This is a genomic window from Lactobacillus sp. ESL0263, assembly GCF_003692845.1.
Taxonomy (GTDB): Bacteria; Bacillota; Bacilli; order Lactobacillales; family Lactobacillaceae; genus Lactobacillus; species Lactobacillus apis.
Map to the genome: position 1 here is coordinate 458,457 of NZ_REHL01000004.1, position 380,173 is coordinate 838,629.

Below are 380,173 nucleotides of genomic sequence, written 5' to 3' on the forward strand. Positions count from 1 at the left end.
ACAATCGAAGGTACTGTTACTTCATCAGTACGTGGTGGTTTATTAGTTGATGTTGGTACTAGAGGTTTCTTACCAGCTTCACTTATTTCTAACCGTTATGTTTCTGATCTTAAACCTTACATTGGTAAAACAATGAAGCTTAAGATTACAGAAATTGACCCAAGTAAGAACCGTCTGATTCTTTCACACAAAGACTTAATCGAAGAAGAACGTGAAGAAGCCTTTGATAAAGTTGCATCACAATTAGTTGTTGGTGATGTAGTTGAAGGTAAAGTATCTCGTTTAACTAACTTTGGTGCCTTTGTTGACGTTGGTGGTGTGGACGGTTTAGTTCACATATCTGAAATTTCATATAAGCACGTGGACAAACCTAGTGATGTTTTGAAGGTTGGTCAAGATGTTAAAGTTAAAGTAATCGGTATAGACGATGACAGACATCGTATCTCCCTTTCAATTAAACAAACAGAACCTTCCCCATTCGAGCAAGCTACTGCTGAATTAAACGAAGGCGATATCTTTGAAGGCGAAGTTAAGTCTTTAACTAACTTCGGTGCTTTTGTTGAAGTTGCTGACGGCATTCAAGGTTTAGTACATGTTTCTGAAATTTCATTTAAACATGTAGATAAGCCAAGTGATGTTTTGGAAGTTGGACAAAAGGTTAAGGTTAAGGTTTTAAACATTGACCCTAGTGAACGTAGAATTTCTCTTTCAATGAAGGCTGCAGATTCTAAAGGTTCTGAAAATAGCGAAGAATCACATTCACACAGTTCATACAACAAAAACGCAGTTAACAAGAAGTATATGAGCAATGATGACAGCGGTTTTGCATTAGGTGACATAATTGGTGACCAATTGAAAGATCGTCGTTAGTTTTTAATTAAAAGAGCCGACTTTGTTAAGTCGGCTCTTTTATTGTTAGGAGGCTGGAAATATGGTTTTACCCGTAGTTGCTATTGTTGGACAACCAAATGTTGGTAAATCAACGCTTTTCAACCGGATTATTAATGAGCGTTTGGCAATCGTCGAAGACAAGCCAGGGGTAACCCGAGACCGAAACTACGCTCAAGCTGAATGGCTAGGGCACAAATTTGATTTGATCGATACCGGTGGTATTACATGGGAAGACGGCCGGATAGAGGATGAGATCAGGGCGCAGGCTGAAATAGCAATTGATGAAGCAGATGTCATTGTTGCTTTGACTAGTGCAACTAATCAAGTAACCAATTTAGATGAACGTATCGCACAAATGCTTTACCAGACTAAAAAACCTGTAATTTTGGCAGTTAATAAGGCTGATAATCCTGAACAAAGAATGGATATTTATGATTTCTACAGTTTAGGTCTTGGCGAGCCAATTCCAATTTCAAGTGTTCATGGTACTGGTATAGGTGATTTGCTAGATCGAATCGTCAGTGAATTACCAAAAGACTTGGACAATAATGACAATGATCAGATTTCTTTCAGTGTTATTGGGCGTCCTAATGTTGGAAAATCATCAATTGTCAACCGGCTACTCGGTGAAAAACGAGTAATCGTGAACAATGAGGAAGGAACAACTAGGGATGCAGTTGATACTCCATTTGAAGGTGAAGATGGCACTAAGTATCGTATAGTTGATACTGCAGGAATCAGACGCCGTGGGAAAGTATACGAAAAAACTGAAAAATACTCTGTAATGAGAGCAATGAGTGCGATTGAACATTCAAACGTAGTTTGTTTAGTTTTAGATGCAAGTACTGGTATCCGGGAGCAGGATAAGCATGTGGCCGGATATGCACATGATGCGGGTCGTGGAATTATTATTGTTGTCAATAAATGGGATTTGCCGAAGAAGAATAGTAATAGTGGCAAGGAATTTGAACAAACAATAAGAGAAGAATTTCAGTACTTAGATTATGCACCAATTATTTTTGTTTCTGCTAAAACAGGACAAAATCTTGATCAGATTCCCAAAATGGTTAAACGTGTACACGAAAACCAAGTTCAGAGAATTAGGTCTAGTGTGCTAAATGACCTATTGCTTGAGGCAAGTAAGTTAGTTCCAACACCAATGATTAAAGGAAAGCGGCTTAGAGTATATTACATGACGCAAGTAGCAGTTAATCCACCTACTTTTGTCGTTTTTGTCAATGATCCTGAATTAATGCACTTTTCTTACGAAAGATTCTTGATTAATCAGCTGCGAGATAACTTTGACTTTACTGGTACACCAATCAAAGTTATTGGGCGAAAGAGAAAATAACTTTGTATCTACCAAGTAAAGAAAAATGGCATTTTTTGACTAAATTACTTGTTGTACTATAGGTTTTGTGCTATTTTGAAACAAGGAAAGAATGATTAGGAAAGAATCATTATTCCTTGTTTCTCTATTGAGAAATAAGTATGAATTTCTATTATGAAATTCAATTTTGGGAGGTGAATTTCCAGATGGCAAATAAAGCAGAATTAGTTACTGAAGTCGCTTCAAAAACTAAATTGACCAAAAAAGATGCTGCAACAGCTGTTGATGCAATTTTTAATTCAATCCAAGAAGACCTTGCTAAAGGTGAAAAGGTACAATTGATTGGCTTTGGTACTTTTGAAGTACGTCAACGTGCAGCTCGCAAGGGACGTAACCCACAAACTGGTGATGAAATTGAAATTCCAGCTAGTGTTGTTCCTGCATTTAGACCAGGTAAAGCGCTTAAAGACGCTGTTAAATAAAACTAATGGTTCTATCAAAAAAGATGATGGCGTACTTGCTATCATCTTTTTTGATTGTTATTCTTTTAAAGAACATTAGATGATAACTATTTCCATAATTAAAAAGGTGATAATGATGAGCTATTCCGAACAACTTCTTGATTCAATAGAGAAGCAAGATTTTTCGCAAGAAAAGGTTTTACTGAAAAAAGCTTTAGACGAGGATGAACCAGAAGTTTTGGCGTCGCTAGCTGAGAATTTAATGGGACTTGGTTTTACTGACTTGGCCAAGGATGTATATCGAAGTCTAATTGCGAGGTTTCCTAAAGAAGATTTGTTTAAAATTTATTTAGCTGAGATTTTATTAAATGATGGTAAAGACGATGATGGCTTGTCCTTACTTTACGATATTCCAGAGGATTCACCTTCATATCTAGATAGTCTGTTAGTTCAGGCTGATTACTATCAAACCAATGGTTTGCTTGAAACGGCATATAGCAAGCTGAAAAAAGCAGCTAAAATTGCTCCTGATGAAGATGTTGTTAAATTTGGTTTGGCTGAATTAGACTACCTAAGTGGCCGCTACGAGCAAGCACTTGATTTATATCGTGACTTGTTGAAACGGCAAAGCACTTTTAGTGAGATCAACTTGAATGACCGCCTGTTTCAGACGCTTGCAAAATTGGGCCGCTATGAAGAGGCTAGTGAAGTGATCGATCAGCATGGTGGCGATATCTTAGATATTGATAGCAAATATCAGGCTGCTCTAATTATGCTTGCTGTTGGTAAAAATGATCAAGCGATTAAATACCTTGATGAAGTAATTGACCAAAGTCCTGATTATGTTAATGCATATCGCTTATTAGCTACAGCGTATGAAAATAAAAATGATGATGATCAAACCTTACGTTCAGCACAAGCTGGGATTGCTTATAATGAACTTGACCCAGTGCTGTATTCTAAGGGTGCTAGTGCTGCTGTACGACTTAATGATTTTGCCACTGCTGAGAATTTGCTTCTAAAGGGGTTAAAATTCCTGCCAGAAGATATTGATTTACTATTACAGTTATCAAACGTCTATTTGCAAGAAGGCAAGTATGACGAAAATTTGCAGTTGTTTAAAGATGTAGATGAAGATGATCTTGATCCACAGGCACACTGGAACTTAGCATTGTCATATCAAGCTTTGGATCAAAATGAGCAAGCAAAAAGTGAATTTCTGCTTGCCTATCCCGAATTTCAAAATAATGCAGATTTCTTGAAACAAATGATTCGCTTCTTTAATACTGAGGCAAATTCACAACAAGTAGTTAAGGAATTGCTTACGCGCTATCTCAAACTTGAACCTGAAGATACTGAAATGCAAGAACTTAATAATGATCTTTTAGATAATTAAAAAAACTTCTTAACTGAGAAAATCCAGTTAAGAAGTTTTTGGCTATTTGGTTTGTTTAAGAAAATGTGTTAAATTTTCTCCTAATATTGTAGCTAGCCTATTTGAATTAATATGGCGCAAATCAGCTAAGGCAGTGAGCGTTTGTTTCAAGATACCAGGATAGTCGGTTACGCTAACCGATTTATTTAGTAGCCATTCTACTGAATTCAAACCGTCAGTTTCGATTAACAAATGATCTAATGGAACATTTTGGGCTAATTTAATAATCGCAGGGTTGTCTAAAATATCAAGACAAACGCTAAAATAGCAGCCGAGATCAATGTAGTCTTTTTGATATTTTAGGCAATCATACCAATGCACAAAGTAATTATTGGGATATTGCCGAATTATTGCGAGAATTTCTTTTTCGCAGCCTTTGGTGTGAAGAATAACCGGTTTTTGCTTTTTAGCTGCCCAAGCAAGTTGTTTTCTAAAAGTTTTTGTTTGAAGTTTTATATCATTTTTTGTCCAAACCGAATCAAGCCCAATTTCACCAACTGCGTCGGCTTGTTCTAAATAAGGAACAATTTCTTCAAACTTTAACTTGTTAACATCCCATGGGTGAATACCAAAACTGAGTGGTTGTCTATGCATGGTTAACTTAGAATTGATTTGCCACTCTTCTGGAGTTTGACAGTTTATAATGGCTTTTATTTGTTGTTTGATTTGCAATTGTGCGAGCTCTTGATTGTTTGCTAGATGGCAGTGCGCGTCAATTAACATTTGCTTTTTTCCTTCTACTATAAAAATTATCAGCTAAATTCTATCGTAAATGCTTTTAAATTATTGTCTAATATTTTTAGATAGGACCAAATTCGGAAAATAAAACCCCTGGTTTTCGCAGATCAGCGAGAATAGGGGGTCTTATTGACATGTTGAGTTTTAGTTTTGTTACTTACGAATCAGTAAATGTTGTCGTTTTTGCTTATAAGTAAATCCTTCACCTAAGGCCTCGTGCACTTCAATTACGCTCACAAATGCTTTAGGGTCTTCCGCTGCGATTAGTTCCTTAACTGCAGGAATTTCACGCGGTGAAACTACGAGGTAGATTACAGGACGCTTTGTCTTTTTGTAACCGCCGCGGGCCTCAAGATAAGTAAAACCGCGATCAAGTTTTAAATCAATCATTTCAGCAATCTTTTCATAGTTATCCGAAATGATGAGTAGACCCCTTGCAGAATATGCCCCTTGTTGTACAGTATCCATTACGCGAGACAGAATGAATGATGCAACTAGCGTATACATAATATGTTTTAAGTCTAAGTATGAAAGGGAAGCAAATAAAATAATTGCATCGCAGAATAATAAAACTTTTCCAGAAGATAGGCCATATTTTATCTGGCAAATTCTAGCGATAATATCAGTCCCACCTGAAGTCCCATTATAGCGAAAAACTAAACCTAACCCTATTCCCGAAAGAGTTCCGGCCAAAATTGCGGACAGGAAGAGGTCGTGTTCCAAGTTTAATTGATATATAATAGGAACTAAGCGCCAGAACCACAAGAAAAAAGAGAGCCAAAGTGTTCCCCAAATTGTGTAGGCTAAAAGTCGTTTACCCATAAAACGGTAACCAAGAATTATAAGAGGGATGTTTAATAGAAGTGAAGAAAGTCCCATGTTAATGCCCCAGAAGTGTCTGAGCAAAAGGGTGATTCCACTAATACCGCCATCGGTTAGTTGATTAGGTGCAGAAATCATATCTAAGCTTAGGCCGTATATGGCGCAACCAAGCATTATCATGAATAATTCAAGTATGTTTCTTTTTGTAAGTTTATGCATAAAGTTGTCATCTTTCTTTTTATTTTCATCACCTTAAACGTAACATATTTTGATCTAAAAAACACGAAACAAATGAGTTGATTATTAATGAAAAAAATAAATGAATTACCACCAATTTTTTTATCAGCAATTCCTGTCTTAAAGCGATTAGAAGAAGCTGGTTATGAAGCATATTTTGTTGGAGGTTCAATCAGAGATTTGCTATTAGGAAGGCATATCCATGATATTGATATTGCCACTAGTGCATATCCTGAAGAAGTAAAATCCCTTTTTCATAAAACGATTGATACCGGTATCAAGCACGGTACGGTAACAGTACTTTTTGAAGGGGAAAGTTATGAAATTACTACGTTTAGAACTGAATCAGGTTATCAAGATTTTAGACGACCTGACCATGTTACTTTTGTCCGTAGCTTAAAAGAAGATCTTAAACGACGTGACTTTACAATTAATGCGCTGGCAATGAATACAGAAGGCGAAATTGTTGATTTATTCAATGGCTTAGGGGACTTGAATAATCACCTGATTAAAGCTGTTGGTGATCCTATGGAACGTTTCCACGAGGATGCTCTTCGAATGATGCGAGCAGTTAGATTTATGAGCCAACTAAAGTTTGATCTTGAGGATGAGACAAAAGAGGCAATTAAGAATTTACATGATCTTTTGCCTAAAATCTCTGTTGAACGGATCCGCGATGAGTTCATTAAAATGGGAACCGGTCCTAATTCACGTCAAGCATTTCAGGTTTTCCTAGATACAGAATTAAGTGAAGGAGTTCCTGATTTTGTAGGTAAAAAAGAACTGTTAAGTATTTTTCCTAGTTTGAAATTTGGTCCAAGCATGGAGTCTAGCTTGTGGGCAATTATTATCATTTTGTTAAAATTGCCTAATGAGCAAATCACCAGTTTTATGCGTGATTGGAAAAATTCAAATGCAATGACAACTAATGTAGAACGAATCGTTGAACTATTTGACTTGCTTTCTGAACATAGTCCATCGGATTATGAGTTATTTAAGGCGGGTAAGGATGTTTTGCTAAACACAATCGATGTGGCTAAAATACTTGGACAGCCTGTTAATTCAGAAGCTTTAGTAGACCGCTATACTGCTTTACCAATTAAGTCTTCAGCTGATTTAGCAATTGATGGACGCTTTTTGATTAATGCAGGAATTCATCCTGGACCTGGCTTGGGTGAACTTTTAACCGAAATTAAGCAAAAAGTCATTGCAGGTGAGCTTGAAAATAGTGAAGAAGCAATTACGGTTTATTTAAACGGACTCAGTGCCTAAACGTAAAACAAAACTGAAAAGTACATTAATGCAGAACCTAAGATGACAAATAGGTGCCAAATAACATGGATAAATGGTACATTTTTCATCGTATATAAAACTGCACCTACTGTGTAAGCTACCCCGCCTCCGACTAGTAGCCAAAAACCGGTTGGACTAAGACGAGCATACAAATAGTTGCCTGCCAAAATGACTAGCCAGCCCATTCCGACATAGAGGACTGTATCTAAAATCACGTGCTTGCCACGGTTAAAGATGTAATAAACAATTCCAAAAATCGCAATTAGCCAGATTAAAGTGAATAATAGCCAACCCCATTTTCCGCCTATGGCTACTAACGAAAATGGAGTATAAGATCCAGCAATTAAAAGGTAAATAGAGGAATGATCGAAGATTTGAAAGACATTTCTTGCTCTGGTAAAAATCAAGCTATGAAAAAGAGTTGAAAAAAGATATAGCAAAATCAAACAGACACCATAGATAGTGAATGTAATTAGCCTGAGTGGACTTTGAAGAGAAATGGCTTTAATGATTAATAGAATTAAACCGATCACAGCTAAGAAGAAACCGATTCCATGTGTTACTGCACTTAGTGTATTATCCCAAATTTGATAATTCTTACTTCTGTTTTTCGGTTCTTGCCAAAATTCTTTAAATTTCATGATGCAACAATCTATCCGCTTTCTTTTTTTTACTGGTTTTTTTGATATAATAATTTATAATTGATTCAGTTCACATTCTATCATAGAATGTGTAAAGCAATTCAGAATTGAGGTCGAGTAAGTTGTCAAGAATAAAAATTTTGACCGATTCTTCTGCACAATTAACACCAGAAGAAATTGAAAAATATAATATTACAGTTGTGCCCTTATCGGTAACAGTTGGCGGAAATACTTATCTTGATGGTATTGAAATTTCCAGACAAGAGTTTGTTAAAAAAATGAGTGAGTCAGCTGAACTACCTAAGACAAGCCAACCATCAATTGGTCGCTTAGTTGATACAATTAACGATTTAACTAGTGATGGTAGTGAAGTTATTGGGATTTTCTTAGCGAAAGTTCTAAGCGGTACAATTGATGCTGCTCGTCAAGCAGTTAAGCTTACCGGTAAATCTGACCAAGTTCACATTGTTGATTCAGAGCTGACGGATCGGGCCGAAGGTCTGCAAGTTTTAGAAGCAGCTCGTGATGCCGAAAAAGGTAAATCAATTTCCGAAATAATAGATCATCTTGAAAAAATCAAGAAGACTCAGCGTTTACGACTAATGATTGTTAACTTGGAAAATGTTATCAAGGGTGGCCGTTTGGGTCCTATTTCAGGTAAAATCGCTAATATGCTTAATATTAGAATTGAGTTACAAATGCCTAACGGCGAATTGAAGGTGGCCAAAAAAGGTCGTGGTAAGAAATTCATGATGGCTTTTGACCAACGCGTGCTTGATGATATTGAAGCAAATAAAGAAAAAATCAAAGAAGTTGGAATTTCTTATGTTTCACTAGATGGTGTTCCGCAAAAATTGCTCGATTTTGCCCAAAAAATTAAAGATATTAATTCAAAAATTGATGTCTTGGTTCGTGAGACCAGTCCAATTATTGCAACACATGCTGGTATGGATGCATATGCAATTTTATATTACACGGAGTAAATAATTGGCCTATCGAGAGAGTTTTTACCGATATTTAATGACATTACGTGACGCTGATTCAAACGATGAAGTTGCGCAATTCGCAAATAATGCTCAAAATGATCAAACTTTTCCTAAACAGGAACAAGACTATGACAAATTGTCTGACTATCTTGAATTAAATGCAGGATATTTGTCTAGCATGAGTATTTTTGATCAAGCTTATCAAATGTATCGAGATAAAATGATGTATTAACAAAGGCCCTTTTGGGCCTTTTAGTGTTAAAAGAAGGCGAAATAATGGCTAATATTCAATGGTATCCTGGTCACATGAACAAGGCACGTAACCAATTGGAAGATAAGATGGGGTTAATCGATGTCTTAGTTGAGGTTTTGGATGCTCGTATCCCTGAATCATCCCGAAATCCAATGATTAGCGAGCTAGTGGGCGACAAGCCACATTTAATTATCTTAAATAAAGCTGATTTAGCTGATCCTGTGATGACTAAGATGTGGCAGAAAAAGCTCAGTGGCAAGGGCAAAGTTGTTATGGCCCTTGATTCATTGCATAGCACTAATATGCAGGTCTTAATCCGAATGATTAAAAAAGCTGCAAGTTCAAAGGTAGCTAAACTTGAATCAAAGGGTGCTTCCAATCCGGTAATTAGAATTGCCTTAGCTGGTGTTCCTAATTGTGGTAAATCAACCATTATTAATCGATTGGTTGGACGCAATGTTGCTGCCGTTGGTAACAAGCCCGGAGTTACTAAGGGACAAACTTGGCTAAAAACGCCGTATAATATTCAAATTTTGGATACTCCGGGTATTCTCTGGCCTAAATTTGAAGATCAGGAAGTTGGCTATAAGTTGGCAGCACTTGGTTCAATTAAAGATAGTATTTTTAGTGCTGATGATGTTGCCCTATATTTGCTTTCGAAATTGCGTAAGTACTACTTAAACGATGTCGTTAAATTTGCTCGCTCGACTAAAGAAGAAGTTAGCAAAATTAATGATACTGATTTATTGCTTGCATTAACGGAGCAATATGGGATGAGGGATGATTATGACCGCTTTTCACTTTATCTGTTACAGCGCTTGCGCAAAGGTAAAGTAGGAAGGATAACTTTGGACCGCCCATGACAATTAATGAGATAAAAGAACTATTGACCAATGACCGATTAAATGAAACTGAACTTGCCGAACTTGAAAATGATTCACGTGCAGGTGTCAAAAAGCTCTTGGATAGCTATCGACGTCGTAGAGAAAAACTGGCTCAAAAAAGGGAATCTTTTGAAAAGAGATTTACATATGAAAAAACTTTTTGGGCTAAGAATCAAATGGTTGCTGGTGTCGATGAAGTAGGACGGGGCCCCTTAGCAGGTCCAGTTGTTACGGCAGCAGTAATCATTGATGAGAATTTTGACCTAATCGATGTTAATGATTCCAAAAAGTTAAGTGCACAAAAAAGACTGGAACTTTATCCTAAAATTTTGGAAGAAGCTGTCAGTGTAGCAATTGGTGTTAAAGACGCTGAAGTAATTGATCAGGTTAATATTTATGAAGCCGATCGTTTGGCCATGGCCCAAGCAGTTAATGATCTTGACGTTCGTCCAGATGCCTTATTAGTAGATGCAATGAACGTTCCAGTTGATTTACCACAAATAGAATTAATTAAAGGTGATAGTAAGTCAAATTCAATTGCTGCTGCATCAATTGTGGCCAAAGTTTTCAGAGATAAATTGATGGAAGATTATGCGGAAATTTATCCAGAGTATCATTTTGATTTGAATGTTGGCTACGGAACTAAAGATCATATTGCGGCAATTAGAAAATATGGACCGACCCCAATTCACCGAAAAACTTTTGCACCAGTTAGTGATTTTTATAAATAAGAAATTTTGTCTCCTTTTTACGTAATTCTAATTAGGAGGCTTTTTATGAAGATAACAAATTTTCTTTTGCGCTTAAAATTACAAAACGGAATCGGTTATGTTAAGATGTTACAAATTGCTAGTCAATTGCCTACTAGCGAAGTTAATCCTGAAATAATTAAACAAATGGATTTGCCAAGTAAGTTGATCAAGTCAGCGTTAACAGCATTTTATGATCAACAGGCTGAAGCAAAGATTGCGCGAATAAAAAAGCAGTGTCAGATAATTAGTTTTTTTGATCAAGTGTATCCCCAAAAATTACGGGAAATATATCGACCACCGTTAATTTTATTTGCGCAAGGTAATTTGAAATTGTTACAAGAAAACGTCATCACTATTGTGGGCTCGCGTCAAGCAACTGATTATAGTCAATTGGTTTTGAATAAAATAGTGCCGCAATTAGTTAAAAGCAACTTTGTTATTGCCAGTGGATTGGCAATGGGTGTTGATGTAATGGCACACAGCGCTACCTTGAATAATGGTGGAAAAACCATTGCTGTTATTGGAAATGGTTTAAATCACTTTTATCCAGAACGCAATAGTCAAATTCAAAGGCAGATTATTAATGAAGGTTTAGTTCTTAGTGAATATTTGCCTGATACACCACCAAGGCCCTTTCGCTTTCCAGAAAGAAATCGAATTTTGGCTGGAATTGCTGACAGCGTAATTGTTACCGAAGCTAAAGAAAAGTCGGGTTCGTTAATAACGGCCAATATTGCGCTTCAAGAGAATCGTAATATTTATGCAGTTCCCGGTCCGATTAACAGCCAACTTTCGACTGGTCCGAATAAGTTAATTGAAGCTGGGGCAACACCAATAACTGATTTTTCTTCTTTAGCTTGAATAAGTTGACAATTGGTAGGCAAATATTCTATTCTCAGACTAGTATTTTTAAATAGATTTTTAATGAGGAGGCTTTTGATGCCTACGAAATCAAAGCCAAGTAAACGAAAAAAGACATTGGTGATTGTTGAGTCACCCGCAAAGGCTAAGACAATTGAAAAATATCTTGGTCGTAATTACCGAGTTATTGCTTCTAAAGGTCATATTCGTGATTTGCCTAAATCACAGATGGGAATTGATTTTGATAATGATTACAAACCAAAATATATTTCTATTCGTGGTAAGGGCGATACGATTAAAGAATTGAAGTCGGAAGCCAAAAAGGCTAAAGAAGTATATTTGGCCTCCGACCCGGATCGTGAAGGAGAAGCAATTGCTTGGCACGTTGCGCATACGCTAAATTTGGATGATACTGCCAAAAACCGTGTAACCTTTAATGAGGTTACTAAGGATGCAGTTAAAAACAGTTTTAAAAATCCGCGTGCAATTGACATGGATACGGTTAATGCGCAACAAGCAAGAAGAATTCTTGATCGAATTGTTGGTTATTCACTTTCGCCAATATTATGGGACAAAGTTAAAAAAGGTTTAAGTGCAGGACGTGTTCAATCTGTTGCACTCAAGCTGGTAATTGACCGCGAAAAAGAAATTAAAAACTTTAAGCCTGAAGAATATTGGACAATTGACGCTGAGTTTAAAAAGAAAACTAAGTCATTTAAAGCATCTTTTTGGGGTGTTGATGGCAAAAAGCAAGAACTACCTAATAATGAAGCAGTTCAAAAGGTTTTGGCCAAAATCGATAAAAAGAAGCCGTTTGAAATTAACAATGTTTTAAAGCGTGAACGTCGTCGGCAACCTGCAGCTCCTTTTACGACTTCAACGCTTCAACAAGAAGCCAACAAGCGGTTGAACTACCGTACAAGAAGAACGATGAGCATTGCTCAGCAGCTTTATGAAGGAATTAGTTTAGGTAAACAGGGGACAGTGGGTTTGATTACCTATATGAGAACCGACTCTAAGAGAACATCACCAGTTGCTCAAGCAGAAGCTTCTAAGTTCTTAAATGAGAAGTATGGCAAAGAGTATGCAGCCAAAGGTGCAAGGCACTTTAAAAACCAGGAAGATGCTCAGGATGCCCACGAAGCAATTAGACCAACTAGTGTTTATCGCACACCCGAATCCCTCAAATCGGTATTAACAACTGAGCAATATCGTTTGTATAAACTGATTTGGGCACGGTTTGTTGCAAGTGAAATGACACCGGCAGTTTATGATACTGTTAGAGCAGATATTGAACAAAATGGTGTTACATTTAGGACTACTGGTTCAAAAATGAAATTTGCTGGTTTTACAAAAGTATATGATAACTTGCAAGAAAAGAATATTGAGCTTCCAGATTTAAATGATGGAGACGAAGTTAAACTTGCAAAATCCGATAATAAGCAGCATTTCACTTTACCACCTGCTAGATATACAGAAGCAAGTTTAGTACACACGCTGGAAGAAAATGGTGTTGGCCGTCCGTCAACATATGCACCGACTATTGACACGATTCAAAGACGTTATTATGTTAAGCTTGAGGCTAAATCGATTGTACCAACTGAGTTAGGTGAAATCGTTGATAATTTAATCGAAAAGTTTTTCCCAGATATTGTTAATATTGACTTTACTGCTCAATTAGAGAATGACCTCGACAGTATTGAGGCTGGTAAAAAGAACTGGGTAAAAGTGGTTGATGAATATTACCACCCATTCAAGAAAGAACTAGATAAAGCTGAAGCAGGGATTCAAAAAGTTCAGATTAAGGATGAGCCTGCTGGATTTAACTGTGATATCTGTGGTGCCCCTATGGTCATCAAAATGGGACGCTATGGTAAGTTCTATGCTTGTTCACGTTTCCCTGATTGCCGTAACACTAAGGCAATTGTCAAAAAAGTTGGCGTTACTTGTCCAAAATGTGGCAAAGGAGACGTTGTCGAGAAAAAATCTAAGCGTAATCGTAAATTTTATGGTTGTTCGCGTTACCCAGAATGTGACTTTGTTTCGTGGGATATGCCGATTAGCCGTAATTGTCCAAATGATGGACATTTCTTAGTTGAAAAGAAAACTAAAAAGGGCTTAGTAATTTCATGTCCAAATGGTGACTACAAAGAAGAACCTAAGGATGAAAAAATAACAAAATAAAATTAAATTTATGTAAATATCATCAAATCATTTTGATTTGATGATATTCTTTTATTTAAGCTTAATTTAACTGATTTTTTAGTAAAGGAAGATATAAACATGCCAAAAAGTGTAACTGTTATTGGTGGTGGCTTAGCTGGAAGTGAAGCTACCTGGCAATTAGCAAAACGCGGGATTCCAGTTGATCTTTATGAGATGCGTCCTAAGAAGATGACGCCTGCACATAAAACGGGTGAATTGGCCGAGTTAGTGTGCACAAATTCAATGAGATCCAATCAACTATCTAATGCTGTTGGATTATTAAAAGAAGAAATGCGTCAACTAGATTCGTTAATTATTGAAGCTGCCGATAAAACGCAGGTTCCAGCTGGAGGAGCTTTAGCAGTCGATCGTGATGAGTTTAGTGAATATATCACGCAAAAGCTTCATGCATTGCCAAATATCACTTTTCATGGAGAAGAAATTACTGAATTGCCTAAAGATGGTATTACGGTAGTTGCAACTGGCCCCTTGACTAGTGATGCATTAGCAGACCAAATTAAACAATTTTCTGGTACTGATAGCTTACATTTCTTTGATGCAGCAGCCCCAATTATTGCGGCAGACTCAATTGATATGGATATTGTTTATAAAAAATCACGTTATGACCGTGGTGATGCCGCATATCTTAACTGTCCAATGACACAAGAAGAATATGAAAAGTTTGCTCATGAATTGGTTAATGCTGAAACTGCTGAAATGCATAGTTTTGAAAAGGAAGATGTTTTTGAAGGTTGCATGCCAATTGAAGTAATGGCCGGTCGTGGTGAAAAGACTATGCTCTTTGGTCCACTTAAGCCAGTCGGCTTAGAGGATCCTCATACCGGAAAAACTCCTTATGCGGTTGTTCAACTGCGTCAGGATAATGCAGCTGCTTCAATGTATAACATTGTTGGGTTCCAAACTCATCTTAAGTATGGTGAGCAGAAGAGAGTCTTTTCGATGATTCCAGGTTTGGCTAATGCACGCTTTATTCGCTATGGTAAAATGCACCGCAATACTTATATGGCTTCTCCTGAAGTCTTAGCAGCTACTTATGAAGCTAAAAAGCAACCGGGACTCTTTTTCGCAGGTCAAATGACTGGAGTTGAAGGTTACGTTGAAAGTGCTGGTAGTGGTTTAGTTGCTGGTATTAATGCAGCAAAGACTGCCTGTGATCAAGCTCCTGTTGTCTTTCCGAAGGATACTGCACTTGGTTCAATGGCCAACTATGTTACAACCACTAGTGTTAAACATTTTCAGCCAATGAATGCCAGTTTTGCCCTGATTCCTGGCTTAGAAGGAAAGAAAATTCGCAATAAGCGTGAACGGCATGAAAAAATTAGTGAACGTAGTTTAGCAGATCTTGCAACTTTTAAGCAGGAAGAATTGATGTAAAAATGACAGGTGCTAATGAAAGTGATGAACTAACGCTTTTTATTTCTTATCTTCAAAACGAACGACATTACAGTAAAAATACGGTCATTTCTTATCAAAATGATTTGCTTGAGGCAAAAGCATTTTGGCAGGATAATGGTGGTTTTGATGGCTGGAAAAAGGTTACTAGAAGGGATGTTGAGCTTTTTATACAAAATCTCGCAGAACGCAAAGTAGCAAGGTCCACTCAATCGCGAAAAATGTCGAGTTTACGGTCATTTTATCGCTTTTTAACTAAGCGAAAAATTGTTAAAATAGACCCAACGCAAACAGTTGTTTTGCGCGCTAAAGATCATAAACTACCACAGTTCTTTTATGCTCCTGAAATCAAGCAGGTTTTTGATTCACTTAAGTCCAATGAGCCATTAACAATGCGCAATCTAGCAATGTTTGAATTGTTTTATACAACTGGCATGCGGGTAAGTGAAGTAAGTGAATTAAAAATTGAGCAAATTGACTTGGAGTTAAAGATTATTTTAGTTCATGGAAAAGGAAATAAAGATCGTTACGTGGCTTTTGACGAGCAAACTGAAGAGGCACTGTCGAACTATCTGAATGAAGGACGACCTAAGCTCTTAAAAAATGCAGATGATAATAAGACTGTTTTTCTAAATAATTTAGGTAAGCCGTTAACTACGCGCGGAATTGAATACATTATGCAAAAAGTATTTAATAATGCTGGGATAAACGGAAAAGTGCATCCCCATGAATTACGCCACTCATTTGCGACAGCAATGCTTAATAATGGCGCCGATTTGCGTAGTGTTCAGGAGTTATTAGGACACATTAATTTGTCGACAACGCAAATTTACACTCATGTAACAATGAGTCATTTACAGGCAAATTATGATCAGTTCTTTACACGTAATGATAAGAAAGATGAGGCAAAATAATGACAACTATATGTTCAGTAAGATATAACGGAAAAACTGCAATCGCGGGTGACGGTCAGGTTACTTTAGGTGAAAAGGTAATCGCAAAAGCAACAGCAAAAAAGATTCGCCGTATTTACCATGATCGGGTGGTTATTGGCTTTGCTGGTGGTGTTGCAGATGCAGTTAGTTTACAAGATATGCTAGAAGGTAAACTTGAAGCGTTTGGTGGCGATTTGCGTCGTGCTGCAGTTGAAATGGCGCAGTCCTGGCGAAAAGATGCAACTTTGCAAAAGTTAGATGCAATGTTAATTGCATTTGATGACAAGGACTTGTTACTAATTTCAGGAAACGGAGAAGTTCTTGAGCCAGATGAAAACGTAGTTGCAATTGGTTCTGGTGGTAATTTTGCTCAGGCTGCAGCAATTGCTATGATTAGACATTCTTCTGATATGTCAGCCAGTGAGATTGCTCATGAAGCTGTTGAAATTGCTTCTGGAATCGATATTTTTACCGATGATCAAATTCATACGGATGAACTTTAAAGGTGAGTGAATAAATAATGGATATCAAAACACCCAAACAAATTGTTAGCTTATTAGACGAATATATTATTGGTCAAGATGAAGCTAAAAAAGCTGTTGCAGTGGCTCTTTATAACCGTTATCGACGCATGCAACTGCCTAAAAAGATGCAGGAAGATATTACTCCTAAAAACATGTTAATGGCAGGACCAACAGGGGTCGGAAAAACAGAAATTGCTAGAAGACTGGCAATTATTGTTGATGCACCTTTCGTCAAAGTTGAAGCAACCAAATTTACCGAAGTTGGTTATGTTGGGCGTGACGTCGAATCAATGGTACGTGACTTAGTCAGTGAAGCTGTTCGAATGGAAGAAAAGGATCAGTTTGACCATGTTCGTGCTCAAGCAGCAAAAGAAGCAAATAAAACAATTGTACGTTTGCTTGTTCCTGGCATCAAAAAAGAAAAAAGAAGAAATCAAATGCAGGAATTGCAGGACATGATGTCAATGCTCATGCCAAACGAGCAAAATGCTAATAACGTTTCTGAAGCTGACCAAGAAGAAGTAACAGATGAAATCAGAAATGAGCGTTTGTCAGTTGCTGAACAACTTGACAAAGGCTTGCTAGAAGACCGTGATGTGACGATTGAAGTAGAACAAGCTCCAAAAATCAACCCAATGGGTAACATGATGAACCAAATGGGCGTGGATATGGGCTCAATGCTTAATGAAATGATGCCAAAGAAACGTGTTAAACGGACCATGTCTGTTAGGGATGCCCGTGAAGTTCTAATTCAAGAAGAATCAAAGAAGTTAGTTGACTATGACTCAATCTATCAAAAGGCAATTGAGCGTACATCAAACAATGGTATTATTTTTATCGATGAAATTGACAAAATAGCTGCTGGAAACAAGAAGACTTCGGGAGAAGTGTCCCGTGAAGGTGTTCAACGCGATATCTTACCAATTGTTGAAGGATCAACCGTTCAAACCAAGTATGGTCCTGTATCAACGGATCATATTCTCTTTATTGCTGCCGGTGCTTTTTCAGAATCTAAACCAAGTGATTTAATTCCAGAGCTTCAAGGACGTTTTCCAATTCGAGTTGAGCTAAATGCTTTAACCAAGGAAGATTTTGTGAAGATTTTGAAGGATCCAGCAGATTCTCTGCTTGAGCAATATGTTGCATTGATGAAGGCTGACGGCATCAAATTAGTCTTCACAAAAGAAGCAGTTGATAAAATAGCTCAAATAGCGTTTGATGTTAACCAGGGAACGGATAATATTGGTGCTAGAAGACTATCAACTATTTTGGAAAAGTTGCTTGAAGATGTTTTATATGAAGGCCCTGACATGGCAATGGGTGAAATTACAATAACTGAAGCATATGTTGATGAAAAACTTAGTGATATAATAACAAATAAAGATTTAACTAAGTTCATTCTTTAACAAAAGGCGATGATTTAACATGGATTACACAATTAAAAACAGCATTTTGCAAGTTACAATTGCAAGTAAAGGTGCTGAAGTCCAGAGTGTTAAAAGTTTACATAGTGGGTATGAATATATTTGGCAAGCCGATCCAGAGGTCTGGAATCGACATGCACCGATTCTATTTCCAATTGTTGGTAGACTAAAAAATGATGAATATACTTATCAAGGCAAAACCTATCATTTAAATCAACATGGTTTTGCACGTGATCAAGAATTTAAAGTTGAGCAACAGACTGATGAAAGTATTACTCTTCTACTGACTGATAATGAAGAGACAAGAAAAGTCTACCCATTTAAGTTTGAATTGCGCGTAAACTATAATTTACTCAACAATTTATTGGAAGAGAATTTCAGTGTAATCAATAAGTCTGATGGTGAAATGATTTTTGGTATCGGTGGTCACCCTGGCTTTAATATTCCAACTACTTCTGAGCTAACAAAAGAAGATTTCTACTTTAGTACTAGACCATCCCGTGCACGGGTACGAATTCCTTTAAAAGGAGCATATTTGGATTGGCAAAATCGTTCTTTAGCTTCAACCAATAGTCTGATTACGCTGAGTGATCATTTGTTTAAGGATGATGCATTAATTTTCCAATTACGTGGTCATGATAATCGGATTTCTCTTAGAACAGATGCAAACAATTTCCACGTTAACGTTTGGTTACGCGATGCTCCATTTGTTGGTGTTTGGTCGCAATATCCAAAAACAGCTGACTATGTTTGTATTGAACCTTGGTGGGGAATAGCTGATCGAAGTGATACCAATCAAAAGCTAGAAGAAAAATATGGGATGAACCATTTGGCTGCAGGTGAAACATTCACTGCTGGCTTCAGTATGGCGTTCCATGATAAAGATGAATAACTTATAACTAAGCAAAAAAGTATGGCAACTAGTCATACTTTTTTTGTGCGATCAAAATTGAATGATAAAAATATTTTTCCTACTGATTTTAATTATAATTAGCAATTTTTTGTATAATTCAAATCACTTATTGATAAATGACCTACTATTTAGCACCACTATATATTGTGATAATATTCTAGAAGAGTCAAAGTTTAGTGCTAAAGAAGGAAAAATTAATGACAAACAATAAGAAACTCATAGGAGCAATTATTGCAGTTGGAGTCCTGAGCTTTTTGGGAATTGTAATTGAAACTGCGCTAAACATCGCTTTTCCGCAGTTAATGAAGCAATTTGCAGTTTCAGCAAAAACTGTTCAATGGCTAACTACGGGATATATGCTTGTTTCAACGATTATCATCCCTTTTGGTTCATTTTTGCGTAAAAGGTATCGAGCAATCGCCTTATTTAGAGTTGCGGTTATTTCTTTTTTGATTGGAACAATCATAGCAGGATTTACAAGTAGTTTTGCGATGCTCTTGGGTGGTCGTCTCCTACAAGGAATTGCAGATGGAATTGGTCTACCATTAATGTTCTCCCTGATATTAGAGCAGGCGCCAAAAGAGAAGGTTGGAACTTTAATGGGTATCGGAACATTAGTTATTGCCTTTGCACCTGCTGTTGGTCCTGCATATGGTGGTCTTATTTTGAACTATTTACCATGGCAAGCCTTATTTATTTTAATTATTCCAATAATCATTATTACCTGGTTATTAGGAGAACGAAGTATTGTTCAGGTCAAAAAACCAGTTCATGTACCATTTGATTTCCAAGGTGGAGCTTTTTTAAGTGTATTTTTGGTGTCGACTTTATGGTTGCTACTTGATTTAACTGACCAGCAATTTGGCTTAAGACAGATTGTTTTACTGCTTGTTGCGCTAATTAGTTGCTTAGTCTTTGTTTATTGCGAACAAAAGAGTGATCATGCTGTAATCAAACTAGCTCTTTTTAAAAGTGTGCGTTTTGATGGCTTACTAATTGCCTTTTTCTTATTGCAATTGATTTCGCTATGCCTATCTTTTTTACTTCCCAACGTTTTGCAAACAGCATTTGCACAGACAACTGCAAATACTAGCCTGCTTATCCTTCCCGCCGCAATTACAGATGCTATTGTTGCAGCGTTAGCTGGCATTATTTACGATAAAACTAATCCGCGTCTGCCAATAATTTTGGGTGTAATTATTATTTGCTTTAGCTTTGTAACAGCAAATTTCAATGTGGCATCGGTTTCTATCATAGTGATTAGTTATGTAGTTTTTATGATCGGCTTGGGGTTGAGCTACAGTAATATTATGACGTTTAGCTTAGCAAAGCTTGAAAATGAGGAGTCTAATGACGGCAATGTGATTTTTATGACGGCCCAATCTTATTCTGGTGCAATGGGAACAGCTATGGCAGCATCACTTTTGACTTGGGGTCAAATTCAAAGTAAGGATATTGTTGATGGAGCACTTGCCGGTCTAAAATTAAGTTTTGAGGTGCTTTTGCTAATCTCGGTTATTGTGGCTGTACTTTGTGTAGTTAGTTTAATTGATGTTAAGCGAAAGTAGGATATCTTTTTCCTGCAAAAAGATGCCAAAATATTCCGTTGCGAACTTTTGTTCTTATAACTATAATAAAATAGCTAGCAAATAGTTGCTAGCTGTATTTATTCACTTAGTGTTTATAACTTGTTGTGTTTTTTCTTGTACCAATACCATAAACCGAAAGGAATAATGTTTTCTTGATGGTTAATTAATCGCTTAATATTGCTGCGATGCCGGATAAAAAGTATAACCATAATGCAGCCAACGATAATTTCAAGGAAAAGGTCATGAAAAAAGAAAGTGCTAATAAAAATTAGGACAACTGCAATTAGACTGGCTAAACTCACATATGAAGTAATGAAAACAAGGGGAAGAAAGATTAGGGCACAAACGCCGAAAAACTTTAGGTTGTAACCTAAAAAAAGACCGGCACTTGTTGCAACTGCTTTACCACCCTTAAATTTTAGAAAAATTGAAAAAGTGTGACCTAGAATTGCTAGGCCACCAGAAATTAATAGTAAGTATTTAGGACCAGCAATATGAAATAGACGTGGCAAGTTAGTAGCTAAAGTTCCTTTTAGAACGTCAACTACTAAAACAAAGCTCCCGGCAAAAGGACCTAAAACTCGAAAAGAGTTTGTGGTACCAATGTTGCCTGAACCATAGTCACGAATGTCTTCAGCAAAAAATATTTTTCCGATAATTACCCCAGTGGGGAAGGAACCTATTAAGTATGCTAGAATAAATACCAGTATTAATTTTAGATTTATCATTTATATCCTGCTCTCTTAAAGTCTAAGGCTATTTTATCAAAGATTACTTGGCTTGAGGATTAAAATATATAAATGATTGAAAACTGGAGGAATTTATTTGGCTAAAACAAATAAAAACGCAAATTCTTACGATGATTCATCGATTCAGATTCTTCATGGTTTAGAGGCTGTTCGTAAGCGTCCAGGAATGTATATTGGATCAACTGATATTCATGGCCTGAACCAACTAGTTTACGAAATTGTCGATAATTCTGTTGACGAAGCAATGGCCGGATACGGTCAGGAAATTGATGTTACAATTCATCAAGATAACAGTGTCACCGTGCGCGATTTTGGACGTGGCATGCCTACTGGGATGCACAAATCTGGTCGCCCAACAATTGAAGTTATTCTGACGGTTCTTCATGCTGGAGGAAAATTCACTGAACAGAACTACAAGACATCAGGTGGTTTACATGGTGTCGGTTCTTCGGTAGTTAATGCTTTATCCAGTTATATGGATGTAAAGGTTGTTCGTGATGGTGTTGCGTATGAAGAAGAATTTAAAGACGGTGGTCATCCAGTAGGTACTTTAAAACGTTTAGGTAAAACTAAAGAAAAAACAGGAACCTGCATTACCTTTAAGCCAGATGAAACAATTTTTTCTACTATTAAATATAAGTACGAAACAATTCAAGAACGAATTCGTGAATCTGCTTTTCTATTAAAGGGTGTGCGCTTTGTTTTAACTGATGAGCGCGAACCACAGCATCATGATGATTTTAAGTATGATAATGGGATTGAGTCCTTTGTATCCTACTTAAATGAAGGTAAAGAAACCCTTAATGATGTCTTCTACTTTGATGGTAAGCAAGACGAAATTGAAGTTGAATTCAGTGGCCAATACAGTGATAGTTATTCAGAAAACTTAGTTTCGTTTGTCAATAATGTGCGGACTGCTGACGGTGGTAGCCATGAAGTGGGTGCTAGAAGCGGATTTACTCGCGCGTTTAATGACTATGCTAAAAAGCAAGGCCTACTAACCAAAAAAGATAAGAACATTGATGGCTCTGACTATCGTGAAGGTTTAAGTGCTGTTTTGTCTGTCAAGATACCTGAAGAGCAGCTAGAGTTTGAAGGACAGACCAAAGGTAAACTAGGTACACCTCAGGCAAGATCCGTTGTAGATGCGATTGTTTACGAAAAAATGTCGTACTATTTGATGGAAAATGGTGAACTAGCTCAGGAACTGGTCAAAAAGGCACAGCGAGCAAGGGATGCACGTGAAGCAGCCAAGAAAGCTAGAAACGAAAGTCGTAATGGCAAGAAACGTCGTAAAAAAGAAGTTCTATCTGGGAAGCTAACACCAGCGCAATCTCGCAATCCTAAGAAAAATGAACTTTTCCTAGTAGAGGGAGACTCAGCCGGTGGTTCTGCTAAGCAAGGCAGAGATCGTCGTTTCCAAGCAATTTTGCCTTTACGTGGTAAGGTTTTAAACACCCAAAAAGCTAAATTACAAGATATTTTTAAAAACGAAGAAATTAATACTATGATCTATACCATCGGAGCCGGTGTTGGTGCCGAATTTAAAGTCGAAGATTCTAATTACGACAAAGTAATCATTATGACGGATGCCGACGACGATGGAGCTCATATTCAAATTTTGCTATTAACCTTCTTTTACCGCTACATGAGACCGATGATAGAGCACGGTAAAATTTATATTGCATTGCCCCCACTATATCGTTTACAAAAAGGTCGCGGGAAGAAAGCTCAGGTTAAATACTCCTGGACTGATGAAGAACTTGTAAATGATGAAAAGGAAATGGGTCGTGGTTATTCCCTGCAGCGTTTCAAAGGTCTTGGTGAAATGAATGCAGAACAGCTATGGAACACTACAATGGATCCAGAGACTAGAATGCTGATTCGCGTTAAGATTGATGATGCTGCACTAGCTGAGCGCCGAGTAACTACTTTAATGGGTGACCAAGCAGAAGCTAGAAGAAATTGGATTGAGGAAAACGTCAAATTTAGATTAGGCGAAAATGCTTCAATTCTTGAAGAAGAAAATGAATAGAGGGGTTTAATTAATGGCTACAAAAGAACGAATTCGTGAAATGCCACTTGAGCAAGTCATGGGTGAACGTTTTGGAAGGTATTCTAAATATATTATTCAAGAAAGAGCCTTACCTGATATTCGTGATGGCTTGAAGCCCGTACAAAGAAGAATTTTGTACGCAATGTACCAAGATAATAATACTTATGATAAGCCGTTTAAAAAAGCTGCTAAGGCGGTTGGTAATATCATGGGTAACTTTCACCCTCACGGTGACAGCTCTATCTATGGCGCGTTAGTCCACCTTTCTCAAGATTGGAAAATGCGTGAGCCGCTAATTGAAATGCACGGTAATAATGGTTCAATGGACGGTGATGGTCCTGCAGCCATGCGTTATACGGAGTCTCGTCTAAGCAAAATTTCCAATATGCTTTTGGAAGATATTGATAAAGATACTGTCAATATGGTGCTTAACTTTGATGATACTGAATATGAGCCGACAGTTTTACCTGTACGCTATCCCAATTTACTTGTTAATGGTTCAACAGGTATTTCTGCTGGTTATGCTACAGAAATTCCACCACATAACTTATCTGAAGTAATTGATGCGACTATCTATCTCTTGAAGAATCCTGATGCAACACTTGATGATTTAATGAAGTTTGTTAAGGGACCAGATTTTCCAACTGGAGCGATTGTTCTTGGTAAAAAAGGTTTAAGAGAAGCATATCAAACTGGCCGTGGTCGTATTCAGGTTCGTGCTAAGTCAACAATTCAAGAAATCCGTGGGCATCGTGAAGAAATTATCATTACAGAGATTCCTTATGCAGTAAATAAAGCTTTACTCGTCAAAAAGATGGATGAAATCCGTCTTAACAAAGAAATTGATGGTATTGCAGAAGTACGTGATGAGACTGATCGTCATGGTTTATCCATTGCGATTGAACTAAAAAAGGGTGCAGATGCGCAAAACATTTTAAACTACTTGTTCAAGAACACCGAATTACAAGTTTCCTATAACTTCAATATGGTTGCCATTGATCATATGACGCCAATGCAAGTTGGGTTGAAGCATATTCTTTCTTCATACTTGGAGCATGAAAAAGATGTTGTCATTAAACGGACAAAGTATGACTTGAATAAAGCAGAAGCACGTCTTGAAATTATTCAAGGTCTGATTCATGCGATGGATATCTTAGATCAAGTAATTAAGGTTATCCGTGCATCTAAGAATAAGACTGAAGCTAAGAAAAATATTTCGGAGCAATTTGATTTTACTGAGCGTCAAGCTGAAGCAATCGTTTCTCTGCAACTGTATCGCTTGACCAATACCGATGTTGATGCCTTGGTAGCTGAGCAAGCAGAACTTGATAAGAAAATTGAGCAATATCGCACACTTCTGTCAGATTCAAAGGTTTTAGACAAGGAAATTATTAAAGAACTGTCAGCTGTTAAAAAAGAATTTGGGAATCCACGAAGAACAGAAATTTCATCAGAAACAGCACAAATTAAAATTGACGAAAAGGCATTAGTAGCAGATGAACAAGTTCGTGTATTGATTAGTAAAGACGGCTATTTAAAGCGCTCTTCATTAAGATCATGGCAGTCAAGTGATGATAAAGAAAATGGTCTTCCTGATGGGGATGAAGTCGTATTTGAGAAGACCTTGTCTACGCTTACTTGTCTATATCTCTTTACCAATCGTGGTAATGTGATTTTCCGTCCCGTTAACGAACTAATTGAGACGAAATGGAAAGATACTGGCCAGCACCTATCACAAGAAATAGGTCTAAATAATTATGAACAAATAATTCGTGTCTTTGATTTTGAGCAGTTAGATCAAAAGGTTAACTTCTTAATTGCAACAGATGATGGCTATATTAAGCAGCTACAATTAGCAAACTTACAGCCAACCAGAACATATAAATCGCGAGCAATTACTGCGATTAAAATGAAAAACAATGATAGTAAGGTTGTACGAGTTGACTTGGTTCAACCGGATTCTAAGCAAGAAATAATTTTATTTACTCATAATGCTTATGCAGTTCGCTATGATATTAGTGAAATACCTGAATCGGGTGCAAAGGCCGTTGGAGTTAAATCAGTTAATCTGAAAGATGACGACTTTGTTGTATCTTATGTCTTAATCCAACCTGACTATCTTGATCTAATGCGTGTAGGATTAATTACCCAGAGAGGAGCATTTAAGCAGTTTAAAGCCAATCTGATTAATAAGGTATCTCGGGCCAAAAGAGGAGTTCTCGTTCTACGTGAGCTGAAGAATAATCCACACCGCGTTGTTGCTGTTGCCTCATATGGTCAAGATCATACTTTAATGATTACGACTTCAAGTAAGCGACACATTAAAGTGAATACGAACGAATTTCCACTTGGAGATCGCTATTCAAATGGTTCATTTGTGATAGATACTACAAGTGAAGGTTTACCTGTTAGTTTAAGAATCGGTAACCCACTTAGTTCACGGTAAATAATATTTATACATACACTGTTATTTAATAGAGCTTGCGGCAGTATATTTTGAACTACTCTTTGACATGAAGGGGTTTTTGAACGATAATAGCATATAAATAGAGTTATATTATTGTTAAGATAGAAGGATTAATTTATATGCCTAAAACAGATACAATACTATCAACAAAGTCGTTACATTATTTTTTGCAATTAATCGATACCATGAATTACACTCAGGCGGCGCAAATTTTAGGAATTACGCAGCCAGCCTTAACTCAACAAATTAAAAAGATCGAACATGCAATTGGGACACCTTTATTTGGGCAAATGGGCAAGAAACTCTATCTAACTGAAGCCGGCAAGCAATTACAAACGGGAGCAATTAAGCTTTTAGGAACAATCAATTCTGTTGTTAATGATATCCAGGAGTTTACTCAAGCTGATAAAGGTAATATTTCAATTGGAGTTTTAGACAGTGTTAGTTCTGAGCTATTAAGAAAATTTTTAATTCGTTTCAATCAGCAAAGTCCAGATATCACAATTAACGTTTGTTACTTTAATCGCAAAGATTTGTGGTATAACCTCGATAATAATTTAATAGACTTTGGGTTGTTCTATGTACCTGCAAATATAAAGAAAAGTCAGGTTAATCTGCATAATCAATATGAGTACATGCAGATTTGTGAAGACCGGCTTACAGTATTAACTCATGATCACGAATTAGAAGCAGGGAAGGCTTACCCTTCTTCAAAATTTATGGACAAAAAGTGGGTGGCATATCCAGACAACTTTTACTTAACACAGTTGATGAAGGAAAAATTTGGTAGCAAAATTAATGCTAAGAATGGTATGAAAGTCCCATTGAGTTTTTCTTCAACTGAGCAATTAGTTGAGACTGCGGAAGAAACAAGTTATGACACATTTGTCAGTTCTTCATATTATCAACTGCATAAGAGTGAAATTAATTTAACTCCTGTATATATAGAAGGTACTCCAGAATATTCTGTTTCAATTATTTATCGTAAGGGTAAGATTGACGTGCCACGTATTAAGAGCATTTTAACGGAACTGAAAAAGTTCTTGGACGAATAACTATTATTAGGTAAACTACTAAGTAAAGAGATAAATATAAAAGAAAAAGAGGAAGATTAATGGAAAAAGAGCTAATTTTTGGTCACCAAAATCCTGATACAGATGCAATTGGTACTGCAATTGCATATTCATACCTACAAAATAAATTAGGCTATAATACTGAACCAGTAGCACTTGGTGAAGCTAATGATGAAACTACATTTGCATTAAAGAAATTTGGTTTTGAAGCACCTAGAGTAATTAAAACTGCTGCTAATGAAGTAGATAAGGTAATGTTGGTTGATCATAATGAGCCACAACAAAGTGTTTCTGATATTGACAAAGTGACAGTTACACACGTTGTTGACCACCATAGAATCATGAACTTCAACACAACTTCACCATTATTCTATCTTGATGAACCAGTTGGTTGTACCAGTACAATCATGTATGACTTATATAGATATAATGATATCGAAATTCCTAAGAATATTGCAGGAATTATGCTATCAGCAATTATTTCCGATACTTTGCTATTAAAGTCACCAACTACTACTGATAAAGATAAAAAGGCTGTTGAAGCTTTGGCTGAAATAGCAGGTGTAGATTACCAATCATACGGTTTAGAAGAACTAAAGGCTGGTACAAACATTGCTGATAAGTCTGAAGAAGAGTTAATTGATCTTGATGCTAAGAGTTTTGAACTTAACGGTCAAACAGCTCGTGTGGCTCAAATTAACGTTGTTGATCTTCCTGAGGCAATGGAACGCAAGGACAGCTTCTTGAAGGCAATGGAAGATGCGTCAGAAGCTGAGAACTATGATTTATTCATGTTGCTAATTACTAATGTACTTGATTCAGATTCAAAAGCACTTGTAGTAGGAAATGATAATGCTAAAGCTGCTTTTGAAAAGGCATTTGGCAAAGTTGTTGACTCTGAAATTGACTTACCAGGTGTTGTTTCTCGTAAGAAGCAGGTAGTACCTCAATTAACAGAAGCTTTTGAATAAAAAATTTAAATTAGTAAAACAAAAAACGAGCTAAGTAAAAACTAGCTCGTTTTTTGTTTGATATTTAATTTGAAACAATTATTCTTTATTTATTTCTTTAGCTAAAACAATAAAAGATTTACATACTCGTTCAGCTTTTTCTGGAGACATCTTTCTTAATTCATTAAGAACTTTTTTGATAAATACAGGTGTATTATCATGATGATTTTCGACTTTAACTTCTTTAAAGCGGTAAGCATTCATAATGATGTCTGGAGTAGTAGTGTTCAGGGCTCTAGCAATTGAGTCAAGTTTCTGAATACTAATATTCTGATTCTTAGTACGTTCAAGACGTGAAATGAAGTTAACTGACAAATCGCTTAACTCAGCGAGATCCTCCTGCGTCAGTTTCTGTTCACGTCTACGACGGCATATTTCTTTTCCTAAATTTATACTCATGGAATAAATTCAACCCTTTCAAAAATATAATTCCATCTTCCATAATAACAGAACAATTATAGAATTAAAAATTAAAACAATAAAAATAATGAACAAAACAACTTAACTAATAATGTAGTTAAAGCCACAGATTAGCAAAATTGTTTTTTAACTATACCCCAGATAGTATTGTAGGACAAAAACAAAAAAAAGCAAATAAAAAGGGCTAAAAAAATAAACCTAAAGTGAAGAGATAAAAGCTTGCAAATAATAGTTTAAGCCACCAAAAGAGGTGCTGTCAATGCTATTCAAAATTTCTTTAAGACCAGTTTTTGGACAATTAATAATAATATATAAACTAGAAATAGTAAATACAGAAAGCGCTTTTTATAACCATTTATTTAGTTTCAAAACCAAAAATAAAAATAGTAATGAAGTGGCATCACTGATGCACTTAAATAAATAACATTCAAAAAAGCAATGTGCTAATTCACTAATATATACCGGTTAGAAATTGTCGCTAAAATATAAATCAACCAACTAATTTGATTTTTGTCTGTTTTAGCTTTTTTAAGCATTAACAGGTCATCATTTTAGTTTTTTTAAAATGATTAGTAGGAAAAAAGAAATAAAAAGAAAATTCATTTGAAAAGTAGGACTTATGATTTTTCCATATGCATAACTTCGTATAATATATATTATGTAAAGTTAAATATAAAAAACTGAAGAGAGTATTATTTATCAGTGAGAGTATTACTCAGAGAGTATTACTCATGTATTTAAATTACTAGTACTAGCATCAAACTTTGTTGTTAAGCAAAAGTTTGAGTTCAATTGTCTAAAAAGATCAGTTTAATAGGATCAAAATACTTTGTTTACGGATACTATCTTCTGCTGTGCTGTTAGAGTGATTTTAAGCGCGTTAAAATCATTTTTGCTCGATAACTGATCAAACCCGATTAGTTGATTCGGCAGAATTTTCACTCAATTAAGGTAGAAAAACGATTTTTGAACAAAAGTAGAAAATTGTCGAAATTCACTATTCAGTTAATTATATTTGTAGAGAAATTAGGGCGTTTATTCCTTAAAGGATCCCATATGGTCAAATATTCAATTTGGGTCAAAAAATGAAGTGGTTTAGCTATTTTTTTAGTTGCTATCATTAAAACTATAATTTTAATGATAGGTATAAACGTACACCATTAGTTACTTAGTTAAATTTATTTGAGTTTAACTTGTTTAAAGTTATCAAAACGAGTTAAACTTTTTTATCAAAAGTTCTATCGCGTATTTAAAAAGCTGATCTTAGGTTTAAAGATCAGCTTTTTAAATTTTTCGTAGCAAGTCAAACTGATTCTGCGGTAAAAATGCAAAATGTCAGTTCGATTTTATATACAGATTTGCGGATAAGTTAGAGACGTGAGCAAATGCCTATGCCTAAGAAACCATAGGAAACCACCAATAAAATATACTTTACTTCATGAAATAGATAAAAAATGCCCCTCTCCTCTTGTGTTTTGATAACCTAAAGTTAAATATTCCTTACGCATCAAGCTATATTGATGGTTGAGATGAATTAATTTGTCAGGATGTACTTTATAAATAAATGCTATGTAAAGTAGTCTGACTGGTACTCACTCCCCCATCCTTTTGCTCCCCTAGTTACAAAAGTGGACTAAATAGCCATTTTATTTAAGTCCAGTATTGATTAGACTTATTTTCTTGTCAGCAAGTGTTACTTCATATTTTTCTTTTTGTAGTAATTTACCATATGAAATAGCATAAACATACCCTTGGCTTGAAGTGAGAGTAATATAATTGGGCTTAAAAGGAAGGCTTTTAATTTCCTTTATTTCCTCGTCAAGCGACTTGGTTTCACCGATGTAATTTGGTGCTAAGTTAAGTTTACGCCACTTGCTTGTTAATTTTGGTAAGAATGTCATATTTTGACCTATATGATTAAAGATTGAATAACGAATATCAGTGCCAGTTTGATAAAAAGTTTTCCAGTTGTAATACCTTTTTGTAAATGTAGTAATGGAATCATCCTTTTTTATTAAGAATGGAACAGTAGAATGCAGATCTCCAATAATATTTGATGCGTCAAATCCTGCAAACTTCCGAATATTCAGCGATAATTCTCCGGTGACAGTATCAATTGCTTTTTCTTGAGCAATAACTTTACCTATCAAGAACATTGCTATGATATATGCGTCATCCGCACTAGTCACTTTATGTTTAAATTTAATGATATGAAGAACGTTATCGTCTTTTGTTAAATTTAAATCAGTACTCGTATCAGGAAGTTTAAGCAGTAGTTTTTGCAAATCATTGTTTTTATTAGTTTTTTCAATGTATTGCATAAAGCTAGCAAAAGAACTATCTGGTAATTTTTTAATGTCAAAATTGTTTTCATACACATTTACAAAAACATGCTCTATTAACCGAAGGGACGCAGCATCTATTACGTGATGTGAAAATATCAATCTCAATTCACTTGTTTGCTCATTTATTAGAGCTAAATAGACAGGCTTTCCTACATCACTGTACATTATCTGAGCTAAGTCATTATCACTAATGTTTTCTTGAGCTATATAAATTAATGGATGGGCTTCTTTTACTTTTTTAAAGAAAAGAGAATCATCTTTAAAGAACCAGGCAAACTTTAAGATATCAATTTTTTCGGCTAATTTACAAAAAAGCTGCCTAATTTTTTCGACCTCTTTGGCTGTCACTTCTTTTAGTTTAAAACTAGTATAGATAATCGATTTCTTGTGTTGTCTGAAAAGACTTTGTTGTGATGATGAAGCCATTATTTGTTCGTCGTCATATGTGAATGACAGGTTTTTCATCATATTGGCAAGATTAATTAGATCTGCTTTTAAATTAGATGTAGGAGTTGTAGTTTTTTTATTTGTCTCATTCCTAGCAGCAATAACTAAATTTATTACGTCATTGGATGTAACCAACATTGAAGCCTGAGCCTCATTAATTTTAATATTAAATGTGTGTTCAAGATCTAAAAGCAAGCGTACTAAGTCCAGAGAATCTAAATCAGAAACACGGTTTACATGATACTTGTTTAAAATAGAATCTACTTGAGCCTTTATATCATTATCCTTGTTCCCATCTGAGTTTAACGTGTAATACTCATTAATCATTTTTTCCGTTGCAAATTTACGATTATAGGTATAACTGAAATGATCTACCTTTAAGATAATTGGTTTTATATAATCTGGAAGTTTGGATAAGATTACTTCTTCTTGGTTATTTGAGCTAATATAAAATATATAGATTTTGCCCTTAAAGTACTTTACAACTGCGGATTTGATAGACTCGATTGACGATGCAATTGCCTGAATTTCGCCTAACTCAATACGAATACCATTGACTTCGATTTGATCATCTTGACGATTAAGAAAGACTAATTCATTATCCTGATTCCTAAAGACATTATCGCCAGTAGAATAATATTTATGACCAGCAATTGTTATAAAGCTCTCATTGTTTTTAACTGGATCTAGTAGATAACCTTGTGTAAGACCCTTGCCTCCTATGTAAAGTTCGCCCTTCTCTACTTCTTTTAGTCTGTCCTTATCAAAAATTTTAGCAACGGCCCCATCCAAGGCTTTACCGATTGGAACAAACTCTTGTTCATTTCCAGTTAATTCATGACATGTTGCGTATAATGTGGTTTCGGTTGGACCATATAAGTTAAAAACTCTACATCCATTGGATAAAGTTGTTTTCAATTTGTTGGCCAATGAAATTGGAAAATTTTCTCCTGCAATCATAACGCATTTGAGTTGGAGAAAACATTGGTTATCAGTTATATCCAATAGAGCATCAGCAAATGATGGTGAAAGGGATAGATGAGTAATTTTTTGCTTACTAAGTACAGCCGGAACTTCTCTAATGCTGTACCCCTTTTCTAAACAAACTAGAGTGCAGCCGGTAACAGCGGGAGCTAATATTTCACTTATAGAGACGTCAAAAGAGTATGGGGTTGAAAACAAGAAACTGGAATTTTGATTAATATCAATTAAAGGATAAAGAGTGTCGACAATCCAATTAATATTTTTTTCTGCTAAAAAAACCTTTTTTGGTATTCCCGTACTGCCAGAAGTTGAAAGGATATAAACCGTATCATTATTCTCGAATTGCGGACTTTCTATATTTTGATATGTACAGTCTTCCTTGGAGTCAAAGTCATTAACTTTAATGATTTCTTGCTCTGTTTTCACTGCGAAATCAACTAGTAAGGTGTCAAATTCAACGTCTTCAACACGTTTTACTGCTTCCGGTAATTTTAAAGCAGAAACTAGGGGCATAGGTATCCTACCAGATAACCAAATTCCAAGTACTGTTGGCAGCACAAAGCAAGTATCATTAAGATAATATGCCACTATTTTTGAACCTTGTTTTCGATCAAGCTCTTGAGCAATTTGCACCGCAATATTCTTTATTTCTTTAAAAGTATAATTCCTAGCTTTACTTGTTACAGCTATTTTGGTTGGATTCCTTTCAACCTGCTCTTTAAATTTATTTATTATATACATACACACTACCTGATTTCTTTTTAACATTTGAAGTAATTATATTACTCTCTTAACTAATATAAAAGATATATATTGTAAAAATATTAAAAAAATATTAAGCTATAATATTGACTTTTATATCAAAATAAGTAATGCCTCCTAATGCCTATAAAAGCTTTGCTTTTAGCCGGTTAGTTAAGGCTAACCTTAGTAATGTATTCTTAAATTAATTATGTATTTTTCGATAATGATACTATTCCGATAAGCAGGCGCCTAGCTTTATCTAATAAAATATTACTTATTTAATATTATTATATAATTATATATCAAGTGGATAAATGTGCTATCTAGATAGGCTTTTTTGCTCTATTCAGAAATTTATTATACGAGATTAGCTTCAAATGGTTGTTTTAATCACTCTTTTTAGCAAAAAGACAAACATACATTCCGTTTTTGCTTTATAATGATAAAAAAGCATAGTTAGGAGAACTACGTGGAAACTAAAAAGTACTTAGACCTTATTGAAGAAGAATTGAAGAGAATGCCTGATTTTGTTAAAGAGTATAATTTTGGTACCAATCACTCGTTAGCAACCTCTTACCAATATTTGACTGAAATCAGGCGTTTTTTTGATTGGTTAAGGCAAGAAGGAATATCTGACGCTGAAGACAACCAGCATATTACTACTGATGCTTTGGCTAATCTTCAGCGTAACGACATAATGCTTTATATCAATTACTTGGGGCATGTTAAAAACCAACAGGGTAATTTAAATTCCCCTACTACAATTAACCGTTCAATCAATGCATTGCGCTCTTTATTTAAGTTTTTAACCATCACAGCCGACAATAACAATGGTGAGCCTTATTTCGAAAGAAATGTTATGTTGAAGATTGACTCACTTAACAATACAAAAACGTTAAACTACCGCGCACATATTTTGGAGTCTCACATGTATACTGGTGATTTAAAATATCAGTTTTTGGATTTTATTGATAAAAATTTTGAAAAGCAGTGCAACAAGCATGCCCTGCCATCTTTTAAAATCAATAAAGAACGCGATATGGCAATTATTGCCCTTATTTTAGGAACTGGAATAAGAGTTTCTGAGTGTGCAGGAATTGACTTAGCTGACATCAATTTAAAGAAAGCCACACTTGATGTAACCCGTAAAGGTGGTCAACGAGACAGTGTACCAATTGCAAAGTGGACGATTAAGTATTTGAACAGTTATCGAGAAATACGTAAGAAGCGTTATTTTGCTGATAAAAAGCAGAATGCCTTTTTTCTTACCAGATGGCATGGTCAAACTAAGAGAATTACAACTAATGCAATTGAAAAAATGGTTAATAAATATTCTGCAGCGTTTGGCCATCCGTTAACACCGCATAAATTGCGTCATACGCTTGCCTCCGAACTTTATGGGGTAACTAAAGATCAAGTGCTCGTTGCGCAACAATTGGGCCAAAAAGGCACATCGGCAACAGACTTATATACGCATGTTGACCAAAAGAAACAACGTGATGCTTTAAATGAAATTGCTAATGTTAAAAATCAAAAAGAAAAAAAGCTGGATTAACTATCCAGCTTTTTATGTTAGTCACAAATAACTTGCCAATGCGGATCATGTGCAGCCTTTAAGCACATTTTTACTTCATTTGCAGTAGTACGATTTACTGATAATGGTGGAAGATGATCAACGTCAAAATAATCATATTCGGTCGTTTCAGTGTTTACAACGAATTTACCGCCAAGTTCTTTGCAAAGGAAAAAGACACTGCAACAATTAATTGCACGCTCTACTCTTTTTTGATTATGAACATTAACGGATTTATCAATTAGCGCAATTACTTTTTCAATTTCAACTTCGCGTCCAGCTTCTTCCTTAACTTCTTTGATGCAATTTTCAGTCGTTGTTAAATTAGGATCACACCAGCCACCTGGCATTGACCAATGCTCATCAGTCGTTTCTTTAACAAGCAAGATTTTTTCGTCGTTAAAAATCGCGGCGCGAACTGCTAATTTTGGAGTCTGATATCCATCATCGCTACTAAAGAGTTCTTTTACCTGCTTTATTGGTAAACCGGTCTTAGCAGACATCATTTCTGTAGCAATTTCTCTAATTCTGGTATATCTCTCTAGGTCAAACCGGTCGTGACCGTATGCTAATCCGTCTTGAGCAAGACTTTGAAGTTCAATTGCCCAATTAGTAAATTGATCTCTTTTTTCCATGTTTATTTACCTCAAATTACAAAAGAAGCAGCCTATAAGCTGCTTCTACTTAGCCCAAATCAATCTTATCAATATCGATCATCCAGCCAATTGCAAACGATTTTTCACCTAAGTGCGTAGCAATTACCGGACTAAAGGTAGTGACAGAATAATTCTGGTTAGGGAACACTTTCTCTATCCACTCTTTAGCTTCATTGACCTGCTCACTATCATTTGAATCAATAATGAAAAGCTTGATTTTATCTTTATAAGGTAATTCATCAATTTTTTGAGTGGTCAGCTTTTTAATTCTTGAAAAAGCACGCTTCATTGAGCGAATTTTCTCAAATGCAACGATATTACCGTCCTTAAAAGTTAACAGTGGTTTGATATTAAGCATTGAGCCGATAAATGCACCAGCATTACTTAAACGACCACCTCTACTAAGGTTATTCAAGTCATTAGGAACAAAAATTTCGTCAATTGTGGAACGAATTTTTTCAACTCGTTCAAGAATGGTATCGAGATCTAACCCATTTTTAATCATTCTTGAAGTGGCCAAAACCAAATCACCTTGTAAACGAACAGTCATTCTTGTATCAATTGGATGTAGATTATATTTTGGATGATTCTCCGCAATATTGCATAAAGTATGATAAAACCCAGAAATACCACTGGATAAAGTAATCGCAATGATTGCTTCATAGCCTTCATCATGTAATTCATCGAAAAGCTTAATCATATCGCCAATGCTTGGTTGAGAAGTCTTGGGAAAATCAGCCCCTTGTCTTTGCATTTCAAACAATTGATCAGGTGTGATATTGATATTTTCCAAGTACTCTTTTCCACCTATGATAATTGGAATAGGAACAACAACTATATTGTTTTCTTCAGCTTCTTTTTTAGTAATAACGCTAGTACTATCAGTAACCAATGCAATTTTCATCTAAATAACCTTTCGATTCTAATCTGTACAACATAGATGAATTATAGCATAAAAAAACAAGCGGTTCGACTTTCTATTTAAGTGAATTCTTCTCTGCTTTTTTGACTAGTTTATTAAACATACTATTAAAAACTGAGATATCTTTATCAGAAAAACCAGCAAATAAGTTTGCTTCGATCTCTTTCAAAGAACTTTTGAGTTCTTTGATTTTGGCAATGCCTTTTTCATTAAGAACAACAGTTTTACTAGAATCATTTTCTGAGCGAGTAATAATTACTAATTCAAGTGTTTTTTTCTGTTGTAGCTGTCTGCTCAATGTGGAAAGAGAGATTTTAAGCTTGTCAGCTAGGTCACCCATTTTGAGGGCAGTATTATTATTCTTGCCAAAATATAGCAGAATGCGCGTTTGTGAAAGATTTAAGCCACATTTTTTACTAATAGCTTTTTTGATACTTTCTGCAATTGTACTAAAAGATAAAATGTCCATCTAACTACCTTTTTCTTATAAAGCAACAAATAAAAACAATTTCCTGTTAATTCAATTTGTTAAAACGACCATCAGCATGAATGATATATGCCAAGCTGTGAAACAAATGAACCATATGTAGCAATCAAATTGCTACAAAAGCTGTTATATTATTTTTAGCTTATAGTTATGTAGCAACGATAACCATAAATCTATATTACCAGTATATCTGCTTTTTGCAATAAATAATTTTGTAAGATCCATTAGTTAATATAGTAATACTGGTATCTTATTTTCAGGTTGAGACTACTTTCTTTAGATACTTATTTGTAAATAATTGGTATAATAGAAAGCGTATTTTGAGGTGATATTATGGCATTTGACGGATTGTTTATTCATAGTCTTTTAGAGAGTATTGAACCAGTTTTAACTGGTGGCAGACTCTCTAAAATTTACCAGCCTTTTGATCAGGATCTGGTTTTAACTTTTCGAAAAGAACGAAAAAACTACCAATTACTTATTTCTGCAAACGCGCAGTATCCACGCTTCTATTTAACTAAGCAATCAATAAGTAATCCTGATAAGGCACCTACTTTTGTTATGGTGTTAAGGAAGTATCTTGAAGGATCAGTGCTTCAAGGAATTGATCAAGTTGGCGTAGATCGAATTGTAAACTTGCATTTTAGCAATCGGAACGAGCTTGGCGACCAAGTTAAACTAGTCTTATCGATTGAGTTAATGGGACGACACAGTAATGTTATTCTCTATAATGAACATGATGGTCACATTATTGATTTGCTAAAACGAATTAATCCTGATGAAAATCGGGCTAGAATGTTGTTACCCAAAGCTAAATATGAGCTTCCTCCATTGAATCCTGGTATTAATGGCTTTGAGTTAACTGAAGGTGAATTTAATAAGCAAAAGTCAGTGCAAGAACCGCTAGCTTTTGCTCGCCAAATTGGTGGGCTTGATCGTGATGATAGGAATGAACTAACCGGTTATTTAGAAGATGATTACTCTTACTCATCTTTTTCCACTTTTATCGGTCAATTTGATAAAAGTGGAGCATTCATCTTACAAACTCCGGAGCATAAACAAAAAATATTCTCATACCTCCCCTATCATCTTGACTTAACTAAGGAACGCTCATATTCGGACATTAATGAAGCTCTAGAGGACTTTTATCTTGATCAAGCCAACCAGGATTGGGTTAAGCAAAAATCTGGTCAAATAGAGCGTTTAGTAAAGAATGAGCAAAAAAAGTTGACCAAAAAAATTGGTAAACTAAATAAGCAATTGGATTTGGCTGAAAATTCTGAAGGTTACCGAATTCGAGGAGAAATTCTTAATGCCAACTTAAATCAGGTTAAACCAGGTATGACGAAAATCGAATTACCTAACTATTACGAAAATAATCAGCCGATTGAGATAAAGCTTGATGCTGCTCTTTCTCCTGCTCGAAATGGCCAAAAGTATTTTACACGTTATAAGAAGCTTCGTGATTCAATCAAACACGTCAAGGAACAAATTAAAATTGCTCAGGATAATTTAGCCTATTTTGATTCAGTACAAACTGCAATTGATAATGCTGAACCGCAAGATATTGACCAGATTACAGATGAGCTAACAGCCCAAGGCTATTTGAAAAAGCCACAAAAACAAAAGCGGAAGAAGAAAATATCAGAACGAAATTTGAATAAGTTTAAATTGTCTTCTGGAAAAACAGTCTTAGTTGGTAAAAACAATTATCAAAACGATTGGCTAACTTTAAAGAAGGCAAATAAGACTGACATCTGGTTTCACGTTAAGAATATTCCAGGTTCACATGTCATTTTACAGGACGACGATCCAACTGATAAAGATATCGTGGAAGCAGCTGAAATTGCGGCATACTTTTCAAAAGCTAAAAACTCAGCTCACGTGCAAGTTGATTATGTTCAAGATAAGCGTGTAAAGAAGCCAAATGGTGCAAAACCAGGTTTTGTAATTTATACTGGGCAAAACTCAATAGAGGTAACCCCAGAAGAAGAACGTGTTTTAAGTAAAAGAATAGACTAAAAAAGAGGATAATAATTTATCCTCTTTTTTGCTTAAAGTTAAGTTTTTAAATTGGTTGAGTGGTTAGTGACAATGATTCAAGAACCCTTAAGATTAATTCTGTTGTTTCAATACTTGAAAGTACCGGAATATGAATATTTAAAGCTTCATCTCGAATTCTTGTTGCATCTCCACTAGCTGAATCAGATAAATCTGTAATATTGACTACCATGACAATTTTTCGTTGTCGTATTTTGTCTAACAGGCTGTTTGACTCCGAATGAATTTTACTTACCACTCCGGTAGTAATCCCCGCTTCAGCCAAGCAATTAGCCGTTCCTTCCGTGGCAATTATCTTAAAACCAAGCTGATAAAAGCGTTTAGCAAGCTCAGTCATTTTCTTTTTATCGGCATCACGCACTGACATGAAAATTGTACCAAAACTAGGAATATGAATACCACTTGCTTCGTATCCTTTATAGAGTGCCTTAGACAGTGCAGTATCACGTCCCATAACGGATCCAGAAGATTTCATTTTGGAGTCAAAGGTGTTCTCACTATGATAGTCGATGTATGAGAATACTGGCATTTTAACATAAATGAAGTTATTTGAGTGCCATAAGCCTCGTTCATAATCTAGCTCATTTAAGTTTTTACCAGTTAAAACTTCAGTAGCACATGCTGTAATGTCCTTACCCAATGCCTGGGTTAAAAAAGCAACATTGTGGCCAGCATATGGCTTTATCTGTAACAAATAAACATTGTCTTTAACAATTAAGAAATGGAGTGTAAAAATTCCCCGTAGTTTAATTTGTTTTATTAAATTAGTGGTATATTCAGTCAAACGTTTTTGGTCTCGTGTAGACAGATTCTGTGGCTTAAACACAGCTATTGAATCAGAAGCATGAGAACCACTTTGTTCTAGGTGCTCGATAATACCCGGTATAGCAACATTTTCACCATCTGAGATGGCAGTAATTTCATACTTATTGCCTTCAATAAAATGTGACAATGAAATTTTGGATAACTGATTTTCATTCAAATACTTTTCCAAAGCCGGCTTATCATAAACAACTGCAGATTTTTGCTTTACATCTTGGCTATTGAAACCACCAATTAAAAGTGGAAAATCATTTTCTTCGATAAATTTTTCTCCAGCTTTTTGATCTAAAGTGGTTATCATTTGGGTTTGCCTTAGTGAATCTAATGAAGAATTTAAGACTTGATCAATTCGATCTTTGGGATTAACGTCTCCCGTTCCTAGAATACTCAAGCCATTGTTCATCAATCTTTTTGCTAAGCCACTAATTTCTTTGCCTGAAAATTGAAGGAGAACTTCTTTAATCCCTTCTTTCTCGGCAATATGAACAATATTTTCAACTGTGATAGGTTCAAAATAGACTTTATCAGCTTTTTGATAGCTGGTCGCAACAGATTCGTCATTATTGGAAATAATTACAGTGTCATATTTATTATTATGTAAAGTATCTATTGCATGACTTACCATGTAATCAAATTCACTAGTAACTGATACCTGTGAAGGCAACATTCCAACGATTAGGATTTTCTTTTTTGAATCTAACTGGATTGATTCATCTTGTACGCCGAAAGCACTATAAAAAGCATGCACCTTTGGTTCATAAACACCAGCTGAACCGTCTATTTGCAAATAAGCTGGCTTTAATTGGAGCCGTTCGATTCGCTTCTCTACTTCTTTTAAACTGATTCCAGTTAAATCTGAAATTAATAGGTTGCGAAAACCTCTCTTTTTTGCTTCGATTAACAAGTCGTCAGTAACTTCTTCTTCGGCTAATTGACGACCAAGATGCGCAAGATGTTCAAATTTTTGATAATAGACCGGATGGATGCTGATGATTTTTTGCAATTCCTGGTATGTGAAGCCTTTAGAGATTGCAGCTAATAACTTAATTAAGTGAAGTTCATCAGGATGAAGTAAATCTTCAATTATAGCCTCGTCACTTTTTGCTATTTCTTTACGGAACTCATTAATTGCAATTTTGACATTAACGGTTGAGGCTAAACCTTTTAGAAAAGCTGATTCAAAATTTTGGCCAATTCCGATTGCTTCCCCACTCGCCTGCATTTGACTACCAAGGTGATAATGGTTAGTACCAGACTGAGTTAACGACCAAAATGGCAATCTGATTGCTATTTTATCCTGTGCTGGCTCAATTGCTGCGTTGAGTCCAGACATTGGATCTGTAATTTCATTTAGATGGTAGCCAATAGCTACTTTGCAAACAACATAACCTAAACTATATAAGCCAATTCTTTGTGACCAAATTGCGCTACGAGTTAATCGTGGTTTAATAGACAGGACGCGCACCGCAAAATTGGTACCATCATGTTTGACCGCAAAATGAATGTTTAAAATCCCAACAATGTTCAAATTAGCAGCAATTTTTTTGGCGATTTTTCTCAAAGTTTGGACTTGGTCATTATTAAGCGTTAAAGCAGGCATTACTGCTGCTGAATCGCCAGAATCAATGGAAACGGGTTCAATATTGTCCGCCAAACTAGTAAATAGAACATTGCCATTACTATCTCGGATAATATTGAGAATGATTTCTTCCCAATTAGAAAGATCTTCAGTTAAATAGTAGCGATTTTCAGGGAAATCTTCATTTTGACGCTCTTCTTTAAGATAATCTGCAATATCTTGCGCATTATCAAAAAGCATTTTTTTATCGTCTAAGTATGGCTTTTCCTTAATTAACAGAACAGGATAACTAACTTGTTCTGTTAGTTGTTTTTCAATTTCATCTGCTGTCAGACCCGATAATTTTAAGTATCTGCTGGCTGAAATTCCATTTTTAGTTAAAAAAGCGGTCATCTTCTCTTCTGTATTAACTTGAAGAGTCTGTTCATTGATTGTCAATAGCCGAATACCCATTTGAGTTAGAATGCCATCACTTACCAATTCACGAGTGACTTTTATTCCCATCGTGGAGCCATAAGCTGAGATAATGGCACTCGGCTCTTCCATCCGGATAATTCGTTTTAAGAAATCTAGTGTCATAGGTTCCAAATAGGTTGTCACTTTAGGCTTTTTGTCAGTTGAAACTGTTGCAGGGTTTGGATTTACCAGAACAACCTGAATATCATCTTCAACTAGTGCTTTGATTGCGTCGCTAATTAAAATGTCGGTTTCAGAAACACTACCAATTAAGGTGGGCCCTGATCCAATGATGAGTACTTTATTTAAATCATTATCTAAAGGCATAATTACACCATCATCTTTATAAAACTGTCAAAAATTTCCAGTGCATCTAGACTACCAGGAGCCCCTTCTGCATTAAAAGCGGTAGCAATTACCTTTTCTTTTTTACTACTAAAACCAGCTATTAGATTACTATGTAAATCAAGATATGATTGGTCAAGTTCTAGTTGAATGCTAGCAGGTGCGACTAACTGGTCAATATTCATTGCAGTTTGCCAAATTTTGTTTGAATGTTGCTCAATTACTGGAAAATTAGTTCCATTGTAAGTCCTGGATAAATTGACAAGTTCAAAATTTAAATAATCACTCAACGCCAAAAAGCCTAAGCCAATTCCCCATAATGGAGATTTACCATAAAAGGCTTCAAAAATAGGGCTGAGAGTAGGACTAACTTCTTCAACTTTACCGGGACCACCTGAAACAATGATACCGTCTGGCCGCAAATTTTTAATATCAGGTACAGAAACATCATATGGTAAAACGGTTGCGTTTATTTTTCTCAAAGATAATTCGCGCAGCATTGAATGCTTCAAACCCAAATCAATGATTGCTACAGTCTTACCAACATTTGGTACAGCATACGGATTTTTAGTAGAAACACTTGCAGACTTATTCTTTGGTAAAACTAATGCTTTGATCTGATCAAAAGCATGTTCATCGTCAGTATCCATAATTGAAGCTTTAATTGTTTTTTCTTTAACTAAGCGATGGACAAGAGCCCTGGTATCAATATTCGAAATTGCAGGAATATTTTTTTCCTTTAAAAAAGAATCAAGATCTTGAAAATTTTCACTATCAGAAATATTTTTAGCCACATCGTTGACAATAATGCCTTTTACTGTGGGATTAATACTCTCATAGTCAATAGCATTAATTCCGTTACTTCCAATCATAGGTGTAGTAAAAACCAGAATCTTACCGGCATTGGTCGGATCTGTTAACGCTTCTTGATATCCAAAGTTGCTCGTTTGAATTGCTAATTCACCAGTTGAAATAATTGAGGCGCCAAAGCCTTCTCCAGCAAATGAACTACCATCTTCAAGAATTAAAAATCGCTTCATTTAATCACTTAGTTTCTCTTAGTTCGGTTAGTTTCTGAGTAAAAATTTTTGGAGGATCAACTTTGAATTCTAGCCACTGATTTGTTTTAGGATGATTAAAGCCTAAGACTGCAGCATGTAAAAATTGACCATGCCCTTTTAAGGTATGATGCGGTCCATACAACGGATCGCCTGCTACTGGGTGACCAATATACGCTAAATGAACCCTAATTTGGTGTGTCCTTCCAGTTTCAAGTTGACATTGAATCAAACTATAATTTTGAAATTGTTCTAAAACCGTAAAATGAGTAACAGCATTTTTACCAGTTTCGGTTACAGCCATTTTCTTTCGATTAAAATGATCTCTTCCGATTGGAGCATCAACTAAACCCGAATTTTCGCCAAAATTACCATGAACAATTGCAAGATATAAACGTTTATTTGTTTTCTGCGCTAATTGTTTTTCTAAACACTCACGTGCCTGAGCATTTTTGGCAATCATTAATAAGCCTGAAGTATCCTTATCAATTCGATGAACTATCCCAGGTCTAAAACCCTCAGGACTAGCTGCTAAATCTTTGGTATGGAACAGCAGTGCATTGACTAATGTATGATCGGGATGCCCCGCTGATGGATGAACGACCATGCCTTGCGGCTTATTAACCACTATAACGTCTTCATCTTCATAAACAATGTCCAATGGAATATTTTCCGGATCAATTGATAATGGTTTCAGTGCAGGAACATCGACAACGATATGATCGCCTTGTTGAACTTTATATGAAACTTTTTCGTTAACGCCGTTTACAAGAATATGGTTGTCTTTAACCAGTTCCTTGATTCTTGTGCGTGATAAAGTGCTTATTTTTCCAGCAATAAACTTATCTAAACGTTCATTTTCGTTTGCGACTTCTAATTCATATCTTTCAGGCATTAGTTTTTATCACTTTCATCAAAAAAGAGTAGGTAAATAAATACCAGAACAATACCAACAGTAATTGCAGAATCCGCAAGATTAAAAATATTAAAGTGAATGAAATCGACTTGAATCATGTCTATGACATATTTCAAATGAATACGGTCAATCAAGTTGCCAATAATACCACCTAAAACCAAAGCAATACCAAACTTAAATAATTTGCTATGAACATTGGCCTTAAATAGATAGTAAAGGCATACAAAAATCGCAATGGCACTGATAATGTAAAAGAGCCACATTTGACCGGTCAAAATATTCCAAGCTGCTCCACTATTTTGAAGATAATTAAAAGATAGAATGCCAGGAATAATCTGATGGACTTCACCGACTTCATAATTAGTTGCAATAAAATACTTAAGAATTTGATCGCCGCTAACGACAACCGCAGTAATAATAAGGTATAAAAAACTCATACTTTAAACTTAGAATAACCCGCTAATTTTACCGTTATTGTCAACGTCAATATCAAGTGCTGCTGGATGTTTTGGTAATCCTGGCATATCTAAAACATGTCCAGTAGTAATCACGATAAAACCTGCACCATTCTTTAAACTTGCACCTTTGACATGCAAAGTGAAATCAGTCGGAGCGCCCAACAATTTTTGATTGTCAGTAAACGAATATTGTGTTTTAGCAATGATAACGGGTAATTTGTCCTTCCCCATTTTTTCTAATTCGTGAATATCACGTTCAGCTTTTTCGGTGTATTCAACGTTACTTGCGTGGTAGATCTTTTGTGCTACTTTTTCAATCTTAGTTTTCACTGGATCATCATCGTTGTATGTTGATTGCAGGTTGGCTTGGTTTGAGTTTGCTAAGTCAATAACTGCTTGAGCTGCTTCTACACCGCCTTTAGAGCCTTCTTCATGATAGTCAACTACTATTGCATCGATTCCCTGTTCTTTAACAAGTTCCTGCAACAATTCAAGCTCATTTTCTGTATCCGTAGCGAATCGATTAATCAAAACAATTACAGGTACATTGTAATTTCGCATGTTGTTCATATGACGTTCTAGATTTTTAAAGCCTTCGCGTAAAGCATCAAGATTTTCTTTGTCTAGATTGTCTGTTGAACCTTCTGCTTGATATTTAAGAGCGCGGACAGTTGCAACAACAACGCTAGCGTCAGGCAACTTTTCTAAGTGTTTTGAAACAAAGTCCATAAACTTTTGTCCGCCCAAATCACTACCAAAGCCTGCTTCAGTCAATGTATAGTCACTTAAGTGCAGAGCCAAGTTTGTTGCCATCACGGTATTAGCTCCATGAGCAATGTTGGCAAAAGGACCACCATGAACAAGTGCAGGTGTGTGCTCGATTGTTTGAACTAAGTTAGGCTTAAGAGCATTAGATAGCAGTGCAGCAATTGCACCTTCGAAATGAAGATCTTTTACGTAAACTGGCTGATCGTCTTTAGTGTAACCAACTAGCATTAAACCGATACGTTTCTTCAAATCGTTGATGTCAGTTGCTAAGCACAAAATGGCCATTAATTCATTTGCAACCGTGATTGCAAAACTTGATTTATGTTCAACACCGTTAAATTTTGAACCTTGGCCAATTGTAATATTACGCAAACTACGGTCGTTTACATCAATTCCACGCTTAAGCAAAATACGATCTGGATCAAGGTTTAGTTCGTTTCCTTGATAAATATAGTTGTCAACTAGGGAAGCTAAAGTGTCAATCGCAGAGGTTAAGGCATGCATATCACCAGTAAAGTGAAGGTTAATGTCTTCCATTGGAATAACTTGAGCTTGGCCACCACCAGTAGCTCCACCCTTTAAACCAAAAACTGGTCCCATTGAGGGTTCACGTAAGGCAATTACAGTTTTCTTGTGTAATTGATTATTGATAGCATCACCCAAGCCGATTGTCATGGTTGACTTGCCTTCGCCAGCAGGTGTTGGTGAAATAGATGTCACTAGGACCAATTTACCTAAATGATCATTGGCCATTGTTTTATTGATGGCTTTCCAATTGATTTTGGCTTTATCGTTGCCATATGGCTCAATATCGTTTTCACTTAAGCCGATTTTTGCGGCGATTTCTTTAATAGGTAATGCTTGAGCATCTTGAGCAATTTGAATGTCTGATTTCATTGCACATGCCCCTTTCTATATATAAAAATTTAATTGTTAATGTTTAAAATGTTTTCAGTCTTTTCATATTAGAATTTAGGTCCCACCCTTTTAATAACTTAATACTAATTATAACAAATTTTGCTTAATATTATTCGTTTATTGGTAACGATAGTAAAACTTAATATTCCTGTTAATTAAACTTACTAATTCCTAACAGATAGTATGTTTGCAAAGCAGAAATCTTAATTTCATAGACATTGAAGAACTGCCAAGTGTAGCGTAACTTTGGGGTAACCTGACAGTTGATTTTCTTTTTAAATGGAAGTTTTAGACTCATTTTAGTCCAATATGAAGTTAAGTAAGTATAGATTACTAGTAGTAAAAAAATAATTCCAAAACAAATTGCAGGCCAATTTACTGCCTTTGTACTTTCATAAGCTAGGGTTAAGGTCGTGAAAAGAACAATTAGCAGCCAGCTGTAGTAAATAATGCCGACTCTTCCTAAAATAATAAAATGGTGTTTTTTCATTAATATCTCTTCTTAATAATCTATTCTCACCTGTAAATTACTATGATTAGTAGTATCATACAGCGTTTTTAAATATTTGGAAAAACGTGGTCGCTGGGTAACCAAAAGCTTAAATTCAGGTGACGAATAAAGTTGGGTCAAGTCACTTTGGCTAATGTGGTTATGCCCTGTAAAGTAGTTATAATTCATTTCAATGAATAACTGATCCACTTTTTGAAGTAATACGGAATTGTTTGCGGTGTCATCCTTTTGACTAGAATTATTCGTTAAATTATGAAGTTGGATTTCTTTTAGATAATGGTGAAAATTCATTAAAGTTGGATTTTTTTGTTCTTCAGTAGATAAATATGGTGTCATATTAAAAATACGCCGTTCATATTGAAGTGAATCTGGTGTGATTTTGACAACACCGTAAGCTTGGTCATAAGAGCAGAAGCTTGAAGTTACAATTTCAGTAGTTGGCGTTGGCAACTGTGGATCAACAATGTTCTGAGCATGAATATGACCTGAAAAAGCCGCTTTAACATCATAGTCTTTACATAATTGCCGAATAAACGGAGCATTATTTAAAACAAAGCCTTGATTTACTGCAGGGTTATGGGCATACAGATTATGATGCATAAATAAAACAGGCTTTAAATGATGAACTTTTGCAAAATCTAACTGCTTTCCAAACCAGACTAATTGTTCTTCGTTAATTTGACCAGCTGTAGATGGTGCACCGATTGCCTCATGTTGACCATAGATATTAGAATCTAACATGAAAAACAAATAGTCAGGATTAAACTGGACACAATAAGCTAGAGAATGATGATCTCTTTTTAATGCACATTCATAAGAACTATTAAAAACTTTGCGCCAGTTTACAGGACTAATTTGTTCAGTGTACAGTTGTTGATCTTTTTTAAATTCTCGCGCCCAGCCATCATAAATATCATGATTTCCTGGTACAACTAGGAGCTTGGTGTCAGTTAAGGAGCTAAATATCTCTTGAAACTTTTGCGCAGAAATTAGTTCACCGTTGAAAGTAACATCACCGGTAACAATAATTGCTGCTGGCTTTTTTTCGTTTGCCATCTTACAAAAAGCACGTAAGGCAATTTCCTGGTAATCTAAGTCCTTACCTTGACTTGTTTTCTGGATGTTTCTAAAAGCTTCCCCACCATCATGCAAAGAATCTGCGATTAAGTGAGTGTCGGTTATAACCCAAAATTCATCATTTAATCTGTCAGTAATCATTTTTTCTTAGCCCAATATTGATAAAAGTCAACACGTAAATTTCCGTTGAATAACTTACGTTTCTTTGTAGCAGTTTTTCCGAAAAATTGTTCAAACTCTGGATCACCCACCAAATAGTATTGGCTAAAGTCATCGTACTTAGAAAGTGCTTCTCCCATTTGAACATAAAGCTCTTCGGCAGTCTTTTTCTCTTTAAGACGCTTACCGTATGGTGGATTAGCAATAATTACACCATTTTCTAAATCAGTTGCAAAATCTTTAACAGCTACTTGCTTGAAATAAATATCCTGTAAAACCCCTGCATTATTAGCGTTCAATTTGGCGATTTCTAAAATTGATTGGTCTATATCACAAGCCCAAATTGGTTGGTCAAGGGTTCTAACTTCTGACTTGGCTTGTTCTAAAAGATCATCATGTAAATCGGGATCAAACCAATCAAAATCATCAAAAGCAAATTTCCGCCAAGTTCCAGGAGCAATGTTTCGGCCAATTAAGGCTGCTTCAATTGCTAAGGTACCAGATCCAGTCATTGGATCAATCAAGGGATGCGTTCCATCATAAGGAGTTAACTTAATTAAAGAAGCTGCAAAATTTTCTTTTAAAGGAGCTCCACCGTGCTCAATACGATAGCCGCGCTTGAATAAACTTGCACCAGTGGTATCAAGAGAAATTCGGGCAAGATCTTTATAGATATGAATGTCCAAAGGATATTCACTACCCGTTTCAGGTAAAAAACCACGGCGATGGTACTGATCAGACATTTTATTAACAATCGCTTTTTTAACAATTGATTGGATACCTGGCTCCGAATGTAGTTTAGAACGAACTGAACGACCTTGAACTGGGAACTTTGCATCAACAGGCAGTAATTCTGCCCAGTCAATGTCATAAACTTGATTATAAAGGGTATCAAAATCAGTTGCTTTGAACTCTTTAAGTAGAATTTTAACCCGATCGGCAGTTCTTAGCCATAAGTTGGTCTTAACTATGTCAGATTGGTCACCCTCAAAAAAGACGCGACCATTTTCAGTACGTGTTTCATAGCCAAGTGATTGCAATTCTTTTGCTACTACGCTTTCAAAGCCAGCACCCATTGTTGTATATAATTGATATTTTTTCATTTATTAACTCTTTCGTTTAAAAAAAGCGCTGAGCCCTTTGAAAAGCTCAGCGCTGCCATGCAAATTTCTATAAGCCACGTTCTGTTCCAGTAATTTTGGCATAATTACCTTCAGCAGCCATCTATCTTTGCTAAAAAGCAATCCAACCATTTAGTTCATTTCCTTTTGGTTGAGACGCCCCCACCAAATTTGGGTTGCACACTCGCAGGGTTTACCTCGTTCCACCAAGAGTGTTTCCACTCAAGCTTCGTCACTGTGGCACTTTTCAGAATATTCATGCATATTATTACTAACTTAGCATTTTTTTCGCCGTAATTGTTTAAAATCCTTTAGCTTATTGGGCTAAATACGATCACTACAAGCATCGCAGCTTGTGTGTGCGTGGACTTTCCTCAGCCTGACTTAAAAAGCCAAACCGCGACTGCTCAAAATTTGCACTATTAAAAATTATAACAGAGCTTACTCTTTTTGTAACCCATAAACTCGTTGCTCAAGGTTGTAAACCTTACGTTCTAGGGCTGAAATTCGTTGAATTATTGCCATATTTGTTGAATTTTCTGTTTGTGAGTCGTCGCTAAGTGAATTAAACGCATCACTGCTTTGACTTGGGTAATATGTTTTAACCGTATCATCAGAATGAATTGGCGTAATTCGTCTTGTTTTCTGCAAATCAGCGGGAGTCTCCTTTGGCTGATTATTCATTAATTCACCTTGCAGTTTACCAATCTGGCCGTACAAGTCTTCAATGATTTGTTCAAATGTGTCGTAATCAGCAATCACTTGATCCAAAAAAGCATCGACTTCATCTGGATCAATTCCCTTAACTTTTGTTCTAAATTGTTTTTTTAAAATATCCTGAGTGGATAGTTTGATATCATTTAAATCTGCCATGAATAAAAGCTCCTTTAATATTCCTCTTTTATTCTAGCAAAAAGCCCCCCTTCTTAAAACTAAAAAGCTAAGCTTAGAAAAAGTTTTATATTTAGTTGATAAAATTGCTTTCATCATGGTCCGATTGATATTCTTCCGCAAAATCTTGCAAATCATAAAAGTCAATTAATTCTAAAGGATAATCGTTTTCTTCCTGAAAGTTTTTAATTGCGGTATAATCGAACTTAGGTTTGCCTGGGGTTTCAGGATCGTAAATCATCATTGCTCCATCAGTATGCAATAACATGAAATTTTGATAGTTTCGCAACTGAACTGGGCTTTGATATGGCTGATTAGAAGTAGCTGCAAAAAAGTCAACTTGACTCTTAAGAGTTAAAAATTTGTTTTGGTTTGCCTCATTCCAACGATTAGCAAATTCTTCATATGGAATAATGATTGAAACATGCAACGGGTATTTTTCTCTTAAGCTAATTGCGACTTCGCAAGCCCACTGCTCGATTCCTAGATTAGCCCCAGTAATTAGCCAGTCAAGCTGATCGTTTTCTAGCAAATCGATTAACCGCTTTTCTATTAGTAATTTAATTAACTTGATTTTAGGGTCCTTATCACCGAAAGTATTTAACTCATAATTTCGGTACCCAGTGATCCAAAGACGTTGCATAGTGAAAGAGATGGCTCCTTATTCAAAAAGTTTACCTTTATTGCTATAATGCTAGCAGGAGTGAGATTGATGGTCAAATATCCGAGTGGCAGCTCTGCCGCTTTTCGTAAATCCAGCGATAAACCTAAAAAAAGAAAAAAATATGTCCATAAAGATGATATTAGTTTTTCTGATCGCGGGATGACTCTTGAACAAATGATTAATGAATCAAACAAATATTACCTAACAAAAGAAATTGCGGTTGTTCATAAAAAGCCAACCCCAATTCAAATTGTTAAGGTAGATTATCCTAAACGTTCAAGAGCTGTAATAAAAGAAGCTTATTTTCGCCAAGAATCCACAACGGACTATAATGGTGTATATAAGGGTTATTACCTCGACTTTGAGGCTAAAGAAACCAAAAATAAAACGAACTTTCCCTTAAAGAACTTTCACGAACACCAAATTATTCATTTGGAGCAATGTTTAAAGCAGCAAGGGATTTGTTTTACGATTATAGGTTTCACTGCACTTAATAGATACTTTGTTACCCCTGCAAGTGCAATTATTAAAGCTTGGTGGGAAAAGGACAAAAGTTCAGTAACCATAGAAGAAGTTGAAGAATGGTCAATTGAAATTAGTAGTGGCTTTCAACCCACTTTACCCTATTTAGAGGCAGTTGATCAATTCATCGCAGATAGGAAATTAAATAATGGCAAACAGAAATTATAATTCAGATAATGGACGCGAATCACGAGAAAGTTACCGTAAAAGTCTGCCAAAACCATTGTGGCGACGAATAATCAGCTGGCTTTTTTTGGCTATTTTTCTAGTACTGCTTTCAGGAGTTGGACTTTTTGCATATTATGCCAAGGATGCTCCTAACATAAGTAGAGCTCAACTGCAAAGTGGTGGTTCAACTGCTCTTTACAATACTGATGGCAAGTTTCTACTTTCATTGGGTTCTGAGAAAAGAATTTACGCTAAAGATAATTCAGACATGCAGTTGTTAAAGGATGCAATTGTATCTGTTGAGGACAAACGTTTTTATAAAGATAAACTTGGCATTGATCCAATCAGAATTGTTGGCTCAATGTTAACAAATGCCAAAAGCCAAAGTGTTTCAGCGGGTGGTTCAACGATTACGCAACAGTTAGTTAAGTTAACCGTCTTTTCAACTGACCCTTCACAAAGAACGCTTCGCCGTAAAGCGCAAGAAGCATGGCTTGCAATGCGGGTGCAACGAGAATATTCACATGATGAAATTCTCGAGTTTTATATCAATAAGGTATATATGAATTACGGCAATTATGGAATTGGTACTGCAGCAAACTTTTATTATGGTAAGAAAATTGGTGAACTAGACTTGGCTCAAACAGCATTACTTGCTGGAATGCCTAATCGACCAACAGTTTATAATCCATATGTCTACCCTAAATATGCTAAGTATCGTCGAGATCTTGTGCTAAAAGCAATGCTCGATAACAAAAAGATTACCAACGAACAATATCAAACGGCGAAAAATGAAAGCATTACTAAGGGAATAAAGCCACATCGTCAACGTGCACAATCTGATTTACGTAAAATAGATGATCCTTACATTAAAGAAACTATCCAAGAAGTAAAAGATAAAGGCTTTGACCCTTACCGTGACAACCTAAAGATTACAATTAATATTGATCAAAAAGCCCAAAACAAACTATATGAGTTAGCTAACAGTAATCAGGTGCCTTTCACAAATGACAAAATGCAAATTGGTGCATCTGTTGTAGATCCAAGTAACGGACATGTTGTAGCAATAATTGGTGGTCGTCACTTACCTTCCACTGTTCAATTAGGACTTGATCGTGCTGTTCAAACAAGTCGGTCCACTGGATCTTCAATTAAGCCAGTTCTTGATTATGGTCCTGCAATTGAATATTTAAACTGGTCAACTGCTAAAATGTTAGATGATAGTAAATACTATTACCCTAACACTGATATTCAACTCTATGACTGGGATAACAAGTATGATGGACTAATGACAATGCGTCATGCGCTCGAACAATCCCGAAATGTTCCAGCCGTTAAAACTTTGAAACAAGTTGGTGTTAAGCGAGCTGCAAAATTTGCTGGTCAAATGGATATTCATGTTCCTAAAAATTCGGGTCTCTCTGTAGCAATTGGAGCCGATGCCTCAAGTTTGCAAATGGCTGGTGCCTACGGTGCTTTTGCAGCAAACGGAATCTATCATAAGCCACAATTTGTTTCAAAGATTGAGACTCCTGATGGTTTGACTAGAAATTATGACTCTGAAGGTATCAGAGTGATGAGCAAGTCCACTGCTTATATGATTACAGATATGCTTAAAGGTGTCATTAAGCGTGGGTCAGGAACTAATGCTCAGATTAAAGACTTATATCAAGCAGGAAAAACCGGTTCAGTCAAGTATTCCAATGAAGAGCTTGCTCGTTACCCTGGCTACGGATCGACCCCAAAAGACTCTTGGTTTGTGGGCTATACGCAAAGCTACTCTATCGGGGTATGGACTGGTTACGATAATCTTAAAGATGGTACTATTTCAGGAATTGGTCAACAATCTGCACAACTCTTCTATAAAAACATGATGACTTATATGATGAGAAACAAGCAAAATGTTGATTGGCAAAAACCGAATTCGGTAATTAGAGCCAAAATTGCTAAAAACTCTAATCCACCAATGGTGTCCTCTACTGGTGAATGGCAACTATTTGTTCGTGGACATGCTCCTGCCGGAATTGTTGATGACACTAGCGACGATAAAGACGATGATTCAAGTTCAACCAATTACAATGAACAAAAGCGTACAGTCGTCCCAAGAAAGAAATCTTCTGATAATCATTTGGATGATAACAAAAATAATACAGGACATGATCGCGATCAGGGCAATGCAAATAATAATTCTGGTAAGCCTGATAAGGACAAAAACAAAGAGAAACCAAATCAAAATAATAATTCTGATACAACTGAACACAATCAAGGCAATGATTCTGACTCCCAAGATCAGCCTCCTGAAGAACATGAACATCATTAAGTAAGTATAAATTAAAAAACTTCAACTCAATTTATGAGCTGAAGTTTTTTTCATTGAGCACTTTACTAATTAGTAGAAAATTCTAAATTCTTACTCTTTATTAGCATGACTTGGCAAAGAGCTCTTTTATTTTGTCTTCAAATATGTGTACGGATCATCTTTATCACGTGCGGTCATCGAATAGCGACCAAACAGAATCATTGCATGATGAGTGTGAATCCATTCATCTTTGGGCAAAATCTCTTCTAACCTCTTTTCAATTTCCAAAGGTTTGGCATTTTGTGGAACGATATGGAATCTTTTTGAGATGCGAGATACGTGCGTATCTACTGCAATAGCAGGGACGCCAAAGCCATCAGCTAGAACAACATTAGCGGTTTTCTCTCCTACTCCAGGCAAAGAAACCAAATCTTTTTTGTCTTCAGGAATCTGGCTATGATATTTATCAACCAAAATTTCAGCAGTTTCTTTTAAATGCTTAGCCTTGGAATGAAAAAGACCAATTTTTGATATATGGTTTTCAATGTCTTTAATTGAAGCTTTTGCTAATGCATCTGGATCTGGGTAATCTTCAATGAATTTTGGCATTACTCGATTTACCATTTTATCGGTTGTTTGTGCACTCATTAAAACAGCACACAATAAATGAAATTTATTGTCCCAAACCAACTCACTTTTAGCATCGGGATACATTTGATTAATAGTTCGCAGTACTTTACGAGCTTCCTCTGTACTCAATAATTTTTCTTTAGGCATTTCTTTATCGATTCCTTTGTAAAAACTTCTGAACTTCGCCTGTTGTCTTTAAGTTATGTCTTTGCCAATTAAGTAAAACCCGATCAACATACTTAAGGCTATATGCCTGCGATAAAACTGCTTCTCGCAAGGCAAGTTTTATTATTTCTGGATCATAGTGGTCAACGTTTAACCAAGCAGAAATTTCTTCACGTTCAATTGGACTTAAGTAACGACCAAACTCAATCTCAAATTGTCTCATTAATTGGTTCAAAGGACTATTGTCAATTTCGGAAGTAGTGGTTGTAGTTTCTTCCCCAGCCTTCGGTGTTGCGACATTTTTTTCTAGCAAATCATCTAATTTTGAATAAAGCCGATCAAGATTATAATAGTTGCCAATGCGTCCTTTTTCATCTGTCACTTGATCTATCGTTAAATCGTTTTTATCTATTAACTGTTGAATGATACTAGCAATTTCTGTCGATGAAAAATTAGTATTGGCTGCCATCTGTTCATTCGATGGAAACTTGTTTCCTTTTTGTGCAAATAACTCTAATTGGATAATTAAAATCAGTTCAGAATTAGTAATTTTAAGTTGAGGATAATACGCAAGTAATCCGTTTGAGAACATGGTAAATCCTAAAAAGCGGTAGTCATTATATTGCATGACAATTTCTCCCTTTTAAAAAAGTTGAACTAAAGTAACTTAGTCCAACTTTTTAACTTATTTAATTAATCAAATTTAAGGTTCAACTCTGTTAATCATTCTTGGGAACGGAATTGCTTCACGTACGTGATCTAGCTTACAAATCCAAGCAATTACACGTTCAAAGCCCATTCCAAAGCCAGAGTGTGGCACGCTACCATACTTACGTAAGTCAAGGTACCAGCTGTAATTATCTTCGTTTAAACCGGCTTCCTTAATTTGCTCTCTTAAGGTGTCATAATCGCTCTCACGCTCAGAGCCACCCATAATTTCACCATATCCTTCTGGGGCTAAAACATCTGCACAAAGATATTCTTTTGGATTTTCAGGGTTCTTCTTCATGTAGAATGGTTTAATTGAAGTAGGATAGTTAACAATAAAGAATGGACGATCAAATTTTTCGGAAATGAAAGCTTCATCTGGAGCACCAAAATCATCGCCCCATTTAAAGTCACGACCGTCTTCTTGAAGCATTTTTACAGCATCATCGTATGATAAACGGGTGTAGTTTCCTTCAGCAGCTGGTTCCAATTTCTTTGAATCACGACCAAGTAAACTTAATTCATATTGGCAATTATCTAGTACTTGTTTAACAACGTATGAAAGAAAACGTTCTTGAATATCAAGTGATTCATCTTGATGCATCCAAGCCATTTCCGGCTCCATCATCCAGAATTCAGTTAGATGACGACGAGTCTTAGATGCTTCAGCTCTAAAGGTTGGTCCGAAAGTAAAGATTTTACCGAAAGCCTCGGCACCTACTTCACCATATAATTGTCCAGATTGAGAAAGATAAGCATCCCCACCGAAATACTCAGTATGGAATAATTCAGTAGTGCCTTCTGGTGCAGAATGCATAAAAATTGGGGCATCAAATTTTACAAAGCCTTCGTTTTCAAAAAAGTCGACTGTGGCTTTAAAAATCATGTTTCTAATACGCATAATTGCGAATGGTCTTCTACTACGTAGCCATAAATGGCGATGATCGAGTAAAAAGTCAATTCCGTGTTCCTTGTTACCAATTGGATAGCCTTCGCTGTTAGTAACAACTTTTAAATCAGAAATTTGAATTTCATAACCAAAGTGTGAGCGTTCATCTTGATGAACAGTACCGGTAATGTAGAAGCTAGCTTCTTGGTGTAAAGACTTAGCAGCTTCAAAAACTTCATCAGAAACATCATTTTTTCTGATTACACCTTGAAAGAATGCAGTACCATCACGTAACTGCAAGAAAACAATTTTTCCGCTTGAGCGCTTATCTGTTAGCCAAACATGCATTTGAACTTCTTCGTCTACATGTTTAGAACAATCAGCAATTGAAATTAATTTTGTCATAAATTCTTGTTCCACTTTCCTTATCAAATCAATTTAATCATACCAAAGATTTTGCTATTTAGCGACTTAACCTAGCAAATTTCCATTTTTAAATTCATATAATTGGTATTGATAGTGATCAGACGAATCTTTTGCTGTTACTTCCCAAACTGCTCGATTATTGTACCAACCTAGATTAACTTTGGTAATTTTATTGCTAGGATTTTGAGCCTGATAGCTACTTCGAACTTTTGCTTCACCAACGCCCTTTTTAGCTGAGAGTAAGTAGCCCTTTTTCGAACCAGGCAGGTAAATAAAATAGTATTGTTGGCGATTTTTACTTGAACCTTTTAACGAATAACTGTTAACTCCCCGATCTAAGTGATAATTTTTTTCAATTTTAGTAATTGGGGACTTAGCTAATGCAATTTGATTTAATTGCTTTGTTTCGTTTCGTTCGGGGTTACTTGCTTTATAAAAAATGAGAACTGAAGCGGCATAGAGAAATATAATTATTCCAATTAGCCATGCTACAAATTTAATCGTTTGTCTTGTGTCGTCTTCTATCATAGTTATCTAACTTATTCCGTAATTCTTTTAAACTAATTTTGTTTGTTTTAACAGGGATAGCATTTAAAAATACTTTACCATAATCTTTTGTCCAAAGGCGTGAATCTAAAATTAAAAATTGACCACGATCGTTTTCACCACGGATTAGCCTTCCCATCCCTTGCTTAAAACGAATGATTGCACGCGGAATTGTATCTGTCTTAAAAATATCAATTCCTTGTTTCTGCAATTGTTGCTGGCGTAATTTTACTTCAGGCAAGTCTGGAGATTCAAAAGGTAATTTTGCAGCAATTACGAGGTCGATATTACAATCATGGAAATCGATTCCTTCCCAAAAACTGTCAGCTCCTAAAATAATTGCCTTTTGAGCAATTGCAAATCGTTTAGTAATGCGGTTGTTAGAGCCTGAAACTCCTTGAGCCAAAATTTCAAAATCACGCAGAGCTGGAGAATTCGAAATTATACTGTAGACATCTTTGATTTTATTCAAATTGGTCATTAGCACAAGCACGTGATTTTTATGGTTTAAATCATGTTCTAGTATTTCTGCCAGTGATTGATCAAATTGGTTAGTGGCGACATCAGGTAGATCACTAACGGCAAGTACTTGCAAATGACTTTCCAATTTGAAGGTGCTTTTACCAATATATTCTCGGGGATGCATATCTGTTAAGGCAAGTTGTTTAACAAGATAATCAAAGTTGCCTTCACTTGTTAAGGTAGCACTGACAAAAGAAAGATGATCAAAACGATCGTAGATTTGTTTTAGTTCATCTGAAGCGTCAAGCATTAGCCAACTTAAATTTGCACTTAGTGGATCAGCTGGATTAGTTAAAGTAACAATAAAGCCTTCTTGGCTCATACTGGTATCTGTTTGTAATAAATCAGATAGCTGGTAGCTTTTGGTAATGTAAAAATCAAGGTGATCAATTTGTTCTGTTATTTCACTTAAAATAGCGTCTCGATCAGTGCCTGAAGTGTCTGTTTCATTATAAAGCTTAAACAAAATCTCGTTTGTTTGCTGGCGGACTTCTTCAAGTTTCTTTTGCAGTTTGGCTAAAGTAGCTAAAAACTTGCTGTCTTCGCCGAATAAGTCGCTTGCTTGAAAACTCAGCAACAAATTACCATTCGGCAACATGTTTTTGCTAATTGCCCGGCTACGTTTTTGATAAAGTTCTTGCTGCAGCTGGTTGATGATATTGATTAGTTTAAGGATTGCCGGGTCTAATTTTGCCAGTAAGAAATTAAACTGCACATCATCACCATACTGGTTTAGAACACTATCATCTGCATAAAAGAGCAAATTGCGTAAATGTGTCAAAGTGCCCCAAAAAGATTCAAATTGGAACGAATCATTACGTGAAGTAATAACGTTATCAACAAATCGATGTGCTTCGTCAATTACTAAGTAAGGATTTTGTCCCCAAATTGAATCATTGTAGTGATTGGCCAAATATGCGTGATTAGTAACAAGAATGTCTGCTTCTTCTTGTCTTTGGCGTGCTAAATTCCAAAAGTCAACGTCCGCAAAACTACTTCCAACACGTGCGTCACCAGGATGTGATATTTTAACAAATAACGGTGCCTTATAATTGGTTAATTGCAGTTCATCTAGGTCACCAGTCTTAGTTTCTGTTAACCAAACCAAAATTCGCATCTGCATGACTAAAGTCATTTTATTAGGCGTGCCCTGATAAAGGGTTTGATAAAACCCATCGAGATCCAAATAATGACTACTTGATTTAACAACTTCTGCCGCTAAATCAAGTTTAGTTACATTTAATAGCTGCGGCACTTCCTGACTAATAATTTGATCTTGTAGTACCTTGGTTGGTGTAGCAATTACTAATTTGCGATTAGTATAGAGCCTGTATGAATATGCAAACAAGTAAGAGAAAGTTTTCCCTGTCCCATTTGGAGCTTCTACCAATAAAGCCCGTTGATCGGGACTTTCAAGAAAAAGATTAATTCGGTTAATCAAGTCAACTTGCGGCTGGCGATAATTAATTTTGTTTTTAAATAAACTATACTTTGCCTTATTATTAGTTGGGAAAACAGCTTCGGCGTCACCGTTTTTAACCGTTGAATGTACTTCCTGTTTTTGCAAAACGATGTTACGCACTTGCATCTGACTTTTATTTAGTGGGCGCTTTTGCTTGCGAGCTTCATCTGCTATTGTCGAGAAAACCCATGACGTATCACGAATTAAACCGTGAGCTAGTGAGCTCAGTGTATTTAAAGTTGCTTGCGGTAGCGATTCAAGCTTTTTGATGATTTTGATTAGTAAAACTGCGGTTCCATATGCGTCAGAATCTGCCTTATGCGGATTAAGATGCTTTATTTGAAGCTGATTAGTCAAATCTGTTAGTTTATAGGACGGTAATGTTGGGAAAGCGATTTTAGCTAATTCAACCGTGTCAATTGCTCGGTTAGTTAGAGCTTCATAACCATGTTGCACAAGTTCGTAATTCAAAAAAGGTAAATCAAAATTGACATTGTGTGCTACGAACACAGTGTCCTTCAAAATTTTGATGATTTTTGGTGCGTAATAAGAAAAGTCCTTTTGGTTGGCAACATCACTATCGTGAATGTGGGTCAAATTTTGAACCGTTAAAGGAATTTCGCGATGAGGGTTAATCATAAAAGAATAGGTCTTGACGACTTCCATGTTTTTAATAATCGCGCAACCGAATTGAATTATATGATTATCGTCTTCGCGTTGGGTACCTGTTGTTTCAAGATCAACGACTGCAAAGGTATCCTTAGCAAAAGCAGTCATCAGTTCACCTTCATTTCAATTAATTTATTTCTACTATTTTTTCTGCGTCAAGTAAGATTAGGTACTTATGTTTAACTGTTTTTTCAGCAAATGAGTTAAGTGCTCGCTCGTATAAACGCAGTTGACCAGTATACTTTTGCTTAATATTAGCAATTGCTAAATCTAAATTATGCTGATCAATGTGGTCAGTTTTATAATCAAATAATATTATGCCATCATCTTCAACGAAATAACCATCAATTGTACCATGAATTAATATTTTAGCATTTGGATCACTAAAATCGTTAAACAAGGTACTAGCAGAAAGCAGGCTGGAAAATTCAACCTCTCGCTTAAGTTGAGCAGGATTTTGCCAGAACGGTTTAGCAAAATCACTGTGAACGAACCAATTGATTTGTTGCTGATTAATGCTAGGGACAATTTCTGGATTTAACTTGTCTTGTTTAATTAAATCTTTTATTTCAAGTTCAAGTTGTTCCGGCTCACCTTTTTGATTGTAATCGTAGTACTGGAGAAGCAAGTGTGTCGCAGTACCAATCTCTGCCCCAGTAAATTTAGTTTCGAATAAAAAGTCAGGTTTAGTTTCAATTGGTTGAAGATAACGATTGGTTGAAGCCAATAAGTGTGCATTTTCTAACTCAGTTTCCAACGGATCATTGAATGCTTTCTTTATTTCCGAAACAGATTGATAAGCCGTAGTCGAACTGGCATCTCTAAAAGGATAGTCGTAATCGTACAACTTAGGAGCTATTCTTGTTAATAAAGCATGATCTTGGTCAGAGGCCACTTCTTCTGTTTTAGCTATTTCAGAAGAAATTTTTTCATTTTCATAATGGACTAACAAAAATGGTGTCTCTTCATCTAATGAATTCGTGATATCACTAATCTTGATTTCGGGATATTTGTCAAAATTAATTGCTGGACCAATAAAACTCATTGAGCTAGTAGCGTTTAATTTACTGCTTAAAGGCAATTTCTGTCGACCATTAAGCTGATTTTGCCATTTTTGGCGCGTCTTTTCGTAATTTTTGACTTCTGTAATAAGAATTAGTTTTTGACGTGCACGTGTCATCCCTACATAAAGAATACGTGCTTCTTCTTCCAACAATTGCTGTTTTTGAGCAATATTATCGTAAGATTTGAGCAGTGTATCTGCGCGATAATGTTCTTGCCTGATTGTCAGCCCCAAATTATTTGCATTAATAATATAATTACCACTTAAATCGCGCATTTGGTAGCGGTGCTGTAAACCAATATAAAAAACAATTGGGAATTCAAGCCCTTTAGAACCATGGACAGTCATTAGTCTAACAGAGTCCCCCGCTTCTTTAGTAACTAGAGGTTGTGCTAGGTCTTTTTGACTGCGCCTCATTCGCTCAATAAAGTTAATAAACTGATATAGTCCTTTAAAGCCAGCACTTTCATATGAACTGGCACGCTCATAAAGTGCTTCAAGGTTGACGCGTCTTTGCTTTCCGTTTGGTAAAGCAGTCATTATTTCAAGTAAATTAGTTCGTTCGTAAATACTCCAAATTAACTCAGAAATACGGTGATTAGCTGCAAAGTGACGTAACTCTTCTAAATGATTAAGAAAAATTTTTGTTTTTTGACTCAATTCATCATTGACCGCAACATAAGAAGTTAAGGCATCATAAAAACCGGTATTTTTACTATGTACTCTGATTTTGGCTAAATCAGTTTCAGTGAAATTAAATAGTGGTGACCGCAATACTGCAACTAGCGGAATATCCTGATCTGGGTTATCAATGATGCGCAAGTAGTTTAGCACAATTGTTAATTCAAGCGTTTGAAAGTAATTTTTCGCATCCGTTACCAGTAACGGAATGTCATTTTTGGCAAACTCCTGCATAATTGCTAAATTGTCGCTACGACTTCTTGTTAAAATCGCAATATCGCTGTACTTAAAGTTCCGCTTTTCCTTGGTCTGAGTATCGTAAACTTGCAAATTCTCGTTTTTAAACTGCTTAATTCGGTTAATCACCATTGCAATTTCAGCTGAATCGATTTCGTCTTCATCTTCGGTATTAGTTGAACCATCTTGGCTATCTTTTTCGCTGTATATTAGTTCACTGGCCTGGGGCAGTTTTTCAGGATAGTAATTAGCACCTAAAACTAACTGCCCTTCTTTTTGGTAGTCAATCCCACCAAAATCAGTAGTCAAAACATGATCAAATACCTGGTTAACGAGTTTAATTACCGGCTTTGTTGAACGGAAATTTGCAGATAATAGAATCCGTTCATCCTGCTTGTTCTCATCTTTGGCTGCCTCTTGATACTTATGGAGGAAAAGCGAAGGCTCGGCTTGACGGAAACCGTAGATTGATTGCTTAACATCCCCCACCATAAATAAATTATTTTGTCCATCCTTTTTAATCAATTGCAGTATTCGTTCTTGCAAGGGATTAATATCCTGATATTCATCAACCAAGATTTCTTTGAACTTAGTTTGATAAAACGACCGCGCCATTTGCGAATTTGAAGTATCTTGACTCAGTATTTGATAAGCAAATTGCTCCATATCACTATAGTCAACCAGATTTTCTGCACGCTTCAATTGGTCAAATCGCTCAATTAAGGCCAGCTCTGCTTTAACAATTGCAGTCATAATTTGATGCCCTTTGTTTAGTAAAGCGATTTGTTCTTTTTCATCAGTAGCATAAAAGGAGGTAAAAGACGTAAATACTTGCTCGGAAGCATCTTTTTTAAGTTCAACGCATTCCTCATAAAAATTAAGTAAATCTTCATCCCATTTGCTCGATTTACGAAAACTAGTAAAGAGGCAACTTCTTAGTAGCTCTCTTTGCTTATCATAATTTTCATCACTTTCAATACTAGCTAGATAATTTTGCAAGCACTTATCAAAGAGTTGGAAGCTGTCTTTAACTTTTGCTAATTCCTTGGTCTCCATGGCAGCTGTTGCTAGCAACTGCTCAAGTTTTTCCTTTAAATCAGAAAAAGTGGTCAAAAGATAAGGCTTAATGCTCTTCTGCCATAGCTTTGAATGAGTGACATCGTCACCAATTTCGTATTGAGTTGGTAAGCTTTTTAACCAATCACGGTAATCAGGCTTAGCCATTGCATAATTATATAAGTCTAATAACAAGTCACGTGCAGACTCAGCACTACGGTCGCCGGCAAAATTTTCGTAAAAAGCAAAAAAAGCTTGATCATCGTTTTCTAAAAATTCACCTTCAATTTCTTGCAGTGCTCGCTCACGCATTAGTGCTGCTTGAGTATCATCCGTTAAAACACTAAAACTAGGATCAAGGTCAATGACATAGTAAAAACGATGAATAACATCTAGACAGAAAGCATCAATCGTTGAAATATTAGCAGCGTCAATTAAGTTAAGCTGCTCTCGTAAGTCAATTTTAAGCTTTTCATGCTTATTTAGTCTCTGCTCAAGGGCACTTTTAATTTTTGCTTTCATTTCTTGGGCAGCAGCTTTAGTAAAGGTCACGACTAATAACTCATTTACACCCGTTCCAGTGAGAATTTCCTGCATAAGTCTCTCTACTAAAACAGTTGTCTTTCCGCTCCCAGCAGAAGCAGAAACCAGAATATCAAGGTCACGATCGTCTATTGCCTGCTGTTGTTCATTCGTATAATCTGGCATCACTTATTCCTCCTTTCCCAGTTTCTCTTTAATTTTGTTCATTAATTCTGTTTTACTCAAATTATCAATTTGATGGTACTTATTTTCTTTTAGCATTGCATCAAAGAAGAAGATATCCCGATAGTCAGAGTATGTCAAAGCAGTGACTTGCTGGCCATATTTATAGGGATTGAGCTGAACCTTACCAGAGAGAATTTGACTAGATGCATCTTTGATTAATTCTTCATCATATTTTAGAAGAAGTTCAATTTCTTCATCATTAAACGCGTTGCCACGAAAACTCAACGAGCCATCTTTCTTACTATTGACCCCAGCATAGATTTCCGAAGTAGTACCACCATTACGTAGTGCAGGATCTGCATCTAAGATAACGGCCTGATCATAGTTAATAAGACCGTTATACTTGAGCTTCGTTTTTCCATCTAAGTTAGCTTGCTTAAGTTGCAAGTTATTACCGTATAGATCTTTACCGTTTAAACGTTCAGTTTGTCTCGTAATGGTTTGGTAAAATGCTCCGAGTAATGACATCGGCTCTTTACCGGTAAAAAACTGCTGATTTCGCATTAGCACATCCATATACGAGACCATTTGCAATGAAATTCCCTGATAAAACAGCCCTAAATTAAACTTTTTGGCGGAGGACTTATAGTCGATAACTTGGGCAATGTACTCGTTTTGATCACTAACCTTTGCCAAATCGACTCGGTCCATTTTTCCTCGTAAATTGACATAATGCTTCCCATCTAGATTTGGCACTAATAAGTCTAGTCCAGGTACTTTTTCACCAAAGCCAAAGCTAAGTTCAGAGTACTTTGCTCTTAATGGAGTCTTTTTAACCGCGCGATGCCAATTAACAGCCACATTAGTAGTGGTTTGATCGAGACACTTAAAGAGGAACACATTAAATGGATCATTACGAAGTTGTTTATATTTTGCTTCGCTCTTCATTTTTTCGCGAGCAACTTCAAGCAATTGATTCAGTTTCAGATCATCAATTTCGGCCAAATCAAGCTTTTCCTTATTCAGCTCTTTCACTAAACGATCAAAGGTTTCATGGAAATAATTTCCGGCTTGGATTACATCAAATTCATTATCAAATCGTTTGCGTAAACGAAGGCCATAATTTAAAAAGTATTCATAAGAATTTTCATAAAAAGTTTCGAGTTGCGAAACTGAAGAGTTTAGGTTTTCTCCGTATAATTGCTGAGCAAGCTCTGCACCGATATCTTGTGGGTGATTGTCAAACTGACTTGCGTCAAGCACCATTTTAGTCTTTTTAGGGATGCGCTCCTTAGTCAGTTCAAATAAGTGCTCAATATTAACTTCTGGATGTGCCTGCTTTAGGTAAGTTAAATAACCAAGACTAGCTTGCGGATTGGTTAAAAAAGACAAGAGATCATTTAGCTTTTCTGGAAGATTATGTTGAGCAAATTCAACCCTTTCCTTTTCTTCAGCCTCTTTTTTATTAGCTGCTTTTTGCACGCTGGTATCGACACCTGCGACACGTTTAAGTCGTTCATAATAAATAGAAGGTTGAACCGACTCATTTTCTGCGTTTACTACAGAGTATGAAACATAGGTCATATCACTACCAAGCGCCAGTAGAAGACCAAATTGATAATTTTGGTCAAGGTTACTGGTTTGTTGCTGGTCTTCAATATAAGAATCTTCCTTAAATGCACCACTGTTAGTTAAAATTTGTAAATTTTCAGAGCTCAAAAAGCCTGGTACATTTTGAATCTTAGGCAAACCTGTATTAGTGGCGCCCATGATAAAGACCTGCTTGTAGCCACTGAGTTGAACAATTCCCGTTTCAGAAATGTTGACAGCATCCAGTGTAGAAGGAATCTGGGCAAATGTTGCTTCTTTAAAGCCATTGATTAGTACATTGAAGAAACTGTCAAGCTCAAACTCATCAGGATTGATTAATAGATAGTCATGAAGTAGCGTAATTAATAAATCCCAAACTTGTTCAGATTGCCTTGCTTGTTGAAGGTCACCGTCTTCTTGGGCACCTTGGCGCCACTTTTCTAGTACTTCTGGCACGTGATTGTTAACTAAAAAGTTGAAGAAAATGGTAATGGCCTTTTGCGTGTCTGTTTCTTCTGCTAGTTTTTTTAACAAAGAAGTAATCTTTTTAACAAAAAAGTCCTTTAGTTTTTCAATTTTGGCAACTTCATCTGGAATTTTGTCCAGTCGAATGACTTCAGCAGCAATATAATCTGTAAAATCGCGTTTCCACAAGTTATGATTAATGCCGTGGGCTAAAACAAAATTTTCGAGCTCATCAACATCATGAATGTATGAAGTTTCATCCTTATACCAGTCCGGAATAATTAAGTGTGTCTTCATAATCGCAAGCATATTTTGTGTTTGAAGTGGCCTAGTTAACAGCTGAGCGATATTCTCAATTAAAACAACTAAGGGATGATATTTCATTTCCTGTTGTAAATCGTTAAAAAATGGAATGTCATTTTGTCGTAAAATTGGCGAAAGATAGGTTTCGTATTCGTGCAGATTTGGCGCAAGCACTAAAAAATCGCGGTAGCGGTAATTATTAAGTGCCACCTGCTGGTAAATAGTTCGAGCAACAAAATATGCTTCAGCATAACGGTTGTCGGCACGAATTAGCTGGATATTATTTAATTTTCCCACTTCAGGGACGGCACCAGTCCAAAATGAGTTAAGTAGTTCTCGGTTAGTTGGCGATGCCGAGGGTTTAGTTGTTTCAACCTGATAATTTAGTTCGTTTGCTTCGATATATTTAACTAATTGGTTAATCGTTCTTTGAATGACATAGTCATAATCACCGGGTTCTGCTTTAGCGTCAAGCTCACCGGTTTTTGTTTTAAAAGCCAGAGTTACACTATTTGCATGCTTCATCAATAATTTGACAGTCAAACATTCCTGCAAGGAAAAGTGTGAAAAATCGCTAAAGTAAAAGTCAGTCTTACTCAAATCAATCCCACTAGCCAGAAATTCATTTAGCTGTAACTGAATTTCGTTAGAAGTAGAAAACTTGCCCTTAATGGTGTCAATGAAAGCTTCATAAAGAATTTTCAAATCAGCCACTTTGTTTTTAGTTTCAAGGTCTAACTTATCTTGATCAAAGTCATCTAAGTCTAGATTACCTTCTCTAACTTGCAAAATAGTACTGTAAAGCTGCTTAACTAGGCCAGGACTAACATTGACATTTTTGAAGAGGTCGAGCTGATCACGTTTTTGTTCAATGACTTTAGCTAAAATCATTGCTGCCGCAGTGTTGTCAAGCTGGGTGGGCATTACCTGCTTTGAATCCTTTAGGAAAAACCACGCAAGTCGTGAAAAAGATAACACTTGCAAGTTCTTAACTGATTGCTCAGTATGGCCTTGACTAATCGCAAGCCTATTTATTGCTCTGATTTCTGTGGTAAACTTAATGTGATTGGGAACAATGACAAAAGTTTGTTGCTTTGGAAATTTTTGATAATTTTCAACTGCTGCTTGTAAAACTTTTTCTTGCATTGGATCGGTTTGACGACCGACTAGAATTTTGATCATTTGTTCTCTTCTCCTTTGCTACATATTTTAGCATAGGAGCTAAATTTTTTTCACAAACATTAAGGATCTTAAATAAAATGAAATCGAGTTATTTAGCGCATGGAAAAGTGATTTTGATTGGTGAACATTCAGTGGTTTATGGCTATAATGCCCTAGCCTTGCCAATCATGTCTTTACACATTAAAGCAACCGTAGAACCGGGCCCACAAATGTGGATGGATACTGCATCATATCATGGGCCTTTTTTTATGGCGCCAGATGAATACGATGGCTTGAAGTATGTCGTTAAAACGATGCTTACAAAAGCTAATAGTAACGAAAATTTAAAGATAACTTATACAGGAGAAATTCCAATCGAGCGTGGACTAGGCTCAAGTGCAACAGTTGCCCTTGCAACAACCAAGGCAATGAACGACTACTTTAATTTAAACTTGTCAAATGATGAAATAATTGAAGTTACGAATCATGCTGAAACAATTAATCATGGCAAAGCGTCAGGGTTAGATGCTGCGACCGTTAATTCTGATTACCTTGTCTTTTTTAATAAAAAGTCAGGTCCCAGTGTTTTACGCGCCAAGCTAAATGCCACCCTCTTGATTATGGATACAGGGGAATTAGGTAGTACAAAAAAAGCTGTTGCTCAAGTTCATCAGCAAGTCAAATCATCCCCAGTGGCTAATGAAAAGATTAAGCAGTTGGGGCAATTGGCCGATGATACAAAACAAGCTTGGGTTAATCAAGACCGCGTTAGTGTTGGCAAAATTTTTAATGAAGCTGAAGAAATACTAGATTCTTTTGGCCTTGCCACGAGTAAAATTAAACAGTTACAACAACTTGCTCTTGAAAATGGAGCCTTGGGCTTTAAGCTGTCTGGAAGTGGTTTAGGTGGAATCGTCATTGTACTTTGCGACAACATTGAAGTAGCAAAGTCAATTGCTAAAAAATGTCAAAATGTTGCTGTTAATAGTTGGATCGAGGAAATTTAATGGAAAAAACTGTTCGTGCACACACAAATATTGCTCTAATAAAATATTGGGGAAAAGAAGACCAGGCTATGCGCTTGCCTGCTATGTCGAGTATTTCAATGACACTAGATGAATTTTATACTGATACCAAAATTTCTGATAGTGAAAAAGACCGTTTCATTCTAAATGGTACTGAGCAAACTGGTAAAAGTGCTCAGCGCGTTTTTTCGTATCTTAGATTTTTACAAGAAAGATTTGGTTTAAGTGGACACTTGCAAGTTGAATCTACAAATCATGTTCCAACTGCAGCTGGTCTCGCCTCTTCTAGTTCGGCGTTTGCTGCTTTAGCAGGTGCATTTAGCTCATACTATGATCTGCAAATTGACCGTCAAGAACTTTCATGCTTGGCAAGAATGGGGTCAGGCTCGGCATGTCGTTCAGTGTTTGGTGGTTTTACGATGTGGCAGAAAGGAAATAGTGATTTGACCTCTTATGCGTATGCAATAAATGAGCAACCTGAAATGGACTTACATTTATTAGCGGTTGAACTTAATCCCAACCCCAAAGAATTATCTTCAACTAACGGAATGCAGCTGGCCAAAACCTCGCCCTTTTTCCAGCCGTGGCTAGAACGCAATCAAGCAGAAATAGATAAAATGATTGAAGCAATTGAACAAAACGACTTTACGGCTTTGGGTCAATTAGCCGAATTAAATGCTAATGAGATGCATGCTGTTAACTTAACGGCTCAACCTGGATTTACCTATTTTGAGCCGGATACGATTAGAGCAATCAAACTTGTTGAGCAGCTGCGAAGAGAAGGAATAGAATGTTACTATACAATCGACGCTGGTCCAAATGTAAAAGTTATGACTCGGTTAAAAAATGTAAAAGAAATTACTAAGCGTTTCATATCAGAATTTGACAATGTTAAGATAGTAAATGCAAGTTTTGGTCCAGGTATCAAATATTTGGATTAATAATGTATTTAAATTGGTTAGGAGATTAAATTCTTTGATAACAGAACAAGCGCCCGGTAAGTTATACATCGCCGGTGAATATGCAGTTTTAGAACAGGATTGCCCCGCAATTTTGGTCGCAGTTAATCAATTTATCCGGGTTTCGATTACTAAATCTAAGTCATCTACTGGTTCGATTCATTCCAAACAATATTCGCAGGATTCTATTCACTGGGTACGACGTGGTGCCAAAATGGTAATCGACAACCGTGATAATCCTTTTGAATATATTTTGTCGGCAATAAACTTAACGGAACGTTTTTGCCTCGAACAACATATCAAATTACGAGTATATGATTTGCACGTCAATTCTGATCTTGATTCAGCTGACGGTAAAAAATATGGTCTAGGTTCTAGTGCGGCTGTTACGGTAGCCACGGTTAAAGCGATTCTACGTTTTTATAACGTACCTTTTAGTAACGAACTAGTTTATAAGCTGTCCGCTATTTCCCACTACTCTGTTCAAGGAAACGGTTCTGCAGGAGATATTGCAGCGAGTGTTTACGGTGGCTGGATTGCCTATCAAACATTTGATAAAAAATGGCTGAAACGTGAATTAACACAAAAGTCACTTTCTGAAGTTGTTGATGAAGCATGGCCAGGGTTAAAAATTCAATTATTGACCCCTCCTGCAGGGATGAACTTATTGATTGGATGGAGTCAAAAACCTGCTTCAACTTCACGCTTAGTTGATGAAACTAATGCCAATAAAGCAGCATTAAATGTCGAATATAAACAATTTTTACAACAATCACGAAAATGTGTATTACGTATGATTGATGGCTTTGAACAAGGCAATATTGACCTAATAAAGATGCAAATTCGAGTAAACAGGAAACTGTTACAGCACTTTGCTCAAATAAATCAAATTGCAATTGAGATCCCTCGCTTGTCAAAATTGATTAATATTGCAGAGTCATTTGGTGGTGCGGCAAAAACATCAGGTGCGGGTAACGGAGATTGTGGCATCGTTATAACCGACGAACAAACTAATGTTAATGAACTTGAACAGCAATGGCGTAAAAACAATGTTTTGCCCCTTGACCTTCACGTTCATCAAGTAAGGCTAATGCAGTAAGAGAAGAAAAATGTCAATTAGATCAAAACGTAAGGAAGAACACCTTTCTTTAGCAAACCAATTTTATGAACCGAATAAGCCAAATAGCTTTGACCAAATGGGGCTTTTACGACCTGCTTTGCCAGAAGCACAAGTTGACTTAAGTTCGATTAAAACAACTATGTTTGGCAAAAACGTCAATGCGCCCTTTTTTATTAACGCAATGACCGGTGGTTCTGCAAAATCATTCTCTATTAACCAAGCATTTGGTGAAATTGCTCAGCAAGCTAAAATAGGTCTTGCATTGGGTTCTGCAAGTATCTTAGTTAAAGAAGCTGAACAACTTGACAGCTTTTTGATTGCACGTGAAAAAAATCCTGACGGTGTCATAATTGCAAACGTAAATGCGAAGACTGAAGCTATGGATGCTCAAAAAATTGTTCATGAGCTTAATGCTGATGCTTTACAGATTCATTTGAATACAGTTCAGGAAATTGCTATGCCTGAAGGCGATCGCGATTTTTTGTGGCTAGATAACCTAATTGAATTACGTCAAAATGTGACCGTTCCGATGATTATAAAAGAAGTTGGCTGCGGTTTAGACCAAGCGACAATTCATTTACTAAAAAATGAAGGTTTTGAGCTATTTGATATTGCTGGCAGTGGCGGAACAAATTTTGCTAAGATTGAAAATGCGCGAAACCAAAATGACCTTTCTTATCTTGAAACGATTGGATTGCCAACTGTTGTTTCTGCTTTAATGGCGGCTGAAGAAAAGGTTACCTTTATCGTGTCAGGTGGTGTTCGTAATCCATTAGATATTTTTAAAGGTTTATGCTTGGGAGGAAAATACGTCGGTATTTCCAATGTCTTTTTGCAGACATATCAGGATCAAGGCGAAGATGCATTATTACAAATGATTTTGGCGTGGGAAAAAGAATTAGCTAGTTTGTTAGCTATTTACGGTCAAAATGACTTGACAAATTTAAGTAAAATCAAGCATTACTTCGACCTGCCCTTGAAGAACTTAATTGAGCAATTAAGTTAATTTTACATAATTAAAAATATGCAAAGTAGAATTTTACTTTGCATATTTTTTGTCTTAATTTAATAGATGCCATATTTCTTTTTGAACGGCGCTTTCATTACTTGATCCGATCACTTGGTCCGCTGCACTTTTGGCAACTGGCAAAGCGGTTGCGGTAACAAAGCTCCGGCCAACATATTTTAGCATCCCAACGTCATTACCACTATCGCCAAACGCAACCATTTCACGTGAGCTAATATGGAATTTTTTGCTTAAGTATTCTAGGCCAACAGCTTTGTTCATTCCTTTAGTTGACATGTCAATTGAGGTAGATGAACCAGAAACAAAGCCAATTTGCGGATAATCGCGTTGAAGTTTACTTAGTAACTTTGGCATTCTATCTTCGGGAACATCTAACGTTACCTTGAAAATTTGATCGTCTAAATGGTTAAAGTCCTCAACAATACGTAGCTTTTGGTAGTATTTTTTAAGCTCTTCTGCATAGCGCTGACCATCTTTTTCTAAAACATATGCACTTGCAAGACCAGAAACAGTGACCTTCTCATCCGAGTATGCTTGAACAATTTCCAAAATGGTTTGAAAATCTTCATCGGATAAGCTGTCAACGTGAAGAACTTGTCTTCCTTTAGCAACCAGTGCACCATTTTCTGCAATGAAATACATTTGTTGAGCTGTTTTAGGAAAGCGAGAATAAATATTTTCATATTGATTTCCACTTGCGATTACAAACTTAATTCCCTGTTCCTGCATTAAAGCAAATTCGCGCAAAAATAGTTCTTCATCATAGGTTTTTTCATCGGTTAACCATGTACCGTCCATATCGGTGGCAATTAATTTAATCATCTTTAATAGTTACTTTCTTTTACTTCCGTAATCCCTTTGGATAAAAATTCTTTAACACATTATTAGTTATTTTACCAAAACTGAACACGCAATTTTGGTAACTAACTAGCACAAAACCGTGTAAAGCTGATTCTAGGCGAATAGTCTCACCATGAATATACTTAGCATAATCTTCTTTAGTTAAATTTACTACCTGTTTTTGTTTTCTTTGTCCTAATACCAGCGCTAATTGATGACTCGGTTCAAAGCGCTTTTTCTTTAAAATTCCTAACTCTAATCCGTTACTAATAATTTTAAAATGCATGTTGTCAGCCTCGATTGCAGGAAGATAAACATGATTTTGACTTACTAAACAAGATGTTGACCAGTTAGCAAGTTCTAGGGGTAAATTAAATGGTTTTAAAACTTCTTCAACTAATGCACTTTCTGACCTCGTCAATTTTGCTTTGTTTTGATGAGTTTTCCGCTTTTTGACTTTAGTGCTGGTGCTTTCTTCTCGTTCAGCTAATTGTAATTTAGCTACATACTGCCCTTCACCTAAATTATCGTTTGGCCAAAAACGTAATGTCCCCTTTATTGCAGGATCGTTATTGGCCCAATCTGGATGTCCTGGTTCAACAGCAGATGTATTTACTTTGATTGGAAGAATTTTAAAGCCAAATTGCTCAACTAACCAGGATACGATTTCTTCATCCTCTTCTGGCGAAAAAGTACAAGTTGAGTAAACCAATTCGCCACCAGGCTTAAGCATTTTTACTGCTTCGGTCAGAATATCCTGTTGTCTTTTTTGGCAAGTCATAACATAGTCTTGTGACCAATAAGAAATTGCTTCAGGATTTTTTCGAAACATCCCTTCCCCACTACACGGAGCATCGACAATAATTTTATCGAAAAATTGCGTAAACGGTTGAACTAACTTTTCTGGGCTTGCAGAAGTTATTAGTGCATTAATTACCCCCCAGCGCTCTAAGTTTTCTCTTAAGGCTTTAACTCGTATATTAGAAATTTCATTTGCAACAAGTAGTCCCTTACCTTTCAGTTGTTCAGCGATAAACGTGCTTTTTCCTCCAGGAGCAGCGCATAAATCGAGTACTTTGTCTCCAGGGTGAATATCAGCAATCATGGCAGGAAACATTGCTGCAGGATCTTGAGAATAGACTAAGCCACTTATAGCTTCCGGGTCTTGACCATTAATCTGGCCGTAGTATGCATTTTTAAGTCCAGGAATCGGTTGATCGAGAGAATAAGAGACTTCTCGCTGCCCTTTTAAAGTATTGATTCTAAATGCCTTTTTGGCGGGTTGGTTCATCGCATCAAATAATTCTTGTGCTTGCTTTTGACCAAGTAATTTTTGATATTTAGAAATAAATTCAGCGGGTAAATTAAGCATGTGTGTTTTCCTTTCGCCAACATAAAAAGATGAAGAAGCTATAAACAAGCGCAACTACGCCCCAACTACCCAAAAGAAGCATTAAAAGGTGCTCTCGATTTGAATAAAAAGCACGCCAGCAAAGGAAGAAATATGCTCCAAGTGATAATAATAGCTCTACTAATATTATTCTAAAGCCATGATTGGCAAGCCAATTGCGTAATAAACTACCTTTTAAGTGAGTCGCTTTAACGGTTTGCCAATCCAAGTAAGCCAAGATGATGTTAGCAATAGTGGCCACAAAGACTAGCAAAATGATGAATAAAAATTCTTTAATTACGGAAAGCTGACGCTTTTGATGCTTTCTTACAAATACTGGTGTTTTAACTTTAACATGATAATGACGGGCAATTTTTCTAATTACCTTATTAGAGCTATCAATAATGATGGTATAGTCTTTAAGCTTGAATTTACCTGTAGGCTGCTTGGTACCGGTTGTTAGATAATAGCCATTTTGTTTCATTCGGCGATAGTGCTTCAGGGTACCAATCACAGAATAATAAGTATTATTTAAATTAATGTACTCATTATTTTGTGTTTTTAATGTTGGAACCTTAGCATTTAGGCCTAAAACTCCAAATGAAACACGTCCCTTAAAGTCATCTGAAGTAAAATATCGTCCAGATTCCGTTGGTAATGTTAAAACATCATGATTGGACCAAACTAATGTCTGATTGTCCTTTCTTTTACTCGTTAAGTGAAGTTGAATTTTATTTTGGGGAAAGGTTTTTTCTAGATATTTTAAAAAGTCGCTAACACTTTGGTTATTTTTGATTTCAAAGCTGCGCGTGTTGTTGCTCAAGCCATAAGCCTCAAGTAGTTGGTTAGCTTCTTGGGACTGGACGTTTGAAAGCATTGTACCCGTACCGAGTAATGTTAAAAAAATAATTAATAGTAAGAGGATTTTTTTAGATCTCATGTTTTATCTCAAATATTTGTTCTTCAATAAAATCAAAACTTGTAAATGAATGATTAATTGTCTGTAATTCTGGCGAATGGGTGAAATGGATTTGGTGCCAAAAAGTAGCAGAATTTGTTACACCATTTTTTTCACCAATAAATAGTAAGCGACTAGATGGATTGTACTTTTGCCAAGCTTCTATCGCGTTTAAATCACTTTCATCAAAATTAGGTGCCCATGCACAAATAACTAGTTGAACCTCAGGAAACGCTTGAATTGCCTTAGGTGCAGATAAATTCAATACCTTTGTAGCCTGTTGACTTCCAGTTTTTGAAGTTTTTGACCATTCTAATGAGTCTGTTGCAATTGTCTTTAAACCTACTTCAGTTAAAGCTTTAGACCAATATGCATTTCCTGCCATAATTTCTAAAACGGAGCTAATTTTAAACTGCTCCTTAATTAGTTTGGCAGTTTCCAAATTTGGCAATGACCAAACACCGTAATTGATTGATAGATACTGCCTCATGCTATTAAGAAGCTGATTAGTAACTTTTATATTGCCCTTCTGCTGCCTTGACATACAACTTTCAAGCTTTTCAACTTCATTTGGATAAAAACCAAGTCGTCTAGGAGCAGTCGGTAAGATTTTCTTTTCTTTCATGTAGCGGTCAATTTGATTAACCTCTTTAATTTGGTCATGAATTAGTGGGTTATCAAGCTGAGCATCTAATTGATTAATTTTCTTTAAATAATCTGTCATTTCTAATACCTACAATGATTTTACCATTCATGTGACTAGATTTCAGTTATAATAAAAGGTAACTGAATAAAGGAGAATATTTTATGGCAAAAAATGTAACAAAAAAGCAAGATAACGAAGAAGAAAGTCTTGGAAAATTCATCCTAGACGTTGTCATAATGATGGTGGTAATTCTTGGTGCTTTCTATCTTGTCTTCCACTTCGTTCTTTCAAATGATGAAGTTTCTGGTCCATCAATGCAGCCAACTTTTGAAGATAAAGATCGTTTGATTTCGGTACGGAACTTTACGCCTAAACGTAACGACGTGGTAGTATTATTAGCTCCTAAGGCCGCAAATGACACTCCTGGAGCAATGTATATTAAGCGTGTTATTGGTTTGCCAGGTGATAAAATCGTTTCTAAAAACGACAAAATGTATATTAATGGCAAAAGATTAGCTGAACCATACCTTAATAACAAATACAAAAAAGCTGACAATGATGCTGGACATACATACACCACTAATTTTACTTATAAAGTACCTAAAGGCTATTATTGGGTAATGGGTGATCATCGTGATATCTCAAAAGACTCCCACATTTTTGGACCTGTAAAAAGAGAAAATCTAGTCGGTAAAGTTACCTTTAGATATTGGCCTTTTAATAAAATTCAAGGATTTTAGCAGTACTTTTCTTTGAATTTTTTGGTTTTTTGGCTAAAATAATTGTAAAGGAGATTTTATTATGAATCAGCAAATAGAAGAATTATCCGATGCAATTATTACTTACCAGACAGAACATCATACTACAGATACAGATTTAGCATTTGCTAGTCACCTGTCGGTCGAGAAAATTCATGCAATGAAGGCTGGTGAAGGTGAATTCACTCCTGAAGAAATCAATCAACTGTATGACTTTCTTGCTACCAAGCGTTAAGTTGAAACGAATATAAAAAATGGCCTCAAGTCTTGCTTGGGGTCATTTTTCTTTGTTTGAAGAGAAATACACTATTTCTTTTCCCTTGCTTCGAAAAAGTAGTTGAATATCAAAGTATTAGCTATAAATAAAAAGATATCAAAGATTAACATGATAATAAGAGAAATACCAAAGTCTATATACCTATCATTATACTCATAGCCAAAAATACTGCTAAACAGAAAGTTTATCGGGAAGTCGATAAGTGACGCTAAGAAGCTATTAGCACTAAAGGCAACCCAACAAGCAACAACTATGACTACGATAAAAATGACTCTGAGAAAAGCTTGACCGCTTGTAGTGGGTAAAAATTCTAAAATTGCACGACTTGAAAAGTTTAAAAAATCAACTACAAAAAAGACAAAAAGAGTAATTAAAATCAATAGTAATATAGAGCCCCAAATTTTGAAAGCTCGTTCATTGAATAATTGAGACATTGCGTTTGAAGGACTGGAGAAACCTGTAATCACGTTCTTCTTGAAACGACTATCCGTTAGTACCGACATTCCGAATAAAAGCAAAAGTCCAATTACGTCTAAGATTCCGAGATAAACAATTGAGACAAATGAACTAAGCGTATTATCAAGATAAAGATTGGTGCTGCTCATTGGAATTAGCCGCCAGGTTTGACTGCGGTTTACCCTTTGAGCAAATATTGCTATCAAGCAAACAGCAATAAATCCAAAAACAAGAACAAGAAAGAAGAAAGACGTCATCCAGTTGGTTATGAAATTAAAATCATTTACATAAGTATTGCGGATAAAGTGATTATTTTCAAATTTATACAGAGAAAAAAAGGTTATTGCCATTGAAGTTAGAATCTGAAAAAGCATCAAGGTGTTAAGCTTCTTAGTTTTTAATTTGAATAGCTCAGTAAAGCAGCAATTAAAAAGTGACATTATTCTTCTTCCTCCTGATAAAGTCCTTCATAGTATTCTTCAATACTATGATTTCTAGCTCTAATATCATCCGCTGATAAATGTTCATATACAGTATGATCTCTAATAATCACAACCTCATCTAGCATGGAAGAAATTTCGTTAACAAAGTGATCAGAAACTAAAATAGTAGATTCCTTAGCCTTCCATAAAATAATTGAGTTAATGATCTTTTTTCGAGCCATCGCATCAATTCCGGAAAAGGGCTCATCTAATAGATATAAATCTACTTTACGCGAAAATGTTAGTGCAATAACTAGTTTTTCACGCATACCTTTTGACATTTCAGAAAGGCGCATCTCAGAATCAATTTTCATAAAACCACGTAGCTGTTCGAATTCATTTACATCAAAATCTTGGTAAATAACTTCATAGAATTTGCTAATTTGTTCTACTTTTGTATTTTCAGAAAATCCAGATAAATTATCAGTAAAGGATATGTGCTTTTTCCTTTCAACTTCATTATCCTCTCCTGCTACCATTACAGTGCCATGATAATTTTTAGCCATGCTATCAATAATTCGCATCAAAGTAGTTTTTCCTGCACCATTTTCTCCTAATAATGCAACAATTTTTCCTGGTCCTAATGTTAGATTGACATTATTTAAGATCGTTTTTTGATTTTTTCGATACGTCAAATCTTTGATTTCTAGTAGATTTCCCATTAAGTTCGCTCCTAGTTCTAATACACTTTATTAACAACTAAATCTTTTGCTTTATACGAGTACGTTTGTCAATCATCATACCCTGAGATAATTCAATTTGGAGATCAAATCAGCTGTTTATACTGTATTATATTTCTATTACACTATTATGATAGACTAAAAAAATCTGCCATGCAATCCTTTTTAACAAAAAACTACTCACTAATATTTTTAATGAGTAGTTTGATAGTTATTTCTTTTCTTTTGGCTCAATATATTGATTGAACAAGAACAAATTAATGGCAATGAAAAGCAAGTCAAAGCAAATGAATATTGAAATTGGCTCCAATAAATCATTTGACGACGTTGATTGAAAAAAGACTGCAAATGGTGCATCAAAAATAGGCGTTAGAGCTCGGATTCCTTTGACTAATGCCCATATGAGAATGAACACTAGAAAAACGCGGATGAACCCCAACAAAGACTTGTTTTTAATTGATCCTGGTAAAAAACTAATAATTGCTTGGCTGGAGAAGTTTAAAAAACTAAGCATTAAATAAAAGAGTAGACAAAATAAAACAAGTAAGATTAGTGACTGGATAACAACAATAAAATCTTCAACATTGAAAACAAAACTACTTTTTTCATACGATGTCATAACTTCTGAATGAAATGTGCCATCAAATTGAAAGGCCAACAAAAAACTAATACCTATACCAATGGCTTCTATACATGCAAAATATGCTAATGTTGCAATTGAAGTGAAGATATTATCCAAATAATACTTTGAATCAGAGATTGGTAATAACCGCAAAGACTGGTTCACGTTAATTGACTCATTTTCATTACAAGTTATGCAGTATAAAGCCAATGCTGCAATAAAGGAGAAAAAGAGGAAAAACATGAAAAACGATGGAAAAACCCCTAAATCTTGCCTTCCAAAATAAACATGTCCACTCGTAGTAAAACTAAGTACAGTAATTGCTATGGCTGCAATTAATTGGACAAGCAGTACGTAGTTAGCCTTCTTAATTTTTCGTGTAAATAAAGTAGCAAAAAGCCGACCGAACATTATTCTTCACCCTCTCCATATATGTTTTCATAAAATTCTTCGATGCTTTGATTACTCTCACGTATTTCTTCAGTTGATTTGTGACAGTAGATTGTTTTATCTTTTACAACAACAACTTCGTCAAGCATAGAAGCAATTTCGTTAACGAAATGATCAGAGATTAGAATAGTTGCTTCATCCGCTTTCCATAGAATAATTGAACTAATAATTTTTTTTCGAGCCATCGCGTCAATTCCAGAGAAAGGTTCGTCGAGTAAATAGAGTTCTGCTTGACGTGAAAAAGTCAAAGCAATAATTAGCTTTTCACGCATACCCTTTGACATTTCAGACAGACGTAAGTTTTCATTTAATCTCATGAACTTTTGTAGCTGCTTAAATTTATTTTTGTCAAAATCATCATAAAGATATTCGTAAAAATTAATTATTTTCGCAACTTTAGTACTTTCCTTAAATCCTGATAAACTGTCAGAGAAAGAAATGACCCTTTTACGGTCCGCAACAGATTGAACTCCATCAATTGCAACCATACCGCGAAAATTCTTATTAATTCCTGCGATTACGCGCATCAATGTTGTTTTACCAGCACCATTTTCGCCTAAAAGAGCAACAATTTTGCCATGCTTTAAGTTTAAATTGATATCTTTAAGAATTACTTTTAGGTTCTTTCTATATGTTAAATTTTCAATTTCTAAGAGATTGCTCATTAACTATTCCCCTACTTTAAATAAGCTGATAAGATATCACGAATTTGATCATTTGACACACCCAAATCATTCATACTTTGAACAAATTTATTTAGCTCATCATTAATCAATTCCTGTTTTGTCTTTTCAAGCAAGTCTGTATCTTCGGTAACAAAATTACCTTCTCCGCGCTTAGTATACAAAATCCCCTCTACGTTCATTTGTTGCAAAGCTCTTTGTACCGTGTTTACATTAACAGTCAATTGAACTGCTAGCTCACGTACAGAAGGAATTTTCTGCCCTGGCTTTAATTCGCCGGTAACAATTTGACGATATAGATATTGCTTGATTTGCAGATAAATGGGAATATTATCCTTGAATTCCACAAATCCACCATCCTTTTACTGTATCACATTTCTAATACACTGTAATAATACCGCAGTTTATATGTTAGTGCAATCTTTTTTATTTCTTCCTAATAAATACTTCTAAAAAGTAATTTTATGTTCTTATTGATCGTTTATAAGAGTCTTATTATTTTTTCAGTGTTCCACGACTCTGCATTTTTACTTGATTTCAAACAAAAAAGCCGATTAACTCATTAATAGCAACGTTTTAATCGGCATTTTTTGATTATTAGAGTAGATGTGCATAATTAAGCTGGTATTACCCAACAGTAATTATCATTGATATAAAAGCACTTATCTCATTTAAGTTAATTTTAGAGAAAGTGCTTTTCTAACCTTTTTTGTTTCACTATTTATTATTTGTTGCGTTCATTTCGACCATTCTGATCATAACGTCAACTGCTTTGTACATTGATTCTAAAACAGTGTATTCGTAACGACCATGCATGTTTTCCTGACCTGAGAATAGGTTTGGACATGGTAAACCACGATAAGTCAGTTGACTACCGTCTGTACCACCTCTAATTGGATCCTCGTCGATTTCGGTCAATCCTTCTTTACGATATGCATCTCTTGCTAAGTTAACAACATCCATGTGCTTTTCAAGCTCATCTGCCATGTTGTAATATTGATCTCTCATTGTTAATTTGATTCGCTCAGTACCAAATTCATCATTCATTTTAGTGACAATGTCTTTAACCAAGTTTTTACGACGCTCAAGACCATCACGTTCAAAGTCACGGACAATGTACTCAAGATATGCATTATCAACTGTTCCCTGGAAATCAGTTAAATGGAAGAAGCCTTGTCGTCCATCAGTTTTTTCTGGTACTTCGTCTGCTGGGAGTTGATTTTGGAAGTTAATACCTATTTGGATTGCACTGATCATCTGATTTTTAGCAACTGATGGGTGAACATTTACTCCTTGAATGTTAAGTGTAAATGTTGCTGCTGAGAAAGTTCCCCAGTCAAGCTTACCTGGAGCAGCCCCATCAAGTGTATACCCGAAGTCTGCACCAAACTCATCAATGTCAAAGTGAGGGGCACCAGTACCAATTTCTTCATCAGGTGTAAAGGCCAAACGAATTTTTCCATGCTTAACTTCTGGATGATTCATCAAATATTCAGCTAGAGTTACTACTTCACTGACACCACACTTGTCATCTCCACCTAGCAATGTATCACCTGATGTAGTAATAAGCGTTTTACCGGCATATTTTTTGAGGTTAGGGAAAACCTCAGGATCCAAGTAAAAATCAGAATCACCTAATTGAATTTTTGATTTACCATCATAGTTTTCATGGACTTGTGGGCGAACATTTTCCGCATTGAAATCTGCCGTATCACAATGTGCTAGAAAACCCATTACTGGAACTTCATAATCAATATTTGAAGGAATTTCAGCGATTACACAGCCGGATTTTTGGTTGTAATGTACATCACTTAAGCCCAAATCCTCTAAATCCTTCATTACAACTTCTTTTTGGAAGTCTTCTTGACGCTTAGTGGATGGAAAACGGTCTGAGTGCTCATCCGAACGCGAGTTAACTTTTACATATTTTAAAAATCTGGGTAATAAATTTGGGTATTCCATAAAAACTCCTTTATTTAAACTAAATCTTGGAACGGGTTAGTTGAAACGTGTGACTTAATGACATTAACATTCCAATTATTTTCTTCATTCCATTTAATTAACTTTTCATATATTTTATCCTTAAATAATTTTTCTGTATAGTGCCCAGGATCAATTACTGTTATTCCTGAAGAAATCATATCGTGACCAGTATGATAATAAACGTCTCCGGTTATAAAGGCATCTATCTTTTCATTAACCGCTTGGTGCCAGTACTTACCCCCATCTCCGCAAATAAGTGAAACAGTTGAAATTTGTTGCTGGTTATCAGCAGTAATCAATCTAACCATTTTGATATTCATTTTCTCTTTTACATAATATGCAAAATCAATTGCAGAGAGTGGTTTAGGCAGCTTGCCTTTTCGTCCAATAGCAATGCCGTCACTATCTAGACAAAAAGGCTGTACATCAGTCAAACCTAATTCTTCTGCCTGCCAATCGCTAGACCCATCTTGAGCTTTATCAGAATTAGTATGAATTGAATAGACAGTAATGCCGTTAGCAATTATTTTGCCATACATTTCATTTTGTGGATCAGCAAAGTTTAAGTTAGGGGCAGGCCTAAACATTAAAGGATGATGGCTGATAATTAGATCAACATGCTCTTTTATTGCTTCTTCAACAACTTGTGGTCGAACATCTAATGTGGTCATAACCTTGGTAACTGGTTGCTCTAAAGAACCAATTTGAATGCCAACGGGGTCACCAGCACTTGCAATTTCTTCAGGAAAAAAATCGTTTAAAACTTTCACTAGGTCTTTAACTTTAGTCATTTAATTCTCCTTTGATCATTTCAATCTGTTCTTGAACCTGTTTGATATGGGACATATCTTTGTTTTTTGCCTTATTTAAATTAACTAACAAATTTTGTTGGTACTTTAGCTGCCCCACCCATTTATTAGTAAAAGTCTGATTTTTAGTCTTAATTAAGATTGGACCAAAATATAATTCTTTTTTAGTTAATGGGATATTTGATTCAGTTTTTTTAGCCTTAATCAGTTCATATATATGACCGGCTTCAGCCACAATTTGTTCATCGACAATCTGATAGCTGTGCTGCATCAACCATTTACGAACACCATATTCTCCAACATTTGGTTCAAGAATTAAGGTGTCGAAACTCATTTTTTTGTTAACTAAGGCATCATTTAAAATCTGACTCATCAAGTTGCCGCCCATGCCTGCAATCACTACAGTATCAATGTTGTCTTTGGCTGAGATGGTTTCGAGTCCAGCGCCTAGACGAGTTTCTATTTTTCCTTCTAAGCCAGCCTCTTTAATATCCTGTTTTGCATTATCAAGCGGTCCTTTTCCAATATCACTAGCAATTGCAAAATTGACCTTGCCTGATTTGACTAATTCAATTGGTAAGTATGCGTGATCAGTACCAATATCTGCAATTCGCGCATCTTGATCTACCATGGTTGCGAGTTTGTTTAAACGTAAATTCACTTTTCGACCTACTTTCCATGTATAAAATTTTAGCATACACTTACTGCTCTTTGTTCAAAATAGTTAGAAACCGCTGTATTTTTCACTGATAAAAGATTTATAATAAAAATATCGTAATTTTGTAATGAGAGGACTTTTTGAATGAATAAATCAGAGACTCATAAACTCAAGCCCTTTATTCGAGATCAGCTAAATAGAAAACTAATTCAGCCGGTAATGCCAACTTCGGTTAACGTCGCTGTACCTCCAGAAATTCTACAGCCTGATTTGTTCAGAAATAATCTGCAGAGCACTGATAACGGAGCGGATTTAAGGGCAATTTGGACTAATGTTCCTTTGAAAAAATCCGACCTGTCCACATCCAATACTGTAAAAGGAAAGATTATCAGCGATAGCAACAGCCAAACAATTAATATCAATGGCAAAAACTTTCCATTTCATCCTTTTGGGAAGTAGCTTTAAAGAACGCAAAGTTAAATAGTTTTAAAAAGATGGAGAATTTTAAATTTGGATCGAACGGAACCAGTTACTTTAACAAATATGTGTATGATTAAAAAAGGTGAACAAATTTTGGTCATTGATCGAAATGATCCCTCCTGGCCAGGTTTAACTTTTCCGGGTGGACATGTTGAAGCACATGAGTCTTTTTATGATTCTGTTGTTCGTGAGGTTAAAGAAGAAACCAATCTCGACATTAAAAATCCACGTCTTAGTGGTATTAAGCAATTTTTCGATGAAAACGATCATCGTTATTTAGTTTTTTTCTATATTGCTACAGAGTTTACAGGCACTGTAAAAGCTTCTCATGAAGGAAACTTAGTTTGGATGACGAAAGAAGAATTGTTAAATCATCAATTGGCCTATAATTTTGATCGTGACTTACTTGTATACTTTAACGACGATATTGATGAGCATATCTTGGATGAAAGCAGAGATGAATTATTTTAAGGAGAATTTGAAATGCCTTCTGAACAAGCAATTAAGCGTTGGCACCTAGGACAAATAATAGTTCAAGAAATTTTGATCATTGTGGCGCTTGTGCTATTTTTTAAAATCAAGCCCCTGACCAAAAGTAAAAATGAGGCAGTGGTAGTTCTATCAGTTTTGTTCATACTGGTATCTCTACAACTAACTCTTCTATGCGAAAAACATCCTACGAGAAAAATAGTCCAATTTAATCATTATTTTCAAGCCGTTAATATCCAAATATGTTTTTTAGTACTCCTCGCAATCGGAGCAGATTTTATCAAAGTTTTTAATACTAAGAACCTTATCTGGCTGATAATTCCACTTACTCTGTATGAACTAGTTCTGCTAGTTCCTATGGCAGAACTTTCCTGGGGAAAAATAAGCAGTGTAATTGGGCAAATCATAACTTTATTATTATTCTCAAGTCTGATACTTGCTATACCGGGAACGTTGACTATGAACAGCTCCCCTTCTTTGCTACAAATGCTTAATAAAACTGAAGTTACTGGGACAATTTGTTTTGTAATCACTTCAGTAGTTGTCATGCATAAATGGGGCTATCAAGCTCCCGGCTTGAGATTGAGTTCAAGAGCTAAATATGCAGTTCTAGCGTTTATATCTTTATTTATTTTTGTTGACTGCTTTTTTAATGCTTTTAATGAAGCAGATAACTGGGGGCAACTGCTCACGAGCTGGAATTTTCAGATTACTACGAAACATATAATAAAGCTCGTTTGCAGAGGCATAGAAGCCGGTATAGCTGAAGAATGGTTGATGCGTTTTTGTATTTTAAGCATTTTACTCAGAACTTTTAAAAATGCGCAACATCAAATCTCATGGGCGGTTGTATTAGACGGTTTGATTTTTGGAGCACTCCATATTGTTAACCTAATAGAGCAGCCACTACCGGCTACAATTTTACAAATGATTGATGCAAGTGTAGCTGGTATTGCTTTTGCAGCAATTTATCTTTATACTGGATCTTTTTTCATAAATATAGGCTACCATGCAGTTTTTGATATCCTAGTTTTCTTGGCTTCCGGTACTACTGTCATGACTAACCCCACTAATTTTGAATGGCAGTATTTAATCTTAACAACCTTAGTTTATCTAGCTTTTTCAGTTTTCTTATTATCAGGTAAACGCAAAAGTGTTATTGAATACAACATGAAGCAATGGGGATTAGCTGATAGCTGATACTTATGGAATATACGGCTATAATAAAAAAGACAAGATTTCAAAAAACTTGTCTTTTTGTTTAGCTATTTAATCTAAGAAATCACGCAACTGATTTGAACGACTCGGATGACGCAACTTACGTAGTGCTTTTGCTTCAATTTGTCTGATTCGCTCTCTTGTGACGCCAAAAACTTTACCAACTTCTTCAAGAGTCCTTGTCCGACCATCATCAAGACCAAAACGCAAGCGCAGAACATTTTCTTCACGATCTGTTAAAGTATCAAGTACCTCTTCTAGCTGTTCCTTGAGCATCTCATATGAAGCATGTTGTTCAGGACTAGTTGCATCTTTGTCTTTAATAAAGTCACCTAAATGGGAATCATCTTCTTCACCAATTGGTGTTTCCAAAGAAACAGGTTCTTGAGCAATTTTTAGGATGTCGCGCACTTTAGAAGTTGGCATATCCATTTCAGCACCAATTTCTTCTGGAGTTGGCTCACGACCTAAGTCTTGCAACAATTGTCTTTGAATTCTAATCAGCTTATTGATTGTTTCAACCATGTGAACTGGAATTCTAATTGTTCGAGCCTGATCAGCAATTGCACGAGTAATGGCTTGACGAATCCACCAAGTAGCATAAGTCGAAAACTTAAAGCCAAGACTGTAATCAAACTTGTCAACGGCTTTCATTAGACCCATGTTTCCTTCTTGAATCAAGTCAAGGAATGACATACCACGACCAACATAGCGTTTTGCAATTGAGACAACTAAACGTAAGTTAGCTTCAGCTAATTCTTGCTTAGCCTCTTCGTCGCCTTTTTCAATTCGCTTTGCAAGAGCAATTTCCTGATCTGCGTTAAGAAGTGGAACACGTCCAATTTCCTTCAAGTACATTCTTACTGGATCGTTCATCCTGACGCTTGAAGGGGCTGACATATCTTTTAGTTCAGCCTTTTCAACATCTTTTTGCTTTTTCAAAGCTAGTTTGGATGGATCACCATTTTCATCAACTATACTGATGCCATTGTCTTCAAACTCTTGAACTAATTGATCGACTGCTTTTCCCTCTAAATCATAGGGCTTAACCAAACGATTAACAAATTCAGTTTCAGTAATTGATTTATCTTTCTTAACCGCTTTAACAACCTCTTGTACTACTTTATCTAAAGATGGTTGTTCTTTTTCGCTAGTGCTTTTCTTTTCTGTCACTATAAAGCCCCCCTCTGCCCTTGAATTCTCTTTAACTGTAAAATTTGTTGCGTAATAGACATTATTTTGTCCGTATCCATAGTTCTCTTTGCATCTTGAAGTTCATTCATCAACTTATTCAGTTGTTTGTCAACTTGACGCATTTCTAAAGCATAGATTTGTTCACAAATCTCACGGTCTGAAAAATCCTGCGGCATATCTGCCATTTCGGCATTAACTATTATACCTTGAAGTTGTTCAGGAATAAAATTTAAAAAACTATTTACTGTCGGTTTTTCATGAGTTTCGCTGAAATTTAACCATAATTCCGCTAATTTTTGATAATCGGAATCAGGAAATAAGAACTTGTTCTGCAAAAGATAATCGCGAGCATGCTCCGAATGAATGAATAAGTACAATAGCCTTGTTTGGACTGGATCATTCTTAATAGCAATATCTTGATGATACTCTGGTGCTGGACCGTCATCTTGTTGAAATTCTGCTTCATTTGGAATTTGTCCGCCTGTATGTTGCTTAGCAGTATTAAATTGACGACGATATTTTAGCAAATTCACTTTTAATGAATCTTTAGAAACATTCTGCTGCTGAGCAATTCTATCTAAATATAAATCTTGTTCAACTGGATTTGAGAGCTGCGCAATTTCTTGCATAGCTTCGTCGAGATATGCAAGCTTTTGCCGATCATTATCTAAGTTATATTTCTTAGCAAGTCGCTTTAAGAAAAAGTCAGTCGGTGTTAATGCACCTTTGATCTGTTCTTGATATTTTTCAACACCATATTTTTGAACATATTCATCAGGATCAAGTTTTTCTGGTAGAACAACAACACCCAAGTCAAAGCCACCAGCTTTATTAAACAGTTTAACTGCCCGTTCTTCCGCATGCACTCCTGGATCATCACCATCATAATTAATAATGATATTCTTAGTGATTCGTTTCAACATGTAAACTTGCTGGTCCGTTAAGCTTGTACCCATTGACGCAATACCTGACTTTACACCAGCTTTATATGCTGCAATTACGTCCATGTATCCTTCATACAAAACTAAGTGATTTTCAGATCTAGCCGCCTTTTTCGCCTCAGAGAAATGAAATAGGACTTGTGATTTCTCAAAAACTTTTGTCTCGGGACTATTGATATACTTTGCCTCAGTTTTATCCGTTGATAATCGTCTGCCTGAAAAGCCTACTGCATAGTCGCCCTCATTTGTAAGAGTAAACATTAATCGATCTCTAAAGCGATCGAACATCTCACCACTCTTAGACTGAACAAATAAACCACTTGCTAATAAATCTTCATCGCGATAGTTCTTACCACGCAAATACGTTAAGAGAAGATTATTCTGTTTCGGCGCGTATCCGATACGAAAGTGATTTAAAATCTCATCACTCAAATCTCTTTCACGTGCATATTCAAGCCCACGTTTACCAGCATTAGTTGAAACTAAAACCCGATGATAAAAATCAGCAGCTTCCTCATTTATTTTAATTAAAATATTGGAATATTTTGGCTTTTGTTGACCATATTCACCAATTTCAATATGTGCAAAATCAGCAACCTTTTGCACGCTTTCCGGAAAAGTTAAATTTTCTTTTTCCATTAAGAAGGTAAAAACATTGCCGCCTTTACCACAACCAAAGCACTTGAAAAACTGTTTTCCTTCATTGACTGTAAAGGAAGGTGTTTTTTCTTCGTGGAATGGGCAAAGACCAATATAATCTTTTCCCTTTTTTTCTAGTGAAACGTATTGACTGATGACATTAACAATATTGACGTTCTCACGTACCTTGCTAATCGTCTCTTCAGGTATCAATCCAGCCATCTTTTCACCTACTTTGATAAATTATTTAATGACTAACTTACTTAAGTCACCTAAATGTTCAGCAAGTTGTGCCACTGCACCTAATTGATTTAATCGGTTATTCTTAATTGCTTCATCCTTATCCAAAATCATATTGTTTTCAAAATAGAAATTGATAACTGGTTGCAATTTAACAAAACCATCATAAAGCTGCGTTAAATCAGTTAAGTCTTGCAAATTGTTCACACCAGAGTAAAGTTCCTTTTCACTCTCGTTAACAAACAAGTCTGGATTAACGACATTATTTCCTTTATGCTTAGCCTTTTTCAAAATATTATTGATTCTAATTAGACTTTCAACAACAGGTCTAAATTGTTCATCATCATGATGTAGCTGCAAGACATTAGCCGCTGCCAAAATTTGAATTGGATCCTGCTGACTTGATGCAAGCACTGCATCGATAATGTCATATTTGTAGTTGTTTTTAGTCAGATACTGGTTAATCCGATCACGGATAAAGGATGCAATTTCTGCTTCTTTTTCATCCGACTTAGGTAATTTAGCTGGTGTTTTTCCGTTCAATGCAGAAACAAGTTCAGGCAAAACTTTGTTGAAGGCTAATGACCACTTTTGATTAATTAAAATACGTACAATTCCATAGGCGTAACGACGTAAGGCGTAAGGATCATTAGATGAAGTTGGAATCATATCTACAGCAAAGAAAGTGATGATTGTATCAAGTTTGTCAGCAACTGAAAGTAATGAACCTACTACAGTTTGTGGTAACTCACCTTCTGAAGTGGTTGGCATGTAATGTTCTTTGATTGCAACCGCAACATCATCTTTTTCACCGGCAAGTTTTGCATAGTGCATACCCATTACACCTTGTAATTCAGCAAATTCGCCAACCATTTGAGTTACAAGATCAAATTTATACAATTCACTCGCACGATCAAAGTCCTTGATAGTTTGTTCATCAAGATTCCATTGTTTTGCGAGGTAGTCACCAATTATACGTACACGTTCCATTTTTTCAGACATAGAACCAATTTTGTCATGGAAAGAAACATTCTTAAGCTTGTCAACAAAATGACTAAGAGGATATTTACGGTCTTCATCGTAGAAAAATTGTGCGTCATCTAATCTAGCAACTAAAACTTTTTCGTTCCCGGAAATAACATTCTCTAAGTAATCCTTATTTCCATTTCGTACAGAAATAAAATGATTAATTAATTGGTTATCTTGATTATAAACTTCAAAGTAACGTTGGTTATCCTTCATTGAGGTAATTAATACTTCTTGAGGCATTTCAAGATACTTTTTATCAAAGGAGCCAGCAAAGACAGTTGGATATTCAACCAAATTGGTTACTTCTTCAAGTAAGTTAGCATCCATCTTGATTTTCCAATTGTTTTGTTTAACCAGCTCATTCATTTGGTCAACTATCATTTCTTTACGCTTTTTAGCGTCAGCAATGACAAATTGATCTCTTAAAGCATCTTCATAATCATCGGCATTGGCTAAAACAACTGAATCACCTAAAAAGCGGTGACCTTCAGTCTTTCGACCCGCAGTGATATCAAGAATTTGAACAGGAACGACCTCATTGCCAAGCAAAGAAACCAACCAGTGAATTGGTCGAACAAATTCAAAGTCATTTGAACCGCCCCAACGCATTTTAGTTGGGAAAGTCATTGCCTTAATAATGTCACTCATACCTAAAAGAATGTCAGTAGCTTTCTTACCTTCTTTTTGGACGTGAACATATGCATATTCTGTCCCTTTTAGTTCTTCAAAGTAAATATCATCAGTAGTCATATTTTGACCACGAACGAAGCCTTGAGCTGCCTTGGTCCAATTTTTATCTTGATCCAAAGCAATTTTCTTAGCAGGTCCCTTTTTTATTTCATCAATATCTTCTTGCTTTTCAGCCAAATCTTCAACCAAAATAGTTAATCGACGTGGTGTAGAAAAAGTTTTGATATCCTTAAACTTTAAGCCATTTTCTTTCAAGAACTTTTGAGTTCTGTCAGCAAGTTGTTTAACGCTTTTTGCAACAACATGTGCTGGCATTTCTTCTGTTCCAATTTCAAATAAATAGTCTTTAGTCATTTTCAAGCCCCGCTTTCTTGTCTTCTGCGCTTTTCAGTAAAGGGAAGCCTCTTTTTTCTCGTTCTTCAACAAAACATACAGCCACTTCATGAGCCATATTTCTAATTCTAGCTAAATATCCTGCACGTTCTGTAACAGAGACTGCTCCCCGAGCATCTAGCAAATTAAAGGTATGTGAGCACTTCAAAATATAATCGTAAGCTGGTTGAACTAGATTTAACTTGATCAGTTCTTTTGCTGTTCTTTCGTATACGTCAAAGAACTTCAACAGGTCATCTTGATTAGATTCTTCAAAAGCGTATTTAGAGTTTTCGTATTCTGCTTCTTTAAAGATGTCGCGATATAAAATGCCATTTCCCCATTCCAAGTCAAAAACGGAGTTTACATCTTGAATATAGGAAGCAAGGCGTTCAACACCATATGTAATTTCACTCATAGTTGGTTTAACGTCAAGTTCACCAACAGTTTGGAAATAAGTAAATTGACTTACTTCCATTCCGTCAAGCCAGACTTCCCAACCAACACCAGCACAACCCATTGATGGGTTTTCCCAGTTATCTTCAACAAAACGAATATCATGCTCTAATGGATTAATACCCAAAACCTTAAGACTATCTAAGTAGTATTGCTGAATTTGGTCAGGAGCAGGCTTAATAACTACCTGGAATTGGTGGTGTTGAAATAAACGATTAGGATTGTCACCATAGCGTCCATCAGCGGGACGTCTAGAAGGCTCAACATAACATGCGGCCCATGGTTCAGGCCCAACAGCCCTTAAGAAAGTATATGGACTCATGGTACCAGCACCTTTTTCAACATCGTAAGATGGCATTACCATACATCCCTTAGAAGACCAAAACTCTTCTAATTTAAAAATCATGTCTTGAATTGTTATTTTTTTCTGTGCCATTTTTCTTCCTCCCTGCATCAGGCCATAAAAAAAGCCTATGCAACACTGCATAGGGACGATTTATCGCGGTTCCACCCTAATTCAGGGATATTTCCCTGCTCTTAATTAGTTTGACTAGAGGTGCCGTTTCCCAGATGTCCTTCCACTATCTAACATTCGCTTTGCTGGTACTTTTTTTAATCCTCATCTTCGTCAAAATACAATAGTATTTTACCATAATCATATTTTAATCTAAAGGATTAGGTAAATAAATTAAGCTCATCAAGAAACTTTTTTGTCTTTAAGTTTAAATCAATAGTTTCTTGATATATTCGATCAATTGCTCTTCGTGTAGCTTTTTTTGTATCCTGATTAATTTTTATTGTGCCTAAACGTGAAAATGGTATTAAGCCAATCGTTCTTAGAACTGCAGTTTCTTTTGGCTGCAAATGCAAGCGGGTAGCATCAGTATAGAAGTGATTGCTACAAATGATTCCGCCTTTAGCAATTGAATAATCAAAGTCACCAGTCTCTTTACCACAAATCACACAATGACGTAGTTCAGGTTCAACTCCATAAGCTGCTAAAAGTTGCATTTGGATTGTCTGAGTAATCATTTCAGCATCCTCACCATCATTGATCTTTGTAAGAGCTAGACTTGTTAATTCATAGTACTTACCTAAATCCTGATACTCGACAAAAGCATGATCAACTAAATCCAAAATAAATGAGGCATAGGCATTTTTGGTTAGATCATTAAAGATGCCGTCAAATTGCTTAACATTTTTATAGGTGCGGAGATTACTTAGTCCTTGTCCAGAAGAAACAATCACATATGTACCGTAAGAAAAGTTAAGCAGACTCGCACCTAATTTAGACTTAGGCTTAAGTGCACCACGAGCAATCATTGTAATAATCCCGCTATTTTTCGTTATTATTTTAGCTAAAAGGTCTGCCTCATGAAATTTTTGACGTTTAAAGATGATTCCTTGTACTTCTTTTAGCTCTTTACTCATTTTTACGAAAGATCCTTGGAATTATAACCGATTTGCTTCAAAAATCTTGGATCAGAGCGCCAGTTTCGCTGAACTTTTACCCATAACTTAAGATTAACTTTTTCACCTAGGAGTTCTTCAATTTGTTTGCGAGACTTAATGCCTATCTGTTTTAACATGGCACCACTCTTACCAATGATGATGCCTTTTTGTCCACTTTTTTCAACATAAATTGTTGCTTCAATTTGTAGCTTGTTATTTTCATGTTGATTCATTCGTTCAACCCAAACAGCTGCAGCATGCGGAACTTCTTCAGCGGTCAATTTTAAGATCTGCTCCCGAATCAGTTCAGCAACCATGAAGTATTCTGGACGATCGGTAATTTGTTCAGGATCGTAATAATCTGGTCCTTCAGGCAAATATTCACGCAATACTTCGATTAAGTCAGCAATTCCAATTCCTTGAGTAGCAGATATTGGTAAAAACTCTTTGAAAACATCAAGCTTCTGATACTCATCAATTATTGGCAAAAGTTCATTAGGATTAACTTGATCAACCTTATTTATAAGCAAAAGAATCGGAACATTTACTTTTTTAAGCTGTTCGATAATATACTCGTCACCGCGTCCCATTTTTTCTGGTTCCACCATAAACAAGATTAAGTCGACATCTTTTAGGCTTGAAAGACTTGCCTTATCCATATAGTCGTCAAGTTCTAAATGTGGCTTAAAAATTCCTGGTGTATCAACAAAGACAACCTGCATATCGTCTGTAGTATATATACCGGAGATCTTGTTTCTGGTTGTTTGCGGCTTATTAGAAGTAATTGCCACTTTTTGACCAACTAAAAAGTTCATCAAAGTCGATTTGCCAACGTTTGGTCGCCCAACTAGGGCTACAAAACCTGATTTATTTTTTGTTTCTTGAGACATTATTTACCTCTGCCTTCGTCCAATTGATCAGGGTATAATGGCAAACCATAAGTTTCCAAAACTTTGCCCTGAATGCCAAACATTTCTTTTGCTTCCGCTGGATCGATGTGGTCAAAACCATTAAGATGTAGGAAACCATGAACAAGTGTATAGCCAAATTCACGATTCCAGCCCGTGCCATATTCTTCACTATGACGCTTGATTACACTAGGACACATAAAAAGATCACCGATGTCTTCGCGAAATTCAGGATCGTCGCTGAAAATAGCCAAATCCAAATTATCGCCACCATCTTCAATGGCAAATGAAATTACATCAGTTGGGCGATCTTTTCCACGATATTTTTTATTAATTTCTTGACTACGTTCCTCATCAACAAAATTAATACTCATTTCCAAATTGGTGTTTTTACCAATTTCCTTTTTAGCAAGTAATAAAAGTTTAGAAATCCAATCTTCCCAATTTTCATTACTATCTTTTAAAAAGCCAACCTCATCGTTATAGGTAATATCGATTGGTGTAATCAATGTTTTTCTTCTTCCTTTTCATACGCACTGATAATTTTAGCAACAACTGGATGTCTTACGACATCATTAGCTGAGAAATGAATAAACTTAATTTGATTAATATTCTTTAAGATATGTTGCGCATCAATTAAGCCACTACGTTGACGACCGGGTAAATCGACTTGCGTCATATCACCGTTAACAATCATTTTTGAATTAAAGCCAAGTCTAGTTAGAAACATTTTCATTTGTGCGTCAGTCGTGTTTTGTGCTTCATCTAAAATTACAAAAGCATCATCCAGTGTACGGCCACGCATATAAGCCAAAGGTGCAACTTCTATTACTCCGCGCTCCATTAAATGATCTGTTGTGTTTGTTCCCAAAATTGAGTAGAGAGAATCATAGATTGGACGCAAATACGGGTCAACTTTTTCTTTCAAATCACCAGGCAAAAAGCCAAGTGATTCCCCTGCTTCAACGGCAGGTCTAGTAAGAACAATCTTAGATACTTCACCCTTTTTAAAAGCTGCTACTGCGCAAACAACTGCCAAAAAAGTCTTTCCAGTACCAGCTGGACCGATACCAAAAACAACGTCATTTTTTTCAATCGCTTCAACATATTGTTTCTGTCCCATATTTTTGATTCTAATCGGTTTACCTTTAGCATCACGAATTAGAATTTGTTTGTAAAGATCAGGAAAATACTCAATTGTGCCTTTTTCAGCCATTTTCATTGCACTAACAACATCTGGAGCACTAATATTAATATTAGCACTAACAATGTTGTCAAGAGCTTTCAAAACAGCCAGCGTCTTTTTAATACTATCGTCATTGCCTTCAATCACGATTTGATTTCCGGTATCAACAATTGTTGCATCGTATCCTTCGGCCAGTATGCTTAAGTTTCTATCATTAACCCCTACAAGTTTTTGAATATTTTCAGCATTTTTAGGAATAAAAGTAGTTTGAGCCAAATAATTGCTCCTTTTCTTTAGTTAAGGTGATTGCGAACTGCGTCAGAAGCTACTTTACCATCAGCTTTACCCTTAATTTTTGGCATGAGCACTTTCATTACTTTGCCAAATTCAGATTTACTTGTTGCACCTGCTTCTTTAATTGATTCAGTAACAAGATCCTCAAGCTCTTCTTTTGAAAGTTGTTTTGGCATATAGCTTTCAACAACAGCAAGTTCTTTCTTAGTATCTTCAGCTAAATCTTCACGTTTAGCTTTTGTAAAGTCTTCGATTGATTCTTCACGTTGTTTTTTCTCACGGTTGAGAACTGTTAGTTCTTCATCTGGAGTAAGATCATGACCAACCTTAATCTTTTCGTTCATTAAAGCAGACTTAATCATTCTTACGGTATTCAATTTAATCTTATCGCGAGATTTCATTGCTTCTTTCATGTCAGACATTATTTGTTCAGATAAACTCAAAGTAAACTCCCTCTTTCTAAAAAGTATAGTTAAATTATACCAAATTCTATAAGTAATGATTAGCAAATTAGCAATAAAACTAGTATTTGTGGCACAAAAAAACTTCTATCAACTTGATAGAAGTTTTTGGTTATTAATAATGCTTACGCTTCCGAGCTGCTTCAGATTTCAGCTTTCTGCGGACACTAGGTTTTTCATAAAACTCACGTTTACGGTATTCTTGCAAAGTACCACTTCTTGAAACGGAACGTTTGAAACGACGAAGAGCATCATCAATAGACTCGTTTTCGTGAACGACTGTCTTGGCCATATGTGATCCCTCCTTCCATTTCTTGACGTTACCGCCATACATTTATATCAATTATATCAAACCATCCTCCACGGTCAATACAAAAGAGCAATATTTTTTGCGATTTCTTATTTTTTTCTACTAAATCTGTAAAAGATTTTTATTAAAATGTATAATTAAAATAAAAAAGGAGCAAATAATGGCTGAAAATACACCAAAAAAAGAAGTTAACATAGTAATTATTTCCGATTCTGCGGGAGATACAGCGTTTAATAATGCAGTTGCTGCGGCAGCACAATTCCCTGATGCAGAAATCAACTATCGTAGATACCCATTTATTATTAGCAAGGAAAAGCTTGAAGAAACATTTAAAGAAATTGAGCAATATCCAAATCTAATTCTCATCTACAGTTTAGTAAAAGATGAAATGCAGATCCCAGTTATTAGGTTTGTACGTGAACATCATATTGAGAGCATCGATATTCTTTCTCCTGCTGTCGAAGCAATTCAAAAAGTTACCGGACTTCGTCCACAAATGAAAGTTGGTGCGCAACATAAAATGAACCAAAAATACTTTGATCGTATTTCTGCGATGGAATTTGCAGTTATGTACGATGATGGTAAAGATCCGAAAGGATTTTTGGAAGCTGATGTTGTGCTATTGGGCGTTTCAAGAACCTCCAAAACCCCACTTTCCCTGTTCTTAGCAAATAAAAATTTGAAAGTTGCTAATCTTCCTTTAGTTCCTGACACTCATATTCCTAAGGAAATATATCAGGTGGATCCAAAGAAAATCATCGGTCTCACAAATGATTTATCTGTTCTAAACGAAATTAGACGTCAACGAATGATTTCTTATGGCTTAAATCCAGATACCACTTATTCAAATACTGATGCGATTAAGGCTGAACTTGACTCTGCTCAAAAACTCTACGACAAATTGGGTTGCTTTGTCATCAATGTTGCTCATCGTTCAATAGAAGAAACTGCTGCTTTAATTTTAGACCACTTGGGTATCGAAGACTAATTAATATTGAAGCTATTTTGAATTTTTACCTAAACCGTATTGGTTGCGGACTATTGCTCCTTGAAATACAATTAGTCTAATTATCGATTTAAGTGCTTTTCAAAAAGAAAGTGTGGACATATGACTAACAAACAATCTGATAATCACGGCTTTGATACAGCAATATTTGCTGGTGGTTGCTTTTGGTGTATGGTAAAGCCATTCGACTCCTTACCTGGAATCAAAAAAGTTATCTCTGGCTATACCGGTGGCCACGTTGCTAATCCAACATATGAAGAAGTTTGCTCTGGAACAACTGGACATACTGAAGCTGTAGAGATTACCTTTGATCCTGAAATTATGCCATATGATCAATTACTACAATACTATTGGCAAGTAACTGATCCTACTGATGCTTCCGGTCAATTTCAAGATCGTGGTGATAATTATCGTCCGGTAATTTTTTATAATTCTCCTGCGCAAAAAGAGGCAGCTGAAAAATCCAAGGCTGTTTTACAAAATAGTAGTAAATTCTCTGATCCGATTGTCACAAGTATTGAACCTGCTTGTCCCTTTTATCCAGCCGAAGAATATCACCAAGACTTCTATAAAAAAGATCCACTTAGATACCAACTAGAAGAATCCGGTGGTCGTGATGCCTTTATAAAAGAACATTGGCAAGATTAATTTTAAAATCTTAGAAATTGAGATCATTTCAAGTAATAATAGTGTTAGTATAAAATGCAACGGTTTTAGATAAAGTTCAGTGAGCTTAAGCTAAAAGCAATTTTGCATTTATCAAGCAATCAGTCTAAAACCTGGTTGCTTTTTTGTTAAAATTAATTGCTGAAACTGATATTATGACTGAATTGATGTTGCCAGATTATGAAATAAACTATAGAGGACTCAAAATTTAATGGACAAACTAGATACTTTCAATAGGCGTTACAGCCTACTTTCCAAAATCTCCGCTTCTTTTTTCTATTCATTAGCAGTTGCGATTGCCTTAAATTTCTTTTGGCAGCCTGGCCATATGTATTCATCGGGAATTACTGGTTTTGCGCAGTTGATTAATACGTTGAGTTCACGTTTTTTACCTTTCACTTTATCAACGTCTGTAATGTACTTTGCGTTAAACTTGCCATTACTTTTAATTGCATGGCTTAAAATAGGTCATAAATTCACCTTATTTACAATAATCACAGTCATCTTGGGCTCGATTATGATGCGTGTAATTCATCCAATAGATATGCATGTTGACCCATTAGTTTGTGCACTTTTTGGTGGCATGATCAATGGTATGGGAACCGGATTTGCACTAAAGAACGGAATTTCAACTGGTGGATTAGATATTATTGGCATTGTGATTCGGAAAAAAACCGGTGCAAGCTATGGTAAGGTTAGCATTATGATCAATTTAATTATTATTGCTGCGGCGGGCTTTGCTTTTGGCTGGAATCGCGCCTTATATTCTGCTTTGACAATTTTTATCAACGGACGAGTAATAGATGCAATTTATACCCAACATCAAAAATTGCAAGTTACAATTGTCACTGATCAGCCTCAGGCAATTATTGATGGTATTCAGGAAAAGATGCACCGTGGGATCACAATTTTTCATGATGTTGAAGGAGCCTATAGTCATATTGAGAAAAAAGTTTTGATTACAGTCATTGATCGTTACGATATGTACGATGTTTTACAAATCGTTAAGAAAAGTGATCCCTATGCTTTCATGAGTGTCACTGAAGTAGAAAAAGTATATGGTAGCTTTAAGGAACAAGAAATTGTTTAAACTAAAAAACTGCACTTCAATAATTGAAATGCAGTTTTTTATTGCGTTTTTAGTCAAAAAGCTTCTTGTATTCACCGTAGCCTTTTTCTTCAAGTTCATCATATGGAATGAAAGTTAAAGCCGATGAATTAATGCAGTACCTCAAGCCACCTTGGTCGACTGGCCCATCATTGAATACGTGTCCTAAATGGGAATCAGCATCTGGGCTCTTTACTTCTGTGCGTTCCATGCCTAGGGACTGATCGCGATTGTAAACTAATTTTTTTATTGGCTTTGTAAAACTTGGCCAACCACAGCCAGCATCATATTTATCTTCACTAGAAAACAGAGGTTCTCCGGAAACGACGTCAACGTAAATGCCCTTTTGATAGAAATCATCGTACTTGCCCTTAAAAGGATAATCAGTTGCGGCGTGTTGAGTAACTTCAAATTGGTCTTTTGACAGTTTTTTTAGTCTTTGGTTTTTCTTTTCTTGATCCATTTTCTCACCTTCTAAGTCAACTATAACAAAGTTTCTTTTAATAACCAGTCGTAAAGCTTAATAAATTAATACTAATTTATACTTTCCCTCGAACGATACTAGGTTATAATTGTATCTGAATAAAAAAATTAAGAAAGGTTCGTTTTTATGCCAACTTTAGCAAAAAGTTTATCCAATACAATTAACAAAAAGATTAATGAAATTCCAAAATCAGAAATCCGTGCCTTCAGCAATAAAATTTCGCAGATTCCAGGAATTATTAAACTGACTGTCGGTGAGCCAGATCTTCACACACCTGAACGCATAAAACGAGCCGCGATTGAAGATATAAAAAGTGATGACTCACACTATGCACCTGAGCCTGGTAAAAAAGAATATTTAAACGCTGTAAGTTCATATTTGGAAGACAGCTTAGGCGTTTACTACAATCCAGCAAATGAAATTTGTGCTACTGTCGGAGTTACAGCAGCATTGAATGTTGCGTTAATGACTGTACTTAACCCTGGCGACAAAGTAATCGTTCCAACACCCGTTTGGGGCGTTTATTTTGGAATTATTAAGATGGCTGGTGGTATTCCGATTGAAGTTGAAACTTCAGAAGACAATTTTATTTTGACAGCTGATCATTTAAAGCAAGTAATGAATAATGAAGGAAAAGGCGCTAAGGCAATCGTACTTACAGATCCTTCAAATCCAACTGGTCGAGTATATGATAAAGAAGAACTTGAACAGTTGTCCCAGGTTATTACAGATTACAATTTATTTGCACTTAGTGACGAAATATACGCCGAATTAACCTATAACAATAAGAAGCACTATTCACTTTCGCAAATTATTCCAGAACGTACTCTTATACTCTCTGGTTTATCAAAAAGCTTTGCAATGACTGGTTGGAGAATTGGCTATATTGCTGGTCCAGCTGAAATTATGAAGACAGTTGTTAAAGTAAGTTCCTTCTTAATTACTTCTGTAACAGATAACGTGCAGATTGCAGCTGCCAAAGCATTAGAAGATGGTGAGCAAGACTATGAAGAAGCGCGCGCAATTTACGAAAAGCGTCTTCACATCATTCAAACGGGTCTTGAAAAGAATGGCTTTACCATGGCAACACCTGAAGGTGCTTTCTACATTTTTGCTAAAATCCCTGAACATTTTGGCTCAGATGATGTTGCGTTTGCAACTGATTTGGCAAATAAGGCAAAAGTTGGTGTTGTTCCTGGAAGCTACTTTGGTGAAGGTGGAGAGGGCTATGTTCGTCTCTCCTACGCCTCTTCTGAAGAACACTTGAGAATGGCAGTCGAAAGAATTACCAACTATGTGGACGACGTTCTAGATAAAGAATAAACTTATTGTTTGGGTATCTCCTCTTTTTTGAGTTAAAATAAGTAGTGTTATATTATTTATATAAGGGAGATTTATTAATGAAAATCACAAGGAAAAATGAGCCATTAACTACTAATGGTCAACCACCTGTTGTTGGTGAAAAGTTACCTGATTTTGAAGTTGAAAAGGCTGATGGATCAGTAGTTAAGATGGCTAATTTAATTACTAAGCCAACTTTGATTAGTGTTGTGCCAAACATTAACACTAGTGTCTGCAGTATTTCAACCAAGCGCTTTAATGGTGAAGTAGATAAGTATGAAGGCATTGACTTCTATACTGTTTCTACTAATACTCCTGAAGAACAAAAAGACTGGTGTGCTGCTGAAGGTGTTGCTAAAATGGAGCTACTATCAGATGAACAGCTTGACTTTGGTAAGAAGATGGGATTATACATTGAGTCAGCTGGTGTTGATTCTAGAAGCATCTGGATTGTTGATGGCAATCATGAAGTTATCTATCAAGAACTGATTCAAGAAATGACTAATGAGCCAAATTACAGCGCCGCTTTAGCTTTCTTAGATAATTTGAAGTAAGAAAAAAGCAACTTGCTAACAAGTTGCTTTTTTTTGTGCTTTAAAAAACAGATTTTTTAAGTATTGGCCATTTTTGAAAAGTTTGATCTACTAGACTAAACGAATTTCTTTTAAGTAAATATTCTTTAGCCTTCAATACTAATGGCGAAGAGTTTTCCAAGTTAAGCTGATCTAGACTTACTCTGACTGCACCCAATGCATCTTGACCTTCAAACTGGTCAACTTCTGCTTCTAAACTACCATCAGTTTTAATTACTTCATAAAAAACACAAATATGTTGATTGAAATGCCATTTTTCGTAATCCCATGGATATCTGAATGAAGTTACTCCAATTTGGTGAAAATCTAAAACACTCAATCCTGTTTCTTCCTTCACCTCACGAACAAGGGCATGGTTTAACTCTTCCCCATCTTCAAGACTACCACCGGGTAAGTCATAGCGATTAATATAGGGTCCTCCTAATTTTTTTATTACAACTAAGTCATTTTTATTACCGATAATGCCATAACAGCCAAATGCACGATGATATTTTTCAGTCATTAATCTAATCTTCCTTTTTTAAGTAACAAAAAAGCATGAAGTACATTTTCATGCTTTTCATTAATCCTTATTCTTCCCAAGTTGAATGGGATGCATAGTCTTTCATTGCCTGTTCTTGCAACTTAGCATCAGTTTGTGCAGCTGACTCTTGATACTGTTCTTCTATTTCAATACCTAAGTCAGTTAATTGCTGTTCTGCTACAGGTGCCGGTGCATGCATCATTGGTTCAGAGGCATTTGCATTCTTAGGGAAAGCAAGTACATCACGAATATTATCTTTTTCGGCAAGGAGCATTGCAAAACGATCTAATCCAATTGCTAAACCAGCATGTGGAGGGAATCCCATGTCTAGGGCTTCAAGTAAGTAGCCAAATTGTTCATAGGCACGCTTCTTAGTAAAGCCCAGTGCTTTAAACATTTTTTCTTGGATTGAACGCTTATGGATACGGATTGAACCACCACCAAGTTCATCACCATTCATTACGATATCGTAACTACGCGCATGTGCCTTATGTGGATCCGTATCAAGTAGTTCAATACCCTCATCGTCAGGCATCGTAAATGGATGGTGAGCAGCAATCCATCTACCAATTCCTTCATCATATTCAAATAATGGCCAGTCAACAACCCAGACAAAATCAAATTCATGCTTAGGAATAATATCTGTTTCTTTAGCAAACTCACGACGCAAGTGGTCAAGTGAGTCACAACAAACCTTCCACTTATCAGCTACGAAGACGAGAAGCTCTCCACCTTCAAGGCCAAATTCCTTAATTAGTGCACTCTGATTTTCATCATTCAAGAAGCGTGCAATTGGACCCGAAAATTCGCCATCTTCAAATTTAACCCAAGCTAGACCTTTAGCGTGGAAACGCTTGATGTAATCTTGTTTCTTTTCAATTTGCTTACGTGAATATGCCTGCGCACCATTTTTGACAGCTATTCCCTTAACAAAGCCGCCATCAGCAATTGCACCTGAAAAGACCTTAAAGTCACTATCTTTAAAAATAGGACTTAAATCATGAATTAACATACCAAAGCGAATGTCAGGTTTATCAGTACCATAATTATTCATTGCGTCAGTCCATGAAATACGGTCAATTGGAGTCTTCAGATCAATTCCCATAACGTCTTTCATGATCTTTTTGAGCAAGCCCTCAGTATAATCCTGTACTTGTTGCTCATCAGTAAATGAAGTTTCCATATCAATTTGGGTAAATTCAGGTTGACGATCTCCTCGCAAATCTTCGTCACGGAAACATCTTGCTAGTTGGTAATACTTATCAAAACCTGCACCCATTAACAGTTGTTTGAATAGTTGTGGTGACTGAGGTAGAGCGTAAAAACTTCCTGGATAAATTCGTGAAGGAACCAAATAATCACGTGCCCCTTCAGGAGAAGACTTACCTAATACAGGAGTCTCAATATTAATAAATCCGTTTTGATCGAAATACTCATGGGTAGCTTGTAAGATTTTTGCCCGCAAAATAATTGCTGATTGTAAGTTAGGACGACGCAAATCCAAGTAACGATACTTTAATCTAGTTTGTTCACTTACTTCAATATTATCTTTAATTTCAAACGGTGGGTTCTGTGACTTGTTTAAAACAATGATTTCACTAGCATCAACTTCAACTTCACCAGTTTTCATTTCAGGGTTGACACTGGAACGCTTAACCACTTTACCCTTGACTTGAATAACATATTCGTTACCAAGTGAGTCTGCTGCTTCCATTAGTTCTTTACCAGAATCATGGTTAACAACAACTTGAACAATTCCTTCCCGATCACGTAAATCAATGAAGACAAGGTTACCCAAGTTCCGAACGCGTTGAACCCAGCCATAAAGATTAACTTCTTGGTTTAAATAGTCAGCGGTAATGTTGCCACAATAATTTGTTCTTTTTTCCATTATTTATATTAGTCCTTTAATTTTGCTATATTTTCTTGCATGTTCTCAATATCACTAAACTTTAAATCTAGTGTTTTACCATCTTGTAGGCGTTTAATATTCAAAGTTTCGTTTTCAACTTCCTTTTCGCCAAGGGTAATTACATATTTAGCGTGAACTCGATCAGCTTTTTTAAACTGAGCTTTAAGCTTCTTTTGGTCAACATCGTATTGCACTTTAAAGCCTTGCTTGCGTAGTGCACGTGCAATTTCTACTGTCTTAATTTCAGTACCTTCACCGATATTAGTAATGAAAAAGTCAATTCCTTCATCAGTAAATAGTGCTGGATTTTGCTTTTGAAGTACAAGCATCAGTCTCTCTTCACCTATACCAAAACCAACGGCTGGTGTAGCAGGACCATCAAATTCTTCAACTAGGTGGTTATAGCGTCCGCCACCCAAAATTGTTGATTTAGATTGCCAAATACTCTTGTCCTCAACCATGAATTCAAAAATCACGCCAGTATAATAATCAAGCCCACGTACTAAATCATTATCAATTACATACTTGATGCTTAACTGATCCAGCATTGCCAGAATTCTATCAAAGTTTTCCTTTGCCTCATCGTTGAGATAGTCGATGATCTTAGGAGCGTCATCCAAAAACTGCTGATCTTGTTCATCTTTTGAATCTAGAATTCTAAGAGGGTTTTTCTCCAATCTTCTTTTTGAATCATCAGATAATTGATCTCTTAATGGTTCAAAGTAGTTAACAAGAGCATCGTGATAATTTTGACGAACTTCTTCATTGCCTAGTGTGTTAAGGTGCAATTCATAGTTCTTCACACCTAATTTAGCTAGCAAATCATGAGCTAATACAATTGTTTCGACATCTGCCAATGGATTGTCGGAGCCAAAGCTCTCAATTCCTATTTGATGAAACTCACGCTGACGTCCTGCTTGTGGTCGTTCATAGCGGAATGTTGACTCAATATAGTAAACATTAAGCGGTTTAACAACCTCGGGTGCATAAAGCTTATCTTCGACGTAAGCTCTAACTACACCGGCAGTTCCCTCTGGTCTTAAGGCAATATGTCTCCCACCTTTATCATTAAAGTCATACATTTCTTTTTCAACTACATCAGAGGTTTCACCACTCGAACGAGAAAAAACTTCGTAGTTTTCAAAACTAGGTGTACGAATTTCACGGTAATTTGCCTGTTTAAAAAAATCACGCAGGATTTGCTCTACTTTTTCCCAAGAACCAGATTGGTCTGGCAGAATATCAACTGTTCCTTTCGGCTTTTGTACTTTCATTTAATCATCCTTCTAATAAAAAAAAGCGCCCTTGAATAAAATCAAGGGCGCTCTGAGTTAGCACGGTACCACCTTTTACCTGCTGCGAATAACGCTCGCGAAACGATTTATTATCTGGTAAAGGGGTCACAGTTAGCTTTTATCCGTTTTTTCAGCTCAATCCACGGTCTCTGTCAATAAAAATGCTAATCTTCAGTCTTTGTCATTGATAATTCTTTTTTAAGAATATATTTTTGCTGTAAAAATGTCAACTAGATTTAGGTTGAACTTCTTATAAATCTAAAACAATAGTGAACGGACCATCATTTTCAAGGCTTACTTTCATATCTGCACCAAATTTTCCGGTTGCAACTTCTAAACCATTATCTTCAAGTTCTTGGTTAAAAGCTTCCCAAAGTTCTTTGGATTTTGGCGGTCGCATAGCTTCAATAAAGCTCGGACGATTTCCTTTTTTGGTATCCGCAAGTAAAGTAAATTGACTAACACTCAAAATTTTACCGTCAACGTCTTTAATGCCTAAATTCGTTTTGCCATTCTCATCTTCAAAAATACGCATTTTAGTGATTTTAGCAGCTGCTTTTTTGACTGTTTCTAGGCTATCTCCTTCTTTTAGGCCAACGAGTAAAAGAAGACCTTTTTTAATTTCACCAACGGATTCTCCGTCAATTTTAACATCTGCATGATTAACTCTTTGAATTACAACTCGCATTAATTATCTGCCCTTCTAGTTTCATAAACATCTGGAATGTCGCGTAATTTGGCTAAAATACGATCTAACTTAGCTGAATTGTTAACCGCAACTGTAGCATAAATATGGGCAATGTTGTCTTCATTCACTTTACCAGAAAGATTATTAATATTTGGAGTCAATGAGTTTAGCATCGTAATCACATCACTAAGTAATTTGCTGCGATTATAGCCAAAAACTTCAATATTTGCGTTAAATGATTGTGCGCTACTTTCTTCTACGTTTTCCCATTCAACTTCAATTAGACGCCCTTGACTATCTTTATTATTTGCAATGTTGCGGCAATCACTTCGGTGGATGGTAACTCCACGTCCTTTAGTAACGTAACCAACTATGTCGTCTCCTGGAACCGGATTACAACATTTGGCTAAATGAAGCATTAGGTCACTGATTCCTTGAATCATCACACCATTTTTATGCTTGATTTTCATTGTCGCGGAACTATTTTTGGCATTTGACTCTGAAACTGCCTTTTGACCGGAATTTAAAATTTCTTCTTCAAGCTCTTTTTGCCGTTTTCGCTCATTTTCATGCCGAATATCAGCTGTCAACCGGTTGACGACACTGATTGCCGAAAGATCACCAAATCCAATAGAAGCGTACATTTCATCGGCTGTGTGATAGTTCATGTCTTCCAATAATTTATCGATATGTTCCTTATCCATAAATTCTTTAGGGGCAAAACCTTGCTCACGCAAATTGTCGGCTACCATTTGCTCGCCTTGTTCGATGCTATTTTCACGGTCAAGGTTTCTAAAGTAGCGTCTAATCTTATTACGTGCCCGAGATGTTTTTACAAGATCAATCCAGTCACGTGAAGGGCTGGCATTGGACTGAGTCATGATGTCAATGACGTCGCCGTTTTTCAATTTGTAATCAAGTGGAACAAGTTTGCCGTTAACCTTAGCGCCAACAGCATGACTACCAACTTGAGTGTGGATTTCATAAGCAAAATCTAGAGTTACAGAACCTTTTGGTAATTCGTATACCTCACCTTTTGGTGTGAAAACATAAACACGATCAGAAAAAATCTCGCTCTTAACGCTTTTCATGAATTCACTGGCATCTTGAGTTTCATCTTTAAGCTCAAGAATTTCACGCACCATATCAAGCTTTTCATTAGAATCGGTTTGCTCAACTCCGTTAAAGTTTCCACGTTTATATGCCCAGTGTGCCGCAACACCGTATTCAGCAACTTCATGCATTTGCTCAGTTCTAATCTGAATTTCAAGTGGACGTCCACCAGGGCCAATGATTGTAGTGTGAAGCGATTGATAACCGTTAACCTTAGGAACAGCAATATAGTCTTTAAAGCGTCCCGGCATTGGCTTCCATTTAGTATGAACTGCACCCAGAACAGCATAACAATCTTTGACAGTATCCACGATAACGCGCACAGCTAGTAAGTCATAGATTTCATTGAAATCCTTATGCTTATTAACCATTTTTTTATAAATGGAATAAATGTGTTTTGGACGTCCTTGAATGTCATACTTGATTCCTAAACTATCTAAGCTACTTTTCAAGGTATTTATCGTATCATTGATATAGTTTTCACGTTCACTCCGTTTTAAACTCATCAAATTAACGATACGGTAATATTCCTTAGGATTTAAATAGTGAAAACTTAAGTCTTCAAGTTCCCATTTAATTGTTCCAATACCCAAACGATCAGCAAGTGGCGCATAAATGTCCATCGTTTCTGAAGCAATACGCCGTTGCTTATCAGGTCTTAAATGCTCAAGCGTATGCATATTGTGTAAACGATCGGCTAGTTTAACCATAATTACACGAATATCTTTAGCCATTGCGATTAACATCTTCCGGTGGTTTTCGGCTAAAAACTCTTGGTGAGACTTGTACTCGTACTTATTTAGCTTGGTCACACCGTCAACAATAAAAGCAACGTCTTTTCCGAATTTTTCTTTTAATTCATCATTAGTTACATCTGTATCTTCAACAGTGTCATGCAAAAAACCTGCAGCGATTGTATCAGGATCAAGACCTAAATTAGCTAATGTACCAGCTACCTGAGTTGGATGGACAATATACGGTTGTCCAGAAGCACGTTTCTGATTTGCGTGCGCTTTCTTTGCAAATTGATATGCCTCTTCGATAAAAGCAATCTGCTCATCATCGAGATATTTTTTACAGGCATCAATTACCTGTTCATGCGTCATTTCAACGTATTTTGACATCGAATCCGCCCCTTCTATTTATAGATTTGTCTGTCCATCAAGCCAAAGACTTCAAAAATTAGATAAATTAGTCCAAATAACAGATTGTATTTTGCATACTTTAATAATACTAGTAAACAAAAACAAATCGGTAAAAAAAGCAGCCAATATGGCTTCAGGCTAAGTGTTTTAATTAACTTTCCTACTTGATAGCTGACCACACAATTAAAAACACCAAATAATAAACCGATACGCCAAATTGTTTGAATTCCTAATAAACTACATAAGAGAGGCAAAACAAGTACTAAACATGTCCACCAAATAATCGGCATCGGTTTATGTTGATTCAATTTTTTAATTAGTGCTATTTGTTCTAATTTATCAATCAATTCTTTTTCCTTACTTAACTTAATTAAATATTATAGTACTTTTTATCTAAATTTAACTTTTATTTTTCGATACGCTCGATTACTAATCCAACCCAACGATCCTGTTGCATTGTTAGAACAATGTGGAAGCCGTTTTTAATAAGTGCGTCTTTGATTTTATCTAATTGTAAATAATCAATCCCGGAAAAAATTACTTGCCCATTTTCATTCAAATGTTCATCTAATTGCGGGATTAAGTCGAGCAAAATTTCCGCTAAAATATTAGCAACGATAATATCAAATTTTCCATGGACGTCTTTTAATAAACTTGCTTTTCTAACCTCAATATTATCTATGTGGTTAAGTGCAATATTAGTCTGTGCTGATGTAACTGCCTCATCTGAAATGTCTGTTGCTTCAACTTTGTTTGCGCCAAGAAGTGAAGCAGCAATTGCTAAAATTCCAGATCCAGTTCCAACATCAATCACACTCTTAGGCTCAATAAGCGCACGTTCTAGACCCATCATTGCTAGCTGAGTTGTCTTATGTCCACCAGTACCAAAAGCCAAGCCTGGGTCCAAATTGATTAATTTTTGATCAGGAAATTTTGGTTGATAATTTTCCCATTCTGGAACAATTGCCAAGTGACGCGAAAAATTGATTACATGATAGAATTTTTGCCAAACCGTATTCCAGTCTTTGTCTTCAATATAAGAAGAACTGATTTGATTTAAGCCTATATCTAAACCATAAGACTTTAACTCCGTTAATTTAGCTTGATAGCTTTCAATTAAACTATCGCGGTTCGCATCTTCATTAAAATATGAAAAGAACTCTAAATCCTCAGGCAAGTTTTCAATTTCATCAAGTTGTACAATGGTTGAATCTTTCTGCTCACCTGCATTTTCAAAATCAGAGCGTTTACGTGTTTCAGTGCCCAGGCATTTCAATTCGTCTTGACTAAAGACAGTAAGCGCATCTTCAACTTCATGACTTGTTTCTATTTTTATAACTAATAATTTCATGACTAAACTCCCTTTTTCAACCACCCTCATCAATGCTAATATTTAACTAAGGTGATAATTATGTCTAAGAAGAAAAATAATATTGAAAAAACGTTAGTAGAAAAAATACTTGAACGCAACAATATATCTTATCGTCCAGCAAAATTTGCTACACACGAAGATTCTGGTGGTGTAGCGCAAATGGATACATCTATTTTAAACGAGAATGAACATTTGGTCTATAAGACACTTGTTTGTTCAGGCAATAAGACTGGTCCCCTAGTTGGTGTTATTCCTATTACTGAGCATTTAAGCATGAAAAAACTCGCCAAAAATTCAGGTAACAAAAAATGCGAATTGCTTCCTTTAAAGGATCTTGTGAAAACTACCGGGTATGTTCACGGTGCCAATACGCCAATTGGAATCCATTTTAATCATCATTTTCCAATTTTTCTTGATTCAAGTATGGAAAATGAAAAGGAAATTGCGGTTTCGAGTGGAAAAATTGGTAGGAGTGTTTTTTTAAATCCAAATGATTTACAAAAAATTACCGCTGGAACCTTCTGTGATATACTCGAATAGAAAATAAGAATATTAAATGTGTTTTTTAAATTGTTATTTTAAGCCAAATCCCGTTTTTAATCTAGAATGAAGCGCTTTTTTCGAATATAATTTAAAAATAAGATCAAAGATGAGGAATCTAAAAATGACATTATTAACAGATGAACAGCTTGCCAATATTGCACACGACTATTTTTTAAGTCAAATGAATATTGCAGATATATCAGAGAAATATAACTTATCGCGTTATTTGATTACAAAGTCACTTGAAGACGCAAGAAACAAGGGCATTGTAAAAATTAGTATCGCGCAAACACCAAAAAGATCGCAAAAACTGGAAAGTGAATTTCGAAAGCAATTCAATTTAAAGGAAGTTTACATCCTAGAAGATCTGGAAACCAAAAACCAAGATAATGAAGTAATTGTTAGCTATGCTGCAAAGCAAATTCAAAATTATACAAAATCTGCGCACGTAGTTGGTTTAACGTGGGGTGCACTTTTACGCGATGTTATTAACGACTTTTCTGAAGTTAATCGTGAGGATTTAACATTCGTGCAGCTTCTAGGTCAAGCTGTCAATGCAGGCAAAAGGAAAAATCAGTTGGTGCAGGAAGCTGCAGACAAATTTAATGCTAAATGTTTAACTTTTCCTGCTCCACTTTATTCTGTTAATACAAGTACAGTAACAGAATTAAAGAAAGAACCATTTTATGTCCACGCCGAAGAAATGTTTGACCAACTTGACATGGTTTGTGCAAGCCTTGGAACTATGCAATCGCTTGAATCTAATGAGTTTTTTATGGATAATTATGCTAAAAGTGTCTTGCAAAATGTTGATAGTCATCAAGTGGCGGGGATTGTTTTCGGTCGTCCCTATGACATTAATGGTAACTTTTACAAACCAATTGAACCACATATTTGCGGCATTAACTTAGATACTTTAATGCAAGTACCTAATCGTTTTATCATCGTAAAAAACCATTTCAAAGAAGATGCACTTCTTGGAGCACTCAGAGGCAACATGATCACGCATCTGATAACCAATAGTGGAATCGCTGAACAAGTTTTACGTAAAAATAAGAGTTTTAGTTAAACACTTCACCAAAGATTTTACTTATATAATTCTGCAACTCGTCAACGGAGTGACTTCTTGCACGCGCGCATTCCTTGGCTGGTCGATTACATAGAAAACAAGTGCGACTAGGTATTTTTAAAGTTGACCTGGAAATAATTCCCACTGTTTGACCATTTTTTACTAGGACGTCGGCATCAAACAGTCTAGTTAGTTTTGACTGCTTCTCAAACTCAATAGCAGTTTGCTTAACTTCAGTTGCATCGTTACTGAGTAAATAAAAATTCTCGCAACCAGTCGGCTTATCCCAACTTTCAGCTAACTGAAAAGATAAGTGATGCGCTTGCATGATTGTTTCCAAATTAGTTATTCCAGCTGAAAACAACTGCTCTAAGTAGCAGTTGTTTTTTATTGGCCCTGGGATATTGAGTTTAACATCTAAGAGCGTCTTATTAGGAAATTGCCGAAATAACTGTTTTTGCATGTCTACACGCTTATCTTTATCAGCTAAAACAGCTAAAATGTCCTGTTTTTGACCTTCAGTAAAGATTGATTTTACCAACTTGATATTCCCTCCTTTTTAATAATTATAAATAAAAAGTGGGGACAACGATACTTGTACCCACTTTTTACTTTTAATCCTTCACTTGTCTTATTGTGTCAATAATTGTTCCGTCACGATACTGAATCAAAGCAACTGTTCTGTCAGTGTATTCTAATGGTTTTGGAACACCAACTTGTTTTTCAGCCATCTGTTGTAATTCTGTAATATCGACGATGTTAAGATCAGGAATCTTACTGAATGCTTCGATTAGGTCTTTTCTTTTCGGATTAATGGTAATGCCACGCTCAGTGACCAAAACATCAATTGAATCACCTGGTGTAACAACTGTTTCAACAGATGGAACAACGGTTGCGTTTCGGCCTCTAACTAGAGGTGCTGTAATTATTGTCATTTTTGCGTTAGCAGCATCCTGATGACCACCAATCGCTCCTCGTATGACACCGTCTGAACCAGTCATAACATTTACGTTAAAATCGGTATCAATTTGTAGTGCTGACAAAATTGCAACATCCAAATTATTAACTACTGCTCCCTTATTATGCGGATCAGCATACCAAGAAGCATCAATTTCTTGCTGATTCTTATTTTTTGCCATTGAAGCCGCAGCACCCTTATCAAAATCTTGTACGTCCATAATCTTTTCTACTAGGCCCTCATCAAGCAAGTCTGTGGTTGGCTTTGTGATACCGCCTAAAGCAAAAGAAGCTGTGATTCCATCATTAATCATAGATTGTCTTAAGTAACGTGTAACTGCAAGCGCAGCACCACCAGATCCAGTTTGGAATGAGAATCCTTCCTTGTAATATGGTGAATTGACAATAACTTGATTGACCATCTCAGCAATTTTCAGTTCTTTTGGATCCTTGGTAAAACGAGTTGCTCCAGAACCAATTTTATCTGCATCCCCTATTTGATCTACCTTAACCACATAATCTACCTGAGTCTGTTTGATTGAAGCAGGGGTATTAGGATAATCAACGATATTATCCGTTAAAAGAACGACATTATCAGCATATTGTGCATCAATAAGTGCATAACCTAATGAGCCAAAAACAGCGTCTCCTTCTTGACCATTGGCATTACCAGCAGGATCAGAGTTTGGAACGCCCAAAAAGGCAACATCAACTTTAATTTCTCCTTCTTCAATTGAACGAGCTCGATTTCCGTGAGATCTGAAAACAACTGGATTTTTAAGACCTCCATGGGAGATAAAGTCGCCCAAAGTGCCACGCATTCCCGAAGAAGTAATATTAGTAATTACTCCTTTTTGAATTGCTTCAATGACTTTATCATTCATCACACTAGTTAATGATGATGGTGCTAGCGTCAAATTTTGGTAACCAAGTTTTATAATTAAGTCCATTACCTTATTAAAGGCAAAGTCGCCATTTCTAAAGTGATGGTGAAACGAAATAGTCATTCCATCTTTAAGAGTCTTCTTTATAACTTCTTCTAATGAATCAACTACTTTGTTTTCACCGGTTGTAACATGAACTTTTGGCGCAATCCTTTTAATTTCTGGGTTTCCAACTTCAACTGATTCAAACGGTTTTAATTTCATATCAGACATCAATTCATCTGGTAGATTACGTTTAACCTTATTTTCCAATGTAATTGCCCTCCTCATCAATTAAATTTGAAGCCTTAGCTGTTTCGATTACTCTATTAGCCTTTTCGACTACCGGCTTATCAACCATTTTTCCATTCATTGAGATAACACCAGAGCCCTTTGTCTTGGCTTCACTAATCGCATTTTGGACGGCCATTGCATTTTCAATCTCTTCTTTTGAAGGATTGAAGACTTCATTAACCATTGGAATTTGGCGAGGATTAACTAAAGACTTACCATCATAGCCTAATTCATAAATGTACCTAGTTTCTCTATAAAAGCCTTCCGTGTCATTCATATTTGAAAAGACAGTATCAAATGCATAGACATCTGCTGCACGGGCAGCTTGTAAGACCATGTTACGCGCAAATTCTAGTTCTCGACCATCTGGATAGCGGTGTGTATGCATATCTGCAGTGTAGTCTTCGCCTGAAACAGCTAGTCCCATCATTAATGGAGTTGCTGTAGCAATTTCTGGTGCATTGAGTACCCCTTTAGCACTTTCAATTGCTGCCATTACCCCAATTGAACCTTTTTCTACACCGTATTCCTTTTCTGCATTTTCAATATCTGTAACTAACTTTCGAATCATGTCAGCCGATTCTGTTTTTGGTAATCGAATGACGTCAACACCAGCTCGTACCATTGCTTTAACATCTTCATCATAAAAAGGTGTGTCTTGCCCATTAATTCTGACTACAATTTCTGCACCGCCAAAATCAACCGTCTTAATTGCGTTAAAGACTAACATTCTAGCAGCGTCTTTTTCTGTTAAAGAAACGGCATCTTCCAAATCAAGCATAATTGAATCAGCACCATAAATACCAGCGTCTTTTACCATTGCCGGATTATTACCTGGCACAAACATCATTGTTCGCCGCAAACGATTTTTAATGTAAGTCATTTATTGCAATACCCCCAATTCTGGTTTATCTGAAGTTTTAGTTGCTCTCTGCGCAGCTGCTAAAGTTCTAGCAGCAATCACACAGTCAAGAGCTCCTTTGTCAACTGCTTTAACTTTGGCATTATCAATACCATATTTCTCAAGGGTATCAGTAATGACCTTTTTAATTTGATCTCCATATGCCTTAATTACTTCTGAATCAAGGTCAATCTGAATGCCATCATCTCCTTTTGAAATCATAATTTGTATATCGGATGATTCCAAAGTTCCGGCAACTCCAGTAGTTTTAATTTCCATTAATATTCATTCCTTTCCTAATCCTAGTTTGTAACGCTTCTTTATTTGCACTAATAAATTGCATTGTGGAATTGGGTACAAAAGATGCAATTTCAGCTAGCTTATCTTCTTTTATTAGTTGCCTAACATATGTGGCTGTAATTACTTGTTCATTAGCTTGAAAACGATTAATGATCTTAACTTCTATTTCAGGATTAAGTATTGAACTTAAGCTTTGATTATAAAAACTAGTCGTTCGCGAGAATGGTTCTGTTCCCAAATATCTTCTTGTAATTGATAGACTAGGAGCAATAAAATTTTTAAAAACGTGTGCATCAATTTGGGTTTGCGTAGTTATTAGTTCATCAGATGATTTTAAAAAATACGCTGGGAACGTCGACTTAGAAACCATGTAGTCACCGCCACTAATAACTAACACATTTTTAAAATCGGCTGTCCCCTGCTTAACTAAGTTAACGCGCTCATCAGTCTTGAAAAGCGAAACATCCGTTTGTACAACAAATACATATACCAAGTCATTTTCCTTACTAGCAAGTTCCACTAATTGTTGGTGTCCTTTAGTGAATGGATTTGCATTCATCACTATTGCAGCAACTTTTTTGTTTTTTCCTTTATCAGGGTTAGGAATGTTTGACACAAAATTATCTATATTCGGCGTGCCACTTTCTAAAAAAGCAGCCTTGTCAGTTCTTGCTAATTCGTTAAATCCTAAATGAGAAAAACTTGCAGCATACTGTGCTTTAGTGAAAACAAAACTGTGATAGCACTTTATACTATACAAATATTGTTGTAGTGCAGTTACTATTTGACTGAAGCGTGCACCTTGGACTGCATTTTCATTAGTAACGGCAATGTACTTTAAGACGTTACCAGCTATACTACCAGTACCTACAAGCTTGCCATTGTCATCAATTAGACCAACTGTGTGATCAATCACGTTAATTTCACGTGAGCCAAAGTTATTTATGCCTTTAGAAACTAAAAAGTCTTGCCACTTTTTTCTTGTTTCAGGAATATTTAAATATAAATCAACAATTTTATCCGTAATTAGTCACATCCTAACCGCGTCATTAATCTACTTGGGTTAAAAATTCTGCTATTTTGTTATACATAAGTTGAGGTTGTTCAGCTTGAACAATATGCCCACAATTAGGTACAACAGCAGCAGTTATGTTGCTATTTAACTTTTCCATTTCATAAGCAAAATGATAGTCAAAAAATGGTGAGTTTTTACCAGCCAAAACTAACATTGGGGTTGTTAAGTTAGTGATTACATCGCGCCAATCTTGTTCAGCATGATTGATTCGACACAAAAAGTTGTTTTCAGGATAATAAGGATATTTCAGTGCTTCTTTTTTTGCTCTTTGAAACAAAGCATCATCAATATGTGTATAAAATCCTGAGCCAAAATCAATTTTTAAGTAATCGGGATAATTTTCCCAAGTCAATTCTTTAAAGCCAAATTGCCATGTTGAATCGTTGATCATTTTAGGTGGCTGATCAAGATCAACTAAAGCTCTAAAGCGCTTTTCTCCAAATAAAGAAATGTAAGCCCAGATTGTAGCTGCTCCCATAGAATTGCCAATCGCAATTATGTCAGTTAATCCTAGTTTCTGAATAAGTTCTTTAAGGTCTTCTGCATGGCGACTAATTCTTTGGCCTTTATATGTGCGTGCAGATTTACCTTGATTTCTTGGATCAACTATAATAAAGCGAAAATCATTTTTAAAAAGGTCAACGGCCTTTTCCCATAAGCGTGCAGACCCTCCAATTCCTGGAATAGCAAGAATTGGAGGTTTGTCAGCTTTAGTATCGTAATAATGGATCCTAATGCCATCATTAGTAATCAAATCTGCTTGATCAATCATTTACCACATTCCTATGATTTTCATCCATACGGTACCAATGACTCCAAAGATCAGTAGATACACGAGTCCTAAAATAAAGTTGAATTTCCACCATTCTCCCTGCTTAATATAGCCCGTCGTAGCTAGAATAGAAGCCGGACCATTGGCATAGTGAGTAGTTGAAGCATTAATGGCTCCAGTGAATGCAAGTAACATTGCTGAAAGAGCAAGCGGTGCTCCAGTTGCCACAGCAACTGAAAGAAATGGTAAGTATAAAGCCGTCATATGGGCAGTTCCACTAGCAAAGAAGTAGTGCGTATAGAACATTAGAATTACCAAAACTGCCAAAACAATTTCCCAACTTATACCGTGGAGACCCGTCTGAATTGTTTTGGAAAACCAGTCAATAAAACCAAATGATATAAGTTTACCGGCCATGAAAACCAAAATGGAAAGCCAAATCAAAATATTCCAAGCTCCAGTTTGCTTTAAGGCATCTTGCATGGTTAAAACGCCAGTTATTAAAAGTAAGCCAACTGCTAGAAAAGCAACAAAAGTAGAATCTAATTGTGGAATTTTAAAAATTCCTGATAACACCCATAAAATAATAGCTAATAAGAAAATGACAGACATGATTTTTTCAGGTTTAGACACAGGGCCCATTTCAGCTAGATGCTCGTCTGCCCAATTTTTAGCATCTGGAGTTTCTTTAATTTCAGGTGGAAATATCTTATAGATAATTAAAGGAATAACAATGGTTGCGATTAAAGCTGGGACAATTGCTGCCGTAAACCAGCTTATCCAAGACATTGTGTAGCCTTTTTGAACAGCCATTTGAGAAGCGACCATGTTAGGTGCAGCCCCCGTAATGAATAGAGCGGTTGAAATCACATTAGCATGAAAAGCAATAAAACTTAAAAATGCACCAATCTTTTTACGAGAGGGATCATTTGGTAATGAATCATAATCCTTAGAAATTGATTCCGTCACTGGCCAAACAACACCACCTGTTCGAGCACTATTGGATGGAATTAAAGCTCCTAAGACAATTTCCAATCCAGTGATAGCGTAAGCAATCCCAATTGAACGTTTACCAAAGCGTCTAATCATCCAATAGGCAATTCGATTTCCTAAGCCTGTTTTACTAATGCCATAGGCCATGATAAAAGCCATTGCAATCAACCATGAAGCAGAATTGCTAAATGCACTCAAAATTCCGGCATTCACTGCACCTGTTTTAGGATTCACTTCATTTTGAACAGGAGCTAAACCAACTAAAACAGTCACAATTAAACCAATCAGCGTTGTACCACCAATTGGTAATGGTTTTGTGATACAACCCACAATGGTAGCAACAAAAATAGCAAACATTTCCCATGCTTGTACTGATAATCCACCAGGTCTTACAGGAGTAAGAAGCCACAAAATTGCTCCAATTACTACCGGCAAAATAAACCCTTTATAATTCACTTTCTCAAGAGTTTTCATAATTAGCCTTCTTTATATTTACGGGCGATAAATATCGTCGATAATCTGATAGTTTTTATTTTTCAGTTCATCATCTACCCAACTAATATTACCTGTACCATCATGGAAACTTGCTGCTTTAGCATTATCTTGTTTGTTATAGGCCTGAACCTCAGGCAGTAACTTTGCCGCCTTTTCGTGAGCTACTCTAACAACACCGTCTGCATCTCCAACAATCAAATCCCCTGGATTTACACTAATTTCGCCACAAGAAACTGGTACATTAATTTCTCCAGGTCCTTCCTTGTATGGACCATTTGGCGAAGTGCTGACAGCATAAATTGGCAAGTCCCAATTACGTAAACTGTCAATATCTCTCATAGGACCATCTACTACTACTCCAGCAACATGTCTTTGATCACGAAGCCAAGTCATCATAACTTCTCCAATAACAGCTCGAGTGTTATCACCTTCATTATCAATTACAATTACATCGCCTTCATGGCAGTACTTTAAAGCTGCATAAATGGTTAAATTATCGCCTGGCCGATTATGAACTGTAAAGGCTGGACCACACATTTGCTTTGTTGGTTTAGACATTAACTTAATCCGTGTAGCCATTGCCCCTTTACGATTCATACAATCAGCAATATTTGAGGTGGGAATATCACGAAAACCCATAATTACATCTTTGTCAGGTAACTCTCTTTTTAAAAAGATTCTTTTTCCTACTTGCATTTTGATCCTCTTTAATTAGTTCAATTCGATACCTTCTAGAACTTCTTGCATTTTATCAGCAGAATTAACCATTTTAGCTAATTCCTTATCTGATAGCTTAGTTTCAATCACATGACTAATTCCAGTACCATCAATCACTGTTGGAGTACCCAAATATAAGTCATGTTTAATACCATATTCACCATTTATAGGTGCTGATAGCGGTAAGACGATTGCTTTATTTTCCAAAATTGCACTAACTATTTTTGCTAGCATCATTGCAATGCCATAAAAGGTTGCCCCTTTACTTTTAATAATTTCCCCACCTTTCTGACGTATGTCACTTTCAATATTAGATAAATCTGAAAAATTAAGTTCATTATATTCGCTTAATGGTTTACCATCAACTACTGTTTCATCAAAGTTCTCAAATGAAGTGTCACCATGTTCGCCTAGCACAATGGAGTTAACGCTTTCCACAGATAAATTTAATTTTTTTGCCAGTTCTACTTTTAATCGAGCAGAGTCAAGCGATGTACCTGTACCAATAACTTTGTTCTTAGGAAAACCAGAAAGTTTTTGTGTCAAGGTCGTCAGTATATCAACTGGATTGGCAGAAACAACAAATATTCCATTAAATCCAGATTCTACGACTGGCTGAATAATACTTTTCAAAATTTTAACGTTCTTATTGACTAAATCTAATCTAGTCTCACCTGGTTTACGTGGTATACCAGCTGTAATAACTACAACATCAGCATCCTTTGCATCCGCATACTCACCTGCATGAATATTGCATGAACCAACAAATGGGGTAATGTCTTCAAGATCCATTGAATCGCCAATTGGTCTCTCCTTTACAACATCCGTAATTACTAATTCGTCAACTTGGGTACTTAGTAAAAGGTCATTTGCAAAAGTTGAACCAACTGCTCCATCACCAACGAGTAAAACTTTTCTTGACATAATTTAAAATCCTTTCAATTCTGGGTATGTAATCCTTTACAAAACATATTATAAATAAAGCCCCTCCTTTTTGCAATATTTTAAAAAAGTAATTTATTTTTTAAATTTATAAAAATGAAAGAGCTTTTTTATTTTTAAATAAAAAAATGCTTAGCATTAGGCTAAGCACTTTTTGGTTTAAATAAACTATTTATTATTTCTTACATAATCAGTCATCTGCATACCTGCTTGACGGCCAAAAATTACTGTTTCAGCAATTGAATTTCCACCAATTCGGTTATTACCATGAAGCCCACCGGAAACTTCACCAGCTGCATATAGGCCCGGAATCACATTACCGTCAGTATCTAAGACCTCAGTCTTCGGAGTGATATGAATTCCGCCCATGGTGTAGTGAATGGCAGGGTTAATGTGAATAGCAAAGAAAGGTCCCTTGGTAATTGAGCGATCCATTCCAGTAGTTCTGCCAAATTGAGCGTCATTCTTTTGATTAATAGCATCATTCCAAGTACCGACAGTTGCCTGAAGATTATCACCATCAACATCAATTGTTTGCGCAACTTCTTGTAATGTATCTCCATGGCTAACCAGACCAACATGATCATAAAATTCGACTGCAGTAAAGTTTTCTCTGATACCTTGATCAAATATTAGATATGCTCCACCTTCATGCAAATCATTTATTGCATTGGAAACAATTTTTCTAGTATTCATTTCGTTAACAAACCTTTTACCAGATTTATTAACCAAAATTGCTCCTTCACCACGTAAGCCTTCACCAATTAAATACACGTGATCAGTATCGGTCTGTGCAGTTGGATGAACTTGAATAAAGTCCATTTGTTCAAGCTGTGCATCAACTTCTTCAGCTAGTTTTAAGCCATCGCCTGTTGCTCCAGGCTGATTAGTAGTTTTAAAATCAACCAAATCAGGACGATACTTTTTGATAAGTTCTTTAGAAGAACCAAAACCACCACTTGCTAGTAAAATTGCCTTAGCATTTACTGTTTTAGTACCCGCAGGTGTTTCAACTTCAACACCAGTAACTCTTTGCTTATCAGCACGGATCAGTTTCGTCACTTTAGTATTGTTAAACACAGGAATATTTTCTTTTTGAATCTGTTCAAGCGCACCTGATACAAGATAATTACCTACTGGAGCCATTGAAGCGGGACGATGAGCTCTCTTTTTACTCATTCCACCTGTAATTGTCAGATTAGTTAATTCAATTCCGTGATCACTTAACCAATCAATTGCTAAAGCTGAGTGATCAACAAAATAGCGAAGTAGTTCTGGATCGTTCAAACGTCCCCCACCCTTTAACGTTTCCTCATAAAAGTCTTCTTTGTTATCAATGATACCTTCATTGATTTGAACAAGACTTTCAGAAGCATTCATTCCAGATGAAGCCCGATTAGTGTTACCACCAAGTTCAGGGTTTTTCTCAAAAACGGCTACTTTTAATCCTAATTCATTTGCTTGAATTGCAGCAGTAAGTCCTGCTCCACCCGCGCCAATAATTACAGCATCGTACTCATTGGCAATCTCAGAACTATCATTGGGTGTAAAAACAAATTTAGCCATCAAATTCCTCCTGTAAATTTAATCTTCTGGTTCTGTTCGATCAATATTAGTCATTTGCATGTAATCCATCCATTGATCGTATTGTTCCTCTGTTAACTCGCCACTCTTCAAAGCTGCTTCTTTAAGCGTTGTTCCTTCTTTATCTGCAGCTTGTGCAATCTTAGCCGCAGCATGATAACCAATATGAGGTGACAATGCAGTAACTGTCATCAATGAATTTTCTAGTAATTCATCCATCTTTTCTGAGTTAACTGTTAAACCAGAAATCATCTTATCAGCAAAGCCTTCAATTGTACCTGTCAAAATATCGCATGAATCCAAAAAGGCAGCAATCATGACGGTTTTAAAGACATTCATTTCGAAGTTTCCTTGTGAAGCAGCAAAAGTGATTGTTGTATCATTTCCAAAAACTTTAGCAGCAGCCATGGTCACTGCTTCAGCTTGAGTTGGGTTAACTTTACCAGGCATAATTGAAGAACCTGGTTCGTTAGCAGGAATGTTTAATTCATGATAAGCAGCTCTTGGACCCGAAGCTAAGAAGCGAATATCTTGCGCAATTTTAAACATATCTGCTGCTAGAGTCTTTAATGCTCCATGAACAACATCAATACCAGAATGATGAGCTAATCCCCAGAATTTGTTGGTCTTAACTTTGAACTCATGACCGTATACTTCGGATAATTTAGCAACAATTTTTTCTGTCATACCTGGAGCAGCATTCAGTCCAGTACCAACAGCCGTACCACCAATTGCTAATTCATATAAAGTAGGTTTTAACTCTTGAATGTATGATAAGTCATGTTTCAGAGCAGAAATATAGCCAGAAACTTCTTGCCCAAAGGTAATCGGAGTTGCATCTTGCAAGTGCGTACGTCCTACCTTTACAGTTTTCCAGTATTTATCTTGCTTAATCTTTAATTCGTCAATTAAATGCTGAATAGCTGGCTCTAACTTATCAAGTGCTTCAACAGCTACGATATTCATTGCAGTAGGATAAGTATCATTAGAGGATTGACCACGGTTAACATCATCGTTTGGCAAAATATTTAAGCCAGGGTGTAATTTATTAGCTAAATTGGCAACAACTTCATTAACATTCATATTGCTTTGAGTACCAGAACCTGTTTGCAATACGTGAAGTGGAAAATCTTTGCGCAGATCTTCATCACTTAATTGTAAAAGATGATCAACTGCATCTTCAATTGCTGCACCTTTTTCTTCTGGTTCATCGCCTACTTCTACATTTGACTCAGCAGCAGCCTTTTTCAGGTTTAAAAATGCACGAATAATTGCCAGCGGCATGAGTTCTCCACTTGGAAAGTTATTTCGACTTCTTTCTGTTTGGGGTCCCCATAATGCGTCCTTAGGAATTTTTACGGGACCAATAGTGTCACTTTCAACACGGTATTCTTCTTCGCTCATTTGCTTCTCCTTTTTAACTTATATTTCTATTTTAACTGAAAAATATTTCTTTCGCGACCTCACTATTTATGATACGCGTTATTTAATTTTTGTTCAATATTTTTCAAATTAAAGTGCTATCATTTTAATTATTTAAAAAGTGTATAAAAACAAAAAAGGCACCTTTCTCTAGTTGCCTTTTAATAGTTTTATATTCGGATTGTTTCCGCATTGATAGCCACAATCACAGTTGAAAGCGACATTAAGATTGCGCCAACTGCTGGTGGAAGAAGAATTCCAATTGGAGCTAAAACACCTGCAGCAAGTGGTAAGGCTATAATGTTATAGCCTGCTCCCCACCATAAATTTTCAACTGTCTTTTTCTGTGTGTTTTTAGCTAGCTTTAAAAAATTGATGATATCAATTGGATTACTATTAACCAAAACGACATCAGCGGAATCAATTGCAACATCAGTTCCTGTACCAATAGCCACACCGATATCAGCTTTTGCTAAGCTAGGAGCGTCGTTAATTCCATCTCCTACCATCATTACCTTATTGCCATTAGCTTGATACTTTCCGATAATTTTTTGTTTATCTTCTGGCAAAAGCCCTGAGTAAACTTCTGTAATTCCCAGTTTTTCTGCAATACTATCCGCAACATTTTCATTATCACCAGTTAACATTACTGGAATAATGTTTTGGGCTTTAAGTTCTTTAATTAGTGAAATTGCTGTTTTCTTGACTTGATCACCAACTGCAACATAGCCGAGCAGATTGGAATCCTGTAAAAGATAGCTTACCGTATAATCAGCAGCAGATATTTTAGGAAAATTATTAACTAAAGAACGAGCGGTTTTTTCATTGACTAATTGATAATATTTGCCATTAATTGTTCCAGTAACACCTTTACCCGAAACAGTTTTGCTATTTGATAACGGTAAAAGACTGATTTTATTTTCATCGGCAAATTGCAAGATACTCTTTGCAATTGGATGCGTTGAATCTTGTTCAAGCGAGGCAATTAATCTTAATACACCTTCCTTATTGATTGTTTGGTTTAGTGTATCAAACTGACGAACCTGAAATTTTCCTTCAGTCAGTGTACCCGTCTTATCCATTACAACATATTTAATTTTTTGACTAATACCAATTACATTGCGGTTTCGAATCAACAGTCCATTTTTTGCACCAATTGACATGCTTTTTGCATTTACAAGGGGAATAGCTAAACCTAATGCATGTGGGCAGGCAATGACTAGCACTGTAACCATCCGCTCCAGTCCGTTACTTATTCCTTTTAAACTAGTCCAGACAATTAGAGCAATGACACCAATAATTAGTGCTGCATAAAACAACCAACCGGACACGCGATCTGCTAAATTCTGTAAATTAGATTTATTCATTTGCGATGACTGAACTAACTTGTTTACGTTTGCCAAAAAGCCTGAGTTAGCTGAACTGGATACCTTAACTACAATTGTGCCGGAACCATTGATTGAACCACCGATCACTTTATCATTAACTTTGCGTGTTACACTTTGTGATTCACCTGTAACCAAGGATTCATTAATATCGCTGGAACCATTAATGATAATTCCGTCTAATGGTATGCTCTCACCTGGTTTAACTAAAACAATTGCATCCTTTTGTACACCGTTAATTGAAACATCTTTTGTCTGACCATTATCTTGAAGATGGACCTTATCTGGTAATAATTTAGCTAGGTCATTTACTGAACTATTTGCACTCATCATGGAAGACATTTCAATCCAATGACCTAATAACATAATTAAAATTAGGGTTGCCAACTCCCAGAAAAAGTCCATTACCTGATTTTGATTATGTAAGATATTGTTTTCAACAAAAGCATAGATACTATAAACATACGCCGTAACAATACCAAGGGAGATTAAGGTCATCATTTCAGGTCTTTTTGCTTTTAACTCATAAAAAGCACCTTTTAAAAATGGTTCGCCACCATAAAAGAATAGGATAGTTGCAAAAAGAGCTACTATCCATTCAGAACCGTTAAAAGAAAATTGAAAAGGCAAACTAATTCCCATTGCTGGTGATAAAAACAGTATCGGTAATGCAAGCACTAGAGAAATCCAAAATTTTTGTTTCAGATTTCCCATGTCCATCATCTGATTTCCGTGCATCATCATGTTTCCACCACTCATTTGCATTGATGAGTGGTGCATTTTTGTCCCAGACTGAGCACTTTTATTTTTACCTTGATTGCTCATATTCATATCGTTCAAAATAATCAGCCCCACTTCTTTTTACATCAATTTAATTAACTCTTTAAGTTAAATCTACTTTTATCAAGCAGTGATGTCAAAGAAGAGGCTCTAAAAGTTGAACTATATGAATTGTTATGCATCTTGCAATTTAGCTTTGTGATAAAAGTGAACAGCAAAACCAATAGCCAGCCCAAGAACAGTTGGAATAACCCAATCCATACCAATGTCTGAAAATGGTAAGAAACGATATTGAATCGATTTTAGTGCTAATGCCCAGCCCTGTTGACTAATTGCTGGAGGAAATGACGCAAGCATATCAAAAACAGCTGGAATTAGTGTTAACCCAACTCCCCAATAATAAACAACTGGATCATGATCAAAAAGAGTACCTGAAATTGACAAAATAATTAAAACCATTGCAATCGGATATAAAAACATCAACATTGGTGTGGACCAAGCAATAATCGTATCTAAGCCAAAGTTAGCCGTTATAAAGGAAACAAATGTCATGATAGCAAGCCATGCGTGATAGCTAATCTTTTTGAAACTACGGTGAAAGTCTTGCGCAAATGCTGCAATTAAACCAACAGCAGTAGTCAAACATGTGAGTGTAACTAGAGTTGCAAGAAGTGCATGGCCAACATCCCCTAAATAATAAGTAACGATTTGATTAAACGTTGTTCCACCCTCGGGTGCAATTTTAAAGTGATTTAATGTAGTTGCACCTAACCAAATTAAGCCGATATAGATAACCCCGATCGCACTTGTAGCAATCACACCCGCTCTCGCGGTTACCTTAGCATTACTCTTAGCAGATGTCTTACCTAATTGATTAACGGCAGACACAATCGTATAACCAAAAGCAAGACCAGCTAAAGCATCCATTGTGTTGTATCCTTGCAGGAAACCGTTAAAAAATGGCATTGTTTGATAAGCTGCCGTAGCACTTTGATTTTTAGCTGCGCCCATTGGCGAATGAGCTGCAAGTAAAAATACCGAGAATAATAAGACTAGAAACAGTGGGTTTAAAACTTTTCCAATACTGCTTAAAATGGTTGATTGCTTATATGCAATGATAAAAGCTAAAATAAAGAAAATAGCCGAAAAAATTAATAAACTAATTTTCGCATATTTTTGTGGCAGCACTGGTGCTAACCCGACCGAAAATGAAATGCTTGCAGTACGTGGTGTTGCAAATAATGGTCCTAGCGTCAAATGAATTAAAACCATAAAAATCAATGCAAATTTAGGTCCTAAGGGCTTTCCAATATCATAAACACCTTTAGCATGACTAGCACTAATCGCTAAGACAGCCAGTAAGGGCAACAAAACTGCTGTCACTAAAAAGCCAAAAGTTGCCATCCCCCAATTTGCTCCAGATAATTGGCCTAAATGGATTGGAAAAATTAAATTTCCAGCTCCAAAAAACAAACCAAACAATAAAGAGGCGACTACTAAGTATTCCTTCCAACTTAATGGCTTTTTATTAATATCGTCTTTAAATTCTTCCATTTTACTCTCCTACCTTTTCATATTTCTGTATGTCTTCAATAGATGCCTACTTTAAAAAATACTTTTCATTTCTCTCACTTTCTAGCATGTACTTTAGCTTTGAACTTTGTAAAAACCAATAAAAAAAGCACCCTGATTTTCATCAAGGGTGCTTTAGCACGGTACCACCTATTTTACCAACGAACAAAATGTCGTTAGGTCACTTCACGTACGGCATAACTGCGATACGCTAACACGATAATGGGTGTCACCAATATTAGCTACTAAAATTCACCATATAGCTCAAAGTTACTTTCAGACTACTCTCACGGTTCATTTTCAGCAAACAGAACTCTCTAATACGCTTTAAATAATCTTACTCTTCTTTTCATTGCTTTTTATATTAATTATATTTTAATTATTGTCTTATTTTTTGTCAATAATTTTTTTGTTTAGCTCACGATTTTCGTCCCGTGCATTTGATCAACATCGAGCTCTCTAGCTACTTTAGCTATGTTTTGAGCAGTTATTCCACCGCCAGGAAGAATTTCAATTTTATTTTTAGCCCAATTAATAATTTCTTTTAAGTGAGGGTAATTATCGGAAATAGTTTGCTCTAAACTGCCCCCGTGCGTCAAAATGCGTTTAACTTTTTTAGAGCTTAACCAATCAATAGCATTTTGTTGCTGATTCTCAGCTATCTCGTCAAAAGCCATATGCATTACAACTTCCAAATCTAGGATATGAGCCAGTTGAATCAATTTATTCATATTTTCTTGATCCAGGTCACCATTCATATCAATACACCCAAAAGTAACACCGTCTGCTCCTGCCAGTGAAGCCATTTCAATATCTGAAAGCATAATGGTTATTTCATCTTTTGTATAAACGAAATTGCCTGCTCTAGGTCTAATCATTACCACCACTGGGACATTCAAGTTATGCGCATATTCCACGACTTTTTTAGTTACTCCAAATGAGGGTGTCGTACCACCAACAGCCAAATCATTATTAAGTTCAATTCGGTTGGCTCCTGCAGCAATCACTTTAGGTACATTAGTAAAATTTTCAACGCAAGCTTCTTTTAACATTCTCTATCTTTTTCCTTATAGCTTAGTCAATTGTTGACTCTGTTCTTTTTTGGTAATCTGCCAACCATTTTTTTGTCATTGGGAAAATTTTAGTCCTATCTTTTGCCGTCGGTTGAGCAATCATGATTTTTGCCTCATGCTCATTATTAGAAACACAAAAAGCAAACTCAACATTTGTTGCAACTCCCCATTCTCCTTTAGAGTTTAAGGCAATCAACGAAATAGCATCACAACTTCCATAACGATCCTTTAAAGTTTTAGCAAAAGAAAACAGTGCCTGATCACATGCATTTTGAGGTGACTGTCCCTCGGCCATTTTACGAACAATCTCGTAGGACAAGCATCCCTTCATAATATCCTCACCTAGTCCAGTTGCAGCAGCAGCACCAACTTGGCTATCAGCATAAAAACCTGATCCAGATAAAGGTGAGTCTCCAATACGCCCATCTTTTTTCATAAATAAACCAGATGTAGATGTTGCGGCTGCCATCGAGCCTTGCTGATCAAGCGTTACCGCACCAACTGTATCGTGGCCATCATAGGCACGGAGTTGCTCCTGTTGATTAACATTTAGACGCTCTTGCCATTCTTTTTTGGCTTTTTCTGTTAGCATATTAGTCATTTCAAAACCATTTTTGGCAGCAAACTTCGTTGCGCCATCACCGACTAAGAAACTATTAGTTTTATTTTCACTTAATTTCCGCGCCACTGAAACGGCATTTTTAACATTTTCTATTGAAGCAACTGATCCTTGCGCAAATGTATCGCCATCCATAAAGCCAGCATCCATTTGCACTATGCCCTCTTCATTCGGCAAGCCGCCAAAACCAACAGATTTGTAGTGTTCATTGTTTTCTACAACATTAATTAATTTTTCAACTGCATCACCAGCATTAATTCCTTTATCTAAAAGTATACTAGCTTCACTTAAGCCATCAAATGACATTCTCCAGGTTGATATTGCTGCCCAAGTCATAATTTTCCTTCCTTTACCATTTCTTATCGTTAATCTTATACTAGGCCTAAAATTGTGACAAGCACTTACAGAATACAAAACCAAAGTAAAAAGATTCTAAGCATCTTATACCAGAAGCTTAGAATCTTTTTAATTACCACATTCCAATTACTTTAGTCCAAATCAAACCGCCACCAAGCCAAATGACGTTTAATATTACACCAATGATCGCACTCAACTTCCACCAATCTTTATTTGATACATAACCAGTTGAAGAAAGAAGTGCTGCGGGACCAGCTGAATAACTTGAAGTCGATAGGTAAAGTGAGCCATCTAAAGCAAGCATTAATGCAGCCATAACAGGTGGAACACCGGCTCCGATTGCAATCGACAAAAAGCCAGCGTATAGTGCAGAAATTTGTGTAGAAACACTTGGGAACAAATAGTGTAGATAAAAGTAGGCTAAAAATAGAATTACTAAAACTACAATCCAGTTCATTCCGTGTAAGGCACTGCCCAATGTTTTTGAGAACCATGGGAAGAAACCAAGAGTCATTAGCTTTTGTGACATTAACATGATAATTGACAACCATGTGAGAATATTCCAAGCAAAGCTTTGGCCTAGAATGTCTTTAACATTAATTACTCCAGAAATTAGCAAGAGCGCAACTGCAATAAAACTTACCAATGTTGCATCAATTCCAAACTCTGGACCAACTAACCATAATGCAACAGAAAGGATGAAGACTATACCCATTATTTTTTCTGCTGTGGTCATTTTCCCAAGTTCTTTTAACTTAGTGTCTGCCCAATTGTGTGCATTAGGAGTTTCTTTAATCTTAGGAGGATAAATTTTGTACAAAATAAATGGAACAACAAGCAATGAAATTAACCCGGGTACAATTGCTGCTAAAAACCATTGCATCCATGAAATCGAAACATTTTGCGTTTTAGCAATTCCTAAAGCAACCATGTTTCCTGCTAAGCCAGTTAAAAAACATTGTCGAGGTTACAATATTTACTTCGTACTCGTTAAATACTAAATATGAACCCATATCACGCTGTGTACCTTTTTTAGGATCAGATCCCATTTCCTTAGAAAGATTGTCAATAATTGGGTACATAATTCCATTAACCCGAGCGTTGTTACTTGGTATACCTATAGCTAAAACGGTTTCCACCAAGGATAAGGCATATGCCAAGCCTAGTGTTTTCTTACCAAAGGTTTTGACGAAAAAGTAAGCAATTCGTTTACCTAAACCCGACTTAATAAATCCAGCTGCCATAAACATACACATTGCAACCATCCAGGCAGTAGAATTTCCAAAACCTGCTGTGACTTCTTCCATTTTAAAAATACCAGTTAAGGTAGCAATAACAATTGCAATGATTGTTGTTGCCATCATTGGTAATGGCTTAGTCACACAGGCGACAATTGTTCCAATAAAAATAGCAAAGAGGTGCCATGCTTGTACACTGATAGCAGCAGGCTTTAAGGGTGTAAGAAGCCACAGACCTATCCCTATTACAAGTGGTAAAATCCACTTTTTCCATTCAAACTTATCTAACATATTTTTTCTCCTTAACAATTTTATTTTGCTTTACTAATTGCAGCCTTAACGGCATTCTTTAAGGCCTGAGTAGTAGTTGAAGCTCCAGAAACGGCGTCAACTTCGACTGAGTTTTGCTCTACCATTTCTTGTGGAACACGCTTAATTGCAACTGCGCCTATTCCTTCAGTTTCGTGATTTTCTAGGACTTCAACATTTTTAATTGTTTGGTTTTCATATGTGACGCGAACTAAAACACGACCGCCAATACCTGCCTCTGAAGAACCTATATACTGATTCTCCTTTAGACTAATTTGATCTTCCTTATTTCCATCTATTAAGTCATTAATTCGTGGTACAGCATTTTCTATGGTTATCTTTTCTTTGTTCTTCGTCATTCTTGCAGCGTTTTCTCCAGCTATTTGGCCAAAAATCAAGCACTCAGCAAGGTTGCCACCTCCTTGATAGCTATTGGCACAAATGCCACCTAGTTCACCAGCAGAATAAAGCCGTTTGATAGGTTGACCATCAATCCCAAGAACCTGAGCTTTTTGATTATGCTCTGGACCACCTTGAGTATTCAAAACAGCTGGAGCCAGCTTAATTGCATAAATTTTTCCTGTTAAATCAAAGCATTCCATACTTTCTGGCGCACGATTAAATTCCAAGTCTATGCCTTCTTTAGCAAATTGATTGAATTTCTCAATGGTTTTTTCCAGGTTATCTGAAGGTACTTCGATCTCGGACGCTAATTTATCGACAGACTCAGCTTGAATTACTTTTTCAAAGAAAGTTTGATACTTTAGCTTGCCAGTTTCTTTTTCTTCCATGAATTTATCATATTGCTTCTGGTCAAAAACAAGCCACGCATTATCAAAAGCATGGGGCAATAAGTACTCGCCATGTTCATATATATGTCCATGACGATATTTTGCATCTTCCCTCATAAAACGACTGCCATCATTAGCGACCGCAAAAATAGAACCAGACTTAACATTTTGCCAACCACTAATTTGACGTCCACGTTCATTCTCGCCTTCGGCAATGACATAGCTAGGAACAATACCAAGAGACTCATAATTACTCATGTGCCACATCTTTGCCCCTACATCAGCAGCCATTTTAATACCATCACCATTATTGTATAGCGTTCCTAATGGAGTTAATTTTTTGACATGTAGATAATCTTGCTGCATTTGTGTATTGTTTTCGAAACCTCCAGTAGCAAGAATAACTGCCTGTTTAGCATGAATGTAATAGTCTTTATGATTGCGACTAATGATGACACCAGTAATTTCCTTATCGTTGGGATTTTGGATAAGTTCCATAGCTCTAGAATTTAGCCAAACGTCAATTTGCTCTGAACGGTCTATAACTTTTTTCCGAATTTCCTGCCATAACCCAGCGTCAAAGTCGCGATTATGAACTAAAGCAAAATCAAATGTTTCCGCACCAGAAAATTCAGGATACTCACAAAGTTTGTTTTTCTTAGCTAAATGATCTCCTAGCTGATAATCTTGTGACCAAATAAAGGGTTTAATTCCTAAATACTTTTCGAAATATTCAGGCATTTTAGTGAAGCCATCAAGGTATACTTGCATTGTTTCTTTATCAACTTTAAAAGGTTTTGCTAACTGGTCGTAGTAGTCGCCAATCTTCTGCCGATCGTGTGCCATTGCCACATGTTGAGCAGAATAACGAGTATTTCCTCCTTCATGTCCATATGGTGCAGCATCAACTAGTAAAACACTCGCTCCTTGATCAGCTGCAAAACGAGCTGCTGTTCCACCGGCACCACCAAAACCTAAGACAATAACATCATAAATTCCGTTCCACTTAATTTCTTCATTACTTTTCATTTTTTATTCTTCTTTATTTTCCTTAGCATTGGCAATAGCTTTGTCTACCGCCTCTTTAAATGCCGCACTTGTTGTACTTGCTCCACTTATTACATCAACATCTGTAGTCTGATTCTGCATCATTTCTTTTATAAGTAGAGGAATTGCTTTTCCACCCAAAGAAGGTGTCTCATGCTCTTGAAGGGTTTCAATTTGAGCTATTCTGCCCTTTGCCATAGTAACTCGAACCACAATTGGTAAATCATTGATACCGTTAGTACTAATACCAATACCTTGGTTTTCTTTTATTGCATAATCATTTGTTGAAATATGAGCATCTGATTCTAAATCAGGCTTTTCGGATGCACTTGTTGAGACAGTAAAAGTTAGAGATTGTCTCTTAGGCCAAGCTGCATTTTCACCTGCAATTTTGCCTGATATAAGTAAATCAGCAATACTATTAGCACCAATATATTTAGTAGCAAAAATGTCACCCAATTCACCGGCTTCATACAAATGCGGAATAACATTATTTTCTAAGTCCAATACTTCACATTTCTCATTGCGGCGTGCACCGCCATGTGTGTGTAAAATGTTATGACGAATAGGAATTGCATAATATGGTCCAGCACTAAAAGCACGCATTGTTTGAATATTTCGGTTTAGAAACATGTCGCGCTTTGGTTCGCTGACTAAAAAGTTAAAATCTTCGACTGCTTCTTTTAGTTTTGGCGCTTTGATTTTTGCAGCTAACTCTTCAATTGACTTTGCTTTAATAGCATGAGCTATGAGTTCCTTAATCTGATCAGCATTTGCAGATTTATCATTTGCCAGTTGATTGAACTGCATTTGGTCCATAACAATATGTGGGTGATTTTGGTTCGGTAACATAATCCAGTTACCGTGGTTATATTTATAACCATGACGATCTTCTTCGTCCTCGCGGTAATACCTGGTACCATCATCACCAGCTACGAAAATACTACCGTTAAATAGACTTTTCCAATTGATCATGTAGGCGAACTTTTCTCGTGGTAGCCCCTCATTTAGTGAAAATCCATGTGAATCGTAATTAGACATATGCCAAAGTCGTGCCCCAACTTCAACAGCTAAATCAATTCCTTTTCCTCTGTTATATAAAGTGCCAATTGGAGCTAAAGAACCTTGTCCCAAAAAATTCTGAATCATGTCCTGATTGTTTTCAAAGCCACCACACGATAGAACTACACCATTTTTGGCAGCAATATTTCTATTAATTCCTTGACGCTTAATTTGCACACCTACAATCGTCTTAGTTTCAGAATCTTGAATTAAGTGCTCTGCCGGACTTTCAAACCAAATATCAATCTTGTCTAAGCGATCATATACTTTTTCCCGTAACAGTTTCCAAAATCCGCCATTATACATGCCAGTTGTCATGCTTTGTGAACGCATAGTATCTGCATGCTGATATTCTGGATATTCTCCCTTTGGTCTTCTTCCGGTATATTGTGCTTCAATCCCAAAGTATTTTTCCGAATACTCTTTCATTTGTAAAACATTATTTACAAATGTGTCTAAATCTTTTGGATCATACTTAAATGGGTAATATGTCTCTTTATAATACTCACGAAGATCGTTAAAATTATCACTCCAAGCAAAGGCACCACCAGCGTAGCGTGTATTGCCACCTTCGTGGCCTTCAGGAGCTGAGTCGATCAGTAAAACATGTGCATTATTATCTGCAGCAAATCTAGCCGCACCCGCACCTGCTCCTCCAAAACCGATAACGATTACATCATAAATGGCATCCCACTTAATAGCCGAGTCATAAATCATGTACTTACCTGCTCTTTCTAATAAATTCTTTACTTGGAAATATATTCTTAATAAAAAACCAAGTCCAATTTATTTTTAAGATGATTTTGAGCAAATAAATCAATTAAAGTAAGCGCCCGATAAGGAATAATTGCAATTTCTTCTTAAGTTTAATATAATCAAAAAAGATGGGATTATAAAAGTTATTGATTAATAGTAGGAGATAAATATGAACGAAAAAGATCTTCTATACTTTTGTAAATTAGTAGAAACGGGTAATTATACAGCTACTGCTGCCCTCTTTGATGTAACCCAACCAACTATCTCAATGGCAATCAAGCGACTGTCTGATAAATTTGATGACCCGCTTATTTTGCAAAAAAATAGAAAGAGTAAAATCACTTTAACTGATGCTGGTGAGCTTCTTTATGAAAAAGCCAAAATTTTATTACAAGATATTTCCAGTATCAATTATGATGTTAAGCATGCTAGCGACAAGAAAATTCGCTTAGCTTTTTCTGGTGAAGCTGGTAATTCTTATATTGCCGATATTATCATGAAATTTTATCAAGCAGGTTTAACCGACTTGATTGATACCAATATTGAACGCTCAGCTGATGCTTTCTCTGATTTGACTAACGGGGATGTTGACGTGGCAATTTATTCTTGGATGGTGCCAATCAACGATCCTGAGTACTTTGTCCATAATTTAAATCGAACTGAGTTAGTTATTATTACCAGTGAAGCCGATCCTTGGAAGGATGTTCACCAAATCAGCGCATCTGATTTACGTAATCGCAAGTTTGTTGCTCGTGGTCGTGGTTATTTAACTAGAGAATGTCTGGAAGAAGTTGGCAAATTAGGTAATTTTAATCCTAATGTCATTTACACTGCGCAAACAATGCAAACGATGATTGATTTAGTCAAAAGAGATGTTGGTATTGCTCTTGCAATGGAAAGTAGTCTTAAGGACCAAACAGGTGTACACGTTATCAGACTGAAGCCAGGACAAAAATTATATGCCTATATGCAAATTGCAATGCGCAAGAGCTTCGTACCAAACAAATATCAGAAAAAAGGAATTGACATATTGCGACACTTTAAACCTTAGTTTTTAAAGAGCAAACAAAAAAGCACATGACCTAGTTAAGAAGTCATGTGCTTTTTTTAATTGTTAAGCTAACACATTAAATAATGAAGCAGCAAGTGCCCCACCAACTAATGGTGCTACAATTGGAACCCAACTGTAAGCCCAGTCTGATTGTCCCTTGTTAGCGATTGGCATTAATTGATGAGCCAATCTAGGACCAAAATCACGTGCTGGGTTTAAAGCAACACCAGTAGGTCCACCAAGTGATAAACAAACTGATGTAATTAAGAAACCAGCTAGTAACGGATTCAAACCAGCAGCTAAGTTACCATTAGTCAATGCCAGCAATCCGTATACTAAAACGAAAGTAGCAATTGCTTCAGTGAAAAAGTTCCATGCATAGCTTCGAATTGCTGGAACTGTAGCAAAAGAACCTAAAATTGCTTCTTGATCATCTGTTTCTTTCCAGTGTGGATAATAAGTTAACCATACTAAAATAGCTCCAACAAATGCACCCAGTACTTGTACCAAGAAATAAGGTAAAACTGAAGACCAAGGCAACTTATGGGCGATTGCCATTGAAAGGGTAACTGCAGGGTTATAATGTCCTGGACATAACCAGCGAGCACTATAGACGCTGAACGCTACAGCAAATCCCCAGCCAAAGGAAATTACAATCCAACCTGCCCCTTTTGACTTAGACTTGTTTAAATTGGTTCCAGCACAAACACCGTCACCAAGCAAAACAAGCATTGCAGTTCCTAGAAATTCACCTATTAACTGCATAGACAAACTATTATTCATTTTTCTTCTCCCACTTTTTTTATTTCTATAAATAAAATTTATAGAATGATATACTTCACAAATATATAGTATTGCATTGCCGTTACTTTGTAAACAAAATTTTGTATTGTGAAAGTATGTACTTGGAATTCACATGCATATTCTATACAAAATCAGAATAAAAAAAGGGTACCTATCTAATAGGTACCCTTTTCAAGAGCGAAAAATTAGCCTGAAATAACTTTGCCGCTCTTGTGATCTAAAACTGACCATTTAATGTATTGTGAATCTGAAAACGCAACATATTTAACACCTTTAATTTTCTTGGTCTTAAAGACTGTTATTGTTTTACCCTTTGGCACGTAAACACGAGTATTGCGCTTTCCTTTACTGTTATAAACGAAAGCATTCTTCTTTACTTTATACTGAACAGCCTTAAAGAGCACAACATTATTAACCTTGATGTACTTACCCTTTTTATTGTTATAGCCGATTAAGACTTTACCATCTGATGTCGTAACACCAGATACACCAATAAGTGTGCCCTTCTTTAATTTAGCATTCTTAACACGCTTACCTTTAGCATCGTATACATAAGAATTTCTAGTCAACTTGGCATACTTACCATTTAGGCTCATAGCCTTGTTTAAGTCAGCTGAGTTAATTGGCTTTGAAGTTGATGGATTAGTAGTACCAGTAGCAGGCGTCTTTGAGGTATCAGTTGTTCCACTAGCAGGAGTTTTTGAAGTATCGGTAGTTCCAGTTTGACCTGTAGTAGGAGTCTTTGAAGTATCAGTTGTGCTTGTTTGACCTGTTGAAGGAGTATTTGTGGTAGTACCCTTTTGATCTGCAGTATTATTTGTGGTAGTTGATGTTGGGTTTGGATTAGTAGTTTCTGCTGCCAAAACTGGAGCAGTTGCACTTAAACTAACGGCAATTGAAGCTGCACCAACTAAACTAAATAGCGTTTTTTTGTTCATATTTACACCTCATTGATAAAATAATCTTATTAGAAATAATTTTACTACATTAATTGAATTAATTCTTGTATTTAGAATAATTAAAATTTTTATACTATGAATGTATCTCTTATTATTTTGCTTTATACTAGGAAGGTAACTTCATTTACAATTTTTATTAAGGAAGATTTTATATGAAACAGCGAAAATCCAGTCCAATTGAAATTTTGGTCACAATTGACCAAAACTATCTTAAGCCCCTTGAGGTAATGATGTATTCCGTCAGACTTAACAATTTAGACCAAGATTTCCGCGTTTGGCTGATTCACGATAACATCGATGACTCTGCCCTAGCTGGACTTGAAAAGTTTTGTGAACAAATTAATGTTAAGCTCGAAACTGTAGCAATGAACCAAAATATTATTTTCCCAGATTCATTACTTAACTTACATGATTATCCTAAAGAAATGTATTTCCGTCTTCTTTCGGGACAAGTTTTACCAGATAATCTACACAGGGTTATTTATCTAGATCCTGACATCTTGGTTATCAACTCAATTAAGCCTCTATGGGATCTAGATCTTCAAAATAAAATGTTCGCTGCTTCTGTCCATGAAGGTCTAACAGATATTATGAGCTCGATTAATAATATCCGACTTGGGACAACAACCGGCTATTTTAATTCCGGCATCATGCTAATGGATTTGGATCAGATGAGACAAAAGGTAAACATTGAAGATATTACAAAGGCAATCGAAGAGCATCATGATTCCTTAATCTTGCCTGATCAAGATATTCTAAACTACCTTTACGGTGAGGACATTTTGAAGATACCTGAAACCCGCTGGAACTATGATGCAAGAGCCTATTCTGTGTATCTCACTCGAAGTACAGGCGAATACAACACCGAATGGGTAATGGAAAACACCAGTATTTTACATTTTTGCGGCAAACCCAAACCATGGCAAAAGGAAAAACACTCAAGATTCAAAGCACTGTATTTAAACTACCAACAAATGACCAATCGTGTTCTTAAACAAATAAACTAACGACAATATTTGCGTTTTTCTATTGAAGGACACAGGAACTGTGCTAAAATATAAAAAGTTGCGAAATATCAAGCGACACAAAGCATTTCGTCATTTATGTATGATTTTTTTCAAAATTGTCGAATTGTTTAAAAAATTTATAGAAAAGAGAAGAAAATATGGCTTCAATCAACAAATCTGAACTTACTAAAGAAGTTTCAGCAAAAACTGGTCTTAAGCAAAAAGACGCAGAAAAAGTGATCGATTCTTTAATCGAATCAATCAAGGATAACCTAGCTAAAGGTGAAAAAGTTCAAATCATCGGCTTTGGTTCATTTGAAGTTCGTGATCGTGCCGAAAGAAAAGGTCGTAACCCACAAACTGGTAAGACTTTGACTATTCCTGCTACTAAAGTTCCTGCATTCAAGCCAGGTAAAGCTTTAAAGGATGCCGTAAAATAATTACTTATTTCTTAAATAAAAAACAACAGGCAAAACTGCCTGTTGTTTTTTTGTTGTTTATTTTTATTTATAGTTAGTTTATCTATTTTGGTGGTTTAAATGTTTAGCTAAGAAATCACCAATAATTTGAACAATAAAAATCAAGATTACGACTAGTAAAGTTGCAACGAATGTAACATCATTGTTAGACCTCTGATAACCGTAAGAAATAGCTGTGTTTCCTAGTCCACCTGAACCGATTGCACCTGCCATTGCCGTTAAACCAATTAAACTAATTATAGTTACAGTTGAGACTCTGGCTAACTCAGAGCGCGCTTCGTTCAGATAAACATTGAAAATAATATCCCAAGTTGTTGCACCTAAACTTTGTGCAGCTTCAATCTTACCCTGATCTACACTTTCTAGAGCAACTTGAACCTGTCTAGCATAAAAAGGAAAAACTCCTAAAGATAATGGCACAAGTGCAGCATTCATTCCAATTTGGGTTCCAGCAATTATTTGAGTTACTGGAGCAATAAAAGCTAGCAAGATAATAAACGGGATTGCGCGAAAGATGGAAACGATCTTATCACAGAGATTGAACCAGAATTTATTTGGTTTAACACCGTTTTCTTTAGTCAAAACAAGGACTACCCCAAAGACGATACCTAGAATTCCCCCAAAAATTGCTGACCAAAATGTCATGAACAAAGTTTGATATATACTGGATGCCCAGCCAGTATCTCCAGTCCAACCTAAATTAATTACATTTGGAAAAACTTTATTAAACCAACTACTCATATAAGTCACCTTTCTCATTTAACCGCGTAACTGCAACCTGTTCTTTCTCTAGAAATTGAACAGTTTGTTGCTGCTTCTCATTGTCTCCTTTAACTAAGACCAGCAATGTTCCAATTGGCTCATCGTCTAACAATTCGACGTTACCATAAAGCATACTTGCTTCAACGCCAATTTCTCGGTAAAGATCAATGATAATAGTTTTGGTAACATTGGCGACACTATAAATAAGTTGGTAAATTGCCTCTTGATCATTTAGATTACTTAAATTGAGTGATTTAAGAGTATTAATTACTTCCAGTGATCCACCAACAAAACTCTTGGTTAGAGTATTTTTCGGATGAAGAACTACGTCTCTTAGGTTACCTTTTTCGATGATTTCGCCTTGTTGCATTACCGCAACTTTGTCACATATTTTCTTGACAGCACTCATTTCATGAGTGATTAAAACAATTGTTAAATTAAGTTCATCTTTTAATTTCTTTAGTAAATCCAAAATTTGTTGGGTATTTTGTGGATCAAGTGCACTAGTTGCCTCATCAGAAATCAGAATATCTGGTTCATTGGCTAATGCGCGAGCAATCGCCACACGCTGTTGTTGTCCACCAGAAAGTTGAGCTGGATAGAATTCAGCTTTTTCTTTTAAGTCAACCAATTCCAGCAATTTCAATGATTTTTCTTCAACCTCATTGTCTTTTAAACCAGAATGCTTCAAGGCAAAAGCGACATTTTCAACAACAGTAATTTCATTTAAAAGGTTAAAATTTTGAAAAATCATTCCAATTTTTCTTCGAGCTAATTGCAAGTCCTTATTAGAAATAACTTGCTTACCATCTTTAATAAAATCAGTGCCATTGACTTTGATATTACCGCCACTTGGTTTTTGTAACAGATTAATTGTTCTAACCAATGTCGATTTACCAGCACCAGAGAAGCCAACAACTCCGTATATATCGCCTTTTTCTATTGTCAAATTGACATCATGAACAGCGTGCACAACCTCTCTTTTCTTATCAGGAAAATCCACATTAACATGCTGTAATTCAATAATACCCATACAAATCTTCTCCATTCGTTAAAGATGACTAAAACTTGATATCCCAAGCAGTTTTTTGCATGTCACCGTAATATTTCTTATCCAAACGCTTTGTTTCTTCGGTTTGGTAAGCCTTAACAACTGCTAAGTAGTCCTTCTTCTTTTCTTCACCTTTACGAGCACAAATGATGTTAACCCATTTTAATGAGTCTTTATTAACTGGCTCAATGAAAATTGTTTGTTTCTTACCTAAGCCTGCAGGACGAGCGAAGTCATTGTTAACGACCGCTGCGTCAACTGAATCAATTACACGACCACATTGGTCTGCTGCTACTTCTTTAACCTTAAGTTTCTTAGGGTTCTTAACGATATCAGCTACTGTTGGTAATTTCTTACCCTTAGGTAAAGTAATCAAACCAGCATTCTTTAAAACGAAAAGTGCACGAGATTCGTTACTTGCATCATTTGGAACTGCAATTGTTGCACCATCTGGCAGGTCACTAAGTTTATGATACTTCTTAGAATATAATCTAATTGGATTAATTTCTGTTCGACCAATTGCTACAACGCCACCATGGTTTGACTTGTTCCAAGCATCTAAAAATGCGTAATGTTGGAAAGCGTTCAAATCAATATCACCGTTTTTGACAGCCTTATTAGGTTGAGTATAATCAGTAAAATTCTTAATTTTAACAGTTACGCCGTATTTCTTTTTTGCTGTAGCTGCAACGTGCTTCCAAATATCCTGTTTGGGTTTTGTTTCACTGACAATTCCGACCGTTACAACATGGTTACTACTCTTTTGATTATTTGGTTTAGGACCAAAGCTAAACCAACCTATCACGACAACGATAATTGCGACTATTACCCCAATGATAATATTTCTATTTCTCTTCTTCGACATTAAAAAACCTCCAAAATAAACTAAAAAAGCACCCGTCCTATCTATAAGGACGAGTGCTTCGCGTTACCACCTTTAAATTATTTATCACTCACGTAATAAATCTCTCACTAGCTATCAATCAATAGCTTGCAATGCTAACGGATGCAACTCCGCCGGTAGCTAAATATCACTAACGGTCATCATTTCGAGCCCATGTTCACCACTACTAACTGGCTGAGTCTCACCAAAATCCCAGCTCTCTTTATCAGTAATTATAATAGTTACTCTGCTTTTCAAGATGTATTAATTATTTAATTGTTTATTAATTTAGCACCTTGTTTTTGTTCTGTCAACTACGAATTTTAAAAATTACTTAAGATGGTCGATTTTTAAATTATGGAATAAGTCGACATTAACTCTTCCTACAGCAAAGGTAACAATAGCCATACCAATAGCTTGCCACCAAAAGTTATGGTTAATACTCTCTGCTTGTATAATGCTACTAATCAAAACCAACACACAAATTAGCAGAATAATAGCAGCAATAATCATCTTCTTCATTCTAATCCTTCTTCCTTAGATAAGTTAAAAAATCATATGAATATTGACATTTGTTATTAGCTTGATGATGCACTTTTTTACTTAATTTAAAATCATCATAATTAAGATCTGGCATTACAGTATCGGCAGGAAAAGTTGCAGCAATTGCAGTTTTTTCAAGACAATCTACGCGGTCTTTTAAAGCTTCAAAGACTGAAACTCCACCAATTACATACAGTTGCTCTGTTTGATGCGCATTAATCCACTTATTTAAACTGTTAACTGATGAAACAACTATCACTTGCGGATTATGTTCATACTCTTCTTTAAAAACTTGATTTTGTGATAGTACAATATGCCGTCTTTGAGGCAAAATACGTGGCAAACTATTAAAAGTCTTTCGTCCCATTATAATCGGATGGTTAATCGTTAAGATTTTAAAATGCTTCAGATCTTCAGGAATATACCACGGTAAATGTCCATCTAGACCAATTTTGTGTTGTTCATCTTCAGCCCAAATAAATGTAATCATTACTTCATCTCCAACTCCATTATAGCGCGCTTTACGCATTTAAGGCTAGTCTTTGCTTACAGCTCTACCAATTTTATTCTCATTTTTTTAAATAATCCTTTTCACTAATCATTTCATACAAAAATACTGTAATTTAATTTGCTATAGTGGTTAAATAAAATCAATAAGGAAAAGGAGAAGATAATGAATAGTAAAGCTGACAATTTTTCCGAAGAGAAATTTAACCAAATGAAAGCAACTGAAGCTGACTTAGTCCGGGAACTGCAAAAAGTAGTAAAAGATCCTAGTAAGGAAACTGAACTAAGCGATACGATTTTCCAAAACCACCAAAAATGGCTTAAAATAATTATGCCAAATTATACTCCAGAAATACATTTGGGTATTGCTAACGGCTATGAGACAGACGAGCGCTATCAGTCATATTACGATGATAAAGCAGGAAAAGGCGCAACTAAGATCTTAATTAAAATAGTTAAAGCACATTTAGCAAAATAAAAAAACAAGGTTTCAAATGATTGAACCTTGTTTTTTAGTTATATCAAAATTAATGGAACCAATGCGTATGCTTGTCAGTAAATGCAAGAACGTCATTACTCAAGTATAGGATGTATGTAAAAAATAGCGTTAAATTTGCGTCTCCTTGAAATGCAGTTACACCCCACAAAATAATTGACATAACCCCTTGAATCGTCCAGAAATAATATTGCTCGCGAAATCTAAAAGTACATAAAACAGAGCCAGTAATCCCAATTGCACCAGCAATTGCATCGATCCACGGACGAGGACTAATAAATATTCTTGTGTCCATCAGATAAAGCATAGCTGTAACAAATAAAAAGAAGATCATGGTAAAACACCATTGTTTAAATTTAAGCCCCTTAATGTGCTTTTCAGCGTTTTTAGACCATGCTGGTAGCAACAATACCGGTAAGTCGAGTAAGAAGATATAGGACGCTTGCAAGACAACATTTGCATAATTTTGTGCGTAAATCGATACGATTATATAGATGATTGAAGAAAGTAAACCTAAAACTCCATTAATCGGTTTGGCATTAGTAATTGCGAGCGTACAAGTAAAACCTATTATTGCAGCAACCATCGTAATTAAACTAATTGGATTAACCGGCGTAGAAATTGTTGTTCCGATAATAACTCCAATTCCTAGCATCAGAAGCATATAAGTCTTGAAGCTCCATCCTCTCATTTGCTCTAAATACCATTTAGGCTTAAAGATGTCGGTATTTGGTTGAAAATTCATTATCCACTATCCCACCATTTTTCTTAATTTGTGCAAAAACACGTTTTCTATCATAGCATTTTTATCATACAAATCAATTAATAGCCCTTGTTGTCAGCTTTTCCTTATCTCTTTTTCATTAGCGCCCCTTTTAGCATTATTGGAGCGATTAGTGTGGTTAAAACTATTACTCCAACTACAGTTGAATAAGCAGCAGGAGCGAGCAAATGATTGGACAAGCCAATTTGTGCTACAACCAGTGCCATTTCCCCACGTGAAATCATCCCTGTTCCAACTTGGTAAGCACTACTACTAGAAAAACCGGCCACTTTAGCTCCTACACTTGCACCCACTAATTTAGAGATAACACTTCCTACAAATAGGACAATAAATAATAAGCCATCCTTAAAAATTCCAGTGATTGACATTTCTAGACCGATACTGGCAAAAAAGATAGGAATAAATAAGCTATAACCGATATCCGTAAAACTTTTTTGCAGTTTTTGTTTATCAGGCAATCTACTGAAAGCTAATCCTACAAAGAAAGCGCCAATGACATTACTCAGGCCCACTTTTTCTGCTCCAAACGCTGCCAGTAAAACAATAATTATCGTAACAAGTGGTTTAGCCGCTGGTAGTAAAAAGCGTTCACTCAGTTTAAGCATGCGTGGAAATAACCAAATACTTGCAGCTAGTAATATCACTAAATAAACTAGCTGTAATAGTAAAGTCAGTCCTAGGCCAAGATTCGCGTTCGCGGAGTCCGTGTGGGTTCCCGTAACGCTACTTACAACACTTAAGAGAATAACTGACAGCAAATCGTCAACCACAGCAGCTCCAAGAATCGTCATCCCCTCTTTAGTTTCTAACTTTTTCATTTCTTGCAAAACAGCGACAGAAATTGAAACTGAAGTGGCGGCAAACGTAATACCTAAAAAGAGACTTTCTGTTTGCGAGAATTTAAAAGCAATCCCCGTTAAATAAGCAATTACAATTGGCACGACCATTCCAAAAGTGGCCACAAGGAAGCTAGGTTTCCATAATTTTTTCAAAATCGCTAGATCACTTTCAAGTCCAGCTAAAAACATTAGCAAGACAACTCCAATGTCGGAAAAACTTTTAATTAAACCACTAGGCTGTACCCAGTTAAGCATAGCTGGGCCAATAACAATTCCGGCTAGCAATTCTCCGATTACAGCTGGTAAACCGCAGCGATTGGCGATCTGTCCGCCAATTAAGGCAAATAGCAAAATTAAACATAAAATTCCCATAATCTGCATTATTAATTCCACTTTCTGAAATGAACAAAAAAGACTTTCAAAATTGCTCAGGCAACCCAAACCTGAGGACAATTCTTGAAAGTCTTAGACTCCAACCAAATTTTTATTTGATTCATTTTAATGACCAATTTACTTTATCAGTATAAATTGGCAACTTTTATTAGTATAACTCACAATTTTTTTAATACAAACTTTGAAAGACGGAAAACTTTTAGCCTAGCTATTTTATTAAAACAATCGCAGCAAAGCTAAAGAAGCTATTCCTACAATAACGATTACTAAAAGTGATTTACTAATAACCGCTGATACCAATGTTGGTACTGAAGCAATTAGGTATTCCATGTTAATTTTTGGAAACTGCCCCGGTTGAGCAGTGAATAAATTGCTAAACCACATTGTAGACATTATAACAATTGGTACAAAGGATAAAAATTCAACCACTACTTTAGGCAAAGTGAATTTTTTTAATAAAATAAATGGAAGTACACGTGATAACCACGTCGCAATTCCACAGCCGACAATAGTTAAAAATAGATAATTAGAAGAAGACATGTTTTATTACCATCCCCAATGTACATCCAATAAGTGTTACAGCAATAATAACTAGACTAGCTGGCAAAATTATGGTTGAAATGTAAGTTAATACCAATGTCAATAAAACCACTATTACTTGTAATGTCTTGTTTAAGGCTTTATCACTGTTTACCTGTAAATATAACAAGCCGATAAACATCGCTACATTTGCAAAATCAAGCCCTAATTTCTTTGGATCCTCGATAAAATTACCTAGCAAGGCACCAATCATTGTGGCAATTACCCAAGTTGAATAAGAAATAATATTTTCGGTATTGAACCAGCTAAAATTCATTTTCCCGTTAGTATAATTAAGTTTATTCATTGCTAGAGCAAAGCTTTCATCAGTTAAAAGCGTGCCAATTAGCATCCCTTTACCCAAGTTATCTTTCTTAAAATATGGTGCAACGGTTGTACTCATTAAAATCATTCTTGAATTAACCATAAAGGTAGCAAAAACGATTGAAGCAATCGGACTGCCCGCTGCTAGCATACTAACAGTGGTAAATTGTGCTGAACCGGCATAGATTATGACTGACATTAAAATTACTGTAATGGTCGAAAATCCCGAGGCACGAGCAATCACCCCGAAAGCAGTCGCAATTCCTAAGTAACCAAAAACTGTTGGAAGAGTATCAACTACTGCAGCTCGCTTAGTTAATGAATCGTCCACCTTACGCCTCCTTAGCTATAAATATTAATTTAAAATAAATCGAAGCAAATTTACATTCATCGTTTAATAAGGTCCAATTTCTGTCAGGCGCTAAATGCACTGAACTAAAAAACTAGTTGCCCAACTATAGCAACTAGTTTTATTTATGACTTTACTTACTAATCTTTACTTGATTTTGTAAAATCAATTCCACGATCTTTGAATACTTCTTTAGCAACATTAATCGCATTCAATACTTTTGGAAATCCTACATAAGGAATAGTTTGAATAAAAGTCTCAATTACTTCTTCTGGTGTTAGGCCTACATTCAAGGCACCATTAATATGAACATTTAATTGAGGTTCAGTATCGCCTTGTGAGAGCAAAGATGTGATTGTAATCATTTCTCTTTGCTTAAGGTCTAAGACACCACGATCATATACATCACCAAAGGCAAATTCAATGATGTAACGACCTACATCTTCGGATAAACCAGCTAATGAATCAATAACTGACTTACCACCTTCGCGGTCAACTTTTTCCAAATTTTCTAAACCTTTTTCATAGCGTTCATTATTTTCCATAGCTTTTCTCCTTTTCGTTTTACAAACTTATTTTCAACAGTTAATAGAATAATTGCTGGAGTGCAGTCCATGTCAACCGCTATTTTAAAAATATTTTGTCATGCTAAAATATGATAAAGTACTATACTGAAATAGAGTTATTTCAGGAGGAAATAAGATGAAATATTCAATTGGTCAATTCTCTGAACTTAGTGGCTTTTCAATTGATACGCTACGCTATTATGAAAAACAAAAACTACTTTTCCCAAGTCGAGATGAAAATAATCGTCGCTGTTATTATGAAAAAGATGTGGCTTGGATTAAGTTTATTTCGCGCTTAAAAAAGACAGATATGAGTATTAAAGAGATGCAAAAATATGCAAAACTGCGCTATGAAGGTGATCAAACTATTCCTGACCGGCTTGTTTTACTTTTTAATCAGCTAGACAATTTGCATAAGAAAGAAAAAGAAATTGATGATAGCATTTCCTTTATCGAAGGAAAAATCAAAACATATCTTAAGACCCTTGGGGATTTAAAAGAATAAGAGCATATCTTACCTGTACCACCACGTTTGTCACACCTTGAGCTTATAAAAGTACTAGCATAGCTCAACGTGATTGATATTTTCTAATTCGACCCATGTATCTGAAATGACAATATGATCTGCTTGATAGCCTTGAACTAAACCAACTAGATTCGGCAAAAAATCATCTTCACTATCGATGACTTTAAGTTGAACTGATACGGGATGATGATTAGCGTATGCACTAAGAAGCAACTCACTAATTGCCTCCTGGGACATTGGTTGCTTTTTTTCATAAACTTGAGCGCGTTTTTTATCAATCTTACTAACGGTTGATGTATAGTCGCTTAGCATAAAGCCTTGCCATTTCTTCATTCCACGGTCTTGATATGTTCTAAAAAAATCGTCTAAAACTTGATCAAATTCTTTTTGATCGCGCCTTTTTTTCACTTTGTCCGCCTCCACAACAAACATATGTTCTTATTATACACTGATAATTGAACAAGGGCGAAGCAAAATTCGTACCTTATACTAGTAAAATGCTAAGCAAATGTACTTTTGGTATTGACTAGTATTCAAAATAGTAAGTTGAAAAAACATTTAAATAAGGTATAATGATATTCGTTATGGAGAGTTGGCAGAGTGGTAATGCACCGGACTCGAAATCCGGCGAACCAAGTTTTCCTTGGCGCGCAGGTTCAAATCCTGTACTCTCCTTGTATTTATTTAAAAAGACTGTAACAGTTGATGTTACAGTCTTTTTTTGTTTGCTCGGTAAAAAAACATAGCATAAAGGTAAAAAGGCAAGAAACAATATTTATTTGTTAGTTACTAAAACACACCCTTAAACTATTAGTCTAAGAGTGTTTTAACCATTGCTCGTGCCAGTCTATTATGCTAAATGCCTTCAACTTTTCAATTCATTTCTTCGTTGCTGAACATACTCTAGTGTCTTGTCTAAATCTTCTTCATTAGCATACTTCAAAATTAAATTTTTAGAGTCAGATTTTCTCCGAAAGTAGTTTATTTTATCCCTTCATCAATAAAAAATTACTTTTACTGATTTTTTAAACTAAGCCTTTAAATATTCCTGCTTTTACTAAAAATAAATACTGTAAACCTACTCCGATTATTGCAGCAAGACAACCAAAGAGATTAACCATCAACTGATTAATCGGAGCATTTGTAAGCAAACAAATTTCAATCCAGGGAGCTGTGACTAACAAGTAACCACGTGCTCCTGTCATTAATAAAGAACACCACTTAAAGCTTTTACTAATTTGGTTTTTGCTAATTCGGTAACGTAGGAACTTTTGAAATAACCAAGTACCCAAAAGGACTATGACTGTTGTGAAGCCAAACTGCCAGACTTTGTAACTAGTTACGTTGATACTGTAATATGAATAATAATTCAGGCAAATCACATAGCCACATACAAGATCCAAAAAATAAAAGCGATCAGCATAACTCTTTTTAGCAGCTTCACTGATATAGTTGCCTAAATTTTTGGCCGTTTGTCTTCTTGACTCCTTCTGTTTGTCGATAACTTTATTCCTTACTAAATAGTGGTACTGTAGTGCTATTCCGCCAAATCCGGTAATTAAACCGATGACTAACGAAAAAAACATACTAGCACTTGGTTTCATAGAAATACTCAAAAAAGTTAAAGGAGCATTAACAAATACAAAACTTCGAATTCCTGTTGAAAGCAAGCTAGCATTTACCCAAAAAGTCGTCATTTTACCAGAAGCTATTTTATGCTTTAAAAAGTTCTGAAAACGAACCAAACTAATAGCTGCTACGAGTGTCGCAAGAATAAATAGCCAGCCAACTTCAAAGATATCAGTAGGTAATAGAATCAAGAAAAGATAGGTAAGTCCATATATAACCATATCTCCCATGTGGTTAGTAGAATTGTCTGCAAGCGCAAAAGCATGTTCATGATGTGCAATATCACGTAAAGCTTCACCAACAGTTTCATGCCTGTTTGTTTTATTATTCAATTTCTATCTCCTTTTGTTCAGTATTTTATTCTATACAGTTAATTTTAATTTTTCCTTCATCAATGTCAAGTAAACACTATTATCCTTAAAAATTTCCTATTATATTACGGCAAAAGAAAAATCAAGTAGTTTATTATCTACTTGATTCTATTCATTTACTCTTTAGCAGTAAAATTTGCCAAAGAGTCAAAAGCACTTCTATTGTTTTTTTAATTTGTCTAAACTTGCAATCTAATCAAATTGAGCTCTCTCATTATATTTGCAAAATCATTTAGAACTAGCCCTACAGTTTAACCAAACTGAAAATCACAGCTACTGCAATCATGCTAATGATTATCGTTTTTAAAATTGTCTTTACTCTCAAATCTATTTTCATTTTTATTGTTGTATTCCCTTTTTGCTTTTGAAATCGATAAACTTTATTCATTACTATTAATACTTCCAATCCCATTTTTATACTATTATTTGCCTGACTTAAGTTGGTTATATAGCTTCCTAATTTTTCTATGGACTATTGTTAGTTCCTTCTCTAGTCGTTTTACTTCTTCTAGGTAGTCTTTTCTTACTTCAACTACATCTTTATTACCTTGAGTATTTTTCTTATCTCCTGCACTAAGCATTTTTGTAAATGTCAGAAATGTCTTGCCAGCTTCTTTACTAAAATTACTATTGTAAGACTTCAATTCTCCGGATATTTCCTCGGTTGTTGCCATGATTGCAGAATTGTAATTATCAAGATAATCTTTTGACTCATCAAAGAATTTTTCTGACTGCTCAAAAAAGACTGCAAGAACTTTTTTATCTAGCGGTTTATCTGATTTTTGCATTAATTGATTTAATAGAACTATATAGCGTGTGAATCTTAATGACAATTTTTTAGAGGAATTAAACAAACCGCGCAAAGCTAGCATGTCCTTTTGCCGTTCACTTGATTTTAATTGATATTGCGTATTCACGTAAGAAAAGATAATTGTGATAATACTTCCAATATAAGACCCTAAAAATCCCAGCCAGTCACCTATACTAGTTTTATCACCAACAAATAAAAAGATAACTAGTGGTATAGCAATTGAAAAAAAGATTGCAATGATTGCCACTTGGTTTTTCTTAATAAACTTCTTCATTCTATCCCCCACTATCAAATGTTTACTTATGAAATTATATTACTAAATAGAATACACAACAAAATTTTTTTGAAACTGGCCAATTTAGTTACAAGGTTGTTATTTCTTAAGTTTTGTTCAAGGCTATGTACCTAGTTGGAACTAACACCATTAAGCTGATAAAATACAATCGGTATTTATCTGAAAGTAGGGTTGTAATTTGGATATTTATATTTGGCTTGCTAGCTTATCCGCTTTAATTCTGCTGTTACTTATTTTCAATGTTAGAAATTCACGGCGCTTTAACCTGTTAGATCACTGGCTACATCACAAATTGGTCAGACAGCGTGACGGAATTAGTTGGCAAATCGTTGCTTTCATCAATGATCCTAAATTATTAGTGGTTTGGGATGTATTTCTTGCTAGCTTTTTAATGAGTAAAAATGAAACTTTATTAGCATTCTGGGCTTTATTTACTCTTGGCTTTACCGACTTTGTCGGCATTGTTTTAAAAAAATGGATGCACCGAAAAAGACCAATCATGCATTCTAGTTTAGAAGACGGTTATAGTTTCCCTAGCGGACACGTTTTGGGAACGACAATCATGGCTTTAATCGTTTGGCGACTTTTTGCAGATACATTAGGTAGCAAATTATTATCGATTCTTATTTTAATTTGGATGATGGTTGTAATTTCTCGTATTAGTTTAAAAGCCCACTTTCCTTCTGATATTCTAGGGGCAACCTCTCTAGCTGTTTTTTGTTTTAGTATTTGTCAGCAATTTCTATTATTAGTAATTTAAGTTTGTAAAAAAATACCGCAGTCATTACAACAATACTGCGGTATTTTTATTATTCTTTTTTAAAATTAAAGATATCTAAGTAGCTTACCAACTATAAAGATAATTAAGAACAATTTTTTGAAATATCATAAGAAATAAATAATCTTCCTGACAAAAAGCCCTAGTTTATCATAATTAGGGCTATTACTATGCTGTTATTTTATGTGCAATTACAAAATTGGTAAGCAGCTATTAGGACTTTATAGATCATCAAAACCAACCATCAGACTTCCTTCTTCAGCATAGAATGCACACAAACCACGCATTGGACGAATGACTATTTCTGCTTTGGGATATAGAGCAAGAATTTTTTCTTTAAGACTATTGGCATCTTTTTCGTTATTGCACTGGTCAATAATGACAGGTCCACCTTTGTATTTCCGTTCATCCATTAACTTCAAAAGCTCTTTAAAAGCTCGTTTCATTCCTCGCACTTTTGAAATTGGTTCTAGCTTACCTTCTTCACTTGCAGTGCCGACAACATCAATATTCAACATTTTTGCCATCTTAGCTACAGCAATGTTGACCCGACCGTTTAAGGCCAAATTGTGTAATGATTGCAAAATAACTAATAAGTGAGTATGGGTTTTATACTCTGAAATTTTTTGTTCAATATCTACAAAACGAACTGATTTATCTTCTACTAAGCGTTTAATTTCACGTTGAATAACCGATATTTCTGGACCCGCAGTCCTTGAATCAACAACAATTACCTTACTACCAGGATTGTCCTTTTCATAAATTTGTTTTGCCTGATAAGCGGATGAGAAACTGCCACTGAGGCCACTGGTAATGGTTAGCATAACAGCTCTTTTACTTCCTTCAAGGGCTTTTAGCCATTCATCGATACTTGGACAAGAAGTTCTACCTTCCTCAGTGTTTTCTTCCATACTAGTAAGAAATTCTTCCATGTTAAGGTCCTCATTATCAAGAAAATCCTTACCCGCTATAGTAACTGTCAATGGTACAACGGTTAAATTCTCACTAGCTTTTTCATTGGCACCAGAATCGATTATTAATTTTACTTCTTCCATAATAAACACCTTGTATAGAAAATAAACTGATTTTTTTAAAAAATGTATAGCTAAATAATAATTCAATTGAATTAAAAAAGCGACTAATTATTTTTTAAATTTTTTTAATGCTAGAAATCGTTTACAAATGTTTACATAATCACAAACTTAGGCTAAAATTTGTCATGTAGAGATGGAGCCCTTTGCTCCTCTTAATGTATGTACCTACTTGGTACAGCATGTATTATTTAGGAGGTTTTTAGATGTTAAAATCAGTCATTGAAAATGTTCATGCACTGGAAATCTATGATTCACGTGGTAACCCAACTGTAGAGGCTTTTGTTACCCTTTCAAACGGTGTCGTAGGTAAAGCTGAAGTTCCATCAGGTGCTTCAACTGGTGAAAATGAGGCTGTTGAATTACGTGACGGTGGCGATCGCGTTGGTGGTAAAGGTGTTTCTAAAGCAGTTAACAATGTTAATACTAAGATTGCTGAAGCTTTGAAAGGCTTAGACCCTCACGACCAAGCTAACATTGACCGTGTAATGATCGAATTAGACGGTACACCAAACAAGGCTGAACTTGGTGCTAACGCAATTTTAGGTGTGTCAATGGCTACAGCTGACGCTGCTGCTAAGGACAGCAACCAACCTTTGTACAGATACCTTGGCGGTACTGACCTTGAAATGCCACAAACTTTCCACAACGTTATTAACGGTGGTGAGCACGCTGACAACGGTATTGACGTTCAAGAATTCATGATCACTCCAGTTAAGAAGACTTCTTTCCGTGATGGTTTTGAAAAGATCGTTAACACTTACCATACTTTGAAGAAAGTTCTTGAAGATATGGGTTACGAAACTGGCCTTGGTGATGAAGGTGGTTTCGCTCCTAACATGAAGAACTCTGAAGAAGCTTTACAAGCTTTACACGAAGCTATCATTAAAGCTGGTTACAAGCCTGGCGAAGATATTGCTATTGCTTGTGACTGTGCTGCTTCATACTTCTACAACAAAGAAGATGGCAAGTACCACTTTGAAGGCAAAGTATTCGATGATGATCAATTAGCTGAATACTACGACAAGTTACTTGATGAATTCCCAGAATTAATTTCTATCGAAGACCCATACGACGAAAACGACGTTGAAGGTATGATCAAGTTCACTCAAAGCCACAAAGACAGAATTCAAATTGTTTTAGATGACTTTATTTGTACTAACCCTAAGCTTTTAACTAAAGCTATCAAGGAAGGTGCTGGTAACGCATCATTGATCAAGTTGAACCAAATCGGTACTGTTACTGAAACTTTGGAAACTATTCGTCTTTCACGTAAGAATGGTTACAACACTATGATTTCTCACCGTTCAGGTGAAACTGGTGACACATTCATCGCTGACTTCGCTGTTGCTATCAACGGTGGACAATTGAAGACTGGTGCCCCAGCTCGTTCAGAACGTGTTGAAAAGTACAACCGTTTACTTGAAATCGAAGAAGAACTTGGTGAAGGCGAGCGTTTAGCTACTTTCCCAGACAGCGTTGACAAAGACTAATTTGTTAACTTGAAAAAAGCCTGCAGCAATGCAGGCTTTTTGTATGCAGATAAAATTACTTTTCAGTTATGTATAATGTCGGTAAAAAACTGATATGAGCTAACCCTTTAGCTAGAAAAAAAGCCCCTTTTATGCTAATTTAGATAAGTATTTAAAAACTAAGGAAGGATAAATTATGTCTGAAAATATTAAAGGTTTAACTCAAGCCAAAGCAGATGAACTCCTTACTAAAAATGGTTTAAATGAAGTCCCCGAACCTCAATTCAACTTTTTCAAGGAATTTTTATCAAAATTATGGAATTTATCGGCATGGATTTTGGAAGCAGCATTGTTACTAGAGTGCATTTTAGGCAAATGGATCCAGTCGCTTTTTGTCCTACTCATGCTATTATTTGCGGCTTGGAACGGAGCATCTAAAAAGAAACAGTCAAGGCGAGTTTTAAATAATATCTCGCATAAATTAACTCCAACTGTTTCGATAATGCGCGATGGTAAATGGCAAAATATTGATTCAAAGTACCTTGTACCTGGTGACTTAGTTAGTATTCAAGCTGGAGACGTTCTTGCAGCTGATGTGAAGCTAATCGACGGACAAATTTCTACAGATGAAAGCTCAATTACAGGTGAAGCAAAAACTGTTAGAAAGCAGGTAAAAGACACTGCTTATGCTGGAACCACGGTTGTAGAAGGTAGTGGCTTGGCAACGGTAACTGCAACTGGTGCTAATTCCCGTTCAGGCAAGACCGTTAATCTAATTAACAACTCTGCTGCTCCAGGACACTTACAACAACTCCTAACCAAAATTATTTATTATTTGTGTATTTTAGATGGTATCTTGACCCTAGTGATAGTCATTGCTTTCTTCTTTAAGGGTGGAAAGATAAGTGATTTTATTGAAATGTTGCCTTTCTTGGCAATGATGTTTATTGCCTCTATTCCTGTTGCAATGCCCTCAACCTTTGCCCTCTCGAACTCATTTGAAGCAACTCGACTAAGTAAGGAAGGTGTCTTGACAGCTGATTTAACTGGTATTCAAGATGCTGCCAACTTAAATCTGATATTACTTGATAAAACTGGAACTATTACTGAAAACAAGACTGCAGTTGCCAATTGGACCAATTTTAGTCAGATGACTGATAGCGAAGTTCTAGAACTAGCTGCTGCTGCAACTGACCAACGTAATAAAAAAATCATTGATTCTGCAATCGATGATTACGTTTCTAGTCTTGGCCTAAAGGTTAAAGCACCTGATGACTTTACACCGTTTACTTCAAGTACTGGTTATTCAATGGCCAATATTGATGGACATAATGTCAAATTAGGTTCTTTTAAGCAGCTGTCACTTATTGATAAATCCGCTAATGATAAAGTTAAGGACATTAATTTTGGTGCAGGCCGTTCCGTTGCCTTATTAATTGATGATAAGTTAGCTGGTGTCTTTATTTTACAAGACAAAGTTCGCTCCGATTCAAAAGCAGCTTTGACTGAACTTAAAAAACGTGGTGTTATGCCTATTATGTTAACTGGTGACAACCAAAAAACTGCTGAGGCGGTTGCTAAAGAAGTTGGCTTAGAAGGCGAAGTAATTTCAATTCATGATTTTACTGATCAAACTGATACCAGCAAGTTAGCCGGAATCGCAGACGTTTTACCAGAAGATAAGCTAAAAATGGTTAAGTTTTTCCAGCAAAAAGGTTATATTGTCGGAATGACTGGCGATGGGGTGAACGACTCACCTGCCCTTAGACAGGCTGAAGTCGGAATTGCTGTTTCAAATGCGGCCGACGTTGCAAAACGCTCAGGTAAAATGGTTCTTTTAACGGATGGACTAACTTCAATCGTTAAAATTCTCGATGCGGGACATCGCGTATACCAACGAATGACTACTTGGTCTCTTACCAAGCTCGCAAGAACAGCTGAACTGACCATGTTATTAACTTTTGGCTACCTCTTCTTTGGTTACATTCCAATGGCTTTAAACGCAATGGTTATTTATACTATTATGAATAATATGGTAACGATGATGATTGGTACTGACCGAACTCATATTACCTACAAACCAGAAAATTGGAATATGGCTAGATTGGCAAAAATTGCTTTTTCACTGGCTTCTGGTTGGACTTTAATAGGTATCCTAGCCGTTGCCTATCTGAATACTCATGGCTGGAATCACGGGACGATTTCAACTATGGTTTACGTATATCTTGTTTTGAGTGCAATGTTCCTGATCTTAATTACAAGAACAAAACGTTACTTTTGGCAAGATTATCCTTCCAAAGCTGTCGGTTTAACTCAGCTAGGTGACATCATCCTAACAGTCATCTTAGCAATCTTGGGGATTGCAATGGACAAGATTAGTTGGACTAATCTGGCAATTACATTTTTGGTGGCACTAGTAGCTGCAATTGTCATTGACCTCTTTTACCAACCAATAATGAAGAACAGGTAAAAGTAAGCAAAGTTAAATACATATTTTTAAACGCATCAAATTAATTTGGTGCGTTTTTTATTTCTAGTAGAAAAAGACTTCCAAATACTTGGGAGTCTTCATCAAAACTAATTATTTATTTTTTCAATTCATAGACATATGAGGTTTCATTTGGACGGTAAACCCCATGAAGGAGACCAACTTTGGTGAAGCCCATTTTATCTATTAAATGTTGCATTGCCTTATTGTCTTCGTGTGTATCTATTCTGACGGAATCAATTTCTTCACGATTGTCCTTAATGTCGTTAATTACAGCTTGCAAAAGTTGAGTAGCATAGCCTTTTCCAGCATGGTTCGATTTAATTGCAACACGATGAATTACTACGTAGTTATCAGTATCACACAGCCACTTACCATCTAAATGGTCATAAACATGATCTGGACCATCAACAATTGCAATAGCACCAACTGTCTCATGATCATCAGATTCAGCCAAAAAAGCCCAACCGTGTTCAATATCTTCTTCAATTTGGCCTTTTGAAGGGTAATCACCTTGCCATTGATTGACTCCACGTTCGGCTAACTGGTTAGCACCGTCTTTTAAAATAGTGATAATTTGGTCAAAATCGGCCATTGTTGCTTTTCTTAATTGCAAATTACTCTATCCCCTTTTTTGAAATACCGTACCATTATATCCACTCAAGTCTCACTTGTAAAAAAAATTGAACACTTTTTTTGGAACTTAAAATGATTTTCATTTAGGAATTATTTTTGATGGCTAATTCTTTTTTTAACAACATTTTGACAATCCAAATTAAATGAAAAGATCATGGCATTTTCCTTGCCATAACTATTCCTTCAGACATATTTAGTATAGTTTGCTTTTTCACTGATGTTAAAAATCTTGCTCTAAAAAGAGTACAAAAAAAGATTGTACTTATGAAAGTGCAATCTTTTATTTTTTAAGCACCGTGATATTGAACTAATGAAAAGACATCTAAATCAGGTAACTTTTCTCGACCATTCAAATCAGGTAATTCAATATAGAAAGCAGCGCCAACTAATTCTGCTCCTAGGTTTTCAATTAACTGCTTGCATGCAGTTAATGTTCCTGCAGTCGCTAGTAAGTCGTCACAAATTACCACTTTTTGCCCTGGCTTAAGGGCATCTTTATGCATCTCTAGACTATTTGAACCATATTCCAAATCATAAGAAGCACGTTCAACATCCCTAGGTAATTTATGCGGCTTTCTGGCTGGAACAAATCCAATACCTAATTCAGTTGCAACAGGACAACCAACGATAAATCCTCGCGCCTCAGGGCCAACAATAACGTCAGCACCCTTATTTTTAGCATACTCAGCCAACTCATGAGTGGCCTCTCGAAATAATTTTCCATCTTGTAAAATCGGGGTAATGTCGCGAAATACAATACCTTCATTAGGGAAATTATTAACACTTGCAATGTGTTCTTTAAAATCGTTTGCCAAAAGAAGAAAAACCTCCAAAAATACAATCTTATAACTTAAGCTGTTTTACTTACTCATTCTACCATTTTTTGCACATTTGCGCATCTGTCTTAATGCTGTTTTAATTGCTTATTCACGTACATTAACAATTGACTGCTTGGCATCCGTCGAAGTTGCTTGATAAAACTTAGCTGTGAGCTAATACCATTGTAATATTTAGAAGCAGTCAAAGGCTTCTTAGACGGATTTTTAACGCCTACAATTTTTCCTTGCTTCATTTCAACGAAATTTAGTTCAAAAAATACCCGAAGAATGAATAGAATACTATTATAGTCTAGGTTGAGAAATGGCCCTACCTGACGATAATCTTCTGCACTTAGTCCAGGATGGGAATAAACATAGCGTAAAACACTCTCAAATGCATTATTATCTGGAATATTCTTGACAGGTAGCTGATCCATTAAAAAGCGCAAGTACAGTTGCTCAAAGTCATTGCTAAGTGCAAAATCTAGCTCATTTTGATTGTGAGGAGCATCAAGTAAAACTACTACTTCTCCATCTTCATCATATTCACTGGCTAAAGTAATTTTGGTTTCATCCAGGTCGAAATTATTCATTGCTGCAAACTTGTTTTTCTTATCGAATAACAGGTAGCGGTCAGCAAAACCCATGACATATTTTTCTTGCCTTAAATCAACTACTGGAGCAGGAATAGCTAGTTTAGGCGCAGCAAAAATCATCCCTTCCATAATGCCTTGCAGCTTAACTTGATTACGATAAGTGTTCTTACCGAGTTGAATAAACATCTGATCGATGTATGGCAACAGAACTTTTGTCAGATATCTTTTGTTAAAGCCAACAACCTCAAGTTTTCTATTTCCCTTAGTTACCGTAACTTTAATGTGATTTTTCTCTTTGCCCATAAAAAAGCAGCCACTAATTTGTGGTTGAGATATGCAGAAAATGGGTTGCGGATTATCCGTTCCAAATGGGCCGACTTGGTCAATTTTATCAATTAAATCAATCGTAAGTTCTTCAAAAGGCAATTCCATATCATATGGCTTTACAATTTGCTCATGAACGCCATGATAACTATCTTCAAATGCTTTTCTTAGCGCCCCAATTTTACTCTCTTCCATAGAAAGACCACAGGCAAAATCATGGCCGCCAAACTTTAAGAATAAATCCTTTTTAAGTGGATCGAGAGCATCAAATAGATTGAAACCTGCAATAGAACGTCCAGATCCCTTAATAATTCCATCATCATTTTTAGTTAAAACGATTGTTGGTTTATGCACCTGCTCAGCAACCTTGTTTGCGACAAGGCCCAAAACACCCTCATGGAATTCAGGATTATAAATTACTAGTGTTCCTTTGGATTGCCAGCCCTTTGCTTTAATTTGCTCCAAACAATTTTGATAAACCTCAACCGTAAGTTCTTTACGTTCATCGTTGAGCTTCTCAACCCGGTCTGCAATTTCTTGGGCTTCTTCTTCATCCTCACTTAGTAATAATTCTACAGCTAAGCTTGCATCAGCCAGTCTACCAACCGCATTAAGTCGTGGCGCAATATTGAACCCGATATCTGTTTCATTGATTTGTCCAAAATTTAAGCCAGAATTTTTAATTAAAGCACGTAATCCAGGGCGCTCAGTCTGATTAAGCTGCTGGAGTCCTCTTTTTACGATGATATGACCTTCACCAGAAACTTTTACCATATCACCAATTGTTCCAATCATTGCAAGTTCTAATAGTTCCGGCATTGGATCTTGCATTAATTGCCGACAGATTGTATAAGCTACACCGGCACCACAATAGTCGTCAAAGGGATAATCTTGGCCAGGAAAATTACAATGCACAATAGCATAGCTATCCGGTACATCTTCTTGAATTTTGTGGTGGTCAGTAATAATCGTATCGACCCCATGTGACTTAGCGTAAGCCACCTCTTCAACACCTGTTATCCCATTATCTACAGTAATGATTAAATTGGTTCCGTCCGCAACGATTTTTTCATAAGCTGCCATATTGGGACCATAACCATCACGGAAACGATTTGGAATGAAAAAATGAACGTCTGCACCTAAGATAGCGAGTGTTTCCATCATAATACTGGTTGCAGTAATGCCATCAGCATCGTAGTCACCATAGATTGTTATTTTCTCTCCGTTGTCAATTGCATCATTGATTCTTGCAACTGCTTTATCCAAGTCGTGCATTAAGCTGGGATCTGCTAAATCTTCTTCTGTTGCATTAAACCAAAAATTCAGTTTTTCATCAGTGTTAATACCACGCAAAGAAAATAATTTTGCCTCAGTATTGCCAAGTTGGTATTTTTCAACTAGTTCAGGAGCTAACTCTTCTCCTGTACGCTGTTTCCAATCTATCATTAAATTAATTAAGCCTTTTTTCTATTTACACTTATCTTTATCTGCTTGATAAAAAATACCAGATTAAAACTGCGGCACCATTATCTGATTATATTCTAAAAATACATAAGGATTAATATCCATCAGATAATAGAGTCGCAGCCTTGCTTATTTTGTTAAACAATTTATTATTTAGAGTTTAAATCGTCATCATTCATTCGTAAGACAGCCATGAAAGCATCTTGTGGTACCTCTACACGACCAACGGCTTTCATTCGTTTCTTACCACGTTTTTGCTTATCTAATAACTTAGCACGACGGTCTGGGTCACCGGTGTGAATTTTCCAGGTAACGTCTTTTCGATAAGGCTTAATTGTAGCACGTGAAATAATTTTTGCACCAATTGCTCCTTGAATATCAACTTCAAAGTTTTGCCGCGGAATCAACTTCTTAAGCATAGAGGTCATCTGACGTGCACGATCTTGTGCCTCATCCCTATGCGCAATAAAACTCAATGCATCAATTACCTGCTTATTAAGCAAAATATCTATTTTAACTAAATCAGTTGCACGATATCCCGTAATTTCATAATCAAGTGAAGCATAACCTTTAGTCGAAGACTTCAAATCGTCAAAGAAGTCATAGATTATTTCAGCAAGTGGCATATTGTAAATCACATTGACACGGTATTTATCAAGATAATCCATTGTGACAAATTCACCGCGCTTACGTTGACAAAGTTCCATTACTGGTCCGACAAAATCGTTTGGAACCATTACTTCTGCCTTAACATAAGGTTCTTGAACTTCCTTATATTCTCCTGCTGATGGTAAATCGGCTGGATTATCAATTACTTTGGTTGAACCATCATTCATAATTGCATGATAATCAACCGAAGGCGCGGTCATAATTAAATCCAAATCAAATTCTTGTTCTAACCGTTCTTGAACCACATCCATGTGTAGTAAGCCTAGAAAACCACATCTAAATCCAAATCCCAAAGCAGTTGAAGTTTCTGGTTCAAATTCCAATGCAGCATCATTTAACTGCAGCTTTTGGAGAGCTTCTTTTAAGTCGTCATATTTAGCATTGTCAACTGGATACATACCAGAGTATACCATTGGTGGTATTTGACGATAGCCAGGAAGAGGTTCTGCAGTGGGGTGTTCAGCTGAAGTAATCGTATCACCCACTCGTGTCTCTCGAACAGATTTAATATTAGCCGTTAAGTAACCAACATCACCAGCAATCAATAAATCTTTTTTAACTGGATGAGGACTTGAGACACCAACTTCAGTAACTTCATACTCTTGATCGGTATTCATAATCTTAATCTGATCACCAGGTTTTACTGTTCCCTCTTCTATTCTAACGGAAAGAACTACGCCTCGATAATCATCATACTTTGAGTCAAAAATTAACGCTTTAAGAGGAGCCTCTAAATCACCTGACGGAGCAGGAATATCCTTTACGATCCGTTCGAGTAATTCGTCAATTCCCTGTCCAGTCTTACCAGAAACCTCGGCAGCGTCCGAAGCGTCTAGACCTAGCATTTCAGTGATCTCTTCCTTAGCCTGCTCTGGATTTGCGGAAGGTAAGTCAATTTTATTGATTACTGGCAAAATTTCTAAATCGTCATCAATTGCTAAATATGTATTAGCTAAAGTCTGTGCTTGAACACCCTGAGAAGCATCTACAACCAATAGTGCTCCTTCACAGGCGGCCAAAGAACGCGAAACCTCATAAGAGAAATCGACGTGACCTGGTGTATCAATTAAGTGGAAAATATAGTCTTCACCATTTTTTGCATGATACTTAATTTCTACAGAGTTCATTTTGATGGTAATACCACGTTGACGCTCAAGTGGCATGTCATCCAGCATTTGATTTTTTAATTGTCGCTCTGAAACTGTATCAGTCAGCTCTAAAATTCGATCAGCAATTGTTGATTTTCCGTGATCAATATGTGCCACAATAGAAAAATTGCGAATGTGTTCTTGATAATCTTGTAATTTTTTAATATCCATAAATTGCACCCTTTACTCTATCTTTCCTATTATAGCAAATTCGCTAAAAGGGATAAAACTTTTAATTGTGATCTCAGCTAATCTTTTAATCCCGCTTAAACAAAAAAGCAACAAGTTATTAAACTCATTGCTTTGATAGTTTATTGTAATTTATCTTTTAAGCGTTCAAAGAAACCCTTCTCCTGTGGAGTAATTGATCCTCCACCGGCTTTGACAAATTCAACCAGTGCTTCTCTTTGCTTTTCATTAATTGACTTAGGAATCTGAACCTGAACCGTGGTTACTTGGTCACCATTACCGTTGCCACGTAAGTATGGTACACCTTCACCATGTAAAGTGAACTTCTTATTTGGCTGAGTACCAGCTGGAATCTTCAACTTCTTTTCACCATGAACGGTTTTAACATTGATTTCATCACCCAAAGTAGCTTGTGCAAATGAAATCGGTACTGTTGTATAAATTGTGTTACCACTACGTTCAAATTCTTTTGAAGGCTTAATTCGATAACTGATGTATAGGTCCCCGTAAGGTCCACCATTTTTACCAGCTTCACCTTGACCTTCATAGCGCAATTGTTGGCCGTTATCAATACCTGCAGGAATATTAACTTCAATCGTATTCTTGCCATCAACAACACCATTACCATGACATGTCTGACATGGATGCTCAATAATTACACCACGGCCATGACACTTGTCACATGTTGTTTGTCTTCGTACAACACCAACTAAAGACTGTTGCGTAATGGTCATATAACCAGTTCCTTGACACTTGTCACATGTTGTTGGATGTGTTCCTTTTTCAGCACCACTACCCTGACAAGTTGAACAGATTTCGCTACGAGTATATGAAACCTGAGTCTTCTTACCAGTAATTGCATCCATAAAATCAATGGTTAAAGTATAATCTAAATCTTCGCCCCTAGTAGGTGCAGTTGGATCAACATGTTGCTGACGCGCACCATTACCAAAGATATCACCAAAAATATCGCTAAAGTCACCAAAACCACTGAAGTCACCATAGCCCTGACCTGCACCACCGCCAAAGCCGCCTTGACCATTTACACCAGCAGAACCAAATTGGTCATACTGTGCTCGCTTTTGCTGGTCATGAAGAACTTCATAAGCTTCATTAATTTTCTTATACTTTTCTTCAGCGCCTGGCTCATGGTTTATATCAGGGTGATACTTTTTAGCTAATTTACGGTAAGCAGAGTTGATTTCTTTATCACTGGCATCACGACTAACACCTAGCACGTCATAATAATCTTCTTGTGCCATCTAAAAGCTCCTTACTTTACAAAAGAAAAGAACTACTATTGCGGCAGTTCTTTTCTAATTTATTTAATTATAAACCCTTTACTTGTCTGGGTCTACTTTATGAAATTCACCTTCGTCAGCAGAACCACCTGTTGAATTGCCATCTTGTGAACCAGGGTTTTGAGGACCAGCTTGGCCTTCAGCACCTTGAGCACCACCATTAGCTTGGTAAAGCTTAACAGCCAAGTCTTGAGCAACCTTAGATAATTCATCCTTCTTGGTCTTCATTTCGTCCAAGTTGTTATCTTTTTGAGCCTTCTTTAAAGCTTCAAGAGCATCTTTGACTTTCTTAGTATCTTCTTCAGATACTTTATCCTTAACATCTTCCAAAGTCTTTTCAGTTGAGAAGATTAATTGGTCAACTTCGTTACGAAGATCAACTTCTTCTTTCTTCTTCTTGTCTTCTTCAGCATGCTCTTCAGCTTCTTTTTGCATCTTTTGAATTTCTTCATCAGACAAACCAGATGAACTCTTGATAGTAATCTTTTGTTCCTTACCAGTACCCATATCCTTAGCAGATACATTAACGATACCGTTCTTGTCGATATCGAAAGTAACTTGAATTTGAGGAACACCACGAGGAGCTGCAGGAATATCTGTTAATTCAAAACGACCTAAAGTCTTGTCATCTGCAGCCATTGGACGTTCACCTTGTAAAACATGAACATCTACGGCTGGTTGATTATCAGCAGCTGTTGAGAAGATTTGGCTCTTTGAAGTTGGGATTGTTGTGTTCTTTTCGATCAACTTAGTGAAGACACCACCCATGGTTTCAATACCAAGTGAAAGTGGAGTAACATCAAGTAAAACAACATCCTTAACGTCACCTGAAATGACACCACCTTGAATTGCGGCACCTAAGGCAACAGCTTCATCAGGATTAATTGAGTGATCAGGGTCTTTGCCAGCCCATCTCTTTACAGCTTCTTGAACAGCTGGAATACGAGTTGAACCACCATTTAAGATAACTTTGTCAATGTCATTTACAGTTAAATCTGCATCCTTTAAGGCATTATCAAATGGAATCTTTGTACGATCAACCAAATCAGCAGTTAATTCATCAAATTTAGCACGAGTTAAGTCTGTTTCAAGGTGAAGTGGACCTGATTCGCCTGCTGAAATGAATGGAAGTGAGATGTGAGTTGAAGATACTCCAGATAAGTCTTTCTTAGCTTTTTCAGCAGCATCCTTTAGACGTTGCAAAGCCATCTTATCTTTAGAAAGATCAATACCATTTTCATCCTTAAAGTTTTGAACTAGCCAATCGATAATCTTGTTATCAAAGTCGTCACCACCAAGGTTAGTATCACCGTTTGTTGACAATACTTGGAAGACGCCATCACCCAATTGCAAAACTGAAACATCGAAAGTACCACCACCAAGGTCGTATACTAAAACTTTTTCATCTTCTGCATCTTTATCAAGACCATAAGCAAGTGAAGAAGCAGTAGGCTCGTTGATGATTCTCTTAACATCTAAACCAGCAATTTTACCAGCATCCTTAGTTGCTTGACGTTGAGCATCATTGAAGTATGCAGGAACTGTAATAACAGCTTCAGTAACCTTTTCACCTAAGTAGTCTTCAGCAAACTTCTTAATGTATTGCAAAATCATTGCTGAAATTTCTTGAGGAGTATAAGCCTTATCACCAATTTTAACTTTGTAGTCAGCTTCACCCATGTGGCGCTTGATTGATGAAATTGTGTTTGGGTTGGTAATTGCTTGTCTCTTAGCAACTTCACCAACTTGAATTTCACCATCTTTAAAAGCAACAACAGATGGAGTAGTACGGTTACCTTCTGGGTTAGTAATTATCTTAGGTTCTTTTCCTTCAAGAACTGCAACTGCTGAGTTAGTAGTTCCTAAGTCAATACCGATAACTTTTGACATTAATAATCATCCTTTCAATTATTGAGCAACAACAACCATTGCTGGTCTTAATGTGCGATCTTTATATAAATATCCCTTTTGTAGAACCTGAACGACGTGATCTTTTTGATCATCAGATTCAGCTGCAACAGTCTGAACTGCTTGATGTAAGTTCGGATCAAACTGTGCTTTTTCAGCATCAATTTCACTAATTCCATGATCCTTCATGGCTTTAACAAGCGCATCCAAAGTCATTTGAACACCCTTTTTAAGTTGACGCGAAGCCTCATCATCTACCTTGGTTTCCAATGCTCTTTCTAAATTATCCATCGCTGGTAAAATATCTTTAGCTAAGGATTGTGATTCATACTTAATCAATTGGGCACGTTCATTGTTGTAGCGATTTTGCATATTCTGCATTTCCGCTTGACTACGAAGGTACTTGTCTTCTAGTTCTTTTTGTTCTTCTTTTATTTTTGCTAATTCTGTTTCAAGCTTTTTTGAAGTCTCAGGTTTCTTACTTTTATCTGTAGTATTAGCCTTTGTATCAGACTTTTTTTCTTCAGCTTTAATTTGATCTTTGTTTAGATCTTTTTCACTAGCATATTTTTCTTTACTCACGGCTAACCTCCTTTATTTGAATCTACCATAATACTCAAGTAGTTTCTTAGCAAGTTCATTTCTAAAATATTCCAAAAGACCAATTACTTGCGAATATGGCATATTGTTAGGACCAAGTAAAGCAATTACGCCTTTACCATGTGAACCAACACTATATTCCGCAGTGAGCAGGCTATAGTCCTTAAGTAAATCACTTGGCAAATCTGAACCCAAACTAACACGAATTGGATACTTACCACTGTCTGAGTTCATACATTGATCAACCATATCTGAAATCAAATCATTGTGATCAATTAACTCATAAACAGAGCGTAAACTTGAGACATCATCCAAAGAAGTATTATTAAGTAAATTAATCTGACCATCAACATACATTTGCTCACTTGTAGCATCTTTAATGACGTCTTCAACCAACTCAAGTAAGTCACTTGCATGAGAATTAGCAAGCTTCTTACCCAAAGTTCGATTAAGCAAAGATGATGTAACCTCATTTAGCGTTTTGCCAATTAACTCATCGTTAATCATTCGGACTGCTTTTTCAATTTCATCACCACTGATGTTACGTGGCAAGTTATAAACTTGGTTGTGAACATCACCATCACTAGTAACTAAAATTGCCATCACTTGTCTATTAATTAAAGAGACAATTCTAAAACCAGTTATTGTGATATCATTGTTTTCTGGCCCTTCTGCAAAAGCTGTGTAATTAGTCAAATCAGATAAAATCTTTGCTGCTTCTTGAACAATTTCATTAACTTGATGAAATGGTTGATCAAGTTGACTAACAATTCTCTTGTAAACAGAGGATGGTATCTTAAGTGGCTCAAGCAAGTTGTCTAAATAGTACCGATAACCGTCCATCGACGGAATTCGTCCACTTGAAAGATGTGTTTTTTCAAGAAGACCCTTATCTTCAAGCGCAGCCATTTCATTTCGAATTGTCGCACTTGAGACTTTCATCGGTAACTGATTCATCACTGTTTTTGAGCCAACAGGATCATGCGTCTGAGTAAAATCATTAATAATTGTTTTTAAAATTAATTCTTGACGTTCGGTCAACATAAATATCGCCCTCACTTTTAGCACTCATACTTTTTTGGTGCTAACAATTATTATGATACTAGCTTTTAGCAGAATGTCAAGTTGAGTGCTAATTTTTTCGCAATTAATTTTAACTTGAATTACTGTTTAACTAAAATTAACTTTGCTGAGCAAAATAAGCCTTAATTTCGGTCTCGTCTGCTTCCATTTGTTTCTTTAAATCATCCAAATTAGCAAATTTAATCTCACCACGTGTATACTTGTACCATTTGATAGCCACTTTTTTGCCATAGGCTTCTTCATCAAAGCCAAATAAATTTGATTCAATTAAAACTTTTTTTCCATCGCCGATAGTTACATTGTATCCAACACTAGTCATTGAATCATACCAATGTCCATCAATCTTTGTTTTTGTGGCATAAACACCAATTTTTGGAATTACCTTACTATCTTGCCATACCAAATTTACAGTTGGAAAACCTAGTTTATGACCGTTGCGCAATCCATGACCAATTTTTCCAGACATCATATATGGACAGCCGAGAAGTTCGCTAGCTAGTTCCATGTCTCCATTAACAATGGCTTTTTTTATTTCAGTAGAACCAATTTTTTGGCCATCATATGATTGCTGCGGCACATTGACGATATCAAACCTTCCTTTAGCAAACTTAGGAAAATTTTTCATATTTGCTACGTCTTTTGGACCATATGTATAATCAAATCCAGCAACGACTGTATCTGTGTTAAGTTTTATAATAATTTCGTCAACAAATTGTTGAGGATTTAACTTACCAAAAGCATCACTAAAATGCATTACCAAAAGATAATCAACATTCAGTTTTTCCATCTTGTGTGCTTTTTCGTCTATGCTATCAATATAGCTAACATCTGCTTTTTGATAAACTGACTTTGGATGATGGTCAAATGTCATCACTGCAAGAGGAAGCTTTTTCTCTGTTGCTTTTTCTCTGGCAGTTCTAATTAAATGTTGATGACCACGATGTACACCATCAAAAAAGCCCAAAGAAAGTACGATCTTAGTAGAAAAAATTTTTTCCTTAATTGGATAAGTTAACTGGATAATCTGCACAATAAAGCCTTCATTTCATTCTATTGGTTTTGTAATAACATTAAAAACGGATGATACATAAGGTCATCCTTTTCGTATATTGCTTTAATTCTATTATTGTACCTTAACGCAACTTTTTTTGCATTCGTTTTCAAAACTATTGCATTACCATTTTTCACCTTAAGCCATTGCTGATCATTCAAGTTGATACTTTCATAATCCTTGAAAAAGGCATCAATTGGTTGAATAAAATCGGCAATCTTTTCAGGTGCATTAATTACTTCATCCAATTTAACTGCTTGGCTCAAATCAAAACCTGAGCTAGCCGTTCTTCTCAATGATTCCATAACTGCAGGAACATTCAATTCAGTTTTAAGATCGTTGACCAAAGATCTCACGTAAGTGCCCTTACTACATTCAATCTGAAAATCAAAAGTTTCTTCACCTTTTTCCATATCAAAGGTTGGATCATTTTTAATATCATATTGATAAACTTGCACCTGCCGCTTTGGTCGCTCTACTTCAATACCAGCACGAGCGTATTCATATAAATGCTTACCATTAACGCGGACAGCAGAATAAATTGGCGGAACCTGTTCAATTTCTCCCACAAAGCTTTGCATTGCTTGTTGGATGGTTTCCTTTGAAATTGGAGCTGTGATTTTTTCACATTCCAAAACTGTCCCACTCACATCATAGCTATCAGTCGCATAACCAATAATTCCTGTGCCCTCATACTTTTTATTCTGTGTGTGCATTAATTCAATCAGCTTAGTAGCTTGGCCAATTGCAATTGGCAATACACCGGTCACATCTGGATCGAGTGTGCCAGCATGACCAATTTTTCTGATATGTAATGCTTTTCTCAAATGATAGACAACATCAGCACTTGTCATGCCTTTATCTTTATCGATTACTAAAATTCCGTTTATCATATTTTCCTATTCCATAAAAAAAGCGCTCGCAAGCGCTTTTTAATTAATTATTGCGATCCTCATCTTGCTTCTTTACTTCAGCAATTAAACGGTCAATTTTACTACCATATTTAACTGAATTATCACGTTTAAAAATCAGCTCAGGAACTTTATAGACTGTCAGCACTTGTCCTAACAAGTGTCTCATCATCCCTTTTGCTTTTTCTAAACCAGCTGCAGCTTCCTCTTCCTTTTTAGCACTTTCAGAGAGAATACTGTAATAAATAGTTGCATATGATAAATCATTAGTGCATTCAACTGCTGTAATCGTAACATCACTTACACGCGGATCACGAATATTTTTCCGCAAAATTTTAGTTAATTCACGGAGGATTTCTCCTTCAACACGACCTACTCTGTGTTTCATGTTTTCCTCCTAGTTAAACTAGTTTTTAGGCTTTACCTCTTGTTGCTCAACGGCTTCAAGTTCATCGCCTACTTTAATATCATTGTAGCCTTCTATGGTTAAACCACAATCAAATCCTTGCTTAACAATTTTGGCATCATCTTTAAAGCGTTTCAAAGAAGCTACTTTACCTGAGTAAATAACCACGCCATCACGTATTAAGTTGACATCAGCATCACGAGAAACGTAACCTGAATCAACAAATGCACCGGCAATTGTACCAACTTTTGAAACCTTCCAGGTTTCACGAACAGTTAGATTACCAACAACCTTGTCTTCATAAGTAGGTTCAAGCATACCTTGCATAGCAGCCTTAACGTCATCTATTGCCTTATAGATAATACTGTATAAACGAATATCAACACCATCAGCTTCAGCCTGTGATTTGGCAGTTGCAGTTGGTCGAACATTGAATCCAATGATAAATGCGTTAGAAGCCCCAGCAAGTGTAACGTCTGATTCATTAACAGCACCTACACCTGCGTGAATGATATTGACGCGAACGCCTTCAACTTCAATCTTTTCAAGTGATTGTTGTAGTGCTTCTGCTGAACCTTGAACATCGGCCTTCAAAACGACGTCAACTTCCTTCATGTTCTCTTTCTTCATTGTATCAAACAAGTTGTCAAGAGTAACATGTTGAACGTTTTCACGTGATTGTTGCAATGCCTGTTGTGCTCTCTGTTCACCAACACTACGAGCAGTCTTTTCATCCTCAAAGACAACAAGCTTATCAGCTGATTCAGGAACATCGTTCAATCCAGTGATTTCAACTGGCATTGACGGCGTTGCTTTTTCTACTTGACGACCACGGTCATTTGTCATTACACGGACACGACCAAAGCGGTTACCGACAACAATTGGATCACCCGTACGCAAAGTTCCTTGTTGAACAAGAACATCGGCTACAGGACCACGACCACGAGATAAACGTGCTTCAATTACAGTACCAATTGCCATCTGTGTGGAGTCAGCCTTTAATTCCATCATATCAGCCTGTAATAAAATCATCTGCAACAATTCATCAACATTTTCACCAGTTTTAGCAGAAATGTTAACGAAAATTGTGTCGCCACCATAATCTTCAGGAATTAAATTATATTTCATTAACTGTTCAGTAACGTGTTGTGGATTTGCACCTGGAGCATCCATCTTGTTAATGGCTACAATAATAGGAACCTTAGCACTTTTAGCATGGTCAATGGCCTCAATAGTCTGTGGCATTACACCATCATCTGCAGCAACAACTAAGATGACAATATCGGTTACTTCAGCACCACGTTCACGCATGTTTGAGAATGCAGCGTGTCCTGGGGTATCCAAAAATGTGATTGGTTGGTTATCGATTCTAACTTGATAAGCACCAATCTTCTGCGTGATACCACCTGCTTCATGATCAGTAACATGAGTATGACGCAAACGGTCAAGCAAAGTTGTCTTACCATGATCAACGTGACCCATGATTGTAACAACAGGTGGACGCTTGTGTTGATGTTTCGACTCTTTAGAAGCTTCCATCCGCTTACCGTAAAGGTTATCGATATCAGCTATATCTTCATGTACCTTCTCTTCAGCATCGATACCATATTCTGCAGCAATTAATTCAATTGCATCCTTGTCTAATGATTGATTTTGGTTGGTCATCACACCAAGCATGAACAGCTTCTTAACAATTTCAGCAGGTTCACGGTGTAAGATTTTACCCAAGTCTTGAGCATTCATTCCTACTTCGTATACAAGAGTTTCTGGTAACGGACGCTCTTTTCTTTGCGTTGGCTGCTTTTTAGGTACTTGCTCAACCTGGTGTTTTTTGTTTTTATTCTTGCGCTTCTCTTGACGTTTTGAGTAACCATTGCTGTTATTGCCAAATGATTGATTTTTACCCTTACGTCCAGGTTTTCCTGCATTGCGAGAATTATGACCGTTACCGCGTCTTTTTTCATCTTTAGCAGGTTCAGGAGCTGAAGCGTTGTCAATTTTTCTAACTTGGTCAGAAGAAGCTTCCTGATTTTGCTTCAATCTGGCTGGTGATGGTTTAATAATTTTTGGACCAGTTACTGTAGACGTTGTTTTCTCCACCTTAGTTACTTTTGAAACAGTAGATTCTGTTTTTTCAGTTGATTTCTTTTCTTCTTTTATACTATCAGGCTTATTTATATCTTTATGATATGACTCGCGCGCCTGTTCTGTCTGCTTGTTTAATGAACTTTGCTCAACTCTTTGTTTTTGTTTCAATTGTTTAAGCAAATCTTGGGCAGCTGGTTTGGTAACTTTTTGCGCATGATTTTGATTGGTAGCTTGCTTAGAACGGTCTTGATTTTGTTGACTACGGTTATTCGCCTTACGATTATTGCTACGTCGAGAGCCATTAGTACTTTTAGCTTCTTCGTGATTCTTTTCGTTTTTACGAATTGAAGTGACAGAAATTTTGATTTTACTGCTCTTTTTATTGGCTTGCTTCTCTTGCTTTTTAGCGGGAGCGGGGTTGCTAAAACTACCCTTCAATTGATTCACTTGAGAATCTTCTAGTGATGACATATGATTTTTTACATCAAAGCCAAGGTCTTTCGCCTTTTTGACCACGTCTTTATTATCGATGCCTAAATCTTTTGCAATTTCATAAATTCTTTTCTTAGTCATCAAATCACACTCCTTTATGTATTTTTTGTATTAGTGCTTTACCAAAACCTGTATCAGTAATTCCCAATACTTTTCGGTTTTTGCCTACCGCATGTGATATTTCATCGCTGCTAAAATCATCTATTACTGTTACGTCATTTTGCTTAGCAGCTCTAGTGACTTTTTCGCAGGTGTCTGCATGACTGTCATTAGCCAAAATAACTACTTTTACTTTTTGCGACTTTAGTGAAGCAAGAACGATATCTACACCAGAAACCAGTTTTCCAGCTCGCTCACATAGTCCAAGTAAATTTAATGCTTTTGTTCTATTTTGCAAATTTATTTATCACCAAACAATTCTTTCCTTGCTTTTTGATGATCAACGTAAGAATAGAGTTCTTCGTAAAAGGACTCGGGAACCTTTGTACCTAAGCTTTTATCTAATAACCCTTTTTCTTGGGCAAATTTTATTTTGCTTGGATCTAAAGATACGTATGCACCTCTGCCTGGCTTTTTCCCAGTAGGATCAACCGAAATATTTTTTTCCTTATCAATTACGACACGGACTAATTCTTTTTTCGGTTGCATACTATTTGTTAATAGATCTTTGCGCATTGGAATTTTTCTTTTTTTCAAAAGAACTCACCCCTCGCTTTATTCTTAATCAGCCTCTTCGTCGCTATCTGCAGAGTCTTCAATTTCAACATCATCTTGATCAACAGCTTCAGCCGAAATATCTTCATCTATGCCGTCAGCAACTGAATCAACAATTTCTTCTGTTTCAGCTTCAGCATTTTCTTGGTTAGCTTCAGTTGTGTTTTCATCAACAAATTCAACTTCAGATTCTGGTCTAATGTCAATCTTATAGCCAGTTAATCTAGCAGCTAATCTAACGTTCTGACCTTTTTTACCAATGGCAAGTGACAATTGATAATCAGGAACGATTACAAGTGCACTCTTTTCGTCTTCTTCATTACCAAACTGAACAGCAATGACTTCTGCTGGATTTAACGCGTTTGCAATAAAATCTGAAGGATCTTCTTCATATTTGACAACATCAATATTTTCGCCACCTAGTTCGTTAACAACGTTTTGCACACGAGCACCTCGTTGACCAACACAGGTACCAACTGGATCAATATTAGGGTCGTTAGATTTTACCGCAATTTTAGTTCGATCGCCAGCCTCCCGAGCTATTGAAACTATTTCAACAGTCCCATCATAAATTTCAGGAACTTCTTGTTCAAATAGACGTTTAACCATGTCTGGAGCAGTACGTGAAACCGTAATTTGCGCTCCCTTGGTGTCTGAACCAACATGAGTTACCAAAACACGTATCTGATCTTGCGGATTATAATTTTCATTTGGCATTTGATCATTACGTGGCATAACAGCTTCGACATTACCAATTTTAACATAAACGAAGCGATTATCACGTCTTTCCACGGTACCAGTAATCAATTCATCTTCATATTGTGAATATTCATCAATAATATGATTTCTTTCCGCTTCACGTAAATGTTGCATAATAACTTGCTTAGCAGTCTGGGCGGCAATTCGGCCAAAATTCTTTGGCGCAACTTCAAAGCGAATTTTATCTCCAACTTCATACGCCTTATTAATTGTCAAAGCATCTTTTAAACTGATTTCAAGTCGGTCATCGTGAACTTCATCGACAACTTCCTTTTCAGTCATTAACTTAAAATCGCCTTTACGTTCATCAAACTCAACTACCACATTAGTTGCTTGATTATAATTTTTCTTATAGGCTGCAACAAGTGCTGCTTCGATAGCCTCAACAATCACATCTTGTTTTATACCTTTGGTTTTTTCTAGAGTCGCAAAGGCCTCTAGCATTTCTTTAGACATAAGTTTTTAATCAGCCTTTCTAAAATTCGATTGCAAAACGAATATTTGCAATCAACTTCCGGGGAATAGTTAACTGTTTCCGCCTTGTTTTTACCTTTACTTCAAGTTCGATTTCTTCGTCATTAAAGGCTTTCAGAGTACCTTCATATTCTTTTTCGCCCTCAATTTTTTGGTAAAGGCCGACATGAATATAGTTATTAAGCGCCTTTTGCCAATCTTTTTCAGTTTTGATAGGACGCTCAATTCCAGGAGATGATAATTCTAAAACATATGGATCAGGAAAAGGATCTGGTGTGATTTCGTCGAGCTTTTCGGAAATCAATTCGCTAAGGCCAGCAATTTCATCCATATCAATTCCATTTTCGCGATCAACATATATTCTTAAATAATTTTGACCTTTTTCTTTAACATATTCAATATCAACAAATTCATCATTGCGTTGTTCAATGATTGGTTTGATTTCTGCAAGTACAGAATCTTCAACTTTCGCCAAGTACTTTCCTCCGTAATAAAAAGAGTGAGCAAAACTTGCTCACTCCGAATCATTTATTCGAACTTCTTTTAAAAGTATACCATATTTATATTCTTGCTGCAAAAAATTAAAAAAGTGATAACTGGTTCTGGTCTGGCATCCCTTCCAAGACCTCATTTTCTTCCAGATAGTCCATAATTGTTTGCGAAACCTTGCCCCTTTTAGCCAAATCCTCTTTTGATAGGAACTCTTGCTCTGCTCTAGCCGCAACAATTTGCTTAGCTGCATTATTTCCTAGGCCAGGAACGGCATTAAATGGGGCTAAAATAGTATGTTGATCAATAATTTTGAAGTTTGTGGCTTCTGACTCATTGATGTCAACCATCCTAATTTTTATACCTCGCTCTAAACATTCATTAGCGATTTCTAAAACAGTTAGTAAACTCTTATCTTTAGCAGAAGCGTCATTTCCTTTTTCCTGAATGTCTGCCATAGCTTTTTTTACAGTATTTTTACCATGACTCATTGCTACAAGGTCAAACAAATCAGCACGCACAGAAAAGTATGCAGTGTAGTATATTTCAGGATAGTAAACCTTAAACCAAGCAATCCGTAAAGCCATTAGTATATAGGCTGTTGCATGTGCTTTAGGGAACATGTATTTTATTTTCAAACAAGATTCGATATACCAGTCTGGAATTTTATCATTGTGCTTCAAAACTTCCATGTCTTCATCACTAATTCCGCGACCATGACGAACAGATTCCATCGTTGAGAAGGCAACCTCTGGTTTTACACCCCAGTGGATAAGGTCCATCATAATGTTGTCACGACAACCAATCACGTCTTTCAACTTGCAGGTACCGTTATTAATCAGCTCTTCTGCATTGCCGAGCCAAACATCAGTACCATGCGAAAGTCCAGAAATTTGAAGTAGTTCTGAAAAAGTGGTTGGCTTAGTTTCCTCAAGCATTCCGCGGACAAATCTAGTTCCAAATTCTGGGACACCCAAAGTACCAGTTTTAGATTGAATTTGTTCGGGAGTGACACCCAAGATATCTGGACTTGAAAATAATGACATGACGCCAGGATCATCTGGTGGAATTGTCAACGGATCAACACCGGATAAATCTTGCAGCATTCTGATCATCGTCGGATCATCATGACCTAAGATATCGAATTTCAAAATGTTGTCATGGATTGAATGAAAATCAAAATGAGTCGTTTTCCATGCAGCGTCCACATCATCGGCAGGATATTGGACTGGTGTAAAGTCGTAAATGTCCATATCATCAGGCACAACAACGATACCAGCAGGGTGCTGCCCCGTAGTCCTTTTTACACCACTGACTCCGGCAGCTAAACGATCAAGTTCAGCTTTTCTTAAGTTCAGTTCTTTTTCTTCATCATAGTGTTTCGCATAACCATAAGCAGTTTTATCAGCCACAGTCGCAATAGTACCAGCACGATATGAATTACCTGGCCCAAACATAACCCGAATAAAGTTATGAGCAACAGGTTGATAGTCACCTGAGAAGTTCAAATCGATATCAGGAACTTTGTCTCCATGGAAGCCTAAGAAAGTAGCAAACGGAATATCCTGACCATCTTTCACCAAGTCTGCCCCACACTCAGGACATTTTTTATCAGGAAGGTCATAACCTGAGCCATACTCACCATTTTCAAAAAATTGCGAATATTTACATTTTGGACATCGATAATGTGGTGCAAGTGGATTTACTTCAGTAATTCCAGACATAGTAGCGACCAGACTAGAACCAACAGATCCACGGGACCCAACCAGGTAGCCATCTTTATTTGACTTGGCAACAAGACGTTGTGAAATCAGGTAAATGACTGCATAACCGTTTGAAATAATCGAATTTAGCTCCATATCCAAACGATCCTGAACAATTTTAGGAAGAGGATTACCATAAAGCTCGTAAGCCTTATCGTAAGTCAATTTTTTCATTTCCTCATCTGAATTTTCAATATGGGGTGGATATAAACCGTCTTTAATTGGAGCAATTTCTTCAACCGATTCTGCAATTTTGTTTGGATTAGTAATAACAATTTCTTTTGCAATATCTTCACCTAGGAAACTGAATGCATCAAGCATCTCCTGTGTAGTATAAAAATGTAAATCAGGTTGCTTTTTATTGCGATCTGGATTACTACGCTGTGCTGAAATCAAAATTGTTCTATAAATTGCATCGTGCTCTTCAACATAATGTGCATCCCCAGTTGCAACAACAGGCTTATTTAATTCTTTTCCTAATTTGTATATGTTAGTTAATATTTCCTCTAATTCAGCCTCATCCGCAATTAAATGGTCTTCTATTAGCTGCGAATAGTTTGCTGGTGGCTGAACTTCTAAATAATCATAGAATTTAGCTTTTTCACGAGCTTCATCATAGCCCTTTTGCATCATTGCAACAAAGACTTCCCCTTCTGAACAGCCCGAACCAAATAATAATCCTTCATGATTATCAGTTAAATCTGATTTAGGGGTACGCGGAATACGGTAAAAGTACTTTGTATTAGCAATTGAAACTAGCCGATACATATTCTTCAAGCCAGCTTGGTTTTTAGCCAAAATAGTCATATGCTGCGGACGAGCTCTTTTGAAAACTTGTCCATGAGCCGCATAATCATTCATCTTGCCCATATCATCCTCACCATATTTTTTGGTAAAGGCTTCAAGTAGTTTGAACATTAAATAACCAGTTGCTTCCGCATCTTGATTAGCACGATGGTGATGCTCAAGAACAACGTTGTATTTTTTAGCTAAAGAATCTAGAGTATGTCTCGTTTGCTCAGGATGAAGCAAACGGGACACTTCTAGCGTATCTACTACTGGTTGTGTGATTTCTTGCAATCCTGCTCTTTTTAATGCAGCATTTACAAATCCCACATCGAATTGAACATTGTGTCCGCACAATGGTCGGTCACCATAAAAATCTTGGAACTGCTTAATGACGACTGCTTCATCATCAGCAGCACTTACCATTTCATCAGTAATTGAAGTTAGATTGATTGTTTGTTCGCTCAGCGCATGATGAGGATTAATGAACTTGTCAAAGCGTTCAAGTACCTCGCCATCCTTCATTTTGACTGCACCAATTTCGATAATTGTGTCGTAAACTGATGACAAACCAGTTGTTTCAACATCGAAGATAACAAACTCTCTATTTTCATATTTCATTGGTGCTGGATTAAGAACAAGCATGGCGTGGTCATCAATCATATTTGCTTCAACACCATAAACGATCTTAATACCGTTCTTTTTACCGGCATTGTAAGCCTCAGGGAAAGATTGTACATCAGCGTGGTCTGTAATCGCAATTGCTTTTTGACCAAACTTTTTAGCAGCTAAAACAAAATCAGTGGCTGTGTTTGTCGCATCTAGCTGACTCATATTAGTATGAAGATGAAGTTCAGCGCGCTTTTCATCACCCTCATATTTTTCTTGTCTTCCAACATGCTCAACTGCTTCAAAACTGTTAATGTTGAATACGACATCATGACTCCATTGGTCTTCCGCAGCAGAACCCTGCATTTTAGCCCAAGTTCCCGGTTTTAAAGCTTTAATTGACTCCAATTGATCTTTATCTGAAATAAACTTTTTAAAGGAAATTGAATCACTATAGTCAGTTATTTCTCCAGTAAAGATGATTGTACCGGTTTTTAACTCTTTACTATCTGTATTAAAAATGTTTCCTTCTATAACAACATTTCTTGTACCGTCAATAACATCCTTAATTTGAGTAATTGGTAGGCTTTCATCTAATTTTCGATTGCCATAATGCGTCTTTTTGGTCTGGTAAGTAGTTTGCTTTGGTCTTTCTTTGACCGGCGCAGCTTCGTATACTTCCTGCATGCTTTGCTCATGCTGTTCTTGCAGTTGCTGCAAACTCTCTAAATTGCTTAGTGAATTGGCATCATCAACTTCAGTAACAAACTTTAAATTGAAGAAACCATAATCGCGCATTTCTTCTGCAAGTTGGTCCAGCATCTTTTGTTCAATAAGGCCATCAACCACCAAGTTATCTACTGGAATAATCCAACGCCCATTTTCTTTTTTTGGTTTATGACTAGAAATAAATTCGCGCGCAACTGGCTGTAAAATATCAGAATTTTGAACGGCGTATTTCCAGTAATCGGTTAAATAGTCATCAAGTCCATCTTGAGTAGATATAAAAAGCCTGGTTTTAACAAAAGATGAAAAATTTGCTTCTATTGCTTTATTTAAAGCATCATATGTTTCAAATTTAAGCGGAGTAGCAAAAAGAACATGGATATCCCATCTATGTTCTTTAGCATATACATCCACGTTCTTAATTTCACCTTTTCTCAATAAGGCATTGTCTTCAAATTGATCTGGAAAATGAATTTGTTCTAACAGTCTTAAGAAAAGTTCGTTTTTATTAGCCACAGAAATTATCCTAACTCTTTATTTACAAAATCATCGAGTTCAGAAACATTCAGCTCTATTGATTTTTCATCAGTTGGACGCTTAACCTCAATAATTCCATCACTAGCTTTTTTACCAATTGTGATTCTAAGAGGCGCACCAATTAAATCTGCATCAGCAAATTTAACTCCTGCGCGTTCGTTACGATCATCATATAAAACATCATAGTCAGCACTATATTTTTGTTCAAGACTTTCAGCCAATTTTGTTTGGTCATCATCTTTCATCTTCATTTGAACAATGTGAAGATCATACGGAGCAATTTCTTTAGGCCAAGAAATTCCCCGCTCAGTTAAATGTTGCTCAATAACAGCAGATAGAACTCTGGTTACTCCGATTCCATATGAACCCATGATAACAGGTTGAGCCTTCCCATTTTGATCAAGGAAACTTGCGCCCATTTTATCGGTATAGTAGGTTCCTAACTTAAAGATATGACCAACTTCAATTGAAGTAGTGAATTTTAATGGTAAGTGGTCAACAGGATCTGGCTCACCTTCATTTGCAACACGTAAATCACTGAATTCTTCAACTTTAAAATCACGATTCAGATTAGCATTCTTAAATTGGAATCCATCTTTATTTGCCCCGACAATTACGTTAGTCAGATCTTTAACAGTATCGTCTGCAATAATCTTATCAGCCCAATTTGCTTCAACTGGACCAACACTACCCTTGCCGACACCTGTAATTTCCTTTAATTCTTCATCAGTAGCAACACGAACAGAGTCAGCATCTAACAAATGAGTTAACTTAACCTCATTTATTTGTTTATCACCACGAATTAAAACTAGAACGTGTTCTTTTTCATTAATAATGTATAAAACACTTTTTACAATTTTTGTTTCTGGTACTTTCAAAAATTCAGCTAAATCAGCAATTGTTTCTTGACCAGGAGTCGAAACCTCTTCTAATTCGGCAACTTGTTCTGGATCCTGTTTAAATGTGTCAATACTTTGAGCCATTTCCAGATTTGCGGAATAAGTACCTGCTTCATTAGTTGCAATGGTATCTTCACCAATTGCAGCTGGAGCCTGGAATTCCATTGAGTTTTTACCGCCCATTGTGCCGGAATCAGCAATTACTGGAGTTACTTTGACACCGCAACGATTAAAAATCGCTTCAAATGCCTTCTTTTCATCATCAAACTGCTCATCTAATTGTTGGCTAGTAGCAGCAAAACTGTATGCATCTAACATAATAAATTCACGGCTACGAAGCAAACCAAACCGAGGACGATTTTCATCACGGAACTTAGTTTGAATTTGGTAAAGCGCAATTGGCATTTGCTTATAACTCTTGAGATTTTTAGCAACAATTTCGGTAAAAGTTTCTTCATGGGTTGGTCCCAAGAGACTTTGACGTCCATGGCGATCTTTTAACTGAAACATTTCAGGACCATACTTTTGCCATCTTCCAGATTCTTCCCACAGAGTTGCTGGTAAAAGCTCAGGCATTTCCATTTCTGGAACACCAATTTTTTCCATTTCCTCTTCCATGATTTTTTCGACTTTATTTAAAACTCGAAAACCCAAGGGCAAATAAGCATAAACTCCGGCAGTAACTTGTCTTACATAGCCACCACGAAGCATTAACTTATGACTTTCAGCAACCGCATCTGTTGGTGCTTCTTTTAAAGTAGGTATAAATATTTTAGATTGTCGCATTAAATTCTCCCCAAATTCTTTATTTAATAAAGTAGCGATAAATATCGTTACCAGTAACTGCGATGATTAAAAGTAAGAGCAGACCAAATCCAACCAATTCAACAATAGCTTCATGGTTTTCAGAAATAGGCTTCCCACGGAAAATTTCAATAATATTAAGTAAGAACTTTCCGCCATCAAGTCCAGGAATCGGTACTAAGTTCACAATTCCCAAGTTAATTGAAATCATTGCTAAAAATGCCAAAAGGTATGAAAAGCCCATTTGCGAAACTTGTGCCGTCTGAGAGTAAATTCCAACAGGACCAGACAATTTATTCAGACTAAAGTTTCTAATTAAACCACCTAAAGCGTTAAAAATCATTCCTGTGGTTGACACAGCTGTATTCCATCCACGTTTAGCTTTTGAAATAGCTCGATCATCACTTTGAGCTTTAATTCCTATTTGGTAAACAGTTTGACCACTGACTTTTACAACCTTTGGCTTTACCGTAGCTGTAGTAGTCTGCTTGTTTTTTTTCAGAACTATCTTTAAGTTCTGGCCTTTACTTTGAGCAATTATATTAGAAACATCCTCAAATGAACTCGTCTTGTGACCATTAATCGAAACAAACTTTGATCCCTTTTCAATCTTAGCTATATCAGCTGGTGAATTAGGTGACACTGATTGAATTGTTGTAGTTGCAGGACCTGGAATTGTAAACGTCCAAATCATGAAAACCACAAAGCCAAGCAAGATGTTCATTAAAGGTCCAGCAACATTAGTAGCAAGTTTTTGCCAAACATTTGCTTCTTGAAATTGTGTATCACGAGGTGCGATTATTAGCTCAGTTTTTGATTGGTCAATGACAGTTGCATCATGGTCAACCGAATAGCTAACTGGTTTTTCCTCGTCACCATTTTCATAGCCTTCGATTACCAGTTTATCTACCAAATCAGCCTTTATTACTTGAACTGGAATTCCTTCCACCGGAATATCTGATTCTGAGGCATCAATTTTGACCACTTTATTCTGATCATTTAGTTGAAGAACTACATTCATTCCAGGTGAAAGCTCAGTTTCATCGTCCTTACTTGCTAAACGAACGTACCCACCTAAAGGCAGCCAGCGAATAGTATAAGTGGTTGGATTCCGTCTTACTTGAAATAGTTTAGGACCCATTCCAATAGAAAATTCACGAACTAAAATACCGCACTTTTTTGCAACAATAAAGTGCCCGAATTCGTGAACAAACACTAATAAGCCAAAAACTACTAAGAAAATCAGTATACCTTTCATGGAATACTCCTAATGTATAATTCCTAGTAATGCCGCGAATACCGGCAAAACAAATAGCATACTATCAAATCGGTCTAAAATTCCACCGTGACCCGGTAAAATTTTACCTGAGTCCTTAACACCATAATAGCGTTTATATGCGGATTCAACTAAGTCACCCATTTGGCCGACAATTGATAGAATCAAAGCAAAAACAACCATTTGCCATAGCGGATAATCGACATTGACGAAATATACATAGATGGCGGCACAAATGACGGCACAAATAGTTCCACCAATTGATCCTTCCCATGTTTTATTAGGGCTGATTACAGGCCATAGCTTATGCTTACCAATTTTACGTCCAATCATGTAAGCACCTGTATCAGTTAACCAAACGACAACAAAAACGTAGCAAAGTAAAGCTAAACCGTTTGAACTATTCCTGATACTTGCCATGTAGTGAAAACCGGTGCCGATATACAGTGAACCAAGTGTATACACCGAAACATCATCAAAAGTTGTCTTATTCTTTGATAAAACTGTCCAGGTTAGCATTAACATAATTAGAGCAAAGTAAATACCGTATTTGGTCCAGTGGAACGGCATACTCTTGATAAAACTATCGGGAACTGCCCAAGTGATTGTTGCCAATAAAGCTAGCAAAAAGTTAACAGAAACTAAAATCTGCTTTTTCATTAAAAAGATTTCACTTATTCCAACTGCAGCAAAAGCGACTGTCAGCCAATCCATCCACAAACCGCCCGCAATAACGATTGGAATAAATAAAATCAAAGCAATAACTGCTGTAATTACACGTTGTTTCATATAATAACTACCTAACTATCCGTTTCATCTAATTTGCCAAAGCGGCGATGACGATTTTGAAAATCACTAACAAATTCTTGCAAGTCCTCTTTTGTGAAATCAGGCCAATTTTTAGGGCTAAATGCAAGTTCAGAGTAGGCCAATTGCCAAAGCAGAAAATTAGAGATGCGTTGTTCTCCAGAGGTTCTAATTAATAAATCAGGATTCCTAAATTCTTTGAAACTTGCGGTCATTAGCCGATTCGAAATTAGTTCTTCAGTGATTTGATCACTGGTAAGCTGCCCAGTCTCAATTAACGTACCAATTTCTTTAACCGCTGTGGTTATTTCTCTTCTTGAGCCATAATTAAAAGCAAAATTTAATATTAAACCAGTATTTTGCGCAGTTTCTGCCATTGCACGTTGAACTACATCATAAGTTTTATGAGGTAATTCATCCAAATAGCCCATAATATTAACTTTTACATTGTTTTCCATTAACGTCGGCATGAAGTGGTCAAAAAAGCGTACAGGCAAGTTCATTAAATACGCAACTTCTTCTTTTGGTCTTGCCCAGTTTTCAGTTGAAAAAGCATATAGAGACAAGACTTTTATTCCAAGTTGATCAGCTGCTAGAGTGATTCTCTCAACATTGTTCATCCCTTCGTAATGACCAGCCACACGTGGCTTACCTTGTTTTGTAGCCCAACGACCATTACCGTCCATAATAATTGCAAGATGATTTAATTGATTTCTTTTTTCTGCCATTTTTAGCCTTGAGTAATTTCCTTACGCTTTTTATCAGCTAATTCATCAATCTTCTTAGTTGCTTGATCCGTTACCTTTTGAACTTCTTTTTCAAGGTTACGTTGCTCGTCCTCAGTTATTTCATCATCTTTTTGTTGCTTCTTAAGTGAGTTCATTGCATCACGTCTTACGTTTCTAACAGCAATTTTTCCTTCTTCGGCAATTTTATTTACTTCTTTGGCAATTTCTTGACGTCTTTCACCAGTCAATTGAGGAATAACTAGTCTAATAACTTTACCGTCATTTGCTGGTGTTAAGCCTAGATTTGACGCAAGAAGAGCATGCTCAATATCATCAACACTGTTTTGGTCATATGGTGTAATCAAGAGAACACGAGGTTCTGGAATAGTCACACTCGACATTTGAGTCAATGGGGTTGGCGCACCATAGTATTCAACTTGAACACCATCAAGCAAGGCTGCATTGGCAACACCGGCACGAATAGAGCCGAGATTCTTTTCAAAAACGCTGATAGATTTTTCCATATTTTCTTGCGCTTTTTTAATCGTTTCGTTATTCATTATTTTCCACCTTCGATTACAGTTCCTATATGTTCACCCATAACGACTTTTCTAATATTTCCTTCTGTATTGACGTTAAATACAATTAACGGAATATTTGTATCCATTGAAAGTGAACTAGCAGTTCTATCCATAACTTTCAAATCTTTGGAGATTACATCAAGTTGAGTTAATTCATTGTACTTTTTAGCGTTTGGATCAATTTTTGGATCAGCGGAGTAAACTCCGTCAACACCATTTTTAGCCATTAAAATGACATCTGCATTAATCTCAGCTGCACGTAAAGCAGCAGTGGTATCAGTCGAAAAGTATGGGTTACCGGTTCCACCACCCATGATTATTACTCTGCCTTTTTCAAGGTGACGAATTGCCTTTCTTCTAATGTAAGGCTCAGCAATTTGTCTCATTTCGATTGATGTCTGTAATCTTGTTGGCACACCTACATGCTCTAGACCATCCTGAAGAGCTAAACCATTCATTATAGTTGCTAGCATACCCATGTAGTCAGCTTGTGAACGTTCCATTCCCAGTTTTTCACCAGTTTCACCACGCCACATGTTACCGCCACCGCAAACGATTCCAATTTCAACGCCTAGGTCGTGAACTGATTTAATTTCTTCGGCTAAATGGCTGATAACTGTAGGATCAATTCCAGTACCTTGACTACCAGCCAATGCTTCACCAGAAATCTTTAAAACAATTCGCTTATATTTAACTTGAGTCATGACAACCTCCTCTATTAACTTTAGTTATTCTACCATATAAAAATGGCAAATGTAGGACTACAAAACAAAAGAGCAGAATTTTATCAAGAAATTTATTTTCTCTTTAAAAGCTTATTTTAATAGAAGAAAAACGCACTACTTATTTATTATTTTTTGATGAAAATAAAAAGCACTGTTGTATTAAACAGAGCTTTTTAATCTATTATTATTTCAAATATTTTTGTGCATGTTGCGCTGCATTTCTTCCAGAATAAAATGCATATCCTGCACAAGTTCCAGGCATATTTGGACCATATGTATCTCCAGTTAACCCACTTGCATCATTACCTGTTGCATATACACCTTTAATTGGTTGACCTTTTTCATCTTCAATCTCATTATCAGGGGTTATTCTTAGACCACCCATCGTGCAATATGCACCAACTGTTAACTTAAAGCCATAAAATGGACCGTCTTCAACAGTTCTTAAATATTTTGGATCCTTGCCAAATGACTTGTCCTCACCAGATTTTACATCTTCATTGAATTGTTCAATATTTTGAACAAACTTATCTCTTGGCAAGTTCATTTTTTCTGCTAATTCTTCTAGCGTATCTGCCTTAAAGATAAATGGTTTGTTTTCACTAATTGCTTGATCAATTTCTTCTTGTAACTTATCCATCTTGTGTCCACGTTCAATGTAAACACCTAGTCCCATAAAGTTACCCTTTTCAGCCATTTCATCAATGATCTTTTTATCTAAAATGCTGTAAACCTTATTTTGACTGTACAGAGCGTTGCCAGCATATGAAAAGTTATAAACGACTGATTCATCAACAAATCTTTCACCATTTTCATTTACCCATAAAAGAGGTTGTTGTCCTGCAGCCACATTCATCTGACTCCGCATCATCTTGAACGATGGTTGGTCTGGATCTTTGAGATAGCCACCAAATAGCATTGCTGTACCCATGCCATATTTTTGACCACCAACATGCCATCCTAGTCTCAAACCATCACCAGTGCCTTTGCCACATGAAACTGTAATCAATCTGGATAAATCATAATTGGTTTCTTTTGCCATCATTTCGTCATTGTTTAAATAGCCTCCTGTTGCCAGGATCACTACTTTGGCTGTAATTGTTTCAATGTCACCATTAGCTTCATTTTTGATTGTTACCTTTTTATTGCCATCATAATCAATTTCTAGGTTAATTGCTGATGTAGAAGTTAAAAGTTCTCCTCCCAATTTTTTGAAACGAGGTTCCAAACCATTGTGCATTGCGCCATCGCCGTATCCTTTATAAATATGCCACGTTGCTTCCCCAGCACCCATTGCTTGAACACCTTCGTATTCAACACCTTCATCATGTAACCACTTAATATTCTCGGCACTAGTATCCAAGTAATTACGCCAAATCCTCGAATCAGCTTTATAGCTAGAATACTCAACTTCTTCTTTTAAAACATCCAAAGTTGAAACATTAATTCCTTTTTCTTTTTGTAAATATGAACCGACTGCAAAAAGGCCCTCGCTATAATTTGCAGAACCACCAGTGTGACGCCCCTTTTCAAGCATCAAAACACTGTTACCGTTCTCGACAGCTGTTAATGCAGCAGCTTGACCAGCAGCACCCGAACCTACAACTACAACATCGTAATTTTCTTTTTTTGAAATATTCATAACCATGTACCTCTTTAAAACTATTTATGCTTTAATAGTAAGTGCTTACAAGACAAAAATATAGTCACTTTATTTTTCAACACTAGAAGTAAAAGGTTCGGATAAAGATGAATTTCACTCAATTAAATACGTTCATTACAGTAGTCGAAACCGGGAGTTTTCAAAAAGCAGCTGCAACGCAATACATTAGTCAACGCGCAGTTTCACAGTCGATTGCTAAGCTAGAAAACGAATTAGGCTTTAAATTGTTCGAGCGTGGCAAAAACAAAATTTCAATTACCTCTCAAGGACAGGAGTTTTTCTTAAAAACCAAGGAAATATTACATAGCTTTTCTGTAGAAATCAATTCTCTGCGGCATGAAGCTGCCACCACCTATCAAGAACTAAAAGTTGGCTACTTTTCTCCTTTTGAAGGGACATTGCTGCTACAAAAAATTTTTGATGCAAATCAAAAACAGCCTGAATTAAAAATCAAGATAACCGAGGAGAGTATTGAACACCTAATATCGGACGTTTCTCTTGGCATATTAGATTTAGCTTTTATCTTAGATTATGGAGACCAAGAATTCTTGACTAAGAACCTAACTAACAAGAGTATTTTTCAAAGCAAAATGGTGATTGGCGTCAGTAAACTCAATCCTTTAAGTAGCGGTTCTGTTTTTCCATTAACTGCTCTTAAAGAAAAACCTATTTTATATTATGGACCTGAGAAAACCAATTATTTAAAGCATGCCTTTCTTGCCACCTTACCTGAAGCTTATCAAAATTTACCAGTTGCTAGAATTTCAACTATTGAACAAATGCAAATTCTTGTTTCCTCTAATCAAGCTAATGCATATTATCCAGATGGCTTACTTCAACCTTCAAACTCTCCGAGTGAGAAAATTGAATATTTACCGTTAGAGGGCAACAGCAGTGCACAAAACTATCATGTCCAAGCCATTTATCAAAAGAATACGGAAAAGAAAAAATTAATCCAGCAGTTTTTAAGCTAATAAAAAACCTCACTTAAAATTAAGTGAGGTTTTACTATTAATAATCAGTTTCGTTATCTACAGTTAATAACAAGTTATATAAGGCTCCATATAAATTAGAGTCATTTCTAAACTTGGCTGCAACTATTTTCGGTTTGACTAATGTTTGGCCAATGATTGAATTCATTTCGCTAACTAACTTATCATAAGCCTTATTGATGCCAGAAAGTAGAATCGGTTGAGCACTAATGCCACCACCGATTGCCACTTTATTAACATCAACTACTGTATTCATATTTAGAATTAAAGCTGCAATGTTTAAACAATAATCGTTGAAAATCTTAATTGCGTCTTCATTGCCGTTTTTAATTTCTTCAAAAGCATGAATTCCATCATTGATTTCAGAATAACCTGTTTTTTGATTTACATGCTTAACGAAGTTGACAGCAGAGCATAGATTACCGACACTACCTTGCATTTTTTCCGGGTGGGTCAAATCAACAATCATAAAGCTCATTTCACCTGCTTGGTAGTGGGAGCCTTGTAAAAGATGACCGTTAACTATGATGCCACCGCCAACACCTGTGCCTAATGTTAGTGCTGCACAGTTAGTTTCTCCTTTTAAACTTCCTAGCCAGTTTTCTGCCAGAATGCTTGCTTTACCATCGTTAAGAACAGTTACAGGGTAATCCTTATCTTGATAGATTTCTCCAAAGTCAATGCCATCAAGATAAGGAATTGCACCTCCAAAACGTATTTTTGTTCCTTCGATTTTTCCAGGAGCACAAATTGCCAGGCCTTTAATTCTATCTGTATATTTTTTTACAATTTTATCTACTGCAACTAAAAAGTCAGTTTTATTGTCGGGAGTACTTACTTTACCCTTTTCAATAATATTACCAGCTTGGTCTATTTGTGCGTATTTAATTTCTGTTCCGCCAATATCAATACTTAAATAATTTTTCATCTTCATCCTTCACCAATAGATAAATTAAAAGTTACAGCTATAAAGCCACATAAAAGATTATAAACTAAAACTCAGTTTTTGATTGCATTACTTTTAGACAATCAAGAATTATACTGTATCATAAATTTTCAAAAACTACCTTTAAAATTGTATCTCACATTAAAAACTATTTTTATGTCTATTATCAAAAAGACCACTTATCCAATTAAATAAGAGGTCTTCTAAAAAATTTTAAAATCTTTAAACCTAATACACTATTCAGGTAAATAGCGATTTTTTAGTAAAAAGTGACGTAACAGCTGATTAAATCGTCGAGGAACCTCAGCCATAATATCATGTCCGCAATCATCTAAAACAGCATATTCAATTTGCGAATTATGTTTAGCCATCCATTCAGCAAATTGATAGTTATAATATGGACTTTTCTTAGCAGCAAAAACAACTATTTTTTGCGTAGTGGTTGTAATTATATTTCGCCAATCACGCTTAATGTGCTCTTGCAATAAATCCATATTACTTTGGCGATCAAAAGGATACTTAGTTTTAACTAGGTTGAGCTCATTAAAAACTTCAGTATCAAGGCCATGAAGAGTTTCATGAACCTGTGGAATAATCAAAGATTGCTCTTTGTAGTTTTCCAAAGTATAGTTCATGAAGCCAAAATGCCAGTCCTTAGTATTTAGCATATATGGGGTTTGATCAACGATACAAGCTAAATCAACTAAACTAGGTTTTGTCTTAATTAAATCATATAGAACACTACCACCCATTGAATGCGCAATAAATGTGGCATGACTGATATTTAGAAATTTCAGTAAACCAATCAAATCATCAGTCAATCTTTGGAGAGTATGACCATTTAATGTTCTTTCACTTTCACCCATGTTACGGTGATCATACGTTATTACCTGATATCCCATATTCAACAAATAAGATACTTGTTTTATCCAGATTTCTTGATAACCACCAAAGCCAGTCACCAAGACAATTGGCTTACCGTTTCCGTATACATGATAATTAAGTTTAACCCGATCACTGGTTAGATAGTAACTCATCTATTCTTTCCTTACAAAATTCCACGGGTCCTCTACCAAAATAGGTCCGGTAGCTGTTTTGATTAGTACTTTTTTGTTGCGCCCTGCAGCAAACTCTTCTAACGAAAAGCCTTTTTGTCCATGTACAACCTGAACATCCGCATGAACTCCGTATAAATTTATCTTTCTTAATAACTCTCTCGCTTGACTCACACTAATTTCTTTTGTTGCCGACAAAATAACATCCAAATCACTGATATGCTCTGAATTATTTTTTACCATCTTTATTCCAGTGGCCATTTCGTAAGCTACCGAACCACCGATTCCCCATTTAAATCCTTTTAACAAAGGAACCATTTTAATTAGAGCTTGAAATTGAGGTATGTTTTGCCGAGCAGGAGGCAACTCTTTCCATAACTGTTTTTTTATAAAGTAGTCTGGCGAGTAACAACTTACTACTTGCTCTTTTTTTAAGAAACAGGCTAAACGCTCATTTCTCCGAAATCCTCTTATTCCAACTGGAATTAGATTATTATCTATTTTTCCTCTTCTGACAACAACGATTTTTGCTTTAGCTAAAGAATCCTTTGCCCATTCAGGTAAAGGATTCTCGCCTAGCACCAAATCACTAATTTTGTTAAAAGTGAGCAAATCATGTGGCCAAACTTGTTTTATTGATTCCATTGTTCAGAAACTGTTTTACGCATCTTATTAGTTGCTTGACGCCCACTTTCAACCGCAATTGGCGTTTCATATCTAAAGTGTAAATCAGTGGGTTGATTCTTAGTACTTTCAATTGCTTCATCAATAACGGTCTTGATCTCTTCAACTGCGTTTTCATTGGCATCCCATGAGGAAACATCCTGAACCAATTTGTAAAGAGCACCTAATTTTTCATAGTTGTGAATATCATAGGCCATTGCAGGAACATGTTTTGTGGCTTCTTCTAATTCAGCAATTGTTCTTTGAGTAATTCGAGCAGCTGAAGCCTTAGACATTGCTTGAATTGTGATTGAGTCGTCTGCTAAAGCTATAATTCGGTTTGATTGCAAACCATGAGCTAAAAAGCCTCCTGAAACGGCATCCCCAGGAATAAACGCAATAACTGGATGACCTGCTTGACGTGCTTTAGCATATGCAGCAGCAGCGGATGCCAAACTGATATGAATACCAATTAGTTCCTCTTTGTAGCCATATGCTTGACTTGGTACGTCAACAACCAAAATAAGTGGCCGTTTTTCTTTCTTATCTTTGTCTTCATCAACTATCTTGTTAACAATTTCGGCTACTAGAAAACCTTCCTGTAAGCCAACTTCTCCCTTTCGAACTCGTGGAAAACGATTATTTTCATCTGGGACAATTGCAATATATTCTTTACCATCTTTTTCAGCATGTAAAACAGTAGGATAATTTGATTCTGCATTTTCAATTCCAGTTAATTTTTCAAACCAAAGTCGACCGCGTGACTTAGTTTTCGCTTGTTGACTAGCAGTAGCTTCATTAACGACATGTTTAGTTGCTTTATTCTTAGAATAAAGGTCACGGTATTGCTTGGTATTAAGCGGTTGAGCAAAATCAATCTCATCGAGTAAAGAAAGGTAAAAATCAGCCTGGTCTGTTCTATGAGCATCCTTATTCTGTTCAATTGCATTGTTAATTGCGTCCTTAATAGCTGAAACATCATCGTCAACTACTTCATCAGCAATTCCTGTTTCAACACGTTGCCGTGTTCCTAGAGTGTCCCAAATCAGGTTCTTATCGCTGGAATCAAATTCTCTTACACCAGCTTCTTGTTCAATTACCTCTGGACCATTCAGAGCAATTCTAGCTTTAGGTGTTGTAATTAGATAAGAAAGAATTGCACTTGTAATTGACATTCCGCCAAAGCTCCCAACTCTTCCTGGCACAATACCAATAACGGGAACATATTCTTTTAAGGCAATAACTGCGTTTTGAATTTCTGAAATTGAAAGTAATCCATAGTTTGCCTCTTGCAACCGCACACCACCTGTATCAAGAACGATAACTGGATATTCCTTGATTCCATTTTTATTGTCTTCAAGTGTCTTTTCCAAAGCAGCTACAATTTTAGCTCCTGAAACTTCACCAATTCCGCCGCCTTGAAAACTACCTTCAATTGATATAATAACGGCAGCTTTCCCATCTAACTTACCTTTTGCAATAATTACACCATCATCACTTTCAGGTACAATGTTTTGCGGCTCCAAATGAGGTGAAATAAAATCAAACTCAGGTCCAACAATTTCGCGCCCAGTGTTCTCATCAAGTAAGCTAAAAGCACGTTGACGTCCATTTAATTCAACAAAACTATTTTTCATCATTTAATGCCTCCATTGCTTGCGTGAGCCGTAAGTTAACAACGCCTGGTGTTGCACCAAAGTCATGAATTACAAATTTTCCTTTTAACGGATAACGAGTGAAAAAGCGATCTAAAACATTTTTCCAAACTTCTTTAAAGCCATCACTACCAGTTACTATGTCGATTGTTGTTTCATCTGCAGGGTAAAGCAGGATTTCTAAATCTCCGGATGCTACCACACCAACATGAACAAACTTTTTAACAGTTTCTGAATTTTGATAAGTAAAATTAAGTTTCTCCATCTTAACTAACCTCCTTTATGACCATGATCTGAATTTAGCAGGTGGATTGTATAAACCATGTGACCACTCAACTAAATCATCCATCGTTTGTGCAGCTAGCAATGAACGCTTTGCATCCTGTCTACGAACCCCAAGATCTTCTGGTAGAGCAATAATTCCTTTATCACGCAGCTTTTTGACCTCTTCAGGATTAGAGCGAAGACCTACAGGTGTTACACCCGCAATCGCTTCAATGGCAGCCTTACGCTCTTCCATGCTATCTGTCTTATAAAGGTATGCAATTCCTTCTTCAGTTACAATATGAGTAGTATCTTCGCTATAAATCATGATTGGTACATTGGCCAATTTTGCTTCTTTTCTTACCTCTTCAGCATCCAAATGATCAACAAAGACAGGTTTCTTATTAGAACCAAATGTTTCAACCATTTGGACAACTAATTTTTGTCCTTTAGCTAGAGGATCATCAGCTGGCTTCAAACTTTGCCATGCTGCAGTTGAGTGACGTCGACCAGTTGGGTTCGAGCCCATATTAGGTGCGCCACCGAAACCTGATAAGCGACCATGAGTAACAGTAGAAGAATTACCCCATTGATCAATTTGTAATGTTGATCCAACAAACATATCACAGGCATATTGACCAGCAACTTGACCTAAAGCACGATTAGAACGCATAGTGCCATCTTTACCGACAAAGAAAACGTCTGGACGAGCAGCAATATACTTCTCCATGCCGACTTCACCACCAAATGAGTGGATTGAGTCAACCCAGCCACTTTCAATTGCTGGAATCAAAGTTGGCGTTGGGTTCAATTCCCAGTTACGGCAAATTTTTCCTTTAAGACCAAGTTGTTCGCCGTAGGTAGGCAATAACAATTCAATCGCTGAAGTGTTGAAACCAACACCATGGTTCAGAGTTTGAACATTATGTTTTTCATAAATTCCGCGAATTGCCATCATACCCATTAAGATTTGTAATTCACTAATTGCTTGTGGGTCACGTGTAAATAACGGCTCCAATTGATACGGCTTATCAGCCGGAATCACAACATCAACCCAGCCAGCTGGAATATCAACTCTCGGGACTTTATCTACAATTTCGTTAGCTTGAACAATGACAATACCATCATGAAATGCTGCAGCTTCAACAATCGTAGGTGTTTCCTCAGTGTTAAAACCTGTATATAAGTTACCTTCATGATCAACTTTATCTGCTGCTACTAAGACAACATTTGGAATTAAATCTATGAACAGTCGGCCAAATAATTCGAGGTAAGTATGGATATCTCCAACCTGCATCGTTTTGTCTGCAATCATTTGGGAAACTCTGGTACTTTGTGGACCAGCATAAGAAAAGTCCATCTTAGTAGCAATCCCTAAATCAAAAATATCCAAGTGTTCAGGTCTCGAAATGCTGGACATAATCATATGCAAATCATGAACTTTATTTGCATCCACTTTTGCTAAGGCTTCAGATAAGAATGAAGCCTGTTTTTGGTTGTCTCCTTCCAAAACAACCTTATCACCTGGCTTAATCAGCGCTTCAAGAACTTTAACAACATCTTCTGTTTTTGCAAACTTGCCATCAAGAAGAGCACTTGCGCCATTTAAACGGGCAGCTTTTGCATCTCGATGCGTATGCCAATTTCTTTCAGTCATATTATTTTCCTTTCCATTTATTAAGTAAAAAGTCGGCATCATCTATTGCCATTTCACTTAATGTAATATTTGATACCTGATCAGTTTTAACCTTTAATAACTTTGTAAATGCGTTTCCTGGCGAGAATTCGATACTCACTTGCGGATTATACTCAAGTGCAACATTAATCATCGTTTCCCAAAAAACAGGATGAGTTAAATTATTAGCTAGATCGTATTTAACATCTGCAACCTTTTTTACCGGATGACCGTTATTATTAGCCAAGTAAATACAGGCAGGGTTACTTAAATGTAACTTCCCTATCTCATAATCTAATTGTTCAGCAACATTTGCCATTAGTGGCGAATGCGATGGATTAGGTACATGCAATAATTTAGCTTTAGCTGCACCTTGCTTGCTGGCAAGCTCTAACACTTGTTTAATAGCAGTTAACTTACCTGACAGAGTATTTTGCAACTCTGAATTTTGATTCGACAGATATACCGGATTTTCCTCGGTATGAACCTGTTTCACAAGTTCAGCAACTTCTTGTCGAGATAAACCAACTATTACTCCCATACCATATCCTTCGGGATAAGAGGATTGCATCAGCTTAGCCCTTAAGCTAACTAATTTGAAAACATCTTCTTTTGAAATTACTCCTGCTGCATATGCTGCTCCAAACACCCCTAGGGAATGTCCAGCCACTAAATCTGGTTGCCAACCCATTTTTTTAAGTTGATCAACTTCATTAATTTGCAAAAGTAAAATACTTAATTGAATCTGTTGCGAATCAGAATAGCCTTCACTAGTATCTAAAAGTTTCACTCCCGTCCAATTTTCTACATTTTGTTTCAAATTGGGGTCAACATTAGTTAACATTTCAGCTTTCTGACTTCCTTGCCCAGGAAACAACCATAAACTTTTCACGTTATCACCTCTTTGGATCTCACAAATTTAGTTTAAACCCAATAGATAACCATTTATAATAGATAATAGGAATAATAGTTAACCAAAAAGTTATTAATTGGAGCAAAATAATGAATTTAACTGGTTTAAAATATTTTGTCAGTGTAGCTAGTTTGGGCTCTGTAACGGAAGCAGCCCGGGCAGCATTTGTCAGTGAATCCGCAATTAGTAAAACCATTAGACAGCTTGAAGAAGAAATTGGTGTAAAACTGTTTGATCGTCAAGGAAGAACAATTAAGCTGAATCAGCAGGGAAAGATCTTTTATTCATACGTTTCCGATAGTCTTAGCCTGCTGAGCCGTGGCATCAACGCAGTGAAAACTAATTCAGCAGAAGAAAATGGACAAATCAACGTTCTTTTTACTGTTGGCTCACCTTTAATTCCGATCATTGCACTAAAAATGCAAAAATTACTTCCAAATGTCAGCCTAAATATTCACCAGCGTACAACCTTTGCTAAAGACCTAAAGCAATTTGACTTTGTTATTTCTTCACATAAGATTAAAAACTTTACGGCAATTCCTTTATTAAGAGAAGAAATCTTAATTGGCTGGAAAAAAAGTTTCATGCATAAGAAAAAGTTTTTTCAAGCTTCAGAATTGAAAAATTTTACTTTTGTCGGTGAAAATGATGAAACCGAGTTACAACAAACTGTTAACCAGTTTTTAGTAAGTAATGACATCAAATTAAATTTCAAATACCAATCAGATGAACCAGCCACAGTTCGAGAAATGATTGTAGCAGGACTAGGCATGGGTTTTATACCTAAAGTCACATGGGGAAATTACTTTACTAATTCAAACTCAATCGATATTGCAAGAATCCTTCCCAATTCACCACACCGAACAATCTATTTAAATACCCCACACCAGACGTTAAATGATACTCAACGCTTATTTAGTAATGAAATTGCTAGTGTCTTAGTTGAAGCACAATCGAATTAAAAGAAAAAATAAAACTTGCCTTTTTTGAAAAAATCGCATATATTAAGGCTGAACTTCTTAGGGATCTCACAAATCTACTAAGAGAGGTCTTAAATGAAATGGATAAATATCCTTATCCGGCATATAAAACAGCAGATATTGGAGATTACTTAAAAGTCTTTGCCTGTACTGCAGTTATGTCGCAGCCAATTATGTCTTTGGTTATGGGGGTTGGTCAGCCTTTTGCCACACAAGATATATTTGGCATTATGTATAATTTAGTTAAATACACTGCACCAGCCTTTATTTTTGGCATTCTATACACCACAATTCGAACAAATGATTTAGCAGGAAATTTTTCATATAAAGCACATATGAGGTCAAGCTGGTCAAACCTATTTGTTCCGACAATTTGGTGGACGTTAATTTATTTGCTGGGAATGCCATGGCTCCAACAGATAAATAAATTTAATAATTTTGGTTCATTTTGTTGGCATTTTATTAATGGTAATGGCGCACCGCATTTGTGGTACAACACAATGATGTTGCAATTTATTATTTTAATGCCATTGTTTTGGGCAATTAGTCGTTACGTTGGTAAAAATGTAAAAAGAGGATTACTTGTCGCTCTAATTACTTTTGTTTTATATTTTGCCTGGCTATGGTTTTATGATTTTTACGTATTCCATGGTCCACACGAAAAAACGTGGTATATGCTAGATCGAATTTTTATTTCGTTCTTTATTTACGGCGTATTTGGAGTACTTGCATGGCAACTGAGAGATTATGTTAATTCAATATTAAGTAAATTTTGGTGGCTAATTCTATTAGTTTTTCTTGCTTGTTTTATTTGGACAAATTTTGAATTACACGGCTTTGGCCATCCAGTCCTTTTTGCAAACGCTCCGTATTATAAACCATCAATGACATTCTATTGTTTAGCAGTCATTGCTTTAGTTGCAACTCTATGCTTATATCAAGTTAGGAATGATTCGGAAACTTCACTCAAAGTTTTTCATTTTTTAGCTACATATGCTTACCGTGCTTACCTTTCAAACGTATTTTGGAATCAACTGATTTGGCGTGGATTAAATATGGGTTACCATGCTACTTACCACCCTTTTTTAACTTTCCTAGGCACATGGATCTTAACTTGGATACTATCGTTCACTTCTGCATATTGCCTACATATTTGGTGGACAAAAATAAAAAGCTACATAGTTAAATAGACGTTAAATCAATTTAAGAATGCAAAAAGAACCCTTTATAAAGAGGGTTCTTTTTATTTAACCTGAAAATGTTTCTATTTTAGAAGGGTTTTTATCCGACAGCTAAAAAAAATGCTAGTGCATCTAGAATGATACCCATAATAAATACCAAGTTATTGTTTAACTTAGAAAAGGACTTTTCAACGCTTAAATATATACATATTGTTCCGACTATCACAGCAATCATCATTATGACAAAGCCCATGTGCTTTACCTCACTTTGAAATTTATCTAGTTATATTTTTCCATATTAAAATTTGTCGGTAAATTCATTTGGTTTTATTTTAGAATTACTTTATTAACTTTAGCTTTCTTTAAGAATAAAAAAGCCTTATCCTAATGGATAAGGTTTTTAGTAAATCTTTTTTTAGACTTCAAGGACTATTTAATTTGTTCTTGAACTTCAGCAGCAAAGTCTTCTTGCTTCTTCTCGATACCTTCGCCAACTTCGTAGCGAGTGTATGCAGCAACTTCACAATCTTCAGATTTTGCGTATTCTGCAACTGTCATATCGCCATCTTTAACGTAAGGTTGGTCAACCAAGCAAATTTCGCTTAAGTACTTGTTAACACGACCTTCAACGATCTTAGGGATAATGTTTGCAGGTTTACCTTCGTTTTCAGTTTCCTTAGTGAAAACTGCCTTTTGACGATCAAAATCAGCCTTTGGAACAGAAGCTTTATCTAAGTATTCAGGGTTAATAGCAGCAACGTGCATTGCAATGTTCTTAGCTGCTTCTTCGTTGTCACCCTTTAAAGTAACAACAGCAACAATTGATCCACCATTATGCTTGTAAGCGCCAAATACTTCGTCATCATTCTTGCTGATTAAATCAAATCTTCTTAAAGTGATCTTTTCACCGATAACAGCAGTCAAGTTGGTAATTTCTTCACCAATTGTTGAACCAGCCATTGGAGCCTTTAAAGCTTCTTCTACGTTAGCAGGCTTTGCAGCAAGAATTGCCTTAGTTACATCATCAACTAACTTGATAAACTTATCGTTTGATGAAACAAAGTCAGTTTCTGAGTTAATTTCAACTAATGCAGCTGTATTACCAGAAAATGCATATTCAGCCAAACCTTCAGCTGCAATTCGACCACTCTTCTTAGCAGCTTTTGCAACACCGTTTTCTCTTAAAATATCAATTGCCTTTTCAACGTCTCCATCAGCTTGAACTAAAGCTTTCTTGGAGTCCATCATTCCGGCACCAGTACGATCACGTAACTCTTTAACTTGTTTAGCAGTAATATTTGCCATTGATGTATCCTTTCAAATAAAAGATATTTAACTAGTCTTCGTCTGAAGTTTCTTCAGCTTCAGTTGCTTCTTCAGCACCATCAGCTGCAGCATTCTTAGTCATTTCAGCTTCTACGTCAGCGTTATTGTCATCTTGACCTTGCTTACCTTCAATAACAGCATCAGCCATTGCGCCTGAAATTAAGCGAATAGCACGAATAGCGTCATCGTTTGAAGGAATAACAACATCTACTGGATCTGGATCAGTGTTAGTGTCAACCATTGCAACAACTGGAATGCCAAGAATGTTTGCTTCGTGAACAGCAATCTTTTCCTTCTTAGGATCAACAACAAACATTACGTCTGGGATTCTAGGCATGTCTTCAATACCACCTAAGAATCTTTCAAGCTTGTCCTTTTCCTTAGTTAATAAAGATGCTTCCTTCTTTGGTAATACTTCAAAAGTACCATCTTCTGACATCTTCTTAAGGTCCTTTAATCTTTGAACACGACTTTGAATAGTCTTCCAGTTAGTTAAAGTACCACCAAGCCAACGTTGGTTAATGTAGTATTGACCAGCACGAGTTGCTTCTTCAGCAATTGAGTCTTGAGCTTGTTTCTTAGTACCTACAAAAAGAATTACACCACCGTCTTGAGCAACTGCTCTAACGAATGAGTATGCGTCATCCAACATCTTGATTGTCTTTTGCAAATCAATGATGTAGATACCATTTCTTTGAGTAAAGATGTAAGGAGCCATTTTTGGATCCCATCTTCTAGTTTGGTGACCGAAGTGGACACCAGCTTCAAGTAATTGTTTCATTGAAACTACTGACATAATTAACTTCCTCCTATGGTTTTATACCTCTCAAGCGATCATTTCAACGTTTCACCAGTGTGTGGCACCAAAACGTTGATCACTCTTGATGTTTCTTACTTGTGTGTTTAACACACAAGTAAAATAATACTAAATTTATGCTTAAGAATCAAGGTTAAAAATCAACTGATCGTTCACGCAAAAAATTTTCTTTCCATTGTCGCGTATGGTGCTTAAACCAGTACTCTCTTTTCAATGCTAATTGCTTATCTTGAAATTTTTCATGATAAATCATTTTGACAGGTCTTCTAGTCTTAGTATATTTTGCTCCTTTACCAGAGTTATGTGCAGTTAACCGTTTTTGTAGGTCATTTGTAAAACCACCATAAAAACTGCCATCATTGCACAACAAAACATAGAAATAGTAACTTTTCCCTTCATCATGTTTTTGCCGCTCTTCATCAGTTTCGCGAATTACTTTTTGAATAGTGGGTAAAAAATTGCCGTTTTCGTCATGAACTTCAATTGCATCCCTCAAAACCAAGCCATCTGTTGCCGTGTGCTTAACAGCTTCAATAATAACTAAATTTGCATCATCTCCACGATGAGATACATACGGCTGTACAAATTTGATACTTAAATCGTGCTTTATGCAAAAATATGCAATTTCGTTAAGACGTTCAGGTCGATGTACCATATACATTTTTCCCTTCATCTTAAGAAGATCACTGGCAACCATAATTATTTCTTCTAAGTTAATTAACAATTCATGACGTGCAATTGCTTTTTTAGGATCAGGATTTACTTTATGATTCTTTGCCACTTTAAAATATGGTGGATTAACTACAACTACATCATAAGAATCTTTACGTAAAAATTTAGGTGCATCCTTAACATTTTTTTGATGAACTTGAATACGGTTTTCCATTTGATTTAATTCAACCGATCGCCTAGCTTGTGAAGCAGCCTCATCTTGAATTTCAATTGCATCATACTTAGCTCGATTAAAATATGCCATATAAATTGTTGCAGCACAGTTTCCTGCACAGAGATCAGCAACTTTCGAACTATCTTTAATTGATTCTTTAGCTTCTGACGCCAGTAATAATGTGTCTAACGAAAAGCTAAAGGCATCTTTGTCCTGAACAATTTTAAGATTATCGCTATACATATAATCAATTCGTTCATTTTTTGACAAATTTACCATAAAAATTTCTTCCTCTCCTCAAGCTCTGTTATAATATTTTACATCATTGGAGGAAATAATGTTTTATCATATCATTCGCCCAATTGCCCGCTTTATTGTCTGGCTACTAAATGGGCATTTACATGTTAATCATAAAGAACGTATCCCAGATGGGAATTATATTTTGGCAGCACCGCATCGCACGTGGTGGGAACCGATTTTGTTTGCTTTAGCTGCAAGTCCGAAAGAATTCATGTTTATGACAAAAATTGAATTATTTAAATATCCTGTTTTAAATTTCATTTTAAAGCATGCACATGCCTTTCCAGTTGACCGTAAAAATCCTGGTCCATCTGCTCTAAAGACACCTATCAAGGGCCTAAAAAATGGGAATTATTCATTAATTATCTTTCCATCTGGAACCAGACATTCCGCCGAACTAAAAGGCGGAACTATTGCAATTGCAAAGCTATCCGGTAAGCCAATTGTTCCCGTTGTTTATCAAGGTCCTCTGACCTTTACAGGACTTCTAAAGAGAAAACCACTTGAGGTTTGCTTTGGCGACCCTATTCAAGTTGATCGAAAAATCAAACTAACACATGAAAATGAAGCAATGTTAGATGATCAGCTTAAAGAAGCTTGGAATAAGATTGATCAAGAACAGAATCCTAATTTTCATTATCAACCAAAGTAAAAACAGACAAAATGAAAAGATTAAACTTTAATAAGTTTAATCTTTTTTTGTAGTGTTAAAATAATTACGACTGTAATTGAATGGAGGAAGTCAAAAAATTGTTAGAGAAAACATTTTATAAAATGATGTTAAGTAAATCTTTTCCTTTCCCAGTGAAAGTAACCTATTGGGATGGTAAGAGTGAAGTTTATGGCAATGGCAACCCAAACATTGAAATCATTTTTAATGAAAAAATTCCAGTTAATGAAATCACCCGTAATGCTTCATTAGCACTCGGCGAAGCATACATGGATAAAAAGATTGAAATCAAGGGCAGTATACAGGAACTTATCCTTGGAGCTTATGAAAGCCCAAACAGTTTTATGCGGTCTAGTAAATTCCGCAAATTTATGCCTAAGCAAAATCATACTGAACAACAGAGTGAAAAAGACGTTCAAAGTCACTATGATATCGGTAATGATTTCTATAAGTTGTGGCTTGACCCTACGATGACCTACTCATGTGCATACTTCAAGGAAGGTAATCAAGACGACCTTGAAAAGGCTCAAATTGATAAAATCAATCACATTCTTGATAAACTACATCCACAAAAAGGTAAAACTCTTTTAGATATAGGTTGTGGCTGGGGAACGCTTATGTTGACTTCAGCCAAAGAATATGATCTTAAGGTTACTGGTGTAACTTTAAGCGAAGAACAATATAAACTTGTTCAAAAGAAAATTTACGATGAAAATCTACAGGATCAGGTAGAAGTTAAGCTAGAAGACTATCGCGAACTTGGCGACCAACAATGGGATTACATTACTTCAGTTGGCATGTTTGAGCATGTTGGTAAAGAAAATCTTGGTCAGTATTTTAATGACGTTGCAAAATACCTTAAAAAAGACGGCGTTGCCCTAATCCACGGAATTACCCGCCAACAAGGTGGCGCTAGCAATGCTTGGATTGATAAGTACATCTTCCCAGGTGGCTATATCCCAGGACTAGATGAAAATGTTCATCATATTGTCGAAAATGGCATGCAAATTGATGACATTGAAATGTTAAGACGCCATTATCAACGAACAATTGAAATTTGGGATAAAAACTTTAACAATCATCGTGATGTTATTCAAAAAAACATGGGTGAACGCTTCACTAGAATGTGGGACCTTTATTTACAAGCATGTGCTGCCTCCTTTGAATCGGGAAATATTGATGTAGTTCAATATCTCCTAACCAAAGGGCCATCTGGTAAAAACTTACCAATGACTCGTGATTACATGCTTAAAAATCAAAGCAAATAAGTTATAACTCGATTTTAAAAAGATTTAGTTACGTATTTTATCGTAACTAGTCTTTTTTATTTTAAATTAGAAATTTTTGCTAAAAATAAAAACAACCTTCGAATTCAATTATGATATCGAAAGTTGTTTTATTAACTATTTAACTTCTATATTGTTACATCTTAAAGATTTTGCCAGGGTTAACCACTTCATTAGGATCAAACAACTTCTTAACTTGACGTAAAAGCTCAGTGTAGTCGTGACCATAGAAATCTTCATAGTAACCAGCACGAGCATAACCAATACCGTGTTCGCCGGACATATTACCATCAAGTGATTTAGCTGTCTTGTATAATTCTGAAATTACTTTATCACTTGTCTTGGCGTATTCTTCATCAGACATGTCGTCAGAGCAAAGATAAATATGTAGGTTTCCATCGCCAGCATGTCCAAAGTTTGGAATTCTAATATTCAATTCGTTTTCAAGCTCTTCAATACGATCTAAAACCTCTGGAATGTGGTTAATCGGAACACAGACATCGATTTCATCCATCTTTGGAGTTGACTTTTGAATTGCAAGAAGTAATTCTTCACGACATTTCCAAATTTTCTTAGCTTCTTCTGAATCGGCACTTAAGATAACTGCATCTTCAGCTTTAAATTCTTTTACAGCTTCCAATGCTTGTTTCAGTTCTGCTTGCCACTCTTCTTCAGTAAATGAATCGAGGCCCATGATAATAAAACCATCACCATTTTTAATTGGGAATTCATCGTCTGCGTATTTTTCCCATAAGTTAATCACTTTACGTCCCATGAATTCAACTGTAGTTGGAACAACACCGGAAGCAAGAATTGCTGGAACTGATCTAATTGCATCATTCAAAGTTGGGAAAGGAATAATTGCATTAATTGATTTGCGTGGCTTTGGATACAATCTCAATGTAACTTCAGTAACAACGCCAAGCGTACCTTCTGAACCAATAATCAAATCTTTTAGAGAATAACCTGATGAAGATTTAACTGCTTTAGAGCCAAACTTATACAATTTTCCGTTAGTTAAAACAACCTTCAATTCGCGGATGTGCTCTCTTGTAACACCATACTTGATTGCTTTTAAACCACCGGCATTTGTATCAACATTACCACCGATTGTAGCCCAGTGCATAGCAGGTGCAGGCATATAAGTAAATGGCTTATCAGCAAGATATTCTTCAATATCCTTTAATCTGATTCCTGCTTGAACTGTCATAGTTAACCCATCCGGATCATATTCTAAAATACGGTTCATTTTAACCATATCGAGTGAGATACCACCATCAACAGATAAATTGGCACCCATTAACCCAGTTGAATTACCACGTGGTACCAAAGGAATATGATGATCACTCGCATATTTAACAACATTTTCTACTTCTTGATTAGTAACTGGTTGAATTACTAATTCTGGCATTGCTGTTACTGTTCTAAATTGGTCATGATCCCAATGTTTAGTTGGCTCTGTAACAAAACGCTCAGGTTCTGAAATAAATTTACGTAAATTTTCACGATCAGTATCATTAATTTGATGGTATTCCATTTCAAACTTCCTATTTCTAAAACATAAATATTTTTAATTGTTATTATAATTAATTTACATCTTTATGTAACCGCTGTCAACAATTGGTGTAAAAGAAAAGCACGGGATAATTAAATAACCCGTGCATAAACTTATTTTTGACTGTTTTGCAACTTATATAAGTTGTAGTAATAACCTTTTTGAGCTAATAATTGTTCATGATTTCCATGTTCAACTATTTTACCATCGTTTAAAACGATAATTTGATCAGCATCAACAATTGTCGACAATCGGTGTGCAATGGCCAAAGTAGTTCGGCCTTTTCTTAAACTCTTTAAGGCAGTTTGAATTAATGTTTCAGTTTCAGTATCAACATTAGCCGTTGCCTCATCAAGAACTAAAATTTTCGGATCAGTGACTAAAGTACGTGCAAAGGAAATCAGTTGTCGTTGTCCCTGACTGAACTCGCTACCGCCTTCACCAACCTTGGCATGATATTTACCAGGTAGATTTTCGATAAAGCCGTCTGCTTGAACAGTTTTAGCTGCATCCTTAATTTCCTCATCAGTGATATTTTTATTATAAAGTCTAATATTAGAATTCACATCACCATAAAACATGAATGGCTCCTGTAAAACTAGACCCAGTTTTTTGCGAAGCTCTTCTTTTGGATACTTCTTTATATCTACACCATCAATTAGTACTTGCCCCTTGTAGAATTCATAAAAACGCATCATTACGTTGATAATTGAACTCTTACCGGAACCAGTGTGTCCAACAATTCCCAAGGTTTCACCTGGATTAACAGTAAAAGAAATATCATGCAATATTTCATTTTTACCATCATATGAAAAGCTTACGTGCTTAAATTCAATTTTACCTTTAGTAATTGTTAAGCCTTTTTCAGCTTGCTGCTTAGGTTCAAAGTCTGTATTGTCAAGAATTCTAAAAATTCTCTTTCCTGCAACAATTCCATCTTGAAAGAAGGTCATTTGATCCATCATATTAGCAATTGGATTGAAGAATTGCGAGATATATTGTGAAAATGCATAAACCACACCTGCAGGAACAAAAGTCTCACGTAGTGGAAAACCAAAGTACATCAAGGTTAAAGCAAGTGCTATCGAGTAAAGCATACTCGTTAACGGTGATAAAAGTAATGAATTAAGGTTTATCATACTAAAACGCGTCTTCATTAAAGAAGTGTTTTCATGTTCAAAATTATCAGTCATCCGCTTTTCTTGTTTGAATTGCTGAATTAAAGAAACCCCTTCAATTGATTCGTTTAAATTCGTATTAATGCGACTTAAGCGCTCGCGATAATTTCGGTATAACTTTGAACTTCTCTTAGAATATTGCCAAATAATTAGCAATAAAATGGGTAAAAATGCCAAAACAATTAAACCAGCATAGAAGTTAGTCGTAAACATCGCTACTAGAGCGGAAATAATTGAGAAGAATGACATGACTACACTTGAAAGTACAACTAAGAAGTTGCTCAAAGTCATCGTATCGTTAGTAACACGCGAAACGATTGACCCGGCTGGAGTTTGATCAAAATAGCGCATTCCCAAGCTTTGCAATTGCTTATATAATGCTGACCGTAAACTCTCAAGCGATTTTTCAGAACCTAAAGCAAAAAAGTACTCGTAAGTAAACTGCAAAACCGCTTTGATAACCGAACCAAAAGCATATAAGAAACCAGCAAATAAGATGATTTGGGTTGTAACACTCTCTTTAACTAAGTAATTGTCCAAAAAGAACTGCAATCCATATGGTAGAAGCATGTTGATTACACTAACCAAAAATGCTCCGATACCTGCAATAATCATTTCATTTTTGAACCGCATTACAAAACGCATTAAACGCTTGAAGATACTGATTTGTTCTTTTACAGGTATTTCCTTTGACCAAACAGATTCATAATTACTTTGTTCGTCCATCCTATTCACCTACCTTTGCTTCTAATTCTTGGCGTTGCCACATGTCTGCATACCAGCCATTTTCTGCTAAAAGCTGATCATGTGTTCCTCTTTCAACAATTTGACCGTCCTTTAGAACCAAAATTAAATCGGCATTCATAACTGAGGTCAGTCTGTGCGTAGCAATTAAAGTAGTTTTACCTTCACGCTCTTTACTTAGTGATTTCAAAATTGCCATCTCAGTTTTTGCGTCAACAGCGGATAAAGCATCATCTAGGACTAAAATTTGACTTTGCTTCAACAAAGCTCGTGCAATTGACATTCTTTGTTTCTGTCCCCCAGAAAGAGAAACGCCGTTTTCACCAACAAGAGTGTTGTAGCCACCAGGCATTTGCAAAATATCATTGTGCAAATCACTCTTTTTAGCAGCTGACACAATCGCACTCTCATCTGAATTTGCATCTGAAAAAGCAATATTCTTTTGAATACTTGTTGAGAAAAGATAATTATCTTGCGGAACATATGAAATCTGACGCAATAAAACATTTAATGGTATTTCTCTAATATCGTGACCATTTAATGTTATTTTCCCATCATATTTATCAAATTCACGCAGCAACAGCTGAATAATCGTAGTTTTACCTGCTCCGACCTTCCCAACTAGTCCAAGTGTCTGCCCTGTTTTTAGAGTGAAATCAATATTGTGCAGCACTGGAATTTGTGGCTCATCAGGATAAGCAAAAGATTTTACTTGATATTTCAAATCACCTGCAATATCTTGAGCTTGGAGACTTTGATCAGCATGTTGATCGGTAATTTCAGGTTTTTCATCAAGTAGTTTTTCAACTCGATCATAGCTTGCGCTACCTCGCTCAAGGATATTAAATAGGTAACCAATTGCAAACATAGGCCAAACCATATTCCCGATATAGGCAATAAATGATACAAGTTGCCCAATTGATAAAGCCTTGTGGCTAACCAACAATCCACCATAAATAATAGTTATTGTATAGGTCAGTCCAATAAGAAGCGTTCCCAATGGGTCAAATAATGAATCCCACTTAAAGACACGTTTATTGATTTTAATCGTATCATTAACCATGTCATTGAAGGCTTCAGTATCTTCTTTTCCTTGACCAAAGGTTTTTAGAACCTTAATCCCAGAAATCGATTCCTGAGTTTTATTGTTTAAACGAGAAAAAGCAGCCTGTGATTCATCAAACGCACCGTATAGCTGATCGCCTAATTTCCATGCCCCCCAGGCAAGAAATGGTAATGGAATAAGTGCAACGATTGTTAACCGCCAATCAACAAATACTATCATTGCGACCATTGTTGTTACACTCATCAAAAGTGAATCAACTAATGTCAATACACCTTCACCCGCAACTTCCTGAATCGCTGAAACATCATTAGTGGCGTGTGCCATTAGGTCACCTGTTCTATGGCGTTGATAGAATGTACGATCCATTTCCATAAAGTGCTCAAACAGTTTAGAGCGCATTTGCAATTCTAATTCGGCTGCACCACCCCAAATTTGACGACGCCAAAAATAGCGGAAAGCATATAAAACTAACGCAGCTAGTACAATGGCTAAGATTAAAGTCGCATATTCTTGCCAAGAAATATGACCTTTATCTAATTGATCAGCCATTAAACCCAAAATTCTTGGTGGTACTAAGTTAATTATTGAAGTTAGTGCTAGAAAAGCAACACCGATTAAATAGCGTTTCTTTTCCTTTTTAAAAAACCAGCCTAACTTAAAAAATATACCCATTTTTCACCTGTCTTTCAAAATAAAAAGGCGGAAGAAATAATCCTCCGTCTGATGTCAATCTAGTTAAGATTTTATTTTTGATGTTTCATCATGTTCATCACTTGGTTTACCTTTTTAGCAGAAGGTTTTTGACCCATTTGTGACATCATGGCAACAATCATATCTTCACTGATTGGTGGATTATCTTTAAAATATTTCTTCATGTATGCTCTAGCACCATAAAATCCGCCAACAAGACCTATTAGCAGCGCTACAATAATTAATACAATTGCTAATCCTAAATTCATAAAATAATCACCTCAATTTGTCCAATAGTTATATCTTACCTAAAAAATAAGTAAATTAAAAGCTATAAATCAGTCTTTTCTCAAGCCTTTCTTACGCTGTGCCTTTTTTGCTTTTTCGGAAGTTACTTCTTTACCATTTTTATCTACGATAACCAAGTCTTCGACGTCTTGTTTAAAGCCAGCACGGAAATTTCTGATAAATTCTTTGTGAAGCTTTTGTCGCTCCTCTTCTTCTTCTTTTGTTAACCCCTGAGCTTCTTTCTTATGGTATAACTCATTGATTCTATCAGTTAGTTTTTTTTCTTGTTCTTCAGTTAATCTTTGTTCATTATTTTCAGTCATTTTTGCACCTCTCATTTGTAAAAGTCTACCTTACTTTTTGGATAAAAAAAAGAATAATTATTTAGAACGCCTGTTTGTATTAGGCAACATTATTTGTTAGAATGTAGTTAATACAAAGAATTAACTAACGAATGGGAGAAAAAAATGACCAATAAGCAAAGTTCTAAGCAACTACAAATTCTTCGTTATATATATGATACCGTTGAAAAACGCGGATTCCCTCCCACTGTTAGAGAAATTTGCCAAGGAGTTGAACTCTCATCAACTTCTACAGTTCACGGTCATCTTTCTAGATTAGAAAGAAAAGGCTTAATTGTTAAGGACGCAACTAAACCTCGAGCACTAGAAATAACAGAAGAAGGCAAAAAGGCACTTGGTGTCAAGCCTACTGATATTCCCGTTGTTGGTGATGTCACAGCAGGTCAGCCTATTTTAGCCGTTGAAGATATTGAAGATTATTTCCCACTTCCCCCTGATTTAGCTAATGATGCTGGCGACTTATTCATGCTACGAGTTCACGGCGAAAGCATGATTAACGCTGGTATTTTAAACGGAGATAATGTAATTGTCCGTAAACAAAGCTCTGCTACTAACGGTGAGATTGTTGTTGCAATGACCGATGAAAATGAAGCAACCGTCAAGCGGTTCTATAAAGAAAAAGATCATTACCGTTTACAGCCAGAAAATGATAGTATGGCACCAATACTCTTGAACAGCGTTCATATCTTAGGTAAAGTTGTTGGCTTATATCGAAACAACATTATTTAGAAACTATTTATTACACCATTGAAATTTACGAACTAGTTTTATTCGGAATTCAATGGTTTTTTTCTACATTTTTGAGTCGCATCTAAATAAAGCAGAAATGCAAAATTTGTCCTTTTATCTTTCCACAGCAATTATTAAAATGTAATTCACAAATTTTTGAAGTTATTTCAGTATTGAATGCTGTTATATCAATATTTGCTTTAAACTTTGTGAAATACAGCATAGTTTCACATTGGTTTCACACTTCTATTTTTCACAAAGTTGGAAATTAAATGTTTGCTATAATATTTGCTGCTAAATTGATGGCTGTCTCATGAGCATCCCTGCCCCAACCTCTTTCGTCATGCTTTTCTATGTCTTTAAGAGAATCTGCCGTAAATAATATTTGTGCAAAATCTGCCTCTCTAAATTGTGCACACGCAGCCATTGCTGCACATTCCATCTCTACACAAGAGGCTCCCAACTCTTTAGCCTGCTTTACTTTCTTGATAGTTTCCCTAAAGAAGCCATCAGTAGTCCAGGTAGTTACTTCTTCAACCTTAAGACCTTCTTCATTCAGCAATTTTTTGGTCTTAGTTAAAAACTCTGACTTTAAGTCAATATACGTTCCTGGTTTCATATAATGAAAGGATGTACCCTCGTCTCTAATAGCTTTTGTAGGCACTAGAAAATAGTTCTCTGGTAAATCAACTAAGCACCCTGCTGATCCTATTGCTAAAATCTGTTTAACACCATAACTTATTAGCCAATCTAATAGCTCTACAGCAGCTGCAGCACCTATCTTTGCCTGACAAAAAGTAATTTTTTGTCCATCTAAATCAACCTCATATATTGGGGTTTCTCCTTCAAAGCAGTCAAAGAACCCAATTTTTTTATGAGGACAACGAGCCAAAAAATCACTGATTACATCAGGAGTTAAGAATGCGAACAGCAGCTTGGGCTGAAATGGAAAGTGATTAATTTCTTTTTCGTGATCTGGTTCTAAAACAGCCCGCGGTTCAGGATCAAATTCTAACAAAAATGGTTCTTTCATAGTTCTTTTCCTCATTAAAAATATTTTAATAAATATTTTAACATAAACAAAAAAGAGAATCACTCCATTGCGGAGTGATTCTCTTTTACTTAAACGTGAATTAACGACGCTTTTCTGCGATTCTTGCAGATTTACCATGACGTTCACGTAAGTAGTAAAGCTTAGCACGACGTACACGACCGTGACGTAATACTTCAATCTTAGCTACTCGAGGGTCATTTACTGGGAAGGTACGTTCAACACCAACACCAGAAGCAATCTTACGTACAGTATAAGTTGCAGCAATACCTGCACCCTTACGCTTGATTACAACACCTTCGAACATCTGAATACGTTCGTGAGAACCTTCAACAACACGTACGTGAACACGAACAGTGTCACCAGCACGGAAGTCAGGAATATCATCACGTAATTGTTCTTTAGTTAATTCTTGAATTAATGGATCCATATTTTTCTCCTTCTTCGGCATTCATCAACGATTATCTGCGCCAGCGGAACACCCATAACTATTAGTACATTACAATTGCACCTTTGTTATCTTAGCAAAGAGAGCTTGTAAAATCAAGCCTTTGTGTCTTCTTGTTTAATCTCTTCTAACATGATTTTTTCTTGAGAACTCAGTTGATAATTTTTCAGTAAATCAGGCCGATGCACGTATGTTGCTCGTAGCGACTCTTTATGACGCCATTCATCAATTTTTTGATGATTACCAGAAGTCAAGACAGCTGGGACCTTCATTCCCTCAAAATCTTCTGGTCGAGTATACTGCGGGTATTCTAATAAGCCATGTGCAAAGCTTTCTTCAACTGGAGAGGCTGCGTTACCTAAAATACCAGGTAATAGCCGTACAGTTGCGTCAACCATACTCATCGTTGGTAATTCTCCACCAGTTAAAACATAATCTCCAATTGAAACAGTTTCATCCGCTAAATCATAAACACGCTGATCAAAACCCTCATAATGGCCACAAATAAAAGTTAAATTATCTTCTTTTGACCATTCCTGTGCCATTTTCTGATTGAAAGTCTTTCCTTGTGGTGCCGTAATAATCACTTTACCTTTATTGGAAAGTGAATCAAGTGCCTTTTTAATTGGCATAATTTGTAAGACCATGCCTGCGCCGCCGCCGTATGGCGTGTCATCAACATGATGATGAACATCAGAAGTAAAGTCACGAAAGTTAACTAAATTTAATTCCCATTTACCGTCTTCAAGACCACGGCCAAGCATTGAAGTTGTTAAAGGAGTGAACATATCCGGAAAAAGTGTCAGAATATTAACTTTCATCTCGCAAGCCCTCCAATAGTTCTACATAAACTTTTTTAGCATTGACGTCGACCTTTTTGACAACATCATCAATATAAGGAATTAAATACTCGTTGCCTGAATCTTCAGTAACTTCCCAAACGTCATTGGCTCCTGGGGTTTCAATTCCAGTGATTTTTCCCAAATCACTACCATCTTGATTATCAATAACCGAACACCCTAAAATGTCACGGTAATAATAGTAGCCTTGTGGCAGTTCATGCTGTTCAGTCTCACTAACAACCAAGATTTTTCCCTTGAGTAATTCTGCTTGCTCAATTTGATTGATCTCTTCAAATTGAATAAGCCAAAATTGTTTAAACGGTCTGCTACTCTTAATTGTTAATTCCGTTTGCAGATCATCTTTCAGTGATAACTTGCTCCTGGGAGCAAACCGTTCATCTGGGAAATCGGTAATTTGCGTTACTTTGACTTCTCCATTTAAACCATGTGTCGTCAATATGCGCGCAACGTCATAAAACTGCATCTTTTCTCCTAAATTTAAACCAAGAAAAAAGTTTGAAGCAAACTACTCCAAACTTTTTCTAACAAATTCAATTATTTGTTGAATTTTGATTCGTGCAACTTCTTCATTAAGCCAGCGCTTGAAAGAAGTGAACGTACAGTATCTGAAGGTTGTGCACCCTTCTTCAACCATTCAAAAATCTTGTCTTCATCAAGCTTCAATTCCTTAGGTTCTGAAACTGGATTGTAGTAGCCTACTTCTTCAATAAAACGACCATCACGTGGCATTCTTGAATCTGCTACAACTATTCTGTAAAAAGGTTTTCTTTTGGCACCCATACGGCGCATACGAATTTTTACTGACATAAATTAATATCCTCCTAAAACTTACGAATAATAATATAGCATGTTTTTTTGAGGGTGTAAAGCTTTTTCCCTTAACAGGTAAAAACTAAGAATGATAACGCTTGACCTTCATTCGCTTCTTCTTATTTTTCTTAAATTTCTTACCCATTCTTCTCATTGCAATTCTTCCCATTGGTGAATCCATACCAGGAATATTCTCCATTCCTTTTAAATTCCCTTTGGTTATCTTACTCATCATGTCACGAGCTTGCTTAAACTGCTTAATCATTCGATTAACTTCAACAATCGGTCTACCAGATCCAGCAGCAATTCTCCTTCTGCGACTTGGATTTAACAATTCAGGATTTTCACGCTCTTCTTCTGTCATTGAAGAAATAATTGCTTTAACATAGACGATTTGCTTTTTATCAAAATTGACATTTTTTAGCTGAGGGTTGTTAGCCATTCCAGGAATCATCTTAACAATTTGGTCAAGTGGTCCCATCTTTTCAACTTGTTCAAGCTGATCAACGAAGTCATTAAAGTCGAAGGTATTCTCCTTCATCTTTTCTGCTACTTCTTCAGCTTTTTTGGCATCGTAATCTTGCTGAGCTTTTTCAATCAAAGTCAGCATGTCACCCATGCCCAAGATTCTGGAGGCCATCCGATCAGGATGGAATTGTTCAAGGTCAGTTAATTTTTCACCTTGCCCAGTATAAATAATTGGCTTTCCAGTCACAGCTCTAATTGATAAAGCTGCACCACCTCGAGTATCACCATCTAATTTGGTCAAAATGACGCCGGTAATGTCTAAGCGACTATCAAACCCCTTTGCTACATCTGTTGCTGCCTGACCAGTCATTGCATCAACTACAAGCAAAATATTATCTGGATGTGCAACTGCTTTAACTTGCTCAAGCTCTTCCATCAATGGTTCGTCAATTTCTAGTCGACCAGCCGTATCGATAATGACATAGTCATTTTTATTTTGATCAGCCTGTTGCAGACCATTTTTTACAATTTGCGCAACGTCTTTTTCATCCCGCTGACTATAAACCGGAACCTTTAATTGATCACCTATTTGTTCAAGCTGATCAATTGCGGCAGGACGGTAGATATCGCCTGCAATCAATAAGGGACGGGCTTTTTCTTTTTCAATCAAGCGATTGGCTAGCTTACCAACAGTTGTCGTTTTACCGGTACCTTGCAAACCAACCATCATAATAATAGTAGGAATGTGCTTAGATTTGTTGAGTGTTGTAGCACTCTCGCCCATCATCTTAGTCAATTCATCATTAACAATCTTAATGACTTGTTGACCCGGATTTAAGCTTTCTTGAACCTCTTTTCCTAAGGCTTCTTGCTTAATCTTTTTAATAAAGTCTTTGACAACCTTAAAGTTAACATCCGCTTCGAGTAAAGCTAGTCTGATTTCACGACTAGCGTTATTGATGTCCTCTTCAGAAATTTTACCCTTACCAGATAAATTGCGTAGAGCTTTTTGAATTCTTTCGCTTAGATTCTCAAACGCCATGAATTATTCTCCCCTCATTTTATGCAATAACTCGTTAATATCATTTAAAGCTTGATCTTGCTGTTTTTCTTTAATTGCAATGGAAATTTGACCTAACTTCTCTTCAATCTCATTATAGTCTTTTTGCATATGCAGTTTTTCTTCATAGTTGACTAGCAGCGTGCGGCAACGTCGTAAGTTATCATAAACCGCTTGCCGTGAAACTTGATGATTCAGAGCAATTTCACCCAAAGAAAGATCATTATAATAATAATCTTCAAAATAACTTTGCTGGTTTTTAGTCAATAATTTTCCATAATAGGCGTATAAATCACCTAGGACTTCATTTTTTGTTAGTTCATCCATTGCGTTCACCTTGAACCAGTATAGCAAAAATGCGCGTACTTGACGATCTAGAAAGATGAGTTTACCTAAAAAATCCAATTAAAGTTTCTTGCATTCAAAGATAATAGCTTGTATCATTACGGTGCTATTTTGTCTAAAAGGTAAGAATACACTAATGACAAGCTTTTGCTTGTTAAATTTAACATAACACTAAGGAGATTTTTGTTTGAACTTTTGGAAAAAAATGAATCGGAAAGAAAATCCGGCCATTTATCAAGAAAAAGATGGTCACTTAATCCGCACATTAAAAGTCCGAGATTTTTTAGCTTTAGGTGTTGGAACAATTGTTTCAACCTCAATTTTCACCCTGCCTGGTGAAGTTGCTGCCCTACACGCTGGTCCTGCTGTCGCGATTTCCTGTGTAATTGCTTCAATCGTTGCTGGTTTGGTTGCATTTGCCTACGCTGAAATGGCAGCAGCAATGCCATTTGCAGGCTCAGTTTATTCATGGATTAATGTTATCTTCGGCGAATTCTGGGGCTGGATTTCTGGCTGGGCACTACTTGCTGAATATCTTATTGGAATGGCCTTTATCGCCTCTGGGCTTTCAGCCAATTTCCGCGCTTTAATTGCTCCACTTGGGTGGCAACTACCAAATGCGTTAGCTAACCCTTTAGGAGTAAACGGCGGCTTCTTTGATCTTATTGCCTTAATTGCGATTACACTAGCTGCTCTGATTGTTAGCTGTGGTGTATCTAAAGCTTCAAAAATTGAAAATGTTTTAGTTGTAACAAAAGTTCTGGCAATCCTTTTATTTGTTGTTGTTGGTCTAACCGCAGTACAAAAAGTTAATTTCATTCCCTTTGTTCCTTCATACCGGCCTACTAGCCACGGTGCTTTTGGTGGTTGGCAAGGAATATATGCTGGCGTTTCAATGATTTACATTTCTTTTTTAGGTTTTGACACAATCGCTTCAAATTCAGCTGAAGCAGTCAATCCGCAAAAGACAATGCCGCGTGGAATTATCGGTTCCTTGCTTATTTCAGTTGCATTATTTGTTGCTGTTAGTCTAGTTCTAGTAGGAATGGTACCTTATCAACAATATCTTAATTCAGCAGAACCAGTTGGCTACGCATTAAGGCAAACGGGTCATGGGATGGTCGCAGTAATTGTCCAATCTGTCGCAGTTTTAGGCATGTTTACCGCCTTGATTGGCCTTTGCTTGGCTAGTTCACGTTTGATATATTCGTTTGGTCGTGATGGGATGCTACCTAAAAAATTAGGAAAATTATCGGCTTCTCGTCGTCCAACATGTTCGCTATGGACAGTTGCAATTATTGCTATCTTTATTTCTGCCTTCATACCGTTTACCTTTTTAACGCAATTGGTATCTGCAGGAACTTTAATTGCCTTTATGTTCGTTTCAATCGGAATTTATCGCTTACGTCCGCGTGAAGGAAAAGATATTACTGATCCAGCCTTTAAAATGCCATGGTATCCGGTTTTACCGTTCTTAGCATTTTTGGGATCTTTCGCCGTTTTCTGGGGATTAGACATGCAAGCTAAAAAATACATGTTCTTCTGGACCATTATTGGGCTTATTATTTATTGCTTTTACGGAATCAGACACTCAACGATGGATAAACGAAATTAAATAGCATTAAAAAACCTCCTAGTAAAAACTAGGAGGTTTTTTCACTTATCTCTAAAAGTGACTTATAGATTGGCATCCATATTAAAGGTTAGCTTAGACATATTGATAGAATCAATCATCATTTGTGCCCATAATTTTTCTGAACGTTTTCTAGTATATGCAACGGTCTCTTGATTTGCCTTCGTTAAGTAAGCAGTCAATTCAGCTCCAGATTTTTCACCGGCACCTTCAATAACGTCATGTACACGGTGACGATAGTATTGGTTCAGTTCATTCAAGTAATCAGTATCTAACTGAACAAATTGTGGGTAATGACTCTCTACCAACGCTGCAAGTGACTTGTAGTACCACCAAGCGTCATCCATATTGTAATCCATTGAAGTATTGTTATATGAAGGATCAGTATCATTCATATTAGCAAAAAATGGAACAAATGGCGTGAATGTTGGTCCACCAATACAAAGCCACATTACAGCAGCCTTGTCATCTGGTACATCATTTCTTATTTGTAAGATATGTGCATTTTGGGTACGGTTAAGTCCAATTGGACGGAAGCGATGCTTTTCTTCTTCTGTACCCTTACCAAAAGGATCATATGGCGTGTTTTGATAATGACTACCTAAAACAAACTCGATATCCTCACGTGTGATTTTTTTAGCAGCACGTCTAATAAATGGCAAATCACCATCTGTTGGATCTTGTTCAATCTCTGGATTAAAGTACTTTTGACCATACCAAACACGATTAGTGTTGTAAAACCGGTCTTGTTGGCTGTAAGTACCAAAGATATGACGGAAATTCCAGCCTTCATGATCGACATTCAAATGATGTTCTTCAACAAACTCGCGAATACCATCACTCCACATAAAGTTGTCAGTGTCTTCAAAATCAACTTGCTCAATCGAAACACGGTTAGCTGCTACGGCATATGCATCATCTGGTATACGTTCAGCTACCCAATGATGACCGGTAACTATTTCCATGTACCAAATTTCGTCTTTATCACCAAACAGAACAGAGTTTCCAGCTGGTGAACCATATTTAGCAATTAATTTCCCTAAGTACTCAACACCGTTTCTAGCAGAATGAATGTATGGCAAAACAACTGTCTGCATACAATCTTCATCAAGACCATCTTTTACAAGTGGATCATAGGCCAATGCACGTTCATTACCATAAGTTGATTCAGTACATGACATTGCAACATTTTCTTGATTAATTCCACTTTCATCGTAGTACCCACGATTTTTATAATCAACATTAGGAACTGCTGGAACTGCTTGAGCATCTTCTGGCAAATCCATTTCAAATTTGTTTAGCCAAGACTTAATTTTACGGCCCTTTTCACCTTTTGCAGCAGGTTCGATAATGAACTTCTGTGGTGTAATTGGACGAAAAGTATCATCGTTTCGGCAGATCATAGTCGAACCGTCAACAGAAGCATTTTTACCTACTAAAATTGTGGTACATGCGCTATATTCTTTCATCAAGTATCTCCTCTTTTTGTTCTATCTTTCTATCTTAAACCAAATCGTGGAAAAGACCAACTGCATAGTCTGCGGCATCAAAATCGGCTAAATCACTTGATTTTTCACCAAGACCAACCAATTTCACAGGTAATTTCATTTCGTTTCTAATTGCCAAGACAACCCCACCTTTAGAGGAACCGTCTAATTTAGTCAAAACTAAACCCGTCAATTTAGTTGTTTTGTCAAAGTCTTTTGCTTGAAGTAATGCATTCTGGCCAGTTGAGCCATCTAAAACAAGCAACGTTTCTGTTGGTTCGTCAGGAGCTAATTTTTTAATTGTTCGCTCTATTTTTTCAAGCTCATTCATCAAGTTCTTTTTGTTTTGCAAACGTCCAGCAGTGTCAACTATCAAGTAATCAACTTGTTCGTCTATTGCTCTCTTAGTTGCATCATAAACTACCGAGGCTGGATCGGCTTGCTCTTTACTGGTAACAACAGGAACATCGACACGTTTACCCCATTCAACTAATTGTTCAACTGCACCAGCTCTGAAAGTATCTGCAGCAGCAAGTAAAACAGATTTACCTTCATCTTTAAGACGTTTGGCCAATTTTCCAATTGTGGTAGTTTTACCAGCGCCATTAACACCAACGAAAAGATAGATGTTAGTCTTGCCATCATCATGATGACTTAGTTTTTCGTTTTCGCTGTCACCATTTTGATCGTATAGCTCAACCATTTTCTCAACAATGACTTTTTTAAGATCATCGCGAGATTTAGCTTTTTGTAGTTTAGCCTCATCCCTCAAAGCATCGGTTAACTGCTCTGCTGTCTCATAACCAACATCTGATTCAATCAACAGCTCTTCTAGATCATCAAAGAAATCTTCATCAACCGTTCTAAATTGAGCAAAAAAGCGATTCAAACGAGCACCAAAACCTTTGTTCGTCTTTTCTAATCCCTTTTCATATAACTCAGTTTGATTTTCAGATTGTTGTTCTTCAGAACCCGTTTGATCCTCTACTTCATTTTCCTCATTATCTGTTGAGTCAGAATCAACGTCTTCTTGGGCAGTATCTTCTTTATCTTGTTCAGACTGCTCTTCTTCAACATCGTTAGATTGATTCGAAGAATCATCTTCCGGATTTTCTTCTGCTGTTTCAGCTTCTTCTATACTTTCATCTTGCTCTGCTTCTTCAACGTCAGCTGCTTTTTCACCGTTTTCTTCTTCGGTTTTCTCGTCCTTTTTGGTTTCTTTATCTGTATTTTCATCTTCACCAAATAAAGATTTTTTTATCTTATCAAATAATCCCAAAGTTAATTCACCTCATCTTTTAGTTCTTTTAATGAAACCGAAAGTACCTGGGAAACTCCCGATTCCTGCATCACTACTCCATATAACTGATCCGCGCGTTCCATCGTTCCGCGTCTATGCGTAATAACAATGAACTGAGTATGCATATCATATTCTTCCAAAAAGTTGGCAAACCTAGTTACATTAGCATCATCAAGAGCGGCCTCAACCTCATCCAAAACGCAGAATGGAACAGGTTTGTATTTTAGCATCGCAAACAATAACGTAATCGCAGTTAAAGCACGTTCACCACCGGAAAGTAAACTTAAACGTTGTGACTTTTTACCAGGTGGTTCTGCCATGATTTCGATTCCAGTGGTTAACATATCATCCGGATCAGTTAAAACAAGTTTAGCATTACCGCCGCCAAAAACTACTGGAAATAGTTGACTAAAACTCTCAGCAACTGCGGTAAATGTCGCTTCAAATCTTGAACTAACTTCTTGATCCAATTCGGCCATCGATTCGCGCAAATTGTCACGCCCCTTGATTAAGTCATTTTGTTGATTGTTAAGGAAGTCGTACCGTTGCTTAACGTTCTCATACTCTTCAATTGACTTTAAATTAACTGGCCCAATATCTTCAAGTGACATTTTGTGTAATTTTACACTCTTTTGAAGTTGTTCACGGGTTTCTTGACTATTTAGGCTTTCCGCCTGATTCAAAGCAGCTTCAAAACTCAAAGAATAATCTTTACTTAATTGGTCAAGTCGCTGATCAATTTGACTAGTTAGACGAGCAATCTTAACTGAGAAGTCTTCTTGTTCACTTGCTGCATCTTTGCGCAAATCATAGTTTCTACTTGCCACTTGATCGAGCTGATTAATCTTAGCATCAAATTGTCCCAGCTTTGAACTAAGATTATTTAAACTAGCTTGTAATTCTTCTTTTTCAATAGAGCCTTGCTTAATTTCTTCATCCATTTGCTTTTTCTTAGCCTGGTCTAGCTCGCCACTATGACTGAGGGAAGATAATTTTTCGGACAAAGACTTAAGCTGAGCTTGATGCTGTTTCAAGCTTACGGCCTTGTCATTTTCTTGTCTAGTTAAGTTTTCCAACTTATTAGTATAAACAGCAATTTGCGGATCTAATTCAGAAAGCTGTGCCTGAACTTTTTGATTAAGCTCGGTAAAATTTTTGATTCTATCTTGTATCTTGCTAATTAATTCTTTTTGTTGGTCAATTTTTTTGACAAAATCAGCTTTTTGTTTTTCAGCTGACGAAATCTTTTCTTTAATCTTTGCAATTTGCTCGTCACGTTCTTGTTGATGAGCTTCCAGCAAACGTTTGGCAGCCTTTAATCGATTAACTTCCTTCTCCTGATTTTGAAAAGAAAGAACGGCCTCACCTAAGTCTCTGCTATATTCTCGTTCCTTGTTTTGTAGCTGAGTAATTTCTTCAGTTAAAGAATCACTAGAATCAGATAATTCAGCAAACTGCACTTGATCCTTTGCCATTTGCTCTTTCAGTTGAGCAAGTGTTTTCTTTAATTGGTTAAGTTCAGAAACAGTCTGAAGCGGGGAATTATTTTTTTGATTTCTCGCTCCTCCTGTCATTGAACCACCAGGCGAAATAATATCACCATCGAGTGTAACAATACGATACCGAGCAACTCGTTGCCTAATTTTCATTGCGTCATCGATTGTATCAACTACAATTGTGCTGCCTAACAAATAATTGATTGCAGCACTAATATCTTCTTCAGTAGAGCTTTTGACAAGCTGGCTTGCTATCCCTTGATAGCCGTCATAAGATTCAATAATCTTAACTGTTGAGGAAGGTATTTCATTTACTCTTAAACCATCGAGTGGTAGAAAAGTGGCACGACCACTATGATTCATTTTTAATCGATTAATCGCATCCCGCGCACTAGTGCGAGAAGTGGTCACAAGATCCTGAACTCCTCCACCTAAAGCAGTAGTCATTGCCGCTTCAAATTCAGCCGAAAAAGTTATTAGTTCTCCAACCGCACCAATAACTCCTGGAAAATCACTTAAATTATTAAGCACATTTTTTACACCATAATAATAGCCTTCATGCCGGTTTCTAATGTTTTTAAGTGCTTCATACCTAGCATTAACCTGACTATAGCGCTGGTTATTATCACTGACTACTTGACGCAAATTAGCTAAAGTTGCTTGTTGACTAGCTTGCTCGTCAGTCAATTGCTTTACATCGGCTCTAGCCTTTTGGTGTTTTTCTTTTAATTTTTTTCCTTGTTCACGTAGCCGTTCAAGCTCACTATCCGCTTTTTCTAGCTGATTAACTACATCATCATTCTGGTAATCACTATCATCGCTAGTGCGCTTAAGTTCTGAATTTAAATAAACAATTTCATTATTATTAGAGGTTTGATCTTGCAAAAGTTGAATATAATCAGTTCTTAGATCGTCTAATTTCTTATTTAATTGCTCTGGATTTTCATCCAGTTGCTCGGTTAGCTTAGTTCTTTTATCTTTCAGTTGAGCTTGTTCTTCAGCCAGTTCCTTTTTTTGCTGAAGTAGTGCCGCAGATTCTTCTTGTAAGTCAGCAATCTGCTTTTTTAAGTTTGCTAGCTCTTTCTGGTACTCTTTCTTTGTTGCTTCACTATACTGTTTGCTTTGCTCAGCAACCTGCAATTCAGTATTCAAATCAGAAAGTTTCTTTGTCAAAGCAAGTAGCTTTTCCTGAATTTGTTCTCGTTCGTCATTAGCTGCTTTATACTCTGAGCGTTTGGCAGCAACCGCAGCTTGAGATTCTTTCACTTCACTATCAAGCTTTGATAAAAGAACTTGGTTTTGATCAGCTTTTTCTTGAACTGCTTTCTTTTGTTCATCTAAGTCTTCAATTTCAAATGCTAATAGGGTTTTTAAATCTTCATCTAAACTATCTTTTTGAAACTGATATTCCTTAGCAAGTGAACTTTGCTCATGTAGCGGTTCAATTCGTTGTTCCAGTTCCTTGACCAAATCGTTAATTCTGATTAGATTTTCAGTAGTTTGGTCTAATTGAGCACTGGCTTCTTCTTTTTGCTTTTTAAAATGTAGTATTCCAGCAGCTTCCTCAAATAGACTTCGTCTTTCTTCCGGTCTGGAATTTAGAATCTGATCTACTCGCCCCTGCGAAATAATTGCAAGACTATCTTGAGAAATTCCTGAGTCCAAAAATAAAGCACGGACATCTTTTTGCCTAACACTACGCTTATTGATTAAGTACTCATTATCGCCGGAACGCAATATTCTTCTAGTAACGATTACATGATCATCATCAAAGTTAAGCTCACGTTTTTTGTTATCAAAAATCATTGAGACTTCAGCATGATTAGCGGGCTTACGAAATTCACTACCTGCAAAGATGACATCTTTCATATTTGACCCACGTAGCGACTTGGCGCTTGATTCACCCATTACCCAACGTATTGCTTCAGTAATGTTACTTTTTCCACTACCGTTTGGGCCAACTATTCCGGTAATACCAGTGTCAAATTCAATTTTAGTTTTTTCAGCAAATGATTTAAAACCATCAATGATAAGTTCTGTTAATGGCAAACACTTATCCTCCTAATTGAGTTCGTTTAAGGCAACCTTAGCTGCTTCTTGTTCAGCTGCCTTCTTATTATGCCCATTTCCTTGAGAAACCACTTTCCCATTTACAACTAACTGAACAGTAAAACTAGAAGGTGTCTGAACTTCTTTTATTACTTGATATTCAATCTTAACCGGTCCGTCCTGTTGTAAAAATTCTTGTAAGTCCGTTTTGTAATCCCGCGATGCATCAAAATTACCAGCATCAATTTCTGGGAAAACCGTTAATCTTAGAAAGTGCTCAACCGTATTCATGCCTTGATCAAGAAAAAGTGCACCGTTAAATGCTTCAAAAACATCTTCCAAGAGCGTTTTTCTGGCTCTTGCTCCTGCTTTTTCCTCACCATGACCTAAATTAATTTCAGCTGGAAAGCCAAATTCTTGTGCAAACCTAGCAAAGCCCTCGGTATCCACAATATTTGACCGCATCCGTGTTAGTTCCCCTTCATTAAGTTGAGGGAAATTACGATACAAATAATCTGAAATGGCTAATTCAAGAACTGCATCACCTAAAAATTCCAGTTTTTCATAGTCACGAACGCCATCGTTCGGATGCTCGTTGGCATACGATGAATGGGTAAAAGCTTCCTCTAATAATTTTGGGTTATTAAAGGTAATCTTGTATTTGGTTTTTAATTGATTAATAAATTTTGTACTGACCATCTTTTCAACCCCTTTTTCTTTATAGATTATACCAGTTTTTACCTTTAAAAATGAAAAAGAAAACTATTACATCAAATTCATGTAATAGTTTTCTTTATTATTGGTCTATTTGCATTAAATTAAGATTGCTTTTATTTAGTAAAAGCTACTTGATACCATAGTGGGTGTCCATTGTTCATCTTAGATGGCTTATACGAATAACCAGTCAGTTTGCTGTTAACAGCGTCGATTTGATATACGTTGTATGTTGGAACAACATATGCTTCATCATTCATATATTTTTGCCATTCATGGAATTTTTGAACACGATATTTATGATCAAAGGCTTTTTGTGAGTCCATTTCCTTCAACAGCTTAGTGTTTTCAGGAGTTACAAAACGTGAATAGTTCTGCATGGTTCCTTCACTATAGAGTTGTTCCTGTGAAGGTTCAGATGAAAGTGTCCATCCACCTAGAAAGACATCAACCTTAGGATCATCATGTTGAACCTTGTCATAGAAGGAGTTAAACTCGGCTAAACGGCCACCGACCAGCTTAACATTCAAGCCAACCTTTTTCCACTGTAAGATGTAGTTTTGAATAATTGGTTCGTCGATCGGGGTCTTGGCCTTAGCTAATAAGTTGATCGTTAATGGCTTACCATCAGGAGTTGTACGCCATTTACCCTTCTTCTTATATCCAGCTTTATCTAAAATTTGATTAGCCTTCTTGAGATTAAAGGTATAGCCCTTGTTACTCTTGTCGAAGTAATCACCATATTGCGCAGGAATCAAGGTTGGGACCTGGAAACTCAAGCCATCAGTATAGTGCTTATAGACAGAATCTGTATTCAATGCATATGCCATTGCTTGACGAAGTGACTTATCACCCATCTTAGCTTTAGGATTCATTACGTTCTTAGACTTTGCGTCATCCCACTTACCAACCTTAAATGCCATGTAGAAGTAGGCTAATGGAATTTGGGCAACAAAGTTTACGTCCTTAGTGTCTTTTACTTCTTTCCATTGGCTGTTCACAACTCGAGCAATATCAAATTTATGACTCTTAATTGACTGAGAAGCTGAATTTGTAGCAATTACTTGATATTCAATCTTGTCTAATTTTGGTTTACCACGCCAATAGTACTTGTTAGGTACCCAAGTTACAGCTTGACCACGAACAATTTTTTGAGCTTCGTACGGTCCAAAATATAACGGCTTCTTTCTGAGCTGATCAGACGATTCTAGCTTAGAAAAAGGAACATCTTTAAGATAATGATATGGTGCAGCATTCTCACAGAAGTATCCATTACCAGAGTAATACATGCCAGGCTTTAATTCACTGCAGTGTAATACAACTACTCGCCCCTCTTCACCATCTGGCATTTCAATACCGGAAATTGTCTTGGCTTTTCCCTCATGGTATTCTTCCATACCATTTATGATATTAAATTGGGAGGAATAACGCTGCGATTTAGTTGCTTTATTAGCAATAATCTCATAAGCAAATTCAACGTCCTTAGCAGTTACTTGTTTACCATCCGACCACTTAACGCCCTTTTTTATTGTAATCGTAACAGTTTTCGCTTTACGATTGAGCCTTAATGTTGCCGGACCTTTATCATTAATTTTATATTCGTCATCTGTATCAAAGAGAGATTCTTGACCAGGACTTGATACATCAGCACTAGGCTGATCATTTTGCAACTCTTCGTTAAAAACTCCAGTAAATGGTGTATCAGATTCTAACGCTATTTTAATCGTTCCACCTTGTTTAGCAGTCTTATTTGGAGACTCAATTGGGAACTTTCTATCCGTCTTAGCGCCCTCATTACCTCCATTACCGCTCTTACCACAAGCAACTAGTGCTAAAGCAGCTGTTGACACAATACCAAGGGAACTGATAAATTTACCTTTTTTCATAAAGCGTGTTCCTCCTTAATTCGTAAAATTTTAATTGAGTATTAGAAACAAGTTAATAATAAAATAATACCATCAAAAATTATAAAATCAATATAAAAATTAATATTTATTTCATTTATTTTTATTATTTTAGCAATTGTTTATAATAGAAGGAATTTTGGCAATAATTTATCACAAAAAGAGTGAAGAAATCTACATTTCTTCACTCTTTTCATATATTAAGCTTAAAGCTTATTTGATTTTTTACTTAGCAAAACCAACGTTGTACCATAATTGGTGACCATTGTTCATCTTAGATGGTTTCAATGAGTAGTTAACTAGCTTGCTGTTAACAGCGTCAATTTGATACTCATTGTAAGTAGGAATGACATATGCTTCATCATTCATGTATTTTTGCCATTCATGGAACTTGTCAACACGGTACTTGTGGTCAAAGGCTTTTTGTGAGTCCATTTCCTTAATCAACTTAGTGTTTTCAGGAGTTACAAAACGTGAGTAGTTCGACATTGTACCTTCACTGAACATTTGCTCTTGTGATGGCTCAGTTGATAGAGTCCAACCAGCCATAAAGACATCTACCTTTGGATCATCATGTTGAACCTTATCATAGAATGAGTTGAATTCAGTTAAACGACCACCAAGCAACTTAACGTTCAACCCAACCTTATGCCATTGTTGAATGAAGTTCTGAACAATTGGTTCGTTAATTGCTTGACCAGACATTGCCATGAAATTAATTGTTAAAGGCTTACCTTCTGGAGTTGTACGCCACTTACCCTTCTTCTTGTATCCAGCTTTATCCAAAATTTGGTTAGCTTTCTTAAGGTTATATGTATAACCCTTATTGCTCTTATCGAAATAGTCACCAAATGGTGCTGGAATTAAAGTTGGGATTTGGAAACTAAGGCCATCTGTATAGTGCTTGTAAACAGCATCAGTGTTCATTGCATAAGCCATTGCTTGACGAAGTGACTTGTCATGCATCTTAGAATTTGGATTCATGACATTCTTAGACTTCTTAGCATCCCACTTACCAACTTTAAAGGCAAGATAACGATAAGCTAAAGGAATTTGAGCTACAAAGTTTACGTCCTTAGTATCCTTAACCTGCTTCCATTGACTGTTGATAACACGAGTAACATCGAACTTGCCACTCTTGATTGATTGAGAAGCAGAGTTAGGTGAAACAACTTGATAAATAATTTTATCTAGCTTAGGAGTGCCACGCCAGTAGTACTTGTTTGGTACCCATGTTACAGATTGACCACGAACAATCTTCTGAACCTTGTAAGGACCAAAGTACAAAGGTTTCTTTCTAACTTCATCTGAACTTTCAAGTTTAGAAAATGGAATGTCCTTTAAGTAGTGATATGGTGCAGCCATTTCCCAAATATAGCCGTTACCACTGTAATACATACCTGGCTTTAATTCCTTGCAGTGCAATACAACTACTCGGCCATCTTCGCCATCAGGCATCTCTATACCAGAAATGGTCTTTGCTTTACCTTCATGGTATTCTTCCATGCCGTTGATAATGTTGAATTGTGATGCATAACGTTGTGACTTAGTAGCCTTATTCGCAATAATTTCGTAAGCATATTCAACGTCTTTTGCGGTTACTTGTTTACCGTCTGACCACTTTACACCTTTTTTAATTGTGATTGTAGCTGTTTTAGCTTTACGATCAAGTTTTAAAGTGGCTGGACCTTTATCATTAATCTTGTAATGATCATCGGTATCAAAAAGTGATTCTTGACCTGGACTTGCAACATCAGCATCTTGTTGACCCATTTGCAGTTCTTCATTAAAAATACCTGTAAAAGGTGTATCAGTTTCCACAGCAACTTTGATAGTGCCACCTTTTTTAGCAGCTGTACTCTTAGTTTCTACAGGAAACTTACTTGCTGTTTTGGCACTTTCATTGCTTGAACTTTCACTTTTACCACATGCAACTAGTGTTAGGGCTGCAGCAGTAACAACTCCTAACGAACTTAAAAACTTACTCTTTTTCATAAGCGAGATTCTCCTTCTTAAATAAATAAGAATTTAACTGAGCTCTCGAAACAAGTTAACAATTTTATCTTAGCATTAAAAATGATAATTGCAATAATTTGATTAATTAAAAGTTAAGCTTTTTATATTATTCTTTTTCAAAAGCAACAAAAAACTCGAGTAAAACTCGAGTTTTTTTGCTTATTTAGCGTATGCAACTTCATACCAAATTGAATTACCATGAGATGGTTTTAATGTATATCCTGTCAGTTTACTGTTAACAGCAGTAATTGAATATGAATTACTCATTGGAATTACATAAGCTTCTTTATTCATATATTCTTGCCATTCATGGAATTTTTGAACTCTATATTTATGATTAAATGCTTTTTGTGAATCCATTTCATTAAGCAGTTTCGTGTTTTCTGGGGTCACAAAACGCGTCATATTAAATGGTGCACCTTCACTATAGAGATCGGCAGGTGATGGTTCACTTGATAAATTCCATCCACCAGTAAACATATCATAACCTGGTGCATCATTTTGAAGTTTATCGATGTATGAATTAAATTCAATTAAGCGGTCATTATATAAACTAATATTCAAACCAATCTTATGCCATTGTTGCAAATAGTTTTGGAAAATTGGTTCCTTAGAAGGATCAGCTTGATTAGCCAATAACTTAATCTTTAATGGCTTGCCATTTGGTTGAACACGCCATTTACCCTTCTTCTTATAACCAGCTTTATCCAAAATTTCATTAGCCTTCTTAAGATTGTATGAATAGCCCTTAGCATCCTTATCATAGTAATCACCAAATGGGGCAGGAATCAAAGTTGGAATTTGGAAAGTTAAACCACTATTGTACTTCTTGTTAACTTGATCTATGTTCATTGCATAAGCAATGGCTTGACGAAGAGCTTTATTATTCATCTTGCTCTTTGGATCCATGACATTTTTGGCTTTTTTGGCATCAAACTTACCAACTTTAAATCCAACATAGGTATATGACAATGGCACTTTAGCAATAAAAGTTGTATCTTTAGTATCTTTTACTTGTTTCCATTGAGCGTTAATTACCTTGGCAACATCGAATTTATGACTCTTGATTGCTTGAGAAGTTGAAGAAGTTGAAACAACTTGACAGACAACTTTGTCTAATTTTGGTTTACCACGCCAATAGTACTTATTAGGAACCCAAGTTGCTGATTGTCCACGAACTAATTTGTCCAACTTAAATGGACCAAAGTAAAGAGGATTCTTTCTAATTTTATCTGACGATTCAAGTTTATTAAAAGGAACATCTTTCAAATAGTGATATGGTTCAGCGCCTTCCCAAAAATAGCCGTTACCACTATTATACATACCTGGTTTCAATTCTGAATAATGAAGAACCATTGTAAGACCATTTTCACCATCTGGCATTTCAATTCCAGAAATAGTTTTTGCCTTGCCTTCATGATATTCTTTTAAACCTTTGATGAATTGCAATGAAGAAGTATAACGTTGAGAATTAGTTGCCTTGTTAGCTAAAATTTCATAAGCATATTCCATGTCTTTGGCAGTTACTTGCTTACCATCAGACCATTTAACACCTTTTTTAAGAGTGATGGTTACTGTTTTATTCTTACGATCAATTTTTAAACTAGCAGGTCCTTTATCATTAATCTTGTAATCATCGTCAACATCAAATAATGACTCGTTACCCGGTTCTGCAACGTCAGCATCAGTTGCAGTAGTCGATAATTCACTAGCAAAAATGCCAGTAAATGGTGAGTCGCTTTCGATAGCTACTTTTACCGTACCCCCCTTCTTAGCAGTTTTCTTAGGTACTTCAATTGGAAACTTGCTGGCTTTCTTTACTTCATTAGCATTATTATCGTTGCTTTTACCACATGCAGCGAGTGTCAAAGCAGCCAAGCTGGCAATTCCGACAGACCCTAAAATTTTTGACTTTTTCATTTATACCTACTCCTTTTTTAAATTTGAGTATTTTCTTGGAAACAAGTTAATAATAAAATACTAGCATATTTAATTAAAATATCAATATATTTTTTAATAAATAAATAATTTTATTGTTAATATATACTAAAACAGGTTTAATTATACTAAATTGTTTTTCATAATTTAAAAAAGCTCAAGCAGAGCTTGAGCTTTCATTTGCTATAAGCAACTTTAAACCAAAGATCATTTGAATCAGATGGTTTTACTGAATATCCCGTTAGCTTATCATTGACAGCTGTTATTGTGTATTCATTAGTAGTAGGAATTACATAAGCCTGGTCAAACATATATTTTTGCCACTTATGAAATTGTTCAACACGATATTTGTGGTTAAATGCTTTTTGCGAATCAATTGCATTGAGTAATTTTGTGTTTTCTGGAGTGACAAAACGAGCAAAGTTGAAAGGTGCCCCTTCACTATAAAGGTATGCTGGTGATGGTTCACTTGAAATGCTGGTTAGACTCCATCCCCCTGTAAACATATCAATTCCAGGTGCATCATGCTGGACCTTATCAGCATATGAGTTAAATTCAATTAGCCTTCCGTTATACAAGTTAATGTTAAGACCAATTTTATGCCATTGCTGCAAATAATTTTGGTAAATTGGTTCTTGAGTGTCGTTACCTTGCTGCACTAAAAAAGTTATTTTAAGCGGCTTGCCATTAGGTTGGACACGCCATTTTCCTTTCTTTTTGTATCCAGCTTTATCCAAAATTTGATTAGCCTTTTTTAAGTTGTAAGAAAAGCCTTTAACATCTTTATCAAAATAATCGCCATACTGTGCTAAAATCAGCGTCGGAATTTGAAATGTTAAGCCACTATTATATTTCTTATTAACGTCTTCAATATTCATTGCGTAAGCAATTGATTGCCGTAAAGCCTTATTATTCATTTTGCTCTTAGGATCCATCACATTTTTACCTGTTTTGGCATCCCATTTTCCAACCCTAAAGCCGATATAACGGTATGCTAAAGGAATATTAGCAATAAAAGTGGTTCCTTTAGCGTCTTTTACCTGTTTCCATTGGTCATTAATTACATTAGCAACATCAAACTTATGACTTTTAATTGATTGTGAAGCTGAATTAGTCGAAACAACCTGGCAAACAACCTTATCGAGTTTTGGCTTTCCACGCCAGTAATACTTGTTAGGAATCCAAGTAACAGACTGTCCGCGAACCAATTTTTCCAATTTATATGGGCCAAAAAACATTGGCTTCTTTCTAATTTTGTCAGATGATTCAAACTTACTAAATGGGACATCTTTTAAATAATGATATGGTTCGGCTCCTTCAGTAAAATAACCGTTACCACTGTTATACATGCCTGGCTTCAACTCTGTATAGTGAATAGTTAGAGTTCGTCCATTTTCACCATCTGGCATTTCTAAACCTGAGATAGTCTTCGCCTTGCCCTCGTGATATGCTTTCATCCCTTTAATATACTCAAGTTGACTTGTATATCTTTGCGACTTAGTTGCTTTATTGGCCAAAATCTCGTACGGAAATTCCAAATCTTTGGCAGTTACTTGCTTACCATCAGACCATTTAACTCCTTTTTTAATGGTAATCGTAACTGTCTTTTTTTCTTTATCAATTTTCAATACTGCAGGACCTTTATCATTAATACGGTAATCGTCATCAATATCAAACAATTTTTCGTTTCCTGGAGAAGCCAAATCTATATCAGTTTTTGAAATCGCCAATTCACTAGCAAAAATCCCAGTGAATGGTGAATTAGTTTCAATTGCATACTTAACTGTTCCACCTTGCTTAGCCTCTTTTTTAGGCATTTCTGTTGGAAATTTACTAGCCTTTTTTGAATCATCAGTATTATTATCAGCTTTATTACCACAAGCTGACAAAACAAGCGTAGCAGCACTGAGCAGGGCAATTGAGCTTAAAGTTTTGATTTTCTTCATTTATCTTACCTACACTTTTTCCTTATTAATCTGCCAAGTTTGTAAAAAAACAAAAGTTCATTAGATTATGAATTTGATAAACAGTTCACACTCTTAAATATAACAAAAAACTCTCCTTAAGAGAGCTTTAGATAAATTTTTTATTTCACATAGCCAACTTTGTACCATAAAGGATGTCCGTTACTATTTTCAGTTGGTTTAAGCGAGTAACCAGTGATCTTATCATCAATAGCAAAAATCTTGTACGAGTTAAACATTGGGACAACATATGCTTCATCATTCATGTACTGTTGCCATTCATGGAATTTTTGAACACGATACTTACGGTCAAAAGCTTTTTGTGAATCAATCTCATCAATTAATTTATTGTTTTCTGGGGTAACAAACCTAGTATAGTTCGCTGGTCCACCTTCACTGTATAATCCATTTGGTGAAGGCTCACTCGACAAGCCCCAACCAGCCATAAACATATCTACAGCAGAATCATCATGTTGTACTTTATCATAAAATGAATTGAATTCAGTTAATCTTCCTCCAACAAGCTGTACATTTAAACCGACTTTATGCCATTGTTGTAGGTAGTTTTGAACGATTGGCTCTTGTGTTACGGCCCCCGACATTGCTAAAAGGTTAATCTTTAAAGGTTTACCATTCGGTTGAGCTCTCCACTTACCCTTCTTCTTATAGCCAGCCTTATCTAAGAGTTCATTAGCTTTCTTCAAATCATAGTGGTAGCCTTTTGCATCTTTATTATAATAATCACCAAATTGTTTGGGTATCAACGTTGGCACTTGGAAGCTCAAACCATTTGTATAGTGCTTGGTAACTTGAGCAATATTCATTGAATAAGCAATAGCCTGACGCAAAGACTTATTATTCATTTTACTATTAGGGTTCATAACGTTTCTGCCTTTTTTGGCATCCCACTTGCCGACTTTGAAGCCTAAATAGTTATATGCTAACGGTATTTGTGCAATAAACTTAACGCCTTTAGTGTCCTTTACTTGCTTCCATTGTGCGTTAACAACTTGGGCAACTTCAAACTTATGCGCCTTAATTGCTTGTGAAGCAGAATTAGGTGAAACTACCTGATAAACAATTTTAGATAACTTTGGTTTGCCACGCCAGTAATACTCATTAGGCACCCATGTAACTGATTGTCCGCGGACTAATTTAGCCAATTTAAATGGTCCAAAGTAAAGTGGCTTTTTTCTAACCTCATCTGAAGATTCAAGTTTGTCAAAAGGAACATTTTTCAAATAATGATACGGCGCTGCGCCTTCCCAATAATAATCATTCCCACTATACGCCATTCCGGGCTTGATGGAATCGAAGTGTAAAACCATTGTTCTACCGTTTTCACCATCTGGTAATTCGATTCCGGAGATTGTTTTAGCTTTTCCTTCATGATATTCTTTCAGACCTTTAAGAGCCTCTAATTTGGTTGAATATCGTTGAGCTTTAGTTTTTGCATTACCTAAAATCTCATACGAATATTCCATGTCCTTAGCAGTTACTTGCTTACCATCTGACCACTTAACGCCTTTTTTGATTGTAATGGTGATAGTCTTTTTGTCTTTGTCCAATTTCATTGTAGCAGGACCATCATCAGTTATCTTGTAGTAGTCATCAGTTGCAAATAATGATTCTTCACCTGGAGAAGCAACTTGAGCATCAAAACTAGTGACAGACAGTTCATCTAAAAAAATCCCTGTGAACGGAGTATCTGTTTCCAATGCCACCCGTACAGTGCCGCCTTGTTTAGCTTCCTTTTTGGGCATTGCAATAGGAAAACGACTTGCTGTTTTTGCATTATCAGTGTTATCCGCATTATTGTTTTTACCACATGCTACCAAAGTCAACGCAGTAAGGCTCAACATTCCTGCCGATCCAGCTAGTTTTGCTCTTTTCATAAAAGTACTCCTTTAAATTCAGAATTAAAAATTTGTTTTGTTAATATTATATGAACAAATTAAACATGTCAATTGTTTTTATTAATATTATTTTAATTTTTATCGAAAAAGGTAGCCTTAAATTAAGTTTTAAAATAAAGCAGCAAACAAAAGCACCCCAAGATAATATCTTGAGGTGCTGCTATATACTAAATTATTTCGTAAAACCAACTTTATACCATAATTGGTGCCCATTTGAATTTTCAGATGGATTTGTTGAGTAGCCAGTTATCTTCTTATTAACAGCAATTACTTTGTATGAGTTATCTAGAGGAATTACGTAAGCCTCGTCATTCATGTAATCTTGCCATTCATGGAACTTATCTACACGGTAGCTATGATTGAATGATTTTTGCGAATCAATTTCTTTCAATAGTTTATTGTTCTTTGGCGTAACAAATCTAGTGTAGTTCATTGGAGAAGTTTCACCATAAAGCGCTGCTGGCGATGGCTCACTTGCTAAACTCCAGCCAGCCATGAACACATCAACTTGAGGGTTGTCGTTTTGAATCTTATCATAGAATGAATTAAATTCACTTAAACGGCCACCGACAAGCTTTACATTCAGGCCAACTTTTTGCCATTGTTGAATATAGTTTTGAACGGTTGGCTCTTGAACAGAACTACCGGTCATTGCCAAGAAGTTAATGGTTAATGGCTTACCATTAGGTTGAACACGCCATTTACCTTTCTTCTTATAGCCAGCCTTATCAAGTAGCTGATTTGCCTTTTTCAAGTTATAATCATAACCTTTAGCACTTTTATCGTAGTAATCACCAAATTGAGCAGGGATTAGAGTTGGGATGCGGAAGCTTAAACCAGAAGTATAATGTTGATCAACAGATGAAACATTCATTGCATAGCCCATAGCTTGACGCAATGCCTTGTTATTCATCTTTGCTTTAGGATTAGTAACGTTCTTGCCTTGCTTATCGTCCCATTTACCTACTTTAAAGCCTAAGTAATGGTAGCTAAGAGGGATTTGCGCTACAAAGTTAACATTTTTAGTATCCTTAACTTCATTCCATTGTGAATTAACTACTTCTGTAACATCAAATTTATTACTTTTAATACTTTGCGAAATTGAGTTATCGGAAACTACTTGTGAAACGATTTTTGCTAGTTTTGGTTCACCACGCCAATAGTACTTATTAGGAACCCAAGTAACTGATTGTCCACGGACAATTTTTTGAACTTTAAACGGACCAAAGAACATTGGCTTCTTTCTGATTTGATCAGATGATTGTAATTTATCAAAAGGAATATCCTTCAAATAGTGGTATGGCGCTGCTGATTCCCAGAAGTAACCATTACCACTGTAAAGCATTCCTGGTTTCATTTCTTTGAAGTGCAAAACAATAGTTCTACCTGACTCACCGTCTGGCATTTCAATTCCTGAAATTGTTTTGGCTTTTCCATCATGGTACTCTTTCATACCAACAATTTCTTCAAATTGACTGCTATATCTTTGTGCCTTTGTTTTCTTGTTTGCTAAGATTTCATATGGGTATTCGAGGTCCTTAGCATTTACTTGCTTACCATCAGACCACTTCACACCCTTTTTCACTGTAATTGTAATTGTTTTAGCTTTTCGGTCTAGTTTAAAAGTTGCTGGACCTTTATTAGTGATTTTGTAGCTGTCGTCAGTATCAAATAATGATTCCTCACCAGGTTCAGCTACTGAACTATCAATTGCAGTAGTCGATAATTCATCTGAAAAAATACCAGTAAATGGTGTATCTGTTTTAATGGCGTACTTTAAAGTACCACCTTGCTTAGCCTCTTTTTCTGGCACTGCTTGAGGAAATTTACTTGCCGTCTTAGCATTTTCATCATTAGCAGTATTATTACTTTTACCACAGGCTACCAGTGTCAAAGCCGCAGCAGACACTAAACCTATGGAACGAAGAATTTTTGACTTATTCATAATTATTTAAAAACTCCTATCTAATCAATGAATAATAAATTCCCGTATGTTCTTGGAATAAGCTAATGTACTAATTTTAACATATTTACCGCTATTTTTAAATGTGAGCACTTTTTACTTTTTTCGCTGCAACAAAAAAGACTTGCTCTCACAAGCCTTTTTATTTTTAGTTTTCACGTTGTCTTGCATCACCTGCACGTTGCAATGCTCGACCGACATAGTTAACACTAAGCGAAATAGCTAACAACATAACCGTTGCTGGAAGCCACAACCAAGGACGACTAACAACGTTAACTGGGTCATTGGCAAAACCAATTAATGTACCAAGTGAAGGCACTGTAGGCGGTAATCCGTAACCAATGAACGAAAGAGTTGTTTCAACACCAATGTTACTTGCAATTGCAATAACAACGTCGATGATAATCATTGAGGTAATGTTAGGTAACACTTCACGGAACATAATCTTAAAGTCAGACGAACCAGAAGTCTTTGAAGCTAGCACATAATCACGTCCACGCTGGGAAAGAACAAAGGCTCTAAAGTACCTAGCCGTTCCAGTCCAACCAAACATTGAAATTATCCAAACCAAACTCAGTGGGCTGTAGTGAGGAATAACTGTTACCAAAACAATTTCGATTGGCATTACAGGTAAAACTTGGATAAAATCAACTATTCTCATGATAATTGCATCAATGTAACCGCCGTAATAACCTGAAACTAGTCCGACAACCAAACCGACAATTTCACAGATAGCAGTAACACCCATACCAATAAGAATTGAGTTACGTCCACCCATAATCAATAGTTTTACAATATCACGACCACCATCGTCAGTACCCAATAAGTGGCCATTGGTTCCCCAACCATAGTAGGCATCAATAATATTGGTTTCTGTAACCTTTTCGGCGTTCAAGAAAAGCGAACCACCAAAGGTGAATAATAAAATTGCAATTATGATAATAAAAGCAGTTAAAGCAACTTTGTCTTTAAAAATCTCTCGCGCAATCACTTTTAAGCTTGAAGCAGGAGAAGAAATTTTTTTCTTTTTAACTTCTTCAGTTGAAGTGTTTTCTTTCTTTTCAGACATTTCTTTTCCTCCTTACTTAATTCTGATTCGTGGGTCAACAATACTCATAATAATATCTGATAATAAATTACCGAGTAAAGTAAGAATACCGAAGATTAAAATCAATGCTGTTAAGGTTGTGTAATCACGTTGGCCAATTGAGTCAAGGAACAGTTTACCCATTCCTGGATAACTGAAGACTGACTCGACAATCATTGAACCACTCAATAATCCAGTAATTGTTGTACCAAATGATGAGGCAATTGGTAAAAGTGAATTACGTAAAATGTGCTTACGGAAAACAACATTTTCTGGAACACCCTTACTGTGGGCTGTACGAACGTAATCTTCAACCTTATTATCAACGATACCAGTTCTTAAATACTGAACAATTGAAGTAGTTGTAATTAAGGCAACCAAGCAAGCAGGTAAAATGATGTGATAGATTTGACTACCTAAAGTACCCCAGAAACCAGAAGCGCTAGGCGAAACGGAACCTGAGATTGGGAACCAACCTAAAGTAAAACCAAATAGCCAAATTCCTAAGATATAGAAGACAAATGGTGGTACTGCAAAAGTCACATAGTTAAAAATTTGAACTGCTTGATCTTGCCATTCGTCTTGGTGACGACCAGCGGTAACACCCAAAGGAATAGAAATACCATAGCTGATGATAGTAGTTAAAAGTGATAGCCAGAAAGTGTTTACAGCACGGTCAGCAATTAATGAAGTTACTGGAACATGCTGGATATAACTAGTTCCTAAATCACCTTTAAATAAGTTAGCAACCCAGCGTCCATATTGAACTGGAATTGGATCGTACAAACCAGCGGCACGTTTCAAAGCCTCAAGTTGCTTTGGATCAGTATTAGGATTAATCTGTCCACTAAATGGGTCACCAGGCATCATTTTAGCTAAGAAGAAGATCAAAATACTCAAGATAATCAACTGAGGAATCATGACTAATATTCGTCTTAAGACTGTTTTCCACATTATTAATTTCTCCCTTCTTCTTTAAACTCTTCACGTTTAAGTTCTTCTTTTGGCAAAGCAACCCAGTGCTTGCCCGAAACTTGTTGCAGTGGGAAGACACGACCTTCTTGATCGTACCATTTACTTTGGTCATTCTGGAATTCTTGTTCGACTTCTTCACGGTGCTTTTTATTTTCTGCACGATGTTCAACGTCAACAACAGGAATTGCTGAAAGCAGACGCTTAGTGTAGATATGCATTGGGTGGTTATAAATGTCCTCACGACTACCAATTTCTACTAAACGACCACGGTGCATAATAGCCAAGTTTTCCGACATGTGCTTAACAACACCCAAGTCATGAGAGATAAACAAATATGCAATGTTATATTGCTGCTGGATATGCTTCATAAAGTTCAAAACCTGCGCCTGAACCGACAAATCCAAAGCACTTGTTGGCTCATCGGCAACAATCAACCTTGGATTTGTTGCAACCGCACGTGCAACACCAATTCTTTGTCTCTGACCACCAGAAAATTCATGTGGGTACTTATAAATTGAGTCACTTGGCATACCAACGATGTCCAATAATTCTTGTACACGATCACGTTCTTGATCAGTAGTTAAATTCTCAAAATTACGAATTGGTTCAGCAATAATGTCTTCGATTCGCTTTCTAGGATTCAAACTAGACATTGAATCCTGAAAGATCATTTGGACATCTTTGTTATAGTTTAACTTACGACGATTCTTAGACTTTGTAATGTCAACATCATGATAAATAATTTCGCCGCTTGTGACTGGTTCAACACCAACAATTGCTTTTCCAGTTGTTGACTTACCGGAACCTGACTCACCAATTAAGCCATATGTTTCACCTTCGTTAATAGTGATGCTGACACCATCAACCGCACGAACATAATCAGTAATACGATTCCAAAAACCAGATCTAATTGGATAGTGTACCTTTAAATCTTTTACTTGAATAATTTCTTTTGCCATAATTACTCCCCACTTGCTTCAGAATCATCAAAGTGGAACGTCTTCCAGCATGTACATCTTACCCAGTGACCTGGCTCAACTTCATGCATGACTGGTTCCTTTTCATGGGCACTCGCAGGAATCCACGGAATTCTATCCGCAAAACGATCCCCTTCACGTGGCATGTTTATCAATGATGGAACGGTTCCATGAATAACGTGTAAATCTTCATCTGTATCATCAGATTGAGGCATTGAGTTCAATAATGAACGTGTATATGGGTGTAACGGATTGTTGAAAATTGTCTTAACGTCTGCTTTTTCAACTACTTGACCGGCATACATAACAGCGACTTCATCAGCTGTTTCTGCCACAACACCCAAGTCGTGCGTAATCAAAATAATACCTGAATGAGATTGCTTTTGAATATCTTCAAGTAAATCAAGAATTTGTGCTTGAATAGTTACATCCAAGGCTGTAGTCGGCTCGTCAGCAATAATAACTTCTGGTTTGCAGGCAATTGCCATGGCAATCACGATACGTTGACGCAAGCCACCTGAAAGTTCGAAGGGATACATTGAGTATGTTTCTTCCGGCTTTGGCATACCAACTTGATTGAACAATTCAATAACGCGTTCATGACGTTCTTTTTCATTCATATCGGTGTGGTAGTACAGAGTTTCTGCAACCTGGTCGCCTACACGCATAAGTGGGTTTAAACTGGCTAGTGGATCCTGGAAGATCATACCAATCTTATTTCCACGAATCTTATCAAATAGAGATTCATTTAAACCGACAAGGTTTAATTCATTATATAGAATATCTCCAGTTACTTTTGTATTTTTATGGTCATATAAACCAATAATACTTGCGGCTATTGTACTCTTACCACAGCCAGATTCACCAACGACTGATAAAATTTCATCTCGCTTCAGAGTAATGTTAACATCGTCTGCTGCATCGTAAAACTTTCCGTTTAAACGATAAGCAGTATGAAGATGCTGGATATCTAGCAAGAGATCACTTTGTTTTTCCAAAGGCCATTTCCCCTCTCAATTTTTCAACAAGTTTATTAAAGATACTTAATAAATTTATTTAATTTCTAATTATATACATCAAAATGGCTATATGCAAATATCAACCTGAAATTTATTGAAATTAATTCTGATGTGAAGCAATGTAACTAACTGCATCGCCAACTGTTTTTATCTTTTCAGCATCTTCATCAGAAATTTCTGCACCAAATTCATCTTCCAATTGTAAAATGAACTCTACTAAATCAATTGAGTCAGCATCTAAATCAGTTGTAAAATTCGTTTCTTTTGTAATCTTGTCTTTAGAGACTTCAAAATTATCGGCTAAAATGTCCTTTATTTTAGTAAAAATTTCTTCTTCAGTCATTATCAATTCTCCTTTATTACTTTTTATTTATCAGTAGCAAATTCAGCCCTAAATTGGTCAATAATATTTTCTTTTAATATTTTATCGACCTGTTTAATTGTAAAATAGACTGCTCGCTTGTCTGAACGTCCATGCGTCTTTACCACAGGAGCATCCAGGCCTAGTAAAACCGCTCCACCGTACTTATCAACGTCAAATTTTGAAACTAAACCTTTCAAGGCATTTTTTATTAATAAAGCACCAATTTTAACCAAAAAACCACTATTTAGCAAATTGTCTTTTAATAAATGAATTAGAACTGAAGACGTTCCCTCAATATTCTTTAAGACGGCATTGCCTGTAAAACCATCTGTTGCCACAACATCGGCTTTACCCTCTAAAAGCTCATTTCCTTCAATATTACCAATGAAGTTTAATTCACTATCAAGTAATAATTGATAGGCTTCTTGATGAACATCGTCACCCTTATCACTTTCAGACCCATTGTTAAGAAGGGCAACGCGTGGATTTCTAATACCGCGGACTTTTTCAGCATAATATGATGCCATTTTAGCCCAATTAAGGATGTACTCAGGTTTGGTCTTGGCATTTGCACCAACATCAATCATGTTAAAACCATCGTCTGAATTTTTAACAGGTAAAGTTGGCATAAATCCTGGACGAGCAATCCCCTTAATCCGACCAATAATAAAAATACCACTAGCCAGAATTGAACCAGAATTTCCTAATGATAAAAGTGCGTCCGCTTTTCCCTGCTTAACATACTGCGCTGCGACAACCAAAGAAGAATCTTTCTTTGTCCTGATTGCTTTAACAGGTTCATCCTCATCATTAATAACTTCTGTTGTACCAACTATCTCTATTTGGTCAGTATCGGAACCGACCAGTTTTTTAATTTTTGCTTGGTCACCAAATAAAATAAATTTGGTTTCTTTTAGCTCTGTTTTTGCCTGCAAAACGGCTTGAACAATGGCTTCTGGCGCATTTTCGCCACCCATTGCATCAATTGCAATTGTTCTCATTTATTTCCACAATCTTTTCTAAGTACGTTCTTGCTGTAATTTTTTATATTCTATCACTTGTTTTAAATTTTTGTGCTCACTATCAGATAATTCTGGATCTTTTTCAACTATATTGTTGGCTACTTGTTGAGCCACAACCATTGTTTCGTAGTTGTTGACCACATTTCCTACCTGAAATTCTGGCAAACCAGATTGTGCACGCCCGAAAAGATCACCTTCACCACGAAGCTTTAAGTCTTCTTCGGCCAGTTTAAAGCCATCGGTTGTCGATGCAATTATTTTCATTCGCGCCTTCCCGGCTTCCGTTTTTGGATCTGCTAAAAAGACACAATAGCTTTGCGTTTTTCCACGTCCAATTCGGCCACGAAGTTGGTGCAACTGACTAATTCCAAAACGATCGGCATTGTAGATAATCATTAAATTTGCATTGGCGACATCGACTCCAACTTCAATCACACTAGTAGTAACTAAAATGTTAATCTCACCAGCTGCAAACTCTGACATAATTTCTTCTTTTTTTGCTCCCGGCATTTGGCCGTGAAGAAGTTCAACACGTTGATCAGGAAAATCATGGCTTAGCTTTTCAAAAAGTTCCTCTGCATTTTTTAAATCAAGCGCTTCAGATTCAGTAATCAGTGGAGTAACAGCATAAATCTGGAAATGTTGTTCTAGCTGCTCACGCATTAGACGGTAAACTTCATCCATCTGATTACCAGTCTTCCAAAAGGATTTAATTTGCTTTCGGCCCGCCGGAAGATGGCGAATTTCAGAAACAGACGTTTCACCATAGACTGTTAAAGCTAGCGTTCTTGGAATTGGAGTTGCAGTCATTGCCAAAGTATCAGGTGCATTACCCTTATTAATCAAAGCTTGACGCTGTCCAACTCCAAAGCGGTGTTGCTCATCAATAATTACGAGTCCTAGGTTTTTAAAAATAACACTTGGTTGAATTAATGCATGAGTTCCAACAACCACATTGATAGTGCCATCGGTCAATTCACGATATATTTCTCGCCGCTCTAGTGTCTTAGTGGTTCCAGTTAAAAGTGCTGTCCTAACTCCAAACGGCAGCAAAAGATCATCTATCTTCTTAAAATGCTGCGTAGCTAAGATTTCTGTTGGCACCATTAAAACCGCTTGAAAACCCGCAGTAACGGCTGCATACATCGCATAGATTGCAACAATCGTTTTACCTGACCCAACATCCCCTTGCAGCAAGCGATTCATTTGCTTATTGGAATGCAAATCAGCAAAGATCTCATTAATAACCTTTTTTTGATCATCCGAAAGATCAAATGGCAATGCTTTGGTCAGTTCATTGATTTCTTCCAAGTCATACTTTTTTGCTATTCCAGTATTTTGGGAATTATGCCTAGTCAGTTCAGCAAGTTCTGTTTGGAAAATAAAAAATTCGCGGAAAATTGCGCTTCTTTTCGCTAATTCTGCTTCACGACCATTTTTTGGATGATGCATTTGCAAAATTATTTGTTGCTCGGGAAGTAAGCGATACTTTTGACGAATTGGTTCGGGAACGATATCCATTACGTCTGGCAAAAAATCCTCCAAAGCTAAATCTATCAACTCAACGAGCTTTTTTTGCCTAATATGATGGTTAACCGAATATATCGGAGCCATTCCGCTGTCATTTTCCTTTGCAGCAACAAATTTAAAGCCAGCCAAACTTTGCCTTGCAAGGTTGTACTTGCCATAAACTGCTACTTCTTTTCCAACTTCAATTTTTTCTTTTAGCCATGGCTGATTAAAAAAATTGACCAAGATTACATCATGGTCAATTCTCATTTTGAAACTAAGTCTACTTTTTTTGTAACCAAATCTGCTAACAAAGGCGTCAGTCGCAACAATCCCTTTTAGCATTACCTTTTGACCATCCATGATCTGATCAAGTGGTATCGTCTGCAATTCATCGTAGCGAAATGGAAAATAAAATAACAAGTCATATATGCTATATATTCCTAAGCTACCAAGAGCAGCAGCAGTTTTTGTTCCTACGCCTTTTAAATTGGTCACAGGAGCAAATAGTTTGTTTGCATCCATTTTACTCTACAGAAATCAAGAAATTATAAACTGGTTGCCCACCATTGTGCACTTCAAATTCAAGATCGTCGTGCTTTTCTTCTAGCGCAGAAACAACTTGATTGGCCTCTTCTTTGTTAGAATCACGACCAAACATCACAGTAATAATTTCTGAATCCTCATCAAGCATTTTTTCAACCATATCAACGGTAGATTGAACTAGATCTTTTTCAGCAACTTGAATATCACCATCAATAATACCTAAAAAATCATTTTCATGGATTTCAATACCATTGATTGTTGTATCACGGTTAGCTTTAGTAACTTCTCCTGAAACGACATCTTCAAGTGAATCAGTCATATTATCAACGTTGTTTTCCAATGTATCATCTGCATCGAAAGACAGCATTGCAGTTAGTCCTTGTGAAATTGTCTTAGTAGGGACAATTCCAACTGGAATATCGCTAACTTCTGCTGCTTGTTTTGCTGCCATTACGATGTTGCCATTGTTAGGTAAAACGATTGCCTTCTTGGCCCCTGATTTCTTAATCGCATCGATAATGTCTTGAGTAGAGGGATTCATTGTTTGTCCACCAGAAATAATCCGGTTTACCCCTTCACTTTCAAACAGCTTACGAATACCGTTACCAGAAGCAACTGCGATTACAGCAAAGTCAACACTTTCTTGCTGTTCTTCGCTATTGTTAACAATCGTCTCGTGTTGAATACGCATGTTATCAATTTTGATTTTACCTAATTGCCCAAATTGGCTGCCATATTCAAAAATTGCACCTGGGTGCTCAGTATGAATATGAACTTTAGCTACTTCATCATCAGAAACAGCTAAAAGCGAATCACCTAATTTAGATAAATGATCTCTAAATTCTTCAAGGTTAAATGGCTTTTTATCAGGTATATCAGCAGTCAAATCAACCATAATTTCTGTACAATAACCATGGTCAATATCTTGAGTAGCTAATTGTGATTGAACGGATTGGTGGTGCATGGCATTAATCATTTCATCCATTTCACCTTCATCTGGTTGGTAACGATCTGCAAAATCTTCGCCAAGAAGACCTTCCAAAAATCCTTCATAGATAAAGAGCAAGCCCTGTCCACCAGAATCAACTACGCCGACTTGTTTTAAAACAGGTAATAAATCAGGTGTTGTCTTCAAAGCTGCTTTGGCACCTTCGACAATCGCCTTCATTACTTCTTCAACATCGTCCGTTTCGTTAGCCTTATTAGCACCTTCTTGAGCTGCTACACGGGCAACAGTTAAAATCGTACCTTCAACTGGTTTCATCACAGCCTTGTAAGCTGTGGCAACACCATTAGAAAAGGCATTTGCAAGTTCTTGAGCGTTTAAAGTCTGCATTCCTTGAGTAGCTTTGTACACACCTCTAAAGAGTTGGGAAGAAATAACCCCACTGTTACCGCGGGCACCCATTAGCATCCCTTTAGCTAAGCTTTCGGTTAGATCACCGACACTATTACTTGGGTTTTCGCTAACTGCCTTTGCTCCGCTTTCAATAGTTAAATTCATGTTTGTTCCAGTATCACCATCAGGAACTGGAAAAACATTCAAGGAGTTAATAAACTCTGCATTTCGACCAAGTCTGTGTGTGGCCACACGGACCATGTCTCTGAACTTTTTACTATCTATTTCCTTTAAAACCAAAATTTATAACCTCCGCTTGAGTTATTCGTCAAGCACTTTAACACTTTGAACGATGACATTAACAGCCTTAGTATCAATTCCAAGTTGATTCTTCAAATTGAATTTAACGCTAGTTTGTACGTTGCGGCTAACTTCAGAAATTTTTAGTCCGTAGCCTACAATAATATAAACATCAACCGTAATACTATTATCTTCTGACTTAACAACAACACCACGTTTATAGTTTGCTCGATTAAGAATTCCGTCAAAGCCATCACGAATGGCATTCTTAGATGCCATCCCAACAACACCGTAATTGGATGTAGCTGCACTACCAACAACAGTTGCAATTACTCCGTTTGAAATATCAATCAAACCATCTTTTGTTTTGATTTTAACAGCCATGTTTATCCTCCGAATCATTGTTCTCAATATTATGAATCTATTTTATCATAGTAATCAAGTAATAATACAAAAATCCATTTATAAAAAATACTTTTCAGGTTGCAATGATTTAGAGAATATGCTATCTTAACTAAGTATGAAAACACAAATAAAGGGGGTTTAGCAAATGGCAAAAGATTATATCACTGGTAAAAAGACCACTTTTGGTAACACACGTTCACACTCACTGAATTCATCACGTCGTACGTGGAAGCCAAACCTTCAAAAAGTTCGTATTCTTGTTGATGGTAAACCAAAGCGCGTATGGGTATCAACTAAGACTTTAAAGTCTGGTAAAGTTACTCGTGCCTAATAAATGGACTGACAAATAGTTTGTCGGTCTTTTTTTGTACTTAAAAAACCACATTCTCTTTTAACTTGAGTAAGTGGCTTTTTCTTTATTTTTGAATATTTTGAAAACGGTCAAGATCACGCGATTGGATTATTGCAATTAACCCCTTCTTAAATGATATATTAAACGTGTCCTGTTTATGCAAAAACTCGTTTGAACTGAGGGAAACTGGATTAGTATTTGAATAGCCAGCAAGATTATACTTGGCGTTTGAGATATTCAGTTCCTGTACTTCATTCAATGTAGCAGCGCCAAAATAAGTGTAATTCTCTATACGTTTCACAACATGCTTGCCAGGGTTTAAAAATGAAATATAATTTTGCTGATCAATTATTTGTATCTTTTCAGCATATTGTCTAAACTCAGGTTTTAACAGCATGAATAAATTAGTCAAAAAATGATCTAGTCTTCCACCAGTTGCACCAATTAAAGATAGTGAGTCGACGCAATAATCATCAAAAGCATAATGCAAAGCAAGTTCGGTATCGGTTAAGTCTTTTTCAGGCACTGAATAACGAATATCAGAAACACTCTGATTAATCCGCAATAACTCTTCTTTTTTCAGAGAATCAAAATCACCTACCGCAAGATCAGGAGTTAAATTTAATTCTTCCAATAGCAAACTTCCACGATCGACACCAATAATAAAAGTTCCTTTTTCACGAGCTTTTACTAGTTTATCCTTTATATCAATAGGCCAAGAAATATTTGGACCGCCTAATAGTGCAATAGCCTTCATTATTCTTCAACAGCTTTTTCTAATTTTTCAATTTGTACTGGAATACTCTTTTGGCAGAATAAATACGACCCCGCAACAAAAATATTAGCTCCAGCGTCCTTAGCCAGTTGAGCAGTTTGGTCGTTAATGCCACCATCAACCTCAATCGGCACTCTTCCTGCTAAAAGTTCATTTGCTTCTTTAATTCGCTCACATGAACCCGAAATGAATTTTTGTCCGCCAAATCCCGGATAAACAGTCATCATCAAAACTTGATCTATTTTAGCTTGGAATTTTTCTAAAACTGAAACTGGTGTATCAGGATTAAGAACGATGCCGGCCTTTATCCCATTTGAATGTAGAAAATCAATCCAGTGATTCAGCTTTTCTTCAGTCATTGCTTCATAATGAAGCAAGATTAAATCTGCTTTTGCTTTAGCAAATTCTGGTACCAAAACATCAGGATTATTACTCATTAAGTGAACTTCTGCTTCTAAATCAGGAAATTCAGCTTTAAAATCACTGACTAGTTGCGGGCCAAATGACAGATTTGGTACAAAATGGCCGTCCATAATATCAATATGAAAACGCGTAATCCCATTTTCAGCAGCAATGGCAATATCATCCTTCAAATTCAAATTATTAATATTTAGAATTGATGGTGCAATCATTATTGTCTCCTTATTTTAAATACTCCGGCATCCTACCATTCTCAATTTCTGAGCGCATCTGTAAATAATTATCATAACGGCTTTGTGTGATTTCCTGCTTTTCAACCAGGTTTTTGACCTCGCATTTAGGTTCCTTGATATGTTGGCAGCCACGAAACTTGCATTTAACACTTGCTCGTTTAAATTCAACAAAGTAATTACATAAATCATTAATCTTAATTGGTGTAAAGTCAATCGCAGAAAAGCCTGGTGTATCAGCTAAAAAGCCCTCACCAAGTGGGAACAGTTGAACTGTTCTAGTAGTATGCTTACCACGGTTCAAACTGGTAGAAATTGCAGCAGTTTCCTGCTCTATATCTTGTTTCAGATGATTAATCAATGTTGATTTTCCAGCACCAGATTGACCAGCCAGAGTCCAAATTTGTTGAGACTCAATTGCTGACGGCAATTTCTTTGCCAGTTCTTCCCATTGGTAAAAAACTGGATAACCTATTTTTACGTAGTAAGACAAACTAGCTTTAATTTCGGCCAATTTTTCTTCATCGACCAAATCGCTTTTTGAAAGATAAATACTAACTGCAACTTTTTGCCAAGAAAAGAAGGTTAGATACCTATCTAATAATTGAAGCGAAAAATCAGGCTCAACAGCTGAAATCACCAGTAAAACATGATCTACATTTGCTAGTGCAGGACGGCCAATCAAGTTAACTCGAGGCAGGATTTCTGTTAAATAGCTTGTACCCTGTTCGTCTACTTGAATTTTTACATGGTCGCCAACAGTGGGCTTTTCCTTATTTTTACGGAAAAGTCCTCGCGCTCTTGTGCGAACAATTTGGTTTCCAGTTTGAACATCATAAAAACCAGAAATTAGTCCAACAACTATTCCCTCAGTTTGTTTAATCATCTATTTACCTTTTCGTTTAGTATAGTTTGACCATCCCTGACAACACGTAATTCACCTGCTCCATCCTTTAACGAAAATGGAATTGAGAAGTTCATGTCTCTTTTTATGTACAAATCACGGTAAATATTATTAATTGAGTGATCGTCATCAGAAACATAGATTTGAATGTGATTACCTCTTCTGTTAGGCGAATCATCATCATCATTATCTTGATACGTTACTGTAAATGTTTTAATCGCAGTATGGTCTCGTTCAATTTTTGGACCCTCAGAAACACTAACCATTATTGTACTTCCGTGAGGGACATGTGTTCCGGGGGCGGGACTCATGGAAATAACCATGCCCTTCTTTACTTTCTTTGAATAAGCAGGACTGACTTGCAAAATCAAACCATGCCGACGAACATATTCTTGAACTTCTCGCAATGTGTAATCTTTAAAATCAGGAAGCTTAACAGTATCATTTTTTTCGTGATCATCTTGTCCCTTTGAAACGACCAAGGTGATCGTTGTTTCCGCTGGCTTTACTTCTACTCCAGCAGCAATACTTTGCGAAACCACATGATCAATTGGAACGCTATCAGAAAATTGGTTTTCGCGGATAACGTCAAAACCCATTTTTTCTAGTTTAGCAACCGCTACTTGATACGAATCGCCTGACACATCTGGCACTTTAGCCATTCCAACGCCATCAGAAACTTTTAAGTCAACAAATCTACCTTTTTTTGTCATTCTACCGGCTGGTGGTGATGTTGAAATAACTTTACCTCGACCAATTCGCTCTGAATTTTGGTGCCTTATTTTGCCCACCTTCAGACCGACTTGTTCAATTTTTTGGCGCGCAGATTCTTCGGACAAATTAGTAACATCTGGAATTCTTACTTCACTTTGGCTGTTACTGGTAACAACCAAAAGCAATAATCCAACCACTAAAACAGCTGCTAGCCCCATAAAGAGCCACCACCATTTATGAGTTTTTAATGTTTGCCAAAAATTACCTTTAGTTGAAGGCTTATTATTTTTATCGCCTAATGTCTCTTCTTTTGCTTGATTACTATCTTCTCGCTGACGATTAGCCTTAAAATCAGGTAAAATTATAGTTTCATCGTCACTTGTGCCATGTGTTGGTACAAAAGTAGGTTCATTAACTCGAGCAGGATCCAAACTGGTATCAATGTCCGCACGCATTGCACTTGCTGAAACATAGCGATCCCGCGGATCCTTAGCGGTTGCTTTTAGCACAACATTTTCTAGAGCTTGCGGAACCTTCGCATCTTTTTCTTTAATCGATGGAATTGGCTCTTGGGCATGTTTAAGAGCAATCGCGACTGCAGAGTCGCCATTAAATGGAACTGAGCCAGTTATCAGCTCATAGAGAATGATTCCAAGTGAGTAAATATCTGATTGTTTAGTAATTAACCCACCACGTGTCTGTTCAGGAGACATGTAATGCACTGAACCGAGCGCAGAGTTTGTCTGCGTAATTGAATTTTGGTTTAATGCAACTGCTATGCCAAAATCGGCGATTTTAATATTACCGTGTTTATCCATCAAAATATTTTGTGGCTTTAAATCACGGTGTATCACATTATGCTTATGCGCCAATGTCATTGCACTAAGTATTTGATCCATAATTCGAATCACATCATGCAAATTAAGTGGTGAATTCTGAATAATATAGTCTTTTAAATCAGGTCCATCTACGTACTCCATTACCATGTATGGCAAGCCCTGATCAGTGCCTACATCTAAGACCATCACAATATTAGGATGACTTAATTCACTGGTAGCTAGCGCTTCACGTTGAAAACGTGCTACAGTTTGCGGCTCTTTTTGTAGATCTAGCCTTAAAATTTTAACGGCAACTTTCCGCTGTAAAATGATGTCTTCAGCTAAATAGACATTTGCCATTCCGCCTTCACCTAATGTATCGATTATGCGATAGCGGTCGCCTAATAAATAGCCTTTATTAATCAACGTGAGCCACCACCTTCATTTAGGACTAGACAAACGGTGATGTTATCGCCGCCACCAAGACGATTTGCTTCATTAATTAGCTTATGGCAGCGGTCTTTGAGTGATAGATCCTTAGTGGCTAAAATTTGTTGAATTTGCGGATCAGTCAAAGAATTGGTTAGGCCATCTGTACACAGCAAAATAAGGTCGTCATCATTGAAGGGGATTTCACGAAATTCAGGATCAATTGTGCTTGAAACGCCAAGTGACTGTGTAATGATATTTTTTTGCGGATGGGTTAAAGCTTGCTGCTTAGTAATTTGCCCCATTTTAACTAGCTCATTAACAAGAGAGTGATCTTCAACTAGTTGAACAAATTTTCCTTCTGCATAACCGTAAGCACGTGAATCACCCAAATGAGCAATCAAAGCTTGCTGGTCAAACACAACTGCCAAAACAATTGTAGTGCCCATTCCATTTAAATCAGGAAAACGATCTGCTGTGCGCAAAATCGTTTCATTTTCAGAGCTTAATTGGACATCAAGCCATTTATGAGCATTTGCACAATCACTGAAATCGGTCTCGCTAAAGCTGTGACCTAAGTGGCTAACAGCCATGGTTGAGGCAACGTCACCACCTTGGTGACCACCCATGCCATCACAAACGATTGCCATCGTCGCTCCACTTTTGTTTTTAAAAACTTGTACAAAATCTTGGTTGCTTTTACGTATTCGTCCAATACTTGAAGCAAATGCTGTTTTAATCAAAATGTTAACCTCGTGCTATAAACTTGGCAATAAAGAAGCCATCACTGCCATAACTGTCCGGTAAAAGCTTAATTAAACCATTTGGCGCATCCATATTACCTGCGGTGAATGACTGTAATTCAAACTCCGGATGCTCTTTTAGGAAAATTTCTACAACGTCCTCGTCTTCTTCACTTGCGATCGTACAGGTAGAATATACTAGCTCTCCATTCTGCTTTAGTAATTGACTAACATGATCAAGAATCGCCAACTGAATTTTTTGCAACTTGGTTAGGTCAGCTAGAGTTTTATTGTAGCGAATTTCTGGTTTTCTTCTAAGTAATCCTAATCCTGAACAAGGAGCATCCACTAAAATCTTATCAAAAGAATTTTTGCTAAATTCACTATCCACCTTGCGAGCATCCATTTCCTTGGTGATTACCCGCTCAGCTACATTCATTCGTTCAGCGTTTTGCTTAACCAAGCGTAGTTTATTGGCATGAATATCCAACGCCGTAACTGTGCCACTGTCTAGGTTTTCAGCAATCTGCACTGTTTTACCGCCTGGGGCACTACAGGCATCGAGAACTTTTTCATTTCCTGTAAAATCAAAAGCGCTCACTGCTAAGCTAGCAGCTTCATCTTGAATGGTTAGTTTACCAGATTTAAATAAGTTAGTTGAACTAACACCGCCATGATCCAAAACCAATTCTTCACTCGTCAATTGGGAAGGTTGTGGCGAGAAGCCTAATTCATTCAATTCACTGGCAACTTCATTTGGATTCGCCAATCGAGAAAGACGAACAGTATTTTTAGCTGGTTCATTAATACTTGCCAAAATACTTTCTGTTCGTTCAATTCCCCAATGATCAACTAAGTACTTAACTAACCATTCTGGGACGCTTTCTTTGACGCTTAAATAATTTATCTGCTGCTCTTTTTCAGGTAAAACTGGTCCACGTCTAATTAAAGAGCGCAAGATTCCATTAACTATTTTATAGCCAGTCGAATTACGCTTTCCAAACTGTTTAGCCAAAATATTAGCTTCGTTTAAAACTGCTCGGTTAGGAACTTTATCCATAAAAAAGAGTTGATAAGCTGACATTAATAACAATGGCTTTAGATAGTCTTCTTTTAGCTTGGTTTTGATTAAATCATGCAATTGAAATTCCAAATAAATCTTATATTGAACCGTACCATAAACAAGCCTGGTGGCAAAGTTGCGGTCAGTTTCCGATAAACTAGAATTGCGCAAGCTATTATTCAAGCTAATATTTGAATATGAGCCATCATTAAATATGTGTATTAAAGTTTCTAAAGCAATAAAGCGAGCACTTTTATCCGTCAACTACTTGTTCTCCTACTTTAAACTTACTACCTTGACCATTCAAAAAGCTCTGAATTGACATTTTCTTCTTTCCAGCTGGTTGAACTTCTAGCAGATTCAAAACGGTGCCTTCCGCAAAACTAATTGCGAAACGATTATCATTAGCAACTAAACTTCCAGCGGGCAAAGTTGTTTTTTCTTCAGAAACTTGAGCTTGCCAAACTTTAAGTCGACTATTTCCAAGCATTAGGTAAGCACCTGGATCAGGATTGAGTCCTCTAATTAAGTTATTTGCTTGTGACGCAGTTAACGTCAAACTAATCTTTTCTTGTTGCTTGCTGATATTCGGAGAGAAAACGACCTGGTCAGAATCCTGCGCCGTTTTTTCATCTGGATGAGCAATTATATGTGGAAGTGTCTCTAAAAGCAAGTCTCGACCAACAAGTGATAATTTATCAAAAACGCTACCAGTAGTATCATCAGGCTCTATCTTAATTGCCTTTTGCGCATAAATGTCACCTGCATCCATTTCCTTGACCATTTCCATAATAGTGATACCAGTTTCTTGATCGCCATTAATCACAGAATATTGAATTGGCGCTCCACCACGATATTTAGGTAAAAGTGAGCCGTGAACATTAACCGCAGCAATTTTAACTGAGTTTAAAAATTTAGTTGGTAAAAATTGACCATATGCTGCTGTAACAATAAGATCAGCGTGCATTTCAATCAGCTCTTCGACTTCTTCAGAACGAGCCAACTTAGTAGGCTGATAAATCGGTAAATTGAGTTCTTCAGCTGCCACCTTAACAGGCGTTTTAGTAACTTGCTGCTTTCGACCAACCTTTTTATCCGGTTGCGTCACTACAGCCTTGATTTCATAATTATTTTCGACTAGTCCTTTTAAAATTGGTACAGAAAAATCTGGTGTTCCCATAAAAATTATTGATGTCATTAAACATATCCCCTTTACATGATTCGTTCTGGTTCATTGTCGATATAAATATTTAATCCATATCTCTTCACTTTTTGTGCAGAATCCTGGATTTGATGTAATAAGCTATTTAAATTGTCTTCTTTTTTATATTTTACCAGTATTTGATAATAATATTGATTTTTTAGGCGAGAAATTGCGCTTGGTGATGGTCCTAAGATAATTGCCGAACTACTCAAATGTTGCTGAAGTTGCTTTTTAATTTTGAATGCTTCCTTAGCAGCATTTTGCTCATTTTTAGATGCAACAGAAACCAAAACAGTATAAAAGTATGGCGGATAATTACCAGCATGACGCACTTTCATTTCATAAGCATAAAAATTCTCGTAATCCTGTTTTTTAGCAAATTTAATAGCGTAATGATCTGGATTGAAAGTTTGTATTATGACTTCACCAGTCTTTTCAGCACGTCCTGCCCGACCAGCTACTTGTGTCAAAAGCTCAAAGGTACGTTCAGATGCATTATAATCTGGCACCCACAAACCCGTATCGGCATTGATTACACCAACTAAAGTTACATTGGGAAAATCCAGTCCCTTGGCTATCATCTGTGTGCCCAATAGAATATCTGCCTCATGATTTCCAAAAGTATCAAGAATTTTTTTAAAAGCACCTTTTCTTCTCGTTGTATCAACGTCCATCCGTAACACTCTTGCTTTGGGTATTAGCTCATTTAACTCTTCTAACACCTTCTGCGTTCCGGTACCTAAAAATCTGATTCGTTTACTGTGACAATTTGGACAAATTTGTGGAATTGCAGTTGTATAGCCACAATAATGACACTGCATTTGTTGGGTATCCTTATGCATTGTCAATGAAAGGTCACAATTAGGACATTTCATTACGTAACCACATTCACGACAAAGCATAAAACTGGCAAAGCCGCGCCGATTGAGCATTAAAATGACTTGTTCCTTTTTTTGCAGTCTTTGCTTGATTGCATCAACTAATTGAATTGATAAATCAAGTTGGTTACCTGCAAAATCAGCCTTTTTTAAGTCTATTAAATTTACTTCAGGTAGTTTCTTGGCATTGGCACGTTTTGGAAGTTCTAATAACTGATAAACACCTTTCTGGGCTCTAGCACGGCTATCAAGAGATGGAGTAGCACTACCCAGAACTAAAGGACAAGAATTGTATTTACTACGCCAAATTGCAACATCCCGTGCATGATAACGCGGATTGTCTTCTTGCTTATAAGACGATTCATGTTCTTCATCAATTACAATTAAACCGATGTTAGTTAAAGGAGCAAAAACGGCGCTTCGTGCACCTACTACAACATGAACTTCTCCGCGTCTTATACGGCGCCATTCATCATATAATTCTCCTTCAGACAAACCACTATGCAATACAGCAATTTGATCACCAAAACGATTTTTTACTTGCTCGACCATCTGCGGTGTTAGTGAAATTTCAGGTACTAGCATTAACGCATTTTTGCCCAGTTCAAGTGTCTTACTAATTGCATTCAAGTAGACTTCAGTTTTGCCACTACCCGTAATCCCCTCTAGTAAAAAAGTCTTAGCCGTTTTAGTTTGAATCGCAGGGGTAATTTCAGCAAGTGCTTCTTTCTGGTTCTCATTTAACTCAACCTTTGGTTGACTTGCTTTAGACCGTCCATAGCTAGCTATTGGATCACGATAAATTTCAGTTTGACTTCTTTCAAGCCAACCTTTTTTAATCGCGCTTGTTAAAGTTTCTGTTTTGAGCTGAGCCCCTTGCTCAAGTTCATTTTGCATCATTGGAAATTGTTCATAATTTTCAATGACAAACATTAATAGTTGTCGCTGCTTAACGGCATTTGTACGAAGCTCTTCATACAAACTAATATAATCTTTTTTAGCTAAAGTAAGTTCATAACAATTGGCTGTTTTTACTTTGGCACGATTTTCAACTAAATATTCTATCTTGGCATCTTGACTGCGCAGCAAGCTATTAATGCGACCAATCTCTTGATTATCAGTCACATTAGCTAAATCAATTGGATCACCGTGAAAGTATGGCATTTTTTTTGCTTCGTTGGTTATTGGTACCAAGATCTTGCGGTAATTTGCCCGCATCACTCTTGGGAGCATTGTCTTAAGAATCGAAATTCGATAGGCAAAAATCCGATTAGACAGCGCGTTAGATAATTCAACTAATTCTGGTGTTAACGGTGGCATTTCATCTACTACTAAAAGTAAATCTTTTAATTCGCCCTGATATTTGCTTTTTTCACTGAGGCCAACGACAAAGCCCTGCAATTTACGTGAACCAAATGGTACAAATACTCGTGAGCCAATTTCTACACCATCTAAGTCATCTGGTACATGATATTCAAAAATGCGGTCAGTCTGTTTTGCTGCAATATCAATTACTACTTGCGCAATCATTTAATCATCCTTAAAAAAATAACCTCCATCCCAAAAGAGATGGAGGTTAAATAATTCAACCAACTACTGATTAACCTCGCGATGGCTTGAATCGACGGTAACTTTACCGGCTTCAATCTCTTCAAGGGCCTTTCCGACGGGCTTTAATGATTTATATTCTTTCAATGCCTCTGGATCACCAGCTTCAAGTTCATGTGCACGCTTAGCAGCAAGAACTGATAATGAATATCTTGAATCCACTTGGGCTAATAATTTATCAATCGATGGATATGTAACTCTCATCTTTAATCCTCCCTAACCATTTTACGGTAAGTATCAATAACGCGTTTTACACTGACATGTTCAGCATCTACGATTGCCTTAATATGATCAACTGCATTTGCAACAGTATCATTGACCACCGCATAATCATAATCTTGCATGACTAAAATTTCATTACGCGCCTGCTTGATTCTTCCCATAATAACATCTTCAGACTCAGTCCCACGATTTTCTAGGCGTTGATGTAATGTATGCAAATCTGGTGGCGTTAAAAAGATAAAAACTCCGTCAGGCATTTTTTCTCGTACCTTTTTTGCTCCATTAACATCGATTTCCAGCAGTACATCTTTGCCTTCTTCAAGCATTCGCTTAACCGGTACTAAAGGTGTCCCATAAAAATGATCAACGTACTTATTATATTCTAAAAGTTCACCTTGGTTAATGGCTTCTTGAAATCTTTCTTCGCTAACAAAGTAATAATCTTTACCATCTACCTCGCCCGGTCTAGGTTTTCTTGTTGTCATCGAAACCGAATATTCAAACGGAAAAACTTTACCATCTACGATTGCACTTTTCACAGTGCCCTTTCCTACTCCTGAAGGACCAGAAAGAACAAGCAACAAGCCTTTTTCTGTCATGCCATACTCCCCTAATAAAAGCTATTATGTCTAGTTTGCACTAAATGCAGAATATTTTCAAGTTCTACCTATTTATTATGTACAACAAGGAATTTTAAAGTAGCGCATGATGGAAATTATTTTTGGAAAAAGTATTGTTTTTCTGAACAAATGTTCTTATAATATAAAGAGTCAAACAAGTGTTCGAGAAAACTGAGGTATGATTGATGAAAAACTCACTTAAAAAAATCTATCACTATTTATTTGATTATGACATTGATAAACTGAGTATTTATGACCAATATCACAGTGAAATTCTATCTTCTTTAGAATTTGCTTTACTTCACCGGGCTTATGTCCTATTAAGATATCAAGATGGTACTAGTGAAATTGGCCAGGTCATTAAGCACATTTCTGCAGGACGCTTTGCCTTGCGCACAACTAACCAAAAGCTAATAAAAGTTATTGACTTAGATAATATTTTTAGGGTCGATTTAGCTTAATAAAAAAAGAGTTGAGAAATATTTCTCAACTCTTTTTTTACTATTTTTCTTTCACTAAATAGTAAGTTTCACTAACTATTTTTAAGCCAGCATTTTGATATGTCCGAACTGCCGCTATGTTATCAGGTTCCACATCAAGCGAAAACTCGTTTATTCCTTTTCTAATCAAAATTTCCATCATTTTTTTAATAAAGAAACTAGCATATCCATGTCCCTGATAGTCGCGAGCAACAAATAAACCAAAGAAATACCCGTCATCAACAGCACAATAGCCAATCACGTCTTCTTTATAAGTTAAAACAAAACTCAGCATTTGATCATCAGCCAAACTTTCGGCAATATAAGTTTTAGCGTTCGCAATATCTAGATCAAAAGCTACACTATAAATACTTGCAACATTATTAAAATCCGTTTTGACCATCTGACGCACGCCTAGTATGCGATTCAGTTTATCATCTTGAAAAATTTTCTCTGGATTTTGTGTACTCATATGATAGTCAGCAGCATCAACTTTTAAATTATTATTGGACAAATAGGTCGGATTTTGTTCTATAAAAGCTTTCTCGCTAACAAAATCATAGTTCTGATAACCATATTTATTCAGAATCTTTTTTGCACGCTTAATCATTTCAGTAGCTACGCCTTGTTGACGTTTTTTGGGCGCTACTTCCACATGAATGTCGACTTCTTCATCCGGCTTCTCATCAGCATAAAGCATTGTTAGACCTATTAGCTCTTCATTATCATAAGCTAGAATAAAAGTGGGCATATCCTTAAAATAATTGTATTGATTACTTAAATAGATATCACAAAAAGTTTTATCGTGTTCATGAATTACTTTAGCTAGCTGACGAGCCTGCTTCACTTCTTTAGAATCTAATTTTATTTTTTCGAGATATCTCATTCTTTCTTTTTAAAACTCCTCATTAGGTCTTTCGCGTTTTGTTTTGCAGCTTGAGTAACATCGCTTCCTGCCATCATTTCGGCAATTGCAGTTACTGTTTCTTCCTGGGTTAATGGACCTATTTGAGTGTAGGTTGCACCATCTTTAACTTCTTTGGCAACTAAGTACTTTTGATCACTAGCTGCAGCTACTTGAGGCGAATGAGTTATGGCAATAACTTGTTTATTTTGTCCAATTGAATGCAATTTCTTTCCAATTGCCGCTGAAACTCTTCCAGAGACACCAGTATCAATTTCATCAAAAATCATTGTTCCTACAGGTTCAACCCGACTAAAAATTGCTTTAAGCGCTAAAATCAACCTTGATTGCTCACCACCTGAAACAATTTTTACCAATGGCATTAAATCTTCTCCCGGATTAGGAGCAATTAGGAACACAACTTCATCTGTTCCCTTTTTGGTGAAACCCTTAGTAGTCGAAATATCTATTGCAAAACGGGCCTTTGCCATGTATAAGTCTTTAAGTTCTTGCTTAATCTTCTCTTCTAATGTATTTGCAACTTTTTCACGCATCTGATGAAGTTTCTTTGCTTCTTCAGTTAGCTTACTTTCAACTTGAGCTACTTCTTTTTGCAGTTTTTCTTCATCCAGACCGCCAGTTTCATATTGACTCAACTCTTTTTGTACTTTTTCATAAAAAGCAAACACATCCTGCAAAGTAGGGCCATACTTTTTCTTCAGCGAATTAAGTAAATCTAATCTACTTGTAACATATTGATAGCGTTCCTCATCAAAGTCCATTTCATCTAAGACATTTGATAGTTCACTTCGGGCATCACTTAATGCAAAGACACCGTCATCAATTGTTTTGGCAATGTCCTTAAACTTAGCACCATATTCGCCGAGTTCATTTGCAGCACTTTGAGCATTACCTAGTAGTGTTTCCAAACCATGTTCGTCATCATCGTACAATTGCATTAAGTAATTTGCAGTATCCACGATTTTTTGATAGTTACTTAATTCGTTGTATTCTTCTTCTAGTTGCTCGTCTTCTGCTGGATCAGTTAAGTTGGCAGAAGATAATTCTTCACTTTGAAAGGTTAAAATATCCTGCTTTTGGGCTAACTCTTGAGCGTCACTTCGCAAATGGTTCAACCGGTCGCTTAACTTTTCCCAAGTAGCGAAATTGTCTTGGTACTCCGCTAGCTCTTTTTTAAATTGTTCTGGAGCGTAATTATCAACTAAATCAATTTGCCGGTCCTGATCCATTAAAATTTGTTGATCATTTTGACCGTGAATATCAACCAGATAATAACCCAATTCTCGTAAAACGTTAATCGTCGTTAACTGTCCATTAATTCTGACTACATTACGACCTTTAACGGCAAGCTCCCTACTAATCACAAGTTGCCCGTCTGAAATAGGCAAGCCATACTGCTCACATAGTTCTGTAATTTTAGCGGCTTGATTATCAATTTCAAAAAGACCTGTAATAACAGCCTTCTTTTCACCACTACGAACCATTTCTTTTTGGCTTCTTCCACCCATCAATAGTGAAACTGCATCAATAATAATCGATTTACCAGCACCAGTTTCACCAATTAGCACTGTCATATGTTCTTGAAAGCGAACCTTCAAAGCCTTAATAATGGCGAAGTTTTTAATATCCAGTTCAACTAACATAATTATCTCCTAAAGCTCAGCAACTGCTCTTTCAACAACTTCTTCAGGGGTTCCTGACCATAGCATTTGCCCACCATTTTCTTCACTTTTTTGCAAATGAATTAAAAATTCAATATTGCCTTTGCCACCTTTAATTGGTGAATAATCAAGGCCTAGCACGTTAAAGCCTATTTCACGCGCTTTTTCGATGGTATGTTCAATTACATTGCAATGAACCTGGTGGTCATGAACAATTCCGTGTTTACCAACATTTTCTGGCCCCGCTTCAAATTGAGGCTTAATTAGGCAAACAGCATCACAATCATTTTTAAGAATGTCGTACATTGGCGGCATAATTAGATCAAGTGAAATAAAAGAAACGTCAGTCATCGCAAAATCAGGTAATCCTTGGGTAAAATCTTCAGGTTTACTAAAACGGAAATTTTGCTTTTCCATGACCACAACGCGTTTGTCATCTCGCAACTGCCAAGCCAACTGATTGTATCCTACGTCAAGTGCATACACCATTTTGGCGTGGTTCTGTAGTGCAACATCTGTAAAACCACCGGTAGAAGCTCCAATATCAAGACATATTTTATCTGTTAAATCAATTTCGAACGATTCAAGGGCTTTTTCGAGCTTAAAACCCCCACGTGAGACATATTTTTTATCCGACTTTTTAATATAAAAATGTTCATCTTCAGGAAAACTTGTTCCACTCTTATCAATCCGCTGATGATTGTGATCCGAAACCAAACCAGCCATAATTGCTCGCTGTGCCTGAGTTCGAGAGTTAAAAAGTCCTTGTTTAGCTAATAGTATGTCAGCTCTTTCTTTCATTTTTTAGAGCACCTTTTGATATAAATCTAGAAAACCAGTTAAAACTCCATTGTTAAGACTCGTTAAATTTGCTTTTGCCTCAGCAATTAATTTGGTCAGTTCTCTTCTACTTTGTTCAATACCAAGAATTGTTAAAGTATTGTTCTTACCATTTTCTTGGTCCTTGTGAGTTGCTTTTCCAGCCTCTTTACTAGTTTGAACGACATCAACTAAATCATCATAAATTTGGTATGCTCGACCAAAATTATCGGCAAATTTAATTAGATTTGTCTTACTATTTTCATCTGCTCCCGCATATACAGCACCCATTTTGACACAAGCTTCAATCAAGCAACCAGTTTTTAACCATTCCATTCGATCAATTAAAACTTCGTCATCAGCCACACTTGCATTATTGGTTGAATCAATGTCAAGATATTGTCCTCCAACCATACCGTTGGGTCCAACTGCTGAGGTAATAATTTCAACCAATTCATAGGACTTGCTGCCTTCTGCAATCCATTGAATTCCTAATGGAAGCAATGCGTCTCCAGCCAATATTGCTTCAGCTTCACCCCATTTTTTATGACTGGTTAATTTGCCACGACGATAATCATCATTATCCATCGCAGGTAAATCATCATGAATCAAAGAATACGTGTGGATTAGTTCGATACCACAAGCAATTTGAACTTCAGAATTCGTAATGTCCTTATTTAAAGAATCTAAGGTAGCCAGAAACAATAAGGGCCGCAGTCTTTTACCACCAGCCATTACTGAATAGGTCATAATTTGACTTATTTTTTTGTCATCAACGTCTTGTTTTAAATGTTCCTCTAAATATTGATCAATTTTGGGTGTCCATTTTTTTCTAAATTCTACAAAATTCATATTATTCTTCCGGTGCTGCAGCGTCATTTGGATCTAATTGATGTTCTGTACCATCACTATCAATTAATTTGGCAACAGTCTCCTCTGCTTCCGTTAAACGTTTGTTTAAGTCCTTACTCAGTTTTACTCCAGTTTGAAATTCAGTCAATGCATCTTCTAAGGCTACATTACCATTTTCAAGGTTGCTAACAATTTTTTGTAATTCATTTAATTCTTCTTCGAAGTTATTTTTCTTAGTTGCCATTTTCGTTTCTCCTAACTGCTTTTACAACAGCCTGTGCTTTACCATCTTTAAAATTAATGTTTATTTCATTATTCTTCTTCAATTGATCCACAGAAGTAATTGTCTTCTGCGTATCATCAGTTACATAAGCATAACCACGATCAAGCGTCATTAAGGGGCTGTAGTCGTTCAATTGCTGACCGGCTTGAGCCAAATGATGCCTTTTTTCGCGTAAAAGCGTCTGCATATTGGAAACTAGTTTTTGGTAGAAAAAGTTCTCTTGTTGAAGCACTTGCTCAATTTTCTTTTCTGGATTCACACCAACTAGCTTTTGCTTTGTAAGTTGATATTGTTGTCTTTGCCGCTCAAGTAGATGAATCATGCTACTGTGAAGCCGCTCACGTAATAAATCGACGGTTTGGGCCTGCTCGTCATATAGTCTGGCCGGTTCTCTCATAATGACCGAATTGTTAATACGATTCAAATATTCACGTCTAACTCGAATAATATTCTGCATACTTGCCAATAGGCTGCTTTGTAATTGATGAATATTAGCTAATTCATCAGGCAAGTTAGGTGTTGCATATTCAGCTGCAGCAGTGGGTGTTGCAGCACGGGCATCAGCCACCAAATCACACAAGGTAGTATCAGTTTCATGACCAACTGATGAAATAACCGGCATACTCATATCATAAACTTGCCGAACCACTTTTTCTTCATTAAAAGGCCACAAATCTTCAAGCGAGCCACCACCTCTACCAATAATCATGACATCATATTTGTCACCATAACTGGTAATTTGTTTCATTGCTTCCACCAAAGAATCTGCAGCACGATCTCCTTGAACTTGAGCAGGAAATAAATCAACTTCGGTATGAGGAAATCTGCGATTGACAGTAACCAAAATATCATGAATTACTGCTCCGGAAGCACTTGTAACTACTGCAATATGATCTGGAAACTTTGGCAATGGCCTCTTATGGGCTTCATCAAACAAACCTTCGTCAGATAATTTTCTTTGCAATTGTTTTAACTGCTCATATAGTGCCCCAAGACCAGCAGGTTCCATTGATTCGGCATAAAACTGGTAGGTTCCCTGAGGACCATATACACTTACATAACCCGAAATATAGACCTTCATACCCTCTTCAGGCTTGAATTTAACCTTATCAAAATATGAACGGAACATTACCACATTTATTTTGGATTTTTCATCTTTCAACGAAAAATATTGATGAGAATTTCTGCGATAGCGAAAATTAGACAGTTCACCTTGAAGAAAAACTTTATGCAAATACGGATCATTTTTGAACTTCTGTGTAATATAGTAATTCAGATCCGTAACTGTAAGATACTTATTATCTGCCATTTTTTCTCCTTGTTAGTTTAACAACTTGCTCCATCAATGATTCTACAGTTAAAGGACCAATTCCTCCAGGGACTGGCGTAATAAAGCTCACTTTAGGTTTAACCAATACAGTATTAACATCCCCAACAGTTTGATTGTTAACTCTATTAATGCCAACATCAATCACCACTGCATTTTCTTTGACCATCTCTGGCGTAACCAAGTTAGCGTGTCCAACAGCTGAAACAAGTATATCGGCATTTTTGGTATATTCAGCAAGCTGTTTTGTTTTTGAATGCAAAATAGAAACTGTCGCATCTCGTTCTAGCATTAAAGCAGCTAATGGCTTGCCAACAATACTACTACGACCGATGATTACCACTTTTTTGCCATGTAACTTAATTTGATAGTGATCAAGTAATGCCAATACACCATGAGCTGTTGCAGGTTCGACATAATGGTCACCGCGCCATAAACGGCCTACATTACTCGGCGTCAAACAATCGACATCTTTTTCTGGATCGATATGTTCCAATGCTTCATTGAGGTTAATTTGCGGTGGGACCGGTAACTGGATCATAATACCGTAAACTTTTTTATCCTGATTTAACCGATCAATCAGAGTTAACAAAGACTGCTGACTCTGTGTTTTAGGCAGTTGATAGACTTTTTGAACAATTCCAATTTCATCTGCTCGCCTTTTTTTAGTTTTAATATAGAGCTTACTACTTGGATCATCACCAATATTAATTACGCAAAATAATGGAACTATTCCCTGACTTTTTAATTCACTAACCTGTGTCTTTAGTATAGCCGCGCGCTCATCAGCTAAGTTCTTTCCATCTAGAAATTGACCCATTAGTTTATTCCTTTTTTAAAAAAATAGCCGGCTATCAAGCCGACTATTAATTATTTTTGGATGAAATTTGCCAAAATACCGTTAATAAACGGTTTAGTTTTTGGATCTGCAAACTCATCACATAAGTTCAAAGCTTCATTGACCGCTGCTTTAGGCTCAATTTCATCGCTATATTTAATTTCAAATAGAGCTATTTCTAAAATAGCCAGCGAAATTTGGTCAATTCGATCAATACGCCAGTTTTTCTTCAGATAAGAAGCAAGCTGACCTTTTAGCTCGTCCCGCTTTTCAATCACACCTTCAATTAAAGTCTTTGAATAAGCAGAAAGTTCTTTTAAATCAAGCATTGCAACGGTTTTTGCCTCAACTTCAGCAGGTGTATACTTTAAATCTTGATTAGCTAAATATACAGCCTGCATTGCAACTCTACGACTCTCGTGTTGATTCATTTTTATCCTTTTCATCAATGTCAGAGAAAAGTTGAGAGGTACCACTATCATCCTGCTCTTCTTCCTCTGGGAATACTAGACCGATTACATGGACATTAATTTCCTTGAGAGTCAGATCAGTCATTTGAAGCACTTGCTGTCTTAATGACTTTTGAAGATCCTTTGCGATTTTTGGCACATTACAGCCAGCTTCAAGACCAACGTAGACGTCAGCAATTAAGTCACCATCTTCGTTTACTCTGATTTCGACGCCGCGACGTAAATCTTCGCGACCTAAAACCCAGTTAATTCCAGATCTGACATTGCCATGCATTTCAGCCACACCGTCAACTTTTTCGGCAGCAATGCCCATAATAACTTCAAGAACACTAGGATCTATTTCAATTTCTTCACCGTTATTTTTATCATCTAAGACAATTTTTGAACTATCTGCCATTTTGTTTACCTCAAAAAACTATTTATTTGCGCGAGATACGTATGTGCCATCAACAGTATTGATAATTAATACATCGCCTTCATTAATAAAGAATGGCACGTTGACTACTAAACCTGTCTCCATTGTAGCAGGTTTACCACCACCTGAAGAAGTATCACCCTTAATATTTGGTTCAGTTTTTGAAACCGCTAATTCAACCGTGTTAGGTAATTGAATTCCTAATGTCTTACCATCATGCATAATTACACTAACATCCATGTTTTCCTTTAAATACTTAGCTTCATCAGTAATTTGTTCATTTGGAATTGCTAACTGATCATAAGTAGTTGTATCCATGAAAACATAGTTTGAACCATCGTTATAAAGGTATTGCATACCCTTTGTTTGGATTTCCGCAGTTTCAACTTTAGCAGTGGAACGGAATGTATATTCTTGAACTGCACCAGTGTTTAAGCTCTTTAACTTGGAACGAACAAAGGCACTACCTTTACCAGGTTTAACATGTTGGAACTCAACGATGCGCCATAAGTCATTATTGTACTTGATGGTCAAACCATTTTTAAACTCGTTAACTGAAATCATTGTCATATTAAGAACCTCATCTCCATAATAATATCTTACCAATTAACACGTGATTTTACTATAAATAATCTCTAACTTTATAAAGAAATTAACTCATCCTTAGGTAAAGTAGATAAAGTCTCTGGCGAATTGTCGTGAACAAGAATATCATCTTCAATTCTAACCCCACCTTTATTAGGAAGGTAAATTCCGGGCTCGACAGTATGAACCATATTATTTACCAATTCTTGCTTACCAAATGGTAACGCCGGTTGACAGAGTTCGTGAATTTCTAAGCCGATTCCGTGCCCAATGCCATGACCGAAGTACTGACCATAGCCTTGTTCAGTGATATAGTCGCGGGCAGCATGGTCAACATCACTACCTTGATTGCCTACCACTGCTGCTTCGATACCACGTCTTTGAGCTTCATGAACAATCTCATAAATTTTTTGCATTTCTTGATCAACTTTACCAACTGCTACAGTCCGCGTAATGTCAGCTGCGTAACCATTATAAAAGGCACCAAAGTCAATTACAACCATGTCGCCATCTTCAATTACTTTATCGCTTGCAATTCCGTGTGCCCAAGCTGAACGCGCGCCAGAAGCAATAATTGTATCAAAGCTCGGACCATCGCCTCCATTAACTTTAAAGAGGTAATCAAGTTTGGCACCAATATTACGCTCAATTGCCCCTGGCTTTACTAAAGGTAGAATTTCATTGAAGCTATCCATTGAAATATTAATCGCACGACGGAGCATCTCAATTTCCAGCGGATCTTTAACGTTTCTAACTCGTTCAACTAATTCTTCACAAAGTTCAAAATCAATTTCTGGATTAAGCTCTTGCAAAGTAAATAACTCAGTTGCTGAAACAAATTCCCCTTCAACCAAGACTTTTTTCAGATTAGCCTTTTTTAACTGATCAGATATTTCTTGATCCTGGTTGCCATGCTTCATAATAACAGTCATTTCACCAGGTGCCTGAGCCTTTATTTGGCCCGCAAAACGCGAATCTGATAGTAAAATCCGATCACCTGCAGCTGTCAAAATCAACTGTGCTTCTTCACCAGTAAAATTAGTCAAATAACGATAGTTAGCTTGATTAAAAATGAGTATAGCATCTGCATTTTTTTCTTTTATTAAATTAGCTACTTCTGTAATACGCCTATTCAGTAGACTTAATAATTCATTTTTTTCAGCCATCTTTTTTCTCCTATGTAAAGTTTGACTATATTTTACTGCTAAAAACTATTTATAGATCATAACGTATTTTTTAACACAGAAAAAGACGAGAAGCACATGCTTTTCGTCTTCTTAATTAAGAACTAAATTACTTAGCTTCTTCTTCAACTGGGATAACAGAAACTTGCTTTCTGTACTTATCCTTACGTTCAAACTTAACTACACCATTTACTAATGCAAATAATGTGTCATCTCCACCTTGACCAACGTTCTTGCCAGGGTGAATCTTAGTACCACGTTGACGATAGATAATCGTACCTGCGTGAATTGTTTGACCGTCTGCAGCCTTAGCGCCTAAACGACGACCAGCTGAATCACGACCGTTAGCAGTAGAACCTCCACCCTTGTGGTGGGCAAATAATTTAAGATTTAAAATATTCATAATTGTTTCACCTCTAGTTTAATTCAATTTTTTCAATTGTAACCTTAGTATAAGGTTGACGGTGACCATATTTTGAATGTGAGTGCTTCTTAGGCTTGTACTTGAAAGTAACAACTTTCTTTTCCTTACCTTGCTTCTCAACCTTAGCAACAACCTTGGCGCCATCAACTAAAGGTGCACCAACCTTAACGTTATTGCCGTCAGAAGTTAAGATTACTTCATCAAAAGTAACTTCCTTACCTTCTTCAACGTCAAGCTTTTCAACAAAAACACTATCGCCTTCAGCAACTTTGTATTGCTTTCCGCCGGTTTTAATAATTGCGTACATTTACTGCCCTCCAAAAATTTACTTAGACTCGCCAATTGAGGTGTTTCTTGATAGAAAACTTCTAACCACAAAATGTGCGGTTGCAGATGTGAAGGTCTCCACAAATACAACTCCTATATAGTACTACTTCAAACAAAAATTGGCAATAAAAATCCAACTAATTGAGCCTTAAATTTGCCACTTTCCACCGTGAACTTTCGCTACGTTTTCTGTCACGATGAAGGCTTCATTATCAATTTCACGTATTTTTGCTACTAATTGACCGTATTCGTTGGTATCAACTACAATTACCAGCTGCTGTTTGTCTTTATCGGTGTAACCACCAACAACGTTGAAAACTGTTAGACCTTCATAGTCATTTTGTAGCATATCACGAACCTGATCCAACTTAGTATTGCTCATGATTCTAACCTGGTATTTCTTATCAAAACCAGTTTCTGTATACCGCATTGTAATTGTTGTAATTACCTGCGAAAAAGCGGCAAGTAAGAATGCTTCCGTTCCATCTACAAAGAGGTTTAAGACAATTATAGTCATATCAATTGCCATCAGTGACATAGCAGGATCGATATAAAAGTACTTTTTGATAATAAGTGGTGGAATTGTTGTTCCACCAGATGAGGCATTGATGCGATAAAGCATTGATACCCCGATTCCCATTAGAACACCACCATAAATTACTGCCAGCATATTGTTAGTAGTTAATTTCATGCTTGGCGTGATTGCCATTAAAATTGGCAGCAACATACTACCGAGAGCCACTTTTTTCAAAGTTTCCTTGCCAAGAAAAATGACTGCTAGAATGAGCATGATTAAATTGACAATAAAAACTGTTATTGACCGATTAATACCCCATACGGCGTCAACAAGAATTGAAATTCCCGTTGATCCTCCTGCGGCCACATTAATTGGTGCATAGAAGAAGTTAATTGCAATTGTTATAATCTCAAGTCCAGCCAAGAAAAATAACCAATATTGCCATGTGTGTTTGTGCTTTATGTTTTTCATCTCATCTTCCTTCCGTAAAAAGTGTTATTTAATATGATACAAGAAAATAACTAATATACGCAAGAAATAAGTCTTTTTGCCTCCTAAATTATCAAAAACTTATAGATTTAATTGATCTAGTTATCTGCTTTTTCATATTGAATGGTTTGATTACCCTCATATGCTGGTAACCCTTTGGCAGCACGATATAGCGCACGCTCAAATGATTGGTAACCCTTACTTGAACTAACGGCGAACTTGACTTTGTATTTACTTGCAAATTCACTGATGTTCCAAGCACTATCATGAGCAGCAAATGCTGTCACCAAAATAACCAAGTCCAAATCTTTTATTTGGTTCTCAATGACTTTTTTCTTTCCCTGAAAGGCATCTACTGGAATCGCGATTCCATTATAACGAGTTACAATTCCCTCTAATAATGCTTCGTTTTGATTATCTCCTACCGCAATACCTACTCTTTGGTAATGAAGATCTAAAGCTAATTTTGGTAACTCAGTTGCCTGCGTTTCAACTTTATCTTTCTTTTTCTTAGCATGAGTCGCCGGCTGCGGCTGTTCAAGCTGGTAAACCCAGCGAATTTGAATAGCGTCAGCAGGACTTTTCTTCAGTCTAACATCACCGTCATACCACGCTAAATCAACAATTGAGCCATCAACCAATTGAATATTATCATCCCAGTATTTGCTTGAATCTATTGGGAGTAAAACTGCCTTGCCTCGAATACGTAGTTTTTGCCCCTGAGCATTACGGCTGATTGACAAGTGACCTGGTCTCCCTTGTACAACAGCGTACTTAAAGGTAGAAATAGTATCAACTTCCATTTTCGATAACTTGCGGAAGCCAACAACACGTAAAATTTCTGCCTCATAATGTGGATTGTTTTCTTCTGGTAAAGCTTCGACAATATCACCACTTTTTAAATTCAAAGAGTGAATTTGCGATTCCTTCATCGTATAAACGATTCTATTACCATCATCGACTAAATCACAACCAGATAAAAGCCTAACAACTGTATAACGCTTACCTTTTCGATAATCCTTTTTTGGTTTTTCTTTTTTCTCAAGCGCCTGCTTAAAGATCTTTTGATTGACTTGTTCATTCGAAGTCTTAGACAAATTAACATTCTTTTTAAGATCAATCAGATTATCCCTGAATTTTTTGTCAACTTGTGGTGTCATTGTCAGTTTTTGAATCGCCGATAAAGCTGTGCTTTTTGCCTGAACATCTCCTGGTGTCCGTATCAATTTAGTGAGACTGGTCAAAAGCATATTTACTTGATTTAAATCAAGTTCAATCGAACTTTTCTTTTTTTCTTTTGGTATTGCTTGATCACCATCTGTCATGCCTAAAATCAACTTAATTGCTGCTAGACCATTTCGTAAGCTTTTCTCATCGCCAGTAGTCTGATTTAAAATTCTTTTTATATTATTCCGGTAATCAAACATTTTAATCTCCAACTTTTTTCTAATCTCTATCTTTAATAGTATAGCAAACAAAAAAAGCCTAGCATAACAACTAGACCTTTAATGAAATTTCTAAAATGCTCCACCACCGGAACCGCCGCCAAAGCCGCCCGATGAACCGGAACCAAATGAACCACTTGAAACGCTACTTGAACCAGCGGCAATTCCGTTTTTAAAGCAGGTATTGAAGTTTTCAGCAAAACTATTTTTACCACTATTAGCCAGAAAACCATAGAAGAATAAATCACTATTATTTAACTCATCCTGGTTAAATTCAATTTTAAGTTCTTTCATGACCTTCTTAGCTAGGCCAAAAGAAACTGCATAAGGTAAAATATCTTCCCACAAGATTAAATCACCAACTTCTTTCATATTGAAACGACCAATGTCTTTCAACATCTTCTTAAAGCTACGTACCTTGTCAACTTCAAGTGCACCCTTCTTGGAATACAGATTGATCTGGTTTTTATCCCTGTACATACCTATAGTACCAATGACAAAAAGTAGTCCTGCAACAATAATAATTGGCCAGATATACTTGCGGGTAAATAACACGGCTAGACCTGCTGCAACCAAACTCGCAATCCTCAAACCAAGAATTATCCTGTTACTACGCTTCTTCTTTAACAATAACTCCTCAGGCATATATTGATCTTTATCTGCTGAATAGAATTGATCATCAGCCCAGTCATCAAAACTGCGTCCCAACTTTTTACCACGTGCTTTTTTCAATTCCTTCGTAGTAAAACTTGTTCCATCACCAATTTCATTAAAAAGCATCCACATAAGAGTACTTTCGTGTGCAACATTCTCATCGATTAATGAAATACGATAATAGGTTGTCTTAAGCTTGCTCTTGTAATCCTCAATTTTAATTTTCTTATGAATAGCAAGCTCCATTAAGTAAGCCGTAAAAGCCTTACTATCAGGAACTTTAGCAGTGTCAAGAACTTGAGCAATCACTGGATTGGCATCAGGTATTTCATAATCGTGACTTAACTCACTAATCTTTTTAGGCTTATAGCCTATCTTCTGTGTGGTAAAGCCTTTAAAAATAGAAAGGATTCCCGTCACAACACTGACTAAAACAAGAACTAGACTAATCATCAAATTTTTCTTTTGTTTGGCGTTACTTTGCGCTGCTAATTTCTTTTCTTGTTTAAGAACAGCCTGCTTATGATTGACATTTTTTACATTTTTATTTTTAGGCGTTACGCTTAATGGAAAAATGGTATGGACTTCAATTCCCGTATGACCACCCAAATTATCAGCAGTCATGATAATTTTGCCATCTTGAGGATCCACTTCAAGCTTACCATCAAGTGGGCCATGGGCCCAAGCCTTCAAGTCCTTAACTGGGCCTGGAAAAATCACACTCGCTTTAACTTTTTTTAATCTTGTATCCCAGCCATTACCAATAATCATAAAGTTTAATTCAGCAATATCGCGATAATTAGTAATTGCATTGGTAATTTGGTAGGCGTAAGTTACAGTGAAATGTTCATGCTTTTCTCTAACAACATGAGGCACTATCATTTCATAGCCGTGTTCACTTTTACGAAGAGTAAAATCGGTCGAATTAAGCGTTGGTGCATCATTGGCCTTGGTCGTTATCTTGACATGCTTAATCTTTTGATTAGGCTCAAGATTTTGACGATAAAAAACGCCGTTTGCAGTTGACTGGAATTCATAATCAATTCTGCGTTTTATCGTTAATGAACCATCCGGATTTACTTTAGAAGTAACCTGGTTGTTTTGAATATCATATTTAACCTCAACTTCTGCCTTCGCTTTTTGCGGCATAGCAAAACAAAATAGCAAAACACTTATAAGAGGAAGTATTTTTAACAGCTTTCTTCTCATACTTTTTTCTACCTTTTCCTTAGTTTATTGGTTTAATTATACAGATTATTACTATATAAAACACCACCCTATATAAATTTATTTAAAGTACAACAATTATTATGGAAGATTTGAAAATTAGTGGTTGCAATTAGACATCTTTTTTTCTATAATAGTTACTGTTCTTGCGCGGCAAGCGTAAATTCGATGGTCTGGTAGCTCAGCTGGATAGAGCAACGGTCTTCTAAACCGTGGGTCGTGAGTTCGAATCTCACCCGGATCACTTTTGAAGCCACCTTTACAATTTGTAAGGGTGGTTTTTTCGTACCCGAATGACTATTAACAAAAAGGCCCCAACTTTAAGTTGAGGCCTTTTTGATTTGTAAATCATTCAATAACTTAATCATCTTTGAGCTTTGAAATCAGATTTTCTTGACGCTTAGGATTGATACGGTAGTATGCCGAAGAAATACCTAAGAAAGTTAAAATTACTGTACCGACAATTAGCCAGAGGACACTTTCAATGTGAAGCTCGCCTAAGAACTCATATAAAGATGAGACCATCTTAAGCCAACCACCAAGTGACACAAAGTACCAAGCCGTAGCTTTGTCAATAAAACTCATCGCAGTTCTCAAATCTGACTCATTCTTGATGATGTCACCTAAAATTTTCACTGCACGTTTTTTCTCAAGATAAATCTTAACTATTGGTGCAATCCAATAAAGTGGTGAGATTTTCGGTTGTGATTTACTAGACTGATTAAATTCGGTCAAAAACCACTTATAATCATAAAGCTCCATCAATCCCTGATATAAAGGAAAAGAAAAGAGCAACCAGTCACCCAAAAAGCTAATAAAATTAATAAACGTAGATATTTTAATCACTTCTCCTTTTTCTCAAACCTGATTATGGAAAATCCATAATGCAATTACTGAATATTTTAGTTCAACAAAGGTGTCCTTAACAAGTATTAAATAGTTTATTTTTTAGGAATTATTTTCTATTTATGATTAGTACTTAATATTTATACTAAATATTTTATTTTTAATTTTGCTTGCTTTTTAAAATTTAGTTTAGTATGATATTGATTAAATATTTATGAGAGGTACGGATTATTATGACAAACATAAAAACTAATCTAACACCAGTTAAATATTATTTTTGGTACTTTAGTGAATGATCTGAGTGCCTAATTTGTATTGTCTTAGACACACAGTTCAAATAAAATGCTGTGTGTCGTAGCTTAAGTACTTCTTCTCGAGTAATGCTCACACAGCGATTGACTGTGTGAGTTTTTTATTTCGGGAGAAAAGAATGAAAATTTTAAAAAGAATTACCTTAGATACGCTTAATGGCCTATCCACAGGAATAGTAGTCGCGTTAATTCCAGGCGCTTTAGTTAGTCAATTAATTAAAGTACTCTTACCCATGTTTCCTCAACTAGGATTCATACTTACCTTTACCACTTTTGCTTCTTCACTTTTACCTGCAATTAGTGCCGTTTGTGTTGGTATGACTGGTAAGTTGACCCCTATCCAAACTTCCTCCATTGCACTTGCAGCTACTGCTGCAGCTGGTAACTTTACGATTCAAAACGGTAAAGTTGTAGTAATCGGCAACGGTGACGTAATTAATGTCGCAGTCACGATCATGGTTGCCTACGCATTAGTCCTGTTTTTAGGTAAAAAGTTAAAGGCATACACAATTTTACTTGTCCCACTAATTGTTTTGGTAGTTGCAGGTGGAATTGGAAGTCTCACCAGAATTCCAATCAGTGCATTTACGAGAATAATTGGTTTAGGAATTGAACATCTAACATCGCTCCAACCAATTCTAATGGGAACACTAATGGGAATTGTTTTTGCAATCCTTGTCGTTTCACCTATCTCCTCCGTCGGTATCGCAACTGCAATTAGTATTCACGGTATCGCTGCTGGTTCTGCTAATTTAGGAATTACTGCTGCTGCTTTTGCCCTAGCAATTTTTGGTTGGAAAGTAAATTCATTCGGTACCTCAATTGCGCATTTTTTGGGTTCACCAAAAATGCAGATGGCAAACCTACTTACTCAACCCAAGCTTTTGATTCCACTTGCAGTTAACGCTGGAATTATGGGTGCTTTAGGCGCAATCTTTGGAATTGTTGGTAATCCAATGAGTGCTGGATTCGGTTTCTCCGGTTTGATCGGACCAGTTGCTGCTATGGCCGGCCGCCAAGCTAATTTTGCTAACATTGCATTAATTACAATCCTCTTTTTCATTTTACCAATCGCACTTGGAATTATTGCCAACTACTTATTATCGGTTAAAACCCACTTTTTCACTGGCAAAGATTTCGAATTAGATTTTGAATAAAAATGACTTAGCCTATATATTTTCTATTTAATTAATCACTGCTATAATAAGTGCCAAGATGATTAAGAAAAGGAAATAATAATGATTAATTTTTATGGTTATAAACGTTGTTCAACTTCTAGAAGTGCACAAAAATGGCTTCAAGATCATAATGTTGACTTCACTTTTCAAGATTTAGTTGAGCAACCTCCTCGAAAAGAAGATCTTGTTAAGTGGATGACAATGCACCAAGATCGAGGGCTAAAATATTTCTTTAATACTCATGGTCAAGACTACCGCAAGTTGAACTTAAAAGAGCGCGTTCCAGAAATGTCAATTGAAGAGGCTGCCGATATGATGTCGAAGAACGGTAAACTAATTAAACGCCCACTAGTTGTTGACGGTGAAAAACTAACCTGTGGCTTTAAAGAAGATTTATATGAAAAAACTTGGCTGTAAAAACGGATGTAAAAATCCGTTTTTTATTTATCCTTTTTTTAAACTTTCGTAACATCTCAAGAACAGGTAAAATAAGAAAATAATAAGGAGGACAAGATGAAATATAACCAGTATGCATATGTTGAAACAAAATTAGAAACGCAGGTCAAAGAACTACTACAAATTAAATTTTTGCCTGCTAACTATCAGGATCTATCTTTTGCGCAACTATTAGCCGAAATGGTAGAAAATTGTCTGGCCGAAGTTCAGCCCAATGATGAAAATGCTCGTGCAACAAAACTAAATGAAATTGCTGTTTCACCTACACAAACCTTGGCAGCTTTCTTGGATACAAAACCAGAAAAAATTTCATTGATTGAATTTTATAATATCGCTTTACAGTTATTGGACTACCATGTTCATTATGACTACGACCTAAATGATCCCTGCAAGACAATGAAAAAGCAAGCTCTACCAATGGTCGACAGTATTAGTAATAAAGAAGAACTAATTAGTGCCTTTTACCGATTACTAAATACGCGTACTAAAAACGGTCAGCTGCTAATCGATGTAATGGCTGGCAAAGGTTATTTTTATAACCGTAAAAATGAATTGCCTACTAACCAGTTTGTCTTCTTGAACGGTAAGAGCTTACCAGTATTTGACACTAGCAAAGTAATTCGAGAAGTTGTTTATGTTGAAAGTGATCTTGATACTGATGGCGACAGCCAATCCGACTTACTTCAAGTAACTATTTTTCGTCCTTTCGAAAGTGAAAAAATGCCTGTTCCAGCCTTGTATACAGCTAGTCCCTACTTTGGTGGAATTATTGACAACGAAAAACGTAACCATAATGTTGACGAAAATCTGACGGATGCTACTGAATGGACAAATCCACAGTACGAGCCATCTGCTGTAGTCAAAGCGAGAAAACCTAGTGATGAAAATACTTCTTCTGCAACTGAAATGGCTGTCGGCAAATCTTCTTATACCCTAAATGAATATTTGTTAGCTCGCGGCTTTGCCAGTGTTTTTGCTGGTGCAATCGGTACACGAGGAAGTGACGGTCTGCGAATCACAGGTGCCCCAGAAGAAACTGAGAGTGCCAAAGAAATTATTGAATGGCTTCATGGAGACAGAATTGCCTATACCGACCGCTCGCGAAAACATGAGATTAAAGCAGATTGGTGCAACCATAATATTGGAATGACCGGTCGCTCATATTTAGGGACTTTACAAATTGCAATCGCAACTACTGGTGTTGCTGGACTAAAGACAGTTGTCTCTGAAGCTGCTATATCTTCTTGGTATGACTATTACCGTGAGCATGGCCTTGTAATCGCACCTGAAGATTGTCAAGGTGAAGACTTAGATTTATTAGCAGAAACTTGTCAATCTAACTTACTGGATTCAGGTGACTACATTAAGATTAAGCCTAAATATGACGAAATGCAGGCTAATCTACTAGAAAAAGAAGACCGTAAAACGGGCCAATATTCTGATTACTGGGAAAATAGAAATTACCGTCATCATACAGATAAAATCAATTGCTCTTGGATTAGCGTTCATGGCCTAAACGACTGGAACGTCAAACCGAAAAACGTCTATAAAATTTGGCAAAAAGTAAAAGACTTACCGGTTGAGCATCACCTATTTTTACATCAAGGACCTCATTATAATATGAATAACTTAGTTTCAATTGATTTCACTGATTTAATGAATTTATGGTTTGTTCACGAATTATTGGGTGTCGAAAATAATGCCTACAATCAATGGCCAACTGTCATGATTCAAGACAATCTCGAGGCCGATATCTGGCACGATGAAGAGGACTGGAGCAATGACGTTGGTCAAAAAGTAGTTTACTACCCAACTGACGATGCCGAATTGCAAAAAGATGGTAATGGCAAACAGAAGCTTACTTTTCTTGATTTAGGTGGTAAAGATTTTAAAGCAGCTAAAATTTCTGAAAGTGCTTGGCAAGATAAATTTATTGCTGGTGATGAAAAATGGGCTAAACCTAGTCTTCGCTTTACAACAGATGAGTTTATCCACCCAGTAACTATTGTTGGACGTCCTGAAGTAAAATTACGTGTTTCATCTAGTCTTAACAAAGGCCAAATTTCTGTTGCCCTAGTGGAACTTGGTGACCGTAAGCGTCTAACTGCAGTACCAAAATTCCTAATGCGTGATGGTCAAGAACTTGGTTTTCGTTTTGGAACAGATACATTGCAAGAATTTGTTCCTGATAAGCTATCTCATGCTAAATTAATAACTAAGGCTCACATGAATCTACAGAATTATGCGAACATGCAAAAACCTGCAGCAATTGAGCCAGGAAAATTCTATGATTTGAGCTTTGAATTACAACCTACTTACTATAAAGTTCCAGTAGGCAGCAAACTATGCTTAATTATCTATTCAACTGACCAAGGCATGACCAAACGACCACTTGAAGAAACAACTTATACGATTGATCTCGCAAAAACAGAAATCAAATTTAACGAAAAATAAATTGAAGCAAAAAGAGAACTACGGATAACCCGTAGTTCTCTTTTTGTTAGCTTTTTCTATTTTAAGCTCGTTGTTATAAATGAACGATTTTCCAAAGCGATTAATAGTGCTCGCGCTGTATCTAGACTAGTAATCAATGGAATATTTTGCTGAATTGCATTTTGTCTAATAATGAAGCCATCAGAGTTTTTGGCCACATCGTGTCCCATCGTATTAATTACTAAATCAATCTTACCATTCTTAAACTCACTTAAAAGGTTGTCTTCCTTCTCTTCATGGATTTTGCTTACTTCAGTTACATGAAGGCCATTATCCCGCAAGAAGTTAGCTGTTCCACTAGTGGCAAAAATTCTGTAACCGATTTGAGCAAATCTTTTCGCAATCGGTAAGATTGCTTGCTTGTCACGGTCCTCAATTGTTAACAAAACATTGCCGCTGTCAGGAATTTGCATATTGGCGCCTGAAAAAGCCTTGTACAATGCTTTAGGAAAGCTCAAGTCGCTACCCATAACCTCACCAGTTGATTTCATTTCTGGTCCAAGGTAACTATCAACATCAGCAAGCTTACTGAATGAAAAGACAGGTGCCTTAACACTAATCATTTTTGGTTCAGGAGCCAAGCCATCAGCATAACCTTGCTCTTTCAAGCTCTCACCCATAATTACTCGTGTTGCCACTTGTGCCATTTCAATATCAGTAATTTTACTTAAAAATGGAACTGTTCGACTAGCACGTGGGTTAACTTCAATAATATAAATTTCCCCATCACGCTCAATTAGCTGTAAGTTCATGATACCATGGCAATTTAGCTTCAAGGCTAGTTTCTTGGTAACATCAGCAATTTTTTGCTTAATGTCAGGGGTAAAGGTTTGAGCAGGGTAAACAGCCATTGAATCACCAGAGTGAACTCCGGCGTGTTCAATATGTTCCATAATTCCTGGAATTAGAACTGTTTCACCATCACAAATTGCATCAACATCACATTCGCGACCATCAAGATAGTCATCAACCAAGATTGGATGGCTGCTGGCGATATCAACATGATTATTTAAGTAATCTTCTAGTTCTGCTTCAGAATAAACAATTTCCATTGCCTTACCACCAAGCACATAACTAGGTCTTACTAAAACAGGATAGCCAAGTTGCTTTGCTGCTTCAATTACACCGTCGTGCGTGGTAGTAGTTATACCTTGAGGTTGTTTTAATCCTAATTCTTTAACTACTTGGTCAAACAATTCACGGTCTTCAGCACGGTTCAAATCAGCCACACTAGTACCTAAGATCTTAACTCCATGTTCTTCTAAGCCCGCAGCCAAGTTGATTGAGGTTTGTCCACCAAACTGAATAATGACACCCTCAGGCTTTTCTAAGTCACAAACGTTTAAGACATCTTCTAAAGTTAATGGTTCAAAGTATAATTTGTCTGAAATAGAGAAATCAGTTGAAACAGTTTCTGGATTAGAGTTAATGACAATTGCTTCATATCCCATTTTCTGCAATGCCTTCACACAGTGAACAGTAGCGTAATCGAATTCTACCCCTTGACCAATTCTAATTGGACCCGAACCAACAACCAAAACTGATTTTTTGTTAGTTTTCAAGCTTTCATTTTCAAGATCATAAGTTGAATAAAAGTATGGTGTCTTAGAAACAAATTCTGCAGCACAAGTGTCAACCATTTTATAGACTGGAATAATTCCATTACTCTTACGTAAATTACGTACCTGATCTACATTTTCATTCCACAAGTTGGCAATAGTATCATCGCTAAAACCGTATTTTTTGGCATTCTTTAATATGGCAATATCATCAGGATTTGCTTGAATTTCTTTTTCTAATTCTACAATGTGCTTAACGATATCCAAGAAGTAGAAATTAATTTTAGTCAACTCATGTACGTCTGAAATTGAGTAATCTCTTCTAAAGGCCTCAGCAATATAGAAGAGACGGTCATCTTGCACCTTAACTAATTTAGTTTCAAGATCTTCGTCGCTTGCTTCATGTGCTTCTTTAGAGAAAAAGTCTTTTTGGTCAATTTCAAGTGAACGCACAGCTTTTTGGAATGCTTCTTCAGCTGTACGACCAATTGCCATTACTTCTCCAGTGGCTTTCATTTGTGTACCAAGTTGACGATCGGCCTTGGTAAACTTGTCAAATGGAAAACGTGGAATCTTGCAGACAACGTAATCAAGCGCAGGCTCAAATTCAGCAAAAGTTGTACCTGTAACAGGATTCTTGATTTCATCCAAAGTTAGACCGACTGCAATTTTAGCTGCCATCTTGGCAATCGGATAACCAGTTGCTTTAGAAGCTAAGGCTGATGATCTTGAAACACGAGGATTAACTTCGATAACATCGTAGTCAAAACTATTAGGATCAAGGGCTAACTGAACATTACATCCCCCTTCAATCTTTAAAGCTCTAATCAAACGCAAGGAACAGTCTCTAAGCATTTGATATTCTTTATCAGATAGAGTTTGAGATGGTGAGAAAACAATTGAATCTCCTGTGTGAATACCAACTGGATCGAAGTTTTCCATACAACATACGATCATGGCATTATCATCATGATCTCGCATTACTTCAAATTCGATTTCTTTGTAGCCAGCAATTGATTTTTCAATTAAACATTCAGTTACTGGTGACAATTCCAAACCATTTTTGGCAACATTAGCAAGTTCTTCACGGTCATTACAAATACCGCCACCTGTTCCACCCATTGTGAAAGCAGGACGAACAATTATTGGATAGCCAATTTCATCACCAAAGTCTAAAGCTTCTTGAACAGTTTTAACACTTTTTGAAGGTGGAACTGGTTCGCCTAATTTTTGACACAGTTCTTTGAACTTCTCTCTGTCTTCTGCTTGTTCGATTGACTCAAGTTTAGTTCCCAAAAGTTCAATATTTAGCTCATCCAAAATACCAGTTTCAGCTAAGGATAAGGCCATGTTTAAGCCAACTTGACCACCCAAAGTAGGTAAAATTGCATCAGGATATTCTTGACGAATGATACGTGAGACTGAATCAACTGTTAATGGCTCGATATATACTTTATCGGCAATTGTTGTATCAGTCATAATTGTTGCTGGATTAGAGTTAACCAGTACTACTTCATAACCTTCTTCACGTAAAGCAAGACAGGCTTGAGTTCCCGAATAGTCAAACTCAGCAGCTTGGCCAATAATAATCGGACCAGAACCGATCACCATTATTTTTTTGATATCTGTTCTTTTAGGCATGCTTCTGTGCTTCCTTTCTTTGATCAATCATTTGCATGAAATAGTCAAAAATACTTTCTTCATCGTGAGGTCCAGGGGTACTGTCTGGGTGGAATTGAACTGAAAAAGCTGGATACTTTTTATGGCGTAATCCTTCTACAGTGCCGTCATTAACTTCAACGTGAGTAATCATGAGGTTTTCTGGATCAACTGAATCGCGATCAACTGCGTATCCATGGTTTTGTGAAGTAAAGCCGATATTACCAGTTGCAATTTCACGCACTGGGTGGTTAAAACCACGGTGACCGAATTTCATTTTATAAGTTTTGGCACCATTAGCTAGGGCAAATACTTGGTGCCCCATACATATACCCATCAAAGGAATATGCTTTTCCACCTCTTTAACCATTTCTACGGCATCTGCCATTTCAAGCGGATCACCAGGTCCATTGGACAAGAGCACACCGTCTGGTTTCAATGATAAGATTTTTTCGGCCGAAACTGTGTAAGGTAAAACAACACAATTACAGTCACGTTTGGCAAGCTCACGTAAAATACTGTTCTTTAAGCCAAAATCAACTACAACAATATTTCGCTTTGAGCCAGGTACCGGATAAGGTGTAGAAGTTGAAACTCGGCTAACTACATCTTTAGTAACATTAATCTTTTTAAGCTCAGAAGCAACTGTCTCTGCCTCTTCTTTTGAATCGCAGATTTGGCCCTTCATAGTTCCATACATTCTCAACTTTTTAACCAGTTCTCTAGTATCGATTCCCTGGATTCCCGGTATATCCAAGCTCTCCAAAAAATCAGGTAAAGTTGTTTGCATCCGCCAATTATCTGGGTATCGTGCAACTTGATGGCAAATCACGCCCTTAATGCCAGGCTCAAGTGATTCATAATCTGCCAGTGTAATCCCATAATTACCAATTAACGGATTGGTAAAAACTAAAATTTGATCTGCATATGACTGATCCGTAATAGCTTCTTGATAGCCTGTCATACCTGTTGTGAATACGACTTCACCTTTGGTTTCTTTTTTGCTGCCAAAGCCTTCGCCTTCATATATGCTGCCATCTTCTAAGATTAAGTATCTCATTTAATTTCCTTCCTTTTGGTAAACAACTTTACCATCGACTATGGTCATAGATGTTTGACCATAAACTTCATCCCCCGTAAAAGGAGTATTAGTTCCTTTTGATAAATAATCGGTTTCGGCAATTTTATGACTGCTATTTAAGTCAAAAATTGCAATATCTGCGGGTTGTCCTAAAGCTATCCTGCCCGCTTGACTAAGTCCAAACGTCTCGGCAGGTTTAACAGTTAACCATTTCAATAACTGCGTTAGTGAAAAAACACCAGTTTTAACAAAATGGGTATATAGTTCGCTAAAAACTGTTTCGCTCCCAGTGATGCCAAAGGCGGCTTTTGCAAAACCACCAGCCTTATCTTCTTGGGTATGCGGAGCATGATCTGTTGCAATCATATCAATTGTACCGTCAAGTAAACCTTCAATTAGCGCTTGTTGATCAGCCTTACTTCTAAGTGGCGGATTCATTTTATAGTTACCGTCGTTTGCAGGGATGTCGTAATCCGCAATTAACAAATGATGTGGTGCAACTTCACAAGTAACGTTAATACCTGCCTTCTTGGCAAGTCTTACCAAAGCCACACTCTTTTCAGTTGAAACATGACAAATGTGATATCTCACACCCGTCTTTTGTGCAAGCAATAGATCACGTGCAATTTGTGTTGTCTCGGCCAACTCAGTAACTGGCCGCACCCCAAACTCTTCTGCTTTTTTTCCTTCATTTATCACACCCAGATTAAAAAGTGAATCATCTTGCGCGTGCTCAGCGATGACTAGATTATTCTTCTTTGCTTGCTGCATGGCCAAGTACATTGTTTCTGCATTCTGAACACCCTTACCATCGTTACTTAATGCAAAACAGCCTGCTTCTTTTAAGCCGCGATAATCCGGAATCTCATCGCCTATTTCATCTGTTGTTATCGGACCATACTGCATGATATGAACCACACCATGGTTCTGATTATTTTTAACCATCTCGGACATTAATTCCGGTGTGTTAGGTACTGGAATAACATTTGGCATGGCACCAACAGTAGTGAAACCACCGTGCGCTGCTGCTTTAGAACCAGTCTGCACGTTTTCTTTATTAGTTTGACCTGGATCACGATAATGAACGTGGACATCAACTAAACCAGGACTAACTAATTTTCCACCTGCATCAATTTCATTGTCTCCTGTAAGTGATTGTCCAATAGCAACTATTTTGCCTTTTTCAATTAAGAGATCGCCCGATTCAATTCGGTCCCCGATAAAAAGTTGACCGTTTTTAATTACAGTTGACATTAGGAAAGGCCTCCTAGCTTGCGCCCACGCACTACAGCTTCAATCATTGCCATTCTCATAAATACACCATTTTCCATTTGGCGAACAAAGCGGCATTTAGGTGCTTCTACCAGCTCACTTGCCAATTCAACTCCCCGGTTAATTGGACCTGGATGCATAATAATGGCATCATCTTTCATTTGATCATAGCGTTTCTGATTAATTCCAAATTCTTCGTGATATTGCTTTGCATCAAACTGTGCTTCATTTGGATCACCGGCGTGACGTTCATGTTGAACCCGTAAGAGCATCATGACATCCATTTGGTCGACTAATTCATCAAGCTCTTTAAACTGACCATACTGATCATATTTGCTGTCGTACCAGTAGCTTGGGCCAGAGAAGTAAACCTGCGCACCTAACTTATTTAAGAGGTCCATGTTGCTCTTAGCTACTCTTGAGTTAGTGATGTCACCAACAATTGCAATTTTGAGATCTTTAAAATGACCAAATTGTTCATAAATTGTCATCATGTCTAGTAGACATTGCGAAGGATGTTGTCCACTACCGTCACCGGCATTAATTACGCCAATGTTTAAATGCTCATTTTCCTTAGGATGGATTAACTCTTCATAATATTCATTCTCAGGATGTCTAATCACTTCGAGATCAATTCCGACTGCTTGCATAACTAGTGAAGTATCATAAAGCGTTTCGCCTTTTTTAGTTGAACTATGAGATGGATCAAACGGAATAACCGTTAATCCTAACTTTCTTTCAGCCATTTCAAAACTGGTATGTGTCCTACTAGAATTTTCGAAAAACATGTTTGTAACATATACAGGCTCAGTTAAATGAGGTCTAGCACCACCATTTTTAAAGTACTGTGCACGCGCAATCAATGCTTCAACTTCTTGCACACTCAGGTCTTCAACACTGACGAATGATGATAAAGTGACTAAATTGGTCGTTTTCATTTTAAAACTCTTTTCTTTTGCAAAAAAATAAACCGGAAGCTTTTACTCCAGGTTTATCAAAAGGGAATTTTATTTTATGCAGAGCCGCACAAAAGAAACTCAAGCCCTTCTGACCCTCTCTGGAGTCAATTAAATGGTTGAATTAAATCATAACTTTTATCACGATAGTGGTTTCAGTTCAACACTATCTTTTTGATCAATTTCTTCAACTTTAACGGCAACTTGTTCGTTTGAAGAAGTTGGAATATTCTTGCCGACAAAATCAGCTCTAATTGGTAACTCACGGTGACCGCGATCAACTAACACGGCGACAGCAATTGAGCTCGGACGTCCCATGTCCATCAATGCATCCATAGCCGCACGAATTGTTCGGCCAGTGTAAATAACATCATCAACAAGGATTACATGTTTATCAGTAATATTAACGCCCAATTCATCTGAGTTAACAACAGGATCCTGTTTTAAAGAAGCATCATGACGGTCATCACGATAAAGTGTGATATCAAGTTGACCAAAAGGCACATCTACGCCTTCAAGTTTTTGAATCCGGTCGTGAATACGTTGTGCTAAATAAACACCACGAGTTTTGATACCAACTAAAACTAAATCTTCTGTGCCTTTATTATGTTCAATAATTTCATAAGTAATTCGTGTCAAAGCACGCTTCATTGCAAGCGCATCCCAGATTTCTTTTGCCATCATTTTTCTCCTATTACCGTTGCTATGAAAAAACACCTAGTCTAAATGAGACTAGGTGCTTCCTAAAAAGTTTGATACTTAATTAAGCCTGCCTTGCTAGCCTCACTGGACTAATTTAAAGGACATATTTCTATTTAAATATACGTGTTCCACTCCTACTTGTCAACTAAAAATCTTAGGTTATTAGCTGAATTCAAGAAAGAGTATCAAACATAAATTTGCTCTTATTTGTTAAGCTTAGTTAAATTCGACCTGATTAACTAAGTCATTAATGTCTTCAACACCTAGTTCCTCAAGTACTGCTGGCAAATCACGTGCAATATGTGGACATGCTAATGCATCCTTAAAATGAGCAGTGCCAACTTCGACTGCATTAGCACCTGCAAGCATAAATTCAACAACATCTTTTGCAGATTCAATTCCACCCATTCCGATAATTGGCAAGTTAGTAGCCTGACGCACTTGATTAATCTGATACAGTGCAATTGGCTTTATAGAGCTACCAGAATAACCGCCAATATTATTACCTAAAAGTGGTTTACGTGTTTTAAGATCAATCCGCATTCCAGTTACTGTATTAATCATTGACAACCCATCAGCGCCACCAGCTTCTGCTGCACGCGCAATTTCAGTTGTGCTTGTTACATTTGGCGTCAACTTAATATAAATTGGCACATTAACAGCAGCCTTAATTTTTGCAGTTAAACTTTCAACGAGTTCAGGATGAACGCCAAAGGTCATACCACCTTGTGCAACATTAGGACAGGAAACGTTGATTTCTAGTGCATCAACTAAGTTAGAATTGGCTAATTTAGTTGCTACTTCAATGTAGTCCTCTTCACTTTCACCACCTACGCTTGCAATTAATGGCAGCGTCGGATAATTCTTTTTCAATTCAGATATTTTTTCACTTACGACTTGATCAACTCCTGGATTTGTTAGGCCAATCGAGTTAAGTAGCCCATTGTCTAAAACTGCAATTTGCGGTTGCGGATTACCTACTTGCGCTTTTGGCGTAGTTGTTTTAATCACTATTGCACCCAATTCATTCAAATCAAATTTCTTGGCTGCCGATACGTCGCCAAAACCAAAAGTACCGCTAGCCGGCATAATCGGATTTTTCAAATTAAGTCCTGGTAATTTTACACTGATATTTGTCATAAGTTCCTCCAAAAATGAATGCTCTCTGTCATTACAATTATTTTTGAGTATATTTTACACGTTTTTTCATTTTTTAAAAACTAAAAATTGGTTGTATTTTATTGATGAAGGTGGTAACCTCAATGTTGACAAACTTTAAACGGTACAGAGAGACCGCAAGTTGAACATGACTTAAATTAAATAAAAAGTCTATTTTGTTGCACTCTTGTACCAGAATAGGCTTTTTTGCTTGTGGAGGTTTTTAATGGAAAAAGCGGTATTTGTAGCTTTGGACTACGACAATAAAAATGACGTTCAAAAGCTACTGGCAAAACTGGGCAAGCCCGAAAATACTTATTTAAAAATTGGAATGGAGCTTTTCTATCACGCAGGGTCAGACTTAGTTAAAGAACTAGTTCAACAAGGTTACCCCATTTTTTTGGATTTAAAGCTACACGATATTCCAAACACAGTTTATCAAGCAGCTAAGCAGCTGGCTCAACTTGGAATTTTTTGTACAACAATCCATGCTCTTGGTGGAAGTGAAATGATTGCAGCAGCACAAAAAGGATTGGCAGATGGAACTCCTGAGGGAAAAGAAATTCCTAAACTGCTAGCAGTAACCGAGCTCACATCCATTTCGGATTCAATCTTGGCAAATGAACAAAATTGTTCATTACCAATGGCTGACCAAGTTGTTAGCCTTGCCCAAACAGCTAAGAAAGCTGGTGCTGATGGTGTGATTTGTTCACCACTTGAAGTTGAAAAACTGAAAAAAGAAGTTGGGGATGATTTCTTATATGTCACACCCGGCATTCGTTTAGCAAGTGATACCAATGGAGATCAAAAGCGTGTTGCAACACCACAAAAAGCTAAAGAATTTGGTTCTAGCGCAATTGTTGTTGGGCGTCCAATCACACAAGCAGAAAATCCAGAATTGACATATCAAAAAATCAAAAAGGAGTTTAATTAAATGTATCAAGATCAAATCATCAACAAACTTGTTGAAGAAAAAATTATTACTATTTCACCTGACAAACCTTATACATATGCCAGTGGTATGTTATCACCAATCTACACTGACTTAAGATTGACAGTTTCTTATCCTGACTTACGCGATTGGATTGCTACTGACTTAGCCGCATTAATTAAAGAAAAATATCCTAATGTATCAGTAATCGGTGGTGTTGCTACTGCTGGAATCCCTCATGCAGCTTGGGTTGCTACCAAATTGGGCTTACCAATGATTTACGTTAGACCAAAACCTAAAGATCACGGAAAAGGTCGCCAAATCGAAGGTCGCTTTACTGAAAATGATCAAATTGTTTTAATCGACGACTTAATTACAACAGGTGGTTCTGTCATCAACGCCGTTAAAGCGACTGAAAATGAAGGTGGCAACGTCATCGGTGTAGGTTCAATTTTCACATACTACCTCAGTGATACTAAAAAGAACTTTGCTGATGCAGGTGTAGATTTCAGTCCACTACTCACCTATCCTCAACTACTTCAAAAAGAAAAAGAAATGAACTACATTAGTTCTGATGAATATGAAGCATTAAAAACATGGCACGAAGATCCATGGGAATGGGGTAAAAAGTTCCAATAATTAATCTTGCTAACAAAAAGTGCAGCTAAACAATCGTTTAGTTGCACTTTTTTAGTTACAATCGTAATTTACACGCAAATTTTTGCGAAAAATTGTCCATGTTACATACCTCTAGTCTATTTTTCTCCCTAAGTCTTATCACATTTTAATGATGATTAATTGCTCCATTCAATCGGGTATGGTAACGCCAGTACACAATCAACATCAGTGGTAATAACAGCAATTGAATTGGGTAGAAAAACTTAATTGGCAAAAGATCGCTAATTAATCCCATAATAATTGGACCAAATGCCATCCCAATATCTAATCCCAAGTAAAAAGTGCTACTTGCTAGTCCCTGCTCACTAATTGGCGCCAAAAGAAGTGCTGTTGACTGCAAAATTGAATAGATTACCCCATAGCCAACTGCCATAAAAGCAGCAGCTAAGGCCATCATCAAATTATTCTTCATAGTCGATAATAAAAGCAGATAAATTAAAGTGGCTCCAATACTAACCCAAAACCAGACACCAAATTTGACTGTATCGAAAAAGTTTTTTAGAAAAATTCTAATTACTAATAGAACCACAGCATAAATCAAAAAGAATGATCCCACATTAACATTCAGATGACGTTCTTGAGCATAAGTAACCAAATCAGCTTGCGTAGCAAAATAAGGAAAAGCAAATAATGTGGTCAGCAGTGCGATTGGTAAAACATTTTTTTGAATAATTTTAAACTGATGCGAAGAACCAGGCTTTTTCTTAGCTGTAACCTTTTTAGGATTTGCACGATTGCCAACGAATTGAATAATAATGACCATCATAAAAGCTGCAATTGCAGAGGCAATTAGTGCTATCCGGTAACCAGTTTTTTGATAAACATTAATTGCCAAGGCAGGAGCAACCGCCATTGCCAGAGCATTCATTAAGCCATAAAAGCCCATAGCTTGACCGACATGAGCCCGAGGAACCAAAAATGCTAGCCACGTTGACATGCAAACAGTACATAGAACGAATCCGGCTCCGTTAATCAAACGAAAAATTAATAGCCAGTTACTAGCAGGAGCTAGCACATAGCCAATCACACCTATCACGATTAAAATACCGCCAATCAATGATAAGCAATATTTAGAAAGTTTATCTGTTAAATTCCCTGCTATTGGCCTTAGAAACATTGATGCAATACTCATAATGCCGACTATAATGCCTGCAAATGCACTACTTGCTCCAAGACTTTTGGCATAACCGTTAATTAGTGGATTAACAAACATTGTACTGAACATAAAAAAGAATGAAGCTGCCATCACTAGAATGACGTCTTTGGTATAAATTGATTTTTCTTTAGCCATTTAATCTCTCACTTAGTTTTAAAAATAGATTAATGTTTTTATTCTATCATTTAAAACATTTTGAGTTAACTACGAATTGCTTGTGAATTTTTACTATTACAAAAAGCTATTGTTTTTGCATAGCTAACATTAGCTAGGTACTCAAGCTTTTTAAAAAGATAGTTTTATTCAAGCATGTCCCTAGTTCTATGCTAGGCCCAACTGCAGCAAAGTTTAACAATCAAAAAAGACACTCCATTTATTGAAGCGTCTTCTTTATTAGTAATAATTAGTTTTTAGTCTCTAAAACTTTAAATTCGTGTTGAATAGGCTGTGTAACCTTAGTAGTTATATTCGGATCAAGTACAAATTTAGTCATTGTTGGACAGTCCTCAGGTTGAATGTATAGACTCTTTTGGGTCACGTCATAACCAGCCCAATAACCAGTGTAATCACAGTTATCAGTTTCTGCACTAAGATGCTCAATTCCTCTTGGAATCATTAATGCTTTAAAGACATTATAAAGCTGTGTAATTCCTTGATCAGAATGAAAAGGTGCAAGGAATTTTGATAGGTAAGTACTACGAACAAAACGAGATGGTGCTGTATAATCCCCAGGTAAGCCAATCAATCCAGAACCACTTTCAATTTGCTTGATATCCAGTTGATCAGTAATTTGGTTATGACCTAAATTGTGGTTTGTAAGCTGAAGATAGTTACGTAAGTTATCCAAGTGCCATGGATACTCTGGACTGTTAGTCATTACCCCAATGCCATCATAAATTTTGAAAGCACCATTATTTACCGGCTCTAAAATGACACTTTTACCAGTTGAATCACTGAAGGTATAGTGCATTGGAATTGGCGTTGGGATGCCAGTATCAGCAGCTTCCCAGTCAGGATAAGTTGTTTTCTCCTGGCCCATCTTTTGAAAAGCTTCTTTTATTTCAGCAATACTACCAAAATTACTTAAAACGTAGGCAACTACTTCTTCTCCGATGATTGGTTTTAGACCACGCTTTTTGAGATTATCAACTGTATCCCAAGAAGCTTCTTCTAGGTATTGTGCGTCCCCTACAATACCAGCACTGTTAATACCATCATTAAAAAATAGAGAATCATTAACATTAATTCCCATAAAAGCATATTTAGTTGACCAACTTTGATGCAAACCTTCTAATTCATAATTTGCAGGATAAGAGGTCATTTTACTGTCAGCACTAGGCTTAAATGGATCAAAAGTGAAGTCCATTGTCCGACCCCAAAATACATCTCCGTTATCTGCAGTAATTGAAATATTTGTACACATTTTTACCTCCTATAACTCAATAAATATTAAGCATGAATATATCTTATCATACATTTATTATTAAAAAAGAGTTGTTATTTTAATCAGCTTTTCAACTCTAAAATACTGTAGCAAATAAAAAGCGAAACAATCGCTTGTTTCGCTTTTACTATATTTCTTGTTAATTAATAGCCCATGTAGCGATTTCTTTCCCAATCTGAAACTGTTTCGGCATATTGTGCCCATTCAAGTTCCTTAGAATCGATAAAGCTTTGGGTAAGATGTTCACCAAGTGCTTCTTGAATTAATTTATCTTCCTTGAATGCCTTAAGTGCATTGTGCAGTGTTGAAGGTAAAGGTTTAATACCCATTTCGTTGCGTTTTTCTTCACTAACTTCAAACAAGTTGCAAGTTACAGGATCCATTGGCATCTTTTCACGTTTGATACCATCTAGACCAGCTTCCAAACATGCTGCTAACAATAGATATGGGTTAGCAGTTGGGTCAGCAGAACGCATTTCCAAACGAGTATTAACTTCTTCAGCCGAAGGTACTCTGACCATTGGAGAACGGTTCTTGGATGCCCATGAAATATAAACTGGTGCTTCATAACCAGGAATAAGTCGTTTATAAGAGTTAACTGTTGGGTTGGCAACCGCTGTAATTGCGCGAGCATGCTCAAGAATTCCATCTAAGAAGTAAAGTGCAGTGTTTGATAAGTGGTACTCATTATTCTTATCGTAGAAAGCATTTTTACCATCTTTGAACAATGACATGTTAGTGTGCATACCATTACCTGCTTGGCCTTGTAATGGCTTAGCCATGAATGTTGCGAACAAACCATGCTTTTTAGCAATTTCGCGAACAATCATCTTGAAAGTTTGTACACGATCAGCAGTTGCCAAAGCATCGTCAAACTTAAAGTCAATTTCTTGTTGGCCGTCACCAACTTCATGGTGAGCTGCTTCAACTTCAAAACCGATACTTTCCAAAGTTTCAACGATATCACGACGGCAACTTGCACTTTCATCATTTGAAGTTAAGTCAAAGTATGAAGCGTGATCTGGAACTTCAGTAGTCCAATCACCTTTTTCATTTAATTTGAATAAATGGAATTCTGCTTCAAATCCGATATCAAATGCAGAAAAGCCCATGTCCTTCATTTGCTTTTCAATCCGCTTCAAATTGTTACGTGGATCACCTTCAAATGGTTCACCATCTGTTGTATGAACGGAGCAAATCAAGCAACCGATTTTACCACCACGACTATCTGTCCAAGGTAGTACTGACCAAGTTGAAAAGTCTGGGAACAAAATCATGTCACTTTCTTCTAGACGAACAAAGCCATCAATTGAAGAGCCATCAAATCTAACATCATTAGTCAAAACCTTGTCTAATTGGCTAGTTGGAACTTCTACTGCTTTAAGAGTTCCATTTATATCTGTAAAAGCCAATCGAATAAAGCGAACGTCATCATCAACAACGCTCTTTCTAATATCATCTGCTGTAATTTTCTTTGTCATGCTTTTCCACCTAAAAATATAAACAACTATAAATAACTAACAATTGGTATAGCCCGAACACAGTTTTCCAAACCTTGCTCAAAACTTGATTAATAGATTAGCAAAACATTAAATGATTGTCAAAGTGGTCTAGCCACTTTTTTGCTAATCTTTACAAAAGCTTTACTAATATAAAGCCATTGACAGGCCAAAATTAATTTTTGAAGAATAATTCATTAACTGCATTGGTAATCGCAATTTTGACATGAGCATAAGTTAATCCACCTTGCATGTAAATTGCGTATGGCGGCCGAATTGGTCCATCTCCAGAAAACTCGATACTTGCACCTTCAACAAAAGATCCATCAGCCATAATAACCTTATCTTCATAACCAGTATCATTGCTTGGCACAGGATCAACAAACGAGTTAATTGGTGAATTTTCCTGCAGTGCTTTAGCAAAGCGAATCATTTTATCTTTGTCATGGAAAATTACTGCCTGAATCAAATCAGTTCGATCGTCATTCCATTTTGGAGAAACTTCTGCTCCCATTCGTTCTAAAATAGCAGAAGAATAAATTGCACCTTTAATCGCATTTCCCGTTACACTTGGAGAAATAAACAGACCTTCAAAGTAATCCAAATTATTATTTAGACTTGCACCCTCTTCACGTCCAATACCACCAGCTGTTAAACGTGCAGCCGTATTTTCAATTAACTCATGCTTTCCAACAACATAACCACCGACTTTAGCCAAACCACCACCAGCATTTTTAATTAAAGAACCAGCCATTATGTCTGCGCCAAACTCTGTTGGTTCATGTTTTTCAGAAAATTCGCCATAGCAGTTATCGACGAAAATAATGCTGGCGGGACTCACTTCTCTGATCATTTCAATCATTGGCTTGATTTTTTCGATCGTAAAACTTTTACGCGTATCATAACCACGTGAACGTTGAATAACCACCATTTTTGGCTGATGCTCAGCTAGCAAACTACGTGCACTATCAAAATCAACGCTACCATCCTCAAGCAAATCAACATGAGAAAATTTTACTCCATATGATTTCAGACTCCCTCGACCATCTCCTGCAATTCCAATAACTTGTTGCAAGGTATCATAAGGCATTCCAGTTAGATAAGTTAACTCATCCCCTGGAAGTAAATTACCTGCCATCGCAGTAGCTAAAGTATGAGTTCCGGAAACAAACTGGGAACGAACCAGCGCATCCTCGGTATGAAAAATTTGCGCATAAATACGATCAAGCTTATCACGGCCACTATCATCTGAACCATAACCTGTACTACCAATCAAGTCAGCTTCTGCTACGGCCTTATCCTTAAATGCTTGTAATACTTTGTTTTGATTATACAAAATATTATCGTCGATTTTTGCTAACTGCGGGGCAATTTGCTTATCAATCTCACTAACAATCTGTTGTAATTCTTCTGGCCAATTATTCATTTAACCATTCCTCTGCTTTCTGTTTCATTTTTACTAAATAATCTTGATCATTAAGGGGATCGACCCATGTAATTGGCAGTTGATGCCTAAAATAGGTCAGCTGACGTTTAGCGTACCTACGTGAAGCTGTCTTTAAATCTTTAACACAATCATCAAGTTCTTTATTACCTTCAAAATATGGAAAAAATTCCTTATACCCGATTGCCTGCAATACTTGGTACTCTTTTTGCCGATTGTCGTAAATAAACCTAGCTTCATCAAGTAGACCCGCATCCATCATCTGATCAACTCGTAAATCAATTCTATGATAAATTTCTTGTCTATCAGAATTTAGGCCAAAAATCAGATAATCATAACGCGGCTTAATTTGTGTTTGTTGTTCAGAAAACTTCTTCCCCGTGCGCTTAATAACAGTCAGAGCACGCAAAACTCTTCTTGAGTTTGTAACTGGAATCCTAGACGCAGTCACTTGATCTTGCTTAGCCAATTCTTGCCACAAAGCAGCCTCACCATTTTTATCTAAATAGCTTTGCCAATAATCGTCTACTGCTTGCTTATGTTCATTCACTTCACCAAGTTGCATCCGATTTAATAGGGCATTAACATAAAAACCTGTCCCCCCTACCAAAATTGGCAATTTGTTTTTGTGTGCGATCTCCGAAACTGCCTGCTGTGCTTGGTCAACAAAATCCTTAACTGAATATGGCTCATAAACCGACTGCACATCGACCAAATAGTGCTTAATTAATGCTTGTTCTTCGCTCGTCGGCTTGGCAGTACCCACCTTAACTTCACGATAAATTTGCATTGAATCGCCGGAGATAATTTCCGCATTGAGCTCAGTAGCTAGATTAATCGCTGTGCTTGTCTTACCAATAGCCGTTGGCCCAACAATTGCTAATATTTTTTGCATATTTCGCTTCCCTTTTTGCATATCGATTTTAATTATATATTAAAAAAACACGTTTGAAAAAGAGTGCAAACATGTTTTTAGATTAATATTTAGATGATTTGGTACGGCCATCCCATTCATCAAAGCCGTTTTTTAGCCATTTAATTGAAGAAAAGTTCTTCTTTTGCAAAAATCTAGCGGCACGAAGAGTAACCGACAAAGAATCGGAATACAAATAAACAGGTAAGTCTGGTCTTAACTCTGAGTACTGGTATTTCATCATAGTGTAAGGAAGATTACGGGCACCATCAATGTGTTTTCTTTTGAAAGGTTCCTTTTCACGTAAATCAACAATTTGTGCCTTTCTCATTCCTTGATTAAATTCTTCATTGGTTAAGTCACCATTGCCTAATCGTTTTGTTTGAATTTTATTCCACAGCCAAACAGCGACAAAAGCCAAGATGATAACTATTAATACTATATCTACAATAATTATAAAAGTTGACATAAAAATCGATTTCTCCTCTAGTAAAAATGTTCATAAAAATAATATACTCCTAAATTTCTTTAAGAGCTATGGTTATCTTGTTGATGCTTTTCTTCGTATTCATGCTCACGATTTAAAATTAGTTTTGCCACTAAATAATCGTGCTGACTAATTAGATGAGCATGATTAATATTATCAAGTTCTAGTGCCATGAGTTCAATATCCCAGATCCGCTTACCAACATGAACAAATATGCCGTATTTTTCAAGAAGCTGTTGTACATCATATAGTGTTTTCATTATAGTTTTATGACCATACCCATTCTGACTGTGGCGACACAATAAACAATTAAGACAGCTGCAGCAACAGTTCTTTCTTTAACCGAGTAATGATGTGTCGTGTGGTCTCCTAAGATAATTGCCACAAGTACTCCTGCAACAAAACCGCCAATATGACCTTGAATATCAATATTAGGAGCAAATAAATCCAATCCAATATTAATGGCTGCTAGCCAGAAAGCCTGACGGCCCAAATATGAAATAACTGGATTAGCACGATTTTTTAAAGCCACTGCAGTCATTGCACCAAACAAGCCAAACAATGCTGTTGAAGCACCGGCACTAAGAGAACTGTCGCTTCCCATAGCCAAGCTTAACAAATTACCACCGATACCTGAAAGCAGGTAAAGCAATAAAAAGCGCCAATGACCAAGAAGTGGTTCCATGTAGTAACCGATATAATAAATCATTACCGCATTTGAAACCAAGTGCATGATGCCAATGTGTAAGAACTGTGCTGTAAAGAGCCGCCACCATTGGTTTCCACCAACTACAGCATAATTGTTCATGGCGCCCATTTTAACCAGGACAGCCGTATTTTCAGAGCCACCAAGAGCTGTTTCTACAATAAAGGTAAGTAGTAGTACTACCAAAATGCCAACAGTTACGTAGCAATTTTTTAAATATTGTCGTTGATCCATCTTAACCTCGTTAATTTTGTAAAATTGAAGTAGGTGTAATAATCATTTCAATTGGAATATCTGTTGCCTCAATTTCCCACTGAGCAGAACTAAAAATCATTTTTGTATTCGCTAAGGCAACAGTTTTAGTGGCAGTATGTTTAGCCAAAAAGCGGTCATAATAGCCCCCACCAAAGCCTAAACGTTGATGGGAATTTTCGGCAAAAGCTAATCCAGGAACAATCAACAAATCAAGTTCATTATTAATTTTAGCATGCGGATCACTTACTTCTTCTACACCAAATTTTGAGCGCGAAACTCTTGTCATATAGTTATATAGAACAAAATCTTGTGTGTGTTCTTTGTCGTTATTCGCACGTGCAAGATAAACTTCTTTGCCCAAATCCCACAGATAAGCAATCAGCTTAGCAGTGTCTACTTCATAGGATAGAGAAGAAGTGACTCCAATACTACGACTATTTTTTAATAGTTCAGTATTAATTAAGCTGTCAAGCAAAGCTTGATCTTCATTTATCTTTTGCTCACTGTCCGCATATTCACCTAAAATCTTTATTTGTTGTTGCCTAAATTCTTTTTTGTCCATATCTTCCCTATACAAAAAATAGCAGGAGCATAGGCTCCTGCCATATTGGTTTATTACTTAGTTTCACGATGAAGAGTAGTGTGTCTTTCAACTGGACAATACTTCTTCAAACTTAAACGATCCGGATGCTTACGCTTGTTTTTCTTAGATAAGTAACTTCTATCGCCACATTCGGTGCATTCCAAAATGATGTTATCTGCCATTTCTTTCACCACCTAAATTCTTTATTCTGACTGTATAAGTTTAGCATTTCTCTTTCACTTTTACCAGTAATTATTATCTTTTTTCTATTTTTTATAGAGTTTAAAGTAATCTTGAACCATTGCTTTAGTCATTTGCAGTGTATAAGAACCTTCCAAATCAGGATCTAAACCTGGGAAAACAACGGCAGTCGCAATCTTTGCATTGTCCGATGGTGCATATCCTACAAACGTTGCATTGACTAACTCTGGTGGATTCTTTTGATTAGGGTTATCTGGATCATAATAAAAAGTCTGCGCTGTTCCAGATTTACCGGAAATTGACGGTTTAACATTCTTTAGCTTGTGCGCAGTACCCCATGAGTTGGTTCCGTGTACTACTCGCCAAAATCCTTGTCGAACCACTTCTAGTTCACTTGGTGTCCATGGGATTTTTAGTTGAACATTAGGTTTTTTGTCATAATCAATATAAACTTTTTTACCATTTCTGGAAGTTCGACCAATTGACTGAACGATATATGGTTGCATTCGATAGCCGCCATTAGCTATTGTAGAAACGTATTGCACCATTTGAATTGGCGTATATGCATCATAGTTTCCATAAGACAAGTCTAGAACTGACCCTGATAAAATCTGTCCGTGTTCATTAAAGGACTTACCTTGAATACCTGAAATTTCACCCGGTAAATCAACACCAGTTTTCTGTCCCAAGCCAAACATATTAAAATTATGTCTGATTGTATCAAAGGCAGTATTAGGCATACTAATAAATTCTTTAGGAACATACTTAGCGTTAACCCATTTCATTGCCAAACGCATCATGTAAATGTTACTAGAAACTTCCAGTGCCGTTGAAGCATCCAATGAGCCAAACGTTCCCACTGGATATACTGATTTCTTAATTGGTGTTCCGGGTAGATAAACTGGAACATCGGGCATCACGTTGTCTGTTGGCGTAATAATCTTGTTAATTAGGCCACCACTAACCATTGCTCCCTTAACGGCAGATCCCATAACGAAGGCTTGATTGATGACGCCTAAGGCATTATTAGTTGTTTTATTTTTCTTTGGATCTCGACTAATTCCAGCAACTGCCAGAAGTGCACCCGTTTTGGGATTCATTGCAACGGCATAGGCACCGTTTGAATAATGAGCAGCTCCAGATGCGATCGCAGAAGAATAAATCTGTTCAAGTGATTTCTGTACTTCTTTTTGATAGCGCGCATCAATCGTTAAAACCAAACTTGCTCCAGCTTGACCAGAATAAACTGATTTAGTCTGCTCGATATTACCGGAACTTGTCGTTGAAACTTTACTGGTTGATTTTGTTCCTTTTAACAGTGGCTCATATTCTTCTTCTAAATATGAAGTACCAACCCGATCATTTCTTGAATAACCATTGGTCAAATAGTATTGCAAGTTATCACTCGGCAAACCAGCCTTCTGGGTGGAAACCGAGCCAATAATACTTTGAATAGAAGAGCCGTTAGGATATGATCTTTGCCAGTCAGTTCCAATTCCAACTCCTGGCAACTCAGATAGGTGCTCACCTACTTCAGCAATTTCCTTATCGGTTAAACCATCATTTTTGACGTAAATGGTTGACAGTGTATACGCACCGGAAATTTTGTTATAAATTAACGCTGCTGTTTCCTGCCGTTTAGATAGTTTTAAATGCTTTGCTTGAACCTGTTGTTGAATACTTTTATTAATTTTTTCATCATCTTCGGTAGCACGGATAGATTTTGGAACTCTAGCAGCTTCTCGCTTACTATTCTCCTTATTACCCAAATAGTAATCAATGATTTGTTGTTCAGTTGGTTTCTCGTTCTTAATCAAAATATAATTGCTGAGCTTATTAGAAATTGAGTAGACATCATCAATAGTCGTTGAAACACTCTTAGTATAAGTAATCGCATTTTTGGCGGTATTACCAACTAAAACTCGTCCCTTATTATCGTACATCACGCCCCGCGGAACCTGACTAGAGACAACAGCAGAATTTGATTTTTGTACTTCTGCTTTAAACCGGGACCCATACCCGATTTGTAAATAAGCTAATTGACCAATTAAAGTAGCAAAAAGCACAAAAATAATGCCCAGAATTAACTTCATTCTGAGTGGTGTTGACGATTCTGTCTTATTTCTATTTGATTTTTGATCCTTTTTAAAAAATTTCACGTAATCCAACCTCACTAAACTAAGGCTATTTTATCAAATGCAGTGTTGTAATTCCATCACTTGCTTGTTGCTTTGACAAAATTTAAAAAGAGAACAGCAAAATAGTAAATTTGCTGAATCACTCTTTTTAAAAAGCAATTATCTACTTCTTTATTTACTGAAACATCTTCTGCATTTAAGCTTTTTGTAATAGAATAGATAGTGAAAAGAGTAATTAATGGAAGGAAGATAAAACTATGACACTTGAATACCAAATTGGTGTCGATGCTGGTGGTACACATACTACCGCAATTGCTTATGATCTAACCGGTAACGAAATTAAACGTAGTGAAGCTGGCCCGGGTCAAGTCAATACAGATTACGACACTGCAATCAAGAACATCACTAGTGCCATTAACCACCTAATTGATGAAATTGATGGTGATTGCCAACGCATTTTGTGCGGTATGGCAGGCCTATCAGTTATTGGACATGCCTCCGAAGTGGCTGCAGAAATTTCTGCTAAAGTTAATAACTTACCAACGCGTGCAGTTACAGACTCATTATTAGCACTTTATAGTGGTCTTGAAGGCGAAGACGGCGGTTTGGTTATTGCAGGAACCGGTTCAGTATTTAACGGTTTACAAAATGGGCGAATCATCACTACTGGCGGATACGGTGCCACTTTGGGAGATGAAGGCTCCGGTTATGCAATTGCCTTGACTGCACTTAAGTCTGCCTTATTAAGCTGGGATAAGCGCGAAGATAACAAACTTATTCCAATGTTTAATGACTTATTTAAGACTGATAACATCGTTGATGGGACTGCCAAGTTCTACCAAATGTCTAATCCAGAAGTTGCTTCAATGGCTGTTAGCGTTGCAAAATTGGCTGACAGTGGCGATGAAAATGCAACTGCAGTAATTAAAGAACAGGCTGAGCTACTCGCCCGCGATATTATCATTGGTATGGATCGCTACGAGGAACCAAAGCCAATGCGCATTGCTCTGACAGGTTCAGTTCTTGCAAACAATGAAATGATGCGAAATTACTTGGAAGCTAAAGTTCATGAGCGCTATCCAAAAGCTGTATTTTCAATCTCTAATGGAGAAAATGCCCGCGGTGTTGTTTTTGACAAGAGTAAAGATTATCGTTACTTTACTAGTCACTAGTAATTTACCATACAAAAAACCAGTTACTTCTATGTAACTGGTTTTTTGATATAATTATTCTTCAACTTTGTCAATAACAACGTCAAATTTACCACCTGGTGTTGTAATGGTCACTGTTTGACCCTTTTTCTTACCAAGAATGGCTTGAGCAATCGGTGAATCGTTAGAAATTTTACCATTCATCGGATCAGATTCATCACTACCAACAATAGTATATGTTTCTGGATCATCTTCACCTACTTCAGTATAAGTAACAGTCTTTCCGACAGCAACTTCATCTGGGTCACTTGAATTTGCATCAACAACGTGTGCATATTTCAACATTTCTTCAACGACATTGATTCGGTCTTCTAAGTGACTTTGTTCATCCTTAGCGGCATCATATTCTGAGTTTTCAGATAAATCACCGTATGAACGAGCAACTTTGATTCGTTCAATTACTTCAGGACGTTTTACTAATTTTAAATTCTTAAGTTCTGCTTCAAGTTTTTCTTTTCCTTCAGCAGTCATTGGATATGATTTCTCAGGCATGAAATTTTCTACTCCTTAAAGTTAAAATTCTATTTGCACTGGTTTATGATATTGATTTCTACTTCCAAAGTCAACCTTTACCGAATTTCAGCACCAAGTTGTTCCTTCAGTTCTGCATCAATCGCAGCCATCGCTTTGTTAACTACTTCATCAGTCAAGGTGTCTTGTTCATTAAGGAAAGTAAGACGGTAAGCCAAACTCTTCTTATTTTCATCAATATGAGCACCTTGATATACATCAATAACACGTAAATTAACTAAGAACTTGCCACCATTATCGTTGATGACATTTTCAATGGCTTGATTAGAGACACTTTCTTCAACCAAGATTGATAGGTCACGCTCAATTGCCGGGAACTTAGGTGCATTTTTAGAAACAGTCTTAGGACTAATAATCATTGGAACTAAAGTATCAAGATCGATTTCATAGCCATAAATCTCACTGCCATTTAATGCCTTGCTTGCTCTGGTTATAGCATGACTAATCATTCCAATCATTCCAACGTATTGACCATCGATATAAATACCAGCTGTTCTAGTTGGATGCATTCCTTCGATTTCTTCTGCTTTGTATTCGACTTTACTTAAATTAACACCAATGGCTTTAAACAAGTTGGTTAATTGTCCTTTGACATAGAAGAAATCAATTTGTTCTTCTTCATGTTGCCAGTTATCGAAATAGACATTCCCAGAATATAGCGTAGCTAAATGTTCGTGCTCATTATATGTGTCGTTTTCAAAATCATATACTCGTCCCTGTTCAAAAAGTGCAAGCTGATTTTGTTTACGTGCCATATTATAACTTGCCGCATCAACTAATCCAGTCATTAAGTTTTGACGTAAAGTTGAACGACTTGAATTTAATGGCATTTGTACTTGAACTAATTTTTGGGGATTGTGAGTGTATGAAACAGCCTTTTCAGGAGAAGTCAGTGAATATGAAATTGCCTCAATTAGTCCTTGACCTTGAACAACTGCTTTAATTCTCCTAATTGTTTCCTCTGTTTCAGAATAACCCCCATGTGTTTCCGCTAAAACTGGTTGAGTTGATTTAATCTTGTCATAACCATAAAGTCGACCTACTTCTTCAACCAAGTCTGCTGGAATAGAAACGTCCCATCTTCTTGCAGGTACATTGACTGTTAGATTATCACCATCAAGTTCGTATTCAAAGTTAAGTCGATCGAAGATATGACCTACTTCATCATTCGAAATTTCTGTTCCCAGCACTTTATTTAAATAAGAAACAGTAGTGTGAATAACGTCAGGTTGACGTTTTTCATCAGTCGCAGTAATCACACCTTCGTCAATTGTACCAGAAGCATTGTTACGAAGAAGTAAAGCTGCCATGTCGAGCGCACGCTCAGTAGCATCCCAGTTAACACCTTTTTCATAACGACTTGAAGCTTCAGTTCTATTAGCATGACGTAAAGCTGCTTTGCGAATTAGAGTTGGATCAAAAATTGCTGATTCCAAAATAACATCGGTTGTGTCATCCTCAATTTCTGAATTAAGGCCACCCATAACACCGGCCATCATGACAACACGTTCACCATTAGTAATAACGATATCATTTTCATCAAGGTCAATCTCTTTGTCATTTAGAAGAGTTAACTTTTCACCTTGATTTGCTTTTCTTACTACTAACTTGTTGGTTTCAAATGCACGAGCGTCATAAGTGTGCATTGGTTGACCAGTTAAAAGCATGATGTAGTTTGTCACATCAACGACATTATTAATCGGTCTAATACCAGCATTCCAAAGTCTCTTTTGCATCCAAAGAGGACTATCTGCTACCTTTACACCACTGATTTTACGCAAATTAAATTTTGGTGCGAGCTTAGGGTCAACTTCGGCAGTGAAATTGTCAGTCCAAGATTCGCCGTCTGCTTTTAAAGTGACATTTTCAATTTTAACTGGTTCATCAACGATTGCACCTACTTCATAAGCAGCACCTTCCATTGATAATGTATCTGCCCTGTTAGGTGTGATATCAAAATCAAAAATATAGTCATCCATTCCTAAAGGTTCGTAAGCATCCTGACCAGGTTTTACGTCAGCATCTTGAGGGAAGACAAAAATACCATCAGCGTATTTTTCTGGAACGAGATTATCAGCAAAACCTATCTCTTGTAAGCCACAAATCATACCATTGGATTCGTATCCACGCAACTTACCCTTTTTAATTTTAACGTTATCCGCAATACGCGCACCTGGCAGTGCAACAACAACATCCTCACCTGCAGCAACATTTGGAGCACCACAGACGATTTGATGAGGTTCTTCTTCACCAACATCAACATGAGTTAGGTTCAAGTGCGTGCCTTCGATTGGCTCACAATCGATAATGTGACCGACAACGATTTTCTTAAGTCCTTCTTCAGGATGCTTTACTTCAGCAATTTCAACCCCAGTACGGGTGATTTTTTCACCTAATTGATGTGGCTCTTGGTCTAATTTAAGAAAATCTTGTAACCATTGATATGAAACTAACATTATCTTTCCTCCTTGCTGAATTGTTCTAAGAAACGAACATCATTAGTATAGAAGTCACGGATATCATCAATGCCATATTTAAGAATAGCAAAGCGGTCTAATCCTACACCGAAGGCGAAACCACCATAGACGTTAGAATCAACTCCAGCATTTTCCAGAACATTAGGGTGAACCATTCCGGCACCTAAAACTTCAATCCAGCCAGTATATTTACAAATTGAGCAGCCTTTACCATTGCAATTGAAGCAAGAAACATCCATTTCAACTGATGGCTCAGTAAATGGGAAGTAACTAGGACGAAGGCGTGTCTCGCGGTCTTGACCAAAAACATGTTTAGCCATTAACTCCAATGTGCCTTTTAAGTCGCCCATTGTAATATTTTTATCGACTACTAAGCCTTCCATTTGCATAAATTGGTGTGAGTGCGTTGCATCATCATCATCACGACGATATACCTTACCAGGCCCTACCATCTTAAGTGGACCTTTTGAAAAGTCATGCTTCTCTAATTCACGGGCTTGATCACCTGAAGTTTGCGAGCGAAGCAAATCCTCTGAATCAATATAAAAAGTTTCCTGCATGTCACGTGCTGGATGATCCTTTGGTAAGTTCATCATTTCAAAACAGTAGTGATCAGTTTCAATTTCAGGACCCTGTGCTACCTTGAAACCCATGCCAATAAAGTACTTTTCTAAGTCATCCAAAATAATATTGATTGGGTGCTTAGTGCCAATGTGCTCCTCACGTCCAGGAAGCGTCACGTCAATTGCTTCCTTTTCCAGTTGTTCCTTGACCAATTTTTCAACAATTTCATTTTTGGCATCATCTAATTTTTGATTAAACAGATCACGCACTTTGTTGACCTTTTGACCAATCTCACGTCTTTTTTCAGGTTCAACATCTTTCATTGAATGCAAAATTTCAGTTAATTCACTTTTACGACCTACTAACTTAACGCGTACATCGTTTAGCTTTTCTTCGGTTTTTGCTTTATCAATTTCTGATAATCCTTGGTCGCGAAGTTCTTGTAGCTTCTCAAACAAATCCATAATTTTTCCTTTCAAACAAAAAAGCTCCGTCCCTCATATCAAGGGACGAAGCTTCGCGGTACCACCCTGGTTTAGACTCACAAAGAGAGTCTACACTCAAGTCTTCGATAACGGTGAATACCGGAATTGATTAAATCCTACTAGTAAGATGAAATTCACAGCTCTATTTAGACTTTTCTTTCAGCTAATAAAAAAGTCTCTCTGCAATAAACGATTACTGCTACTAGTCTTACTCCATGTAATTAACTATTAGAATAATTCTTTTTGTTAAAACATGCAAGCAATTATTAAAAATTAGACCCACTTGTCGGCCCAATCATGTATTTTGTCTAAAGCTGGCTTTAAATCTGCACCCTTTCTCGTTAAACCATAAGAAATAATTTTAGTATCACTATCAACTGATCGCTTAACAATCCCTTCTTTTTCTAGTTCTTTTAAACGTTCAACCAAAACACGATCAGAACAGGCTCTGACACAACGTGTTAAGTCTTTAAAGCGCATGTAATTTCCGGCACAGAGGGAACTAATTATTAAGCCATTCCACTTTTTACCAATTATTTGAAATGCATTTATATAGTGCTGGCACATCTCGTTGTCTGTGCCAATATAGTCAGTACCTTCCTTGGTTTTACTACTTGAAGCCATCCTACTTTCCTCCTACAGCAAAGCAATGTCATGAATTTATTATAAAAAAAACACTTACTAGAAACAAGTACCAGACCTAGGCAAAATAATAAATCATAATTCCAGCCGCAACTGCAGCATTAAGTGATTCTGCTTGACCTTTAATCGGAATATAGAGCTTTTCATCACAAATGTCAGCCACTTCTTCACTTACCCCGTGTGCTTCATTCCCAATTACCAAGCCCAATTGAGCAACATGCTCAAATTCTGGTAATTGCTTCGCATTTTTGTCTAATAAGCTGGCATAGACAGGAATAGAATTTAACTTCAATTCATTAATTACTTCGGATAGTGGTTTAACTATTAAATTAAGGTGAAACTGGCTACCCTGCATTGCACGCTGTGTTTTAGGATTATATAGGTCAACACTTTCAGGTGACAAAATAACACCATCAAAGCCAGCAGCGTCAGCAGTTCTGATAATTGTACCCACATTGCCAGGATCAGAAAGATTATCAAGCAATACCCACTTACCAAAGTTAAATGAATAGTTCTTCGGTTGAGTCATCTTAAGAACCATAAAAATACTTTGTGAATTTTTAGTGCTAGTTAAATTTCGTGTAATTGCTGTATTTATCAAAAAAACGTTTTTGGCGCTTAAATCTACATTTAATTCCTCTTCTGCGCGTTCCAAAGCATCTTCTGTTCCTAGTAAATAAACGTAACTTAGCTTTGCTTTAAGTGCCTCTTCTATTAAGTGAAAACCTTCTATCATGTAAGTACCGGTTTGCTCACGATACTTTTTTTGCTTTAGTTTAGCTAAACTTTTAATAAGTTGATTATTTACCGAAGTAATTTGTTCCATTTATTTGTCCTCTTTTTATTTAGATTTAGTACCTGACAATTGTAATATTCGATGAAGAAAATGGTAAAATCAAGATGATATGCTTTTAGAAAGGAAAATCATTATGGGCTTATTTAATCATCACAACCACAATAGTGATAAAACGACTGACTCACCAGTTGAAACGTGGCAGTTGACTGCCTCTGGTATTGTCCAAGGTGTTGGCTTTCGCTGGAGTGTTATGAACCTTGCCAAGCAGATGAATATTGCTGGTAACGTATGTAATAATAGCGACAGCACAGTCACCATTACTTTACAGACTAACCTTGATTGCGTCAATCAATTTATCAAGGAACTGCCTCGTAATGTTTCACCTTCTGCACGTATTTCTACAATAAAAAAAGAAAAACTGACAGATGTAGCCAAACTCCATGGTTTTCATGTATTATATTAAGTATTGACTTTTTAAAAAACTAACTTGGTGAATTTAATGAAAAAATTTCGTAAATATATTGGATTAATTGCTCTTTGTTTTGTGGTCATGCTAACTGTTACAGCATGTGCTCAAAATGGTAATGCTGCTACTAAGCCTCCTACAGGCTTTTTCTATGGCAGTATTTATCGCTTTATTGGGAAACCACTTCAAAATATCATGTTGTCATTTTCGCACATGATTGGTGGAGCAAATGGCGCAGGTTGGGCAATCATTTTAATGACGTTAGTTGTTAGAATAGTTCTTCTACCTTTAATGCTAAACCAACAAAAGAAATCAACTACACAACAGGAAAAAATGACGCGAGTTCAGCCTCAAATGCTGTTAATCCAGGACGCAATGAAGCGGAAAGATTTAACTCAAGACCAACAAATGACTTTGGCAGGCTGGCAAAGAGAACTTTATTCGCAAAACAACATTTCTTTAACAGGCGGTATGGGTTGCTTGCCTTTGATTATTCAATTCCCAATCATGATTGGAATTTATCAAGCCGTAATGTATTCCAAACCACTGGCAAACTCGTTTTTCTTTGGTATCTCACTTAGTGAACGATCCATTTCGGTTACCATCATTGCAACACTGTTTGCTTTCATCCAAGGATACCTATCAATTATCGGTGTCCCTAAAGAGCAAAAGAAACAAATGCAATCAATGATGTTGATGAACCCAATCATGACTTTGTTTATTTCTCTATCCGTTTCTGGTTCAGTAGCTTTATACTGGGCTGCCGGAAACTTTTTCTCGGTCATTCAACAGTTGATCGTTACTTTTATCATCATGCCAAAAGTTAAGAAGGACGTTGATGAACACCTTAAGAACGAACCAATTAAGGCGATTGTAACGAAAGAGAAAATTGATGAATTACTAAATCAAAAAACTTCAGGTTCAGCTGTCTCTGAAAAAGAAAAGGAATTGCACGAAAACTTGCGCAACCGTAATAAAGGTAAACAACAAAAGCATCATAAATAATGATGACTCAAGATTTTTACTAAATAATATAGAATTCCTAAAAGGCTAATTCCAGTACATAGAATTAGCCTTTTTACTTACCTAAATTTAGCTAAAACAAAAACAGCAAAAGCTTTCCTTTTGCTGTTTCAGATATTCTTCTATTATTCTGCTTCTTTTTTACTTTGAGCGCGTTCACGCAAAACTTGTGCCTGCTTCTTTGTGAGGGCTGGGAACTCAATAATAAACTGACTCCCCTGACCTTCGACTGATTCAACACTAATTTTACCATGATAACTGTTAACCAGTTTTTGTGCAATCGACAGACCTAAACCATTACCACCTTTTTCACGTGTTCTAGCTTTATCAACACGGTAAAAACGGTTGAAAATTTTGCTTTGATCTTCTTTAGAGATACCTTCACCAAAGTCTTGTACGATAATATGTACGTCATTTTGGGCCAAACCGGCAGAAATATTAATTTCTTTTCGCGTAGTTGAATACTTTATTCCATTATCAACCAAAATGACAAGCAACTGTTCCAAGTGTCCCTGGTAAATCTGAATTTCAGTATCCTGTGGTAAATCATCCATTTCCAAGCCAATTGAAAAGTCTTGATGGACCATGGCCATATCACCAGCGACACGCTTCAAAACATCTGCAACGTTTGTTACGGCATTTGGATACTGCACATTGATTTGTTCCGCACGGGTTAAGTCGAGCATTTCTTGAATTAGATGCTGCATTCTCTTAGCTTCTTGTAATGAAGCGTTGATTGACTCCTCCAGAATTTCTGGATCATCTTTGCCCCACCGTTCTAACAAGTTCAAATGCCCTTCAATTACCGCAACTGGTGTACGCAACTCGTGTGAAACGTCACCAACGAATTCTTTTTGTTGGTCAATGTAGCGCTGCATTCGATCAAGCATTTGATTCAGAGAAACTGCAAGTTCTTGCAGCTCATCATTTCGGTGAAAGCTTCTTATTCGAGCAGTGCTATTTGGATCTGCATTAACTTCACGGGCAACCTTAGACATTTCTTTGATTGGCCGAACAACGCCGCGCACAATCATGTACGAAATCAAAATAAAGACCACAATTGCAATAGCGGAAATCCGTACCATCCATTTAAGTAGATCGTGCATCAATTCATTGTAGTAAGACATCTTGTTGGCAACAACAATATAGCCTGTGAGTTTACCACTATGTGCTGCTCTAACTTTCTGATAGGTAATAATTTGTCGCCGATGGCCCTTAACATAGACGCTCTCCATCGAATAATCACCCTTAATATGCTTAAACTTAGGGATTGGTCCACCGTTATCAAAAACGTCTTCTTTTTCCAAGTTATAAACAACGACACTCAAATCAGGATTCGTTAGTGATGAAAGGAGGTCATCATTAAATGCACTTCCAGGATGGTCATCATTAGTAATAGGCGGATTGCCTTCTAAAACATTTCTGGTTGATGGAGTTAGAGCAGGAACTACATTGGAAATCTGTAATTCATGTGGGATTCTATTTAAGCTCTCATTTAGCTTAACAACCATTTCAGTCGAAGTTTTTTTCTGCTGCACCAACGATTGCTGTCCAACAACAGAGTAAATAACAACTGAAAATACAATAAAAGAGACCATGATCGTTAAAGCAACGATACTGACCCAGCGTACAATTAACGATGAGTGCTTGGTCTCTTTTTTACCTTTGACTTTACTTCTTTTCATCATCTTCATCTCTTACCATATATCCGGTACCACGAACAGTCTTGATATATGATTGTTGACCTGGGATGTCAATCTTATTACGCAAGTAACGAACATAAACTTCAACAACATTAGTTTCAATGTTTGAACCTGGTCCCCAAATCTTAGAAAGTAGTTGATCACGGCTAACCACGTTGTTCTTGTTCTTAATTAAAGTCATCAAGAGATTGTATTCACGTTTGGTTAAGTCAACTGCTTTACCATCCCCGCGACGAACAATTCTATTTGCAGTTTCAATTGTTAAGTCCTTAAACTTAACTACCTTCTTTTCAACCGTATCATCTGACGCATCTTTTTCAATCTTGACACGACGTAAAACGGCACGTAGACGAGCTAACAATTCTTCAATGGCAAAAGGTTTAACAATGTAATCATCTGCGCCATGATCTAGACCAGAAACACGATCAATTACAGAATCACGTGCAGTCATCATAATTATCGGTGTACTCTTAACTTGACGAACACGACGAGCAATTTCAAGACCATTTAAGTCAGGCAACATTAGGTCAAGTAAAATAGCATCAAAATCTTCTTTCAAAGCCAAATCCAATGCTTTACGGCCGTTGCTCTCAACAACAGTATCATATTTTTCATGTTTTAATTCTAGCTCCACAAAACGAGCTAAGTTCTTTTCATCTTCAACAATTAAAATTTTTGCCATTTTTATCATCCTTTATATTAACTATCAAATGCTAAATCAAGTTAAAACCTTTTAATTAAGATAAGCATACTTTAAAAGTGGTTTTAAAACAAGATTAAAAAACTGAGTTAAGATTAACTCAAAGTTTTTGCATTACTTATTTTTATTTTTGCTTATTATTTTTATCATGTTCATCCTGTTCAAGCAAGGATTTAAGCTTGGCAAATGCGGGATTAACTTGATTTTTCTTTCCTTGGTCATAATCACTTTTTGAAATAACAGACCAGCCATTGCCTTGAGGATAGATATCTTCTTTTTCTTCTTCAGGTGTCAAAATTGTGATTGGAATATTAAGAATAATATTATCTTCGACTGCAGTCTGCAAATCGATTAAATCATCTTCAACCTTAACGATTGGAATTTCACTTTCATCAATCTTTTCCTTCGGTACTTCTTCATCAGTATAGTTTTCCGTAAACCGAAAGTCCTGTTGATAATCGACAGGTTCTAAACTTCGACTCGACGGAACAACCAAGGAAGCCTTAACATGAAAATCGCCAGTTACATACGGTTCATTGTAAAAAAGTGAACCAGTTAATTGCACCTTTTTTACTTGATCAACCAAGTTTTTGCTCCGGTCAAAAAATTCTGGCCTCATTTGAACTTCCTGATCAATCTTCGTCAAAACTTCATTACTATTTTTGATTTGTGAAAAGTTAATTGATAGCATTCTAAACCTCCAACGGACGACGGCCAAAATTTTGATCCTTCTGCATTATTTGTTCAAATAAACGATCAACGCGAACCTGTAAACCTAATGAGCCATGCTTAGCATTGTTCTGATCAACCTTTGAAATAATATTGGCAGAAGTATCTTTTCTAATTTGCTTCAAATAATTGCGCCCAAGCTTACTATAGCCAAGTAGTAACAACGACTCATGGTTAAAGCTTTCAATCATATCGTCTTGACTTACATTCAGTAAAGTATACAAGCATAATCTTCTCAAACGCGCATAGGTATACCGTTTCGATTTGATTCTACGTAAAAACTCAGTAAAGTCATGAGCCAAGTGAATCTCTTGTTTCATTTTATATTCAAGGCCTTCACTCATTTGATATATTTGACGTAGTTCTTCTACACTAGTAGATTCAAGTCGATACTTTAAAAATGGGAACAATATATTCCAGTTTGGATACTCGCTTTGGGCATCAAGCATTTGAACTTCTTTTTTGGGCATCCATTGCTCTAATTCCGAATCTATTTTGTTATGCAAAATAATATTGCGAATTGCACTCGCACTTTGAACTACACCATTATTTTGTAACAAATCATCATGCCCAGCACCAATTCGATTAACTGGATGCAGTGCTAAAGGTGTACCTAAGTTGTGATTTGCAACAGCATAGGCCAACGCTAAAATTGCATTAGGCTCATTAACTTCATGCCCAACTTCACGTGCAACCATTTGATTATACTGTGTTGAATATGTCTGACTGTAATCATTAAAGTCCATATGACTTTGTGGAATTTCTGCAATTTTGCTTCCTAAATAAGCAAAATTTTGGGTTGCATCTTCAACGCCAAAAACTAAGTCAGTAACACCAACTTTAACTAATTGGTCGATGCTTCCAAGCGAAAAGAGGTCTGCTGGTTGAACCGCAGTTGAAAATGGTAGTTCAAATACTAAATCCGCACCACTTTCAAGCGCAGCCCTAGCGCGCGCCCACTTATCCATAATTGCCATTTCGCCCCTTTGAACATAGTTACCTGACATAACAATCACGATTGGATCTTTGTCTCCTGCCAGATAGCGAGCCTGATTCATCAAAAACTCGTGTCCACTATGAAAGGGATTGTATTCAGCAATGATCCCAACAACACTCATTAGCAGCTAATCTTCCTCTAACTCTAATTTTTTACCATCTGCCCATAGTTTTTCAACATTATAAAAGTCTCGGGCTTCTTCAGTAAAGACATTGACGACTACATCACCTAAATCTAAAAGGAGCCAATTTGATTCGCTACTTCCTTCAACTCGATAATCATAGAAGTCAGCCTTATGTGCTTCATCAATAATTGCATTAGCAATTGCGTGCAACTGTCTATTAGAACCTGCACTGGTAACAACGTAATAATCAGCTAAAATACTGTATCCTTGCATATCATATGCAGCAGTATCCTCACCATGGCGGTCACTGATTGCTTTTAATGTAAAAGCTAAGATTTCTTTACTAGTCAATTTTTCTCCTTATTGCTTTTTGACACTCCACACATTGTATGCTTCTAAAGTGCGTGGATAAATTTTACTTCTGTTATGGACTAAATATTCAAGTGTATGTGCAAGTTGATAGCCTACACCTTCATCTAAGTTGGCATAGGTGACATCACGTGCTTGTTCAACACCCGCAAAATCTCGTCCAGGCTCAATATAATCAGCCATATAAACAATCTTATCTAAGGTGGTCATTTCTGTATCAGCAGTTGTATGACGTCGAACAGCGGTTAATATTTCCGCATCAGTAATTTTTAAATCACGTTCAATAAAGTAAGTACCAACTATTCCATGCCAGATTGCAGGACCCCAATTAAGCAAATCCTGATCAAATCCCTGGTTTTTAATTACTTGTCGAAATTCTTCTACTGGCACTTGCTTGGCATAATCGTGAATAAAGCCAGCAAGTGCGGCTTTATCCTCATCATAACCATTTAGTTTAGCAAGCTTACGAGCCGTCTCACTCACTCCTACACAGTGGGTAAAACGCTTTTGATCCATATTGCTTCTTTCTTTAGCAACTATTTCAGCGCTAGATAGCGGTGAGTACGTTTCATTAAAAAATAAATCACTCATGATATAGTTCCTTTTTTTGTATATAGTTTCTCACTGTGTCAGGTACAAGATACCTGATTGAACCACCCATTGCAATAGTTTGGCGTATTGAGGTCGAACTGACATCTAAGCTTGGCACATCGACCCAGATCATTGGCAATTCTGCTTTAGTGGGATAGCCCGCGCGTTTAATTCCAACCAAGGTTGCCATTTGCGCAATTTTAGTCGGTTCTTTCCATTCGTTGAAATTATTTACCTGATCACTGCCCATAATCAAGTAATAATGATTTTCAGGTTGAGTTTCATGTAGATATCGCAATGTATCGACTGTATATGAAACTCCACCTCGATAGAGTTCAAATAACTTCACCTGAAAATGAGGATTGTCCTGAGTTGCTAATTCTAACATATTAGCACGATCTTGCGGTGAAACAGTTGGAGAATCCTTCAAAGGCGGAATATTAGTTGGAATAAACCAAACTTCATCGAGGTGAAGCTTATTATATACCTGTTCACCTACTATTAAATGAGCCGAATGTACTGGATTAAATGTTCCACCTAAAATTCCAATTTGTTTACTCTTCTTAGGCTCTATTTTTTCTTCTTTAATTTCAACTGACGGAATTTTTCCTAAATCCTTAGCAATAGCGATCATTTTTGCCTCTAAATTAGTGCACGTCTAATACCTAAACCAATTTTATCAGGAGTATAAATCTTAACCAAACAATCTGCCGGCACAGTTACAAAGCCTATACCACCAAATAACAAGTCACTTTTACTTGAAGTATGAAATTCTTGCCCTTTTAGTTCGGGAAGATCAGTTTCTTTTTCTGGTGGATTCAGCAATTCACCAACATGCTTTTCATAAAAAGCATCAGCATTCTCAGTCTTGGTGCGATGAATGTATAATCCACGCGCCGCATATACTGTAAAGCTAGCCGGATCACCCTTGATAAAGTCTATTCTCCCAAGTCCTCCCAAGAATAATGTATTACCTGGCTTTAATTGGTATGTCATAGGTTTCAATGGTTTTTGTGGTGAAATAACTGCTAATTCACTAGCATTTAACCGCGTTGCCAACTGATTTTCAGTCATAATACCTGGAGTGTCAACTAAAAAGTGTCCATTTTCCAACGGAATTTCAATTTTATCTAATGTAGTTCCAGGGAAACGAGAAGTTGTAATTAGATTCTTAATGTCACCCATTTGGTCAATAATTGCATTTAACAAAGTTGATTTTCCAACATTAGTCATACCAACAAAGTATACATCTTCTGTTCTAGAAGCTTTATCTAAATACGAAATTAAAGTTTCTAAGTTCTTTTGTTTTTTGGCACTAACCAAAAAGATTTTCTTTGGAAATAGGCCAACTCGATTAGCCTCTTGACGCATCCAATCTTTAATTTTGCTTTGGCGAGAATTTAGCGGGAATAAATCAAATTTATTTCCTACTAAAATGAAGTCATTATCACCGATAAAACGTTTAAGAGAAGATAATAATGAATTAGTAAAATCAAATAAATCAACAACGTTAACAATTAACGCCTTTTTTTCTGCCAATGAATTTAGCAGTGCTAAAAAGTCATCGTTATCTGCATTAACAGGCATAATTTCATTATAATGACGCAAGCGGAAACAGCGTTGGCAATATGTATCGTTGTCTTCGTCTTGGTTTTCGATAGCTTTCTTCAAACGTTGAGCTGGTAAAAAACCTGCTTCTTCTGGATCAGTTGATTGTAGCTTTGCTCCACAACCGATACAAATTAACTCATCATCCATTTTCTAATGTCTCCTTAAAGGTAACTTTATGCGAAATTGCTAAAAAGAAAAAAATTATTTTTTCTAAGAAGCGATTAATGCGAGTATTCCATTTATCTGTTTCAACCAATGGTTTCACCAAAACTGACTCTACACCGGCCAAATTTCCAGCCTGAATATCAGTAATCAACTGGTCGCCAACCATCATTACCTGATCTTTTGCCAAACCAAGTTGTTCTCTTTTTTTAGTTATCGCAAAAGGAAGTGGCTTTCTTGACTTCGCAACGAAGTCAATTTGATATGGGTTTAGAACCTTACCGATTCTTTCTGCATTATTATTGGAAATTACAACCAATTTGATGCCAGCTTTGGCCAAACGTTGATTGAGCTCATCCATTTTTTTGGCAGTCTCAAATTCATTCCATGCAAGTAATGTATTATCTAAATCTGAAAAAACTGCTTTGACATTCATTTGTTGAAGCACATCAGTATCTAAATGATAAATCGTATCAATTGTATAACGTGGCCTGAATAACATTCAACTTCCCCTTTATTTAAGTTTTCACTCATCTAATATATCAAAAAAATTCAGTAAAGTGATAATTTTTGACATAAAAAAATGGCGCCAATGCGCCATTTTTAAATTAATTTAAAGCCTTCTTAGCTGTTTCAGCTAATTGTGCAAAGGTCTTTGAATCGTTATAAGCAATATCAGCTAACATCTTACGGTTAATGTCAACACCAGCTACTTTCAAGCCGTGCATTAACTTAGAATATGAAATATCATTCTGTCTTGCAGCTGCATTGATTCTGGCAATCCATAATTTTCTAAAGTCGCTCTTGCGTCTTCTACGGTCACGGAATGCATATCTGTAAGATACAAATAATTGTGTACTTGCAGCCTTAAATTGCATATGCTTTGCGCCACGGTAACCCTTGGCAAGCTTCATAACCTTCTTACGACGTTTACGTGTAACAGTTCCACCCTTAACTCTTGGCATCTAAAATTCCTCCTAAATATCGTCTCTTACAATTAATTAACGCATTTGAGAGAGCATCTGTTTGATGCGCTTCAAGTCGCTGCGTGAAACTAATGCAGCCTTTCTCAAATGACGACGTTGCTTCTTTGTTTTACCGTGGAAACGGTGTCCAGTAAAAGCGTGATGACGTTTTAATTGACCAGAACCTGTTCTCTTGAAACGCTTTGCAGAAGCGCGGTGGGTTTTCATTTTAGGCATTTTCTAATTCCTCCAAATTAACTAATTTACTTTTTATCACTCTTGGGAGCAAGCATTAAGAACATTGAGCGACCTTCCATTTTCGGTTTACTTACTACAGTAGCAATATCCGAAGTGGCTTCAGCCATCTTTTCCAATACTTCGCGACCTAATTCCTTATGAGTAATAGCTCGACCCCTGAACCTAATTGAAACACGAACTTTTGCTCCCTCTTTAGTGAGGAATTTTTGAGCGTGCTTTAATTTAGTGTTAAAATCATTGCCTTCAATTGTTGGGCTCAAACGGATTTCTTTGACACTGATGGTCTTAGATTTCTTACGAGATTCCTTAACCTTCTTTTGTTGTTCAAAGCGGTATTTACCGTAATCCATAATGCGGGCAACTGGTGGCTTGGCATTAGGCGAAATTAGAACTAAATCTAAACTTGCAGCACTGGCTTGGCGTAAAGCCTCAGTCTTTGTTACAACACCAACTTGTTCACCATCTTCATTAATTAAACGAACTTCACGAGCACGTATTTGATCGTTTAATATCAAATTCTTTGGTATAATTCTTCACCTCCGTGTTAATTTGAGGACAAGAAAAAGGCGGGTAAAACGTACCCGCCTTTAATCAACAGAAAATATCGATTAGCCCAGAGGTCAACTTAACATAGGCGAGAAGCGGGAGCTTCTTCTTGTTCTCAACTAATGTGATTATACGCGTTAGTATTCAATTAGTCAATATAATCTGTTTAAAAATGTTCTTAGTCCTGAGGAAAGACCTTTTATCAAAAAATCAAAATTGTTAACTAGCCATGTGCTTATGCAAATAGCTTCCTGCCATTGAAAGTGTAAAACAAATAATAAAATACAGCAAGGTTAATGCTGCAAACATTGGAACAATGTAATTAGCATTTTGACCATAGATGACCTGAGCATGTTGCATTAATTCTGGAACAACGATAATTGTGGCAAGAGAGGTATCCTTGATTAGAGATACAAATTGTCCAATAATCGTTGGGATCATATGGCGGTATGCCTGTGGCAGTATGATGTGCCACAATGCTTGAACAAAACTCATCCCCGTCGATCTTGCTCCTTCCATTTGACCCTCTGAAACTGACTGTATACCAGATCTAACAATTTCGGCTAGCATGCTAGATTCAAAAATTGTCATTGCAATGATTGCCGAAGTGATTGCACTAGGTCGATAGCCAATTTTAGGCATTCCAAAATAAGTAAAGAAAATAATTAACAATAAAGGAAGGTTACGAACCAAATCAATTACAAAGCCAACAGCGGCTGAAATAAATTTGATTTTTGAATACCGTATTATCCCTAATACTGAGCCCAAAATAAAACTTAAAACAATCGATACTAATGAAATATATAATGTAACAGCCAAACCTTTAAGCAAGAAGCCAAAGTTTAGCCAAGATAATGCGTCTATCCATGTTTGCATATCAGTCGCCTCCCTACGCTAATTTCTTTTCAAGATACCGCATGTAGTAACTTAACGGCATCGTGATGATTAAATATAGGACTCCAATAATGAAGTAACTATTCATTGTGTCAAAAGTTACGGATGCAATTGCATTGGCTTGATACATTAAATCAAAGCCAGCTACAAAGGCTAAAATTGAGGAATCTTTAATAAGGTTAACGAACTGATTACCTAATGGTGGAATGACAATCTTCATTGCTTGCGGCAAGATGATGTACTGCATTGCCTGTTTGTAAGTCATGCCAGTAGATCTGGCACCTTCCATTTGACCACCAGATACTGATTGAATACCGGAACGAATTATTTCAGCAATAAAAGCTGAAGTATAGAGAAACAATCCGATTGTACCTGCTGTGAAACCATTTAATTGGATAATATACTTTGGAACTATCAGGTAGAAAAACATCACAATAATCAACAGAGGAATATTACGAAAAATTTCTACATAACCACGTCCAATTTTGTTAGCAACTTTATGAGGAATTACTTCTAACAAAGCAATTAAGATACCGAAAATCAAACTGAAAACTAAGGTTAAAAAACTAGCTAAAAGTGTCCAGCCAAAACCTACAAAAAGTTCGTTACTAAAGTGATTTAATATGTTGATCATTTGTAATACATCTCCTTATAGTTGAAACCAGGAACTTGTCCAAACCACTTTTTAATTAAGCGATTATATTCGCCGCTGCGTTGGATTTTATCAACTGCGCGATTAATTGCGCGGTGGAAAGGTTCCTGATTTTTGTTAACCGCAATACCATAAGGTTCTTTCGTAAAAGTGCCACCTCTTACTTCTAAACTACCCGCACTTTGAGCGGCCAGTCCATACAAAATACCATTATCACTAGTTAGGGCGTCACCTTGATGTGACTTAAGGGCAGAAACAGCTTGACCGTAATCTTGCATTGCAACAACTTTAGCTTTAGGAGCAACTTTTTTAATTACTTCGACAGAGTTGTCACCTACAATTCCTATCACAGTTTTACCATTTAGGTCACGAACACTTTTAACATTAGAGTCCTTATTAACCAGCAATGATTTACCAGCCCTAAAATATGGCTTAGAAAAACTAATGATTTTGGCTCTCTCAGGCGTAATCGTTAAAGTTGCAATTACTGCATCAACATTACCATTTTTCAAAAGTGGGATTCTTGATTGTGATGTTGCTAAAGTAAATCTTGCTTGGCCCTTTGGCCCCAAAATCTCTCTAGTAATGGCTTTAGCCATATCGATATCAAAACCCTTTTCCTGGTCATCACGAATATCAATTAGACTGAAAAGTTTTTTGTCACCTTCAACGGCCCAAGTAATTGTGTTAGACGAACGAACATTTTTTAAAGCGGATTGATCTGTTACGCTTTTTCCGCAACCAGTGAGCATTAATGCACTAAATAATAGAGCAATTGGCCAGATAATTTTCTTCATCATGCCATCCCCCTTAGTGCGAAATAATTTTACTCAAAAATTGTTGTGCACGCACTGTCTTAGGTTGCTTAAAGAAGGCTATACTTTCGTCATCTTCAACAAGATGTCCTTGATCCATAAAAATCACGCGATTAGCCACTTCTTTAGCAAAGCCCATTTCATGCGTAACAATCAATGATGTCATTTCGCTTGCAGAGGTTACCTTTTTTATAACTTGCAAAACGTCATCAATCATTTCAGGATCAAGTGCAGAAGTTGGCTCGTCAAACAACAATAACTTAGGTTTCATTGCCAAGGATCTAGCAATCGCAACACGCTGCTTCTGTCCACCAGAAATCTGTGCAGGCATGTTTTGGGCCTTATCTGCAAGACCTACCATGTCTAGCAACTCCATCGCCTGCTTTTTGTTTTCCTCTTCAGGCATATGACTAACTATTCTTGGTGCTAACATAATGTTTTCTAGTACATTTTTGTTTGCATAAAGATTGAAATGCTGGAAAACCATGCCGACATCTTGACGTAAACGATTGGAATCCGTTTTAGGATTGGATAAATCTTGGTTATTAACAATCAGCTTTCCACCTTGAATCGATTCTAATCGATTTACTGTCCGAATTAGCGTACTCTTACCTGACCCCGAAGGACCAATTAAAACGACCGTTTCACCTTTGTCTATTTCTAAATTAATATCGTGTAAGGCGTGAAATTTACCATAATATTTTTGCACGTCGTGGAATTCTATCATTGACATATAAATGCTCCTTTGTGTTCGATCAACAAAAACACATCATACTTTTCTTATCAATTGATTTAAAAAATCAAAAGTGCATCCCCGTCAACACTACGTTTGTTACCCGACTTGCAAAGTTCCAGTATATTAAAAAATTAAATGTTTATGTTGTCACCCTATAATCTTTGATTTATCGATAAATACTTTTTCAATTTCTAACTACCTATTTTTTTCTTGAGTATGACTTAACATCTTGATCAATTTCTGCAATAAATTCGTCAAAACTCTTTACAATTTCTTCTTCAGTTCCGTAACGACGAACGTTAACGCTGTTAGAAGACATTTCTTCATCACCTAAAACTAAGGTATATGGAATCTTTTGGGTTTGAGACTCGCGAATCTTGTAACCCAATTTTTCATTTCTTAAATCTGCTTCAGCTCTAAAGCCGCGCTTGTTAAGTTTATCGCGTACCTTTTTCGCATATTCAGAGTGTGCATCAAGGTTAACTGGAATTACTTCTACTTGTACTGGTGCTAACCAAGTTGGGAACGCACCCTTGTAAATTTCAATTAAGTAAGCAATGAAACGTTCCATTGTTCCAACAATTCCGCGGTGAATCATAACTGGACGGTGCTCTTCACCATCTTGGCCAACGTATGACAAGTTGAAGCGTTCTGGCAACATGAAGTCAAGTTGAATGGTTGACATGGTTTCATCCGCACCTAAAGCAGTCTTGGTTTGAATATCAAGTTTAGGACCGTAAAAGGCTGCTTCACCTTCGGCTTCAACATATTCAAGTCCCATGTCATCCATTGCTTTCTTAAGCATTGATTGACTTCTTTCCCACATTTCATCATTTGCAAAGTACTTTTCAGTGTTCTTTGGATCACGATATGAAAGTCTAAAGTAGTAATCAGTAATATCGAAGTCCTTATATACTTCCATGATTAGTCTCAGAATCTTAGTAAATTCTTCTTGAACTTGCTCAAGTGCAACGAAAGTGTGACCATCATTCAAAGTCATTTCACGAACACGTTGCAATCCAGATAAGGCACCTGATTTTTCATACCGGTGCATCATACCTAATTCAGCGATTCTGATTGGTAATTCACGGTAAGATCGAATATGGTGCTTGTAAATTTGAATATGTGAAGGACAGTTCATTGGCCGTAATTCAAGCATTTCACCATCACCCATATCCATTGGTGGGAACATATCATCACGATAGTGTGCCCAGTGTCCAGAAGTCTTATATGCATCAACATTCATCAAAACCGGGGTATATACGTGTTGATAGCCATCGGCAACTTCTTTATCAATAATGTAGCGTTCAACAACACGGCGAATAGTTGCACCCTTTGGCATCCAGTATGGTAAGCCAGCACCAACTTTAGGATCAACGAAGAATAAGTCAAGATCACGTCCGATTGTCCGGTGATCACGTTCTTTAATATCTTCACGGCGTTTAATATCTGCATCCAAGTCTGCTTTCTTAAAGAATGCTGTACCTGAGATTCTTTGCAGCATTGGATTGGATGACTTGCCCTTCCAATATGCACCAGCAACAGATAAAAGCTTAAATTGTTTAATCTTGCCAGTGTTTGGTAAAAGTGCGGCAAAGCCAAAGTCAACAAAGTCACCTAACTTGTATGCCTTAACTTCATCGCCTGCTTCTTGACTCAATAACTCAAGCTTGAATGGATCATCTTTAAAGATTTCTTCCAATTCAGCCTTAGGCATAACAACACTTTCAATTTTTTCGCCTGCTTTAACTGCTTTCTTAACAGCATTTTCAAGTTCAGGTAACTCATTGACTTTAATTTGATTTTCCTTATCGGTGTCAACAAAAAAGCCGTCTTCGCCTGCAGCATGTTCACCAAAACGTAATTCTGGATATGCTTTTTTAGCAACTGCTTCAAAAACAAATGCTACTGTATCACGTAAGACATTCAAGCCTTCTTCATCTTTATCAGTAATAATTGCTACATTAGCATCACGATCGAGTTGATAATCAACCGGTTGTAATTGTCCGTCTACTTTACCAGCAAGTGCTGCTTTTCCTAGTGATGTTGAAATACCATGTGCCAAATCACTAATTGTAATTGCTTGATCAAAATCACGTTTTGATCCATCTGGCAAAATAACTGAAAAACTCATCTATACCTCCGAAAATATAAAAAAACGCCCCAGTGCATCACTGCACTGGGACGTTATTAGCGTGGTTCCACCCAAATTTCAAGTCAGATATACGAATCTAACTTCTCAAATTAAGTTGATAATGGAACTCACCCATTTTAATTACTTTTTAAGTTTGAATGAGTGGGGTACATCTACATTGAACCACTTCCAGAATAATGTGATTCTCTCTGACTTGAGCTGCATCATGTTCATTCAATTAAGATAATTATACATATCTACCATTTTTTTGCAAGAACTTTTTTAATAAAAATCACAAAAAGCACTTTTTAGTTAAGTGCTTTTTGGTTTAACCTTTTTTTAATTTAGCGTCGTCTATTAGGACCAGAAACAACGACCTCTTTAGCCAAAGTCCGTACTCTTTCCATTAGTCTTGCAGCTTTAACTGGATCTATTGCATTTTTAGTCTCCTTAAAATGTTCTTCCAAATCGTCCATTGAGAAATTGGAAGAAAAGAAAGTCGGCAATTGATTGTCCATCCTGGATTGCAGGATTACTGCTAAAACTTCATCACGAGACCACTGACTGAGATTTTCAGCACCAATATCATCCAAAATTAGTACATCACAATTTGAAATTCGCTGTACCTCTTCCGGCAGGCTATTATCATTAAAATGACTTGAAAGACCAGCAATGAAATTAGGCACATGCATGAAAACAACACGCTTATTCATCATTGCAAGTGAATTTGCCAAGCCAGCAAGAATGAAAGTTTTACCTACTCCAAAACTACCTGATAAAAATAGACCTTTTTGATGAATATTCTTAGAGTAGGCACTCAAGAATTGACCAATATCAGCCATTGCTTGCTTTCTTTCAGGCGTTATCTCAACTTGACTGAGTTTAACATCATGCAAACTGGTTGGCAGATCAATTAAACGCAGATTCTTTCTGGCACTAACTTCCCGATCATGTTCAATCTTACTGTCTTCAGGAACATAAGTAATATCAATCGCATTAGTATTTAGAATCAATTTCGGTTTAAAGCCCTGTGTGACTGGATCCTTTTTATTTTGTTGAAACAAATAAAATTCAAAAAGAGCAGACATGCTCTTATCAATCATTTCATCCGTTATTTTGTCCTGATGAGCGCTAATGAACTGACTGACAGCCGGTTCAGCTAAAACTTGTTGCCTAATCTGAGCTGGGTCAATTTTTTTAGCTGCTGGATGATTCTTTGCAGAAATAAATTTATTAATCGGTTCCATAGATTCACCTACTTCATGCCATTTTGGTCTTCAAAGTTCTTGAAAAAGTTCTTTAAATCTGCCGAAGAAACGTCTGATTTAACTGTAGCTTTTTTCTTGCTCCAGTCCGTTGCCTTTTCAACCCTTTTTGCCTGAGTATAACGAGGATATTTTCCTTTATTTTGCTCACGTTTATTCATATAGTCAAGTGCTTGCTCACCTGTCTTCACACCGTGTTGCAACCAATCATGCAGGATTTTATTCGCTAAACGATAGGAAATATTCGGTGCGCTTTTTAGACAAGCGTAGGTCAAAAGATTCAGCAATTCAGCTGGTATCCCTTTTTCATTATATAAACTGTCAAGGACATGATATTCGCTAGCATCAACATAATCATGACGTTCAGTTTTTAGATAATATAAAAACTGAGCTGGAGATTTACTCTTCACAAGTTGTAAAAGTTTTTGTTCTTGTTCACTAAAATGCGCATTTGAAGGACTAGTTTCTTCAGTACGCGTAACTCTTTTAAGTTGATCACGTGTTGTTTGAGCATGAATACTGTTTGCGATTGTCTTTTTAATTAAGGACATATCAAGCTGATAGTCTCCGTGTAAGCATGACAAAGCCTCATCAACAAATTCTTGTTCGGACAAACCATAGGTGCGCATAACGGCCCGAATTGCTTCCCGGTTACGATCAATTTCTGTCTCTGGAATTTGATAAATCTCAAACTGCTGCTTCATAAAATCCCAGTCTATCTTGTCATCTTGTTTGATACTTGCCTGAACAGGTTTAGGAATCTGGTTTTCTTGAGCAGCCTGTTTCACTTCAATTGAAGGTTCAATTGCTTCTTGATCGGGTAAACGAAAGACGTCCATGAATGAGGCAGAAACATCAGTTGCGGTCGCTAAGCCATTAGGTTGGTTTAAGTTCTGACTACCTTCTTGGGCAAAAACATGACTCAATTTTTGAAATGCGCTAACACCAATTTTTTCCTTAAGCAAACTGGCTAAAAGAGGTGTGGCAAAAAATTCATTACTACTTGGAACCTTTGCTAGCTGAAAAACTAGTACCTTACCCATAATTTCATTTTCAATCATGCGTGTTTGAATCAAACCAGTACCTTCAAGCTTATGCAGCGCAGTAAAAAGACTTTTAAGGTTGCAATCAAGCTGTTCTTGTAACGCGTATAAGCCAGTTGAATCAGATAGCATTGCACCAGAATTATAGTCTTCATTCAGACTAAGGTACATGGAAAGAGCAAGAGAGCCAACTAAAGGCTGATAAAGCTTTACTAAAATGCGAAGATCAGCTGGATATAGGTCAATATGATTAGCAATAAAAAAAGGTTGTTTGGGATTATCTGTCTCAAACATTTCTAATTTCCTTTCTCTCTTTTAGCAATCATATCCTCCATTGTCTTCATGAAACTCGACATATCTTTAAATTCACGGTAAATCGACGCAAAACGAATATAAGCAACATCATCTAGTTCAGCTAATTCATCCATTACCAACTGACCAATTTTTTTCGAAGATATTTCACTTACACCTTGCTGTCTAACCTTGTTTTCAACGTGATCAACTAGTTCTTCAAATTGTGCACTGGTAATTGGACGCTTTTGCCCAGCTGCCATTACACCATGCAGAATCTTTTTACGATTAAACGGCTCTCTAGTATTATCATTCTTAATTACTAATAATGGCGTTGTTTCAATTCGTTCAAAAGTAGTAAAGCGAAAGCCACAGTTTTCACATTCTCTTCTGCGTCTAATTGCACGATTTTCATCACTTGGACGCGAATCGATTACACGTGAGGCATTTTGCCGACAATTAGGACATTCCATCTTAGTCCTCCTCTTTTAGTTCACATAGCAGGTTTGCTAATTTAGTTTCTAGCTCTTTTATTGTACCAGTATTTGTGATGACATAATCTGCTAATTTTTCCTTTTGCGATAGTGGCATCTGTGTTTTTATTCTATTTAAAGCCTCAGTTTTATTTAAGCGATCACGTGTCATTAATCGCTGCAATTGCAACTCCTCTGGAACCGCAATTAACAAGGTTTTATCACAATAATCTTTTACTTTAGTTTCAAATAGTAAAGGTGCATCTACAATAACTACTGGTTTCTTTAAAAGTTTATTTTGCGTAATTTTATCTTCAATTTCGCTAAAAATCAATGGATGTGTTATCTGGTTAAGCACATTTAACTTACTTTGATCATTAAAAACAATTTGTCCTAACTTTTTGCGATTAAGTGTACGATCAGAATTTAAAATATCTTGGCCAAAATAACTAATCACTTTTTTATAACCTAGCTGATCGATATTTAAAATGTCATGTGCAATCACATCGCTGTCAATAACAGATAAATTGCGCTTAAGGAAAAAGGCATCTGCCGTGCTTTTCCCACTTGCAATTCCACCTGTTAAGCCAAGTACTAAAGTCATTTATAAATTACCTGACAGTGGGGGCAAAAAGTAGTCCCTCTGCCCGAAACTTTTATTTTTTCTAGTGGTGTGTCACAACGAACACATGGCTCTCCCTTATGACCATAAACTTTGAGCATTTCCTGAAAACCACCGGTTTTCCCATTAGCATCAAGGTATGTATGAACCGTAGTTCCTCGTTCTTCAATCGCCAATTCAATTAGAGAATTAATGTTATCGTGAAGCTGCTTGATTTTAGTTTTGGGCAGAGCATTGGCCATACTCAAAGGATGAATTTTGGTTTCCCATAAAACTTCATCAACATAGATATTACCTAGTCCGGCAACCACTGACTGATCAAGAAGCGTATTCTTAATACTTTTTTTCTTGCGCGCAAGTCCCCTAGTAAAAGCTGCAACTGTAAAAGCTGGTGAATTAGGTTCTGGGCCCAGTTTACTGATACCAGTTACTTCTTTTTCCGTTCCAGTTTTAACTAACTGCATTCTACCGAATTTACGAACATCGTTATATCTCAAAGCTGAGCCATCGGTAAAAACAAACTGAACATGATCATGCTTATCTTTTTTCGTATTTTCTTTAACTAAGCGATACTTGCCTTCCATGCGCAAATGAGAAACTACCGTCAAGTTCCCACTCAACCTAATCAACAAGTACTTCGCATAGCGATCAATCGTTTCTATTTTCTTATTAACTAATTGCTGTTCAAATTCTTGCGGATCACTGGCAATAATTTTGGGGTACCACAACGTAACTTTTTTTATTGTTTTTCCTTTAATCAGTGGTAATAAGGTACGACGTACCGTTTCAACCTCTGGCATTTCTGGCATTACTCATACTCCTTATTTGGCATCAAACCAGTTGTGACCATAACCTGAATCAGCAACTAAAGGAATATCTAATCTAACTGCTGATTGCATTACTTCAGGTACAATCTTCTTAATTGTTTCAAGTTCATCTTTTGGAACATCAAAAATTAATTCGTCGTGAACCTGGACAACCATCTTAGTCTTCAAGTGCATTTCATCTAACTTTTGCTGCATATTAATCATTGCGATTTTAATAATGTCTGCGGCAGATCCTTGAATCGGTGAGTTGATTGCAGTTCTTTCTGCAAAAGAACGGACATTGAAATTCTTCGCATGAATGTCAGGAAGGTACCGACGTCTATGCATAATAGTTTCTGCATAACCTTTTTCACGCGCAACTTTCACTGCTTTATCCATATAGTCTTTAATTTGTGGATATTGTTCAAAGTAGTTATCAATAAATTCTTTTGCCTGCTTACGACTAATATTTAAGTTTTTAGACAAACCATAATCTGAAATACCATAAACAATACCGAAGTTAACTGCCTTTGCACGACGACGCATTAATGGTGTTACTTCATCGGTTGACTTTAAGTGGAAAATTCTCATTGCAGTATGAGCGTGAATATCATAACCCGTTCTAAATGCTTCTTGCATCTGCTCATCACCAGAAACCTGAGCCAAAACCCGCAATTCAATTTGTGAATAGTCACAGGAGAAAATATAACCATCTGGTTGACTAGGAACGAACGCTTTTCTAATCTGCTTTCCTTCATCTGTTCTAGTTGGAATATTTTGTAAGTTAGGATCAACTGAAGAAAGACGTCCTGTTGCAGTCAAAGTTTGCAAATAACGTGTATGTACACGTCCGTCTTTTTGAATGACATCAAGCAAACCATTAACATAAGTTGACTGGATTTTTGCAATTTGACGATAAGAAAGAATCTTTTCAATAATTGGATTCTCATCCTTCAGTTGATTTAAAACATCAACTGAAGTTGAATAGCCAGTTTTGGTCTTTTTGATTGGTTTAAGGCCCATTTTTTCAAACAGGATATGACCAAGCTGTTTTGGCGAATTAATATTGAACTCTTCGCCAGCTTCTTCATAAATTTCCTTCTCCATTTTGGACAATTCGCCGGCAAACTCATCTTGCAATTGGGTTAATGTATCAGGTAATACCTTGATACCATTAATTTCCATCTTTGCCAAAACGCGCGCAACGGGAATCTCGATGCTAGCAAAAAGATCATCCTGTTCATGCTCCTTAAGTTTAGCAAGTAAGGTTTCCTTCAAGCTTTCGATTGCTTCAGCCTTGGTTGCAAGGTGATTAAACAAAACCTTATCATCTTCAGGAATTTGTTCACTTTTCCCTTTGCCGTAGACGTCCAAATCACTTCTAACAGAGTTATTACCATACATCCGGCAAACTTCAGCCATATCATCCGAATTATTTTCATTGTTAATTAAGTATGAGGCAAGAAGCATATCATAATCGATTCCATGTGCATGAATTCCAAGTCGGTTAAGTCCAACTGTCGTACGTTTTAAATCAAAAACATCCTTTTTGATTTTTTCATTTTCTAACAGATGTTGCAAATTTTTCTCTTTTAATAGGTCAACATCGCGACTGACATAAATTTGACCAGCAATTTTAAATGCAAAACCAACGAAATCAGCTAAATGATAATTAGGTCCGAGCATTCCTAAGTAAAAGACAATGGTGTCGCCTTCTTTAGCGTCAACTTTTGCCAAATTATCCTTTGTTAATTCCGTATATTCCATCAAAGCTTTTTCATTTTCATCATTTTGATTTTCTGAATCTGCAGCGCTAGGATCAAGTTCACTTAAAAACTTTCTGAAATTCATTTTTTCATAAAAACGTCGTAATTTCGGGTAGTCGACATCCTTACGCTTAATATCATCAATTCCAATCGTAACTGGAGTTTGACAATCAATAGTAGCAAGTTTTTTACCCAAAAGAGCCTTGTCTTTATCGTTTAGCAGGTTTTCTTTTAATTTTGACTGCTTCATTTCGTCGATATGATCATAAAGATTTTCAACTGAACCATATTCTTGGACCAATTGCGAAGCTTTTTTGGGACCTACCTTGGTTACTCCAGGATAATTATCGGAATTGTCGCCCATCAATGCTTTCATATCGATAAATTCAGTTGGTGTAACACCATTAACTTCTTTCATGTGTTCCGGTGTGTAAGCCTCTAAGTTCATCACACCTGACTTAGTCACCATGACCGTAGTCTTTTCAGTAGCTAATTGGGTTAAATCTTTATCACCAGTCACAATTGTTACATCGAAACCATTTTCTTCACCGATTCTAGAAAAAGTACCGATGATATCATCCGCTTCATAGTTTTCCAGCTCGTAGGTCGATATACCTAAGTCATGCAGCAATTCTTGAATATACGGTAATTGCTCGGACAATTCACCTGGAGTTTTCTGACGTCCACCCTTATAATCTGCGTACATGTTATTTCTAAAAGTAGTTTTGCCCGCATCAAAAGCAACTAAAACATGGTCAGGCTTAACATCGTTAAGTAAGACATCAAGCATGTTTTTAAATGTATAAATGGCATTAGTATGTAATCCCTCAGGATTTCTGAAGTTCTCAAGCTGACGGTATAATGCATAAAAAGCGCGAAAGGCAACAGAATTACCATCAATTAAAAGTAGTTTTTGGTTAGCCATTAGATCTCCTCACAGTTAAACTAGTCTAGTATTCATTAATTATTTTACCAGTTTTTCCTTTTTTCTGGCACAATACTGATTTATCTTGCAATTTACTTAACTTATTAATTTTGAACAACAAAAAAGACTGAAGTTTCAGTCTTTTTTGTTGTTCTTTATTTAGTTCATTGTACTAATCCATATAATATATGGTGTGGTAGCGCCTAAAATAGCATCACTTTCTGCTTGTGACTTATTAGAATGAAATAAATCATTTTGGGTCTTAACTAGGATTGCTTTTGCAGCTTTTACTTCTGCAATTGTTGCCTTATCAGAGCTTAGTGTCGTTTTAGCTAACTTCAGTGCAGCATTAAAGCGGTTTTCAAGATTACTCAAAGACGAACTTTGGTATGGCGTAATGTTTTCTTGATCTACTAAATCTTGTAATTCCTGTTTGTCTTCTTTGACTGCTATCTTAGCATCTTTTTGAGCCTGCTCGGGTGTGTTAGTTGGTTTTAAAACCGGACCTGATTCATATTCAGTTGTATCTGCCTTAACATAAACTAAACCAGCAAAATCTTGTGCGTGATAATTAGCTGATGAATAAAAACGAGGCTCGTTCCAGGAATCCTTTAACAAGTAAAATAGTTCTGCCTTATTGTCATTAGAATTCCACAAATAAGTTGCACTTTCAACTGGGTAAACATCATAGGCAGCAAAAGTTGAGTTAGGATCAGTTGTAGGACGAGCTGAACCATCCACATTATAAGTTCCGGCTTTTTGGGTAAATATAATGTAGCTTGCTTGCGTATAAGTTTGCAACTGTTGCTTAGGTTTAGCCCTTATTTTGGTTTCTGGAATAAAGGCAGTCTTAGTTCCGCGAACACGATATTCAATCGAAAGACCTGATTGGCCTGACATACCAGTCACACGGTCAACTTGATAGATTTTACCATTTTTTAAGTTAATACTGTCTTTACCGACACCGATTTTGTATGATTCGTTCTTTTTTAAATTGGCAATTTTAACAGTTGCTTGATCAGTATATAAGGGATGACCAGCAATTCGATAAACATTGTTTGCTTTAACATATCCACCGGAGCTAAGTTTGTAATAGCATTGGCTCTTAATCATCTTATATGGTAACCAAGATTGCTTTTCACGATTTTCATTTAACAAATAGAACTTTTTAGTGTTAGGTTCAACTTCTTTAATAGAGCCAGAAAAGTTTATACTCGTGCCCTTTTTCAAATATGCATTATTTTTTTGCCCATGATAATTTTTAATCCTTTTACCCTTTTGATTAAAAATATAGGCATTATGCGCTAATTCAAGACTTTTATTGTTTGTTGCTGCTTTAACAGTTGCAGCGTTAAAACTTGCTAACTGGCTTACAAGCCCAAGCGTTATCATTCCAGCTACTGCGCCTTTAAGCATCTTTTTTTGTAAATTCATAATTACCTCAAACTACTTTTTTTAAAATTTTAATCTCTATTTTAGCTGAAAAATAAAATTAATAAAGAAAAAACCAAACTAAAATTTTTAGTTTGGTTCATAAATTAACTACAGAATTTCTAATACTTAATAAAAACTATTAAATCAACACCTAATATGGCTTCGTATCGGTTACATAATCTAGAAGACTAAGTTCGTCAGGCGACTTCAATTCTTTTTCTTGCTGTCCTTTTAGGACAAAGGTTGCTTGTTTGACTTCCATTACAGTTGCAGTATCTGAAGCAACAAGCTTTTTGGCAGTTGCTAACGCTGCATCATAACCGTCATGTTTAAATTCCTTGTAAGATTCTGAATTCTAAACTACATTTTCTTGATCAATTAGTTTCTGCAAGTCTGATTTTTCAGTGCTTGTTGCTAGCTGGGTATCAGCTTTAGCCTGCTCAGGCGTATTAACTGGTGTCAAGAATGGCCCACCGATATATTTACAGTCATCTGCTTTAAGATAGCTCAAATTATCTTTAGAATTGTCCACGTAAACAATATCACCCATACCTGAATCACCTAGCAAATGATAAAACAACTCAGCCTTATTTTCTTTTGGTAACCAAATATAAAGTAATTCATCTACTGGTAGTTTATCACCTTTACCAAAAGGTCTATAGGCTTCAAATGGTGGCTGTTGGTTTTCTCTAACTTCACCTTTATTGTTAAAAGTATTGATACTGTCATTAACTAAAACATAGGTATAACCACTAAAAGTCAGTAATTTCTGTCTTGGTGGAGTTACTACAACTGATTTTGCTAAAAAGCCAGTCTTTGTGCCACTAATCCGGTAAGAAGGAACTGTAGATGGATCCTCCTGCTTTAACGTGGTACGATCTACTTTAATTTTTTGATTATTCTTAATCATCATATTGTCTTTTCCACGACCAACAGGAAAAGAATTAGGAGTTTTTACCTTAACGGTTGCTTCAGCAGTATAAAGCGGTTTTTGATTAATCTGGCCAACATTGGCCGCATTAATATAACCACCAGAACCTATATTGTAATAATAGCTTTTGCCAATCTTAGTATATGGTAACCATGTTTGGTGATAATTATCATCATCTAAAAGAAAGTACTGCTTAGTATTGGGCTCGATTGATTCAAGCTTATCAGCAAACTTTACAGTTGCTCCTTTATACAAATGAGTCTTATATCTACTGCCCTGAAATCTCTTGAGTCGTTTACCATTTTTATTATAAACATAAGCGCCATGCACTAATTTCATTGTATTCGTAGTTGTCGTTGCTGCAAGCACTTCATTTGTCTGACTTACTGTTGCAAAAGATCCTAACGCCAGAACGCTTGCTACGGCACCTATGGCACCTAATACAACTCTTTTCTTTAACTTCATAATATCACCTCATTATCAATTATAGTCCTAAATACTATTTGTGACTTTAATAATTAAAAAATGGCCATTACCTAATAAGTAACGGCCATTTTTTAATTAAATCAATTTTTCCAAAGCGTCTTCATACTTTTGAATATCACCTGCACCCATAAAGACAATCACACTGTCTTTATTTTGAGCTAGGTCAGCAATGTTGTCGAGGTTGATTACTTCGGATCCAGGAATCTTAGCTACTAGATCCTCACTCGAGATGTCGCCACTTGCTTCTCTGGCAGAAGCATAAATTGGGGTAACGTATGCTTTATCAACACCACTTAAAATTTCTTCAAATTCATGTGCATACTTTTTAGTTCGCGAAAAAGTATGCGGTTGGAAGACAACTACAAGTCTCTTATCAGGAAACTTCTGTCTAGCTGCTTGAATCGTTGCCCGCATTTCAGTTGGATGGTGAGCATAATCATCGATAATATTAATATCGCCAAAATCCTTTTCGGAAAAGCGGCGTTTAGCACCTTGATACGTAAGAAGCCCTTGCTTGATATCTTCCAAAGGTATCTTCTCTGTGTGAGCAACAGCAATAACAGCTGTTGCATTCAAGATATTATGATCGCCAAACAAATGAATTGTGAATTCACCAATCATTTGACCGTGATCCAAAACACTGAAGGTGGAGCCTTCTGTTGTTCGCTTGACGTCTACTGCTTGAAAATCATCATTAGCTTCAAACCCGTAAGTATATTTAGGGACTGCTGCTTTGAGTTCTCGTAAACGTTCATTGCCACCCCAAACAAATAAACCTTTTTTTGTCTGATCTGCAGCAGTTTGAAAGGCGGAAGTATAATCTGCTTGATCCTTAAAGTAGTCAGGATGATCAAAATCAATATTTGTCATAATCTGATAGTCAGGATGGTAGGCCAAAAAGTGACGGCGATATTCGTCAGCTTCGTAGACAAAAAAGCGTGAATTCTTGATTCCTTTTCCTTCACCATCTCCAATTAGATATGAAGTTGGCGCTGCTTCACTCATTACGCGAGCAAGAATTCCGGTTGTTGAGGTCTTACCATGAGTTCCTGCCACACCAATACTTGTATGCATCGCAACAACTTCTTCAACCGTATCAGGGTAGCTTTGCCAGCTAATCCCCTTGTCCTCACAAGCCTTAACTTCAACATTATCGTTTTTGAACGCATTCCCTTTAACAATTACTTGACCTTCAGTTTTGATATTGTCAGCACTAAAAGGAGCAATTTTAATCCCAGCTTTTGAGAGTGGTTCCTGCGTGAATGTATATTTTTCAATATCACTACCGCTCACTTCATAACCTAGATCATTAAGTAATAATGCTAGGGCAGCCATTCCTGTCCCCTTAATTCCAATAAACCAAATTTGCTTGTTCTTGTCTAACATATCTTAGCTCCAAAATCTATTTTTCATCGTTTATTATTTTACCATTGTTGCAGTAAAAAGAGCAGAATTCAAATAAACAGTTAATTATAAAAATAAATTTCAAATTACCGTTGTACGTTTTTAACCATAAAAAAACTTCACGCTAACCGTGAAGTTTATGTTTATTTATAGGCTGATTTTACCGCTAGCTAATAATTCATCACATTTAGCAGCATCAAATTCGTCTCCAACTTGAAAATCATCTGGTAAAACCATGATGCCCCGTTTTTCTGGAGCATGTTCAAGGCCTAATTCGCGTGCTGAACAAATCATTCCGTATGAATCAACATGACGTAATTCACCAGGCCAAATCATTTGTCCGTTAGGCATTAAAGTTCCTGGTAAGGCAACAACTACCTTTTGTCCTTGAGCAATATTAGGAGCACCACAAACAATTTGATGTTCTTCGCCATTACCAACTTCAACTGTAGTGACATGTAAATGATCAGAATCAGGGTGCTTATCACAAGTCTTAACATAGCCGTAAACCAATGTTGGTTTACCATATGCAAGTTTCTCAGCAAAACCAGCATCTGCTAATGCTTTATTCAATGCACTTAAATCTGCATCGGATAATTTAACTTGACCGTCTGGTAACTTATCATAGTCAATAACTTTATCAACGTTGAAAAAGTTGAAGCCAGTGACGTTACCTTTTTCATCAGTAATACGAGTAATATCACCTTTTTCTTCATACTCACTCTTACCTTGATCTTGACCTAAAATAACAATCAAAGTATTGGGATAGCTACGTTTATTAATACTAGTAATCATCAAAATTCAATCCTCTTTCACTTAGTCCAATGACCGCAAAAAGTCTTCAACTTGGTCTTTGGTTTTACGATCCTTATTAACTAGTCTACCAATTTCTTCGCCATCTTGGTAGACCACGAATGATGGTATTCCCATAATGTTTAACTCTTTAGCCACATCAATTGAACCATCACGGTCAATTTGGTAAAACTTACTTTCAGAAAAGTCTTGTTCAATTTCAGGTAAAAATGGATCTAAAAAGTGACAATCAGGGCACCAGTCAGCTGAAAATTCTAAAACTACTCGACCATTTTTAGTTATCTCTGATAGTTTTTCTTTGTTTAATTCTTTAATTTGTTCCATATCATTAAGCCTCACTCATCTAGATAAATATCTAATCTATTCTACTCCAAAATCTGCATGAAGAGCGTAAATTGGATTACCTTTAGCAGCAAATTTGTGCTCATACTCAGTTTCAATATTCTTTGCTACAATCTCCTCATTTTCATGATGAAGATCAACAGAGACAAAGTCAAAATGCATACCATAATTGTTCATGCTGGCGACTGAATATGAGAATAATCCTGAGTTATCAGTCTTAAACTCAATTTGACCTCCAGACTTCAAAATCTTTTTATATTTTTCTAAAAAGGTTTTATAAGTTAAACGCCTTTTTTCATGCTTTGTTTTAGGCCATGGATCGCTGAAGTTCAAGTATAGCGTATCAGCGCTATTTGCAGCGAAAAAGGCCGTAATGTCTGCTGCATCAGCACATAAAATTTGTAAGTTATCCAGCTTCTTTTCAAGTTTGGTTCGCAAAATCATTCCGGCAGCTGTCACTTGCAGTTCAAGTGCAACAAAATTCTTATCAGGATTTTGTTCAGCCAAAGTGGTAATAAAATGTCCTTTGCCTGACCCAACTTCAATTTCCAATGGTCTGGAACAGTCTGCAAAGCGCTGTGACCAATCAATCTGTTTTTCAGGATTTGGACGGTCTAATACACTTTCTGGATGCTCTTGCACCAATTTAACTGCCCATGGCTTATTCCGTAATCTCACTTTTAAATCTTCCTTTTCTTGATTTTGATTGGTAAGTACAACCACAAAATAATTATACTAAAAATTAATAGACCTAGGATTGCCTCAGCTAGCTGCAAATTAATTGGTAAGATAATTAGCCAAGACAAGCTAATAATAAGCCATTGCAGGCCTAGCGCTAATTTAAGTACTGCTACTAAATCTTGGCCCCTTTTTTCACGTTCAATCGGATAAATTCGATACATAACGTTATCATCAAATTCAGATACCAAAGGTAATAACTGGTAAACGGTCAGAAAAATAACTAAGCATGACAAACCAAACGCCCAAAGCCAGTTCTGAACTAGCCATGAGATTAAAATTGCAAATGCAGTCATTCTTACCAGTAAATTAAGGTATTCCGGGTTACGCAACAAAGAACGACGGTATAGGAATTTATTTGGTTCTTCTTTTGCCAAAGATTTTGGTAGCAAAAAGTCTAAATATTTACGCCGCTTTATACTGATTTTCTTTTCTTTTACATCAGTAAACATGCTAAAGGCACTATAAACACGATTTTTTCTACCTTGTTCTTGGTTAACCGCATATTGCCAATCAAATAAAGCAACATTTTTTTGCTTTTGTGCAAGCATAAAAAGCGCACCTAAAATCAAGATGACAGCTATATAGCTACAAATTGTCCAAGTGGCACTGCAAATTAAGCCAAGTAAAAGTAGCAAGTTGAGTAGTGGCAATGAAAGCTTATGACTCGAATATAAATTATATTCTTCTAATTTCAACTGAAGAACTTTTGCCAATAAAGCTACTACTGCAAGTACAACATATGCTACTGGAGATGTTTCAGCTTTAAGTGTCGCGAAGGGAAACAAGATTCCCGCAATAAGTACCAAAATAATTGTGGGTACAATCAAGCTATAATTTAGCATTGGTTTTAAATAGTCACGCATTTGCTTATCCTGCGGTAAGAGAAAATGCAAATCAGCTGGCTCAAGTAAAGTTACTAGTTTTCCAGAAATTAAGGGTAACCAAATAATTACTCCAACTAACGGGCGGTAAAACCATAATCCGGTAGGCATCTTTTTCATACTCTGGGCGTACCAAAACATTAAGGCGCCGAATAGAAAAATCAAAGCCAGAATAAAGAAATCATTAAAAACTAACACCAAGTACTTAAGCGACTGCTGTAAATTTTTGCGTAATCTTTTTTGAGCTAACTCACGCATGACGTTGCTCCTGATTTAAGATTTGGTAAATCTTGTCGAAAGAATCGCTATCGTTTAGACCATAATGCTGCCTAATCTCAGTCAGATTACCTACAACATCAATTACACCATTGTTTAATACCGCATAATTTGAAATTGCTTGCTCCGCATCAGCTAGGATATGAGTCGACATTAAAATCATTTTACCATCACTTATCGCTGCTTTAATCAATTCAATTAAATTAGCTACAGCAAGTGGGTCCAGACCAGTAAATGGTTCGTCAATCACTAAAAGTGGTGTGTCTGCTAGAAATGCAGTGACAATCATCACCTTTTGCTTCATCCCTTTGGAGAAATGAATTGGTAACCACTCTAGCTTGTCCTCCAACCTGAACATCGTTAACAGCTTGTTCGCTCTTTGCCAAGCCTTATCTTCATCCAGTTGATAACTTAAAATTGTTAAATCTAGATGCTCTTTTAAGGTCAGTTCAGGATATAAAACTGGTATCTCCGGAATATAAGCAATTTGTCGCTTAAATTCAGTTGGTTGTTTAGTTAATTCTATTCCATTTAAACTAATTTTCCCTTTTTGCGGACGTAACAATCCTAAAATATGTTTAATTGTAGTAGATTTTCCAGCACCATTAAGTCCAATAATGCCTAATGCTTCTCCTGGTTTGATTTCAATATTAATATCGTTAATGACTGGCACACCAGTGTAGCCACCAGTCAAATGCTCTATTTTTAGAACCATAATTCCTATCTTTCTTTTAGTGAATTTACTTATTTTATATGATAGCATGATATTAATGGAAACTAAATTTCAAAATCAAGAGGTTTAAAAATGGATGAATTAGATAAAGACTGTTTATTTTGCAAAATTATTCGTGGTGAAGTTCCTAGTTATACCGTTTTCGAAAATGATGACGTTAAAGCTTTTTTAGATTTATCACAGGTTAATCCAGGACATACCTTAATGGTGCCCAAAAAGCATCTCACAAACTTATTTGATTATACTGCCGAAGATGCAGAAAAATACTTAAAGTATATTCCGGCAATTGCCAATGCAATTAAGAAATTTGATCCTAAGATTACTGGAATGAACGTTACCACCAATAATGGTGAAAGTGCTAGTCAAGTTGTAATGCACTCTCATATTCACTTTATTCCCCGCTTTGAAGGCGATGGCTTAAAAGTTGCCACTCGGAATAATGAAGATAAATACACTCCTGACGACTATCAAAAGATTGCTGATCAGATTAAAGCACAATTTTAAGGAGAAAAAATGAAACATTTTAGCCTAGGACTTGCAGTAGGTGCAGGATTCGGGATGGTCCTCTCTCTTTTTGAAGATAAAAACGGCAATCGTTTAGCTAAACCAGTTCAAAAGCAATTTGGTGGTGTGAAAGATGATGCTACAAGTCTGACTAATGCCATCGCTGATTTAAAAACGGCTCAACAAGAATTAAAAGATGCAACGCCGATTGCAAAACAGGGACTGACTGAAGTAGAAAAAGAGATTGAGTATTACCAACTTAGTGTTTCTCGCATAGTTGATAGTTTACAGCAAGAACTTGATAAACTGGTTCAAAGTACTTCAAAGAACAAATAATTCTAAAAATTGTTAAAGAAAGTTTGTTTTTTGAATGAATTCTGTAAATTTAAAAACTTGTTCTGCGAGTTTATGTTATATTAATTGTCGGTGACTTATTTAATTAAGGATGTGGAGAAATATTTTATGAAAAAATATATTAAAAAATTAGCTACAGTAGCCGCTGTAGCTGGTATTGCACTATCAACCACTGCTTGTTCTAACGGTGGTAAAACAGTTGCTTCCTATAAAGGTGGCAAGATTACCCAAAATGATTACTACGATGAAATGAAGAAATCACAAGCGGGTCAAACTACTCTTGCAAACATGATTATTAACCATGTTTTAGAGCAACAATATGGTAGTAAAGTTTCTAAGAAACAAGTTGATAAGCAATTCAACAGCTACAAAAAGCAATATGGTTCTCAATTTAGTGCTGTTTTACAACAAAATGGTATGACAGTTTCAAGTTTCAAGCAAAACTTGAAGACTAATTTGCTTAGTGAAGCTGCATTGAAGGATGTTAAGAAGATTTCCAAGAGTCAAGAAGACAAGGCTTGGAAAGAATATCAACCTAAGGTTACTGTTCAACACATCTTGGTTTCTAAGAAATCACAAGCTGACACCATCATTAAGGAATTAAAGAATGGTAAGAGCTTCAAGAGCTTAGTTAAGAAGTACTCATTAGACACTGGTACTAAGACTGACGAAGGTAAGCTTCCTGCATTTGATTCAACTGATGCAACTTTAGATCCTGCATTTAAGAAAGCAGCATTTAAGCTTAAGACTGGTGAAACTACTAGTAGCCCAGTTAAATCTCAATCTGGTTACCACGTAATTAGAATGATCAAACACCCAGATAAGGGTACATTTGCTTCTCACAAGAAGGAAATTGATGATGAAATTTATCGTTCAATGTCCCAAGATCAGGAAACAATGCGTAGCGTTATTTCAACTGTTCTAAAGAAGGCTGACGTTTCAATTAAGGATAACGACTTGAAGAACGTTTTATCATCTTATGTTTCTACTTCAGATTCTAAGAAATAAAAAGCAATAAAAAAGAAGTTCATTTTCTCAATGAACTTCTTTTTTTTACTCTAATTTTTTAAACTTCGTCAACGCCTCATCATTCTTCGGCCGATAAAAGCGTCTTCCACCCTGGCTCATAATGTTATCTGTAAAATTACCAGGACGTGTATTTTGCAGCGCGTTCGTTATTGCATAAAGCGATGCATCTAAGTCATCAATTCTGTGTAATAACTCAGCTTCTAATAAAGCCGGCAATTTTGGTGAACCATATTCAAATTTACCGTGATGCGACAATACCATGTGGCGTAACAACAAAACGTCTTCTGATTCAAGATCAAAATTTAGTTCTCTTGCAGCAAGCATTATTTGCTCATCAATTAAAACTAAATGCCCAATCAAGTTGCCTTCCGTAGTATATTGGGTTGCCACTGGACCAGACAATTCCAAAACTTTACCCATATCATGTAAAATACAGCCAGCGTATAAGAGGGAACGGTCAACTTGCGAATAGTTATCGGCAATTGCTTTAGCATCTCTTAACATTGACAGTGTATGATATGCCAGACCGCCACGTACCGCATGGTGATTGCTCTTGCCTGCTGGATAATCAAAAAAGCGCTTGTCCCACTTTTTCAATAAATAGCGCACAATTCTATTCCAAGTTGGGTTTAGAATTTCAAACACATACTGATTAATTTCATCTTTCATTGAAGAAATTTCTTCTGGCGCCGATTTAACAAATTGATTTAGATCATAGCCTTCTTCAGGTCCTACCACACGCAAACCATAAATCTTAATTTGTGGCTGTCCCTGATATTCTTCGCGCTTACCGTCCAATTCAACGATTGTGCCACTACTATAGGTTGCAGCATCTTGATTAGTTGCATCCCAATAATTTCCACGAATTTCACCAGAAGCATCGCCAAAAGACAATGCCAAATATAATTTACCCTTCTGAGTATGTCTTAACTGGGAATTTTTAATTAAGACAATCGCCTCTAATTCTTCACCATCATTGTAGTCCAGTAAGTGTTTATACATTACTCGGTTCCTTTCGTAAAAGTTAGCGGCTTAAGCTGTAACTTTTCAACTAATCCAGCTTGTGCGGTAAAAATAAGTACTTGATTATTCTCGGATACCTGGCCTAACAACTGCTTAATTTGATTTACTCTTTGATCATCAAAGTTTACAAAAGAGTCGTCAATTAAAATTGGCAAGTTAATCTGATCTTTAATTTGTTCAACAAAAGCCAACTTGAGTGCAAAATAAAGCTGCTCAGATGTGCCGCGTGACAAATATTGTACTTTAATCTTTTTACCATCGAATCTAGTAACTGTTAATTTCTTATCAATATTAAGACTATTATACCGATTATTTGTTAATAGTCGCAAATATTCTTTTGCTGTCTTTAACATTTTAGGAAACCGCTCATTTGAGGCGAGGTCTAAAGCACGTGAAATCCACTTTGAAGCAGCTAAATTAGCTAGATACTCAATACTTAAGTTTCTAAATTCTGTTTCAGTATTAGCTAATTCTTGTTTGGCTGCGAAAACGGCATTTGAATTCGCCAAATTGGTCATTTTCACCTTTGTTTCGGCATCTTTGGTCTGCAATTCCTTTATTACTTCTTGCTTTTGGTCAATTTTAATTTGGACTGTTTCTAGCTTTTTGGCAAGTTGATCACTTTCTTGAAGCTGCTTAATCTTAGCTAGATTTTCACCAAGATTATCCTTCAAAAGAGAAAGCTTAGTTTTAAGTTCCGCTTGTCGAGTACTCTTAGCCTGCAGAACCTGGTATTCAGCCATATCTTGAACCTGTGCCTGAGCAAATGCCGTCTTTAACCGTAAATTCAGATCATGCAACTCAGCTTGAGTTTTTGCCAGCCGCTTTTGCAGATCAATTCTTTGATCTGCTATGTGCCGCGAGTTCGCTAACCGATTCTCAAGTTCATCTAATGAAGCTATAACGGCCTCAAAACTAGGTTCAATTGAGCGATCGAGTGTGGCACTGATTTTCATTGCAATTTTTGCAAGTTGCTCGTTAAGTTCGCGTTCATGCTGCAAATCATCCTGCTTTTTTTGCTCAAGCATTTGGTATTGACGCCATTCATTGACCAAACTATGAAGATCAAGCTGGTCAGGATTAAGACCATACTTATGTGAAAATGTAATTCTTTGTTCCTTAATCAGCTTCGCCTGTTTAGCCTGTTGGTTGAGCACACGCTTTTCTTGCTTTTGTTTGCCAATGCCCCAACAAGCTCCGACTAGGCCAATTAACATGACCAACCCACCGATTAGAGGTGATGATGCAACTAACAGAATTATGCCGATAACAATGATTAAGCCTGAACCAATCGCAGCGTATTTACCAACTGCATTTTCAGAACTAGAGGTATTGTCTTCAGAAGATGGCAATTTTTCAAAATCATTTTGTAATTGAATAATATCTGCCTGAGTTAAATTGGTGATTTGATGCAAGTCTGGATTTAAAGTGAGTAATTGCTCCTGCTGCTGACTAACTTGCTGAAAGTCCTGCTGGCAATCACGGTCTTCTGCGCGCCATTGCAATATTTCAGGCTTTTTTTGTACCAACAACTTCAAGGAATTCTGGTTTTCATCATTAGACGAAAAATTGGCAAGTTGCTGTTCTAGCTCACTTTGCTCTTTTTGAAGATTTTTAGCTTCTAAATCGAGTCTTTGCGCAGCTTGATATTTTTCTGGATCAAATTCAACTTGTTCCACTTCCTGCTCTAGTTCAATTAGCTTGCGGTAGTTAGGAACCTGGTTTTGCAGTTGACGTAATTGCTCTTGCTCACTCTGAAGTTTTTGAAGAGCTCGCTCCTGCTCTCTTAGTGCACTTGCTTGTGTTTTTTCTTGCTCACTCAAAGTACGATAATCATTAAACTCGTTTTCAGCTTCATCAACCTTGATTCGCTGATCCTTTAATTTGTTAAAAAGAACATTAAGCGGCGGGTTACTCCCCATCTTTTTGAAAATGTCGGAAGCTTTCTTAGCAAAGTCATCTCTTAAATCGATTAACTGGTCACTGTTTGAGGCTCCCAAATAATAAATTCGTTCCAACAGGTCAGTTTGTTGAATTTTCTCAACTTTAGCAAGCATGTCTTGATTAAAAATAAAACTATCCGCATAAAAGTCGCCATCAATATTTTTGATTTCTTCGAAAAAGACACTTTCTGGAACAACCTGTTCGTTTAGTTTAACCGTTAATGTGCCGCCTTTAAGACCTTTACCGCCAGCATATAAACGCTCAAGTTCAAAGTGGTCTCCCTGGTCGTTTTCAAAAAATAAGGAGCCCCCCATCGGACTGACCCGCGCTAAAGGTGTGTAATCTTCAAAAAAAGCTGAGCTCTGCTTCTTTAAATGGAAACCAAACATAATCTGCTTTATAAAGGCAACTACCGTACTTTTACCAGCTTCATTCGTACCATAGAAAACGTTGAGTTTAGGACTGGACAGGTCAAAGGTAACATTAGAAAACTGCCCAAAATTGACAATTTTAATTTTCTTTAACTTCATCGCTAATTCCTTTCAGCTTGCTATTCAGTTTAACCTCGGCCAGTTCCTTCACTTCCTGTAGAAAATCTGGAGTATTTTCCAGTTGATTTGAGAGCTCATCTTTTTTGGCCCAGTCTTTACTTAATTCAGTAAATTCATCTGTAGCAAAAAGTTCTTTTTCTGCTTGATTAAAAAAGGCAAGATCACTTTCAGCGATTTTTAGCTGACTATTCGCCGAAAGACGAACGTCTACTAATTGAGAATCATAATCTAATTGATTGGAAATCATGCGCCAAAAATCATTTTCCTGAATCAGCTCACGCTCTTTATCATTTAAATACTCCGCTCCGCTTATTTGCAGACAAAAATAAGTTGTTTCATTTGGATTTAATGAATCGATAATTAGATTCTGCAATTCGGTTTGTGAAACTTCAGAATTCAACTTAATTACTTGCTGCTGCCACACAATTGGACTTGTTTGAACAAACTGAATCGTTGTTTTCTTTGTCTGTTCATTAATTTCACCCAAGTAGCAACCTTTTTTATCTGTTTCGTTAATGTGGCGCCCTTGAATATTTCCAGAGTATACAATCCACGGATCTTTAGCTAAAACCTGTCTAAGGTGAATATGACCTAAAGCAAAATAGTCATAATTCAGGTCTTTTAAAGCAGTTAAGCTGAAAGGCGCATAAACATCCTGGGCACTTTGATTCGTCTTTTCTTGTGCATGCATTAGTCCAAAAGTGTAGTGCGCTGCTTTACTAGGAAATTGGCTCACCTTATCTTCTGTGATGTGATTATTTAAATAAGAAAAACCAGTTACATCATAAGTAAAGCCCGTCTTAGTCTGACAAGTAATGGACTCGATTTTCTCTTCGTTGCCAAGCAACTTGAAATACTGGCTTTCGGGAACGAGCAAATCAGCTTCTGCCATGTGATCATGATTACCAAAAATCATGACTACTTGAATTTGTGCCTTAGTTAGTCGTTCAATTTGCTCAGCGAAAAAAATCTGCGTACTTGGGTTAGGACGCGCACTATCGAATGTATCACCCGCAATCAATACTAGGTCAACGTCTTCTTTTAAAGCCAAGTCAACAATCTTGGTGAACGATTTATTGGGTGCCTGATGTATTTGTAAAGAGCTCTTAGATGGCAAAAAAGATAGCCCCAAAAAAGGACTATCTAGATGCGCATCCGCTAAGTGGATAAATTTCATTGGTCAAACTAATTTCTAAGACCTTTATACAGATCATTAATCGGCTGAGTAATTATCTTCTGTACTTCTTCAATCGTACCATATAGACCTTGCTCTGCTTGTAACAAATTCAAGATTTGTGGATCTTGTTGTACTTTTTCATTTAAGTTTTTATATTCATCTTGAAGCTCTTGCGATAAGTCTTCACCCTTGGATTGGGCAATTACAATCGCATTTTGTACCTTGTCCATTTCCTTGAAAAGTGCTGTACTTTCCGCGTTATTCTTAACGCCTTCAATTGCTTCTTTCAAAACACTAAATTCATCAATTTCTTGCAGCTCGGATGCTAATTGATTGGTCGTATCGAAAATATTCACCATTTTTAATCCTCCTAATCATCGGCCAAAAAGACCCTTCAGATTATTATACCATTCATTTAGCTTTTCTCCCGCAGATCCTATACCTTTTTGAATTTTATTGTTCAATCCATTGGTCCAGTCCGATCCAGTACCATTATTTTGGATAATTTGCTTAGGAGCTTGTTCGGTAAATTGGTTCTGGGCAGTATAAGGAAGTATTCCTTCCATCTCTGCCTTGTATAGTCTAGTGATTTCAGTTTCTGACACACCATGCATGAAATGTTGCTTATTAGTGCGATCGTAACCAACCCAAGTTGCAACAACTACGTCAGGCGTATAACCAACAATCCACTGATCCTTGGTTCCAAAGCCGTATGAATTTGGAACCTCAGTTGAACCTGTTTTTCCGGCAACTCGAAAACCAGCTGGTTGAGCTGATGCTCCTGTACCACTGGTAAACACGCCTAATAACATCGTTGTCATTTCATGTGCTGTACTTTCTGAAATAACTCGGTGTCTGCCAGTATCGTTATTTTCGGCAATTACGTTACCACTTGCATCAGTAATTTTTGTAATGAAATACGAATTATTCGGCAAGTTACCTTTATTGGCAAAAGCAGAATATGCTCGTGCCATCTGCAATGGTGATACACCGGTTGATAAACCGCCTAGTGCTAAAGCTAAGTTTTGGTCTTCTTTTGGTACTTTAATGCCAAAATTATTTGCAGATTGTACCCCTTTGGACACACCAATCCGGTCTAGTAACCAAACTGCCGGTACGTTTTTACTTTGAGCTAAAGCAACATACATTGGAATCTTATCTGAATAACCATTATCAACGTTATGCGGCTCATACCCATTTTTACCAAATCGCTGCAACTTGTTAGAAAGCTGAGAGTCATAATGATAGCCTTGCTGTAAAGCAGGTGCGTAACTCACAATCGGTTTGATTGAAGAGCCAGGCTGACGCTTCATTTGGGTAGCTCGATTATAGCCACGAAAGACATGCTTGCCACGTCCGCCTATGACTGCCCTGACTGCTCCAGTACTAGGATCCATTACCACACTAGCGCCTTGCGTCTTAGTTCCATCAGTTGAACCTTGAGGGAATAACCAGTCTTGGCTAAATTTTTCTTGGAGTTGTCCCTGATAATTTTGGTTCAGCGTCGTGTAGATACGAAGGCCCTTATTCATAACATCTTCTTCTTTTAAACCATAGCGTTTGATTGCCTCATCGACAACAGCATCAAAGAAGTACGGGTAACGGTAGCCATCCTGGTTGTGGTAAGTATCACGCAAAACCAAGCTTTGGCTTTTTGCAACCTTAGCTTGAGAAGAAGTCAACTTGTTGTTTGCAACCATTAAATCCAAAACTAAGTTCCGTCTTGATAAAGAATAATTCATATGGTCAATTGGGTTATAATTACTTGGATTACGTAAAATTCCTGCTAAGGTTGCACCTTCTCCGACCGTTAACTCATTTGCGTTTTTACCAAAGTACTTTCTACTAGCATCTTGGACTCCCCAAACCCCATTACCAAAATAGGCATTATTAAGATACATTGTTAAAATATCTTTTTTGGAGTATACATGAGTTATTTCAACCGCAAAAAATAGCTCCTCGATTTTTCGCGACAAAGTCTGCCTCTGCGTCAGTAAAGCGTTTTTGGCCAGCTGCTGCGTTAAGGTCGACCCACCACCTGCAATTTGACCATGGTGAATAACCAGTCCTAAAGCCGCACGTCCCATTCCTTTGATACTAAAGCCAGGATTTTTCCAGAAAGTACGGTCTTCAGTCGATATCACAGCATTTTTTACGTTTGGCGAAATTTTGTTATATTCTACGAAAGTTCCCTTTTGCGAATATAGTGCTCCTGCTTTTTGACCTTTATAATCATAAATAGCAGTCGTCGTAGACAATGAAGCCTTCAAATTTGAAATGTTTGATGTTTTAACTTTGACGGTATAATAAGTACAAACCAAAAGCGTCATGCTGAGCAAGATTAAGATAATCCAGCGCCCGATATAAAAGCGGTGATCAATGCGATACCATAAGGCCGCTAAGCCACTTTTCTTTGGTTCATTATTTTCCATTTTATCTGCTCCTTTAGAAACAACTAAAATTTTATCATATTAGCAAGGCTTCCCTTTATTTTCAAGAAGATTTAACAAATATTTATGAGCTATTACTTTACATTTAACATTCCAACAAATCATGAACCCTGTTCAGTAAACGACTTGTTACGTCAATTACTAATTCCACGCAAATGGCGTCATTTTTTGCGTACCGAACAAAAGATAATAATTAATGGTGCTTATCGGTATTTCAATCAAGCAGTCTATCCTAACGATAAAGTCGAACTTTGGTTAGACCACGTTGAAACAGCGCAAAATGAGTATGCTCCTAGTGGTAAAATGCCGGAAATAATCTACGAAGACCAAAATTTCATAATAATTAACAAACCAGCTGGTCAAAAAACTCATCCTAACTTGTTTGAAACTAACACTGCCCTAAATGATTGCGCCACCTATCTGGGCTTTTCTCCCTTTATTGTACATCGTTTAGATATGTTGACGAGTGGGCTGCTCCTCGTTGCCAAAAATCCAGCAGTTGTACCTATTCTAAACCGTGAATTAGTTACCAAGGCCTTTCACCGTGAATATTTAGCAGTTGTTAATCTAGAAAAAGCAATTGATGACAACGGAATAATTGACTTACCCATTGGACATGACCCGCTTGATCAACGTAAGCGCAAAGTTGTTACTGATGGACTGAGGGCAATCACACACTATCAAGTTTTGAAGCGCTACAACAACAGTACAGCTTTAGTTAAATTAACACTGGAGACTGGACGCACACACCAAATTCGCGTTCATCTTGCCGCAATTGGTTGTCCAATTATAGGTGATCCCCTCTATAACCGAAATGCTAAAAAAGACGAGTTTCTCCACTTAACCGCATATCAGATTTCTTTACAAGTACCTTTCACATTAGACGAACTGAGGGTCAAATTACCTGATGAAAAAGTGCCTTTACTTAAAGAAGCAAAAAACTAAATCATTTTTGATTTAGTTTTTTTTGTTTTCTATTAATTTTGATGTAAGAGTTACTGGCGATAAGCTGTTGCAGTTGCCTCATAACCCCAGAATTCAGGTAGTTTATAGCTAATTGTATATTCAAGTAGTTCACCAGAAACTAGTGGCAAATAAGTTTCTCGTTCCTGATAAATAAAAAGCTGCTTTGCTTCTTGTGTGAAATACTGCAATATTTCTTTATCGGAAACAGTTTTTGCCCAATTTTTTTGTTTAAATGGCAATTCAAAAGGATCAATTTTAGAGTCATCCCTAACCTTTTGGTAAACCGAATTAAACAATGACAAGTTATCCAATTCATCAGTATTTAAATAATTTGGATTTAGATAACTAATTGAATATTGACTTACTTTTTTACCAATATATCGTAAACGTCTTACTTCAAGATAATTGTTAATTTCATCGGAATGAAGTTTTTGCAGCACATCTTGATCATCGCCCATTCTTACTAAAAGTACTTTAACACTTTCAGTTTGCCCCTCAGCCAAGTTCAAATCCGTGAGCATTGCAACCTGCTTATGTGCTTCTTTTGCTACAAAAGTTCCACTTCCTTGAACTCGAGTTACCTTATTTTGTTGTTCTAAGGTATTTAGAACTTTTACTGCAGTCGTAGAGCTAACATGATAAATTCGACTGATTTCTGCTTCACTATAGAAACGATCACCAGGATTCAGCCATCCATTATCTAACTTTTCAACCAATTTTAAAACAATATCTTGATATTTTGACATCACTTTCACCGGCTTTATTTAAAGGAAACCTTGGCTATTCTTACACACCAATCTGTCCCATAAGTGTAACCACCTATGTCCACCGTAAGCGTTCCTCTATCAACATCTTGCATAAAAGGAAGTTCTTTTTGATCATCTAGCCAAGTTATTTTTTCTATCTGTTTGAATATACCACTAAATGAACGTAAATTGATACCTTCTCCGCCTAAAACTACATTATCATCGCCAACAATTTCTAAATCATGTAAAAACAAATATAGAGTATTTTTATCTATCAGAGCAATATCTTTATCGTTTCCGCTCGCCTTGATTTCAGAAGAAGGTCGTGAGGTATAGATACTTTGCCCCGCCATCTTTGTCCATTTACCGATTTGTTCCATAACGGCTTGATTCATTAACGGAATTTGTCCAGTTCCAGTTAAGCCAATGTTAAGTAAAATGTTAGCTCCAATGCCACGAGCATGAACAATATTTTCAATTAGCTCTTTTGTAGATTTGAAGTTTAAGTCATCTCTTGCGTAGCCCCAATGTTTATTCATTGTTACTGAGGCTTCCCCAGCAACATATTTATCTTGGAAACCGTGATTAACTTGATCTGGTGTTTTTCGCTCATATGTCACAACATCAATTTCAGGATTACTTATCTTTCCTCTGTTTTTTAAACCTGTATTGTTAACAATTATTGCGTTAGGCTGATATTTTCTGATTGTTCCATATAAACGATCTAATTTCCAATCAGCCTCTTTTTTATTCCAATCACCATCAAACCAAAATCCTCCAATTGAGCCATAATTCTTGCACAAAATTTCAACGGATTTTAATAGATAATCTAAATACTTATTGAAGTCAGTTTGGTACAGATCACTATGCCAATCATATGTCGCCATGTATAAAAAAGGCTGAACATTATATTTATGGCAGGCGTCAATAAATTCTCGAATCAAGTCTCTATGGGCAGGACTGTGCATTGCATCAAACTCAGATAGACTTTGGGTATCATACAAGAAAAAGCCTTCGTGGTGCTTAGTTGTTAAAACAATATACTTAGCACCCATTTTTTTAGCAGACAGAACAATTTGCTCGGCATCAAAATCTTTAGCAGAAAAATTGTTAATTAAGTGTTCATACTCTGCTTTATCTCGATGATGGATATATTCTGTCCACTCTCCGACTTCTAATTGCGAATATAAGCCCCAATGAATAAATAAGCCTAACCCCAAGTCTTCATATTGTTTGATTCTAGTCAAAGCTTCTACCATATTTATTCCTCCCATTCCATTTCAATATTTAACACATTAAGTTAAACACTAAGAAATATAAAAGTCCATAGCTTCATTCAATAAAATATTGTTATTAAGCTATTGCAATTGCTTTCATTTAGAATTAATATTTATCTTGTAACTAAGTTAACACATTAAGTTGAAGGAGAGTGATTTTTATATGTATATCTTAGCAAGTCATGGTGACTATGCAAAACAAACGCTTAAGAGCTGTGAAATGATTACAGGCGAATTAACTAATTTCGCCACAGTTTCTTTTAAAGATCCGATGGGCATTGATGATGTCGTCAAATGCTATGAAGATATTTATCAGAACAGGCAAGATTCTGCTGAGGAAGTCATAATTATTGCTGATATTCCAAATGGTACACCAGCAAACGCAGCAAGTACTTTTATTGCAGAACATCCTGACGTCAAACTATATTCCGGTCTTTCCCTGATGTTGACCTTATCACTAGCAACAGGAACTCCTGCTGAAGAGGCAATCAGTCAAACAATTGAATTAATGGAGTCAAACATCAAAAAGAAACCTAAAAAGCAGCCTGCAGCGCCAAATAAAGAAACTGCTCCTGTAAACACTGGTAACCCACTAGTCAACGTAAGAATTGATTCGCGCTTAATTCATGGTCAAGTTGCTACCATGTGGACTAGAAGTCTTAATACGACGAGAATCATGGTCGTTGACGATCAAATTGTTACCAGTAAGGTGCAAAAGGCAACCTTAAAAACGGCTGTTCCAGCTGGGATTCACTTAAGTATTCTTACAGCTAAGGGAGCTGCAGAACGAATCAATAGTGGACAATACAATGGTCAAAGAGTTCTTTTACTCGTTAAAAAGCCGCAAATCTTGGCACAGCTAGTATCTGCTGGTGTTAAGCTTCCGGCAGTAAATGTTGGTAACATGTCAATGTCTCAGGGGGCACGTCAAGTTGCTAAAAGTGTTGCCGTTACTGACGAGGACACTGCTACCTTTAATCAGATGGCAGAAAAAGGAATTGAATTTTATCATCAAATGGTTCCAAACGATAAACAAGAGCCATTTATTTCAATGTTAAATAAGAAGGAGAACTAAAATGGCAATCACATGGTGGCAAATTTTACTATTAACAGCACTTGCTTTTTGGATGATTATTGACCAGCTGACAGTTGCAATATTGTGTAATTATCCGCTTTTAATTGGCCTTGTAGCTGGACTTATTATGGGTGATATAAAAACAGGTTTAGTTGTGGGCGCAACACTTCAATTAATGGTACTAGGTGTTGGTACTTATGGCGGCGCCAGCATGCCAGACTTCATGACTGGGGCTATCGTCGGCACTGCCTATGCAGTTATGAGTAACAAAGGGGTTAGCTTTGCAATTGGTTTAGCAGTTCCTGTCGGCCTTTTAATGGTTCAACTAGATGTTCTGGCTCGTTTCACTAATACCTTCTTTTTACATCGGGTAGATAAGATGATTGAAGAAGATAATGAAAAAGGCGTTGCCCATAACATTATTTACGGGATGTTTCCTTGGGGATTATCACGTGCACTCCCTGTACTTTTGATGTTATTAGTTGGTAAAAACACAATTCAGGTTGTAGTTAACTCTATGCCTCAATGGCTAACTAATGGCTTATCCGCAGCAGGTGGAATTTTACCAGTAGTCGGAATTGCAATTTTACTTAGATTTTTACCTACTAAACGTTTTATCGCTTACCTATTAATTGGTTTCTTTTTAGCAGCATACATTAAAGTGCCAATGCTTGGTGTAGCAATTATTGGTGCTGCAATGGCAATTATCTATTACAAACAAAGTGAAACTAAGGAAGCAACAACTACTCAAACTGAAGGAGGACATGAAAATGAACTCGGCGAATACGAAGACTAATTCCCAAAAAATAACTAAGAAAGATCTATTCCGCGCAAACTGGCGTTGGTTGTGGAGTAGCCAAATTTGTTGGAACTATGAGCGAATGATGTCAACTGGATATCTTTACACGATGTTACCAACAATTCAAAAACTCTATCCTGACAAAGAAGACCGTGTTTCAATGATGAAACTTCATAATCAGTTCTTCAACACAAACGCTTACGTCGGTGGCTTTATTGTCGGGATGGACATGGCTATTGAAGAAAAAGAAGGTCGGAAAGCTGAAGAAGCAATCGCCGGTTTGAAAGCTGGTCTGATGGGCTCATTTGCTGGTGTCGGTGATACAATTTTTGGTGTCATTCTACCAACAATTTTTGGGTCAATTGCCTCATATATGGGACTAAAAGGAAACCCAATTGGTGCAATCATTTGGCTAATAGCAAACTTTGTTGTTCTGTTCTTACGCTTTGCCCTACTTCCGATGGGATACTCGCAAGGTGAAAAATTAATCTATGCAGCAGGAAATAAATTAAACAGACTAACTGATGCAGCGATTTTACTAGGGGTAACAGTTGTAGGAGCGTTGATTCCAACAGTTGTTAATGCAAACGTACCATTAGTCTTTAAAACAGGTAAAGTTGTTCTAAAAGCACAATCAATTTTAGACCAAATCATGCCTTCACTTGTTCCAGTGCTATTAGTTGCAGTCTGCTACTGGCTTCTAGGCAAGAAGAAAATGACTTCAACTAAACTGATTATTACCGTTTTGATTGCCGGAATTATTTTAGGTGGATTTGGCATAATTGGTAAATAAAGTCGAGTCAAAAGAATAGATACAAGTTAAGCAAAAAGTAAAAGAAACCGGGAGTCAATCGACTCCCGGTTTCTTTTGTTTTATTTAGCTCAAGCACTTATATAAGCGGTTATTCTCCCTTAAACGTGCCGGCTTCAACTTCACGGATAAAATCAGCTACATGTTTGTAGTAAACATCTGGATTATCAACCATATGGTGATGTCCTGCATTCGGTGTAGTAACTAAGCGAGAATTAGGAATTTCTTTTTGCATAATTCTTGCTGTTTCTAAAGGCATTGTATCCTCTTCACCAAAGGTTAATAATGTTGGCATTTTGATTTCTTTTAAATACTTTCTAAAGTGCCAATCTTTCAATTTACCAGTTACCACAAATTCATTATCACCTTGAAAAGCATGGTATACAGGTAAACCGCCAATACGCTTAATATGATATAGCTTACATGGCTGACGACGATCAAGAAAGTTAATGTTCAATATTTGAACGTCCTCTTGGTAGCGTTTATTGTCATAGTCATTGTTTTCTTCACATTCACGCATAAAGTCAATTTCTGATTGTGGGAAAATTTCTTGTCTACGACGATTGATTGATTCAATATAGTCATCAGTATCGTCAACCATAGAAGAAATAATTGTTCCTTTTAAGTGTTGACCATATTTAACCGCATATTCTTGCGCCAGCAAACCGCCCCAGCTTTGTCCAATCAAGTAACAATTATCAAGACCAAGCTTGTCCCGAACTTCGTCCACTTCGTCGAGGAAGTATTCATAGGTTAGGTATTTAGCTGCAATCTCAGGATCATCATAGTCAGGTTGATCTGAATAAAGTGAGCCTAATTGATCATACATTGTTACTTGAACGTTAAGTCCTTGTTTAGCCAATTGATCTGCGGCGTCTTCCCAATATTCATGATTGCCGCCCGGGCCTCCATGTAATGCCAATAAATGGATATCGCCTTCACCTTGGGTACTTGTCCATAAGTGATAGCCGTTATCTAAAGTGATAATTTTTGAACCTGTTCTCATTAGTTAGTCTAGTCCCTTTCTAGCCTATTTTTATCTTATTTTGCGTAACCAACTTTGTACCATAATGGGTGACCGTTATTACCCTCAGATGGCTTCAATGAATAACCAGTAATCTTATCGTTAATTGCTGAAATTTGGTATGAATTATCGATTGGAATTACATAAGCTTCGTCATTCATGTATTTTTGCCATTCATGGAATTTTTGAACACGATATTTATGGTTCAAAGCCTTTTGCGAGTTCATTTCTTCCAAGAGCTTGTTGTTCTTTTCAGTTACAAAACGAGTCATATTAAACGGTGCAGTTTCACTGTAATATGGGTTTGGCGATGGTTCCGTAGGGGTTGACCAACCACCGATGTACATGTCAATACCCTTGTCATCGTGTTGCAACTTATCGTAGAACGAGTTGTGTTCAATCAAACGGCCAGTAGCTAACTGAACATTCAAGCCTACTTTATGCCATTGTTGGATGTAGTTTTGGATGATTGGTTCCTTAGTTGCATCCCCACTCATAGCAGCAACGTTAATAGTTAAAGGCTTGCCGTTAGGTTGTACACGCCATTTACCCTTCTTTTTATAACCAGCCTTGTCTAAAATTTCATTAGCTTTCTTTAAATTATAGTCAAAACCTTTTTCGCTCTTGTCGTAAAAGTCACCAAATTGTTGCGGAACCAGAGTTTTCACTCTGAAAGTTAATGAATAAGTGTAGCGTTTATTAACTGCATCAACGTTCATTGCATATCCAATTGCCTGACGTAAATACTTGTTGTTCATTTTAGCTTTTGGATTTTCAACGTTCTTGCTGAGCTTACTATCCCATTTACCAACCTTAAAACCTAAGTAATGATATGCAATTGGAATTTGAGCAATGAAGTTAACATCCTTAGTTTCCTTAACTTGTGGCCATTGCGTGTTAATTACAGGGATTACATCAAACTTATGACTCTTGATTGCTTGTGAAGCAGAGTTTGGTGAAATGACTGAAACAACAATCTTATCTAAGTTAGGCTTACCACGCCAGTAGTATTCGTTAGGTACCCAAGTAGCTGATTGACCACGAACAAGTTTCTCCATTTTATAAGGACCAAAGAATAATGGGTTCTTTCTGATCTTGTCAGATGACTTTAATTTATCAAATGGAACGTCTTTAAGGTAGTGATATGGTTCAACCCCTTCCCAAAGTGAGCGACTTCCTGCATTGTACATACTTGGGCTCAATTCAGTGAAGTGAAGAATTAACTTACGGCCATTTTCTCCGTCTGGCATTTCAATTCCAGAAATAGTCTTAGCCTTACCTTCATGGTATTCCTTGAGGCCCTTTAAGAGTTCAAATTGGCTACTGTATCTTTGGCAAGCCGTATCCTTGTTAGCCAGGATTTCATATGCATATTCATAGTCCTTGGCAACGACTTGCTTACCATCTGACCACTTAACACCTTTTTTAATGTTAATGGTGATCGTGTTGTTTTTTGGATCTAATTTACGTGTAGCAGCACCCTTGTCCGTAACGCGATAGTTATCATCACTATCAAACAGGGTTTCCTGGCCAGGAGAAGCAACTGTTGAATCTACATCTTCAGAAGATAATTCTTGAGAAAAGATACCTGAAAATGGGGTATCTGTTTCAACGGCAATTTTGACAGTGCCACCCTTTTTAACTGCCTTTTTCGGTGTTTCCATTGGAAACTTGGCTACAGATTTGGTGTCATCATTATTAGCACTGTTGTTGTCATTGCCTTTACCACATGCAGTTAAAGCAAATGCTGACAAACTCAAAATACCAATTGAAGAAAATAGTTTAGCTTTTTTCATCTTATTTCTCATTTCTTTATAAATTTAATTTATTAATATTAATAAATATATCATAGAAATAAAATTATTACATCATAATTATAAAAATAACATTTAATTTTAGTAAAGAAAGGAGTAAAATGGTGATAAAAGTCTGTTTTTTACCGATACGTTTACACCAATGTACCGGTAATTTTTAAAGGAGTAGTAATGGAAAAGCAAAAAATAACTGATTTCGCTGAAAAAGTAATGGATAAATTTAATTTACCTAGTCTAGGCTTTGGTGTATATCATAAAAATGAAAGCTACAGCCACGTCTACGGTGATGCAAACGAAGATAGTCTGTATCCATTGGCTTCTATTTCTAAGTCATTCTTAGCTACAGCAATTTGTCAACTGGCTGATGAAGGCAAAATTAGCTTAGATGATCCATTAAAGAAATATTGGCCTGACTTTAAAATGGTCGATAAATATGTTGAAGATCACTTAACATTCAGGGATGCATTAAGTCATCAAAGTGGGTTACCAGCACATGATTTAATGCGTTTTACCAATATGAATAAACATGATCTTTCATTAAAAGAAAAAGCAGAGCATGTCGGTTATTTACAGCCCAATCACGAATTGCGTGTAAAAATGCAATACAGCAACTTGGTTTATGCTGTGGCTACCTACGTAATGGAACAAGCAATCGGTCAAGATTACGGTTCATATGAGCGTGAACACCTCTTAAAGCCACTACACATGAATGACACATACATCAACCATAATGAGGCTCCTCATGACCGCATTCCTAAGCCATATATTAGAGACAATGATGTAACAGAAGAAGTACCATTTATTGCACCTGGTAAAGTTGGTGGTGCCAGCAGTATGCTAGCTACAATTTCTGACTTGCTAACTTGGGCAGAATTTCAACTGAAAACCCAAAAATCAACCAAAGATGAAGTGACAGCACAACGTTATTTACCACAATCAATTATGTTACCTAATCGTCCTTACGGTGGGGCAAACTTTGGTGCTTATGGTTTGGGTATGATGATGGAAGACTATCGTGGTCACAAATACTTCTATCACAGTGGCTCATACATTGGTTATTGCTCATTCCTTGGTTTTGTTCCTGACCTTGACCTTGCCTTTGTCTTTACTACCAATATGGATTCAACAGATTCAATTTTTGCTCTTGGCTATCAAACAATTGACGAAACTTTAGGAATTCATGATACAGATTGGGCAGACAAAGTAAGTAAAATCATGGCAGATAAAAATCGTGCTCGTGAAGATAACATTGCTAAGCTTAAAGGACCATCTCCAAAAGCGGTAAAAGCAACAGCTGAATTACTTGGTGATTATCAAAATCCAGGTTACGGTTTGGTTACCCTCTGCGATGAAAACGGTGAACTAAAAGCTACTATTGGCAAATGGAATTACCCAGTAATTGAAAATGCAGACGGTAAAATGTTCATTGAAGAAAGATTATATCAACATGGCCTAATTCCAATTACATTAGGTAAAGATAAAATTGCACTTCAATCTGATCCTGCACTTAAAGAACCAACTGAATTTACAAAAGTAAAATAAAAAACTAAAAAGGCACTGCAAATTGCAGTGCCTTTTTATATGTAGAAAATCATCTAGTTTATTTGACTTTATCTAATGAGTCCTTAACTGCTTCCTTAATTGCGCGGCTAGTTTGTGAAGCACCAGAAACTGTATCAACATTATACGTGTTTTCTTCGACCATTTTTTGTGGCAATTCTTTCACTGCCTTTAGACCATAGTCGTCACTCTCAGTTTGTTTCAATATCTCAACATTTTTAATCTTGCCATTATCACCAACTGTAGTCCGGACAACGACACCGTCACCCATTCCTTGGTTGCTATAACCTAAATATTGGTTCTTACCAACAGGATATTGTCCTTTGTCCTCATCACTGGTTGCATCAAAATTACTATTTACAACTGCTTCGTTAAGGTCAATACCACCAGAAATTGGTAAATCCTGCTTAATCATTGCTGCGTTTTCTCCAGCAATTTTACCAGAAATCAAGCAATCCGCTACATTACCGCCAGTAGTATATTTATTAACAAATGGTGAACCTAATTCTCCAGCTTCATACAAGTGTGGAATTGGTTGGTTATTAGGATCAAGAACTTGGCAGTGTCCGTCTCTTCTTCCTCCACCTTGCGTATTAAGCATATTTTGTCTTAAAGCAATTGCATAATAAGGTCCATTTTCGCTAAATTTACGCAAAGTTTTTGGATCTCGATGAAAGGCATAATCCTTGCCTTGTTCAGCCATAAAGTTAAATTCTTCAATTGTTTCAGTCAAATTAGTAGCACTCTTATTAATTTTCTCTGCTAATTCTTCGATTGTTTCTGCTTTAATAGCTTTTTCAAGGTAACCAGGAACTTTTAGACCATCATCAGGTTCATTCTTTAGTTCATCATATTTTTGTTGATCAAAGATCATATATGGGCGCTCTTGATTTAGTGGAACAACCCAGTCGCCGTGGTTATAAATATGACCATGACGGTTCATTTCAGCTTCGTTAAAGTAACGTGTACCATCATCACCAACTACAACGACACTACCAGTTGAACTCTCTTGCCAAAAGACATTCAAAGCGTAAGTCGAGCGAACACCCTCTTTTTGACGCAATGATAAACCGTGGAATTGTCCCAATGATTCAAATGATCGCATATTCCACAATTGAGCATTTACTTCTTGCAGCATTTTAATGCCGTCACCTTTATTATATAGGGAACCAATTGGTGACAAATAAGGCGATTGCAAAAAAGTTTGAATCATTTCTTTATTATTCTCGAAACCACCTACAGCCAAAATCACACCATTCTTGACTTTGATATTTCTTAAAACATGATCACGTTCAATTTGAACACCAATAACTGTTTTTGAGACACCGTCTTGAATTAAATGTTTAGCTGGAGAAGAATACCAAATATCAATTTTATCTGAGCGATCAATGACCTTTTGTCTCAAAATCTTCCACAAAGCTGCGTCATCAACGCCTTCGTGAACTAAATAATCGTCATATGAATCTGCATCAGGTAATTCAGGGTATTCAGTTACGTATGCTGTTGAAGGCGTTCCTGCGAGCATTTTTTTCATACTTACTGGCTCAACATCTAAGTACTTTCTAAAATAGTTTCCCATGTTAGCCATACCTTCAATCAAGTTTTCAAAAGCTTCATTGTCTGGCTTAAGCGGTGCCGCCATATGTTCATGGTAGTTCTTTAATGCTTCATAGTCAGTACCAGCACCAACCATTTGACCTGAATATCTTGTATTACCACCTTCATGGCCCTCAGGGGCACTATCTACTAAAAGAACTTTTGCACCGTTATCAGCGGCAAATCTAGCAGCAGTTGCACCAGCTCCACCAAAGCCCAAAACGGCTACATCATATACTGCATCCCATTGAAATTTTTCGTTATTAACCATTTTTATTCTCCTATATAAACTGTTGTTTACTCTTTTATTTAACACTATAATTTAAAGTATGTGAAATACTTAATTATTGAAATCACTATTACAAAATAGGAATAGGTGAATAAAATGGATAGTCGGTTGTTAACTTTTTTGGAAGCACTTGAAAGCAGTACGTCTTTTTCCGAAGCCGCACAAAAGCTTTATTTATCGCAGCCTTACGTCAGTCGTGTCATCAAGAAATATGAAAAGCAGTACAATGTTATTCTAATTAATCGTAATTCTCACCCAGTACAATTAACCCCTGCAGGGCATCTTTTAATCACTTATTTGCGCAAAGATTTACAATTACAAAACGAATTAACTAATAAAATGAGAAAATATGAGCAAAGTTTTTTTCCCACATTACGAATGGGAATCACTCCCCCACTTGGAGAGAATTTTAACCTAACCATATTACCTATTCTATTGGAGAAGTTTCCTAACTTAAGAACTTCTACGCTAGAACTTAGTACAGCTGATGCAGAAAAAGCGTTTAAAGATGAACAACTAGACTTGTTTGTTGGTAATGTTATTCAACTTCCTGGTATTAAAAGTCAAAGCCTACACAAAGATACTCAAGTTTTAGTTTTAGGTAAAAATTCAAAGTTATACCAGCCTCGTCAAAAAGAAATCCCTTTTTCTCTTAACAAACTTCATGAACTCATCCAGGAAAACTTTATTATTGTTGATGGTGAACGTCATTATCAAGAAATTATTAATAACTACTTTAATAAAATTGGCCTTCATTTTTACCCACAAATTCACGTTCGAGATTCGCTCACTGCCCTTAAGCTAGCGAGCAAGGGATTGGGAAACATGACAACTAGTATTGAAATGGTTAAAAATGATAGATTTAGCAATATCAATTATATTGTGTTGCCGGTTAATGAGATTAATGTCAATTTTGCGGTTTCTACTGATACATCAAATATTCAGCTGGCAGAAGAAATTAACGAAGTTAGCAAAATACTGAAAAAAACTTTTACAAGTAAAATCTTGACTTACTAGTTTTCATACTAATTTAGAGTACAGTATAAAAGCTACAATAATCTTTAAAAGCAAAAGTATTATAATAAACTCTGAATGTTACGCATTAATGAAAAATAGAAAGGTAACTTATTTATGAAAACAATTTACTTGGTACGTCATGGGCAAACTTTGTTTAATGTTCAACATAAAATTCAGGGCTTTTGTGATTCACCATTGACCGAATTAGGTATTAAGCAAGCTTTGACTACCAAAAAAGAATATTTTGAACACAAGCAGATTACTTTAGAGGAAGCGCATTGTTCTACTTCAGAACGAGCAGTTGATACTCTAAAGTTAATCACTGATTTGCCTTTTTCAACTCATAAAGATTTACGTGAATGGAACTTTGGTACTTACGAGGGCGAGGGTGAACATTTAAATCCCCCTCTTCCTTATAATGACTTCTTTGTTCAATTTGGTGGTGAATCCCAAGTTCAGCTGACTAGAAGAATCAATGAAGCTATTACTAAAATAGTTGCAGAGTCTAACAATAAACAAATTTTAATCGTTTCGCATGGAGCTGCTATTGCAAACTTCTATCGGCAATGGAAAAAGTACAACACCTTTACACGTAAAGATCGAATCAAAAACTGTTCAGTGCTGAAATATACATTTGAAAACGATATTTTTTATTTACAAGAGCTTTTTAACCCAAGCTGCTAATTACATGCACTTTTTATAATCTAACACAAAAAACTTCCTACATTTAAGATGATTAAATGTAGGAAGTTTTTTACTTCTTAGCAAATTTACGTTCTTGCTTTACATTTTTCCACCAAATACTGGAAAATGCCCAGCAGAACCGTAATCAAAGCTAGTGATATTCTCTAAAGTGGACATATCTTCAGCGCTTATTTCAAAATTCAGCTCTGCATCCTGTTTCATATGATCTGGATTTTTTGCTTTAGGTAGAACTACAGTGTTTAGTTGCCAATCATAACGAATACACAACTGAGCAACAGAAACATCATATTTATCTGCAATTTCTTTAATTGTTGAGTTATTCAGAGCTTCTCCATGTGCAACTGGAGAAAATGATTCCACTACAATATCATTTTTTTGACAAAAATCGATTAACTTCTTAGGAGTTGCTCCAATATGACACAAAATCTGATTTACCATTGGTTTAGTATCACTGTTATCAATCAAATTTTGCAAATCCTCTGGTTCAAAGCTTGAAACACCAATAGCTCTTAATTTACCCTCTTTCATTGCATCCTCTAAAGCACGCCAGGTTTCTAAGTTGCCTTCAAAATGACGATCAGAAGATTGATTTACTTCTCGCCAAGGTTGCGGATTATGAATGATCATCATATCTAAGTAATCAAGTTCCATCCTTGTGAGAGTTTCATCAACTGACTTTTTCGCCTCTTGATAGTTTTTGATTTCAGCTTCAACTTTTGAATTAACAAAAATTTGGTCACGTTGAATGCCAGATTCTCTTATTCCTTGACCAACCCCTTTTTCATTATGATAAGCTTGTGCGGTATCGATATGACGGTATCCCATCTTTAAAGCGGTTGCTACAGGTGAAGCTACTTCATCTTCTGGAATTTCCCAAGTTCCCAAAGCTAATTTAGGGATTTTTACTCCATTAGTAAGTGTAAATGTTTCATCAAAAATCATAATTGTCCTCCCATATTTTTTTCTTGAGTATAGTTCTTAAAGCCCACTTTAAGTCAAGATTTTTTTCCACTCAATTAAAAATTAGAGAACTAGCTTTTTTGAAGTGCAAAAAAAAAGCCAGTTTTAAACTGACTTTTTGTTTTTTAGATATTAAGCTAACTTAATTATTCTAAGTTTAATGAGCTCTTATCAAATGCAACTGACTTAATCTTGTCGTCGATTGATGGAGTACCTAACCAAGTAATCATTTCCTTCATTGAGTCAGTGATTGCTTCAGTACCAGGAAGAAGAAGCTTACGAGGATCGTAACCCTTGTTGTCCTTGTCTTCATCCTTGTGAGCTTCGAAGTACTTACGAGTAGCTTCTTGGAATGCTAATTGGAATTCAGTGTTAATGTTAACCTTTGAAATACCAAGTGAAATAGCCTTCTTAACTTGTTCTTCAGGAATTCCTGAACCACCGTGTAATACAAGTGGAACTGAAACAGCATCAGCAATTTCCTTTAGACGGTCAAAGTTAAGACCCTTCCAGTCAGCTGGGTAAACACCGTGAATGTTACCAATACCACAAGCAAGCTTGTCAACACCGGCAGCAGCAAATGCCTTTGCATCTTCAACAGAAGCAAGTTCTCCACCTTCGGAACCTTGGTTTTCACCAATCTTACCGATTTCAGCTTCAACTGAAATGCCACGTTCGTGAGCCAACTTAACGATTTCCTTAGTCTTAGCTAAGTTTTCTTCAGTTGACAAAGCATGACCATCAAACATAACTGATGAGTAGCCAAGTGCAATACATTCCTTAGCAGCTTCAAAATCACCGTGGTCCAAGTTCAAAACAACTGGAACTGAGATATTCATTGAATCCATTGAGTCTTCAACAATATCCTTAGCAACCTTGTAACCACCCATGTACTTAGCAGCACCCATTGAAACTTGGATTAAAACTGGGGTTCTAGTTTCCTCAGCAGCTTGCAAAATTGCACGAGTCCATTCCAAATTGTTAGTGTTATAAGCACCTACTGCATAATGGTTTTCACGCGCATCTTTAAAGATTTGGTTACCATTATCTAAATATGCCATTAATAATTACCTCCTATTAATCTTACAGTCACATTGTACCGTAATAATGAAGTGATGAGCAATCTTTTAATCAATGTAAACGCTATTTTTGCAAAAAAAATTACATTTCTTTTGGTGCATTTACACCTAATAATCTTAATGCTTCAGTTAAAACAATTGAAGTGGCTTCAACTAAGGCCAAGCGACTATTAATCTGCTCATCTTCAGTCAAAATTTTAACATTAGCGTAGTATTTATTAAACTTTTTCGCAACATCTAAAGCATATTTAGCAATTACAGAAGGTTCAAACTTGTCACTACTACGTGCAATGATTCTAGGAAAATCGGCTAGAGCCTTAGCAACGCTAAATGACCAATCATCATTGAGACTATTATTTGAAAGGTTAGGTTCCTGACCCATCTTCGCAGCTTTGCGTAAAACACTTTGAGCACGCGCATTGGTGTATTGAACGTATGGACCAGTGTCACCTTCAAAACGAACAACTTCATCCAAGTCAAAATCAAAGTTTTCAATTCGATCATTTTTCAAATCGTGGAAAATAACTGCACCAACACCTACATCATGCGCAACTTGTTCCTTATTAGCCAAGTTAGGATTCTTTTGATCAATTTGCTTCCGCGCAAGGTCAACTGCATCCCCTAAAACTTGATCAAGGAAAACAACATTACCCTTTCTTGTAGAAAGCTTTTTGCCGTTTTGGGTGATTAGGCCAAATGGAACATGATGAATTCGATCTGCCCAGTCATAACCCATTTTCTTAAGAACTGCTTTTAATTCTACGAAATGTTGTGCTTGCTCATTCCCAACAACATATAGCATTTTTACAAAATGGTAAGTGTTCATTCGATAAATTGCAGCTGCCAAATCTCTTGTTAAATAAATACTACTACCATCAGATTTAACAATTAAAGCTGGGTTTTCATCTTCACCCATATCAACAACTTGGGCTCCGCGAGATTCGTGCAACAAGCCCTTTTCCTTCAATTCATCAATAACAGGCTGCATTTTGTCATTGAAAAATGCTTCACCTTTATAAGAATCAAAGTCTACGCCTAATTCTTTATAGATCCGCTTAAAGTCAGCTAAAGAAACTTCACGGAACCATTGCCATAATTCGACTGCTTCAGGATCACCGTCTTCCAGCTTCTTAAACCAAGCACGTCCTTCATCATCCAATTTAGGATCTTTTTCAGCTTCTTCATGGAATTTAACATAGTACTTAAACAAGTTCATGATAGGGTCTTTTTTGACGTCTTCTTCATTGCCCCAGCGCTTGTATGCATATATCAATTTACCAAATTGGGTACCATAATCACCAAGATAATTGATTTTGATTGGTGTGTAACCAACCTTTTTCATTGTTTCTGCAATTGAATTACCAATCACAGTTGAACGCAGATGGCCCATTGACATTGGTTTTGCAATATTAGGACTTGACATGTCAATAGGAACATTACCTTCACCTAACTTCTGGTCACCATAGTGTGCTTTTTCACTTAGTACCTCGTCAAGAGTTTGACTGATTAGCTTTTCATGGTCAATTGCAAAATTGACATAAGGGCCAACTGCCTGAATATTTGCAAAGTCAACACTAGTCAAATTAGCTGCGATTTCTTTTGCAATTTCTGCTGGATTTTTATGCATTGTTTTTGCTAAGACGAAAGCCGGAAAAGCATAATCACCCATTTTTTCATTTTTAGGCCGTTCGATTAACTGACTAATCTTATCTTTTGGTAGATCAACTTGGCTTGAAACCAAATCAACTACTTTATTTTTAAAGTCCATCGTTACCTCCAAAATCAAACAAAAAGTCTCCTCCTTACTTAAAAGGAAGAGACGAGTTTTTACCCGCGGTACCACTCTAATTGACACTAAGTATCCGCTTATTTAATTTGTTATCTTTTTATATTATTAGGCACGCCTTCAGCTATTTCTCCAGTTCACCTTACACCAACGTGAACTCGCTAAAAATGGAAAAGATACTTACTACTCCTAACACTTTACAAAAACAGATTATAACAGGAAAAACTGTTAAAGCCAACCGTTTTAATTGTTTTTGATTATAACTTCAGTGTTTGCCGGTACATGCTTCATTATCCAATATGCATCAGGCACACTTAATCTAATACAACCGTGTGATGAGGGCTTAACACCCAACTTTTTGGCTTCTTTTTTATTGTACTTGCCATTGGTTTTGACGGGAACAGAATGAAATAAATAGACATTGTCAGTGTCAAAGCTTGTCCAATAATTCGCGCCTTCATTTAATTTAGGATTGTAAAACGATGACCCACGATTATTCTGAATCTTAAAAGTACCAGTCGGCGTATATGACTTACCATTGTGATACTTTCCTGCACTTGAAACCATTGTGTATACAACATGATTGTCACGTAAAATATAAACGCGATTCCCTTTTAAGGAGACACGAATCGTTAAATCATTTTCAAGACGTTTAACTTTGGGATACGGTATGCTTTGACTGGGTTTACGCCAATTGATTGGCACATTTAAAGTTTTAGGGTCTTTATAAGGACGATAAGAAGCTGCAGTCTTAGTTGCCGTACTTTGTTTTTGCGGCAAATTTGCCTTTTCTTGTGTTGGAGGCATTGAAACGCGCGCCAAACTAATCGCACAAATCAAAAGTATAAAAAAAGTAGCGAGCGGTTTTAATAAGTTGTCTTTCATGTTAACCGACCTCCTTAAGAAGCTCTCAGGTCTATTTTACAATCTTTTACAAAATAAACTTATTGATCTTCAAATTCTTTCATTAATTTAGGCAAAAGCGCACTGATTTTAGTTGGTTGAACAACATAATCTCTTTTTGCAATGATATCTCCAGCCAGTGAATGCAAGTAAACTGCTGCTAAAACTGAATCAATGTTGCTACCAAACTGAGCTACAAATCCACCTATTATTCCAGCTAAGGTATCTCCCATGCCTCCTACTGCCATTCCTGGATTACCAGTAGTATTTTCATAAATATTTCCGTTTGAATCATAAATGTGAGTGTGATTTGATTTCAAAACCAAAATACCATTTTTATTAGGAAAAAGATTAACAAGAGTAGAAAGATTGGCACTATCAGTTTGATAAGGTATTCTGAGCTGGCTGACGCGTTGCCACTCCATTTGATGCGGGGTGAGGATCACTAAGCCAGCAGCTTGCGGAATTAATTCATGATTAGTTGCAATTAAATCAAGCGCACTGGCATCTAAAATCAATGTTTGCTTACTTGTAATTTTTTGGCATAACATCATCAGTATTTTTTTACCAAACTCATTAGTGCCCATCCCTGGTCCACAAATAATTACATCTACTTTTGGAACTAGTTCTGCCAAATCGCTGCTACGCCAATCGATGTACATTGCTTCTGGATCACGAGCATGAAGTGCATTTAAGTTAATCGAGTGACAAGCCACAGCTACCAGGCCTGCACCACTTTTTAATGCTCCTTCAGTAGCCATGATAATCGCTCCACCATAGTTTTCACTACCACCAATTAGCAAAACCCTGCCATAATCGCCTTTATGACTAGCACTTTTTCTCTTCGAAATTACTTTTGTTAAAATCTTTTCTGTTACTTTTGTCATTTTATCCTCCAAATAGCCAGTGCCAGAAGCGAATAAAGATATTTACTCTATCAGTTGACGTTTGCGCTTGAGCTGAAAGCATGATGCCGTTTGGTTGCTTTAGCGAAAACAGTTTTGAATTACCTGACTTGAAATAATATGAACTGACTGTTTGACCCTTAGTGATTGGAGCTTCTACTGTTTTTTTAGTTAGACCAACCGAAAATGTTTCATCAACAGGTCGCCAAATAATTTCTTGCTTCTTTAAACTAATATTAACTTGCTTACTTTTTCCATTATGCACATTAACATTAGTTGAACCAATAATTGCTTGGTCCCTATTCAATTTAATTGGTTGATACTTTTGATAAACAAACGATAATAATTTCTTGGTTTGTTCAAATCGAGCTGGATCAGCACTATTTAGGTGTTTAGCCCCCATAACAACAGTGATAACCCTCGCTCCCTGATGCTTCGCAGTGCCAATAAAACACGCACCCGCTGCATCAGTTGTACCTGTCTTCAGACCATCAATGTTGAAATTGGAACTATGTTGCGATAACCCCTTAAGCATCCAATTAAAATTTGTCATTGGTGTTTTGGTAGCTTGATCTACGAAATCCAAATGGGCAATTCTAGTTGTCTCAATTATTTCTGGATACTCATTTAGTAAATGCTGACCAACTAGGGCCATATCTTTAGCCGACATTAGATTTTCTGCATTTTTTTCAGCTCCAGGATAAGCGTCACTCCCTACACTTTTGTTGGGCAAGCCACAAGCAGTATATAGCTTGGCATCTTTTATGCCCCATTGCTCTACTTGTAAACGCATTTGCTTTACAAAGGCTTTTTGTGAGCCACTAATAGCTTGAGCTAATAACATCGCTGCACCGTTTGCCGATTCAATTAAAGTGGCTTGATACAACTGCTTAATTGTATATGAATGATTCATTTTTAATGGCACATTGGAAAAAAGTCTATTATTCGCCACCTTGACAATTTGCTCAGTTGGTTGAACTTCAGTATTCCAAGTGATTTTTTTATCATCAATTGCCTTCAATGTTAGATAGGCTGTTATAAGCTTCGTCATTGAAGCAATTGGAAGTGGCTCGTTAATATTTTTACCGTATAAAAGCTGACCGGTACTACTATCAATAGCAAGAGCAGATTTTACATCTAAGTTCAATTGTTCTTGTCTGTAATTGTCCGGTATTGCCTGAGCCGATATGGTCTGTGTCGGTAATAATAATGTAACTATGGTAACAAGTACCACTAAAAGCTGGGAAATTTTTCGTTTCAAAATGGAGATCACCTTCCAATATCTTTTTTGGATATTTTTAGTTTTATGATTACATTCTATCAAATTTTTGGTATCATTATTACTGGATTGAATAAGGCCCCGATGGCGGAATTGGCAGACGCGCAGCGTTCAGGTCGCTGTTTAGGTAACTAAGTGAAAGTTCGAATCTTTTTCGGGGCACTAATTTGAGAAGCTAATCATTGTTGATTAGCTTTTTTTGTATTAAAATTTAGTTAAGTGAGGAGGGTTTGTCATGCAGAAACATTTAACTAAATCAAGAGATAAAATTTTAGCAGGAGTTTTTGGTGGAATTGCTGAATATTTTGGTTGGGACAAAGCTTGGACTAGAATCGGTGGGACAATTCTAATTTGTTGCACTGGCTTTGGTTTGATTGCATATATTGCTGCTGCAATCGTGATGCCTGACAAGCCAAAGCATTCTGAAGCTCCAGAAGGAGATTTCCATAAACTATAATATTTCAATTACAATTCAATTTAAAAGTGCTTCAAGTAGACTGAGCTTATCTCTTACTTGAAGCTTTTTTATTGTTTACCAAACGCACTATACGAGTCTAATTACTTAACCAGTTTGACGCTTTTGCAATTATGGAATATTATTTAATAAATTCTTAATGCAATGAAAGGTTAAAAACATGAGTTTAGACGTTAACATTTTGCCTCCAGACTACATTGATTTCACCATAGGTGATTTTCGCTCTGGTGTAGAACCGACAGTTATCGAAGAACTTACGAAAAAAGTTCAAATAGACGGTAACGGTTATACACCCGGTCTTGGTCTACCCCTTCTTAGAGAAAAAATTATTTCTCACTATCAAGATACTTACGGTATTAAAAATATTAGTATGGAAAACATTCAAATTACTGTATCTTGTTTGCACGGCGCATTTTTAGCCTTAAAGTCAATTATCACATCGAAAGACGATGAAGTAATTATTATTGCACCGTATTTCCCTTCTTATATAAACTTAATTAAGGGAGCTAACGGAACACCAGTTGTAGTCAAATCAGTCGCTCCAGATTTTGCATTGCCAATTGAGCAAATTCAGGACTGTGTAAGTGAAAAAACTAAAGCAATTATTATTAACTATCCAAATAATCCAACTGGTGTCGGACTGTCAGATCAAGAACGTAATTTTTTAAATGAACTTGCTCTAGAAAAGAATATTTTTATCATCGATGACCATGTTTACAGTGATTATCCAAGCACACATCCCTACAAACCAATATCTACAGATATTTCTCATCAGGTTCTAGTAAGCAGTTTTTCGAAAAATTTTGCGATGCCTGGTATCAGATTAGGTTACGTAATCGCTCCTAAGAAAATCATTGACCAAAATGCTTTTTATAATGAAGGGATTACCTTCAGCCCGCCTACCATTAGCCAATATATTGGTGAAATCGTATTAGATAATACTTCCCAGTATCAACAACATTTAAAGGATATTGAACAAAAAGGTAAATCTGCTGCTCAATTATTCCGCTCAAGTAACTACTTTGGCTCTTGCACTTATAATGGCGGTCTATATCTATTCGTCAAAGTTACAGATGAAATCAAGAATCCAGCTTTATTTTATACACTCTTGGAAGAGCACTTCCACGTTTTAGTAGCACCTGGAAATGAATTTGACTATTCGAATAGGTACTTTAGAATTTCTTTGTCTGCAACTAATGACGACTTACATAAAGGTGTCCAGAAAATCATTGACTGTGTTGATTATACTTTAAACTTTAAGCAATAAAATCTTGCTAAGTTTTACAATTAACCTACTTACTACTAGTTAAACGAGACAGCATTGCAACTTTAACAAGCAATTGCTAAAATAAAGTTCCTTGGCAGGGGCAGCAAGCTAATATATTATTTTTAGCTTGAATAAGTCAAAAAAACGATATTGCTAATATAGCAATATCGTTTTTTACATCTTAACGTGTAATTTTTCTAAAATTGGAACAATTTTATCTCCAAGTATTTTCTGCGCTAAATGCGATTTGATCGCAACCAGTGCATAGAAGATACCACCAACAATTACAGCAACAAAAACAATTATTAATGCTGAAGCACGTTTAGCCGGACTTAGGAAGATTTCTAAGCCATGTTCAACTGCTAATACCAATAAGAACATGATTATCGAGAAAAATGTAATTCCAATAAAGCGGCGACTTGTCCTACTCTTATTGAAGTCAAACTCCACCTCGAGATGCTTAAATGACATAAAGATAATTACTAGCATCCCTAAATTAGTAGCGATTAATGGCCCATATACTTTAAACAAGTAAACCATCGGATACTGAACTATCATCTTAATGACTAGGCCTAAAACTAAATATTTAATTGCTAGTCCATTTTCAGACAGTCCTTGTAAAATGGCCATTAATACCGTAAAAAGTCCCAATGTAATCGAAGTAAAGGCCGACAAATATAAGATATTCGATCCTAATTGATCAAAACCATAAAAAACTGTATAAATTGGTGTTGCAATAGCTGCCATTCCAAAAGCGGCAGGAATCATCACAAACAAAAATAAGTCTAATGTATTACTGATTTGGTCAGAAATCCCTTTAAAGTCACGTTTTGCATGTGCCGCAGACAATAATGGAATCGCCGTTACAGCCATCGCACTTGCCAATGACACAATAATCATAATCAACTTATTGGCATTAAGAGCAAAAAGTGCATACCAAGTTTCAATTGTATTATAACTTGCTTTAACTACACTTGCTATCATCGGATGGAAAGTGTATTGATCGACCAAGTAGAACAACTGAATCCCAGCATCGATAATAATAAATGGGATTGCTTGTTCAATTATCTCGCGAAAAAGTGAAGCAGTGGAAACCTGAATTTCATTATTTGAATTATCAACTAAATAATTCAATTCCTTACGTCTAGAAAACAAGAACCAAGCTAGTACTAAAATCCCAAAAGCTGCTCCAATTGCAGCAGCCAAGTTTGACTGAACAACCGCATCAACAAAATTACCATGTTGTACTTGCATAATGATGTATGCGGTGAGTAACATCCAGATTACTCGTGCCAATTGTTCAACAAACTGTGACATAGCTGAAGGCATCATATCAGAATAGCCTTGAAAGTATCCTCGCATAATACTTAGTACAGGAATAATCAAAATGGCGTACGATAAGCTACGCATTACAGCAACCTGTCGTGGATCACTGCGAGATCCATTTGAGGCAAGTAGTGGTGAAGCAAAGTACATGATTGCAGCTGAGATTACACCCAAAACAACCATCAAAACTAATCCTCTACGGAATAATTTTCGTCCTACCCCATACTCATTCAATGCATTATATTTTGCCACTTGTTTGGCCACTGCACCTGGAATGCCGGCAGTCGAAATCAAAATAAAGATACTGTAAATATTGTAACTTCGAGCTGTTAAAGCGTTGGCAATGTTGCCATACGGTGACATCCAAATAAACCATGGAATAATGTAGAGGGCGCCCAATAAACGTGAGGTAATCGAACCAAAAGTCATCCACGCACTGCCTTTAACAAAGGTATCTTGCGTATTTTGTTCTTTCAAATTATTTTCTCTCATTAATTTTCCCTAAATTTATTTTACTAACTATCCTATTTTGACTGAAAAAAGGCAATTAACAACAAATCTACTTTGCACTTTAGGAAAAATTAAGTTTATTTAGCAACAATATTGACAATTTTATTCGGAACAATAATAACTTTTTTGACTTCCTTACCGTCTAAAAATTTCTGTACATGTGGTAAAGCTAGAGCTTGTTTCTCTAAGTCGTCCTTGTCAGCATCCTTTGGCGCATCAAAGTTACCGCGTAATTTACCGTTGACTTGAACCATAATTTCTACTGTTGATTCAACTAGTTTACTTGGATCATAAGTTGGCCATTTAGCAAAAGTGATTGACTCATCATGACCGTAAATTTGCCAAATTTCCTCCATCATGTGTGGTGCAATTGGTGCGATTAAGGTCATAAAACCTTCTGCATATTCTCTTGGAATTGTTTTTGCCTTTTGGGCTGCATTAATGAAGACCATTAATTGAGAAATTGCAGTGTTAAAGTGTAGGGCATCAAAGTCCTCAGTTACCTTCTTAACCGTTTCGTTATAAACCTTATCCAATGTACCGTCATTTTCTTCAACAACGTTTTCTTGCGGAATTGCTTTCAGGTCTAAGTCATTTACAAAAAGACGCCAAATTCTATCTAAGAACTTCTTAGTAGAAGCAGGACCATTGTCATCCCAGTCAATTGAAGCATCTAGAGGACCCATGAACATTTCATACATTCTCAGACTATCGGCACCATATTCCTCGATAACATCGTCAGGGTTAACAACATTACCCTTGGATTTTGACATCTTATCATGGTCTTTAAGAATTAAACCTTGATTGTATAATCTTTGGAATGGCTCCTCATTTGGTACAACGCCTAGGTCATAAAGAACCATATTCCAAAATCTTGCATACAATAAGTGACGAACTGCATGTTCAGCACCACCGATGTACAAGTCTACTGGCATCCATTGCTTGAGCAATTCGTAGTCTGCAAGCTTATTGTCATTATGTGGATCAATGTAGCGTAAGAAGTACCACGATGAACCTGCCCAGTTAGGCATTGTGTTGGTCTCACGTTTTCCTTTACGACCATTTTTATCTACCACATTAACCCAATCTTTAAGGTTAACCAGTGGACTTTCTGGGGTACCTGATGGCTTAATGTCAGTAGCGTGAGGTAAAACTAGTGGCAACTCATCTTCAGGAACTAAAGTAGTTTCGCCATCTTCCCAATGAATAACTGGAATTGGTTCACCCCAGTATCGTTGACGACTAAATTCCCAATCACGAAGTTTGTAATTAACCTTTTTCTTACCAGCGTTATGTTCTTCAAGCCAATCAACAATTTTCTTCTTGGCTTCTTCAACATTCAAGCCGTTCAAAAAGTCAGAATCAATATGTGGACCATCTTCTGTAAAGGCTTCTTTACTGATGTCGCCACCCTTGATAACAGCCTTGATTGGCAAATCAAATTTTTGCGCAAATTCGTAATCACGCGTGTCGTGAGCTGGCACAGCCATAACAGCACCAGTTCCGTAACTACCAAGAACATAATCAGCAATCCAAATTGGAATTTCTTGATTATTAACTGGGTTAATTGCATAAGCTCCAGTAAAGACACCTGATTTAGTTTTATTTAAATCTGTTCTTTCTAAGTCTGACTTGGATTCAATTTGCTTAATGTATGCGTCAACTTCTTCTTTATGCCCGTCAGTCGTAATCTTTTGAACTAACTTGTTTTCAGGAGCCAATACGGCATAGGTAGCACCAAATAAAGTATCAGGACGCGTACTAAAGACATCAAAGGTTTCATCCGAGTCCTTTATCATAAAGGTAATCTGAGCACCCACTGAACGACCAATCCAGTTGCGTTGCATTTCTTTAACGTTTTCTGGCCAGTCAAGATTATCAAGTCCAGCAAGCAGACGATCTGCGTATTTGGTAATTCTAAGCATCCATTGCTTCATATTGCGACGGTAAATTGGGTAACCACCACGTTCTGTTTTACCATCAACAATGTCCTCATTGGCTACAACTGTACCTAAATCTGGTGACCAATTGACTGGAACTTCGGCTTCATAAGCAAGACCATTTTTATACATTTGCTCAAAAGTCCATTGAGTCCACTTGTAGTACTTAGGATCACTGGTAGAAACTTCACGATCCCAATCATAAGAAAAGCCCAATGTGTTAAGTTGCCGCTTAAAATTAGCAATATTTTCTTTGGTTACTACTGCAGGGTCTTGACCCGTTTGAAGTGCATATTGCTCAGTTGGCAGTCCAAATGCATCCCAGCCCATTGGGTGAAGAACATTATAGCCCTCACTACGCTTCATCCGCGCCACAATATCAGTAGCAGTATATCCTTCTGGGTGACCTACATGGAGTCCCTTACCAGATGGGAAAGGAAACATATCTAAAACGTAGTAATTTTTCTTTTTAGGATCATTACCCGTTTTAAATGTGTGGTTTTTTGCCCAATATTCTTGCCATTTTTTCTCTACAACTTTGTGATTGTACATAAATTTTACCTCATAAAAAAAGTCCTATGAAATTAATTTCATAGGACGAATAATCGCGGTACCACCTAAGTTTCATACATTTTTGCATGACACTCAAACGCTCCTTAACGCGGCTAGCCAACGAAAGATTTCATCTAGGCTCAGTTCACAATATATTTTTCGAGTCTTGCACCAACCGACTTTTCTCTATAGAAAAATAAAATCGCTACTATTTCCTAACCTTTATTTTTTGTTCAATAATGATTATAATTTACCACAAATGCTAAAAAAAACAAGGGGAGAAAGTCATTTGGATACGACAATTCATTCAAAAAGAGATACCATCATACCCGCGACGATTTTTTTAATGTTGTACGCGGTGTGGGCAATATTAGTTTCAGCTGACAGTCAATTCATCCATCAGTTTGATACTGCTTTAATTGGGATAATTTGTAATAACAATCCTGCAATTATCAAATTTGCCACTACTTTTACTAATCTCGGTAATACGAGTGTTATCATGATTGAAACAATCATTTTGGTAGTGATTCTCGGAATTTTCAAAAAATATGCTTATGCATTTTTTACTGCTGGAACTATGATTGCGGCCAACGGATATAATTGGATCATTAAGCATGCAATTGCTAGACAGCGTCCTTCAGTGCATCATCTTGTTGATGCACATGGATATAGTTTTCCATCAGGTCACTCCGTTGGTAGTGCAACATTATTTGGCATTCTAATTGTCTTAACTATCTTACTAATTAAAAATAAAGCCGCTAAAACTGTCCTATGCATCGTTTGGCTGTGCTTCCCACTTCTAATTGGTTATACTAGAATTTTCAATCATGTTCATTATCCATCAGATGTAGTTGGTGGTTTCTTAGAAGGAATTGCCTTTTTATTAATTGGTTACTCCTTCTTATATCACTATTATTTGGAAACGCGAGTACAAGAAAAAATTTAGTTTAAAATCAAAAAGTTCAAACTTTTAATAGTTTGAGCTTTTTTTGTAGGCAAAATTAATCCTGAGCTGGACGACCAATGACAACTTTATATTCTGAATACTTCTTTAACAAATCTGCTTTTTGCAACAGCTCAAGATTGTGGCAATCGCCTTCCCATCTTACTCTTGATAAGGTTTAAGATTTATATTTTTGATATGTTCATCGCGTTGCATTTTTGCTTAAAAGTTAGCTAATAATTTTCTAGGTAGACGTTGCGAACCTAAATAATTTAAGCTTAATTGATAAAATTGATTTCCAATAATAAATATTATATGAACTTTTTATTGCAAAAAAAGGAAAAATGCTATATTATCAAGTAACAAAATATTCACACTCAAAAGCAATTGTGCTAGAAGTCGTGACATAATTTTTTAATATTGAAGTTATAAGAACTGCTAGATTAATAAATTGAATCTAGCAGTTTTTATTAAACCAAGACTAAGAGGTGACGAAAAATGCCATATTTGAGGTTAAAAATTAAGCAGGTACTAAAAAGCAAATTTACTTGGATTAGTCTGATCGCGATTTTAATATGCTGCCTTTCTTTTTGGGTAAGGAATTATTATACTAGCAAGTCTGATAGTATGGAACTTACTACTGCAAAAAGCAACTTAGCGATACAAAAGAAAAACGTAAAATATTTTCAAAAAGAACTCAAACAAAAAAATCTAGATGTGGACAGTAAAAAACAAATAAGAAAAACTCTAAAGAGTTCTCAAGCAGATATAGCTGAAAAGCAAAGGCTCATTAAGGCATTAAAATCTAAAGATTGGCAAAAAGCTTATCCGATTATGATTAAAGAAGCTAGATTTTGGCTTGCTGATGCTGATAAAAATGGCTCGAATAGTGAAGCCGTCGCTATAAGTAAACGTGATTTATTGGAGCTTCAAACATTAGCCAAACAACATTTACCAAAAGAACAGACTATTAATCCAGTAAAAGGTAGTTTCTTTCTTATTTTTGTAATGGAACAGTTCTTACCTATTCTTGTAGTCCTAGCAACTACCTTTATCCTGGTAAAAATATTTGCAAATGATTACTTTGACCATATGAAATTAGGCAATTTATTACCTAACAATAGATTGATCTTAAGCGAATTTTCTACAGGCTCGCTAATTAGCTTCAGTTATTTTCTTGTCACTTTCCTATTGATTTTCCTCATACCTAGCCTTTTTGCTGGTACTGGCAATTTTAACTATCCAATTGTGGGAATGAATCCAGTGACTAGAGAATATACCTTTATTCCGATGCATCAACTCTTACTTCCAATTTTAATTTTAGAATTGCTAAGTTTTATCTTTATCTCAGGTACGGTATTATTTTTCGTTCAATTTTTTAAGAAGCCTATTATAGCATTACTTTTTTCTGTTCTGATATTGGTTGGAGGCATGGTACTTCCACAATTTGTAGTAGCCGAACGGAGTTTTGCTCAGTTCATTCCGATGAGCTACTTCTTTGCTTTACAACCTGTGAATGGCTTGTTTGGTATCAGTAATGCCTATGCCTTCGCAGATGAAACGGAATTAGTAACTTATCCGCAAGTTAACTTTACTAATGGTGTAATAGTTTTACTAATAGGGATATTAATTCTTTTACTTCTAAATTACTTTGTCGCCGAAAAAGCACAAAAAGGAATAAAAGAAAGTTAACTTTATAATACTATCTTAAATGTTTAAACATGCTTTTAATTTTTATATAAAGAGGTGACGAAAAATGCCATATTTTAAATTACAAATTAAGAAGCTAATAAAAAGTAAATTTACCTGGATTAGCCTTTTAGCAATTTTACTCGGATGTTTTTATTTTTGGACAAAAAACTACAATTCTCGTTATATTAATCCACGCATAACGGAAGCTAGAGAGAATATCGCGGTAGAAAAGAAAAATGTCAAATATTATCAAAAGCAATTAAAAAAAACTAATTTGACAAAAAAAGATAAACATAAAATTGAACTGGATCTGGCAGAAAACAAGTCATCTATCAAAGAATTTAAGACATTAATTAAATCAATTCAAACAAATAAGTGGCAAAAAGCTTATCAAATCATAATAAAGCAAGAGAAATATAATCTTGCTGATGCAAAACGTAATAATGCCAATAAAGATGATTTGCTACCACTTGAAAGTAATATTAAAAAATTACAGTATCTGGCTCGAAATAACTTATCAGAAGAAAATGAACATTATTCTGTTAAAGGAGGCTTTTTTATATTAGAAATGATGCAAGAAGTCTTACCTCCTTTAGCGGTTTTAGCGGTAATTTTTATTCTAATCAAATTATACTCCTCAGGTTTTTATGATCGAATGCGTCTAGGAAATCTCTTACCACAAAGAAACCATTTATTGATTGAAGTTGGTGCTGGTTCATTAATTGGATTTGGCTATTTTTTATCAGCATTTCTATTGATTTTTATTATTCCAAGTATATTTTTTGGTACTGGCAACTTTAAATATCCGATGATGGGCGTAGACGCAGTAGCTAAACAGAACATTTTCATTCCAATGTACCAGCTGTTTTGCCCTACTTTGATTTTAGAATTATTTAGTTTTATGTTCATTGCAAATGTGGTTTTACTATCCGTACAAATATTTAAAAACCGCTTGTTGGCATTATTCGTTTCAGTTTTTATATTAATTGGTGGGATGGTACTACCTCAATACGTAGTAGCAGCACGGAATTTTGCTCAATTTATTCCTATGAGTTACTTTTTCTCCTTACAACCGGTAGATGGTATGTTTGGTATTAGTAATGCATATGTCTTTGCAGATGAAACAAAATTAGTCACTTACCCACAGGTTAATTTTGTCAATGGCATCCTTGTTTTAACAGTAGGAATTATTATTCTTTTACTTTTAAACTACCTCATCGCACAAAAAGCCCAGAAAGGGAGGAGAACAAAATGATTGAAATTAAAGATTTAACCCTTACATTACGTGAACCTATACTAAAAAATGCCAATTTCAACTTTCAAAATGGCAAAATATATATGCTTCATGCACTTAACGGTACTGGTAAAACAAGCGTTCTCAGAACTATAGTTAGCTTACTTGCTCCAAGTTCAGGCCAAGTCCTGTTTGACGGTAAGCCTTTTGCTAACGTCAAAAGCCAAGTTTTTTACTTGGAAACTTCTGACTGGTTTGACAAAAATCTTTCAGGCCTTGATTATATGCAATTTGTTAAAAACGAATGGCATTCACACCAGGATTTGCAAGAAATAATAAACCGTTGGGAGATGAGTAATTATATCAAAACCCCAATTAGAAAATATTCATTAGGTATGAAACAAAAATTGGTAGTTGCCCTTTATGAGTTAAGCGATGCTAAATACTTACTAATGGATGAAATTAACAATGGCCTTGACTCTGACAGCCGTCAGATTCTTTATCAGGAATTGACCAATTTAGCAAAACAAAACAAACTTATTATTATGGCTTCTCATTATCAAGATGAAGTAGCAGGAATTGTTGATGATACTCTGACTTTAAAGCACCACCAATTAGTTCGGGGATAAAGCTTATGGCCTATTTTGAATTACAATTTAAAAAAGTATTTAAAAATACTTTGACCTGGCTGATTTTAAGTATAGTGTTAATGTGCGCAGGACTTATTCTAGGCTATAATGCCCTTAAAGGCGATCAAACTACAATTCGTTACCAAATAAACCAAGATTTAAGCCAACAGAAACAGTCTCAAGCTAATTTGCCCACAGTTAAAAATCAAAATAGAAACGAGCGGCAAATATTAAAAGCCTTAGATAATAAAAATTGGGGGCATGCTTATGAATTGATGATTCGCCAAAATGACAAGCAAGCAGCACAAGTCAAAATTGGCGGAGCTGATCTTAGACAAGAAATCAAACAGAAAAATGCCCGTTTGAATGCTCTAAAAAAAGCAAATTTACCAGAACAAAATGAACAACATCCTAAACAAGGTTGGTTATTCCTGTTTAAACTTTCAGAAGGTTTTCTGCCTGCAATGATTGTCGCCATGCTTTGTTTTATTTTAAGTAATATTTTCGCATCAAAGTATGTCGATCATCTAAATCGTGCCATATTGTTACCAAGCAAGCACAGTGTATTACTAGATATCATTTTAGGATTACTGATTGCTTTTTCACTAACTCTTTTTACCAACCTTTTAATCTGGGGACTTAGCAGTCTGCTCTTTGGTAGTGGCCCACTTTCCTATCCAATTCAAGGAATAATTTTACCAGGTAGTTTCAAAAGTACTTATCAACCACTTTCTGTTTGGTTAAAACCTACGTTTATTTTATCCGTCTTGACGTGTATTTTCATTGTGATTCTGTTACTTCTTTTAGCTCAAATTACGCGTAATCAATTAAGCTGCCTTTTCTTGGCACTATTTATACTTTTAGGTGGAGCAATTTTGCCATTCATTTTGCAATCAACCTCTGGTGGAAGTGGAATGGCCCAAACTACTATAGTGCAATATATACCAATGACTTACCTACTTTCGACTCAGGTAGCAAATGGAAATCTAGCAACAAAATTTAACAACCCGCAGCTTAATTTTACTTTCGGCTGTAAAGTTCTCATGGTTTCAATTATCATTCTCACAATCCTTAATTTTTTATGGCCTTGGTTTTTAAAGCAAATGGCAAAGTTGACTAAAAGGTAATTGAATAATTTGGAAGCAAAAGAGTCTGGGAGAATTATTTTCCCAGACTCTTTTTTTAATGGAGTTAAATTATATAATTGACCACGCCGAAAAAGCAGGTTATTTCTAGCCTTTTTCTCTCTACCATCTAAAGAACGTTAATTAGTAATTTGTCTTTTATTCTATACTTCCTATCTGTAATTTTATTGATATCATCTATTATGCTTTTAGAAACCAATTTTTCTACTATACAGAAAAGTTTATAAATAAAAAACCTGTTGATAACTAATCAGCAGGTTTTTTAGTCGATATTTTTTTTAATCAGCTATTTCTTGTTGCTTTTTATAAATACAGTTGAACACAATTGAAAGAATAATTGCTATCAAGGAAACCACATAAACGCCCTTTAATGCGCTAAACAATACTTGACGCAATTGTGGAACCAAGTTAGCTGCCAACTCTTTAGCTTTGATAGAAGAAACAATCTTGTTCATCATTGCCTGAGTTAGATTTGGATGCTTGGCAAGTTCACTTGCTACAATCGTATTGAAAGTAATACCGTAAATCGAAACCATCATAGTTTGTCCTAAGTAGCGCATTAAGGTGTTAAACGATGTTGCAACACCAACATGGTCTTGATCGACTAGAACTTGTGAGCGAACTTGTGCAGCGGTCATAATGGAACCAAAGCCAAAGCCGTTCATAGCTGCAATGATGCAAAACAGCCAAAATGGTGTCTGCATTGGAACAATCAAAAGCATAGCGTCAGCTATCAACAATAGAGTTAACATTCCAAAGAATGTTTTACGGACCCCCCATTTGCTTAGCATTCCGCCAATTAGAAATGAACCAATTACCCACATAACTGAACTTGGCGTTACTGCAAATCCTGCAATGGTTGCTGTAGTTCCCTTAATTCCCTGCATCCAAGTCGGAATATAGAATTCAAAGCCAATAACAACTCCTGATACAAACAAGGTAATCATATTGACTGCAAGGAACTCTCTACCTTTAAGCATCGTCAATGGCATTATTGGGTCCTCTGCGCGTTTTTCTTCACGGTAGAACATAATTGCACTAACAATAATTAAAACTGCCAAAGCAGCTAATATCAAGCCGCTGAGCGAGCTCAGTTCTTGCAAAGTAAACATTACTGTCAATAGCAGAACGACCAGCCAAAATGTGCCTTTAACATCAAGTTTAGCTTTTTGTTTAGCTTTGGGTTCACTTAAGAAGAACACAACCAGTAAAAAGGCTATCAAACCTATTGGAACATTGATGTAGAAAACCCAGTGCCAAGAAAGATTCTGAACAATGAACCCACCTAAAAGCGGTGCAATAACAGAAGCTACACCCCAAAAACCAGAGTTAAGCCCAAGCATTTTAGTTCTTTTTTCTAGAGTATACATATCGGCAATAATGGTCATTGCTACCGGTTGAACAGCTCCAGAGCCAAGTCCCTGAATCACACGGAAAAGAATCAACTCAATCATGTTATGAGCTTGGCCACAGAGTGCCGAACCGATTACAAATAAGGCTATCCCGAATAAAAAAATTGGCTTTCGACCAATGCTGTCAGCTAATTTTCCATACAAAGGAGTTGAAACAGCCGTCATAAACAGAAAGATTGAAACAACCCAATTCATGATTTCTAACCCATTTAGATCAGAGACAATGGTTGGCATCGCTGTGGAAACGATTGTGCCTTCAATCGCTGTCATAAACGTTGTCATAAAAATCGCAAGTGTAACTACAGGTACATTTGTCTTTTTCACAATTACAACTCCTTCAAATTTTCTAAAATCTATTTATTTTTATTAACAAAGTCAAGTAATTCTTGAACTTTATCGGTTCTCTCCCATGGTAAATCAACGTCAGTTCGGCCAAAATGACCATAGGCAGCCGTTTGCTCATAGATTGGTCGTCTTAAATCAAGCATTTGAATGATTCCTGCAGGACGAAGGTCAAAGATTTGTCGTACAGCACTTGTCAACAATTCATCACTTACCTTACCGGTATTTGCGGTATCAATCATTACTGAAACAGGATGTGCAACCCCAATCGCATATGCAAGTTGGACTTCACAACGCTCTGCCAAACCTGCTGCAACAATATTTTTAGCAACATAACGAGCAGCGTAGCTGGCACTACGATCAACCTTTGTCGGATCCTTTCCCGAAAAGGCACCGCCTCCATGACGAGCGTAACCACCATAAGTATCAACAATAATCTTACGTCCAGTTAAACCTGAATCACCTTTTGGTCCACCTATTACAAAACGGCCAGATGGATTAATTAAAAATTTAGTGTCTTCATCAAGAAATTCAGCTGGAATTACTTTTTTAATTACTAGCTCAATCATCGCCTGGCGAATTTCTTCGTTGGATACTTGATCATCTGTTTGAGTTGAAATTACGACTGTATCAACACGTTTAGGCTTTTGATTTTCATCATATTCAACTGTTACCTGTGCTTTAGCATCAGGTCTGAGCCACGTTAATTCGCCGTCTTTACGCAATTTTGCAACTTGGCGCATTAAGCGATGAGCTAAAGAAATTGGCAATGGCATAAGTTCTGGTGTTTCATTAACTGCAAAGCCAAACATCAAGCCTTGGTCACCAGCCCCAATTTGATCAAGGTCGTCATCATCAGACTGGTTTTCACGCGTCTCAAGCGAGTGATCAACTCCCTGTGCAATGTCAGGTGATTGCTCATCAATCCCTACTAAAACAGCACAGTTATTTCCATCGAACCCAAGTTCCGGACGGTCATAACCAATTCGTAGAACTGTTTTTCTAACAATGCTCTGAATATCAACATATGCACTAGTTGATATTTCACCAAAGACATAAACAATTCCCGTATTTACCACCGTCTCACAAGCTACGTGAGCTTGTGGATCCTTGGCAATAATTGCATCCAGAATTGCGTCTGATATTTGATCAGCCACTTTATCTGGGTGCCCTTCAGAAACAGATTCTGAAGTAAATAAACGTTTTTCCATATTAGTCCCCCTATAGACGTCAGCTATTCGGTTACAAGGCATCTCCAAATATTGGATCCTCTCAGGACTTGAACCGATAAATATAATTATATTCGTTCTTTTTTTTGTAAAAAAAAGACTACCGTGTATTCGGTAGTCATCGAACGATGGAGGATACAGGGCTCGAACCTGTGACCTCCTGCTTGTAAGGCAGATGCTCTCCCAGCTGAGCTAATCCTCCAAAGTGACCCGTACGGGATTTGAACCCATGTTACCGCCGTGAAAGGGCGATGTCTTAACCACTTGACCAACGGGTCAGGTTCTGAATCAAAGTACATTCAATAGTATACTAGATAAAAAATGATTTGCAAGTAAAAAAATCAAAAAAAGTAAATTTGCTTGAAAACTCCTGCTAAAGCCTATTAGAGCAACAACAAGAATAGCTTTTACTCAATAAACACTTTAATTACAGGTAATACTAGCTGCTTTGACCAGCAACGTTTGTTATTTTACCAAAAAAGGATTAGTACTTCAAGATACTAATCCTCTTTAGTTATTTCGTTGCGTTTTGCTGCTTTAGCAAAAATTGATCATACTTTTTAATGAATGGCCAATATACAATCATTGAAAGAATGATAATAACAAATTGCCATAAAGCTGTTCGCCATCCTCCAATTAAAAATCCTGAAATAATTGGTGGCGTTGTCCACGGAACCATCACGCCAGAAAACAGTGGCAAAATTCCCCATTGCATCAGTAAGTAACTAATGATTCCAACACAAGTTGGAAAAACTACAAATGGAACTAATAAGTATAAGTTCATTACAATCGGAACGCCGAAAATAACTGGCTCATTAATATTAAAAATGTTTGGAACTAGCGACAGTTTTCCAAGTTCTTTTAGAGCAGATGACTTTGAGAAAAATGTCATGTAGATGACAAGGCCCATTACAATTCCCGCACCTGTCATACACAGATAATTATCCCAAAACTGTTGAGTAAAAATGTGTCCACCATTAGCAACTGTTAGTTTTTTCCCTGCATCCAAAATTGATTGGTTATCAGACATGTTAGACTGCAAAATTGGTGTCAGAATAGCGCCACAAATTGCTCCACCGTGAACACCACACCACCATAGTAATGACATTACGATCGTCATAATTACCACTCCGCCAAGAGAATCAGTGATTCCTTGAAGTGGCGTTTGAATTGCTGAGTAAATTATTTCCGCAAAACTAGTTTGAGCTACAAATTTGAAGATTGCACAAATTGCTCCGGCAACAACTAAAACTGCTGCAGTTGGAATTAGTGCCATAAAAGAATTTGCTACAGCTGGTGGAACTCCAGCAGGTAGTTTGATTCGCCAATCTTTTTTAACACAGTAACTATAAATAAAACCACTTAGTAAACCAACGATGATCGCACAGATCATCCCTTGACCCGCAGTCCAATTTTTTGAAATAACATTTGTAATAAGCTCTCCACCTTTAGGCTTAATTTCAGATGGCAATAGCATAATGAACGCACCGAGTGCAGCTAAACTACCTGAAAAAGGTGAATCAACTTTTTCATTTTTAATATAAGTATATGCAATACCTACTACGGCAAAAATTGCCATCAATGAAAATGAAGATTGGTATATTTGGTTAAAAACATCAGCCCAGCCACTCTTAGTAATCGCATTTGCGACTGCTGGTATTGGTATGTTTGCTAAGAGCATGAACAGCGAACCAACAATTAGAAATGGTAATACAAACATCATTCCATCTTTTAGTGCGCTAATAATCTTAGTATTGGTAAATTTCATAACCATTGGTACTAATTTATCGTTAATGAACTTTTTCATTTCTCTACCCTCACTTGATCTTTTAGACACTCACCATTAGTTTTTATAATATTTTTGTACCATTCAAATGATTGTTTACGGTAGACACCTGCAGCACCTTGCTTTACTTCATCTAAATTGACATAAATAAAGCCGTAGCGCTTTTCTATCTCACCAGTTGAAGCACTGATAATATCGATTGCTGCCCACGGGGTATAGCCAATTACATCAACGCCATCAAGTTCGATAGCTTTCAACATTTGAACAACATGGCTTTGAAGATAATTTATTCGATAATCATCATTAACAGAGCCATTTTCTAACTTGTCATAAGCACCAAAACCATTTTCGACGATAAACAATGGTTTCTGATATCGCTCATAAGCAACGTTTAAAATATATCGCAGTCCGACCGGATCAATGGCCCAACCCCAGTCACTTTTAGAAACATAAGGATTAGGCTTTTCCAAAAAGTCAGCCTGAGCATTATATTCTGCAATAGTCGACTTATAGTAACTGAAGCCTAGAAAATCGACAGTTCCTTTTTTTAAATTAGCCAAATCTTCTTGTGTGATGTCTAATTTAATATTTTTGCGTTCCCACAGTTTTTTTGTATATGAAGGATAAGTACCCCTAATCTGAACGTCACTAAAGAAGAAGCGCCTGTCCATTGCTTTAAGACTTGCAATTTGATCAAGTGGTTTACAACTTGCAGGATATAGGGGGCCTAAATGAAGCATACAGCCTATCTGAAGTCTTGAATCAACTTTCTTAGCTTCTTGAACGGCCAGAGAACTTGCTACAAACTGATAATGACTAATTTGATACATTGTCTGCTCTGGGTTCTCATCTTCCTTATATAAAACACCAGCACCAGTCCATGCATTGAATGGATTATCTGTATCAATCAGATTATTAATTTCATTGAAAGTCATCCAGTATTTTACTTTTTCGTGATAGCGCTCAAAGCAAACCTTTGCGTATCGTAAAAAGAAATCAATTATTCTACGATCACGCCATCCACCATAGTGGTCAGCCAAATAATATGGCATTTCAAAATGCGATAGCGTAACAACAGGTTGAATGCCGTATTTCAAGCATTCATCAAAAACATTGTCGTAAAATGCTAATCCTTCTTCATTTGGCTTTTCCTCGTCACCATGTGGGAAAATTCTTGACCAAGCGATACTTAGTCTGAAACATTTAAATCCCATTTCTGCAAAAAGTTTTATTTCTTCTTTGTAATGATGATAAAAATCAATTCCAAAATGATTGGGATACTCTTCATTTGGTAAAACCCCTGCTGTTATTTTCCTAGGTGTATTTACATCACCTTTAGTCATAACATCAGTTACACTAATTCCTTTACCTCCTGCGTCCCAAGCTCCTTCATATTGGTTAGCGGCTACTGCACCACCCCATAAAAAGTCTTTATTAATCAATTTTGTCTTTCCTTAATCTTCTCAACCTCATCTGAAGTCTCACTTACTTCAGAGTAATTATTGAGCATTTTCAATGACATCAACACGTCAAATAGGTATTGAATCGATGAAATATACACAATATTACTAAGTTCTAACGTGTTTTTAGTAGTCTTAATAACCATTGTTTCATCGCATAATCGACAAATAGAGCGCTTAACGGAATCGCAAACAACAACAATTTTATAGTCTTCAGCCTTCAGTTTTTTAGCAATGCCATACATATGCTCATTATTCCCAGTATGGGTCAAAATAAAGGCTAAGGGTCTGACTTTTCTATTTCGGTATACTTTCGCATGCATCAAATTCAAAGAATCATATGCTTCCGCCTCAACACCGACTTCTTGAAAATTTAAACAAAATAATTGAGCTAACGGATAATTAAGTCCATCACCATAAATTTCAATTCTATCTGCAGTTTTAAGTAAACTAGCTACTCTATTAAGTAACTCTGTGTTAAAAATATTTTTGGTATATTTCAGAGAGTTTCGATGAACGGTTTCAATTCTATCTAAAACTTCTCTTGAAGCCTCACTGCCATTAAAGCCATTGCTCTTTAGATCATCATCTAATTCAATAATCGTGGGCAGTTCAGTTGCTAATTTATATTTAAACTCAGTAAAACCGCTAACGCCTGCTTTTTGGCAAAGCCTAATTACTGTTGACGAACTCGAAAAGCTCGCTTTTGCAACTTCATGAACTGTCATTCCAAGTACTCTTTGAGGATTATTACTAATGAAATCTAGAACTTCACGCTCTTGTCCGGTTAATTTACTACTTTTAAGCATTTCGTCTAATATCATAATTTTCCTTTCGGCCGCTAAGATCAATTACTCAATCGACACCGCCATTATATCTTGTAATCGCTTTCTAATTCAATGATATCAATACTTTTGGAGTAAAGTACCAAATTGGAGCAAATTTGAGACCGTTTTTGAAAATAAATTCCAAAAGTTAAAATGTAAATTTTTAAAACAAAAAAAGAACGTCTTAACGACGTTCTCTCTTATAAGTCTGTTTCTTTTATGGAGGATACAGGGCTCGAACCTGTGACCTCCTGCTTGTAAGGCAGATGCTCTCCCAACTGAGCTAATCCTCCAGTCACTTGACTACGTTTAAAACTTTAACATAATATCCAGAACATGTCTAGCGCTTTTTTCCCACCTGCATTTTTTTGCTCTAATTTTATTTAAAATCGCTTTAGGTAAAAAAGAACTAAATAAAATATTTTAAATAACACTTGGAAAGAAAAGTAAAATAGTAAAAAAACTATTTTCAGAAATGTGTTAATAAATATAATAAATAACGTACACATTTTAATTACAGAACAAAAAGTGAAATTGCTAATTATAAAAAGGCCATTTATAGCCAAAAAAAATAAACAAATTCGGTTATTTGGTTTGCTCATTTAGTTATCAAATGCTATAATTCTTATTGAGTTGGCGTAGCATTACTAGTCAGCTTACATATATACTTTACTTTATACTTTATTACTTCATGTTAATATATTAATATATATAACATTAACTAAATAAAAATACCTCACGGTATTATTTTAGTTAATCATAAAAAGAGCTTTCATGACATTTTGTTTGAAGGCTCTTTTCTTGTTTTTGAAGGAAGCAACTCAACATGATAGAAATAGGATAACAAAGCAGCTTCAGAGCCTTATAAGCGAAATTAAACATGTTCAGCGACACATATTAAAAAGTCCGCTACTTTACTTTTACTTTACTTTTAATTTAAGGCCTATTTTAGCTTCTCACATAAAAAAACTGTCAGACAATAATCTGACAGTTTTTACTATTTAAACTACGGAGTGTGAGAGATTTGAACTCTCGATACAGGATTAACCCATATACATGATTTCCAATCATGCTCCTTAAGCCACTCGGACAACACTCCAGAATACTCCGGCTGTCAGACTCGAACTGACGACATCTTGATTAACAGTCAAGCGCTCTACCAACTGAGCTAAGCCGGAATATTAAAAAAGCACGGCAGCGTCCTACCCTCGCAGGCAGTCTCCCACCAACTACTCTCGGCGTGAAGAAGCTTAACTGCTGTGTTCGGCATGGTTACAGGTGTTTCCTTCTTGCTATTGCCACCGTACTTTTTT

The 380,173-nt window shown here is 36.4% G+C and carries 340 protein-coding genes, 8 tRNA genes, 1 rRNA gene, 1 other RNA gene, 1 pseudogene, 1 riboswitch and 5 other annotated features (1 of these 357 running past the window's edge); of the genes and pseudogenes, 86 read left to right on the forward strand and 265 right to left on the reverse strand.

Features of this window, described 5'->3' with window-relative positions; all coding sequences use genetic code 11:
- From rpsA to F5ESL0263_RS04245, 4 genes are all read left to right on the forward strand, one after another.
- A protein-coding gene (gene rpsA / locus F5ESL0263_RS04230; protein ID WP_122035094.1) for a 30S ribosomal protein S1 crosses the window boundary here: on the forward strand, positions 1 to 870 show its 3' portion. 339 nt of this gene lie to the left of the window's left edge; only the last 870 of its 1,209 coding nucleotides appear in the window; the start codon falls outside the window, past its left edge; the stop codon is at positions 868 to 870.
- A gap of 61 nt (positions 871 to 931) precedes the next feature.
- Positions 932 to 2,242, forward strand: a complete 1,311-nt coding sequence (gene der, locus F5ESL0263_RS04235) for a ribosome biogenesis GTPase Der (RefSeq protein ID WP_122035096.1) — start codon at positions 932 to 934, stop codon at positions 2,240 to 2,242.
- 185 nt (positions 2,243 to 2,427) lie between these two features.
- On the forward strand, positions 2,428 to 2,703 hold the full coding sequence (locus F5ESL0263_RS04240) for an HU family DNA-binding protein (RefSeq protein WP_046306834.1): 276 nt from the start codon (positions 2,428 to 2,430) through the stop codon (positions 2,701 to 2,703).
- 115 nt (positions 2,704 to 2,818) lie between these two features.
- Positions 2,819 to 4,078, forward strand: coding sequence for a lipopolysaccharide assembly protein LapB (locus F5ESL0263_RS04245; protein WP_122035098.1), 1,260 nt, complete (start codon positions 2,819 to 2,821; stop codon positions 4,076 to 4,078).
- Between the two features lie 42 nt (positions 4,079 to 4,120).
- On the opposite strand, the gene F5ESL0263_RS04250 is transcribed toward F5ESL0263_RS04245, so the two are convergent.
- Together F5ESL0263_RS04250 and F5ESL0263_RS04255 are read right to left on the reverse strand one after the other, a co-directional pair.
- Positions 4,121 to 4,840 carry a TatD family hydrolase gene (locus tag F5ESL0263_RS04250; protein WP_122035100.1) on the reverse strand — a complete coding sequence of 240 codons (720 nt, stop codon included), beginning with the start codon at positions 4,838 to 4,840 and terminating at the stop codon, positions 4,121 to 4,123.
- Positions 4,841 to 5,008: 168 nt separating this feature from the next.
- Entirely contained in the window at positions 5,009 to 5,896 is an 888-nt protein-coding gene (locus F5ESL0263_RS04255) for a YitT family protein (RefSeq protein WP_122035102.1), read from the reverse strand.
- An 87-nt stretch (positions 5,897 to 5,983) separates the two neighbouring features.
- Here F5ESL0263_RS04255 and F5ESL0263_RS04260 point away from each other — a divergent pair, with 87 nt between their 5' ends.
- On the forward strand, positions 5,984 to 7,186 hold the full coding sequence (locus tag F5ESL0263_RS04260; RefSeq protein WP_122035104.1) for a CCA tRNA nucleotidyltransferase: 1,203 nt from the start codon (positions 5,984 to 5,986) through the stop codon (positions 7,184 to 7,186).
- Here F5ESL0263_RS04260 and F5ESL0263_RS04265 read toward each other — a convergent pair.
- Positions 7,183 to 7,848 carry a hemolysin III family protein gene (locus tag F5ESL0263_RS04265; protein ID WP_122035106.1) on the reverse strand — a complete coding sequence of 222 codons (666 nt, stop codon included), beginning with the start codon at positions 7,846 to 7,848 and terminating at the stop codon, positions 7,183 to 7,185. The genes F5ESL0263_RS04260 and F5ESL0263_RS04265 overlap by 4 nt on opposite strands.
- A 122-nt stretch (positions 7,849 to 7,970) precedes the next feature.
- Here F5ESL0263_RS04265 and F5ESL0263_RS04270 point away from each other — a divergent pair, with 122 nt between their 5' ends.
- The 12 genes from F5ESL0263_RS04270 (at position 7,971) to F5ESL0263_RS04325 (ending at position 20,566) form a co-directional block, all read left to right on the forward strand.
- The gene (locus F5ESL0263_RS04270; RefSeq protein ID WP_122035108.1) at positions 7,971 to 8,831 is read left to right on the forward strand and encodes a DegV family protein; all 861 of its coding nucleotides are present in this window, start codon (positions 7,971 to 7,973) and stop codon (positions 8,829 to 8,831) included.
- A 4-nt stretch (positions 8,832 to 8,835) separates the two neighbouring features.
- Positions 8,836 to 9,066 carry a YozE family protein gene (locus tag F5ESL0263_RS04275; RefSeq protein ID WP_046306842.1) on the forward strand — a complete coding sequence of 77 codons (231 nt, stop codon included), beginning with the start codon at positions 8,836 to 8,838 and terminating at the stop codon, positions 9,064 to 9,066.
- Between the two features lie 44 nt (positions 9,067 to 9,110).
- Positions 9,111 to 9,950 carry a ribosome biogenesis GTPase YlqF gene (ylqF, locus tag F5ESL0263_RS04280; protein ID WP_046306843.1) on the forward strand — a complete coding sequence of 280 codons (840 nt, stop codon included), beginning with the start codon at positions 9,111 to 9,113 and terminating at the stop codon, positions 9,948 to 9,950.
- Positions 9,947 to 10,702: a ribonuclease HII gene (locus F5ESL0263_RS04285; RefSeq protein WP_122035110.1), complete on the forward strand. Its 756-nt coding sequence runs from the start codon at positions 9,947 to 9,949 to the stop codon at positions 10,700 to 10,702. The genes ylqF and F5ESL0263_RS04285 overlap by 4 nt, the downstream gene beginning before the upstream one ends.
- A 45-nt stretch (positions 10,703 to 10,747) precedes the next feature.
- Complete coding sequence (gene dprA / locus F5ESL0263_RS04290) at positions 10,748 to 11,584, forward strand: DNA-processing protein DprA (protein ID WP_122035112.1); 837 nt, start codon at positions 10,748 to 10,750, stop codon at positions 11,582 to 11,584.
- Positions 11,585 to 11,662: 78 nt separating this feature from the next.
- Entirely contained in the window at positions 11,663 to 13,768 is a 2,106-nt protein-coding gene (gene topA, locus F5ESL0263_RS04295) for a type I DNA topoisomerase (RefSeq protein ID WP_046306847.1), read from the forward strand.
- A 99-nt stretch (positions 13,769 to 13,867) separates the two neighbouring features.
- Entirely contained in the window at positions 13,868 to 15,184 is a 1,317-nt protein-coding gene (gene trmFO / locus F5ESL0263_RS04300) for a methylenetetrahydrofolate--tRNA-(uracil(54)-C(5))-methyltransferase (FADH(2)-oxidizing) TrmFO (protein ID WP_122035114.1), read from the forward strand.
- A 2-nt stretch (positions 15,185 to 15,186) separates the two neighbouring features.
- The gene (xerC, locus tag F5ESL0263_RS04305; RefSeq protein WP_122035116.1) at positions 15,187 to 16,116 is read left to right on the forward strand and encodes a tyrosine recombinase XerC; all 930 of its coding nucleotides are present in this window, start codon (positions 15,187 to 15,189) and stop codon (positions 16,114 to 16,116) included.
- Entirely contained in the window at positions 16,116 to 16,640 is a 525-nt protein-coding gene (hslV, locus tag F5ESL0263_RS04310; protein WP_046306853.1) for an HslVU peptidase proteolytic subunit, read from the forward strand. The genes xerC and hslV overlap by 1 nt, the downstream gene beginning before the upstream one ends.
- Positions 16,641 to 16,654: 14 nt before the next feature.
- Complete coding sequence (hslU, locus tag F5ESL0263_RS04315) at positions 16,655 to 18,067, forward strand: ATP-dependent protease ATPase subunit HslU (protein WP_304485491.1); 1,413 nt, start codon at positions 16,655 to 16,657, stop codon at positions 18,065 to 18,067.
- Positions 18,068 to 18,086: 19 nt separating this feature from the next.
- Positions 18,087 to 18,977 carry an aldose 1-epimerase family protein gene (locus F5ESL0263_RS04320; protein ID WP_122035120.1) on the forward strand — a complete coding sequence of 297 codons (891 nt, stop codon included), beginning with the start codon at positions 18,087 to 18,089 and terminating at the stop codon, positions 18,975 to 18,977.
- Between the two features lie 218 nt (positions 18,978 to 19,195).
- Positions 19,196 to 20,566 (forward strand): MFS transporter, encoded by a 1,371-nt coding sequence (locus tag F5ESL0263_RS04325; RefSeq protein WP_122035122.1) that lies wholly within the window; start codon positions 19,196 to 19,198, stop codon positions 20,564 to 20,566.
- A gap of 113 nt (positions 20,567 to 20,679) precedes the next feature.
- On the opposite strand, the gene plsY is transcribed toward F5ESL0263_RS04325, so the two are convergent.
- On the reverse strand, positions 20,680 to 21,315 hold the full coding sequence (plsY, locus tag F5ESL0263_RS04330; protein ID WP_046306861.1) for a glycerol-3-phosphate 1-O-acyltransferase PlsY: 636 nt from the start codon (positions 21,313 to 21,315) through the stop codon (positions 20,680 to 20,682).
- A gap of 97 nt (positions 21,316 to 21,412) precedes the next feature.
- Between plsY and parE the strand changes: the two genes are divergently transcribed.
- From parE to F5ESL0263_RS04350, 4 genes are all read left to right on the forward strand, one after another.
- Positions 21,413 to 23,371 (forward strand): DNA topoisomerase IV subunit B, encoded by a 1,959-nt coding sequence (gene parE / locus F5ESL0263_RS04335; protein ID WP_074425371.1) that lies wholly within the window; start codon positions 21,413 to 21,415, stop codon positions 23,369 to 23,371.
- A 13-nt stretch (positions 23,372 to 23,384) separates the two neighbouring features.
- Positions 23,385 to 25,838, forward strand: a complete 2,454-nt coding sequence (parC, locus tag F5ESL0263_RS04340) for a DNA topoisomerase IV subunit A (protein WP_122035124.1) — start codon at positions 23,385 to 23,387, stop codon at positions 25,836 to 25,838.
- A 140-nt stretch (positions 25,839 to 25,978) separates the two neighbouring features.
- Positions 25,979 to 26,914: a LysR family transcriptional regulator gene (locus F5ESL0263_RS04345; RefSeq protein ID WP_122035126.1), complete on the forward strand. Its 936-nt coding sequence runs from the start codon at positions 25,979 to 25,981 to the stop codon at positions 26,912 to 26,914.
- A gap of 59 nt (positions 26,915 to 26,973) precedes the next feature.
- The gene (locus F5ESL0263_RS04350) at positions 26,974 to 27,903 is read left to right on the forward strand and encodes a manganese-dependent inorganic pyrophosphatase (protein WP_122035128.1); all 930 of its coding nucleotides are present in this window, start codon (positions 26,974 to 26,976) and stop codon (positions 27,901 to 27,903) included.
- A gap of 78 nt (positions 27,904 to 27,981) precedes the next feature.
- Here F5ESL0263_RS04350 and F5ESL0263_RS04355 read toward each other — a convergent pair whose 3' ends face one another.
- Both F5ESL0263_RS04355 and F5ESL0263_RS04360 read right to left on the reverse strand, forming a co-directional pair.
- Positions 27,982 to 28,341 carry a helix-turn-helix domain-containing protein gene (locus tag F5ESL0263_RS04355; protein ID WP_046306868.1) on the reverse strand — a complete coding sequence of 120 codons (360 nt, stop codon included), beginning with the start codon at positions 28,339 to 28,341 and terminating at the stop codon, positions 27,982 to 27,984.
- Positions 28,342 to 30,008: 1,667 nt separating this feature from the next.
- Positions 30,009 to 32,879, reverse strand: a complete 2,871-nt coding sequence (locus F5ESL0263_RS04360) for an AMP-binding protein (RefSeq protein WP_158593020.1) — start codon at positions 32,877 to 32,879, stop codon at positions 30,009 to 30,011.
- 472 nt (positions 32,880 to 33,351) lie between these two features.
- Here F5ESL0263_RS04360 and xerS point away from each other — a divergent pair, with 472 nt between their 5' ends.
- Entirely contained in the window at positions 33,352 to 34,437 is a 1,086-nt protein-coding gene (gene xerS, locus F5ESL0263_RS04365) for a tyrosine recombinase XerS (protein ID WP_122035132.1), read from the forward strand.
- A gap of 17 nt (positions 34,438 to 34,454) precedes the next feature.
- On the opposite strand, the gene F5ESL0263_RS04370 is transcribed toward xerS, so the two are convergent.
- The 3 genes from F5ESL0263_RS04370 to F5ESL0263_RS04380 form a co-directional block, all read right to left on the reverse strand.
- Entirely contained in the window at positions 34,455 to 35,090 is a 636-nt protein-coding gene (locus F5ESL0263_RS04370) for an NUDIX hydrolase N-terminal domain-containing protein (protein WP_122035134.1), read from the reverse strand.
- A gap of 49 nt (positions 35,091 to 35,139) precedes the next feature.
- Complete coding sequence (locus F5ESL0263_RS04375; RefSeq protein WP_122035136.1) at positions 35,140 to 36,015, reverse strand: DegV family protein; 876 nt, start codon at positions 36,013 to 36,015, stop codon at positions 35,140 to 35,142.
- Positions 36,016 to 36,088: 73 nt separating this feature from the next.
- The gene (locus F5ESL0263_RS04380; protein ID WP_046306873.1) at positions 36,089 to 36,502 is read right to left on the reverse strand and encodes a MarR family winged helix-turn-helix transcriptional regulator; all 414 of its coding nucleotides are present in this window, start codon (positions 36,500 to 36,502) and stop codon (positions 36,089 to 36,091) included.
- Between the two features lie 351 nt (positions 36,503 to 36,853).
- Between F5ESL0263_RS04380 and F5ESL0263_RS04385 the strand changes: the two genes are divergently transcribed.
- A complete protein-coding gene (locus F5ESL0263_RS04385) occupies positions 36,854 to 38,542 on the forward strand; it encodes an NFACT family protein (protein WP_122035138.1) in 1,689 nt (562 codons plus the stop codon).
- Between the two features lie 46 nt (positions 38,543 to 38,588).
- On the opposite strand, the gene F5ESL0263_RS04390 is transcribed toward F5ESL0263_RS04385, so the two are convergent.
- The 11 genes from F5ESL0263_RS04390 to F5ESL0263_RS04440 all read right to left on the reverse strand — a co-directional run bounded on the left by F5ESL0263_RS04390 (position 38,589) and on the right by F5ESL0263_RS04440 (position 50,303).
- Positions 38,589 to 41,765: a carbamoyl phosphate synthase large subunit gene (locus tag F5ESL0263_RS04390; RefSeq protein WP_122035140.1), complete on the reverse strand. Its 3,177-nt coding sequence runs from the start codon at positions 41,763 to 41,765 to the stop codon at positions 38,589 to 38,591.
- A 2-nt stretch (positions 41,766 to 41,767) separates the two neighbouring features.
- Complete coding sequence (locus F5ESL0263_RS04395; protein ID WP_074425354.1) at positions 41,768 to 42,823, reverse strand: carbamoyl phosphate synthase small subunit; 1,056 nt, start codon at positions 42,821 to 42,823, stop codon at positions 41,768 to 41,770.
- A 4-nt stretch (positions 42,824 to 42,827) separates the two neighbouring features.
- A complete protein-coding gene (locus F5ESL0263_RS04400; protein ID WP_122035142.1) occupies positions 42,828 to 43,736 on the reverse strand; it encodes an RluA family pseudouridine synthase in 909 nt (302 codons plus the stop codon).
- Positions 43,736 to 44,194: a signal peptidase II gene (lspA, locus tag F5ESL0263_RS04405; RefSeq protein ID WP_122035144.1), complete on the reverse strand. Its 459-nt coding sequence runs from the start codon at positions 44,192 to 44,194 to the stop codon at positions 43,736 to 43,738. Before lspA ends, F5ESL0263_RS04400 begins: the two co-directional genes overlap by 1 nt.
- A gap of 9 nt (positions 44,195 to 44,203) precedes the next feature.
- Entirely contained in the window at positions 44,204 to 45,880 is a 1,677-nt protein-coding gene (locus F5ESL0263_RS04410; protein ID WP_122035146.1) for a formate--tetrahydrofolate ligase, read from the reverse strand.
- Between the two features lie 172 nt (positions 45,881 to 46,052).
- Positions 46,053 to 46,391, reverse strand: a complete 339-nt coding sequence (locus tag F5ESL0263_RS04415) for an EbsA family protein (RefSeq protein ID WP_233558455.1) — start codon at positions 46,389 to 46,391, stop codon at positions 46,053 to 46,055.
- Positions 46,392 to 46,403: 12 nt separating this feature from the next.
- Positions 46,404 to 47,630 (reverse strand): metallophosphoesterase, encoded by a 1,227-nt coding sequence (locus tag F5ESL0263_RS04420; RefSeq protein ID WP_122035148.1) that lies wholly within the window; start codon positions 47,628 to 47,630, stop codon positions 46,404 to 46,406.
- On the reverse strand, positions 47,627 to 48,751 hold the full coding sequence (locus F5ESL0263_RS04425) for a class I SAM-dependent RNA methyltransferase (protein WP_122035150.1): 1,125 nt from the start codon (positions 48,749 to 48,751) through the stop codon (positions 47,627 to 47,629). The genes F5ESL0263_RS04420 and F5ESL0263_RS04425 overlap by 4 nt, the downstream gene beginning before the upstream one ends.
- 65 nt (positions 48,752 to 48,816) lie before the next feature.
- Positions 48,817 to 49,184: RNase P RNA component class B (rnpB, locus tag F5ESL0263_RS04430), an RNA gene on the reverse strand.
- Between the two features lie 26 nt (positions 49,185 to 49,210).
- Positions 49,211 to 49,642 (reverse strand): DivIVA domain-containing protein, encoded by a 432-nt coding sequence (locus tag F5ESL0263_RS04435; protein ID WP_122035152.1) that lies wholly within the window; start codon positions 49,640 to 49,642, stop codon positions 49,211 to 49,213.
- Between the two features lie 91 nt (positions 49,643 to 49,733).
- Positions 49,734 to 50,303: a DUF1273 domain-containing protein gene (locus F5ESL0263_RS04440; protein ID WP_074425343.1), complete on the reverse strand. Its 570-nt coding sequence runs from the start codon at positions 50,301 to 50,303 to the stop codon at positions 49,734 to 49,736.
- A 69-nt stretch (positions 50,304 to 50,372) separates the two neighbouring features.
- Between F5ESL0263_RS04440 and recU the strand changes: the two genes are divergently transcribed.
- Positions 50,373 to 51,014, forward strand: a complete 642-nt coding sequence (gene recU / locus F5ESL0263_RS04445) for a Holliday junction resolvase RecU (RefSeq protein ID WP_122035154.1) — start codon at positions 50,373 to 50,375, stop codon at positions 51,012 to 51,014.
- Positions 50,995 to 53,334: a transglycosylase domain-containing protein gene (locus F5ESL0263_RS04450; protein ID WP_122035156.1), complete on the forward strand. Its 2,340-nt coding sequence runs from the start codon at positions 50,995 to 50,997 to the stop codon at positions 53,332 to 53,334. Before recU ends, F5ESL0263_RS04450 begins: the two co-directional genes overlap by 20 nt.
- A 126-nt stretch (positions 53,335 to 53,460) precedes the next feature.
- On the opposite strand, the gene nth is transcribed toward F5ESL0263_RS04450, so the two are convergent.
- From nth to F5ESL0263_RS04485, 7 genes are all read right to left on the reverse strand, one after another.
- Positions 53,461 to 54,090, reverse strand: coding sequence for an endonuclease III (gene nth / locus F5ESL0263_RS04455; RefSeq protein ID WP_122035158.1), 630 nt, complete (start codon positions 54,088 to 54,090; stop codon positions 53,461 to 53,463).
- A gap of 4 nt (positions 54,091 to 54,094) precedes the next feature.
- Positions 54,095 to 54,736, reverse strand: coding sequence for a DnaD domain protein (locus F5ESL0263_RS04460; RefSeq protein ID WP_122035160.1), 642 nt, complete (start codon positions 54,734 to 54,736; stop codon positions 54,095 to 54,097).
- 75 nt (positions 54,737 to 54,811) lie between these two features.
- Positions 54,812 to 56,110 (reverse strand): asparagine--tRNA ligase, encoded by a 1,299-nt coding sequence (gene asnS / locus F5ESL0263_RS04465; RefSeq protein ID WP_122035162.1) that lies wholly within the window; start codon positions 56,108 to 56,110, stop codon positions 54,812 to 54,814.
- 66 nt (positions 56,111 to 56,176) lie between these two features.
- Positions 56,177 to 56,659, reverse strand: a complete 483-nt coding sequence (locus F5ESL0263_RS04470) for a hypothetical protein (RefSeq protein WP_122035164.1) — start codon at positions 56,657 to 56,659, stop codon at positions 56,177 to 56,179.
- Positions 56,628 to 59,438: a helicase C-terminal domain-containing protein gene (locus tag F5ESL0263_RS04475; protein ID WP_370448836.1), complete on the reverse strand. Its 2,811-nt coding sequence runs from the start codon at positions 59,436 to 59,438 to the stop codon at positions 56,628 to 56,630. Before F5ESL0263_RS04475 ends, F5ESL0263_RS04470 begins: the two co-directional genes overlap by 32 nt.
- 19 nt (positions 59,439 to 59,457) lie before the next feature.
- On the reverse strand, positions 59,458 to 63,075 hold the full coding sequence (gene addA, locus F5ESL0263_RS04480) for a helicase-exonuclease AddAB subunit AddA (RefSeq protein ID WP_122035168.1): 3,618 nt from the start codon (positions 63,073 to 63,075) through the stop codon (positions 59,458 to 59,460).
- A gap of 3 nt (positions 63,076 to 63,078) precedes the next feature.
- Positions 63,079 to 66,615, reverse strand: a complete 3,537-nt coding sequence (locus F5ESL0263_RS04485) for a PD-(D/E)XK nuclease family protein (protein WP_122035170.1) — start codon at positions 66,613 to 66,615, stop codon at positions 63,079 to 63,081.
- Between the two features lie 77 nt (positions 66,616 to 66,692).
- Here F5ESL0263_RS04485 and mvk point away from each other — a divergent pair, with 77 nt between their 5' ends.
- From mvk to fni, 4 genes are read left to right on the forward strand one after another with little or no spacing between them, the layout of a single operon-like run.
- Entirely contained in the window at positions 66,693 to 67,601 is a 909-nt protein-coding gene (gene mvk / locus F5ESL0263_RS04490; protein ID WP_122035172.1) for a mevalonate kinase, read from the forward strand.
- A complete protein-coding gene (gene mvaD / locus F5ESL0263_RS04495; RefSeq protein WP_122035174.1) occupies positions 67,601 to 68,560 on the forward strand; it encodes a diphosphomevalonate decarboxylase in 960 nt (319 codons plus the stop codon). Before mvk ends, mvaD begins: the two co-directional genes overlap by 1 nt.
- 34 nt (positions 68,561 to 68,594) lie before the next feature.
- A complete protein-coding gene (locus tag F5ESL0263_RS04500) occupies positions 68,595 to 69,677 on the forward strand; it encodes a phosphomevalonate kinase (RefSeq protein ID WP_122035176.1) in 1,083 nt (360 codons plus the stop codon).
- A gap of 10 nt (positions 69,678 to 69,687) precedes the next feature.
- Positions 69,688 to 70,704 carry a type 2 isopentenyl-diphosphate Delta-isomerase gene (gene fni, locus F5ESL0263_RS04505; protein WP_122035178.1) on the forward strand — a complete coding sequence of 339 codons (1,017 nt, stop codon included), beginning with the start codon at positions 69,688 to 69,690 and terminating at the stop codon, positions 70,702 to 70,704.
- A gap of 54 nt (positions 70,705 to 70,758) precedes the next feature.
- Here the strand turns inward: fni and F5ESL0263_RS04510 are convergent, their stop codons facing one another.
- From F5ESL0263_RS04510 to F5ESL0263_RS04525, 4 genes are read right to left on the reverse strand one after another with little or no spacing between them, the layout of a single operon-like run.
- A complete protein-coding gene (locus tag F5ESL0263_RS04510) occupies positions 70,759 to 71,547 on the reverse strand; it encodes an HAD family hydrolase (protein ID WP_122035180.1) in 789 nt (262 codons plus the stop codon).
- Positions 71,548 to 71,566: 19 nt separating this feature from the next.
- Positions 71,567 to 72,937, reverse strand: a complete 1,371-nt coding sequence (locus F5ESL0263_RS04515; protein WP_122035182.1) for an RsmB/NOP family class I SAM-dependent RNA methyltransferase — start codon at positions 72,935 to 72,937, stop codon at positions 71,567 to 71,569.
- On the reverse strand, positions 72,930 to 73,895 hold the full coding sequence (locus F5ESL0263_RS04520) for a hypothetical protein (protein ID WP_074425322.1): 966 nt from the start codon (positions 73,893 to 73,895) through the stop codon (positions 72,930 to 72,932). Before F5ESL0263_RS04520 ends, F5ESL0263_RS04515 begins: the two co-directional genes overlap by 8 nt.
- Positions 73,885 to 74,637: an SAM-dependent methyltransferase gene (locus F5ESL0263_RS04525; RefSeq protein ID WP_122035184.1), complete on the reverse strand. Its 753-nt coding sequence runs from the start codon at positions 74,635 to 74,637 to the stop codon at positions 73,885 to 73,887. Before F5ESL0263_RS04525 ends, F5ESL0263_RS04520 begins: the two co-directional genes overlap by 11 nt.
- 83 nt (positions 74,638 to 74,720) lie before the next feature.
- On the opposite strand from F5ESL0263_RS04525, the gene lepB reads away from it, so the two are divergent.
- On the forward strand, positions 74,721 to 75,299 hold the full coding sequence (gene lepB / locus F5ESL0263_RS04530; RefSeq protein ID WP_046306911.1) for a signal peptidase I: 579 nt from the start codon (positions 74,721 to 74,723) through the stop codon (positions 75,297 to 75,299).
- Positions 75,300 to 75,360: 61 nt separating this feature from the next.
- Complete coding sequence (locus F5ESL0263_RS04535; protein WP_109715510.1) at positions 75,361 to 75,552, forward strand: LBP_cg2779 family protein; 192 nt, start codon at positions 75,361 to 75,363, stop codon at positions 75,550 to 75,552.
- 71 nt (positions 75,553 to 75,623) lie between these two features.
- On the opposite strand, the gene F5ESL0263_RS04540 is transcribed toward F5ESL0263_RS04535, so the two are convergent.
- The 8 genes from F5ESL0263_RS04540 to F5ESL0263_RS04575 form a co-directional block, all read right to left on the reverse strand.
- Positions 75,624 to 76,490 carry a hypothetical protein gene (locus F5ESL0263_RS04540; protein WP_122035186.1) on the reverse strand — a complete coding sequence of 289 codons (867 nt, stop codon included), beginning with the start codon at positions 76,488 to 76,490 and terminating at the stop codon, positions 75,624 to 75,626.
- The gene (locus F5ESL0263_RS04545; RefSeq protein WP_122035188.1) at positions 76,490 to 77,194 is read right to left on the reverse strand and encodes an ABC transporter ATP-binding protein; all 705 of its coding nucleotides are present in this window, start codon (positions 77,192 to 77,194) and stop codon (positions 76,490 to 76,492) included. The genes F5ESL0263_RS04540 and F5ESL0263_RS04545 overlap by 1 nt, the downstream gene beginning before the upstream one ends.
- Before the next feature lie 229 nt (positions 77,195 to 77,423).
- A complete protein-coding gene (locus tag F5ESL0263_RS04550) occupies positions 77,424 to 78,245 on the reverse strand; it encodes a hypothetical protein (protein WP_122035190.1) in 822 nt (273 codons plus the stop codon).
- Positions 78,245 to 78,949 (reverse strand): ATP-binding cassette domain-containing protein, encoded by a 705-nt coding sequence (locus tag F5ESL0263_RS04555; RefSeq protein ID WP_122035192.1) that lies wholly within the window; start codon positions 78,947 to 78,949, stop codon positions 78,245 to 78,247. The genes F5ESL0263_RS04550 and F5ESL0263_RS04555 overlap by 1 nt, the downstream gene beginning before the upstream one ends.
- An 11-nt stretch (positions 78,950 to 78,960) precedes the next feature.
- Positions 78,961 to 79,314: a GntR family transcriptional regulator gene (locus F5ESL0263_RS04560; RefSeq protein ID WP_122035194.1), complete on the reverse strand. Its 354-nt coding sequence runs from the start codon at positions 79,312 to 79,314 to the stop codon at positions 78,961 to 78,963.
- A 370-nt stretch (positions 79,315 to 79,684) separates the two neighbouring features.
- Positions 79,685 to 80,929: a peptidase T gene (gene pepT / locus F5ESL0263_RS04565; protein ID WP_122035196.1), complete on the reverse strand. Its 1,245-nt coding sequence runs from the start codon at positions 80,927 to 80,929 to the stop codon at positions 79,685 to 79,687.
- A gap of 14 nt (positions 80,930 to 80,943) precedes the next feature.
- On the reverse strand, positions 80,944 to 81,741 hold the full coding sequence (locus F5ESL0263_RS04570) for a Nif3-like dinuclear metal center hexameric protein (RefSeq protein ID WP_122035198.1): 798 nt from the start codon (positions 81,739 to 81,741) through the stop codon (positions 80,944 to 80,946).
- On the reverse strand, positions 81,734 to 82,420 hold the full coding sequence (locus tag F5ESL0263_RS04575; RefSeq protein ID WP_122035621.1) for a class I SAM-dependent methyltransferase: 687 nt from the start codon (positions 82,418 to 82,420) through the stop codon (positions 81,734 to 81,736). Before F5ESL0263_RS04575 ends, F5ESL0263_RS04570 begins: the two co-directional genes overlap by 8 nt.
- A 141-nt stretch (positions 82,421 to 82,561) precedes the next feature.
- Here F5ESL0263_RS04575 and F5ESL0263_RS04580 point away from each other — a divergent pair, with 141 nt between their 5' ends.
- From F5ESL0263_RS04580 to F5ESL0263_RS04590, 3 genes are read left to right on the forward strand one after another with little or no spacing between them, the layout of a single operon-like run.
- Positions 82,562 to 82,876, forward strand: a complete 315-nt coding sequence (locus F5ESL0263_RS04580) for a hypothetical protein (protein WP_122035200.1) — start codon at positions 82,562 to 82,564, stop codon at positions 82,874 to 82,876.
- 51 nt (positions 82,877 to 82,927) lie between these two features.
- Positions 82,928 to 83,368 (forward strand): 8-oxo-dGTP diphosphatase, encoded by a 441-nt coding sequence (locus F5ESL0263_RS04585; protein ID WP_199724290.1) that lies wholly within the window; start codon positions 82,928 to 82,930, stop codon positions 83,366 to 83,368.
- Positions 83,369 to 83,380: 12 nt separating this feature from the next.
- Entirely contained in the window at positions 83,381 to 84,586 is a 1,206-nt protein-coding gene (locus F5ESL0263_RS04590) for a CPBP family intramembrane glutamic endopeptidase (RefSeq protein WP_122035202.1), read from the forward strand.
- A gap of 69 nt (positions 84,587 to 84,655) precedes the next feature.
- On the opposite strand, the gene rpoD is transcribed toward F5ESL0263_RS04590, so the two are convergent.
- The 10 genes from rpoD to rpsU form a co-directional block, all read right to left on the reverse strand.
- Positions 84,656 to 85,777: an RNA polymerase sigma factor RpoD gene (rpoD, locus tag F5ESL0263_RS04595; protein ID WP_074425311.1), complete on the reverse strand. Its 1,122-nt coding sequence runs from the start codon at positions 85,775 to 85,777 to the stop codon at positions 84,656 to 84,658.
- Complete coding sequence (dnaG, locus tag F5ESL0263_RS04600) at positions 85,777 to 87,600, reverse strand: DNA primase (protein ID WP_122035204.1); 1,824 nt, start codon at positions 87,598 to 87,600, stop codon at positions 85,777 to 85,779. The genes rpoD and dnaG overlap by 1 nt, the downstream gene beginning before the upstream one ends.
- Positions 87,601 to 87,621: 21 nt before the next feature.
- Complete coding sequence (glyS, locus tag F5ESL0263_RS04605) at positions 87,622 to 89,691, reverse strand: glycine--tRNA ligase subunit beta (protein ID WP_074425308.1); 2,070 nt, start codon at positions 89,689 to 89,691, stop codon at positions 87,622 to 87,624.
- Positions 89,684 to 90,601 carry a glycine--tRNA ligase subunit alpha gene (gene glyQ / locus F5ESL0263_RS04610; RefSeq protein ID WP_122035205.1) on the reverse strand — a complete coding sequence of 306 codons (918 nt, stop codon included), beginning with the start codon at positions 90,599 to 90,601 and terminating at the stop codon, positions 89,684 to 89,686. Before glyQ ends, glyS begins: the two co-directional genes overlap by 8 nt.
- Before the next feature lie 239 nt (positions 90,602 to 90,840).
- Positions 90,841 to 91,596, reverse strand: coding sequence for a DNA repair protein RecO (gene recO, locus F5ESL0263_RS04615; protein WP_122035207.1), 756 nt, complete (start codon positions 91,594 to 91,596; stop codon positions 90,841 to 90,843).
- A 2-nt stretch (positions 91,597 to 91,598) separates the two neighbouring features.
- Complete coding sequence (era, locus tag F5ESL0263_RS04620) at positions 91,599 to 92,507, reverse strand: GTPase Era (RefSeq protein WP_122035209.1); 909 nt, start codon at positions 92,505 to 92,507, stop codon at positions 91,599 to 91,601.
- Positions 92,507 to 93,031 (reverse strand): rRNA maturation RNase YbeY, encoded by a 525-nt coding sequence (gene ybeY / locus F5ESL0263_RS04625; RefSeq protein ID WP_122035625.1) that lies wholly within the window; start codon positions 93,029 to 93,031, stop codon positions 92,507 to 92,509. Before ybeY ends, era begins: the two co-directional genes overlap by 1 nt.
- Positions 93,031 to 93,987, reverse strand: a complete 957-nt coding sequence (locus F5ESL0263_RS04630) for a PhoH family protein (protein WP_122035211.1) — start codon at positions 93,985 to 93,987, stop codon at positions 93,031 to 93,033. Before F5ESL0263_RS04630 ends, ybeY begins: the two co-directional genes overlap by 1 nt.
- Before the next feature lie 17 nt (positions 93,988 to 94,004).
- Positions 94,005 to 94,448 (reverse strand): GatB/YqeY domain-containing protein, encoded by a 444-nt coding sequence (locus F5ESL0263_RS04635; RefSeq protein WP_046306943.1) that lies wholly within the window; start codon positions 94,446 to 94,448, stop codon positions 94,005 to 94,007.
- A gap of 133 nt (positions 94,449 to 94,581) precedes the next feature.
- Complete coding sequence (gene rpsU, locus F5ESL0263_RS04640; protein ID WP_046306945.1) at positions 94,582 to 94,758, reverse strand: 30S ribosomal protein S21; 177 nt, start codon at positions 94,756 to 94,758, stop codon at positions 94,582 to 94,584.
- Between the two features lie 178 nt (positions 94,759 to 94,936).
- On the opposite strand from rpsU, the gene F5ESL0263_RS04645 reads away from it, so the two are divergent.
- The 3 genes from F5ESL0263_RS04645 to F5ESL0263_RS04655 all read left to right on the forward strand — a co-directional run bounded on the left by F5ESL0263_RS04645 (position 94,937) and on the right by F5ESL0263_RS04655 (position 97,538).
- The gene (locus F5ESL0263_RS04645) at positions 94,937 to 95,764 is read left to right on the forward strand and encodes a pyruvate, water dikinase regulatory protein (RefSeq protein WP_046306951.1); all 828 of its coding nucleotides are present in this window, start codon (positions 94,937 to 94,939) and stop codon (positions 95,762 to 95,764) included.
- 120 nt (positions 95,765 to 95,884) lie between these two features.
- The gene (msrA, locus tag F5ESL0263_RS04650; RefSeq protein WP_122035213.1) at positions 95,885 to 96,430 is read left to right on the forward strand and encodes a peptide-methionine (S)-S-oxide reductase MsrA; all 546 of its coding nucleotides are present in this window, start codon (positions 95,885 to 95,887) and stop codon (positions 96,428 to 96,430) included.
- Between the two features lie 229 nt (positions 96,431 to 96,659).
- The gene (locus F5ESL0263_RS04655) at positions 96,660 to 97,538 is read left to right on the forward strand and encodes a YitT family protein (protein ID WP_074425302.1); all 879 of its coding nucleotides are present in this window, start codon (positions 96,660 to 96,662) and stop codon (positions 97,536 to 97,538) included.
- A gap of 49 nt (positions 97,539 to 97,587) precedes the next feature.
- On the opposite strand, the gene msrB is transcribed toward F5ESL0263_RS04655, so the two are convergent.
- Entirely contained in the window at positions 97,588 to 98,019 is a 432-nt protein-coding gene (msrB, locus tag F5ESL0263_RS04660) for a peptide-methionine (R)-S-oxide reductase MsrB (protein WP_122035215.1), read from the reverse strand.
- 147 nt (positions 98,020 to 98,166) lie between these two features.
- Between msrB and F5ESL0263_RS04665 the strand changes: the two genes are divergently transcribed.
- Together F5ESL0263_RS04665 and tpx are read left to right on the forward strand one after the other, a co-directional pair.
- The gene (locus F5ESL0263_RS04665) at positions 98,167 to 99,363 is read left to right on the forward strand and encodes an aminotransferase class I/II-fold pyridoxal phosphate-dependent enzyme (RefSeq protein WP_122035216.1); all 1,197 of its coding nucleotides are present in this window, start codon (positions 98,167 to 98,169) and stop codon (positions 99,361 to 99,363) included.
- Positions 99,364 to 99,440: 77 nt separating this feature from the next.
- Positions 99,441 to 99,935 (forward strand): thiol peroxidase, encoded by a 495-nt coding sequence (tpx, locus tag F5ESL0263_RS04670; RefSeq protein ID WP_122035218.1) that lies wholly within the window; start codon positions 99,441 to 99,443, stop codon positions 99,933 to 99,935.
- A 40-nt stretch (positions 99,936 to 99,975) separates the two neighbouring features.
- On the opposite strand, the gene F5ESL0263_RS04675 is transcribed toward tpx, so the two are convergent.
- From F5ESL0263_RS04675 to prmA, 7 genes are all read right to left on the reverse strand, one after another.
- Positions 99,976 to 100,476 carry an NUDIX hydrolase gene (locus F5ESL0263_RS04675; RefSeq protein ID WP_122035220.1) on the reverse strand — a complete coding sequence of 167 codons (501 nt, stop codon included), beginning with the start codon at positions 100,474 to 100,476 and terminating at the stop codon, positions 99,976 to 99,978.
- A gap of 67 nt (positions 100,477 to 100,543) precedes the next feature.
- Entirely contained in the window at positions 100,544 to 102,388 is a 1,845-nt protein-coding gene (gene aspS / locus F5ESL0263_RS04680; protein WP_122035222.1) for an aspartate--tRNA ligase, read from the reverse strand.
- An 8-nt stretch (positions 102,389 to 102,396) separates the two neighbouring features.
- Positions 102,397 to 103,683 (reverse strand): histidine--tRNA ligase, encoded by a 1,287-nt coding sequence (hisS, locus tag F5ESL0263_RS04685; RefSeq protein WP_122035224.1) that lies wholly within the window; start codon positions 103,681 to 103,683, stop codon positions 102,397 to 102,399.
- A 271-nt stretch (positions 103,684 to 103,954) separates the two neighbouring features.
- Complete coding sequence (gene dtd, locus F5ESL0263_RS04690) at positions 103,955 to 104,392, reverse strand: D-aminoacyl-tRNA deacylase (RefSeq protein WP_122035226.1); 438 nt, start codon at positions 104,390 to 104,392, stop codon at positions 103,955 to 103,957.
- Complete coding sequence (locus F5ESL0263_RS04695; RefSeq protein ID WP_122035228.1) at positions 104,392 to 106,629, reverse strand: bifunctional (p)ppGpp synthetase/guanosine-3',5'-bis(diphosphate) 3'-pyrophosphohydrolase; 2,238 nt, start codon at positions 106,627 to 106,629, stop codon at positions 104,392 to 104,394. The genes dtd and F5ESL0263_RS04695 overlap by 1 nt, the downstream gene beginning before the upstream one ends.
- Before the next feature lie 14 nt (positions 106,630 to 106,643).
- Positions 106,644 to 106,997, reverse strand: a complete 354-nt coding sequence (locus F5ESL0263_RS04700; RefSeq protein ID WP_233558456.1) for a hypothetical protein — start codon at positions 106,995 to 106,997, stop codon at positions 106,644 to 106,646.
- A gap of 59 nt (positions 106,998 to 107,056) precedes the next feature.
- Entirely contained in the window at positions 107,057 to 108,001 is a 945-nt protein-coding gene (gene prmA / locus F5ESL0263_RS04705) for a 50S ribosomal protein L11 methyltransferase (RefSeq protein ID WP_122035232.1), read from the reverse strand.
- Positions 108,002 to 108,061: 60 nt separating this feature from the next.
- Between prmA and F5ESL0263_RS04710 the strand changes: the two genes are divergently transcribed.
- Both F5ESL0263_RS04710 and F5ESL0263_RS04715 read left to right on the forward strand, forming a co-directional pair.
- The gene (locus F5ESL0263_RS04710) at positions 108,062 to 108,562 is read left to right on the forward strand and encodes an aminoacyl-tRNA deacylase (RefSeq protein ID WP_122035234.1); all 501 of its coding nucleotides are present in this window, start codon (positions 108,062 to 108,064) and stop codon (positions 108,560 to 108,562) included.
- Positions 108,563 to 108,686: 124 nt separating this feature from the next.
- Positions 108,687 to 109,634, forward strand: coding sequence for a sugar-binding transcriptional regulator (locus tag F5ESL0263_RS04715; RefSeq protein WP_122035236.1), 948 nt, complete (start codon positions 108,687 to 108,689; stop codon positions 109,632 to 109,634).
- Here the strand turns inward: F5ESL0263_RS04715 and citX are convergent.
- The 18 genes and pseudogenes from citX to F5ESL0263_RS04805 all read right to left on the reverse strand — a co-directional run bounded on the left by citX (position 109,627) and on the right by F5ESL0263_RS04805 (position 131,959).
- Positions 109,627 to 110,175 (reverse strand): citrate lyase holo-[acyl-carrier protein] synthase, encoded by a 549-nt coding sequence (gene citX / locus F5ESL0263_RS04720; protein WP_122035238.1) that lies wholly within the window; start codon positions 110,173 to 110,175, stop codon positions 109,627 to 109,629. The genes F5ESL0263_RS04715 and citX overlap by 8 nt on opposite strands.
- A gap of 73 nt (positions 110,176 to 110,248) precedes the next feature.
- Entirely contained in the window at positions 110,249 to 111,787 is a 1,539-nt protein-coding gene (gene citF / locus F5ESL0263_RS04725; protein ID WP_122035241.1) for a citrate lyase subunit alpha, read from the reverse strand.
- Complete coding sequence (locus F5ESL0263_RS04730) at positions 111,777 to 112,691, reverse strand: aldolase/citrate lyase family protein (protein ID WP_122035243.1); 915 nt, start codon at positions 112,689 to 112,691, stop codon at positions 111,777 to 111,779. The genes citF and F5ESL0263_RS04730 overlap by 11 nt, the downstream gene beginning before the upstream one ends.
- On the reverse strand, positions 112,692 to 112,988 hold the full coding sequence (citD, locus tag F5ESL0263_RS04735; RefSeq protein ID WP_122035245.1) for a citrate lyase acyl carrier protein: 297 nt from the start codon (positions 112,986 to 112,988) through the stop codon (positions 112,692 to 112,694). It lies immediately after the preceding gene.
- On the reverse strand, positions 112,978 to 114,036 hold the full coding sequence (gene citC / locus F5ESL0263_RS04740; protein WP_122035247.1) for a [citrate (pro-3S)-lyase] ligase: 1,059 nt from the start codon (positions 114,034 to 114,036) through the stop codon (positions 112,978 to 112,980). The genes citD and citC overlap by 11 nt, the downstream gene beginning before the upstream one ends.
- 22 nt (positions 114,037 to 114,058) lie before the next feature.
- Positions 114,059 to 114,856, reverse strand: coding sequence for an alpha/beta fold hydrolase (locus F5ESL0263_RS04745; protein WP_122035249.1), 798 nt, complete (start codon positions 114,854 to 114,856; stop codon positions 114,059 to 114,061).
- Entirely contained in the window at positions 114,857 to 116,323 is a 1,467-nt protein-coding gene (locus tag F5ESL0263_RS04750; protein WP_122035251.1) for a DASS family sodium-coupled anion symporter, read from the reverse strand. It abuts the gene before it with no gap.
- Positions 116,324 to 116,341: 18 nt separating this feature from the next.
- On the reverse strand, positions 116,342 to 117,040 hold the full coding sequence (locus F5ESL0263_RS04755; protein ID WP_122035253.1) for an RraA family protein: 699 nt from the start codon (positions 117,038 to 117,040) through the stop codon (positions 116,342 to 116,344).
- A 15-nt stretch (positions 117,041 to 117,055) separates the two neighbouring features.
- A complete protein-coding gene (locus tag F5ESL0263_RS04760; RefSeq protein ID WP_122035255.1) occupies positions 117,056 to 117,985 on the reverse strand; it encodes an L-lactate dehydrogenase in 930 nt (309 codons plus the stop codon).
- 186 nt (positions 117,986 to 118,171) lie between these two features.
- Positions 118,172 to 119,569, reverse strand: a complete 1,398-nt coding sequence (locus tag F5ESL0263_RS04765; RefSeq protein ID WP_122035257.1) for a flavocytochrome c — start codon at positions 119,567 to 119,569, stop codon at positions 118,172 to 118,174.
- 18 nt (positions 119,570 to 119,587) lie between these two features.
- Positions 119,588 to 120,991: a class II fumarate hydratase gene (locus tag F5ESL0263_RS04770; protein ID WP_122035259.1), complete on the reverse strand. Its 1,404-nt coding sequence runs from the start codon at positions 120,989 to 120,991 to the stop codon at positions 119,588 to 119,590.
- Positions 120,992 to 121,179: 188 nt separating this feature from the next.
- Positions 121,180 to 123,219, reverse strand: coding sequence for a copper-translocating P-type ATPase (locus F5ESL0263_RS04775; RefSeq protein ID WP_122035261.1), 2,040 nt, complete (start codon positions 123,217 to 123,219; stop codon positions 121,180 to 121,182).
- Positions 123,220 to 123,348: 129 nt separating this feature from the next.
- Positions 123,349 to 124,728, reverse strand: coding sequence for a branched-chain amino acid transport system II carrier protein (gene brnQ / locus F5ESL0263_RS04780; RefSeq protein ID WP_122035263.1), 1,380 nt, complete (start codon positions 124,726 to 124,728; stop codon positions 123,349 to 123,351).
- A gap of 141 nt (positions 124,729 to 124,869) precedes the next feature.
- Positions 124,870 to 125,108, reverse strand: a binding site (T-box leader).
- 51 nt (positions 125,109 to 125,159) lie between these two features.
- Positions 125,160 to 125,798, reverse strand: coding sequence for a copper homeostasis protein CutC (locus F5ESL0263_RS04785; RefSeq protein WP_122035265.1), 639 nt, complete (start codon positions 125,796 to 125,798; stop codon positions 125,160 to 125,162).
- A 22-nt stretch (positions 125,799 to 125,820) separates the two neighbouring features.
- Positions 125,821 to 126,774, reverse strand: coding sequence for a N(4)-(beta-N-acetylglucosaminyl)-L-asparaginase (locus tag F5ESL0263_RS04790; protein WP_122035267.1), 954 nt, complete (start codon positions 126,772 to 126,774; stop codon positions 125,821 to 125,823).
- 133 nt (positions 126,775 to 126,907) lie between these two features.
- Positions 126,908 to 128,324 (reverse strand): annotated as a pseudogene (locus F5ESL0263_RS04795) (DASS family sodium-coupled anion symporter).
- A 20-nt stretch (positions 128,325 to 128,344) separates the two neighbouring features.
- Entirely contained in the window at positions 128,345 to 130,162 is a 1,818-nt protein-coding gene (locus F5ESL0263_RS04800) for an FAD-binding protein (protein WP_122035268.1), read from the reverse strand.
- A gap of 3 nt (positions 130,163 to 130,165) precedes the next feature.
- Positions 130,166 to 131,959, reverse strand: coding sequence for an FAD-binding protein (locus tag F5ESL0263_RS04805; RefSeq protein ID WP_122035270.1), 1,794 nt, complete (start codon positions 131,957 to 131,959; stop codon positions 130,166 to 130,168).
- 208 nt (positions 131,960 to 132,167) lie between these two features.
- Between F5ESL0263_RS04805 and F5ESL0263_RS04810 the strand changes: the two genes are divergently transcribed.
- Positions 132,168 to 133,049 (forward strand): LysR family transcriptional regulator, encoded by an 882-nt coding sequence (locus F5ESL0263_RS04810; protein WP_122035271.1) that lies wholly within the window; start codon positions 132,168 to 132,170, stop codon positions 133,047 to 133,049.
- 63 nt (positions 133,050 to 133,112) lie between these two features.
- Here F5ESL0263_RS04810 and F5ESL0263_RS04815 read toward each other — a convergent pair whose 3' ends face one another.
- Positions 133,113 to 133,832, reverse strand: coding sequence for an MIP/aquaporin family protein (locus F5ESL0263_RS04815; RefSeq protein ID WP_122035273.1), 720 nt, complete (start codon positions 133,830 to 133,832; stop codon positions 133,113 to 133,115).
- 206 nt (positions 133,833 to 134,038) lie between these two features.
- Positions 134,039 to 134,791 carry an SLAP domain-containing protein gene (locus F5ESL0263_RS04820; RefSeq protein WP_122035275.1) on the reverse strand — a complete coding sequence of 251 codons (753 nt, stop codon included), beginning with the start codon at positions 134,789 to 134,791 and terminating at the stop codon, positions 134,039 to 134,041.
- A 173-nt stretch (positions 134,792 to 134,964) separates the two neighbouring features.
- Here F5ESL0263_RS04820 and F5ESL0263_RS04825 point away from each other — a divergent pair, with 173 nt between their 5' ends.
- Both F5ESL0263_RS04825 and F5ESL0263_RS04830 read left to right on the forward strand, forming a co-directional pair.
- Entirely contained in the window at positions 134,965 to 135,819 is an 855-nt protein-coding gene (locus tag F5ESL0263_RS04825; RefSeq protein WP_122035277.1) for a glycosyltransferase family 8 protein, read from the forward strand.
- Positions 135,820 to 135,977: 158 nt separating this feature from the next.
- Positions 135,978 to 136,259: an HU family DNA-binding protein gene (locus F5ESL0263_RS04830; RefSeq protein WP_046306988.1), complete on the forward strand. Its 282-nt coding sequence runs from the start codon at positions 135,978 to 135,980 to the stop codon at positions 136,257 to 136,259.
- A 78-nt stretch (positions 136,260 to 136,337) separates the two neighbouring features.
- On the opposite strand, the gene F5ESL0263_RS04835 is transcribed toward F5ESL0263_RS04830, so the two are convergent.
- The 5 genes from F5ESL0263_RS04835 to F5ESL0263_RS04855 form a co-directional block, all read right to left on the reverse strand.
- Entirely contained in the window at positions 136,338 to 137,039 is a 702-nt protein-coding gene (locus F5ESL0263_RS04835; RefSeq protein WP_122035279.1) for a methionine ABC transporter permease, read from the reverse strand.
- Complete coding sequence (locus F5ESL0263_RS04840; protein WP_122035281.1) at positions 137,032 to 138,093, reverse strand: methionine ABC transporter ATP-binding protein; 1,062 nt, start codon at positions 138,091 to 138,093, stop codon at positions 137,032 to 137,034. Before F5ESL0263_RS04840 ends, F5ESL0263_RS04835 begins: the two co-directional genes overlap by 8 nt.
- A gap of 28 nt (positions 138,094 to 138,121) precedes the next feature.
- On the reverse strand, positions 138,122 to 138,976 hold the full coding sequence (locus tag F5ESL0263_RS04845) for a MetQ/NlpA family ABC transporter substrate-binding protein (RefSeq protein ID WP_122035283.1): 855 nt from the start codon (positions 138,974 to 138,976) through the stop codon (positions 138,122 to 138,124).
- Positions 138,977 to 139,018: 42 nt separating this feature from the next.
- Positions 139,019 to 139,261, reverse strand: a binding site (T-box leader).
- A 63-nt stretch (positions 139,262 to 139,324) separates the two neighbouring features.
- Complete coding sequence (locus F5ESL0263_RS04850; protein WP_046306992.1) at positions 139,325 to 139,516, reverse strand: hypothetical protein; 192 nt, start codon at positions 139,514 to 139,516, stop codon at positions 139,325 to 139,327.
- A 1-nt stretch (position 139,517) separates the two neighbouring features.
- Complete coding sequence (locus F5ESL0263_RS04855; RefSeq protein ID WP_122035285.1) at positions 139,518 to 140,027, reverse strand: dihydrofolate reductase; 510 nt, start codon at positions 140,025 to 140,027, stop codon at positions 139,518 to 139,520.
- Between the two features lie 183 nt (positions 140,028 to 140,210).
- Here F5ESL0263_RS04855 and F5ESL0263_RS04860 point away from each other — a divergent pair, with 183 nt between their 5' ends.
- Complete coding sequence (locus F5ESL0263_RS04860; protein WP_122035287.1) at positions 140,211 to 140,522, forward strand: TipAS antibiotic-recognition domain-containing protein; 312 nt, start codon at positions 140,211 to 140,213, stop codon at positions 140,520 to 140,522.
- 49 nt (positions 140,523 to 140,571) lie between these two features.
- Here F5ESL0263_RS04860 and pnuC read toward each other — a convergent pair whose 3' ends face one another.
- The 5 genes from pnuC to F5ESL0263_RS04885 all read right to left on the reverse strand — a co-directional run bounded on the left by pnuC (position 140,572) and on the right by F5ESL0263_RS04885 (position 144,353).
- The gene (gene pnuC / locus F5ESL0263_RS04865) at positions 140,572 to 141,285 is read right to left on the reverse strand and encodes a nicotinamide riboside transporter PnuC (RefSeq protein WP_122035289.1); all 714 of its coding nucleotides are present in this window, start codon (positions 141,283 to 141,285) and stop codon (positions 140,572 to 140,574) included.
- 104 nt (positions 141,286 to 141,389) lie between these two features.
- Complete coding sequence (locus F5ESL0263_RS04870; protein ID WP_122035291.1) at positions 141,390 to 142,544, reverse strand: cation:proton antiporter; 1,155 nt, start codon at positions 142,542 to 142,544, stop codon at positions 141,390 to 141,392.
- A gap of 228 nt (positions 142,545 to 142,772) precedes the next feature.
- Positions 142,773 to 143,096, reverse strand: coding sequence for an AzlD domain-containing protein (locus F5ESL0263_RS04875; RefSeq protein WP_122035293.1), 324 nt, complete (start codon positions 143,094 to 143,096; stop codon positions 142,773 to 142,775).
- On the reverse strand, positions 143,083 to 143,790 hold the full coding sequence (locus F5ESL0263_RS04880) for an AzlC family ABC transporter permease (protein ID WP_122035295.1): 708 nt from the start codon (positions 143,788 to 143,790) through the stop codon (positions 143,083 to 143,085). The genes F5ESL0263_RS04875 and F5ESL0263_RS04880 overlap by 14 nt, the downstream gene beginning before the upstream one ends.
- 158 nt (positions 143,791 to 143,948) lie before the next feature.
- The gene (locus F5ESL0263_RS04885; protein WP_074425255.1) at positions 143,949 to 144,353 is read right to left on the reverse strand and encodes a carboxymuconolactone decarboxylase family protein; all 405 of its coding nucleotides are present in this window, start codon (positions 144,351 to 144,353) and stop codon (positions 143,949 to 143,951) included.
- Between the two features lie 157 nt (positions 144,354 to 144,510).
- On the opposite strand from F5ESL0263_RS04885, the gene F5ESL0263_RS04890 reads away from it, so the two are divergent.
- Positions 144,511 to 144,879, forward strand: a complete 369-nt coding sequence (locus F5ESL0263_RS04890) for a MerR family transcriptional regulator (protein WP_074425254.1) — start codon at positions 144,511 to 144,513, stop codon at positions 144,877 to 144,879.
- A 54-nt stretch (positions 144,880 to 144,933) separates the two neighbouring features.
- Here the strand turns inward: F5ESL0263_RS04890 and F5ESL0263_RS04895 are convergent, their stop codons facing one another.
- On the reverse strand, positions 144,934 to 145,308 hold the full coding sequence (locus F5ESL0263_RS04895; protein WP_122035297.1) for a hypothetical protein: 375 nt from the start codon (positions 145,306 to 145,308) through the stop codon (positions 144,934 to 144,936).
- A 178-nt stretch (positions 145,309 to 145,486) separates the two neighbouring features.
- Between F5ESL0263_RS04895 and F5ESL0263_RS04900 the strand changes: the two genes are divergently transcribed.
- Positions 145,487 to 145,575 (forward strand) — tRNA-Ser (locus F5ESL0263_RS04900).
- 350 nt (positions 145,576 to 145,925) lie between these two features.
- On the opposite strand, the gene F5ESL0263_RS04905 is transcribed toward F5ESL0263_RS04900, so the two are convergent.
- Both F5ESL0263_RS04905 and F5ESL0263_RS04910 read right to left on the reverse strand, forming a co-directional pair.
- Positions 145,926 to 146,861 (reverse strand): hypothetical protein, encoded by a 936-nt coding sequence (locus F5ESL0263_RS04905; RefSeq protein ID WP_122035299.1) that lies wholly within the window; start codon positions 146,859 to 146,861, stop codon positions 145,926 to 145,928.
- 461 nt (positions 146,862 to 147,322) lie between these two features.
- On the reverse strand, positions 147,323 to 147,985 hold the full coding sequence (locus F5ESL0263_RS04910) for a hypothetical protein (protein ID WP_122035300.1): 663 nt from the start codon (positions 147,983 to 147,985) through the stop codon (positions 147,323 to 147,325).
- A 199-nt stretch (positions 147,986 to 148,184) separates the two neighbouring features.
- Between F5ESL0263_RS04910 and F5ESL0263_RS04915 the strand changes: the two genes are divergently transcribed.
- Positions 148,185 to 148,766, forward strand: a complete 582-nt coding sequence (locus F5ESL0263_RS04915) for a phosphatase PAP2 family protein (protein ID WP_122035302.1) — start codon at positions 148,185 to 148,187, stop codon at positions 148,764 to 148,766.
- Positions 148,767 to 149,005: 239 nt separating this feature from the next.
- Here the strand turns inward: F5ESL0263_RS04915 and F5ESL0263_RS04920 are convergent, their stop codons facing one another.
- Positions 149,006 to 149,839 carry a DegV family protein gene (locus F5ESL0263_RS04920; protein ID WP_122035304.1) on the reverse strand — a complete coding sequence of 278 codons (834 nt, stop codon included), beginning with the start codon at positions 149,837 to 149,839 and terminating at the stop codon, positions 149,006 to 149,008.
- A 242-nt stretch (positions 149,840 to 150,081) separates the two neighbouring features.
- Between F5ESL0263_RS04920 and eno the strand changes: the two genes are divergently transcribed.
- Entirely contained in the window at positions 150,082 to 151,368 is a 1,287-nt protein-coding gene (gene eno, locus F5ESL0263_RS04925; protein ID WP_046307019.1) for a phosphopyruvate hydratase, read from the forward strand.
- A gap of 175 nt (positions 151,369 to 151,543) precedes the next feature.
- Positions 151,544 to 153,817, forward strand: a complete 2,274-nt coding sequence (locus tag F5ESL0263_RS04930) for an HAD-IC family P-type ATPase (protein ID WP_122035306.1) — start codon at positions 151,544 to 151,546, stop codon at positions 153,815 to 153,817.
- Positions 153,818 to 153,932: 115 nt separating this feature from the next.
- On the opposite strand, the gene F5ESL0263_RS04935 is transcribed toward F5ESL0263_RS04930, so the two are convergent.
- The 24 genes from F5ESL0263_RS04935 to F5ESL0263_RS05050 all read right to left on the reverse strand — a co-directional run bounded on the left by F5ESL0263_RS04935 (position 153,933) and on the right by F5ESL0263_RS05050 (position 183,838).
- On the reverse strand, positions 153,933 to 154,451 hold the full coding sequence (locus F5ESL0263_RS04935) for an N-acetyltransferase (protein ID WP_122035307.1): 519 nt from the start codon (positions 154,449 to 154,451) through the stop codon (positions 153,933 to 153,935).
- A 307-nt stretch (positions 154,452 to 154,758) separates the two neighbouring features.
- Positions 154,759 to 155,286 carry an adenine phosphoribosyltransferase gene (locus tag F5ESL0263_RS04940; protein WP_122035309.1) on the reverse strand — a complete coding sequence of 176 codons (528 nt, stop codon included), beginning with the start codon at positions 155,284 to 155,286 and terminating at the stop codon, positions 154,759 to 154,761.
- Positions 155,287 to 155,375: 89 nt separating this feature from the next.
- Positions 155,376 to 157,652 (reverse strand): single-stranded-DNA-specific exonuclease RecJ, encoded by a 2,277-nt coding sequence (gene recJ, locus F5ESL0263_RS04945; protein ID WP_122035627.1) that lies wholly within the window; start codon positions 157,650 to 157,652, stop codon positions 155,376 to 155,378.
- A gap of 170 nt (positions 157,653 to 157,822) precedes the next feature.
- On the reverse strand, positions 157,823 to 159,661 hold the full coding sequence (gene lepA / locus F5ESL0263_RS04950) for a translation elongation factor 4 (protein ID WP_122035311.1): 1,839 nt from the start codon (positions 159,659 to 159,661) through the stop codon (positions 157,823 to 157,825).
- A 140-nt stretch (positions 159,662 to 159,801) separates the two neighbouring features.
- Positions 159,802 to 160,941 carry a molecular chaperone DnaJ gene (gene dnaJ / locus F5ESL0263_RS04955; protein ID WP_122035313.1) on the reverse strand — a complete coding sequence of 380 codons (1,140 nt, stop codon included), beginning with the start codon at positions 160,939 to 160,941 and terminating at the stop codon, positions 159,802 to 159,804.
- 78 nt (positions 160,942 to 161,019) lie between these two features.
- Positions 161,020 to 162,870 carry a molecular chaperone DnaK gene (gene dnaK, locus F5ESL0263_RS04960; RefSeq protein WP_122035315.1) on the reverse strand — a complete coding sequence of 617 codons (1,851 nt, stop codon included), beginning with the start codon at positions 162,868 to 162,870 and terminating at the stop codon, positions 161,020 to 161,022.
- 18 nt (positions 162,871 to 162,888) lie between these two features.
- On the reverse strand, positions 162,889 to 163,470 hold the full coding sequence (gene grpE / locus F5ESL0263_RS04965) for a nucleotide exchange factor GrpE (RefSeq protein ID WP_122035317.1): 582 nt from the start codon (positions 163,468 to 163,470) through the stop codon (positions 162,889 to 162,891).
- Positions 163,471 to 163,482: 12 nt separating this feature from the next.
- Positions 163,483 to 164,532: a heat-inducible transcriptional repressor HrcA gene (gene hrcA, locus F5ESL0263_RS04970; RefSeq protein WP_122035319.1), complete on the reverse strand. Its 1,050-nt coding sequence runs from the start codon at positions 164,530 to 164,532 to the stop codon at positions 163,483 to 163,485.
- A gap of 136 nt (positions 164,533 to 164,668) precedes the next feature.
- Positions 164,669 to 165,601, reverse strand: a complete 933-nt coding sequence (gene ribF, locus F5ESL0263_RS04975) for a riboflavin biosynthesis protein RibF (RefSeq protein WP_122035321.1) — start codon at positions 165,599 to 165,601, stop codon at positions 164,669 to 164,671.
- A gap of 20 nt (positions 165,602 to 165,621) precedes the next feature.
- Positions 165,622 to 166,515 carry a tRNA pseudouridine(55) synthase TruB gene (gene truB / locus F5ESL0263_RS04980; RefSeq protein WP_122035323.1) on the reverse strand — a complete coding sequence of 298 codons (894 nt, stop codon included), beginning with the start codon at positions 166,513 to 166,515 and terminating at the stop codon, positions 165,622 to 165,624.
- A gap of 43 nt (positions 166,516 to 166,558) precedes the next feature.
- Positions 166,559 to 166,921, reverse strand: coding sequence for a ribosome-binding factor A (locus tag F5ESL0263_RS04985; protein WP_122035325.1), 363 nt, complete (start codon positions 166,919 to 166,921; stop codon positions 166,559 to 166,561).
- 18 nt (positions 166,922 to 166,939) lie between these two features.
- Positions 166,940 to 169,600: a translation initiation factor IF-2 gene (gene infB / locus F5ESL0263_RS04990; protein WP_122035327.1), complete on the reverse strand. Its 2,661-nt coding sequence runs from the start codon at positions 169,598 to 169,600 to the stop codon at positions 166,940 to 166,942.
- Between the two features lie 4 nt (positions 169,601 to 169,604).
- Positions 169,605 to 169,916, reverse strand: a complete 312-nt coding sequence (locus F5ESL0263_RS04995; RefSeq protein WP_122035329.1) for a ribosomal L7Ae/L30e/S12e/Gadd45 family protein — start codon at positions 169,914 to 169,916, stop codon at positions 169,605 to 169,607.
- A gap of 2 nt (positions 169,917 to 169,918) precedes the next feature.
- Entirely contained in the window at positions 169,919 to 170,215 is a 297-nt protein-coding gene (gene rnpM, locus F5ESL0263_RS05000) for an RNase P modulator RnpM (RefSeq protein ID WP_101138666.1), read from the reverse strand.
- A gap of 24 nt (positions 170,216 to 170,239) precedes the next feature.
- On the reverse strand, positions 170,240 to 171,448 hold the full coding sequence (gene nusA / locus F5ESL0263_RS05005; RefSeq protein ID WP_122035331.1) for a transcription termination factor NusA: 1,209 nt from the start codon (positions 171,446 to 171,448) through the stop codon (positions 170,240 to 170,242).
- Between the two features lie 19 nt (positions 171,449 to 171,467).
- A complete protein-coding gene (rimP, locus tag F5ESL0263_RS05010) occupies positions 171,468 to 171,941 on the reverse strand; it encodes a ribosome maturation factor RimP (RefSeq protein WP_122035333.1) in 474 nt (157 codons plus the stop codon).
- 106 nt (positions 171,942 to 172,047) lie between these two features.
- Positions 172,048 to 176,355, reverse strand: a complete 4,308-nt coding sequence (locus F5ESL0263_RS05015) for a PolC-type DNA polymerase III (protein WP_122035335.1) — start codon at positions 176,353 to 176,355, stop codon at positions 172,048 to 172,050.
- Between the two features lie 5 nt (positions 176,356 to 176,360).
- Complete coding sequence (locus tag F5ESL0263_RS05020) at positions 176,361 to 178,061, reverse strand: proline--tRNA ligase (RefSeq protein ID WP_122035337.1); 1,701 nt, start codon at positions 178,059 to 178,061, stop codon at positions 176,361 to 176,363.
- A 19-nt stretch (positions 178,062 to 178,080) separates the two neighbouring features.
- Positions 178,081 to 179,337: an RIP metalloprotease RseP gene (rseP, locus tag F5ESL0263_RS05025; protein WP_122035339.1), complete on the reverse strand. Its 1,257-nt coding sequence runs from the start codon at positions 179,335 to 179,337 to the stop codon at positions 178,081 to 178,083.
- A 9-nt stretch (positions 179,338 to 179,346) separates the two neighbouring features.
- Entirely contained in the window at positions 179,347 to 180,144 is a 798-nt protein-coding gene (locus F5ESL0263_RS05030) for a phosphatidate cytidylyltransferase (protein ID WP_109715567.1), read from the reverse strand.
- Between the two features lie 11 nt (positions 180,145 to 180,155).
- The gene (locus F5ESL0263_RS05035) at positions 180,156 to 180,890 is read right to left on the reverse strand and encodes an isoprenyl transferase (RefSeq protein ID WP_122035341.1); all 735 of its coding nucleotides are present in this window, start codon (positions 180,888 to 180,890) and stop codon (positions 180,156 to 180,158) included.
- A gap of 2 nt (positions 180,891 to 180,892) precedes the next feature.
- Positions 180,893 to 181,450 carry a ribosome recycling factor gene (gene frr / locus F5ESL0263_RS05040; protein ID WP_122035343.1) on the reverse strand — a complete coding sequence of 186 codons (558 nt, stop codon included), beginning with the start codon at positions 181,448 to 181,450 and terminating at the stop codon, positions 180,893 to 180,895.
- Positions 181,450 to 182,175 (reverse strand): UMP kinase, encoded by a 726-nt coding sequence (gene pyrH / locus F5ESL0263_RS05045; protein WP_074425221.1) that lies wholly within the window; start codon positions 182,173 to 182,175, stop codon positions 181,450 to 181,452. The genes frr and pyrH overlap by 1 nt, the downstream gene beginning before the upstream one ends.
- Before the next feature lie 205 nt (positions 182,176 to 182,380).
- The gene (locus F5ESL0263_RS05050) at positions 182,381 to 183,838 is read right to left on the reverse strand and encodes an FAD-dependent oxidoreductase (protein WP_122035345.1); all 1,458 of its coding nucleotides are present in this window, start codon (positions 183,836 to 183,838) and stop codon (positions 182,381 to 182,383) included.
- A gap of 107 nt (positions 183,839 to 183,945) precedes the next feature.
- Between F5ESL0263_RS05050 and F5ESL0263_RS05055 the strand changes: the two genes are divergently transcribed.
- Entirely contained in the window at positions 183,946 to 184,833 is an 888-nt protein-coding gene (locus tag F5ESL0263_RS05055) for a LysR family transcriptional regulator (protein ID WP_122035347.1), read from the forward strand.
- 37 nt (positions 184,834 to 184,870) lie between these two features.
- On the opposite strand, the gene F5ESL0263_RS05060 is transcribed toward F5ESL0263_RS05055, so the two are convergent.
- The 7 genes from F5ESL0263_RS05060 to F5ESL0263_RS05090 form a co-directional block, all read right to left on the reverse strand.
- Positions 184,871 to 185,785, reverse strand: coding sequence for an ROK family protein (locus F5ESL0263_RS05060; protein WP_199724294.1), 915 nt, complete (start codon positions 185,783 to 185,785; stop codon positions 184,871 to 184,873).
- 248 nt (positions 185,786 to 186,033) lie between these two features.
- Entirely contained in the window at positions 186,034 to 186,834 is an 801-nt protein-coding gene (locus tag F5ESL0263_RS05065) for an alpha/beta fold hydrolase (RefSeq protein WP_122035351.1), read from the reverse strand.
- Positions 186,835 to 187,497, reverse strand: a complete 663-nt coding sequence (locus F5ESL0263_RS05070; RefSeq protein WP_122035353.1) for a malonate decarboxylase holo-ACP synthase — start codon at positions 187,495 to 187,497, stop codon at positions 186,835 to 186,837. It abuts the gene before it with no gap.
- Positions 187,485 to 189,152 carry a biotin-independent malonate decarboxylase subunit beta gene (mdcD, locus tag F5ESL0263_RS05075; RefSeq protein WP_122035629.1) on the reverse strand — a complete coding sequence of 556 codons (1,668 nt, stop codon included), beginning with the start codon at positions 189,150 to 189,152 and terminating at the stop codon, positions 187,485 to 187,487. Before mdcD ends, F5ESL0263_RS05070 begins: the two co-directional genes overlap by 13 nt.
- Entirely contained in the window at positions 189,142 to 189,435 is a 294-nt protein-coding gene (mdcC, locus tag F5ESL0263_RS05080; protein WP_122035355.1) for a malonate decarboxylase acyl carrier protein, read from the reverse strand. The genes mdcD and mdcC overlap by 11 nt, the downstream gene beginning before the upstream one ends.
- A gap of 15 nt (positions 189,436 to 189,450) precedes the next feature.
- Entirely contained in the window at positions 189,451 to 191,091 is a 1,641-nt protein-coding gene (gene mdcA, locus F5ESL0263_RS05085; protein ID WP_122035357.1) for a malonate decarboxylase subunit alpha, read from the reverse strand.
- A 1-nt stretch (position 191,092) separates the two neighbouring features.
- Positions 191,093 to 192,001, reverse strand: a complete 909-nt coding sequence (locus F5ESL0263_RS05090) for an ACP S-malonyltransferase (protein ID WP_122035358.1) — start codon at positions 191,999 to 192,001, stop codon at positions 191,093 to 191,095.
- A 110-nt stretch (positions 192,002 to 192,111) separates the two neighbouring features.
- Between F5ESL0263_RS05090 and F5ESL0263_RS05095 the strand changes: the two genes are divergently transcribed.
- Positions 192,112 to 192,984 (forward strand): LysR family transcriptional regulator, encoded by an 873-nt coding sequence (locus F5ESL0263_RS05095; protein ID WP_122035360.1) that lies wholly within the window; start codon positions 192,112 to 192,114, stop codon positions 192,982 to 192,984.
- Between the two features lie 98 nt (positions 192,985 to 193,082).
- Complete coding sequence (locus F5ESL0263_RS05100; RefSeq protein WP_122035362.1) at positions 193,083 to 194,192, forward strand: acyltransferase family protein; 1,110 nt, start codon at positions 193,083 to 193,085, stop codon at positions 194,190 to 194,192.
- A gap of 420 nt (positions 194,193 to 194,612) precedes the next feature.
- Here the strand turns inward: F5ESL0263_RS05100 and tsf are convergent, their stop codons facing one another.
- The 3 genes from tsf to F5ESL0263_RS05115 form a co-directional block, all read right to left on the reverse strand.
- Positions 194,613 to 195,488 (reverse strand): translation elongation factor Ts, encoded by an 876-nt coding sequence (gene tsf, locus F5ESL0263_RS05105; RefSeq protein ID WP_122035363.1) that lies wholly within the window; start codon positions 195,486 to 195,488, stop codon positions 194,613 to 194,615.
- Positions 195,489 to 195,519: 31 nt separating this feature from the next.
- Complete coding sequence (rpsB, locus tag F5ESL0263_RS05110) at positions 195,520 to 196,305, reverse strand: 30S ribosomal protein S2 (protein ID WP_187158021.1); 786 nt, start codon at positions 196,303 to 196,305, stop codon at positions 195,520 to 195,522.
- 154 nt (positions 196,306 to 196,459) lie between these two features.
- Complete coding sequence (locus F5ESL0263_RS05115) at positions 196,460 to 197,491, reverse strand: GIY-YIG nuclease family protein (protein ID WP_122035367.1); 1,032 nt, start codon at positions 197,489 to 197,491, stop codon at positions 196,460 to 196,462.
- Positions 197,492 to 197,549: 58 nt separating this feature from the next.
- Here F5ESL0263_RS05115 and F5ESL0263_RS05120 point away from each other — a divergent pair, with 58 nt between their 5' ends.
- Positions 197,550 to 198,164: a 1-acyl-sn-glycerol-3-phosphate acyltransferase gene (locus F5ESL0263_RS05120; RefSeq protein WP_122035369.1), complete on the forward strand. Its 615-nt coding sequence runs from the start codon at positions 197,550 to 197,552 to the stop codon at positions 198,162 to 198,164.
- A gap of 98 nt (positions 198,165 to 198,262) precedes the next feature.
- Positions 198,263 to 199,450: a cyclopropane-fatty-acyl-phospholipid synthase family protein gene (locus tag F5ESL0263_RS05125; protein WP_122035371.1), complete on the forward strand. Its 1,188-nt coding sequence runs from the start codon at positions 198,263 to 198,265 to the stop codon at positions 199,448 to 199,450.
- A gap of 154 nt (positions 199,451 to 199,604) precedes the next feature.
- Here F5ESL0263_RS05125 and F5ESL0263_RS05130 read toward each other — a convergent pair whose 3' ends face one another.
- The 5 genes from F5ESL0263_RS05130 to F5ESL0263_RS05150 form a co-directional block, all read right to left on the reverse strand.
- Positions 199,605 to 201,005 (reverse strand): FAD-binding oxidoreductase, encoded by a 1,401-nt coding sequence (locus F5ESL0263_RS05130; RefSeq protein ID WP_109715578.1) that lies wholly within the window; start codon positions 201,003 to 201,005, stop codon positions 199,605 to 199,607.
- 131 nt (positions 201,006 to 201,136) lie between these two features.
- The gene (locus F5ESL0263_RS05135) at positions 201,137 to 202,927 is read right to left on the reverse strand and encodes an ABC transporter ATP-binding protein (RefSeq protein WP_109715579.1); all 1,791 of its coding nucleotides are present in this window, start codon (positions 202,925 to 202,927) and stop codon (positions 201,137 to 201,139) included.
- Between the two features lies 1 nt (position 202,928).
- Entirely contained in the window at positions 202,929 to 204,683 is a 1,755-nt protein-coding gene (locus F5ESL0263_RS05140; protein ID WP_109715580.1) for an ABC transporter ATP-binding protein, read from the reverse strand.
- A gap of 71 nt (positions 204,684 to 204,754) precedes the next feature.
- Positions 204,755 to 204,970, reverse strand: coding sequence for a YneF family protein (locus F5ESL0263_RS05145; protein ID WP_046307085.1), 216 nt, complete (start codon positions 204,968 to 204,970; stop codon positions 204,755 to 204,757).
- A gap of 69 nt (positions 204,971 to 205,039) precedes the next feature.
- Complete coding sequence (locus F5ESL0263_RS05150) at positions 205,040 to 205,312, reverse strand: DUF896 domain-containing protein (RefSeq protein WP_046307087.1); 273 nt, start codon at positions 205,310 to 205,312, stop codon at positions 205,040 to 205,042.
- A 144-nt stretch (positions 205,313 to 205,456) separates the two neighbouring features.
- Here F5ESL0263_RS05150 and lexA point away from each other — a divergent pair, with 144 nt between their 5' ends.
- Positions 205,457 to 206,080, forward strand: coding sequence for a transcriptional repressor LexA (lexA, locus tag F5ESL0263_RS05155; protein WP_109715582.1), 624 nt, complete (start codon positions 205,457 to 205,459; stop codon positions 206,078 to 206,080).
- A gap of 268 nt (positions 206,081 to 206,348) precedes the next feature.
- Here lexA and F5ESL0263_RS05160 read toward each other — a convergent pair whose 3' ends face one another.
- The 7 genes from F5ESL0263_RS05160 to ylxM all read right to left on the reverse strand — a co-directional run bounded on the left by F5ESL0263_RS05160 (position 206,349) and on the right by ylxM (position 211,107).
- Positions 206,349 to 207,113: a nucleoside phosphorylase gene (locus F5ESL0263_RS05160; protein WP_122035373.1), complete on the reverse strand. Its 765-nt coding sequence runs from the start codon at positions 207,111 to 207,113 to the stop codon at positions 206,349 to 206,351.
- Positions 207,114 to 207,213: 100 nt separating this feature from the next.
- Positions 207,214 to 207,561: a 50S ribosomal protein L19 gene (gene rplS / locus F5ESL0263_RS05165; RefSeq protein WP_046307093.1), complete on the reverse strand. Its 348-nt coding sequence runs from the start codon at positions 207,559 to 207,561 to the stop codon at positions 207,214 to 207,216.
- A gap of 113 nt (positions 207,562 to 207,674) precedes the next feature.
- Complete coding sequence (gene trmD, locus F5ESL0263_RS05170; protein WP_122035375.1) at positions 207,675 to 208,400, reverse strand: tRNA (guanosine(37)-N1)-methyltransferase TrmD; 726 nt, start codon at positions 208,398 to 208,400, stop codon at positions 207,675 to 207,677.
- Positions 208,390 to 208,905 carry a ribosome maturation factor RimM gene (gene rimM / locus F5ESL0263_RS05175; RefSeq protein ID WP_122035377.1) on the reverse strand — a complete coding sequence of 172 codons (516 nt, stop codon included), beginning with the start codon at positions 208,903 to 208,905 and terminating at the stop codon, positions 208,390 to 208,392. Before rimM ends, trmD begins: the two co-directional genes overlap by 11 nt.
- Before the next feature lie 71 nt (positions 208,906 to 208,976).
- Positions 208,977 to 209,249: a 30S ribosomal protein S16 gene (gene rpsP / locus F5ESL0263_RS05180; RefSeq protein WP_046307097.1), complete on the reverse strand. Its 273-nt coding sequence runs from the start codon at positions 209,247 to 209,249 to the stop codon at positions 208,977 to 208,979.
- Positions 209,250 to 209,334: 85 nt separating this feature from the next.
- A complete protein-coding gene (ffh, locus tag F5ESL0263_RS05185) occupies positions 209,335 to 210,762 on the reverse strand; it encodes a signal recognition particle protein (protein ID WP_109715585.1) in 1,428 nt (475 codons plus the stop codon).
- Positions 210,763 to 210,765: 3 nt separating this feature from the next.
- Entirely contained in the window at positions 210,766 to 211,107 is a 342-nt protein-coding gene (gene ylxM / locus F5ESL0263_RS05190; RefSeq protein ID WP_122035379.1) for a YlxM family DNA-binding protein, read from the reverse strand.
- A gap of 205 nt (positions 211,108 to 211,312) precedes the next feature.
- Between ylxM and F5ESL0263_RS05195 the strand changes: the two genes are divergently transcribed.
- Positions 211,313 to 212,740 (forward strand): APC family permease, encoded by a 1,428-nt coding sequence (locus tag F5ESL0263_RS05195; RefSeq protein ID WP_046307103.1) that lies wholly within the window; start codon positions 211,313 to 211,315, stop codon positions 212,738 to 212,740.
- A gap of 62 nt (positions 212,741 to 212,802) precedes the next feature.
- Here the strand turns inward: F5ESL0263_RS05195 and F5ESL0263_RS05200 are convergent, their stop codons facing one another.
- From F5ESL0263_RS05200 to F5ESL0263_RS05290, 19 genes are all read right to left on the reverse strand, one after another.
- Positions 212,803 to 214,227, reverse strand: coding sequence for a C69 family dipeptidase (locus tag F5ESL0263_RS05200; RefSeq protein WP_046307105.1), 1,425 nt, complete (start codon positions 214,225 to 214,227; stop codon positions 212,803 to 212,805).
- A 34-nt stretch (positions 214,228 to 214,261) separates the two neighbouring features.
- Positions 214,262 to 215,524: a signal recognition particle-docking protein FtsY gene (ftsY, locus tag F5ESL0263_RS05205; protein ID WP_122035381.1), complete on the reverse strand. Its 1,263-nt coding sequence runs from the start codon at positions 215,522 to 215,524 to the stop codon at positions 214,262 to 214,264.
- A gap of 2 nt (positions 215,525 to 215,526) precedes the next feature.
- Positions 215,527 to 219,090 (reverse strand): chromosome segregation protein SMC, encoded by a 3,564-nt coding sequence (smc, locus tag F5ESL0263_RS05210; RefSeq protein ID WP_122035383.1) that lies wholly within the window; start codon positions 219,088 to 219,090, stop codon positions 215,527 to 215,529.
- A gap of 12 nt (positions 219,091 to 219,102) precedes the next feature.
- Positions 219,103 to 219,789: a ribonuclease III gene (gene rnc / locus F5ESL0263_RS05215; RefSeq protein ID WP_122035384.1), complete on the reverse strand. Its 687-nt coding sequence runs from the start codon at positions 219,787 to 219,789 to the stop codon at positions 219,103 to 219,105.
- Between the two features lie 131 nt (positions 219,790 to 219,920).
- Positions 219,921 to 221,690: an oligopeptide ABC transporter substrate-binding protein gene (locus F5ESL0263_RS05220; RefSeq protein ID WP_122035386.1), complete on the reverse strand. Its 1,770-nt coding sequence runs from the start codon at positions 221,688 to 221,690 to the stop codon at positions 219,921 to 219,923.
- Between the two features lie 243 nt (positions 221,691 to 221,933).
- Positions 221,934 to 223,703, reverse strand: coding sequence for an oligopeptide ABC transporter substrate-binding protein (locus tag F5ESL0263_RS05225; protein WP_122035388.1), 1,770 nt, complete (start codon positions 223,701 to 223,703; stop codon positions 221,934 to 221,936).
- Between the two features lie 180 nt (positions 223,704 to 223,883).
- Positions 223,884 to 225,644 carry an oligopeptide ABC transporter substrate-binding protein gene (locus tag F5ESL0263_RS05230; RefSeq protein ID WP_122035390.1) on the reverse strand — a complete coding sequence of 587 codons (1,761 nt, stop codon included), beginning with the start codon at positions 225,642 to 225,644 and terminating at the stop codon, positions 223,884 to 223,886.
- A gap of 194 nt (positions 225,645 to 225,838) precedes the next feature.
- On the reverse strand, positions 225,839 to 227,608 hold the full coding sequence (locus F5ESL0263_RS05235) for an oligopeptide ABC transporter substrate-binding protein (protein WP_122035392.1): 1,770 nt from the start codon (positions 227,606 to 227,608) through the stop codon (positions 225,839 to 225,841).
- A 140-nt stretch (positions 227,609 to 227,748) separates the two neighbouring features.
- A complete protein-coding gene (locus tag F5ESL0263_RS05240; protein ID WP_122035394.1) occupies positions 227,749 to 229,521 on the reverse strand; it encodes an oligopeptide ABC transporter substrate-binding protein in 1,773 nt (590 codons plus the stop codon).
- A gap of 193 nt (positions 229,522 to 229,714) precedes the next feature.
- Complete coding sequence (locus F5ESL0263_RS05245; RefSeq protein WP_122035396.1) at positions 229,715 to 231,487, reverse strand: oligopeptide ABC transporter substrate-binding protein; 1,773 nt, start codon at positions 231,485 to 231,487, stop codon at positions 229,715 to 229,717.
- A 166-nt stretch (positions 231,488 to 231,653) separates the two neighbouring features.
- A complete protein-coding gene (locus F5ESL0263_RS05250) occupies positions 231,654 to 232,574 on the reverse strand; it encodes an ABC transporter permease (RefSeq protein WP_122035399.1) in 921 nt (306 codons plus the stop codon).
- 12 nt (positions 232,575 to 232,586) lie between these two features.
- A complete protein-coding gene (opp4B, locus tag F5ESL0263_RS05255; RefSeq protein ID WP_122035401.1) occupies positions 232,587 to 233,546 on the reverse strand; it encodes an oligopeptide ABC transporter permease in 960 nt (319 codons plus the stop codon).
- A 2-nt stretch (positions 233,547 to 233,548) separates the two neighbouring features.
- On the reverse strand, positions 233,549 to 234,526 hold the full coding sequence (locus F5ESL0263_RS05260; RefSeq protein WP_122035403.1) for an ATP-binding cassette domain-containing protein: 978 nt from the start codon (positions 234,524 to 234,526) through the stop codon (positions 233,549 to 233,551).
- 2 nt (positions 234,527 to 234,528) lie between these two features.
- A complete protein-coding gene (locus F5ESL0263_RS05265) occupies positions 234,529 to 235,542 on the reverse strand; it encodes an ABC transporter ATP-binding protein (protein WP_122035405.1) in 1,014 nt (337 codons plus the stop codon).
- Positions 235,543 to 235,663: 121 nt separating this feature from the next.
- On the reverse strand, positions 235,664 to 235,906 hold the full coding sequence (gene acpP, locus F5ESL0263_RS05270; RefSeq protein WP_046307130.1) for an acyl carrier protein: 243 nt from the start codon (positions 235,904 to 235,906) through the stop codon (positions 235,664 to 235,666).
- 23 nt (positions 235,907 to 235,929) lie between these two features.
- Entirely contained in the window at positions 235,930 to 236,928 is a 999-nt protein-coding gene (gene plsX, locus F5ESL0263_RS05275) for a phosphate acyltransferase PlsX (protein ID WP_122035407.1), read from the reverse strand.
- 18 nt (positions 236,929 to 236,946) lie between these two features.
- Complete coding sequence (gene recG, locus F5ESL0263_RS05280) at positions 236,947 to 238,983, reverse strand: ATP-dependent DNA helicase RecG (protein ID WP_122035409.1); 2,037 nt, start codon at positions 238,981 to 238,983, stop codon at positions 236,947 to 236,949.
- Position 238,984: 1 nt separating this feature from the next.
- The gene (locus F5ESL0263_RS05285; protein ID WP_074425155.1) at positions 238,985 to 240,643 is read right to left on the reverse strand and encodes a DAK2 domain-containing protein; all 1,659 of its coding nucleotides are present in this window, start codon (positions 240,641 to 240,643) and stop codon (positions 238,985 to 238,987) included.
- A gap of 21 nt (positions 240,644 to 240,664) precedes the next feature.
- Entirely contained in the window at positions 240,665 to 241,027 is a 363-nt protein-coding gene (locus F5ESL0263_RS05290; RefSeq protein ID WP_046307138.1) for an Asp23/Gls24 family envelope stress response protein, read from the reverse strand.
- A 166-nt stretch (positions 241,028 to 241,193) separates the two neighbouring features.
- Here F5ESL0263_RS05290 and rpmB point away from each other — a divergent pair, with 166 nt between their 5' ends.
- Positions 241,194 to 241,379: a 50S ribosomal protein L28 gene (gene rpmB, locus F5ESL0263_RS05295; protein ID WP_046307139.1), complete on the forward strand. Its 186-nt coding sequence runs from the start codon at positions 241,194 to 241,196 to the stop codon at positions 241,377 to 241,379.
- An 85-nt stretch (positions 241,380 to 241,464) separates the two neighbouring features.
- Here the strand turns inward: rpmB and F5ESL0263_RS05300 are convergent, their stop codons facing one another.
- From F5ESL0263_RS05300 to gmk, 10 genes are all read right to left on the reverse strand, one after another.
- A complete protein-coding gene (locus F5ESL0263_RS05300; RefSeq protein WP_122035411.1) occupies positions 241,465 to 242,157 on the reverse strand; it encodes a thiamine diphosphokinase in 693 nt (230 codons plus the stop codon).
- A complete protein-coding gene (rpe, locus tag F5ESL0263_RS05305; RefSeq protein ID WP_122035413.1) occupies positions 242,157 to 242,810 on the reverse strand; it encodes a ribulose-phosphate 3-epimerase in 654 nt (217 codons plus the stop codon). The genes F5ESL0263_RS05300 and rpe overlap by 1 nt, the downstream gene beginning before the upstream one ends.
- A 7-nt stretch (positions 242,811 to 242,817) precedes the next feature.
- Positions 242,818 to 243,711 (reverse strand): ribosome small subunit-dependent GTPase A, encoded by an 894-nt coding sequence (rsgA, locus tag F5ESL0263_RS05310; RefSeq protein WP_122035415.1) that lies wholly within the window; start codon positions 243,709 to 243,711, stop codon positions 242,818 to 242,820.
- Positions 243,708 to 245,687 carry a Stk1 family PASTA domain-containing Ser/Thr kinase gene (gene pknB, locus F5ESL0263_RS05315; protein ID WP_122035417.1) on the reverse strand — a complete coding sequence of 660 codons (1,980 nt, stop codon included), beginning with the start codon at positions 245,685 to 245,687 and terminating at the stop codon, positions 243,708 to 243,710. Before pknB ends, rsgA begins: the two co-directional genes overlap by 4 nt.
- Positions 245,684 to 246,433: a Stp1/IreP family PP2C-type Ser/Thr phosphatase gene (locus F5ESL0263_RS05320; RefSeq protein ID WP_122035419.1), complete on the reverse strand. Its 750-nt coding sequence runs from the start codon at positions 246,431 to 246,433 to the stop codon at positions 245,684 to 245,686. Before F5ESL0263_RS05320 ends, pknB begins: the two co-directional genes overlap by 4 nt.
- Before the next feature lie 4 nt (positions 246,434 to 246,437).
- Positions 246,438 to 247,760, reverse strand: coding sequence for a 16S rRNA (cytosine(967)-C(5))-methyltransferase RsmB (gene rsmB / locus F5ESL0263_RS05325; protein ID WP_122035421.1), 1,323 nt, complete (start codon positions 247,758 to 247,760; stop codon positions 246,438 to 246,440).
- Positions 247,750 to 248,694, reverse strand: a complete 945-nt coding sequence (gene fmt, locus F5ESL0263_RS05330; protein WP_074425142.1) for a methionyl-tRNA formyltransferase — start codon at positions 248,692 to 248,694, stop codon at positions 247,750 to 247,752. Before fmt ends, rsmB begins: the two co-directional genes overlap by 11 nt.
- Before the next feature lie 14 nt (positions 248,695 to 248,708).
- Positions 248,709 to 251,108, reverse strand: a complete 2,400-nt coding sequence (gene priA, locus F5ESL0263_RS05335) for a primosomal protein N' (protein WP_122035422.1) — start codon at positions 251,106 to 251,108, stop codon at positions 248,709 to 248,711.
- Between the two features lie 63 nt (positions 251,109 to 251,171).
- Positions 251,172 to 251,390, reverse strand: coding sequence for a DNA-directed RNA polymerase subunit omega (gene rpoZ, locus F5ESL0263_RS05340; RefSeq protein WP_046307157.1), 219 nt, complete (start codon positions 251,388 to 251,390; stop codon positions 251,172 to 251,174).
- A 2-nt stretch (positions 251,391 to 251,392) separates the two neighbouring features.
- On the reverse strand, positions 251,393 to 252,007 hold the full coding sequence (gene gmk, locus F5ESL0263_RS05345) for a guanylate kinase (RefSeq protein ID WP_046307159.1): 615 nt from the start codon (positions 252,005 to 252,007) through the stop codon (positions 251,393 to 251,395).
- A 206-nt stretch (positions 252,008 to 252,213) separates the two neighbouring features.
- Between gmk and F5ESL0263_RS05350 the strand changes: the two genes are divergently transcribed.
- Positions 252,214 to 252,489, forward strand: a complete 276-nt coding sequence (locus F5ESL0263_RS05350) for a hypothetical protein (RefSeq protein WP_046307161.1) — start codon at positions 252,214 to 252,216, stop codon at positions 252,487 to 252,489.
- A gap of 40 nt (positions 252,490 to 252,529) precedes the next feature.
- Here F5ESL0263_RS05350 and F5ESL0263_RS05355 read toward each other — a convergent pair whose 3' ends face one another.
- The 16 genes from F5ESL0263_RS05355 to F5ESL0263_RS05430 form a co-directional block, all read right to left on the reverse strand.
- Positions 252,530 to 253,393 (reverse strand): GNAT family N-acetyltransferase, encoded by an 864-nt coding sequence (locus F5ESL0263_RS05355; protein ID WP_122035424.1) that lies wholly within the window; start codon positions 253,391 to 253,393, stop codon positions 252,530 to 252,532.
- On the reverse strand, positions 253,390 to 255,075 hold the full coding sequence (gene recN, locus F5ESL0263_RS05360; protein ID WP_122035426.1) for a DNA repair protein RecN: 1,686 nt from the start codon (positions 255,073 to 255,075) through the stop codon (positions 253,390 to 253,392). Before recN ends, F5ESL0263_RS05355 begins: the two co-directional genes overlap by 4 nt.
- Before the next feature lie 9 nt (positions 255,076 to 255,084).
- A complete protein-coding gene (locus F5ESL0263_RS05365; RefSeq protein ID WP_122035428.1) occupies positions 255,085 to 255,894 on the reverse strand; it encodes a TlyA family RNA methyltransferase in 810 nt (269 codons plus the stop codon).
- 3 nt (positions 255,895 to 255,897) lie between these two features.
- Complete coding sequence (locus F5ESL0263_RS05370) at positions 255,898 to 256,764, reverse strand: polyprenyl synthetase family protein (protein WP_122035429.1); 867 nt, start codon at positions 256,762 to 256,764, stop codon at positions 255,898 to 255,900.
- Between the two features lies 1 nt (position 256,765).
- Positions 256,766 to 257,008 carry an exodeoxyribonuclease VII small subunit gene (locus F5ESL0263_RS05375; RefSeq protein WP_046307168.1) on the reverse strand — a complete coding sequence of 81 codons (243 nt, stop codon included), beginning with the start codon at positions 257,006 to 257,008 and terminating at the stop codon, positions 256,766 to 256,768.
- Positions 256,998 to 258,356: an exodeoxyribonuclease VII large subunit gene (xseA, locus tag F5ESL0263_RS05380; protein ID WP_122035431.1), complete on the reverse strand. Its 1,359-nt coding sequence runs from the start codon at positions 258,354 to 258,356 to the stop codon at positions 256,998 to 257,000. Before xseA ends, F5ESL0263_RS05375 begins: the two co-directional genes overlap by 11 nt.
- The gene (locus tag F5ESL0263_RS05385; protein ID WP_074425126.1) at positions 258,346 to 259,194 is read right to left on the reverse strand and encodes a tetrahydrofolate dehydrogenase/cyclohydrolase catalytic domain-containing protein; all 849 of its coding nucleotides are present in this window, start codon (positions 259,192 to 259,194) and stop codon (positions 258,346 to 258,348) included. The genes xseA and F5ESL0263_RS05385 overlap by 11 nt, the downstream gene beginning before the upstream one ends.
- A 50-nt stretch (positions 259,195 to 259,244) precedes the next feature.
- Positions 259,245 to 259,643 (reverse strand): transcription antitermination factor NusB, encoded by a 399-nt coding sequence (gene nusB, locus F5ESL0263_RS05390; protein WP_046307173.1) that lies wholly within the window; start codon positions 259,641 to 259,643, stop codon positions 259,245 to 259,247.
- Positions 259,621 to 260,079 carry an Asp23/Gls24 family envelope stress response protein gene (locus F5ESL0263_RS05395; RefSeq protein ID WP_046307175.1) on the reverse strand — a complete coding sequence of 153 codons (459 nt, stop codon included), beginning with the start codon at positions 260,077 to 260,079 and terminating at the stop codon, positions 259,621 to 259,623. Before F5ESL0263_RS05395 ends, nusB begins: the two co-directional genes overlap by 23 nt.
- 18 nt (positions 260,080 to 260,097) lie before the next feature.
- On the reverse strand, positions 260,098 to 260,667 hold the full coding sequence (efp, locus tag F5ESL0263_RS05400) for an elongation factor P (protein ID WP_046307177.1): 570 nt from the start codon (positions 260,665 to 260,667) through the stop codon (positions 260,098 to 260,100).
- A 71-nt stretch (positions 260,668 to 260,738) separates the two neighbouring features.
- Positions 260,739 to 261,848 carry a Xaa-Pro peptidase family protein gene (locus F5ESL0263_RS05405; protein WP_122035433.1) on the reverse strand — a complete coding sequence of 370 codons (1,110 nt, stop codon included), beginning with the start codon at positions 261,846 to 261,848 and terminating at the stop codon, positions 260,739 to 260,741.
- 127 nt (positions 261,849 to 261,975) lie between these two features.
- Complete coding sequence (gene rpmA, locus F5ESL0263_RS05410; RefSeq protein WP_046307181.1) at positions 261,976 to 262,269, reverse strand: 50S ribosomal protein L27; 294 nt, start codon at positions 262,267 to 262,269, stop codon at positions 261,976 to 261,978.
- 13 nt (positions 262,270 to 262,282) lie between these two features.
- Positions 262,283 to 262,597 (reverse strand): 50S ribosomal protein L21, encoded by a 315-nt coding sequence (gene rplU, locus F5ESL0263_RS05415; protein WP_046307185.1) that lies wholly within the window; start codon positions 262,595 to 262,597, stop codon positions 262,283 to 262,285.
- A gap of 14 nt (positions 262,598 to 262,611) precedes the next feature.
- Positions 262,612 to 262,689 (reverse strand) — a sequence feature (ribosomal protein L21 leader region).
- A gap of 76 nt (positions 262,690 to 262,765) precedes the next feature.
- Positions 262,766 to 263,605 (reverse strand): YitT family protein, encoded by an 840-nt coding sequence (locus F5ESL0263_RS05420; protein WP_109715612.1) that lies wholly within the window; start codon positions 263,603 to 263,605, stop codon positions 262,766 to 262,768.
- 116 nt (positions 263,606 to 263,721) lie between these two features.
- Complete coding sequence (locus F5ESL0263_RS05425; protein ID WP_122035435.1) at positions 263,722 to 265,050, reverse strand: DUF2325 domain-containing protein; 1,329 nt, start codon at positions 265,048 to 265,050, stop codon at positions 263,722 to 263,724.
- Between the two features lie 90 nt (positions 265,051 to 265,140).
- The gene (locus F5ESL0263_RS05430; RefSeq protein ID WP_122035436.1) at positions 265,141 to 266,931 is read right to left on the reverse strand and encodes a DUF2207 domain-containing protein; all 1,791 of its coding nucleotides are present in this window, start codon (positions 266,929 to 266,931) and stop codon (positions 265,141 to 265,143) included.
- Between the two features lie 188 nt (positions 266,932 to 267,119).
- Here F5ESL0263_RS05430 and F5ESL0263_RS05435 point away from each other — a divergent pair.
- Positions 267,120 to 267,193 (forward strand) — tRNA-Arg (locus F5ESL0263_RS05435).
- A 116-nt stretch (positions 267,194 to 267,309) separates the two neighbouring features.
- Here the strand turns inward: F5ESL0263_RS05435 and F5ESL0263_RS05440 are convergent.
- The gene (locus F5ESL0263_RS05440) at positions 267,310 to 267,795 is read right to left on the reverse strand and encodes a hypothetical protein (protein WP_046307195.1); all 486 of its coding nucleotides are present in this window, start codon (positions 267,793 to 267,795) and stop codon (positions 267,310 to 267,312) included.
- A gap of 430 nt (positions 267,796 to 268,225) precedes the next feature.
- On the opposite strand from F5ESL0263_RS05440, the gene F5ESL0263_RS05445 reads away from it, so the two are divergent.
- The 3 genes from F5ESL0263_RS05445 (at position 268,226) to F5ESL0263_RS05455 (ending at position 272,194) form a co-directional block, all read left to right on the forward strand.
- Positions 268,226 to 269,263 carry a PTS sugar transporter subunit IIC gene (locus F5ESL0263_RS05445; RefSeq protein WP_046307196.1) on the forward strand — a complete coding sequence of 346 codons (1,038 nt, stop codon included), beginning with the start codon at positions 268,226 to 268,228 and terminating at the stop codon, positions 269,261 to 269,263.
- Between the two features lie 81 nt (positions 269,264 to 269,344).
- Positions 269,345 to 269,701, forward strand: a complete 357-nt coding sequence (locus tag F5ESL0263_RS05450; RefSeq protein ID WP_109715616.1) for an arsenate reductase family protein — start codon at positions 269,345 to 269,347, stop codon at positions 269,699 to 269,701.
- Between the two features lie 96 nt (positions 269,702 to 269,797).
- On the forward strand, positions 269,798 to 272,194 hold the full coding sequence (locus tag F5ESL0263_RS05455) for a Xaa-Pro dipeptidyl-peptidase (protein WP_122035438.1): 2,397 nt from the start codon (positions 269,798 to 269,800) through the stop codon (positions 272,192 to 272,194).
- A gap of 56 nt (positions 272,195 to 272,250) precedes the next feature.
- Here F5ESL0263_RS05455 and carB read toward each other — a convergent pair whose 3' ends face one another.
- The 6 genes from carB to F5ESL0263_RS05485 form a co-directional block, all read right to left on the reverse strand.
- Positions 272,251 to 275,433, reverse strand: coding sequence for a carbamoyl-phosphate synthase large subunit (carB, locus tag F5ESL0263_RS05460; protein ID WP_122035440.1), 3,183 nt, complete (start codon positions 275,431 to 275,433; stop codon positions 272,251 to 272,253).
- Complete coding sequence (locus F5ESL0263_RS05465) at positions 275,426 to 276,511, reverse strand: carbamoyl phosphate synthase small subunit (protein ID WP_122035442.1); 1,086 nt, start codon at positions 276,509 to 276,511, stop codon at positions 275,426 to 275,428. The genes carB and F5ESL0263_RS05465 overlap by 8 nt, the downstream gene beginning before the upstream one ends.
- Complete coding sequence (locus F5ESL0263_RS05470; protein ID WP_122035444.1) at positions 276,512 to 277,786, reverse strand: dihydroorotase; 1,275 nt, start codon at positions 277,784 to 277,786, stop codon at positions 276,512 to 276,514. It abuts the gene before it with no gap.
- Positions 277,786 to 278,742 carry an aspartate carbamoyltransferase catalytic subunit gene (locus F5ESL0263_RS05475; protein WP_122035446.1) on the reverse strand — a complete coding sequence of 319 codons (957 nt, stop codon included), beginning with the start codon at positions 278,740 to 278,742 and terminating at the stop codon, positions 277,786 to 277,788. Before F5ESL0263_RS05475 ends, F5ESL0263_RS05470 begins: the two co-directional genes overlap by 1 nt.
- 159 nt (positions 278,743 to 278,901) lie before the next feature.
- Positions 278,902 to 279,441 carry a bifunctional pyr operon transcriptional regulator/uracil phosphoribosyltransferase PyrR gene (gene pyrR / locus F5ESL0263_RS05480; protein WP_122035448.1) on the reverse strand — a complete coding sequence of 180 codons (540 nt, stop codon included), beginning with the start codon at positions 279,439 to 279,441 and terminating at the stop codon, positions 278,902 to 278,904.
- A 237-nt stretch (positions 279,442 to 279,678) separates the two neighbouring features.
- Positions 279,679 to 280,602: a dihydroorotate dehydrogenase gene (locus F5ESL0263_RS05485; RefSeq protein WP_122035449.1), complete on the reverse strand. Its 924-nt coding sequence runs from the start codon at positions 280,600 to 280,602 to the stop codon at positions 279,679 to 279,681.
- A 244-nt stretch (positions 280,603 to 280,846) separates the two neighbouring features.
- On the opposite strand from F5ESL0263_RS05485, the gene pyrF reads away from it, so the two are divergent.
- Together pyrF and pyrE are read left to right on the forward strand one after the other, a co-directional pair.
- Positions 280,847 to 281,554, forward strand: a complete 708-nt coding sequence (pyrF, locus tag F5ESL0263_RS05490; RefSeq protein ID WP_122035451.1) for an orotidine-5'-phosphate decarboxylase — start codon at positions 280,847 to 280,849, stop codon at positions 281,552 to 281,554.
- Positions 281,555 to 282,190, forward strand: coding sequence for an orotate phosphoribosyltransferase (pyrE, locus tag F5ESL0263_RS05495; RefSeq protein ID WP_046307214.1), 636 nt, complete (start codon positions 281,555 to 281,557; stop codon positions 282,188 to 282,190).
- Between the two features lie 145 nt (positions 282,191 to 282,335).
- On the opposite strand, the gene F5ESL0263_RS05500 is transcribed toward pyrE, so the two are convergent.
- From F5ESL0263_RS05500 to F5ESL0263_RS05550, 11 genes are all read right to left on the reverse strand, one after another.
- The gene (locus F5ESL0263_RS05500) at positions 282,336 to 283,520 is read right to left on the reverse strand and encodes an MFS transporter (protein WP_122035453.1); all 1,185 of its coding nucleotides are present in this window, start codon (positions 283,518 to 283,520) and stop codon (positions 282,336 to 282,338) included.
- A gap of 268 nt (positions 283,521 to 283,788) precedes the next feature.
- Positions 283,789 to 284,808 (reverse strand): linear amide C-N hydrolase, encoded by a 1,020-nt coding sequence (locus tag F5ESL0263_RS05505; RefSeq protein ID WP_122035455.1) that lies wholly within the window; start codon positions 284,806 to 284,808, stop codon positions 283,789 to 283,791.
- 164 nt (positions 284,809 to 284,972) lie between these two features.
- The gene (gene glnA, locus F5ESL0263_RS05510) at positions 284,973 to 286,310 is read right to left on the reverse strand and encodes a type I glutamate--ammonia ligase (RefSeq protein ID WP_122035457.1); all 1,338 of its coding nucleotides are present in this window, start codon (positions 286,308 to 286,310) and stop codon (positions 284,973 to 284,975) included.
- Between the two features lie 193 nt (positions 286,311 to 286,503).
- Positions 286,504 to 287,754, reverse strand: a complete 1,251-nt coding sequence (locus F5ESL0263_RS05515) for a methionine gamma-lyase family protein (RefSeq protein ID WP_122035459.1) — start codon at positions 287,752 to 287,754, stop codon at positions 286,504 to 286,506.
- Entirely contained in the window at positions 287,747 to 288,667 is a 921-nt protein-coding gene (gene miaA / locus F5ESL0263_RS05520) for a tRNA (adenosine(37)-N6)-dimethylallyltransferase MiaA (protein WP_122035461.1), read from the reverse strand. Before miaA ends, F5ESL0263_RS05515 begins: the two co-directional genes overlap by 8 nt.
- Positions 288,668 to 288,749: 82 nt before the next feature.
- Positions 288,750 to 289,154, reverse strand: a complete 405-nt coding sequence (locus F5ESL0263_RS05525; RefSeq protein WP_074425086.1) for a rhodanese-like domain-containing protein — start codon at positions 289,152 to 289,154, stop codon at positions 288,750 to 288,752.
- A gap of 59 nt (positions 289,155 to 289,213) precedes the next feature.
- Positions 289,214 to 289,432: a YqgQ family protein gene (locus tag F5ESL0263_RS05530; RefSeq protein WP_046307223.1), complete on the reverse strand. Its 219-nt coding sequence runs from the start codon at positions 289,430 to 289,432 to the stop codon at positions 289,214 to 289,216.
- Positions 289,432 to 290,112 carry a rhomboid family intramembrane serine protease gene (locus tag F5ESL0263_RS05535; RefSeq protein WP_074425082.1) on the reverse strand — a complete coding sequence of 227 codons (681 nt, stop codon included), beginning with the start codon at positions 290,110 to 290,112 and terminating at the stop codon, positions 289,432 to 289,434. Before F5ESL0263_RS05535 ends, F5ESL0263_RS05530 begins: the two co-directional genes overlap by 1 nt.
- A gap of 10 nt (positions 290,113 to 290,122) precedes the next feature.
- Positions 290,123 to 290,695 carry a 5-formyltetrahydrofolate cyclo-ligase gene (locus tag F5ESL0263_RS05540; protein ID WP_122035463.1) on the reverse strand — a complete coding sequence of 191 codons (573 nt, stop codon included), beginning with the start codon at positions 290,693 to 290,695 and terminating at the stop codon, positions 290,123 to 290,125.
- A 53-nt stretch (positions 290,696 to 290,748) separates the two neighbouring features.
- Positions 290,749 to 290,898 carry a 50S ribosomal protein L33 gene (gene rpmG / locus F5ESL0263_RS05545; RefSeq protein WP_046307229.1) on the reverse strand — a complete coding sequence of 50 codons (150 nt, stop codon included), beginning with the start codon at positions 290,896 to 290,898 and terminating at the stop codon, positions 290,749 to 290,751.
- Positions 290,899 to 290,982: 84 nt separating this feature from the next.
- A complete protein-coding gene (locus F5ESL0263_RS05550) occupies positions 290,983 to 293,010 on the reverse strand; it encodes a peptidoglycan D,D-transpeptidase FtsI family protein (RefSeq protein ID WP_370448846.1) in 2,028 nt (675 codons plus the stop codon).
- A gap of 302 nt (positions 293,011 to 293,312) precedes the next feature.
- On the opposite strand from F5ESL0263_RS05550, the gene F5ESL0263_RS05555 reads away from it, so the two are divergent.
- Positions 293,313 to 294,227, forward strand: coding sequence for an N-acetylglucosamine kinase (locus tag F5ESL0263_RS05555; RefSeq protein ID WP_122035467.1), 915 nt, complete (start codon positions 293,313 to 293,315; stop codon positions 294,225 to 294,227).
- Between the two features lie 54 nt (positions 294,228 to 294,281).
- On the opposite strand, the gene greA is transcribed toward F5ESL0263_RS05555, so the two are convergent.
- The 5 genes from greA to F5ESL0263_RS05580 form a co-directional block, all read right to left on the reverse strand.
- Positions 294,282 to 294,758 carry a transcription elongation factor GreA gene (gene greA / locus F5ESL0263_RS05560; protein WP_122035470.1) on the reverse strand — a complete coding sequence of 159 codons (477 nt, stop codon included), beginning with the start codon at positions 294,756 to 294,758 and terminating at the stop codon, positions 294,282 to 294,284.
- A 77-nt stretch (positions 294,759 to 294,835) separates the two neighbouring features.
- The gene (gene pheT / locus F5ESL0263_RS05565) at positions 294,836 to 297,253 is read right to left on the reverse strand and encodes a phenylalanine--tRNA ligase subunit beta (RefSeq protein WP_122035472.1); all 2,418 of its coding nucleotides are present in this window, start codon (positions 297,251 to 297,253) and stop codon (positions 294,836 to 294,838) included.
- A complete protein-coding gene (gene pheS / locus F5ESL0263_RS05570) occupies positions 297,253 to 298,302 on the reverse strand; it encodes a phenylalanine--tRNA ligase subunit alpha (protein ID WP_122035474.1) in 1,050 nt (349 codons plus the stop codon). Before pheS ends, pheT begins: the two co-directional genes overlap by 1 nt.
- 38 nt (positions 298,303 to 298,340) lie before the next feature.
- Positions 298,341 to 298,548: a binding site (T-box leader), on the reverse strand.
- A gap of 48 nt (positions 298,549 to 298,596) precedes the next feature.
- Positions 298,597 to 298,947 carry a helix-turn-helix domain-containing protein gene (locus tag F5ESL0263_RS05575; RefSeq protein WP_046307240.1) on the reverse strand — a complete coding sequence of 117 codons (351 nt, stop codon included), beginning with the start codon at positions 298,945 to 298,947 and terminating at the stop codon, positions 298,597 to 298,599.
- A 76-nt stretch (positions 298,948 to 299,023) separates the two neighbouring features.
- Positions 299,024 to 299,791, reverse strand: coding sequence for an RNA methyltransferase (locus F5ESL0263_RS05580; protein WP_122035476.1), 768 nt, complete (start codon positions 299,789 to 299,791; stop codon positions 299,024 to 299,026).
- Positions 299,792 to 299,870: 79 nt separating this feature from the next.
- Between F5ESL0263_RS05580 and F5ESL0263_RS05585 the strand changes: the two genes are divergently transcribed.
- Together F5ESL0263_RS05585 and yidC are read left to right on the forward strand one after the other, a co-directional pair.
- Complete coding sequence (locus tag F5ESL0263_RS05585) at positions 299,871 to 300,224, forward strand: acylphosphatase (protein ID WP_370448838.1); 354 nt, start codon at positions 299,871 to 299,873, stop codon at positions 300,222 to 300,224.
- Between the two features lie 36 nt (positions 300,225 to 300,260).
- Positions 300,261 to 301,232 carry a membrane protein insertase YidC gene (gene yidC / locus F5ESL0263_RS05590; RefSeq protein ID WP_122035480.1) on the forward strand — a complete coding sequence of 324 codons (972 nt, stop codon included), beginning with the start codon at positions 300,261 to 300,263 and terminating at the stop codon, positions 301,230 to 301,232.
- A 143-nt stretch (positions 301,233 to 301,375) separates the two neighbouring features.
- Here the strand turns inward: yidC and F5ESL0263_RS05595 are convergent, their stop codons facing one another.
- From F5ESL0263_RS05595 to F5ESL0263_RS05745, 31 genes are all read right to left on the reverse strand, one after another.
- Positions 301,376 to 302,944: a HAMP domain-containing histidine kinase gene (locus F5ESL0263_RS05595; RefSeq protein WP_122035482.1), complete on the reverse strand. Its 1,569-nt coding sequence runs from the start codon at positions 302,942 to 302,944 to the stop codon at positions 301,376 to 301,378.
- Positions 302,922 to 303,635: a response regulator transcription factor gene (locus F5ESL0263_RS05600; protein ID WP_046307250.1), complete on the reverse strand. Its 714-nt coding sequence runs from the start codon at positions 303,633 to 303,635 to the stop codon at positions 302,922 to 302,924. Before F5ESL0263_RS05600 ends, F5ESL0263_RS05595 begins: the two co-directional genes overlap by 23 nt.
- Positions 303,636 to 303,777: 142 nt before the next feature.
- Entirely contained in the window at positions 303,778 to 304,344 is a 567-nt protein-coding gene (locus F5ESL0263_RS05605) for a DUF177 domain-containing protein (protein ID WP_109715641.1), read from the reverse strand.
- A gap of 1 nt (position 304,345) precedes the next feature.
- Entirely contained in the window at positions 304,346 to 305,500 is a 1,155-nt protein-coding gene (locus F5ESL0263_RS05610; protein WP_122035484.1) for a nucleotidyltransferase, read from the reverse strand.
- 6 nt (positions 305,501 to 305,506) lie between these two features.
- Entirely contained in the window at positions 305,507 to 305,854 is a 348-nt protein-coding gene (gene rsfS, locus F5ESL0263_RS05615) for a ribosome silencing factor (RefSeq protein ID WP_074425066.1), read from the reverse strand.
- A gap of 9 nt (positions 305,855 to 305,863) precedes the next feature.
- On the reverse strand, positions 305,864 to 306,463 hold the full coding sequence (yqeK, locus tag F5ESL0263_RS05620; protein ID WP_122035486.1) for a bis(5'-nucleosyl)-tetraphosphatase (symmetrical) YqeK: 600 nt from the start codon (positions 306,461 to 306,463) through the stop codon (positions 305,864 to 305,866).
- Entirely contained in the window at positions 306,456 to 307,094 is a 639-nt protein-coding gene (locus F5ESL0263_RS05625; RefSeq protein ID WP_199724307.1) for a nicotinate-nucleotide adenylyltransferase, read from the reverse strand. The genes yqeK and F5ESL0263_RS05625 overlap by 8 nt, the downstream gene beginning before the upstream one ends.
- 11 nt (positions 307,095 to 307,105) lie before the next feature.
- Entirely contained in the window at positions 307,106 to 308,221 is a 1,116-nt protein-coding gene (yqeH, locus tag F5ESL0263_RS05630; RefSeq protein WP_122035490.1) for a ribosome biogenesis GTPase YqeH, read from the reverse strand.
- Complete coding sequence (locus tag F5ESL0263_RS05635) at positions 308,214 to 308,738, reverse strand: YqeG family HAD IIIA-type phosphatase (RefSeq protein ID WP_122035492.1); 525 nt, start codon at positions 308,736 to 308,738, stop codon at positions 308,214 to 308,216. Before F5ESL0263_RS05635 ends, yqeH begins: the two co-directional genes overlap by 8 nt.
- Positions 308,739 to 308,844: 106 nt before the next feature.
- Positions 308,845 to 309,201 (reverse strand): 50S ribosomal protein L20, encoded by a 357-nt coding sequence (rplT, locus tag F5ESL0263_RS05640; RefSeq protein WP_046307264.1) that lies wholly within the window; start codon positions 309,199 to 309,201, stop codon positions 308,845 to 308,847.
- A 36-nt stretch (positions 309,202 to 309,237) separates the two neighbouring features.
- Entirely contained in the window at positions 309,238 to 309,438 is a 201-nt protein-coding gene (gene rpmI, locus F5ESL0263_RS05645) for a 50S ribosomal protein L35 (RefSeq protein WP_046307267.1), read from the reverse strand.
- Positions 309,439 to 309,464: 26 nt separating this feature from the next.
- Positions 309,465 to 309,974: a translation initiation factor IF-3 gene (infC, locus tag F5ESL0263_RS05650; protein ID WP_122035494.1), complete on the reverse strand. Its 510-nt coding sequence runs from the start codon at positions 309,972 to 309,974 to the stop codon at positions 309,465 to 309,467.
- Between the two features lie 37 nt (positions 309,975 to 310,011).
- Positions 310,012 to 310,122: a sequence feature (ribosomal protein L20 leader region), on the reverse strand.
- A 102-nt stretch (positions 310,123 to 310,224) separates the two neighbouring features.
- Complete coding sequence (locus tag F5ESL0263_RS05655; protein ID WP_122035497.1) at positions 310,225 to 310,881, reverse strand: amino acid ABC transporter permease; 657 nt, start codon at positions 310,879 to 310,881, stop codon at positions 310,225 to 310,227.
- A gap of 13 nt (positions 310,882 to 310,894) precedes the next feature.
- Positions 310,895 to 311,533, reverse strand: a complete 639-nt coding sequence (locus tag F5ESL0263_RS05660) for an amino acid ABC transporter permease (protein ID WP_046307274.1) — start codon at positions 311,531 to 311,533, stop codon at positions 310,895 to 310,897.
- Complete coding sequence (locus tag F5ESL0263_RS05665) at positions 311,530 to 312,351, reverse strand: transporter substrate-binding domain-containing protein (RefSeq protein ID WP_370448840.1); 822 nt, start codon at positions 312,349 to 312,351, stop codon at positions 311,530 to 311,532. The genes F5ESL0263_RS05660 and F5ESL0263_RS05665 overlap by 4 nt, the downstream gene beginning before the upstream one ends.
- A gap of 10 nt (positions 312,352 to 312,361) precedes the next feature.
- Entirely contained in the window at positions 312,362 to 313,099 is a 738-nt protein-coding gene (locus tag F5ESL0263_RS05670; RefSeq protein WP_046307278.1) for an amino acid ABC transporter ATP-binding protein, read from the reverse strand.
- Positions 313,100 to 313,301: 202 nt separating this feature from the next.
- Entirely contained in the window at positions 313,302 to 315,236 is a 1,935-nt protein-coding gene (gene thrS / locus F5ESL0263_RS05675; protein ID WP_122035501.1) for a threonine--tRNA ligase, read from the reverse strand.
- A 344-nt stretch (positions 315,237 to 315,580) separates the two neighbouring features.
- Complete coding sequence (gene dnaI, locus F5ESL0263_RS05680) at positions 315,581 to 316,483, reverse strand: primosomal protein DnaI (RefSeq protein WP_122035503.1); 903 nt, start codon at positions 316,481 to 316,483, stop codon at positions 315,581 to 315,583.
- Between the two features lie 8 nt (positions 316,484 to 316,491).
- The gene (locus tag F5ESL0263_RS05685) at positions 316,492 to 317,838 is read right to left on the reverse strand and encodes a DnaD domain protein (RefSeq protein WP_122035505.1); all 1,347 of its coding nucleotides are present in this window, start codon (positions 317,836 to 317,838) and stop codon (positions 316,492 to 316,494) included.
- Between the two features lie 2 nt (positions 317,839 to 317,840).
- Complete coding sequence (nrdR, locus tag F5ESL0263_RS05690; protein WP_046307290.1) at positions 317,841 to 318,308, reverse strand: transcriptional regulator NrdR; 468 nt, start codon at positions 318,306 to 318,308, stop codon at positions 317,841 to 317,843.
- Position 318,309: 1 nt separating this feature from the next.
- Positions 318,310 to 318,912 carry a dephospho-CoA kinase gene (gene coaE, locus F5ESL0263_RS05695; RefSeq protein ID WP_122035507.1) on the reverse strand — a complete coding sequence of 201 codons (603 nt, stop codon included), beginning with the start codon at positions 318,910 to 318,912 and terminating at the stop codon, positions 318,310 to 318,312.
- Positions 318,909 to 319,739, reverse strand: coding sequence for a DNA-formamidopyrimidine glycosylase (gene mutM / locus F5ESL0263_RS05700; protein WP_122035509.1), 831 nt, complete (start codon positions 319,737 to 319,739; stop codon positions 318,909 to 318,911). The genes coaE and mutM overlap by 4 nt, the downstream gene beginning before the upstream one ends.
- 12 nt (positions 319,740 to 319,751) lie before the next feature.
- Complete coding sequence (gene polA, locus F5ESL0263_RS05705) at positions 319,752 to 322,427, reverse strand: DNA polymerase I (RefSeq protein WP_122035511.1); 2,676 nt, start codon at positions 322,425 to 322,427, stop codon at positions 319,752 to 319,754.
- Between the two features lie 159 nt (positions 322,428 to 322,586).
- Positions 322,587 to 323,861, reverse strand: a complete 1,275-nt coding sequence (locus F5ESL0263_RS05710) for an SLAP domain-containing protein (protein ID WP_122035514.1) — start codon at positions 323,859 to 323,861, stop codon at positions 322,587 to 322,589.
- Positions 323,862 to 324,216: 355 nt separating this feature from the next.
- Positions 324,217 to 325,257 (reverse strand): SLAP domain-containing protein, encoded by a 1,041-nt coding sequence (locus F5ESL0263_RS05715; protein ID WP_122035517.1) that lies wholly within the window; start codon positions 325,255 to 325,257, stop codon positions 324,217 to 324,219.
- Between the two features lie 96 nt (positions 325,258 to 325,353).
- Entirely contained in the window at positions 325,354 to 326,664 is a 1,311-nt protein-coding gene (gene murC / locus F5ESL0263_RS05720) for a UDP-N-acetylmuramate--L-alanine ligase (protein ID WP_122035519.1), read from the reverse strand.
- A 165-nt stretch (positions 326,665 to 326,829) separates the two neighbouring features.
- Complete coding sequence (gene ytpR / locus F5ESL0263_RS05725) at positions 326,830 to 327,477, reverse strand: YtpR family tRNA-binding protein (RefSeq protein ID WP_122035522.1); 648 nt, start codon at positions 327,475 to 327,477, stop codon at positions 326,830 to 326,832.
- A gap of 21 nt (positions 327,478 to 327,498) precedes the next feature.
- Positions 327,499 to 327,819, reverse strand: a complete 321-nt coding sequence (locus tag F5ESL0263_RS05730) for a thioredoxin family protein (protein ID WP_122035524.1) — start codon at positions 327,817 to 327,819, stop codon at positions 327,499 to 327,501.
- A gap of 36 nt (positions 327,820 to 327,855) precedes the next feature.
- Positions 327,856 to 328,515, reverse strand: coding sequence for a tRNA (guanosine(46)-N7)-methyltransferase TrmB (gene trmB / locus F5ESL0263_RS05735; protein WP_122035526.1), 660 nt, complete (start codon positions 328,513 to 328,515; stop codon positions 327,856 to 327,858).
- 2 nt (positions 328,516 to 328,517) lie between these two features.
- The gene (locus tag F5ESL0263_RS05740) at positions 328,518 to 329,717 is read right to left on the reverse strand and encodes an ABC transporter permease (protein WP_122035528.1); all 1,200 of its coding nucleotides are present in this window, start codon (positions 329,715 to 329,717) and stop codon (positions 328,518 to 328,520) included.
- Positions 329,710 to 330,450, reverse strand: a complete 741-nt coding sequence (locus F5ESL0263_RS05745) for an ABC transporter ATP-binding protein (protein ID WP_109715660.1) — start codon at positions 330,448 to 330,450, stop codon at positions 329,710 to 329,712. Before F5ESL0263_RS05745 ends, F5ESL0263_RS05740 begins: the two co-directional genes overlap by 8 nt.
- A 90-nt stretch (positions 330,451 to 330,540) precedes the next feature.
- On the opposite strand from F5ESL0263_RS05745, the gene F5ESL0263_RS05750 reads away from it, so the two are divergent.
- The 3 genes from F5ESL0263_RS05750 to F5ESL0263_RS05760 all read left to right on the forward strand — a co-directional run bounded on the left by F5ESL0263_RS05750 (position 330,541) and on the right by F5ESL0263_RS05760 (position 332,334).
- Positions 330,541 to 330,972, forward strand: coding sequence for an HIT family protein (locus F5ESL0263_RS05750; RefSeq protein ID WP_122035530.1), 432 nt, complete (start codon positions 330,541 to 330,543; stop codon positions 330,970 to 330,972).
- A 9-nt stretch (positions 330,973 to 330,981) separates the two neighbouring features.
- Positions 330,982 to 331,308: a hypothetical protein gene (locus tag F5ESL0263_RS05755; RefSeq protein WP_122035532.1), complete on the forward strand. Its 327-nt coding sequence runs from the start codon at positions 330,982 to 330,984 to the stop codon at positions 331,306 to 331,308.
- A gap of 126 nt (positions 331,309 to 331,434) precedes the next feature.
- Positions 331,435 to 332,334 (forward strand): peptidylprolyl isomerase PrsA, encoded by a 900-nt coding sequence (locus F5ESL0263_RS05760; RefSeq protein WP_122035534.1) that lies wholly within the window; start codon positions 331,435 to 331,437, stop codon positions 332,332 to 332,334.
- 45 nt (positions 332,335 to 332,379) lie between these two features.
- Here the strand turns inward: F5ESL0263_RS05760 and F5ESL0263_RS05765 are convergent, their stop codons facing one another.
- The 5 genes from F5ESL0263_RS05765 to F5ESL0263_RS05785 are packed head-to-tail and all read right to left on the reverse strand — an operon-like array spanning position 332,380 to position 339,482.
- Positions 332,380 to 333,357 (reverse strand): 3'-5' exoribonuclease YhaM family protein, encoded by a 978-nt coding sequence (locus F5ESL0263_RS05765; protein ID WP_046307314.1) that lies wholly within the window; start codon positions 333,355 to 333,357, stop codon positions 332,380 to 332,382.
- Complete coding sequence (locus tag F5ESL0263_RS05770; protein ID WP_122035536.1) at positions 333,357 to 335,852, reverse strand: AAA family ATPase; 2,496 nt, start codon at positions 335,850 to 335,852, stop codon at positions 333,357 to 333,359. Before F5ESL0263_RS05770 ends, F5ESL0263_RS05765 begins: the two co-directional genes overlap by 1 nt.
- Positions 335,833 to 337,050, reverse strand: a complete 1,218-nt coding sequence (locus F5ESL0263_RS05775) for a DNA repair exonuclease (RefSeq protein ID WP_122035538.1) — start codon at positions 337,048 to 337,050, stop codon at positions 335,833 to 335,835. Before F5ESL0263_RS05775 ends, F5ESL0263_RS05770 begins: the two co-directional genes overlap by 20 nt.
- Before the next feature lie 8 nt (positions 337,051 to 337,058).
- Positions 337,059 to 337,409 carry a YlbF family regulator gene (locus F5ESL0263_RS05780; RefSeq protein ID WP_122035540.1) on the reverse strand — a complete coding sequence of 117 codons (351 nt, stop codon included), beginning with the start codon at positions 337,407 to 337,409 and terminating at the stop codon, positions 337,059 to 337,061.
- Positions 337,410 to 337,424: 15 nt separating this feature from the next.
- Positions 337,425 to 339,482 carry a PBP1A family penicillin-binding protein gene (locus F5ESL0263_RS05785; RefSeq protein WP_122035542.1) on the reverse strand — a complete coding sequence of 686 codons (2,058 nt, stop codon included), beginning with the start codon at positions 339,480 to 339,482 and terminating at the stop codon, positions 337,425 to 337,427.
- Positions 339,483 to 339,566: 84 nt separating this feature from the next.
- Here F5ESL0263_RS05785 and F5ESL0263_RS05790 point away from each other — a divergent pair, with 84 nt between their 5' ends.
- On the forward strand, positions 339,567 to 340,445 hold the full coding sequence (locus tag F5ESL0263_RS05790) for an RluA family pseudouridine synthase (protein WP_122035544.1): 879 nt from the start codon (positions 339,567 to 339,569) through the stop codon (positions 340,443 to 340,445).
- Positions 340,446 to 340,495: 50 nt separating this feature from the next.
- On the opposite strand, the gene F5ESL0263_RS05795 is transcribed toward F5ESL0263_RS05790, so the two are convergent.
- Together F5ESL0263_RS05795 and F5ESL0263_RS05800 are read right to left on the reverse strand one after the other, a co-directional pair.
- Positions 340,496 to 341,212, reverse strand: a complete 717-nt coding sequence (locus F5ESL0263_RS05795; protein WP_122035546.1) for a GntR family transcriptional regulator — start codon at positions 341,210 to 341,212, stop codon at positions 340,496 to 340,498.
- A 14-nt stretch (positions 341,213 to 341,226) separates the two neighbouring features.
- Positions 341,227 to 342,471: an alpha-L-fucosidase gene (locus tag F5ESL0263_RS05800; protein WP_122035548.1), complete on the reverse strand. Its 1,245-nt coding sequence runs from the start codon at positions 342,469 to 342,471 to the stop codon at positions 341,227 to 341,229.
- A 181-nt stretch (positions 342,472 to 342,652) separates the two neighbouring features.
- Between F5ESL0263_RS05800 and F5ESL0263_RS05805 the strand changes: the two genes are divergently transcribed.
- Genes F5ESL0263_RS05805 through F5ESL0263_RS05815 form a run of 3 tightly spaced genes read left to right on the forward strand, consistent with a single transcriptional unit; the run spans position 342,653 to position 345,156 of the window.
- Positions 342,653 to 343,564 carry a PTS mannose/fructose/sorbose transporter subunit IIAB gene (locus F5ESL0263_RS05805; protein ID WP_122035550.1) on the forward strand — a complete coding sequence of 304 codons (912 nt, stop codon included), beginning with the start codon at positions 342,653 to 342,655 and terminating at the stop codon, positions 343,562 to 343,564.
- A 1-nt stretch (position 343,565) separates the two neighbouring features.
- Positions 343,566 to 344,360, forward strand: a complete 795-nt coding sequence (locus F5ESL0263_RS05810; protein ID WP_074425012.1) for a PTS sugar transporter subunit IIC — start codon at positions 343,566 to 343,568, stop codon at positions 344,358 to 344,360.
- Positions 344,335 to 345,156, forward strand: coding sequence for a PTS system mannose/fructose/sorbose family transporter subunit IID (locus tag F5ESL0263_RS05815; RefSeq protein ID WP_122035552.1), 822 nt, complete (start codon positions 344,335 to 344,337; stop codon positions 345,154 to 345,156). Before F5ESL0263_RS05810 ends, F5ESL0263_RS05815 begins: the two co-directional genes overlap by 26 nt.
- 109 nt (positions 345,157 to 345,265) lie before the next feature.
- On the opposite strand, the gene F5ESL0263_RS05820 is transcribed toward F5ESL0263_RS05815, so the two are convergent.
- Both F5ESL0263_RS05820 and F5ESL0263_RS05825 read right to left on the reverse strand, forming a co-directional pair.
- Positions 345,266 to 346,180, reverse strand: a complete 915-nt coding sequence (locus tag F5ESL0263_RS05820) for a proline-specific peptidase family protein (RefSeq protein WP_074425011.1) — start codon at positions 346,178 to 346,180, stop codon at positions 345,266 to 345,268.
- A gap of 35 nt (positions 346,181 to 346,215) precedes the next feature.
- On the reverse strand, positions 346,216 to 347,994 hold the full coding sequence (locus F5ESL0263_RS05825) for an oligopeptide ABC transporter substrate-binding protein (RefSeq protein ID WP_122035554.1): 1,779 nt from the start codon (positions 347,992 to 347,994) through the stop codon (positions 346,216 to 346,218).
- Between the two features lie 189 nt (positions 347,995 to 348,183).
- On the opposite strand from F5ESL0263_RS05825, the gene F5ESL0263_RS05830 reads away from it, so the two are divergent.
- Complete coding sequence (locus F5ESL0263_RS05830; protein ID WP_122035556.1) at positions 348,184 to 349,554, forward strand: serine hydrolase; 1,371 nt, start codon at positions 348,184 to 348,186, stop codon at positions 349,552 to 349,554.
- 58 nt (positions 349,555 to 349,612) lie between these two features.
- Here F5ESL0263_RS05830 and F5ESL0263_RS05835 read toward each other — a convergent pair whose 3' ends face one another.
- Positions 349,613 to 351,439 carry an FAD-binding protein gene (locus F5ESL0263_RS05835; RefSeq protein ID WP_122035558.1) on the reverse strand — a complete coding sequence of 609 codons (1,827 nt, stop codon included), beginning with the start codon at positions 351,437 to 351,439 and terminating at the stop codon, positions 349,613 to 349,615.
- A 114-nt stretch (positions 351,440 to 351,553) separates the two neighbouring features.
- On the opposite strand from F5ESL0263_RS05835, the gene F5ESL0263_RS05840 reads away from it, so the two are divergent.
- Both F5ESL0263_RS05840 and F5ESL0263_RS05845 read left to right on the forward strand, forming a co-directional pair.
- Complete coding sequence (locus F5ESL0263_RS05840) at positions 351,554 to 352,474, forward strand: LysR family transcriptional regulator (protein WP_122035560.1); 921 nt, start codon at positions 351,554 to 351,556, stop codon at positions 352,472 to 352,474.
- A gap of 114 nt (positions 352,475 to 352,588) precedes the next feature.
- Positions 352,589 to 353,158 (forward strand): histidine phosphatase family protein, encoded by a 570-nt coding sequence (locus F5ESL0263_RS05845; protein WP_122035562.1) that lies wholly within the window; start codon positions 352,589 to 352,591, stop codon positions 353,156 to 353,158.
- Positions 353,159 to 353,257: 99 nt separating this feature from the next.
- Here F5ESL0263_RS05845 and F5ESL0263_RS05850 read toward each other — a convergent pair whose 3' ends face one another.
- The 6 genes from F5ESL0263_RS05850 to F5ESL0263_RS05875 form a co-directional block, all read right to left on the reverse strand.
- The gene (locus F5ESL0263_RS05850) at positions 353,258 to 354,121 is read right to left on the reverse strand and encodes an aldo/keto reductase (protein ID WP_370448843.1); all 864 of its coding nucleotides are present in this window, start codon (positions 354,119 to 354,121) and stop codon (positions 353,258 to 353,260) included.
- Positions 354,122 to 354,285: 164 nt separating this feature from the next.
- Entirely contained in the window at positions 354,286 to 355,200 is a 915-nt protein-coding gene (fba, locus tag F5ESL0263_RS05855; protein WP_109715677.1) for a class II fructose-1,6-bisphosphate aldolase, read from the reverse strand.
- Between the two features lie 100 nt (positions 355,201 to 355,300).
- Positions 355,301 to 356,986, reverse strand: coding sequence for an arginine--tRNA ligase (argS, locus tag F5ESL0263_RS05860; RefSeq protein ID WP_122035566.1), 1,686 nt, complete (start codon positions 356,984 to 356,986; stop codon positions 355,301 to 355,303).
- Between the two features lie 261 nt (positions 356,987 to 357,247).
- Positions 357,248 to 357,889 (reverse strand): L,D-transpeptidase, encoded by a 642-nt coding sequence (locus F5ESL0263_RS05865; RefSeq protein WP_122035568.1) that lies wholly within the window; start codon positions 357,887 to 357,889, stop codon positions 357,248 to 357,250.
- A gap of 59 nt (positions 357,890 to 357,948) precedes the next feature.
- Positions 357,949 to 358,794 (reverse strand): NAD(P)H-hydrate dehydratase, encoded by an 846-nt coding sequence (locus F5ESL0263_RS05870; protein WP_122035570.1) that lies wholly within the window; start codon positions 358,792 to 358,794, stop codon positions 357,949 to 357,951.
- 1 nt (position 358,795) lies between these two features.
- A complete protein-coding gene (locus tag F5ESL0263_RS05875; RefSeq protein ID WP_370448848.1) occupies positions 358,796 to 360,076 on the reverse strand; it encodes a serine hydrolase in 1,281 nt (426 codons plus the stop codon).
- A 93-nt stretch (positions 360,077 to 360,169) separates the two neighbouring features.
- On the opposite strand from F5ESL0263_RS05875, the gene F5ESL0263_RS05880 reads away from it, so the two are divergent.
- The 3 genes from F5ESL0263_RS05880 (at position 360,170) to F5ESL0263_RS05890 (ending at position 361,833) form a co-directional block, all read left to right on the forward strand.
- Positions 360,170 to 360,253 (forward strand) — tRNA-Leu (locus F5ESL0263_RS05880).
- Between the two features lie 73 nt (positions 360,254 to 360,326).
- Positions 360,327 to 360,548 carry a PspC domain-containing protein gene (locus F5ESL0263_RS05885; RefSeq protein WP_122035573.1) on the forward strand — a complete coding sequence of 74 codons (222 nt, stop codon included), beginning with the start codon at positions 360,327 to 360,329 and terminating at the stop codon, positions 360,546 to 360,548.
- Between the two features lie 178 nt (positions 360,549 to 360,726).
- On the forward strand, positions 360,727 to 361,833 hold the full coding sequence (locus tag F5ESL0263_RS05890; RefSeq protein ID WP_122035575.1) for a pyridoxal phosphate-dependent aminotransferase: 1,107 nt from the start codon (positions 360,727 to 360,729) through the stop codon (positions 361,831 to 361,833).
- 174 nt (positions 361,834 to 362,007) lie between these two features.
- On the opposite strand, the gene F5ESL0263_RS05895 is transcribed toward F5ESL0263_RS05890, so the two are convergent.
- The gene (locus tag F5ESL0263_RS05895) at positions 362,008 to 363,651 is read right to left on the reverse strand and encodes a polysaccharide biosynthesis protein (protein WP_122035576.1); all 1,644 of its coding nucleotides are present in this window, start codon (positions 363,649 to 363,651) and stop codon (positions 362,008 to 362,010) included.
- 95 nt (positions 363,652 to 363,746) lie between these two features.
- Positions 363,747 to 366,161, reverse strand: coding sequence for a leucine--tRNA ligase (gene leuS, locus F5ESL0263_RS05900; RefSeq protein WP_122035578.1), 2,415 nt, complete (start codon positions 366,159 to 366,161; stop codon positions 363,747 to 363,749).
- Between the two features lie 259 nt (positions 366,162 to 366,420).
- Here leuS and F5ESL0263_RS05905 point away from each other — a divergent pair, with 259 nt between their 5' ends.
- The 5 genes from F5ESL0263_RS05905 (at position 366,421) to F5ESL0263_RS05925 (ending at position 371,786) form a co-directional block, all read left to right on the forward strand.
- Positions 366,421 to 367,107 (forward strand): phosphatase PAP2 family protein, encoded by a 687-nt coding sequence (locus F5ESL0263_RS05905; protein WP_122035631.1) that lies wholly within the window; start codon positions 366,421 to 366,423, stop codon positions 367,105 to 367,107.
- 495 nt (positions 367,108 to 367,602) lie between these two features.
- Positions 367,603 to 368,796 (forward strand): hypothetical protein, encoded by a 1,194-nt coding sequence (locus tag F5ESL0263_RS05910; RefSeq protein ID WP_122035580.1) that lies wholly within the window; start codon positions 367,603 to 367,605, stop codon positions 368,794 to 368,796.
- Between the two features lie 64 nt (positions 368,797 to 368,860).
- Entirely contained in the window at positions 368,861 to 370,051 is a 1,191-nt protein-coding gene (locus F5ESL0263_RS05915) for a hypothetical protein (protein WP_122035582.1), read from the forward strand.
- On the forward strand, positions 370,048 to 370,659 hold the full coding sequence (locus tag F5ESL0263_RS05920) for an ABC transporter ATP-binding protein (RefSeq protein WP_074424996.1): 612 nt from the start codon (positions 370,048 to 370,050) through the stop codon (positions 370,657 to 370,659). Before F5ESL0263_RS05915 ends, F5ESL0263_RS05920 begins: the two co-directional genes overlap by 4 nt.
- A 5-nt stretch (positions 370,660 to 370,664) precedes the next feature.
- A complete protein-coding gene (locus tag F5ESL0263_RS05925) occupies positions 370,665 to 371,786 on the forward strand; it encodes a hypothetical protein (protein WP_122035584.1) in 1,122 nt (373 codons plus the stop codon).
- 296 nt (positions 371,787 to 372,082) lie between these two features.
- Here the strand turns inward: F5ESL0263_RS05925 and F5ESL0263_RS05930 are convergent, their stop codons facing one another.
- The 11 genes from F5ESL0263_RS05930 to rrf all read right to left on the reverse strand — a co-directional run bounded on the left by F5ESL0263_RS05930 (position 372,083) and on the right by rrf (position 380,166).
- Positions 372,083 to 373,540: an MDR family MFS transporter gene (locus tag F5ESL0263_RS05930; protein ID WP_122035586.1), complete on the reverse strand. Its 1,458-nt coding sequence runs from the start codon at positions 373,538 to 373,540 to the stop codon at positions 372,083 to 372,085.
- 29 nt (positions 373,541 to 373,569) lie between these two features.
- Entirely contained in the window at positions 373,570 to 374,769 is a 1,200-nt protein-coding gene (gene metK / locus F5ESL0263_RS05935) for a methionine adenosyltransferase (RefSeq protein ID WP_122035587.1), read from the reverse strand.
- Positions 374,767 to 374,848, reverse strand: a riboswitch (SMK box riboswitch). Its footprint overlaps the gene before it by 3 nt.
- Positions 374,849 to 374,916: 68 nt before the next feature.
- Positions 374,917 to 374,989, reverse strand: a tRNA-Val gene (locus F5ESL0263_RS05940).
- A gap of 4 nt (positions 374,990 to 374,993) precedes the next feature.
- Positions 374,994 to 375,065, reverse strand: a tRNA-Glu gene (locus tag F5ESL0263_RS05945).
- 236 nt (positions 375,066 to 375,301) lie between these two features.
- Complete coding sequence (locus F5ESL0263_RS05950; protein ID WP_122035589.1) at positions 375,302 to 376,594, reverse strand: PTS sugar transporter subunit IIC; 1,293 nt, start codon at positions 376,592 to 376,594, stop codon at positions 375,302 to 375,304.
- Positions 376,591 to 378,015 carry a 6-phospho-beta-glucosidase gene (locus tag F5ESL0263_RS05955; protein WP_122035591.1) on the reverse strand — a complete coding sequence of 475 codons (1,425 nt, stop codon included), beginning with the start codon at positions 378,013 to 378,015 and terminating at the stop codon, positions 376,591 to 376,593. The genes F5ESL0263_RS05950 and F5ESL0263_RS05955 overlap by 4 nt, the downstream gene beginning before the upstream one ends.
- Complete coding sequence (locus tag F5ESL0263_RS05960) at positions 378,012 to 378,857, reverse strand: MurR/RpiR family transcriptional regulator (protein ID WP_122035593.1); 846 nt, start codon at positions 378,855 to 378,857, stop codon at positions 378,012 to 378,014. Before F5ESL0263_RS05960 ends, F5ESL0263_RS05955 begins: the two co-directional genes overlap by 4 nt.
- A gap of 223 nt (positions 378,858 to 379,080) precedes the next feature.
- Positions 379,081 to 379,153 (reverse strand) — tRNA-Val (locus F5ESL0263_RS05965).
- A 716-nt stretch (positions 379,154 to 379,869) separates the two neighbouring features.
- A tRNA-Ser gene (locus F5ESL0263_RS05970) sits at positions 379,870 to 379,959 on the reverse strand.
- 6 nt (positions 379,960 to 379,965) lie between these two features.
- Positions 379,966 to 380,038 (reverse strand) — tRNA-Asn (locus F5ESL0263_RS05975).
- 11 nt (positions 380,039 to 380,049) lie between these two features.
- Positions 380,050 to 380,166 (reverse strand): 5S ribosomal RNA (gene rrf / locus F5ESL0263_RS05980).
- Positions 380,167 to 380,173 lie beyond the last annotated feature (7 nt).

Excerpts from the sequence above, each read along its gene's own strand:
- pyrF (WP_122035451.1), top strand. The coding sequence starts at position 280,847 with ATGGAAAAAGCGGTATTTGTAGCTTTGGACTACGACAATAAAAATGAC.
- rseP (WP_122035339.1), bottom strand. The coding sequence starts at position 179,337 with ATGAAAGGTATACTGATTTTCTTAGTAGTTTTTGGCTTATTAGTGTTT.
- F5ESL0263_RS05765 (WP_046307314.1), bottom strand. The coding sequence starts at position 333,357 with ATGTATAAACACTTACTGGACTACAATGATGGTGAAGAATTAGAGGCG.
- F5ESL0263_RS04435 (WP_122035152.1), bottom strand. The coding sequence starts at position 49,642 with ATGGCAGATTTAAATGATATCAAACTATCCACTCAGGATATTTTAAAA.
- F5ESL0263_RS04425 (WP_122035150.1), bottom strand. The coding sequence starts at position 48,751 with ATGAAAAAATATCAATTATATACAACAATGGGTGCTGGCTTTGAAAGC.
- F5ESL0263_RS05745 (WP_109715660.1), bottom strand. The coding sequence starts at position 330,450 with ATGGTTCTAAAAATAGAGCATTTGACTGGTGGCTACACTGGTGTGCCA.
- F5ESL0263_RS04475 (WP_370448836.1), bottom strand. The coding sequence starts at position 59,438 with ATGACTGCTTTTGCTAAGGATACCTTTGCAGTCGTTGATCTTGAAACA.
- F5ESL0263_RS04470 (WP_122035164.1), bottom strand. The coding sequence starts at position 56,659 with ATGATAGAAGACGACACAAGACAAACGATTAAATTTGTAGCATGGCTA.
- F5ESL0263_RS05715 (WP_122035517.1), bottom strand. The coding sequence starts at position 325,257 with ATGAAGTTAAAGAAAAGAGTTGTATTAGGTGCCATAGGTGCCGTAGCA.
- F5ESL0263_RS05835 (WP_122035558.1), bottom strand. The coding sequence starts at position 351,439 with ATGGTTAATAACGAAAAATTTCAATGGGATGCAGTATATGATGTAGCC.
- F5ESL0263_RS05950 (WP_122035589.1), bottom strand. The coding sequence starts at position 376,594 with ATGAAAAAGTTCATTAACGATAAATTAGTACCAATGGTTATGAAATTT.
- F5ESL0263_RS05825 (WP_122035554.1), bottom strand. The coding sequence starts at position 347,994 with ATGAAAAAAGCTAAACTATTTTCTTCAATTGGTATTTTGAGTTTGTCA.
- F5ESL0263_RS05575 (WP_046307240.1), bottom strand. The coding sequence starts at position 298,947 with ATGGCTTCAAGTAGTAAAACCAAGGAAGGTACTGACTATATTGGCACA.
- rpsB (WP_187158021.1), bottom strand. The coding sequence starts at position 196,305 with ATGTCAGTAGTTTCAATGAAACAATTACTTGAAGCTGGTGTCCACTTC.
- F5ESL0263_RS05035 (WP_122035341.1), bottom strand. The coding sequence starts at position 180,890 with ATGGCAGAAAAAAGAAATCAATTAAATCATCTTGCAATTATTATGGAC.
- F5ESL0263_RS04745 (WP_122035249.1), bottom strand. The coding sequence starts at position 114,856 with ATGATTGATCAAGCAGATTTGATTACTAATGATGGCATTAGGATCCAT.
- F5ESL0263_RS05685 (WP_122035505.1), bottom strand. The coding sequence starts at position 317,838 with ATGTTTGAGACAGATAATCCCAAACAACCTTTTTTTATTGCTAATCAT.
- tsf (WP_122035363.1), bottom strand. The coding sequence starts at position 195,488 with ATGGCAAATATTACTGCTAAACAAGTTAAAGAGTTACGTGATCGTACT.
- F5ESL0263_RS04460 (WP_122035160.1), bottom strand. The coding sequence starts at position 54,736 with ATGCAATATAATGACTACCGCTTTTTAGGATTTACCATGTTCTCAAAC.
- F5ESL0263_RS05425 (WP_122035435.1), bottom strand. The coding sequence starts at position 265,050 with ATGTTTGATTACCGGAATAATATAAAAAGAATTTTAAATCAGACTACT.
- trmD (WP_122035375.1), bottom strand. The coding sequence starts at position 208,400 with ATGAAAGTTAATATTCTGACACTTTTTCCGGATATGTTCACTCCTTTA.
- rpmA (WP_046307181.1), bottom strand. The coding sequence starts at position 262,269 with ATGAATATTTTAAATCTTAAATTATTTGCCCACCACAAGGGTGGAGGT.
- tpx (WP_122035218.1), top strand. The coding sequence starts at position 99,441 with ATGAAAATCACAAGGAAAAATGAGCCATTAACTACTAATGGTCAACCA.
- priA (WP_122035422.1), bottom strand. The coding sequence starts at position 251,108 with ATGATTGCGCAAGTAGTAATTGATATTGCAGCAAAACAGACTGACCGC.
- F5ESL0263_RS04570 (WP_122035198.1), bottom strand. The coding sequence starts at position 81,741 with ATGACTAAAGTTAAAGACCTAGTGAAAGTTTTAAACGATTTTTTTCCT.
- F5ESL0263_RS05540 (WP_122035463.1), bottom strand. The coding sequence starts at position 290,695 with ATGGACAAAAAAGAATTTAGGCAACAACAAATAAAGATTTTAGGTGAA.
- F5ESL0263_RS05070 (WP_122035353.1), bottom strand. The coding sequence starts at position 187,497 with ATGGAATCAATAAAACAAGTTTGGCCACATGATTTGCTCACTTTTAAC.
- F5ESL0263_RS04260 (WP_122035104.1), top strand. The coding sequence starts at position 5,984 with ATGAAAAAAATAAATGAATTACCACCAATTTTTTTATCAGCAATTCCT.
- F5ESL0263_RS05235 (WP_122035392.1), bottom strand. The coding sequence starts at position 227,608 with ATGAAGAAAATCAAAACTTTAAGCTCAATTGCCCTGCTCAGTGCTGCT.
- F5ESL0263_RS04845 (WP_122035283.1), bottom strand. The coding sequence starts at position 138,976 with ATGTCGAAGAAGAGAAATAGAAATATTATCATTGGGGTAATAGTCGCA.
- F5ESL0263_RS05245 (WP_122035396.1), bottom strand. The coding sequence starts at position 231,487 with ATGAATAAGTCAAAAATTCTTCGTTCCATAGGTTTAGTGTCTGCTGCG.
- metK (WP_122035587.1), bottom strand. The coding sequence starts at position 374,769 with ATGGAAAAACGTTTATTTACTTCAGAATCTGTTTCTGAAGGGCACCCA.
- citD (WP_122035245.1), bottom strand. The coding sequence starts at position 112,988 with ATGGAAATTAAAACTACTGGAGTTGCCGGAACTTTGGAATCATCCGAT.
- F5ESL0263_RS04410 (WP_122035146.1), bottom strand. The coding sequence starts at position 45,880 with ATGAAATCAGACATTCAAATTGCTCAAGATGCTCAAGCATTACCTATT.
- F5ESL0263_RS05815 (WP_122035552.1), top strand. The coding sequence starts at position 344,335 with ATGAACTCGGCGAATACGAAGACTAATTCCCAAAAAATAACTAAGAAA.
- F5ESL0263_RS05355 (WP_122035424.1), bottom strand. The coding sequence starts at position 253,393 with ATGAGATATCTCGAAAAAATAAAATTAGATTCTAAAGAAGTGAAGCAG.
- F5ESL0263_RS05840 (WP_122035560.1), top strand. The coding sequence starts at position 351,554 with ATGGATAGTCGGTTGTTAACTTTTTTGGAAGCACTTGAAAGCAGTACG.
- rplT (WP_046307264.1), bottom strand. The coding sequence starts at position 309,201 with ATGCCAAGAGTTAAGGGTGGAACTGTTACACGTAAACGTCGTAAGAAG.
- F5ESL0263_RS04255 (WP_122035102.1), bottom strand. The coding sequence starts at position 5,896 with ATGCATAAACTTACAAAAAGAAACATACTTGAATTATTCATGATAATG.
- era (WP_122035209.1), bottom strand. The coding sequence starts at position 92,507 with ATGTCTCAAGAAACAAAAAATAAATCAGGTTTTGTAGCCCTAGTTGGG.
- recO (WP_122035207.1), bottom strand. The coding sequence starts at position 91,596 with ATGAGTAAAGAGCTAAAAGAAGTACAAGGAATCATCTTTAAACGTCAA.
- F5ESL0263_RS04830 (WP_046306988.1), top strand. The coding sequence starts at position 135,978 with ATGGCTTCAATCAACAAATCTGAACTTACTAAAGAAGTTTCAGCAAAA.
- F5ESL0263_RS05395 (WP_046307175.1), bottom strand. The coding sequence starts at position 260,079 with ATGGCAGATAGTTCAAAAATTGTCTTAGATGATAAAAATAACGGTGAA.
- F5ESL0263_RS05100 (WP_122035362.1), top strand. The coding sequence starts at position 193,083 with ATGGATAAATATCCTTATCCGGCATATAAAACAGCAGATATTGGAGAT.
- recN (WP_122035426.1), bottom strand. The coding sequence starts at position 255,075 with ATGTTAGTTGAACTGGATATTAAAAACTTCGCCATTATTAAGGCTTTG.
- hrcA (WP_122035319.1), bottom strand. The coding sequence starts at position 164,532 with ATGTTGACCGAACGTCAAGAATTAATTTTAAAAACAATTATTAATGAT.
- F5ESL0263_RS04325 (WP_122035122.1), top strand. The coding sequence starts at position 19,196 with ATGACAAACAATAAGAAACTCATAGGAGCAATTATTGCAGTTGGAGTC.
- F5ESL0263_RS04815 (WP_122035273.1), bottom strand. The coding sequence starts at position 133,832 with ATGAATAATAGTTTGTCTATGCAGTTAATAGGTGAATTTCTAGGAACT.
- F5ESL0263_RS05555 (WP_122035467.1), top strand. The coding sequence starts at position 293,313 with ATGACACTTGAATACCAAATTGGTGTCGATGCTGGTGGTACACATACT.
- opp4B (WP_122035401.1), bottom strand. The coding sequence starts at position 233,546 with ATGTGGAAAACAGTCTTAAGACGAATATTAGTCATGATTCCTCAGTTG.
- aspS (WP_122035222.1), bottom strand. The coding sequence starts at position 102,388 with ATGGAAAAAAGAACAAATTATTGTGGCAACATTACCGCTGACTATTTA.
- F5ESL0263_RS04695 (WP_122035228.1), bottom strand. The coding sequence starts at position 106,629 with ATGTCAAAATACGTTGAAATGACGCATGAACAGGTAATTGATGCCTGT.
- F5ESL0263_RS05445 (WP_046307196.1), top strand. The coding sequence starts at position 268,226 with ATGAAAATTTTAAAAAGAATTACCTTAGATACGCTTAATGGCCTATCC.
- acpP (WP_046307130.1), bottom strand. The coding sequence starts at position 235,906 with ATGACTGAAGAAGAAATTTTTACTAAAATAAAGGACATTTTAGCCGAT.
- rpsP (WP_046307097.1), bottom strand. The coding sequence starts at position 209,249 with ATGTCAGTAAAAATTCGTATGCGCCGTATGGGTGCCAAAAGAAAACCT.
- F5ESL0263_RS04855 (WP_122035285.1), bottom strand. The coding sequence starts at position 140,027 with ATGATTACATTTATTTGGGCTGAAGATGAACAACACAAAATTGGTCTA.
- F5ESL0263_RS04370 (WP_122035134.1), bottom strand. The coding sequence starts at position 35,090 with ATGGAAAAAAGAGATCAATTTACTAATTGGGCAATTGAACTTCAAAGT.
- recU (WP_122035154.1), top strand. The coding sequence starts at position 50,373 with ATGGTCAAATATCCGAGTGGCAGCTCTGCCGCTTTTCGTAAATCCAGC.
- rsgA (WP_122035415.1), bottom strand. The coding sequence starts at position 243,711 with ATGATTAAACAAACTGAGGGAATAGTTGTTGGACTAATTTCTGGTTTT.
- F5ESL0263_RS04715 (WP_122035236.1), top strand. The coding sequence starts at position 108,687 with ATGACATTATTAACAGATGAACAGCTTGCCAATATTGCACACGACTAT.
- rimM (WP_122035377.1), bottom strand. The coding sequence starts at position 208,905 with ATGCAGTTTTATGACGTTGCGCGCATATTGACGACACATGGTTTAAAT.
- F5ESL0263_RS05585 (WP_370448838.1), top strand. The coding sequence starts at position 299,871 with ATGCTTTTAGAAAGGAAAATCATTATGGGCTTATTTAATCATCACAAC.
- F5ESL0263_RS05225 (WP_122035388.1), bottom strand. The coding sequence starts at position 223,703 with ATGAAAAAGAGTAAGTTTTTAAGTTCGTTAGGAGTTGTTACTGCTGCA.
- gmk (WP_046307159.1), bottom strand. The coding sequence starts at position 252,007 with ATGACAGAAAAAGGCTTGTTGCTTGTTCTTTCTGGTCCTTCAGGAGTA.
- F5ESL0263_RS05250 (WP_122035399.1), bottom strand. The coding sequence starts at position 232,574 with ATGTCTGAAAAGAAAGAAAACACTTCAACTGAAGAAGTTAAAAAGAAA.
- yidC (WP_122035480.1), top strand. The coding sequence starts at position 300,261 with ATGAAAAAATTTCGTAAATATATTGGATTAATTGCTCTTTGTTTTGTG.
- nusA (WP_122035331.1), bottom strand. The coding sequence starts at position 171,448 with ATGTCTAAAGAAATGCTAGAGGCCTTTGCGACTCTAGAAAAAACCAAA.
- F5ESL0263_RS05230 (WP_122035390.1), bottom strand. The coding sequence starts at position 225,644 with ATGAAAAAGTCAAAAATTTTAGGGTCTGTCGGAATTGCCAGCTTGGCT.
- F5ESL0263_RS04420 (WP_122035148.1), bottom strand. The coding sequence starts at position 47,630 with ATGATTACTGACAGATTAAATGATGAATTTTGGGTTATAACCGACACT.
- F5ESL0263_RS05800 (WP_122035548.1), bottom strand. The coding sequence starts at position 342,471 with ATGGTAGAAGCTTTGACTAGAATCAAACAATATGAAGACTTGGGGTTA.
- pheS (WP_122035474.1), bottom strand. The coding sequence starts at position 298,302 with ATGGATTTGTTTGAGAAGCTACAAGAACTTCGCGACCAAGGATTATCA.
- plsY (WP_046306861.1), bottom strand. The coding sequence starts at position 21,315 with ATGATAAATCTAAAATTAATACTGGTATTTATTCTAGCATACTTAATA.
- F5ESL0263_RS04285 (WP_122035110.1), top strand. The coding sequence starts at position 9,947 with ATGACAATTAATGAGATAAAAGAACTATTGACCAATGACCGATTAAAT.
- F5ESL0263_RS04345 (WP_122035126.1), top strand. The coding sequence starts at position 25,979 with ATGCCTAAAACAGATACAATACTATCAACAAAGTCGTTACATTATTTT.
- F5ESL0263_RS04590 (WP_122035202.1), top strand. The coding sequence starts at position 83,381 with ATGCCTTCTGAACAAGCAATTAAGCGTTGGCACCTAGGACAAATAATA.
- F5ESL0263_RS04485 (WP_122035170.1), bottom strand. The coding sequence starts at position 66,615 with ATGATCAAAATTCTAGTCGGTCGTCAAACCGATCCAATGCAAGAAAAA.
- F5ESL0263_RS04710 (WP_122035234.1), top strand. The coding sequence starts at position 108,062 with ATGTCTAAGAAGAAAAATAATATTGAAAAAACGTTAGTAGAAAAAATA.
- lepB (WP_046306911.1), top strand. The coding sequence starts at position 74,721 with ATGGCAAAAAATGTAACAAAAAAGCAAGATAACGAAGAAGAAAGTCTT.
- F5ESL0263_RS05030 (WP_109715567.1), bottom strand. The coding sequence starts at position 180,144 with ATGAAACAACGTGTAATTACAGCAGTTATTGCTTTGATTTTATTTATT.
- F5ESL0263_RS04885 (WP_074425255.1), bottom strand. The coding sequence starts at position 144,353 with ATGGAAAATAATGAACGCTATGAAAAAGGTTTAGAAAATTTGGAAAAA.
- F5ESL0263_RS05430 (WP_122035436.1), bottom strand. The coding sequence starts at position 266,931 with ATGAGAAGAAAGCTGTTAAAAATACTTCCTCTTATAAGTGTTTTGCTA.
- F5ESL0263_RS05780 (WP_122035540.1), bottom strand. The coding sequence starts at position 337,409 with ATGGTGAATATTTTCGATACGACCAATCAATTAGCATCCGAGCTGCAA.
- F5ESL0263_RS05455 (WP_122035438.1), top strand. The coding sequence starts at position 269,798 with ATGAAATATAACCAGTATGCATATGTTGAAACAAAATTAGAAACGCAG.
- F5ESL0263_RS05925 (WP_122035584.1), top strand. The coding sequence starts at position 370,665 with ATGGCCTATTTTGAATTACAATTTAAAAAAGTATTTAAAAATACTTTG.
- F5ESL0263_RS05605 (WP_109715641.1), bottom strand. The coding sequence starts at position 304,344 with ATGCTATCAATTAACTTTTCACAAATCAAAAATAGTAATGAAGTTTTG.
- mdcD (WP_122035629.1), bottom strand. The coding sequence starts at position 189,152 with ATGAAAAATAGTTTTGTTGAATTAAATGGACGTCAACGTGCTTTTAGC.
- F5ESL0263_RS05200 (WP_046307105.1), bottom strand. The coding sequence starts at position 214,227 with ATGAAAGAATATAGCGCATGTACCACAATTTTAGTAGGTAAAAATGCT.
- rpmI (WP_046307267.1), bottom strand. The coding sequence starts at position 309,438 with ATGCCTAAAATGAAAACCCACCGCGCTTCTGCAAAGCGTTTCAAGAGA.
- F5ESL0263_RS04775 (WP_122035261.1), bottom strand. The coding sequence starts at position 123,219 with ATGAGCAATCAAGGTAAAAATAAAAGTGCTCAGTCTGGGACAAAAATG.
- F5ESL0263_RS05095 (WP_122035360.1), top strand. The coding sequence starts at position 192,112 with ATGAATTTAACTGGTTTAAAATATTTTGTCAGTGTAGCTAGTTTGGGC.
- F5ESL0263_RS05470 (WP_122035444.1), bottom strand. The coding sequence starts at position 277,786 with ATGTCAACTGTAATTAAAAACGGTCAACTTTTTATCGGGGACCGAATT.
- F5ESL0263_RS04360 (WP_158593020.1), bottom strand. The coding sequence starts at position 32,879 with ATGTATATAATAAATAAATTTAAAGAGCAGGTTGAAAGGAATCCAACC.
- F5ESL0263_RS04535 (WP_109715510.1), top strand. The coding sequence starts at position 75,361 with ATGAATCAGCAAATAGAAGAATTATCCGATGCAATTATTACTTACCAG.
- F5ESL0263_RS05830 (WP_122035556.1), top strand. The coding sequence starts at position 348,184 with ATGGAAAAGCAAAAAATAACTGATTTCGCTGAAAAAGTAATGGATAAA.
- greA (WP_122035470.1), bottom strand. The coding sequence starts at position 294,758 with ATGCCTGAGAAATCATATCCAATGACTGCTGAAGGAAAAGAAAAACTT.
- miaA (WP_122035461.1), bottom strand. The coding sequence starts at position 288,667 with ATGCAAAAAATATTAGCAATTGTTGGGCCAACGGCTATTGGTAAGACA.
- leuS (WP_122035578.1), bottom strand. The coding sequence starts at position 366,161 with ATGTACAATCACAAAGTTGTAGAGAAAAAATGGCAAGAATATTGGGCA.
- F5ESL0263_RS04770 (WP_122035259.1), bottom strand. The coding sequence starts at position 120,991 with ATGAGCGAAGAAGAATACCGTGTTGAAAGTGACACTATTGGTCCCGTA.
- F5ESL0263_RS04870 (WP_122035291.1), bottom strand. The coding sequence starts at position 142,544 with ATGCAGATTATGGGAATTTTATGTTTAATTTTGCTATTTGCCTTAATT.
- F5ESL0263_RS05405 (WP_122035433.1), bottom strand. The coding sequence starts at position 261,848 with ATGGCTGAAAAAAATGAATTATTAAGTCTACTGAATAGGCGTATTACA.
- yqeK (WP_122035486.1), bottom strand. The coding sequence starts at position 306,463 with ATGAGTGATTTATTTTTTAATGAAACGTACTCACCGCTATCTAGCGCT.
- rplU (WP_046307185.1), bottom strand. The coding sequence starts at position 262,597 with ATGTACGCAATTATTAAAACCGGCGGAAAGCAATACAAAGTTGCTGAA.
- F5ESL0263_RS04525 (WP_122035184.1), bottom strand. The coding sequence starts at position 74,637 with ATGACAGATTATTTAAAGAAAATTAATCAATTAGATGCTCAGCTTGAT.
- F5ESL0263_RS05790 (WP_122035544.1), top strand. The coding sequence starts at position 339,567 with ATGAGCTATTACTTTACATTTAACATTCCAACAAATCATGAACCCTGT.
- F5ESL0263_RS05375 (WP_046307168.1), bottom strand. The coding sequence starts at position 257,008 with ATGGCAACTAAGAAAAATAACTTCGAAGAAGAATTAAATGAATTACAA.
- F5ESL0263_RS05220 (WP_122035386.1), bottom strand. The coding sequence starts at position 221,690 with ATGAAAAAAGGTAAATTTATCAGTTCCCTTGGTATTGTGTCAACAGCT.
- F5ESL0263_RS05115 (WP_122035367.1), bottom strand. The coding sequence starts at position 197,491 with ATGGTAAATTTGTCAAAAAATGAACGAATTGATTATATGTATAGCGAT.
- fni (WP_122035178.1), top strand. The coding sequence starts at position 69,688 with ATGTCAATTAGATCAAAACGTAAGGAAGAACACCTTTCTTTAGCAAAC.
- F5ESL0263_RS05750 (WP_122035530.1), top strand. The coding sequence starts at position 330,541 with ATGGATGAATTAGATAAAGACTGTTTATTTTGCAAAATTATTCGTGGT.
- F5ESL0263_RS04820 (WP_122035275.1), bottom strand. The coding sequence starts at position 134,791 with ATGAACAAAAAAACGCTATTTAGTTTAGTTGGTGCAGCTTCAATTGCC.
- F5ESL0263_RS05635 (WP_122035492.1), bottom strand. The coding sequence starts at position 308,738 with ATGTTATTCAGGCCACGTTATACAATTGATACGATTTATCATTTAGAT.
- glyQ (WP_122035205.1), bottom strand. The coding sequence starts at position 90,601 with ATGGCACAGAAAAAAATAACAATTCAAGACATGATTTTTAAATTAGAA.
- F5ESL0263_RS04400 (WP_122035142.1), bottom strand. The coding sequence starts at position 43,736 with ATGCCTGAAAGATATGAATTAGAAGTCGCAAACGAAAATGAACGTTTA.
- F5ESL0263_RS04860 (WP_122035287.1), top strand. The coding sequence starts at position 140,211 with ATGAATAGTAAAGCTGACAATTTTTCCGAAGAGAAATTTAACCAAATG.
- F5ESL0263_RS05060 (WP_199724294.1), bottom strand. The coding sequence starts at position 185,785 with ATGAAGATGAAAAATTATTTAAGTATTGATATTGGCGGAACAGAAATT.
- F5ESL0263_RS05740 (WP_122035528.1), bottom strand. The coding sequence starts at position 329,717 with ATGCGTGAGTTAGCTCAAAAAAGATTACGCAAAAATTTACAGCAGTCG.
- F5ESL0263_RS05505 (WP_122035455.1), bottom strand. The coding sequence starts at position 284,808 with ATGTGTACAAATATTTCAATTACTGCAGATAACGGAGATGTATTTTGG.
- F5ESL0263_RS04875 (WP_122035293.1), bottom strand. The coding sequence starts at position 143,096 with ATGTCTTCTTCTAATTATCTATTTTTAACTATTGTCGGCTGTGGAATT.
- nusB (WP_046307173.1), bottom strand. The coding sequence starts at position 259,643 with ATGAATCAACACGAGAGTCGTAGAGTTGCAATGCAGGCTGTATATTTA.
- F5ESL0263_RS05120 (WP_122035369.1), top strand. The coding sequence starts at position 197,550 with ATGTTTTATCATATCATTCGCCCAATTGCCCGCTTTATTGTCTGGCTA.
- F5ESL0263_RS04380 (WP_046306873.1), bottom strand. The coding sequence starts at position 36,502 with ATGGACATTTTATCTTTTAGTACAATTGCAGAAAGTATCAAAAAAGCT.
- carB (WP_122035440.1), bottom strand. The coding sequence starts at position 275,433 with ATGCCTAAAAGAACAGATATCAAAAAAATAATGGTGATCGGTTCTGGT.
- F5ESL0263_RS05760 (WP_122035534.1), top strand. The coding sequence starts at position 331,435 with ATGAAAAAATATATTAAAAAATTAGCTACAGTAGCCGCTGTAGCTGGT.
- mutM (WP_122035509.1), bottom strand. The coding sequence starts at position 319,739 with ATGCCAGAAATGCCAGAGGTTGAAACGGTACGTCGTACCTTATTACCA.
- nth (WP_122035158.1), bottom strand. The coding sequence starts at position 54,090 with ATGCCTAAAGAAAAATTATTGAGTACAGAGGAAGCTCGTAAAGTACTG.
- F5ESL0263_RS04645 (WP_046306951.1), top strand. The coding sequence starts at position 94,937 with ATGGCTGAAAATACACCAAAAAAAGAAGTTAACATAGTAATTATTTCC.
- murC (WP_122035519.1), bottom strand. The coding sequence starts at position 326,664 with ATGTTAGACAAGAACAAGCAAATTTGGTTTATTGGAATTAAGGGGACA.
- F5ESL0263_RS05670 (WP_046307278.1), bottom strand. The coding sequence starts at position 313,099 with ATGTCAATGATAGAATTCCACGACGTGCAAAAATATTATGGTAAATTT.
- xerC (WP_122035116.1), top strand. The coding sequence starts at position 15,187 with ATGACAGGTGCTAATGAAAGTGATGAACTAACGCTTTTTATTTCTTAT.
- F5ESL0263_RS04760 (WP_122035255.1), bottom strand. The coding sequence starts at position 117,985 with ATGTCAAGAAAAGTTTTACTCGTTGGTGATGGAGCAGTTGGTTCAACT.
- F5ESL0263_RS04350 (WP_122035128.1), top strand. The coding sequence starts at position 26,974 with ATGGAAAAAGAGCTAATTTTTGGTCACCAAAATCCTGATACAGATGCA.
- F5ESL0263_RS04550 (WP_122035190.1), bottom strand. The coding sequence starts at position 78,245 with ATGTTCGGTCGGCTTTTTGCTACTTTATTTACACGAAAAATTAAGAAG.
- pyrE (WP_046307214.1), top strand. The coding sequence starts at position 281,555 with ATGTATCAAGATCAAATCATCAACAAACTTGTTGAAGAAAAAATTATT.
- dnaG (WP_122035204.1), bottom strand. The coding sequence starts at position 87,600 with ATGGCTGGATTGATACCTGAAGAGACGATTAGCAAGGTACGTGAGAAC.
- hisS (WP_122035224.1), bottom strand. The coding sequence starts at position 103,683 with ATGAAAGTACAAAAGCCGAAAGGAACAGTTGATATTCTGCCAGACCAA.
- F5ESL0263_RS04655 (WP_074425302.1), top strand. The coding sequence starts at position 96,660 with ATGGACAAACTAGATACTTTCAATAGGCGTTACAGCCTACTTTCCAAA.
- F5ESL0263_RS04890 (WP_074425254.1), top strand. The coding sequence starts at position 144,511 with ATGAAATATTCAATTGGTCAATTCTCTGAACTTAGTGGCTTTTCAATT.
- dprA (WP_122035112.1), top strand. The coding sequence starts at position 10,748 with ATGAAGATAACAAATTTTCTTTTGCGCTTAAAATTACAAAACGGAATC.
- F5ESL0263_RS04825 (WP_122035277.1), top strand. The coding sequence starts at position 134,965 with ATGAAACAGCGAAAATCCAGTCCAATTGAAATTTTGGTCACAATTGAC.
- F5ESL0263_RS05385 (WP_074425126.1), bottom strand. The coding sequence starts at position 259,194 with ATGGGTCAATTTCTAGATGGAAAGAACTTAGCTGATGAGCGCGCGGCT.
- mdcC (WP_122035355.1), bottom strand. The coding sequence starts at position 189,435 with ATGGAGAAACTTAATTTTACTTATCAAAATTCAGAAACTGTTAAAAAG.
- polA (WP_122035511.1), bottom strand. The coding sequence starts at position 322,427 with ATGGCTAACCAAAAACTACTTTTAATTGATGGTAATTCTGTTGCCTTT.
- F5ESL0263_RS05050 (WP_122035345.1), bottom strand. The coding sequence starts at position 183,838 with ATGAATATTTCAAAAAAAGAAAATTACGATGTTGTAGTTGTAGGTTCG.
- F5ESL0263_RS05920 (WP_074424996.1), top strand. The coding sequence starts at position 370,048 with ATGATTGAAATTAAAGATTTAACCCTTACATTACGTGAACCTATACTA.
- F5ESL0263_RS04835 (WP_122035279.1), bottom strand. The coding sequence starts at position 137,039 with ATGAGTAGTTGGTTTAATAAAGTTTTTCCAAATGTAATTAATTTAGGT.
- F5ESL0263_RS04265 (WP_122035106.1), bottom strand. The coding sequence starts at position 7,848 with ATGAAATTTAAAGAATTTTGGCAAGAACCGAAAAACAGAAGTAAGAAT.
- F5ESL0263_RS04755 (WP_122035253.1), bottom strand. The coding sequence starts at position 117,040 with ATGCAAGTAGGAAAAAGAATCTTTTTAAAAAGAGAGTTACCTGACAAA.
- F5ESL0263_RS04520 (WP_074425322.1), bottom strand. The coding sequence starts at position 73,895 with ATGAGATCTAAAAAAATCCTCTTACTATTAATTATTTTTTTAACATTA.
- F5ESL0263_RS04580 (WP_122035200.1), top strand. The coding sequence starts at position 82,562 with ATGAATAAATCAGAGACTCATAAACTCAAGCCCTTTATTCGAGATCAG.
- F5ESL0263_RS05810 (WP_074425012.1), top strand. The coding sequence starts at position 343,566 with ATGGCAATCACATGGTGGCAAATTTTACTATTAACAGCACTTGCTTTT.
- F5ESL0263_RS05865 (WP_122035568.1), bottom strand. The coding sequence starts at position 357,889 with ATGAAAGACAACTTATTAAAACCGCTCGCTACTTTTTTTATACTTTTG.
- F5ESL0263_RS05845 (WP_122035562.1), top strand. The coding sequence starts at position 352,589 with ATGAAAACAATTTACTTGGTACGTCATGGGCAAACTTTGTTTAATGTT.
- rplS (WP_046307093.1), bottom strand. The coding sequence starts at position 207,561 with ATGGATCCATTAATTCAAGAATTAACTAAAGAACAATTACGTGATGAT.
- F5ESL0263_RS05370 (WP_122035429.1), bottom strand. The coding sequence starts at position 256,764 with ATGAATTTTGTAGAATTTAGAAAAAAATGGACACCCAAAATTGATCAA.
- F5ESL0263_RS05530 (WP_046307223.1), bottom strand. The coding sequence starts at position 289,432 with ATGAAAACACTATATGATGTACAACAGCTTCTTGAAAAATACGGCATA.
- F5ESL0263_RS04390 (WP_122035140.1), bottom strand. The coding sequence starts at position 41,765 with ATGCCTTTAGATAATGATTTAAATAAAGTACTCATCATTGGATCAGGG.
- frr (WP_122035343.1), bottom strand. The coding sequence starts at position 181,450 with ATGAATAACGAAACGATTAAAAAAGCGCAAGAAAATATGGAAAAATCT.
- lexA (WP_109715582.1), top strand. The coding sequence starts at position 205,457 with ATGACCAATAAGCAAAGTTCTAAGCAACTACAAATTCTTCGTTATATA.
- F5ESL0263_RS05130 (WP_109715578.1), bottom strand. The coding sequence starts at position 201,005 with ATGGAATACCATCAAATTAATGATACTGATCGTGAAAATTTACGTAAA.
- F5ESL0263_RS04510 (WP_122035180.1), bottom strand. The coding sequence starts at position 71,547 with ATGATTAAATTAATTGCCACCGATATGGACGGTACATGGTTAACCGAT.
- F5ESL0263_RS04385 (WP_122035138.1), top strand. The coding sequence starts at position 36,854 with ATGGCATTTGACGGATTGTTTATTCATAGTCTTTTAGAGAGTATTGAA.
- argS (WP_122035566.1), bottom strand. The coding sequence starts at position 356,986 with ATGGACTTTAAAAATAAAGTAGTTGATTTGGTTTCAAGCCAAGTTGAT.
- F5ESL0263_RS04450 (WP_122035156.1), top strand. The coding sequence starts at position 50,995 with ATGGCAAACAGAAATTATAATTCAGATAATGGACGCGAATCACGAGAA.
- F5ESL0263_RS05300 (WP_122035411.1), bottom strand. The coding sequence starts at position 242,157 with ATGAAGGCTATTGCACTATTAGGCGGTCCAAATATTTCTTGGCCTATT.
- thrS (WP_122035501.1), bottom strand. The coding sequence starts at position 315,236 with ATGAGTTTTTCAGTTATTTTGCCAGATGGATCAAAACGTGATTTTGAT.
- F5ESL0263_RS05600 (WP_046307250.1), bottom strand. The coding sequence starts at position 303,635 with ATGGCAAAAATTTTAATTGTTGAAGATGAAAAGAACTTAGCTCGTTTT.
- F5ESL0263_RS04730 (WP_122035243.1), bottom strand. The coding sequence starts at position 112,691 with ATGACTTACATTAAAAATCGTTTGCGGCGAACAATGATGTTTGTGCCA.
- F5ESL0263_RS05770 (WP_122035536.1), bottom strand. The coding sequence starts at position 335,852 with ATGAAGTTAAAGAAAATTAAAATTGTCAATTTTGGGCAGTTTTCTAAT.
- xseA (WP_122035431.1), bottom strand. The coding sequence starts at position 258,356 with ATGGCAGATAATAAGTATCTTACAGTTACGGATCTGAATTACTATATT.
- prmA (WP_122035232.1), bottom strand. The coding sequence starts at position 108,001 with ATGAAATTATTAGTTATAAAAATAGAAACAAGTCATGAAGTTGAAGAT.
- fmt (WP_074425142.1), bottom strand. The coding sequence starts at position 248,694 with ATGACATCAATAATTTTTATGGGAACACCAGATTTTTCTGTACCAATT.
- yqeH (WP_122035490.1), bottom strand. The coding sequence starts at position 308,221 with ATGGATGATGAGTTAATTTGTATCGGTTGTGGAGCAAAGCTACAATCA.
- F5ESL0263_RS05485 (WP_122035449.1), bottom strand. The coding sequence starts at position 280,602 with ATGACAAATATCAGTGTAAAATTACCAGGACTTAATTTGAAAAATCCG.
- F5ESL0263_RS04750 (WP_122035251.1), bottom strand. The coding sequence starts at position 116,323 with ATGAAAACTCTTGAGAAAGTGAATTATAAAGGGTTTATTTTGCCGGTA.
- F5ESL0263_RS05795 (WP_122035546.1), bottom strand. The coding sequence starts at position 341,212 with ATGTCAAAATATCAAGATATTGTTTTAAAATTGGTTGAAAAGTTAGAT.
- F5ESL0263_RS05350 (WP_046307161.1), top strand. The coding sequence starts at position 252,214 with ATGAAAAACTCACTTAAAAAAATCTATCACTATTTATTTGATTATGAC.
- glnA (WP_122035457.1), bottom strand. The coding sequence starts at position 286,310 with ATGACAAAGAAAATTACAGCAGATGATATTAGAAAGAGCGTTGTTGAT.
- F5ESL0263_RS04555 (WP_122035192.1), bottom strand. The coding sequence starts at position 78,949 with ATGAGCAATCTCTTAGAAATTGAAAATTTAACATATAGAAAGAACCTA.
- rnc (WP_122035384.1), bottom strand. The coding sequence starts at position 219,789 with ATGGTCAGTACAAAATTTATTAATCAATTAAAAACCAAATACAAGATT.
- F5ESL0263_RS05550 (WP_370448846.1), bottom strand. The coding sequence starts at position 293,010 with ATGAAGTTAATTCTGGGCATTATTTTTGTGCTTTTTGCTACTTTAATT.
- truB (WP_122035323.1), bottom strand. The coding sequence starts at position 166,515 with ATGATAAACGGAATTTTAGTAATCGATAAAGATAAAGGCATGACAAGT.
- F5ESL0263_RS04250 (WP_122035100.1), bottom strand. The coding sequence starts at position 4,840 with ATGTTAATTGACGCGCACTGCCATCTAGCAAACAATCAAGAGCTCGCA.
- der (WP_122035096.1), top strand. The coding sequence starts at position 932 with ATGGTTTTACCCGTAGTTGCTATTGTTGGACAACCAAATGTTGGTAAA.
- F5ESL0263_RS05915 (WP_122035582.1), top strand. The coding sequence starts at position 368,861 with ATGCCATATTTTAAATTACAAATTAAGAAGCTAATAAAAAGTAAATTT.
- msrA (WP_122035213.1), top strand. The coding sequence starts at position 95,885 with ATGACTAACAAACAATCTGATAATCACGGCTTTGATACAGCAATATTT.
- F5ESL0263_RS05850 (WP_370448843.1), bottom strand. The coding sequence starts at position 354,121 with ATGATTTTTGATGAAACATTTACACTTACTAATGGAGTAAAAATCCCT.
- rpmB (WP_046307139.1), top strand. The coding sequence starts at position 241,194 with ATGGCAAAAGATTATATCACTGGTAAAAAGACCACTTTTGGTAACACA.
- ylxM (WP_122035379.1), bottom strand. The coding sequence starts at position 211,107 with ATGGATGAACTAACAAAAAATGAAGTCCTAGGTGATTTATACGCCTAT.
- F5ESL0263_RS04930 (WP_122035306.1), top strand. The coding sequence starts at position 151,544 with ATGTCTGAAAATATTAAAGGTTTAACTCAAGCCAAAGCAGATGAACTC.
- F5ESL0263_RS05885 (WP_122035573.1), top strand. The coding sequence starts at position 360,327 with ATGCAGAAACATTTAACTAAATCAAGAGATAAAATTTTAGCAGGAGTT.
- F5ESL0263_RS04790 (WP_122035267.1), bottom strand. The coding sequence starts at position 126,774 with ATGACTTGGGCAGCAATATCAACCTGGAGAATGTCATTTGATGGCTTA.
- F5ESL0263_RS05960 (WP_122035593.1), bottom strand. The coding sequence starts at position 378,857 with ATGATATTAGACGAAATGCTTAAAAGTAGTAAATTAACCGGACAAGAG.
- recG (WP_122035409.1), bottom strand. The coding sequence starts at position 238,983 with ATGGATGCAAACAAACTATTTGCTCCTGTGACCAATTTAAAAGGCGTA.
- F5ESL0263_RS05055 (WP_122035347.1), top strand. The coding sequence starts at position 183,946 with ATGAATTTCACTCAATTAAATACGTTCATTACAGTAGTCGAAACCGGG.
- F5ESL0263_RS05730 (WP_122035524.1), bottom strand. The coding sequence starts at position 327,819 with ATGGAACAAATTAAAGAATTAAACAAAGAAAAACTATCAGAGATAACT.
- F5ESL0263_RS04240 (WP_046306834.1), top strand. The coding sequence starts at position 2,428 with ATGGCAAATAAAGCAGAATTAGTTACTGAAGTCGCTTCAAAAACTAAA.
- F5ESL0263_RS04765 (WP_122035257.1), bottom strand. The coding sequence starts at position 119,569 with ATGGCTAAATTTGTTTTTACACCCAATGATAGTTCTGAGATTGCCAAT.
- dnaI (WP_122035503.1), bottom strand. The coding sequence starts at position 316,483 with ATGGAACCGATTAATAAATTTATTTCTGCAAAGAATCATCCAGCAGCT.
- F5ESL0263_RS04540 (WP_122035186.1), bottom strand. The coding sequence starts at position 76,490 with ATGTCACTTTTTAATTGCTGCTTTACTGAGCTATTCAAATTAAAAACT.
- F5ESL0263_RS05065 (WP_122035351.1), bottom strand. The coding sequence starts at position 186,834 with ATGAGTTACTATCTAACCAGTGATCGGGTTAAACTTAATTATCATGTA.
- F5ESL0263_RS05805 (WP_122035550.1), top strand. The coding sequence starts at position 342,653 with ATGTATATCTTAGCAAGTCATGGTGACTATGCAAAACAAACGCTTAAG.
- mdcA (WP_122035357.1), bottom strand. The coding sequence starts at position 191,091 with ATGACTGAAAGAAATTGGCATACGCATCGAGATGCAAAAGCTGCCCGT.
- addA (WP_122035168.1), bottom strand. The coding sequence starts at position 63,075 with ATGCCAGATTATACGAATGAACAACAGCAGGCAATAGACGATCGTGAC.
- F5ESL0263_RS05475 (WP_122035446.1), bottom strand. The coding sequence starts at position 278,742 with ATGAAAACGACCAATTTAGTCACTTTATCATCATTCGTCAGTGTTGAA.
- F5ESL0263_RS05135 (WP_109715579.1), bottom strand. The coding sequence starts at position 202,927 with ATGGACGAACAAAGTAATTATGAATCTGTTTGGTCAAAGGAAATACCT.
- F5ESL0263_RS05145 (WP_046307085.1), bottom strand. The coding sequence starts at position 204,970 with ATGAATTTAGGATTAGCAATTGTATTAATTATTGTAGCGCTGCTAATA.
- F5ESL0263_RS05785 (WP_122035542.1), bottom strand. The coding sequence starts at position 339,482 with ATGGAAAATAATGAACCAAAGAAAAGTGGCTTAGCGGCCTTATGGTAT.
- F5ESL0263_RS05870 (WP_122035570.1), bottom strand. The coding sequence starts at position 358,794 with ATGACAAAAGTAACAGAAAAGATTTTAACAAAAGTAATTTCGAAGAGA.
- F5ESL0263_RS05260 (WP_122035403.1), bottom strand. The coding sequence starts at position 234,526 with ATGGCAAAAGAAATTATTCAAGTAAAAGATTTAAAGGTACACTATCCA.
- coaE (WP_122035507.1), bottom strand. The coding sequence starts at position 318,912 with ATGACTTTAGTACTTGGCTTAACAGGTGGAATTGCAAGTGGGAAAAGC.
- F5ESL0263_RS05655 (WP_122035497.1), bottom strand. The coding sequence starts at position 310,881 with ATGCAAACATGGATAGACGCATTATCTTGGCTAAACTTTGGCTTCTTG.
- dnaK (WP_122035315.1), bottom strand. The coding sequence starts at position 162,870 with ATGTCAAAAGTTATCGGTATTGACTTAGGAACTACTAACTCAGCAGTT.
- F5ESL0263_RS05580 (WP_122035476.1), bottom strand. The coding sequence starts at position 299,791 with ATGGAACAAATTACTTCGGTAAATAATCAACTTATTAAAAGTTTAGCT.
- F5ESL0263_RS05610 (WP_122035484.1), bottom strand. The coding sequence starts at position 305,500 with ATGAGTGTTGTTGGGATCATTGCTGAATACAATCCCTTTCATAGTGGA.
- pyrH (WP_074425221.1), bottom strand. The coding sequence starts at position 182,175 with ATGACTCAAGTTAAATATAAGCGAATTGTTTTAAAGATTTCTGGTGAA.
- F5ESL0263_RS05500 (WP_122035453.1), bottom strand. The coding sequence starts at position 283,520 with ATGGCTAAAGAAAAATCAATTTATACCAAAGACGTCATTCTAGTGATG.
- F5ESL0263_RS04395 (WP_074425354.1), bottom strand. The coding sequence starts at position 42,823 with ATGAAGCGATTTTTAATTCTTGAAGATGGTAGTTCATTTGCTGGAGAA.
- asnS (WP_122035162.1), bottom strand. The coding sequence starts at position 56,110 with ATGACAAAATTAATTTCAATTGCTGATTGTTCTAAACATGTAGACGAA.
- F5ESL0263_RS05160 (WP_122035373.1), bottom strand. The coding sequence starts at position 207,113 with ATGAAAGAACCATTTTTGTTAGAATTTGATCCTGAACCGCGGGCTGTT.
- infB (WP_122035327.1), bottom strand. The coding sequence starts at position 169,600 with ATGACTAAGAAAAGAATTTATGAAATTGCAAAAGATTTAGGCATCGAT.
- F5ESL0263_RS05290 (WP_046307138.1), bottom strand. The coding sequence starts at position 241,027 with ATGGCTGTTAAAATCAAAACAAAAGATGGTTTGATTGATATTTCAAAC.
- efp (WP_046307177.1), bottom strand. The coding sequence starts at position 260,667 with ATGACAATGATTTCAGTTAACGAGTTTAAAAATGGTTTGACCATCAAG.
- F5ESL0263_RS04850 (WP_046306992.1), bottom strand. The coding sequence starts at position 139,516 with ATGAAGAAGATGATTATTGCTGCTATTATTCTGCTAATTTGTGTGTTG.
- msrB (WP_122035215.1), bottom strand. The coding sequence starts at position 98,019 with ATGGATCAAGAAAAGAAAAACCAAAGACTAAAAAAACTGTCAAAAGAC.
- F5ESL0263_RS05515 (WP_122035459.1), bottom strand. The coding sequence starts at position 287,754 with ATGAATAATTGGCCAGAAGAATTACAACAGATTGTTAGTGAGATTGAT.
- F5ESL0263_RS04355 (WP_046306868.1), bottom strand. The coding sequence starts at position 28,341 with ATGAGTATAAATTTAGGAAAAGAAATATGCCGTCGTAGACGTGAACAG.
- F5ESL0263_RS05710 (WP_122035514.1), bottom strand. The coding sequence starts at position 323,861 with ATGAATTTACAAAAAAAGATGCTTAAAGGCGCAGTAGCTGGAATGATA.
- F5ESL0263_RS04675 (WP_122035220.1), bottom strand. The coding sequence starts at position 100,476 with ATGACTGAAAAATATCATCGTGCATTTGGCTGTTATGGCATTATCGGT.
- F5ESL0263_RS04805 (WP_122035270.1), bottom strand. The coding sequence starts at position 131,959 with ATGATTTATGACTCGGCTATTAAGTGGGATGCCATTTATGATGTAATC.
- F5ESL0263_RS05140 (WP_109715580.1), bottom strand. The coding sequence starts at position 204,683 with ATGGGTATATTTTTTAAGTTAGGCTGGTTTTTTAAAAAGGAAAAGAAA.
- F5ESL0263_RS04375 (WP_122035136.1), bottom strand. The coding sequence starts at position 36,015 with ATGAAAATTGCATTGGTTACTGATAGTACTAGCGTTATTACTAAAAAA.
- rpsU (WP_046306945.1), bottom strand. The coding sequence starts at position 94,758 with ATGGCCAAGACAGTCGTTCACGAAAACGAGTCTATTGATGATGCTCTT.
- F5ESL0263_RS04545 (WP_122035188.1), bottom strand. The coding sequence starts at position 77,194 with ATGGGAAATCTACTAGAAATCAAAGATTTGACGTATCGAAAAAATCAA.
- F5ESL0263_RS04515 (WP_122035182.1), bottom strand. The coding sequence starts at position 72,937 with ATGCTTAATTTACCCGCTGAATTTATTTCTAAATATCAAAAATTACTT.
- F5ESL0263_RS05895 (WP_122035576.1), bottom strand. The coding sequence starts at position 363,651 with ATGAGAGAAAATAATTTGAAAGAACAAAATACGCAAGATACCTTTGTT.
- F5ESL0263_RS04245 (WP_122035098.1), top strand. The coding sequence starts at position 2,819 with ATGAGCTATTCCGAACAACTTCTTGATTCAATAGAGAAGCAAGATTTT.
- F5ESL0263_RS04415 (WP_233558455.1), bottom strand. The coding sequence starts at position 46,391 with ATGAAAAAACACCATTTTATTATTTTAGGAAGAGTCGGCATTATTTAC.
- F5ESL0263_RS05240 (WP_122035394.1), bottom strand. The coding sequence starts at position 229,521 with ATGAAAAGAGCAAAACTAGCTGGATCGGCAGGAATGTTGAGCCTTACT.
- F5ESL0263_RS05775 (WP_122035538.1), bottom strand. The coding sequence starts at position 337,050 with ATGAAATTTATCCACTTAGCGGATGCGCATCTAGATAGTCCTTTTTTG.
- F5ESL0263_RS04910 (WP_122035300.1), bottom strand. The coding sequence starts at position 147,985 with ATGAAGAAGTTTATTAAGAAAAACCAAGTGGCAATCATTGCAATCTTT.
- F5ESL0263_RS05150 (WP_046307087.1), bottom strand. The coding sequence starts at position 205,312 with ATGACTGAAAATAATGAACAAAGATTAACTGAAGAACAAGAAAAAAAA.
- F5ESL0263_RS04985 (WP_122035325.1), bottom strand. The coding sequence starts at position 166,921 with ATGAAACACAGAGTAGGTCGTGTTGAAGGAGAAATCCTCCGTGAATTA.
- brnQ (WP_122035263.1), bottom strand. The coding sequence starts at position 124,728 with ATGGAAGAATTTAAAGACGATATTAATAAAAAGCCATTAAGTTGGAAG.
- hslV (WP_046306853.1), top strand. The coding sequence starts at position 16,116 with ATGACAACTATATGTTCAGTAAGATATAACGGAAAAACTGCAATCGCG.
- F5ESL0263_RS05525 (WP_074425086.1), bottom strand. The coding sequence starts at position 289,154 with ATGTCAACTTTTATAATTATTGTAGATATAGTATTAATAGTTATCATC.
- glyS (WP_074425308.1), bottom strand. The coding sequence starts at position 89,691 with ATGACTAAAGACTATTTATTTGAAATTGGAACAGAAGAAATGCCAGCA.
- F5ESL0263_RS05535 (WP_074425082.1), bottom strand. The coding sequence starts at position 290,112 with ATGGATCAACGACAATATTTAAAAAATTGCTACGTAACTGTTGGCATT.
- F5ESL0263_RS05665 (WP_370448840.1), bottom strand. The coding sequence starts at position 312,351 with ATGATGAAGAAAATTATCTGGCCAATTGCTCTATTATTTAGTGCATTA.
- topA (WP_046306847.1), top strand. The coding sequence starts at position 11,663 with ATGCCTACGAAATCAAAGCCAAGTAAACGAAAAAAGACATTGGTGATT.
- dtd (WP_122035226.1), bottom strand. The coding sequence starts at position 104,392 with ATGCGAGTTGTAATTCAAAGAGTTAATCATGCAGATGTTAAAATTGAC.
- F5ESL0263_RS05820 (WP_074425011.1), bottom strand. The coding sequence starts at position 346,180 with ATGAGAACAGGTTCAAAAATTATCACTTTAGATAACGGCTATCACTTA.
- F5ESL0263_RS04800 (WP_122035268.1), bottom strand. The coding sequence starts at position 130,162 with ATGAAAAGTAATGAAGAAATTAAGTGGAACGGAATTTATGATGTTATT.
- rpmG (WP_046307229.1), bottom strand. The coding sequence starts at position 290,898 with ATGGCAGATAACATCATTTTGGAATGCACCGAATGTGGCGATAGAAGT.
- F5ESL0263_RS04665 (WP_122035216.1), top strand. The coding sequence starts at position 98,167 with ATGCCAACTTTAGCAAAAAGTTTATCCAATACAATTAACAAAAAGATT.
- ylqF (WP_046306843.1), top strand. The coding sequence starts at position 9,111 with ATGGCTAATATTCAATGGTATCCTGGTCACATGAACAAGGCACGTAAC.
- F5ESL0263_RS05365 (WP_122035428.1), bottom strand. The coding sequence starts at position 255,894 with ATGAAAGAAAGAGCTGACATACTATTAGCTAAACAAGGACTTTTTAAC.
- F5ESL0263_RS05905 (WP_122035631.1), top strand. The coding sequence starts at position 366,421 with ATGCTAAAAAAAACAAGGGGAGAAAGTCATTTGGATACGACAATTCAT.
- F5ESL0263_RS05465 (WP_122035442.1), bottom strand. The coding sequence starts at position 276,511 with ATGAGATACTTAATCTTAGAAGATGGCAGCATATATGAAGGCGAAGGC.
- mvaD (WP_122035174.1), top strand. The coding sequence starts at position 67,601 with ATGGAAAAAACTGTTCGTGCACACACAAATATTGCTCTAATAAAATAT.
- F5ESL0263_RS05450 (WP_109715616.1), top strand. The coding sequence starts at position 269,345 with ATGATTAATTTTTATGGTTATAAACGTTGTTCAACTTCTAGAAGTGCA.
- F5ESL0263_RS05595 (WP_122035482.1), bottom strand. The coding sequence starts at position 302,944 with ATGAAGATGATGAAAAGAAGTAAAGTCAAAGGTAAAAAAGAGACCAAG.
- F5ESL0263_RS05660 (WP_046307274.1), bottom strand. The coding sequence starts at position 311,533 with ATGATCAACATATTAAATCACTTTAGTAACGAACTTTTTGTAGGTTTT.
- fba (WP_109715677.1), bottom strand. The coding sequence starts at position 355,200 with ATGGCATATTTAGATAATGGTAACCAAATCTTTAAAGATGCGCGTGAA.
- ytpR (WP_122035522.1), bottom strand. The coding sequence starts at position 327,477 with ATGATTACTAGTATTAATAAACGTAGCTATCCCAATACTTTGATTGTT.
- plsX (WP_122035407.1), bottom strand. The coding sequence starts at position 236,928 with ATGAGAACAATTGCAATTGATGCAATGGGTGGCGAAAATGCGCCAGAA.
- pnuC (WP_122035289.1), bottom strand. The coding sequence starts at position 141,285 with ATGAATTTTCAACCAAATACCGACATCTTTAAGCCTAAATGGTATTTA.
- F5ESL0263_RS05420 (WP_109715612.1), bottom strand. The coding sequence starts at position 263,605 with ATGAAAAACATAAAGCACAAACACACATGGCAATATTGGTTATTTTTC.
- ffh (WP_109715585.1), bottom strand. The coding sequence starts at position 210,762 with ATGGCGTTTGAGAATCTAAGCGAAAGAATTCAAAAAGCTCTACGCAAT.
- mvk (WP_122035172.1), top strand. The coding sequence starts at position 66,693 with ATGAAATCGAGTTATTTAGCGCATGGAAAAGTGATTTTGATTGGTGAA.
- F5ESL0263_RS04920 (WP_122035304.1), bottom strand. The coding sequence starts at position 149,839 with ATGGAAGAAGTAAAATTAATAATCGATTCTGGTGCCAATGAAAAAGCT.
- F5ESL0263_RS05890 (WP_122035575.1), top strand. The coding sequence starts at position 360,727 with ATGAGTTTAGACGTTAACATTTTGCCTCCAGACTACATTGATTTCACC.
- eno (WP_046307019.1), top strand. The coding sequence starts at position 150,082 with ATGTTAAAATCAGTCATTGAAAATGTTCATGCACTGGAAATCTATGAT.
- F5ESL0263_RS04785 (WP_122035265.1), bottom strand. The coding sequence starts at position 125,798 with ATGTTAAAAGAAGCTTGCGTTGAAAATTTTACTAATGTACCTAAAGTG.
- F5ESL0263_RS04810 (WP_122035271.1), top strand. The coding sequence starts at position 132,168 with ATGAACGAAAAAGATCTTCTATACTTTTGTAAATTAGTAGAAACGGGT.
- pyrR (WP_122035448.1), bottom strand. The coding sequence starts at position 279,441 with ATGGCAAAAGAAATCTGGGATGCGCTTGCAATGAAGCGTGCTTTGACA.
- F5ESL0263_RS05910 (WP_122035580.1), top strand. The coding sequence starts at position 367,603 with ATGCCATATTTGAGGTTAAAAATTAAGCAGGTACTAAAAAGCAAATTT.
- F5ESL0263_RS05755 (WP_122035532.1), top strand. The coding sequence starts at position 330,982 with ATGAAACATTTTAGCCTAGGACTTGCAGTAGGTGCAGGATTCGGGATG.
- rpoZ (WP_046307157.1), bottom strand. The coding sequence starts at position 251,390 with ATGAGAGTTACATATCCATCGATTGATAAATTATTAGCCCAAGTGGAT.
- pepT (WP_122035196.1), bottom strand. The coding sequence starts at position 80,929 with ATGGAATACCCAAATTTATTACCCAGATTTTTAAAATATGTAAAAGTT.
- dnaJ (WP_122035313.1), bottom strand. The coding sequence starts at position 160,941 with ATGGCACAAGAAGATTATTATGACGTGCTAGGTGTTAGTCGTGATGCC.
- F5ESL0263_RS04840 (WP_122035281.1), bottom strand. The coding sequence starts at position 138,093 with ATGGGTATTATTGAATTACAGCATGTTAATGTGGATTTTCCTGATAAG.
- F5ESL0263_RS05020 (WP_122035337.1), bottom strand. The coding sequence starts at position 178,061 with ATGCGACAATCTAAAATATTTATACCTACTTTAAAAGAAGCACCAACA.
- nrdR (WP_046307290.1), bottom strand. The coding sequence starts at position 318,308 with ATGGAATGTCCTAATTGTCGGCAAAATGCCTCACGTGTAATCGATTCG.
- lspA (WP_122035144.1), bottom strand. The coding sequence starts at position 44,194 with ATGAGTTTTTTATACCTTATTATTACTGCGGTTGTCGTTAGCGGCGAT.
- parC (WP_122035124.1), top strand. The coding sequence starts at position 23,385 with ATGGCTACAAAAGAACGAATTCGTGAAATGCCACTTGAGCAAGTCATG.
- trmFO (WP_122035114.1), top strand. The coding sequence starts at position 13,868 with ATGCCAAAAAGTGTAACTGTTATTGGTGGTGGCTTAGCTGGAAGTGAA.
- lepA (WP_122035311.1), bottom strand. The coding sequence starts at position 159,661 with ATGGATATTAAAAAATTACAAGATTATCAAGAACACATTCGCAATTTT.
- F5ESL0263_RS04320 (WP_122035120.1), top strand. The coding sequence starts at position 18,087 with ATGGATTACACAATTAAAAACAGCATTTTGCAAGTTACAATTGCAAGT.
- pheT (WP_122035472.1), bottom strand. The coding sequence starts at position 297,253 with ATGTTAGTTTCATATCAATGGTTACAAGATTTTCTTAAATTAGACCAA.
- F5ESL0263_RS04440 (WP_074425343.1), bottom strand. The coding sequence starts at position 50,303 with ATGCAACGTCTTTGGATCACTGGGTACCGAAATTATGAGTTAAATACT.